The sequence below is a fragment of the Chitinophaga sp. OAE865 genome, assembly GCF_040546735.1.
Classification (GTDB): Bacteria; Bacteroidota; Bacteroidia; order Chitinophagales; family Chitinophagaceae; genus Chitinophaga; species Chitinophaga polysaccharea_A.
Window position 1 is genome coordinate 3,648,298 of record NZ_JBEPOF010000001.1, and the last position, 461,373, is coordinate 4,109,670.

The following is a 461,373-nucleotide window of genomic DNA, read 5'->3' on the forward strand; positions in this document are numbered from 1 at the left end:
TGGCGGCGGTACCGTGAAAGTGATCGATATTGGCGGAAAAATTTCCTGGAGAGGTGACACCCTGGTGGTGACAACGAAATTAAACCAGATGGTGGAGTCAGCATTTGTGGCCACTTCACAGGAAATGAGGCTGGTAAAACAAAAATAAAACGACCGGCGGCTACTTGTAACCGCCGGTGTCCCTTACTTTTTACGTGCATCCGCTGCCTGCCAGATGGCTTTGATGGTGGCTTCATCATTCATCCCGTCGGGGCATTGGGGGGAGCGGGTATTGGCCCGGTACTTTAATCTGGGTTGTTTCCTGCCCAGTGTAACCACTCTTGTTACCGGCATCTGCAAATGGCCATTGGCGTCATGGTCTGCCACCCATTGGTGGGCATATCGCAGCCAGTTGTTGCGGTATTGCTCCGGTTGCTGGTAAAACCAGCTGATCTCATCAAACCCCCAGGGATAAATGGTAGTGGTATCCGGAACACCGGGATGGTTGCTGATACCAAAATTATCCAACTCCACGAGGTAAGGCATCGACACGGCTTTCCAGCCACTGGGTGCAATACCGCCTTTGCTTCTCCCGTAAAGCGCATCTGTAAAACCAACAGCTAAAATACCTTCCTGTGGCCGTTCCGGTACCGATTTGATCCGCAATGGGAAGGAATTGAAATCCAGCAAGCTTTTACCGTTGGCCACCATGCCGCCGGAAGGCGTATGGGCATCCAGCAATACCCAATGGTGGCGGGTATGTGTTTTTGCATAGGCCCGTATTTTTTCCAGGAAGGCGGCCCATTCAGTGAGCTGCGGATCTTCCATACCTATCAGCGCAATCTGCCCCAGGTGTAGCGCTTCGCATCCCACCTCCATATAGGTGCCGGCCAGGAACATAAACCACAGACGGGTTTCCACGCGCGTAATATCAGGCACGCTGTTGCCTTTGCTCCAGTGATCCACCAGCTTGCCTTTGGTGTTCAGCATATCGGCATAACGGAAATGCCGGTTTTCCGCGGCTAGTCCCAGCGCCCTGAATGCCCATGCAGGAACAGGAATGGTATTTACCTGCTCGCTGATCTGTTCAAAAAGGGCTGCCTGGAAAATGACATCCGGGTCATTTTTGTGTACCTCCTCTACCAGTCGTTTGGCATTGTCGAGGTAGTCTTTGTTGTTCAGCACCGCTTCTCCTCCCCAGCGGTAAATGGCGCGGCCAATGAACTTTGCCCCGGTGTTGCTGATCAGGCGGATATCATCTTCCTTGTTGGGGTAAGGCGCATCGGAAGCGTAAGGATCTACCGCCAGAAACTCGGTCATGGTAACTGCATGGTCCAGGTAATGTTCCAGCACGGGCCGGGAAATGCCTTTTTCATTGAAGGAGTAGGATTGTGCGCAGGCGGTAACAGCCCATAAGCTGATACCTGCGGTCAGCCATGCTGCCGCCGGACGCTGAGTGAATAGTGACATGTCGTGGAATAAATTTTCCGGACAAGATACTTTTTTTTGCCTGCCGCAGATAACATTTTTGGTGGAGTGGTGCAATTGTTTTTATATTGAGGCCGTTAAATGAGACAGCCAACATATGAGATTACTGCCGGAAACTTTTCCTGTTTTGTTTACACCCCGTCTTCACCTGGTTGAAATTGAACATTTGCATCAGCCGGACCTGTTTTACCTGCTGACGGATAAGCGGGTTACCCGTTATTATCATGTTATTCCATTGAGCGAAGTGGCAGATGTCCGACCCGTTATCGATCTTTTTAAGAAACGTTTTAATGATAAAGAAGGGATCCGCTGGGGCATTGCCCTTGAAAATAAAACGGAGCTGATCGGGTTTATCGGTTTCAATAATTACGAAACAGAAGACACGGTGCCGCTGGTATTTGCGCTGGTGCAGGAGTATTGGGGCAAAGGCTATATGGCCGAAGCTATTGAGGCGGTAGTGCAATATATTTTTGCTGCCCTGGAGGTGAAAAAAGTGGTGGCAGATGTATTGCCGGGTAATACAGCTTCAGAAAGAGTACTGGTAAAAACCGGGTTCCTTCACGAAGGACTGGTGGCCGGCGGCATGGCATGGAACAATAAAAATTATGATGTGAACCGTTATGTACGGCAGCCCAACCTGTAAGTATCCCTGCCATTCAGGGCATAATAATGCCGGTTCCTTTAAAGGGAACAGTAAAGATACTTACAGGAATTACAGATGCAGGATTAAGCTTTTTTAGCGACGGCTTTCTTGGAAGCAGCTTTCTTTGGCGTCACTTTTTTGCTGGCGGCTTTGGGAGTGTTGGCTTTGGGAGCAGTTGCTTTTTTGGCAGCAGCTTTTTTCTTCGGCTTCGCTGGGTCTTTTTGTTTATCCGTTAATCCCGCGGTCATCGCTTTAGCGGCTTTTTTTACATTCCTGAGAAATTTCTTTTCTCCCAGTTTCTCTTTTAAATCGCTCAGCGCGTTTAACACGGCGGCTACTTTTGCACCGGCTTCTTTTTTAAGATGCTTGCCGGTTGGTTTACTCGAATCAGTCATGGAGCAATTATATTATTTAGAAAAATGTTTATATTCAAAATTAACAATTAAATAATATTGCCAATGTTAAGTTTTATAAACCTATGATTCATAAAGAATATTCTGGTCTTAATGAAACTGATTTCGGCCATAAATTTGCTATATTGGGATGGGCTCCTTCCTTGTGTCGGAGCTTGTTATTGTTTTAACCATAGGGGTATGGGTTCCAGAGATGTCATTATTATAGGAGGAGGCCTGTCGGGCCTCACCAGCGCTATTCATTTATCGAAAGCTGGATTACAGGTAACCGTAATCGAGAAAAGCAAATATCCTTCACACAAAGTATGTGGGGAATATGTTTCCAACGAAGTATTACCATATCTGCAGTCGCTGGATGCGGATCCTTCGGTATTACAGCCATCCCGGATCAACCGGTTAATTATTTCAGACCACTACGGGAAAACGCTGGAAACAGCACTGCCATTGGGAGGTTTTGGCGTAAGCCGTTATACCTTCGACCAGTTCCTGATGCAGAAGATGATCGCAAATGGTGTGGAGTTAATTGAAGACACGGTGACCAATGTGTTTTTTGAGAACGACCGTTTTTTCATTGACACCAACAGCTATGGCGTTTTTTCCGCACCTGTGGTGCTGGGGGCCTATGGCAAAAGAGCGGCGCTCGATGGGAAGCTTTCCCGTCCTTTCTTTAATGAAAAATCTCCCTGGCTGGCAGTGAAATCGCATTACCGCGGCAGCTTTCCCGCCGATATGGTGGGCCTCCATAACTTCGACGGAGGCTATTGCGGGGTATCAAAAGTAGAAGATGATATCCTGAACATCTGCTACCTGGTGAGTTACGAGAGCTTTAAGCATTTTAAGCAGATAGAATCACACCGGGAACGGGTGCTGTATCGCAACCAGCATTTAAAGGACATTTTTGAAAACAGCACACCCTTGTTCGATAAACCTTTAACCATCAGCCAGGTGTCTTTTACCGATAAGGAAAAAGTATTGAATCATATCCTGATGATCGGCGATACCGCCGGTCTTATTCATCCGTTGTGCGGTAATGGTATGGCAATGGCTATACAAAGTGCCCGGATAGCGGCAGAAAAAGTGCTGGCATATTTTTCATCGCCGGCAGGTAGCCGTTTGCAGATGGAACAGCAATATATAAAAGACTGGAATAAAATGTTCAGTGGCCGGATGCGCACCGGCCGCGTATTATCCCGGTTGTTCCGTAATGAAAAGCTTTCTGCCACTATGATGAAGGGACTGATCCTCTTCCCCGGCCTGCTGCCCGGGATTATCAGGCGCACCCATGGCAAACCGTTAAATGCAATACCGGAATGCGTGTAGATACAAGGCACCGGAGCCATGCTGCTGAAATTATGGACGATTTCAACATGGAAGGAGATCTGCTGAAGGCTACGCTCGACAAAATTGCACAGATCAATTTCCTGCTGGGCGGAAACCGTATCACCCGTGAAGGTGTGGCGGCTTTACTGAAAGATATCCCGGCGCAACAGGAAATTACCATCGCTGATATTGGTTGTGGTAACGGCGATATGCTGCGGCAGCTGTCGGATGCTTTTTCTTCCGGAAGAAAAATAAAACTGGTTGGTATCGATGCCAACCAGGCTACGGTAACGCATGCACGGAATTTATCTAAAGATTATCCGCATATTGAGTATTATTGCCAGGATATTACCCGGCCCGCCTTCCGGGAACAACGCTATGATATTATTTTATGCACGCTTACCTTGCATCATTTTAAAGAAGCGGAGATCCGGGAGCTGCTCAAAATGTTTTACCGGCAGGCTGCCAGGGGAGTAGTGATCAACGACCTTCACCGCAGCGCCATAGCCTACCGCCTGTTCCAGCTGGTATGCTTCGTGTTCAATTTAAACAGGATGGTGAGGGAAGATGGACTGGTATCTATTCTGCGGGGATTTAAAAAGAAAGAATTACAGCGTTTATCCGCAGAACTTAATATTGATCAGTATTCCCTCAAATGGAAATGGGCCTTCCGGTATCAATGGATAATCAATAAAATATGAGCGTTAAAATTCAGACTGTCACCAAAGCACTACCGACTTACTCAAGAACTACCGCCGAAATTATTCCCTTTTTATCCTTATGGCTGCAGGGCCAGGAGGAAAGATTTATCCGCAAGGTGATCAAGATATTTGAAGGCGCCGGCGTGGATAAACGTTATTCCATTATGGGACCTGAGGAAGTGTTTACAAAAACTTCTTTTGAAGAGAAAAATAATATCTACCAGCGGGAGATGATTGCCCTGGGCCGTACCTGCCTGCAAAGCGCGCTGGAGAAAGCCGGGCTGAAAGGAACAGATCTCGATTATATCATTACCGTAAGCTGTACGGGTATCATGATCCCGTCATTGGATGCATACCTGGTCAATGCTTTACAGCTGCGCCAGGATATTGTGCGCCTGCCGGTTACTGAAATGGGTTGCGCGGCCGGTGTTTCTGGGATCATCTACGCCAAAAAAATGCTGGAAGCAAACCCCGGTAAAAGAGCGGCGGTAATAGCCGTGGAATCGCCAACGGCCACTTTCCAGCTGGATGATTTTTCAATGGCCAATATTGTAAGTGCGGCTATTTTCGGCGATGGCGCCGCCTGTGCTATCCTCTCTTCCTATGAGCAGGACAATGGCCCGGAAATACTCGCCGAGGAAATGTATCATTTCTTTGACGCGGAATACCTGATGGGATTCCATCTCTCCAACAGCGGTTTAAAAATGGTACTGGATATTGAAGTGCCGGAAAAAATTGAAGCGCATTTCGGCGACATTGTGCATCCTTTCCTCGCAAAAAATAATCTCACCATCGCAGATATCGACCACCTGATCTTTCATCCCGGCGGAAAAAAGATCATCAACCTGGTGGAAGAACTGTTCCGCAGTATGGGAAAGAAACTGGACGACACCAAAGAAATTCTGCGGCAGTACGGCAACATGTCAAGCGCTACGGTGTTATATGTATTGGAAAGGTTCATGGAGCAATCCTTACCCAAAGGCGATAAAGGACTGATGCTGAGCTTTGGCCCCGGCTTCTCCGCGCAACGAATACTATTACAATGGTAAAGGAGTTTTCATCATACTGGGCATTAATATTGGGTGGCAGTTCCGGGCTGGGACTGGCGTCGGCGCGTAAACTCGCGGCGCATGGTATGAACCTCTGTATTGTACACCGCAACACCCGCGTGGAGCTGGATGATATAGAACGGCAGTTTTCAGCCATCAGGGGGATGGGGGTACAACTGATCACATTTAATACAGATGTGCTGAATGCAGAAAAGCGTGCAGAGGTACTGCAGCAGTTGCAAACCGCTATAGGCGAAAGCCGCATCCGTTGCCTGCTGCACAGTATTGCCAGGGGAAACCTTAAAGCCTTGCCCCACCTCGATGCTGATGATTTTAATACCACCATCGGGAATATGGGTGTGAGCTTATATGAATGGGCTGCCGATATCCTGCACAGGCAACTGTTTGCCTCTGATGCACGTATCCTTTCTTTTACAAGCGATGGCAGTTACAAGGCGATGGAACACTACGCTGCCGTATCGGCTGCAAAAGCAGCGCTGGAATCCATTACCCGGAGTATAGCGCTGGAATTTGCCCCGCATGGTATAAGAGCAAACTGCATCCGTGCGGGAGTAACAGATACGGCATCGTTGCGGAAAATTCCCGGCAGCAGCACATTGCTGGAATACAGCAGGGAAAAGAACCCGTTCCGGCAGCTTACCACACCGGAAGACGTGGCAAATGTAGTATACCTGCTATGCAGGGACGAAGCCGCATGGATCAATGGAGCTATAATACCGGTCGACGGAGGCACACATATTCATTAGCGTATGACAAAAGAAGAGATCCTGCAGCATTTACCCTATGCGCCGCCTTTCCTGTTTGTGGATGAACTGGAATATATTGATGAGGAAAAAGTAACAGGTATATTTACATTCCATGCAGATATGCCTTGCTATAAAGGACATTTTAAAGGGCACCCTGTTACTCCCGGCGTACTGCTTACAGAAGTAATGGCGCAAACAGGTCTGGCTTGTTTAGGTATTTATCTTTTGAGGGATGAGGTACGTAAACAGTTACCCACGGTGGCTATGACGGCTGCGCATATCGACTTTTACCTGCCTGTGGCCCCGGGTGAAACAGTGAAGGCAAAGGCAACAAAAATATATTTCCGGTTTAATAAACTGAAATGCCGCGTGGAATTATATAATACTGCCGGCGCATTGGTTTGCGACGGAACGATAGAAGGCATGATCATCAAAAAATAAAAATGAATAACAGGGTTGTCATAACAGGACTAGGAGTAGTAGCGCCAAATGGCACGGGCATAGCGGCTTTCAGTGAAGCGATCAAAAAAGGTATATCCGGTATCCGTTATGACGAACAACTGGCCGCACTGAAGTTTTCCTGCCAGATTGCAGGTATGCCGGAGGTGCCTGTTACTTTGCAGCAACAGTATTTTGAGGAACTGGAACTAAAGCAGCTGAGCAGTTCCGGTATTATTTACGGCGTAATAGCCGGCATGCAGGCATGGGCCGATGCAGGCTTACCGTTAACCAGGCGATACGCCCGACTGGGACAGCGGTACCATTTTCGGCGCCGGTTCCTCCGGCGTGGATAAATTCCGCGAAGCCATTTATAAGGTAGATGATTTGCAGGTACGGCGTTTGGGCAGTACCGCAGTTACACAAGCAATGGCCAGTGGCATCAGCGCTTTCCTGGGCGGTAAGCTGGGGCTGGGCAACCAGGTAACTACCAACTCGTCTGCCTGTACCACCGGTGCTGAAAGTGTTCTGCTGGCCTACGAACGTATTAAGTACGGGTACGCCAAACGCATGCTGGCCGGCAGTACCGCCGATAGCGGCCCTTATATATGGGGAGGCTTCGATGCGATGAAAGTATCCACCTTTAAGTATAATGAACAGCCGGAGGCCGGGTCCAGGCCCATGAGCGCCACGGCCAGCGGCATTGTTCCCGGCAGCGGGGCAGGAGCGCTGTTGCTTGAATCGCTCGATAGTGCCCTGGAGCGGGGAGCTGTTATTTATGCAGAAGTGCTCGGGGGAAACATCAACTCCGGCGGGCAACGTAACGGCGGGAGTATGACGGCCCCCAACCCTGCAGCCGTGCAGCGTTGTATTGTTGCCGCCCTTCAGCAGGCGGGCGTGCAGCCGGGTGATATTGACCTGGTGAATGGTCACCTTACGGCCACCGGTAAAGATGCCGAAGAAATAGCGAACTGGTGTACCGCGCTTCAGCGAAAAGGGAAGGACTTTCCCTATATCAATGCCCTGAAATCCATGGTAGGTCACTGTTTGAGCGCTTCGGGAAGTATTGAACTGGTAGCAGTGGCGTTACAGCTGAAAGAAGGATTTGTATCTCCCAATATCAACTGCGAAGACCTGCATCCTGATATCCAGGCATTGGTAGACCGGGAAAGAATTCCGGAACAACTATTGTATAAAGACATAAATTTAGTAGCAAAAGCAAGCTTTGGTTTTGGAGATGTAAATGCTTGTATCATTCTGCAAAAGTACCTGCAACCTTAAACAATCTAACATGGACAAAGAGACATTCATTGAGCAGTTAAGAGAAATAGTGAGGCCCTATGCAAAAAACCAGGAGGCACTGGCAACCATTGATCTTTCCACTGATTTTATCAAAGATCTCAAAATTAATTCCGCTAACCTGGTAGATGTGATACTGGATGTGGAAGAGAAATATGATATCGTTATCCAGAATGAAGAAATGGAACGTATGCTGGATGTGCAGGCGGCCTTTGATATTGTGCAAACAAAGCTAAGTGAAAAATGATCGGCAACGATATTATCGATCTCCGGGCTGCTGCCGTTGAAAGCCGTATTCACCGCAAAGGCTTCCTGGAGAAATTGTTTCATCCCTGTGAAATCAGGATGATCCGCGAAGCGGCTGCACCGGAGCTGATCACCTGGCTGCTGTGGAGCTGCAAGGAAGCTGTTTACAAAATAGAGCACCGCAACACCCGGGAAAGAAAATATGCCCCGCAACAGTTCACCTGTAGTATAGAACAGGAGCACGTTTATGGGGAAATAACCGGCACCGTTTGTCACAACAATCATACTTATTATTATCAGAGCCAGGTTACTGACAATTATATCCATACCTGTGCCGCTACCGGTGATCTACTGCTCCGGGAAACAGCTGTATTTACAGATGCACAGGTGGCCGGTAACTACACCGGTTTTATGCAGCAGGTGCTTTCAGCAAAGGAGTTATTTTATAAAGATGAAATAGGAATACCGTATATCCTTCACCGTGAGAACGGCAGGTGTTTACCGGTATCTGTAAGTCACCACGGAACCTGGTGCGGGATCGCAAAATTAAAAGAAGTATAGATGTTAGACTTCTATTTAATACCAGACATACAACCAACACCAGGCTCCCCCGGATCACTTGAGCAGGCAGGAGAGCTGGACAGCCGCACATTCGGGCTTTTAAAAGAAAAGAAGATCATACCGCCTCAGTATGATTACTACACCGACTTCCGGTGGAACAATACCCTTATACAACAACTGGAAAATACCATCCTCATGAAACCAGCGCTGCAGGCCGATACCGATGTACAGCAGCTGCTGCTATTGCTGCGTGCCGCCAGGGAAAAGCAAAGCGGGTTAATTGCCTACGCCGACTGAGCTGCAATTTTAATGATGTTTCTTTAACAGGGCGGAACTGATCATCAGTTTCAGGCGTTTCCTTTCCAATCCTCTCACTCGATTAATTCGCTAGTATGTATATACATAATGGTAATAAAATACCAACATACGGTAAAATCCTATTTAAATAATGAATGATTAAACCCGATCTTTACCAATATTAAACAACCAGATAGCTATAGTAATTACCGGTAAATGCTAACCGATACCAGACAGTGCACAATTAATTGCTGAAAGTTATGTTCCAACGTTGTGTCAGACTCACCATCTGTTCCCTTGCATTTTTATCCGCGTGCAATAATGGCGATGCACCGGGAAATCAGCAGGAAAAATTACCTGAAATTGTAGACTACAATTTTGATATAAGACCTGTTTTATCTGATAAATGCTTCGCCTGTCATGGCCCTGATGCCAATAAACGGGAAGCAGGCCTGCGGCTTGATATTGCCGACAGCGCCTATAAAGCGCTGCGGGAAACACCAGGAGCACACGCATTGGTGCCCGGCAACCCAATGGCTTCCGTATTGTACCAGCGTATCAGCACCACAGATTCCTCTATGCGCATGCCGCCTCCCTCTACCAATATGGCGCTGAGCAATTACGAGGTAAAGCTGATTGAGAAATGGATCAAACAAGGCGCAAAATATAAACCGCACTGGGCATTTGTGGCGCCGGTAACACCAGCATTGCCCAAAGTAAACAAAGAGAAATGGGCGCGCAACGAAATAGATTATTTTGTATTGGCCCGCATGGAAGAAAAAGGGCTGGAACCCAATCCTGCAGCAGATCATGAAAGACTGCTGAAACGTCTTTGTCTCGATCTTACCGGTCTGCCGCCGTCGCCGGAAAGAATGGACCGCTTTGCAAAAGATACCAGCGACGCAGGGTATGAACGTATGGTAGACGAACTGCTGGCCGACAGCGCCTACGGGGAAAAAATGGCGGTACACTGGATGGATGTGGCCCGGTATGCTGATTCACACGGCTACCAGGACGACAACTACCGTACCATGTGGCCCTGGCGCGATTGGGTGATTCATGCATTCAATGAAAACCTGTCTTACAAAGATTTTATTACCTGGCAGCTGGCAGGGGATATGATCCCCGGCGCCACCCGCGAACAACTACTGGCCTCCGGCTTTAACCGTAATCATAAGATCACGGAAGAAGGCGGCGTAATAGATGAAGAATACCGCATAGAATATGTAACAGACCGTACCAATACCTTTGGAAAAAGTATGCTGGGCATCACGATAGAATGCGCGCATTGTCATGATCATAAATATGATCCTTTCTCACAAAAAGAATATTATGAGCTGTTTGCCTTCTTCAACAATGTAAAGGAAGTAGGCCTGCAGTCTGTGGTGGGCGGCCCCGAAACCTACGCCAAAACGCCTTATATGGAGATCACCAAAGAAGATCTCAAAGGTGTGCTCAGCTTTATCAACAAACAGGACACCAATCGCCTCATTGTATCTGTAATGGGCGAGAAGGATACTACGCGGAAAACGTATATCCTTGGCCGTGGTAACTATGATAACCCCACGCTGGAAGTACAACCCGAAACCCCACATGCCGTATTGCCGTTTGATATAAAGCAGTACCCGGCTAACCGCCTTGGGTTGGCGGGCTGGTTGTTCGATAAACGGAATCCGCTCACCGCAAGGGTTTTTGTGAACCAGCAATGGCAGGAAATATTCGGCAGGGGCATCGTGAAAAGCACCGGCGATTTTGGTATGCAGGGCGATCTGCCCAGTAATCCCCAGCTGCTCGACTGGCTGGCAGTTGATTTTATGCAGCATGGCTGGAATATTAAACGGCTCATGAAACAGATCGTGATGACTACCACCTACCGGCAGTCGGCCACTATCTCCAAAGAGAAACTGAAAGCAGATCCTGAAAATATTTATCTCTCCCGTGGGCCACGGTTCCGCCTTACAGCGGAAGGTGTGCGCGACCTGGTACTGAAAAGCAGCGGTTTGCTGGTACCTGAAATCGGAGGCCCAAGTGTAAAGCCCTACCAGCCTAAAGGCCTTTGGGAAATGGCTACCTCCGGCAGGGGCATCCTGGCCACCTACCGGCAGGATCATGGCAAAAGCCTCTACCGCAGAGGGTTGTATACGTTTATTAAACGCACCGTGCCGCCGCCATCCATGATGATCTTTGATGCAAGCAACCGCGATCAGTGCGAAGTAAAGCGCGCCAGTACCAATACGCCCCTGCAGGCGCTTATCATGCTCAATGATCCCACTGTGCTGGAAGCCTCCAGGGTATTGGCTTCCCGCCTTATGCAAAAGGATAACAATACTACCAGCAACATAACACAGGCATTCCGTTTAATTGTTTGCCGCACACCGCAAAAACGTGAAGTTGATTTACTGCAAAAATATTATGATCAGCAACAACAACTGTATAAACAGCAACCTGATAATGCGGTGAAGCTGCTGAAACATGGCGAGTACCCCATGGCAGAGCACCTGGACAATGCTTCTTGGGCTGCCATGATGCAGGTGATCACCACCATTTATAACATGGAAGAAACACTTTCAAAAACATAACGATCGTAAAGTCACGCATAATAAAGGCCGATGAAAAACGAATTCATAGAACATCACCTGAATATGAACCGACGCAAGTTCCTGTCCCGCCTGAGTTTAGGCGTGGGCAGCCTGGCGCTGGGCTCATTGCTGGTTCCCGATCTTTTTGGAAAAAGCAGCGGGGAAGAAGCACCCTTTATCCCGGGCATGCCGCACTTCGCACCCAAGGCCAAAAGGGTTATCTACCTGTTTCAGAACGGGGCGCCATCCCAATTGGAAAGCTTCGACTATAAGCCCAAGCTGCGGGAAATGATGGGGCAGGAGCTGCCTGCATCTATCCGTATGGGACAGCGCTTAACAGGAATGACCTCGGGGCAGTCGTCCTTCCCGCTGGTAGGCTCGCACTTCGATTTCAAACAGTATGGCGAAGCCCGCGCCTGGATCAGCGATCTGTTTCCTCACACGGCAGGAATTGTGGACGATATCTGCATTGTGCGCTCTATGTTCACGGAAGCCATTAACCATGATCCCGCGCTCACCTTTTTCCAGACAGGGGCCCAGCAGGGCAACCGCGCCAGTTTTGGCTCCTGGATGAGCTATGGACTGGGCAGTGAAAATAAGAACCTGCCTGCCTTCTGCGTGTTGTTGTCGAGAGGTAAGGGAAACGGGCAGGGGGTATATTCCAAATTATGGTCCAATGGATTTCTGGATAGCATCCACCAGGGTGTTCAGTTCAGCAGCGGTGAAAGCCCGGTGCTGTACCTGAATAACCCGGAAGGCATTGATATGGCCAACCGCCGCCAGATGCTGGACCAGCTGGCCGCATTGAACGATCAGTCGTATAAGGAATTTGGTGATCCTGAAATCAATACCAAGATACAGCAGTATGAAATGGCTTACCGTATGCAAACCGCTGTACCTGAACTTACTGATCTCTCCAGGGAATCAGATGATATCATTAAGCTGTATGGACCGGATTGCCTGGTGCCCGGCACTTTTGCGGCAAACTGCCTGTTGTCCAGGAAACTTTCTGAAAGCGGCGTGCGCTTCATCCAGCTGTACCACCAGGGATGGGATCAGCATGGCAACCTGCCCAATGAAATGGCAGGGCAGGCAAAGGATGTGGACCGTGCTTCAGCAGCGCTGATCACTGACCTGAAGCAACGTGGCCTGCTGGATGAAACACTGGTGATATGGGGCGGTGAATTCGGAAGAACCAATTATTGCCAGGGTAAGATGACCGCCGATAATTACGGCCGTGATCATCATCCCCGCTGCTTCTCCATCTGGATGGCCGGTGGCGGTGTTAAGCCCGGTATCGTTTACGGGGAAAACCGATGAATTCGGGTATAACATCGTAAAAGACCCGGTGCATGTGCACGATTTCCATGCTACCATCTTACACCTGATGGGACTGGACCACGAAAAATTAACTTTCAAACACCAGGGTCGCCGTTATCGTCTTACAGACGTAGCCGGTAAGGTAATCCCCGGATTAATGGCCTGATAAAATATTATTATAATGGAAAGAAGAAAATTCATACAGTCGTCGGCGTTAGTAGCTGCTTCGTTTTATATTTCCCGCGATCTTTTTGCCAAACCCAAAGGACCGGTATACGGGCATAATGGTATGCGCTATGCACTGGACACCAAATGGGGCACGCTCGACAGCAGCCGTTACCCTGTGAAAGACTGCCATGAGATGGTGCAGGACAAAAAAGGCCGCATCATCCTGCTTACCAACGAAACAAAGAATAATATCCTTGTTTATAATAAGTCGGGCAAACTGCTGGATAACTGGGGCCATGAATTCCCGGGTGCACACGGGCTCACGCTGAGCAATGAAAACGGTACCGAGTATCTTTTCATCACAGATACTGAAAAACACCAGGTATACAAAACCACTATGGATGGTAAGATCCTGCTCACTATTGATTATCCCGCCGAAACAGGCGTATATAAAAAGAAGGAGGAATTTGTGCCTACGGAAACTACGGTAGCAGATAACGGTGATTTTTATATTGCAGATGGATATGGCGCACAATATGTAATGCGCTATGACCGCAATGGAAAGCTGCTGGGATATTTTGGAGGAAGGGGTCAGGGAGATGAGCACCTGGACAATGCCCACGGAATCGTGGTAGACCGTCGCAAAGGCACGCCTACGCTTATTGTTACCGACAGAACAAGGAATTGCTTTAAACGCTTCAGCCTCGACGGGCAGTTACAGGAAGTAATAGCCCTGCCCGGTGCATGCGTATGCCGTGCTGTGATAAAAGGAGATCACCTGTATGCAGCCGTGTTACGTTCTCCCAATATGGATGCAAACGCAAGCGGCTTTGTAACCATACTGGATAAGGACAATAAGGTAGTATCCAATATTGGCGGTACCGCACCGGTGTATACCAACGGGGTACTGCAGCCTATGCAACAGGCAGAAAAAATATTTGTGCACCCGCATGATGTATGCGTAGACGACGATGAAAATCTGTATGTAGCGCAATGGGCTTCCGGGAAAGTGTATCCATATAAACTCAGGAGGGTATAATGACCGTGAAACAGCCATCCAGGTGGCAAAGCGCAGGCGGCAGCCTGTTATTTGCCGGCAATATTTTTATCCTTTTCCTATTGATCTTTGGCAACCGGGTAGTATTACCTCCCTGGTTACAGGTGCTGGGCAGGATGCATCCCTTGCTGCTGCATTTTCCCATTGTACTGATCCTCATAGCGGGCGTATTAACGTTTATCCGTTTACGTGAGCCGGCAGCAGAAGCATGGAAACAGCAGCTGGCCGGTGCATTATTGCTTGCCGGTGCGCTCAGTGCAGCCGTTACCGTTATAATGGGATTGTTCTTGTCTGGTGAAGAAGGATATAACGGCAGCGGTACGTTACAATGGCATAAATGGAGCGGCGTAAGTATGTGCTGGCTGGCTTCTTTATTATACTGGCTGGGCCAGTCGCCAGTAAACCGGCCTGCATTGCAGAAAGGCGGCGTGCTCATCACAGCCGTTTTACTGGTGATCACCGGGCACTTCGGTGCCGACATCACGCATGGCGAAAATTTTGTACTGGCGCCTGTAACGCCTGCAGGTAAAGGGCTACAGGTGCCTTTTGACCAGGCGCTGGTATATGAACATCTTGTGAAGCCGGTACTGGAAGAAAAATGTATGAACTGCCATAACGCAGGTAAAGCGAAAGGAGAACTGGCAATGGAACTGCCGGCCCAATTGCTAAAAGGCGGAAAAAGCGGTAAGCTGTTTGTAGCCGGTAAGCCGGAAATGAGCCTCTTAATGGAAAGGCTTCATTTACCGCTGGATGCAAAAAAACATATGCCGCCTGCCGGCAAACCACAGCTCACCCCGGAAGAGGCTGACCTTCTCTATTACTGGATCAAAGGCGGCGCCGATTTCAAAATGAAAGTAGCTGCATTGCCGGCGCACGACAGCCTGCGGCTGCTGGCAACTGCCATATTGCAGCCTGGCCCCCCGGCCACTCCTGTGTATCATTTTGCTGCGGCAGATGAAAAGTTGGTGCAAAAGCTGAACAACAATTACCGCGTTATCTACCCGGTAGCGCTGAATGCAGCGCCACTGGTGGTGAACTGCTATAATAAAGACCAGTTCAATAGTAAGTCGATCGAAGAATTACTGCCGCTGAAAAAACAGATCATAGAAATGCACCTGCAGAAAATGCCGGTACAGGATGCTGATCTGAATATCATTGCACAGTTCCCTGAGCTGCGGGTGCTGAACCTCAGCTTTACTAACGTAAAGGGTCAAACGCTGTCGGTCCTGGCAAAGCTGCCGCACCTGGAAAGCCTTTCCCTGTCGGGTACACCCGTTACTTTTCAGCAGTTGCAGGCTTTGAAAGCAGCGCCTGCACTGAAGGAGCTGTACCTGTGGAACACATCGCTCAGCTCCGCAGAACTGGATCAGCTGTCTGCCGCATTTAAACAGGTAGCTATCATCAAAGGATTTAAAGATGATGGTAAAGAACCGCTGAAGCTGAACCAGCCTTTGCTGGCAAACACTTCACCGGTTTTCCGCAGTACTGCACAACTATTGCTGAAGCACCCTGTTAAAGGAGTGGAGATCCGCTACACCACTGATGGATCTGTGCCTGACAGTGTGAGCTCCCCACTGTTTAAAGACTGCCTCCTGCTGCAGGACAATACCACTATCCGCGCTATTGCCTGTAAAAAAGGCTGGTATGCGAGCGACCCGGTGCAGTTCAATTTTTATAAATCTGCGTATACGCCCGATAGTGTGGTATTGCTTACACAACCGGATGGAAGCTACGCCGGTTCCGGCGCCAAAACTTTATGCGACGGGCAGAAAGGCGGTACAGACCAGGGCAACCAGAAATGGCTGGGCTATGTAAAAGAGCCGATGATAGCTATGTTGCTGTTTAAACAGCCCGTGCCCCTGCAATCAGTTTCGGTAGGCATCTTAAGAAATATTAACGGGTATATTTTCCCTCCAGCCAAACTGGAAATATGGGGTGGCCCAGATGCGCAACACCTGAAACTGTTAAAAAGAATTATTCCTGCAGCAGGGAAAAAGGATGATCCTGCCGCCGCCATGGAAGTAGCAGGAACTTTCCCCGTTACGCATGTTTCCTGCGTGAAACTGGTGCTGGATCCATTGCTGAAAATACCCGGCTGGCATCCTGGAAAAGGAAACAGGGGATGGGTATTTGCAGATGAGGTGTTGTTTAATTAGCTGTTAAAATTCGCCTGCCTTTTTTAAAGGGTTAACAGCGGATAAACAGATGAAACAATATAAATACGAAGAAATAGCAGCGAACATTGAAAGTAAGATCACCGGTGGCCAGTATTTACCTGGTCACCGGCTACCTTCAGTGAGAACATTAAAACAGCATTACCGGATCAGCCTGAGCACCATACAGAGCGCCTGCGATGAACTCCTGTTAAGAGCCCTGGTGGAAAGCGCTCCCCGTTCCGGCAACTATGTAAGCGCCCGCCCCGCCACCGGCAAAGTGAATGCCACTCCAATAGTAATGGATCCTGTTAGTAATGGATCCTGTGTTCAGGAGTAACCTGGCGGAATCTTCAACGCAGCGCTATTTCAGAATTCAACATAGCAGCACCCGGCGTCCTGCTGTTGCCGCGACAGCTGTAACAGGATCTGTGGAATAACAAAAGTAAATATTATCTTAACGCCTCATTATTCCACGTTTAATTGCTATGTATGAGGTCCAGGTATCTTATCTTATTTCTTCTCTTTTTTTATCATCTGCCGTCATTTGCGCAACGGGTAAAGATTGCCTGCCTGGGAGCAAGCATCTGCGCGGGCGCACGGTTGCAGCATCCTGAAACGGAATCTTACCCGGCCCAGCTGGGAAGGTTGCTGGGGCCAGGTTACGAGGTAACCAATTATGGCGTAAGCAGCACCACGTTGCTGAAAAAGGGTGATTATCCCTACCGGAGCACCCCGCAGTTTAAGGCAGCACTGGCAAGTAATCCGGACATTGTGCTGATTGACCTGGGAGGGAACGACAGCAAGCTGGTGAACCGGGTGCATCTTGATGAGTTTGAAGCGGACTACCGCGATATGATCCATATGCTCCGGGCCCTGCCTTCACATCCGCGTATCCTGCTGTTGCAGCCGGTTGTTTCTTTTGTAAAAGACACTACGCAGATCTGGGACCCGGTGATCAGGGAACAGATCTTACCTAAAGTAAGACAGGTAGCTTATGATGAACATGTAGAGCTGGTAAATTTGAACGCGCTGTTGATTGGTAAGCCGGGGCTGATGCCGGATGGTATTCACCCTGAACTGGAAGGCACTACGCTGATGGCCAAAACACTTTTTGAAGTGCTGCAACCGGTGAGGGATACTGCTTTTGACCTTATCACTCATCTACCGGGTAATAAAAAAATATCTTCCTTTTATGGTTACCGCTGTGCGGATTTTGATTTCAGGGGCCGTGCCTGTAAAGTGGTGGCACCAAAATTTGCGGCTGCCGGTCACCCGTGGATCTGGCGTGCGCGTTTCTGGGGCCATGAGCCCCAAACAGATATCGCCTTACTGGAAAGAGGTTATCATGTGGTGTATTGCGACGTAGCGGAGTTATTTGGCAACAGGGAGGCTATACAATTATGGAATGGCTATTATTCGCTGCTGCATAAAGCCGGTTTGTCGCGGAAAGCAGTAATGGAAGGCATGAGCAGGGGAGCGGTATATGTATATAACTGGGCGGCCGAAAACCCGGACAAAGTAGCGGCGGTGTATGTAGATAATCCAGTGTTAGACCTGTGCAGCTGGCCGGGAAGCCAGCTCAGAAAGCAATTGTCCAAACGGGATGAATGGGAAACTTTCAGGAAGGATTATGGGTTTACGTCCGACAGTGCTGCGATAAACTTTAAAGGAAGCCCGTTATACAAAACCAAAGAAATTGTGAAAGGGGGGTATCCTATGCTGCATGTACTGGCGGATGCGGATACAGACGTGCCTCCGGGGGAGAACACACTGCCGTTTGAAGCGAAAATAAAGGCCCTGAAAGGGAATATAACGGTGATGCATAAACCGGGTTTCGCACATCATCCGCACAGTTTCCCGGATCCCACACCCATAGTGGATTTTATTCTTAAAGCGGCAAAGTAATAAAACAAAACGCCTTCGGCCATCAGACGAAGGCGTTTTGCTTTAATTATTTATTTTACCAGCCATTCCAGTTTATACATGCCACGGAACCTGTCGTAGGTAAGCAGTTCCGCATCCCGTTTAAACAGGGCGTCCATCTTATCTGCCAGGGTTTCATGGGCAGGAAAGGCCTGTTTTACATTCCAGGCTGTCAGTGTTTGTATTTTCCCATTGGAAGCGGAGAAGTATGTTTTGTACTGATCTTCCGGGCCTGCCTTCGGAGAAGTGGGTATTTTTCTTTTATAGAGCAATAATTGCGGGTTTTTATTCAGTATCTGGTAACTATGATTACCTTCTACCCGGTGTACATCGCCATTAGTCAGCTGATAAGCAAATATTTCATTTTTGTTGATATGAATTTCTTTGCCATTGTGCTGAAGGGTGACGTAACTTTTTGGCGCCAGTGTATACAAATGAAGCCTTGGCGCTTTACTTCCGTTGTCTTTGGTGTAACTCAGCCGGCCAGACAGGTAATCGTCCATAGTGCTGTAAATACCCGTGATTTTCTTTTGCGCGTCTGCTGCTATATTGATGCACATCAATAAGCAGATCATGTAAAAAATTCTGCTACAGTATTGCATAGTCCAGGTGTTTTGGTGTTACTTTAATTTAGCAAAAATAACTGGAAATTTTTTTCCGGAATATGATAAAAATCAGTTAAAATCCCGCGAATTTTGTCTGACTCAGGATTATGATGATTATAATGATTAGCCTGAGTTTTACCGGTGTTTTGTAGTGGTAAGCGGATTTTGTCTGACTCAGGATTATGATGATTATAATGATTAGCCTGAGTTTTACCGGTGTTTTGTAGTAGTAAGAGGATTTTGTCTGACCCAGGATTATGATGATTATAATGATGCCGATTACAGGAGTTTTTATCCTGCATTATAGTATTGTGGCCTGGCAAATTACCTGATTCAATGAAGGAACTGGAAAAATATATCCTGCAAATCATTATAATCATCATAATCCTGGGTCAGACAAAATCCGCGTCAGACAAAATCCGCGTTCGCCCATGAACACCATGGTCCGGAAACGGACAACCGGCAAATAGTTAAATCACTGGTTACCAGCTGTGATAATTACGGCATTTTTTTAGCTGTAAGCAGGCTTCGTTCTGTATTAAACATTACCTGATCATGCTCACCCGTTTCTTTGCCTTGTTTTTTACAACTGTTTTCTTTGCAGCAACCGCTTATGCGCAGTACCCTGAGAAAGTGATTTTTGATACAAAAGACAGTACCGGCAATGCTTATCTTGCTGTACCGCCGCTTTCCCGCAACATAAAAGGTGTAGTGGTGATCCTGTATAATTTTTACCAGCCGGATAACCTGGTACCGGAAACAAAGCTGCATAATGTGGCCTGTGCCAACAACCTGCTCACCGTTTTCGTTCCCATGAAGGAATACCTGTATGCAGATACTGCTGCCGTAAACCGCATCAGTACTGTGTTGCAGCATATAGCCGGTCAGTACAAAGTGGATACATCGAAATTTGTATTGGCCGGGTATGATTATGCCAGTAACATCGCCCTGCGCTATACGGAATTAACCCAACAGTTCCCGGCTGCATATCCCATACATCCTAAAGCTGTTTTTACTGTGAGCGGCCCTGTAGACCTGTTGGGGCTATGGGATTGGTGCCAGCGGGTGATCCGCAAGAAACCGAACGACGGACAGGTAGGAGATGCGGGTTATATTATAGATAAAATGACCCGTGAAATCGGGACGCCTGCTGCAAGGCCTGAACGGTATCGCGCGCTTACGCCTTTTAACAGCCGGGATACTGCAGTTGGCAACGAACAGTACCTGCAACGTATACCCGTGCGCGTGTATTATGATACAGATGTTGCCTGGTTGCTGAAGGAACGCCGCAACAGCCTGTACGATACCTATATACCGGATGCCACGGAACTGGTAAGCCGTCTGCTTTTGGCCGGTAACACCGAAGCGGAATTCATTGCTGCACGGCAACCCGGCAAACGTATCAATGGCTCCCGCTACCCGGAAGCATTTTCTATTGCAGATGAAACCGAATGTATACAATGGATCAAACATGCCCTGGATATTTTTGACCCGGTGAACTGGCAACCGCCCTATAAACTGGATAAGCCCAAAGGATGGGGCACCGAACATTTTGAGGTGCCGGTAGATTTTGCGCCGGAGATCCGCTATAAAGGAGTGGAAGATATCCGCTTTGCTCCCGGCTGGGGCGACAGTACCAGCGCGGAGCACTGGTCGTATGCCTTTCTCTGGTGGCTGAAAGACAGGCCGGTAGTAGATGCCCCCACATTAAACACCTATCTCACCGCTTACTACAATGGCCTTGTAAACCGCAATATTACCAGCCGCCGGATACCTGCGGAAAAGCAGGTACCCACCGTTGTAAGTATCAAAAAAATAAAAACAGCGGCGGGAGATGCGGACACTTACGGAGGCAGCATCCGGATGCTAAATTATATGGTACAGCGCCCTGTGACGCTGCACTGTACCATACATGTAAGAAATTGTGAAGCGCAGCAGCGTACGGCCCTCTTCTTTGAAATCTCCCCGCAGCCTGCTACACATATCATCTGGCAGCAAATGGATGCGCTGTGGAGCAGTTTCCGATGCGATTAATTATTGCCCGCCATCGGTGGGGTAAATATCAAATACACCGCCTTTCATCAAATCGGTATGTAATAAGCGGGTGGTACTGTATCTTTTACCATTCTTTTTAACGGCGCCAATAAACGCCGGCACACGTTTATTATCCACGTTGATAGTGGTAGTGGTATTGGCGCCGGTATGGATAGCAATACGTTCAAACGCGGGAATAGTAATGGCATATTCCGGCGCTACGGGATTCACCGGGTAAAAGCCCATTGCGGTAAACACATACCATGCGCTGATCTGACCGGCATCGTCGTTGCCGCATAAACCTCCAGGCCCTACGCCATATTCCATAGCCCTGATTTCACGGGTGCGCGTAATGGTTTTCGTTTGGGCGTTTACGTAGTTATAAAGGAAAGGGATCTGGTGGCCCGGCTCATTGCCGTGCCAGTACTGCTGTTGCAGGAAAAGGCTGTCGAGCGCCGCCTCAAACTTTTTGCTGCCGCCGGTTAGTTTTATAAGCCCGGGGATATCATGTGGCACATAAAATCCATACTGCCGCGGTGTGCCCTCTGTAATAAAAAACATTTTCCTGTCCCTGTCGGGATGTTCATACCATTTGCCCGATGCATAGCGGCCATTTACATCACCCAGCTGCGGGTCAAATACATTGGCGTAGTTGCCGGCCCGCTTCTTCAGGGCAGCGTAATCTTTTTGCTGGTGCAGTGCTTTCGCTATGGTGGATAATGCGTAATCGTCGAATGCATATTCCAGTGTGCGGGATACCTGTTCACGGCTGTGAAAGGCATACGGCACATTATCTTCCAATGGTACATATCCATACTTCAGATAGGAAGATAAAGCCCTGCGGCCCTTACCTTCTTTATAGTCGGCCGCAGCGGCCGTGTCAAATGCGTTCTGCCGCATCAACCGGTATGCTTCCCTGATATCATAGTTGCGGATCCCTTTGTTATAGGCGGATGCAATAAAAGGAATGGCATGATCGCCGATCATGGCGGCGGTGTAATTGTTCCAGCAGGGGAAAATGGGAAGCCATCCGCCCTGCTGTCCTTTCAGGATCAGTGAACGCACCAGGTCGTTGATCAGTGCGGTGTCCAGTATTTCGTACAGCGGGAGTTGCGCGCGGTAAATATCCCACATGGAAAAATCATCGTAGTAGTTACCGGATGTCAGTTGCTTCACCTGGTATGATTGGGCAAAGGCGGGATAGGTTCCCTTTGCATCGCTGAACAGGCGCGGGTGCTGCATAGTATGATACAATGCGGTATAAAAGATCTTTTTATCTTTTTCGGAAGAACCAGTTACTTCAATTTTGCCCAGTGCTTTATTCCATACATCGTTGCCTGCAGCGGTTTGTGCGCTAAAGTCCCAATGATTGATCTCTGCATTAAGATTGTCGCGTGCGGCTTCAATACTGGTGAAAGAGGTACCAATGCGGATCCTGATCACGCTGCCTTTATGCACGTTGAATTTCACCGCGCTGCCAATGCCCGGCTGGTCCCTGATGCTGTCGGCTGTCAGTATGTTGTTGTCCCGGAATACTTTGGCATCGCTGAAGCTTTCTTCAAACTGCACTACAAAGTAACCGCTGAAACCAGCGGGTTGTCCCTGTCCCTGGTAAATACGGAACGCGGGATTGTAACCGGAGATCTCCTTCCGCTGCCGGTCGATGTACACGGCGCCCTTACCCCGGTCGCTGTTGGGCCGGATGATCATATAGCAGTCATCGTCTTTGGTGAAAGTGAACTGCATCATGCTGCAACGCGCAGTGGCGGTTACTTCTGCCTTTATGTTATCTCTCCCCAGCAGAACGCTGTAGTAAGCCGGTGTTGCTTTTGCACTGGAGTTTGCAAAAGCGCAGGCATAGTCTGCAGGAAGGGTTTTAAGCTCCCCGCAAACCGGCATAACGGTCATGCTGCCGTAGTCCTGTGTACAGGAGCCGCTGAGCCAGTGGGTGCCGCGAAAACCGGTGAAAAGAGAATCGGTATAGTAAAAGGGCGCTACGCATTTTTGTTCGGTGAGCCGCGTTTGTGGCGTCCATTGGGTCATGCCGAACGGCGTGCCTACCGCAGGAATAGTATTGGCCAGCTGTTCGGTTCCGGCGCCGTGTACCAGTGCTGTGAGCGTGGTGCTTTTGGAAGTGCCGGTAAAAGGATCTACATAAGCCAACAGCTGGCTGGTTTGTGCGAAAGCACTACCCATACCAGCTGTTAAACATAAAAAAGTAAAAACGGTTTTACGTATCATCAATATCCCTTGTTTTGTTTGATCTTATCCCTGTTGATGTCTATCTGGCTTTGCGGCACAGGTATTACCATATTATCGGCAGTAAGATCTGCCACCAACCTGATCTGTGCCTTTTTACTGTTAAGCACCGGGATGGCCCTGCCGGTGCGCACCAGGTCGTACCAGCGGTGCCCTTCAAACGCCAGTTCCACGCGTCTCTCATTTTCTATGGCCAGTCGGAACGCTGCCTGGTTAGGCACATCGGCGGCTGTTTTTTCTCCAAGTCCTGCTCTTTTACGGATGCTGTTCAGGTAAGTGAAAGCCTCGCCGCCGGCCTGGTAGCCTACTTCATTGAGAGCTTCCGCATACATCAGCAACACATCTGCATAACGGATCACCGGGAAGTTATTGCCATTATCATTTTTTGTGGCAGGCACATCAAAGTACTTCTTCACAAAATAATAATTTACAGTGGCGCCACTGGCATTTACATAAGAAGTGGCCATAGAAAAGTTCTTTCTTATATCACCGGTTTCATAAGCGCTTTCCATATCGGGAGTGGGCTGGTTGTTGCCATCACCGCCAAACATGATCACGGCATTGCCGGAGTTTTCAGGAGCAAATGAATTGGGTAGGGGATTGCCTTCCTTCACGCCCCCGGATTTGTATTGCACATCAAAAACGGATTCTTTATTATTTTTCTTTGCCACATCAAATACATCGGCGTATTTATCCAGTATGGCATAAGCGCCGGAGCTGATCACTTCTTTGAGCTTTGCGGCGGCTTCGGGATATTTATGTTGTGTGAGTAACACTTTTCCCAGCAAGGCTTTGGCTGCGCCGCTGGTTGCCCTGCCTATGTCGGCTCCGGTATAGCTTACCGGCAACACGGCTTCAGCTGCTTTCAGATCGGCCTCTATTTGCGCATACACACTGGTGGCGGGATCGCGGGTGTATTCATATGCCTGGTCGGCGTTGGTAATTTCGGTAACTACCAGCGGTACATCGCCAAAGGAACGTACCAGGTTAAAGTACACCAGTGCGCGGAGGAACTGTGCTTCAGCGCTGAAGCGTTTCTTCAGCGAATCGTTCATGGCTATGGGTGTGATCCTTGAGAGGATGGTGTTGCTGCGGGAGATGCTTTTGTAGCTATCGTTCCAGCGTGCGGCCACAAACGGGTTGGTGGTTTTGATATAGAACCGGTCAAATTCATCCTGGTCTGTTACAGAACCGGAAGGTACCGGGAAGTTATTATCGGATGGAATATCGCCGTAAATGTATGCGTTGCCAAACACGCCGCCGGACTGCAATGAGCCGTAGTTGGCATTGAGCGCATTTTTGAAATCATCTGCCGTTTTATAAAAGTTTTCGGTAGTAGCGGTAGAAGGAGGGAGCTGCTCAAGAAAGCTCTTTTTGCAGGCAGTGAATGAAACCGCGGCTGCCAGTAGTATGTATATATAATTTGTACGCATGTTTTTAAAATTTTTAGCAAGATCAGAATCCAATATTTACCCCAACCACAAATGTTCTGGCAAGCGGATACCGGCCATAGTCTATGCCGCTGGTTAAAGCGCCTTCGTAATTGCTTACTTCAGGATTGTAGTTCAGGTAGTTGGTAAAGGTGTACAGGTTTTGTGCGGATAAATAGATCCTGGCTTGTTGTATCCGGATATGCTGTAATAATTTTTCCGGCAGCTGGTAGCCGATGCTTACATTCTGAATGCGGAGGTAACTGGCATCTTCCACCCAGCGGCTGGAGATAGCATTATTGTTGCCGGTGGTGCGCTGGTTGGCACGTGGAACAATACCATTGCCTGGTTTGTCTTCCGATTGCCAGCGGTTCAGCACTGTAGTAAGCTGGTTCTGGCTTCCTTCCACATTCTCAAAAAAGCGGCGGCTGAGATTCAGTATTTGTCCGCCTTGCTGTCCCTGTATGGCCACCATCAGGTCGAAGTTCCTATAGCGGAAAGTGTTTGTTAAGCCGTAAATAAAATCAGGCTGACTGTTACCTATTATCGTACGGTCATCTGCAGTGATCTTTCCATCTTTATTTACATCTTCAAACTTCACGTCACCCGGCCTGGAAGTAGCATCGTGCGGATATTTGTCAAGGTCGGCCTGGTTCTGGAATATGCCTATCTGTTTGTATCCATAGATATTACCGATCGGTTTGCCGATGATGGTGATATTGGTTTCATTCACGCCTGAATTGCTGCGGATAGGATCTCCTGTAGGGCCCAGCGCTGTTACGGTATTACGGTTAAAGGAAAGGGCGGCATTGGTGTTCCAGGTAAAAGCGCCGGTGAGGTTGCGGCTGGCAACTGAAAACTCCCAGCCTTTATTTTCCATGGCGCCGATATTTTTAATAGCTGTGCTGAAACCAGTGAGGGTAGGCACGTTTACTGCCAGCAACAGGCCGTCGGTATTCCTTTTATAATAGTCGATGCCAATCACGATCCTTTCATGGAATAACCCGATGTCGGCGCCGGCATCAAACTGTTTGCTTTTTTCCCATCCCAGTTGTGGGTTACCCAGCGAAGCGGCGCCAAGGCCATTCACCAGTGAGTTGTTGAAGCTGTAGTTATCTGCAGCAAGGGTAGCGAGATACGGATAGTCGCCGGAGAATTGGTTATTGCCTGCCAGTCCATAGCTTACCCGTAGCTTGGCATTGGAGATCACCGGTACGTTTTTCATAAACGGTTCTTCTGTAACCACCCATCCCACAGATCCCGCAGGGAATACGCCCCATCTGTTCCGGGTACCGAAAATAGAGGAGCCATCTGCGCGCAGGGATACATTGGCTATATACTTTTCCTTGTAGTTATAGGTGGCACGGCCAAAGTAGGAGGTGGAGGTATTGGCGGTTTTGAACGAATATACACTGCTTGGTAACCCGGCTGCATTCAGCGTAGGCACTACATCGTTGGCATAAGCGGTACCAACGGCCGTGCTCTTCTGGTATTGAAGTTTATATGCTTCCATACCCACCAATACATCAAAATTATGAGAGCCGGCAGTTTTGCTATAATTGACGGTCTGGTTAAATAACCAGCTGGTGGTCATATCAGAGGAATCTGCTCCCACAGCCTGTGTAGGCGGCAGCAGCTGGTTCAATGGCAGGCGCGAGGTTTTATAGCTGCTCCTCCTGGTAGAGCCCACGTTGAAATTACCGGTAGCGCGATAAGTGAAGTCTTTCCAGTTATAGGATGCGTACACATTGGTAAGCAAATTGGTGGTGATCAGCTCATTCGGATTTTCGGTGATATTGGCTACCGGATTGGTAACGCCGGCCCAGCCATAAGGACCGGCCAGTGCAGCCTGTGAGGAGTAGGCGCTATGATCATCGTTCCAGATAGGCGCCATAGGCACGGAAGATAAAGCCGCATTGATGATGCCGTTGTTAGCCCAGTGCCCATCGCTGTTCACATCGTTCTGTATCTTATATACCGGGTTGATGTTGGCGCCCAGTTTGAAGCGCTCAGACACGTTGATGTCTACATTGGCGCGGACAGAGTAGCGGTCCAGTGTTGACCTTTCAATGATACCATCCTGTTTCAGGTAGCCGCCGGTAACCAGGTATTGTGCATTATCGTTGCCACCGCTGGCGGTTACCTGGTAGTTGTTGATCATTCCTTTACGGAAAATCATATCCTGGTAATCGTAGGTAGGCATGGTCGCTACCTTCTGCGGATCATCGAAGTTGAACCAGCTGAACAGGTCGCCACGGGGATAACGGTATCGCAGGAACGAAGAGGGTCTTGCGCTGTTGGGGTCTGATATACTGGCGCCGGGTACATTATCAAGATAGGCATTGTTGGAGGCTTCTTTGGAGAACTCGGCGAACTGCTGTGAGTTCAGGATATCTATTTTTTTGGACAGCTCCTGGAACCCCGTATATACGTCGGCGTTAAACTTGGTTTTGCCGGATTTACCCCGTTTGGTGGTTACGATCAATACGCCGTTGGAACCTTTGGAACCATAGATAGCGGTGGAAGACGCATCTTTCAGTACATCAATGCTTTGAATATCGGTGCTGTTGAGGTTACTGAAAATACTGGCGTCTACAATGTTTCCATCCACCACAATAAGCGGGTTGGTACCTGCTGTGATGGAACCAAAGCCACGTACCTTGATGGCTGGCGTAGCGCCGGGTGCGCCTCCTGTTTGCTGTACCACTACACCGGGAATTTTTCCCTGCATACCGGTGGCCACATTGGAAATGGGCATGTCGCGCATTTCGGCCATGGGCACAGAGGAGATGGCGGCGGTTACATTCCTTTTTTTCTGGGTACCGTATCCTACTACGATCACGTTATTGAGGGAACGTGTTTTCTTCCTTCAGTATAATGTTCAGCGGCGTGCTGCTGCCGGCGGCTATTTCCACGGAAGCATACCCTATCATGCTGAAAACAATAATGGTTTTTTCGTCGGGCACACGGACGGTGAAGTGGCCGTTGACATCAGTGATAGTGCCGCCACCGCCGTTTTTGATGGTAATGGTTACATTGGGCAGCCCGTTGCCTTTTTCATCGGTCACCTTTCCGCTTACAGTGATCACCCGTGCGGATAGCAGAGGGGGATCAGTGCCCCGCTTTTCAGTGATCACGATCGTATTGCCGTTCAGCGACCAGGCAAGCTCGGTATTTTCCAGCAGGAGGTTGAGTGTTTGCAATACCGATCTGCGTTCTGCCGGCATAGTAATGTTATCATAGGGAGAGAGCTGGGAGGCCACATAAGCAAATTTAAACGCGCTTTGTTGCTGGATCTGCCGGATCCCTTCCCTGAGTGATTGCCGTTTCAGGTTCACGGTAACGTCTACTTCTTCCAATCGCTGCGCTTTGCCGGGAGCAGCAATCAGCATATTGATGCTGAAAAGAAAAGCAGAGGCGAGTAAGCAACTTAATTTCATATAATACGCAAACGTTCGCTTTGGGAAAAGGCGTAGCCTTCCCCTGATAAGAAATTTCATACCTTTGGGTAGTTTTTAAATGTTTACCTAAATGTTTAAGACAACCGGCTATACTAACTCGTCCTTAGTATAGCCTTTTTTAAAATCGTTTATCCAGCCAGATAGTACTGTCCTGTCCTTTTTGCCACTGAGCATGTGTTAGCTCGCAGATTACGTCCAGCGCCTGTTTCATGGGATCGTTGATAAAATTTCCGGTGAATTTTTTGGTCCGCAGGGATTCATCCCTGAACCGGATATCAATGCCATAATATTTGTTGATCAGTGGAATAGCTGCTTCAAAGGAAACGTCTTCAAATACCGGCTCATCTTTTTTCCAGACCAATACTTCTTTCATATTGGCTTTGGTGACCAACGGCGCAATGGCGGCTTTATCAAGTATCAGCTGATCTCCTGGCAGCAGCTCGGCCAGTATGGCTTTATCGTCCTTCTGTACCTGTACTTTCCCGGTGGTAACGGTAACGGCTATAGGAGAATTATCTCCTGCCGCCCTGATATTAAAGGAAGTGCCCAGCACACGGGTTACGATAGTGCCGGTATGCACCAGGAACGGCTTGTTCTTATCCGGCGCCACGTTAAAGAAAGCTTCCCCTCTCAGGTATACTTCCCGGCTGCGGCCTTCAAAAGCAAGGGGATAGTCCAGCTGGCTGTTTTCATTCAGCGTAACCACGCTGCCATCGGGAAGATTGATCACTTTATTGAAGATATGCTGTGCTGCAGGTAGCGCAGCGGTAACAACAGGGGTGGGCTTTGAAACCGGCAGCAGCCACCAGGCGCTGAAAGCAGCTACTATCACCGCAGCAGCTATGGCCATTCTTTTATAGAGCGGGTTACGCTTTACAGTCATCACTTTGAGCATATCAATTTCGCCTTCCCGCATTTTTCCCTGCAGGCGAGTATATAATTGCTCCCACATAGGCTCCTCCGCCTGCTCCGGCGTGCGTTCCCAAAGCGCCGCCAGTTCCTGCGATACCAGGTCGTTTTCCGACAGTTCCCCCATCAGCGCCCAGAATTCTTCCAGCTCCGGCGGAGTGCATTCGCCGGACAGGTATTTTTGCAGTAATAGTTTTAGTCTTAACGGATTAGACGACATATGCCAGTTATATAACTGCTATGACGACAAAAAGAAGGGGATAGTACTAATCAGTCCAAAAATAAATCTGACAACAGCAATAAGTACACAAAATGGGTAATATGGTTATTCAGCAGGTACTGCTTAATAATTTTCAGGCTGTCGGTGATGGTGTTTTTAACGGTATTGCGGGAAAGGTTCAGCTCAGTGGCTATTTCTTCATGGGTCATCCCTTTTTCCCGGCTGAGGGTGATCATCAGGCGGCGCTGGGGCGATAACTGCTTATACGCATTGTTCAGGATCTCCCGGCATTCGTTGTTCAGCAGGCTGTAATCGGCGCTTTGCTCCTGGTGGGCTTCCATTTGCTCCTGTACCAGCTTTTGTAAACGGGCATTCCTGGCAGCCAGTTTAAAGAAGTCCATGGCTTTATTGTAGGCCACCTTGTAAAGGAAAGCATCCATATGCTGGATATTGGTGATCAGCTCCCTGCCTGTCCATAGTTTCAGGAATACATCAATAACAATTTCCTCCGCCACCTCCCTTGATTTGGTGATGGTGATCAGGTAATGATAGAGCTTCTTCCGGTGTTGTTCAAAAAGTTGTTTAAAGGCAGCTTCATCTCCTGCCGCGATTTTGGTCAGCAATTCATTTTCATTATACATGGAATTCTCTCTTAGTTGATACCAGGAACCTAGTCAGACAAATATATTTTTTTTCCGGAGAATATTTTTTAAAATCTCCGGGAGATGCGGGAGGCTCTATGGGCACATCAATAAAATCGATGCGCGGCGGCTGGCCAACAAAGGGAATCCACTTAATTTGCAGCCAAAGAACGATCACAATATGACGGCACCAATAAAACTACTGGCTATCTGCGGAAGCACCCGGCAATCGTCTTCCAATCATCATCTTATCAGGGCCATCACGGAGCTGTCGGCAGGTATATTTGCAGTGCAGCAGCTGGAAACCCTCACTGATATACCACACTTTAACCCCGACCTGGATATGGATCCCGGCGCTGCACCGGCCCCGGTGCAGCATTTCCGTGCCCTGCTGGCGGCAGCCGGCGCGGTGCTGATATGTACGCCTGAATATGCCATTGGTGTGCCCGGGACACTTAAAAACGCTATCGACTGGACGGTATCTTCCATGCACTTCTCGCAAAAACCGGTAGCGCTGATCACCGCCGGCACCTCCGGGTACAAGGCGCACCAGTCGCTGCTGGGCACCCTGCTGATCATAGAATCAAAGATCGCTGCAGATGCGCAGCTTGTAATTCCATCCGTGAAAACAAAAGTAAGCAGCAACGGCCTCATTACCGACGAGGCAACGGAAACGCAGGTACGAAAACTTATCCGCGCCCTTGCCGGCGTAGCCACGGACGAAGAAGCCCACTTGCTGCCTGCGCCGGCGTTGTTTTGATCGCCTTCGGCGATTATCTTACGCTGTACTTCACGTCTTCAGTAACGCCTTTCCAGTTGTCGGTGCGGAAGGGCGCAGTCGGGAAACCTTCTTTGTTAAAGAGATTGTCTTCCAGGTTGTCGTCTGCCCAGCCATAGCGGACAGCCACAGGGCTGTTTACCTCATCTGCATATACTATCACTTTATTGCCGTCGGTAAAGGCTTTGGCGTAATGGAATTGTTTATCGGCGCCCGCTACTTCAAATCCACGGATGTAACCGTACTTGTCTTTCACCACCAGGCCGCTGCCGGTGCTGCTGAAGCTGAGGGTTACCTTGTTGCCGTTCACCTGCATCGACTGGTACACGGGACCGCTGAATACGTTATCCTGTCCGTAGGTTTGATGTAAGGCTACTGCTGCCAGCCGTTTCCCGACATCCTGTTTATTTTTCGGGTGAATGTCTTTAGGCTCGCCAACGTCTGTGATCACCGCCATGCCGGTATTGGGTAATTGCAGGGTAAGGGTTTGCGCTTCCCTTAGCTCTGCCCATTTGCTGCCTTTCTGGCTGTTGCCGTTATTGGAGTTGAAGCTGGCCAGTTGCACAAAGTAAAAGGGGAAATCGCCCTGCTTCCACAAGCGGCGCCAGTCGCTGATCATCAGCGGGAAGGCTTTGCGGTACTGGTAGGCGCGGTCGGCATTGCTTTCTCCCTGGTACCAGATAGCGCCTTTAATGGCAAAAGGCAGTACGGGGTTGATCATGGCATTGAACAGCAAAGAAGGATAGCTGTTAGGTCCCACGCTGGCGCCCGGGGTAATTGCCTTCTCAACACGGAAAGCCCAATCGCCTGCAAGGGATTGTTTCTGACCGGCAGTCTGTAGAAATACGCTTTCTGCATCTCCATAAAACCCGCCGCCACCGGCATTATCTTCTATTTTTACAGCAATTAAATTGTTACCGGCCTTTAAAATACCGGCAGGTATATGATAGGTGCGTGGGGCGTCGTAGCCTATGGTGCTGCCTACCTGCGTGCCGTTGATATAGGTAACGTCGTTATCATCAATTGTGCCCAGGCTCAGCTCTGCAGGTTTACCGGCATCGGCTTCGGTTACCTGGAAGTTTTTACGGAACCATACAATGCCATCAAAATCGGGCAGCTGTTGCTGCTCCCATAAGGTGGGCACTTTCATCTTTTTCCAGGACTGGTCATCAGTACCCGGGGCCGGCCAGGTAGCTACCGCAGCGGCATCGGGGAGGCCGCCCTGCAGCGATTGGATGATCTGTTGCTGCCTGTTTTTCGAGGCAACAGCCGCAGAGTCGAGGTTCAACGTGGGAAGCCCCTGCATCATATCGCGGAAGTCGTCGCTGCCGGCCAGTCCTTCCCGGCTGATCCATGTTTCCACGATGGTACCTCCCCAGGAAGTATGTATCAGGCCAATAGGCACATGCAACTGCTCGTTCAGTGCTTTGGCAAAGAAGTAGCCCACCGCGGTGAAGTCGCCCGTATTTTCCGGTGCAGCCGGCAGCCAGGCGCTTTGTTTTACATCTTCTTTAGGGGTAGCCGAGATATCTTTCGGTAAATAAAAATGCCGGATGGCAGGGTTGGCGGATCGCGCTATTTCCTTACCGGCGTTGGTAACGCCGTTCACATGGAACTCCATATTGGATTGCCCGCTGCAGATCCACACATCGCCCATAAGGATATCCTTCAAACTGATATTGTTCCTGCCTTTTACAGTAAGGGTATAAGGGCCGCCTGCTTTTTCAGGCTGCAGGAATACTTTCCAGCGGCCATCCTTACCGGCCTTTACGGTTTTCACCTGTTGGTTGAACTGTATGGTCACCTTTTCGTTCTTATCGGCCCAGCCCCATACCGGGATCGGTTTATCGCGCTGTAACACCATGTTATCGCCGAAAACATTGGGTAAACGAACATCGGCAAAGCTGAAAGAGCTTATCATCGTTGCCGCCAGGAATAAAACTGTTTTTTTCATAATAGTGGTATTGTGTATGGGGATGCCCCGGTTGAATCATGTGCGCATAAATGTAATGAACGCAGGCAGTATTTTATAATTTTTGGCATAGGAATTATATAAAACATAGCATGAATTGTATAACAGGCCCGCTTTTTTTACATCGTAATTTTACATCATCAACTGGAAAGACATTATCAGTATTTAAAAACAACAAACATGAAAAAGATATTACTGGCAGGCATCGTATGGGTAGCCGCATTTACGCAACCCGGAATGGCACAGGGCAAAACCGTTTCCCCGCAACTCTCTCCCTTGCTTTCTTTATATTACAATATTAAAGACGCACTGACTGGTGGTAATGCGGGCGCGGCTGCAGCCAAAGCTGATGAGTTTGTAAAGGCCGCCGCCGGCGTTGATATGTCGTCCATGCCGCCTGCTGTTCACGATGCCTACATGCCGCTGGCAGCAAAGCTGCAGGCCGATGCCAAAGCCATCGCTGAAGCAAAAGACATCAGCAAACAACGGGAACATTTCAAAACACTTTCTGATAACTTGTACCTGCTGGCCAAAGCAGTACCGCTTTCTGCCCGGCCGGTGTACCAGGAGTACTGCCCCATGAAAAAAGCTTACTGGCTAAGTAACAGCAATGCAATTAAAAACCCTTACTACGGCAGCCAGATGCTCACCTGTGGTAAAGTAAGCGATACCATTCAGTAGTTTTTAACCGTTAGTATGAAAACAGTATTCCTGTATATAACATTGATGAGCCTGTGCAGTATCGTTGTTGCACAGGCTTCTTTAAATACCGCTCCCAGGGTAGTGCGCTATGATCTGTATGTAAGTGATACTATGGTGCATTACTCCGGCAAAATGAGTCACGGGCTCGCTATTAACGGCACTATCCCTGGGCCCACCCTCCATTTTACAGAAGGCGATACGGCAGAGATCTATGTACACAACACCCTGAAGGAAGAAACCTCCATCCACTGGCACGGTCTTATTTTACCCAACCAGTACGATGGAGTGTCCTATCTTACCACAAGACCGGTGAAAGCCGGTGAAACGCACCTGTACCGTTTTCCCGTTGTACAGCATGGTACCTACTGGTACCATAGTCATACCATGTTCCAGGAACAAAGCGGTATGTACGGCGCCATTGTTTTTCATGAACGTAAGCCTGATAACGGTAAGGAATATACGTTGTTGCTGAGCGACTGGACAGATATACACCCGCATACGGTGAACAGGTACCTGCATAATGCAAACGACTGGTTCGCCATCAAAAAAGGATCAGTACAGAGCTATGCGGAAGCCATACAGCATAAACATTTCAAAACAAAGGTGACCAATGAATGGAAGCGCATGAATGCCATGGATGTGAGCGATGTATATTACGAGCGCTTCCTGTCAAATGGTAAAGAAACAGATAAACAACCACAGTTTAAAGCCGGTGATAAAGTAAGACTGAGGATCATCAACGGCAGCTCCTCCACTTATTTCTGGCTGAACTATGCCGGTGGAAAACTCACCGTGGTAGCCAACGATGGCGCCGATGTGGAACCCGTGGAAGTAGACCGGCTCCTGGTAGGCGTATCGGAAACCTATGATGTAATAGTGACCATCCCGGATAATATGCAGTATGAATTCCTGGCCACTGCGGAAGACCGTACCCGCTCTACTTCCCTCTGGCTGGGACAGGGTATGAAGATGCCGGCAAAGCAGTTGCCGCGATTGAAATATTTTGAGGGAATGAAGATGATGAACGATATGATGAAGATGAATGGTAACCTCGATACCAGCACCGGTATGCAGATGAGCAACCAGGTAATGGATATGAACACCGTGATGTATCCTGAAATTACCGGCAGCGATAAGCCCATGGATCACAGTGATCATGATATGCACAATATGCAGATGGACAGCACCGCCGGCGATATTGTAACGCTGAACTATGGTATGCTGCGGGCGCCGGAGAAAACAACGCTGCCGGAAGGCCCGGTTAAACTGCTGCATTTTGAACTAACCGGGAACATGAACCGTTATGTATGGAGCATTAACAATAAAGTGGTGTCCGAAACGGATAAGATCTTAATAAAGAAAGGAGAAATTGTACGGATCGTGTTGTTCAACAACACGATGATGCGTCATCCCATGCACCTGCACGGGCATTTCTTCCGGGTGCTGAACGGGCAGGGCGAATATTCACCGCTGAAAACGGTATTGGATATTATGCCGATGGAGGTAGACACGATTGAGTTTGCTGCTACAGAAAGCGGCGACTGGTTCTTCCACTGTCATATTCTTTATCATATGATGAGCGGCATGGGACGGGTATTCAGTTATGAAAATTCACCGCCCAACCCGGAAGTGCCTGACCCGGTAAAAGCTTATCACATGCTGAAGAAAGACGATCGCATGTTATATCCTATGGCGCGCGTAGGACTGGAAAGTACCGGCAGCGATGGCGAGATTATTGTAGCGAATAGCCGTTACCGTTTGTCTACCGAATGGCGTGTAGGATTGAACGACCGTCATGGTTACGAGAGTGAAAGCCACTTCGGGCGATACCTTGGTAAGAACCAGTGGTTGTTCCCCTATATCGGCTGGGATGTGCGTTACCGCAAAATGGATGAACCGGAGAAGAACATCTTTGGGCAGAAGAATACAAAAGACTTCAGGCAGGTGTTGCATATAGGCGTGGAATATACTTTACCCATGCTGATTGTGGCAGATGCCTCACTGGATACCGATGGTAAGGTACGCGTGCAGTTAACCAGGGAAGATGTGCCTGTTACAAGGAGGCTGCGTTTTGGTTTTATGCTCAATACAGATAAAGAATATATGGCAGGGTTCCGGTACATTGTTACAAGGAATTTTTCCTTCTCCACGCATTACGACAGCGATATGGGGCTTGGGGCCGGTATTACGTTAAGCTACTAAAATATAGAACTATGGAACATCAGCACCACACCATGAAACCAGTGCACGACCATGCAACGATGCAGCACGGCGGACATCATGATCATCATGCCATGATGATCGCCGATTTCAGGAAACGTTTTTATGTGGTGCTGGTGCTAACAGTGCCGGTAATGCTGCTTTCTCAAATGATCCGGCACTGGCTGGGTATTACTTTTACTTTTTCCGGAGATGCTTGGGTATTGCTGGGATTATCGTCTGTTATATTTCTTTATGGAGGATGGCCTTTCCTGAAAGGCTGGTGGGAAGAAATGAAGGGGCGGGATCCCGGCATGATGACGCTGATAGGTTTTGCCATTACCGTGGCATATATCTACAGCGTGGCCACTGTATTTGGTTTGCCTGGTATGGATTTTTTCTGGGAGCTGGCCACCCTGATCCTCATTATGCTGCTGGGCCACTGGATTGAAATGAAGTCGGTGATGGGCGCTTCGCGCGAACTGGAGCTGCTGGTACAGCTGATGCCTGATGAAGCGCACCTGGTACATGGGGATCATGTGATGGATGTAAAAACAGCATCCCTGAAAGCCGGGGATGTGATCCTTGTAAAGCCGGGTGAAAAAGTGGCGGCAGACGGCACCATTGAAGAGGGAAGTACTTCGCTGAATGAAAGTATGCTCACCGGCGAATCAAAACCTGTACAAAAACAACGCAACGATAAGGTAATTGCCGGTTCCATTAACGGCAACGGCGCTATAAAAATAAGCGTGGCGCATGGCGCCGCGGATTCCTATCTTTCGCAGGTAGTAAAACTGGTGCGCGATGCCCAGCAATCCAAATCAAAAACGCAGCTGCTGGCCAACAAAGCAGCGCGCTGGCTAACGGTGGTTGCCATTTTAGCCGGTATCGCCACTTTTTTATACTGGTGGCTAAGCGGGCGGGAGTTATCGTTTGCCATTGAGCGGATGGTAACGGTGATCGTGATCTGTTGCCCGCATGCGCTGGGCCTGGCGGTACCGCTGGTGATTGCCCGGTCTACCGCCCTGTCCGCGCGGCATGGGTTGCTGATAAAGAACCGGACCGATTTTGAGAATGCCAGGAAGATCACCACCCTTGTTTTTGATAAGACTGGCACCCTCACCGTGGGCCGTTTTGAAGTGGCGCGGTTTGAATCATTGCAGCCTGGTATTTCGGGAGAAGAAGTACTGGCTATGGCTGCCGCACTCGAAGGAAGCTCGGAGCATCCTATTGCTGCCGGTATTACCGCTAAGGCAAAAGAGCTGCAGCTTACACTGCCGGCCGCAGAAAATATCACCGCGCTTACCGGTAAAGGAATTACCGGCCGTATTGCGGAGAAGGAAGTACAGGTGGTAAGCCCGGGTTATGTGGCGGAGCAATTTAAAGACGCTGCCACTGCTACTATTGAAGCTGGAGAAACCCTGGTGTACGTGGTAAGGGATAATGCCGTGGCAGGGTTTATTGCGCTGGCAGACCAGGTAAGGCCGGAATCGGCCGGCGCTGTTGCCACCTTAAAGGAAAACGGGATTAAAACAGTGCTGCTTACCGGCGATAACAAAGTAGTGGCAGCAGGGGTGAGTAAAACGCTGGGAATGGACAGCTATATTGCCGAAGTGCTGCCTCACCAGAAGCTGGATAAGATTAAGGAACTGCAGCAGCAGGGTGAATTTGTTGCCATGACCGGCGACGGTATCAACGATGCCCCGGCGCTGGCCCAGGCAAACGTAGGTATTGCCATCGGCAGCGGGAGCGATGTGGCGGCAGAAACGGCCGGGATCGTACTGGTAAACAGTAACCCGCAGGACGTGGTAAACCTGATCCTTTTCGGCAAGGCCACTTTCCGGAAAATGATCCAGAACCTCGCCTGGGCAACAGGTTATAATATAGTGGCGCTGCCCCTGGCGGCAGGTGTGTTATATAAGGAGGGAATCCTGCTGAGCCCCGCTGCAGGCGCCGTATTAATGACAGTGAGCACCGTAGTGGTAGCAATTAATGCCAGTCTTCTGAAAGTGAAAGACCCGCGGATGTAAATAATCCGTAAATTGCAGTAGATTTATGCATGTGATATACTGATTTACAACTGTATTGATTTGTCGGCTATCCCGGGAATACCTCTCAAAATATAACCATATGAACATCCGTCAGCTTTTTCACCACGTTGTGAACACCGGAACCTTCCGCCAGGAGGAATCACTGGCAAAGGTGACCAGGATGGTCAATATTTTTTCTGTAATTACCACCTCCCTTTGTCTTTTATTTGGCATACTTTGTTATGCAGGCACCGGGAAAACAGATCTTTTGATCCCCGCCTGGACAGAAGCCGGTCTTTTCCTCGGCGTATTGCTCCTGAATGCCGCAAATAAGCCTGTTTTAGCCAGTATTTCCTTCGTGGCGATCAACAATATCGCCATTGTTTATTTCAGCGCCATATTGGGCATGCTAACAGAAGTGCACCTGTTGTTCCTGTTCCTGCTGGGCGCATCGCTCATGATCTTCAGAACCCGCGCCCTGGTAACGGCCAGCATTGTGGTGGCTGTATTGTCCGTAATTGCCTGCGAGATCAATTATTATTATACATTTATTACTCCCATGGTCATGAGCCATAACCAGCAATTCATTATCCGCTGGATTACGCTTCCGGCCATCCTCCTGCTGGATGTGGCTACTATCTTCCTGTATGTAAGAAAACTGAAAACGCTTAATATAAAGCTGACAAAAGCTACCGACGAAAAAACAATTTTTGTAAGGGAAACCAGCCATGAGATCCGTAACCCGCTGAATGCGATTTACGGGATCAGCCAGGATCTGATGATGAAGGTGCATAAGGACGACCGTTACAACGATATCCGTCCGGAAATAGAGCATCTGTATTCCGCTACGCACAATGTTTTACAGATCATCAACAATGTACTGGCCATCTCAAAAATAGAAGACGGGGCAGCACATGCCATCCATCCGGAAGCATTTAATATCCGGGAGCTTATTTCAGATAAGATCATTGTATACCAGTATATCGCTGATCTGCGGGGAGTGAAGATCAGGGCAGATATCCCCGAAGATATGCCGCTTTATATCCTGGCCGATAAAGGCAAGCTGACACAGGTGCTGAACAACCTGTTGTTTAACGCGATCAAGTTCACCCGCACCAACAGTGTGATTTCGATAGATGTTTTACATGAAGGAGCGCAGTGGCAGTTTGTGGTAAAAGACCAGGGAAACGGTATTGCTGCGGCCGACCTGCTTACATTATTCACGCCCTTTAAAGCGGGAAAGAGTGAATTCGAAGGAACCGGTCTTGGTTTGCCGATCACGAAGAAATATGTGGAGATGATGGGCGGAAAGATTTCCGTGACCAGTTTGCCGGGTGAAGGCTCCGCCTTTATTGTACGGTTGCCGCTGGCCGTGGCCCCGGCGCCGGCACAGGCACAGGGAGGCTGGATGGAGCTTACGCTGCACAAGGGACAGAAAAGCCTGGTGATCGATGATAATGAGATGAGCCAGCTGGTATTATCCAATTTTTTGCGCAGGCTTGGCTTTGCCACGGTAGTGGCAGGAAGCGGGGCTGAAGGTATTAACAAAGCAATGGATGAAAAACCGGATCTTATTTTCATAGATAGTTATATGCCGGGACTTAGCGGGAAAGACACCCTTCAGCAGCTCCGTGATATACCTGCTTTGAAAAATATTCCGGTGATCGCCGTATCCGGCGATGCCTTCCAGGAATCGATCGATGATATGCTGGGCGCTGGCGCCAGGGAATATATCTCTAAACCTATTGATTTGAAATTGTTGAACAGCACCGTGAACAAAGTATTGCTACGGTAGTTACGCATACACATACTGATACCGTGTTGTGTCTATGCCACTCCAGTCGATGTTGCCTTTCATCATTTGTCCCAGTGTTAAGATATACTGTTCCAGTACCGGTTTTACGGCGGCAGCGCATACAGCGGTGAGTACATCGGCAGTATTGTTAAATAAGGCCACCTCCGAGTTGTGGATTTTTACAGCCTGTTCTACCGCCTGCTCCAGTGTGAGTTGCTGGTGGTGTTTCAGGAGCATCACGAGGTTGAGCTCATCGCCAAGTTCTGATTCTTTTGAAAAGGAATAGAGATCGTTGGCCCAGCAAATGGTGCGGCTGCAGTAAAGGCCCAGGCTTTTTACCTGCGGATGTATGCGGAGGTCTGCCGGCAGGTGAATGGCATCCATCAGCGTAGCCAGCTCCAGGAAAAAGTTGGCGCCACCGATCTGCGGCCGAAAGCGCATGTAATCTTTCAGGGAAATATTATGCGCCTTGTTCACATGCTGCATACGCCATAAATTGGCGGTAAAGGCATCTTTCAGGCTGCGGGCGAAACGGGCCTGCCAGGCGCGGGTACTGATCCGGTGCATCCGTTGCCAGATATCGCTCATGGCCGCCAGCAGCGGTCCGCCCGTTTCCAGGCTGAAGGTTTTGCCTGCCTGCAGGATCTGCATCATCTGATAGGCCATGCGCTCAAACCCGGTGTTGAATTCATTGGGCGCCAGCGCATCCAGGTGGTCATCCCAAAGGAACAGCAGCGTGTTAAAATCACTTGCAACGCATAAGGAGAAAAGCGGCGCATCCGGGAACATCCTGGCTACCATCCAGGTGAACTTCTGATCGTGATAGGCATTCCAGGCGCTTTCGTTTGTTGCAAGATTAAAAGCATGGACCCATGAAGTGGTATGCGCATCTGCTTCATGTACCAGCGGATGCAAACGCCGGGGATAAGGACAGTAAAGTTCCAGGCCGGAATTGGTTGTAATCATGACAAATTGTATTTTAAAGTGAATAGATAAAAGCTGACGGCTGACCAGTGGTTTTCGATTGTATACAAATTTATCAAACAGTTTCACTGTTACGAACAAATAACCAGTTCAGCCGTTATAGTTAGGTGCAGATCATCAACCGTTTATTTTAAATCAACCATTCTCAGTAAGTGAACAAATCGCACGCAATTCAGTCGGTCATAGCATAAATATTATCAACCTTTAAACTCACCTGTATGTGGACATGTTTACATTCCTCCAAGCGCGGAATACTTTCTTTATACCTGGTCCTATGCTGCGCTTTAGCAAGCTTCGCACAAAACATTAAAGTCACCGGAACTATTACTTCCACAAAAAAGGAAGCCATACCGGGTGTTTCTGTACTTCTGAAAGGTACTACAACAGGCAGCGTATCAGATGCGGCGGGAAATTATTCCATCAATGCGCCGGCCAACGGAGTGCTGATCTTTAATGCCATAGGTTACCTGCGCCAGGAAATTCCCATCAACAACCAAACCACCATTAATGTAACCGTGGTGGAAGACAACAAACAACTGGGAGAAGTAGTGGTAACCGCATTAGGTATCACCAAAGCCAAAAAAAGCCTGGGATTTGCCGCCACCGAAATCAAAGGCGCCGACCTGGCCATCTCCAACGAAGTGAACCCGGTGAACGCCCTGCAGGGAAAAGTAGCAGGGGTACAGATAGACCAGGGCGCCGGTGGCCTTTTCGGCAGCACCAAAATAGTGATCCGCGGTAACTCCACCTTGAGGAATAACAATCAACCCATTTTCGTGATCGATGGCGTGATCATGGATAACGGTACGTTCAATGGTACGGGGCGCGACTTTGGTAACGACCTGAAAAATCTGAACATGGAAGACTTTGAAAGCGTGACCGTGCTCAAAGGCTCATCAGCCGCAGCACTGTACGGTTCCCGCGCTATCAACGGGGTTATTCTCATCACCACAAAAAAAGGACATGAAAGAAAAGGTTTAGGCATTAACGTTAGCCAGACGTTTAATGTATTTGACCCTTACTCCGGCCCCGATTTTCAGAACGAATACGGCGGCGGTACTGTAGGCGGCTTCTTTACCGATAACCGCGATCCCAACTATAAACCCAATGAGCAATGGAGAACAAAAGTGTTCCCAACCGACCCGGCTACCGGCAAACCATATATCGACCGGCAGATCGGGCGCGAACTGGAAAACTGGGGACCGCGTTTTGCAGGGCAGGATGTGATCAACTACGACGGTACCCCCACAAAGTATGTAGCGCAACCCAACAACTTCCTCGATGCCTTTCAAACCGGTCATGGATCTGCCACCAATATATCGCTGGATGGAGGTAACGACCGCTCCACTTTCCGCGTGTCTTACACCCGCGATCAGAGCGAAGGCATTGTTGCCAAAAACAATCTGCTCAAAAACAGCGTGGAAGCGCGTGTAACCCATGTGATCAATAAGTTCCTGAGTGCCGACGTGAGCGCTAATTATACTTATTTCTCCGGAAGGAACCCGCCACGCCTCGGTGGCCTCGATGCCTTTGCTTCCTATAACTTTGGTAAACTGTTCACCTGGCTGTTGCCCCGTAACTACGACACCAGGTACTGGATGCAAAAAGAACATTATACCAGTGCATTTGGCGGTACGCCCAATCCGGCGGATCCCAATGAAACCAATAAGGCGCCCGAATCACGGTTCTGGTTCAACCTGTTTGAAAATGATTACTTACAGAATGAACAAACCATCCGCGGCCGGCTTGCCATTACCGCAAAACTTACTCCCTGGGCCAACCTGGTACTGGAAGGCAACGTGAATAACCTGTACACCAGGAATGAAAACAAGGAACTGGGACAGGGACAAAACTTTACAGGCGGTTTGTACGGCCTCGGACATACCAGTAAAGAAAGCTACTTCTTTAAATGGATGGCTACAGTGAATAAGACCCTTACCAAAGACCTGGATCTCAGCGGTTACATAGGCGGTGAAACACAACGTTTCCAAACCACCTATAACTACAGTGAAACGGTAGGAGGGCTCAGTTATCCAGGCAATTACTTCCTGGCCAATTCCGTTGAAAAGCCCAAAGCGGAAGGCGGTCTGAAAAATAAAAAAGCATTTAATTCCATTTATGCCAGCGTGGACCTGGCCTGGAAGAACCAGCTGTTTGTACAGGGTACTTTCCGTGGCGACTGGTCCTCTGCGCTTACCTATACCAATGGCACCGGTAACTTCTTTTACCAGTATCCGGCCGTTAGTGTTTCCTGGCTGTTTTCCGAAACATTTAAACTGCCCGCATGGATCACCTTTGGTAAGTTAAGAGGTAACATAGCCGGATTGGGTAATGATACCGAGCCATTCACCATCAACCCGGGCTTTGCCTTTAACGGGTATACTTCTTCCGGCGGGCTGGATCTTCCTATTTCTACCTACAGCCGCTATCCTGATCCGCTTACCGGTAAATTTATCGGGCTGGCACCCGATCTGAAGCCTGAAAGAAAAGTAGCCAAAGAGCTGGGTATAGAAATGCGTTTCCTGAAAAGTCGTATAGGCTTCGACGTATCCGTTTACCAGGATAATACCAAAAACCAGATCCTGGATATAGGCACTCCGCCGGAATCCGGCCTGGAAGGCATTATCATCAATGCCGGTAATATCCAGAACAGGGGATTGGAAATAATGGTAGATGGAACACCGGTGAAATCCAGGGACTTTGAATGGAATACCAGTGTCAATTACTCGCTTAACAGGAACCTGATCAAATCCTTATATCCCGGCCGTACCGAGTACGATCTGAAAGCCAATGTAGGGGAGATCAGCACCTGGGCCATCGTAGGAAAATCCTACGGTACCCTTCGCACTACCATCCATTCAAAAGCTTACCAGGCCACTGATGCCAATGGTAACCCGATAGATGACCCCAACAACGGCAAGCCTGAACTGGCCTGGCGCTCCGATGCCCGCGCCGGTTTCCCCGCCCGCAGTAATACCCTGCAGGATGTAGGAGATATCAATGCGAAGTTCCGCGCAGGATGGAGCAATACTTTCCGGTTTAAGAATATTTCGCTGAATGTGTTACTGGATGGTAAATTTGGCGGCGACTTTGTATTGCTCACCTACCGTTATGGCACGCATACCGGCGTATTCCCCAATACCCTGCAGGGCAGGGATGCGGATCATGGCGGTATCACCTGGACCAGCAAGTACGATCAGCAAACTTACGATGATGGCCTAATCCCCGATGGCGTATTTGCCAAAGGACAGATGGTGACCCTGCCCAGTGGGCAACAGGTAAATGTTGGCGGCATGACCTACCAGCAGGCTTATGAAAAAGGATTGGTAGAACCTACCCATGCGCCGCAGTTTTATTACCGCTATGGTTCTTCTTCCACCGGTGTGGCCGATTACTGGATCAAAAAGAACTCATGGATTTCTTTGAGACAGGTGTCTTTAGCATACCAGTTTTCACCGGCTCTCTGTAAGAAACTGATGCTGAACAATCTCAGCGTGGCAATTGTAGGCCGCGACCTGTTATACCTGTACAATTCACTGCCTTATAATTACAATCCTGCTTCCAACAACTCCAATAATACGGCGTTCTCCGGGGAAGAAGGATTTCTGCCAATGGTTCGCTCCATTGCCGGTACCATCAGGGTTGGCTTCTAAGGAAAAATAAATTGTACAAAACAAAAAATCAAGATCATGAAAAACACATTGCATCAATATATAAGAACCGGTCTGTTACTCGCACTGCTGGGATCAGGCTCCTGCTCTAAAAATTTCGGGGATATCAATACCAATCCAAGCCTGGTGTCGAAGCCGGATGTAAAATTTCTGCTCAGCTATTCGGAAGATAAGATCATTACCTACCAGGGCACAGAATGGGTATGGGAAAGCATGGAGCAGCTGATGCGCTTTACACAGCATGTCACCTCCAGTCCGTACGAAATTACCAACAACGTAAACACACGTTACAATAATTACTATCTCCAGATCTTACCTAATTTGTTCGAGATCAGGAGACAGGTAGATGGAATGCCCAACAAAGACCAGTACCAGAAGATCGCCATGGTCACCTATGTATTACAGGTGCTTCACGGTTTGAAGGTAACGGATATGAACGGCTCCATTCCTTATTCAGAGGCCATTGAAGGGCGTTACCAGTCGAAATACGGGCCCGTATACGATGAGCAGCCAACGCTGATGAATAACTGGCTTTCCCAGCTGGATGCCGCCATTAAAGTGCTCTCTGATAATTCGCTTCCTGCACAGGTGAGCTACGGGCAATCAGATATTTTTTACCAGAGCGACTGGATTAAATGGGTAAAGCTGGCTAATACGCTTAAACTTCGTATAGCCGCCAGGTTAGAGAATGCTGATAAGGCAAAATGCCAGGCTGTTTTCCAGGAAGTGATGAAAGATGCTACCGGCCCTATTAATGACGATGCATCACAGGTAAAATATCTTAACAGTACTTATACGCCATTTGGTAATGGCGGGGATATAGACTACCGTAGCCGCCGTTATGCCACCACTTCCATTATGGCATTCATGAAAAAGAGCGCAGACCCGCGTTTGCCGGTGTACTTCGAAAAGAATGACCTGGTGGGCAGTTACAAGGATTCACTGGCAAAGTATAATGTTACATTGCCGGCTTTCATTGATCCCAATGATCCGCTGATCATGTACCAGGGAGGCCCGGCCGACTGGACCACTAATCCTGCCGTGGCTGCTTACATCGGGAATGGATTTATTGTTAGCCAGTATACCAAATACAATTTAATTTCTCCCATAAACCGACGTTTCTTTTCTCCCAAGCTGAACCAGGCTACCGGCAACTTCCTGGATGTACCCGTTACTTACGCGGAAACCTGTTTTTATATAGCAGAATTTATCCAGAAAGGATATGCAGGTGGTGTAGATACCAGGGGAACAGCGGAAGACTGGTATAAAAAAGGTATCGCATCTTCTATTCAAACCATGAATGCCATTGCCGTAGCAGCGGGTTCCACAACAGCTTATACAGGTACAGGGCTGGCAGAAATAGAAGCCTATCAGAATAATGCGCAGGTGAAATTCAACGGCGTTAATAACCTGGAAAGGATTTATATACAGGCTTTCCTGAGCATGTACCGCCAGGCTAATGAGGCATACGTGTTTTGCCGTCGCACAGGGTATCCTAAAACCGGGTCCGCCTATTACGGCAGGGAAACTTTTAATGAGCTGATTCCGCGCCGGTTCTGGCTCACAGATCCTGGGGAGGTAAACAGGGCCAACTGGAATGCGGCTATGCAGCAGCAGGGCTTTACACCCAATGCACAGGATTTGCCGACGCTCAGTTCGCAAAGGATCTGGTATGATAAAGCCGCACCGGATTTTGGAAAGGGATTGTAATTCCCGGTTATTTATCTGCGGTCAGCTACTCCGTTTTGGGGTAGCTGACCGTTTTTTTTGCACCTGTATTAGCGGGGAACAAAACAGGATCCCGTTATTCGGACCTTAAGCTTTTAACAGGATTCATTAAAGCCGTTTGTATGGATTTATATCCTACCGTTAGCATAGCTACAGCAAGAGAAATAAGGATAGCCATTGCAAAAATGCCTGCACCAAAATGAATACGGTAAGCAAAAGTATCCAGCCAGCCGGTCATCATATACCAGGCTAAAGGCGCTGCTATGATAAAGGCGATCATGAGCATGTAAATGAATTCTTTGCCAAACAACCATATGATGTTTTCCACGTTCGCGCCAAGCACTTTACGGATGCCCATTTCCTTTGTTCTTCGTGCAGCCATAAACGATACCAGGCCATATAAACCAATACAACCAATGGTAATGGAAATGATGGTAAACAGCCGGATAAGCCGGAGGATCATGGTATCTGATTTGTAAAGCTGTGCCAGGCTTTCATCTAAAAAAGTATAGTTGTAGATGTGTTGCGGAAAGGCTTCCTGCCATGCTTTTTCCAGCGAAGGAGCAACAGATGAGTAGTTGGCCATGTTTACCTTTATGGCGCAGTTATTATAATTTTCAACAGAAGTGGCGAGGTATATGGCATCTATTGGCTCATGAAACGAGCGGTTATGAAAGTCCTTTACCACGCCCACAATCAGCCCGGTACTGCCGTTGATGATTGCTTTTTTGCCAAGGGCATCGTTGTTTGAAGGCAGTTGTAATTTTTTCACAGCGGTTTCATTGATCAGGAATTCGCGGATGGTATCAGAAGGGTAGAGGTTACGGCCTGCCAGCAAAGGGATCCCAAAGGTAGAGAGATACCCGGGATCGGCGGCTTTGTAATAAATGGCGAATTTTTCATTTTCTGTGCGTGATGCCAGCTGTATACCGGTAGATGGTGTTACCGATGCCGCCGGTGCATTTCCGCAGAAGGTGACCTTCTCTATGCCGGGGATTTGTGCCAGTAGGGAACGAAGGGTGCTGATTTTGGCGGAACTATGTTCAGGCACGGGCAACATCACAATGGCATCTTTCCGGAAGCCCGGGTCCGATTCCATTGAATAGCGCATCTGGTTGGCGATCACAATAGTGCCGATAATAAGCAGTTGTGAAATGGCAAACTGTGTTACCACCAATCCTTTTCTCACAGGCATGCTGCCGGCTTTATGCTGCATCACTTTATTCTTTAACGCCTGTATGGGTTGGAAACCGGCAATGACCACACCAGGGTAAACACCGGAGAGGAAAACGATCAGGAGAAACAGCGCAGGCAGGAACAGCAACAGGTAACTGTCATAAGCGTTACTGATACTCAGCTTCACATCGAAGAGGTTATTGATATAAGGCAAGGCAAACAGGGAAATAATGATAGCCAGCAGCATTGCCATGAATACTGTCAGGCCGGTTTCCATCATAAACTGGAGGAACAGTTGCCCGCGGTGGCTTCCCAATACTTTCCGCAGCCCGATTTCTTTTGAGCGCCCCAAAGCCTGTGCTATGTTGAGGTTTACAAAGTTAATACAGCTGGTGATGATCAACAGCAGACCAATGAAGGCCAGTGCCCAGAGACTTTTCTTTTCTATGACCCCTCTCAGCGCTGCATTGAAGTGCATATCAGAAAGTGGTTGTAGTTTGAAGCGGAACATCTCAGCCATCTGTTTATTGTAGTGTTGCGTGGAGATGGCACTTAATACTTTATCATTTACATCTGCCGCCCGAACACCCGGTTTCAGCAGCACAAAGCATTGCATGTCTTTATTCACGCTCATCCACCAGTCTTTTTCCACCATCCAGGGCGAGTGGTTTTCCAGGTTATTAAAAGGAACATAGATCTCCGCGTGAAAGCCCGTATTGACCGGAATGTTTTTTAATATAGCCGTTACCGTGAATTGCAGGGAATCATCAAGGTGGATGATTTTGCCGATGGGGTCTGCCGTTCCAAAGTATTTCCCTGCCAGCTGTTGGGTGATGGCTGCTGTAAAAGGGGCTTTCAGCAACGAGGTACGGTCGCCGGCTGCCAAAGGGAAATTCATGATATCGAAAAAGGAGGGATCGGCGAAAGCCACCTCTTCTTCAAATCGCTTGTCGCCCGCTGTGGAGATCACCCGTTTCCCCAGGTTTGCTATCCTCGCTACTTTTTCGGCTACGGCGAAGTCGCGGCCGAAGGCCTCTCCCAGCGGGGAAGGTGTACCGGTGTTGAAGCGTATTTTATCTTCATGGAACTCTGTAATGACCCGGTAAATCCTGTCATTGTTCGCATGAAACCTATCGAAGCCCAGGTGATATCTGATCAGCGAAAAAATAAGGAGCAGGCAGGCAATGCCCAGTGCCAGGCCACTTATATTGATAAAGGAATGCACACTGTGCCGCTTTAAATTCCGCCAGGCGGACCGGAAGAAGTTTGTTATCATGGTAATGCGATCTGCGCCTGGTATCGTAAAAACGATGCCATATAAATAAGCCCGCGTTTTTCAATTGTTTTTGATGTGTAGATATTTTACATATGTTCGTTTCTGTACAGTTTTTGTCCGGTTTTGATTTTACAGTGTGGCGGCAATCCTGTTGACCGTTTCTTTCAATGCGGATAAAGAAGTGGTGCTGCTTACCCCATTCACTTTCATCCTGATAATTTTATCTCTCTTTCTTACCATGATCAGCTGGAAATTGTTTGCATCATTCTGAAAGAAGCCTTCATCACCGGTATTGCTGAGCAGTTGTATGTTGCCGTTGCGGCGGTTATCGTCCAGGATGCCGGTATAGGTTTTTTGTGCGGCGGCTTCAGAGTCATACTGTTCATAGTTATAAAACACGTTGCCGGTTTCGCCTGAAACAGGGTCCGATTCCACGGCCGTAAAAGCGCAACGGTACTTTACGGCATCACGTCCCTGTTTTTCTGTTTTCAGGGTAAGGAGCGCGTTTTGGCCCAGTATTTTTGCGGCATCTGCCGGGGTGAGGTAAAAGTAGGGAACGGTGTCGGGGGCAAAGCCTGATGATATCAGGGGGAGCAGCAGGAACAGGAGTAACAGTGTTTTCATAACGGTATCATTTAACAGGAATAATACACGGTTGTTACTTTGCCGGGCTTATTTACAGGGCCTTATTTCGGGTAGTTTTGGCGAGCTGTCAAAATCGATAGATCGCCAAAATCTACCTAAAAATACATAGTTTTGGTGGGCTATCAAAATCGATCCGCAGCCAAAACTTCCCTGATACAGCACTTTTTATTTAGAATATCAAGTATAAGCACCCTGTCCAGGAAAAGACCGTTTCCTACCATTCCTCCAATTCCCATTTTTTTCATCGCATTCACCTGTGACTCACTTACTCCTTCTATATAAGTAACCTTTTGCAGGGGAATTTTTTGAGACGCTATTGTTATGGTATCATCTGTTTGAACATTTACTGCCTTTAGTGTTTTTCCCCAGGATTGTACCTCGGCAATAGTTGTGACGGCATTGAGAGAAGACAGCGCTATGGCTGTTTCTTTGTTGGTCAGTAGCTCAAAAGCGCTTGAGCCCGTATCAAAATACACCAGGGTATTCTTTTCTTTTATGGATGCGGGAAGGAGAATGCTCCGCCTCACATATATAAAATCAGACCATCCCAGGTGATCGTTTGCCTCTATATTACTGCCAATTGAAAGATATTTTCCAGGATAGTTAATAATTACTGTTTTGTTATCAATAAAGTCTGTTCCCAGTGTCCCGATAATTTCCATGGTATCCTGATGCCAGTTTATTCCGGTGCTGTCAAATTGTTGCACGGTAATTTCTTTTGCAAGTATTTCCGTGCTTCCTGCGGTAAAACGAAACTGTGGTAACATGGTCGTGGTATCAGTTACCTGGACGGATTGAGGATAGCGGCTGTTTATTGATTTCAACTTGTTCCTGTAAAACAGGGAATAAGGGGAGCCGGTATCGAATTGCATGTAAAATTGTTTGGGGCAATTTTTTAATTTAACGGGAATGAGCATGGCAGCATGTTGCGTATGATCCTGTGCCCAGATAAAGGGAATGATGTGGTTAGCCTGGGGAAGTACCAATTGGTTAGCAGGTATATCCTGTGCCTTACAAAAATAACCAGCCACCAGGATATGAATTGCCAGTACAACTGCTTTCTTAAAAATGTGGAGATGCATCAGCTTTGTTTTTTGATGCAGCAAACTTAGGTAGGAAAGGTATCGGGGCAAACGACATTTACACGTCATTCGCCCGTCAATAGCTGACAATCAACCTGTTGATATTTCCTTTGAATGAATAGACCATTGTAAAAAATGATGCCTGCATTCAGCAGGTACATCACGACAACAGGCCATAGATAGCTTATAGTATTATACATGTTATTAAATACTCTTACCTGAATAAGATTCAAAGCAACTGTAAGAAGCATTAACAGGTGAAGGGCAATGGTCCAGGATACCTGCTGTCTTATCATCTTCCGGCTGAGGGCAGTTGCTTCTTCATTAAGATCTTTCTGCTTCTTTAGTATTAGATGGGGAACCAGGAAATGCACCCAGGGCACCAGGGTATAGGCAAAGCAGGATAAGTTGAGCATTTTCAGGAAGTGGGTGGTATCGCCTGATTGTTGTATTGGCAGGGGGATTTCTTTCACCAGCAATGTTTCATAAGGAAGCTCCAATGCTTTTGCAATGGCTTTTATAGTGAAGCTCCGTGGGATGCTTTCACCACTTTCTATCCGTTGGATGGTGCGGGTGGTGATGTTAGCCAGGTCGGCTAATTCGGCCTGCGTAAGTCCTTTTTCTTTCCTGGTTTTGGAGATTCGTTCGTTTAGTTTCATTTTGTGGAAATTAATGATCAATAGACCACTTCACCGTTGCAATAACATTTAAAAGCCAGTGTTGTATCCCTCTTAATAAGATGGACAAATGTTTCTCCTGCTATTTTCGAAATAGTATCTCCAACTTCAGCCGCTTCATATAGGTCTCTAAAACCGATAACTTTAAACATCTCTTCTTGTCCGGCTTTACTTTTCCCGGACATTACTTTTACCTTCACTTGTTCAATATGCTTTTCTTTCATGGCAAAATGAAATGATTGTGGCCTGAGTTCAGTATTTACAAATTTCATACAGGTATCACCGCAGGCAGCCAGGCACAACGTGGTATAGAGAGCTAAAACTATTTTAGGCATTGTTAATTACTTATTTGCTTTGAGATAGAACATTTTGGTGTATTAAGTGATCAATAAACCACTTCACCGTTGCAATAGTACTTAAAAGTCAGCACAGTATCTTTTTTAATAAGGTATACAAATGTTTCCCCTGCTTTTTTCACAATGGTATCTCCAACCTCGGCAGCATCAAATAGGTTGAGGAATCCTATACTCCTAAACATTTCATTTTTCCCGTCTTTGTTTTTCCCCGTTAGTACTTTTACTTTCACCTCTTCTATATGTTTTTCTTTCATAGCAAAGTGAAATGATTGTGGCCTGAGCTCATTGTTTGCATATTTTTTACAAGTATCGCATGTTCCTAAAAGGAGTGTGATATACAGAACAAATAAGATTTTAATCATTTTAGACTATTTATTTACTTTAAAATAAACATTTTGGTGCAATTATGTTTCATACTAATACCATAATCATGTGTAGAAACGCCAATACCATTTGGTATCCAGCCGACAGCACCAGGGATATGCAGACTACCTGTAAAACAAGAAGGTCGTCCCTGCCAAAGACGACCTTCTTGTTTTACTCCAACCCCTCAAATATCTTCCCTGCTGCCACTCCCAACGCATCCTGTGCAGTTCTATCCGCCTCATTCGTTAATATCACAATACCAGTATTCCGCTCAGGGTATACCACGCAATAGCTGGCAAACCCAAACGTGCCGCCGCTTTGCCAAATCCGGCGCAAACCGTTGCTGGTTTTGTTCATTTGCCAGTTTAAGCCGATAGCAAAATTGTTCATATCACCCCAGGCCGGCTGGTGCGTTAATTTCGCTGAAGGATCGGTTTCATCTGCATGCAGCCGGATATATTCCAGCATATCATCTATGGAAGAATAAATGCCTCCTGCAGCGGCCAGCATAGGAGGATTGTAAGGCATGATGCGGCCCCGCTGGTTATATCCTTTGGCAGCATTATCTGGCAGCAGGGCGGTAGTATGTTTCATGTGCCGGGGGCGGGTGATGAATTTTCTTACCAGTTCCCCGTACGACATACCGTATATGCGTTCCAGTATGATGCCAAGCAATTGAGCACCGGCATTTGAATATTTGAAATGATAACCGGGAACGGTATTCAGTTGTACCTGGTGAAGGTCGTTCAGAAAAGCGGCAGTAGAATAATCCTGTTGTTGCGCGTTGATAATACCCGGGATGGAATCTTCAGGTTGTTGGAACAGCTCACGGTTGTCAGGGAGCAGGAAGGGCAGCCCGGAAAGATGTGTGATAAGATGTTTCAGCTGTATAGCGCGGCCTTTATACTGGAGGTTGGGATAATCTCCGTTCAGGTAAAACCGTATATCGTCTTCCAGTTTCACTTTTTTGTTTACTACTGCTTTTGCCAGTAAGTAGCCGGTGAATGTTTTGGAGATGGAACCTATTTCATAAGGCGTATGAATATCAGGCAGGGATGTTTTACTGTAGCGGTAAATGTAGGTTTGTCCGCCTGAATACACTCCAACTTCAGCGCTAACGCGGCTGGTGTCCTGCATAAAAGTAAGGAGTGCAGATTGCACAATGCTGTCCACTTTTGTTTTGCAGGGATTGTCTGTTGCCACCTGTGCCTGCAGATGAACAGTTGATAAGAATAGAAAGAACAGCGGGATAAATTGTTTCATGGTTGTTTTTTGAAACAAGCTTATCCTAAGAAGATGCCATTTGGCACTGGTTTAACGCTTATCTTCTTATATATTTAAAAATAAGAAAACGTGTATCAAAAATGAACACCCGGTGTACGCAGGCGCACTATGGTTGCAGCGGACCTCTGCTTATCTGCTCACCGGCTTTATACACTGCGGCTATTTTCCTGGTATTTTTAATATCCTGTGCAGGATTGGCATTGAGTATAATGAGATCGGCGGTTTTACCTTTTTCTATAGTGCCATAGTCTTGATTTATTTTCAGGGCGGTAGCCGCATTTTTAGTAGCAATAGTAATGGCTTGCAGGGGAGTAAGTCCTGCCTGTACCAACAGCTCCATTTCAAGATGCTCGGAAAATCCCTGTGTACGTACCGGTTGTGCGCCGGAGTCGGTACCCAACGCAACGATAATGCCGGCGTCAGCAATCTTTTTTACATTCTTCATCGCTGTTTCAAACGCATGGATATTGCGCTGATAGGAGGGGGAGTTCTTCAGTTTTTCCTGGTAAGCAGGAGAGGTGATCATCTCATACACGCCGGGTTCCAGGGATGCTTTGAAGAAAGGATCGTTGATCCATTCAGGCTTACGGGCATAGATATACGCATATTCATCGAGCGAGAGGGTAGGGATATAGACCACGCCTTTAGCTTTCATCTGTTGCAGTAAGGCCGCGTCAATTTCCTGGTCGCGGATGCTGTGCGCCACGATGTCCAGTCCGTCGGTCACAAGGTTTTTTGCATCGGCAAGGTAAAACAGATGCGATGCTACGGGAATATGATGGGCATGTGCACGCTTAATAAGAGCTTTGTAAATAGCGGGGTCCATTTTGGGGGTGGACCCGCCAAAATCATCTACCCACATTTTTATTACCGTTGGCTTTACAAGTGCCACACTATCTAATTCAGTAGTGGCCTGTGCTACTGTGGAGGGGTGCTTTACATACTTCATCGGTGGGCCACCTTTTGCTCCTGCAAAGCCATAGCCGGCAGAATACAGGCGTGCACCGGGCAACAAACCACTCACGGAAGAGTCACGCAAGCCGGAGGTAAACAACATAGGCTGGTCGGACCCCATCACCAGGATATTGGTGACGCCGTAGTCTGCATATTTTTTCAGTTGTGATAAAATATTTTCCCGTGTATAGGGATCGCTGTTGTTTTCGTTACCTTTTATCATACCAATATGCACGTGGCTGCTGATGATAGCGGGCATCACGGTTTTACCGCTACCGTTGATCACCGTGGCATCGCCGGCTGCTAAGTTTTTACCGGTAGCGGCAATCCTGCCGTCCTTAATCAGTATATCCGTATGCGTTAGAGGCCTGCCGCCGTTGCCGTCTATCAGGGTTACGTCCCTGATCAGGATGGACTTAGCGGTGGGGGCTGGCTGAAAGGCAGCCAGCAGTATAATAGCGGTAGCGAGTAACAGGAAGTTTTTCATAGCATTATTTTCTTACGGGAAAATAAAGTTACTGGATTGTAATTAATAATAGTAATGTTGTTCCAGCCTCTGCCAGAAATTCATGTATATTGGTGTTTATGATAAAGATTTTAATAACAGGCTGCGGTATTTTGCTATTTGCATCCTGTTTTTTTTCACAGGAGTGGCGGAAGCAAAAGCAAATAGAAACCTGGAACAGGCGGATAAAAGAGTTTAGTGAAAAAGATAGCCTTGATAGGCTAATACAATTTAGAGATTCAGCTATTACATCTAACTAACCCAGGTTGCCGGTTAAGAAATTTTGTTGAGAGTTGTTGCGAAGATGAACAGCGTCATACAGAAAATTGATATAATTTTTTCCTCACTGAGCATTGTATGGCAGCTTTTGTATGGTAACTCAAAACTATCAATATTTACAATGTTCTTTTTTATTCTTTACTTAATTTTGCGTCCGAAAATACAGAGCGTATGACAACACAGGAATTCATTGCCGCGGCATTTCTCGAAGACGTGGGGAGCGGCGATTACTCTACACTGGCATCCATACCGCCCGATGCTAAAGGTAAGGCAATACTCAAAATAAAGGAAACAGGCATACTGGCAGGTATGCAGGTGGCGCAGGAAATTTTCCATTATCTGGAAGAAGATGCAAAATTCAGCATCTATAAAAAAGATGGCGATGCTGTAAATAATGGCGAAACCGCGTTTACCGTTGAAGCCAGCGTGCATACCATATTAAAAGCAGAAAGATTGGTGCTTAACTGCATGCAACGCATGAGCGGCATCGCAACGCTTACCAATAAGTACGCTGATAAAATAAAAGATTACAAAACCAAAATACTCGATACCCGCAAAACCACGCCGCTGTTCCGGGAATACGAAAAGCAGGCAGTGCGCATTGGCGGCGGTTACAACCTTCGCATGGGCTTGTACGATATGATTATGCTGAAGGACAACCATATCGATTTTTGTGGTGGCATAGAGCAGGCCATACAGAAAACCAACAAGTACCTTGAGGCCAACGGGCTCAACTTGAAAATAGAGATCGAGACCCGTAACCTCGACGATGTGCGCCGTGTGCTTGCTGTGGGCAATGTACACCGCATAATGCTCGATAACTGCTCACCGGAACTATTGGAAGAAGCAATTGAGCTGATTGGCGGTAAGTATGAGACCGAGGCATCAGGTGGTATCAATCTCGATAACATTATCTCCTATGCCCGTACCGGTGTCGATTACGTCTCAGTAGGCGCTATCACAAATCGTGCTGTGAGCCTGGACCTTAGTTTAAAAGCACACCAAATATAGCGCAGATATTATCGCGGTAGTTATTATCTCCCTGTCAGTAACCCTTATACAGATGTCTTCCTTATGACCGTATGCCTTTAGCATGTCATCAATAATACAGCAAATTGATATATGCTTACCCCACTATCCCCACAATAAAACCAACCGCATCCGGCGAATGCAATGCCGTTGTGGACTCCATTGTTATCCTCGCGGTTTCGCCCGCTCTTATACGCATTTGTTTTTCAAACGCAGCAATGGCTGCATGCGCATCCTGATAATCATCCCCGGTGAGGCATTGGCCCAGTTCCAGTGCATCCAGCATGGCCATATTCACGCCTTCGCCGGCATAGGGAGGCATGAGGTGGGCGGCATCGCCCAGCATAGTGAGATTGGGCAGCGCCTCCCATGTTTGATCAAAGGGCATGCAGTATTGAGGGCGGGGAATAAAATCAGTATTGGCATTTTCAAACAGTTCCAGCCATATATTGTCCCAGCCGGTAAAGGTGGCTTTAAACCAGGCAAGCACCTGTGTTTTATCCGAAAAGTTGATGCCGCTGGTTTTATACCAGTCTTCATCGGTATTAACACCGGTATAAAAAGCCAGGCTGCCATTTCCTTTCGTGCTTGCAATTAAGGATTTATCATCTCCCAATGCAAATACCTTCCCGCCTTTTACCAGGGCCCAAATGCGGGGGCAGGTGGTAGCAGCATCATACACGCTGCCTTCTACGATCGTTACGCCTGAGTAAAAAGGCCTGATGGGTGTGATATATGGACGGATCTTAGAATTGGCGCCGTCTGCAGCGATCACGATATCTGCGTAAGCATTGCTGCCGTTTTTAAAAGAGAGTTGCCAGCCATTTCCCTGTGGCTGCATGGATACAAACTGGCTATCCCATACAACGGTATCTGGCTGCAGGGAGTCCAGCAGTATTTCCTTTAAGGGGCCACGGTCAATTTCCGGCCTGGATCCTTTATCCACGCTGCTTTCGTGATCGTCAAGAATAATAGTGGCGTGTTTATCAACAATGCGCAGCCGGTCGGCTCCGGGGCGGTAATTGGCCTTGAAGGCGTCCATCAGTCCTGCTGCTTCCAGTGCTTTTAGTCCTGATTCTTCATGAAGGTCCAGTGTGGCGCCCTGTACGCGTGCCTGCCTGTTTACATCCCTTTCATATACCTTCACTTCTGCATGGCTCATCTGCAGTATCCTGGCCAGGGTTAATCCACCGGGGCCTCCGCCGATAATAGCTATTTTTTTGTGTTGAATGACACTCATGTTGTTTGTTTTATTTATTTCAGCATTCCCCTGATCACGGTTTCACAGCAATCGAGTATCACTTTTTCCGTGATGATCTGTCTGGGTCTTTCTGTATAATCAAAATATTCACTGACCAGTTCCAGCAGCGGTGCAAATAACAGGGCGCTGTATATATCCTGGTGGAAGTTGCGGATCATGCCCTGTTTCACCTGTTGTTTAAAGAACTGTTGGATAGGCTTAAAGTATTGCCCCTGTTCTATGTTTGCCTGCTGGTATGCTTTGTTGAGCAGGGGAGATGTTTTCCCGTTCCGGAGCAACGCAAAATGTGTCCTGTTGCGGGATAGGTAGCGGAAGCTGTTTTGCCACAGCTTTTTTATGCCCGTTGCAAAATCCATACCTGCATGAAAATTTTCCAGCACCGCCTTTTCATAAGGTTCCAGCACTTCTTCTATAAATAGTTTTATCAGGAGATCTTCCTTGTCTTTATACTTTATATAAATCGTTCTGGGCGATATATTGGCCGCTTTCGCCAGCTTCTGCATGGTGAGGTTTTCTAGCCCCTCTTCTGCGATGATCTGCAGGGCTATGGTGCGGATGGCTTCCTCTTTCTCTAAATTTTTAGGTCGCATACGGTAATTGATTATTACAAAGTAAGTAAATGTTTGTTTACTTATAAAATATTTTTCCCGGACAGGCATAAAAAAAGCTGCCCCGGAGCGTTTCTGCTCCGGGACAGCCTCATTTTTCAGGTGCCACTATTAATTTTTTATTTCGCCGGGAATCACTTCCACTACCTGTTTCCTGCCACCCCTTAGTATCTCTACGGGGATCTTTCTGCCGATCTGTTTATCGGATAACAAGAGATGCAGGTCATCAACAGAAGTTACCGGTTTGCCGTCGAATGCGATAATGATATCGCCGATATGCAGTTCGCTGTTATAGAAGTTGCCATCGGGCACGGTTTCAAACACGTATACGCCCGTGTGGATGTTCAGCTTATTGGCAGCAATCATCCTGCTGCTGAGGTTTACCGGCTGTGCGGCAATTCCCAGTTGCGCCCTGCGGATCTTACCGTGGAGGATAAGCTGACCGGCAATCTGTGCGGCCAGGTTGGAGGAGATGGCAAAGCAAAGCCCCTGTGCGGAGGCAATCACCGCCGTGTTCACACCAATTACCTGTCCTAACGAGTTCACCAGCGGACCGCCGCTGTTGCCAGGGTTAAGCGCCGCATCGGTCTGGATCACATTATCGATCAGCCGGCCGTTGCTGGCCCGGAGGGTACGCCCTAATGCGCTTACTACGCCGGCGGTAACGGTATATTGCAATCCCATCGGGTTGCCGATGGCAATGGCGATCTGCCCTACCTGCAATGTAGAAGAATCTGCCAGCGGCATGGCCTTTAACCCGCTCTCATCGATCTTTAATACAGCAATATCGGTGGAAGGGTCCGCCCCTTTGATCTCTGCATTTACCCGCCTGCCGTCCACAAACGACACCTTAATACTGTCGGCGTTTTCCACTACGTGGTTGTTGGTAATAATAAAACCATCGGAAGAAATAATGAAGCCGGAACCGGTGCCTCCCTGCGTACGCCTTTCCCGCGTTCGCTGGTCGCTTACCTTTTTCTGTACTTCTATATGTACCACCGATCCGGCTGCAGTACCCACTACGCCGGTAACGGTTTGAGAATAGGCATCTAATAAACTCCTATCGTTCGACGCCTGATGCGTAAGAAATGAAATTGAGTTATCCATAATCAACCACCGGTTCAAATTTATCTCCAGTTTATTCCGGATGCCTTTTTGGCATCTGATGGGCCGGCTTTATGCCATCTTTACTTTTCAGCACTTGAAAATCCTAATTATTTAGCTATTTTGACGGGGAATGTTTTTCGTCTAATAAGGAAGTATGCCAGCAATTGATTTACAGGTACTGTGGGATGCGGTTTGCAAGGCGGACGATCAGCAATCGTTCCGGCAATTGTTTGATCATTATTATCCCCGTTTAGTGCGTTTTGCAACAGACCTGGCCATCAGCAGGGAAGCAGCGGAAGAAATCGTGTCGGATGTATTTGTGCAGCTCTGGAAAAACCGCAGGGAAGGCGGATCAATTTTGTATCTCAAAACCTACGTATATACTGCTGTCCGTAACCGCTGCTACAACCATCACCGCGATGAGCAGAAACACCAGTGGCTGGAACTGGAAGCAGAAAACGCCCCGCTTGCCGGAGATGTACATCCCCAGCTGGAATGGAAGGAAATGCAACAATGGCTGGATAAAGCCATCGCCACCCTCTCTCCCCAGGGCCGGACTATTTTCCGCCTGATCCGGGAGGAAGGATTCAAATATAAAGAAGTAGCCCTGCTCCTGGAAATCTCCCCACGCACCGTTGAAACCCAGCTGGTACGCGCTACCAGCCGCCTGCGTGAAGCCCTGCAACAGTATAGCAGGGGAGGCGGTCCCAAAATCCCCGCTCCCTGAAAAAAATATTTTTACCTGCTGTAGGTAATCGCCTTCTCTTTCGTGTCTTTCTCCCTGGGAACATTTAAACAGCACCTATGCATCATCATCGCCTGGATGAACTAATAACGGCAAAACTCAGCGGCACACTGGATGAAAGCGGCCGGGAAGAACTGGCGGCTTTACTGCTGCAACACCCGGAATGGGCGCAGCAGGCTGCTTTGCTGGAACAATACTGGAATTCAGTACAGGAACCGGAAGCGCCTCCGGCGGCTGTTTTTAGTGAGATGATGGCAAAAGCGGGGCACACCGGTAAAACAACCGTAAAGGTCGTGGCCTGGTGGAAATGGGCAGCTGCCGCCGCCCTGGCCGGATTGCTGTGCACAGCAGGTTACCACCTGTGGCAGCATTCCCACCGGCAGAAAGAGTTGCAGCTGGTGGAAACCCGCAACGGTGAACGCCGGCACTTCCGCCTCAGCGACGGTACCACTGTGCACCTGAATGCCTCCAGCCATCTTACCTGCCGGCTGAATGCCCGCACCCGGGAAATATGGCTGGATGGAGAAGCTTTCTTTGAAGTGGCTAAAGACCCTGCCCGCCCTTTTGTGGTACACGCTGCCTCTATGAACATCCATGCCCTCGGCACGGCTTTCAACGTAAAAGCCTACCCGGAAGACGCACAATATGAAACTACCCTGCTGGAAGGCGCAGTGGAAGTATATCTCGATAAAACGCCGGAACAGAAAGTACGGCTACGCCCGTACGAAAAACTGGCCATCGGCAGCACTGCTGCACTGGCATCTCCGGAAAAAAAATTAGTAATAAAACCAGTGGTATCAAAAGTAGCAATGGCAAAAGCCGCTGCCTTACCGGCTGCAGACAGCACCCTGCTGGAAACGGCATGGGTGAGCAACCGCCTTCAGTTTGAAGCGCTCCGTTTTGATCAACTGGCCAAACTATTGGAACGCTGGTACGGCGTTAAAATTGAATTCCGTAATGAAACAGTGAAAAACTATGTATTCAGCGGCTCCTTTGCTTCTGAAAGCATCAACCAGGCACTACAGGCCCTGCAACTAACAGAAGAATTCCATTTCGATAATCAAAGCACGCGGATCATCATTTATTAGCACGTTCACCTAAAAATCAGTTATGAAGGACTAGAAAACCTGTAAACAGTTCAATGAAAAAAAGCACAGGAAATGCTACGAACATTCCCTGTGTGAAGGCTTATCAGCAAAGCGCCGGCCCCTTTGGACGGGATGGCAGGGCCTTGCTATTGTATCACCTATCATCACAAATTTATGGAAAAAGTCAACCAATCGGATGCATGCCGGCGAAGAACGCCCATGCTCAAGTATTTGATCATTATGAAGCTATCATTCTTTATTGTTTTACTTTCCTGCATGCAGGTGGCAGCCATCGGTTACTCCCAACGCATCAGCATCCATGTAAAGGATACGGAAATAAAAAAGGTACTGGACCGCATTGCCGGCCAGTCGGATGTACGTTTCCTCTACAGCAACCGTAAAGTGGACCTGCAGCAACGGGTAAGCATCCGCGCCGCGGAAGAGCCACTGGAAAAGGTGCTGGATAAAGTGCTTTCGGGCAGCGGCTTTGCCTGGAAGGAACTGGATGGCCACCTGGTGGTGATCATTCCTGAAAACACCGCATGGGAAAATATCCGCGTGAAAGGCCATGTTACCGGCGCCGATGACCAGGCATCGCTGTTGGGTGTTACGGTACAGGTAAAAGGCACCGCTATCGGTACTGTTACCGATGAAAAAGGGAACTTTTCACTTGATGCGCCCGCCGGCGGCACACTCCTGTTCCGCTATGTAGGCTATGAACCCCTGGAGCTCCCGGTGAAAGCATCAATGGAAGTGCAGCTGAAAAAATCTTCCAGCGCCCTCACGGAAGTAGTAGTGATCGGGTATGGCGCTGCACAGAAAAAAGATCTCACCGGGTCCATTGTAAGCATCACCCCTAAAGAATTTAACAAAGGCATTATCAGCAATCCCGTACAGGTATTGCAGGGAAAAGTTGCCGGCCTGGTGATCAGCAAGCCCGGTGGCAACCCTAATGGTAAAATAAGCATCAGTCTCCGGGGCGCCTCCTCCCTGTCTGCCAGCAGCCAGCCACTGTTCGTAGTGGATGGTATACCCGGCATCGACATCAATGCAGTACCACCGGATGATATCGTATCTATCGATGTTTTGAAAGATGCATCGGCAGCAGCCATTTACGGTTCCAGGGGCGCCAATGGCGTTATCATTGTTACTACACGCCGCGGCAGGGAAGGCGTTACACAGGTATCCTACAGCGGTTATATCGGTATGGAGAAGATGTCGAACACCTACGATGTGCTCAGCGCATCAGACTATCGCAAATACCTGAAGGATAATAATATCGATGCATCTGCATTTGACCTCGGATCTTCTACCAACTGGCAGAAAGCCATTACCCGCACAGGTATCAGCCATAGCCATAATTTATCGATGAGCGGAGGAAAAGACAATACCCGCTACAGCGCATCTGTGAACTATCTCAACAATGAAGGCGTAGTGCTGAACTCCGGCCTTGAACGCATCATCGGCCGCATTACGCTGGACCAGGGCGTTTTCGACAACCGCCTGCGACTGGGCCTTTCCATGAACTATGTGGGAGAGAAGAACAAATACGTAGGCACAGACCCGGATGGCAACGGCGATAACCGCATCTGGGAACAGGCCATTGCTTACAATCCTACAGCTCCTGTTTATAATGCAGATGGTTCCTGGTTTGAAAAACTGGATATCAACGATAACTACAATCCCGTTGCCCTTGCCAACCAGATCAGACACCAGCGCGCCCTGAATAAATTTATCGGTTCTGCAAAAGCTACCTACGATATTACCAGTCACCTTACCTACGACCTGCTGCTTGGGCTGGAACGCGCTTCCAGCGACCGCGGTCTGTATTATTCAAAAGAATCGCCGGTGATAGAAGGAGCAGGCAGTAACGGAACCGCTACCCGCGCTTCCCAGACCTGGGATAATAAAACACTGGAAACCTATTTTACCTACAACCAGCAATGGCAGAAAAATGTAGTGAAAGTAACAGCAGGTTATTCCTACCAGAACTTTTTCAGGAACAGTATGTCGGCAGGTAATACCCAGTTCGTATCCGATATCTTCAGTTATAATAATCTCGGCGCAGGCCAGGGCGATCAACCGGCAGTAGCTTCCGGCGCGGAGGAGAACTCACTGGTATCTTTTATCGGCCGCGTATTTTACAGCTACAACGATAAATACCTGCTTACCGGTACGGTGCGCCGCGATGGCTCTACCCGTTTTGGTAAAGACAGGAAATGGGGTACCTTCCCATCCGCCTCACTGGCATGGCGAATTACACAGGAACCCTTCCTGCAGAACAGCAGCTGGCTGCAGGACCTGAAATTTCGTGTAGGCTATGGCGTTACCGGTAACCAGGAGATCCAGAATTATAAGTCGCCGCTCACTTACAGCCCTGGTGGTAAAGTGCTGGACAACGGCCGCTGGGTTACCTCTTACCAGATCGGGCAAAATGAAAATCCTAATCTCCGCTGGGAATCTGCGGCACAGTTTAATGCAGGTTTTGACTTCACCATGTTTAAAGGACGCCTGAGCGGAACATTGGAGTACTACGACAAGCGCACTAAAGACCTGCTGTTCAATTACAATGTGCCCTCGCCGCCTTACCTGTTCCCATCCATGCTGGCCAACGTGGGCAAGATCAGCAACAAGGGAGTGGAGCTGTCGCTCAGCGGCGCTGTTATTGACCACAAAGACTTTAGCTGGAACGCTTCCTTCAATATTTCCCGCAACTACAACAAGATCCTGTCTATTGCCAACGACCAGTTTAAAAGCGATGCTATTTATGACGGCACCGTGGGCGCCCGGGGGCTTACCGCTGTGCAGATCGTGAAGGTAGTGCCGGGTTATTCCATTGGTACCTTTTACATCCCGCATTATACCGGTATTGATGCCAACGGTAACCAGCAGTTTGAAGATATTGACGGCAGCGGCAGTTTTGATTTCCGTAGCGACAGCCGCGTGGCGGGTAACGGGTTACCGAAATACCAGGCAGGTTTGGCGAACACCTTCCGCTATAAAAACTTTGACCTGAACTTTTTACTGCGCAGTCTTTTTGGCTACCAGATCTTCAATGCTACCGACCTGGTGCTGAGCGATCGCTTCAGTCGCCTGCCCGGCCGCAATGCCATGGCAAAGTATGCGAACAGCAATATCCGCGGCACCTATGTATCCGACCGCTTTATTGAAAACGGCGCGTTCCTGCGGCTGGACAACTTCTCACTCGGTTACAGCATCCCCGCTGCCGGCAGCAAGCTGTTTGCCAACCCGAGGGTGTATATCTCCGGGCAGAACCTGTTCGTGATCACCAGGTATTCCGGCCTGGACCCGGAATTGCCTATCGATGGTCTTGCGCCGGGTATTGATAACCGTAACGTATATCCGAAAACACGCTCTTTTGCAGTAGGCTTTACGGTAAACTTTAAATAAAAACGATCAACATGAAATCAGTATTCTTTAAATATACACTGCTGGCCGGCATGATCTGCTCGGTGTTCAGCTGCACCAAACTGGACGAAACATTTTACGACAGGGGCACTGATGAGAACTTCCTCAAAACAGAAGATGAGCTCAACGCATTTGCCAACGGCGCTTATGCTAAAATGCGTGGGTACCGCGACAGCTACTGGAAAATGAATGAAGTAACCACCGATGAAACCACCGTGCCATCACGGGGGGCCGACTGGAACGAGGGTGGGCTTTGGCGCGTGCTTATCAGCCATGAATTTCCCATTACCCACCAGTATATCAACGACATGTGGAACTTCATTTACCGCGATGGGGTGAACCCTGTGAATGCCATCCTGCAAAAGCTGGAAGGTTCTTCCGTGGTGCTGCCTACCAAAGACCAGATCATTGGACAGATGAAAGTACTGCGGGCTTTTCACTACTACCTTGCTATGGATGCCTTTGGAAATGTGCCGGTTGTTACTTCTTTTGAACAAACAACGCCGCCAAAGAATACGCCGCGCGCAGAAGTGTTTACGTTCATTGAAAAGGAGATTAAGGATAACCTGGCCGTACTTCCATCTGCCCTGGATACAAAGAACTATGGTAAAGTAACCAAAGGCATGGCTTTCATGCTGCTGGCAAAACTGTATGCCAATGCAGAGGTATATACCGGTACCCAGCGCTGGGCCGATTGTATTCGTATGTGCGATTCCGTTACTGCCATGGGGTACCAGCTGGAACCGGATTATTTTTCTAATTTCTCTACCAAAAATGAAAATTCAAAAGAGAATATTTTCGTGGTGCCCTATGATGCCATCAACGCCAAAGGCATGATGCTGCACTATCTTACGCTGCACTACAACAGCCGTTATACCTACGGGCTGCCCAGCTCGCCGTGGAATGGCTGGTGCACGCTGAAAGCGTTCTATGAATCGTTCGACAACGACGACAAACGTAAAACCATGTTCCTGGAAGGACAGCAATACGCGCAGGACGGTACCCCGCTGAAAACAGAGCAGGGCGCTCCGCTGATCTTTACCAGCACCATAGGCGACCTGGCCAATGCTACGCAAACAGAAGGGGTGCGTATTGTTAAATATGAGATCCAGAAAAATACCGCTTATGCAGACCAGGATAATGACCTTGTTATTTTCCGTTATGCAGATGCGCTCATGCTCAAGGCAGAAGCATTGCTGCGTACCGGTCAGGCTGGTCCTGCGCTCATCCTGGTAAACCAGGTGCGCGCCCGCAACTTCGGCACTGCTAAACCGCTGCTTACCCTTACTCCCGATAATCTCCTGGCAGAGCGTGGCCGTGAGTTTATATGGGAAGGTTGCCGCCGGCAGGACCTGATCCGCTTTGGTAAATGGAACAGCGCCTGGCAGTTCCACCCGGCTGATCAGCCTTTCCGCCAGTTGTTCCCTATTCCCCAGGCGCAACTGGATGCCAATCCTAACCTGGTACAGAACCCGGGCTATAAATTATAAAAAGAATAAGCAGGGGGGAACAGCTTCCTCCCTGCTATTCAAACCATAGTGTGATACAGTTCCCTATAGCATCTATCAGTTTCTTGTCTTTTACCAGGTCCATCTTCCAGCCGCTTTTGGCACAACGGATAATCCCGATGGCTTCATCATTGAGCGTCACTTCCGCTTCATAGCACACGCCATTGGCGCAGGTTTCCGATATAGGCACTGCTTCTCCTTTATAGCTTTTACCATCCAGTTCAAATTCAATCGGGATCACATCACTTTCCAGTTGTGCAATGAATTTTTTCAGGAAGGCGATCAGGTGCTTTCGCTGTGTTGGCCCCGAGGTGCTCCATTTATTTTTATCAGCGCGCTTGTGGGCGATTTTAAATTTAAGCCCCGTCATCGTAGTGGCGTAATCGTTAGCATCCAGTTTCACCGCACTCTGATGCGCCAGGATATACCAGTGATAAGCCGTGCCCACCGGTACGCCTGAGCCTTCCGGTGCATGCCCGGTTCTGCGTTTGGTGACTGCATAGGATATTTCCCAGAGATCAGGAGTGATCTTGGTTTCTTTCCAGTCGCCCTGATCATAATGCCAGTGATGTCCCCTGCCTATTTGTACACCGGTATATTGTTTATCGCCAAATGTTTTGAACCGGTCAAATGAAGTAACCTTTCTTTTCTTGGCAATGGTACCAGCCTTTTTAGCCGCTGCTTTCTTAGGCGCTGCTTTTTTCGGCGCAGCACTGCGGCTGCTTTTTCGCGTACCGGGTTTCCTGGTTTGAGTAGTAGCCATTGTATACAGATTTATAAGTAACAAAAGTTGGGTATACATAAGAGAGTGTCCAAAAAACAAACCATGTTGCATGCGTGGCATAACGTTTGGATTTTACTTTTCCTATCAACACCTGGCGACTATGGCAAATTTAAACGGACACATGGTTTTTGAAGCGGCAGTACACAACAGTGAAGCGCATGCTTTTTACCGGGAGGCGCTGCTGCATTTACAGGAAAGCGGGGCGGATTTTATGCTGGGTGGGGCGTTTGCCATGTTCCACTATACGGGTATTTACCGCGACACCAAAGACCTGGATATCTTTTGCAAATGGACAGAATATCCCAAAATCCTGAAATATTTCAGTAAGCTCGAAGGCTATGAAGTAGAGCTCACCGATGTTCGCTGGCTGGCAAAGGTGTTCAAAGGTGAATACTTCATTGATATCATCTTTGATACCGTTAATAATATTTGCCGGGTAGATGACACCTGGTATGAACATGCAGTAGATGCCATTTTTGAAGGAGTGCCGGTAAAGCTGATATCGCCGGAAGAACTCATCTGGTGCAAGATTTATGTACAGAACAGGGAGCGGTACGACGGGGCAGATGTAAACCATATCATCCTGCGGTATCACCCGCTGAACTGGAAACGGATCCTGTTCCGCCTTGATCAGCACTGGCATTTGTTGTTACAGCAGCTGATCAATTTCCAGTTTGTATACCCGGCAGATTTTCACCGTATCATTCCCCGGTGGCTTTTTGCGGAAATGATGCAGCGGGCGCTGGAGCAGTATGAGCTGCCGCCGCCAACAGAAAGGGTTTGCCGGGGACCGGTGATAGACCAGACACAATACGCTACCGATATAAAGGAATGGGATTATAAATCGTCCACTATAAAAACCGTTTGACATGGCAGCAGAAAAAAAAGCAACAAGGATAGCAGCAGTGGGGGATCTGCACATAGGCTCCGGCGACAAAGGCAAATGGACCGATTACTTCAGGGAAATATCCTCAAAGGCTGATGTGTTGCTTATTGCCGGCGACCTTACAGATACCGGCGATGAATCAGAAGCGCGGGTACTGGCCGGTGAGCTGGCGGCATGCACTATCCCGGTTATAGCCGTATTGGGAAATCATGATTATGAAAAAGGAAGACATAAACTGATCAGACAAATTATCCAGGAGGTCCGTGAGGTACATATCCTGGATGGGGAATGTACAATGGTTAACGGCATAGGGTTCGCTGGTGTAAAGGGTTTTGGCGGAGGGTTCGACGGGCATATGCTTTCCATGTTTGGCGAAGAGGAGATGAAAGCTTTTGTGCAAACCGGTGTGGATGAGGCACTGCGGCTTGACAGGGCGCTGGCGCGGTTGGACCAGGAACATCCTGATATTACAAAGATCGCCTTGATGCATTATTCACCTGTATTGGATACGGTAATAGGGGAGTCTGAACAGATCTATCCTTTCCTGGGTTGCTCCCGGCTGGCAGAACCGCTTACAAGGCGTAAAGTAGCGGCGGCCTTCCATGGCCACGCACATGTGGGAAAGCTGGAAGGGCAGATCAATGGCCTCAAAGTGTTTAATGTGGCCAAACCTATCCTGTCTGAGGCCGGTTATTCGCCAGCCTTTTTTTTATATGAAGTATAGGTTTGTAGAGATATTTACAGGTATTGTGCATTTTATTCTATAGTATATGAGCAGGCAATTTACAAGCTATAGTGAGCTGATCTTCGATAAACTGCATAACTGGCTGATAGCAGCCGTGAAAATGACCCCCAATCTTGTACTGGCAGTGATCATTTTTACCCTGTTCTTATTGCTGGCGCGCCTCACGAGGAAGCTCTCCTATGGCTTTTCCCGCAAACTGTCTGAATCATCCGCCATTTCAGGCCTGGTATCCAGCCTGTTCTATGGTTTGTTCCTGTTGCTGGGATTATTTATATCGCTGAATATACTGCGGTTGGATAAAGCCGTTACCTCATTGCTGGCCGGCGCCGGTATCATAGGACTGGCACTTGGTTTTGCTTTCCAGGATCTTACTGCCAACTTCATCTCCGGTATCTTTATCACTTTCAAAAAACCTTTTGATGTAGGGCATGTTATAGAAACCAACGGGTTCACCGGCACGGTAGACGCTATACAGTTAAGATCCACAACCATGATCACCGCCGATGGCCTGCATGTTATTATTCCCAACAAGGAAATTTTCCAGAAGCCTATTATTAACCATTCGCTTACACCCTTGCGGCGTATTGCGCTTACCTTCACCATTCCCCTGTCTGATAAGCTGACAGAGGCGGAGAAAATGATGACAGATATAGTGATGGGAATGAAAGATGTAGTACCCGATAAGCCTAAAACCGTTTGGTACAGCGGTATTGAAGGGGCAGCCGTTAAGGTGGCCCTTAGTTGCTGGGTGAGCAATAAGTCGGACGATGCCTATGAAAGAATTACCCATGAACTTATTACCAAAGTAACTACTTCTTTAAAAACGGCAGGCCTGATGTAAAAGAACAGGGCCAGCTACTGCAGCTGGCCCTGTTCTTTTTATGGTCGCTGTACTTCCGTTTTAACCTCGTGGTTCCGGTCGCACCAGTGCCCGTTGCCATTCCACTGGCGTATAGCCATGCGGGTGAGTATCACATTGGCCGCAATAAATAATACGATCACCAGTATAGATGCTATCTTAGTGATAGTGCGGAGGGACGGTTTTTTTGAAAAACCGCCAAAAACATAACCGATAATAAACACCATGCTGGCAGCAAACAGCACACGCAGCAGGATAATAATTCCAAATCCCATGATCATTCTTTTTAAAGGTTATTTAATCTTACTCAGTAGCAGCTGATCATCTGTCCGGCCCCAGTGTGGATATACACCTGTTCCGGGATTGGTCAGCTTTTGCAGGCTTTCCGTAGCCAGCTTCTTTGCCAGTTCCTTATCACCGCCCCACATTTTAGGCGTATAATATTTTACCCATGCGGCTACGTACAATGCCCTGGGGTTACCTGGCTCCAGTGTTTGCGCCTTTTGCAGCATCTGTCCGGATAGTACGCCATATTTACGGCCGTATGTCATAGGGTTGATGAATACCTTAGTACGGTATATCATACTCAGTACCGTGTATACTTCTGCCATTTCCTTTTTCTGCGTGGTACTATCCAGCAGCGATAATGCTTTCTGTGCCTGTTCCTCACCGCGGTTGGCAAATGCTTCTATTTTGTCGCCGTCATCCTGCAACAGGAAGCCGGTCTTTGCATTGCATAAAGACGCATAATAAGGCGGCAGCCATGCCGGCTGGGCGGTAATACCGGAGAATGTTCTTTCCAGGGCGGTGTAATCCTTTAGCGTTTGTGCCTGGTCCAGTTTGTTAACGGCTTGCTGCAGGGCATCGGATTGCGCCATAGCGCCATAGTAACCTGATATCACCAGTAATACGCAGATAAACAGCTTTTTCATGTTAATGTGTGTTTAGTGTTTTATAAATTATTATTAAGAAAATCATCGGTACGATCTATACCGAAACTCATAAATACCCCAATGAAATAACCGCGTGTAGCCGGCAGCGTTATAGGTTCCCTGAACTGCCCGTTTGCGCTGTATTGATAGCCGAACACCTGTTTGGTGCCAAAGAGATTGTTAACTCCCATGGCAAACCCCGAGAAATCTTTCCACTTGCGGTTTTTGAAAAAAGAGCAGAGGTAAGCTATATGCAGGTTGGCGATGTTGTAGGCTTTTGTGGTGCCGTGATCACTAATGCTGCCTGCATGGATATTGTAGTAGGGGCGCCCTGCTGCCAGCGCCCAGGAAACATTTACGCTGGTGCTGATATCACGGAAAAACTTTTTGACAGCCACCGTGGTGGTGTGAGGCGCGGTAAACGAAGGCCGGAGCGCGTAGGGATAATCAAGAAAATCACGTTTGGTGTCCAGGTAGGTATATGTTACCCAATAGTCAAGGTCCCTGATACTTTTTTTATCCCGCCAGAAAAGCTCCAGTCCCTGCGCATAGCCGTTCCCGTTATTACTTAGTGAAGGCGCCGTTTTTACCAGGTTCCTGTATTTTTTATAGTACAGCTCCGCCCGGAAGAAACGGTTGTTCGCCTTTTTGGTGTAGTTCAGTACATAGTGGGTAGCGCTGGAGAAGTCAAGGTTTCGTTGCCGGTATAAAAAATCATTGGCCGGTTCCTGGTAAAAGATACCATAGGCCAGGTTGAACTGGCTGGCGTCCGGCAGGCGGTAGGCAAGGCTTATCCTGGGCGCTGCCACCAGTTTGCGCAGCACGGATGAATACTCTGCCCGTATGCCGGCTTTGGCGGCAAGATCAGGCGCCAGGTAAATATCACCTTCCGCAAAGACGGCGGAGAGGTGGTCTGTTAAGGCAAGGACGCTGTCGTTCGACCGGCCTTTGTCGCCCGTATAGAAATGCTCCCCGCCAAAACGCAATGCCTGTCCTTTGGAGAAAAAGCGCGTGAATACTACCCTTGCCTGTGCAAAGTTGGTATGAATATCCCTGCTGGCTGTTTTATAGGGGAGAGATGAAAAGGCGTTGTTGCCTTTGGCATCTGTGAGGCTGTTGGCCGTAGCTTCCCTGTTATAACTGTACACGGCGCCCAGTTCCATTTTCCAGTTATCGTCCAGGTAGCTCCTGAAGCTAAGGTTATTATAACTGTTCCAGCCACGTACATCATAACCTGCATAAAGCGCAGGGCTGTCGATATCCGGCTTGCGCATACCTACATGGCTGTAGCTCCAGTTGCTGTACAGTTTGAGCATACCTGTTTTACCGGTGCGGATCCTGAAATTGAAGTTGCCATCGGAATAGGAAGGGCCTGCAAAATAATCAGGTACCTGTTTTACTATGCCGTTGTACACCGACTGGTTGCTGTAATTCAGGTTCACTCCATAGCTGCTTTTGTTATCCTTTGCCAGGTGTTGGAAACCTGCGCCCAGGTTGGAGGGAAATACGCTGAAGCTGGCGGATGTTTTTTCCGGAAGGTCTGTGCTTTCCATGATGAGTGCACTGCTCATGGCGGAGCCATATAACGCGGAGTAGCCGCCTGAACTGAAGAGGATACCTTTGAACAGGAAGGGATTGATCCGCGCATATTGCGGCACGCCGGGCACGGCGGGATAGTTGGGCGTTTTCAGCAAAGTGCCGTCAATGAACTGGCGGGTTTCATCCCCGGTACCACCCCGTACAAAAAGCCCTGATTGTTCTCCTATCTGCTGCGCTCCCGGCAGGGAACGCAGTGCCTGGGAAATATCTGCATTACTGCCTGCCACAGTTACCGCATCAATAGGCGTTAGCGAAGCTCCTTTGGCGCGGTCGCTGGCTTCAAAGCTGCCGGCGCTTACCACTACCTCCTGCAAGGGGCGTTTACTTTTTATAGTAGTGTCCTGTTTGCTTTTTGCGGCAGTATCCTGTTTGCTTTGCGCATGCACAGCAAAAGGAAGCAGTATAATAAAAATGAGCCCTGTTTTCATGACGGTTAGTATTATAACCGCAAAGCTACCGGGATGTGCTACTGTAATTTTGGAAAGTAGACGGGATGGGAAAGTGTGGCGACAAAACAGGTACTCTTTATGATTGCAGCATCCTGTTTACATTCTCTTTATAAAATTCGCTTACAGGTATTTCAATGCTGCCTATGCATACCAGGTCGCGTTTTACGGCAGTGATCTTCTTTACTGCCACGAGATAGGATTTATGGGTACGGATAAAAGCGCCGGCAGGCAGTTTCTCTTCCATGGCTTTCATGGTCATACGGGTAAGCACAGGCCTGGCATTGCCCGACAAATGTATTTTGATATAGTCTTTTAATCCTTCTATATAATTAATATCCGCGGTATGGATCTTTACCTGGGTGTATTCCACATGCACAAAAAAGGAATGGTCTTCCGCCGCTACCGGTTTCCTCAGGCGGAACAACTCACTGGCACGGTTACACGCTTTCAGGAAACGCTCAAAGGAAAAGGGCTTGAGCAGGTAATCCACCACCTGGAGGTTGAATCCCTGGAGCGCATATTCTTCATAGGCAGTAACAAGGATCACCATGGGCGGTTGCTGCAGTGATTGCAGCAGCTGCAGGCCGTTCAGCCGGGGCATTTGTATATCCAGGAAAATGAGGTCAATTTGTTCCTGCTGCAATACTTCCAGGGCTTCCATGGCATTACGGCAGGTTTTTACCAGTTGCAGGAAAGGTACCTGCCGGATATTATCTTCCAGCAGTTCTCTTACCAGTTGTTCATCATCAATGGCAATACAGCGTATCATGTGAGTGTTAGTGTTAAAGCAATATGAAACAATGGCGGCTCATCCCTGATCTGCAATTGGTGCCTGTGCGGGTAAAGCAGCTGCAGCCTTGTTTTTACATTCGTTAAACCAATGCCTGAGTTGCCGTCCTTGCTGGCGTTTGGATTATTGTCGTATTCATTCGTTACTTCAAAGATAAGCACATCATCTTTTATAGCCAGCCGTATATCAATAGCAGGATGTGGCGTATAGCCGGTACCGTGCTTAAATGCGTTTTCTACAAAAGGGATCAGCAGCATAGGCTCTATTGTATAATTTCCTGCCGCTTCACTGCCGGCCATTTGCACTGTAACCGCCACCTCGCTGCCAAAGCGCAGCTGTTGCAAAGCAATATAGCTGTTGAGATAAAGGATCTCCTGCGATAGCAATACCTTCTTCCCTGTATCGTACAGCATATAACGCATCAGGTCGGAAAGCCGGATGAGCGCGGGTTCCAGCTGGTCGGATTTTTTCCTGGCAAGGGATACAAGATTGGTAAGCACGTTAAACAGGAAATGAGGGCTTACCTGTGAGCGCAGGAACTTCAGCTCAGAACTAAGCTGCTCCGCCTGTTGTTCTTTCTGCCGGCGCTCCGCACGCAGCATATCCGCCACGCGACAGTATATAAGGCTGATAAAGTAAATACCCACCGACGGCCCGAATACAAATTTATACACCGCTACATCGTGCACTATACCAGGGAACCAGTGCGCCATAATGGTGTACTTTAATGGGAATGAACATCCTATCAGTACAACTACAGCCGGAAAATAAAGCCACCAGTAACGCCTGTTCCATAACCGCGGATATAATACAAAAGCATGGATATAAAAGATGGCCATATGGATGACGCCGGAAATAGTAAAGAACAGGCCGGGCAGGTTGCCTAAGCGGTACCCGCTGGATGCGTTGGACACTATGTAGGGCAACAGCAGGACCATACCCCATATAAGTATATGCAGCGCGATCGTGATTTTTTTTACGGTGATATTTTTTTCCATCAGCTGTATGGATAAAGCTACTGATTTTTATAAAGCTACCCGCATTAACGGCTCCCGGGTGCAAGAATAGACATCACCGGTAAATGTGCCGGCAACATCTGCATATGTTACGACAGGGAAGTATTTATTATATTCAGAGAAAATACCATTACTATAGGCGGGCACAATGATTAATTTTGAGGGATCATTACGATCTAAATTTCCTGTTATGATTAAACGCAGTATCGGGATGCTCTTATTCTTACTGAGCACCACCCTGGTTTTTGCCCAGCAGTATGAAGCCAACTGGAACTCGCTTAACAAGCGGGGCATCCCCTCGTGGTTCAGCAACGCCAAGTTCGGCATCTTTATTCACTGGGGCGTGTATGCAGTACCTTCCTATGCCGTGGTAGGGCCCGGTGGCTATTCAGAATGGTACTGGTATAACCTGCGTGGCACCAAAGAAGGTTCCCATGATAAAGTGCAGGCCTTTCATGATAAGAATTATGGAAAAGGCACACCGTACGAGAATTTCGAAAGCCAGTTCACCGCTTCATTGTATGATCCGCAGCAGTGGGCGCAGGTGTTCCGCCGCTCGGGCGCTAAATACGTAGTACTTACTTCCAAGCACCATGAAGGCTACTGCCTGTGGGATAACAAGCAGGCCAACGAGTCCTGGGGCCACTCCTGGAACGCTGTTACGGGAACGCCTAAACGCGATCTGCTGGGCGACCTTACAGAAGCAGTGCGTAAAGAAGGTTTAAAAATGGGATATTACTATTCCCTGTATGAATGGTTTAACCCGCTTTGGCTTAAAGACAGGCAACGTTATGTAAAAGAAGTGATGACGCCGCAGTTCAAAGACCTGGTAACCCGATACAAACCTTCCGTTATATTTTCAGACGGGGAATGGGAGATGAGCGATACCGCCTGGCAAAGCCCTTCCTTACTGGCCTGGCTGTTCAACGAATCGCCGGTAAAGAACGAAGTAGTGGTAGACGACCGCTGGGGCAGCAATACCCGCGGCAAAAACAACGGCGCTACCTATCTTACTTCTGAATACGGCAGCGGTATGCAGCCCGGGGTGATCTGGGAAGAAAGCCAGGGTATAGGGCAATCGTACGGCTATAACCGTATGGAAACTGCAGACGACTATAAAAAGAGCAGCGACCTGGTACTGATGCTGGTAGACATTGTGTCCAGGGGTGGCAACCTCCTGCTGGATATTGGCCCCACTGCGGATGGTCGCATTCCCGTGATCATGCAGCAGAAACTGCTGGATATCGGCAAATGGCTGGAAGTAAACGGTGAAGCCATTTACGACTCAAAGCCCTGGAAAGTAAGCCAGCAGTGGAGCGCAGGCAAGCGCCCGGAAGCAAAGGAAGCCAGCTTTATGTCCGGCTATAACATTGCCAACCTCGTAAAGAAATCAGACCAGCATGCCAACGTGGAGTTATTCTTTACCCGGAAACCGGGCGCATTGTATTGCTTTGTACCAGAGTACAGGCAGCAGGTATTGATCCGCGACTATGCACCGGCAAAGGGTACAGTAGCCACCGTACTGGGCACCAGTAAAGCCATTAAATGGCAGCAGAAGGGGAAAGACTGCCTGGTGGACCTCTCATCCCTGCGCCCCGGAGATGTGCCGGATGGCTTGCTGGTGGTGAAAATGAAAGGGTAACATCAACCTTATATTATTTGCAGAGAGAAGGCATCCCGCCTTCTCTCTGTTATTTTTACCGTTACCGTAGTTTTCTTAAAAAAGAATTTTAAAAAGTATATTTTTAAAGGAACAGAAAACCAGTTCCTTTCCGATGTTTTCGAAATACAGCTACGGGTTGATAGTTTCCACGTTATTACTATCCTGTACCGCAAAGAACACTGCCCACCGCAGCTGGCAGGTGTATGGCGGCAGTAAGGAAAATATCCACTACAGCGCCTTAACACAGCTGGACACCGGTAATGTTGCACAGCTGAAAATAGCCTGGGAGTACCATACGCGTGATTCGGCCGACCGTACACAGATCCAGGTAAACCCCATCATAGTGGGGGAGCGGCTTTACGGCGTTTCACCACAGCTGAAACTATTTGCCTTGCATGCAGCTACCGGTAAGCCCTATTGGGTGTTTGACCCCGTAAAGGACAGCAATAAGAACACTTTCCAGCTCAACCCCTGCAGGGGCGTTACCTGGTATGAAGGAGATAATAAGGAACAATATATTTTCTATACCGCCGGCGGCCGGCTGTATTGTATTGATGCCCAAAACGGCCAGCCGGTTAAAGCCTTTGGCGATAGTGGTCACGTGGATCTTCACCGGGATATGGGCCGCAACATGGACCAGCTTGACATCACTTCCACCACGCCGGGCATTATCTATAAAAACCTGCTCATCATCGGCACCCGCGTGGGAGAGGCAGCAGGCGCCGCTCCGGGCTATATCCGGGCTTATGATGTACATAACGGCCGGCTGAAATGGATCTTTCATACCATTCCTCAACCCGGGGAAGATGGCTATGATTCCTGGAATGATAAAGATGCCTGGCAACATACCGGCGGCGCCAACTCCTGGGCAGGATTCAGCCTGGATGAAGAAAAAGGTATCCTTTACGCCCCGGTAGGATCTGCCACAGATGATTTTTACGGAGGCAAACGCCCCGGCAATAATCTTTTCGCCAATTGTGTGCTGGCACTGGATGCGGCCACCGGTAAAAGGATCTGGCACTTTCAAACGGTGCATCACGACCTGTGGGACAGGGACCTGCCAACAGCCCCGATGCTGGTAACTGTAAAGAAAGATGGCCGCAAAACGGAAGCCCTGGTGCAGGTGACCAAAACAGGATTTATTTTCCTGCTTGACCGGAAAACAGGCCAACCCCTGTACCCCGTAACGGAAACACCGGTGCAGGCAGATTCCGCGCTGCCCGGCGAATGGGTATCGCCCACACAGCCCGTGCCCACTTTCTTTCAACCTTTTGTGCGGCAATCACTGCTGGAGAAAGACCTGAACACACTGGTACCGGATTCCTCCTATGCGGATATCCGCGCGCGGCTGGCCTCTTATAAAACCGGCCGCCTGTTCCTGCTGCCTTCCAAACAAGGTACGGTGATCTTTCCCGGCTTCGATGGCGGCGCAGAATGGGGAGGCCCTGCTGCCGACCCGGAAACGGGCATCCTCTATGTAAACGCCAGCGAAATGCCCTGGGTGCTCACCATGGTGGATACAAAGAACCAGCAGCCCCCGGCCACGGAAACACAGCTCCAGGCAGGGAAACGGTTGTATGCCGCCAATTGTATGTCGTGCCATGGCCCGGAGCGCAAAGGGGGCGGTAATTTCCCATCTCTCTTAAATATCCATACCAAATACACCGCTACCACTTTCACACAGCTGGTAAACACCGGCAGAAGGATGATGCCGGCTTTCAGGCAACTGGACAGCAGCGAGCAAAAAGCGCTGGCCGTTTTTGTACTGGACCTGAAAGCAAAACAACAGGAACCGTTTATTGCGCCACACAGGAACGTAGATGCATATACGAACTTACCTTATCATACTACCGGCTATAATAAATTTTTAACGAAAGAAGGATACCCGGCTGTAATGCCGCCCTGGGGCACACTGAGCGCCATTGACCTCAACACGGGAAATCTGCTTTGGAAAGATACGTTGGGCGATTATCCCGAACTGAAAGCAAAAGGCATTCACAGCGGTACGGAAAATTACGGAGGGCCGGTAGTTACCGCCGGCGGCCTGCTGTTCATAGCCGCAACGGCCGACAGCAAATTCAGGGCGTTTAACAAAAGAACAGGGAAGCTGCTATGGGAAACTGATTTGCCAGCCTGTGGTTTTGCCACACCAGCGGTATATGAAGTGGATGGAAAACAGTTTGTAGTGATTGCCTGCGGCGGTGGTAAACTGGGAAAGAAACCGGGAGATGCCTATCTCGCATTTTCACTTTAATAGTATTTATTCAACGTTTAAAATCGCTTTGCTATGAGTATTTCAAGAAGAAATTTCCTGCTGAAAGGCAGCCTCGCTATTGCCGGCGCTGCATTATTGCCTGACCAGTTGCTGGCAGCCGCCGCACGCAAACCGGTGCTGGGCATACAACTGTATTCTATTCGTGACGACATGAAAAAGGATCCATCCGGAACCCTGAAACAGCTGGCGGCAATGGGTTATAAAAATGTGGAGCACGCCGGGTACAGCCAACGGAAATTCTATGGATATTCTGCCAAAGAGTTCAAAAAACTCCTCGACGGTCTTGGGCTGCTGATGCCAAGCGGTCATACCGTAATGGGCAAACAACACTGGGATGCGGCAAAGAACGATTTTACCGATGAATGGAAATATACCGTGGAAGATGCCGCTATTGTAGGACAGCACTATGTGATCAGCCCCTGGCTGGATGAAAGTCTGCGTAAAAACTACGACGACTTCAAAGCCTACATGGATGTATTCAATAAAAGCGGCGCACTATGTAAAAGATCAGGGATGAAGTTTGGTTATCATAACCATGATTTTGAGTTCAGCCAGCAGTTGAATGGCAAAAAGATCTTCGATCTCATTTTACAGAATACGGATCCTTCCCTGGTAGCGCAACAGCTGGATATAGGCAATATGTATCATGCTGGCGGTATTGCGCTGGACATCATCAAGCAATATCCTGGCCGTTTTGAGCTGATGCATGTGAAAGACGAAATTAAAACAGACAAAGGTGAAATGGGGGGTAAGTATGAAAGCACCGTGTTAGGTAAAGGCATTATACCGGTGAAGGAAGTGATTGATCTCGGCAAAAAATCCGGGGGCACCAAACACTTTATTATTGAACAGGAGTCGTACCAGGGACAGGCGCCACTGGATGCTGTGCGCGACGACCTGGCCGTGATGAAGAAGTGGGGATACTAAATTTTACAGCACAACGATAATATTATGAAGATGAAAATGATGCCCGTTATGGTGGCGTTACTGTTATCCGTAAGCAATGGCTTTGCACAAACACCCCGTGCTTTTAAAACATGGACGCCGGCGGCTATCGACAGCGTATATGCACTGGAAGGACAGGGGTGGAAAACAGGAATAAAGAATTATTACGACCGCCTGCCGGCAAGATCGGAGAAGGAAGTACGGCCGCCTGTATGGAACCTGTCTAATAACAGTGCGGGACTTAGTCTGCGCTTCAGAACAGACGCCGATGAAATAGTAGTGAAGTACACCGTGACCGGCCCCGTAGCCATGCCTCATATGGCTGCCACCGGCGTGAGCGGGGTAGATCTGTACGCCAAAAGCATCGACGGCCAGTGGATGTGGTGCAACGGGAAATATAATTTCCATGATACTATAGAATACCGGTTCTCCCGTTTGAAAAAGTATGATCAGCATGTGAAAAATATAGACTATACGCTTTACCTGCCATTGTATAACAGCGTTAAGTGGCTCTCCATATCGGTGCCGGAGGAAAGTATGCTGAAACCGTTGCCCGTACGTAAGGTGGCGCCTATAGTAGTATACGGCACCTCCATTGCACAGGGCGCTTGCGCATCGCGCCCGGGAATGGCATGGACAAACATTCTTTCCAGGCAGCTGGAAACACCGGTCATTAACCTGGCCTTCTCTGGCAACGGCCGCCTGGAACAGGAAGTGCTGGACAGGGTGGCAGAACTGGACGCCCGGCTGTTTGTACTGGATTGCCTGCCTAACCTCACCCGCGCAGAATATGCCGGTGCAGAACTGAAAAAACGTATAACCAATGCCGTTACATTCCTGCAAAAGCAAAAACCGGGCATCCCTATTTTGCTGACGGAGCACGACGGCTATACAGACGGTGAAATGGACTCCAGCCGCAAAGCCTCCTACACAAATGTAAACGCTACCCTGCGGGAAGTAATGGACTCCCTGCTGAAAGCAGGCGTAAAAAATATCAGCCTGTTAACAAAAGATGAAATAGGGCAGGACATAGAAAGCATGGTGGATGGCACGCATCCCAACGATATCGGCATGATGCACTACGCCAACGCCTATGCGAAAAAGATCCGCAGCATTTTTCACGCGGAAGGGGGTAATACCGTTACTACCACGCCCATTACCCAACGCCGCGATGCCGCTACCTACGACTGGGAAACCCGGCATGAAGAGGTGCTGGCATGGAACAAAACACACTCACCCAAAGTGGTGTTCATGGGCAACTCCATTACGCATTTCTGGGGCGGCAACCCGGTGGCCAAAGTACGCAGGGGCACCAGCTCATGGGATAAATACTTTGAGCCTAAAGAGGCCATTAATATGGGCTTTGGATGGGATAGGGTAGAAAATGTATTATGGCGCGTACAACACGGTGAACTGGATGGTATCACGCCCCGGTACATTGTGTTAATGATAGGCACCAATAATCTCCAGGCTAATACCGATGAGGAAATTGCCTCGGGCATTAAATACCTGCTGCAACAGATCCAGGCCCGGCAAGCCTCCGCCAGGATCATCCTGATGGGTATTTTGCCACGCCGCAACATGGAAAGCAGGGTGGTAGCCATTAACAAACTGATCGCAAAGCAGGCATCCGGCAAGAACATCCAATTCGTGGATGCCGGCAAACTGTTCCTGCAACCCGACGCCAAAATTAATGAGCAGCTCTTCACCGACGGGCTGCATCCCAACGAAACAGGGTATGAGAAATTAGGCGCACTGATCAACGGCCACCTGCGAATGTAGTGCGCGGATTTTGTCTGACTCAGGATTAAACTGATTACGCTGATTACGCTGATTTGATTACTTTGGATTTAAAATGATTTGGGGAGATATAAGAGGATACTCGCTTATATCTCCCCAAATCTTTTAGAATCAGTTTATAAAATCCAATCAGTGTAATCAGCGTAATCAGTTTAATCCTGGGTCAGACAAAATCCGCGTTTTTCCCTTCGAGCCAGTTTTTGAATTCAGTAACCCTTTCACGGCTAATAATAACATCAGTATCAACATCGGGTGCTAATTGAAGAATTAATCTGCTATTGTAGTAAGTGGTGATCTTTTTAATGGCATCTATCTGGATAATGAACTGCCGGTTAATACGGAAGAACTGGTGTTTATCCAGCAGCTGTTCTATCTGGTCCAGTGAATAGTCCAGCGGTACGCGCTGGTTAGCAATGGTAGTAGCCCAGGTAGTGCCTCTTGCAAATTGCAGCCAGGCAATGTCTTTGGCTTTTACGTATATCAGCTGGTTGTTGATCCTGCCAATAAAACGGGCGCTGTCGCGGCGAAGGAACTCTTCTGCAATGCGGCCGATGTCTACCGTATAGTTATTGGCTGGCCTGAACTGTTCATACTTTTTCAGTGCATTCTTCAGATCATCGGGGTCGATGGGCTTCAACAGGTAATCGATACTGTTCACCTTGAATGCCTGTAAGGCAAAGCCGTCGTATGCGGTAGTAAAGATGATGGGCGTGCGCACTTTTGTTTTGCTGAATATTTCAAAGCAGTTGCCGTCAGACAATTGTATGTCCATCAGCATGAGATCTACCGGTTGCTGCTGCTCCAGCCAGCGGATCCCTTCTGCTACCGAAGCTATCACAGCTACCACCTGTATACCTGCATCATATTTTTGCAGTAACTGGATCAGCCGTTCGGCATTATGCATTTCATCTTCAAAAATAACTATTCTCATGCGGCGCTGATAATGGGTAATTTTACAATAAACATATTTTCTGTTTCGCTGATCTCTATGTTACTGTTGCTGATCAGCGCATATCTTTTCTGAATATTTTCCAGTCCAATACCCGATGATATTTCCGGGTGAACTTTAGGTTTTCTGTGGTTGGATACCACCAGGAAATGATCGTCGGCTTTAATGGTGATCAGTAACGGCTCCTGTAAGGAAAAGCGGTTATGCTTGATCGCGTTTTCTATCAGCATTTGCAATGTTACCGGTGGTATCATGCCTTTGGTCCTGATCTTTTCCGGTATGTCGGCGCTGAACTGTATACTTTGCTGGTGGCGGATATGAATGAGGAACAGGTAGGCGTCCAGGAAGTCCAGTTCTGTTTGTACGGATACCAGGTTTTCAAACTTCTTATCAAGAATATAGCGGTATGTTTTTGCCAGCTGGGTGATATAATCGGCGGAAAGATCCGGACTTTTATATACCAGGTTAGTAAGCACGCTGAGAGAGTTAAAGAAGAAATGCGGATCTATCTGGTTGCGCAGCGCATCATACCTGGCCTGGATATTTTCCCGCATCAGCCGTTCTGTTTGCAGCTGGTATTCTTTCCAGCCGGAATAATAAAAGATGATGCCGTTGAAGGTCAGGATGAGCAGGTAAAACATAAATGTACCGAAGTTCAGATCGTAGCTGAAATGCCTGAAACTTTCCCATGCTTCGTAGCGTTTAAACAGCAGGATATCCGTTGCCGAATAGAAGAGGCCAAAAAGATAAGCCACCAGCATACCATACACCAGGAGAGAGGCGCAGAGGAATACCAGTTTGCGGGAGGTATGTTTGTTCATGGTTCTCCTTTCCACGGTACGGGCCAGCCAGGCAGCGCCTTCCCAGGCAGCCAGGCCAAACAGTACATAGAGCAGGCTGAACATCTGGCTCCTGAGGTCCATGATCTGCAATCCGGTGGTGAACGTATGATCAAAGGATTTGAAGATCACACTGAAAGTATACAGTATCAGTATCCTTGAAAGATACAGGAATAGTTTGCTGGAGAATAATTTTTCATTTTCCTGGAAGTTCATTTGCTGTTTTGTCTGTTACTAAATGTAGTTATTTTCTTTAAACCAGGTAAGTGCCCCGGTAACGGCGGCTTCCACCGGTGTGTAGCTGAGTTGCAGCTCCCGTTCTGATTTTTTGCCGGAATAGTAGTTGTCGAGGCACAGCATGTAGGCAATGGTATAATTTAATTTCCCGGAGATGCCCGGCAGGGAGCCTATAATGCCGGCCGCTTTCAGGATAAAGGCAGGGATGGGGATCAGCAGCTGCCGTTTACCGGAAACTTTTTTCAGCAGCCGGAAAAACTCCGCATAGCTCAGGTTCTGACCTGCCAGCAGATAGCAATCGCCTGTTTTGCCTTTTTCAATGGCGTTGATAATGCCCCGGCATACATCTTTAATATGCACAAAGTTTTTGCCCCCGGGCGGATAGAACAGCAGCCGGCGCTTCAGCCCGTACAGGATCAGTTTCCCGGAGCTGGGCTTTACATCATGCGGGCCTATCATAAAGGTGGGGTTCACTACAATGGCAGGAAGATGCCTGCTGGCCACCTGTTCCAGCACATACTGCTGCGCAAGGTATTTACTGTTGATATAACCGGAGTTGGCATTGAACAGTGTAAACCCGTTCAGCTCATTCCCCGGGCTGCTTTTATCGCCTGGGCCGATGGTGTTGGCAGTGCTCACGTAAATAAATTTCTGCACCTTATGCGCCAGGCAGGCCGCTGTGATATATTTGGTAGCAGTGAAATTGGCCTCTTCATATTCGGCAAAGGAAACGCCCCACTGCTCTGTAATACAGGCGGCGTGGATCACCGTATCGCAGCCTTTTACCGCTTCATGTACATCATCGTTATTACTGATGCTCCCGTAAAAGATTTCACAGGGAATGTCTTCAATGCCTTTCACATCGGCCGAAGGCCTGATCAGAATTTTTATATCAAACCCCATGCGGTAAAGCTCCCGTGTTAAGTTGGAGCCCAGGAAACCATTGGCTCCTGTGATCAATATTTTTTTCATGGATTTTTTTTAGACAGATAAACTATAGGGAATTTCTTTTTTTACTTCCCTGGATACGATCCTCATCCGGAACGACAGTGGCAGTAGCTGCATCAGCACGTGATTGATCTTATTCATCAGCCCGGGGATGATCACCGGGCGCCCTGCCAGCGTGCCTTTCAGGGCAATGCTGGCTATATCTGGGGTGGGCAGCAATCCCATTTTTCCTTTGAGCCCCTGGCTGATAATGCGCCGGGAGGTATGGGAATTGGTCATAATAGGCCCGGGATATACCACGCTTACAGACAGGCCGGTATCTGCCAGTTCTTCCTTTAACCCAAGGAAGAACGAAGAAATAAATGCCTTTGATGCAGGGTACACCGTTTTATACGCAATAGGTGTAAATGCCGCCATGCTGGCAATGTTCATGATATAGCTCTGCGGATGTTTCAGCAGGTGGGGGATCAGCAGGTGTGTAAGCAATACAGTGCCTCTTACATTGAGCATGATAATATCGTCTATGCGTTCCAGTGAGGTGTCTGTAATTGTGGAAGTACCGCCGATACCGGCATTGTTGATCAGGAAATCAATATCATGATCGCGGGTAATGAGCGGCAGCTGTTGCTTCAGCGTGTGACTGTCCGACAGGTCAAATTCAAACACTTTCACGCTTACGCGGTACTCCAGTTCCAGGCTTTCGGCCACCGACTGCAGGCGGCTTCCCGGCAGTGCAATGAGGATGATGTTCATGCCTTTCCTGGCGCACTGGATGGCGAATTCTTTGCCCAGCCCGGAGCTGGCCCCGGTGATGAGCGTATATTTATTGTCTGGCATACGTTTTATTTTCGAGCAGGCTTCTGAACCTGGTCATGGTCCTGAACAGGTTATTGTGAATAATGGGATCGGATACCCAGCGGGGGATCTTTTTGCTGCGATCCGTGGTTACCATATAGGTGATCCGCAGCTGGCCGTCCGCCAACGGCGCTATGATCCATTTCCCCCGCGTGCCGGTGATCCGTGTTGTTTTATTGTATAACGGGAAGCGGCTATCCGTGATGCTTTCAAACACCACTTCTGCTGCGTCGCCGGGAGTTTCATGATAGCGGTACAGCAGGCAGCAGTCCTGGTCGTCTACCGGCCAGGGGATGTCGTATTTAATATACGTGATCCAGTGGTTGGGATCCGGTGCAGCCGCTATCCGGTATTCGCTGGCGTTTGTATTCCACTCGCGGCCATGGGCCTGGTCTTTGAAAAGACCGATCACTGCCGGTACGGCAGACTTTACCAGGAAAACGGCCTTGATCTCTCTTACATTTTCACCACCGGCGCCCGGGATCCATCTTTCATATAAAGAGATGGCGTTATCCTGTTTCACCAGCTTAAACTCGCTGGTGTCGCCGGATAATGACCGGAAGAACATAATGCTGCTGATCAGTAAAACAGGTAGGTGTTGCATACATTATCATTTACTGCAAATATGCCAATGGAATGCCGGCAGGCCATCGATTAACTGTTGAACTGTAGGATTAAGCCGTTGACCTGTTATTAAACCGACGCTATAAATGATAGAGAAATATTTATATATTATTTTATGAAGAAGTACCGGGAATATTTTACTATTTTGTTCGCCGGTTGCCCGGGCAGCCAATGTACCTGTTAAATTGTATGCATTGAACATGAAAAAATACCTGCTGGCCATTGCCATTGTGTTTGCCATTATACCCGTTGTAGCACAGCAAAACTGCCCGGTGATCCCTTTACCGGTAAAAGCACAAAAGGGAAACGGCGCCTTTAAGATCACCGCACAATCCACCATCCGCCTGGAAGATACTTCGCTGATGCCGCAGGCCATCTGGCTGCAGGAGGAACTGCTGCGCCGTTGCCATATCAATATACCGCTACAGCAAAAGAACGGGAGCACGGTTATTTTACTGAAGAAAATAACAGGTACTAACGTGGAGGCATACACGCTTAATATGAACAGGCAAACTGCTGTTATTTCAGCCGCCGGCACAGAAGGAGTGCTCAATGGTATTGTGAGCCTGCTGCAGCTGGCAGCGGCTGCGCCCCCATCGGGCAATATCCTGCAGGTGCCCTGCTGGAATATTACAGACGCGCCGCAATATACATGGCGGGGCGTGATGCTGGATGAGTCGCGCTACTTTTTTGGTAAAGAGAAAGTGAAGTCTGTCCTCAACTGGATGGCTTTTTATAAACTAAACCGCTTTCACTGGCATCTGACAGATATGCCCGGCTGGCGGCTGGAAATAAAGAAATACCCATTGCTGACGACGGTGGGCGGCATAGGTAATATTGCCGATCCCAAAGCGCCGGCGGCTTATTATGCACAGGATGATATCCGCGAGATAGTAGCCTATGCCAGGGTACGTTGCATTGAAATTATTCCTGAAATCGATATGCCGGGTCATGCAGGGGCGGCTAACAGGGCATACCCTGCATTCGACGGCGGCGGTACGGCCAGATATCCGCAGTTCACCTTTAACCCCGGCAGGGAAGGTACTTATGCTTACCTGGCGGATATACTAACGGAAACGGCTCAACTGTTTCCCGCTCAACTCATTCACCTTGGCGGTGATGAGGTAACTTTTGGCAATGCCGGCTGGGACCAGGATACCGGTGTTATCCGGTTAAAACAGGCCCAGGGCCTGAAAGACCGCAAGCAGGTTGAAGATTATTTCATTCAGCGCATGGCCGATACCGTTTTGAAACTGCATAACAAAGTGATGGCCTGGGATGAAATTGCTACTGCCACCTTGCCGGCCGACAGTACCATCGTTTGCTGGTGGCGTCATGATAAACCGGAGAACCTGGCCATGGCCTTTCAGAAGGGATACTCCGTAGTGATGTGCCCCCGGTTGCCGTTCTATTTCGATTTTGTACAGGACAGCTCCCATAAGATAGGCCGCAGGTGGAAAGACGGTGAATTCAATCCCCTGCAGGCAGTATATGATTTCTCTGCCGCAGCTGTTCCCGCTGCAAAAGGACATGAAGCCCATATACTGGGTGTACAGGCCTGCCTGTGGTCGGAAACCATCCACAGCAATAACCGGCTCGATTTCCTGCTTTTCCCCCGCATAGCAGCGCTGGCGGAAACAGCCTGGAGCCATCCTTCGTCGAAAGACTTTAGCGGCTTTAAAGCCCGTTTAAAAGCGCAGTTGCCGCTATATGCAAAGGACCATATCTACTATTTTGATATTTTCCAGCCGGGGAAACATGTGGAATCCGGTAAAGCGGCCGGCAACTATATCGACTGATGTCGGTTTTGTTCTATTCTGCGGGAGGAACGGGTGGTAATATTGCAACGGGATCAGATAAAATACCCGTTAACAACATGAAAACGATCATACTGGCACTCGCCACCATTACTACTGCCCTGATGGCCGGCCTTTTCTATGCATTTGCCGTATCTGTCAATATTGCTTTTGCAAAGCTGCCTGACGCCGCATACATTACCGCTACCCAGGCCATTAACGTGGCTATAGTGAACCCCGCTTTCCTGGTAAGTTTCCTGGGAGCGCCGGTATTACTGATCTGGGCTGCGTGGCTGCATGCACGCCCTGTTTTTACCCGCCGCAGCAGGTATATCCTGGCCGCCGCAGTGATATTTGTCATTGGCACTTTCGGAGTAACAGTGCTGGCTAATATTCCCCTCAATGATCAATTGGCCGCTTTTTCCACAGAGGGCGCCTCCACGGCGGAACTGCACCATATGAGGGAAGCCTTTGCCATACCCTGGAACAACTGGCACCTGGTACGCACCATGGCCGGCATTGTTGCACTGGTACTGCTGGTAGTGGCCTGCCTGCAACGGGATATTAAAAGTTGAAATGGTTTTTGTAATTTTATAGAGATGCAGTACCACACTATTCCTCCGCCACCCCATCTTGCACATGTTATCCGGTTTTTCTGGATACTGGAGGGCGACACAGGTTATACGCACTATAACATGGCAGATGCCTGTGTGGAAATGTTGTTTCATTACCGCGGTCTTTTTGATGAAGTAACAAGCAGCGGTAACATCACCCAGTCCTATACTTCCGGTATCCACGGGCCTTCCCACACCCTGCGCAGGTACACCATTGATGCGGGGTTCAGCATCTTTGGCGTGTATTTTTATCCCCAGGCGATTCCCCTGCTGTTTGCCATATCTGCTGCTGATATGGCGAATAACACCGCTGAGTTGAAAGACCTGCTGAAAGACGGGGGCCGCATACTTGAAGAGAAGATCATGCTGGCAAAGAATAACCAGGAGCGCTGCGCCATCCTTTGCCGCTTCACAGAAGAACGGCTGGCCGCCAGCCGGGTGGCTGACCTGCCGGTTTTTGCAGCAATAAGGGATATCATCCATCACAAACCTTCACTGAATATACAGTCGCTTTCACAGGCATACTATTTGTCGCAACGGCAGTTTGAGCGCCAGTTCAAACAGTATGCAGGATTATCGCCCAAACTGTTTTCACGGATCGTCCGTTTCCAGTCGGCTACCGCCTTTTACAACCGGCCGGTGGCGAGCCTGGGAAGCCTGGCGCTTGAATGCGGGTATTATGATCAGTCGCATTTTATCAGCGACTTCCGCGAGTTTTCGGGCATGCATCCCAAACAGTACTTCTCCGGCCGTTCGGGGGCTACCGATTGGCGCGACTAACAAGAATGTCGCGTTTTTCCAATTTTAGCAGGAGATACTGTTGCAATTTTGTGCAAGAGACATTTAACCTTAAAACAAGTTTTTATGAAATTACCAGCAGGACATCAACAGGTAATGCCGTATCTGATCCTGAAAAATGCAGAAGGCTTTTTCGATTTTACCGCCAGGGTATTTGGTGCAAAGGAGCATCACCGCAGTTATAAAGACGGTAACAAGGAACTGATGCATGGCGAAATCAGTATAGGCAGCAGCATCATTATGTTTGGCCAGTCCAGCGCTGATTGGGGCACCGATAACGCGGGGTTGTTTATTTATGTGGACGATGCCGATGCTACGTTTAAAAAGGCCCTGGAGGAAGGCGCTACGGAAGTGATGCCGGTTACGGACCAATCGTACGGAAGATCCGGCGGTGTAAAAGATCCGTTTGGAAATACCTGGTGGATCACAGCGGCATGAAAGGGAGAATAATTTTACATGTTAAGGACCGGCATATTGCTGGTCCTTTTTTATATTTAGTATAACAAATCAAATTATCTGCATATGCTTTCCAGGATCATCGCCTCCATAAAAAAGGTGGAACACGGTTTTAAGCACATCCTGGAAGCAGGAGATCAGTTGCTTAAAGACACGAGCCATGATCCCCTGGAAACAGCCATCAAACTTACGTCCGGTGAAAGCTACCAGGAACGTATGTTGGGTGCGTGGTTGCTGGGGCTTTTATCGCCCCGCAGCAACAAGGCATTAACACTGCTGAAAACAAAAGTGGTGACAGATGATAACTGGCGGGTACAGGAAATGCTGGCAAAAGCCTTTGATCATTACTGCAGCAGTATTGGCTATGAAAAAGCGCTTCCGGAAATCAGGTTATGGCTGAATGATCCGCAGCCTAACCTGAACAGGGCAGTAGTAGAAGGCCTTCGCATCTGGACCAGCCGTCCTTATTTTAAGGAGCATCCGGATGTGGCCATTAAAATGATCAGCAGGCTGAAATCAAAGGAAAGCGAATACCTGCGCAAATCTGTAGGCAACGCGCTGCGCGACATCAGCAAAAAGCATGGGGCGCTGGTGGAGGAGGAAATCAGGACCTGGGACCTGGAGCAACCGCGTATTGCCTTTGTATACAGGCTTGTAGCGAAGTGATCGCGGAATTTGTCTGACTCAGGACTATGATGATTATAATGATTAGTTTGGTTTTTACTTTTGGTTTTGTTGTTTTGGAATTCTTTTTAAAATAGTTAAGGGAGATAAAAGCAAATATAACCTGCTCTTATCTCCCTTAGTTATCCTTATAAAAATCCTAAAAAAATAAAATCAAACTAATCATTATAATCATCATAGTCCTGAGTCAGACAAATTCCGCTCTACTCCCAATATTTCTCCCCTTTCTTCATTTTTTCCAGGGTGGTTTCGTAGTTTTTCTTTTCGTCGCCGCTGGCTTTGTTCAGGGCTTTTTCTTCCCAGGCGAGGGCATCTTCTTTTTTACCGGATTTATACAGCAGGTTGGCATAGGTATCCATGAATGCGGGCACTTCGTTGTCTTTGAAAGAACGTTTGCTCCATTCCAGGGCCTGTTCTATGCACTGCATATCGTTACATTTTTCGAAGATGGTCCAGGCGTATTCGTTGAGCGACTGCGGATCTGCTTTGTGGCCATATTTTTTCATATAGGCAACAATGTTAGCCACTGCATTATCTGCATCTTTTACATAGCTGAAGTATTGCACTTTGGTTTTCAGGATCAGCTCTTCCGCGAAGGAAGGATATTTTTTTGTCAGGCTGCTTTCAAGGGCTGCCCAATCAGGTTTGCTGCCGTCTTTCTTCATCAGCTCAGGATATACTTCTTCCTGTGCTACAATGTCCATTACTTTTTGTTCCGCTTTACCGGGGCCAAGTATTTTATTCACTTTATCCGCATTGTGCAGGAACATATTAAAACCGGGGTCTTTACTGCTGTTGGTAAATTTGGCAATGAAGCCCAGGTTTACAGGGGAGTACAGGTCTTTCTGCTTGCTGATATATTCTTTTGAAATAAGCAAGGCATTTTCCTGGTCATATTTGTTTAATGCCAGGAGCGCCATCTGGCGAAGGAAAGCGGTATCTCTGTTCCCTTTCTTATAAAGATCCAGCTGTGTGTAGTATTGTGTAGCCGGGTTAAGGGAAGCAGCACATCTTTCAATGAACTGGTCTGCTTCGGCGCCGCCCACCTGGCGGTCTACGATATGACCATCCGGTGCAAATATCAGGAAGGTAGGATAGGCACGGATGGCATAATCCTTTTCAATCTGTTTGGCGGCTGCATACCAGCTTTTCACTTCTTCATTGTCTTTGTCTGTTTGATCCATCTGCACTTTTACGTTGATGAATTTGTCATTCATAAAGCTGCCTACTTTTTCCTGGGGGAAAATATTGGCCGACATAAATTTGCAGGGGCCGCACCAGGTAGTGAAGCAGTCTACGAAAATGTACTTGTTTTCAGCTTTGGCTTTGGCCTGCACATCGGCCCAGCTGCTACCATGCTCGAAATGCATGCCTTTGTCCTGCGCTACAGCCAGCAGGGGCAACAGGAAGGCCAGGAGGAATAGTTTTTTCATAATGTTGTTTGTTGGTTTTGATTAACAGCTAATTTAACGTAGTTCCCGAAGAAAACCGGGAGGGAGGGTAATTAATTTAACTAGATAAGTTGGTTGCCACGCCCCGTAGGATGGTTCCGGAAGAGTTTTATAAAAATCCGCCCCTGAAACGGCTGTCCTTTTTGTAAGATGTGGTTACACAGGCGGATGTTATTTGAGAGAAAGGATGGTTTCCGTTTATGCAGAACCAATATGGTAAAGATCCGGCACTTCATGGCAGAATTTCGTATCTATCTTTAGCACATTTGTACCTGATTTTCGGAGTTCGGTTAATTATACTAACTTGTTGTAGCTAAAAACATTAGCCATGCCGGTAAAACATTTTGTACAACCGATAGACCTTACCCATCCCAAACAGTTGCAACGCCTGGTTGAGAACAGGCGGGTTTACAACCTGAATAACTGTGAGCTGAATATATTTGAAAGTTATCAGCAGGATTACCGCGTACCGCTTACTTTTGGCGACTTTGTGATTTCCAGTATGATGCGGGGCAAAAAGATCATGCATCTTTTTGATAAGCCTTCTTTTGAATACCGGCCCGGGGAAACGGTGATCCTGCCGGCCAACGAAACCATCATTATTGATTTCCCGGAAGCTACCACAGATAATCCTACCCAGTGCATAGCCTTCTCTGTGGATGAAGCTTATATCCGGAGCACCCTGCAATATCTCAACGAATATTATAACAGCGAATACACCGATCAGAACAACTGGCGCCTGCAATTTAACAGGTACCACTTCAATAACGATGCAGACCTTACAGAGGTGATCAATAAACTGGTACGTATTTGCAGCAGTACAGATCTTTCCAGGGATATCTACGCAGATCTGAGTATGAAGGAACTGCTGATCCGCATTTTACAGAACCAGCACCTGCAGCTGATTGCGGACGAAAAAGATACTAACAGCAACAACAGCAGGCTGCATTTTGTGCTGCATTATATCAATGAACATCTCACGGAAAATATTTCTGTGGATACCCTTTGCCGCAAGGCTTACCTGAGCCGTAATATATTTTTCAAATGGTTTAAAGACCAGTTCGGGATCACTCCCCTCCAGTATATTAACCGCGAAAGACTAAAGCTGGCAAAACAACTGCTGGCCGACAGGCATAACAGCGTAGGCCAGGTTAGCGCCCTCTGCGGATTTAATGATACCAACTACTTTATCCGCCTGTTCCGCAGTGCTGAAGGCATTACGCCGGGCACGTATCAGCTCATCTGCTCGCAGTAGTGCGCCTTCGGCGCTTATGCGGATTTTGTCTGACTCAGGATTAAACTGATTATAATGATTACCGGGATTTGATTTTTTGGATTTTAAAGGATTCGGGAAGATAGGAGCGAATAGTTACTCTCTGATATCTTCCAAAATCATCTAAATCTCATATGATCAAATCCCGGTAATCATTATAATCAGTTTAATCCTGAGTCAGACAAAATCCGTGTCGGACAAAATCCGCTTAAAGCACCGGCGGAGGATTCAATGTAAGGTTTTGCCGCTGATGCCAGTAAGGATAAATGGTAGGTATCTCACTTGCTGTATCCAGCTTCTTAACCTGCTCCGGGCTGAGGTTCCAGCCGGTAGCGCCCAGGTTCTGGATCAGCTGCTCCTCATTACGGGCGCCGATAATAATGCTGGAAACAGTAGGCCGTTGCAACAGCCAGTTCAGGGAGATCTGGGCCACTGTTTTGCCTGTTTCCGCTGCTATTTCATCCAATGCATCAATGATATTGTAAAATACTTCGTTGTTCACCACTGCTTCGGGAACAGGGCTGCCTCCCTGCGCAATCCGGCCATTTTGTGGCGGGGGACTGTTACGGCGGTACTTACCCCCAAGCCTGCCTGCCGCCAGCGGCGACCAGACAATAGCGCCTACTCTCTGATCGAGGCCCAGCGGCATCAGCTCCCATTCGTATTCGCGGTTGGCCAGGGAGTAATATACCTGGTGGGCCACATAACGGTTCCACCCGTACCTTTCCGCAATGGCCTGCGATTTCATCAGGTGCCAGCCGGAAAAATTGGAGGCGGCGATGTAACGTACCTTACCGCTTTGTACCAGGTCGTCGAGGGTGCGCATTGTTTCTTCTACGGGCGTATTGCCGTCGAATCCATGCATGTGGTAAATATCGATATAGTCTGTTTGCAGCCGCTTTAAACTGCCCTCTATCTGCCGCAGCAAATGAAAACGGGAAGATCCCTGGTTATTGGGGCCTTTACCGAAAGGGAAAGTAGCTTTGGTGGAAATCAGCAGCTGATCCCTTTTCCCGGCAATGGCTTTTCCCAGGATCTCTTCCGAAAGCCCGTCCGAGTATATGTCGGCCGTATCAAAAAGATTTACGCCTGCGTCCAGGCAAAGGTTCACCATACGTGTCGCTTCCTCCGCCAGGGTGCTGCCCCAGGCCTTGAAGAAATCATTGCCCCCGCCAAATGTGGCGGTACCAAAGCTAAGCACCGGTACCTGTAAGCCGGATGCTCCCAGTTGTCTGTATTCCATCGGATAAATTTATAAAAGGGTTTTATGAAAGTATAAAAGTATAAAGGTCGGGGAATTGAAGGAACCCAAAACTTGTCTTTTCACATAAAATTTGCTGATTTTAAATTTCCCGCTATATTTGCGTAACTGGTTACGTAATTTATTACAATATGGAATTCTTCAATAAAACGGGCAAGGTAGCCCTTGGCAGCAGGCTGCGTATGCTTACTGAAAAGATCACGGAAGATGCCGCCCGGATCTATAGTTTGTATAACATCGACATGCAGCCGAAATGGTTCCCCGTATTTTACGTATTGTCCGTAGGGGAGGAAAAAACCATTACAGCGATCGCAAAGGAGATCGGCCATTCCCATCCCTCTGTTAGTAAAATAATAGGGGAGATGAAGAAGAAAGGACTGGTAACAGAGAAAAAGGATAAGACAGACGGGCGGAAGAATATGGTAAGTCTTACTAAAAAGGGATTAGAGATCAATACCCGTATACAGGACCAGCTGACAGATGTAAACACCGCCATAGAGGCCATTTCCGCCCAAACCACGCATGATCTGTGGAAAGCAATGGAAGAATGGGAATACCTGCTGGAACAGCAATCCCTGTTCAGCCGGGTGGTGGAGGCGCATAAAAAACGGGAAGCCGGGAACGTAGTGATTGTGGATTACAGCCCCGGATACAAAGCGGTCTTTAAAGCATTGAATGAAGAATGGATTTCCCGGTGGTTTAAAATGGAGGCGGCAGATCATAAGTCGCTCGACCACCCGGAAGAAAACATCCTGAAAAAAGGCGGGCATATCCTGGTAGCGCTTTACAACAATGAACCGGTAGGGGTTTGCGCATTAATAAAGATGGACGACCCGGACTACGATTACGAAATGGCTAAAATGGCGGTATCTCCCAAAGCCCAGGGAAAAAGCATCGGCTTTTTATTAGGGCAGGCTATCATTGCAAAGGCCACTTCACTGGGCGCCAGGAATATTTACCTGGAAAGTAACACCATCCTGAAACCGGCCATCAGCCTGTATAATAAGCTGGGCTTTAAAAAAGTGACCGGCAGAACTACGCCATATGAGCGCTGCAATATCCAGATGGAACTGGTACTCCCGGTATGATTTCCACGGCAGATGATTGGAGTTTATAAAAATGGAAATGTATATTAGAGCTTCGGATGAATGCTCAAGCCATCATTCCACGTTATAAAAAAATTTTAAAAACTCAGATCATGATATCACCTGACTCCCTGGAACAGGAAGCCTTGGAAACCGCTAAAAATTCCGGTTCATCTGCCGCGTCATTACCCGCAAAATTTACTGAGAAAAAATATGTGATCACCCTCATATTCGTTACCTCGCTGTTCATGTGCTGGGGTATCGCATTAACGATGGGCGATGTGCTCAACAAACATTTCCAGAACGTACTTGGATTATCAAAATCCCAATCAGGCCTGGTGCAGTTTTCCATCTTTGGCGCTTATGCGCTGATGGGGATCCCGGCGGGTTTGTTTATTAAAAAGATGGGATATAAGAACGGGGTACTGCTGGGGCTCACACTGTATGCCCTGGGCGCCTTCCTGTTTGTGCCCGCAGCCAATGCAGCCTCTTTTGGTATTTTCCGCATTGCCCTGTTTGTGCTGGCCTGTGGCATGGCCACCCTGGAAACGGTAGCGCACCCGTTTATGGCGGCATTAGGTGATCAGCGCACCAGCGACCAGCGTATCAACTTTGCCCAGTCATTTAACGCCGTAGGCGCTATAGTAGGCCCCACGCTGGGATCCTATTTCCTGCTGAGCGCAGGGCATGATGCCGGTCAGGAACTGTTGTCGGTAAAAACATTATATATCTGCATAGGAGCGGTGATTGCGGCTATTGCCATTGCATTTGCCATGGTAAAGGTGCCTGCGCTCACCGATCCGCACGATGGCCCTTCTGATGTATCCGGCGCCGTGGGAGTGCGCAAAAAATTGTTCCGGCAAAAGCACTTTGTATTTGCAGTGATCGCACAGTTCTTTAACGTGGCGGCGCAGGCAGGTACCTGGGCGTTTTTTATTAACTATGGCCATGAAGTGATGCATTTCTCTGATCAGAAAGCAGGTTACTTCATGACCGTATTCATGGGCATGATGCTGGCCGGCAGGTTTGTGGGCACGGCCCTGATGCGTTATATCGCCCCCAATAAACTCCTTGCCGCATTTGCAGTGGGCAACATCCTGATGTGCCTCCTCGTGGCACAGGGCTGGGGCTGGGCTTCCTTCATTGCGCTGCTCATGATCAACTTCTTCTTCAGCATCATGTATCCTACTATTTTCAGTCTTGGTTTAAAAGACCTGGGGCCGCAAACACAACAGGCGTCTTCATTTATTGTAATGGGTATGTTTGGCGGCGCCATTTTCCCTTTTATCATGGGCCGTATTGCAGATACCAATATCGCTACCGCCTATTACTTACCAATTGTATGCTACGCAGTTATTTTCCTGTTTGGTTACAGGTTGTATAAGCTCAGGTAATTGTACACTTCTGTATAAATAAAATAATAAGGGCTGCCCTGCTAACAGGGCGGCCCTTATTATATCTGTTAAGGTTTGTTGATCCATGGATACAGCCCTTATTACTTCTCCTCTTCCCGGCACATTTTACTGCGCCCGGACAGCATCCTGATACCGCCCAAAATTCCATTGATCCCAAATGGGTGGTTTTTTCGTAATATTAGTTTGTCCAATTTAGCTTTTTCGGGATTACTTCATTGTCAGCCAGTATTATTTTTTAGTATATAATGCTGAGCTAGTCTGTAAAATCATGGCCGCGGGAATAGCACGTAAATAAATGGTTGAATCCTCACTGAAAACTATTACTACTCTACATATTAGTTCTCAATCTTTTATTCACCTTAAAAATTACATGTATGTCAAATGCTTTAATTTCCTGCGTCACTATCCCGGGAAAGTCCAGGATCAATTCCTGCTACGAGGACACTCAAAATGACACATTGAAATGGGTACAGAAATTTGATATGGCCCCAAGATTTAAACCCCTTAGCTGGTATTCCAGGGCCAGGTTTGGATTCCAGGCTGCGAGGGAATACCCCGATGCATCCTACGCACAGGTAACTCTTGCCGGGGATCTGCTTTCCTGGCTGTTTACGGTGGATGACAGCTGCGACCGCGGTTCTGCAGACGAGGGCACGGCTTTGGAAATGCGCCGCCAGCTGGAAATATTTACCACTATCCTCAGTGGTAAATATATTGAAGACGATAACAGCCTCAGTATTGCCCTGAAAGATATACTACACCGCTTCCGGGAAATAAGCAGCCCGTTTTTATACCGTAAATACTGCATGCATATGACAGATTATCTCAACGAATGTTTTTTTGAGATAGATATGCAGATCGACGGGCTTATGCCATCTATCGGCAGGTATTATAAAGAGCGGCCCTACACCGGTTTTTATATTATGTTCCCGCTGGTGGCCATTTTTGAAAAACTGGACCTGCCCGATGAAGTATATGATCATAGCGTAATCGGGGAGATAGAGCTGGTCTTAAACCTGCTCGGCTGCCTTTCAAATGACCTGCACTCCATTGCCCGCGAAGCCAAACTGGAGAAACCAGGGTTCAACCTGATCTTTATTGCACAAAAGGAGTTGAACCTGAGCCACGATGCAGCAGTGCAGTATGTGATCAATGAGCACAAAAAACACCTGCGCCGGTTTAAGCAACTCCGGAGGGAACTTCCTCACTGGGGCGAGTATATCGACGAGCAGGTAGACCGCTACATCGACGGGCTTTATACCATCGTAAGGGGATACGACGACTGGGCCGTAATAGATACCGGCCGTTATGATAATATGTGATGTGGTAAGTACTTCGCCAGTTCAAGATGCAGGTCGCTGATAAAAACGGGCTTTGTGATAAAGCCGCTGGCGCCGGCCTGCAACATATCCTCTTTCAGAAAGGCATCTCCTGAAACGATCAGTACGGGGGTGCCTTTTAGTGTTATATCATTTTTTATGTACTGTAGCAGATCCCCGCCACCGAATCCGGGCATATTCAGATCAGAAATGATGAGGTTAGGTTTTTCTTCCCGGATAACGCTGGCAACAGATTTATGATCGCTGCATAACACCGGGTCAATACCCATTTCTTTCAGGAACTTCATCAGCAGCTCAGCGCTCAGCAGGTCATCTTCAATGATCACTACTTTCGCGCCGGTAAAACAACCCTTCATAAATTTAGGAGGTAACTGCTGCTTGATTTTCCCGGTACCTGCTTCATAGGGAATATTAAATGCAATGGTAGTGGTAGCAGGAGCGGAGGGGTCAAGAGGTTCCAGTGTAATATCCCCGCCAAAAAGACCAACCAGGTGTTTGGTGATGGATAAGCCAAGCCCGGTGCCCTCAAACTGTTCCCGTTTTGATACAAACCGGTCGAACATCCTGGTGGCAATCTCCGGGTCTACCACGCCCTGGTTCCTTACCTTGAAAATGATCTGGTCATCTTCTTTCACACAGCTCACATAGATCATGGAATTGCCGCTGGCAAATTTCACGGCATTCGACAGTATATTGTTCAGGATCTTGATCAGTAAAAGGCTGTCGCTGTTAATAGGAGGGATCAGCTGCCGGTCGAACCGCAGATCGATCTTAATTCCTCTCGAAGCCGCCAGGTAACTGTTAACCGCTATACAGTGAGATACGCAGTCCTTTAAGCTCACCGATTCTTTCATGATGGAATAAAAATTCCCCGACTCTATCCTCGACATTTCCAGCACGTGGTTGATGATATTGCGGGCCAGGTAACAGGAGGCAAACAGCTGGTTGATTTCTTTTCTTTCGGCTATGGAATATTGCGATTTCCGCAATTCAAACAGTTGCCCGATAGAGAAGATCGCATTCATGGGCGTCCGTATTTCATGGAATACCTCCCGCAAAAAAACACTTTTCCTTTCGGAGGCTTCCCGGTGTTTCTGGGCGGATGCCAGCAGGCTTCTGATCTGTGCAACGTAAGACATCATCACGCATAATATAAATACCAGCAAGGCCACCGTAGTAGACCATTTCATGGTTAAGGACACATCCGGGGACAGCTGTAACGGCTGGATAAAGTTATAATGTGAATTGGCCACCATCCATGCCGCAAAAATAACGGTAGCTATGATACAGGCCAGCAGGGCGCCGCTTCTCTTATACAGGAAAAAAGCGGAACTGAGATGGAATATAATGATGGTATTAAATGCCAGCAATAGTTCCAGGGAAATGCTTGATCCCAGAACGGTAGACCAGTAAGCGATAAAGATAGCATTGGTGCTCAGCATGAGCAGGTTGGCATTAAAATACTGCCGTATATGGTTTAGCCGGATCACGGCAAAGAAACTAAGCGTTTCCAGGGGAATCCCGATCAGGAAAAATACAGAGCTTTTAAGAAAGTAAAAATAGCTGCCAACACCAACAACCAGGGCGCTTAGCACAATGGCCATTGCATTGATAATAATAACAGGGCGTTTTTCTTCAGCTTTACCTATATGCCAGGTACCAGCCAGGACGGGTTTGATAAGCATGGCCCTAATGGCCGCAGTTGCAGGATAGTTACCACTTCTCATGTAATGTTATTTAGAGGGTTAGGCGAATGTGTCATCACAGGGCGTTTAGATTTCATTGGGTTCAGGTAAATCTAATGAGATATGCGTCGGAATGAGTTAATTGAATGTTAATATAAACATATTTTTTTTTCAAAAAAAGAATATTATATCCGTTAAAACATGAATATGTTAGGTGTGCTTCCTTTATCCTGGTGCCGTTGTCCGGGAGGCTTCCTGTACGCAAATACCCTGAACCATTCCCTGCTAAAACATTTTTACAGACTTTTGTTATGACGTACCGGGCCACCCATACCGGCTGACCCGCATATTACGCTGATTGTCTGAATATCAACTGTTTATCCATTTTGATGCCCTTTGCTTACCCCGGTCCTTGCCGGTTTAATTCCGTATGCCGATTCTTTTCACTTAATAAATACTAAACACATGGACACACAAACCCTTTTCATTCCTGCCCTGGAATTCCCGGTCCCTTCTGCCATTAGCCCGCTCGCAGAAGAAGTGCAGGCGCACACTTTCAAATGGGCCCACGAATTCCGCCTGGAATCGCCCGAAAAGCTCAAACGGTTCAACAAAGGGAAATTCGGCTGGTATGCGGCCAGGGAATATCCCGCCGCCAATTACGAAGAACTGTGCCTGGTAGGCGATCTGATTACCTGGCTGTTCACCATCGACGATAAATGCGACCGCTTCTCCTCCGGTACCCTGGAAGGCGCCTGGCTGCGCAGAATGCTGAACGGTTTTGTCGCCATTATGGAACACCGGGAAAGTACCGTGGAAACACCGCTCAATGAAGCCCTGATCAACATCCGCACCCGTTTCTCCGTTCTCAGTTCCCCCTTCCTTTACTCCCTCTTCTGTAAAGAAATGGTTTCCTATTTTGAAGAATGCTTGTGGGAAACAGAAATGCAGGAAGGAGATTATAGTCCTACTATCCGTGAATACCTGCAGTGGCGCCCTAAAACCGGGTTCTATATTATGTTTCCCCTGGTAAGTATTTTCGGGAAGATTGACCTGCCCGAAGAAGTGTATGAGCATTGGTTGGTGAAGAAGATAGAGCTCCTGCTGAACCTTACGGCCAACCTGGCGAACGACCTGCACTCCCTGGAACGTGAGAGGGAACTGAAAACAAAAGGGTTGAACCTGGTGCTGATTTATGAACAGGAACTGAACATTTCCCTGGAAGAAGCTATTCAGCAGATCTCAGATGAATACCACGGTAATTTGCGGACCCTGGAAGAGCACCGGGCCGGTCTTCCTTTCTGGAGCCAGGAAATCAATGCGCAGCTGGAGGTATATATCGAAGGGCTGTACATTGCTATAAAAGCCTATTTCGACTGGGCCCTTATTGATACGGAGCGGTACAAAAGTAAAGTTTAGGTTTTTATAGATCTGGCCGGGAGATGCTTCATCATCTCAGTATACAACTCCTCGAAAGAAAAGGGCTTATTGAAAAAGGCCGTGGCGCCCAGTTTTAAGAGCTCCTCGGATTCATTACTGTATTTGTTGAAAGCATCTCCCGATATTACGATAAATGGAGTCCCCGAAAAGGCCGGGATGGCGCGCAGTTCCAGCAGGAATTCCCGCCCGTTCATTACCGGCATCTGTGAGTCGGTGATAATGATATCAGGTTTTTCTGCCAGGGTGGTTTCCAGCGCCTCCTTACCGTTACTGCTCAATAACACGGTAGCCCCGCCTTTGCGCACAAACTTTTCAACCACGTACTGGTTCATCTTATTATCATCCACTATCAATACCTTCATTCCTTCAAATTCATCTTTCCCGATCTCAAATTTCCTCCCCGCACTGGTAGGCGGATGCGCCGGCCGGTAGGGGATCGTAAACTCAAAGATAGTATGCCCTTCTTCGCAGATCACATGAATGCTGCCTTCCAGCAGGGTGATCAGCTGCTTGGTCAGGTGCAGGCCGATACCTGTGCCGGAGGTAATATGATTCCGCTCCGATTCATAGGGGAGGAATAACTTTTTCCGCCGCTCAGGCGCTATCTGTCCCTCGTTCTTTACACGTACGCAAAGCGAAGTCCCTTCCCGGTAAACACTGATCATCACTTCGCCGCCGGCAGGAGAAAATTTTACAGCATTGGAAGTCAGGTTATTAATGATTTTGATCAGCACTATTTCATCACTTTCTATAAATTGTTGGGGCAACCGGTAATCCAGCACCAGGTTAACGCCCTGCAGGATCCCCGTGTACTGGTTCATTGCCATGCACTGCTCTATGCAGTGCTGCAAATGAACAGTACCCATCTTAATATCCATGAATTTACCGGCTTCTATCCGTTTCAGGTCCAGTACATTATTTACTATGTCTTTCGACAACTGGCCTGCGCCCAGTAAATTTTTAAGGTCCATGTCTATTTCCTGTATAACAGGAACATGTTTGTTGGCGTTCCTGGCAAGGTCCAGCAGCTGGGCAATACCGTAGATACTGTTCAGCGGCGTTTTCAGCTCGTGAAAGGTTTCCCGCAGAAATGCGGCGTTGGTAGACAGCTCCCTGTTCGATTTACCCAGGTCGTCCATCAGCCGGATGATCTCTTTCATAAACTCAAAGATCACAAACAGGATAAAAGTAAGCATCCCGCTGGTGGTACAAAGCCGCATGATATAAGCAGAAGTGGGGCTGAGATCGATAGGTTTGATAAAACCGAAATAACTATTGACCTGTGTTATCACCAGCAATACCCCGATGGCCAGGAGCAATGGCATTCGTATCTTATGCTGCCTGTATACAAGAAAAGAACCGCAAATAAGGAGGATCAGCAGAAAGGCGATCACCACTTCGATCGGAATGGCATTGCCCAGTAAAATTGTCCAGTAACCGGCAGCTACATAATGTAGCGCGAACATGCCAAAATTGGCGCTGTTCCGTTTTCCCATTCCGTTTAATACAATCACTCCAAACATCCCAATTCCCTCCAGAAATAAAGGCAACAGGATCAGCAGACTGTGGACCAGCAGGTAGAAAACGCCTCCCAAAATAAAAACCAGCATACCGGTCAGGAAGGCAAGGGAATTGATAATAATAAGTGAACGCTTTTCTGGTTCAGTGACGTACTGGGTACCAGCGTTCTTAATAATATTCAAAATATGCATGCGTCATTTTTGAGGGGTAGATGCCGTATTAAAACGTATACATTCTGTTGTGTCTTCTGTGAGAAATCAGAAACAATATACGAATTACCGGGAACATGCGTGGAAATGGGGAAACAGCCGGGAACCCTTAGGGATAATCCCGTGGCGAACCAGGGGCAAACCGGGGCGTAATAACCGGTTTTTTCCCGGAAAAAGCGCTGGTGCAAAAGTTGTACTGCTTGATAAACGGAACTAAACCGCTAATGCTATGAAAGCGCTTATCAACAAGAAAAGGCACTCCAATTTCTTTGAAACGATGGCCTCAAAAGTAATTGCCGCTACCGGCAGCCCCTGGGCTTTTTTTATAGCCCTTGCCGTGATCATTATATGGGCCGTGAGCGGCCCTGTTTTCGGCTACTCAGACACCTGGCAGCTTGTTATTAATACCGGTACTACCATCATCACTTTCCTGATGGTATTTATTATACAGAAATCGCAGAATAAAGATGCCAAATCAGTACAGCTTAAGCTCAACGAACTGATAGCTGCGAACCAGGCAGCCAGTAACAGATTGATAGATGTGGAGAATTTATCGGAAGAAGAACTGGATGTATTACATAAATACTATTGTGTAATGGTGGAAGAAACAAAGAAAAGAATGAGCATGAGAGAATCACATTCAGTGGAAGAAGCCATAGGAGATGCCCTGAGCAAACATGAGGAAGACCTGCTGAAACGTAAAAAAACGAAAAACGGCAATAAGCGGCAACAATAACTCCTTGAAGATACCGTTGTTTTGGTGTTATTATTGATGACCTCCATAAAAAATAACTTATGTACCATGTCTCTGAAAAACTGAGGATCTTTACCTGGCATGTACATGGCAGTTACCTGTACTATCTTTCCCAGGGAAATTATGAACTTTATATCCCGGTAAAGGAAAACCGTGAAGAAGGATATTACGGAAGGGGAGCAACATTCCCCTTCGGTGATAATGTGCATGAAATTCCTTTTGAAGAAGTAAAGCATTATGCGTTCGACTGTATCCTGTTCCAGTCGGAGAAGAATTACCTCACAGACCAGTTTGAGGTGCTTTCGGCCGCCCAGCAGCGGTTACCGCGTATTTACCTGGAGCACAACACCCCATCCAGGGACCCGGTGAATCAGCCGCATGTAGTAGACGATCCCATGGTATTACTGGTACACGTTACCCACTTCAACAAGCTGATGTGGAACAACAATCGTACGCCCGTTACCGTTATCCCGCACGGAGTCACGGATTCGCCATATCCCTATTGCGGTGATCTGCCCAGGGGCCTGGTAACAATTAATCATCTCAGGCAGCGCGGCCGTACCCTTGGCTGGGATATTTATGACCAGGTGAGCAGAAAGGTGCCGCTGGAGCTTGCAGGGATGGGGAACCAGGAGGGAGTCGGGGAAGTGCTTCATCCGGACCTTCCCGCTTTCCGCAGCAGGTTCAGGTTCTATTTTCACCCGGTAAGGCATACCAGCCTGGCACTGGCTGTTTGTGAGGCCATGATGCAGGGAATGCCGGTGGTAGCGCTGGCCACCACGGAATTGGTAACGGTTATTAAAGATGGAGAGAACGGGTATATACATACCGACGTAAATTACCTCACAGAAAAAATGCAATTGCTTTTAAACGATCATGATCATGCAAAGTTGCTGGGAGCACGGGCAAAGGAAACAGCGGATGCGTTGTTTAATATCACCCGCTTTACCACCGCATGGGAACAGGTGTTCCGCCAGGTAACCAGTACCGACTGGCAACCTGAAGGGCTGTTTTCTGCGGAGCCGGCGCTCACCGGGCATTAAGCCCGGTGCTGGCATTGTTTATCAGGCTTCCTGTATTTCACCGCCGGCAACATTAAGCCCGGTGGTAACACCTGCTCTCCGTACGCGCCAGTAATTCATCCGCCTTTATCAGCATCCGGTCAAAGTCGTTATGCCGCGTCCAGTCGGTGGTACAATGCAGGTGCGTGTTTAGCGGGGCCCAGCGATGCGGCTCTCCATCCATGCTGATGATTACGCTGGGAGTGGCTGTGGCGGCGGCAATATGCGATACGCCTGTACAGTTGGATACCAATGCCCTCGATTTTTTTATCAGCATTGCCATGCCACCAAGACTTAATTCCCCTGCCACATCCAAAGCAGGAAAGCGCATATAGCTTTTTACAGCCAGGGTCAGTTCCTTTTCTTCTATACTCCCGGTAAGCACTATTTTCCAGCCCTGGTCTGCAAGATGGTCGGCCATTGCGGCAAAGTAAGGAGGAGGCCATTGCCGCCAGGCGGCGCGGGACCCGGGATGCACACAAATGTAGGTATAATCGTCACAAGGCAGTTGCAGGTTCCTGAGAGAATCCCTGTCGGCGCTGGTCAGCGGAAATTCAAGATGCTTTCCTGCCGGGGGAATGCCCAGCTGCTCCAGCAGGTACAGGTGCCGCTCAATTTCATGCAGGTCTTCCGGATACAGAACAAATAGCTCGCTTTCAGGAACACTGCCTTTGGGTGTAAAGCCAGCGGTATACCTGGCGCCCATCGATTGTACCAGTGGGTTTACCAGGGTACCGTTGCCCTGCATCTGCAATATAAGATCATAGTGCTTGCTTTTCACTGAGCTCATAAAGGTATTGAACGCTGCCGGATCAGGCGGTTGTTCCGGCAGCCCGGGATAACCCGGAAATACCATTACTTCATCTATGTAATGCGAAAAGCGCTGCTGGAAAGTATTGGCCCATGGTAATCCTATAAGCGTAATATGCGCCTGTGGAAAAGCCGCTCTCAGCGCACGAAAGGCAGGGACTGCGCATAACAGGTCGCCCAGCTGTAAGGCCCTTAGTATTGCAATGCGTTGTATATGGCTGAACATCATGATTTAAAAATTATCTGTAACAGTTGATTAATACTGCTGTGCTCAAGGTCTGCTACCAATTCCATAATTTGTGCGCCGGTATTATCCGGTATCCTTCCGTTTGTAAGCCTTTTGAATTTTTCGGCTGCATCTTCCCAGGTAAATGGAGTTGTATAAAATCCTTTATAAGTATCTTTTTCCGCTTTAAATATTGTACCATTTTTCATATGGATGACTACACTGCTTTTAAGTTTGCCGGGGTAAGCCGCTGTATACGGGTCCAGCATACCTGCTACTTTCACAGGTTTATGCAAGGGGAACCTGGTATGTGTTTTTACCAGTTGTAACAGTTCCTGCACATCCGTGCGGGTGATCCGTTCAGGGGTAAGCTGGGCCGGTGTAACTTCTCCGTCCAGTAATGCGGCTGCAATTACATAAGCCATACTATGGTCTGCCTGCTCTTTGCTGTGCACCAGGGTACGGTTGCCATATTCGCCGCCGCCAACAATGTGGAAGGCGGTAAGAAAAGTGGTTACCTCCACCTGCCTGATATCCGTTGCTTTGATATGGTGTTGTTCCCTCAGCTCTACGGCCGCTGCAATAGCGCTCTGCGTATGTACTTCAGCGTTATAGGTTTTCAGGCAGCAATGCGGGATCAGTTCAAATTTATCCTGGGTCCAGTCGTACTCCAGTTTCATACCGTAAATGTCGTTGAACCCTTTTTCGGGTATTTCAAATAACTGCACCGGCCCGGTAATATCCTCCTGTGCCAGCATACAAATGGTCATACAGCCTTCATTCACCAGCGATGATGCAAGTCCTTTCCACTGCGTGGTATAAGAGGCGCGGGAGGTGACCAGCGGATGATAGCTGCAGCCCGCAATACTTAATGCATTCATCAGTTGATTTGCCGGCAGCTTCAGCAGTTTGCCAATCCCGGCGGTGGCGGAAAATGCCAGCAGGGTGGTATGGTCATGCCCTGTGATCATCACCGGTAACTGCTCTGTAAGCCGGCATTCTATCTCATACGATAAAGCCATGGCTGCCAGGAAATCGGCCCCGCTGATCTCTTTAGTGTGGGCCGCTGCCAGCAGGGCGCCAACGTTGTCGCTGGGATGGCAGGTAGATTCCTTGGCCAGGAAATTATCCATAAAATCAGGATACCTGATCAATGTGGTGTAATACTGTGCTGCAAAATTTGGAGCGAGCTTCAACGGGAACCCGGGGCCCTGTACGCCAGACAACCTGCCGAGCCCCTGCGCCACTTTTTGTGGAACAGATTCCCGTATTGAAAAAATCATGGATGCCAGGCTGTCCAGTAAATGGATTTTAAGTTGTTTGATAATGGCGGGCGGTAACGAATGAAATTCAATGCTGTCGGTATATTCCGCCATCATCTGGATCTGTGTGCTCATGTTTTTTTTATGAACGGAAACGACCAGAAACATGCCAGTTGTACTGGTGTAATAGTTGTGGTGGGTTGATAAAACCTTTTATTATGATACAACACTTAAATGCAACGGTGAATGGCCAGGCATACACGCTGGACATCCAGCCGGATACCTATAACGGCCATTCCGTGTATTACCTGCTGAACAATAACATAGGAGAAATGTTCCATCATGCCGTACCCGATAACCTCATGCTGATGGAAAACGGGGATGGTTTTACCTGCTCGCCCCGCCTCACTGAAATGGAAGGAGGGTATATTGTACAACAGATCTGGGAAGCGATACAGCAGCATAAAAAGGCATAACCATTAAGTTGCCTTATATCGGAAATGGATACATGAACTGTATCCATTTTTTTTGTGCATGCCGTGCCGGCGTATTGTAGAGATTAATACTTGTTGTGTGAATTTTATTCTATCCCATCCGCGCCCCAATGCCCGATCTTGCTACATGTTGCGCCGGTACTATATGTTTTATGGAAGCGCTTTACCATACAAGCGTTTAAATCAGGCTCATGAAATATTATGGCCGTGCCGCTGAAAACGCTTTGCCATATTGATTTGTGGCTTGGTGTTATTGTTGTTTTTTAAAAGGTAACGTTCATTAGTTTCCTGGATAAAAATTGATTGTATGAAAAGGATAGCATTTATCAGTGAGCATGCTTCCCCACTGGCAATATTAGGCGGCGTGGACGCCGGCGGCCAAAATGTGTATGTGGCGGAACTGGCAAGACAGCTTACCCAAAAAGGATATGCTGTAGATATTTTCACCCGCAGGGAGAACCGCGACTATCCCCGCTGTTTGCAGTGGAGGCAGGGGATCAGGATCATTCATGTAGATGCTGGACCGCCGGAGGTTATAGAAAAGGAGAAGCTGCTACCATATATGGCTGCTTTCCGGGAAGACATGCTGAAGTTTATCAAAGAAGAAAGAATGGATTACCTGCTTATTCATGCTAACTTTTTCATGTCGGCCCTTGTGGCAATGGAACTGAAATGTTTGCTGCATATTCCTTATGTCATCACCTTTCATGCGCTTGGGCATATCCGGCAGCTATACCAGGGAGAGAATGACCGTTTCCCGCCTGAAAGGCTTGTTATTGAAGAACAGGCGATGATGATGGCAGATGGCATCGTGGCCGAATGCCCGCAGGACCGGGAAGATCTGCTGAAGTATTACGATGCTCCGGCAGACAGGATTGCTGTTATTCCCTGTGGCGTAAATCTCGATGAGCTGTTTCCCATAGATAAACAACTGGCCCGCATCATGCTGCGGTTGCCGAAAGAAGAAAAAATATTGTTACAACTTGGCCGTATTGTTCCCCGTAAGGGAATCGATAATGTAATACAGGCATTATCGAAACTAAGCTGCCGCCGGCACCAGAACGTACGGTTGATTGTAGTAGGCGGGGATGCCAATCCAACCCAGCATAATCACGAAGCCCAGCGGCTGAAGATGCTGGCCAAAGAGCTGGGTGTAACTGCAGGGATACAGTTTGCCGGGCATAAGAACCGCGATGAACTGAAGTATTATTATTCTGCCGCCGATCTCTTTATTACAACGCCCTGGTATGAGCCATTCGGCATTACGCCGCTGGAATCCATGGCCTGTGGAACGCCCGTGATAGGCGCGAATGTGGGAGGTATAAAATACAGTGTAGCCGACGGCGTTACAGGCAAACTTGTTCCGCCAAGGGATCCTGATGCACTGGCAACAGCTATCAGCGAGCTATTGCATGCGCCTGGCAGGTTAAATGAAATGGGAGAGCAGGCGGTAAGAAGGGTACGCAAATTATTTACCTGGCAGCAGGTGGCTTCCAGGATGCACAAACTTTACAGTGAAGTACTGGCGCGAAGTGCAGGAAGAAGCGAAGCGGCTGCCATAAAAAGGGCCGTATGAAACGAGCAGTATTTATTGACAAAGACGGCACACTGATCAGGGATGAGCCGTATAATGTAGACCCTGAAAAAATTGTATTGGAGCCTTTTGCGGGAGCGTCACTCCGGCGTTTACGGCAGGCGGGTTATGCGCTGATACTGGTTACCAACCAGGCAGGCGTGGCCAAAGGCTACTTCCGTGAAATTATGCTGGTAGGTGTGTTTAATCATATCAACAGCCTGCTCCGTGATGAGGGCGCCTGGCTTGATGGCTTTTACTATTGCCCGCACCATCCGGAGGCCGCCCTGAAACAGTACCGTCAAATCTGCCAGTGCAGGAAGCCTTCTGCAGGTATGATATTACAGGCAGCAAGAGAGCACCAGGTGCACCTGCCATCCTCCTGGATGATCGGGGACATTCTTGATGATATAGAAGCCGGTAACCGTGCGGGATGTAAAACCTTGCTGCTGGACAACGGTCATGAAACGGTTTGGAACCTGGAAGCAAACCGGGCTCCATTGCACAAGGCAGATTCATGGCCGGCTGCAGCGGATATTATTATAGAACATTCAAAGAACCCTGTATATGGATTTACTTATTAAACAGATGTGTACCCCGGAAAAAAAATTATCTGTACTGGTAATTGGTGATTTGTTGCTCGACATATACATGAAAGGAGAGAGCCATCGCCTTTGTCCTGAGGCCACAGCGCCGGTAATAGAGGTGAGAAGCAGGGAGTATGCTGCCGGAGGCGCAGGCAATACAGCCATCAACCTGGCTGGCCTTGGAATGAAAGTGACCTGCCTCGGCATTACCGGGAATGATCCGGCAGCCAGGCAGCTGAAACAATTGTTCAACCGTCATCATATTACCGCTTGTTTCCTTTCCCCGCAAAACCGCCGCACCATCTGTAAAACCCGGCTGATGTCCGGCCCTCAGCTTATTGCACGTTATGACACCGGCACAGAAACCGCTATCAGCCCTGACACGGAAGACGAGGTGATACAACAACTGGAACGGATATACGGAAATTTTGATGCCGTAGTGCTGGCCGATTACCAGAAAGGACTACTAACGCCCCGGGTTATCAATGCCCTGGAACGCCTGCAATCCCGTTACCGGCCTTTTCTTGCCGTGGATGCAAAAGATCTCACCGCTTACCGCGAACTCCAACCGGCACTGGTAAAACCCAACAGTGAGGAGATTGCCCGTTTACTGAAACTGAAGCTCAACAGCAGTAACAGGCTGGAGACCCTGCAACAGGCAGGCGGGAAAATATTCAAAGCTACCGGCGCCCGCATCACCGCGGTAACACTTGATGAAGCGGGAGCGTTGATTTTTGAGGAAGACAGGCTGCTGTTGCACACACCCGCAAAGAAAGTATTATATCCGCAGGTATCCGGCGCCGGGGATAGTTATATCAGCGCTTTCACTGCAGCCTGCCTGCATGGCGCAGGCCCGGCGGAAGCTGCTGCTGTAGCAGGTATGGCAGCCGGTATAGCCATCAGTAAAAGCAGTACGGCCTGCTGCACTTCCAGCGACCTGCTGGCGGCAGTTGCGCTTGACAGCAAGGTACTAACGGATACGGTTACACTGGAAGCACTGGGCAACCTGTACCGTAGTAATGGCAGGAAGGTAGTGTTCACCAATGGTTGTTTCGATATTCTTCACAGCGGCCATGTGAATTACCTCTGCCGTGCACGGGAGCTGGGCGATGTGCTGATTGTGGGCATTAATACAGACGACAGTATACGCCGCCTGAAAGGAAGCGACCGGCCTGTAAACACACTTGCTGAACGTATGCAGGTGCTGTCAGGGCTTGGCGCAGTAACGCACATCATCCCGTTTGGCGACGTTGCCGATGATACGCCGGCGCCGCTGATCACTGCGCTGCGGCCACAGGTGTTTGTAAAAGGAGGGGACTATTCCCTGGAAGACCTGCCGGAGGCGCGCCTGGTGGAGGAACTGCAGGGAGAGGTGGTTTTGCTGCCATTGGTAAAAGGAAGATCCACCACTGCAATTATCCGTAAAATATCCGCCTGGCAATTATCACATCCTGCTTAATGCATATTATGAATGTACATTGGAAAGATTGTAAGAAAATATTGTGCATCCGCCTGGATAATATGGGCGATCTGCTTATGAGCACACCCGCTTTCAGGGCCTTAAAGGAGTCCTTTCACTGCCACCTTGCCCTGCTTACTTCCGCTGCCGCTGCACCGGTAACGGCAGATATCCCGGAAATTGACCAGGTCATTATTTTCAATGCACCCTGGGTAAAACACGATCATGTGGCTACGCCTGAAACCTACCGGGAACTGGTAGAAACCCTGAGAAAAGAACGCTTTGATGCGGCTATTATTTTTACCGTATACAGCCAGAACCCGTTACCCGCCGCTATGCTGGCTTTTGAAGCCGGAATACCGTTGCGGCTCGCCTATTGCCGCGAGAACCCCTACCAGCTCCTGAGCCACTGGATCCCCGATGAAGAGCCGCTCCACATTATTCATCACCAGGTTGAGCGCGATCTTAACCTTGCTGCTTATGCCGGCGCAGAAGTGATCAGCACAAAGTTATCGCTGCAAACACATGAAACCCATTGGCCGGGCATCATAAAGAAAATGAGGCTGTATGGAGCTGATCATCTTAAACCCTGGATCGTAATGCACCCTATGGTACAGGACGCGAAGCGGCAGTATAACTTTCATAAATGGGTGGAAATAGGCCGGCAGGTCATTGCCCGGCACCAATGCCAGTTACTGATCACCGGTAACACCGGAGAAGAGGCAGATGCGGAAACCCTGAAGGAAGCTATCGGTGAAGGGGCGGTTAACCTGGCTGGAACACTGTCTGTTGCTGAATTCGCCCTGTTGATCAGGAAAAGCCCGCTGGTAATTTCTGTTAACACAGGCACCATTCATATTGCGGCGGCTACCGGTACACCGGTAGTAGTGCTGTATGCGCTTACAAATTTACAGCATACGCCCTGGCGGGTGAGAAATGAAGTATTATATTTTGATGTGCCCCCTGCACTGCAGAGCAGGAATGTACTGCTGCAGTATTCCTACCACCGGATCCCCAAGCACCGGCTGAAGAAAGCCACCGTGGAAAATGTGTTGAAGGCGGTGGACAAACTGCTGCAGCCTGCCGGATCATCTACAGAAAAAAAGCCCGGTATTTAATGCTCCCGTAAAAATGCCAGTAGATAGACAATAACGGGATAAAAGCAGAGGTATACAGCATCTCCAGCATATGCGGCAGCTGCCGGCTGGTGTGCATTAAGCGCTGGGCGGTAAAATACAACCAGCCCAGTATCCAGCATCCCAGCAGCAATGCGGCTGCCGGCAAATTGCCTGCTAACAGGCAAATAATGAAAGCGGCCAGGCTGCCGGTCATCAGGTAGTATTTCAGCGGAGGTGATTGCCGGATCCGGGTTTTATACAGGTCGGGATATTTCCGGAAAAGCAACGCATTAAAAATGCCTTTGCGCTGGTCGGCTAAACTGCTTCCCCAGCTGCTTTTGCGCACAGGATGAATTACCCTGGCCACCGGCAGGTACCTGATAGGAATACCATGTTTAAGCAAATTGAATTCCAGGTCGCTGTCTTCCCGCCAGGCCATGGTAAACTGTTCATCAAACCCGCCGGTAAGTTCCAGTGCGGCTTTTGTGCATGCGCAGTTCGCCGTGATAAATTCAGCTTTGGCCAGGTGGGAGGTATTGAATGCGTGATCAGTGATTGCCGGTTGCTCAGGCAACGGCACTATTACTTTACCGGTATAGGCTACCAGGTCGTCGTCCTTCCGGTGATGCTGCCAGATGCGGTTCAGCCATTCGGGGTCTGGCCGGCAATCGTCGTCAGTAAAGGCAATGATTTTTGCAGCGGCGTTTTTCCATCCTTTGTTCCTGGCGGCTGCCGGTCCGCTTTTACGCTGCAGGCTCAGGTATTTCAGCTGCAGCAGCCCCGTTGCTTTCCATGAGTTAACTACTTTTCTGGTGGCAGCATCAGGGCCATCGCTTACCACCAGTACTTCAAATGCCTCACTGTCGAAGTGTTGCAACGCCAGTGCATGAATACATTCCATCAGCAGCTGTGGCCTGGAATACGTAGGGATCACCACGGAGATCTTTATATCTTTTGTCATCGTTATTGTTTTTTTTCAACAAGGAAAGAACCAATTACCAGTGCATCAAAAGGGGACGACCAGAAACACTCAAGTGCATCCCGAGGCGTGCATACAATGGGTTTGCCCAATGTGTTAAAAGAAGTATTGATCAGCACAGGCACACCGGTTTTCTTTTTAAAAGCCTGCAGCAGCTGGTAATAAGCCGGATGCTGGGCCTCATTCACGGTTTGGATACGTGCGGTGCCATCCACATGGGTAACGGCCGGGATAAGGGCCCGCTTGTCTTTTCGCACAGGATATACAAACAACATGTAGGGCGATTGTTTTGCATTTTCAAACCATTCGGCGGCATCTTCTTCTGTCACCACCGGCGCTACCGGCCGGAAATCCTCCCGGTCTTTCACTTCATTCAGCCTCGCCTGCATATCTTCATGCAGGGGAGAGGCAAGAATGGAACGGCTTCCCAGCGCCCTGGGGCCGAATTCCATCCGCCCCTGGAACCAGCCGATAATCTTGTCGGCAGCCAGCAGTTCTGCGGCTTCTTCTGCAATATTATTCAGCCTGCGGTAGGGCGTTTTGGTCCATTTGAGGAACTGTTCAATCTCTTCATCCCCGTACGCTGGTCCCCAATAGGCATGATCCATCACAAAATCCTTTCCCTCCGGGTTCCGCTTCCTGGCATCCAGCCACAGGGCTGCGCCCAGCGCGGTGCCTGCATCCCCGGCCGCCGGTTGCACCCACATATTTTTGAAGATACCGGCATCACGGATGGTGGCATTCAATACGCAATTCAAGGCTACGCCGCCGGCAAAGCAAAGGGTATCGCTCTTTGTTTCCTGTTTCAGCCAGGAAGCAAGTGCCAGCACACTCTCCTGCAACACCTGCTGCATGGAGTGTGCAATGTTGAAATGGTGCGCAGTGAAGGGATCATTCTTTTTCCGTTTGGGGCCCAGTATCTCTTCGAGGTCTACATCTTCCACCTGGTACTGCCCGTTACCGGAAAGGGAAATAATATCCCGCAATACGTTTACAAAAACAGGTTTGCCATAGGATGCCAGCGCCATCACCTTGTATTCATCGGAAGAGTGCAGGAATCCAAGATGCGTCGTGATCTTTTCGTATAGTAGTCCCAGTGAGTGCGGCATATTTACCTGGCTGATCCTTTCCAGGGTGTTCCCGAAGCCGTTGCTGAAAGTAGTGGTAGCTCTTTCTCCACGGCCATCGATGGTCATTACGGCCGCTTCATGATAAGGAGAAGGAAGAAACGCGCTGGCAGCATGGCAGAGATGGTGGTCGATATAGTGCCACTGTTCAGGTTTGCTGTTACCCTGGTAAAAGCTGGACTGCAGGTGATGCGGATACCCGTCGTTCAGCTGTCCCCTGGCGTTTACAATAGCCTGCAGGAACAGCGGATCCCAGGGCGATTGCCATTTCTCTGCGGTAAGTGTTCCCGCAGGAAACAGCGGCAGCCTTATTTCTTCTGTGCTGGCTACCTCCGGCTCCATGAGCTGGTAGGGATCAAAAGAGTAAGCAAAATGATCCACCTCGTTAATATGAATACCGGCGGTGCGCAAACAATAATCTATGGCATGAAAAGGCAGCTCGTAAGCTGCAAAAGGAATGGGTCTTTTCCCGTGCTTGATATGCGTGAACCGTTCGTCTTCTGCCGCAGCTATCAGCTGCCCGTCTTTTACAAGACAGGCAGCCGAGTCATGAAACGCGGCATTTATACCTAATGTATACATCTCCGGAAATTAAATTGAAAATAAAAAATGGGTTAGTAAGGGGAAACGCTGAGGATCACTGGCTGGCGGAATTTTCTTCATCCCAGTCGATGTTATCAGCTTCCTCATCTGAAAGATTATTTTCTTCCAGGTCATTTTCATCTAAAACAGGATCAGTGTCTTCCACTTCCTGGTCTGCTTCTTCATCAGCAGTTAATCCTGTATCCAGGTCTTCTTCTTCACGGGCAGCATTTTGTGTATTAGCATGGCTGCTGAATCCTCCGCTTACCTGTTTGTTGGGAGTGGCTTGTTTTGATGTTTGCTTTTCCATAGTCTGAGTTTTTTAAGAGCTGGTTCAAAGACTACGCCACGCCATCCCTCCAAAGCGATTGTTCTGTACCTGCGGAAAGTGTTACCCATTCATTGGGTAATCCGGTTACAGTGTGGGAGTTATTTTTCAGCATGTAACCGCTTCTGTTATTTTTTTACGGGAGAATAAGGAAGATGTAAGGCTTCCTTGAAAAGCACAAGCAGCTCATGGGTATAATACTGTCGTACTGCTACCGGATCATTGTTGTGGCCGGCTCTCAAAATCCCCTGTGATACAGGATGCCCTTTAAAGCTGAAAGCATAATAAGCAAAGAGATCGTCGATCCCCAGCTCAGGCACCGGGGAGGCATAACCGGTAATGGCAATGCCCCAGTCTGCCGCAAACAAAGGCCCTACAGCCACTGCCATCTCCAGGGCAACTTTTTCAGATACACAATCACACAGCTGTCCATGAATGGGATCAATATTCAGATGTTTTGTTTTTTGCCCCAGGTTGTAAGTGGTAATGCCGCCCTGGAAAAATTCCATGGCTTTTTCAGCGAGCGAGAGCGCTACCTGCAGGTGGCCGGCAGTAACGCTTTCAGCCACTGCTACTGTTTGCTGGTTGCCGGTAAGAAGCTGCCGGATATGGCTTAATAATTCAGTATCAGTTTCTGATCGATACATTTTTTTAAGTGTTTTCTTTATCACACTAAATCCTGTGCCAACAGCACGCTGAACAGTAACATCGTTAAATTACCGGCCCTGTCTTTGCTGCCGGTTTTTTAAAATCATTTCTCCACACGCTCAAACTTTTTTCTATGGCAACCGTGAATGTTAACAACAGGAATGAATATGCATTAATCACCGGCGCTACCAGCGGTATTGGCTACGAACTGGCTAAATTGCTGGCGGCCGACAGTTACAATCTTGTTCTTGTAGCCAGGAACGAGGACCGTTTGCAGGAGGTAACTGATGAACTGAAAACCGCTTACGGTATAGAAGTAACACCCATTGTAAAAGACCTGTTCATACCTTCTTCCGCTGCTGAAATTTATGCACAGACCCAGGACATGGGTATTAATGTGGATGTGCTGATCAATGATGCCGGCCAGGGAGAATGGGGACCTTTTCTTGAAACAGATCTTAACAGGGATGTAGACATTATCCAGCTGAATATTATTTCATTGCTGTCGCTCACAAAATTTTACCTGAAACACATGCAGCAGCGCAATAAGGGCCGTATCCTGCTGTTGGGCTCAGAGGCAGGAACCACGCCCATGCCGCTGCTGTCTGTGTACGCCGCTACAAAGGCCTTCGTTATTTCCTTTGGTGCAGCGCTGTCGGAAGAATTGCGCGATACCGATGTAACCGTTACCGTATTACTCCCCGGGGCAACGGATACAGATTTCTTCCACAAGGCCCACCAGGAAGACACCGTTACATACCGTGAGAAAACACTGGCTCCGCCGGAGGTAGTAGCGAAGGATGGTTACAATGCGATGATGAATGGAGAACGGAAGATCATCTCCGGTGCAAAAACAAAGATGCATGTATGGATGAGCGACCTGCTGGGTACTACCAAAGCAGCCGCCAATGCGCGCAAACTGAATGAGCCCAGTAAAGAAGCGCTTGGTGAAAAAAAACCGGAGCATGCCGCTTCCCGGAAAGAACGGGAATATATCAACGAGGAAAGCCGCCGAAGCGATGGTGATCTGAACCAGGATGTAAACTGATCCCTAACATAAAATAAAAACATGTATGAAGGCTGCTGTATTTCACCACCCGGGCAATATCAGTGTAGACACGGTAGAAGACCCCAAACTGGAAAAAGACACGGATCTTATCCTGAAAGTAACGTCAACGGCTATATGTGGATCAGACTTGCATATTTATGACGGATTTTTCCCCCAACCCAGGCCACAGGTACTGGGGCATGAATTTATGGGAATTGTGGAGGAAACAGGAAAAGGAGTTACTCATCTCAAAAAAGGCGACAGGGTAGTGGTGCCTTTCCCCGTTTCCTGCGGCAGCTGCTATTTTTGCCAGCATAGTATGCCGGTTCACTGCGAACATTCCAACCCGGAACATTATGGTCCGCAGGGCGATATGATGAAGGGAAAAGGTGGCGGCCTCTATGGCTACACAGATCTGTATGGCGGTTACAGCGGTGGCCAGGCGGAATATGTCCGCGTAATGTATGGCAATATAAATCCCCGCAGGGTACCCGACCATTTGTCTGATGAACAGGTATTATTCCTCACCGATATATTTCCTACCGGTTGGTCTGCTATCGACTGGGGCCGGCTTAAAGGAGGCGAAACGGTAGTGATATTCGGCTCCGGGCCTGTGGGGCTTATGGCGCAGAAAGCGGCATGGCTGCAGGGCGCCGGCAGGGTAATAGCGGTTGACCCGCTGGGTTATCGCCTGGAAAAAGCCCGGCAGGTGAACAAAGTGGAAACCCTTAACCCGCACGAAACAGATGTAGTGGAGGCCATTCGTGATATGACGGCCGGCAGGGGGGCAGATGTATGTGTGGACGCAGTGGGAACAGAAGCGGAACGCTCTTTTTTTGATAAAGTGAAAGCAGTGGTCAATGCAGAGAAAGGCACTGCGAAAGTAATGGAGCAATGCTTTGAAGCGGTACGCCGTGGAGGAGTGGTATCTGTAGTGGGAGTATACGGAAGCCCGTACGACAACTTCCCTGTTCACCGCATCTTTGACAAAGGGCTCATCCTGCAGTTCGGACAGGCGCCGGTTCAGAACTACATCGATAAGTTACTTGGCCTTGTAGAACAGGGACAGGTGATCCTCGATGATATTATAAGCCACCAGTTGCCTTTGTCTGAAGCATCGCATGCCTATAATATTTTCAAGCATAAGGAAGATGATTGTGTGAAAGTGATCCTTAAACCCTGATAAATAAATGGGCCTGCATGGTTGCAGGCCCATTTATTATAGTAAATGCTGCAGTTTGCCCAGCACCGTTTTCATGTTAATGCCTTTCCCCAACAGCCCTTTTAACAGGTCGCCTTCTTCAGCTATGCGCCGGGGCATGTTGTGAATATTGAAATCGGCCACTTTCAATCCCTTCTTCACTTCTTCCCAACGCAGCGGGGCAGATACGGTTGCTCCCGGTTTGGGACGCAGCGAGTAGGCCACCGCCATTGTTTGTATCTGCCGGTTCTGCATAAAATCAAGATAGATCTGACCCTTTCTTTTGGATGGAGTTCTCAGCACACTGGTGCTGTCCGGTAATTGTTTATTGGCAATATTCACGATCAGTTCAGCCAGCATACGCGATTGATCAAAGCTATACCTGGCTCCCAGCGGAATAAGTATATGCATGCCCGTAGCCCCGGATGTTTTTACAAAAGACGGTGCGCCTATTTCCTCTAAAATATCTTTGATCACCAGTGCGGTGTCAATTACTTCATTAAAGGAGTTGGTATCCGGATCAAGATCTATGAGGCAATAGTCCGGTTCATCCGGATGCTGTATCCTGCTATGCCAGGGATTTAGCTCAATACAGCCAAGGTTGGCCATGTACAACAGCGTCGCCTTATCTTTACATACCAGGAATGATTTTGTTTCCCCATCCGATTCGCTGGTATATGGGAAAGTAGGGATCCAGTCTGCCACTTTATCTTCCACGTTCTTCTGGTAAAAATTAAAGCCCTTTATGCCTTCTGGAAACCTGTTGAGCGACTGTGGCCGGTCTTTCAGGTAGGGCAGGATCGTATCGGCCACGGCAGCGTAATAATTGATCATATCGCGCTTGGTAATACCTTCATCGGGCCAGTATAGTTTATCGAGGTTCGTGAATTTCAACAACTGCCCGTCTACTTCTATTGTTGCCTGTTTATCTCCCTCCGGTAAAAATGGCGCTGTATCCTTTTTACGTGAGCTTGTTTTTTTTACGGCAGGCGGGTTAACAATTTTTACATCCTTTTCGTCTGCCGCTTTTTTATCTTCCCTTAATCCCATAAACACCGGCTGCCGCAGGATGCCTTCCCGTGTTATCTCTGCAAACTTTACTTCACATACCAGCACCGGTTTCAGCCAGGTAGCCGGCATGTTGGTCTGTGGCTTTGTTTTAAACGGATGTTTGGATGTAATAAGCGGCTGGAACTTTGCAAAAAGATCTTTTAACAGCTGATCGTTAAACCCGCCACCGGTATGACCAATATACTTCAATTCCTTTCCTTCATATTTTCCGAGTATCACGGCGCCAAAATGTTTGCGGCTGTTGCGGCCCGCCGTATACCCGCAGATGATAGCTTCCATCCGGTGGCTGTTCTTGATCTTTAACCAGCTTTCTGTTCTGCGCCCGATGATATAATGACTGCCGGATGCCTTGGCCATAATGCCCTCCAGGCCCTTGTCGATGGCCGCCTGGTAAAACGCAATACCCTGACCGCTGATATGGTTGCTGTAAAGGATCACATCCTGGTTTGCCGGGATGATGTCTGCCAGTATAGCTTTGCGTTCTTCCAGCGGCAGCTGTGTAAGGCTTTTGCCATTGTACCAGGGAAGATCAAAGAGGTAATAGACCAGGCGTGCCTTTTTACCATGTTTAAAATAGTTTTGTAATGCCTGGAAATCAGGATTGCCATTTTCATCTACAGCTACTATCTCACCATCTGTTACTGCCTTTACTTTCCATTGCTGCAGGGCGGTGGTGATCACACTGAACTTTTCATTGAAGGAAAGCTGGTTACGCGAAAGCAGTTCCACTTTGCCGTTATTAAGATAGGCTACAGCGCGGTAGCCGTCCCATTTTATTTCGTATAGCCAGTCTTCTTTATCAAACGGGGTATCTGTAACAGCTGCCAGCATAGGCTTAATGCCTTTAGGCATGGGAGCAGATCTCCCTTTTTTCAGCAGTGCTTCAGGCGTATCAGTAGCAGGTGTAGCCGCTTTTTTCCTGGCTGTTGTTTTAGCAACCGTGGTTTGTTCACGGTTGCTTTTCCATATTTTGTGATCCGGGTTTTTTGCGATCTGCTCAATCGTTTTCCCTGAGATCACTGATTTATTTTTAGTGGTAACATCTGTTTCAGAAGCGTAGCGGTCTTTTACTTTCATAAGCAGCCACGCGTTTTCTCCTCTGCCGGAGGCTTTCACGAGAGCGAAGCTGCCTTTGAGCTTTTTCCCCCTGAGCACAAACTTCAGTTTACCGCTGTGCAGCTGGTGGAGCAGGTCTTTGGTTTGTTGTTTCTTATCTGCATGATCCTGTTCAGCTGGTTCATAAGTGCCTTCATCCCATACCATCACCGTACCGGCGCCATAGTTGCCTTCAGGTATGATGCCTTCAAAATCCTTATAGTTATACGGGTGGTCTTCCACCATCATTGCCAGCCGTTTAACTGCCGGGTCCATCGATGGGCCCTTAGGCACCGCCCAGCTTTTCAATACGCCTCTCATTTCAAGACGGAAGTCGTAATGCAGGTGTGAGGCATCGTGCTTTTGTACAACAAAGTGTAGCGCCTGATCCTCACTTTTTCCGCCGGTAGGCTCAGGCGTTTTGGTAAAGGTTCTTTTTTGCCGGTACTTTTCCAGGCTCATATGTAAGGAGTTTATTGCTATAACGTTTTCAGGTGATGTCCAGTTGTTCCAGTCCCTGATCAGCCGGGGTATTAAGCACTTTGCCTTCTATATCATAACGGGCGCCGTGACAGGGGCAGTCCCATGAGCGCTCGGCAGTATTCCAGCCCACTTCGCATTTCATATGCGTGCAGATCGGTTTTACCGCATACAATTTACCTTGTTCATCTTTATAAACAGCAATTTTCTGGTTTTCATACTCCACTACCTTGCCTTCGCCGGGAGCTATACCCGCAAGCGCTTCCAGCTGTTCACCAGAGAAGAATTTGCCCATAAATTGTTTCACTACATCTGCATTATGGGAAATGAACTGGCTGAAACCAGCCACAGGTTTAAGCCTGTTAGGATCAAACAATAATTCATTTTTAGGATTTTGCCCCAGGATGAGGCGCTTTAATAACAACGCAGCCACACTGCTGTAGGTCATGCCGTTGCCTCCATAACCGGTGGCCACGTAGATGTTATCTTCCGTGCCCGGAAGCCGGCCAATGTATGGTAAGCCATCTACCGGTTCATAGTATTGAGAAGACCACCTGTATTTTATTTCCTTCACCTTGAAGTGCTGCCTGATATGAGCTTCCAGCTTCAGGAAACATTGTTGGGTATTTTCCTGTTCACCGGTTTTATGATCTTCTCCTCCTGCTATCAGGTATTTTTGCCCGTCTACTTCCTGTGTCCTGTAATAGTGATAGGGGTCATACATATCGTAAATAAGTTCTTCGGGGTACTGCCCGTTCTCCAGTGTAAAAGCCATGACATAGCTGCGGTACGGGGTACAGCGCAGATGCAGCAGGTTGATACCGGTTGGAATATGCGTAGCATAGATCACCGCTTTCGCTTTAAAGGCGCCTGCATTGGTAGTAACTGTTACGGTGTTATTATTTTCAATGCCGGTAACCCGGCATTGCTGTAAGATGGCGCCGCCTGCTGTTTCAAATGCCCGGGCCATGCCCTGAATGTATTGCAGCGGACTGAAGGTAGCCTGTTCTCCCGCCTGCATAGCTCTGGTAAAAGGAATATCCACCGGGAGGCTGTCGATGGCGTTCATTTCAAGCCCGGCTTCAGCAGATGTTTTTGCAATTTTATCCAGCTCTTTATCCTGTTCCTCATTTTGAGCAAACAGGATAGCGTTTGCGTCACGAAATCCACAGTCAATTCCCCATCTGCTGATATTATGCCTGATCAGTGCAATAGCTTCCGTGGCACTTGCATATACCTGCTGTGCGGCTTCTTTTCCGAAGTTCTTTTGGATCTGGTAATAAGGAACATCCAGCAGGGTGTTCAGGTGTGCCGTGGTGCCGCCGGAGGTACCATAGCCAATGTTCCCGGCTTCCAGCAGCAGGCAGTTCTTACCTTCATCCTGTAAAAGAAAGGCTGTGCTTATTCCGGTAATACCTCCGCCGATAATGATCACATCATATAGCGTTTCCGGTTGGGCTTTATTGCTTTCTGCAAAGGGGGTGGCGTGGTCCTGCCAGAGGCTGGTGGTATATGCATCTCTTGCTATCATAACAGTTGATTTAATATTTTAACCACATGTAAAACTATGCCATGTAACAAAAGACCTTCCTGTTACGGCTCATATCGCTGTTTATACTGGCATGATTTTGCCGATTTTTTTTATGCATGAATATTTTTTTAAGATCTAAAAAGATGAGTTATGGTACAGCATGATCAGCAACAAAATCCTTCAGACAAGCCCTTTTCAAAGAGTGACCTGTTAGGTAAACAGGAGCAGTCGGAACCGGCACAGATCCAGTCTGAAAATGATATTGAAAAAGAGGAAAATGAGGATATAGATGGAGAAAGGAAGCAGGAAGAAGATACCGGCGAAGAATAATAAAACTATTTTATGCAGATGCAACCCGTTAGAATAACTCAATGGATGGCTGCCGGGTTTATGGCAACAGTGTTGTTTGCCTGCAATAACCAGCGGCAAAGATCAACCGTTGCGGATAGTATAGCCGCCCAGCAGAATGTACCAGGTGATACCTTTCCATTGCCGGATACCACGAAGTCTGTTAAGAACTTCAGCCGGGTAATTGGCTGGCCGGGTAATAAAACACCGCAGGCGCCGGAAGGATTTACGGTTACCAGATTTGCAGACGGGTTCAAAAACCCCCGCTGGATCTATGTAGCGCCCGGCGGCGATATCTTTGTGGCGGAAAGCAATGCTACCAGGGCGTTTGTACAGAAAGTGGGAGATGTGGTATCGGGGAAAGCCGCTTCTGAAAATGAAACTAAAAGCGCCAACCGCATTACACTGCTTAGGGACACCAATAAAGATGGTAAACCCGATCAGCGTTTTATCTTCCTGGAAAAGCTCGATCAGCCTTTTGGGATGCTTATCCTCAACAATAGTTTTTATGTAGCCAATACAAATGGGGTGATGCAGTTTCCCTACAGGAACGGCGACAATAAAATTTCCGGCGCCGGTAAAGTCATATTGCCATTGCCTGCCGGAGGGTATAACAATCACTGGACCCGAAACATAGTTGCGGCGCCAGACGGGTCGAAGCTTTATATATCCGTGGGCTCTGGCAGTAACGTAGCCGAACATGGAATGGAAAATGAAAAACGCAGGGCCAATATCCTGCAGACAGACCCGGACGGCAGCAATGAAAGGATTTATGCCAGCGGCCTCCGTAACCCGGTAGGTATGGACTGGGCGCCCGGAACAAATGCGTTATGGACAGTAGTGAACGAGCGCGATGAGCTGGGAGATGAACTGGTGCCCGATTATCTTACCCGGGTGAAAGAAGGCGCGTTTTACGGCTGGCCCTATTCTTATTTCGGGCAGCATGAAGACCCGCGCCGGAAAGGGGAACAGCCTGATTCTGTAAAAAAGGCCATTGCGCCGGATTTTCCATTGGGAGCACATACGGCTTCATTAGGGCTCGTTTTTTACAAAGGCAGCACTTTCCCCGCGAAATATCAGCAAGGCGCTTTTATAGGTCAGCATGGCTCCTGGAACCGCTCACAGCTGGCAGGTTATAAAGTGGTGTTTGTGCCGTTCAGGAACGGGCAGCCATCAGGTCCGGCGGAAGACTTCCTTACCGGGTTTATTGCCGATGCCGCTACGAGCGATGTATATGGCAGACCTGTAGGAGTGGCCGTGGCCGCAGACGGAGCATTGCTGGTAGCAGATGATGCTGCCAATACCATTTGGCGGGTGGCGGCAAAGTAACCGATTTATTCACCTTTAAATAGTATGTTATGCCACTAAAAGACAGAACGATCGGCGGGCATGGTGAAACCAGTCCCGATCTGGGAAATGACTACAGCCGCGATATTACACGCGAAGTAACTTCCGATGATACATTGAAAAATGTAATTCCGGATAAAGACAAAAAAAAGAAAGATAAAACACAAAAGGAAACAGAGAAACATAACAAAGACACTGATAACGTGTCCGAATAGCAACAGGGGAACAAAAGCCCTGGTACGCCGCCGGCACACCAGGGCTTTTGCTGTTATTGATCTTTTGCCCTCAGCAATTACTTCTTTCCAGCTTGCTAAGCAGTGGAAGCCCGGTTACTCCCACATACTTCCTGGAGGCTTTACAGGATAGCATTGCAACCCATTTATTTAAAATTCCGCTTTATCTAAATTATTGTCCCGTTCATTACCGGGCCACTAATGGTGGAAGAAATATCTTTGCAGGAAATTTAAATGGCCCACGTAAGAAATGCGGAAACAAATAATAACGGTGTTTTTTATGCTGACCTGGATCTGCCAGCTGTCGGGCCGCTATGTGACTATCCTCAGTTTTTATATGAACCAGGCTTACATCGCAGAGAATTTATGTGTTAACCGCGATAAACCTGAACTACACTGTAACGGTAAATGCCATCTTGCTAAAAAGATGAGCGAAGAAGACAGGAGAGACCAGGAACGGCCGGATCGTAAAATGGATAACAGCAACGAGGTCTTTTATACAGATGCAGATGAACCGGATATTTTAAACCCTTCTTTTACCAGTATCACCCATGCCTGGTTATATCCTTATAGTATAGGTATTGCAACAGACCGCCCCTCCGACGTGTTCCGTCCTCCCATTTCATAAGCGCCGTTGTTTTAATTACCCCTTACATCTCCCGTCTGATAACGGGAACGCCCCAACGTGCCCATACATAAAATAAAAATCATGCTCAGAATTAAACATATCATATTATCTGCAATAATAACCGCCGGTTGTTTTACTGCCTGTAAAAAAGATGACGCACCCGCTCCATCCGGCGATGATACGGTAAAAGCTACTTTATCTATCCAGTTTGATAACATTGCCGGCGACAGGAATCTTCAGCTGAACACAGGCATTTATACAAATGCCGCAGGGGAAAAGTTTACCGTAGAGCGCCTGAAATATTATATCACAAACATCAGTGCAAAGAAAGCCAATGGGGAAACATTTACAGTGCCTAAAGACAGCAGCTACTTCCTCGTATCTGAAGCAGATGCCGCTTCACAGTTCGTAAAAGTAAAAGTGCCGGAAGGCGAATATACTTCCATTAGTTTTATTCTTGGAGTGGATAGTCTCAGCAGTGTAATGGATATCCGGAAAAGGACCGGCGTACTGGACCCTTCAGGCAGTATGGACGATGGCATGTACTGGGAATGGAATATGGGTTACATCTTCTTTAAAATGGAAGGTACCTCTGATGCTGCGCCCGCAGATCCCAGCGGCCGGCATAATTTCCGCTACCATATCGGCGGCTTCGGCGGCTATAGTGCGCCTACGCTCAATAATATCAAAACCATCACAGTTGACCTTACCGCCGGCGGCATTGCCAGGGTGCGGCAAGGCAGGGAGGCCAATGTACACCTGATGGTGGATATCCTGAAAATGTTTAATGGCGCTGCCAATGTTAGCATAGCTGCACACCCTACCGTTATGTTCGGCGATTTCAGTACCACTATCGCGAACAACTATACGCAGATGTTTCACCACGATCATACGGAGAACTGATGACTAAGCTACAGTGGTTAATAGCAGCATGTTTTGCGCTCTTACTGCCGGCCTGCAATAAAAGTGAGAAGATGAAAGAGCCGGTAGCGGGCTTCGCCGGTTTTCAGCAACCTTCAGGGTTTCCCCTGCCTGCATATAAATTTGCGAATAACCAGGTAACGAAAGAGGGGTTTGAATTAGGCAGGAAGCTGTTTTATGAGCCCCGTCTTTCCCGTAATAATACTATTTCCTGCGGATCCTGCCACCTGCAAACATCCGCCTTTACGCATCACGGGCATGATATCAGTCATGGCATCGACGACCGTTTAGGCAGCCGGAATTCCCCGCCCATCATGAACCTGGCATGGAGTCCCACATTTATGTGGGATGGAGGCGTTTTTGACCTGGATCTGCAACCGGTAGCACCTATTACCAATTTTGTTGAAATGGACGAAACGGTTGCCAATGTATTGGTGAAGCTGAGGAATACGCCGCCCTATCCCGCACTTTTCAAAAAAGCCTTCGGCTCAAATGATATTACCACTGCAGATATGATGAAGGCATTATCCCAGTTTATGGTGATGCTGGTAAGTGACCAGTCGAAATACGACAGCGTAATGCGTAAGCAAGGGGCGGGCTTTACATTGGAAGAACAGCAGGGATATGAAATATTCCGGCAGAAGTGCAACAGCTGTCACCGGGAGCCCTTATTCACAGATCACTCGTTCCGGAACAATGGTATCCTGCCTGGTCCGAATAATGATGAAGGCCGTTACCCGGTAACACTGAACCCGGGTGATAAATACAAGTTCAAAGTGCCCAGTCTCCGTAACCTGGCCTATACAGCGCCCTATATGCACGATGGCCGGTTTTATACCTTGCAGGGCGTGCTTGCGCATTATACTTCTGAAGTAACGGACATGCCTACACTGGATCCGCTGCTGAAAGTAAATGGCAGGCCTGGCATTCCTCTCACTACAGGTGAACAGCAAAAATTGCTGGCTTTTCTGAATACATTAAATGATAAAAATTTTATTAAAGACATAAGGTTTTCCCAGGAAACCCAATAAAACACTTCAGATGAAAAAGATACTGATACTCCTGGTCTGTTTGATAGCAGGGCTTCGTGAAACATACGCCTGTGATATCTGCGGCTGTGGAGTAGGAAGCTATTACATTGGTCTGCTACCGGATTTCAAAAAGAAATTTATCGGTGTGCGTTACCAGTATAAAACACTGCGCGCTCATTTGGGACCAGGCGGTACAACCTCCTATCTTACTACCGGTGAAACCTACCAAACGGCGGAAATATGGGGCGGCTGGAACATCGGCAAACGTTTCAGGATATTGGGATTTATACCGGTTAATTTCAACAGCCGGGAGAACCAGGGCGTTACCATGAGCAGGTCTGGTATCGGCGATATTGCCCTGGTAGGCTATTACCGGTTAATGGATCAGCAGCATACTACCGGCAACGGTAAGCTGCTGGTACAGTCATTATGGATAGGCGGTGGTGTGAAAACGCCTACCGGCAAATATGAACCGGCAGAACATAAAGAGAACGAAGATGCGCCTAATAATTTCCAGCTGGGAACGGCCAGCACCGACTTCTCCCTTAATGCCATGTATGATATACGGCTGATGGACTTCGGTGTAAATGCCAATGTAAGTTATAAGATCAACACTAATAATAAATATGATTACCGGTATGGGAATAAATTCACTGCAAACCTGCTGGCCTATTATAAAATCAGGGTGGCGGAAAAAGTAACGCTGGCGCCTGATGCAGGTATACTATATGAAACGGCAGAAAAGGATACAGAAGCAAAAAGGTATCGCGTGGATGTTTCCGGTGGTTATTCATTATTGGCTACAGTGGGCATGGAAGCCACTATGGGAGCGGTTTCCATTGGAGGCAATTTTCAGCCTGCCATTTCGCAACAGCTGGCGGATAACAGGATCAAAGCCGGTAACCGGGCAATGGTGCATGTTACTTACCTGTTCTAATGCTTATGACCATGCTATTGTAAACACATGAAACCCGTTTTCAAAACGGTAGCTTTCCTGCCACCCGTGCAGATGGCATATCTGGCGTACAATGGCCAGTCCCAGCCCGGTGCCGGTAGTGTTGGGAGAAGGGGAGCCAAAGCGCCTGAAAAGTATTTCCCCGTCCAGCGGCGCGGCGCCCGTGTTGGATATTTCCAGCTGATGTTCCCCGAGGCTGAGCATCAGCACATCCTGCGGGCGACTGTGCCGTACGGCATTCATAATAAGATTGGTAAGCATCACTTCTGCCAGTACTTTATTACCTGGTAGTATTATTGCGGGCGCAATATGTTTTTGTACCTGCAATTGTTTATCCTCCAGGAAATCTTCCAGCAGTGATAGCTGGTTTTCCAGCAGGGCAGATAGATTGACAGATTCCTTTACAGAAAACTGGCTGTTCTCAATTTTAGCCAGCAGCAAGAGGTTCTTATTGATCCGCGTAACCTTCGAAAGGGATTGATGCGCTTCATTGATCAGCCCTGATTGTTCATCTGTGACAGGCTTGCTTTGATGTAACAGGTCCAGCTTGAACTTCACAATAGACAGGGGCGTTTGTAATTCATGTGAGGCATTGTGCGTAAATTCTTTTTGCTGTTTATAGGCAGCCACATTACCCGCAATTAATTTTTCAAGGCAACGGTGAAGCATATCAAATTCCTCTGTACCGCTGTTTTCAAACCGGATGGTATTTTGCTTATGCAGGTCGAATGAAGCTATTCTCTCCAGGGTGTTATAAAAAGGCAGCCACAATTGTTTCGATATCCTCCTGTTAATAAAAATAAAACCACCTGATAAGATCAGGAAGAAAATGAAGGTGATACCGCCTATAGCAATGATCGTTTCATAAGATTCCTCTATATTGGTTTCCTGGGTAAGGCGCAATATTTTTCCGTTGACGGTAAAATAGGTAACAAGCCCCTGGAACCTGTCCCAGCCCTTTGCCGGAATATATTTATTTTTCCGGTAGATGTTATAGGTGGAGTCGGGGCGTAATGCCGCAGCCGGTTGCAGCTGTGTTTCAGGATGCAGTTTATTCCATAGCGCCACGCTTTCGGCAAGTTCTTTATCGGAAAGCGAAAGCGCCTGCAGGTTTTGCCGGGTAGTGGCGCTTACAATACGGTTATGCTCTTTTAATTCGTGTTTCCAGATGAAATCTATAATGGCATAATATGCGGGGATGCTGCAGGCCAGTACAATCCCGGCATACAGCACAAATGCCTTCATCGATTTATTAAGCAGCTTATTCATATAGGCAGTTTAATGCAGATGCATTATGGCTGCTAAGATAGGTTATACTTCCCAACGATAGCCGGTGGCGTAAATAGTTTTAAGATAATTGGCGCAGCCGGCCTCTCCCAGTTTTTTCTTGAGATTTTTAATATGGGCGTAAATAAAATTGTGATCGTCCAGCATACCGGCAATGTCGCCTGAAAGATGCTCTGCCAGTGCGTTTTTAGAGATGACTTTGTTTTTATTGCCAATGAAATACAATAACAGGTCAAATTCCTTTTTAGTAAGAAGTACCGGGGTAGTATTAACAAGAACGGTTTTGGACAGCAGGTTTATTGTAAGCTCATTTTGCCGGACAATATTCGCGTTGTTGAACTTTCTTCTCCTGATAATGGAATATACCCTGGCCGATAGCTCGGGTAAATGAAATGGTTTGGCCAGGTAGTCATCTGCCCCCGTTTGCAATCCCTGTATCTTATCTTCATAGGAATCTTTTGCAGAGATAATAATTATACCTTCTTCCCTGTCGCGCTTCTTTATTTCTTCCAGTAACCTCATGCCATCACCACCAGGTAACATGATGTCCAGCAGTATACATTCATACTCGAACATTTCTATTTTTGCAAGTGCCTGTTGATAAGTGCCGGCATATTCACAGGTATAGTTTTCACCCGACAGATAAGAGATAATGCTCTGCGCCAGCTGTATCTCGTCTTCTATGACCAGTAATTTCATGGCCCTAAATTAGACTTCAATTCTGAATTAATTCTGAACTTATAGCCAATCAGCAGGAACGAACTAAAGGTATATTTATGTTTATTTACCGTTAAAATATCATTAATTGGCTGTAAATAAGATAATTACGTATTTGTATTTATTTTTCAGGGAGATGGGGACGGGGAAGCTGCCCGGATCACAGGAGCTGATTACAGTTACAAAGGGAAAGAGGAACTTTTCCCGATCCGTCTGAACCATACGGTGCGATTGGTTTTTCTTTGCATAAAATTAATCTCGTTGAAACATTTATACTTTATTCTCGGTCTCATTTTTATCAACCTTACTGTACTGGCACAGAATGGTGTCATCAAAGGAAAGATCAGCTCTGCCGACGGTCAGCCTGCTGCATTTGTAACCATTGGATTGAAAGACACTAAAAAAGGAACGCTCACAGACGAAGCAGGTTTGTTTACACTGAAAAATGTAAAGCCAGGTAAGTATACATTGGTGATCTCTTATACCGGCGCAAAAACACTGCACCAGGATGTAACGATCGGCGCAGATGAAGTAACTGCCGTGAATATTGCACTGGAAGCCACTGCCAGCCAGTTGAACGAAGTAGTGGTAGATGGTACCAAAACAAGAACCATTAATAAAAGACCTGTAAGCATCGGCAAATTACCGGTACCGGTGATGGATCTGCCTCAAAGCGTGGCTATTATTGGTCATGAAGTACTGGAAGATCAGCAGGCACAACGCCTCAGTGATGTGGTAAAAAATATAAACGGTGTGTACATGGCTTCTACAAGGGCAGGTACACAGGAAACATTTAATGCACGCGGTTACGGATTTTCAAGTACCAATACGTTTAAGAACGGCGCCCGTGTGAACTCAGGCGCCATGCCGGAAATGAGCTCCCTGGAAAGGGTGGAAGTGCTGAAAGGCAGCGCTGCTATCCTGTATGGAAACGTAGCCCCCGGCGCTATTATGAACATGGTAACCAAGCAGCCTAAATTCAATTTCGGTGGGGAAATAAATCTCCGTGCCGGCAGCTACGGTTTGCTGAAACCTGCCTTCGATATTTACGGCCCGTTGTCGTCTAAAATAGCTTACCGCGTGAATGGCACCTTTGAAACGGCAGACAGTTACCGCGACCAGGTGCATTCCAAACGCTATTATGTAAACCCATCGCTGTTGTTTAAGCTGAGCGACCGTACCGAATTACTGGTGCAGGCGGATTACCTGAAACATGATTTCACGCCCGATTTTGGTACCGGTTCCATCGCCGATACTGCCCTGATTAAAGTGCCCCGCAATACTTTCTACGGAGCTCCCTGGCAGTATGCGCACACACAGCAAACCACTGCTTCCGCCAATATCAAACATAAGCTGAATGATAACTGGTCTGTAACCGGTAACATTGCTTACTCTAAATACTACCGCGACTATTATTCAATAGAAAGGATCCAGGCAAAAGGCGACAGCACCTGGGCCCGTCCGCTGGGAAGAAACAGTACCAATGAAGACTACTATGCTGCCCAGGTGGATCTAAATGGTAAGATAAGGACCGGTGCTATTGAACATACCGTACTTGCCGGTGTGGATGCAGACAGGTACCTGACCGGCACTTATGCCTACGGTGTTCCGTCTATCAACAAAACAACAGGTATCTATGATATCATCAATGTATATGACCCCAATAAATTCCCACGCCGTACGGATATGCCGGCAGATACCCTGAAAACTGTGAGCAATGCACCGGTTAACAGGTTAGGCGTATATGTGCAGGACCTGGTTAGCATCTCCGAAAAGATCAAGGTAATGGCTGGTGTCCGCTTCTCTTACCTGCAAACAGAAGCCCCGGTTGTTTACGATTTTAAAGGCGGTAAAATGCCCGGCGCCGCAAAGTATGATCATGCCTTTTCTCCCCGTTTGGGCGTGGTGTACAAACCAGTTTCCTCCACTGCTTTATTTGCCAGCTATTCTACTTCCTTCACACCCAATAGCGGTCAGGATGTTGACGGAAAGAACCTGAAGCCATCCAATATAGAGCAATATGAACTGGGCGTGAAGAATGATATCTTCAATGGTCGTTTGTCCGTTAACGTTACAGCCTACCGTATCAGGAACAACAACTATGCACAGATGGCCGCATTTCAGAAAGACGGTGTTACCCCTAACAGCAATACCAACATAAAAACACTGATAGGGGAAACCCTCAGCCAGGGTGTTGAACTGGATATTGCCGGTCACCCGCTGGCAGGACTCGATGTTATCGCCGGTTACAGCTATAACAACATGACCATCGAGAAAACACCAGGCCAGAAAGGAAGCTCCGTAGAAGGAGAGCGCCTGGTAGGTAACCCTAATCATACTGCCAACGCCAGTGTATTCTACACTTTACAGGAAACAAAGTTAAAAGGCCTGAAGCTCGGCGCAGGATTTTATTACATAGGTCAGCGCTTTGCCGGCTGGAACAATACTATCGGGCAAACGCAGCAATACAACAGGCTGATCTCTGTTCCTGGCTTCTCCACCCTCGACCTGAGCGCAGGATATGCTTTCAAACGTTTTGCAGTAATGGGTAAGGTGTCTAACGTTACCAATACCTACAGCTATTACGTGCATGAGAACTATAGCATCAACCCGATACCACCTACACAGTTTACAGGAACTGTGTCGTACAAGTTCTAGCTTTATATCATATTTTTATATCTTCCGGGAGGGCTATCATCTGGTAGCCCTCCTTTTTTTAGTTGAAAAAGCAGCGTATACTCCAATCCCTTATATCAATTGATATCAATTGACATAAAAATAAATGACAAAGCCCATAAGTTATCATCTAATCTGAAAGGATCACTAATTTCATTACTGTAAAACGCTTATCGGAAACAAGGGTGTAAAGTTAACCCTGCAGTATGGATACTCCCCGGTTAACCCATATATGCACCATATATAAGCCATATATGCGCCGCATATACCCCGTATCTTTTAGATACAGGTTATCTGCGTTGAAAGCATTTAATACATATGTTTATTAACTCACTAAAATATTGATTATGGCGATTCTATCGTACGCCCTTTTCCGCTTATATTGCCAGTCTCTTTTATTTGAGGCCGCTCAACAATTTTCTCCCCTGATTGTTCAGTAAGAAATCTTTTGTAGCTCAACCACACACTATCCGTAAACTTATAATGAACAAAATAATGATCAGGATAATTCTTACCGGCATATTGGTTTTATGTATCAGCCAGATATTGTTTGCCCAGGATGCCAATTATTGGTCTGCCAGTTATGGGCCCGGAGGCTTTTTTACACCGGGCGCGGTGATAGCAAATAACCAGGACAGTGGTGTGCTCTTCTACAATCCTGCATTACAGGCGCTTACTAAAAAGAAAACCGCTTCTATTTCCGGGACTATTTACCAGTTGGAATCCATTAAGGTGAAGAACGGTGCGGGAACCGGTAAAGACCTGCATTCCCGTATCACTTCCAGTGTACCGCAGATGCTGTCGGGCATCGTGTCTGTAGGGCGAAGGAAGCCCGTGTATTTTGGCTATGCGCTTACGCGTGTATCTGTGCTTAATTACAACGTTTCCCAGCAGCAGGATGCGAAACTGGATGTGATAGACACGGGTAGAAGCCCCGGCCTGGAATATTATGTGGGCCAATATAATTTTCAGAATCATACAAGAGAAACATCAGCGCTTATCAGTACAGGGTTCAGGCTTTCCAACCGTTGGGCAATTGGTTTTATGGCGGAAGGCCAGTCCCGTTCCCAGCATTACAGCGAAGCTTTTACCTCCCGCGCGCTGGTGAACGATAATACTTCCAGTACGCAACCCCTGGCCAGCAATGAAGGGGCTTACCAGGTAGATTATTACCATATCGGTTTGCGATTAAAACTTGGCCTGAGCTATGAAGCAGGGAAGCATCACCTGGGATTATTACTGTCGTCTCCCCTTATTCATCTGCGTGGGAGAGGAACGCTGCTGAGCAACAACGCGGTTGCAAATGTTCATTTTATCGACGATGAGCCGGTCAACCTGCTGGCCAATACGCGGCAAACCAATCTTAAAACGAATTACAAGGTACCAGCCAGCATAGCCCTGGGATATGCATACGACTATAATAGAGGACAGGTATATGCAGCAGCGGAATATTTTATGAAAGTGAAAGACTATAACATCCTTACCCCGAGGCCGGAATTCTTTATACGGCCGGATACAGGAAGCAGTAACTCTTCCACTGTTGCATTGCTGGAAATGCGTGAAGCCAGGAAAGCAATTTTTAATATATCCGTTGGCGTTAGTTACCGGCTGAAACCATTATTAACAGGCTATTGCTCTTTCAGAACCGATTTTAATTATGCAGATAGAAAGGACACAGACGGTTTTTTACCTAATACATCCACATGGGATAACTACTATTGCCAGCTTGGAGTGAATGTTAAAAGAAGTAAGTACAATCTCCGCACAGGTATTCTCTTAGGTTATGGGCATACCAATAGTTACCGGCAGCCCATTAACTTTGATGATCCGAAGGAATCCAATCTTCTTAGCGGCACTATTGGCACGGTACCGGCTACACGAATGACGGCTGCATTGATGATTGCCTTTATTCATAACCTGTAATGTATTTCAGGCAGGGGATTTACCGGAAAGAGAAAACCGGCCAGCCGGGGTGCTTATGTGCCCGCGCTACAGCCCAATGCTTCAGATTGGCACCTCATTTGAATCTGTATGAATATAAATAAGTTGGTTATGAAAAAGATGTTGATAATCACCTGTTTAGCAATAGCAGGTTTATTGTATGGGAATACGGGCCATGCCCAGGTAAGGGTAAATGTAAACGTGAATATAGGCAGCCAGCCGCTGTGGGGGCCCGTAGGGTATGACTACGCAGAATATTACTACCTGCCTGATGTAGATGCCTATTATTATGTACCCGAACAACGTTTTATTTATCTCCATGGCGGAAGATGGGTTTTTGCCCCTGCTTTACCGGCCAGTTATCACTATGATCTGAACAGGGGTTACAAGGTAGTTGTAAATGAGCCAAAGCCCTATCTTCACCCGGATGTTTACCGGAGCAAATATGGGAAGTATAAAGGAAATTATGGTAAACAGCAGATTATCCGTTACAGCAATGATGAAAAATATTACGTAGTAAAAGGACACCCGGGTAACGGAAAATACAAACATGATAAAGGCAATAAGGGCAACAAGGGTAATAAAGGTAACAGGGGCAGGGGGCATAAAGACTAATTTACCGGATAAAAAAGATGTAAAGCCCGTACAGGGCTTTACATCTTCCTGAAAATAAATTTAATTACCTGCTGGTAATATTTATATCAATAGCGCTATGCACTTTTGCCAACAGCTCTGCCCCGGAAAACGGCTTTGTAATAATATCATCTCCCGGACATTTTTCTCTCAACGCATCAATATCTTCCGATCCTGCAATGATCAGAATCGGTATTTTTCTGGTATGAATATTTGTTTTCAGGTGCCTGCATACTTCCTGTATGCTTACACCGGGCATTTGATTATTCAAAATAAACAAATCCGGTTTCTCAAACGATCCTTCCAGTAATTGTTCCGCATCATTCAAGAAAAACACCTGATAATGTTTCCTGAGCAATGATGATAAAAGTAATCTTATATCAACATCGCTTTCTGTGATTAGGATTTTCCTGTTCATAGCCTTACGATTTTGATGTGCCCAAATAGTAAACCAATATCGCACCAGAATTGTTTAGCCTGCTTTCAACGGGTTGATTTTTAACTATTTAATAAATGTGATATCATTTTTACATTTAGATATTTTTGGAGAAAATCTGCCACAAGCCGGGGCACAACTGGTTGGTTACAACATGGCATCTGCGGCCAGTTCACTGATATTTAGCTGGTGAACAGAAATAGCGACATTTATTTCACTGCATGCCAGGTGGCAAATATATGGAGGTAGTATAGACAGGGCATGAAGTTGCCATGTATGCTGGTCATACGGAACAATATCTGTTGTAGTATTAAGCAGATGCAGTGCGTCGTTCAGCCCTGTGCCGGCAGCCTTTAATACTGCTTCCTTCCTTGTCCAGTACCGGTAGAAAATGGCCGGTGGTGCAGGGTCCTGGCAGATGTTGCGCCATTCCTCCCCGCTGAATTGTTGCCGGAAATCATCCATTGGCAATAGCTGGGGTTTTTCAATATCAATCCCCACACGGCCTTTTTCAGCCACTGCGAAGGCCACTGCAGTAGCGGAATGCGTAATATTAAAATCGGGTGCACCATTGATAAAAGGGCGCCGGTTGGCGGTATATTCAATATCGGAGAGGGTATATGGAAGCTGCCGGCGAAGCAATGAATACCGCAATAAGTGTTTTCCCAGCAGTGCGGCGTGTGCATCTTCCCACCGGCGGTACCGGTAAACGGCGGTGCGTAGGTTCTCCGGGAGAACAGCCGCCAGTTTGCTGAAAACGGGAGCCGGCATCGGCGTATCATAGCAGGTATAATAAACGGTGATCGCCACAGGCCCCATATCTTCATTAAAATTTTCACATTTTTTTTGCAATTCCATTTAGGATTTCTTTTTAATTTGGGCGCCGTCTGGAATAATCAACTATCATTTTTCCAATGCTGTACTTAGAAGTAAATAGCTATTATTTCATCTGAATATAATTATTATTTATTAATCTCATGTTAGCAATGTCAGCAAGCAACAACCAACATCGCCGGAGGATCGCCCGGAATCTTCCATCTTTTTTTTGTTTATTCCTTTTATCTGTGTCATTCACCAAACAAAGCACGGCGCAGGCAAACAAACATTCAGAGCCACCTTTTACGGCCAGGCTTATCAACATCGAGGCGGCCACCAATACGCCCTTTATCTACAACACCAGGTTACATAATTCTGCTGCCACATCCCGTGTATACCAGCTTTCTGCCAATGTTCCCCCGGGATGGAATGCTTCTTTTAAAGTAGAGGGCGTGCAGGTAACCTCATTGAATATCGATTCAGAAAAAACACAGGATATTACCCTGGAAATTAACCCCGCTATTGAAACCAAGCCCGGGAAATATAATATACCGGTACTGGCGGTAACCGGTGCTGATACTGCAAAGCTGAACCTGGAAGCAGTAGTGAAAGGCTCATACAGCGTTTCTCTCACTACGCCATCCGGCAGGTTGAGCGATGAAATAACTGAAGGCAACCGCAAAGAGATCCACCTGGTGGTAAAGAACACAGGCACTATTGCGCTTGATAACCTCGATCTTTCCGGCCAGGCCCCCCCGCAGTGGGACGCTGCATTTGTACCATCTACCATCACCCGCCTGGAACCCGGTAAGGATGCGGAAGTTACCGCCACGCTGAGCGTACCTGATAAAACCATTGCCGGTGATTATGTAACCAACTTCTCCGTTAAAAATACCAACGCTTCCTCCAGTGCATCTTTCCGTATGACGGTTACCACATCCGTTCTTACCGGGTGGATCGGCATACTGGTGATAGTAGCCGCATTAGGCGTTGTGTATTACCTTATCCGTAAATATGGCAGGAGATAGCTTATGGAACAACCAATTATTGAGATCAACGGGCTGACCAAATACTACGGCTCCCTGAAGGCCGTGGATAACCTGCACCTGTCGATAAACAAAGGTGAAATATTCGGGTTGCTTGGTCCCAATGGCGCCGGGAAATCAACCACAATACTAATGCTGCTCGGTCTTACCGAGCCTTCTGCCGGAGAAGCGCATATCTGCGGACTGAATGCTGCGCGCAATCCTATTCCTGTGAAACGCAAAGTGGGATATATGCCGGATAACGTAGGCTTTTACAATGAGCTAACGGCACTGGAGAATCTTACCTATATCGGGCGACTGAACGGTATCCCGGAAGCGGAAGTAAAGGACCGTGCAAGGAACATGCTGGTGGAAGTAGGACTGGAAGCTGCCATACATAAAAAAGCAGGGGCCTTTTCCCGTGGTATGAAACAGCGTCTCGGCCTGGCCGATGTGCTGCTGAAACAACCGGAGGTGATCATCCTGGATGAGCCTACACTAGGTATTGACCCTACGGGTGTGAGAGACTTCCTGGAACTGATCCGGCAGCTAAGCGAGGCGCAGGGGCTTACGATATTATTGTCGTCCCATCACCTGCACCAGGTGCAGCAGGTGTGTAACCGTGTAGGCATATTCGTTGGCGGGCGCCTGTTGGCGGAAGGCAATATTGAAACCCTGGCTGCTAACCTGTTCAACGCAGCTCCCTATGCAGTGCAGGTAACGCTGAAAGCAGCCGTCAGTGAGGCGAACGGACTGGAGAAAGACATCCTCCGGATGCCGGCGGTAAGTAAAGTAACAGTAGATGGAACAGTAGTGGAAATATCAGGAGAGGAAGATATTACGCCTGATATTGTACGCTTCTTTGTGCAGCGTGGTTTTGATGTTACCGGCGTTCAACAGAAAAGCTATGGCCTTGATGAGATCTATCAACGGTATTTTGAAAATAATTTAAAGGAAAACGTGTCCAATGAAAAGTCAAGCGGCCTATTTCAACGGTCTTTTTTCAGCAGGTTCAAAAAGCAGTAATCCTAAAGCCACCAGTCCTTTCTTTGCCATGGTAAGGAAGGAGGTGGCAGACCAGGTACATAGCTGGCGCTTCATTATCCTGGCGGGATTGATACTGCTTACTTTCCTGGGATCTATGTATGTATCCATAACCAATATCAGTAAGGCAGTATCAAATATCAATGATCCGGACAGGTTATACCTGTACCTGAAGCTGCTTACTACAACAGACGGGTCGTTGCCGCCTTTTCATATCTTCATCGGCTTCCTTGGGCCGTTGCTGGGTATCAGCCTGGGTTTTGACGCCATCAATTCAGAGCAGTCAAGCGGCACCCTGATCCGGCTGATGGCGCAACCGGTTTACCGCGATTCAGTGATCAACGCTAAGTTCGTGGCCTCGCTCATTGTTATCAGCACACTTTTTCTGTCACTTAACTTATTGATGATTGGTGGCGGATTGGTTATTACCGGTGTAAGTATGGAACCGCCTGAGTTGGTGCGTATACTGTGCTTTGTGATATTGAGCGTGATCTACGTATCATTCTGGCTGAACCTTTCCATACTGCTTTCGGTGAAGTTTCGGCAACCGGCTACATCGGCATTAACGGCCATTGCTATCTGGTTGTTTTTTACGGTCTTTTACCAGATCATCGTGAATGTTATTATCAAAGCGTTCCTGCCCAGCCCTGATGTACTGAGCCAGGATCAGCTGGTAGCATATAACAGGATCATTTTAACTTTCCTGCGTTTTGTGCCGAGCCAGTTGTACACAGATGCCACCACTACTTTACTGATGCCTTCTGTGCGCAGCCTGGGGCCTCTTACAATGGAACAAATGGCCGGCGCCATACCGTCGCCGTTGTCGGTGAGGGAAAGCCTGCTGGTGGTATGGCCACAGGTAAGCGGCCTTATTGCCGCTACGGTTGTTTGCTTTGCGCTTTCCTATTATCTTTTTATGCGGAGGGAAATAAGGACTTAAAAAGATAGGTTATTTGTCTGTTCTGAAAGGGGACGCCGGTAATTGTTCCTTATTACACAGATTGGGATTTACCGGGTTATCTGACCAGGCATAACGGACATACACAGGGGCTGCAATTTCATTGCTCCATACTATCACTTTATTCCCTTCTATTTTTGCATTTGCCCGCACAAATTTTTTACCGGCGCCCGCAATTTCAAACGTAGCGGGCGCTTCTCCATCTTTTGTGATGAGGCCCTCACCTGTATGAGTAAAGCTGACAATAATTTTGTCTCCATCAATAACAGCCGATTGATAAAGGGGGCCGCTGTAGGTAATATCTTCCCTATAAGCTGTTTTCATCGCTGCAAGCGCCAATCGCTCTCCTACATCTTTTTTATTATCAGGATGAATATCGTTCCACTCACCAAGATCAATAGCCACTGCCATGGCCGTATTGGGAACCGATAATGCCTTCAGCTGCGATTCCCGCAACATAGCCCAGTCGCTCTCGACAGGCAGGTAATTGTAATCCTGGAAACCAGGCAACTGCACATAGAGAAAGGGAAGGGCGCCCTGACCCCATTTCAGTCTCCAGTCACTGATCAGTGCTGGCAATAATTTTTCATATTGTTTAGCCTGGCCGGTATTCGCTTCGCCCTGGTACCAGCAGAATCCTTTGATGGTATAATTGATCTCCGGGGCTATCATGGCGTTGTACAGAGCTGCCGGCTGGTACTGAAGAGTGATCCGCTTTACAGGCGTTGTAACAGGATTAAAAACGGCGCCTACTTTATATTGCCAGCTGCCTTTCAGGTCAATGGTATCGCTGCCTGCGAATATGCAGTATGGCTTGTCTGCTACAAAACCGCCTTTACCGGCAGTATTGGTAACACGTATTACAAACAGGTTCTTACCTGCTTTCAGTACACCCGGCGCTATATTGTATCTGCGTTGGGGATACTGGTAACTCGTAGTGCCTGTCTTTTTGCCGTTGATATATAGCTCATCTGCATCTACGATCCTTCCCAGGAAAACCCGGGCAGCTTTTCCGGTCATGGAAGCAGGTATCTCTATTTCCCGGCGGTACCACACAACACCATTCAGGTCCCGGATGCCCTGATCTTCCCAATAGCCGGGAATGTTGATATTACGCCAGCCTTTCGGCGCATAGGCTATATCATACCATGCGGGGGAAACAGCCAGTCCTGCATCTGCCGGCTGCGGCGCAATTGCTGCCTGCCTGCTGAAGCTATTGATATAGGCGGTGTCTTTATTTTTTTCGATGACTGCTGTTTGCGCAGGGAATTCTTTTAGTCCTTCGCTGCTGATCCATGCTTCTATAGGCGTGCCTCCTACGCTGGCATTAATAATGCCAACAGGGATCCTGTATTTTTCATGGATCTTTTTTGCAAAGAAATATGCTACGGCAGAAAAAGGCCTTACTTCTTCCCCCACCGCAGGTACCCAGCGCCCGGCAGGTAAGTTCTGCTGTGGGCCCTGAAGGTCAGTAAGCGTGGGTACCAGGAACTGCCTGATCTGCGGGTAATCTGCTGTGGCAATATCATTGGCATAGGTTACATCATGGACGTTCATCTGGTGAACCATGTTCGACTGCCCGCTGCAAAGCCATACATCTCCAAACAACACATCATGCAGGGTGATCTTATTGCTTGCTTTAATGTCTATGTTGTACGGGCCGCCTGCTTTGGTAGGAGGCAGCTGTACTACCCAACCGCCACCAGCGCCGGCAGTTGTTTTGTATACTTTGCCTTTGAAATGGATCTCTATCTTTTCGTTGGCTGATGCCCATCCCCAGAGCTTTACTTTTTCATCTCTCTGGAGGATCATACTGTCGCGCACAAGCGCAGGCAGCTTTACCTGGGCAGTTCCGGCATATACAGAAAAAAGGAATAACGGGAGGATAATAAGTTGCTTCATAACGGGGATATTTACAGGCGGAATTTACCGGTTAAGTATAGTTTCAGGTGGACCAAGATATGTTTTTTTTATGTTACCAGAATCCAATACCAGTTTTTGTAAAACCACGCCGCTGTCTACCATCCAATACTTCAGTGTATGTTTGCCCGGCGCCAGTAACTGGTGCTTACTGGATCTGATAATGATGTTCTCTGCTACCCATTTGTCCCGGTTGCCTTCTTTGTTAATGCTGATGATCTGCGGCGCTTCATCATCGATGGAAACTGCATACTGCAAACCATTTTCACTGTTATGGAAATTCAATGTGGGAGAGCAGTATGCGTTGATGCTAACATCGCCTTTACTATAGGTATAGAAATCGTATTCCACACGGGGCGCATTGCCTACGGGCTGCTGTGCTGCTGCTGTAACAGGAAAGGTGGTGATGGCAGACCCGGTTCTTCCATGACCGGGAAGCACTTTCCAGCTAATACCGTTTGAGTGGACGGCCCTGGTGAAATGGGCAGCGGCAATAGATACTCCTTTTTCCCCGGCTTCATAAAAAATATTACCGGTAATACCGGCAGGAATATTTGCACGCTTAGAATCCCGTGCTTCCTGTGTTCTTCTTTCGGTGACTACATGCGGCGACAGGTATTGCACTTCCGGCATTTTTTGTTGAAGTGGCTGCTGCCAGGAGGTATAGCCAATATGTACCTGATCCATCATGTGGTTCCATTTACCATTATTCAACTGGTGATAGGCCATGGTGATCAGGGAATCTTCAAGATAAAAACGTTTTACATTATCCGCATAGGCATTGGTTCCCGGCCATTTGTTTTTATACGCTTCCCTGTTCAGGGCCACGTTATAGTACATTGCATTCAGGTTGGCAGATGCCCTCACCGGATGTAATACCAGCTGGAAGTAGGCGCTGTGGTAGGCCGCTGGCAATTGGCTGTTGATGGTTTCAGCTTTTTTCAACAGGTTGTTGTAATCATTAACAACGGCAGCCCATTCGTCAGGAAGACTATAAGTATTGGCATCCAGCAGTTCAGGCTTTCTTCTTGCATTGAAGGTTGTGTAGGCAGTAATAATGGCTGCAATGTCTTTGGCATATTTATCACCAAACTGGTCAGCGGCCCATTTTTTCGTATATCGCTGAAGGTCGGCGGGGCCAGTATTTTCCGGGTTCCATGCGTAATCAAGGAAGAAGGAGATGGGGAATTCCATCGGCTTAATATCACCTGCATTCACGATCCATATTTCCCTCGCGTTATATGCCCAGGCAAGATGCATTTGCTCCCATACCCTGGCAATGGAATTGGTGTTAATCCATTTATAGTTCCTTGGCCCGCCTACATAATCAAAATGATAATAGATGCCATAACCACCTTTGCGTTTGTTTTCACCGGGGCGTGGCAGTCTCCGGATGTTGCCCCAGTTGTCGTCGCAAAGAAGCAGGGTTACATCATCAGGCACGCGCATCCCTTTGTCGTAATAGTCCTGTACTTCTTTGTACAAAGCCCATAGCTGCGGTGTTTCGCTGGCGGGTTTACCGGTTACCTCTGTAATGATCTGTCTTTGATCAGCAACAATCCTTTCCAGCAGTGTGGTGGCTGTTTTTTCCGACATAGGCTCATCGCCATCGCCACGCATGCCTATGGTTATAATTTTTTCATTGACCGCTCTCTGCACGCCGCTGTGCCAGAATGCTTTCAACCGGGTGCTGTTACTGTCGTAGTTCCACTGCCCGGTTCCATATCTTCTCCATTCGTCGTGCGCTCTCATCATCGGTTCATGATGCGAGGTGCCTATTACAATGCCGTATTTTTCTGCGGTGGTTATATTCAGCGGGTCATCGTCATAAAACGCATTGCCCCACATTGCGGGCCAGATATAATTGCCTTTCAGCCGCAGAAGTAATTCAAATACCTTTTCGTAAAAGCGGTGATTAAAGCCGCCGAATTTTTCCCTGCTCCAGTTGGCCAGCGCCGGCGCTTCATCATTGATGAAGATACCGCGGTACTTTACTTTGGGGGCATCGGTGATGGATATATTCTTTTTAATAAAGACGGATGTTTTCTTTTTCACGGGTACATCCGCCCACCAGTACCATGGCGATACGCCCAGTTGCCCTGATAATTCAAACACGCCGTGGGCCGTTCCTCTTTTGTCGCTGCCCGTAATGATAAGCTGGTTGCCGGTGCTTTGGATCAGGTAGGCTTCCCATTTGTTTTTTATTTTTCCGGGAGATGTAATGGGTAGCGATGTTCCCGGTGATCCGATAATGATAGCAGGTGTTGCAGGAATGGAAGATACGACAGGCAGTTTCATACCGGTAACCATTTCTATATCCTGTTGTAGCCAGCTGGCGGATTGCAGCACCAGCGGATCATCAGCGGGGTCAACGCAAATAACTGCACCGGCCAGGGAAAATGATGCGTCGGACAACCGGTCGGTAATGATCGATTGTGCATAGCAACAAGTTGCCAGCATGCATGCTATGAGAGAGGATATGATCCGTTTCATAAACGACCTGTTGTTAAAAACCAATACTATTCCCGCCATCTACCGGCAGTATTGCACCTGTAATAAATTTTGCCGCATCACTGGCCAGGAAATAAGCGGCTTCACCTATATCGGCGGGTTGACCCATAGTGCCCATCGGGGTTCTGCCAAATACTTTTGCTTTTCTTTCCGGGTCGCTGTCCAGTGCTTTTGCCGTCATGTCTGAATAAATAAAACCGGGTGCAATAGCATTTACCCGTATACCTTTGGGAGAAAGCTCAACGGCCATTGCCCTGGTCATACCGTCAATTGCTGTTTTACTGGCAGAATAGGCAATCACTTTTGGAATGCCATATTGAGCTGCCATAGAGCTGATGTTAATGATGGAGCCGCTTTGCTGCTGCAGCATATGTTTTACCACTTCCCGGCTCATTGAAAAAACGGCGCTGAGATTGGTAAGGATCACCTGCTGAAATTCTTCGTCTGTAACGTCGGTGAAATCTTTTTTCATATTAGTGCCGGCATTGTTCACCAGTATATTGATAGGGCCGTGGCGGTCAGTTACTGTTTGAACAAAGCCGGGAATGGCAGCGAGATCGGTGACATCGCATGGGATGGCATGGCACAGTTCTCCCAGTTGTTGTTGGGCTGTATCCAGCCGTTCCTGGTTTCTTCCGGCAATAACTACCCGGATACCCTGTTGTACAAATTTCCCGGCAATGGCCAGCCCGATTCCCGAGCCTCCGCCCGTTACAATAGCTAATTTTCTTTTTGTTGCAGTCATCTTCCTACGTCAGTTTAATATACGGTAGCTAAATTCCCGGAGCAAACGGGAACCGCAGCTGTTTATAATATTCAAGTGTTTTATCTGGCCGTTCATATTGTGGAGGGATGGGTATTTTGCTGATGGACTGAAAATACAGCACACAGGCATTCCTCCACCAGATAGCTTCTTCATGTTGTATTTTCAGCAGCATGCTTACCTGTTCAAATCGTTGCCTGTCTATATACGGCTGCAGTGTTTTCCACGTATCCTGCATTTTGCCTGCCCGTTCAGCGCCTTTGTAGTATTGATAACAGAGCTCTTCCCATAAGGTGCGCCCGTTTTTTACCTTAAAATTCCACGGTACATGATGAAACCACAACAGGTATTTTTCATCGCAGGTGCTGCTGTCTTCCCATTGTTTTCGTGCATCCGGAAAGTACTGGGCCAGGGCGTTACTGCCTGTTATTGTACGGTTAAATCCTATACCAAGGCTATCTGCTTTATGATAATAAACAGGGTTCCATTCCGGGCGGCGCTGGTCGTTTACCCAGGGTGCGGGCCCGTAATGGTGGCTGGTACCCATGATGTGATGCAAGCCAATGGGATTGGAATATTGTACAATGATGTCGCGGCTTTCCAGCATTAAAGCAGTTGCCGCTTTCAGAAAGTCCGTATTATCTGAAAATGTCATGCGCAGCCATTCATCTGCAAGTTGTTCACTGCTAAGGGTATGGTCCCATGCGAGGCGTCCCAGGGCATACCAGTTGGCTTGTGCAAACGGATGCCCGCACCAGTTAATGTCATTACCAATATTGGCTACCCCGGCCATGCCACTGAGGGAATGTTTTTCCAGGCTGCCATCTATCACTTTGGCTACGGTGCTGCCTTTCCCTTTGCTGTAGGTATCGCTGTTGAGGGTTTCTTTGAATAGGGGTGCAAGGAAAACAAGGCTTGTTCCCTGCCCCAGGTATTCCTGTGTTACCTGGAACTCCATCATCAGTGGTGTTTTGGGCATGGCGCCAAACAGCGGATGAAAAGGTTCCCGGGGCATAAAGTCGATAGCCCCGTTTTTTACCTGTACCATTACATTGGGTCTGAACTGCCCATCGAGCGGAGCAAAGTCGTCATAAGCCTGCTTATGCCGGTCTGCAGGGTTGTTGTGGCTGTACACAAATGCGCGCCATATTACGATGCCTTTAAATGGGGCAATGGCATCTGCCAGCATATTGGCGCCATCTGCATGGGTGCGTTTATAATCCTGCGGACCGGGTTGTCCTTCACTGTTGGCCTTTACAAGGAATCCGCCGAAGTCGGGGATACGGGCATATATTTCCTTTACTTTTTCCTTCCACCATCGTAGTACATTTTCATCCAGCGGGTCTGCTGTTTTTAAGCACCCGATTTCAATAGGGGCGCTGAACCTGGCGGTGAGATATATTTTGATACCGTAAGGTCTGAATACACCCGCCAGGGCTTTTACTTTTTCGAGATAGGCAGGAGTGAGGAAAAGGGCATTGGCGTTTACGTTAGTGATCACCACGCCATTGATGCCAATGGATGCATTGGCCCTGGCGTAATCGATATAACGCTGATCAATATACGTAGGAAGCGTATGCCAGTTCCAGACAGAAAACCCTGCGTAGCCTCTTTCCACCGTTCTGTCGGCATTGTCCCAGTGATTGAGCATGCGTAAACGGATCCTTGGTGCAGAGATGATATGCAGCTGCCGGATGGGTTGGGAGGTTTGCAGGAGACGCAGGAAATGAAAAGCGCCATAAAGCACGCCTTGTTCGGTATTGCCGCTGATAAGCGTACAGGCTTTACCGTTAATTGTTTTCGAAACGATAACGAATCCTTCTTCGCCGGCATCTTTCAGCAGGGTTGTTATATCTGCCTGGCCGATCAGCGGGGAGGAGCGGGGAGTGCCTGCAATGATGGCGCCGTTACAGGGGATAGCGGTATTGGTATCTATTTTAGTTTGAAGTAAGCCCGACAGACCAGCAAACAATTCTTCCTTTACAATTTTCATCGTTGCTGAGGAGTTGCCTGCAATAATGGTAGTAATATTTCCCCGGTAAGATGTGAGCAGTGTTTTATTGCTGACCGGTTTATATCTCAGCCAGAGATCATACCCGTTTTCTCCTTTGGTTATAAAGAAGCAGCATAAGTATAAAATCAATAACGTGGTCTTTTTCATGTGTTTTATACACTTTTTACGCAATCGGTTGCGTAAATATCTCAAAAAAAATCTTATCCCCGCAATTTCTTTTTCAGGGAAGAGGCCCTGATCACCATTTCCGCGCGTAGCGTAATGGCATCGGTGGTATACAGGTTGCTGATCCCTTTAAGATGGTTAATTAAATAGGTAGCGGCGGTATTGCCGATGCTGTCGCCGGAATAGTCTATGCTGGTAAGGTTAGGCTCAATCACCCGGCTGATGGGATCATTGTTGAAGCCGGCAAAGGCAATATCTTCCGGGATACGGAGCCCGGCTGCCTTGAGGGCAAGCATGCAATACACGGCAGCGGTATCATTGGCAGAGAAAACGGCGTCGGGCCGTTCGCCCGGGGGCAGGTCCAGGATATACCTGGCGGCTTCAGTTCCGGCCTGTTCGGAAAGGGTGCTTGTCAGGTATAGCTTTTTGGAAACCGGCAGGTGATGGTCGCGCAGGGCCTGGCGGTAGCCGTTCAGCCGCTCCTGGTATACATTCCGCAACAGGTTGCCGCCCAGGTGCATGATCCTTTTACATCCCTGCTCTGCCAGGTGCCTGGTAATATTATAGGCAGCCTCATAATTATTGATGCCTACGGAAGTGCTTTCCTCGTGCGGGTAAATACGGTCAAAGAAAACAACGGGGATCTTCCGCTTGAAAAACGGCTCCAGGTGGTGGATGTCTGTGGTATTATAGGAGAGTGAAATGAGGAGCCCGTCCACTCTTTTATTAAACATGGTGGCCGCATTGCGCTTTTCTTTCTCCACATCTTCGAGCGATTGCGCAATAATAAGGTTGTAACCATGCCTGTTGGCGGCATTTTCCATGCCGGCCAGTACAGACGACATGAAATGGCTGTTAAGCCGTGGCACCAGCACGCCCAGGGTATGGGTATGCCTGCTTCTTAAACTGCTGGCGAATGTATTGGATTGGTAACCAAGCGTTTTGGCGGCTTCAGTGATCTTTTTCCGGGTGTTTTTGCTGATCATGGGATTGTTTTTCAATCCCCTGCTTACAGTGGCAGCCGAAACATTCAGGTATCTGGCTATATCATATATCGTTACCTCCCGGTCTTCAGACATTTTAGTGCAGCTTGTCCATCAAAGGAAATGAACTTTTTTTGAATAAACAAATGCAATCGGTTACGTAGCTCCTGATTTTTCCTATATTCGTTTCCCGGGGCAAACTATTAACCCGCCGATTCAATCAATGAATGCTATTGCGGTATGGATGTAACATTCATCTCTCTCAAAAAAATAAATATTTTATGTTAATGCATGAAACCATGCGCTGGTTCGGGCCGCATGATATTGTTAGTTTGAAAAACATCCGGCAGTCGGGTTGCGGTGGCGTTGTTACCGCATTACATCATATCCCTGTTGGCGACGTATGGCCGGTAGCAGAAATTCAGCAACGGAAAGCCCTGATTGAAGCAGAAAGTATGAGCTGGACGGTAGTGGAAAGTTTGCCTGTTAGTGAGAACATCAAACGGCAAAGCGGGAACTATCTGGCGCATATCGATAATTATAAGCAAAGCCTGCGAAACCTTGCTGCATGCGGGCTGAAGGTGATCACTTATAATTTTATGCCTGTGCTGGACTGGGTACGTACAGACATTAGTTATACCCTGCCTGCGGGGAGCAAGGCCCTTTATTTTGAGCGCGCCGCTTTTGTGGCGTTTGATCTTTTTATGCTGAAAAGAGAGAACGCTGCAAAAGATTACACTGCCGCCGAAATTGCAGCGGCAGAACAATGGCTGCATACGCATACCGAAGAGCAAAAACATAAGGTATTCCAGAATGCTTTATTAGGTTTGCCGGGTAGCACCGGGCGATTTACACCGGAAGAAATTTTAGCCGCACTGCAAACCTACAGGGACATTGATGCATCGAAGCTAAGGGAACACTTATTTTATTTTTTGGGAGAAGTAGTACCGGTGGCGGAAGCACAGGGCCTGAAACTGGCCATACACCCGGATGATCCGCCTTACCCGGTGCTGGGATTACCACGTGTGGTGAGCACGGAAGAGGATCTGCAAAACATCGTCAACGCAGTGCCTTCGCCTGCCAACGGCTTGTGTTATTGCACGGGATCACTGGGGGTAAGGCCGGGTAACGATCTTACAGGGATCATCCGGCGATTGGGAGCGCATATCCATTTTCTTCACCTGCGTAATACCCGCCGGGATGCTGCCGGGAACTTTTTTGAAGCAGATCATTTAGATGGTGATGCAGACATGGTAGCTATTGTTCGGCAGTTGTTACTGCTGATGAAACAACGGGACGTTTCTTTACCGGTACGGCCGGATCATGGTCACCAGATGCTCGACGACCTGGATAAGACCACTTACCCGGGTTATTCATGTATAGGAAGATTGAAGGGGCTTGCGGAGCTTCGCGGGTTGCAGGTAGGGTTGGCCAGTTTGTTGCAGGCCTGAAATAATTTTTAGTATCCGCAATCTGATACACCGGTGTTCCCGTGGCTTTTACCTTCCCCGGGAGGCGTTTTACCGGATAATACTTGCGCGGTGCATGCACCGGCCTGTAATTTCGTCGTAAAAAAAACGATGGAAAACCCACATAGCAAAATCAGCCCTACCGCGAAAATTGCCGCTTACTGGAAGTCGTTATCGGATATTCCTTTCTCAAAGGAAATTGCTGTTGCCCTGCAGGCAGAGCAAACCGCGGAGCAGTCGCTCGGCAATAATATAGCCGCCATGACCACCTTCTCTCCTTTAATACTGGAAGCAAGATATAAGGCCATTGATGCCGCTATTATGAAAAGCGGGGCACAGCATATCATCGAACTGGCCTGTGGCTTATCGCCCCGTGGCTTGCAGCTCGCAGCGGCAGGGATTGAATATATAGGAACAGATCTACCGGAAATACTTGCAGAAAGCCAGCCTGTTATCAACAGCATAGGGTGGCGACAGGGATTGCCCATGCAACGTATTCATTTCCATGCAGCCAATGTATTGGATAAGGCGCAGCTTGAAAATGCTGCCGGGCATTTCCAGGGAAAAACATTTGATATCTGTAACGAAGGCCTGCTGATGTATTTAAATACTTCAGAGAAAAAGATCATGGCGGAGAATATACGGGCTTTGCTTAAAACTTCCGGTGGTTGCTGGATCACTACGGATATAATGTTTTCAGATATACGGAAGCAATTATTTGCCGCACTAACCGGCAGCCGCAAAGAACTGTATACTTCTGTGCTGGGCAACATTTCAGAACAGGTAGGAAGAAATATTACGGCAAATGATTTTGCAGATGAAGCTGCTGCTATGTCTTTTTATGAAGCTGCTGGTTTTAACATTGAAAAAATCCCGTTTTATGATAGCAGCTACCCGCTTTCCACACTGTATCTGGTGCCTGACGAAGTACAGGAATGGGCACTGGGGATTTTAACAGAGGCAAATACCTGGATACTTCAACCCATGGAACAGGTATAAGCAAGCACTCTTGTAAGGAGCGCCTGCTGTGTAAGTATGATGCAAACAGATAATAAAGAAATCACCATTACCGTGGAACCTACCAGGCCTGGAGGCATCAGCAATGAAAAACAGCCGGCTCTTGTTTTGAGCCGGCTGTTTTTTTTATAAGCTCACCCTGTTAAAGAAATTAATACTTAATGAACCAGATACTATTTTCAGGCGTACCGTGTGAAGCCCATTCGCAGGAAAGGAAAGTGTGCCTGCGTCTATGAGTGACCAGGCGCCGTTGCCGGTAACCGGCATGCTGATCACCGGCAGATCCACACCATCAACACTGAAGCGGATAGACGCCGCCTGGTTGGAAGAGTAGCGCACTTCGAACTTGCTGTTGCCGGCGCTGAAGGGAAGCTCTCTCCATTCCAGCCATTCATTGGCCTGTGTGTTGTTCACATGCCATCCGCCGTAGGTATCGCCATTCTTCACGATGTCCAGGTCGCCATCGCGGAAAGTACCGCCGCTGTTGCCGCTGCTAAGGTCATTGTAAAAATCGCATCCTTCCGCTTCCACTTTCAGTGTAGCAGGATATGGGTCGTTGCTGAAGCGCCGCAGGATATTGATACGTTGATTGGGATAATCATAATAAGTAACATCTTTGCTCCTGAAAATAGCGGCATTCTCTGCGCAGTCGGTGAAGCCTTCCAGTAAGGTAAACAGGGCGCCGGCTCCCCAGGTGTTGGTGAGCGTGTTGATCCAGGTTTGCCCGTGGTTGGCATCGATGAACATATTGGTAGTGCCTTGCACTACGCGGAAGCCCGGCACGCCGGAGCCTACTTTTACACCGTTGAAAGTATACAGCGTAGAGGGGTTGGTCATGTTAAACCAGTTATGCACGGCATCCGTTACCGTTGGGTCGTTCACGGCAGGGTCTCTGTCGATCCACGATTTTTCAATGACCAGGTAGGGATTTTGTCCGAAGGTAGCGTTGAACTGGGCGCGTATATATTGCAGGATCTTCTTCAGGTTACCGTTACCGGAATTAATAGCCCAGCTGGGATGCACGGCCCAGAAAAACACCACCGGCCTGCCGTTATACTTAAAGCGTTTGGCGTCTGGTATATTCTGGTAGGCGGTTTTGATATTGTAGGTCCAGATGTACTTATAATTGGCAGTATCGCCGCAGTCGAAAGGAGTGGAGGTCGTATAGCCCAGCCCGTTATCCACATTCCTGTTGGCGCACCAGGATGAGGGGCAGTCATCAAATACGGCGATGGTGAATTTACCGGTTACACCCCTGCGGTCCATGGCTTGCGTGAGCTTTGTCAGCTTACGCGGATCACCATGGTCAACGGTAGGCACATTGGGACTGTAGCCACGGCAATTGGCGGCGAAGAAGTCCTGCCCGCTGAAGGCAAATTCTTCCACCAGGTTATCCCACCAGTCGTCTTCGCTGGCAGATGATTTATACAGGGGCAGGTTGTAAAGGATGTTACCTGCAGGTGTGGGATTGGGGCCTCCTCCTGAACGGATGGTGTTATTGAAGCCAACTACGGAGCCAATGAATTGGGTGGCCGCCAGGGTGCTCGCGGAGGCCGACAACGTTTTGTCGCCTGGAACAGCTTCCGGTTCCAGTGCTTTCTTTGAGCAGGATGATATGCTCACTACAGTGATCAGTGCACTAACAAATAACAGGTGTTTCATAATCTGAAGTTTTATAAGATGGTAAATGAGGCATTGAAAGAAGAATGCCCATTAACGTGGAAAGAGGGGCGCAGCATTAGTGATGCTGCTGCCTCATGGCGGGTGATAATAATTCATACCGTGGGTTTTAATGAAGAAAAGGTGAAGGTAGAAGCACCTGCTTAACAAAAGGCTTAACAAGTGCATTAATAACGTGGAAGACACTACGAAAAAATGGGCGCTTGCTGTTTTCGGAGCTTTTCCGTATCATTACGTCTATAACGATAACCCGGTTAACCCAGTTTAACGGAAACAAGCTGCATCTTAAAAGAACGGACTCATGGACACTCATGCTTTTGCACTGACGGCAGATGGTAAGGATTATTTCCAGGCAGGTGATTTTATTGCTGATACCCGGTGGGGGCAGGGGAGCGATTGGTTTCTATTCGTGGCATTCCAATCAATACCTGTTCAGGGGCGTTTCAAAGCCATTGCCGGATGACGAAGAACTGATGGGGAGCCTGTATGAAGCTTTCGAGGATTTTCAGTGGGGCGATGCCGGCGACCTGTTTTTTGTGATACGCAAAAGCGATCTTGCGAAGAAGGACTTCCGCAAAGTGTATGTAACCCTGGAGAGCAGTTAAATTATTTAACGAAAGATATAATTGTCATGAGAGAAAAACTGGTTTCATTCTGGCAACGTTTTGGCCCGCCCCTGGAAGCGGTGGGGCTGATACTTTTACTCATTGCAAATACCTACATGAAAGATTCGATGGCTTTCAGGGTGGTAGCGATCCTTTATTGGCTGATTTGCCTGCTGCTTTACAGCATCACTGAGCCCAACTACCGTAGTATAAGGTTCTGGGTGTTCCTTGTACTGGGATTGCTGCTGGTAATCAACCAGCTGCCTCAATTTACGGGCGTGATGAATTAGCTGCCCGTTTCAGGCTTTTCTTTTTATCTGTATAACGACAGCGTATCCACACAGTAAGCGGTGTTATGGAACCGGACGACCCTTGTGCCAATACCGGACATTTTTTTTCCAAAAATATGTATATCCCAATGATTAACAATCATAAAATACCTGGCATTATTGTGGGGCGCGTCATCTGACCAAAGTCGCTATTTATGCTGAAAAACTATTTCAGGGTTGCCTGGAGAAACCTGGCTAAAAGTAAGATCTTTTCTTTCATCAATATCTTTGGTCTTGCCACAGGTATAGCAGTGGCTATGCTCATTGGCCTGTGGATCTATGATGAGGTTTCCGTTAATACGCATCATAAGCATTACAGCACGCTGTACCAGGTGATCATGCATCAAACTACTGACGGGGTAAGGCATACCAACCGTGGAATGCCTTTATCCATGGGAGATGAGCTGAAAGCCAGGTTTGCCGAATTTGAAGGGGTAGCCATGTGCGACTGGGGAGGAAGGCATTCTTTATCCTATGGCGATAAGAGGTTCAGTAAGGAGGGCTATTTCATAGGTGAGGAAGCCATTGATATGTTTTCATTTAAGGTGTTGAATGGTGATAGCCACCCCTTACATGATCCATACTCCATTGTGCTCACAGAAGAAACGGCGCATACGCTTTTCGGGAAGGAGAACCCTGTGGGTAAAATAGTGAAGCTGGACAATGCCTATGACCTGAAAGTGACCGCCGTTGTTGCCGGGCAGCCCAAAAATGCTACCCTTGTTTTTGACCTGTTACTTCCCTGGCAGCTACAGGAGAATATCTATCCGAATATCAAAACTTACAAAGACAATTGGGGAAATTACTCCTGGCGTACGTTTGTGCAGCTGAACGATCATGCCGATCCCGGCACCGTAAATGCCAAAATAAAGAATGTAATACTGGATCATTTCCCCGGCGACCAGCTGGTGATCAACTCAAAGCCGGAAGTGGCGATGTTTCCTATGTCAAAATGGAGATTATACGCCGATTTTGAAAATGGGGTGAACACCGGCGGTTTCATTAAATACATCAGGATGTTTGGAGCGCTGGGCCTGATCGTATTGATAATTGCCTGTATTAATTTTATGAACCTGAGCACAGCCCGGTCTGAAAAGAGGTCACGGGAAGTAGGTATCCGTAAGGCCGTAGGCAGTTTACGGAAACAACTGATGGGGCAATTCCTGATTGAATCGCTGTTTATTTCGGTGTTGGCCTTTTTTATGGCCCTGGGCATTACGGCTATTGCTTTACCTTATTTCAACAGGCTTACCGAAAAAACGATGAGCTTGCAGATCACCAATCCCTATTTCTGGGGGATTATGATAGTGTTTACCGTATTAACCGGGTTGCTGGCAGGCAGCTATCCTGCCTTTTACCTGTCGTCATTTAACCCGGTAAAAGTGCTGAAAGGAACGCACCGCGTTGGACCGGGCGGCGCCCTGCCACGGAAAATACTGGTGGTGACCCAGTTTGCCTGTTCTGTGGTCCTGATGATTGGCACCATTATCGTTTACCAGCAAATTCAGTACGGAAAGAACCGCCCGGTCGGCTTTAATAAGTATGGGTTAATTTCCATCAATTACTCTGATGATATCAAGAGGAATTTTGATCCTTTACAACAGGAGCTGTTAAATTCCGGCGCCGTGATTTCCGTTTGTAAAACCAATTCGCCTCCTACCGAAGTCTGGGCAAGACAAAGCGGTTGGGAATGGAAGGGGAGCCAGCAGAATGACAAGCTGATCTCTTTCCCAACCATTGCTACCGAGTATGACTATACGAAAACACTGGGCATTCAAATGAAAGAAGGCCGGGATTTTTCGAGGGATTTTGCTACCGACTCAAGTGGCGTGTTGTTAAACGAGGCGGCTGTAAAGCGAATAGGGCTGAAGAACCCTGTAGGGGAGGTATTGAAATGGAATGGAGAGAACCGGACCGTGACTGGCGTGGTGCCTGATATGCAGATGGAATCCCCTTTTCAACAGGTTTCCCCCTTAATGATCGTGTTCTTTAAAGGCTGGGTGAACCAGCTTTGCATCCGTATAAACCCCGGTATGCCGGTATCTGAAGCCATTAGCCGCATGAAGCCGGTGTTTGATAAGTATAATCCTTCCTTTCCTTTTGAATACAAGTTCGCAGACGAGGAGTATGCCAGGAAATTCAACTATGAAGAGCTGGTGGGAAGCTTAGCTGCCATCATTGCAGTATTAGCTATTATTATTTCCTGCCTGGGTCTTTTTGGCCTGGCTACTTTTATGGCAGAACAACGGACAAAGGAAATCGGTATCCGCAAAGTGCTTGGGGCCAGTGTAACAAACCTGTGGCAGATGCTTTCAGGAGATTTCGTGGTATTGGTGTTAACAGGATGCGCCATTGCCATACCTATTGCATTTTATGTCATGGATAACTGGCTAAAGCAGTATGAGTATAAAATTCATATTGGTGTATGGGTATTTATACTGGTGATGGCGTTATCTGTAGTGGTTACCCTGCTTACAGTGAGCTTCCAGGCAATAAAGGCCGCTATAGCCAATCCTGTAAAAAGTTTGAGAACGGAATAGCAGTTATATCCCCTGCGGTTTTCTTCATAGTGATGGGGCCGGCGTTTTTCCAACCCGTTATGTTGTACTTATTTACAACAGGTCTTTTTCTGTATCACGATAAATACGTTTTACGGTATTGGCTGGGCGTTTGCAGCTTTACTTCCTTGAATTGTTTACTGAAATGCGCCCAGCTTTTATAACCGCTTTCATAGCAGATATCCAGTATTGGCTGGGTAGTGGAGGTAAGTAGTTTACAGGCGTGGCTGATCCGTAAATCTCTCAGGAAATCAAAATATGTTTTCTTGATATTTTTTTTGAAGAAGCGGCAGAAGTTGGGCACGCTCATATTGGCGATAGCCGCTACCTCTTCCAGGGTTACTTTCTCCAGGTAATGTTTAAAAGAGAAATCAATAATTCTTTCGATGACCGGGTTCACTACATTGCCGGTGTCGTTAAAGTCTTCCGACAGGGTTTTATATTGCGTGGAATGGCCTATTTTATGCAGGCATTGCAGTAACAGGATGAGTTTATCAAATCCTTTTTCACGGTACATCAGCTGCATACTTTCGGACACTTCCTTTTTCAGCGCCTTCCCCAGTTGTATACCGTTGTTCTTTTGCAACAGGGATTGTATCGTTTTCATTTCTGTCATTTGTAACAATCCCTCCCCCCAGCAGTCGGCCGTGAAGTGTATCACCAGGGCGGCCCCTTTCATCTGCGGATGGCTTTTCCTGAACCAATGCGGAAGATTACCTGCCATGAAGAACACATCGTTCACTTTATAATCGCATACATAGTCCCCGATCATGGCAGTTCCATGTCCTTTTAATATCAGGATCAATTCATATTCGGGATGTTTGTGCCAGCTGGTTTCGAACTGCGGTGTTTCATAAATGCGGCAGGCAAAACTCTGGCTTGAATCATTGGTGATTTTTTGAAGAATCGTTTTCATACATGCCCTAAGATAAGCCATCTTATCATTTAAATGGATGAATATGTCGAAATATTGATAAGATAGCATATTTTCTTTCAAAAATAGCGGTTGAATACTTTTTAAAATCAGGCAATATTTGCTTATCAAAAACACGATATGAAAACAGTTACAGGAGAGAAAACATTCTTCGCAGGAATTCCGGCTATTCAATTTGAAGGTCCAAAGACAGATAACCCATTGGCTTACCGCTGGTATGATGAGACCCGGGTAGTAGCCGGCAAAACAATGAAAGAGTGGTTGCGTTTCGCTGTTGCTTACTGGCACTCTTTTAATGGAACAGGCGCAGATCCTTTTGGAGAAGCAACGCATCTTTTTGAATGGGATAAGAACACAGATCCTGTTGCCAGGGCGAAAGATAAGGCTGATGCCGCTTTTGAGCTCATTACCAAACTTAATCTCCCTTACTATTGCTTCCACGATGTGGATGTAGTGGATTATACAAACGATATCGAGGAGAATGAAAAGCGCCTGCAAACGCTTACACAGTACCTGAAACAGAAGCAGGAAGAGAGCGGAGTGAAGTTGTTATGGGGAACCGCAAACCTGTTCAGTCACCGCCGGTATATGAACGGTGCGGCCACCAACCCCGACTTCCATGTACTGAGCCATGCAGCAGCACAGGTAAAGGCTGCACTTGATGCTACCATTGCGTTAGGTGGAGAGAACTACGTTTTCTGGGGCGGCCGTGAAGGCTATATGAGCCTGTTAAATACAAACATGAAAAAGGAAAAGGAGCACCTGGCCAGGTTCCTGCAGGCATCAAGGGATTATGCCCGCAAGAATGGGTTTAAAGGTACTTTCTTTATTGAGCCTAAGCCTTGTGAGCCTACCAAGCACCAGTATGATTATGATGCAGAAACAGTGATCGGCTTCCTTCGCCAGTACGACCTGCTGAACGATTTTAAGCTTAATCTTGAAGTGAACCACGCTACACTGGCGGGCCATACCTTCCAGCATGAATTGCAGGTAGCAATAGATGCCGGCTTACTGGGAAGCATTGACGCCAACAGGGGCGATTACCAGAATGGATGGGATACAGACCAGTTCCCTACCAATCTCAATGAACTTACAGAAGCGATGCTGATTATCCTTGAAGGCGGCGGCTTTAAAGGAGGCGGTATCAATTTCGATGCAAAGATCAGGAGAAACTCTACCGATCCTGCTGATATATTCTATGCACACATCGGAGGGGTAGACAGCTTTGCCCGTGCCCTGATCACCGCTGATGCGATCCTTGAGAAAAGTGATTACAAAAAATTACGCCAGGAGCGTTATGCTTCTTTTGATGCAGCCACTGCAAAGGCATTTGAAGCAGGCCAGGCCAGCCTGGAAGACCTGCGCGCTTTTGCTGTTGCCAACGGAGAGCCGGCAGTGAGAAGCGGAAGACAGGAATACCTGGAGAATATCATTAATAACTATTTGTAGCATTTTAAGCATTCCCGTTATGGCCCTCGTGGCTATTACTCCCACCTGCTCTCATAAGAGCGGGTGGGATTTTTTTTTAGACCTTTAGTGTCATTCCATGCGGCAATAGCGGAAGACTGTGCAGTTTCACCCCGGTAACATCTGCTATTGCGTTGCGGATAGCGGGGGCCACGCCAACGATCGGCGCTTCGCCTGCCCCGGAGGAGGGAAGATCCTTCCTGTTGAGCAGCAGGATGTCCAGTTCGGGAATATCCCCAAACCGCGGCACCCGGTAGCTGGAAAGGGATGGATTTAAAATACGCCCGTCTTTAAAATCGACCGCTTCAAACAGGGCGCCTCCAAGTCCCTGCAATACGCAACCCATTACCTGGTTTTCCAGGTGCAGGGGATTTACAATGGCGCCGCATTCAAAAGCTACCACCAGCCGGAGCACCTGCAACTGCCCGTTGGATTTATTATAAGCTACTTCCGCACAGGTGGCCACATAGGCATTTTTCACAAATGCGCAGGCTATACCGTAACCACGACCGGTTTCCTTCTGCCGCCTCCAGCCGAATTTGGATGCTGCGGCCTCCAGTACCTGTTTTAACCGTTCATCTTTTAAATTGTTAAGCCGGAACTGAAGCGGGTCCTGTTTTACCTGGCGGGCCAGGTCGTCTATCACGCTTTCAATGGAGAACACGTTGGCCGTAGCTGCAAGTCCGCGGTAGGAGCCCTGTTTCAGCGGTGTGTCGGATGGATGGTATTGAATATGCCGTTGCGCCACTTCATATGGCACTTCGATGCCTGCACCGCCGGAGTTGTAGTTATGAAACTCCCAGGAAGTAAGCAATCCTTCTTTACCGGCGCCGGCGTTTACTTCAATGAGCCCGCCCGGTCTGAAGTAAGCCCATTTGAATTCTTCTTCACGCGTCCACAATACTTTTACCGGCTTACCCGTGGCCCTGGCCAGTCTTGCTGCTTCCACCGCCGCTTCCCCGCTGTGTTTTCCACCGTAGGCGGAGCCGGTGTCCGGCATCATCACCCGGATATTATTTTTCGGGATGGAGAATACTTCCGCCAGCTCTTCCTGTACTCCGAAAGGGCGCTGGGTGCCGGTCCATACCGTTAGCTTTTTATTTTCCCATACCGCCAGCGCTGCCCGCGGCTCCAGCGGAACATGGGCGATATACTGCACTTCAAAATGTTGTTGTACCTGTATGGGGGCTGCCTGCCAGGCCGCTCTAACGGCTTCCGGAGCGCCCTTTTCCCTGTTTTCTGAATGCGTTTTCAGGTACGTGAAAATTTCTGCCCTGGAAGGCTGAGGGGTGGTTTTCCAGCGGGCCTCTATCCTTGCCAGCGCATTGGCGGCTGTTTGAGGATCAGGGGCGGTTACACCGATGAAATTATCTTCCCTGACAACAGTTACGCCGGAAGAGATCTTTGCGTTCCCTGTATCCGCTGAAAGCAGCGATGCACCGTAGGAGGGAGGGCGGAGTATTTTCCCGTATACCATACCCGGCAGGGTCATGTCTGATACGTATTTATGTTTCCCGGAAACAAAACTTTTCGCATTCACCTTTGCTACCGCTGTGCCGGCGGTGCTCCATTTATCCGCGGGTGTGAGCTGTACCTGGTCATTTACCGGCAGCAGTATTTTCTGTCCTTTTGTGAGATCGCCGAAGCTAACTGTTTTACCCGAGGGGTTGTGGATGACCTGGCCATTTTTTACTTCTATAGTTTGTTTGCCAACGTTCCATTGCCTGGCTGCCATGTTTGCCAGCTCTTCTCTCAGGGAGGCGGCTGCCTTCCGCAGCTTCGGCCCCATTGCAGGCGTAGTAAGGCTTCCATAGGTACCGTGGTCGTAAGGCGTAAGCAGGGTATCGCCCATGATCAATTCGATGCTGCTAACGGGAAGGGAGAGTTCCTCCGCCACTGCCTGCGATAAAGAAGTGCGGATGTTCTGGCCTACTTCCACTTTCCCGGTGTAAACGGTGACCGTTCCGTTTTCCAGGATATGGATCCATGCGGCAATAGTATCATCACCGGGAGGAAAGAGGCCCGGTTGTTTTGACAATGCGTTCAGCTCCGTATAGGTAAGGGCCACCGCAATGCCGCCGCCCAGCAGTTTCAGGAAATTCCGCCTGTTGATCCCTTCAACGGGAGCTTCTTTTGTGCCTGAATTTTTCATTACCTGTGGTTTTAAGTTAAGCTTTGCTGACTGCCTTTATGATCCGTGGGTAAACGCAGCAGCGGCAAATATTTCCCTGCATGGCTTCTATGATCTCCTGCCTGGTGGGCCTGGGATTTTTTGTTTTTAAAGCAACTGCTGAGATGATCATGCCGGAGCAGCAGTAGCCGCATTGAAACGCATCTTCATCAAGAAACGCCTGTTGTACGGGATGCAGCTGCCCTTCTTTTTCCAGTCCTTCTATGGTGATCACAAATTTATCCTGTACGCTGGCCAGCGGTGTAATACAGGAAGGCGTAGCATGACCATCGATCAGCACCCTGCATGCGCCGCAGGCGCCTTCACCGCAGCCGTATTTACTACCGGTGAGCTGTAGATTTACTCTTAAAGCATCAAGAAGGGAGGTGTTAGCCGGCACATCCAGGGTATAATCCGTGCCGTTTACATTGATCTTCATAAGAGACGATTTATAATGATGAGAAAACCGTTGCTATCGGGTAAATCAAACTTAATTTAATCATAATAAGGTACTTCTGCAAGCCCGGTACCTAAAGGATAAGAAATGTTGAAAATACACTTATTTATTTTTATCTTACCGTGATTCAACATACGTATAAATTCCATGTCTACACTCTCTCAAATACTTGAGCATAAGATCATTGCCATCGTGCGTGGTGTGCAGCCGGAATATGTGTTAAGGCTGGCAGAGGCCATGTATGCAGGTGGTATCCGCCTGCTGGAGGTGACTATGAATTCAGCTGATCCGCTGACCGTTATCAGAGAAGTATCTGCCAGGATGGGCGATAAAATGATCATAGGCGCTGGCACTGTGCTGGATGCCGCTACGGCCCGTGAAGCAGCTGCTGCGGGGGCCCGTTTTATCCTTTCTCCCGTGCTGGAACCGGAGGTGATCACAACAGCCCGCGGGCTTGGCCTGGTGAGCATTCCGGGCGCTTATACCGCCACTGAAATTTATGCAGCCTATAAACAGGGAGCAGATATGATCAAGGTTTTCCCGGCTACTTCTGCCTCATATATCAAAGATATTACAGCGCCCCTGCCCAAAATGCACCTGCTGCCAACCGGTGGTATCACACCGGAGAACATCAGGGATTTCCAGCAGGCTGGCGCCGCCGGTTTTGGTATTGGCAGCGCGCTGGTGAATGCAAAGGCCGCCATTACGCCGGAATACCTGCAGCAACTGACGGAAAAATCGAGGCAGTTTATCCGCGCCATTCAATCCTGAAAAAGCAATATAACGTTATGAAGATAAGAAGCTATGAATTGTTCCAGGTGCCGCCCCGCTGGCTGTTCCTGAAAATAGAAACGGACGAAGGTATTATTGGCTGGGGCGAACCGGTGATTGAAGGCAAAGCCGCTACGGTTAAAACTGCAGTGGATGAACTGATGGAATACCTGATTGGTAAAGACCCTATGCATATTGAAGATCACTGGAACGTGATGTATCGTGCCGGCTTTTACCGCGGAGGGCCTATCCTGATGAGCGCCATTGCGGGCATCGACCAGGCGCTGTGGGACATCAAGGGAAAATACTACAACGCGCCCGTTTACCAGTTGATGGGAGGCAGGGCGCGTGACAAAATGAAGGTTTATTCCTGGATTGGCGGCGACCGCCCTGCAGAAGTGGGAGCTGCTGCCCGTAAGATGGCAGAACAGGGTTTCCTGGCTGTGAAAATGAATGCTACCGAGGAACTGCAGTATATAGACAGCTATGAAAAGATAGATGCTGCTATACAACGTATTGCCGCAGTGCGCGAAGCGGGTGGCCCCGGTATGGGTATCGGCATCGATTTTCACGGCAGGGTACACAAGCCTATGGCCAAAATACTGGCCAAAGAGCTGGAGCCTTTCCGCCCGATGTTTATTGAAGAACCGGTGCTGCCGGAAAATAATGAAGACCTGCGGGAAATAGCGCAACATGTAGCTATCCCCATTGCCACCGGTGAGCGTATGTTCTCCAAATGGCAATTTAAAACACTGCTGAAAGAAGGATACGCAGATATTATTCAGCCTGATGTTTCACATGCCGGCGGTATTACCGAGTGCAAGAAAATTATTTCCATGGCGGAAGCCTTTGATGTGGCGGCCGCCCCGCATTGTCCGCTGGGACCTATTGCACTGGCCGCCTGTTTGCAGGTAGATGCTACCTGTCATAATGCTTTTATACAGGAGCAAAGCCTGGGTATTCACTACAACCAGGGTAGCGACCTGCTGGATTACCTGGTTGACAAAACCGTGTTCCAGTACAAAGACGGCTATGTGGAAATTCCTTCCAAACCTGGTTTGGGTATAGAGATAAACGAAACGCATGTACGAAAAATGGCCGCGGAAGGGCATAACTGGCGCAATCCCGTGTGGCGCCACACGGATGGCAGTGTAGCAGAATGGTAAATACAGACCTGGAACTAAAACATGAGTGTTAAACCTACCAATATACGATACCGGATACTGTTCCTGATATTTGTGAACGTAGTGATCAACTATATGGACAGAAGCAACCTGGCCGTAGCTGCTTCTGAAATAGACAAGGAGTTTAAACTTACACCGGTGCAACTGGGGTTGGTCTTTTCCGCTTTTAGCTGGACCTACCTGGCGTTCCAGATCCCTGGCGGCATACTGGTGAACCGTTTCAGTCCACGTATTTTGTATACTTTCAGTCTTATTGCCTGGTCGCTTGCCACTATTATACAGGGGTTTGCAAAAGGCTTTACCACGCTGTTTGGTTTACGTATGGCCACCGGTGCATTTGAAGCGCCCGCATTTCCCATTAATAACCGGGTGGTGAGCAACTGGTTCCCGGATAATGAGCGGGCCTCCGCTATTGCAGTATATACTTCCGGGCAGTTCCTGGGCCTGGCCTTCCTGATGCCGGTGTTGTCGATGATCCAGGTGGAAGTGGGATGGAAGGGGTTGTTCGTGGTGACCGGTCTCATTGGCATTGTATGGGGCGTTATATGGTACCTGTTTTACCGGGACCCGTTCAGGCACAAGGGCGTGAACGCCGCGGAGCTGCAGCATATTGAAAGCGGCGGCGGCATGCTGGACAAACAGCAGGCTGAAAAGAGAACGGCTTTCCGCTGGACCGATCTGAAGGCCGTGCTTTCTTACCGCAAATTGTGGGGTATCTATATAGGCCAGTTTGCAGTGAACGCTACGCTCTGGTTTTTCCTCACCTGGTTCCCGAAATACCTGGTAGACTACCGGGGGCTGGACTTCATCAAATCGGGCTACTGGGCATCGATACCTTATCTCGCTGCATTTACCGGTATTTTGTGTTCCGGTTTTTTATCGGACTACCTGGTGAAGAAAGGCGTATCTGCTGCGAAAGCGCGCAAGCGACCTATCATCATAGGTTTGCTGTTGTCGGTCTTTATACTGGGCGCCAATTATGTAAATGCGCCCGGGCTTATTATCTTTTTTATGTCGCTCTCATTTTTTGGGATAGGCTTTGCTTCCATCACCTGGATCTTTGTATCCACGCTGGCGCCCAAACATCTCATCAATCTTACCGGCGGTGTATTTAATTTTGTTGGGCAACTGGCGGGCATCATTGTGCCCATTGTAATAGGTTTCCTGGCCAGCGGCGGTAACTTCGCGCCGGCATTGGTATTTGTGGCGATGCTGGGGTTGCTGGGCGCATGCTCCTATCTTTTCCTGGTAGGGAATGTGGAGCGGATAAAAACGGGAGAGGATGAGTAAAAAAAATAGCATAAACAGGCAGGAGATGAAATATTTTTTAAGTTGCGACTGGGGTACCAGCTCTTTCCGGCTACGGCTGGTGGAAACCGATAGCCTGCATATTATAGTAGAAGAAAGATCAGGGGCCGGTATTGCCGGTACATACCAGCAATGGCAGCAAACAACCCTGCCACGTGAAGAATTTTTTGCTGCGATCATCAACCGGCAGATTGACGAGCTTGAGGGAAAAACAGGTATCCCGCTGCAAGATGTGCCTGTAGTGCTTTCCGGTATGGCTTCTTCCAGTATCGGCATGATAGAACTGCCTTATAAAGCACTGCCTTTTCACCTGAGCGGAACCGGTCTGGGAGTGCATATCTTTCAACGGTTTATTATTGTTTCCGGCGCCAGCAGTGGGCATGATGTAATGCGTGGAGAAGAAACCAAAGTAGCCGGCTGTCTTACATTGCTACCTGATGTTGATGAGGAGCAGTGGCTGTTACTACCGGGTACGCATCCCAAGCATATAGTAGTGCATAACAAACAGGCAGTTCGTTTTCAAACTTTCATGACAGGCGAATTTTTTGACTTGTTGGCCACCCACAGTATCCTTGCTGCATCGGTAGGTGCAGAAGGTACACTGGAAGATTCCCTTGCCTGCTTTACAGAAGGGGTGCGCGCCGGATGGTCGGATAACCTGCTGCATGCGGCGTTTATGGTACGTACCAACCAGGTGCTCAAAAAGATGCCAGCGGCACATAACCGTTTTTATTTAAGCGGGTTGCTGATTGGTGCGGAACTGAAAGCGGTACCGGCTGATGTGGAGGTATACCTGGTGGCGGGGCCGCAGCATGCCCGGCTTTACACTGCGGCGTGTGAGGCGCTGGAGATAAAGGTAGCGAAGGTGATTGACGGAGATGAGGCGTTGGTGAGAGGGCAGAGGGAGGTGGTGCTGAGAACTATCATAGAGCGTAATGACATGAGGTATAATTCAGGAGTGAACGATGCCTGAAACTGGTGGTGTTTTTACTTTAGCAGAGAAGTTTCAACCAATGGTTTACAGGTTTGAATTATTGGTTGATGGAATAAGGGAAGCAAGTGGGAGGCGTTTTTTAATGATAGCGCCTTGCCCCACTGCTTCATCAGACAGTGGGGGCACCGTATGCCTGGAAGAAACTATATATATCTTTCGCCAGTAGCTCCGGGCACTCCATCGCCGGAAAATGTAATCCCTCATCATAAGCGCTCCACCTGTCGGGGTTGCCCAGCGGCCCCAGTAATTTTTTAAGGAGTGCACCATTGCCACCAAAGGCTGCCATTGCCGAAGGGATTTTTGGCGGCGCCCATGATTGTTCAGCTGCCGGTTGTGTATTGGCATCACTGTTTTGTGTGTTCCAGTTGAACGACATATTCATGCCATCGTACAATGTATAAGCAGCAGATGCCCCAAGCTTATTGAACCAGTAAATTGAAATATTGGTAAGCATAAGATCTAATCCGATGGCATCTTCAGGCAAATGTTTCGCGGCATTTGTCCATGCCTGGAATTTCTCCATGATCCAGCCTAATAAGCCTACAGGGCTATCGGTGAGCGCATACGCCAATGTTTGTGGTTTTGTTGATAAGATCTTCAGATAGGCGGTTTCATTTTTCTCATAATCCTTGAACCCGGTGATCTGTTCCTTTTCAAGGTCTGAGAAGGATTGCAGATCCTGCGGCAACATACCCATGCCTGTTACAGCTGTGTAATCGGTATTTACATGCGTTCCTATTAACCGGTGGCCTGCAATTGCGGATAGCATGCCTGTTATGCCAGCGCCCATATCTGTACCATGCACAGCAAATTTTTCATATCCCAATGTGGTCATCAGTTCTGCAAAAACAGCCGCTATTTTTATCAGGTCCCAACTTTCTTCATTAGAAGGAATGGAAAAGCCAAATCCTGGTATGGAGGGAATGATCAAATGAAAAGAAACGGCTGGTTCCGTTCCATGTTGCAGTGGGCTGGTAAGCAGGTCGGCTATCTTTATAAACTCAACAAATGAGCTGGGATAACCGTGAATGAGCATCAATGGAATAGCATTTGGATCAGCTGATCTGATATGCAGAAAATGTATAGGCTGCCCGTTTATGTTGGCTATGTATTGAGGGTATTGGTTTAACCAGGCTTCCTGCTTTTTCCAGTTAAATGTTGTTTGCCAATAGTGTACAATTTTTTGGAGATAAGGCACGGGCGCTCCGCATTTCCAGTCATTTGTTTTTCCAGCAGGAAAGCGCGATAAGGCTAGTTTTTGATTCAGATCATCAATTTCCGCCTGCGGAATGTTAATTGTGAACGGGGTGATTGTGTTATTCATGCTATATAGTTTTATTGCAGTAAAGTTGCTTCAAAAATTATCAGCATAATTATCAAAATGTCGGTAATAATGGTGATTTTTCCGGTAATGCATTATTCATGCTTCCTGTATGCAGCAGGCGTTAGGTGCTCTCTTTTTTTAAAAGCTTTAATAAAGTTGGAAGTTTCGGGGAAATTAAGCCAGTCGGCAATTTCCTGGACCGACATAGTTGTTTGTCTCAATAATGTTTTTGCTTCCAGGAAAACCGTTTCGTCGATCAATGTTTTGGCAGGTTTTCCTATTTCGGATAACAGGATCTCACTCAGGTATTTGGGGGTTATGTTCATTTCCCGGGCATAAAAATCGACGGTTCGTTTTGTTAAGAAATGTTCCACCACAAGGCTTTGAAATTGCCTTGCCAGTTTCTGTTTATGAGTGAGCCCATTCAGCTTATGGGTAAGATCGGTATCATACATTTTTTTTGCGAGCATGAGGATGGAATAAACGATACAGGTAACAATGGTTTCATCATCCCTGAACGCTTTAAGTGTGTTGAACAACAATCTCATTTGCTTTAATTGCGCGGTATTTAACTGGATTACATGGTTGCCGCCGGGCTGGAAGAACGGAAGCGAATCAGGAAACCCGGCAAAAGGGGAGCTCCTGAAGAAATCGCGTGTAAACAGTACCGTATCTGTTAGTGCAGTAGATTCATTCAGCCACTGGGAAATAGTACCGGGGCCGATGGCAATACAACTGCCCTTGCTTATGACGTATTCATTGTTTGCAATAAGAACGTTGTCTTTACCGCCGTAAGTAATGCCTATGCCATAAAAAAAGTTACGTATCGGGAAACGGATATCTGCCACTTTAAAGGTGGCGTCGTCCAGCAACATATATTGGGTATTTGCTGCTTTAAAGAAATTATACTTTATATATTTAAAGATGTCGAATGATGCAAGATCCATTCCCTTTCTCATATGGGTATGTATGGTTGCTATAAATTAAGGTATTGTTGGGCGGATTACCAAAAAAATGTGCCGTATAATGGGATGGCGCAAATGATCAGGCAAATATATGTAAGGTCTGTTCTGAATCCAGCACATACATGCGGTTATCAAATACATGAAATACATCTTCGGCTGCGGGGATCATAACACCGCTACGGCCGGTTTTGCCGGGATCGTGTATCCGGTAATGCCATAGCAGTTCGCCGGTTTGTATATCCCATTCGCTGATAATGGTATCCAGGATACCTGCCATGTACATTTTGTTATCCCTGAATATAATATTGGCATAAGGGTCAATGTCTGCAGATTTAATATGAGATGACAGGTCTACGCTGTGAAGGCATACACCATCCGCAGCATTGATATGCCATATTTCCCTGTTCACAAAGCATAATATGGTCTGACCCGTTGCCTGGAATCTCATGCCAGCGCCTTTCACCAGCCAGTGTAACCTGCCGTTCCCGGCATCCAGGCAAAGTAAATAGTCTGTTTGCCGGTTGGTAACGCCTAAGTATATACGGTTACCGGCAAACTGTCCGCGGGCGATGATCTCATAATTCCCTGCAGGCAGGCCCAGTTCATTTATATTCACTTCCCACATGGAGGTGCCTTTTGCCTCGCTGAAACAGGTGAGCAGCTCTTTTTTCTCAGTATGTGTAGCCACTAACAGATCGCCATTCCTGGTGAAAAGGTGAGTATAAGCGCCATCAGTTTCCCAGGTAATGCTGGAATTCCGGAAATTATATTTGCTCAGGTTCCAGCCGGCAGCCGTTTTATTGCGGATGATCATACTATCATCATACAGCAGTTTGATCTGCAGGCTGCCTGTATAATGGAACGGATATTCCTTTCTAACGTTGTTATCTGTGTTCCAGGTAATGATGTTGTCTTTTGTCCGAATAATCACTTCCTCATTTGCCGCTGCAACCAGCACAAAAGGCGCAGGTTCCGGTACGCCTCCGCTAACTAAAAGATTGTAGTCTATCCGGATGATAGCGTTATCGCTGTTCTTATAAACAATACCTGCTGCTGTAATAAGCGGTTCCTGTACCTGGCTTAGCCGGCGGACTAATTGCATCATATTATATCGTTTCAAAATTGACGTTTGAGAACGCGCTTACATCGTAAGTTCGTAATACCTCTCAAAGCAACGTATCCACTAAAATACAATGTTTTCTTTGCTGCGGTTAATGTATTTGCCTTCGGCAGCCGGGAAAGGGTTTATAACAGGACGGGTAGCAACAGGGGCTGCCATTTTTATTTCCCGGGAACATAAGTGGCTTGTAAAGCCAGCATCTTCCAACGGCCACCGGCCAGAATATAAGTGCCTGTAATTCTTTCCAGAAGATCGCGGGGAGCTTCATCATTTTTAGCGATCCTGATATGTGCTATTGCGGTCAGAATTGCGGTTGAACCGGAGATAGTCACACGCTCATCAGAGGTGCTCATCAATGATATTTTTATGGAAGGATGAAGTGCGAAGCCTTTGATATAGCCTTCCTTATCCAGCACATCTGCGTTTGCAGTAGTGAACAGGAAGCCATCTGCTATATTTTCCCTGATCAGTGCTTCTGTTTTTTCGGCGGTGCCTTTAAAAAGCTGGCGATTGACGTCCAGTATCTGTTGTGTTTGCATATGTTGATGTTTGGATTGGCCATAAGTAGTCATCATCGCTGCAAGCAGAGCGATAGCGCCTGTAATTCTTTTCATTACAACTGTTTTTGTGCACTGTAAAATTAGGAACTGATGGGCCGTTCCATTATAACCTGGGTTATAATCGTACTTCAGCTATCGCCTTTTTTGAAAGTCTTTTGCGGATGCGGCTCAAGGAGGGCTGTTTGATACCAATATAGGAAGCGATATGATACAGTGGGATACGTTCCAGTATTTCGGGTTGCTGTTGTTGCAGTTTGAGATATCTGTCGGCCGGTTTGTCGAGCAGCAACATTTCACTGCGTAGCTGGGCAGACACGTACAGTGTTTCGGCAGCGATGCGGCCAAACCTTTCCCAGTTCCTGCTGGTATTGAACAGTGATTGCAGTAATTCATAGGAGAGGAGGAAGACCTCCGAATCCTCCATGGCCTGGACCCACATTTTGCCTGGCGTTTGCGTAAGAAAACTGTGATAGGCTTTGGGCCATTGTCCCTCGAAAAAAAAGCTGCAATTGATCTCTTCTCCGTCAATCACATAATATGCACGGAAAAGACCGTTGATAACAAAAGCGATCTCTTTATAGATCTTCCCTTCTTCTATAAAGAACTCACCTTTTTTGAAGGATTTATAACGAAGACCGGCCTGGCAGAGATTCCAGTCCTCTTCTGTAATTCTGCTAACCTTATTGATGCCTGCGAGGATCTTTTGATAAGCCGTTGTCATGGCCGGATAGATTTGTGGTACGAAGATATTATAATTACAGTTGAAGCGGAGATGTTGTTCAACCGGCACTGAAGGCACGAATAAGCATTTGGGTGATATCGTTGGCGATATGGCCATCCGGATCCATACGAGGGTTAAAGATGGTAACGCTGATACCGGCCATATTGCCGGTGCGGAGCAACTGGTTGATGAGATAGGCCGCCTGCTCAAAGGAAAGGCCGCCGGGCAGATGGTATTCTACTGCGGGATTGATCTCATCGGCAAGGGAGTCGGTATCGAAATGCAGCCAGTAACCATCTACCTTCCAGTTATTGATATCTGCAATGATGCCAGTAGTTACGGTTTCTATACCTTTCTGTCCGATCAGCTCCATATTATAAATACGGATGGACGTGTCACGGATATCCCGGGAGCCATAATGTGCAGCCTCAGCTGCATCCCGTTGTGCAACATGGATCACATGTTCATCCTTTACATAAGGTTGTGAATTGTTGATATTGGTCAGCCTGGCCGGGCCACGGCCGGTTACAAAGCCCAGGTCCATATCTGCTACTTCCCCGGTAGGGGATTTTGAAGGCTCATAAAAATCGGCGTGGGCATCTATGAAAACCAGGCCGTAGGTACCCCTGGTTTTAAGCCCGGACATAATTCCCAGCAGGATACTGCAATCTCCTCCCAAAACAAAAGCGAAATGTTTCTTGCCGGCTGTAGCAGCTATTGCTCCACCCAATTCTATGGAGAACTGCCGGAGCGTATCAGGATTGAGGCATCCGGTTTCAGGATCTCTCTCCTTGCTGTACATGGTGTTCAATGTGGGGAGGTATTGAACGGGAATATTGGTTTGCAGCTGCTTTTCAAGCCCTGCATGGATGAGGGCTTCGGGCAGGAGCTCTACGCCATTGGGCTTTAGGCCAAGTATGGATGGTGCTGCTATTATTTCTATATGGTTTTTCAGGATTTTCATGTGCAGTTGGGCGCAAATTCTGTTCCAGGGTGAGTGATTACTCACGCTTCTCATTAAATCTGTTTTCAACAGATGCTGCCTGGTTTTTTGATCTAAATAATTATGAAAAAGGGATTTAAATTTTGAAAAATAAAATAATTAACTATTTTTGCATCCCGTAAAACACGGGAATACCGGCAAAAACGGGACGTAGCGCAGCCCGGTAGCGCGCTTGCATGGGGTGCAAGAGGTCGCTGGTTCGAATCCAGTCGTCCCGACTTTTAAGACATTTCCTTTGTAATGCTTTATTACAAAATAAGTCGCAAAAGCCCGTAGATCATGGATCTGCGGGCTTTTTTGTTTTTCTGCACATATCAAGTTGTCAACATGATGAATGGCCATCGACTGACTAAAGGGATATTTGAGGAGGGGGCGGAAGGAGTGAAGTTTATTTGAGCAAAGCAATTACACCCGTAATGGCCGCTACTCTTGCCGTCGAGGTAGAAACCCATGATACAATTTTTTTAGTTTTCGCGTCCCTGGCAGCTTTGTCTGCATTTTGCTTGTTTACATAGTATTGATCCATTATCTGGTGCTCCATATTCCGTGACTGTTTATGCTCTTGCTGTTCAATAAAGTTATTTCTGTTCATAAACTTGATTTAAAATTTTCTACTACAAACAGGCCTATTTCAGGATAGGCCGCAGCTCGCAGATCAATTATTCGCTTAACGCTTTCCCAATCGAGCCCTCCGAGTCCTGCGCCGATTTTGGGTAGGGCGATCTGTTTTACCTCGTTTTCTCTGGCCAGCTGGAGCATTTTTCCGATGGCAGCATCCACAGCGGATATTTCTGCTTTAGTAGTCCAGGACTTTTGGGTACCCAGGTTAAATACAAAACCCTTCCCATGGTTATACATAAAGACTTCTCCCAGGGCAAAGGACCCACTTTTACATAGCTTCTTATATTGCAGGTACATTTCAGGAAATCTCTCTTTGAACTGCAGGGCAATGCCTTTTCCCATAGCGCCCGCGCAGTTACAGCCATGCGCGTAATTGTTCACGCCGGGAATACTGAATATGTTTCCCTCTGTTAGATAGTTGACCATTATTTGAATATATTGCAGCAATATAAAAGGAGGGTACGCATTCAATGTGCGTAGAGAACAAAGCAAAAAAATGATGGTAATTTAAATCCTATTGTTAACTTTACGCCTGTCAAATACCTATTAAGTTATTTTATGAATATACGTTTAGCCCTGTACCTGTTGTTAACCGGTTCAACCACTTGTTTAGCTCAAACTGAGAAAAAGTATACCAATTATATTCCGCCGTCTCCAAACATCGCTTCTATTCAACAATATGGAGATTATCCGGTTTCTGGTGCCACTGGGTTGCCGACAATTGGATTTCCTTTATTCTCTGTTGATTTGAACAAGTATTCCCTGCCGGTGAACATAAGTTATCATGCCTCCGGTAGAAAGACTTCCTTAAATTTTTCCAGCCTGGGCATTGGATGGAATTTGAATGCTACCGCCGTGATATCAAGAACTGTGAAAGGTAGACCTGACATGTTACCCTTCCAGAAAGCGCCATATGCAATAGCAGAGGTTATGGATCTATCTGCAAACTATGATAAGATATGGTATATGACCACTGGATACGCATATGCCTCGCCTCAGACACCGGACAGCCAACATGACTTGTATACCTATACACTGAATGGTAAATCCGGTAAGTTTATCCTGCATGAAGGCCAGCCAATCATTCTTTCTGGTGAGCCAATTGGGATAAAGCCTATCTCTGAAAATTATTTTGAATTAACAGATGACGATGGAGTCCTATATCTGTTTGGCACACAACCTGGCGATACTTATGGAGGCGTTGAGTTTTTCCAGAGTGAGGGTGTGGCTAGCACGAATGACTCATGGTTTGTTAATACCATCACTACACCATGTGGAGAAAAGATAAAGTTCAAGTATGTGGGTGTTTACAGTAACTCGGTATCTAATTCGCGCATATGGGGTAACATGAATCTTTTCGATCAATATGAGGCCAGGGATGCTATTGCCACAGTTAGTGATATAACATTGACCGAATCAAACAGGTCATTTCAGGAATACTATATGAACTACGTTACCGGGATCGAATTTCCAACAGGAAAGATATCGTTTGGATATGATGCGGACTATAAATTGACGAATGCCACATTAACAGATTTTAAAGGAAGTACAGCTAAAAAATTTACGTTTGCTTATAAAGCAATACCAGGAGAGAATTTACCGAATAACAACTCCGTACTGCTCTCCGAATTAAACCAGGTAAATACGCAAGGGGGTGTCAAACAAAAATATATTTTTGATTATAACCTGTCTGATGCCTTTCAGGTAACCTGGGATTTTCCCAAACAGAGGGATTGGTGGGGATATTATAATGGTAATTTGGGTGCAAATGGCAGTAATATCCCTGAGTTTTCGGTAAAATTAACTTCAAGTGGAAACAGCTCCACTCAAACAGTGGGCTCATCAGGAGGACTTGCGCCATCCTTTGCTCATAAATCTTATGGAATGCTCCGTAAGATTACTTTTCCAACAGGTGGTAATTCGCAATTTATTTATGAACCAAATAAGTATTTGGATGGGGCGGGTGTATTACAGCAGGGACCTGGTATAAGGGTACAACAGGTTATCTCAACCGATGGTAATGGCAACATGACGCGGAAAATCTACAAATATGGTGAGAATGAAAATGGTGCGGGAATACTTTTATATTTACCGCGTAAGTACGATTTTGCTTCCGAACAGACAAATGTAACAGTGCCACTACCTGGATCTGGAACATTACTACCATATGGGAATGGCAATGTTAGGGGAGCCATGAGGATCAGACGGTATAAATCTTCTCCCAATCCGGAAGTGGCAGAAGCCTATAGTTATCCTGTTTATTATTCAAAGGTAACGGAGTATACTACAGATAAAGACCTCAATGCCACTAATGGGAAAATAGAATATTCCTACAGCATTCCGCAATTGATTTTAAACCAGCGATCTATTCCTAATTGGGGAGAGTTTGAAAGTGGTTTTCTGTATCAACCAGTGTATATGCCGCCATATGCAGACTCTAAACTTAGCTCAAAAAAAGTCTATAAGTCCCAAGGAACTGGTTGGATCCTCCAGTCTAGTGACAGTATTACTTATGCGAATTTCAAGGAGGTTTCAATACCTGAAATATTTTTGGCGCAATTTATTTTCATAATGACCGAAGATGATGGAAAGACTGCTGAAAGAGAGTTTGCCCAGTCACCTAATAATCTTCCGATCTATGTTTACCGCGAGGTACAGGTAAGGGGAGGAGCCAGCTTAAAAACAGAAGAGCGTCATACTGTTTATGAAAATGGCCAGGCGCTTACAACCACTTCTAAGTATACCTATAATAATCTCTTGCATCTGTATCCTTCCATTGTAAGTACTACCTATAGTGATGGAAAGATAGAGGAGATGCAGTCAAAATATCCATTGGATTATTCCGGTATTACGGCCACGGATCCTGTTTCCGCTGGGGTTAAGAACTTGCTGCAAAAGCATGTTTATACACCAGTACTAGAATCCAGTACTTTTAAAAGCAATGGCGACGGAAGCAATAAGCAACTACTTAGGAGCGTATTTACTTCTTATAAGACGGAAATCGCGCTTCCGGATAAATTATATGCAGTAGAAAATAGCCAACCAATAAGTGGCTTTGCAGCATCATCTGTAACGAGTGGGGCGGTGAAAACTGATCCTGCTTATAAGGTAATGATGCAGTTTAACCGGTATAACACTCAGGGCAGGTTGCTTGAGCAGCAGGCGCCTGGCAATGTTAAAGAATCCTATATATGGGGATACAAAAGCTCATATCCTGTGGCAAAGATCACAGGGGCAGATTATCAAAGTGCCAGCGCATTGGTAAGCCAGCCTGTTTTAGATAGCCCTGCTACAGAAAATATGATATTGACAGAAACAGCCAAACTGCGCAATGGTTTGGCAGGTGCACTTGTCAACACTTATAGCTTTGCTCCGCTTATAGGCATGACCAGTGAAACCAATGAACGGGCATCTTCAACTTATTATAATTATGATGATATAGGAAGGCTTTTGGTGATCAAAGATCATAATCAGCGGATTCTTAAGCAGTATGATTATCAATTTACCAGCACTATTCCAACGACTACAGATATCCCTGTTTACAGAAGCTCGCTATCATCAGAGCTTTATACCAGAAGTGATTGTGCTACAAGTATGGAAGGAACGGCCGTTCGATATGAGTTGCAGGAGGGCATGTTCGTGTCCACTGTTAGTCTTGCAGATGCTAACCAACAAGCAGCCGCAGCGTCGGCCCTCTATGGACCGTTGTATGCAAATCTATATGGAAAATGTCAGGTACCGGTGATAAAAGCTCATGTGCGCCTGAGTTTTAATGTAACAGGCGTAACGCCCACCTCGTCAATTTCCATAAAGTTCATGCAAGGGCCAACTGTTGTGGCAACGGCGAGTTTCCCGAGATCTCCGAGTGGCCCATTTATAGTTGATGTGCCGGTAGGCACCTATTACCTGGTGGTAACTATACCATCTATTTATCAAAATATGAACCTGATGCTTTCTGTCACAGAAAGTGGACAGACCTGGTTTAGTGACGGCGAATTAGGCATTAATTCAGATGCAGTAAACCTAAATACTGAAGGAACCTATAATATTACAATATCTAACTAAGAAATGTCATTGTTTCCAGGGCGAAGCACATTTGCAAGACGATAGAGAACTTGGCAATGAAATATAATTTTTGAGAAAAACGACATATTGTTTGTATAAATCTTTATCTATGAAACAGTTTAGAAAGTATAGTCTTATTTGTTTGTTAATTCTCTCCTGTAAAACAGCAGTGTTGGCCCAGGTAACAGGTGCCTTTTGGGTAAAGGGAGACACCAGTAAGTTTTACCCGGTCACATTTTTAGATGGAGGATGGGCTGCTAACATCGCCACCGAGCTGGAAATAGGCCGTTCAAGTGTGCATAATGACAACCCATGGAGAGGTTCTATTATAGCAAAATTCAGATACCATGTAACCGCTTGGGGAAACGGATCCAATTTTATTGATGCTGATGTAAGGCAGTACAGCCCCGTTGCTACATTAAATAAGATGATAGCTGGCTGGAGAGACGCGTCGGGAACTAATTCAACTGGGAGGATTATCATCTGGATGCGAGGAAGTACCAGTTATAACTACAGGTCTAACTACGCCGTTTCACCGGTTATCTATGATGGAGAGCAACAACCGCTTCCTTATCAGGAGGTTGGAGGGCCTGCCCATAGCTTTAAAACAGCCGTGGATAGTTCTGTGAATGTTTATGGCTCTACCTATAATAGTTCTGCTTACTTCATTGGTGGTGGAAATAATTATATGGCCGGCAAATTAGCGATAGGAACATATAATCCCGGTAGCTATAAGCTGGCTGTAGAAGGTACTATTGGGGCGAGACGGATGAAGGTCACCCAGGGAAGCTGGGCTGATTTTGTGTTCCATCCGGACTATGAGCTACCTACATTACAAGAGGTAGAGCGTTTTATCAAAGTTAACAGGCATCTGCCGGAGATCCCCTCGGCAAAGGAGGTAGAGAGCGACGGATTAGATCTGGGAGAGATGAATAAGAAACTGTTACAGAAGATCGAAGAAATGACGCTGTATATGATTGAGATGAAGAAAGAGAGCATCGCTCAGCGTACAGAATTGGAGGCATTAAAAAAGGAGCTGAAAAAAAATAATTAGTTGTTATCCCCTATTGAATTAAGTTATGCGTAGATTTTACCTGATTATAACGTCAATGAGCTTCGCAGCCATACTGCAGGCACAGAATAAGCCTGATGTCACTGCCCGGCCGGCTGCCGCTCCGGTTGCTGTACCGGGCGCCTATACCAATCCTACAATTAATTATGTACGCACCTGGGAGCCGGCACTTCCTACCGCTGATACAGCTTATGTGGCATCGCCGAGCCGGCCGGTAACAGAGGTGCGGCAGGCTACCCAGTATTTTGACGGGTTGGGACGCCCCCTGCAAACGGTTTCAAAAGGAATTAGTGTAAGCGGAAAAGATTTGGTGGCACCTGTTGTGTATGATGCTTTTGGACGGGAACAGTTTAAATACCTGCCTTATGTACAGCAAAGCGGTAATACCAATGATGGTAAGTTTAAAGCAGACCCTTTCAACGGGCAGAAAGCATTTTATCAAAACTCAGCTCTCGCACCCGGTGCGGTAGGAGAAAGTGTGTATTATAATCGTGTTGACTATGAAGCCAGCCCGCTGAACCGGGTACTTAAAACATATGCACCGGGTAACAGCTGGGCGAAGAATGACCCGACTACCGTGGAGCGCGGCGGCAACCGCGGTATAGGTAACCAGTATCTGATAAATACGGCCTCAGATTCGGTACGTATCTGGGATTTTGCGGTAGGGGGTATTATTCCCACCAGTGTGGCGGGACGTATATATGCTGCGGGGCAGTTATTTAAAAATATCACTACCGATGAAGCTGGCGGCCAGGTGGTGGAATATAAGGATAAGCAGGATAGGGTGGTACTGAAGAAAGTTCAGCTGGCAGACAATCCAGGCACTGGTCATATGGGATGGCTCTGTACCTATTATGCTTATGACGATCTGGGTAACCTACGCTTTGTAATACCTCCGAAAGCTGTGGAGGCTATCATCAGCAACTGGACTATCAGCACAGCCATAGCTGCAGAACTTTGTTTTATGTATCGTTATGATGGGCGTAACCGCATGATCATTAAAAAGGTGCCGGGTGCAGATTCTACGGAAATGGTGTATGATGTGAGAGACAGGCTGGCTTTTTCCCGGGATGGCAATATGAAGGGGGTGAACTGGCTGGTTACGTTTTATGATGGATTAAACCGTCCGACCATGACGGCCTTGTATAATGACGGCAGTACCAGGGAGGCGCTGCAGGCCACTATGAATACTGCTACCAGTAATACACAATCTATCCCTTATACTTTCCCCGGTACTGCGGATCTGGTGCTCGCATCCTATGATGGCACAACTCCTTTGTTCCAGGCAACGAATAGTATTACCTTGACTGATGGCTTTGACTCGGGTACCGGTGCGTCGATGACGGCTGAAATCAATACCGCCGTCACAGGAGGCGCCACTGCTATTACGGCTACTAACCCACTACCCAATATTCCGGCCAATAAATTAACACCATTAACCTACACTTATTATGATAGTTATGGGTTTGCAGGTAACAGGGCATATGACACCCGGGATATTGGCATGCCTAAGCCGGGCGATAATTTATATTCGGAAGCTTTGCCTGGCACTGCCAGCAGCATGATTAAAGGTTTGGTTACCGGAACAAAGGTAAGGGTGCTGGGAACTGATCAATGGCTTACTACCACCCATTATTATAATGACAAGGGCCGCCTAATGCAGGTGCTGTCAGACAATATCAGCGGAGGATATGATGTAACCAACAACTTATATGATTTTAACGGAAAACTGTTAAGTACCTATCAGCGGCATCGTAATCAGCGCAGCGGCACTACTTCTGAGATAACGGTACGTACCATTATGAATTATGATGCAGGTGGCCGCCTGGTAAGTATTAAAAAGATGCTGAATGATGTTCTGGCGCAGGAAAAGACCTTAGCCGTAAATGAATATGATGAGTTAGGACAGTTAAAGAGAAAGCGTTTAGGGGTGACTACAAACTCCCAGTTGGAAACGCTGAATTATGAATATAATATCCGTGGCTGGCTGAAGAGCATCAATAAAGATTTTATTCCAACTGCAGGAAGCACCACAAATTGGTTTGGGCAGGACCTGAGTTATGATTACGGGTTTACCAGTTCTCAGTTTAATGGTAATATTGCCGGCGCTAAATGGAAAAGCCGCGGCGATGGTGTCGGCAGGGCTTATGGATATGGTTATGACAAAGTGAACCGCTTAACAAAAGCCGATTTTACCCAGCAAAACACCGGTAGCACTGGTTGGACGAGCGATCAGAAAAATTTTTCTGTAAACGGGCTTGCTTACGATGCCAATGGTAATATCCAAACCATGAACCAGATAGGCATGAATGGAGTGACGATACTCACCCTGGATAGCCTGAAATATGGTTATAATATCAGCAGTAATAAATTATCCTTTGTAACCGACCGCAAGAACAATGCCCAGAGCCAGCTGGGTGACTTTAAAGAGATCACCAATAATGAAACAGCCGATTATACTTATGATGCGAACGGCAACCTGACAAAGGACAATAATAAAAATATCACTGCCATTACTTATAATCATCTGAACCTGCCTGAGAGTATTACTATCACCGGAAAGGGCGTGATTAAATACCAGTACGACGCCTCGGGTAGTAAGCTCAGGAAAATCGTTACCGATAATACCATTACTCCAGCCAAAGTTACTACCACAGATTATATAGGTGGTTTTGTCTATCAGAATGACACCTTACAGTTTGTTGGTCATGAAGAAGGACGTGTGCGTGCTGTATTAGCGACAGGGCAGCCTATAAAATATGTGTATGACTATTTTGTAAAGGATCACCTGGGTAATGTCCGTATGGTGTTAACCGAGCAAACGGATTTCTCTATGTATGCGGCTACCATGGAAACGGCCGCAGCACCTACAGAAACAGCACTATTCAGCAATATTGATAATTCCCGTACCCCCAAACCGGCAGGCTATCCAGCCGATGAAAGTGCCGGCAGCAACGCATCTGTAGCAAAATTGAATGCCGCCAATGGAGGCAAGAAAATAGGGCCTTCCATTGTATTGCGGGTAATGGCAGGAGATACGATCCAGCTGAGCGCCAAAGCGTTTTATAAATCGGGTGGTCCCAAAGACCAACAACCAGCTACTTCTACAGCCGAAAATATGTTGGCCGATCTGGTGCAGGCTTTTAATGGAGGCAGCAGCCCTGATGGTACGCATGGAGTAGCCGGTAGTGGTAATATGACACCTTTCAATAGCAATTTTTATAACAATGATTACCGGCGGCTGAAAGAAAGAGATGCCGATAAGTCCAATGCCGACCGGCCCAAAGCCTACCTGAATTTTGTTTTGTTCGATGATCAGTTTAAATTAGTGGATAAGAATAGTGGGGTAAAACAGGTAAAAGCCGAGCCGGATCAGTTGCAGACGCTTAGCCAGGACAAGATGGTGATGGATAAATCTGGTTTCCTATATGTGTATACCAGCAATGAAGGCACCCAGGATGTGTTCTTTGATAATGTACTGTTAGGTGTTAATTCCGGACCATTACTGGAGGAGACGCATTATTATCCGTTTGGGTTGACGATGGCAGGGATTAGTACTAATGCTCTCAAAGGCACGAACTACCCGGAGAATCGGATGAAGTATAATGGGAAAGAATTGCAGATTAAAGAGTTCGGAGATGGCTCAGGGCTTGAATGGTATGACTATGGGGCGAGGATGTATGATGCGCAGATAGGTAGATGGCATGTACCAGATTTATTAACAGAAGGCGCTTATGATTTAACGCCTTTTAGATATTGTTTTAATAATCCGATTACATTTACAGACCCATACGGCCTATGGGAAGTTGTCAATGGTGGATATTCTACCAATGATAAAGAAGATATTGAAAGGTTCCTGACTTATTTGCAATATGAAAAAAATGTTATGGATAAAGATGTTTCTGTGCATGAGATGAATGGATTTATACGAGAAGAAATGTCCGAAGGCGGATTAGGTTCAACTAGTGATGGAGGAAGGCTACTGACGGGATTGAATATGACGGGACAGAAAGGTAAAGGCAATACTACTTGGATTACTGATACCAAAACCTTTAATCGAAGTTGGAGAGAAGTCCAAGGTTATTTAACTCCTAATGACTTGGATCCTTCCACCGAGGGTAAAAATCTTTTAGGCCTAACTTATCCAGGAGGGAATAATCCTAAAAAGTACAATGGCCAATATGATTATTCTTATATACCTAAAAGTATGGCGGAATATCCTGCAATTGGGCATGATAGAAGGTATGATAATCTTGGAGTAACAGGAGCCTCTGGTTTGCTTTTTGATACACGAGCAATTGGAGCGGACTGGCAGTTTGTAAGAGAAGAGTTGTCAATCGCAGTAGCATCTCCATTTGACGCAAAAACACGAACACAGGCAGCAGTATTAGGAGTCGGTTTGGGCTTAGCTGCATTAGGAAAAACTTTAGTACATCAGGCAACGGTGGCCCCAGGGGCGCATGATTATAGTACTTTTGTGTGGTATTTAATAAGTAATCGTGGAGTTACTAATGCTCCGACTAAATAAACTAATGATTTATGAGTAAAAGTACCGCTTATATATATTCATATCTAGTCGCTTTTTTATATGTTGGTTTAGGTACATTGTCAATATTGTCGATGTATCCAGATAATTTATTATTTGGTGAATGGGTAATGTGGGGAGTATTGGTCACTCTTCCAGTTAACTTTATTGGTTGGGGTATCTTATACTCCGATCCAAACCAACATGGCATTGTAATTTTAGTCCAAATTCTTGTTTTTATTTTGGTGGGATTACTTTTTTTTAGAGTTTTATTTAAAAGGTATATTACAAGGAGGTAAGCCTCAATTACAATATTGGCAATTTGATGAATCAAGGTTAAGTATTTTTAATAATAGGAAGCCGTGGGTATTACTCATGGCTTCTTTGTGTTTGTATGTTAGTAAGATATTAGGTAGATGCTGTTCAAGACCTTGACAAGGCATCATGATACAAGAAACATCGAGATATAGCTTATATTGTCCGGTTTTCAGAATATTTTTTGTAGATGTATTTATCTGTTTTGTTAATTAAAGTCATTTGGTAGATTCGTTTTTCTATTACATTTCTTTCATTTTCCAAATGTCGGCAGCGAGCTTAGATAGTAACCATCTGGATGGGAGGCCCTTCTAATAAATCCCATTCCCTGGAAGAATAGACTTTGATATCGGATCATAATGGCCATGATAGTATATTTCAGTTTTTTTCTACGGTGAATAGGAAATTACATTGTCGTTGCATCGATGGAGAAAGACCAGATGTATTTTTTGTAAAGCTGATAAAGTCTTCTTGGGCAAATCCTTTAATTGTTGTAGGAAAATGTTTTGACCTGTAGCACTATCAAAATCAAGGCTGGTACCTGAAATTCACCATCTTAGGTATTATTTAGGGACGGCGCAAAATTCATCTTATTGCCTGATAATTTTCTTCCCTTATTCTGGGCATAAAAATACCATTCCTGCCACCGGCCGGCGAAGGAAATAATAAGTACGAATAATATGGATGATGTGAGATTTTGGAATGGAGAGCAATTTAATGCGATCAGGTCTGATACCTCTTTCATCTGCATAAAGAAATAGTGTGATGCGCTAAAGAGCCAATCACTGGGCGAGATGGGAGACTTTAAAGTTCTGCCATTTTAATTCTGCATTCATTGCCAAAATGCCAGGCACATTATGATCCCTGTAAAGGAAAAAGGGAATTTTCATTTAAGCAAATGGTACCTGGATGAACAGCAAAAAGTAGCACACACGACATTACCCCAAAAAGGATTAAGGAAAGTTACGATTGGAACGAATAGATATGCCTGGAACGTAACTGGTAACGATGCTATGGCATTTTAGAAGGACATACTGTCCGGATCCACGGGCTGGACGGAAAAGACTTTATGAGCAAGGAAACGCAGGATGGCTGGACCCTGGAATGTACCGGGCCTGTGCCAGATGATCCACCCTTTGAAAAATACAACGTACATAAGCTTTTCCTCACCCATCAGAGTCGACAGCATCATGAATTTATTTATCAAGATGGTGCATGTGAACTACAGGCATATGGATTTTCTCCGATCGGTAACTCGCTGGTTGTGGCGACCAGCTGTGATTTGGTGATATGGTCGAGAATATAGGGGCTTATGCCGGAATTATTTTCTTTAGCTTTTTAAATACTTCCTGCTTATTGGAAGCCAGTTGTTGGTTGATTAATGCCCAATTTCCTGTTTGTAATCCTTCTCTGTAGAGATTCAGCTCGTCTATATATTCATTGGATGTTCGGACGATCATAAGAATATTATCAATAATTTCTTCTGCTTTTACATTGATGCCGTTTTGAAGTTCAGAGAACAACACTAGGTTTGCATTTTCACTCATATGTAATCCATATTCAAAAGCATCTCTGTCGGCGAGTACTTTTAAGGAGGTGTCGTATCTATCAAAATAAGGTAAGACGTGTTCAATAATTTTTTCTGTCAGAAAGTTTGCCAGCAATGGATACTCTTTTGTTATCCGATAATTGTCGCGGATGCCTACGGCTAGTTCTTCTATCTTTTTAGCCCCGACTAATTCCCATTTTCGTATGAAGGGAGATTTATCACATACCGCGACCAGAGAGATTTCTGTCTTAAAGTACTCAGATAATCCCATCCAGCTGCCACGAGTATCCAGATGGATGATATGAAACAAATCGTTTGAGAGCATGACCAGTTTTCGCCCCACCAGGTGAAAGCCGAATGATTGGAGGTTAGCGGCCACTATTTGCGTAAAATCCTTGTAAGCAGGTTTTAGTTCCTCCTTGGTCAATGGCCTGTAAACTTTTAAGTCTTCCCATTTCATGGTATGTTAATTATGCAGGGAGTTGAGAAAAAGTACTCCGCTAAGTCCGGGCGGTAGTCTACGTCCCAGTACCTCTGGTGTTGTTTGTTGGGCGTTTCTTTCTTTTAGCTGTAGATAGCCATAGGGGATCTTTTTTTGTTTGTAAAGGAATTTTTTTTGAAGTAGACCGGTATAAATACAATCGTTAGTTGTTCTATTAACTCATGAAAGTAGTTATTTAACCCGATATATCAACCCATAAACCCATAATTAAAATGAAAAAGAACATCCTTTTTTTTAGCTTCCTTACCTTGTTTGCCTGTAAAAAGACTGAAAGCCCAGAGATAAGCCCTATTCCTGATATCGAAAGCGAGATAATGGGTAAAAGAACTTATCAAGAATTCGAAATGATGCCTGTAGAAAAGAAGTTCTCTATTGTAAATTTCCTGGATACAGCTTCCACAGAAAGAATAGAGCGGGTTCAGGCGAAAATTGCTGACCTGCAAGCGGGGAGTACACCAGGAAGAAAACAGGTAAATAATAAATCATTGGCACTTTTAGGGGAACCAACTCCTCAGGAGTACGTTGATGTGCTGCCAATGAATGCAACCAGGCCGGGAGTGGACTATGTGGAAAGCAATGCTTATCCTGACGATAGTTACTATTATACTGGTAATATTATTGATTTTATCTATAAGTGGCAGGCCTTCGAAAATATATTGGGGCTTTATAAAATTTACTCAAATGAAAAGTTTCAAATACAAAAGGAATCAACGGACTATTACAAGATAGTAACGCTACAGCATCAATCCTCTTATATTGTCGGCATTACCGGAGGGGTAGAATGGACAGAAACGCTTTCTAATAATTATACGAATAACTTGTACTTCGCCTATCTTTATATTGCAGGAACCATATCCGGTTATGGCATTACCGTAGAAAGGTCGAATACCAGATATGTCAATGCCCGGGTCGCTTTCTTCACTAGTGGCGGGCATTATTAATTCAAGTATTATCAATAATAGAGTTATTAGTATGATCAGATTATCGGTGCTCAGTGCCATATTTTTAATTGGTTCCATTTCGTGTTGCTCAGGTGGATCTCCGGCAACAATTCAAAAAGAAATGGGTTTATTTATCTGGCATTATATGATTAAGCAAAAGTCATCCGAAAAATTCATTGAATTAATGGCTCCGGACAGTATATTTTATCTTAACGGACATGCCATAGAAAGTATTTTGCGGAATGAAGAGTTGCAGAACGCCGGCGCGCGTACAGGAAGCCAAAATGTACAAAATGGATATCATCTCATTAATTTTACAAACAAACAATTTTATAGATATAATTCATTGTCGGCGCTGAAAAATGAGGCTCAAAAAAATTGGCAGCCTATCGAAAACAAACAGGTTGGAGTTAGGTTTGATTATCCTTTTTATAATGGAGAAAAATTTGTTTCCAAAGATACAGTCATCGGCAACCGGCAATATCGCTTAATTAGCTTTGTAAATAGTGGGGCGATGGCTAAGGGTGCACAAGTGACCTTCTACCTGGAGCCTGAGATGTCAAGTCCGATTCCGTTCTATACCATCCAAAAAAAGTTTAAAGGACGGCTGAGCATGATATCGATCATAGATCAGTTGGGAGAAACGAGAATGATATTGGAATATTTACAGGCGCCTGCAGATTCACCCATCTATAAAATCTTAAAGGAAATTGCGCAAAGGCATCCTAGACTTTATTGATGACAAGATAATAGCTGGGCATTGTCCCGGCTATTTTCTTATCACTTAGATGTAGGGGCCCCTGATGATAGATTTTTTCCTACCAGCTTGGGAAAAAAACGCTTTCTCCCTCCACGAAATTGTCAATAAAGAAGGTTTTAAAGTGTTCGGCCAAGTCCGGGCGGTAGTCTGTATCCAGGTACCTTTCAGCATTGCATACGTCTTCCTTTGTAAAGTATAGCTGACAATTGCCAAAATCGCTATAGAACTCCCTGTTCATGCCTTTGCGCTGATAGCCGGCCTCCTGGTAATAAATTACCTGACGGTTAGAAAACGCGACAGGATAGGAGAGCTGGGTACTGAAAATTGTCGGGCCTCCAGGATCTGTAGTATCCCTGAGCTGCGATTGGGATACGGATCTGGATCCGGTATCCAGATGATAGGTAGCTTCTATCCTGGATATCTCCCCTGCTAATTCCTCCAGGTTACCGACAAGATAAGCACTGTTGTTTTCATTATTACTATATCGACTGGTGAAGTAATTTTGATACTTTTTTTTCTGGAAAATATAGATAGTAAAAAAATGAGTGGCTTCTACCAGGCTAGTGGTAAGGGATGGAAGGTTGGGGGCAATCAGGGGTGATTCTTCCAGTTGGTCGAGGTAAAAGAAATCTTGTGAGTCGGCTGGCAGTGCTATTAGTTTTACATGGAATAAGTCCAGTCCCATTTTTTTTCTTGAAATTATACTTTTATTGTAAATTGACCGAATACTTCGTACAAAGCCTTTATCTATCATGAACAGCTGGAGAAAGAAAGCCATAGAATGACTGTGTAAACTGCAATTTTCCCTAGAAATGTCATATTTTGGGCTATAGACAGTTGAATTACTATGAGCGTAAGACCTATACCTATTTTCTTGTTAATGGCTGTTGCAGCCTGTACCTATAAAAGCAACCATCGCAAAGCGGCAGAGGATATAATTGAAAAAATTCCGGATACTAAAAACCTGAATACGGGTAAGCGATCATATGTTCTTGACGTGCCGGTGGGCTGGGAAACCAAACATCAAACGGCGTACGGGATTGATTATTATTTTTTATTGGCACCTAAAACTTTGGCGGATCCCAATACTAATATCAATGTAATGACAGAAAGCATGCTGCACTTGAGCCTGGAGACATATCTAAAAAAAGCGAAGGAGCAGGTAAAGCTTTCTATTTCGAGTGCTGTCATTTTGGATGAGGGAAGCATTACTGCTGGTAGCTTAAAGGGAGCTTGGTATAAGTACAGTATGGAGCCACGTGGCATTAAGGCGACGCTGGTTTGTTACATATTTCCGAAAGATAATGTGCTTATATTATAACTGCGGGAACGTAGACAAATCTCGCGGACAGATATCGGGGTACTTTTGATCGGGTGGCACGGTCATTTAAATTCAGCATAAATTAAGGGGGCGCATGCAGCGATTATATAAACTATCTTCACTGCTAACTGGATGCACTATCTTTTCCGATCTTAAGAGGGCATGTAATCCCTCAGCATGAAACCTTTTCCAACTTTCATCATTGTATTGCTATGGCCTTTTATAGTCTATTCACAAGTGAACCCTACTGCCCAGCTGGCCGGTAGCATTTTAGACTCAGCTACACATAAGCCGGTTGCGGGCGCCTCCATTTCTTTAGCGTTGGCAAGTGATTCCTCCAAAACAAAATATACAGGCATAACTAATGGGGAAGGGAGCTATCAAATCCAGGGGATTAGTCCGGGGAATTACCTGATGTATATTAGCTGTATAGGTTACCATCCGGTCTTACGGAGGACGGGGGTGAAAGTGGATACAGGGCCCATTCAGCTGCCGGAGATCTATTTAAAAAAAAATACCTTGAGCTTACTGCAGTAGAGATTACCCAATCCCGGCCGCCGCTAGTTGTAAAAAAGGATACGTTAACTTATAACGCCGCTGCTTTTAAAACTAATCCACATGATAACCTTGAACAACTGATGCAGAAAATTCCCGGGATGGAGGTGATGCCGGATGGATCGGTAAAAGTAAATGGAGTGCTGGTTAAAACTGTACTGTTAGATGGACGCGCTTACTTTGGGGATGATACTAAATTAGCAAGCAGATATTTGTTGGCTGGTTTGATAGACCGTATACAGATTATAGACCGAGAGCCAGAAATTGCTAGTGGGAATAGCTCCCGTACCACGAAGTCTGAGAAGGTAGTGAACCTGATTATAAAAAAGAACCGTTATGATAGCTGGAACGGCGCTATTTCCGGTGCTTTTGGAACAGACCAGCATTACAGTAGTAAGCTGAGCCTGGATCATTTAACAACAGATCAGCAAATTAGTATCATTGGCGCAGCCAATAATGTAAACGGTTTTGATCAGCAGCTGGAGCCCACGGGCAGCAATGGCTTATCAAGATACTGGAATGCAGGCATAAATTTCAACCAAGCTATTTCTTCAAAGCTGAGCCTGGAATCCTCCTACCTGCTTTCCAACAATGTTATCTCATTGCGCAACGAGTCTACCCGTAGGACTACATTACCGGATTCCAGTTACGCATCCAGGCAAAGTATGGTCTCCAACCAAGGCATTCATAACCAATATTTGGTATTGAATTTATCTTATCAGCTCGATAGTACTGCCAAACTGGATTTTCGAAACCAGTTGGGGTATGGCACGACCGATATGGCGCAACGAAGTGATTATGATTCCAGGAGCGATAGGGGATATCTAATGAACGCTGGCATAAGCAACAGCCATGAACAAAGTAATGATTACAGGTATGGCAGTCGGCTGTTTTTTACGAAAAGATTTAAAAAATTGGGGCAAGCATTACTTGTAAATATGGATTTCGGACTAACCCGGTCCACTGCGGAGCCATTCAACAATGCGATAACCCGGTATGTTGGTCCTGATGGGCAGGACAGGGTTGATAGCTTTGACTTGTTCAACAGGCAGCGGAACGAAAGCGAAGATCTGCAGCTAAGAACCAGATATACGCAACCTATCGGTAAGGACCAATTTTTAGATTTTACCTATCTCTATTCCAGGCACGCCACCCGGAGTATAAAGCAGGTTTATAATTTTGATCCTTTGAGACAGCACTTTGATCTGCCTAATGATAGTCTTTCTGCCACTTTAAGAGGCAACTATCACATTCAGAACGGAGGTGTGGGATATCGCAAACAAAAGGAGCGTTTTGATTATTCCTTTGGTGTAAATCTGTTTTTGAACGATCAGGATACAAAGATCATCAATTTGGGCCAGTCAGCTAAGCAGCACTTGGTTACAGGTTTGCCTTACCTGGCCTTTAATTATAATTTTGACGCAACACATAGGATGCATTTTGACTATTCGGCTAATGTTTTACCTCCTTCTTCCAACCAGTTACTGCCAGTTCCCGATTACAGTAATCCGTTACTTATCAGGACGGGTAATATTGACTTGCGACCGGCCCGGACAGAGGAGCTGAACCTGGAATTCCGCTCCATCGATCCTGCTACTTCTAGAAGCTTCCTGGTGAGCCTTTCTGCCGCTTTTCAAAAAGATAAAGTCGTGGATGATATGAGAGTGGATTCTATAGGGCGCCAGATCATACTACCGGTAAATGTGGATGGCCCATTTCAAGGAACCCTGATGATTTCAAATGCCCTGCCTATCAGTAAGCTGCATTCGTTTCTCCGTATCAATACGCTGCTTAGCATGAGTCGGGAGGTTAGTCTAAATAACCGTGTAGTTGTACATACCCAGCGGTTAATGGCCATTCAGAGTGCAGGCTTTAATTATACCCATAAACAAGCGTGGGACATCCTATTTTTAGGTAATATAATCTATAACGGTACCTCCTACAAGAGGCTAAGCCAATCTGGACTCAATACGGTGGATGTTAATTTGTCCTTAAAATCAAATATTTACCTGCCATTAGCAATCCAGTTAGGTACAAAGACGAGTTACTACTTGAATAGGGGAAGAGAGGCTGGCTTTAACACCGATCAGGTTATTGTCAATCTGTTAGTAGCAAAGCAGGTGCTTAGGAAGCATGCTGCTCTGCAGTTAATGGTATATGATTTACTAAATCGCAGTAATACCATTAGCAGGAATGTAGGGGATAACTATATTGAAGATATCAGAACAAACCCATTAACCCGAATGGGCATGCTGTCGTTTACCTATTATTTCGGAAAACCAGAGGCGCGTTGAGGGTATCTTACAAAGTAGCGTCTGCTTCTTCCAATCGCTGTTTTAATCGCTGTGCTATTATTGCTTTGGCCTCCGTGGATATATTCATACAAGTTTCCCGTATAAAGTCATCCCATTTATAACCGGATGGACAGTCTCTGCGTGACCTGATAGCAATTTCTATTCCGTCATCAAAAAGAAAGGTGGGTATGCTTTTATCATTAAGGATCTTAAACGGCCCGTTCCATTTTTTCAGTGATGCTGATAGGGAACTATCCTTCAGGTATTCGCTAACCAAGTGTCTTTTATTTTTTCTGGCGTATAACTGTTTAATTAGCAGAATTTCAATTAAAACGGGGGATATCCCAAAATTCCCAGCCTCCTGACTGCAAATCAGTTTATAAACAGGAACTATCGGATCGAGGGTCATAATATTTAGGTTTTTTCATTTAGGTTGCCGTGAATAACAGGAAAGGCGTCAGTTGAAATGTACGTTGCGTGCTGAATCAATAGAATATCTGATCGTTGTAACTGCGGTTAAGTTTTCTAGGAATATGGAAACGTTACTGGTTTTGTCAATTGCTCCGGTAAATCTCTGATTTGAAAGGCTTGGATTATCAATATAAATTTCAATGTTATACCATCTTTCCAAAATCTCTTTTATCTCTTTCAGATCTGAATTGTGGAAATAATAGACCCCTTTTTTCCAACTCAGTGCCTGGCTATCCATGTTTTGCTCCACAATAATCTTATTTTGCTTGCCGGCAATGGCTCTCGTGCCGGGTTTTAACGTCACCTGACCTTTAGAAGTGACCACCTTTACCGATCCCTGGATCAGTGTTACAGTCATCTTAGCCGGATCATAGGAGTTTAAATTGAATTCTGTTCCCAGTACCTGAACTTCTCCGGACCTGGTATGGACGGTAAAAGGTCTTGACGGATCCTTGGCTACAGTCAAATAGGCTTCCCCGTTAATACTGACCTCTCTTTTCCGCTCATCGAAGATGATAGGAAAGATAATCTCTGTGGCGGAGTTGACCATCATTTTGCTGCCATCAGACAACAGCAGCGATATACTCTTGCCTGCTGGGACCTTTAAGGTATTATTGCCGGTAGGTGCCCCTCCCGGATCAAAAGAAAGTAATTTTTCGTGGCTATTATAATGAATTCCCTGTCGGTTTTCCCCGTCGGGCTTGCTGAGATCGACTACCCGGCCATCCGCAAGCGTTAAAACAAACGTGTCCTGTTGCGTAAGTTCGTTATTGAGTGGTTGGATCTTTCTGGGGATAAATAAACTTCCCTGATCACGAAGTAAAAAGAGCGCTATTAAAATAGCGGCGGCGTATACAGGTACATATTTCTTATTGACCAACACGGATAAAAAACGACCTTTCATAGTTTTGGTACCCAGCTGTGCGGTTGTAATCGGCTTCCAGCCATGGGGATCGTCTAACCGTGAAAATTGATTGGAGATATCGCTTTCGTTAAAATCCGCACAGAAATCCTGCCAACGCTGATTAATTTCAGCGTCGTGTTCTATTAGCGTATTAATATAAATTAAATCTTTATCGCTTAAAGAACCTGCCAGCTTTTGCGAAAAGTAGTATTCAATATCTACCAGATCGTTTCTTTTCAAACCTCCCATATCATTAAAACACTTAATTTCAAAAAATCTTTAGTCTTAGCTATATTTTTTTAAACTTACTACGCAATATCTTAAGTGCTGAGTTGATGTGTACATATACCGTATTTATGCTAATGGATTTGGAGAGGGCAATGTCTTTATAAGACATTTCATCTATGAATCGCATCTCAAAAATATGCCTGGTAGCGGGAGAAGGGATACTGGAAAGTGCTTCTTTTAAAATGGTGGTGGTGTCTGAGTGGTCTTCCAATTCATAATCCGGGTGTTCAGCAAGTTCTTGGGAAGTGAGGTGTTCATTCAGTTTTTTGTTACGCTGATCCCGCAAATAGTTCAATGATCTGGATTTGACAAAGCTGTATAAGTAGGAATTAATATTTGGGTCCTTAATGGCACCAGACCTTTTCTGCCAAAGATAAATAAAGGCATCGTGAACAAGCTCATAACACACCTCTTCATCTTTGATGTATCGGAAGGCATAGATGAACAATGCCTTTCGATACTTTTTATAAAGTTCATTAAAGGCTGATAAGTCATCTCCTCTTAGTTGATCTATTAATTGCGCATTTTCATGGTTATCCTCTAGCATTCTCTATAAATGACAATCTTCAGTAAGCAATATTGCTTTCCGGTCCGGTTTCTTTTAAGGGAGTGAAATATTGATTTTCTATAACAGTTGACTATACCTTCAAATCCCCATTTGATGGCATAAAATGCAAAGTGAGATGTCCAAAATAAATACGACTAACAGCACAAACTATTCAAAATTATTTCAAAGTGAAAACAGTCTGTCAAAATTATTTACGAAGTAAAATTAACTCTAGTTTTTATTTTTTTGTTATTTTTTTAAACTTTTAGCCGAAAAATTAATTGTGGCTACTTACCAGGTCTACAAGGTTTCCAAATCTATTGTTTATTTGATTAACGAGGCGTTAACAAAGTGAGTGAATTGCTCTGCTAGTAAGGCATTTGGAACATTTGTTAAAAGGTTGTGGATAAATGAGGGGCTATCTGACTAAAGGTTTATGATTTACCTGTGTTATATCTTAAAGTGATTTGGCCATTTCAGCTTATTTTCCCCAGAACACGAACAGTAAACAGACTTGACCAGAATTTATTTCAAAATGTAAAGCGGGCAGATTTATCTAGCACCCAATGCACCTTGTATGACCAAATCTATATTTCGTATAGCCGTCATTGCTATACTTTGCTGCGTAATTGGCGGCAGTTGCCTGGCAGTTCAAGGGAAAACAGCATTTTCAGCCAAGCTCGTTTCACTCAGTTTTATCAATGTTGAGCTGGGCGAGATTCTGAAAAGCATCCAAAGTCAAACCGGGCTGGCCTTTTTTTATAGTAACAATGTACTGGATGAACATGAAAAAAGGACTATTAAAGTAAGTAATGTGCCAGTTGAACAGGCGCTTTCCCTGCTGCTCGATAGCAAAAAATTTAGTTGGCGCATCAATGAGAATGCCAGGTCTATCCGGATCTCCGGTCGGGATAATAAGGCAGCTGCAGTAGCTCCAATCCTGGCCGACAGTAGTATTAAAAATGCTCTGACCGGTCGGGTAACCGACGCTACCGGACATCCACTGATCGGCGCAACAGTCCGCATCAAAGGAAGCCAGTTGGGAGCCCAGGCGGATGCTACCGGTAGGTTTGAAATAAAAGATGTTCCTCCGGATGCTATTGTACAAATTTCCTTTACCGGTTACCAGCAGCAGGAGGTTTACCGTGGCGGCCGACGACTGTTAGATGTTGTATTGACGGCTTCCTCCAGCGAATTATCCGAAGTAGAGGTGGTATCTACCGGTTATCAGAAGTTACCAAGGGAGCGAGCCACCGGGTCGTTTGCTTTTGTGGATAATAAGACCATTAACCGCTCGGTAAGCACCTTTATATCTTCGCGTATTGAAGGTGTGACCAGTGGTGTTTACTTCAATAAGCCGGCCAATAGAATCGGAGGAAATCCCAACAATGGAGGGGATCCAGATATCAGTATAAGGGGGCGTAGCACGCTGTTTGCCAATACTTCGCCATTAATTATATTAGATAACTTTCCGTATGAGGGTGACCCGGCGAACATTAATCCCAATGATATTGAATCTGTTACGATCCTTAAAGATGCGGCTGCCGCTTCTATCTGGGGAGTACGTGCAGGAAATGGGGTGATTGTGTATACCTCAAAAAAGGGAAAGCTTAATCAGAGACCTACCGTCTCTTTTAACACGAACCTTACTTTTGGAGGGAAACCAGATGTTTTTGCAGTGCCCCAGATGAGTTCTGCTGATTATATCCAGTTTGAAAAATATCTTTTTGATAATGGAAAATATGACATTTTTCTCACCTATTTGCCCTACTTCACCCAATCTCCAGTGGTGGACATATTAGACAAAGAAAAGAACGGGCTCATTGGCCATGATCAGGCTGCCAGCCAACTTGCAGCGCTTGCCGGCTATGATGTGAGAAGAGACTATTCTAAATATTTTTTACGGAAGCAGGTTAATCAGCAATATGCGTTGAGTGTCAGCGGAGGCACTAGCAATAATCAATACTATATTTCTGGTGGATTTGACAGAAATCTTTCGAGTCTCGTTTCAGACGCCTATAACAGGTTTACTTTAAATGCGAGAAATGTTACCCGGATGTTTGATGACAAACTGGAATTGTCGGCCGATTTGCTTTTTACTAAAAGTATCAATCAGACCAATCCTCAATTCTACAGTTTTCAGTATCCTTACGAGCGGCTTCTGGACGAAAACGGAAACGCGCTACCCGTCATCAGGGATTACCGACAAGCCAGTAAGGATGCCTTGTCTGGTAAGGGGTTACCCGACTGGAATTATTATCCATTTAATGAGCGAAAGAACAATGATAATAAAACCGGGGTAAGTGATTATAGGATCAACATCGCACTTCGCTACAATATCTACAAAGACATCGTGTCTCTTACTGGAAATTACCAGTACCAGCAGGGCAATATTGATCAGACTATTTTATATGATCAGAACACCTATTATACGAGGCTTATCATCAATAAATTTGCTCAGATTGATCCCTCCGGCGCTATTACCTATCCCGTTCCTTTAGGCAGTGTATACAATATTGTCAATACTGATTATAAAAGTAACACGGGAAGAATTCAATTGAACTACCGCCAAGTGTTCAATAAAAAGCATGAAGTGAATGTTCTCGCCGGATTTGAAGTCAAAGACTATAACAGCTATACCTTAAATACTAACCTATTTGGGTACAATTCCGATAATGCTACCAATATACCAGTGGACTATTTTTCCGATTTTACAACGGCCATTGACGGAGGCATAACCAGAATACCTAACATTTATGGTCAGTCCGGCATTACAGACAGGTTTATATCTTATTATGCCAACGGAAGCTATACGCTAAATAATAAATACATTCTTTCTGCTAGTGCCCGTAGGGATGAATCAAACCTTTTCGGGGTAGATGCTAATCAGAAAGGCGTGCCTTTATATTCATTGGGAATGAGTTGGAACATTTCAGAGGAACAATTCTATAAAATTGCCTTCCTGCCTTATTTAAGATTTAGGGTGACGGATGGTTATAATGGAAACCTCAGCAAGAATTTATCAGCCTATACAACCGCAAAGGCATACAATGTCAATAACTACAATGCGCCCACCCAATCTATTGTTAATCCGCCCAATCCTTCGTTAAGCTGGGAAAAGGTAAATGTCATTAATGCCGCCCTTGATTTTGCGACCGTGAAAAACCGATTGAGCGGCAGCATCGAGTTTTATATAAAAAATGGGAAGAACTTGCTAGGAAACAGTCCCATTGCTGGTCAGACCGGCGTAATACAATTTACAGGAAACACGGCTAATCTCAAAACAAAAGGCTTTGACCTGACTTTGAATAGCATAAACACAAGTGGGGTCTTTTCATGGACCACCAACTTTTTGCTCACGCATGTTAAAGACCGGGTGACTGAATATAAATTGCAAACAGGTACTAATAGTTATTACGTGACCAGTAATTTTTCCAACCCTATGGTGGGCCGTCCTTATACGGCAATATTTGCCTATCCGTCGGCGGGCTTGGATAATACGGGTAACCCGCAAGGTTTTTTGGATGGAAAAGTGAGCACGGACTATGCCGGCATATTGAATTCAACTGATATGGCACAATTAAAGTTCATGGGTAGTGCCACCCCCACGACCTTTGGTAGCCTGCGCAATAACTTCTCATACAAGCACATGGATCTTTCTTTTAATATCATTTATAAGCTAGGGTATTATTTCAGGAGGGGATCTTTTAATTCCAGTTCTTCTTCCTTTCAGCAGGCAGACTATGAGAAAAGGTGGCAGCAACCAGGGGACGAATTGACCACCAACGTGCCCGCTTTGTCCTATCCATCTGATCCCCAGCGGGATTTGTTTTATAATGGATCAGAAGTATTAGTAAGCAAGGCAGACCATGTCCGGTTACAAGATATTCAGGCGGGATATACCTTTAAGTTTTCATCTAAATTATTTTTTAAGAGTTTGCGAATATATGGGTATGTAAATAATATAGGCATTATTTGGAAAGCTAATAAGCAGGGCTTAGACCCGGATTATGTGGGAGGAGGCTATTACAATATCCCCAATCCCAGGAGCTATTCAATCGGGGTTAATGTAAATCTCTAACATTAAAAACTGTGACCATGAGTACCAAGATAAATATTGCCATAGCATTTTCCATTTTGACGGCAGGCTGTACTAAAAGTGATTTTCTTGAGAAAAAACCCAACACCGGTATAGTTATACCTAGCACTATCACAGATATGACTCAATTGCTGGATAATCAGACTGTGATGTTATACAATGCTCCATGTACTGGTACTTTATCAGCTGATGAATATTATTACTATTCCCTGGATGACTTCAATGCGACTGGCACAAAGACGGAGAAAAATTGTTATACCTGGCAAAAAGACATTTATCAGGGCGAGAACCGGATACCGGATTGGAACAATCCATATCAGGCGATTTTTTACTCAAATGTAGTGCTAGAACAATGGGATAAACTGGCCACTGTGGAGAAAACTACCAATGAAGGTCGATTCGTAAAAGGCTGGGCCTTATATGAACGGGCGTATAATTATCTTAACCTGGTACAAACGTTTTCTCCTGCATATGATAAAGGAACAGCAGCAACTGATTTGGGGGTACCGATCAGACTTTCCGCCAATATTAATGAAATTAAACAGCGCGCTTCGGTGGAGGATACCTATAACCAAATCCTCAATGATTTGAAAGGTTCGATTACCTACTTTACGGATATTTTCCCATCTCAAAATCTAAATAGGCCTTCCAAGGTCGCTGCTTTTGGGTTATTGGCCAGGGTATATTTATATATGCGCGAGTATAATTTGGCAGGAGCCTATGCGGACAGTTCTCTGTTACTGAAATCAGATCTGATTGATTACAATACAGTAAGTACTACCGCTAGCCGTCCATTTACTATTTATAATCCTGAAGTATTGAAGCTCTCTCTTATGAGCCAGGGATATTTGGCGGCTACCCTTGCTGGTGTTTCAGCTGTTGATACAGCCCTCATTAATATGTACGAAGATACTGATTTAAGGAAATACATATTTTTTAAAGAAGACAAGGGAGTATATCTCACTAAAAGTAGCTATAATGGTAAAGGTTTTTATCCATTTACCGGTGTTGCAGTAGATGAGCTTTTTCTAATCAAAGCGGAAACATTGGTAAGAGCGGGTCAGGTTATGAGGGCAGCGGAGTATTTAGATCGATTATTGACTAACCGCTATACTACAGGAAACTATAAACCGATTTCCTATAATACCGGTGACGAGTTATTGCAACATATACTAAATGAACGTAAGAAGGAACTGGTACTTCGTGGAGTCCGATGGCCGGATATAAAGCGATTAAACAAAGGAGGTGCAAATATCACATTGAGAAGAGAATTAGGAGGGACAAATTATGAGCTTCTTCCAAATGATCCAAGATATGTAATGCCAATCCCAAGTGATGAAATAGCATTAAGTCACATTCAGCAAAATGTCCGATGATCTCAGGAGTTGTGAAATGAATGATAATTATTATGAAACATAGAATCCTTATTTTTTTTCTAATTCACTTCTTCTGTGCATATGGATATGCCCAAAAGGCGGGAAAGTCCATCGAACTATCTGGCGATTTTCACACTGGTACCTTGGATGGACATACTTTGAAGATCACCACTTTTGATATGTATACCCGAAGAGGCGCTAGACATGTGTTGGCGCAACAGGAAGTTGCCGTAATTTCTGGGAAGTTTTCAACCACTATTTCGATAGGGGGAGATTTGGGATATTTAAATATTGTTGTTCCTGAGAAATATGATGCCGATAACATTTCTTATTCCACTTTTTTAGTTGAAGCTGGCGACAGCGCGCGCCTATGTTTGGTAGATAGTACTATTAAATTCAAAGGAAGAGATAGCGCTAAATTTACCTGTCAGTTAGAACTAGCCAAAATAGCTTTTCAGTACCCATATACAGGTGTTGATTCTGATTCTGGTTTTTTTGATAGTATTGCATCCTATAATGAAGATATACTCAGCAGGCAGTTGATATTTTTGGGCCAGTATCACAACAAGTTTGATAAGCAGTATTTTAATGTCTTGGCATGTAGCTTTAGGTTTAAAAGTTATTACACAACTGTTTCAAGTTTAAATTACCCAACAGTAGACGAAGATAGCATCAGACTTAAAAGAAGACTTAACTTCCTGTCTAAATATTTCGATGAAAAAACTAGCGTAGGGCAGCACCATAAAGAATGTAGTTATTCGTATCAGTTTATTGATTTTCTATTTGCCAAAGAAGTTTTTAATTGGGATAATTCGGCTGGTAATCGGGCATTCTCGGATCTGTACCGATCCATAAAGCATAAATATAGAGGGGTAATTAGAGATCATTTGCTTGTGTTATCCCTGAATGCCAAGCTAAGCTCAAGCCCCAATCGGGAGGGGTACATTGAGAAAGCGCTTGAAGTAGTCAATGATGACGTTTGTAGAAGGATTCTTATGGAAATGAATACAACACAGAAGTCAGGTGTGGTAGCTTACAATTTCCAACTTCAGGATACATCTGGAAATATTGTTTCGTTATCAGATCTCAGGGGAAATGTTGTAGTACTTGATTTTTACTTTACAGGTTGCACTGGATGTATTGCTTTAGCAAAAGCAATGAAGCCTGTTCTGGATTCAGTGAAACCGTTTTCCAATATTAAATTTGTTTCCATTAACGTAGATAAAACACCCGCAATGTTCAGAGCAGCAGTTAAGTCAGGACTTTATACCCATTCTGAGAGTATAAATTTGTATACAAACGGAAAAGGGATGGATAACGATTTAATTAGATACTATAATATTCAAAGCATGCCTGCTTTAATTATAGTAGATAAGAATGGACGATTGTTAAGCAGAAACCCTCCCAGGCCAAGCACCTCTGATATTCAAGTTACCAATCGTTTCATTGATTTGCTTAGATCATCTTTGTAAAGCAGATGATTTTTAAAATATTTCAGAAATGAATGTAGCACTCAACTGAGTGCTACATTCATATAAGCATTAAGGAATGTAAAGTGTCTTATTTGTAGAAGGAACTGCGCCAGCTGCAATTAAGGCTGCCTCTGAGATTGGAGAAGCCAAAGGAGTTGAGGCAGTGTAAGTGTAATGGCAAGGTTTAGTTGCGGCTGTTTGGCAATCACCATCATCAAATACTACCTGGCGAGTATAGGTGCCGTTATCAGATAAATTCACATACTCAAAAGTAGCACGATAGTTACCAGCAACAGCTGTTGCTAATCCGATGAAGCCTGCGGCTACAACAAAAAGAAATTTTTTCATTTTTTTGTGTTTAAATGGTTAAAAAAACTGGATTGTTTACTTGCAAGTATTATTATATTTATCTGGCATAAAATATTCTCTAGGTCCTTGTTGATGAAATTGTACAATGAGGGTTACTTACTGTTCTTAAGTTTGTATATTTCCCGTCATTTAATTCATTTGTGTAACTTGAAGTTACAAGATCCCCATTGCTGCCATTTTTAAGAGCTTCCACCGTTCCTGTTAAAATTGCAATACTTAAGAATTCGGGTTAGAAAATAGTAGTTCCTTTGCAATTCACTTAAATATGTTTGCTATCATTTCACCCTGTCTAATATTCAAAATATCTATAATCGAAATCATGTCCAGTGAAGTATCCATTAGACTTTAATGCTTCAAATAATGCGTCGGGCATTGAATTGAACTGAAAATTCGTTGTTGTCCAATAGCTGCAGAATGTGCCTGGATGCGGAAGACAGTTGCCTTCATCGTAGGAATTTATTTTAAAGGCACTATCTCCTTGTTGAACCCAGAAATATGTGGTGTCTATTTGTTTTTGATTCATCGCGACTCCGGCCATCGAAATTGTAAATGTGGCAATCATAAATGCGATTTTCATAAATGTAATTGTTAACAGGATGAATAATACTCATTAACCAGCTGAAAATCTCAATGGTTTACCTTTCTTAATATTTAGTTCAATTCTTCTGTTAATCCATAACGCCCATATATTTATAGCGACAAAGTATAAATTAAAGAGGAGATGCCCCTTCCATTCTAGCGCACTGATAACACCTCCACAACTGCATGGTATACGCCCGTAGTAATTTAACTGTATCAACGATATATATCCGGTGAAAGTTATTAACATTGCAAGGCTGATATAGAGCCCGATTTTTCGATATTTTGGAATGGCAAGTATAATAACTGTTATGAATTCCACTGCTGGCAGTGCATAAATTAGAAAGTTTCTGAAGGATGGATACAATGGTTGTGCTTTCATAGAAGATATATATCGATCTACCTTCATTAGTTTACTTACAGGTGTATAAATAAAAAGAATGACCAATGCTGCGATTAATATTTCAAGTGCAAGCTCATTTTTCCCCTTGTAGAATAGATAACCGACCAATAGAAGAACGGTACAACCAATAAGTAGTAAGACTGTTAATAAAGAAGATAGTTGATCCATATGGCTGTTGTGATTTTAATTTTGAAAATTAATCCAGAATCCGACATCCTGTATGTTTTGAGGGAATTGCTTTTTCTTCCTTCAACTTTTTTTCGCTGACAATTACCCCTAAGTCTTTGTCTGATTCATAGCTGCATGGATGATTGCCGTTTGGATTGCATTCACCCTGATGATTTTCATTAGCTTTGATGTATGCTCCAGCCCCGCAAACATAAACATATAAGTACCACTTTCCTGGCAGTGTTACACTATCTATTCTGGAATGCTGAGTATAAGATGTAAGAAGCATGAGGATTCCGATAATACACATATTTTCGATTTTATCTACTCCACTATATAGCAACCCTTGAAGCTTCCAGGTGTTGCACCTGCTGCTACCAGGCTGGCTTCATAAGTATACGCACCAAGGTCGACCGGACTAAGATATACGCATGGTTTCAGTGCCGCTAAATGACAATGTGCTGGATTGTAGTTTGATACTCTTGTGTAGCTGTAGAACGAGTCACATATATTTATATAATAAATGGTTACCCTTTTGCTTTCGGCATATGCGTAGCTTACTCCAAATGCTAAAGCAAAAGGCACAATAAGGTTTCTAATCCATGTCATAACGGATAGTTTACAGGATTCTGTGTTTAATCCTGGGGTTCAATTAATCCTTTCGGTTATTTTGAGTCGTGCTAATGGTTTCTGATTACCACATAAAGCTAATATTGATAACTGCAATAGTTCTTCAGTAGCCGGATTTTTTACTTTATTTTTTACTGTCAGCGGAATGCAGGGGAGGATCATATTTTATAGGAGACGGCTCAATTTACCACCATTGATCCATATGCTGCTATATATTCAGTAGGCATATACACAAGATCCGGTTTATCGTACTATTCAGTATTGAGAAGAAAATCAAATAGACAAGGATATAGTAGCGTGAATAGTACTAACGAGGAAGATTGGGTGTAATGTAAGTATTGAAATACCAAATTTATTGTTAATAGAATAGGGATCAGAAGGATAATTGGTTCCTATATATGTGGATATGGGAGCACCGTATCTAAAATGAGCTTTTTTAAACGATTTTTAGACCTTAAAATTTTCCACTTATTAATTAGGATAGGGCGTTTGTTCCTGTTGTCGTGTAGACAAAATTAATTAAAACATTCTATTTTTAATGCAACGATTAAGCACTCTAGCAAGAGTGCTGATTAGCCCATGGATATTTGAGTATATTCTTGCTGCCTATACATTCAATTCCGATAGCTTACCCTGAATATTAGTGAAAATAATGATGGAGCGAAAAGGATTTTCCAAATCCCGCTCCTGGAAACCTAAGTCTGGGAATATTTAAAAATAATAAAATATGAATTATAGAGAACACGTGGAAAGTAATCCATTTATTTACCTGGTGACTACCGCAATTCTTACTGTCGGACTAACTGCGACAACAGTGATCTGGCATTATGAAATGCTGCTGAAAAATCATGACATGGTAGAAATAGGGACTTATACGTTGAATTCAAAGTTAGTAGAAAGTTGGGTGCCTAAGTAGGAGTATGATATACTATATAGAAAATTTAGTGTACAAGAAGAACGACCTGATAATCCTGTGATAGTCAACTTGGTCAGGCGGGTTAAGATCATTAATAATGACAGCGTGGATTATTACGCTATTAAGATTTATAAGACAGGTCTGGTCACAGACTACGCGAAAGCATTAAGAGATACACTAAAAAATCTTGGATATTTTAATACCGAATTATTTAGGAGCATGGATAATAATTATTATGTCATGGTATATGGCTTCGCCTGTATAGGTAAAGGAATTAGAAAGGCGGAAAAGAGCGTTAGAAAGATATTGCAAAGGAAGCAGTGCGAGATTGAATGCGTAGACCTGACTACGCATTCGACAGAAGGCTTTGTTGAGTACAGGGAGAAGACAATATTTCAGTACTATGTTCCCAGGGGAATTTGAGAATAATGAGGTATCAATTCTAATTGCTTTTTTTTTGTATATTTAATTTATTCAGAAATTTAAGATAGATAACCGCTGTCCAATTGTAATGATCTAAAGTAAACTAAATGGCAGAAATTTATGATGAAAACCCTAAGCGTATACTGGGAATTGAGCCGGTAATTACCTCAGTCGCTGAGGCTGAGCTAGTTCATAATAGCCTTATAAGATATAGGTCCTATTTATTCTTTAGTGGGATAATGGACGGCCAACCACATTATCGTGGAGAGCAAAATTTCGGATGGGACGTTCGTCCGGGGCTGTTTCGAGGAGGTGAGGCTCATCTTAGCAGCTCAGATGCCAAAGTGTTAGAAATGCGCCTTGTCGGTGAGTTTGAAAGGGAAATTACCACACTTTTTAGCTCACAGGCGTTAAGACATCTTTTTGATGGAGAGACTTACGGCAGAAAATGGGATAATCTTTTCCAAGCTCAGCATGCAGGCATCCGAACGACTATTGTAGATTTTTCGTTTCATTGGGAGCGAGCATTATTTTTTGCGGTCGAGGAAAGCTCCTTGCGGGATATCGAAGCAGCCGATGCGCAATTCTGGGCTTACCTATATGATAATGAACGCCTTCTAAAGCATAGTACAGTTCCGCTTCGCGATACCTATTATGACCAGGACCCTGAATGTTTGGCTTCAGGTAGGATGGTAAATGTCCCCTTTTACCTGAGTGAGATTGAAAACCGGATTTTCGAAGGGAGAATGTATAAACAAGTAGGACGCTTTTACATCCCCAGCCGAGACAAATGTTCGATTCCATTAAATCATCAGGAAGATATTGCGCCTTGGTTATTCCGTTTCCGCATACCGGCAGCATGTAAGGCTCCCATCCGGGAGGAATTGAAAGCAATGGGATTGGATAGAGACTATCTTTATGTTAAAGAAAATCCCGAACATCAAGCTATTGTTACTCAGATTAATCAAAGGATTTGTGGATGGTAGTTATTTTAAAGGCCAACTTAATTAAAGGTCAGTTTAGATAACTGTACTAATTACGTGGTTATCTATATTCCCAGAAGCAACTTAGATAAAGTCCTTGTTGGATATTATTTTATTAAATTGCATGCAGTACTATACCTAACCCTTTTATGAATAAATGGAAAATTTACGCTATTGTCATGAGCCTTATCGCCTTTGGTTCATTAAAAGAAACATTCCGTATACTCACTTCGGATGAACCTGATATAGCAACCAACAGAGCGTCTATACTGCCCATCGGCCTTCTTTTAACCTGTGTTTTTATATTTCTGGCAATCCGGTTATGGAGAAAAGCGGGTAATCGAAATCTTTCATAACCAACAGGTTTTATAATATGGCTATTATCGCGACAGATGGTGGATTTGACCATGATTTTTCACAAGAAGTGGACTGTATTTACAAAGGCGAGCGGTACGCCGTACGGGACAATGGTCAGGTATTCCGGTATCCTCTAGTTGGTAAACGGCCACGCCCGAACGATAACCAGTGGACTTTTGGCAAACCGAATAGCAAAAAAGGCTATATGGAGATCGCCTCGGTCCATATTCATCGGATAGTGGCCATTGCGTTTCATGGAAGACCTCCATCCCCAGGCCATGTTGTTGACCACATTGATACCAACAAACGGAATAACCGGCCAGAGAACCTTCGGTGGGTTACCCGGCTGGAAAACATATTGCTTAATCCAGCTACAGCAAAGCGTATTGCAATCGTTTGTGGTAGTGTAGAGGCGTTTCTTGCTGATCCTTCGAAATTTCGTGATAAGTTCCTGGAGCCAAATTTTGAATGGATGCGCACCGTCAGTAAGGATGAAGCGCAGTTAAGTTTAAAACGGCTGTTGGCATGGGCTGCTAGCGATAAGCACCCAACAGGTGGTTTATTAGGGGATTGGATTTTTAACCGGTATAATGCCCCAAAACAGCATATATCAACAGCTTCTAATGGGCCTGATATTATTATGTCCAAAACCGCGGGTGCTGCACAACTGAATTGGCGTCTTCCTATGGAGTTTCCCTGTTGCCCACAGGAATATGTAGCGGCGCCATTGATAGCATACACTGAGAGATTAGAAGCGAGTGCAGTGTTCTGCCGCAATGAGGTTTATTCCTCTTTGGTATCAAAGAGAGCGATGTCCGACGACTGCCAGTCGATTTATGTTATATCTGAATCCATTAAAGGCAGCGGCTCAGTCAAACCCTGGGCACTTGCGAAGATAACCTATGAGGATGACCTGTTTGTGCACACAAGCATCGGTAGCTTCTTTAGTCAAGAAGGGGCGGAAAAGCAATATTGTATGGAACTGGGACTTGAATGGTTGGGAGGCGATACCTTTGATGATTGTTGCTGACGGGGGTAATTGTCTTGGGTTTGTTGACCTTGTATGGCTCTCATTATTTAGGGATATGAAATAACTGGAGTCTGGATGTTATAGTATAGAAAAAAGCTACGCTTACCAATTTGAGAGGTTATTTCGTAGCTTTTTTCGTTGATTAGATGTTATTGGAAAAGTGGAAAGATCATCCAAAGCAGCCCGTATATGAATAATAGCATAATTAGGAGCATGATGATACTTTTTATTCCAGGGTTCTGGAATTTGAATTTCACGTATTTAATTGAGATCGTGATAACTTCCTTTCTTGCCATTTAATTAATTTTTTGGCGTTAGTTTTATGTGGCCTTATCAAAGCCGTACTTCTTGTATCGCTGTGCAGATTACAAATGTACCAGCTGTCGTTGAGCATCGTTCAACGGATTTGCAACGATTTTGCTTGTGGTATATCATCCTCATATACCCGTCCCGTAACCAAATTCCTGACGAATGCAATATTACTCCACGAATGGCCTGAATTACTTTGTGAATCTTTCCGGCTCCTCATAATTTGCTGATAGATAAAGATTTTGCTCCCTTAAGAATCTATTGGGAGTAGTTTTCCCAAATAATCTGAAATAACAATAGTACCTGAAGGATTTATCTGTGTATTATAGTAAAGCTTATATAATTCTATAGGTACTGGCGAGGTGAAATGGTTCCTATATATGAAATATAGAAGGGATGGAATTGTGCTTCTGGAATGAAGGTAAATTTTTTATGAGTAATGACCAACCAGATCACCATTAAGAAAGAACAACGATAAGGGCGCTGCCTGAGCGCTTTTTAGCCCGCGCGTATCTCAATGGCCGGTGTTGCTGGCTTTCCCTTGAATGTTAGAGAAAGGTAACTATCCGTCGAAATGGCGGTAATAGCGTCATAGCCGGAGAGGTTTGTGTGAATAGAGATTTGTGAATTATTAAAATTAAAATGATGGAGACGGAAAAAGTCTTATTTAGTTATTACAAAATCGATGATCATTTTATTGATGATCGGGAATTTGGTATCGCAGTAGATGATATCATCAGGATTGCCAATGAGAGAGGAGGGGATAAATACACTGAGCAGCAATCCATAAAGGAGGCATATGGTGGGGTGAAGCTGCGGGTGTTCTTTAGCCTTAGGAAGGCGCCAGCCAGGTGGAGACATATTTTTGGGAAGATTGTGAAGAAAGGTGAGCCTATTACGACCTGCGAGTCGGTTATCCCCTCCTATATCATGTTTGCCGAGGTAAAGAAAAGAATTTTTGCTGTCACCGGAGGTCTCGGATCATTTGCCATACAGGGATTTGTGTCCCAGAGCTTTGGTTTTGATATTTTATCGCGGTTAATCAAGGCCGATAGCCCGGTAATCAAGTCTTTTCAGAATAGAGGGGTGACCGGGGTATTGCTGGCACAGTCCAAGCATTTCAGGAAAGACCGGCGTTTGATGGATGAAAACAGTTTTGGGCAGATCTATAAGGAACTCAAGGCTGATCTGGACCAGCGGATATTGATAGATATATTTGGTTTTAAAGCCTCGGAGCTGAAGCGAAAGGTATCTGGTTGCCTGGCTAAAACTACTTTCCAGATCAGTAAGCCATTAGATGAGGAGGGGTTTGTTGCAGTCGCCAAGCGGCTTAATAAGCTACTGAACCAGCCGCCCAATTTTTCCATTAATAATATGGAGCTGATTTCCGGTAAGAAGCATCATAAGTTGATCCGTCAGCTGCAGGAGGCGTTTATCGATAATATCTACCAGGGATATGTGGATGGGGAAGTGCTGGATATTGATTTTTGTCACCCGGAGGTGGATAAGTACCGTACAGCGGCCTATTACAGCCTGCCGCAGACGGACTTGCCATCCAGAGAGGAGGCATTTGAGCTAAATGAATTGCTAAGGGAGCTGCAGGAAGCAGGCAAATTGGACGTTAAGGATATGCGGGGATTTCGGCGGTTGCTACAGCATACCGTGGTACAAACCGAGGATGAGGCTGGACTCCTGCTTACCAGCGGATCTATCTACGAGCATTTAAACGGGGAGGTAACGATGGAGGGAAAGACTTACTTTTTCATCGACGGCAGCTGGTACCGGATTAAAGCGAGTTTTGTGGCGGAGTTAAACAGGGAGCTTAAGCAACTACTGGAGCAGTATTGGGATAATACCCTGATCACTGCTCCTTTTGATACCAGCGGTGGAGAGGGGGCTTTTAATCTGAGCTTTGCCGGAAAACCTGGATTTATAGTGCTGGATAAGATCGTCCCGGAGCATATGGAAGCTTGTGACCTGTTAAAGCATGGTGAAAAGGGGCTTACCTTTTCCTGTTGAGGCAGGAATTGATCAGGTCCTGGAGGCATTAGCAGGGATTTTTGAAAGTAACGGAGTACCTTTTGACAACAGCAAAATAGATATAAGAAGTGTTGATGAAGATAGACCTGTTATTATAGTGGTGATCGCGTTCCCTGAATATAGTTGGGAATAACGGGGTAACAAAGGGGGCTGTCTAATGATGGTGGTGCAAGCAGGAAAGATAGAGCGGTGGAATATCTAACAAATGGACAGATCACTAGCTTCAATTATCCAAAGAGAGACCTTTAGGAACGAATAACTGCGGGGCATCAAATTGCCATTCGATCGTTGGTTTTTAAATCAAAAAGCAGGAGTTAAACCTAAGTTGCAGAAGTTGTGATTTAATCTGACAGTTGGGTTAATTTTAAGTAACCACACTTATTCATTAACCCTTTAAACTGCCAGAAATGAATACAGCAGTAAAGTTAATCAAAAACAAGGTAGGCCTGTTAGAATTGGCCGAAGAATTAGGTAACGTATCCCATGTGTGCAAGTTGTTTGGCTACAGCAGGGACAGCTTTTATCGATTTAAAGAATTATATGAAGATGGAGGCGAATCGGCCCTCCAGGAGATTAGCAGAAGAAAACCAATACTAAAGAATCGGGTTGAGCCACAAATAGAAGCAGCTGCGATAGAAATGGCTATAGAACAACCCGCCTTTGGCCAGCTAAGGGCAAGCAATGAACTGAAGAAGAAAGGTGTTTTTATATCGCCTGCAGGCGTACGGGGAGTCTGGCTAAGGCATGGGCTGGAAACGCTTAAAAAGCGACTTAAGGCATTGGAGGAGAAATCTATGGCTGAAGGCTTAATACTTACAGAATCACAGGTTATAGCGCTGGAAAGGGCAAAAGAAGAGAAAGTGGCTCATGGAGAGATAGAAACCCATCACCCGGGTTATCTTGGAGCACAGGATACATATTACGTAGGAACTATCAAAGGGGTTGGAAAAATCTACCAGCAGACCTTTATTGACACCTATAGCAAGGTAGCATTTGCCAAGGTGTATGATCGAAAGCACGCAATTGTTGCAGCTGATATGCTAAACGACAGGGTGATACCTTTCTACGACGAGTATGGAGTTCGCCTGCTGCGAATTTTAACTGATCGTGGTACTGAATATTGTGGAGCCAGGGATCACCACGAATTTGAGCTTTATCTGGCATTGGAGGACATAGATCATACCAGGACCAAGGCGAAAAGCCCTCAGACCAATGGGATCTGCGAAAGATTCAATCGCACCGTCCAGGAAGAGTTTTATTCGATAGCATTCCGAAAAAAGATCTATTCGTCTCTGGAGCAGATCCAGCGCGATCTGGACGACTGGATAGATCACTACAACCGCAATCGGACACATACTGGCAAGTATTGTTTCGGACGGACACCATTGCAAACTTTTGAAGAAACAGTACCTTTAGCAAAAGAAAAGCAGCTAGACGACCTTCCGCCAGCTGCTTAAAATATCACCCGACTGTCGGAGCAAATCGGAACTATTACAGATTAGTTGACACAAAAATCAATATTTGTCTTACTACCTCTTTGATAACTTGAAATTATCGTATACAATTTTTAACTTGCAGAAAATGCTCACTATAATCACAAGTGTAATCCAGTGAGTAGATTCAAGCTCTTTTTATAAACTATTGAAATTCAAAACAATGCAATATCAGGGCGTCGTACAGTCGTCCCGACAGAAACAAAAAGCCTTTATATCGCAAGATGTAAAGGCTTTTTTGTTTTATTCCAACCCAGCTCAATTCGCTACATCAGCTGCTTCTTATGCGTTAGTTTCAAGTTCATAGCCGCTGATACGTATAACAACAATTTAGCTATTCGGATCAGGTTCCGGTTTTTTCCTCAGTTTTGATATGAATATCCAGGCAGCGCGCCCACAATAATACCTTCATCTTCCCATATCTTTTTTACAGAGAGCTATGTAGGTCTGTCCTGTAAAGTAGGAGATTGCTTTGTACCTCGCAATGACGTTGAGAGATATATCAATTTATTAAACACTTAACGAGGCGTGTTCGGTTTATTATTTTAGACTTATCGCTATAAGCTCGGGTCAAATTCCACAATCCATTCAATACCATATTTGTCTCTAAACATTCCGGCGTATGTGTTCCAGGGACTGTCGCCCATGGGCCCTTCAATCTCTCCTCCCGCTGATAATCCATTAAATATTTTATCGGCTTCTTCACGACTTTCAGTGCTCACAATTATTTTAGACCTATTCTCGTTTTCGTTTACTCGTCCCATAAATTCAGGAACATCATTGGCTATTAATACATTGTGCTTGCCTATAGGTAAACCAATGTGCATTATTTTATTTGCTTCGTTTTCCGCAACCTGAAATTCGGGGCCCGACAGATCCTTGAAGCGAATGATCTTTGTGAACTCTCCGCCAAAAACTGATTTGTAAAAAGTGAATGCTTCTTCGGCATTGCCATTGAAGTTGATCCACGGATTGATTGTTCTCATAATTTTATTTTTAAGGGTTTAATTTTTTCTGCTTATGCTATTCTGTATTCCTGTTGTCAATAGGATTGACAATTTTCTTCCTATAATTTCTGTGATAAGGCAGGCAACAGATTATCCAAATTGTTCATTAGCATCTTAAATCCTTCGGTAAAGCCCATTTCAATCATCTTCTCCATACGGGCAAGGGATTCATTAAAAATGGTGATACTCACTTTAGTTCTGCCATTTTGTTGGCTGAAATTGTAATCCCATTCAGAACCAGGCAATTCAGGATTTCCGTCTTTGTCTGCAAAAGAATTATACATTTTAAAATTTGTTTTCGGAGTAATGGATGTGTATTTCTGAATAGCCCAACGCTCTTGTCCGTCGGGGCTTATCATAGCATAAAATCTTTGCCCTCCAACTCTGAAATCCATATACTTGGTTTGGGCGCGCATTGGTGCGGGTGCTCCCCACTGGTCCAGTAATTCCGGCTTAGTAAAAGCATCCCATACCAAAGAAAGCCCGGCATCAAATTCTCTGGTGATATATACCGTTTTCGCTGCTTTGTCAACATTAAAATCAAATAGCAGATCGTTATTCATTTTTTCTGTTCTTTAATTGTTGATAATAATTCGTCAAGTTGATTAAATTGAATTTCCCAGCTTTGTCTGAATTGGGCTAACCAGTTGTCAAATTCCTGCATTTTTTTTGCATTAAAATGATAATAAATCTCCCTGCCGTTACGCGCAGGCTTAATTAATTCGCATTCATGCAATACTTTAATGTGTTTCGATACCGCCTGCCTGGTCATGTCAAATTTTTCGGCCATCGTATTTGGTGTTAATGGCTGGATAGCGATTAACGTTAAAATAGCCCTGCGTGTCGGATCTGATATGGCCTGGAATATATCCTGTTTCATTCTTGATTATTAATTGCGCAACTCTTAGGTTGCAAATATATATGCAACTTTTTAGTTGCGCAAATTATTTGGGAATTTTTTTGAGAGAAGCGCGATAGAGTATATCAGGCAAATCGTAAAAGGTTTGAATTTGTTAGTTTTGTTAAATGGAAACAGGAATTCCGGGATTGAGTTGGGATGAATCAAAACTCAAAGGCTTTAAGGTACATGAACTATCCCCATCGGTCGATGTCCCGGCCAGAACGGGCCGGCGTGATTTTTATAAAATGGGCCTGGTGAACGGCGATATGACAATTGACTATGGAGGCCAAATTGTGGAGATCAAAGGCACTGTGCTCTTCTTTGTCAATCCCAGAGTTGTCCACTCCATTGTCCGGCGTGTCAGCCGAACCAGCGGCTACGCGTGCATATTTACCGGGAGTTTTATTAACACCCGGGAGTTGCAGGACTCCCCGCTGTTCCGTGTTGGAGATAATCCGGTTATCTCCCTGAAGGAAGACCAGGCATTCTTTATCGGTACTATCTTTAAAAAAATGTTAGCGGCGTACGCCAGCGAGTATACTCATAAAGCTGATCTGATTAAAAGCTGCATTGCTTTAATAATACACGAAGCATTGGAGATTCAGCCGCCCCAACGGACTAAGTTATTCATTACTGGCCCTGGTCGCATTGCACACCAGTTCATTGATCTGCTGGAAAGACAATTTCCAATCGAGCGTAGCAATGATCCGCTCAAACTTCGCAGCCCGCAAGACTTTGCGGCAAGCCTCGCTGTTCATGTTAATTATCTGAATCGCGCAGTAAAAGAAGTAACGGGCAAACCTACTTCTGCACATATCGCCGCCCGTGTCTCTGCTGAAGCCAAAGCGCTTTTAAAGTACACCGACTGGAGTGTAGCCGATATTGCCTACGCACTGGGATTCGATTATCCGGCTTATTTCAATAACTATTTTAAGCGGATAACCGGAACCACACCCAATTCTTTCAGGAAAGTTTGAAAATTATAGTTATTGGTTTGATGGTGAAGTGCCCTGATCGACAAATACGCCGAACTTTGGTTTATGAAAATTTTAGTTACAGGAGCAACAGGAAAGGTCGGGAGCAGGTTTGTTCCCCGCCTGATAGCCAAAGGATACGACGTTACCATATTAGTACGGGATGCGTCTAAGGCATTACCAGGAGCTAAAGTAGTGGTCGGCGACCTTTATGACCCAGGTACTTTGCCACAGGCGGTGGCAGGAATGAATGCGGTTATTCACTTAGCAGCCTTATTCCGGACATTTACCGACGATGAAGGCATTGTCAGAACCAATCATACCGGTACCGTAGCTTTGGCTCAGGCTGCCCTCGCAGCAGGCGTTAAACGCTTTGTATTTGTTAGTACGAGTAACGTCTACAGTTCAGGTTATGGCCATCCGGCAAAAGAGGACGATATCCTCAATATTAATGACCCCAGGGCTTATTCGTCCAGCAAGATAGCAGCTGAGCAAGCCTTGCTGAATATGGATCTTGATGTGCGCATACTTCGTTTGGGTTTTGTTTACGGCGATAACGACCCGCATATCGCGGAGATCATGCCGATATTAAAAAAGTGGGGACGCCACCCGGGTTCAAGAATGCACATGGTACATCACCTGGATGTTGCTCAAGGGCTATTTTTATTATTGCAGCAAGATGGTCTTAACGGGGAAATATTTAATATCGTGGATGACGCGCCCATTACTCTTTATGAACTGGCAGCGTCAGAAGGAAAAGAAAAAGAGATATTTGATCGTGTAGAGGGGCCGCTCGAGGATCCGTTCGAGGGGATTATAAACGCTGGGAAGATTAGAAAAATCGGTTTCAGGCCTTTGGTACCCAGCTTTTATGTAGCCAGAGATTTAGATATTTTGTGAATAAAAGGCCGCTTGCACTATCCGTTTCTGGAAAACTAAAATTGTAGCCGGCTTTATCAAAAGGTCGCTTTTAAATTTTCAACGGCCTCTAAGAGATGAATATGAATGCAACTATTGATATAGTTTGATTTATAAAATCTGATCTATTCATTGTTTGCTGATATCGAAATTCAAAGCAATATCAGGCCAACGTATAGTTGTCACGGTAAAACAGGACAAAGTGGAATTATTACCATTTTGCCCTGTTTTATTTTCTCCCCAACGCTTTGTCCGCTGTGTAATTATACTACCGCATCTTTGATGTGGTTAGTTCGAAATGAAGATTAATCTATTTCTATACTATCAATCGCCTTTTCCAACGCCTGCTCTTTTATTCCGGGAATTTTTACACCTTCGGCCCGGAAAACGGACAGATCGGTCATTCCCAGGAAACCAAGAAATGCTTTCAGATATGGCGCTACAAAGTCATTGGACTTTGAAGGTCCTTCCGAATATATGCCACCGGAAGACATTGCAACATAAACCTTTTTACCTGTTACCAGGCCGATAGGGCCGTTTTCCCCGTAACCGAAAGTTATTCCGGCCCTGGTGATATGGTCAATCCAGGCTTTTAAAGCGGTGTGTATCGTGAAATTATACAGCGGTGCGCCGATAACGATTATATCTGCTGCCAATAATTGCTGAACCGCCTCATCTGAATACCGGATGGATTCTTTCTCTTCGGCCGTCAGCTGATCCCCGGGTGTAAAGAAAGATCGCAACATACCGGGATTTACATGTGGAATTTCAAGATCAATTAAGTTTACTTCTTCGACCGTGCTATCCGGATATTTTTCCTGTATCTTTTCGACAATCGCGTTGCCTAACCTGATACTGTAAGACTGATTTCCCTGGAGACTTGAAATTAAATGAAGGATTCGTTTCATGAAAAAATTAATTAAATGTTTGCCATGGTTAATGATGGAGCTTGCTTGTAAGGAAACATCCGTCAAATGTTTTCCGGTTTATATCACCTATACTGCTTAACTGAGCCTGGCTCCTGATTTCATTGGCAAAGGTGACCCATATATCCTTTTAAAGGATAGCACTTACCCAAAGGAAAGGGCTTACTTACAGGAAAGGTGCTTATCTTTGCGGGTATGACACCTGATAAAATTCCGGGCAAAGAAGAATGCGCGGGTTCGCTCAAAAATGTTCTTGACGCATTGTATGTTCTTAATGGCAGATGGAGGCTTGCGGTAGTTTTAAGCCTTGTGCAAAAACCAAAACGATTCAACGAGATTCAAAACGCATTAAGCGGTATATCTCCCAAGGTATTGGCTAAGGAACTGAAAGATCTTGAATTGAATGAATTCATCAAACGGAATGTATATCCGACCACACCGGCGACTATTATCTACGAGGCCACTGAATATAGCCTGACTTTGAAAAATGTATTGCATGAACTTGATGCGTGGGGAAAACAACATCGCGAAAGAATCAGGCAAAGTATGCGCAGTGAAAATGCAGTAGCTGCTTTTTCGCTATAGGGTTCCTGTCGTATGTGTCAGCGGCCATTGTTAAATAAATTTGGGAAGATACAAATGAATTCGCTTATATCTTCCCAAATCAGGGCAGGAGGGGCCCTTTTGCTTTTTACCGGAATTACCCGTTGATTATTTTCCTGCCAGGTTGGTCCGGACCAGTTTTACAAAAACATCCGGCGTAACTACTTTTACATTAGCATGTAAACCATCAATAACAGTGCGGATAGCCGCCATGTTCTTTGTCCAGGTGTGGACAAATACCAGCGTATAACCGGCAGCGTTATATGGATCTGCGGGTCTTGCATTTATATTACTGATAACAGTGCCTTCTTCCTCCAGCCCTGCCCACAGGTTATCGCGTGCTTCAATTACCGGTTTGCCATTTGCTGCAAACTGAATACTCCCGCCCGGTGCTTCTCCGTAACCGGTATACATCAGTGCGTCAATATTTGTTTTAGCAAGATATTTATTCCAGATATCCATGCGGCCTAATGCGCCCTGATCCAGGATGTTGACGATATTCATATTGGTTTTTTCCATAAATGTATTCAGTCGTTCCAGATACTTATCGAGAGCCGCAGCAGGCATCCTGCTGGGAAAAGTATATCCGCTGTAACGTGAACTTCGTTCTCATAGTTTGTTTCTTGTAAATCAAACTAATTGATCGATTCTTTTTTTCTAATTTCTCCCCCTCAAATTTTTAAACAAGCCTTATGGACATTGGTACGTCTGCGTTTAGAAAAACGCTTACATAAGATTCCAGCAGGTACATGCTGCGATGCAAAGAGCACTGGAATTAATGAACATAAAAATCCATACTGTATTATACTGGCTGAAACAGGTACAGACATGAGCAAGTGGGAGAATGAAAAAAAAATTGTATCCTGCTGAACCTTTATCCCAATAATAAAATCACTGGCGGTAAAGTTAAAAGTAGCCGTTTGATTAGAAAGAAGAACCTTGCAGGGTTCGGGGATGTTGCTAATACGATGCACAAAAGTAACCATTGACTAGGAGATTATTTCCGAAGAATGAAGTCTAAAGGTGGCAATAAATATGCTATCACAGCAACAGCTAATAAACTGGCATCAATCTATTACAAGATGGTAAAATATAAAGCTGAATTTACTCCTATTGATATTGGGATTGTCAGGAGAAATACAAACAGGCTAAAATCGCTTACCTCGAACGAAAATTGAATCAATTGAAAAAGAAATGGCATTAAAAAAATACGCAAACGTTTGCGTGATAATTATTTGATTATTAAGGTTAGTTTCGAAAACAAGTTTACAGTGATTCAATCCCGATATTTTTTTAACCCAGGCAAATCTTTAATATTTCTTAACCCAGGCAAATCTTATTTTAATATTTTTTTTAACCCGAGCAAATCTTATTTTATCAATTAAACATTTGTTACTATGAAACAGTCTTTTATCAGGACATTACAGAACCGACTTCTGTTGGATAAAAAAATAGGTTGGATTTTGCTAAACATAATAATCGTTACAGTTAGCTGTAGTAAAAATAATGGCTATCCAGGAGAATCAATTAAAAATGAAAATACTGCCCAAGGGACTATTGTTACACCATTTGGTCGTATGGATGCATCCAAAGTAATGACACATCCGTCAACTGTAAATGTTGGTATATTTGGTGGCAGGTTACAAGAAAGAGATATTGTAAGTGGAAAAGTAGTAAAAGATTTGGGCGTAATAAAGAATGCAAGTACCATTTCACGGCCAGTACGAACAGAACAACTGGGCACAGGATACACATGTTACGCAGAAATTCCATTAACCGACACTATAAAATCTTTCAAGACAAAATGGGTAGTGCCGAATAGTCCAAAAACATCTAATTTCACTTTTTATTGGAATGGAATGGATGGAGGAGCTTTTGCTCAACCCGTGTTGCAATGGGAAAATGGTAGTTGGACCATTGCCAATTGGTATCTTTTAGGTGGCAGCTATCATCATGGGACATTTGTTGATGTAAACCCTGGAGATACGGTGCAAGGAATAATGGACCTTCTTTCGCACACCGATACCAGTTATACATATAAAATATATTTTAAAGGACATCCGGAAGCGGATCAAATTGTTACTTATCCTAAAAGATCAACGCTGGTATATGAGGTTTTAGAACCTACATACGGAGGTCCTGTGTTTGACACTTCCTCATATCTTCCACCAGACCCACTTATAAAAATGTACAATATAAATTTAACAACTGCAAAGAATAATATATCTACACTTAATTGGATTATTGGTGGTAACAAACTAAAAACGGCATCTGGAAAAAATTCTGTAGTAGTAAGTAATAGTGCAACAAATGGTGAAATAGATTTCTATTTCAGATAGGCCGATCTACCGGAACTTCTGCAGAAAAGTAGACATTTTTTTAAGAGGCTAAGCTTATTTGAAATAAGTAGGGATTTCCAATAGCCAATGAACGGGAGCAAATTATATGCCTACAATATCGTCGGCATATCTAATACTTAAATTCTTTAGGGGTTGTATCGTTAGATGCAGCCCCTTTTTTGTTTTGTAGCTAGCCATAGTTTTAAAAGACAAAAGTACCGAATATACGTATCCCTCCGGGCAAATACATCTTGCCAGAACGAGGTACTAGTTGTAACGTCCGAAGGAGAAGGGATAGCCTATCCCATCGCTGAAGGCTACAGGCAAGTGCTTTCCGATGGCACATTTGGGCAACACCTGTACATATTGCTATTGCATCCAGAGCCACAGATTCCATTTTTTGCGCTTGCCTCGGGCCCAACATTAATTGTTGGTTATGCAGATCATTTATTTTATTTTGATCAACTTTAGTATACGGTTTTTATCTCGGTAAATCAACTTAATAAAATAGGCCCCATCAGGTTGATTTGTTAAGTCAAATGCCTGATTAGTATTCCTGTTTGTATTATTATTGAAAGATTGGGAGATGATAAGCTTTCCTAATGAGTTATAGATGCTTACTTGCAGTAGGTTATCTGGATTCTGATTAAATGTCAGAATGACTGGACCATTTGTAGGATTGGGGCTTGCATTGACTTCCGGATCCTGCATAAATGTATTGTTTTCTTTATCAGCAACGCTAACGTTATCAATATAAATGTTGTTTTGTAAGTTTGAAATATTTCTAAAACGTAAATAGAATTTTGATCCGCGTACAACATTTGTAAGATCTACCGTATCTCTACGCCAATCGGCAGGAGTTGGAATAAAAGAAGTTGATAGTGCTGCTGCATGAGTTGTTAGTTGGCGGCCCCATTTCGTGTATACAACTTCTTCGGCAGTTGTACCTTCTCTGTTAACCAATATTTTTAAGGTATCCCACTTTTGGCTTCCAGCAGATAGAGCATTGGTCGCAGCGGCTGCTACGTCAAATGTTAGTAACACTGAGGTGGCTCCCATTGGATTTATTACTGGTGTTATCAGATCGTCAATTTGTCCGTAAGTTTGATAATCGTAGTTGTTTACCATCGCTGATGCGCTGCTACGATTTCCGATACTAGAATTACGTTCCCATGTGTAGTATTGGTCCGGGTTATATATATCCCAACCCGCAGGAGGGAAGCTGCTATTCTCGAACCCTTCGGTAAAAGGAAGACTTATTTCCGCATCGTAATGAAAATGATTACTTAGAGAATCATTTGTGGGATCACTATCAGGAACACCATTGGGTAATTGTGTATAGATTTTCAGATCATACGTGCCAATTTTAACTGTGGTAACCGGCAGATTTACAGTTATTTGCTGTGCGCTGGAAAGATTGCCGCTCCATTGTTGAGAAATTGGCGGTCCACCATTCAATGTATAGGTGATATATGCGCTGGTTAATGGGACGGTACCATTATTGCGTAATATTACGGCAGGTTGAACAAGACCACTATATATTCTTCCGGACGGTGAGGAAATGGATACCAAAGCAATATCGTTGTTAAGAGGAGTGAGGGGTGTACATCCTTTCGATGTTAAAAGTCCCTGGGTAACCATTTCAGCGACAAACCGCATCCTGTCAACCTGAAAGGTTGTAAATAGGCACATGCATGCGTCGTCGGAATAGTCCATATAGTTCATAAACATAATACCTGGTGGGTTGGGACTGCAGCTGTCAAGCTTAGGAAAGTCAGGGCAACCAAAAGTATAATTGCTTTCCAGCGGAGTATCATCAATACCGTCATCTTCAGTACAACCACCATCATCATCTGCCCAGGTATGTCTTAACCCAAAGTAGTGACCAATTTCATGTGTGGCTGTTCTGCCAAGGTTATAGGGACCTTTTGCACTGCCTGTTGTTCCAAAAGCGGTATATTGAATCACTACCCCTTCTTCTTCTGTCGGGTAACCGTTGCCGGGAGGAGTAGCCAGACCAAGAACATTATTGGACATATTGGTCACCCATATATTGAGATAGCTTTTTGAATCCCAGGCAGTAGACCCTCCATTGTCGTCGTACTTCAAGTCATTTTCGTATATGTTAAAGCTTTTGCCAGCTTCTGTTTTTATTCGAAGTATGCCATTGGTAGCCTTGTTGTCGGGAGTTCTTTGTGCCAGACAGAATTTTATCTGTGCATTTCCGATGATTGATTTCCACACGTTGGGAACTTGGGCAGTGTCAGCATTGGTTGCACAAAAGTCACGGTTAAGAACTTCCAGTTGTGATATTATCTGTTCATCAGTAACAATATTGGGGTTATCCAATACTACATGAACGACAACAGGAATAGTAACAAGGGAGCGGGCTTCAGGCGCTATTGAACTAAATTTATGCAGGCGTTGACCTATAAGTATTCTATTTTCGTTATCGATGAGTAGCTGTTTCAGATAGGGATGATCTTTTATTCTTTGTTGTAACGCACCATATGTACCACATTTACGCTGAGCTGCCGTTGGAACACAAAAAGATACAAGTATCAGGAAGACGATTAATGGGCGCATGGAAAGTAGATTTATTGTAATTAAGTTGATCTCCGACTGATTATTCTGAAATGCCCATATTATTTAGGATAAGTGAATTGAAGTAAATTGGGCTAATAATAATAGTTTTTTGGGTGTAATTATTAATTAAACTAGTTTAATTAATTGAAGAATATAAAGGGCGTACCTGAATCCTGGATACTATAACATAAACTGTATAAACATATTGACGTTTCGGCTAAAAAATCCACTCAAAGCCCTCGTATTTGCGTTTTAACGGAGGCTTTGAGTGGATTTTTTAGATATCTTTTAAAAGCAATTTAAAACAGCTTAGCTGCTGGAAAGAGGGTCCTGACATTTACATATTATTTGCTTGTGCATGAAAAGACCTATGAAGTGTATCCTTTACATTAACATTATGTGTATCAAATAATAAACTATCACGACGATTCCCATAATTCGCTTTTAACACATAATCAGTATCACTTTCCAGCATCATTTCTATCCTCCTTGAGGGAGGTTCTATTAAATAGCACCATCCAATGTTTCGGGTCTTATTAAAAAGATATACGCAGACTGTTCCTGGAGTATAGATATCTAACACTAAAGGAATACGTAAAGATGGAAGGGGAGTTGGGGGCATAGGAATATGAGGCCTGGAAAAACGATAAATGTCATCATCTCCTTTTCCTCCCTTCCGGTTAGAAGAAAGATAGCCATTTCCCTCTGCATCATGCACCATAAAAAAGTCATCTGCACTGGAATTAAATGGTGCCTTCAAATTAACCGGGGCAGACCAATGATCTTTATCCCCATAGCTAACAAAAAGATCATAACCACCTAACCCTGGATGACCTTTACTTGAAAAATGTAATTTTCCTTCATGATCTACCACTGGAAATGCTTCATCTTCAGGGGTATTTATTGCTGGTCCACAATTTCGGGGTATACCCCATGTATTGTCTGGCTGTCTCTCACAATACCATATGTCAATTCCTCCTATTCCGCCAGCTCTATCAGACGCAAAATAAAGGGTATTTTCATCCGGACTCAGATAAGCATGCCCCGTAGAACATTCCATTGAATTATATATAAATGGAATAGGAGTCTGCCATTTATTTCCCTTTTTCATAAAGATCTGCAATTCAAGCTTATGATTACCTAATCCAGACTTATCAGATTTCAAAGAGCGGGCAATACCTGGCCTTGTTACAGTAACGTAAGCCGTATTTCTATCTTTCGAAAAACAAACCGGTCCGATATGATAAGGATAGTTGTTAATTATATCGGAAAAGTCTTTCGTATAACCAAAATCCTTTGATCCTTTATCTATCACATATAATTTCAGGAAAGGTGTTTTGGTGCGTCCATAGGTTTTTCTGGAATTTTTAATATCCAACCTGTTTCCGCGTAAACTATCTGATACAAATACAATCTGATTTCCATACTGTATAGCTCCCCAGTCTGATTTACCCGAATTTATGCTTTCAATATTCACAAGTTTTACATCATTATACCCAGATAGCCAATTCTCCAAAGAATCGTACACTGCCAGACGCATCGTTACTTTGTCATTTCGATTTTTTGTCGAATACTGTTTGTATTGCTCCCTTGCCTTTTCAAAATCCCCCATACTTTTTAACATATCTCCATAAAAAAGCCAGTCATCTGCAGCCGCATCGGTGTGTTGTAAAGCTTCTCCGTACCAACGCGCAGAAAGTTCATACCTGTTAATTTCCCTATAACATGCAGCTAGTCTTTCCATCATCTTTACAGATCGTTTCTCCGGTGCATATTTTTTTAAGATTTTTTCGTAAAGCCCTGCAGCAATAGCATAATTGTACCGTAAAAAATGTGAATCAGCTTCTTTTACCAAAGAAGGTTGCTCCTGTCCATAAGACAGAGATGTGATCAACAAACAAAATATCAGTGGCTTCATTTTTATTAAACTTATTCTTAAATAATGTTCTATCATTTTTGCATATTATTTTAGAAATATCGGGGACTCGTTATTCGCGATTTATTCTTATTGCTATTAAAAAGATATCCTACAGATATTTCATGCGACCCTCGTTGCTGACCGGCCATCTTATTAAGGGAAAGATCATAGGAATATCCGATACGTAATTTGGAGTTAGTATAAAATTCCACGATAACACTAGCTGCATCCAATTGACTTAAATCAGGACTAAGCGCGGGCTTACCCCAAAAAGACACACCTGTACGATAAGAGCCTCCTATCCAGAGTTTTTCAGAAATGAGCAAAAAGGCATTTAAATCCATATTAGTTGGTCCTTTAAAGTCCTCTTTAATCATAATAGATGGCCTTAGTTTTAACTCTTCAGAAAGATTGATCAAATATCCGGTAGACAAATAAAAATGCTGCGTTTTTCGAATTGTTTGATAATTATACCCACCCAGGCTATAACGAGTATCATCTGTATACAAAGACAGCAAATCCATTATTGAAACACCCACATAAAATGAAGGGGTATAATAATAGACGCCAAAGCGTACATCTGGTATTATTTTAGATACCTTTTCAACTGGAATAGCCAAATCCTGATCATCCACATATTTGAGGCTTCCTCCGTCTATCGAATATTGAGTGATTCCTCCTCCTATTCCCAGGCATAAGCGTTTAGTATCATTTTCATCCAATGGAATCCTATAAGCATAAGAGCCATAGGCAGACAGTGATTCCTGAGGGCCTAACCTGTCAAACATTACCTGTGCTCCTAATCCTACCCTATTTTCGTTAGCATTTGTAAGTCCATCTATAGAAATTCCACCTGTTCTCGGTGCTCCGGGGAATCCTGCCCATTGATGTCTGTAAATTCCATTTAGGTACCAGTCACCTTTGTACCCTGCATAAGCCGGATTTACACTTAAACCATTAAATGCATACTGGCTAAATTGTATATTCTGCTGTGCAAGGATATTTCCAGAAAAGAAACTGGTTATAAGCAATACCATAAATAACAATTGCATTATTCTATTCCTCATAATTTTCATTTTTAATAAAACAAAACAGTATTATCTCAATAATTCAATCCATCCTTTATAGGGCTTAATTCCATCCGGCGTTTTAAGTTGCAGGAGGTAATAATAAGTGCCTTCGTTCAATCCTCTTCCATCCCACTCATTATTATAAGATTTAGAATTATAGACCTCATTTCCCCATCTGTTATAAATTATCAATCCTGAACCGGGATAACGGTCGATGCCAACAATTGTGAACTTATCATTTTTACCATCTCCGTTAGGGGTAAATACGTTTGGAATAAAGAACTTATACTCAACAAAAGGCACTGTTGATACTGCTACCGTTTGTTCAGGAACACGGAATCTCAGTTGATCTGGTGGTACCATGCCTGGTGGTAATTTCACTGATACCTTATTGACTACATTCTTTCCTGTAAAGTCTGCATCCATCCTACCGATAATAGTTAAAGTAATAGTAGTTCCCGGTGTAAAATAAACGTTCGTCCAGCTACCGGTATTTATGTCATACTGACCTTGATCCACCTTATAACTCTCCAAAATATAACCTGCGGGCAGTGATTCGATAACCTCAAAGATCTCGGTAGGCTCGATATTCGCCGGACCATTGTTCGTGACCTTTATAGTATAGTTTAAAGGTTTTCCTGCAATAGCTGTTTCTTCTGAGGCAGTTTTTGTTACACTTAACGCAGCAGTGCGTACAACCGGCACCGTTACCTCTGAAATTGTTGGCGGCAGCGGTGGCTGTCCGGGGCCTGGTGGAGGTGGCGATGCTATATTGAGTGGCAGTGTAACAGTTGCTTTATTAGTTAGGTTTGTTTCTTTGTATTCTGCGGCCACCTTACCAGTGATCATCAGTGTTACTGTTGCACCAGCTGGAAGAAATGCATTTGTCCAGCTACCATTTGATATGTTGTAGTTACCCTGGTCAACCTTATACCTTTCCACTACAAAACCCATCGGAATAGATTCTGTTACCTTAAAGACATCTTTGGATGTAATATTAGCAGGGCCATAGTTAGTTACCCGGATCGTATAGTTCAGCGGATTGCCTGCTATAGCGGTATCCTGGGAAGCTGTTTTAACAATGCCCAATGCAGCTACGCGGGTTACCGGTACTTTCACCTCTGAGCCGGTAGGAGGAGATACCTTACCAGGATCTGCCGGGGGAGGCAGTATACCGGGCGGCGGTATTACACTTACCTTGTTGATCATCTCCATGCCACTATAGGCGGCATCTACCTTACCGTTGAGTGTTAACGTTACGGTTGCTCCGGCAGGAAGATCGGCACCGGTCCAGTCGCCAGTTTTAAGATCATAGCTGCCTTGGTCGGCTTTATAACTTTCAACGATGTAGCCAGCCGGCAGGGTCTCTACTACTTTGAATGTTTCTTTGGCTGAAATGTTCCCCGGGCCATGGTTGGTTACCTTTATTATGTAGTTCAGCGCACTGCCTGCTGTAGCCTTTTTCTGGGAAGCTGTTTTAACAATGCCCAGTGCAGCTACGCGGGTTACCGGTACTTTTACCTCTGAGCTGGTAGGAGGAGATACCTTACCAGGATCTGCCGGGGGAGGCAGTATACCGGGCGGTGGTATCACATTTACCTTGTTGATCAGCTCCATGCCACTATAGGCGGCATCTACCTTACCGTTGAGCGTTAACGTCACGGTTGCTCCGGCAGGAAGATCGGCACCGGTCCAGTCGCCTGTTTTAAGATCATAGCTGCCGCGGTCGGCTTTGTAACTTTCAACGATGTAGCCAGCCGGCAGGGTCTCTACTACTTTGAATGTTTCTTTGGCTGAAATGTTCCCCGGGCCATGGTTGGTTACCTTTATTATGTAGTTCAGCGGACTACCTGCTGTAGCTTTTTCCATGGAAGCTGTTTTAACAATGCCCAGTGCGGCTACGCGGGTTACCGGTACTTTCACCTCTGAGCCGGTAGGAGGAGATACCTTACCAGGATCTGCCGGGGGAGGCAGTATACCGGGCGGTGGTATCACATTTACCTTGTTGATCAGCTCCATACCACTATAGGCGGCATCTACCTTACCGTTGAGCGTTAATGTCACCGTTGCTCCGGCAGGAAGATCGGCACCGGTCCAGTCGCCAGTTTTAAGATCATAGCTGCCACGGTCGGCTTTGTAACTTTCAACGATATAACCAGCCGGCAGGGTCTCTACTACTTTGAATGTTTCTTTGGCTGATATGTTCCCCGGGCCATAGTTGGTTACCTTTATTACGTAGTTCAGCGGACTACCTGCTGTAGCTTTTTCCTGGGAAGCTGTTTTAACAATACCCAATGCGGCTACGCGGGTTACCGGTACTTTCACCTCTGAGCTGGTAGGAGGAGATACCTTACCAGGATCTGCCGGGGGAGGCAGTATACCGGGCGGTGGTATCACACTTACCTTGTTGATCAGCTCCATGCCACTATAGGCGGCATCTACCTTACCGTTGAGCGTTAACGTCACGGTTGCTCCGGCAGGAAGATCGGCACCGGTCCAGTCGCCTGTTTTAAGATCATAGCTGCCACGGTCGGCTTTGTAACTTTCAACGATATAACCAGCCGGCAGGGTCTCTACTACTTTGAATGTTTCTTTGGCTGAAATGTTCCCCGGGCCATGGTTGGTTACCTTTATTATGTAGTTCAGCGGACTACCTGCTGTAGCTTTTTCCATGGAAGCTGTTTTAACAATGCCCAGTGCGGCTACGCGGGTTACCGGTACTTTCACCTCTGAGCCGGTAGGAGGAGATACCTTACCAGGATCTGCCGGGGGAGGCAGTATACCGGGCGGTGGTATCACATTTACCTTGTTGATCAGCTCCATACCACTATAGGCGGCATCTACCTTACCGTTGAGCGTTAATGTCACCGTTGCTCCGGCAGGAAGATCGGCACCGGTCCAGTCGCCAGTTTTAAGATCATAGCTGCCACGGTCGGCTTTGTAACTTTCAACGATATAACCAGCCGGCAGGGTCTCTACTACTTTGAATGTTTCTTTGGCTGAAATGTTCCCCGGTCCATGGTTGGTTACCTTTATTATGTAGTTCAGCGGACTACCTGCTGTAGCTTTTTCCGTGGAAGCTGTTTTAACAATGCCCAATGCAGCTACGCGGGTTACCGGTACTTTCACCTCTGAGCTGGTAGGAGGAGATACCTTATCAGGATCTGCCGGGGGAGGCATGATACCGGGCGGCGGTATCACACTTACCTTGTTGATCAGCTCCATGCCACTATAGGCAGCATCTACCTTACCGTTGAGTGTTAATGTCACCGTTGTTCCGGCAGGAAGATCGGCACCGGTCCAGTCGCCAGTTTTAAGATTATAGCTGCCGCGGTCGGCTTTATAACTTTCAACGATGTAGCCAGCCGGCAGGGTCTCTACTACTTTGAATGTTTCTTTGGCTGAAATGTTCCCCGGTCCATGGTTGGTTACCCGGATCGTATAGTTCAGCGGACTACCTGCTGTAGCTTTTTCCATGGAAGCTGTTTTAACAATGCCCAATGCAGCTACGCGGGTTACCGGTACTTTCACCTCTGAGCTGGTAGGAGGAGATACCTTATCAGGATCTGCCGGGGGAGGCAGTATACCGGGCGGCGGTATCACACTTACCTTGTTGATCAGCTCCATGCCACTATAGGCGGCATCTACCTTACCGTTGAGTGTTAACGTCACGGTTGCTCCGGCAGGAAGATCGGCACCGGTCCATTCGCCTGTTTTAAGATCATAGCTGCCTTGGTCTGCTTTATAACTTTCAACGATGTAACCAGCCGGCAAGGTCTCTACTACTTTGAATGTTTCTTTGGCTGAAATGTTCCCCGGTCCATGGTTGGTTACGCGGATCGTATAGTTCAGCGCACTACCTGCTGTAGCTTTTTCCTGGGAAGCTGTTTTAACAATACCCAATGCAGCTACGCGGGTTACCGGTACTTTCACCTCTGAGCTGGTAGGAGGAGATACCTTACCAGGATCTGCCGGGGGAGGCAGTATACCGGGCGGTGGTATCACACTTACCTTGTTGATCAGCTCCATGCCACTATAGGCAGCATCTACCTTACCGTTGAGTGTTAACGTCACGGTTGCTCCGGCAGGAAGATCGGCACCGGTCCAGTCGCCTGTTTTAAGATCATAGCTGCCGCGGTCGGCTTTATAACTTTCAACGATGTAGCCAGCCGGCAGGGTTTCTACTACTTTGAATGTTTCTTTGGCTGATATGTTCCCCGGTCCATGGTTGGTTACGCGGATCGTATAGTTCAGCGCACTACCTGCTGTAGCTTTTTCCTGGGAAGCTGTTTTAACAATACCCAATGCAGCTACGCGGGTTACCGGTACTTTCACCTCTGAGCTGGTAGGAGGAGATACCTTACCAGGATCTGCCGGGGGAGGCAGTATACCGGGCGGCGGTATCACACTTACCTTGTTGATCAGCTCCATGCCACTATAGGCGGCATCTACCTTACCGTTGAGTGTTAACGTCACGGTTGCTCCGGCAGGAAGATCGGCACCGGTCCAGTCGCCAGTTTTAAGATCATAGCTGCCGCGGTCGGCTTTATAACTTTCAACGATGTAACCAGCCGGCAAGGTCTCTACTACTTTGAATGTTTCTTTGGCTGATATGTTCCCCGGTCCATGGTTGGTTACCCGGATCGTATAGTTCAGCGGACTACCTGCTGTAGCCTTTTCCTGGGAAGCTGTTTTAACAATGCCCAATGCGGCTACGCGGGTTACGGGTACTTTCACCTCTGAGCTGGTAGGAGGAGATACCTTATCAGGATCTGCCGGAGGAGGCAGTATACCGGGCGGCGGTATCACATTTACCTTGTTGATCAGCTCCATGCCACTATAGGCGGCATCTACCTTACCGTTGAGTGTTAACGTCACCGTTGCTCCGGCAGGAAGATCGGCACCAGTCCAGTCGCCAGTTTTAAGATCATAGCTGCCGCGGTCGGCTTTGTAACTTTCAACGATGTAGCCAGCCGGCAGGGTCTCTACTACTTTGAATGTTTCTTTGGCTGAAATGTTCCCCGGGCCATGGTTGGTTACCTTTATGATGTAGTTCAGCGGACTACCTGCTGTAGCCTTTTCCAGGGAAGCTGTTTTAACAATGCCCAATGCAGCTACGCGGGTTACCGGTACTTTCACCTCTGAGCCGGTAGGAGGAGATACCTTACCAGGATCTGCCGGGGGAGGCAGTATACCGGGCGGCGGTATCACATTTACCTTGTTGATCAGCTCCATGCCACTATAGGCAGCATCTACCTTACCGTTGAGTGTTAACGTCACGGTTGCTCCGGCAGGAAGATCGGCACCGGTCCAGTCGCCAGTTTTAAGATCATAGCTGCCTTGGTCGACTTTATAGCTTTCAACGATGTAGCCAGCCGGCAGGGTCTCTACTACTTTGAATGTTTCTTTGGCTGATATGTTCCCCGGGCCATGGTTGGTTACCCGGATCGTATAGTTCAGCGCACTACCTGCTGTAGCCTTTTCCAGGGAAGCTGTTTTAACCACTCCAAGGCGAGCCATAACTACGTCATATTTGAGCGTAATGCTGTCTTTTGCCATACAGCTTCCATTTGTAACAGACCAAACGACCACCACATTTGTATTTGGCTGGAGATTAATGCTTGTGTTGGGAGATAATAAATCCTTAATAACTGCATTACTGCCATCAGGCAATATCCATTTCCCTATTCCTGGTCCCGGATCATTTGCCTTTAACATGAACACACCCAAATTGCCGTTTGATTGTATCGGAGTTTCTATAGAAGCTGTAACCCGCTTACTATCTACCGATACAGTTGTCTCTTTTATATTGTTACATTTAAGCCCTTTACACTCTGCTTCCGGATCCGTTGGTGCTACAGGGTCGCTATTTGTAGCATCGGGGTCGTTGACATCTGCCGGCCGTAAAATGCTTGCCTTAAGAGGAAGGCTTCCATTGGAAGGGCCTTCTTTCACTTTTCCAGAAATAGTAAAGCTAAATACGTCTTGATTCGCCATATTCAGCGAAGCCGTAAACTCCGTAGAGTTTAGATTTATATCAAATATTGCGGAATTATCACCTGGCTTTGGCAGGGTGGATGGGTCGACTTCAAACTCAGTTGGAATACTAATTTTAAGTTTTGCCCCTCTTGTATTGCTGGGCCCATTGTTCCTAACTACAACTTTAAATGTAATAGGAGTTCCCACACAAACTTTTTTAGCAGAAGGTTCAATACTTACAATTTCCAAATCTGCCTGTTGTAGGATCATTGGCACTTTACTAATCAGTGGATCACCGAAGACATACGTCCAGGAGTCCAATCCCTTCTCATTACCAAATCCTCTATCCTCGAAAGTTGGGCGGCCCCACTTATGGCCATCTTCCAAACTGTTTACCCCTTCAGTATTAATCTGTGGGGAACTTGGAATCGAACTTCCTTCACTGTTAATCGGCGAATCATCCCAATAAATTGTACTCTCCGGACTTTTATCGCCATTGATACGGGTAATTTTAATTCCATTAGGATTATTCTCAACATCAATTAATGGAAAATGCACTTCTCCTCCGAATAAAGTAATTTTCACCACTCCTGGTGAAGCAACAACTGTTGGAGCTACAGGTTTACCCAAACCATCCAGGCCATCCCAGCTAATTGAATTTTCCCCTTCAATCGCGCTCCCCTTTAATTTTCTATCAATCTTATCGGTATAAATTCCATTCTTATCAATATCTATTGCTATTTCATAAGAGCCGCTTATATTAGCCACAAACTTGATAAAACTTGTCAATGGCCACGTACCGGCACTTCCCTTTGTTCCTTCAACGCCTTCAAATTTAAAATCAGCTGCCTTAGGAGCCATTGGTTTAACTAACATCCATGTTTGAAAACCATCTGGTGTTTTTGCCAAAGCGGGGAGATCTGCCGCTGGCGCATTAAGGAAAAGTTTATGCGTTGTATTAGTAGCATCATCTGGTTTTGTCGGATCATGTACATTCAACGCCCTGATATCTGTTACGCTTAAATAAGATGGGGCGCCTGTTTTAGAATTAATAAATCCTTTATTGTTTACAAAAAAAACGAATCCCTTCCCCATAAACCCATTAGCGTCTACAGTATATTGATATCCATCTTTTGTTAACACATAAAACAGCGCATTAAATCCACCATTACCTGTATATCCGCAAAAAAGGTTTAAATATACCCTTCCTGTCAAAAACCTGCTATCACTAACGTCCCGTACTGTTACATCAAAAGCGGCTATGTATGGAGATCTGGTATCTTGATCCGTGTTCCATTTCCATTCTTTATCAGCCGAAATAGTACCCAAATTACTAGCCCCTGGAGATGAGCCAATCATAGGTGATATAAAATCAATTTCCCAGATACCTTCCTGTTCTGAATTCACAGTAACTATGTACGGATTATACTTAGTTTTGTCCGGACCATTGGTTTGATTATTTGGGCCATTCATTTCCTGCGTTCGGTTTTCAATACGCCCGATTATGGATTTGCTACCTGTTCCACTATTTCCGGTAGAACCATCAGGGGCCCGCCAAACAATAGTCCCATTACCCAGTCCTTGTGCGCTCGATCCCATATAAATTTTCTCGCCGGCTTTAGCATACACTTTGACTGTTCCAGAATATCTGAATGGATATGATTTGGTGTCAAGAGTCGGGCCACTTGCCAGAAATGCTCTGGTTCCACCACGGGACACCAGATCTTTACTACCTTCGGCATTAACACCTAACGATAAAAATACCAATACTACAGAGAGAATAAGGAGTTGAATACTTTTAAGCATATAAGTTTTCATTTGGATATTAAGTCTTGTCGATTTTACAGAACACAAGGGTATATACATCGATACAAACGATGCAAAATTGACGATTCAGTTTTTGGAAGACCAGAAGGATTTTGATCAATACATTGAACTTAATGCCACTACTTCTAAATATTGAAGATTAGACAATTCACTCAGGTCACTGAAAACCATTAAAGACAGAAGAAGATTAAGAATGCAAAATATTTAATGCTCGATTTTGGAAATGCTGTATTTAAATTATTAAATGGTGTCAAATGAGGAATTCCAATTTAACGGCTAATAACCATCAGATTGAGCAATTAATATGCTCAAAAAGCTGTTTCCAGTCTATATGCATTAGGGTTCTATACGGGCTACCAACTTTAAAATACATTAATAGGTTATCACAACAATCAACGGGATTATAACATCAACTAAGCATTAATTAACGATAATATGGAGTGAAATTATTTTGTTTTATTTTAAAATTCATTAAACTTGTTTAATAAATAATAGTTCGGTAGTTTTTTAAACGGTCATAGAACCGACATTAAGACATCTGGATTATAATTGTTTTATTGAGCTGCTGGAGGCGCTGTTGAAGCAGGGGCAGGAGAAAAATTCGCTGAAGCGTAATTAGTACCTTTAGTAATATTACGAAAGCGTAGTAAATACCCTTCAACAACCATACCCCAGCTTTTTTACAACCTTAATAACCCTTATATTTAAATCTCCTTAAGACAAAATAAAAGTTAACCAATTACAAATCAAATGAAGTACTGTTTATCTCTATGCCTGCTGCTCACAGCTGCCGGCCTTCGCGCACAAAACATATTTCCGTCCACAGGTCCTGTTGGCATTGGAACCAATACACCGTCTGCCAAAGCATTACTGCATATTCATGGTGGGAATCTGAAATTAACTAATCCAGGTCCTTATCCCTTTGGAGTGAATATCGACGTTACAACTACTTCAGGAGCCTGGGCCCGCGAATTCAGCCTCTCTGCCAAAGAAACTGGTAAGTTAGCCTCATTCGGAGCTTACGGCGGTGCAGATAGCCTGATCTATGCATATATCGGCGGTAACACCACGGCGGATATTGCTTATGCCGCTCCCTGGATGGTTTTCAGACCTGATGGGAATGTAGGCATCGGTACCATGAATACTTATACCCGGCTCTCTGTGAATGGGGGCGTTACCATTCTGTCACCGGTTAATTCCGGTAACCCGCGCCCACCGGTATCTGCAGGCACCATCACCGGCGAAATAAGGGGAACCAGCCCGGGCTGGTATGCAGGCGACGACGGCTTTCTCCGGCTAAGCGCCGGAGGCGGAACTTACACAGGGACTAAATCGTATATAGACTTATCTGGTTACACCGTTAACCAACCCGACCGTTATGAAAATATAGTAATGGGTACCGCCGGGGCGGAAAGGTTGCGTATTGCAGCGAATGGGAATGTTGGCATCGGTACAGATAACCCCACCGTAAAACTGGCCGTAAACGGCGATATCAAGGCAAAGCGGGTAAAGGTGACTACTACCGACTGGCCCGATTATGTTTTTCACCCATCTTATCCATTGCCGGGTTTAATGGAAGTGGCAGAATTTATTGATGCGCATCAGCATTTGCCCGGTGTGCCTTCCCAGGCGGAAGTACAACGGGAAGGCAGCGTGGATGTAGGCGCTATGAATGAGATCCTTCTTAAAAAGATAGAAGAGCTTACACTTTATATGATCGAACTGAAAAGGGAGAACATGTCTTTAACAAACCGGCTGCAACAACTGGAATCAACACGCCGTTAATATTAAAACAGCCTTGTAATATTTATTACAAGGCTGTTTTAATAAATATCAGCTCCGCTTCCCGCCACGGGTTATTAAAAAAATGATCAGGCCCACCACCACTGCTACGGCTAATATACCGGTCCAAACGCCCGCTTTAAAAATTCCGCCTATCACTTCACAACTACTGAGTAAAAGTACAAGGCACGACAGTAACAAATAAGTGAGGTTCTTCATATCGTTCAGTTTTAATGTTATATATCAACAGACATATCCTGTACCAAAATATATTTGCAAGTGTCAGAATAATTAACAAGCTTTAGCAGATCAACCAGAACAGTATGAATTCAGGGAAAGCCTTCAAACAGGGGCTACGCGTGGTGGCTTCCGGTTCCTCACTTTGGGGACTCTTTCTACAAGGTGACCGCCACGCTTTCGCCGAAATATACGATGCCCACATCGATGACCTCTTTCACTATGGCATGCATTTCTGCCAGGACAAGGAAAGGGTGAAGGACTGTTTGCAGGACCTGTTCCAGGATCTGTGGATCAGCAGAGAACACCTTACCCCCAATATCGGGAATGTACGCTATTACCTTATCAGCAGCCTGAGAAGACGGCTGCTCCGCGCTTTGCGGAAAGACCGCCGCTATCTGCACCGTGAATCATGGGAAGCATTTGAATTTGAATGCACGCTTCCCCTCGAACATCAACTAATCCAGCACGAAACTGCCGAAGAACAGAAGCGCCTTCTCCAGCAAGCCCTCAGCAACCTGTCGAGGCGCCAGCGTGAAGCCATCTATCTCCGCTTTTTCCAGAACCTGAACTATAATGAAGTGGCCGATATCATGTCTATGCAGGTCGATTCTGTATATAACACCATCTCCAAAGCTATTGGCATCCTTAAAAAAAATCTCCCCCTGCCGCTCCTGTTGCTGTTTTTAGGGAAATAGAAAAAATATTTTTAAAAAAGTGATGAGATTTTCATCATTACCTGCTCTTTAAGTAAAAGCACGTTCTCTTGGCCTCCAGTAATTATTTATCATACACCGCCCGGGAGTTCGCGATGGATGAGGACTTCCAGCAATGGGTACTGCACCCGGAGCAAAGGAATGTGTTCTGGGAATCATGGCTCAGGCAACACCCGGAAAAAGAACCCGTCATCAGCAACGCCAGGCAACTCGTGCAAAGCATCCGCTTCCGCGATTACCCGCTGCCCGCAACGGATAAGGAACAGTTGTGGGATGCAGTGCTGAACGGGCTGGGAGAGGAGAACGAAGAAGAAGTGGTACCTGTACGCCAGCCATACCGAAGGAGCGCCTGGAAATACGCTGCCGCGGTAATTACCGGCATACTGCTGGCCGGCGCCTGGTGGTGGTGGAAGCCCGCACCGGAGCAACCCACTATCCTCAGCACTTTCACCCGGCTGGGAGAAACCAGGACCCTGCTGCTGCCCGATAGCTCGGAAGTAACGCTGAATGCCGACTCCCGGCTGCTGTATGCCGTTACCGGAACAGGCCGGCGTGAAGTATGGCTCGACGGGGAAGCCTTTTTTCATGTAAAACATACCGCTTCCCACCAGCATTTTATTGTACATACCTACGATCACCTGGATGTGGAAGTATTGGGAACACAGTTCAATGTAAACAGCAGTGGTAAAGAAATAGTAGTGGTATTGCAAAAGGGAAGTATCCTGCTGAATATCGGTGAAAACAATACGGGTAAAGCTGCAGCGCTGTACCTGCAACCCGGGGAAATGCTGCGGTATAACAAACAGGATGGAGATTATACCAAGAAAAGCGTAGATGCCGTAAACTATACCTCCTGGCACACCGGCCGCTTAATAATGAATGATTTTACATTGCTGGATGCCGCCGTTTTTATGGAGCAGGTGTTTGGTAAAAAACTGATCATACGAGACACACAATTATTGAATTATAAAGTATCAGGCTCAATGCCTATCATTTATGACGCCGATACCATGATGACACAGCTGGGCAAGGTTTTCCGTATGCAATTCAACCAAAGAGGCGATGAAGTCTGGATCCATAAGCCGTAAAGCTCGCCGCTCAATTTTATAGATGTCTTATTCCTAATCGTTAAAACCTGTTCAACATGAAAAAAGGTTTACGTGTTTTGCTGATGCAAGCATTGGCCCTGTATTTTCTGTCCCAAACGGTATCAGCCCAGGAAGCGGCTGTTGCCATCAACGAGCCGGCTCTCCCCGAAACCGGCAACAGTGCGGAAGCACAACCCGATGAATCTTCCCTGAAAACTGTTCTTCATCTTATCGAAGAACACTTCAGTGTATCTATCGCCTATAAAAGCAACCTGGTTAAAAATAAAAAGATACAGCTGTCAGTCGCCTCGTGCCAGTCGCCCGAAGAAGCGCTGGGTAAAGCATTGACGCCTTTTAACCTGCACTTCGAAAAAGTAAGGGAGCACTTCTATATGGTCACTGAAAAAACACCTGTTCCCACCCCTGCAGAACCTGGCACTGTACAACAGCAGCACCCTGTAAAAGGTGTGGTACGGGATGAAAAAGGTAACCCCGTAGCTGGTGTAACCGTTCGTATTGCCGGTACCAGTATCGGCACGGTTACCAATGCAGATGGTTCATATACTATTGCTGCGCCGGGAAGAAGCACTGATGAACTGGACATCACCTATATTGGTTATGAAGCACAACGTATACCCGTTGGCGGTAGAGCGCTCATTAATGTTACCATGAAGGAAGGCTCCAGCGCGTTGAACGAGATAGTAGTCACAGGTTATACTACCCAAAAGAAGAAAGACCTTACAGGCTCCGTAGCCGTAGTGAATATAGATAACCTGAAAAAACAGCCCTCCGGCCAGGTAACGGAACAGCTGCAGGGACAGGCATCCGGTGTTACTGTAATAGGTTCCGGTCAGCCCGGAGAATCCCCGCAGATCCGTATCCGCGGTGTAAATACCTTTGGCGCCAACTCTCCCCTGTATGTTGTGGACGGTGTGCCAACCACCGATATTGCAGATCTCAATCCCAACGATGTAGCCAGCCTGCAGGTGTTAAAAGATGCCGGCGCTGCTTCCATCTATGGTTCCCGTGCGTCCAACGGGGTGATCATCATCACCACCCGCCGCGGTTCCGGCAAAGTAAAAGTAGCCTACGATGGTTACTACGGCCGCCAGTATCCGAAGAACGGTAATGTGTGGAATACCCTCAACCCGCAGGAGCAGGCCGACCTGAGATGGCTGGCATATAAGAACTCCGGACTGGATCCGGGAACCGCCCTCTATGGCAATGGTACAAAACCCGTAATACCGGATTATATCCTGCCATCGGGCGCTATGGAAGGCGATCCCTCCGTTGATCCATCTCTCTATTATGTAAATCCAAATTATACGGACCTGGATGACTATAACAGTTTCTACCAGATCTCAAGGGCCAACAAAGCAGGGACCAACTGGTATCGCGAAGTATTCCGCCCGGCGCCCATTACCAGCCACAATGTAGCGGTGAGCGGGGGCGGCGATAAAGGTAACTATCTCTTCTCCCTGAATTATTTTAATCAGCAAGGTACTTTGATGAACACTTACCTGAGAAGGTATACCGTTCGCTCTAACACACAGTATAACATTACACCGGGTATCAGGGTAGGAGAGAATCTTGCTTTTTCCATGTCAGAAAATCCTTCGGTAGATATCAATACATCGGATGCCGCTATTGGTCATGCTATGCGCGAGCAAAGCATTATACCGGTATATGATATCAAAGGCAACTTTGCAGGTTCCGCCGGCGACGCCCTGGGAGACGCTTTTAACCCGGTGGCCATGCAATACCGCACCCGCAATAATAAAGGACTGAATACCCGTTTGTTTGGTAATGTATATGGAGAAGTAGACTTCCTCCGGCATTTTACCCTCCGCACCAGCTTTGGTGGAGAAGTTGCTTCCGGCTGGTCGCACTCCTTCCTGTTCCCGCAATATGAGAACAAGGAAAACTCTACCAGCAATTCTTATACAGAAGGTTCCACCAATTCACATAGCTGGACATGGACCAACACGCTTACCTATCACCAGACGTTCAATAATAAACATGATCTGAAAGTAATTGCCGGTACGGAATCGTTCGATAGCCGCCGCCGCGCAGTGGGAGGTACTACCAAAGACTACTTTACTTTTGATGATTACTTCCCCGATCTCAGCACAGGAACCGGTACACAAACCAATTACAGCAACCGCGAATCTGAAGGCCTGTTCTCTATCCTTGGCCGCATTGATTATGCGTTTATGGACAAGTATCTTTTGAGCGCTACCTTACGCCGCGATGGCTCTTCCAAATTTGTGAACGACCATTACGGTACTTTCCCTGCAATTACAGCAGGGTGGCGTATTTCACAGGAAGAATTTATGAAGAAGATCAGCTGGATCACCGACCTAAAGATCCGTGGCGGATGGGGCATCATGGGCAACCAGCTTAACCTCAGCGTTAACAACGGCTACTTCCTGTATGGAGGCAACCGCAACTCTTCCTATTATGATCTGGCAGGGGTTAATAATGGCCTCAACGCAGGTTTTGCAGGTACGCAGATCGGTAACCCCGATGCCAAGTGGGAAAGCGATGTGAATGCCAATATCGGTATTGATGCCAGCCTGTTTAACGGGCAGCTCGATTTCTCTGCCGACTACTACCGCAAAGATATTAAAGACCTCCTGTACAATCCTGAACTGCCCGGCCTTGCCGGTACCGGCGCCCAGCCTTTTGTGAACATCGCCCGCATGAAAAATGAAGGATTCGATTTCTCTATAGGCTGGCATAAAAATATCAATAAGGATCTGCAACTGAACATCAGCGGTACACTCACCACTTACAAAAACAAGATCGTGAAAATTGCCGATGGGGTGGATTATTTTGACAGCGACAGTCGCCGCTTTGATGGTAGTAACATTATCCGCAATGCAGTTGGTCAACCCGTTTCCTCTTTCTTTGGTTATAAAGTAATAGGCTTCTGGAATGATGAAGCTGAAATTGAAACAGCAGACAAACAGGCACAGAAAGTAACCAATACACCGGATGCCATTTACCAGGAAGGTGAAGGGCTGGGCCGCTTCCGCTACCAGGATGTAAACGGCGATGGTATCATTACTCCCGACGACCGTACTTTCCTCGGTAATCCTAACCCTGATTTCTCCTATGGTATCAATCTCGGTGTTACCTACAAAGGATTTGATTTCAGCATCTTCCTGTTTGGAACGCATGGTAACCAGATCTGGAATAACGTGCGCTGGTGGCGTGATTTCTACCCGTCTTTTGAAAGTGCAAAAAGTAAAACAGCCCTGTATGATTCGTGGAGGCCGGATCATCATAACGCCACAGCGCCTATCCAGGAAGTGGACGGATCTACCAGCACACAGGGAGTGCCCAACTCATACATGGTGGAGAACGGCGCTTATCTGCGTGCAAAAAATATGCAGCTTGGGTATACCTTTCCCACTAAACTACTGTCAGGCATACACGTAGAAAAGCTGCGCGTTTATATCCAGGCGGCGAATGTATTCACTATTACAAAATACTCGGGGCTGGATCCTGAAATTGGTGGTTCTGACATCACCGATTTTGGCGTAGACGAAGGCGCCTATCCCAATCAGCGCCAGTTCCTCATTGGCATTAACCTGGGTTTCTAATAATTGCTCAATTTAAAAAACAGGATCATGAAATCATTATATCATATACTGTTAACTGCGGCCATTGCAACGCCATTTCTTTCAGGTTGCAGCAAGAGCTTCCTCGATCGCACGCCGCAATCTTCCCTTGAAGAATCTTCCCTTACCAATAAGAAGGGGGTAAATACACTGCTTATAGGCGCCTATGGTGCGCTCGACGGGCAGGATTTTAAAGACGGGGATATGGTGAATCTCTCCGGTGGCAGCGGGTTTGCCGTATCGCCTGATAACTGGATCTATGGCAGCGTATGCGGCGGAGATGCCCATAAAGGAAGCGACCCCGCTGATGCCGCGGCCATATTGCAGATAGGCACTTTTGTAGGCAATGCCGCCAACGGCTTCTTTAATGATAAATGGCGTGTGAACTATGAAGGCGTGCGTCGATGCAATTTTGTGCTGCACATTCTTCCGAATGTTACCGACATGACCGATCAGGAAAAGAAAGAACTGGCAGGAGAAGCCCGTTTCCTTCGCGGGCATTATTATTCTGACCTGAAGAAGATGTTTGATAACGTGCCCTGGGTAGATGAGAATTCCAACAGCTTTAATAAGCTGGATGTAGATGAATACAAAATACCGAATGATAAAGACATTTGGCCGATGATTGAAGCAGACTTTAAGTATGCAGCCGAAAACCTGAATGAGATACAGGATGTAATAGGCCGCGCCAACAGCTGGGCAGCCAAAGCCTACCTGGCTAAAACACTGCTCTACGAAAAAAAGTATGCGGAGGCCATGCCCATTTTTGAAGATGTGATTGCACACGGGGTTACAGCTAAAGGAACGCCTTACGCGCTTACCACAAAATTCCATGATAATTTTGATGCCTTTACGGAGAATAACAGTGAAGCGGTTTTCTCTATTCAGTATAGTGCTAACGACGGCTCCGGCGGTACAGGTAATGCCAACCAGGGAGAGATGCTGAATTATCCGTATAATGGCCCTTTCAGCTGCTGCGGTTTCTACCAGCCTTCGCAGGACCTCGTGAACTCTTACCGCACCGATGCGAATGGTCTTCCTTATATTGACGACTTTAACGACCATCCGGTGAAAAGCGATATGGGATTAACCAGCAGTACGCCCTTTATACCGGATGCCGGTAACCTGGATCCACGCCTCGACTGGACCGTTGGCCGCCGCGGTATACCTTTCCTCGACTGGGGCAACCATCCGGGTATGGATTGGGTTCGCGACCAGCAATCTGCCGGTCCGTATGCAGCTATTAAAAATGTATACATGCAGGCCACGCAGGATAAGTATTACGATGGCAACGGCTGGGCGCCCGGTAACGCCATCAACTATGTGCTGATCCGCTTTGCAGATGTATTGCTGATGGCTGCTGAATGCCAGGCGCAGGCAGGAAGCCTCGCTACGGCACAGGATCATGTGAACGCAGTACGCAGCCGCGCCGCCAATCCGGTTGGCTGGGTGAAAACCTACCTGGATCCATCCAAACCAATGGGTGGCTATACCAATATACCTGCAGCAAAGTATAACATTAAAACATATCCTGCCGGCGCCTTTACTGCCAATGGCAAAGCCTGGGCAATAAAAGCCATCCAGTTTGAGCGCAAGCTGGAACTGGCCATGGAAGGCCATCGCTTCTTCGACCTGGTACGCTGGGGCATCGCGCAAACAGAGCTGAACCGCTATTTCAGTTACGAGAAAAACATTACCACTGATGTAGAGAACGGCAACTTCACCGGGAAAAACGTCCGCTTCCCGATCCCGCAGCGCCAGATTGACCTTAGCGTGAAAAATGGTACGGCTACGTTGAAGCAGAACGCGGGATATTAGCGGAGGGGATCGCCTTCGGCGATTGTCCTGGAGCATGATTACGCTGATTACACTGATTTGATTTTTTTGGATTTTATAAATAATTAAGGGATGATAAAAACAGGCTTGCTTTTATCATCCCTTAATTATTTTTTCATTTATAATCCAAAAAAATCAAATCAGTGTAATCAGCGTAATCCTGAGTCAGACAACCTCCGCGTTTCTGCCCATTGCAGGCCCCCGGCCAGTTGCCGGTCGCTGAATTCGATATGGATCACCCGCCGGTTATGCCCGTTGCTACTGCGACCGGAGGCGTGCATGAGCAGGGGTCGCATGATCATGATGCCGCCTCTTTTTACCCGGCAGCTAACATCCGGGGTTTTGTTCAGATCAATATCATTTGCCCGTTGAATACCTCTTGCATGTGAGCCGGGCAGCACTTTTAAAGCGCCGTTCTGCTCATTAGTATCATCCAGGTGAATGCGGAGCGTGTAGATGCTTTCCAGTATACTGATTGGCGGTTGCACGGCATATTGGCCAGGTTTCACTGTCCAGGGGCCATAACCGGATACCGGTAGTTTTTCAGCTACTGAAATAGTCAGATCCTGGTGCCAGGCCACAAACCAGTTTGATTGGCCGGGCTTATCAAAATAAATGGATTTAACCGGCACATGATGTTCACCAAAAAGCTCCCGGATTATGAGGTTTATGATGGGGGTAAATATCAACGGAATAATGGAAGGCACCTCCTGCAAAAAACGGCGGATGGCAAAGAGATCATTGGTTTTCCGGAAGAAAGGACTATGCTGGTCCACACTATCAATAACAGTGATCATCTCCCTTACAGATGTTTCAGAAAATACATCCGGTATCATGGTATATCCCTGTTGTTCCAGCTTCTGCCTGTATTGTAGCAAATTCCCGTTATTCATCTGTAATTATTGACTATCACAAAACAATTCCAAAATCTTCAAAATAAAAACAACCCACTTCTATCTCCCGAATTATTTAAAACCCAAAGTAAATCAAATCAGTGTAATCAGCATAATCAGTTTAATCATGAGTCAGACAACCTCCGCGTCAGACAACCTCCGCGGCCCACTATTTGATCAACGTTATACTCCCCTTAAATTCGAACTTCTCCCCACCTTCACACACCGTTTGCATAGAGTAAATATAAGTGCCCATTGGCGCTTCTTTACTGCCGCTACGGCCATCCCAGCCGGAAGCAGGTGCATTGATAGGGAAATGGGTGTTTTCAAAAACAAGTGTTCCCCAACGGTCGTAGATACGCAGCCACTCAATTTCCTTTACGCCTTTTCCTTTAGGATAGATCCGTTCGTTCCGGCCATCCCGGTTAGGTGTAAAGGCGTTGGGCATAAAGATAGCACTCTGGTTGCAGAGTATATGTAGCACGATATCGTCGGAGGCTTTACAGCCATATACGTTCTCCACCTCCAGCAGGTATTTTGTAGTGAGATCAGGCAAAGCCTGTACCCTTGCACAGCTGCCGCAGTCCAGTGATGTGGCGGGGCTCCAGCGCCAGCTTACTACGTCGCTGCTGGTATTGGCAGAGAGATATACCGGTATACCGGCCATGATCTCTCGGTCAGTTCCTGCATTCACCGTAGGGGCCGGGTTTACACGCACTGTGAGGGATGCTTTATCGGAGAAACAATTATCCTTATCAAACCCTGTTACTTCATAAACATACTGCCCGGTGCGGGAGAGTGTAGCCACAGGAGCGGGAGAGGAGGGCTTGTCGATGCCGGTGCCGGTCCAGGTATAGTAATCGGTGCCCGATACATGGAGTGGTAGTTTATCGCCCAGGCATAACACGGTATCAGGGGTAGCGTTTATCTCAAACGGTTGTACTACTCTGAGCTTTACTTCGTCATTATTGATACATCCGTTGTTGTCAGTTACTTTTACCTGGTAGGTGGTATTCACTATGGGGGCGGCTGTGGGCTCGGCAAGTGACGGATCATTTAATCCTGTTGCCGGGGTCCATTCATAAGTACTGCCACCGCCGGCATGCAGTAAGGTAGTGTTACCAAGACATACAAATTCTGCCGGGGCGCTGGCTTTAATATCAGGCAGTGGTAAGATGTTCAGGGGGTGAATGACATCATCAGTACAACCATCTTTACTGGTAACAGCGAGTTTCACCTGCACCAGGCCGGGCTGTGCGTACGACAGGGCAGCCGGCTGCTGCAAGTCGCTGGTTTGATTGTTGCCAAAGTCCCAGTTCCATGTAACATCACTGGTTTTGGTAACACTGCCGCTGAAGGTAACAGGCACATCTTTGCAGGCCTGGTCTGGAGCGCTGATGGCGGCTAACGGTTTTGGATATACGTTTACCGGCACCTCCACTGTTTGTTTACAACCATATTTTGTAGTGGCTGTCATGCCAAATTTATACTCGCCCAACTTGTCCAGCTGGAATACCGGTGTGGTAGTATTGATGCCTGTGGGCGTTAGCGAGGCGTCGTATGTCCAGGTATAGGTTGGCGCCATGCCCAGTTCTTCCACAGAGTAGCTGTTGAACACCGGTGCGAAGGTAAGCTCGCCGGCATCGCATATTTTAGCAGGCGAAGGATTCAGTTTAATATCCAGTTGGTCTATCACTACCGGGTGATCCAGGAAGGCGCTGCCTTTGCAGCCGGCGTCATCTTTCAGCAGCAGTCGTGGTTTGTAAATTCCCGGTTCGGTGAAATGATGTTTTATTTCGAGATCGGTAGTTTGTTCAACGTTACCATCGGTAAAGTCCCAGCTGAAAGTAGTGGCATTTTCAGGTTTGATGGTAAAGGTGATTTCTTTTTCAAGACAGCCGCCATCGGCGCTGGTGGCAATGGTCGCGTAAGGTCCTGTAACAATCACAATCTCGCTGTATTCATCTTCCGTATCTGCATCGCCTTTTACTTTAAGCTTTACGGTATAATGCCCTGACTCTGTATAGGTATGTACGGGGTTGAACTGGTCTGAAGTGCCGCCATCGCCGAAGTCCCAGGAGCAGGTGGTATAGTTGATGGAAGTATTGGTGAAACGGAAGATCATTGGTGCGCATTTGCTACCGTTCACAAATTCCGAGGTATAGGTAAAACCTGCTCCTACGGCGGATACTTTGATGTTTTGAGTTGCCTTATCGGTACAACCATTATTATCTTTCAACTCTAATGTTACCGGGAAAAGCCCTTTATCGGGATAGAAATGTGATACATAATAAGGTTCATTAGCAGTGCTGCCATCGCCAAAATCCCATTTAAGATCGGTAATATAGCCGCCTGTTACGTAGGAAGTATTGCCGAAGTTCACCGTGCTGCCCGGTTTCACCAGGTAGTAGTCTGCATAGAAGGATGCCACCGGTCCGTTCACCTGCAGGGATTTTCCATTGGTGGTGTTGCTGCAGCCATCCTGATCGGTAACAGTTAGGGTGGGATAAAAATAGTTGCCCGCCTGTTGATAGGTATGTTTAAATGGTTTGCTGGTAAAGGTTTCCAAAGGGGTGCCATCACCAAAGTTCCATTGCCATTTTACTATTTTATTGCTGTAGGTAAGATCTGTGTTATCGGTAAATGTGAGCTCTGTACCCTTGCACTGTGCTTCCGTTGGCAGATTAAAATCCGCGATGGGCCCGCGTGTTTTCACCTCAATGACATTGCTGGTGTCATAGCAATAGAGCTGGTTGAGCATAAGTAAGCGTACTGTGTGCCTGCCGGGACTTGGATTGGCATAAGCATAGGTGCCATAGCTGTAGCCCCATGTGGTATTTGTTTCATCTATCTGCCAGTAGTAAGGATCATAATGATAAATGTCGGTGGCAGCGGAGGTTACTTTAAAAGTAACGGTTTCATTACTGCAAAGCGCTGTTTTATCGGAGCTGATAATAACAGGAGATGGCGCGATGATAGTCACCGTTTTACTTAGATAGGTTTCGCAATGACCATCGGAGGTGGTAAGCTGTATAGTATAGGTACCTGATTTGGAATAAATATGTGTAACCACACTGCTTTGCCGGGTGTATGAAGTATCTGTGCCGTCGCCCCAGTTCCATTTCCAGCTGTTGGCGCCCAATGAAAATTCGCTAACGGTAACGGTAGTACGTTTACTACAGTCCACCGGTTCAATATTGAATCTCGGAAAAGGATTTACCGCTTTGATATACGCTGTTTTGGTGATGGTATTCGGGCAGGAGCCATTGGAAACCGTTAAGGTAACATTATAAAGGCCAGGCTCTGAATAGCTGTGCTGGGAGGTGCTGCTGTAGCCATAGCCTCCGTCCCCGAAATCCCACGACCAGCTGGTGCCTACGTCCGATTTGTCGATAAAGCTGGTAAGGGTATTGCCGCATACTTCGGGTGCACTGGGGGAATAGAAGTCGGGAGTAGGTTTTTTATATACTTCCACCCGGCCGGCAGCAGTTCTTGTTCCCGTACAGCCGTTACCGGTAGTGTACTGCAGCGTAACGGTATAGAAGCCTGCCTTGTTGTAGGTATGCTCCGGCTGGGCTTCTGTGGAGGTAGTGCCATCGCCGAAGTTCCACAGGTAGGTTTTAATGACGTCATTATTGGTAATACTGGCATAGAAAGAAGCTTTAAGCCCTTCGCAACCGCTGCTGTTCGACATATAGGGGTATACATCGGTTTGACTGATATACAGGTAATTGGTGCTATAATTGGAACATCCGTCTTTGCTGGTGGCGGTGAGGTTTACATAATAGCTGCCTTCCCGGTTGTATACATGGGTAGGATTCTGCAATATAGAAGTTTGCCCGTCATCAAAATTCCATTGCCAGCTAACGGCGCCGGTCATATTGTCTTTGAAATTAACGGTGGCAGGTACAGAGCAGATGGGTTTATTATCCGTGCTGATCTGCCCGGTGGGCGTTGGTTTTACGGTAACAGTTTTTTCCACTACATCAGCGCAGTTGCCATACATGGCAGTGAGTTTGATATGAAGCGGCCCCTCAGCTTGGGGGCGATAGTTAACGCTGTTCTGGTACGACCAGGCATATTCTCCATTGATTTCCCAGGTGGTGCTTTGCGGCTGAACGGGTGAAAAGGTAGCCTGGAACTGGGCTTCCTGGTTGGTACATATCAGTGAAGGAGTGGTGAAGGTAGTAGCGTAATTAGCCACGTTGATGTCCGTCACCGATTCAGTAGCGGTACAACCCCGTTCATTCGTCACCGTTAGTTTGATGCTATGTGTGCCTTTGGTGGTGAAAGTATGTTTCAGCGGATCCTTGAGCGCACTGGTGCCACCATCATCAAATTCCCATTTATAGGAGAGGGTGCCTGTACCGGTGGAGGTGTTGGTGAACAGTACATCTACCGGCGCCTTGCATAATGTTTTCTCTGCTACACTAAAGCTGGCGCTGAGAGCCGGCGCCACGTCCACTACTTTTTCCAGCACTTTAAAATTCGTACAGCCATAACTGTCAGTTACTGTCAGGATCACACTGTACACGCCAGGTTTGGTGTAGATATGGCTGGGAGAACTTCCGCCGTTCTGTAAGATTTCGCCGTCGCCAAAGTCCCAGCTGAAGTTCTGCAGGCTTCCTTCCGCAGTAGATTTATCCGTGAATGTAGTCGTAAACGGTACGCACCCTTTACCGGAGGAAACGCTGAAGTTTACTACTGGCTTAGCCCTTACCGCAATGTAATCTGTTTTAACGGCCGTTTTGGTGCTGCCGTCGCTGAAGGTTACTTTTAATGATACCGTATACTTTCCTGTTTTTACATAGGTGGCGCCGGGATTTTTTTTGGTAGACGTGGTACCATTCCCAAAGTCCCATAACCAGGCAACAGGGTTGCCGGTAGACAGATCCGTGAAACTGGTAATGAGCGACTCACAGTCGCTGGTAGCGGATGCACTAAAATCAGCATTTTGTTGAGCAACAGCACTTAAACAGGTAAAAAAACAGAGCACAAGGGATACAACAAATTTGCCTCGGACAGGGAAACGGTACATTGTATTTATAGGTATATGGGGTAAAATTAGACTTTTCCCGGGATATTTGCTCTGCCTGGTATCACTGGAATATTATGTTTTCGCTGTACGATTAATGTTTAATTTTAAAGATCTTAAAAACAGCATTTTATGTCACATTTGTTCAGTCCCCTGCAATTGAGGGAAGTAACATTCCGGAACAGGATAACGGTATCGCCTATGTGTGAATATTCCGCTACAGACGGGTTTGCCAATAACTGGCACCTGGTGCACCTGGGCAGCCGGGCAGTGGGCGGAGCCGGTCTGGTATTGACGGAGGCAGCAGCTGTATCCCCTGAAGGCCGTATCTCGATTCACGACCTGGGTATCTGGAAAGATGAGCATTTACCTATGCTGCAGGCCATCACCGCTTTCATTATTGAGCAGGGCGCCGTGCCCGGTATCCAGCTGGCGCATGCCGGCAGGAAGGCCAGCACCTTAAGGCCCTGGGAAGGAAGCAGGGCATTGCCCCCGGAAGATGGGGGATGGCAGGTGGTTGCGCCCAGCGCCATTCCTTTCAACGACGTATATCCTGTACCGGTAGCTCTCACGGAAACAGGTATACGTAAAGTAAAAGACGATTTTGAAGCCGCAGCCATTCGCGCGCTGAAAGCCGGTTTCCGGGTAATTGAAATACATGGTGCGCACGGTTATCTTTTGCATAATTTCTTATCTCCCCTCAGTAATCATCGTACAGATGAATATGGGGGGAGCTTTGAAAACAGGATCCGGCTCCTGGTGGAAACGGTGGAAAGGGTACGTGCCGTGTGGCCGGAACAATATCCTTTGCTGTTGCGTATTTCTGCCACCGACTGGGCAGAAGGAGGCTGGAACCCTGAAGAATCAGTAAAGCTGGCAGCTATTGTAAAAGAAAAAGGAGTGGACCTGGTTGATTGCTCTTCAGGAGGACTGGCAGCACATCAGCAAATTAAAGTGGGACCTCTGTACCAGGTACCATTTGCCGAAAAGATCCGTAAGGAAGCAGATATTGCTACCGGTGCCGTAGGGCTGATCACCACTCCTGAAGAAGCGGAATCGATCATTGCCAACGGCCGTGCAGATATGGTGTTAATGGCCCGTGAAATGTTGAGGGACCCTTATTTCCCGCTGAGGGCAGCGCATGTATTGGGCGCAGAGGTAAAATGGCCGGTACAATATGAAAGGGCGAAACCGAGAAAGTAATCATTAGCCGTTAGCGGTTAAGCTAACGGCTAATGATTAAAAATTATTTCAATATTGCTTCAATAGCATCCAGTTCTTCTTTGGAAAAAGCGGTATTCTTCAGCGTATCCAGGTTGTTGTCCAGTTGGGCAACAGAGCTGGCGCCAATTAATACGGTAGTGATCCTTTTATCTTTCAGGATCCAGGCCAGCGCCATTTGTGCAAGCGATTGCCCGCGTTGTTGAGCCAGTACATTCAGCTTTTTAACCTTCTCTATTCTTTCAGGGGTTACATCGCCTTCCTGCAGGAAACCGCTAGGTTTGCTGGCGCGCGATCCGGCAGGGATGCCGTTCAGGTAACGGTCTGTAAGTAATCCCTGGGCGAGGGGGGAGAAGGGGATACAACCCACGCCGTTGGCTTCCAGTACATCCAGCAGACCTCCCTCTATCCAGCGTTCAAACATGCTGTATTTAGGCTGATGTATAAGACAGGGAGTACCAAGTGATCTCAATACTTCCAACGCTACTTTGGTTTGTTCTGCATTGTAGTTGGAAAGCCCTACGTATAAAGCTTTTCCCTGTTGCACAATGCTATGCAGCGCGCCCATCGTTTCTTCGATGGGGGTAGCCGGGTCGGGACGATGTGAATAGAAAATATCCACATATTCCAGCTGCATACGGCGCAGGCTTTGATCCAGGCTGGAAATAAGGTATTTGCGGGAGCCCCAGTCGCCATAAGGGCCGGGCCACATGGTGTAACCTGCTTTGCTGGAAATGATCAGTTCATCCCGGAGATGCCCGGTAAAATCCTGTTTCAATATCCTGCCGAAATTTTCCTCTGCACTACCAGGTAGCGGGCCATAGTTGTTGGCCAGGTCAAAATGGGTGATGCCTTTATCAAAAGCATTGTGAATGATACTGCGTCCGTTTTCAAAATTGTCAACAGAACCGAAGTTGTGCCATAAACCCAGTGATACGGCAGGCAGTTGTAAACCGCTCTTACCGCACCTGTTATAGGTCATATTATTATACCTGTCTGCTGCGGGTGTGTAATGCATGGAATTCTAATTTTGGGAAACAAGATAGAAAAAATTTGCGAAGGTTGTCTGGCTCAGGATTAATCTGCGTGGTTACTGATCTTAAGCCTAGTTATTGATTTCGCCGGGACAAATGCTGCTCACTATGTTTTGATCATTAGCTGAATTTTATGCTACCTGGCTGTTCTAATATACTCTATGGCCCTGTCTAACGGCGCATCTTTTATACCAAGACGTGATTCTTCATCATAGGGTACCACAATAGACGGAGAAATGCCTTTGCCTTCATAGCTTTGCATCTTCAGGTCTACAGAAGCGCCGGATGGCGTGTAAACTTCTCCAAAAGGCTTATCTTCGTCAGACCAAGAAGATAAGCCAAAAGTGAATTTACCACCATTATATCTTGGCGAATCATATTGTGCTAAACCACCTAAGCCTCCCCATGTCCGCTCGCCTATGACAACCGTTCTCCCTGCAGGCATTGCTTGTAATGCCAAGGTGGTCATCTCCCCCATGCTGACAGTCCGGACATCTACTAATACCACTATCGGTCTGTTAAATGATCTTCCGCCGGTTTGAGGGGTAACAATGTTTTTAACCCATGGGGTGTAATCCAACCTGCCATTCCCATTTTTATACTTGGAATACCCCCAATGCAGGGGTTTGTCAATTAAGTTGCCCACTAAGAAATGCATGTCAATTAGCTCGCCGCCAACGTTACTGCGTAAATCCACAATCAAAGCTGTTACATCGGCATCGTGCACATGGATTAAAAACGAGTCAATTGCATTGCGTATATTATTATATTTAGACCGGAGCTTAAACCGGTTAAATTTGATATATAAGATTTTGTCGGCTGATGGTGTTTTCGTGGCGCTTTTTATTTCTCCATACATGAATATGGTAGTGTCGTTGTCTGCCCAGGTATATCTATAGATTCGTGATTGAGGAGTTAGATAGTTGTTAGAAATATTGGTATACAATGGGAATAGTGGGGGTCTGTTGTGGTACCTGCCTTCACTTTTCCTTTGTTCGGCGGATGGGGAATAGAACATCTTGGTCGAACCCAAAGCGCCAAGCAAATTCAGAGTATAATGCCCGTCAATTAATCCCTGTGTCATATTCATAAAATACTTGTGCACTTTTGATTTATCCCGGCTGGTATCAAGCTGGGCAAAAAGAGGCTTGTAAATTCTGTACATGTTGTCCCAGTTAGTTGTATCGATATCCCAAAACACGTAATTGGTGTTCATTCCTTTCCAGAATGATTCAAATACATCGTTGTAGCTTTCAATCATGTATTGACTGGGAGGATTTAATACAGGTAGGTCTTTTCTGCAGCCATAGAAACTAAAAAGCGATATGCATAATAAAAAAGTACAGGTATAACTGAATCGTTGCATTCTTTGGAATTTTAAGATGATTGTTTATTTGGTGGGCCGATGTTTTTTTCTGGATAATCCGGTGAGTCCAGCTAAACTATATTGATATCCTAATGAAATACCAGCAGTTTGATTATAACGTGGCACTTTATTCAACATATAATTTTTTTGCTGATCCGTTTGAGCTGTATAACGTCTATATTCAATGTACACACGGCTCCTGGCGTTGGGTATCCATCGTATGCCTGCACCTGCAACCCATCCAAATTCCCACCGGTTATCTTTCCGGTCGTTAAATACATATTTTTCGTCGTATGTTTGGCCGCCATCGTAGTTGAAAATTGTATAACGGGATTCAGGCGTATTTTCTCCGCTATTCCACATCACTGGCTGTTTCCCTTTTGTAGTAGCAGATAACCAGTAAGCGCTATATACACCTACGCTTAAAAAGCCCTGGACGATGCTGGAGCCAAAGCTGAACTGGGCTATAGCTGGCAGTTGCCAGTAGGAATTGTGAAATTCCTGGAATTGCCCATTGAAATAGCCACTGCGGGTAAGCTTATAATTTTTCTGAATAAAAGTAGGCGATAGCTGGAGGGCTAGCCAGTTGTTGATATTAAGTGTCGCCGTACCTGCCACATTTACACCGGTAAGGCTTTTGTAGTCCGTAAAAAAACGGCTGGATGCATTGGTGTACAAATGATTGCTATTGATTCCGCTTTCAACGCCCACATAAAGTGTTTGAGCCTTGGAATGGGTAGCGTGTGCCAATAGCAACATTATTTGAATGTAGAATTGTACTTTAAATGTTCGTAGTGTCATAGATTGCGGGTTTATAAATTATAGGGGATTTTGTACCACTTTCGGATTGGCATTGATTTCATTGCGCGGGATGAGGAATTGCCAGGTCTTACTGCCAGCCGGCACTTGCATGACCCGGCATAATGCCTCAGAATGATTGGAATTGGTCCTATCCAGGTCAATATTGCCACGTTTCAGATCGAAGAAACGGAAGCCTTCTCCCCATAATTCTATCCGGCGTTGGATCAATACTTCGTCCACAAGTGCCTGTCCGGTGAGCATGGATTTCTGATAGCTCCTGTCGCGGGCATGCGCCAGCTCGTATAACACGTCTGCCGCTGCAGCAGACTGTCCCAGCCGGGCCTTCGCTTCGGCTTCGATCAGGTACATTTCAGCGGCGCGCATATTTACTACATCACCTATGCTGCTGCTGGAGTTGCTGGTAAGAAATTTCCTGTTGATGTATGGATACCTGGCGCCATTTGGCGGTACAGGAATACCTGCGCCGGTGGGGCTCCATAAATTCTTACGAACATCGCTTGCGGCGATCTTGTTATAGAGATTTTTGTTGATGGCCTTGGGATTGCTCCGGATATTCCCGGAACTGAAGTTGGCGGACATAAAAGCAAAGAATGAGTAGAAATAAGTGGTTTGATCTTGTTGCTGTCTGCTGCCCCACATCCATTCAGGATTGTTGATATCATTGAAACCGGCCATGTATTGCGACGAGTCCATGAGGGTATATCCGGCGCGGGCTTCCCGGGCCAGTTGGCTGGCTGCCGCCCAGTTCTGTTGTGTGAGCGCAACGCGGGCCTTGATACCTTTTACCACCTGGGCATCGAAGTGGGATTTAGTCTCTCCTGTAGCGCCGGGGCTTTTTCTGAAAGAGGACTGTTCCAGGTTGATAATGGCAGAATCCAGATCTTTGTTAACCTGATCATAAACCTCCGCTACAGTGGCACGAGGTAGCCCCTCAAGGGTGTTATCCAGCATCAATGGTACGGCAGGTCCGCTATTGGTGGCGCCGGCAGCAAAACGCTCGCCATAGGCCTGAACCAGCATAAAATGCGCCCAGCCCCGGTAGGCATAAGCTTCTCCACGTATGAACTGTTTTTCCTCTTCCGGCCCTTCCGCCTTATTCACGTTGTGAATGATCTTATTGGCATTTCCGATCAGCTTATAATAGAACCTGTAGATGTACAGGATAGTACTGCCGTTCTCATTACGATGTGCATCCCACCGGTAGGCAGCATTATACCATCCGTTGCCGGCACTGGTCATTACCAGGTCCTCGCCTAATACGTCCATATTGATATTCACGGAGCCCTGTCCTCCCTGACTCAGATCCTGACTATCGTACGAGACATATAAGGCGCGGTGGATACCGTTCAACGCAGCCAGAGCATTCTTTGTTGTGGTAAAAACAAGCTCTTCAGGTATCGCGTTTGTCGGCATGGTTTCCAGGTAATCTTTTCTACAGGAGCCCATAGAGAACATACTGGTTATGATCAAGCTATAGAGGATCTTTTTCATTTTTTCATTTTTAGAGTGTAACATTCAGGCCAACAGATATCACACGGGATGGTACATAAGCGTTGGTGGTAACGCCGGTAAAATCCTGGTTTGGATTCATTCCCTTTCGGGCGGTCAACATGAACAGGTTTTCCCCACTTATATAAACGCGGGCATTTTCCATATGCATTTTCCGCAAGTAGGAAACCGGTAAATTATAGGTGAGGGTAAGTGTGCGGAAGTTCAGATAAGAGGCATCTGTAAGCCAACGGTCAGAGTTGTCAGCATTAAAGTTAGTGCGCTGACCGTTATCCATTCTGGGAACATCCGTTATATCCCCCGGGTGCTGCCAGCGTTTCAATATGTCTTTATGCAGGGCGGCGCCATAGTTGCCGGCATTCATAAGTGCTGCATAAGTACCATCATATATCTTACCGCCAAGCTGAAAGCTGAATGTAAAGGAAAGAGAAAAATCCCTGTAAGTAAGAATGTTGCTGACTGATCCGAATAGACGGGGAATGACGCTTCCGGCATAATTGTAACGCGCATTATTAATATCATTGGTTACAGTATCGCCATTTTTGTTCACAAAAGTGCTACTGGCTTTTGTATTCAGGGCCCAGTACAGCCCCTGTCCATTGTTTGGGTCTACGCCGTACCAGTCACGTAGCCAGTAATCATATCTGGAGTGCCCGGCCTGCAGCTTTTTGGTGCCACTGATTATTTCTTCCTGGGGTAACCTGGTCACCTTATTGGTAAAGGTGGTGAGATTCAGGTTCCCACGCCAGGAGAAGTTTTTGTTTTTCACTGGCATGCCGTCGATCTGGATTTCAAAGCCGCGGTTATACATGCTGCCGATGTTCATGTATTTTGATTCTGTCCCACTGGAAACAGGCAGGGGAACGCTGAACAACAAGTTGTCAGATACCCGGTGGAAGAATTCCAGGCTACCACTTAACCGGTTGTCAAAACATCCGAAGTCAAGGGCTATATCAAAGCTTTTGTTTGTTTCCCAAACCAGGTTATGATTTGGCAGAGGGCCTTGTAAGACGCCGGGAAAGCTGGCATTGTTATAATTTAGGTTATAAAGCGACTGCCAGGCATAGTAATCTTCCAGCATATCATTACCTACTTCACCGTAGGCTGTTCTCAGCTTCAACAGGTTGATCCAGCCCATATCCTTTATGAAGGGCTCATTATCCAGGCGCCAGCCAGCCCCCAATGACCAGAAGCTGCCCCAGCGTGCATCCTTATAGAACCGGGAAGAACCATCCCGGCGGTAAGAGCCTGAGAGGAAATACTTTTCATTATAGTCATAGTTCACACGGCCAAAGAACCCCTCCGTCCTGTATTTATCGGTGCGGGAATCAAGGTTGTTGATGGTAGTGAAATTGGGCATCTCGGTGTTTCCCTCCACCACCTGGCCCTGACGCGCGCCGGAATTGTATACGTAGGTGAAGTTATAGTTTTCATGACCTAGCATTACTTCCAGGTTATGTCTTTTATTGAACGTTTTGTTGTAGTTCAGCAGTTCGAAAAGATTATAACTGGTTGTGGTGGAGTTTGTTTTTTGGAGCCGGCCGGCAGGAGCGCCATCGCCTACCAGTGTATTCTCATAAATGGAGCTGGTCTTGTTGCTCACATCAATACTTACATTGGTGGTGAATTTAAAGTTCTTCAGGAAGCTGATCTCTCCATAGGTCCTTGCGCTTAGCACATTACTTTTATCCAACCGGTCGTTAAGCCGGGTTTCTGCCACTACATGACGGCCAGGATTAGCGCCAGGTCCGCGCATGTCGCCCAGGTCATATATCTTATTGCCGTTGTTATCCAGGAGGTATGCCCCTGTTTGCACATCATGCTTATACACCGGGTATATGGGCCCTATATTACGGCTAAAGAAGAACGGGTTAATGAAGCCGGTGCCACCAACCCCGCCAAGCTGGTTAGATGTGTTCAGGGTACCGGAAATATTCAGCCCGGTCCTGAACCAGTCTTGGGGCCGGGTATTAATATTCACACGGCCGGTATAGCGCTCAAAATCTGATTTTTCAACAAAGCCTTTTTCATTTGTATATCCCAGGGATATATAATAATCTGTTCGCTCGTTGCCACCGTTAAAGCCCAGACCATAATCGCCCCGGGTACCGGTGCGTTGAAGGGCTTTTACCCAGTCCAGGTCATCACCGTAAAGCAGCTTTGCATCGGGGTTCAGTGTCCCGTCGGGACGTACAATAGCACTATCTGCTACATTGAAGGGATTATAACCCAACAGATCTTTAATGCCTTTTATTCCGTTTACCAGACCGGATGCGATCTGACTGGCCTGTTCCTGTGATCTGGGATTGCCTGAGGCATATTGCAGGCTGTTCCTGTATGCCTCCCACATCAGCGGATAATAGGCAAAGGCATCCAATCTGTCATATTCAGGAATAGCGCGGGATACCCAGCCCTGGTTTATTTTTACCTGGATATTGTTCCTCCCGCTTTTTCCTCTTTTAGTGGTTACCATCACAACACCGTTGGCGGCCCGGGCACCATATAGGGCGGCAGAAGAAGCGTCTTTCAACAGGGAGATGCTCTCAATATCATCTATATTTAGATTAGAGATACTCCCGGAATAAGGTACACCGTCCACCACATATAAAGGCTCACTGGAGGCATTGATAGAACCAAAGCCGCGTATCCGGATGCTGGGTCCGGAGCCGGGCTGCCCGCTGGTTGAATTTACCTGTATACCTGGTGCTGCTCCCTCCAGAGCGCTCGCGATGTTGGAAATAGGCCGTTGCTCAATGGCCTTGGCTTTGAGCTGGGAAAATGCTCCCGTGTAAGACTCTCTTTTGGCGGTACCGTAGGCTACCACTACATGTTCGTTCAACGCAGCATCTTCTTTGATGAGCTGTACATTGATCACGTTCCTGCCATTTACCGGCACCTTTTTCTGCTGGTAGCCGATGAAAGTAAATTCAAGCGCCAATGCATTTTCCGGCACATTTATTCCGAAAGTACCGTCGGGCTCCGTAATAGCCCCTGTTGAAGTATTCTTCACTTTTATCGTGACGCCGGGAAGGCCCTCGCCACTTTCGATATCTGTAACTTTTCCCGTAATGTTCATCCTTTGGGCAAAGGACGGAACACCTATTATAGCTGTAAATAGTAATGCAAGTAAATGCCTTTTCATAAGTATTCAAATAATTGGTTGGTTTTGTTGAACGTATGTTTGCTACAGATAACTTTCCATGATTTCTATACTGTATTGGGCGTATATTTTTTCAAATATTTATTATTTCAATACGCTTGCCAGGTGCTATAGGTGTGTCAATTAACTAACGTTACTTGTCAGATACATACAGTCTCAAAATTTACCCTTCGGGAATAGAAAAAAGAATTCTCATAATTGCGCCTGAATAATGCTTATACCTTCGTGAGCTATACTGGGAAGGCGCCGGAGCTATTGTGGAATGGGATAACTGTAGAGATGGGGCCACGGGAAAACAGTGGAGCTGCTACATTTGCGCAGACAATAAGGTAAGCTCCTTTTCTCAACTTTAAATTTATGGGTAAACAACAAAGACGGAGCTACGACAAGGCCTTCGAAAAGATGGCAGCGGAACTTTATCTTAATGGCAAATCAGCCGGAGAAGTGGCCAAGCGGTAAATTTAATATCGGGAAGGGTGCTGTATTTGAGGTGAGCCGTAGTGGCTATTTCGCCTGGCTAAATTTTTTCAGAAGGCTGGATAAGATTATGAAGCTACCTGGTTTTGCCGTAGCATTATCCAGATAGCTTTCATTAAAAGGAGAACTATATTTATATATATGCTCTTATATCTCCCAAAATCCAATCAGGGTAATCAGCGTAATCAGTTTAATCCTGAGTCAGACAACCTCCGCGCGGCATTAGCTCAGCTCTTCGACGGGAACCCGCGGAGCAGCCTGCTGGCTCAGTTTATTGCTCTCCTTCAGTTTCGCGGGAACAGGGCGTATTTCCCATACTATCCCCAGAAAACCTAAGGTTTTGATTATATAATAGGTAATGTCAAACTCCCACCAGTAAAAACCCTGACGGGCAGCACTCTGGTAATAATGATGATTGTTATGCCAGCCTTCGCCCAGGGTGATCAGCGCCAGGATAGCACTGTTGCGGGATTCATCGCCGGTATAATATCTCTTATTACCAATTTTGTGCATAAGTGAGTTGATGGTAAAAGTGCCATGGTATAAGATAACAGTGCTCAGGAAAAAACCGATCAGTAAGGTAGAGAGCCCTGCGGACCAGTCGAACCAGCCGGTACCATTTACCTTATTGCCTACAAAGTACACGGCAATCGCCAGGATCACGGCCGGCACCATATGCCATTTATTCAGCCACAACAATTCCTTCGCCTTATGGTCCTTGATCAGGTCGAAACGGGTAGGTTTATATTCAGGCCCCATGATCCAGCCGATATGGGCATACCAGAAGCCGTATACATTGGCTGAATGGGGATCTTCGGGGGTATCACTGTGTTTATGGTGAATACGGTGGTTGGCCGACCACCATAAGGCGCCTTTCTGTAAGCTGCTTTGTGCGCCGCCCGCCAGGATAAACTGGAAGAACCGCGACGTTTTAAATGCACGGTGAGAGAAATAACGGTGGTAACCTGCCGTTACAAAAAACATACGTACTACATACAGTACACCGCATAAAATCCAGTCAAACGCTGTTGTACCGGTAAAAAATGCCAGTAAGGGCACCGCGTGAATGCCCATGAAATCTGCCTGATGCCACCAGTTTGGTGGTTTTCTGTCTTGCTTGATCGCCTTATTCATTCCACAAAGATAATTTCCGTCTTTTATTAAATAAATGATTTAAGTCATTTAGACAAAGTTAAGTGCTTTTCCCCGGTTTTGCGCCCCTGTGTCCCCTGCGAACTTTTTACAGCAGGATGTGTTAGAGAGAAACGTAGTGCTATCCTTTCATCACGTTAAAGTAATTATTATGTCACAATTAATTTCGGCTATCAGGAATAATGTGAAGTATTGGTGGTTATACCTGCTCAATGGAATTATCTTCCTGATTGCAGGTTTTATCGTTTTCTCCAATCCCTTCAGCAGTTATGTATTGCTCAGCATTTTCTTCAGTGTTACCCTGTTCGTGACAGGGATCTTTGAAATTGCCTTCGCAGTGAGTAACCGCAATGCGCATCACGGTTGGGGATGGTCGCTTGCCTCGGGCATTATAGATGTGGTGATAGGTTTTATCCTTATGTTATATCCGTCTGTTAGTATGGCGGTAATACCGCTTTTCCTGGCATTCTGGTTCATGTTTAAAGGTATTAGCCTGATCGGCTTTTCCATACAGTTGCAAACAGACAAAGTGCCCAACTGGGGCTGGCTGCTGGTAGGGGGGATCGGTCTTATTATCATTTCCATCTTCATTCTCGATAATCCTGCCCTTGGGGTGGCTACCGTACTTGGACTGATGGCTGCCGCTTTCTGGGGAACCGGTATCCTCAGTATCCTCTTTGCTTTCCGTCTTAAACATGTAAAAAAGGAATTAAGGGAACACGGTTTGTAAACATCTGCCTGTCAACCCGGTTACAGCGAATATCGAAGTGATCTGTCACTTCGATATTCGCTGTAGTGGCTTTATGCTTCCGGCATTTTCCTGTATATTCGGTGCTTCTAAATCTAATCTCTTCCGATGAAAATCAACAGAATCTATGCTATTGCGTGCCTGCTGTTATGCGCAGGAATGCAGCAGGGAATGGGGCAGACTACATCCGGGTATGACGCCCATGAGGCTTTTTCTCCTTTGTTCTACCCGGCGCCAGGCAATGAGTTCCGTAGCGCAGGCGGGCAACCCGGTCCGAAATACTGGCAGAACGCGGCAGATTATAAACTGGCGGTAACGCTTGATACTGCGCAACATCGTATAAGCGGTTCCGTTGTCATTACCTATAAGAATAACAGCCCTGATCAACTGCCTTTTTTGTGGTTGCAGCTGGATCAGAATATTTACCGGGAAGACTCCAGGGGAAGCGCTACCGTGGCTTCTTCTGGTGAGCGTTTTGCCAACCGTAGCTTTACACAGGGATTTGAATTGAAAAGTGTAACTGTGATCAGTGCCGGGAAATCGGCTGCCGCCAATTACCTCGTGAATGATACCCGTATGCAGGTGAAGCTGGCAGATGCGCTTAAAACAGGCGCCTCCCTGCAGCTGAAAATCGATTACGCATACACCATCCCGGAATATGGCACCGATCGTACCGGTCGCCTGCGCACTGCCAATGGATGGATCTACGAGATAGCACAATGGTATCCACGTATGGCTGTGTACGACGATATACTCGGATGGAATAATATTCCTTACCTGGGCGCTTCCGAATTTTATCTTGAATACGGCAACTTTGATTATACCATCACAGCGCCCGCCAGTTTGCTCATAGGCGGCTCCGGGGAACTGGTGAACGAAGCGCAGGTACTATCGCCTAAAGAAATAGGCCGTCTTGCCAAAGCGCGCAACAGCGATGAAACGGTATATATCCGCGACAGTGCAGACGTAAAGAATAACAGGCCATCAGGTAACCGCACCTGGCACTTCGTATGTAAAAATGCCCGCGACGTAGCCTGGGGCGCCTCTGCTGCCTTTATCTGGGATGCCGCACGTATTAACCTGCCTGGAGGTAAAAAAGCGCTGGCACAATCGCTTTATCCGCTGGAAGTAGCCGGTAAAAATGCCTGGGGCAGATCCACCGAATATGTAAAAGGTTGTATTGAACATTACTCGGACAAGTGGTACGTATATACATACCCGGTAGCTACCAACGTAGCGGGAATTGTAGGAGGCATGGAATATCCCGGTATTGTTTTCTGTAACTGGAAATCCACAAGGGGCGGCCTCTGGGGCGTTACAGATCACGAATTCGGGCACAACTGGTTTCCTATGATCGTTGGCTCCAATGAACGTAAATATGCCTGGATGGATGAAGGGTTTAATACTTTCATTAACGGCATCGCTACCCAACATTTTAATAACGGCGAATACGCTGCCCGCCAGAGTATGCAGCGGGCCGCCCCCATGTTGTTTTCTGCCAATGCAGAAGCCATCATGAACACACCGGATGTGATAGGGCTTAATTATAACGGCATTGCCGCTTATTACAAACCAGCAGCAGGATTGAACCTGCTCCGTAATGAAATCCTGGGGCCTGAGCGTTTCGACTATGCTTTCCGGGAATACATTAAGCGCTGGGCATTTAAACATCCTACTCCCTGGGATTTTTTCAGGAGTATGGAGAATGCCGCTGGTGAAGATCTCAGCTGGTTCTGGCGAGGATGGTTCTTTAATACCTGGAAACTGGACCAGGCGGTAAAAGACGTGAAATATGTAAAGAATGATCCGACACAAGGCGCCCTCATTACCATCCAGAACCTGGAACAATTGCCTATGCCGGTGGTGCTGGCAATAACAGATGCCAACGGAAAAACGGATACGGTGCGCCTGCCGGTGGAGATCTGGCAACGTGGCGGTAACTGGACATTCCGCTATCCGTCCACTACTAAATTAGCCGGCGTAATTATTGACCCCGCAGGCAATTTCCCTGATATCAATCCATCCAATAATACCTGGAAAGGGGAGACAGGAAAACCGGTGCCTCCCGGAACTACGGCAACGGCTATATTAAAAAGATATATTGATGCAGTTGGTGGCGACAGTCGGCTGAAAGGCTTAAAAGACCTGCTGCTGGAAGAAGAGGGTAACGTTAAAGGCACTGTTATTGAACGTCGTGTGCAGGTAAAGCAACCGGATAAAATATTGCAGGTGGTGACCGTACCAATAAATAACATGGTGCCCTTCAGGTTGCTCATTAACGGCAATAACGTAAGTATGGCCCGCATGGGAAAGAACATCCCGCTATCGCCGTCGGACAAGGCTATCCTGAAGGATAAAAACAGCCTGTTCCCCGAGTTGCAATATCTTAACAACGGCAGCGATGTTAAGATGGAGCTGTTGCCGGTGACAGAAGAAGTAAATAACGCCGAGGCATATGTGATGAGCATTGCCACTTCCAACGGAGCGCTGATGCGTAACTACTATGATGTGAAAACAGGGCTGAAAGTACGCACCGTTTCCCTGCCGGGGCAGGAAGGCAAAGAGCCGGAAACAACCACTGATTATGCGGATTACCGCGAGGTGAATGGTATACAGTTACCGTTTGCGATTACCACCACCGACCCAAGTGGTTTTGAAGCGGGGATGACAGTGAAGAAGGCAGTGGTGAATGGGGGGATTGAAGAGGAGGTGTTTAAATGATCCGTAAATGACAAGGTAGCATCTTCTGATTTTTTCGGAAGGCTATCTTGTTGTACAACAATTTATTATTTTACTTCAACAAACCCCTATACAAAATATTAAATGATGATGAAATACATTAATGTTAACCGTTTATTGTTGGCCCTTTTATCTTTCTTAATTTTTAATGGTCAATCGCTTTTTGCACAGATTAACTATACCGGATCTCTTAATCATGCAACACTTGGTGGATCTGCCTGGGTAAAAGCCGGCACGCTGGCCATCCCTCAGCAGGGAGTGTCTGCTTCCATCAGGATATATGGCGGCGTAGGTTTTAATGCTGGAATTGATCAAATGGGATCTACGGAGCTTTTTATCAGGACCGGTAATGGGAGCTCCGTGGTAGATGGCTTTGCTTTTTCTGCCTATGCTACCCGTACTGGCCGGCATATTGGAGCTGTAAATGCCATCAAGGTATTACCCAATGCGGCGGGAGCGGCCGCCACTGCGTATGATATTTATTTTTATAACGGATCTTATATTGGTCTGGGATCTTACCAGGTGACCTGCGCCTATGGAACCTGGACCCACAGCATGACACCTGCCTCCGATCCAGGCGCCTCTGCATATACAGTTCCTTTTGAATTCAGAACTTTGAATGAAACTTACCTTGCCGGCTCCCTGTTTATTTCTGGAACAAATGGTAATGTTGGTATCGGCACCGTTACTCCGAAAGCTAAGCTGGCGGTATATGGTGATATCTTTGCCACCAAAGTAAAAGTTACGCAAACGGGATGGCCGGACTATGTATTTGGGAAAGACTACCATCTTCCTGAAATATCAGCGCTTGAACAATATATATCAACACATCAGCATCTTCCGGAAATACCTTCTGCAACGGAAGTAGCGAAAGAAGGACTGGATCTCGGAGATATGAATAAAAGACTGCTGCAAAAAGTAGAAGAGCTCAGTTTATATATCATTCAATTGGATAAAAAGAACAAGGAACTGGAAAGCAGGCTTAAACTGGTGGAGAATGCCAATAGAAAGACGATTGAATAATATTCATTAAGTTTCAATTACCCCGGACTGTAAACAGATGCCATCCAAAAGAGAATACTTTTGTGAAAGTTAATATCTTCGCGGCAGCACCAATGTCATGAAAGAATGAAACAACTCCGGCCGGTAATGTTTGTGGGCACCGCCTCCGATGTAGGTAAAAGTGTGATCACAGCCGGGTTTTGCCGCATTTTCAAACAGGATGGATTTACTCCGGCGCCTTTTAAGGCCCAGAATATGTCGCTCAACAGCTATGCAACACCCGATGGCCTGGAAATAGGCCGTGCTCAGGCGGTTCAGGCTGCAGCAGCAGGCGTGCCTTGCCATACTGATATGAACCCGGTGCTGCTGAAACCTGTCAGCGACTGTAATGCCCAACTGGTGCTGCATGGCAGGCCTGCCGGTAACCAATCGGCCTGGGAGTATTTTATGGAAGATGATAAGCGTGCGCTTTTTGAGGAAGTAAAAGGTGCGTTTAACCGCCTGTCGCAACGCTATAATCCCGTTGTAATGGAAGGGGCGGGCAGCATTTCAGAGCTGAACCTGCGCGCAAAAGATATCACCAATATGCGGATCGCCCTGCATGCAGGTGCGGCCGTTTACCTTATTGCGGATATCGACCGGGGAGGCATTTTCGGTAGCGTGTATGGCACTATCGCATTGCTGCCACCGGAAGAAAAAGCATTGATAAAAGGAATCATTATTAATAAATTCAGGGGGGATATCCGCTTGTTTGAAGATGGAAAATCCCTGCTGGAAAAGATCACCGGCGTACCGGTAACCGGTGTGCTACCTTACTATCACGATATTCATATTGAAGAAGAAGATGCAGTTTCGCTTCCGCTTAAACAGAAGCGATATGTTACAGGAGAGATAAATATCGCGATCGTGTTGCTGCGGCATATGTCGAACTTCACCGATTTCAATGCGCTGGAAAAAGATGAGCGGGTAAATATCTTTTATACTGACAACCCCGCGGAACTGGCGGCTGCAGATATTATTATCCTTCCCGGAAGTAAAAATACGATAGCCGACCTGGTAGCTATCAGGAACAACGGTACCGCTGCGGCAATAACGGATGCGCATAAACGAAATAAGGCAGTGATCGGCATTTGCGGTGGTTACCAGATGATGGGGCAACAGGTGGCAGATCCTTATGGCGTGGAAGGCGCTGCCGGCAGCATCCCGGGCCTGGGTATTTTACCGGTTAGCACCGTGCTTACCAGAGAGAAGGTAACCCGGCAAAGAACTTTTTATTATCGTGGTCAGCAGAAAATATGTGAAGGATATGAAATTCATATGGGAGATACCACTGCAGCAGTTCCTTCTCCGCTGAATACTTTTACCGGTGGCGGTACAGATGGTTATTTCCTTAGGGACAACTGCTGGGGTACCTATCTTCATGGCATCCTGGACAATGATGCCGTGATCAACGACCTGCTGGCGCATTGCGGCAAACCTGTAGTAGCAAAGGAATTTGATTACCGGCGGTTCAGGGAAGAACAATATAACAAACTGGCAACACATATCCGTGAACATCTGGATATTCCGGCTGTTTATAAGGCGCTGGAATTATAATAATATTGCATTATGATACAAGGACACGGAGACGATGGCTACCTGTTTGATCAGCAGGTAAAGGCTGATTTCAGCTCCAATGTTTGGTATGGTGGTTTACAGACAGGGCTAAAGGAGCATCTCAGTAACAAAATAAACGGTATTGATCATTACCCGGATGCAGGCGCCGTAAAACTACAGGCCCTGCTGGAAAACCAGGCCTCCCTGCCCGGCGGCAGTATCCTGGTGACCAATGGCGGCACGGAAGCCATTTACCTGGTGGCACAGGCCTTTGCCGGCGCTACTACCACTGTGGTAGTGCCTACTTTTTCCGAGTATGAAGATGCGTGTAAGCTGTACCGGCACCAGGTACAATACCTGCAATGGGATAAACTAACACCGGATACCACATTTGCCACCGACCTGGTATTTATCTGCAATCCTAACAATCCTACCGGGCAGGCGCTGGATGAAAAAGCCCTGCAGCAACTCATTATACACAATAAGCATACGGTGTTCATCATCGATGAAGCCTATATACAGTTTACGCTGGATGCAGTTACCATGCTGCCTCACCTGCATCGGTTGCCCAATGTGCTGGTGCTGAGGTCCATGACAAAAACATGCTGCATCCCCGGGCTGAGATTGGGCTATGTGGCTGCACGGAAGCAGCTGCTGGACAGGGTCCGTGTTTTCAGGATGCCCTGGTCGGTGAACAGCCTGGCGCTCGAAGCGGGTTATTATATCCTGGAGCACCCTGAACAGTTTACGATTTCAACCGACAGCCTGTTACAGGAAACGTTCCGGTTATGGGAGGCTGTCCGTAAGATGCCGGAGTATAAAGTACATGCGTCCCATACGCATTTCTTTCTTTTTGAAACATTAACCGGTACAGCTGCAGGCTTGAAGGCATGGCTGATGGAACGGCATGGTTTGCTGATCAGGGATGCCTCCAATTTCTACGGACTTGGGCCTGGTCATTGCCGTGTCGCCTGCCGCAGCGCCGCCGATAATAAATTACTGATCACTGCTTTGCGCCAATGGACCCTGTATTAAAATTCGTATTGCCATTACTGTTAGGGTACATTGCCGACCTGGTGCTGGGAGATCCGCGCAGCTGGCCGCATCCCGTGAAAATGTATGGCTGGTTGATCCGGCAGGGCACCTGTTGGCTTAACCGGGGTGGTGCCCGGTTCTGGAAGGGCGCCTTACTTACTGTTACGCTTTGCGGGACGGTGTACGTAGGTTTTTATTTTATACTTATAGTACTATCGGGGTGGCCGGTAGTGTACTATGCATTCAGTACGGTGTTTGTTTTTTTTGCACTCGCCAATAAAAGCCTGTTGCAGGAAGGCCGGGAGGTTTTTGACGCATTGCACCACGAGGGACTGGAAGCAGGGCGCCGGCGACTGTCATGGATAGTGGGAAGGGATACCGGCCATTTGTCGCCGGACCAGATCCGTATCGCGGTACTGGAGTCGATGTCTGAAAACCTGAGCGATGGGGTAGTAGCCCCGCTGTGCTTCTATGCTGTGCTGGGCCTGCCTGGCATGATGCTCTATAAAATGATCAACACGCTTGATTCAATGATAGGCTATAGGAATGCGCAATACCTGTATTTTGGGCGTTTTGCTGCGCGCCTGGATGATGTGGCCAATTTTATCCCGGCCCGGATCACGGCCCTGCTGATGATCCTTCTGTACGGCAGCAGCCGGGCCTGGCATTTTATGATCAAATACGGACCGGCGCATAGCAGCCCCAATTCCGGTTACCCTGAAGCCGCGCTGGCGGGCATCCTGGATTGCCGCTTCGGTGGACCTAACCTTTACCAGGGAATTGAAGTACACAAACCTTATATTGGCGAAAATGAACGTAATATTGAACACGATGAATTCCGTAAGGTAATGTACCTTAATCATGCGGTTACTTTTGTAATGGTGATCAGTATCGTGGCGATAAAATATTATTTGATATGGATAGTACAGCAGTAACACCACAGCGGGAAAAAGAAAGGATCAGTATTTTAAGTTGCGGCTGGCTGGGTAAACCCCTGGCATTGCACCTGAAAGCCGCCGGTTACCCCGTGAAAGGCGCGCGCACCAGCATGGAGGGTGTGCGGGAACTACAGGCCCTCGGCCTGGAAGCCTATGTTGTGGTATTGTCGGAAAATGTGTTAACCGGCCCGGACGATTTCTGGGACGCCGATATTTTGGTGGTAAATATTCCTCCCCGGAAAGAAAGGGGAAAAGAGGCGCATGTATCTGAGATAATGCTGTTGCGCAGCTTTATTGAAACTACCCCTATCCGTAAGGTAATATTCGTCAGCTCCACTTCTGTATATAAAGATATCAACGGACTGGTAACCGAGGAAAATGATGAAATGCCCGATACGCCCAATGGAATGGCATTGCGGGAGGTGGAAGAGCTCCTGCTCTCGTCTACTGTATTTGATACTACTGTGCTTCGTTTCGGCGGACTGATAGGCTATGACCGCCTTCCTGATCAGCGTCGTATTATGGAAGGGCGTAAATCCAACGGTCAGCCTATGAATGTTATCCATCGCGATGATTGTATCGGCGTTATCCGCCAGGTGATCGAGAAAGATGCCTGGGGGGAAGTGTTTAATGCCTGTGCCAGCGGGCATCCGCAACGCAGCCGTTACTATAAGGCAGCAGCGCAGCATCTCGGTATTCCTATGCCCCGGAAGTTGCCTGCCAAAGAAGAGCCATATAAGATTGTAGGTTCCAGCAAACTGAGGAACATGTTGGGATATTCTTTCCTGTACGATGATCCGTTGCAGGTGTTTACGGCTAATGTTTAAAGCCCGCGGTTACATCATACAAAAAAAATTGTTTACATGTATTAAATTTACTATATTGTAGTGATACCTCCTCTATGCCAGCGGGAGGTATGGTTCAACAATAACATATTTATTCAATCCTAAACCTGAAAAAGCCGTGAATCTGCTGCTCCCTGGCCTGTTTGCTATAGCATTATGGCTGATGTTCTCCCTGTACCGGAGTCACAATCGGAAAAAGGCCGAATTGCTCTTACCCGTAAGATCTGCCAGTATTGTGAAAATTCACAGTTATAAATCCTTCGGCATCATTGCTACCATCCGCTTCAAGGATGAACAAACCCCTCAGATCGGCGACCGGTTGCATGAGGAAGGTAATATTTACCAGATCACCGGGGTGGTAACGCCCGATCCTGTAGAGGAACAACCCAGGGATACCTGGGATTGCCGCCTGGTAAAAATATAACCGGTGTATTACCTTTAAGTATCCCTGGCTTCAATATTTGACGATGAGCCTGTGTATCGGTATCATGAGATAGGTTCGCAGCGCTTTAAGAAATTTTTTATCCTGATATAGCTGGTCCGTGGTTTGCGTAAGATCTTAGAAAAAGGAGATCTTATGAATGCTTTTATGATTAAAACTTCCGGAGGCCGCTTTTATGTAAGGCCTGCATCACCAGAACGCTTCCTGGTAGATATAGATGGAGAGGAGATAATGATGGAGAAAGATGAAGACGGATATGTACGCGCACCGGGCGCTACAGATAATGGTCGTCGTTTAAATATGGGCCTGCTCAACAATATTGCAGATGAAATCGCGGTCAAAACAGCGTAGAAATTCCACAGGTTGGGGTTACTGATGCTCCTCAAATGCCGTCAGGTATTTGTCGATGTACTGTGATTTTGTTTTGGATTTATACTGCATTACAAAGCGGGGATGCTCCAGCGGGACCACCTCTTTAAAAAATTTTTCCTTTTCATTTAATGCCTGCAGGAAAGCGGCATTTTTACCCGTCCCCATACAATAGCATACTTCGCGGCTGATATTCCATTGCAGCTGTTCTTTTAAGCTGCTCACAATAAACGGATAGGCGGCCTTTGTCAAAGCGGCGCTGTCGTAATAATTGTAATTTATTTCTTTGCCGCTAGGCTGGAGGGCAGTAAATCCAAGCGGGCAAATGGAACTGATATAGAATTTCCCGTAAAATTTCTTTACTCCGCCGTAGGCGTCTATCACATCATATACGAATACCGAAGAGGGCTCATGTGTTTTGAGGCCGGTGATTTCGATCCCGCATTTATCCCACATACGTTTGGTATCTGTAAAGGGGACGCCGGTTGACCCAGATCCCAGCCGGCCGGGATTGATACCCAGGATCAGTTGCCGGGGTTGTTTATCATCATAAAACTTTTTATAGAACTGTTTCATGATGTCCATAATACCGGGGCCTTCCCGGAAAGGGTTCATCACGCGGATGCCTGCAGGCAGTTTGCCCGGAAATTGCAGCTGGCTGTTGAATGAAATGATCTGGTCTGCGATAGTCATTCCGCAAGTTAAGCCATTTGCTGGTGCCTGGTAATCTTTTCCAGTATGTCTTCTTCCCGGTAAGGCTTCATGATATAGTCGTTTAAGCCGGAGCGGAGGTACAGCTCAATATCGTCATCCATCACATTACCGGTGATGGCAATAATGGTTACTGCCGCTTTTTTCGGGTCGGGCAGTTCCCTTATCATGTTGGTTAGCATGAGCCCATCGATGCCCGGAAGATCAATGTCCGTCAGTATGAAATCGAAGGCCTCTTTTTCATATGCTTCCAGGGCCTCTTCTGCCGAAGAGACGATCAGATAGGAAGCCTGCATTCTGTCCAGCATCAGGGCCAGCAACTTTTGATTGAGAATGCTGTCTTCCACCACCAGTAAACGGATACCGGGAGGAATAATGGCGTTTGTAGATGTACTGTTCACGGGGACAATAATTTTTTTGGTAGCAGGAGATGAGGCCACCGCCCTGTACCTGATTTCAAAATAAAAAGTGGTACCTTTTCCTGGAAGGCTTTCCACATGAATCTTTCCGTTGTGCAGATCGATGATTTTCTTAGAAATATGCAATCCCAACCCGCTTCCCTTATGATAATGGTTATTTCCCTGGGAGAAAGCATCGAATACCAAAGGTAGTTCTTTATGTGAAATACCCACACCCGTATCTTTTACGCTTACCTGTAATAAGTTGTTGTCACGCACATGCGCCGTAACGGTAATACTGCCTTTTTCTGTAAACTTGATCGCATTAGCTACCAGGTTGATCAATACCTGTTTCAACCGGAAGGCATCGCCCACCAGGATTAATGTACTGGGGAAATAAATATTTACTTCCAGCGCCAGTGATTTCATTTCTGCCTGTACAGCTAATGTTTTGCATACTTCCTCAATGGCAGTGCGGGGAGAAAACTTTTCTTCCCTTAATATCGGTTCTGCAGATTCCATCCGCGTGTAGTCGAGCACGTTATTTACCACCTGCAGCAGCATTTCTGCAGAATAACGTATAGCCGGCACCGTTTCGGGCCGCTGGTCGCGTTCCATCAGGTGCACATATCCCAGCAGCGACTGCACCGGCGTACGTATTTCGTGGCTGATGGTGGCGGCAAAATCGCTTTTCTGCTGTGCGTATTTTTCCGCCTGTTGCTTGGCCCTCAGCAGTGCCAGGTCGTAGCGGTATAAACGGATGATACCATATATAATGATACCTGCCAGTAACAGGATAAGGGGGATTTCCCAGTAATTATGCTTATCCAGCCGGTACAGGGAATGATCGATGTCCTGCCCGAGCCGGAGCCGTCTTTTATCGGTTTCCTCTACAATATGCTGCTTCAGGTCTGCTATGAGGTGAAGCAGTTCAGTGAACAGGCGCTCGTTGGCGATCACCAGGGCGTATTCTTTCTGTTTCAGGTTATTGTGGCTCTCGGTGGCATCCCTGATAAATTTATTGTAGGCAGCCTGTATTTTCGAGAGCTGATCTTTGGAGAAAGCCTTACCATCTTTATTGGTATCGTATTGTACGATCTTTACGTGCTGGCTGGTTTGCTGCACCTGCGATTTATTGCTGATCGCATCTTTGATACGGCCAAGCAATTTCTTGCGTCCTTTGGTAGTGGCGGTTTCCGTGGTAATGATCGTATCGGCCTTCGGAGCGGGTACCGGTATTTTAATATTGCTCAGTTGTTGCAGCGGGGGTGGGGGAGCAGTAGTATCCCATACCTGCGATAGCTGCAGCAATGAATCTACGTATAGCCGTGTTTGTAAGTACAGCTGCGATTTCCGGGCTTTGTCGGCCAACAGGGCCTGCACCTGTTTTTCATTTCCAGTGGAGCTTACGGCGCTGTCGAGATGCGCTGTAATGCTGCTCAGCTGTCCAACATAAGTATTCAGGTATTTACGGTCGTATGTAAGCGTATATACGCGGAAGTTATTATCTGCTGCATACAGTAATTGTACTGCCTGGTCAATATGACCTGCATCTGTTTTCGTGGCAACCAGGTCTTTAACAACGATGCCTAACTGCGCTGATTCTTTCTTCCTTAGTGAGATGATCATAAAAAAGGTCATCAGAACAATCACCATTATCGTTAGTATGGCATAACGTATAAAGGTTTTTTTTTCGTGGGTTGTATACATTGTTATTATATGATTGGGACGTTGGCGTGGTGGCTAAACCGGTGCGAAAATAGTCATTTTATATTCCGTAACTAATAGATAATCAATGAAAAACAAAAAGAATAGATATGTATTTTCTGCTGAATTTCCTATATATGATTATATTTAATACATTATATATTTTTTCTTATTAAAAGTTTCATATAGTGCCGCAATTCAAGGTATAAATATTGGTATATAAGATATCTGTTATGTTTTACTTGAAAAGATGAAGTTCACTTTTCCTTTTGTATTATTGTTATACTTCTGTTGATTTGATATATCAGGTCAATAGATTTGTATTATTGTTGCCGTAATATCTGCTTTGATACATTATATGAAAAACTGTTTTTTAACCTGGCTGCTGCTCCTGGCGTGGTGGCCATGTACTTTTGCCCAGCCTGCTTCGCCAGACCAGCACTACAAATTTTATAAGGGATCCAGTGCCCTGCAGGACAGGATCTTTTACCTGTTTACCCTGATGGAGGAGTTACCGGGCCTGTCGCGGCTCATGAACAGTGACAGTGCCCTCTGTACACTTGGACAGGAATACCGGCAGCGTGTAACCGGTTCCGTGAGTAAGGGCGACCTTACCGCTCCGCTGCAATTTTCGGCACGTACTACCGGAGAGGTGAGCAAGGCGTTGATTGATTTATTGCTGCGCCACCCAAAGGAAATGGGCCGCCTGCTAAACGAAATGCGCGGCAGTGGGGTATTTCAGCTGTACGCGGATAAAGCGGATACCACACTGTTGAGTCTTGCCTGGAAAGATGCGGCCGACGGTGTGAATTATATCCTGAACGCCTATACGAATGGAAAAGGGCTCCGTTACCCCGTGATCGATTCTGCTGCCTATTATGTAGCATCACCTGCCTACAGGTCCATGATACAACGTGTGATGGAGCAGGCAGGAAAAAGGAAGCCGGGGCTGTTTTTCCGGCCCTCGCTGGACGTGGCGCTGGGGCTGCTGGAACTGAATCACCGCGATGAGGCCATACGTTATGAGCCTTTATCTGCCATTAATGAAGCCGCTTATAAAATGGTGAAGCAAACGGACTGGAGCAAATATCCTTATACCGCCATGCTTATCCTGGGCGCCAGCCCCGTGGCAACTGAGCCTTTGAGCGAAACCGGTAAAAGCCGTTGCCGTACCGGTGCAGAGTTGTACCGCAAAGGGATGGCTCCTTTTATTATTGTATCCGGAGGGCATGTACGGCCTGTAGGAACCCGGTATTCTGAAGCCGTGGAAATGAAGAAATACCTGGTTAATGAACTAAAGATCCCTGCGGCCGCAGTAATGGCCGACCCTTATGCCCGGCACACCACTACCAATGTGCGCAACGCCGTAAGGATCCTGTGGCGGAGCGGTATCCCGGTTGATAAAAAGATGATGTGCGTTTCTGACATCATGCATGTGGCATATGTAAACAGCCCTATGTTTACCAAACGTTGTAAAACCGAACTGGGATATATGCCTGCGGCAGATATGGAACAATCGGACCTTTACTTTTTGTCGTTCCTGCCAGACCTCCGCTCCCTGCAGGTAAATGTTTTTGATCCGCTGGATCCCTGAGGTAAAATATTCCGTTCACTCATTCGTCTACATATAAACACATCCTTTATTTTATGTCTGATTCTTCTATCCAGCCCTTATATACCATCCTCGGCGCAGGAGGCATAATTGCCAATGAACTGGCCGCCGAACTGGTAAAAAATCAGAAACGGGTACGCCTCGTGAGCCGTTCGCCCAAATCCATTGCAGGAATTACCGACCTGGTACCCGCAGATATTACGGACGCCGCCCAAACGAAGAAAGCAGTCAGGGGCAGTTCCGTGGTGTTCCTCACCGCCGGGCTTAAATATGATATCAAAGTATGGGCAGATGCCTGGCCAAAGATCATGACCAATGTGATCGGTGCATGTAAAGAAGCCGGTGCAAAACTCATCTTCTTCGACAACGTATACTCGTACGGGTTAGTGAACGGCCCAATGAAGGAAGACACACCATATCATCCTGCCAGTAAAAAAGGAGCTATTCGCGCAGCGATTGCCACCCAGTTGCTGAATGAAACAAAAGCCGGTAATCTCACCGCTACCATCGCCAGGGCGGCCGATTTTTATGGACCGGGCGCCGATAAAACCGGTTTCCTCAACCTGCTGATCATCGATAAGTTCAAAAAGAACAGCAGCGCCATGTGGCTTGGAAAAGACGACCAAACGCATAGTTACACCTTCACTCCCGATGCGGCCAAGGGTTTGTACCTGCTATCGCAGGACGACACTTCCTGGAACCAGGTATGGCATCTGCCTACAACCAATCCCGCACCAGACGGGAAGGGATATATACAGCTCATTGCGGAGCAAATGAATGCAAAGCCGAAGTATATGAAACTGGGCAGCTTTATGCTTACCCTATCGGGGTTGTTTGATACCACTATCCGCGAAATAAAGGAAATGCTGTACCAGAATAATCACCCCTATATTTTCGACTCTTCAAAATTTGAAAATCACTTTAATGTGAAACCTACTTCCTATGAAGAAGGGATCCGCCTTACACTGGCGCAATCTAAATAGTCTACTGATTTTGTAGGAAAATAAATTTGGAAGTTATTTTTTCTGTCTTATCTTTGCACCAGTTCTTTAAATAGCTTATCAAGAAAGGAGGAGGGACATGGCCCGACGATACCTTAGCAACCACCACTGTGCAAACAGTGAAAGGTGCTGCATCCATCCTGGTTTAAGAACCGGGAAAGATAAGTCAGATCAATAGTTTACTGTAAATTATTACTTCAAATAATTAGAAAACTCATCTGGCTCCCAGGTGAGTTTTTTTATGCCCCCACCTTCCTGATAAGCTCATTCAACGAACCTGTTTAATCAATTTTCATCAAACTAAAAACCAAACAAACGATGAGCACTATCACAGAACTGATCCATTCTATTCCCGTAGACCCGCAAACAGGCGCTATTGCCGTGCCTATTTACCAGACCTCTACTTTTATCCAGGAAGCGCCTGGTGTAAATAAAGGATATGACTATGCCCGGTCAAACAATCCTACCCGTGAAACAGCGGAGAAGATCATCGCCAAACTGGAAGGAGGTGCCACTGCCTCTGCTTTTGCCAGCGGATTAGCCGCTATTGATGCCGTGATCAAACTCCTGAAATCAGGCGATGAAATTGTAGCGGTGGATGATATTTACGGCGGTGCTTTCCGCTTATTCAACAAAGTATATGAGAAGTTTGGCATTAAGGTAAACTATGTAGATACTTCAGATACACAGGCGGTGTTTAATGCCATCACACCGGCTACACGCCTGATATGGCTGGAAACGCCTACCAATCCAACATTGAAGATTTCAGATATTGCAGCTATTGGCCGCATTGCAAAAGCGCATAACTGTTTGTTTTGTGTAGATAATACCTTTGCTTCGCCTGTGTTGCAAAAACCATTGCAGCTGGGCGCCGACCTGGTGATCCACAGCGCTACAAAATACCTGGGCGGGCACAGCGACCTCATTGCAGGTGTAGTGGTATCCAAAACCCTGCAACTGGGAGAGGAGATCAAATTTTACCAGAATGCCTGCGGGGCCATACTTTCACCGTTCGATAGCTTCCTGCTGATACGCGGTATTGAAACATTACACCTGCGTATTAAGCAACATTGTATTAATGCGCAGACGATTGCGGAATACCTGGAGAAACATCCTGCAGTGGACAAAATATTTTACCCCGGCCTGCCATCGCATCCCGGTCATGAGCTGGCGAAGCAGCAGAGTAAAGGGTTTGGCGGCATTATTTCTTTTACGCTGAAAGACGATACAGCGGAAGCAGCAACTGCTTTTGTAACATCCACTCATTATTTTAAACTGGCGGAGAGTCTTGGCGGCATTAAAAGCTTGCTATGTCATCCTGCTGCCATGACGCATAAATCCATTCCTGCTGAAAAGAGAAGGGCTGCAGGCGTAAGCGATAGCCTGATCCGCCTGTCAGTAGGGCTGGAAGAAACCGCCGATCTGCTGGCCGATTTGGAGCAGGCATTTACGAAACTGCCATTGCCCGCCTTCGCAGAAAACGGGTTGTGAGCATAGCAGCTACATTGTCGCCTGTTGCATTGAGGATCGTTGCCAGCGGATCTACCAGGGTGCCTATGATCATCAGCGGGGGGAGCGCTTCTACCGGGAAGCCATAAACGCTTATTACCAGCAGCTCGCCGATGTAGCCGCCATTGGGAATACCGCCTTCCACGATACTGACAATAACGGTAACACCCAGCGCCATGAGGATGACGGCAACGCTGTCGAATCCCCTGCCGAACATGGCAAACACCACGGCCATCTTTATGATAGAAGAAATGCTGGAACCGTCTTTATGCAGAGTGGCGCCCAGCGGCACCACTACATTGCCAATTTCCTGCGGAACGCCCATTTTTTCTACCGCCCGGAGGTTGGCGGGGATAGTAGCAATGCTGCTGCCGGTGCCAACAGCGGTAAGGGTAGGAACGATGTTATGTTTCCAGAAGATCTTTATACCAGGTATACCGCCGGCAATAAATGCATACATACTGAAGCCAACAACAAAATATACAATACCAAAACCATAGTAGATACCGAGGGAGTGCGCGTAGGTACCAAACAGCTGCGGGCCTACGGTGCCCACCTGGTAAGCAAAGTAAGCGCCCAGGCCAACAGGGCCTGCTTTCATAATGAGCGTTAGTATGTCTTTCATCACCTCGTTGCCCGAGCGGAGGAACTGCCGGAAGGCAGCTCCTTTTTCACCGGTACGCATGGCGGCAAAACCAACCAGCCCGGAGAAAATAAGAAAAGGCAGCATATTTTTGCGCGACAGTAATTCATAAAATTCATTTACTGTAAGAAGCCGCACTAACTGCTCGCCCCAGTTGCCCGGTTGTTCAAGGTTTACGTCTTTTACGAGTGTGACCTGCTGATGAATGGGAAATATCCACACGGCCACAATAGTAAGAAATGCAGCAACCAGGATGGTGCCCAGGAACACCAGCGACATTACACCGAGAATACGGCCCAGCTTATGCCCGGCCTCAATATTGGCAATAGCATCTGAAATAGCAAAGAAAACCAGCGGTATGATAGCAGTAAAAAGCAGGTTCAGGAAAATATCCCCCAGTGGTTTGATAACGGCGATATGCCCGCCAAATATAAGCCCGGCTATACTGCCGGCTATAATACCGGCCAGTAGCCAGAACATGCTGCTGTAGGTTTTGAGGAATCCCATGCCTGAAGTTTATAATTTACAAGATAACCAAATGTATCTGTCCGGTGAACAATCCGACACGAATATTGTTTATGGTGATAGCAAACCAATATATTTATCATGAAAAGCTGGCTGCTATGTTTGTGGCTTCCCCTGTTCGCTTTGCAGGAACGGACTTACACCATCGGAGAGGTGATGCGCAATGCCCGGCAACTGCACAACGACAGCACCATTGTTAAAGTGACCGGTTATGTGACAAAGAAGCTCCGCGGTAACAATTATCTTTTTGAAGACCGGACCGCTGAAATCCAGGTGGATATTGACCCGAAGTTCCTCCCCGAAAAACCCTTCAGCGACAGGGATGAGATCACCATCAGGGCCCTGGTGGAATACGAGATCAATAAGCCCATTACCTTAAAGGTAAGCAGGCAGGTGAACAACGACTAACGCCAGTGGCTATATGATTTTATGCACAAACATAAATATGCTCCTTACACTTGCCAGGATCACAATTACCGCCACTGCCACCATAATAGTTTTAGCAGAAATTTTATTGGAAACTTTTGCAGCGATAGGCGAAGCGATGGCGCTGCCTATTACGAGGCCCAGTACCGCATCCCAGTGCACATGATACAGTACGGTTACAAAGGTGAGTGAGCTGAGCATGGCAATAAAAAAACGGGTAGCCTTTACCGTGCCCAGGGAAAAACGGGGATGCCTGCCGCCGGCAATGAGGGACGACAGTACAATAGACCCCCAGCCGCCACCGCCGATGGCGTCTATAAAACCGCCACCAAAACCCAGCAGGCCAATTCTTTTAATTTTTTTATCTACCTGTTTCTTACGCTGTACATTAATAGCGCGCATCAGGATCACAGTGCCGAGGATCAGGGTATACAGCGATACTACCGGTTTGGTGTATTGCGAGTAATGTTCCAGCGACGATAAGAGATAAGCCCCTATCATTGCCCCGGCAATGCCGGGTAATATCAGCATCTTGAATAATTTTTTATTGACATTGCCCATCCGCATATGCATCCAGCCGGCAATGCCACAGCTGAGAATTTCGGAAATATGTACCGCCGTACTGGCAGAGGCAGGGGGAATGCCCATCGACAGGGAAAAAGTAGTGGAGGTAATGCCATAAGACATGCCAATGGCGCCGTCGATCATGGCAAAAATAAAACCGGCCACCAGGAAGTAATAGAAAGTAGTAGGTACGTCCTCCACATAGGTGCGGAAATCGGGCGACTGCCACCATGCCACGCCCAGGATAATTCCCAGTATGAGAATGCCCGCTATACCGTAAATCCAACGCTGTTTTCTAAAGTTGGCGGTTTCCGGTGCAGTGCCGTTTACCGGCGGTATTGCAGCATCGGTTTCGCCTGTAGTTGCAGCTGCAGATGCAGCAAGAGTAGTAAGTTCTTTCTCCATTTTATTATAATGTGCCAGCCTTAATTCTCCACAAAATACATAAACTCTATGAAATTAGTAGACTGATTGAAAAAAATTGCTGGGAAGAGAAGGGAAAACCCGCTTTATATCTCCCTAAATACTAATTCATAATTTGTAATTCCTCAAAATACCCGGACGTATAAAAATTGATTTACCTATATTTGGGGTTGCGAACCAATTTACCAACTACATGCTTTGGCAACTTTTCTGGACAATCATATTAGTGTTATTAAACGGATTTTTTGTTGCGGCAGAATTTGCCATTGTTAAAGTACGTTCTTCCCAGATAAACAGTAAAGGTGGCGCAGCCGGTAAAAGAGCCACCGGCGCGGCCAAAAGCATCCTGAGCAACCTGGATGGCTACCTCGCAGCCACACAGCTGGGCATTACGCTGGCTTCGCTGGGCCTCGGCTGGGTCGGTGAATCTGTAATGACCTCCATAGTGCTACAGGTGATGGAGCGCCTGGGTGTTTCCATTTCACTGGCCGCTACCCATGTTATAGCCGTAGCTATTGCTTTTACCATTATTACCATCCTGCACATCGTTTTCGGAGAACTGGCGCCAAAATCGATGGCTATCCGTAAACCGCTGCCCACCACGCTGGTAGTGGCTATTCCACTGCGGATCCTTTTCGTCATTTTCCGTCCTTTTATATGGCTGCTCAACGGCCTGGCCAATAGCATCCTCCGGCTCATGGGAATTAAACCCGCCGGCGAATCGGAAATCCATTCCGAAGAAGAACTGAAGCTGATCATTTCTGAAAGCCAGGAAGGCGGAGCTATCGAGGAAACCGAACGGGAGCTGATCCAGAACGTGTTTATGTTCGACGACAGCCGGGTAAGGGAGATCCTTACCCATCGCAAGGATATTTCATCGCTCGATATCAATCTCCCCCTGGAACAGCTGATAGACCAGGTGATCAAGGATGGCTACTCCCGCTACCCGGTATCCAGCGGCTCGCTCGACGAGCTGAAAGGAGTGGTATATACCAAAGACGTGGTAAAAGGCATGCATGAAAAAACACTGCATAGCATTACAGACATCATGAAACCGGTATTTTATGTGCCGGACAGCATGAAAATAAAAGACCTCCTGCGTACTTTCCAGGGCCAGCGCCTGCAAATGGCGGTGGTGACCAACGAGTTTGGAGATACAGAAGGTATTGTTACCATGGAAGATATCCTGGAAGAACTGGTGGGAGATATACAGGATGAACACGACCATGAAGCCCCGATCGTGGAACAGAAAGACGATAACTTCATTGTGAATGCACACGAATACATTGCAGATATCAATGAATTATTACCCCACCCGTTGCCGGAGAGTGAACATTATGAAACTCTTTCAGGTCTGATTAACTATATCCACGGCAACATCCCCCGGGAAGGAGAGGTGATCATGATCGAAGATTATGAAGTGCTGATCCTGAAAATGTTCCGCAGTTCCGTGGAAAAAGCCAGATTAAGACTGATCCGATAAATAGTTTTTATGGAGAAGAAGATCCTGCACGTGCTCGAAGGACGTGAAAAACATATCACTGAAACAGAAGTGGTGCGGCAATCATTGCCCACTATGCAGTTCCGTTTTGCCAACCCGTTTATAATGGTGCATCATATGCCCCCGAAATATTTTGCCCCCGGATCGCCGGAAGACAGGCTGCATCCGCACCCGCACCGGGGATTTGCACCCGTTACGTTTATGTTGCAGGGCCAGGGCTATCACCGCGACAACGCAGGTAACGCCATGACCGTTACCGCCGGCGATGTGCAATGGATGTTTGCAGGGAAAGGGATCCTGCATAGTGAAGGCCCTTCCCGGGAATTTCTGGAGAAAGGCGGCAACTATGAATTATTGCAGCTCTGGTTTAATGTACCTGCTGCACATAAAGGGGAAGCGCCCTGGTACCAGTATGTTGAAGGCTCAGAAATGCCCCCGGTGGCAGGGAAACCCGGCGTACACCTCTCCCTCATTGGTGGCGACTATGAGAACAAGACAGGGCCGCTGAAAAATTTTACGCCTATCACTGCCATCTGGGGACAGGTGGAAGCAAACTGCGATGTAACGCTTAAGGCTACACGTGGATACTGGACATTATTGTATGTTGTGGATGGAAAAATAAAAGTGAACGGAACGGAAGTAACCGGTTATCACCTGGTGGTATTTGATAAAGACGATGAACAGCCGGATGTTCACATCACCGCCCTTGAAAACACCCGCCTCTTATATCTTTGCGCGGAACCTATCAATGAACCGGTTGCCGCAAAGGATAATTTTGTAATGAATACTGCCGAAGAAACGGAGCAGGCTATTCAGGATTATAAGAACGGTTTATTTGGTACGCTGGAACAATAAAAAGGAGGGGCTATGACCCCTCCGCTGAATTTACCTGAATAAGGTGTCTCTCTTCTGTGGCCAGGATGTATCCCCTTTCCTGTCTTTTTTCTTCTTATGTTTCATTACTGTATCCATTGGCTTTGGAGGAAAGGTGTCCTGTGCAAATAATTCAATCTGATCAATCTGGGCGGTCTTTAAAGGCGCCGCCTGTACCTTGTCCGGATTACCCCTGAAGAAGAAAAGAAGGGTAAAAAGGCCCATGAGCCCGATGGTAGCTGGTAGGTTTTTCATAAAAATCAGTTTTATGTTCAAGAGATAACCAGCAGATATCATGCACCGTTTCCGCGGCCGGGTATTCCCTGGTATAAGCTATTGACATTATTTCAGTTATCGCCCCGCCAGTCTTCATTTTCCTCCCTTGTTATTGTGGATAATGCACGCCAAAAAGTGGAACGGCAGACACGTTATTTTTCTCCGGCCGCCCGCAGGCCGGCAAAAAGAGTGAGGCACTGCTTTTGTGGCCCCTGAAATATTGTTCACCAAAAATTTATCTTATGAAAGGCACCAGAAATGAAAATACCAGGCAAAGTAAACAGCAATCATTCTCCAATATGCCACGCCCCGAAATAAGGGATAACCTCGATAGCAGGAAGAATGAAGAACAGGACTATAAAGGAAGCGACACCACGCATAACAGCAAGGATACCAAAGCCGGCAAGCATAAAAAACATTGATCAACCACAGCTCCGGCTGCTTAACGCCGGAGCTGCCTAAATAAACGGAACCATGGATCGTACATTTATCAGCGCCGCACTGATAGCGGTGGTTGCTCTCTGCGGCTGCAACAGTCCCATGCAAAGCAAGGAAGAACGCGCGGCGAAAGACTCTGCCAACGCGCCCGTGCAGGGAGTGCCGGAGGAAAAAACAGAAAGCGCCAAATTCGATACTACCTACGGCGACTACCGCATTTCAGCAATTACCACCGGGAACAGCAGCATGAGGGACCTGATGCTGGCAATAGGCAGTAAAAAGGATTCCACGCGGGCAGACAGTACCATTGAGAAAGACATAAAAGGAACGCTGAAAAACCTCATGGTGGGCGATCTTGATGGTAACGGCAAACCCGAATTGTATTTGCAAACGGTATCCGAAGGTACTGGTCAGTTTGGTAAGATCTATGCATATGATCTCAGCTCAAAACCGGTTGTGATCAATACTTTCTCATTGGATACCATGCAGCAGGCTGCTTACCGCGGACAAGACTCTTTTTATATTAAAGGGAAAACACTGGTAAGATCTTTCCCCGCCTACAGGGAAGGCCAGCCGGATGCACTCACGGCAAATACCAGAGGAATTATTACTTACCATTTGCAGAAAGCCGGTGATACGCTGAAGCTGATGCCGGCAAAATAAAAAGCTATTGCTGCAACATAATTGCGGCAATAGCTTTGGGTAGAAGGTTCGCTGGGCTTAATATTTATACGCCGGTAATGTTCCAGCGGGTATAGAAGTATTGAAGTGCATTGCTGAACTGCGTAAAGTTTTTGTTGGCAGGGAGGGTCCATCCATCCTCCGCATAGGCGGCGAGGCGGGGAAACACCTGGTGGTTCATCGTTTTTACGTCGGGGATCCATTCGCCCCACATCTGGCAGCCGCTGCCCAGTATTTTGGCGTGGTACTCCGGGGCAAGACCTTCCGGAATAGGATCAAAGCTGTAGGCCTTTTCCAGGGATATGTCCTGGTAGCTGTAATCGAGGTAAGTCATGGCATGATAAGAGTTGATCACGTCATATCCCTTGGATACCGCTTCAGTGATCAGTTTCAGCTCCCCTTTCCAGAACTGTACAATAGTGCCTGTGGCGAGCTTTTCAGTGGCGGAAACGTCTTTGCTGTCGGTGAACTCATGCAGCTTGCTGCCCATGATCTCATTCCAGCCGGCCATGCGGCGGTTTTTACCGGCCAGGAAGTTGGAAATATTGTTGGTGAAGGCAATCTGCAGATCGGCAGGGGAGCCCAGTTTATGTGCCTTCATGTAGGCCTTCACACCGGCATCGGCTTTCCACTGATCATATTTTACCTCGTCGCCCCCGATATGGATCACTTTGGAAGGGAACAGTGCAATTACTTCCTGCAGCACATCTTCCAGGAAAGCGACCACTTTGGGATCAGATACATTGAACACGTCGTAATGCACGCCGAATTTGCCCGGCACTTTGATGGGCTTATGCGTGGTGCCCAGCCAGGGATAGGCAGCAATGGCGGCGCTGGAGTGGCCCGGCATTTCTATTTCAGGAACAATGGTAATGTGCCTGTCGGCTGCATATTTAATGATCTCCCTGATCTGTTCCTGTGTATAAAAGCCTTCGTGCGGTTTACCATCGTACACCTTACTGTTCCATGTACCGGATTGGGTGGAGTCGCGTTTACTGCCCACGGTGGTAAGCAGGGGATATTTTTTGATTTCAATGCGCCAGCCCTGGTCGTCGGTCAGGTGCCAGTGGAATACATTCATTTTCAGCAGCGCCATTTCATCCAGCAGGTGTTTTACCGTTTCCCCACCTTTGAAATAACGGCCTTCATCCAGCATAAATGCTCTCCAGCCAAAGCGGGGCTTATCTTTAATGGATACCGCGTCAATCGTATATTCGTTCCCGTTGGCAATAATGAGCTGTCGTAAAGACTGTATGCCATAAAATACACCGGCAGTAGTGGCTGCAGTGATCGTAATATTTTCCGGAGATACCTGCAGGAGGTAACCTTCTTTGCCCAGTTCCTTTCCCAGTTTTTCATTGAGGGAGAAGCGGATATAATTGTTTTTCGCAGTGGGTTTGAGTGCGAGGGAGAGGCCATATGTTTCCTGTAGCGCCTGTTGCAGCTGGCTGGCTTCGCCGGTGCACCGGCCCGGAATTATGGCAGTGGCGCCGGACAGAGAAAATGTGCCGGGTAATGTTTTTACTTCAGACGGCTGCGGAATAATATTGATAGCCTGCAGGGGCATGGCGCTTACCAACAATAACAGCAGGCAGGCAAATGCCGGTGTGGAGCGTAGTTTTAACATACGTAGATTTTTATTGTTCACTTGGTTAAGGTGAAAAAATACAATAAAATCCCGTGATTTAAAAGAAACCGGGTTGAGTCCCGGCGAAGTGCCAGGTGAACTGCCGCAGCTATTTTGCAGGGCCGGGCGCGCCCCCCGTCAGGCGCGCCTTGCCCCGGCTAACTTTCCTGTTCCATAAACCCGCTTGGCAAACCATTTTCCATGGAAGCATCGCCATAATCGTATTCTACATCTGCATAATTCTGCGACAGGGTAATGGGTCTTTCCAGTTGCGGGAAAACCGGTACTATGCGCAGCTCAGCAAATTTATTTTTCCATTGCTGCAGGGTGGTCGCATCGAGGTGGGCCGGATGCAGGAGGGTGATGTAGGCGTTTTCCGGGAAAACAACTGCATCGTTTGCCAGTGTTTTAGGCATGGCCTGGCCCTCGCAGTAAAATGTGCTGATCAGCTGATCTGCTTCATTGAACAATGCCCAGGCCAGCCGGTTGGCAAAAACAGACATTACAGGGTTTTGCCGGAATACTGTCTGCCATTTTGCAACGCTCCATCTCCGTTGTTCTTCCAGGAACTGCTCCAGTCGCTGTGTTTGCAGCCGGATGGTATCTGCCATTTCTTTGGAAAGCGCTTTAAAAGCGTTCCGGGTTTCCCGGGGCGTGGCCACGGGAATAGCTTTCAGGCGACGGCCTTTATCGTTGAGATAGGCCGGTTTAAAGTTATTATCCAGGAATGCGCGGTAAGTTTCGCCCTTTACTTCAAAGAACCTGTACAACCCTTTGAAACCGAATTCCGGCACCAGCGAGTCTACCAGTTCGTGCAGGGTAATGCCTCTTTCCGCAGCGGTTTGTTCCAATGCCCTCATTGCTGCCGCGCCTACCACGCCTTTGCGGAAGCGGTATCTACGCGAGAAGAACTCCACTGCACGCAGCGCTTTGTTGCTGCCATGCAGGGCCAGTGCGCCAACGCCGTGTTCCGCCATTTTCAGGCGTTTGGTGGTGATCCACAACTGTATGTCTTCGCGTAATGTTTCAGCCAGTTCATCATCTCCCAGAAGGGCAGTGAGGGTCATGAGGTATTTCAGCTTCAGATCGCCGCCCTGGTCGGCATAGGCTTTATAGAGCGCCCGTGCAAAGTCGCCGCTGCGTGTGCGGTCGATCAAACGCAGCAGGGGAATGGCTTCCACATCGGGGCGCACTTCCGTTACGCGCGACATGCGGTAGATGAGAAAGCGCATCATATCAGTAGTGAGCACGGTACCGTCCAGCAGGTAAAGCGGCGGCAGGGCTTTGTCGTCCAGCCATTTTTCTGCGGGTTTGGAAAGCTTATGTCTTTTCTTGGCAAAGGTCACCAGCTTGGTTACCAGTACCAGGTCGTCGGTATCGGTGAGGGTATGGCCTCCCAGCGTTTCCAGCATCAGGTCGCGGGCGTCGTCATTTACTTCTATGTGGAGTGCGTGCTGCAGCAGTTCCCGTGCATGGGCGTCGTCCAGTTTACAGAGGATCTGTACGGCAGTCAGGCGCTGGTCTGCCTTTTTATGGCCCAGCAGTTCCGCAGCCTTTTCCAGTGCCTGCGGATGTTCTGCCAGGATAACGGCAACGAGCGTACGAACGGATTTCAGTTTATGTAACGTGTAAGGCCAGAGCTGATCGATGTATAATGCTTTATCCAGCTGGGAAAGCACGGGGAGCACCATTCTCGCATCGTAATCGTTTTCCAGCGCCTGCAGCAGCATGGGAGCGGCCTGCCCGTTCAGCTCATCAGCCAGTACCTGGAAGGCTTCCGGGTGGAAGTAACGTTTTTGCGCAAGAAGGTCACCGAGATAAGGAACCGCTGCCGGGCGATCGAGGTGCAGTACGCTGCGTACCGCCAGAACACCGGGCGGCAGGTTGCCAGGGGGTATGTTGCCCGTTACCTGTGAGCAGGCGGATTCCGGCGCCCTGGTACCGGCTTCCGGCCAGGCAAGGAAATCGTAGGCTGCCTTCAGCAGCCGTTGGTTATATTTTTCCGGGAGATGACCGGCGAGGAGAGAATAGCCGCTGACCGCTGCCGCATAATCGGGCAATGCCGCCAGCTGTGTGGTGGTTTTCTCTACCAGCGGTTCATATTTATCGGTGTTATTCTGTAATAATACACGGGAAACCGCCTGTTGATCGGGGATATAATCCGGCAGCAACAGTATATTTTCCAGGTACTCCATTTCCCGTTCCGGGTGCCCTTTTACGAGCAGGCGGAAGAAGAGGGAGTTCCATCCTTTTTTACGCCAGGTGTTTACGTAAGCGTTTACCACGTTGGGCTCGGCGCTTTTGATCAGGTCTTGCAGGAATTTACGTACAGGCGTGAACTTTAGTGGCGAGAGGTCGAAGTTGTTGCCGTCCCTGGAATGGCTGATCATGAGGGAGCCTATCTCTTCCGGTGTGCAACCCCGTTGCTGCAGGTAGCTGGTAAAGTAGCTGAACCGCAGTACAATGGAAGAAGAGGTGCCGGGTTTATCCATCATGGGAAGGATGGCCGACAGGAAGGTTTCCCTGCACTCGTTCCATGCAAGCGGGGATGCAATCAGCTTTAATACCAGCCGGTCGTTATCGTCCCAGAGCTCGGGAATTTGCAGCAGGGGAATGAAGTGCCCCATTTGCCGGGCGGTTTCAGCGGTGTTAAATACCGGTGTTTCATAGGTATGCCCTGTAAGGAAATCTACTCCGGACTGTATAGCGCCTGCAATGTTTTCATAGTCATTCAGTTGTTTCAGTTTTTCAACAAGCGATAGTATAGTTTCCTTTTTGTATGGCATAAGGTATAGATAGATTCAGTTTATTTTTTCAACACAATATCTTCTTTTGCGGCCCATTGTGCAACATCCTGTTTGCTCAATGCGCAGGCCATCATTTCCGGGAACTTATCCGGGGAGCAGGCAAATACCGGTATTCCCAGGTTTGCCAGGAACTGCGCATTTTCGTGATCGTAGCTGGGAGCGCCTTCATCATTCAAAGCCAGCAGTACGATTACCTGCACGCCCGATGCTGCGAGCTCAGTAAAGCGTTTCCTCATATTTTTCTCATCTCCCCCTTCAAAAAGATCAGTGATCAGAACAAGCACTGTATCTGCCGGCCGGGTGATGATTTGTGCGCAGTACTTCAATGCAGCATGGATATCAGTGCCACCGCCCAGTTGCACGCCGAAAAGAAGTTCCACCGGGTCCTGCAGTTCTTCCGTAAGATCTGCTACGGCGGTATCAAACACCACCATCTGTGTTTTCAGGGCCGGGATGGAAGCCATTACGGCACCAAAGATACCAGAATAAACGACAGACGTACCCATTGAGCCACTTTGATCCAGGCATAATACTACCTCTTTGAGTGCCGACCGTTTACGGCCGTACCCGATCAGCGTTTCCGGGATGATGGTTTTATAATCCGGTTGATAATGTTGCAGGTTTTTTTGAATAGTGAGAGGCCAGTTCACCTCGTTATGCCTGGGCCGGCGGTTGCGTGCGCTGCGGTTCAGGCTGCCGGTGATGGCTTGTTGGGTAGGCTGCGCTAGTTTTTTCATCAGCTCGTCCACTACTTTTTTTACTACTTGGCGGGCAGTGTCCTTGGTTTTCTCCGGGATCACCCGGCTTAGAGTCATGAGGGTGGCTACCATATGCACATCGGGCTCCACGTTTTCCAGCATCTCTTTTTCAAAAAGCATCTGGGTGAGGTTCAGGCGTTTGAGGGCGTCCTGTTGCATCACCTGCACCACAGAGGCAGGAAAATAACTTCTGATATCGCCCAGCCAGCGGCTTACATTCGGGGAGGACGGTCCTAATCCTCCCTGCCTGGTGCTGTCGTACAGGGCTTCCAGTGTTTTATCCAGTTGCAGGTCCGTTTTATTCAACGGAAAGGAGGTACCATCGTTCTGGGCTCCTCCCAGTACGAGCCGCCATCTGCGAACCTGTTCATCATGCTCCATCCGGTAATAGTTTAGCGTCTTTAAATCCCAGCAGCTGCATCACTACCGGGATGCCACGGGCGCCCCGCTCATGATCAATATCCGCTGTGGTAGCTGCTTTTATGCTGGTGCCATTCCCGCCGTGCTTCACTTTGTCGCCCAGTTTTTTCCGTTCCGGGGCAGTAAAGTTAGAAAAGGTGCGGCGTAATAACGGCAATACCTGTATGAAAATATCATTTTCCAGTTGGGAAACCCAATTATGCACCATACTCCAAAGCTCTTCATCGAGCAACAGGAGGGTACCGCTGCCTTTGAGGAACCCTTCCAGCCAGGCGGCCGCCAGCGAAGGCGGGTTAGCTACGGACATGGCTACACTGAAAGCTTTTACCAGCGTTTCACCGGTCATAATTTTGCTGTCGAACAGAAGGCGGGTAGCATAGCCTGCTATCATCGGGGCCGATTGCGGGTTGCCGGAGATCACCGTCAGTGTTTCGTGCCAGGAGGTGGTAAGTGCATTGTGCTGTACCAGGTTGATGGCATCATTCATGACAAAGAAGAGGTCCAGCAGCGGGAGGGCAGCATCATCGGCTACAGCGGTGCAGGCAGCCGGTAAGCTGATGCAGATGCGGCTTATCATGCTTTCAGTAATGCTGCTAACCAGGGCTGCATCTGTTTTGCGCACGTTGCCATACCTGCTGATGTTCACCAGGGACGGAATCACTTCCATCAGCTGCAGCACATCGCCGGAAGCTGCAGCGAGGTTACTGATGCGATGGATCAGCACTTCTACAACGGCGGGCAGTTCCGCCGGGATGGCCGATTCCAGCATTTTGCACACCTGTTGCAGGGTGCCGGTATTATTGGCGGCGCTGGTTACGAAGCTGGTGGCAGCTTCCGCTACCGTGTTTCCCCAGCTGCCTTTTTCAATGATGTCAATAGAAAAGGCGGGATCCCATTGGAGTCGCCACTGTTCTTTAAAGGTGCCTTTGCCGGATACTTCGTACCGTTTCCCCCAGTATATTTCCAGCAGTTGCAGCCGGTGGAGAAAAATGCTCCTCTCCAGGTCTGTATCTTTCCGGAGGTCGAGGATATAGTCCTTATAGTCTGCCGTTTGGGGTAGTCTCAGTTTTTTCTGTTGCCGGGTAATGTCCGACTGCAGCGGTGGTGTGGGTACTTCCACAGGTACTTTCCCGATGCGGTTACGTACAATCAGCTCGTCGCGGATCAGCTGCATGAGAATACTTTCCCCGTTGCAAAGCACGCTAAGTGTGGCCTCGTTCAGCTCTTCCAGTCCCGGCCGGGGATAATGACGGAGGGCGGCGAGCGCATTGGCCAGTCGTACGGCTTCCATTACATGTGCCACAGACGTGTCCTGTTGCTGTTCCCGGAAAAGTTTTGCTACCAGCGCCATCCAGCGGGTGCCATCATCAGCGGGGTGCTCCCAGATGTGCTCGTACCATCCCGGCGAGGGGATGCCGGCGCCGTAGCCGCTTTCATAACTGAGGCGGCTATACGTCCAGGGGATCCAGGTACATTCTACTTTTGTTTTAGGTAGCCCTTTCAGCAATTCGTTATCGTCTTTTTGTTTAGGCATGGTTTGCAATGCGGGTGCATGCCAGGCACCGCATATCACGGCAATACGCTGGAACATTTCCTTTTCCGCCTGGCGGATACATTTGCGCATCCAGGCTTCGCGGAGGGCTTCTTTATGATCGTAGCGCCTGGGCAGTTCTTCCCGTAGCGCCTGCATGGCATCGTGCATGGCTTCAAACACCTGTTCCTGCCCAAGGCGGTATTCAAACATATGTTCCCACCACCGTTCGCCGTCGTCGTAGCCGGCGGCATGGGCCAGGTGGGCTACCGGGTCCTGTGGTGAGGGAGGGAGGAATTCCATTTCCAGTTCTGCAGCGGTGAATTCTTCTGTGGAGGAATTGCGTAATGAGCGGGCGTTTTCAGGCAACGGTATCCCGGTTGAGGAAGAATTCAGTTCGGAAGGAGGAATTCCCTCACTTGGCCCGGGATGTTCCGGCGCATTTTCTTTCTGGCCCTGTGCCGCTCTTTTCGCCGCTGCTTCATTTTCCATACCGAAAACATGCGCCAGCGGAAGATCCATGAATCGCGCGTGGATGCGCTGGTTTTTAGCATATAACATCGCCTGCCATTCCGGTGAGAAGACAGCAAAGGGATAGAAGCAGGCTTTCTGCGGGCTGTCGGGCTGGTAGGCCAGGATGGCTACCGGTGGCTGCAGCTCCTCATGACCAGCCCATTGCAGCAAGGCATCCGCTTCCGGTGGTCCTTCAATCAGCACAATATCCGGTTGCAGCTCTTCCAGGAAAGCTTTTACATTCCTGGCGGAGCCAGGGCCGTGGTGCCGGATACCTAATATATGTACAGACATGCGTCGATCATTATTTATATAAGAATGAGATGCCGGTGGTTTGACATCTTCCTAAAATATATTGAAAGTAATTTTTGAACAACTTTAATGTAATATGTACAGTATGATGATTTTATGAAAATATTATTAAAGTAAAGCATTAAGCGTTTACCCGGCTTTTTCGCAGTTGGGATCAGCTGGTTTTGTTATGTTTACATAGTAACGGAGGTGAAATGAAACCTGCCTGGCTGCTAATTAGCACCTGCGCAAAAAGTAAATTTGATTCGCTTAGCGCATGCCTAGCACCTGCACAAAAGGTGGACTTGATCCGCTGATATCATGCCTGACACCCTCTACGCCAGATCACGACAGGCACGGTATACATCTTTCCATTCCTCTCTTGTTTTCACCACTGTTTCCAGATACTCCTGCCAAACCAGTTTATCCTGTACCGGGTCTTTCACTACTGCGCCGATGATACCGGCGGCAAGGTCGGCTGCATTGAGGGTACCATCGCCAAAATAGGCTGCGAGGGTCAGCCCATTATTTACGACAGAAATGGCCTCCGCGGTGCTGAGGGTACCACCGGGCGATTTTAGCTTTGTTTTACCATCGAGCGTAACGCCGTTACGAAGCTCACGGAAGATAGTAACAATACGGCGGATTTCCTCTACCGCAGGTTTTTCTGCCGGGAGATCCATGGTCTTTTCAAAACTCTCCACCCGTCTTCTTACAATATCAATTTCTTCCTCCATAGAATCCGGAACCGGCAGGATAACAGTATTGAAACGGCGTTTCAGTGCGCTTGACAGCTCATTCACTCCTTTATCGCGGTTGTTGGCCGTAGCAATGAGGTTGAATCCTTTACTGGCCTGTACTTCCGTATTCAGTTCGGGGATAGGCAGCATTTTTTCAGACAGGATGGTGATAAGGGTATCCTGCACATCGGCGCCTATACGGGTGAGCTCTTCGATGCGGGCAATTTTGCCATCCTTCATGGCGCGCATCACCGGGGTTTCCACCAGCGCATTGGGAGAAGGCCCTTCCGCCAGCAGTCGGGCATAGTTCCATCCATAACGCACGCTCTCTTCACTGGTGCCGGCGGTACCCTGTATGATGAGGGTGGAATCGCCGCTGATGGCAGCTGCGAGGTGCTCGCTCACCCAGCTCTTCGCGGTACCGGGTAAGCCATAAAGCAGCAGGGCCCTGTCGGTAGCCAGAGTGGCCACAGCTATTTCCATGAGACGTTTGCTGCCAATATATTTAGGGGTCACTTCAAAGCCGTTCTTCAGCTTACCGCCGATGAGGTAAGTAACCACCGATTGTGGCGACAATAGCCAGTTGTACGGGCGCTTGCCTGTATCGTCCTTTTTCAGTTCTTCCAGTTCCTGTGCATACAGCTGCTCGGCGTGGTAACGTAAAATGTCTGACATGGTATGTTGATTAATATGTTTGGATTAAAGTGATTGTACCTGGCTTTTGGCCTGCAGCAGCCGGCCCAGATGAACTTTTATATTATTCCAGTATCCTGTATGATAGGCTTCCACCGGCGTAATATTATCCAGGACGGCGGCAATACTAACAGGGATGAGCCGGATATGATTGTTCATGAACTGTTGATTATAAGTGTACGGCTGTGTAGCCGCATATTTAAATATCCGGGTGCACAGCTGGAGGCTCCATTCCTCCTGGTGTTTGCAGGCGTATTCAATAATAGCGTCTGGGTGCTCATCAAAGAACTTCTCGCCGAACTCCTGTTGCTGTGCTGCCGGCAGCAGGGGAATGATATCTATATAAAATGTTTCACTGTGCTGCATAAACGAAAGTGCGCGCTCTTTATCTTCAAACCAGGCGATGGCCAGCACCAGCGCCGGGATAAAGGGCTTTAATGATTCCTGCTGCTGAAAGAGTGCAATGACCCTTTCCGTATCCCTGTGGAAATGCTCTTCCCAGCGGGAAGGGTGCACACTGCTGATCAGCTGGTACAGAACATGCGTATCGTCTGTAACGGTTTTATCGCTGCTGAACTTTTCGATGCCGCTCTGGAAGATACTCTCATCGGTTATTTCCGGAAGGGCCACAGTTACCTGTCCGTATTTATCCGGTTGAATGGCTCCGGCTATGATCTGCCAGTATTTTTCATGGAGGGAGGAGCCGGGCAGTTTTTTCAGGATGCGGGTAGCGGTTTCTTTTACCTGTTTACTTTTTTCCGTGAGAAGGGATTCCAGCCAGGGGATATCTGCCGGATCTGCGGGATGTTCCAATACGGAGAGCAGTTCTGTTTTTACTGTGACGCTTTCTCGGGGCCACGATTGTTCCAGCCAGGTGCGGGCCATCACGGGATCGGTAGCGCGCAGTTCTTTCAGGGCTTCCACCCGTTGCGCGGTGGCGCCATTCTGCCACCTGTCTTCAATGGTGTCTGCCACGCGGGAGAAATTCCAGTCGGGGTTAAAGTGACCAAGCCATGCTGCGCGTTGTCCACCGGTGGCGGCAACCAGTGCGCGCAGCGATTTATTTCTCCATCCCTTGTCGAGTATCAGGGGTAGCTGGGCCGGGGGCACCAGTACATTGGCTTTTACGCAGTATTCCAGCCAGAGCTGAAGCAGTTGTATGCTTTCCGTTTCCAGCACCTGGTGCAGTACGCGGATGGCGGCGGGTTTGCAGTAGGCTTTTGTTTCAGGCGGGCAAACCTTCATTGGCGCAACATTGGCAGTGATGGGCTGTGTACCGCTTTGCCGGTAATTATACAGCACTGCTGCCAGTTGCAGGAACTTATCTTCTTTATCAGTATCGGTTTGTGCCAGTATGGTATCTGCCGTCTGTAACAGCGGGCCGCTCATACCGGCGCTGCCGGCCTGCTTTTTAGCGGTGCCGAGAAGGGCGGTATTTATAAGTTGATTCCAGTGCTCCATTATAATATCTTGTATTCCTGTTCATGCCAAACGCCAATAGGTTCGTATTGGGTTTCTTTTCCTGTAACTGCCATGTGCAGGGGGCTTCCGCCGCTCAGTGCCAGCAGTTTCCAGATATGCTGGAATGTTTTTTTTAAGGGCATCAGTTGCTGCCGGCTGTCCTGCAGCCACCATTGTTCCGCATGCCAAACGGGGGTGAGGTCTGCAATCGTATATACCTGGTCGTTATAAACTGGGAGTACTTCGCTGATGTTGGTTTGAGCCGATACCACTTCCTGCCACCCGGCATATCCGCTGAAAGAATGATTGGGCGGCACGGTCACCTGTTGTTTGATGAGTGCGCGGAGCGGTGCTGCGGACGGATAAAATACCAGTTCCGCATTAATGGCGCTGCCGGGAGTGAGGGCATTGCTGATGGTGCTTTGTCCGCGTACATAAAACTGCAGGATGAGCGCAGGCCGTTTGGTATGCACGCCATGCAGCCAGTAGCGTTCTACCACGAGGCGGTCTTCCTCCGTAGTTTGTTTTCCCAGCACCTGCCAGGTATCGGTGATACCGGTTTGTTCTTTCAGTTCTTCCTGCGAGGTGGAAAAGCCGGTGAGGGTACGTATATCCTGTTGCAATGCGGGGGGCAGTGCTGAAAGGTGCTGGTAGCCTTGTATTACGAGGTAAATACGTACCAGCTGATTCATGAATGCCGATTGCCAGCCTTCATGAAAGTAGCTGATGTCTGCCAGTTCCCGCATCATACCGGCAAGCCCGGGGGCCTGTGCGTCTACCATGCGGCGGATCATATTTTCAAAGAAGGAGGGGTCTTTTTCAGGCAGGTCCATAATACCATTGCGTACCAGGTCTTTCATCCAGCGGAGCAGTTCTGCTGTGCCATCGCTTACCTTTTGCATGCGCGCCTGCTGCCGTTTAGCCTGTGCGCCCGTATCCGGCTGCTTCTCCGCAGCAGTGGCGGTGGTAATTTTCTTTTCCTCCCTTTCAGCGCGTTTGGAGAGCCATTCGCTCACCCAGGAGGGAGGTGTTGTTTCCGTGAAGGAAGCCGGTTGCCTTGAATAGAGCAGCAATAAGCCCAGCCCGTGTTTGCAGGGAAACTTACGGCTGGGGCAACTGCATTTGAATGCCATATTGCCGGTATCTATCTGTGTCTGGTATGGTTTGCTGCCGCTGCCCTGACACTCGCCCCATAAAGCTGATTCGCTGACGCCTTTGCTCACCCATTTAGCCGGGTTGGCCAGATCCTTCCCGGATTTACGGGAAGATTCATCAGGCGCCATCGCAAGCACTTGTTCGTCGGATAGGTTCAATGGATTAACGATTTAAAGCGCAAAGTAAATAATTCCATAAAATAAAAAACCAAATATCAGACAACACTACGCAGTGTATCTGATATCTGGTTTTATTATTTAAATATTGTTATGTTACAGGAAGCCGAGTTCCAGTTTAGCTTCTTCGCTCATCATATCTTTTGTCCATGGCGGATCAAAGGTAAGGTGAACATCTACATCGGAAACGCCTTCTATATTCCTGACCTTTTCATCTACTTCCCGGATAATATCACCGGCTACAGGGCAACCAGGGGCGGTAAGGGTCATGTCGATACCGATCCTGTTATTTTCCTTGATCTTTACTTCGTATACCAGTCCAAGTTCCCATATGTTCACCGGGATTTCCGGGTCGAATACGGTTTTGAGCTGTGCTTCTATCTGTTCTCTTAATGTTGCTTCACTCATTGCTGGTTAATTTTAGCCTGGTAGGCGATAGCATACAGTTTCATTTGCTTGAGCATACTCAGCAACCCGTTGGAGCGGGTGGGAGAGAGATGGCTGCTCAGGCCGATGGCATCTATAAAATAAATTTCAGCTGTAGCAATTTCCTGTGGCGTATGACCGGAAAGTACATATATCATCAGGCTTACGAGGCCTTTGGTGATCACAGCGTCGCTGTCTGCAGTAAAAAACAGTTTCCCGTCTTTCAGTTCTGTGTGCAGCCATACGCGCGACTGGCAGCCTTTGATGAGATTGTCCGGTGTTTTATATTCTTCTGAGATGAGTGGTAATTCTTTACCCAGCTGGATGATATATTCGTATTTATCTTCCCAGCTGCCCATCACCGAAAAATCGGATATTATTTCTTCCTGTATTTCCTGGATCGTCATATTCACCTGTTTACAAAAGCATGGCGACGGCTCTTTTGATGCCGGCTACCAGTTTGTCTATTTCTTCTTTGGTATTATAGAAAGAAAGGGAAGCGCGCACGGTGCCGGGGATCTTAAAGATATCCATCAGTGGTTCGGTGCAATGGTGCCCTGTTCTTACTGCGATGCCTTGCTGGTCCAGCAGTTCACCCATATCAAACGGGTGGATGTTGTGTACCAGGAAGGAGATGGCGCCGCTTCTTTCTGCCGCGTCGCCGATAAAGCGGATCCCATCGATCTTACGCAATTCCTGCATGGCATATTCCATCAGCTCTTCTTCCCATTGCTGGATTTTAGAGATACCGGTTTGCTGCAGGTATTCGATAGCGGTGCCCAGTGCGATGCCACCGGCAATGTTGGGCGTACCTGCTTCAAATTTATACGGCAGTTCGTTGTAGATCGTTTTTTCGAAAGTAACGGTTTTGATCATATCTCCGCCGCCCTGGTAGGGGGGCAGTTTATCGAGCCAGGCCTTTTTACCATAGAGCACGCCGGTACCGGTAGGACCATAAATTTTATGGCCGGAGAAGGCCAGGAAATCTACATCCAGTGCCTGTACATCGATGCTGATATGCTGGATAGCCTGTGCAGCATCGAGCAGTACCGGGATATTACGTGCATGCGCCAGCGTTATGATATCCTGTACCGGGTTAATGGTTCCCATGGTATTGGAAACATAGGTAACGGCTACTATTTTCACGGAGTCGTCCAGCAGGGCTTTGTAAGCATCCATGAGGAGCTCTCCGCGATCGTTGATAGGAATTACTTTCAGTTTGGCGCCGGTTTCTTCGCAGGCAATTTGCCAGGGCACTATATTACTATGGTGCTCCATGGCAGAAATGATCACGCTGTCGCCTTCCTTGAGGAAACGGCGGCTGAAGGTATTGGCCACCAGGTTGATGCCGGCGGTGGTGCCTGCAGTGAAGATCACTTCATGGGGATCGGCGGCATTGATATAGCCTGCAATGGTGATGCGGGCTTTTTCGTATGCGTTGGTAGCTACCTGGCTCAGGTGATGTACACCCCGGTGCACATTGCTGTTATATTCTTCGTAATAGCGGGCTTCCGCGTTTATTACGACCTGTGGTTTCTGCGTGGTAGCTCCGTTATCGAAGTATACCAGCGGTTTACCATGTACCTGTTGCTGCAGGATAGGAAAATCCTTTCTGATCTGCTTTACATCCAGGCCTTCGGTGACTATGTTAGCAATATGTTCCATCGTTAATTTAGTTATTCATGATCTCCGCAATCTGCGTCTGCAGGAAATGTTGCAGGGCAGGCACCTTCACAGCATCTGTGATATCGTGGGAGAAGGCGTTTACCATCAGTGCTTTTGCCGCATCTTCACCAATACCGCGTGAGCGGAGGTAGAACATGGACTCCTCGCTGAACTGACCGGCAGTAAAACCGTGGCTGCACTTTACATCATCGGCATAAATTTCCAGCTGTGGCTGGGAGTTTATGTCCGCTTTGGTACCGAGCAGGAGGTTATTGTTCTGCTGGAAAGCATTTGTTTTCTGTGCTTCCTGGTGTACAAGGATCTTGCCGGTAAATACGCCGTTGGCGTTATCGAGCAGTACGCCTTTGTACAGTTCGTTGCTGTTGCAATCGGGCATGATGTGATCCATAAAGGTATGGTTATCTACATGCTGGTGCTTGCTGGCAATATAGAGGCCGTTCAGGTTAGTTTCGGTATGACTGCCATTAAGCGCCACGCTCAGGTTGTTACGGGTGAACGGGGTACCGGGCAGGGTGAAATTAAAATGATGGTAACGGCTGTCTTTATGTTGCTGTGCAGCGGTGGTATGTACTTCACGGAAGCTTTCTGCGCCCTGTTGTACATTATAGTGCCACAGTTCCGCGTTTTCCATTACCACGGTTTCCAGTACGCTGTTCGCAAATGCGATGGTATTGGTTTCCGGGTGTATGGAAGTTTCGATAATGGTAGCGGCAGCGTTCCTGTTCAGTACCCACAGGTGGCGGGGCTGAATGAAAGCATGCGCTGTACAGGAGTAAACGTGTACTACATGTATGGGTTTATCGATCACGGTGTTGGCTGCCAGTTCAATATACAGGCCATCTGCAAAGAGGGCTGTATTCAGTTGCGCCATTGATTCGGCTGCCAGGTGCTGCTGTTCGTTGAAATAAGCAGCGAAACCGGGGGCGGTAGTGTGGGCGCTCATTGCGCCAACGGTGATGCCTTTACCTTGCGGCAGTGTAGATTGTTCTGCCTGGAGATGGCCGTTTACCAGCACAATGCGGTAGCAGTCCAGTTCAGGAATGGCAGTACTGTTCACCACATCTTCCGGTACACAGGAAGCGGTAGAGAGCAGTTCATATGAAAACTCTTTCAGGTAGCGCTGAATATTCGTGTAGCGCCATGCTTCCGTTTTCAACGTAGGAAGGCCTATCGTTGAAAAACGCTCCAGCGCTTTGCGGCGGACATCCTGCAATATATCTGTAGCGAGGGAGGGAACCTGCGCCGACAGTGCATTTACATCTTCAGTTAACGCCTGGTAAAATGGCAATATCATATCGCTTGTCATAGTTCTTTTTATACAGATTCTTTCAAATGTAATTCCTCTTTCAGCCAGTCGTATCCTCTTTCTTCAAGTTCCAGTGCCAGCTCTTTGGTACCGGTTTTAATGATACGGCCATTGTATAATACATGTACAAAGTCAGGTATGATATACTCCAGCAGGCGTTGATAGTGGGTAATTACTACGAAGGATTTTTCTGCATCACGTAATTTGTTCACTCCATTGGAAACAATACGCAGTGCATCGATATCCAGTCCGGAATCTGTTTCATCCAGTATAGCCAGCTGAGGGTCCAGCATCGCCAGTTGGAAAATTTCGTTACGTTTCTTTTCTCCGCCGCTGAATCCTTCGTTGAGGGAACGGTTCATCAGGTTGGAGTGGAAGTCAACCAGCTGTTGTTTTTCTTTGGTCAGCTTCAGGAATTCCCTTGCTTCGAGGGCGGGAAGGCCTTTGTACGCCCTGATTTCATTCAGTGCGGTTTTAAGGAAGTTGAGATTAGAAACACCTGGTATTTCAACAGGGTATTGAAAAGCGAGGAAAACACCTTCACGGGCGCGGTCTTCCGGAGCCATATCCAGCAGATTTTTGCCATTGAACCAAACTTCCCCTTCGGTAACCGTGTAGTTATCACGTCCGGCGAGAACAGAAGCCAGTGAGCTTTTACCGGAACCGTTGGGCCCCATGATAGCATGCATTTCTCCTTTGTTTATTTCGAGATTAATGCCTTTCAGAATTTTTTTCCCTTCTACTTCTGCGTGCAGATTTTTGATCGTCAGCATGATTGTTTTATTTCGTTCTGTATGTATTAAGTTGGATAATGAATTATCCAACACTTCCTTCAAGTGTAATAGATAATAATTTTTGTGCTTCCACTGCAAATTCCATTGGCAGCTGGTTCAGTACTTCCTTCACATAACCGTTTACGATGAGGGCAACTGCTTTTTCGCTGTCGATGCCCCGCTGGTTCAGATAGAAGATCTGGTCTTCCCCGATCTTCGAAGTGGTGGCTTCGTGTTCGATCATGGCAGTTTTGTTCCTTGATTCGATGTATGGGAAGGTGTGTGAACCGCATTGGTTACCGATGAGCAGGGAGTCGCACTGGGTAAAGTTACGTGCATTATCTGCCCGGGGCCCTACGGCTACCAGTCCGCGGTAGCTGTTATCACCCCGGCCGGCGGAAATACCTTTGGAGATGATACGGCTTTTGGTGCCTTTACCGATGTGGTGGATCTTGGTACCGGTATCAGCGATCTGTTTGTTGCGGACTACTGCTACGGAATAGAATTCACCTTCTGAGTGATCGCCCTGCAGGATTACGCTGGGGTATTTCCAGGTAATAGCGGAACCGGTTTCCACCTGTGTCCAGGAGATCTTGCTGGCAGCGCCTTTGCAGATACCTCTTTTGGTAACGAAGTTATAGATACCGCCTTTACCGTCTTTATCGCCGGGATACCAGTTTTGTACGGTAGAGTATTTTATTTCAGCCTGTTCCAGGGCTATCAGTTCCACTACTGCCGCATGCAGCTGATTTTCATCGCGCATAGGGGCGGTGCAGCCTTCGAGATAGCTTACGTAACTGTTATCGTCGGCAATGATCAGGGTGCGTTCAAACTGGCCGGTGTTCTGGGCATTGATACGGAAGTAAGTGCTCAGTTCCATCGGGCAGCGTACTCCTTTGGGAATGTAAACGAAAGAGCCATCGGAAAATACGGCGGCGTTGAGCGCAGCGAAGATATTATCTGTGTGAGGTACCACGCTGCCCAGGTATTTCTTTACCAGATCAGGATGTTCCTGCACGGCTTCACCGAATGAGCAGAAGATCACGCCCATTTCTTTCAGTTTGCCTTTGAAAGTGGTGGCTACAGACACGCTGTCGAAAACGGCATCCACGGCTACGCCGGTAAGCGCTTTCTGTTCATTGAGGGGAATACCCAGTTTTTCGAAAGTAGCCAGCAGTTCCGGATCTACTTCGTCCAGGCTGTTGAGCTGTTTTTTCTTACGTGGCGCTGCATAATAGGAAAGTGCCTGGAGATCCAGCTCCGGCATTTCAAAATGCTGCCATTTGGGAAATTCCATTTTTTTAAATGCGGCAAATCCTTTCAGGCGCCATTCCAGTAGCCATTCGGGTTCATTCTTCTTCGCCGAAATAAAACGGATGATATCTTCATTCAGCCCCGGGGGAGCTATATCCATTTCAATATCGGTGCTAAAGCCAAACTCGTATTCCTTATTGGCTATATCATCAATTATTTCGTTACTGTTGATCATACAAGTTTAATATTTAAACCGCAAAGCTCTCGCCGCAGCTACAGGTTCTGGTTGCATTTGGATTGTTAAAGTAGAGGCCTTTTCCGTTAAGTCCGTCTGAATAGTCCAACTCCGTACCATACAGGTAAAGGAGACTTTTCATCTGTACCACTACTTTTACGCCTTTATCTTCAAAAACCTGGTCGCCTTCTTCTTCGGTTGCTTCAAATTTCAACACATATTCAAGACCTGAGCATCCACCACCTTTTACGCCTACACGTACAAAGGTGCCTGGCGCATGATGTTCTTTTTCCATCAGCGCTTTGATATATTCTCCTGCTTTTTCTGAAACGGTTATCATACTCAGAATTTGTTTTTATTAGCTATTTACCGGTTTCCCGGCCTTCCTTATCTTTTATCCTTCAATACCAGCTACTACATGCGATTTGGCCGCACACAGCAACTGTACCATCATATCCAGTTTATTTTTATAGAACTCGGTGATCCCGCGGGTTGCCGGGTCATACAGGTTGTCTTTCAAAATCGGCAGGGAGTATGGCAACACCCACGCTCTCAGCGCCTTAGCCACTGCATCCATTGCGTTTATACCCTGCATCGCCTGGGTGCCGTCTGCCCAGGACAGCAAAGCTACAACCTTTCCTGTTAAATAAGGACGCTGGTTCTTGCTTGTCATTTCCAGCCAGTCCAGGCAATTTTTCATGGCGCCCGTCATGCTGCCATGATATAATGGAGTCATCCAGATATGCAGGTCAGCCTTGCAAAAGGCTTTACACATGGCATCTACCGCGGGTGGCTTCAATCCTGCTTCTGCCTGGGAGAAAAATGGGATCTGGGTGTTACCAAGACTAAAGATCTCTGGGGAAAATCCATTCTCTTTCAACCTTTCCGTCAGGTATGCCGCCAACTGGTTGGAAGTGGCATAAGGACGGTCATCTATTGCACCATTAAATATCAGGACGTTCATTAATATTTAACATTTAGAGATTAAAATGATTATGAGATTAAATTTTGATGAAGGATCTCATAAACTCACCAAAATCCCAAAATCTTTTTTTTAGCTTTCACAAAAATACCGATATTTGAGAATAAAACAAGTAAGAACTTGGAAAATTATCCAATACGAACCAAGAATGCTGCCGACCGGTTTTTGACCTTGCTCAAGACCAGGGGGCCCCTGCCTGCAGCAGAACTGGCCAATGAATTGGGTATTACCGGAGAGGGCGCCCGTCTTCAACTGCTGAAGCTGGCAGAAGAGGGACTGGTGCAGTCGGAAAGTGCTTCCAAAGGCGTAGGACGCCCTGTTTTAATATGGAGCCTTACCCCGCTGGGTAATGCCCGCTTCCCGGATACCCATACCGAACTCACCCTTCAGATCATTCAAACCATTAAGAATGTATTAGGTAAGGAAGCGCTCGATAACGTGGTAAACGCCAGGGAAAAAAGCCAGCTCGAGAAATACAGCAGCGCCCTCGAAGGCGTTAACGGTCTGGAAAACCGGCTCACCTCGTTTGCAGCCATCCGTTCCGGCGAAGGCTACCTGGCCGAATGGAAAAAAGAAGGCGATACCTATTACTTTATAGAAAATCACTGTCCCATTTGCTGTGCCGCCACAGAATGCGACAATATCTGTACTTCAGAGATGCGGACCTTTGTCAGCATACTCGGCGAAAAAATGAATGTATCCCGTATGGAGCATATCATCAATGGCGCCCGCCGTTGCGTGTATAAAATTGAAGCCGCGGATGTTGTCTGACTCAGGATTAAACTTATTACGCTGATTTGATCTTGTAATGATTATAAAGGATTTGGGGAGATAAAAGCGAATACCTGTACTGCACCCCAAAGTTTAGACTTTTTTTGATTAGGCGGCTTGAGTTCGATATTGTATTGGACTCAAGCCGTTTAGTTTTAATTTGATTCTATCATTATTATAATATTCTATATATTCTCGAATATCCTTTTCCAGTGTAATTATGGAATCATATTTTTTCAGATAAAACAACTCTGACTTCAATATTGAAAAGAAGCCTTCCATAGCTGCATTATCGAGGCAATTCCCTTTTCTAGACATACTTTGCCTGATTTTATTGCCCTTAAATAATCGTTGCCAGGCCTTCATTTGGTATTGCCATCCCTGATCAGAGTGAATGATTAATTTTGTTTTTTTTGGCAGCTTAGTCAAGGCATTCTTTAGCATTTCTACAGTCTGATTACCTCTGGAATGTCTATCCAATGTATAGCTGATTATTTCACCGTTATATAAGTCCATGATTGGTGATAAATACAATTTTTCCCCTCCTACACTAAACTCCGTTACATCTGTTACCCATTTCTGATTGGGCTTGGCAGCATAAAAATTACGTTGTAGCAGATTGGGGGCTATTTTACCAAGTTCCCCTTTATAGGATTTGTACTTCTTTACTTTTACCAATGACTTAATCCCCAATTCTCTCATGATTCGCAGTACAGTTTTATGGTTAACAATGATGCCTTGTTTTCTTACAGCCAGCATAATTCGTCTATAGCCATATCTGCCTTGATGATGATGATAAATCTGCAGGATTTGAGTTTTTAGATTTGTTCTTTTGTCTTGTCGCGTTTTCTGATAATAGTAAAATGTACTTCTTGCCATCCCTGCTGCTTTTAAAAGCAGATCCTGGTTGTAATCGCGCCTTAATTCCCTGATGGCTTTTGCTCTTTTTTCTTTTTGTTTTGAGCTTGTTCTTCCTTCATTAAGGCATCCAACTTTTTTAGGTACGCATTTTCGGTGCGCAGCCATTCATTTTCCGCTTTCAGGGCTGCTAATTCTTGTTGTTCAGTTGTTAAGTTCTGATCTACTTTCGATGTTTTACGTTTCATGGGTTGTTTCTTTTGACCACTTCCCACCATTAGTAATCCCTGGCGGCCCTCACGCTTGTATATACATAACCAGTTATAGATGGTAGGAGCACTTGAGATACCGAAAATAGCGCTGGCCTCCATCAAAGATAAGGGCTTATTTAAAATTTCCTCAACTACTTTGACCCTGAATCTACTCGTGTACACCTTTAAACCAACCTGCAACTTTAGGCTTGCTTTACCTGCGATTCGATAATGCTCAAGCCATTGTTGGATACAAAAACGACTACATCCATAACGTCTGGCCACTGAACTAACGGACTGATGATCATTCCAAACTGCCCTCACAATTGCTAATTTTTGCTCAAAACTGTATTTCCTGCGTTTATCCATAAAAAATGCCCCCTAAAAGTGTCTAACTTTTAGGGGGCAGTACATACCTTCGCTTTTATCTCCCCAAATCTTTTAAATCCACAGTAATCAAATCAGTGTAATCAGCGTAATAAGTTTAATCCTGAGTCAGACAACATCCGCGTTATTTTAAGATGAGCACCAGTGTGCCCGCAATAATAAGCCCAGCTCCAATGGCTGTTTTCAGCGTGATGGCTTCGTGCAGGAAAATGGCTGATAATACAATAGTGAGCGCTACACTGAGTTTATCCACCGGGGCTACCTGCGACACCTGCCCGGCCTGGAGCGCCTTAAAATAAAAAAGCCAGGAGCAGCCGGTGGCAATACCAGATAATATAAGGAATAGCAACCCGTGCTTTGAAACGGTGCCCACACTTTTATATTCCCCTCCCGCAAACACAATGGCCCAGGCCAGCACCAGTATCACGAGCGTTCTGATGGCTGTGGCCAGGTTGGAAGGAATATCCGCTACCCCGATCTTGGCAAGGATAGCAGTTAAGGCCGCAAAGAAAGCAGACAGCAAAGCATAAATCCACCACATATTTTCCTGGTTTAGGTCCGAAGTTATTTCTCAAAACTGTAGAAATATTGTAGCGCCTCAGATCTTTCTTCCTAAAATTTTCAAACTTCTTTCCACGCCATCCAGCACCGCTATTTCCGGCAGGTGCGCCCATTCTTCAAAGCCCATCTTCATAAACAGTTTCAGGCTGGGCTCATTATGTGCAAAGATGAAACCCAGCAATGTTTGCACACCAAATTCCGGTCCTATGCTAATAGCATATTGCAGTATTTCCTTTCCAAACCCTTTGCCCCTGGCGCTTTCATCGAGATAGATACTTATTTCTACGGTGCCGTTGTAGGCGGGTCGGCCGTAAAAGGACTGGAAGCTCATCCATCCCGCATTGCTGCCGTTGCTGTCAATCATCCACAGGGGGCGACGGATACTGTCGTGCGCATGAAACCAGGCCAGGCGGCTTTCAACGGTTACCGGTGAAGTATCGGCAGTCACCATCCTACTGGCAATGGTAGTGTTATAAATTTCAACGATCCTTGGCAGGTCGGCTTCCGTAGCATGCCGGAATTGTAAGCTCATAGTGTATAATAATTAAAAGATGGATTCACGTGTGTGCTCGCTCCTTAAAAGACTGTAAAGCTCCGCGTTTACAAATTTTCCTTTCTCAAAAAAAGCATCCCTCAGGAAACCTTCGTAACGGAATCCCAGCCTGGTCAGCAGCTTGGACGACGCGATGTTTTCGGGATCCACAAAAGCTTCTATGCGGTTAAACTGCAACTCTTCATAGCCGTAGGCGAGCATAACGCTTACCGCATCTTTCATAATGCCCTTACCCCAGTAGAAGGGCCGCAGGTCGTAACCAATCTCGGCTTTGAAATGTGTTTTGCTGATCTTATGATACCCGCAGGTACCTATCAGTTCATCCCTCCCGGCCAGTGTAATGGCCCATCGCATGCCTTCTTCCTTTTCCAGGCTCTGGTGAAAGAACTGGATGATCTGGGTGGCTTCACTGATATTGGTGAAGGAATCAATATCCATATATTTTGTGACCGCATCATCCGAGAAGTGGCTGAACAGTGCGGCAGCGTCTTTGTCTTCTATAGGTCGCAGCACCAGGTCGCCGGTACTTAAAACAGGTAAATGCATGATCTGGTTGCCGGTTTAGATGAACGCAAAGCTAACAGATATTGATATATTGTCCATAGGAACATTGATTTTAATCCCGCTTTAATGCCCGCCCGGGTAAACAATCCTACTTTTGCAGGGGTTATTGCTTATAATTTTTTGATATGAAAATACTGGTTATAGAAGATGAAGTTAAAGTGGGGGCTTTTATTAAAAGGGGACTGGAAGAGCATCACCACCAGGTGGATGTGTATACAGATGGCATTGGCGGTCAGCAGGCAGCCCTGGAGCAGGACTATGATCTGATTTTACTGGACCTGATGTTGCCGGGCATCAACGGTACTACCGTTTGCAGGAACCTGCGCGCACTGGATATTGCTGTGCCTGTATTAATGCTTACTGCGCTGAATGCTACACAGGATATTGTAGAAGGGCTGAATGCCGGCGCAGATGATTACCTGGCCAAGCCTTTTCACTTCTCTGAACTGATAGCCCGTATCAATGCATTGTCAAGGAGGAAAAGCCATTTCCACCAGGAACAGGCGGTGCTTACCTTTGCAGATCTGCAGCTGAATACCCACACTAAAACTGCCAGCCGCGAAGGACAGGAAATTGTGCTCACCGCAAAAGAATACGCACTGCTGGAATTGTTGCTCCGCAATACCGGTAAAGTGCTTTCCCGGGCGCTTATTTCTGAAGCCGTATGGGGACTGGAGTTCGACACAGGTACCAACACTATTGATGTATACGTTAACTATCTCCGGAATAAAATAGAGAAGGGCTTTACCGGCGAGAAGCTGATCCATACGGTAGTAGGGATGGGTTATGTGATGAAACAGAAATAGCTTATGAAGATCCGTCACCGGTTATCACTGCAGTTTACGCTGATCTCAGGCATTATCCTCACCGTTGTTTTCGTACTGATATACCTGTTATCCGCCCAATATATCCAGAACAGTTTTTATAAACTGTTGCAGATGCGTGCGCTGGTAACTGCGCAGGTATACCTTGAAAAAGATGAGCTCACAAAAAAGAAATTCCTGGAGATTGAAAAGAGCTACCGGGAACGCATACCCGATGAATCCAGTAATATTTATGATCAGCATAACCAGGGTGTATTTATTGAAAAAACGAGGTATAACTGGCCGGTATCCCTGTTGGAAACCATCCGTCATAAAGAAGTGTACCGGTTCCGTTTCCGGGAAGAATCGGGGTTGGGCATTTATTATCCCGATAACCAGGGCGATTTTGTAGTGATTGTTACCGCGCGTAATACGGCAGGCATCCAGCAACTGCAATATCTTTTATGGATACTCATCGTCATGTTCTTTGCGGCGCTGCTCATCATTTTCCTGATGGGGCAATGGTATGCCAGCAGGGCGCTGGAGCCTATTAAGAACATTAACCGGCAGGTACAGAAGATCCGCTCCAATAACCTGCATATGCGTGTACAGCAAGGGTTGAATAAAGATGAAATAGATGAACTGGCCACTAATTTTAATGGCCTGCTGCAACACCTGGAACAGGCCTTTGATATGCAGCGCTCATTTGTATCCAATGCATCCCATGAGTTGCGTACACCTTTAACTACCATTATCGGGGAGATAGAAGTAACGCTTCAGAACAGCCGCAGCCGGGAAGAGTATGTGCAAACGCTGGGTACTTTACTGGGTGAATCTGAAAAGCTGAAGATCATTACCGATGGCTTGCTGCAGCTTACCAGGGTGGATGCTAACCTTACGGAAGCCAATAGTGAATTGATCCGGCTGGACGAACTACTGTGGGAGCTGTCGGAATACTGGCGCCACAAAACACCCGCATCGCAGTTGCATGTACAGCTCAGCGGCCTGCCGGAGGATGCTTCCCTGCTGTGTATCCGGGGCAACCGTTCCCTGCTGACGCTGGCGTTACAGAATATTCTCCGGAATGCGTTTAAATTTTCGTATAACCATGACGTTAGTTGCCTGCTTTCCTACAGCAACAGCGGCCTTAGCCTCTCTGTAAGCGACAAAGGTATTGGCATTGAGGCGGCAGACACAGAAAAGATATTTATGCCGTTGTACCGGGCGGATAATGCGCATACTTTCGACGGGTATGGCATCGGTTTATCGATGACTCAAAAGATCCTGCATCTGCATAAAGCCACTGTCACCGTAAGCAGTGTAATAGGCCAGGGCACTACGTTTAATATATTCTTTACGCCTGCCGGTAAATTCTAATCCGGTTTTAACTTTATTCTAATAAGCTGCTAATAGCCTTACGCCATCTTTGTGCAACGAAAAAAAGTTGTATGATCAATAGATTAGCAGGGCTTACCTGGCTTGTACTGTTTGCCACTGTGTTCCGTACCGCTGCATCAGCACAGGAGAAAGACACATTAACGATAACATTGCCGCAGGCGGAGCAGCAATTCCTGCAAAAAAATATCCCTTTACTTACCCAGCGTTACAGTATTGATTCGGCCAAAGCCGGCGTGATCACAGCCAGGCTGTATGATAACCCGCAGGTGACTTTTGAAAACGGGTTGTATAACCATACTACCAGGAAGTGGTTCGACTTCTCCTATGAAGGACAGAACACCCTGCAGGCAGAACAATTGTTTAAAATGGCCGGTAAGCGGAATAAGGCGGTAAAGCTGGCACAGAGCGGGGTAAAGATGAGCGAATACCAGTTCTACGACCTGTTGCGCACCCTGCGTTTTTCTCTTCACGATAACTTTTATGATCTCTATTATAAACAACGGTCGCTGGAAACCTTTGCCAGCCAGATTGCTTTTTTGCAAACGGTGGTGAGCGTGTTTACCGCGCAGCAGGCCCGGGGCAATATTGCACCCAAAGAGCTGGTGCGTATCAAATCGATGTTGTACGACTTACAGCATGATCATTTATCACTGCAACAGGATATTCTGCAAAGGCAGTCGGAGCTGGCGTTGCTCATAAGGGTGCCACCGGGTACTGTGATCCGGCCGGTATTGCCGGAAGGCGCGGGAGAGAAGCCGCAGGCGCTGACTTACAGTTATCAGTCGCTGCTGGATACAGCACGGGAAAACCGTTATGACCTGAAGATAGCGCAGGAAACAGTGAACTATAATCACCTGAACCTGCGGCTGCAGAAATCGATGGCTGTACCAGATCTGCAGGTAGGATTTTCATACGATAAGCAGGGCAACTTTGAACGCAATTATAATGGACTGAACATATCCATGCCGCTGCCATTTTTTAACCGCAACCAGGGGAACATAAAAACCGCCAGGGTAGCGTTGGAGAGCAGCAAGCTGCAGCTGGAAGGGCAGGAAGATGAGCTGGCGCATGAAGTGATGAACAGTTACCAGCTGGCGCTGCAAACAGAGAAGCTGATAAGTGAGTTTGATCCGGGGTTTGAAAATGAATATACCATCATGATGAATGAGGTGGAAAAAAATTTCAGGCTTCACAACATCGGGCTACTCGAATTCATCGACCTGTATGATGCCTACCGGAACAATGTCCTTAAAATGAATGCGCTGAAATACGATCGCCTGCATGCGCTGGAGTCGCTTAATTTCAGTACCGGCACGCCTGTTTTTCATCCCTGATAAATTTTCTCACATGCAATATTCAGTAAAACGTCATATACCTGCAATTGTTATCATTATATCCCTTAGTAGTATCATCACCGGCTGCGGCAGCAAAGCAGCGCCTGAAGCACCCCGTTCATGGACGCTTTCTGATTCTTTGCTCCGCACGCTGGTAGTTGATACTGCAACCGTCCGGCCTGTTGAAAGTGAAATACTGCTTACCGGGAAGATCACCGAGAACGAAGATAAGACGGCACGTATTTTCCCGATGGTGAGCGGTATTGTTACCGCTGTAAAGGTCCACTCCGGCGATTTTGTACAAAAAGGCCAGGTGCTGGCTATCATTAAAAGCCCTGAGATGGCTGGGTTCACGGCAGATCAGCGTATATCCGTTAACGATATGGAAACCGCCAGGAGAAATATGGAAGTAGCGGAATCATTTTATAAGAGCGGGTTAAACTCCCTCCGGGAATATGAAGAAGCCAAAAGTACTTATGACAAGGCCGTTGCCGCTTACAATAAATCGCAGGCCATCCTGGAGATCAACGGGGGCGGGCATCGTACCGACTATGCCGTGAAAGCACCGGTGCCGGGATTTGTGATCAGTAAGCGGGCTGCTGAAAGTATGCAGTGGCGGCCGGATAACACTGATCCCATTTTCGTGGTGGCTGATCTTAATAATGTATGGGCGATGATCAACATCTTTGAATCGGATATCGCCGGCATTCACGAGGGTGATAAAGTACAGATGAGTACTTTGTCTTACCCGGATAAAATTTTCTATGGTACTATCGATAAAATTTACAACGTACTGGATCCTGAGAATAAAGTAATGAAAGCCAGGGTGGTAGTGGATAACCCCGGTTTCCTGCTGAAGCCTGAGATGTTTGTAAGGGTCAAAGCCAACCGTCATTCCGATAGTAATACGGTAAGCATCCCTTCGAGGGGGATCATTTTTGATCACGACAAATATTATGTATTAGTGCGCTCCAACGCGAAGAGCGGTGTAACGGTAAAGGAAGTGAAGGTGGAGAAAACCAGTGAGGGACGCGCCTATATCAGTGCCGGTTTACAGGAGGGAGAGCAGGTAATAGCTTCCAGGCAGGTATTCATTTATGAAACGCTGAAGGATCAGCAGTAAAGGCCACTATTATGAACAGATTTATTAAGCGCATACTTGCTTTTTCTTTAAGCAACAGATACTTCATTTTTTTTGCTACAGGGGTATTGGCTGTTGCCGGCTACATCAGCTTTAAGCAGATCGGTGTGGATGCCTTCCCGGATGTTACCAATACATCCGTAACCATTATCACGCAATGGCAGGGCAGGAGCGCAGAAGAGGTGGAGAAGTTTGTAACAAGACCGATAGAGATTGCCATGAACCGGGCGCAAAAGAAAACGCATATCCGTTCTTCCTCACTGTTTGGATTATCTGTAGTGAAAGTGATTTTTGATGATGATGTGGACGATACTTTTGCACGGCAACAGATCAATAACAACATTACATCCGCTTCGCTGCCGGATGGAGTAGATCCCGAGATAGAGCCGCCCTATGGCCCCACCGGGGAAATTTACCGCTATACACTGCAGAGCAGCAAATTATCGGTAGCAGAGCTGAAAACCCTGCAGGACTGGGTGATTGAGCGGAATCTGTTGTCAGTGCCCGGAGTAGCGGATATTGTAAGCTTCGGAGGAGAGGTGAAAATTTACCAGGTAACTATTGACCCTGATAAGGCTGTACAGTATGATATTACAGCACAGGAGATGTACCAGGCATTATCTAAAAGTAATATCAATGTTGGCGGGGATGTGATCGTAAAAAATGCACAGGCATATGTGGTGAGAGGGATAGGTATCCTCAATAATACAGAAGAGATCAAAAATATTATTGTAGATCATATCAATGGTACGCCCATACTGGTAAAGGATGTAGCCGATGTAAGCATATCGGCGCTGCCCAGGCTGGGACAGGTGGGGCGCGACCAGGACTATGATGTTGTGGAAGGTATTGTGGTAATGCGGAAAGGGGAGAACCCTGCAGCCGTGATTGAAGCGCTGAAACAAAAGATAACGGAGCTGAATACACGTATTTTGCCGGATGATGTAAAGATAAAACCATTTTATAACCGGGAAGACCTGATCGATTTTTCCACGCATACTGTTTTGCATAATATGCTGGAAGGGATCATTTTTGTAACGGTGATCGTCTTCCTGTTCATGGCCGACTGGCGCACTACGGTGATCGTATCGGTGGTGATCCCGCTGGCGCTGTTGTTCGCGTTCATTTGTTTACGGATCAAAGGGATGAGCGCTAATTTGTTGTCTATGGGAGCTATCGACTTCGGGATCATTATAGACGGGGCCGTGGTAATGATGGAAGGGATTTTCGTGGTGCTCGACAGGAAAGCGCATAGTGTGGGGATGCACCGGTTCAATAAGCTGAGTAAAGCGGGAATGATCCGCAGGGCCTGCCTTGAAAATGGCAAGGGGATCTTTTTTGCAAAGCTGATCATCATCACCGGGTTGCTGCCTATTTTTACTTTTGAGAAAGTGGAGGGAAAGATGTTTTCGCCGCTTGCCTGGACGCTGGGGTTTGCCCTGCTGGGCGCACTGATCCTTACATTTACCCTGGTGCCGGCGCTGGCCAGCGTATTGCTCCGGAAGAATGTAAAGGAGAAGCATAATGTTTTCCTGGAATTTATTAACCGTATCACGCTGCGGATCTTTAACTATTGCTTCCGTCACCGGCGTATAGCCTTTACCGTATCGCTTATCGTACTGGCGTTTGGGTTATACTGTTTCAGGTTCCTGGGCACCGAATTCCTGCCCCAGTTGAATGAAGGGGCTATTTATATCCGGGCTACGGGGCCGCTGAGCACATCGCTGGATGAGTCGGTAAAGGTGGCCAATGATATCAGGCGTAAGCTGCTGACGTTCCCGGAAGTAAAGCAGGTAATGTCTCAAACAGGCCGCCCGAATGATGGAACCGATGCAACAGGATTTTATAATATTGAGTTTCACGTAGATATTTATCCGCAAAGCGAGTGGAAGAGCGGTCTCACGAAAGCAAGGCTGATAGAGCAGATGAACAATAAACTGGATGGTATCCCCGGTATTACGCTGAATTTCTCCCAACCGATCATGGACAATGTGGAGGAAGCGGTTTCCGGTGTAAAGGGCTCTATTGTAGTGAAGTTGTTTGGAGATGATTTTAAATTGATAGAGGAGAAGGAAGAATCGATTGAGAAGATCCTGAAAGGGGTGCATGGTATTGAGGATTTGGGTATCCTGCGGAATATTGGCCAGCCGGAGCTGCGCATTAACCTTGACCAGCAGAAGATGGCCCTGTATGGGGTGACCACGGAAGATGCGAATTCCGTTATAGAAATGGCCATAGGGGGAAAGGCGGCTACCCGCATTTATGAAGGGGAGAAGAGCTTCGATCTTCGTATACGCTATCCCGAAAGTTTCAGGGAAAGCGAGGTATCCATTGGCAATCTAACGATACCGACTATACGGGGCAATAAGATCCCGTTGAAAGAGATCGCGGAAATTGAGCATATAGTAGGACCTAGTATGATTTACAGGGATAAGCATATGCGGTATGGGGCTATTAAGTTTTCGGTAAGAGGCAGGGATCTGGGCAGTACCATTGCAGAGGCGCAACATAAAGTGAATGAGCAAATCTCTTTGCCGAAGGGATATGCCCTGGAGTGGGCCGGCGATTTTGAGAACCAGCAACGGGCCACAAAACGGCTGATGCAGGTAGTGCCCATTAGTTTATTGTTGATTTTCCTGATCCTGTTTATTCTTTTCGGTAAGGTGAAGGATGCGCTGCTGGTACTGAATAATGTGCCGTTTGCGATCATTGGCGGTATCTTTTCCCTGTGGCTTACCGGGATGAACTTTAGTATATCAGCTGGTATTGGCTTTATAGCTTTGTTTGGGATCTGTGTACAAAATGGTGTGATCCTGTTATCGAAGTTCAAAATGAATGTGCGTACCATGCACGCGGGCGCGCATTTCAATTTGCAGGGTGCCATCCTGGAAGGGGTGGAGTCGAGGATACGCCCCGTGATCATGACCGCGATGATGGCGGCTATCGGGTTACTTCCCGCTGCCACCAGTATGGGTATTGGATCTGAAACGGCACGGCCGCTGGCCCGTGTGGTAATAGGTGGGTTGATCACGGATACTTTTTTCAATCTTTTTATATTCCCGGTTGTGTTTTACTGGGTATATAAGAACCGGTTGAAGAAAGAGCCGTTATTATCGTAGCGATTGGTTGTGATTTATAGTGAGAAGTTGTCCCCGGTGATGATGCCGGGGACAACTTTTTTGTTAGTCTTTTTTCAGCATTTTCACCTTCTTCACTTTCGGTTTGGATTCATCACCCAGCAGGATAGCCCAGGGGGCCATTTCTTCGATATTCTGACAAATAATTTTAATGATGGCGATAGTAGGGATGGCGAGAAACATTCCGGGAATGCCCCATAACATATTGCCGAGTACAACGCCCACAATAGTGACCAATGCGTTGATCTTCACCTTAGACCCCACAATACTGGGGAACAGGATGTTGCTGTCGAACACGTGAATGAGGAACAGGGCGATCCCTGCCTGTAATGCTTGTATAGGCGTGCCCGTAGCCAGGGTGACCAGGATAATGAGAATAGCAGCTGTTAAAATGCCCACATACGGAATAATATTGAAGATGGCTGCCATTACCCCAAGCAGGATAGCGTATTTGATGCCAAGGATAAAAAACAGCGTTGTATTGAGAACTGCTATTATCACCATTTCTATCATCAGTCCGCCTACATAGCTTTTAATAATGGTGCGGGTGCTGGCAATAACAATGAGCAGTTTTTCCCGGTGCTGTTCCTGGAAGATCTTTATCAGGAAAGATACCAGCAACCTGCGGTAAAAGAGAATAAAGAAAGCATACAGGAATACAAACACTACAAATATTAACAGGGAAGAAACAGAAAGGAATGTTTGACTGATGAAGCTGGTAGCAGTGCCCAGTGTGCCCATCATGGCTTTTTCCACGTAATTCATCTGGGTGCTGGAGTTGATATGGAATTTGGTGTTCACCCAATCCTGGGTGGAGTCGATCACCAGCATCAGTTTCTGTTCCAGCTGGGGGAAGTCGGAAATAAAGGCTTCCATTTGTTTGCCCAGCAGTAGTATTAACAGTACCAGGGCTATGATAAACAACAATACGGCTATAATAGCTGCCAGTCCGCGGGGAATGCGCCATTTTTCCAGTTGGTGAACCACAGGCAGCAGCATGATGGCAATAAGCATGGCAAACATGAGCGGAACAATGATACCGCTGCCTACGTGGGCAATGTAAATAATAAGGATGATGGAAAAAAGGGTAAAAGTGAGACGGGCAGTAAACGGAAGTTTGATCTCGTTCATGGAGGTAGTGCTTTTATCAAAGATATTAAAAATCAAGGTGTATAACACGGGAAGGTGATTATACATTTGTTACATCGAAAAGGTTGCAGTTACGCCTTGCTTTCTTTATTTTAGGGCATGCCTGAAAAAATTTATCACTTATGAAAAAATTGTTTGCCCTTTTACTGCTTGTTGGTGGCAGTGTGTCCCTTTCCTTTGCAAAACCCTTGCCGGCGGACACGCTTCCTGTGCGCGGTTTTTGTATAGCAGCGCCCAGAGCGGAAGGCCTGGTTTCTTTCCTTAAATTTATTGATACCGAGCTGGCGCCGCGGCATATCAACACATTGGTGTTGCGTGTTGATTTTAATTACCAGTTTAAATCACATCCTGAGCTGCGTGATGCAGGCGCTTTAACGGAACAGCAGGTAAAGCAGCTGGTTCAAACCTGCCGAAAACACAACATCCGCCTGATACCACAGATCAATTTGCTTGGGCATCAGTCGTGGGCAGGTACCATTGGCAACCTGCTGAAGATATACCCGGACTTTGATGAGACGCCCTGGGTGAAGCTGCCGGCAAACTATGTATGGCCTAATGCCGACGGACTGTATTGTAAAAGTTATTGCCCGTTACACCCGGGCGTACATAAAATTGTTTTTGAGCTGGTAGATGAGATCTGTGATGTGTTTGAAAGTACCGCCTTTCATGCGGGCATGGATGAAGTTTTTTATATCGGGGAAGATAAATGCCCCCGTTGCGGTGGTCGTGATAAGGCAGAATTATTTGCCGGGGAAGTATGGGCGATCCGCAATCACCTGGCGGAAAAGGGCCGTGAGCTATGGATGTGGGGCGACCGGTTGCTGGATGGCAAGCTTACCGGTTTAGGCGCCTGGGAGGCGAGTATGAACAATACGCACCGTGCGGTGGACCTGGTTCCAAAAGATGTGATCATCTGCGACTGGCATTATGAGCGCCCTGATAAAACGCCGGTATACCTGGCCATGAAGGGATTGGCGGTAATTACCTGTCCGTGGAGAATGCCTGCCAATGCAAAGCAGCAACTGAAAGATATGTACGATTACCGAGCCAGCGCCACCAAAGAAATGAAGCCGCGTTTCCGGGGGATGATGCAAACGGTGTGGACGGATGCCGCCGGTTTCCTGAATGAGTTTTACGGAACAGGCAAACCGCAGAAAGATACAGTGAATACAAGCGCCAATTGTTTCCGGGCGATATTTACCAGATAGTAGAGCAGGGAAGGGAATAAGGGTCTGGTTATTCCCTTCTTTTTAATAATGTTTTTTGAGCAGCGGGATAAATATTTCAGAATATTTCGGGCCGTCGAGCGAAATAAAAAAGTGATTCCCGCTCATTTTGAATACTCCTTCTTTACAATTGGTGCTGATAAAGTTGTACATGGGCATGCCAGCGGTGGCAAAGTCCATAGGCACCGGCAGTTTGAGATAATTGCCGCCCGCTATCCGTTTGGTGGCGAGATAGGCATGGTTCTTTTGCAGTTGTATATGTGCGCCAATAGCCGATGCAGGAATCAGCAGTCCGGCAAACATGGATAATTTTTCATAGTTGGTTACCGGTACTGCATCGAGGGTTCCCGTAATGATCCTGCTTTGTGGCAGATCGTATAATGTCTGCATCTTTTTAAACAGGTTGTGATAAAAGTTCATCCTGGCGATCATTTCTGCGATGGGGTCCTGGCCCCGGGAGATGAAGGAGTAGTAGAGGACGCTGTCCGGCATCCTGATCTTTTCACAGCGATCGTAGTTGAACAGTTCCTGGAATGCTTCATTGCCCAATGCGTTGGTAATGGTTTTAGTGATCTGGAGTGTTCTGCTTTCATTGGGCAGGATAATGATACGGCGGAAATCCTTGGGGCTTTCTTTAAAGTGCAGCTTGAAGGCTTTGCTGAAAGCGGCGATGGTGGCATATCCGCAATATTCGCTTATTTCGCTGATGTTATAACCGCTATGCCGTAACAGGCCAGCACCCAGTTCCAGGCGGTGCCGCTTTACATAGTGCCAGAATGGTTCTCCCATATAGCTGGCAAAAGTGTGATAAAAATAGGAATAGGAAATACCGAGGCGTTCCGCCACATCTTTAATATTGAAGGGATCACTTACATGATCATCTGCATAAGATAATCCCTGTAAAGCAAAATTTTCGAGTTGTTCTTTGGTAAGTAGGGCGGCCATACAATATGAGGGATTTAGTTGACTTTCATCGGATCCGGTATGCTGAGCTAAGTCCTGTGTCAGAAGATAATTACGTGAAATATGATGCCTAATTTAATTTTTTTTATGGTTCTCCCGGAGTAAATTTTTAGATCATTTTATATGATTGATTTTCAGAATGATATACAATTGTCTTAGTGTAAATATTTTTAATATATAGAAAAAAGCTATCGGGAACCAGGGTTCGCGGCAGGAAAAAAATCAAAAAAGCTAAAATGGACAAACCGGTAACTGCAGGAATGAATAAATTTGATAGTCGTGTCATGTATATACCATCAGTCAGGCCAGTCAAAAGGATCATTAACCATTAAAGTCATTTTGTCCTATAAATCCTGTTATGGAGTTGCGGGCCATTCGCAACGCCATTGTCCGGCAGTTCAGCATAGTTGGCACAGGAAAGTTTAACCTTTTTATTTTATGGTAGCCGTCATCATTGTTTTAGTTTTATTATTGTTATTGGGCTGGACGATATTGTTCCACCATTTCAGGGCCCTGCGGGCAGCAAATGTTAATCTGGTGAAACAGGAACAGAAAGAAGCCTCGTTATTATTCCAGCTGCACGAGGCAAAGGAAAGATATTGCAGACTCGAAGAAAAGCTGCGGAAGCTGCAGTACGAGCTGCAAAAACAAAAAGAGAATCATCACTGAAAATAACATCCACCTGGTTTTTGATGCCATTACTTCCGGGTTTGGCGATATTTAGTTAGGTTTGCCGGCATGCAGGTAGTTTTTCAGATCACATCCGGAGAGCAGCATGCCCAGTTATCTATGCTGGGGCAACTCAATAATCTGCTTAATTATACCGGCGAACGTGAAGCACGTATAGCCGTGGAGGTGGTAGTGCATGGTCACGCCTGGAATCTGCTGCTGGCAGAAGGGCATCCTTTCCCTGAAAAAGTAACCGCTTTGCATGAGCGGTCCGTCCGTTTCCTTATTTGCAGCAATACCCTGAAAAGCCAGCAGCTGACAGTACAGCAGCTGTTTCCCTTTGTGGAAGTAGTACCTGCGGCCATAGCGCACCTGGTGGAAAGGCAGCACCAGGGATGGGCTTATATAAGATGTTAGTTTAATTGTTTATTAGTTAATTGGTTTATTAGTTTATTTTTACATTTTTAAAGTAGTTGTGCCAGGAATGCAGCAGAAAGTTTGAGGGGGAGGCACCAAATAAAAATTGTGGTAATAACGTTAAATGGATGCACGATTAAATAGGACTAACCTCTTAAACTTAAATACATTGAAATTCTCCAAATCTACCGGAATACTGTTGTTATTCATGGCAGTTCCCTTTTTTACCTTTGCGCAGGACTGGCATGTCGGCGCTTTTGCAGGTATTTCCAACTACAGCGGGGATCTTACCCAGCAACGGGTGGATATGAAATATACCCGGCCTGCACTGGGACTGCTGGTGAGAAAAGACATTAACCGTTACTTTACTATCCGTGCCGCCTTTACCTGGGGAATTGCCACAGGAGCCGACAGCACAAATACAAACAAAGACCTGCTGGCCCGCAACCTGAGTTTCCGCTCAAACGTATTTGAAGGTAGCCTGATTGGCGAGATCAACTTTTTTGACCTGGATGAAAAAGGATTTACGCCTTATGTATTTGTAGGTGTGGGAGGTTTCGGCTTTGATCCTACAGCGAAAGACCAGTCGGGTAACCGGGTAAGGCTTCGGCCCCTGGGTACCGAAGGGCAGGGATTACCTCAATACCCCACCAGGCAGCCTTACGACCTGTTTTCCTTCTCTTTCCCTTTTGGAGCCGGTATAAAGGCCAATATCAATGAAAAATGGACACTTGGATTTGAAATAGGGCTTCGTCCTACTACCACGGATTACCTGGATGACCTGAGCACTAATTATGTAGACCAGAACACGTTGCTCACTTACCGTGGCCAGAAATCGGTGGACATGGCTTACCGTGGTGATGAAGTGACCGGCAAAGCGACGCCTGGAACCTATCCTGCGGATGGGACTATACGTGGTTCCGATAAACATAAAGACTGGTATGCCTTTTCCGGCTTTACCATTACCTACCGTTTGGGTGGTGGCAGCGGCTGGGGAAAACCGAAGGCTACCCGCTGCCCTATACTGAGGCCATAATCAATTAATACTCATGCTTTAACGATAGCATAAATCCCGGCATACGCCGGGATTTTTTTATTGGCATAGTTGTTGAATTTATGAGTTCAAACAGGTATAATGCAGCCACCAGCTTATGGCGGATCGCAGTATCACAAATCGCGGAGAGAGTAATGAAACAACAGCCCGCAAAAATAAGTTGGTGCGCCACTGCCTGTTTTGCTAACGAAAACGAAGTGCCATGAAGAAGTTTTTAAATATAGCTTCCGTGATGTTGATAACAGGTGCCATGAGCGTTTCCGCCCAGCATCGGCCGCCCGCACCGCCACTGCCGCCAAGGCCTCCGGCACCGGCACATTTACCACATCCACCGGCGCCGCCTTTGCCACCAGGGCTGCCCAGGCCGCCAAGGCCTCCGCATCACCGGCCACCGGCTCCGCCGCATCCACCGCATCATTATAAAAAGCATTATAAAAAAAGGCATAAGCCTCGCAGATATACTTTTATCGAGTATCCCGGATCCGTTTATGCTGTTGCCGATGCGCCCTTTACCCGGTATACGGGCTGAAAATGAATAACACACCACAACTTTTATTTGCCAACCGATCTTGAACTAAAAACCAAAAAAAATGAAAAAAGTACTGCTGTTGATGCTGCTTATTGGCGGCACTGTGCTCACCACGTATGCACAAAGGGGACGCGGCCATGGATATGGACACGGACGTGGACATGACCGTTGGGATAATGACCGCTGGGAAAGATGCGAGCGCCCAAGGAGAGTGTATGTACGCGACAGATACGATCGATACGATGATTGCTACCGCCGGCCACGGGTGGTATATGCAAGGCCTGCGTATTATCCGGCTGTAGTACCTGTTCCGGTACCGGTACCGCCTCCGGTACGCTACTATCCGTCCAGGCCAAGAGCCGTATTCCACGCAGGTGTTACCATAGTGAACTGATAACTGAAAATGGAATAAATGAGATGCCTCCCGTTTTTAAATGGGGGGCATTTTTTATTGCGGTGCGGGATGGTTACTTTTGTTGATTGGTAATAAGATTCAACATGGCATATAAACATCTCAGACATTTTATAGATACGCTGGAACAGGCAGGAGAACTGGTACGCATAAAAACTTATGTGGACCCTAAACTGGAAATCGCTGAAATCACCGACAGGGTGAGCAAATCGCCAGACGGAGGCAAAGCCCTGCTGTTTGAAAATACCGGTACCGGTTTCCCCGTATTGATCAACTCTATGGGCAGCTACCGCCGTATGTGCCTGGCGCTGGGCGTGAATGAACTGGATGATGTAGCCGGTGAAATTGAAAATCTCTTTAAATTATTATCCAAACCCAAGGAAAGTATACTCGATAAACTGGCCCTGTTGCCAAAACTCGGACAATTTGCCTCCTGGATGCCCAAAGTGGTAAGCGGTAAAGGCAGTTGCCAGGAAGTGATAATGGCCGATCCCGATCTCAGCAAACTACCGGTGCTTACCTGCTGGCCTAAAGACGGAGGCCCATTCATCACGCTTCCCGTGATCCATACCAAAGATCCTCTTACCGGCACCCGTAACGTAGGAATGTACCGGATGCAGGTATTTGAAAAAGATATGACCGGTATGCACTGGCATAAACACAAAGTATCTGCCAAGCACTTCATGGAATACAAGAAGCTGAATAAGCGTATGCCCGTTGCCGTAGTACTGGGCGGGGATCCTGTTTATACCTACTCCGCTACTGCGCCGCTCCCTGAAAATGTGGATGAATATATGCTGGCAGGCTTTCTCCGTAAAAAGAAAGTAGAACTGGTAAAATGTATCACCCAACCGGAAATAGAAGTACCGGCAGATGCCGATTTTGTGATTGAAGGTTATGTGGAACCTGCTGAAGACCTCATATGGGAAGGACCTTTTGGGGATCATACAGGCTATTATTCACTGGCCGACTGGTACCCACGGTTTCATGTAACGGCTATCACACATCGCAAAGACGCCGTATACCCGTCAACGATAGTAGGCATTCCGCCACAGGAAGACGCCTGGATAGGTAAAGCTACCGAACGTATTTTCCTGGCGCCTATTAAAATGACGCTGGTACCTGAAATCATTGACATGGAAATGCCGGTGGAAGGCGTGTTCCATAACCTGGTGATTGCACAGATCAAAAAAGACTATGCAGGCCAGGCACAGAAGGTAATGAATGCCATGTGGGGCGCAGGCCAGATGATGTTTAACAAGATCCTGGTAGTAACAGACGATGGCACAAAGATCAATGATTACAAACAGCTGGCGCAATATGTCTTCCAACACCTGAATCCTGCTACCGACATATACCTGAGCCAGGGCCCAATGGATGTACTGGATCATTCCTGCTCCAAAATGGGCTTTGGCGGTAAAATGTGTATAGACGGTACCCGTAAATATGAAGAGGAGCAGGATACAGCTTTTGTAACAGTTCCTGCACCCCGTCAGATAGACACGGCGGCGATCATGCAGCAGTTCCCCGAAATAAAAGGCATTAATGCTTCCCTGCTCCAGCTGGATATTTCCTGTATACTGGTAGCGGTAGAAAAAGCCCGCCCTTCGCATGTACGGGAACTGAATGAACAGCTGTATACGCTGCCCGCACTCGCCGGTATTAAAATGATCCTCTTCGTGGAGCATACGGTAGATGTGAGCGACCTTGCCTCCGCATTATGGCGTTTCTGCAATAACCTGGACCCTAAGCGCGACAGCTTTATAGTTCGCGTACCAAGCGCTGAACCCGGCAGGTATGTAGGTGGCATTGGTATGGACGGTACCCTCAAAACCAGGCTGCTGGACAATTTTGAGCGCGACTGGCCCAATATCATTGTTGCGGACGATGCCACTATCCGGAAAGTGGATACCAAATGGCCTGAACTGGGCATGGGGCCTTTACTTACTTCTCCTTCTCTTAAATATAAACAGCAGATCTATGGCGAAGAAGCGGTGGTACAACAGTAGTTACCTGCTGCTGATCCTTTTACTGGCTGGCAGCCTGCGAACTGCCGGCCAGGTGAGCCCTGCCGATTTCCGCTTCCTGGATAAACTGGAAGGCACCTGGAAGATGAATACCCGTAAAAGCACCATCGTGGAAACATGGAGCCGGAGCAACGACTCTACCTGGACAGGGAAAACCTGGCGGGTAGTGGGAACGGACAGCGCGTTGCAGCAATCCATGCAGCTGGTACGAAGAGGCGCCGACATCTTTTATATCCCGGCTTATGAAGGACAGGATAAACCCGCTACCATACATCTCCGGTTACGGGTATTAAAACCAATTGGTTTTGTAGCAGAAGACCTGAACAACGATTTCCCCAAAAAGATCACTTATCGCTTTAAAGATGCCAGGCACCTGGATGCACGCGTAGAAGGCGTACGGGATGGCACTATAGAGGAATACATCTTCCAGTATTCTATTTCCCGGGATTAAAGATTCCCGATTGCGTAAATCATTTTCCCGCTTCGAGAGAGCGGAGCGGATAGCTGTGCCTATTTTTGTATGACACACGATACACAGCACCAAGATATTCTCAATAAAGCAATAATTTGAGTTGGTCGTACAAGTAATGCCGCGCCTGTTCACAGGAAGCGGCTTTTTTGTGCGCGCCTTCGGCGCGGAAATTGTCTTGGCTCAGGATTAGGCTGATTAGGCTGATTACACTGATTTTCCTGTGTTTTGTTTTGGTTTTTTGGGGGAGAAGATTTTGGATGCGCCTTCGGCGCGGAAATTGTCTTGGTTCAGGATTAGGCTGATTAGGCTGATTACACTGATTTTCCTGCGTTTTGTTTTGAATTTTTTGGGAGATAAAAAAATAAGGGAGACAGCAGCAAATAAATTCGCTTCTATCTCCCTAGAAAATATTTGGTGCAAAACGCAGGAAAATCAGTGTAATCAGCCTAATCAGCCTAATCCTGAACCAAGACAATTTAAAAGCGCCGAAGGCGCTCGCTATTTGTGGATCTCCGAAGTAAAGTTGAACTGGATCTCCGGGTTATTGGTGCGCTCTGTATTCAAGTACCATTCCGATTGGGCCAGGTATACGAGGTGGCCGTCTTTATCTTCCACGATATTGGAGGATTTAAAGCGAATGAATTCTTCAATCTTGTTTTTAGGACCGGTGAGCCAGCAGGCCTTGTAGAAAGGCAGGGTATTGAACTGGCAGGCGGCGCCATATTCCTGGAGCAGGCGGTACTGGATCACTTCAAACTGGAGGTCGCCCACGCAGCCAATGATTTTGCGGTTGCCGCCGTGCTGGGTAAAGAGCTGCGCCACGCCTTCATCTGTAAGCTGGCGGATACCTTTTTCCAGTTGTTTGGTTTTCAGCGGGTCTTTATTCACCAGTTCCTTGAACAGTTCAGGCGAAAAGCTTGGAATGCCGGTGATGTAAAAGTTTTCACCTTCCGTAAGGGTATCACCGATCTTGAAGTTACCGGTGTCGAACAGGCCCACTACATCGCCAGGGAAAGCATCATCTACCACGTTCTTTTCACGGGCAAGGAAGCTGTAAGGGTTACTGAACCTAACGTCCTTGTCTAAACGAACATGATGATAGAATTTGTTCCTTTCAAATTTGCCGGAGCAAACACGAAGGAAAGCGATACGGTCGCGGTGGCGGGGATCGAGGTTGGCATGGATCTTAAATATAAACCCGCTGAATTTATCTTCGTTCACGTCTATTTCACGCGTGGTGGCAGTGCGGTTACGCGGAATGGGAGCGATGTCCACAAAGGTATCGAGCAGGTCTTTCACCCCAAAATTATTTACAGCGCTGCCGAAGAATACGGGGGCCAGTTTACCGGCCAGGTAATCTTCCCGGTTAAAAGCGTCGTACACGCCTTCGATCAGCTCTACATCGCCACGCAGCTGGGCGGCATCTTTTTCATTGAAGTGCTCGTCGATGTAGCTGCTGCTGAGATCTGTGAGCGGCACTACATCTTCATCGGTAGCTTTCTTATTGGGTAAGAAAGATACCAGGCTTTTATCGTACAGGTTGTAAACGCCTTTAAAGTCGCTGCCCATGTTAATAGGCCAGCTGAGGGGCCTTACGCGGATGTTGAGTTTTTCTTCCAGTTCATCCAGGAGATCGAAGGGATATTTACCGTCGCGGTCCATTTTGTTCACGAAGATGATCACAGGCGTATCGCGCATGCGGCATACTTCCATGAGTCTTTCTGTTTGTTCTTCCACCCCTTTCACACAGTCGATCACCAGCACCACACTGTCTACCGCCGTAAGCGTACGGTAGGTATCTTCTGCAAAGTCTTTGTGACCGGGGGTATCCAGGAGGTTCACCAGGATATCGCGGTATTCGAAGGTCATTACGGAAGTGGCTACGGAGATACCTCTTTGTCTTTCAATTTCCATGAAATCCGAAGTAGTATGTTTCTTTATTTTATTGGACTTCACCGCACCGGCTGTCTGGATAGCTCCGCCGAACAGGAGGAATTTCTCTGTCAGCGTAGTTTTACCGGCATCCGGGTGAGCGATGATAGCAAAGGATTTTCTTTTACTGATTTCGTTAGCGTACTTCATATATATCCGAAAAATGGCAGCAAAGGTAACTAAATTTTTTGTCCGGCTATATTTCGTGTTTATTGGCACTGCCCGTGCCGATAAATCCGCTAAATTTGGAATATGATAGCGACCCTTAAAATATTATGGAATAGTTTCAAAATGGCGATGCAGGAGCTGCGGGTAAATAAATTGCGCACTTTTTTATCGTTGTTTGGGATTACCATCGGCATCTTTTGCATCATCGCGGTATTTACGCTTACCGGCAGCCTGGAACACAATATCAGGAAGGATCTGGCGGACCTGGGCGATGATGTGGTATATATGCAGAAGTGGCCCTGGGGAGGCAATGGTGAGTATCCCTGGTGGAAATATATGAACCGCCCGGAGCCGGAATATAAAGATCTCAAACCTATCCAGGATAAGGTGCAGAGCGCCAGTTTTGCTTCCTTCAACTTTGAATCGGGTAATAAGAAAGTGGAGTTTGGAGATGATTATATGAATGGGGTGACAATGATGGCGGTGACTAATGACTTTGACCAGATACAGACCTTACAGATCCTGGACGGCCGTTTTTTTGCCAACAGTGAGAGTAACAGCGGCGCCAATGTGGCTATACTGGGCTTTACGATATGGGATGGGCTTTTTCCTTCGCCGGAAGCGGCCATGGGCAAAGTGGTAAAGGTAGCCGGCAGGGATGTGAAGGTCATCGGGCTGCTGAAGAAAAAAGGGGAGAGCATGATCGGCGGGATCGGGTATGATAATGCCATCATCCTGCCATACCGGTTTGCCCGCACCGTGGTAGATGAACGCCGTTTTGCGGACCCATACATCCTTATTAAAGCAAAACCCAATGTGAGCATGGAACAGCTGAAAGATGAGCTGAGGGGAGTAGTGCGTGCCAGTCACCGGTTAAGGCCTAAAGAGGAGGATGATTTTTCGCTGAATGAGATCAGTACGGCCAACGACAGCCTGAACTCTATGTTTGCCGCCATTAATATGGGCGGGGGACTGATTGCTGTGTTTGCGCTCATTGTAGGGGCTTTTGGTATTGCCAATATTATGTTTGTAACCGTAAAGGAACGGACCAATATCATCGGGTTGAAAAAGGCCATAGGAGCACGGCGGGGCATTATCCTGATGGAATTCCTGCTGGAAGCGGTGAGCCTCTGTCTATTGGGGGGAACATTTGGGTTACTGCTGGTATACCTGCTTACAGTGATTATTAACCTGTCTGGTACTTTCGAGATGGTACTTTCCGCGGGATCTGTTATATTCGGGCTGAGCATATCTGCCCTGGTAGGCTTGCTGGCGGGCTTTATCCCGGCCTATACCGCCAGTAAGCTGGATCCGGTGGTGGCCATCCGGAGCAACTAAGCAGGGCTTAAAAATACGGCAACAGCGGGGCTGTTGTACAGGCGGGGTTTTCCCGCCTTTTTTATTAATTTTGTTCCTTATGTCGGTTAAAATATTAGCTATAGAGTCGTCCTGCGATGATACAGGAGCAGCAGTGATCGTAGATGGAAAGGTATTATCCAATCATATTGCAGGCCAGAAAGTACATGAACAATACGGAGGCGTGGTACCGGAACTGGCTTCCCGGGCCCACCAGGAAAATATAGTGCCGGTGGTGGATATTGCCCTGAAAACCGCGGGCGTGAAGCGGGAGGAACTGAGCGCTATTGCTTTTACGCAATCGCCCGGTCTTATCGGCTCCCTGCTGGTGGGCAGCTGCTTCGCCAAGTCCATGGCCATGGCGCTGGATATCCCGCTGATAGGCGTGCATCATATGCAGGCGCATGTGCTGGCTAACCTGATTGACGATCCCAAACCGGATTTCCCTTTTTTATGCTTAACCGTATCCGGAGGCCATACCCAGATCGTTTTATGTGAAAGCCCGCTGCGTATGCGGGTGATTGGCGAAACACTGGATGATGCTGCCGGCGAAGCTTTCGACAAAAGCGCCAAGATATTGGGATTGCCTTATCCCGGCGGCCCGTTGATTGATAAGTATGCTCAAACAGGTAATCCTGCCCGGTTTAAATTCCCCGAGCCACGTATCCCGGACCTGAACTTCAGCTTCAGCGGGCTTAAAACGGCTATTCTCTATTTCTTGCAGGAGAATCAGCAGAAAGATCCGGCTTTTATCTCTCAAAATCTCCCCGATATCTGCGCTTCTATACAGCAACGCATCATCAGTATATTACTGAACAAGGTGCTGAAGGCATCGGAAGAAACAGGTATCCGCGATATTGCCATTGCCGGCGGCGTAAGCGCCAACAGTGGTTTGCGCGCTGCATTGACGGAGTGGGGGCAAAAACATCAGTGGCGTACTTTTATTCCGAAGTTTGAATATTGTACAGACAATGCGGGCATGATTGCGATTACCGCCCACTATAAATACCTGGCAGGTGATTTTGCATCACTGGATGCGGTACCTACTGCAAGAGCCGCTTTTTAACCGCTTTTAAATTCCGTTAACAAGGGACGGTAAAAAGGAACTGCTAATTGTTAAAATTCTATTCTCATCCATCCATATATCGGTTTAGCTTTATGCTCGCCTTTGGCGATGCGGATTTTGTCTGACTCAGGATTATGATGATTAGGCTGATTACGGGATTTTTATAACTGTTTCATATCTATGAAGAAAAGCTTTGTTTTTTTATTGGGCCTTGTTGTGATGGGCAAATTATTATTGGCGCAGACGCCTGTGGCCCAGACGGAGTGGAAGAACCAGAAGTATTCCATGTTCATCCATTGGGGAGCGATTTATTCTACGCTGGGCGGTGTTTGGGAAGGCAAACCTGTTACCCGGGGATACAGTGAGCAGATACAGTCGCACGCCGGAATTTATAGTGATGTGTATGGCGATGTTGCCAAACAATTTCACCCTGAACATTGGAATGCCGATTCAATAGTACTGCTGGCAAAGGCTGCGGGCATGAAATCGGTGGTGATGACTTCCAAACATCATGATGGCTTTTGTATGTTCCATACAGCCTATACAGATTATAACGTAGTGGATGCAACACCTTTCAAGCGGGATGTGCTGAAGGAATTATCGGATGCATGCCGCCGGCATGGACTGAAATTCGGGATGTATTTTTCATTGATCGACTGGCATTTTCCGCAGGCATATCCTATCTCAAGCAGCAACAGCGATCCTGTTACCCCCGAACATCATGAGTTTAACAAGAAGCAGGTAACGGAACTGATGACCAACTATGGCCCTGTATCTGAGATCTGGTTTGATATGGGATCGCTTACCGCGCAGCAGAGCCGCGACCTGGCAGATATTGTGCATCGGCTGCAGCCTGGCTGTATGGTTAGCGGACGTTTGGGTAATGATGCCGGTGATTTTTGTGTAATGGGAGATAATCAATATCCCGATTATAAGATTGCTTCCGCCTGGCAAACACCTGCTTCCGTATATGATGAAACATGGGGATACCGCAGCTGGCAGCAACACGGCAAAGCCACAGATAAGGCACATGAGAAATTGGAAGGGTTGATTAAAGTGGTAAGCCGGGGTGGCAACTACCTGTTGAATATTGGTCCCCGCGGGGACGGCTCGGTTGTAGACTTTGAAAAAGAAGTGCTGCTGCTCAATGGTGCCTGGCTGAAACTCAATGGAGAAGCTGTTTATGGCGCTTCAGCCAATCCGTTTGATACTACATTTGCCTGGGGGGAAGTAACCGCGAAGCCCGGGAAATTATACCTGCATTTACTGCAGCAACCAGAACAGGGCACTATTATATTGCCCGGACTGAACAGTAAGATCAGCCAGGTTACATTACTGGGCAGCGGGAAGAAGGTGCCGGTAAAAATCTCGCTGAAAGATAATAACACCTATCTCCGGTTACCGGCAGATTTTAAACTGGCCGATAAAGAAATCCCGGTACTGGCTGTTGCTTTTAAAGGAGCGGTGGATATTACACCTATGCACCTGCTGCGCCATGCCACCCGTTTAAACAGGCATAATGCCACGCCTTTATTCAGCTTCTCCGGTGTTGATTATGAAAGCTACTACCGTAGTGAAGTGGGTGAATCATGGGCATTTACTGCACAGAAGCCGGCAGCCCTGCAACTGGTGTACAGTGATGCGGAGAAAGGCCGGCGTATTGCCCTCACGCTGAATGGCGTTAGCAGCGAAGTACTGCTGGATGGAGGCGTAACCACTACACTGAAAAATGATGCCGCTTCCCTGCAATGGGGCCCGATGTACAGCGCAGGACCGTTTTGGTCCGGCATTGATGGAACACATGGCAGCGTAAAAAATATTGATCCTGCACAGCCATGGCCAGATAAAGACAACGCTGCATGGACATTGCACAGCGACTGGAAAAATGATGCGCCCATTACTTTAACCGCCGGCAGGAGCGTAGCCAGTTATATCTTGCAGGAAATTACTGCGCCGAAAGCGGGTGATTACCTGGTAGGTTTTGACAGCGGAGATGGTATTGCAGTATACCTGAACGGAGAAGAACAGGTGTTACATAATAATCCCGAACGTGGAGGAACACAATCGGAAGCAGTGCTCTTATCGCTTAAAGAAGGAAGGAACCAGTTAGTGGTTAAATACTATAACCGCTTTGCAAAACAGGCAGTAGCGGGCATCAACCGCAATGTACCGCAGGTAGTATATGTACAGCAGCTGCCAGTATATATAAAGGGCAATGGTAAAGTAGAAAGCTGTGTGATCAGGGAGGCAAACCCGGTATCTGTTCACCGTAATTTACGGATGCCCAACCTGGCGCTGGTGTTAGATTCAAAATAAAGATGGCAAACACATTTTTTAAATTCAAGCAGTTTACTGTTCACCAGGAGCACTGCGCCATGAAAGTATGTACAGATGCCTGTATACAAGGCGCTTTCACGGCGCGGTACCTGGCAGATAATGAAATAACGGCGCCGGCTATACTGGATTTAGGCGCCGGCACCGGGCTGCTGAGCCTTATGCTGGCGCAGCAGGTAGACGGGGTAATAACCGCGGTGGAACTGGACGCTTCCGCGGCGCTCCAGGCCATGCAGAATTTTGATGATTCTCCCTGGGCGCACAGATTGACCCTAACCAAGCAGGATATACGAAAGATGGATGGGGCTGTGAAGTATGATTTTATTATCAGCAACCCGCCGTTTTATGAGCATGCGCTTAAAAGCGGGCATGCAGGAAAAGACCTGGCGATGCATGCCACCAACCTGAGTTACCAGGAGCTGATCACAGCAGCAGATCAGCAACTGGCCGTTTCCGGCGAGCTGTCTGTATTGCTGCCATATACGGTCTTTGAAGGTTTCAGAGAATTGGCGCTGGCAGCAGGGCTTCACCTGAAGCAGGTGTTATATATCCGGCAGAGTGTGAGTCATGGCTTTTTCCGGACTGTGGGTATTTTTTCCAGGAAGCCGGGGAATACAGTGGTTACCGAGCTTTCCGTGCATGATGCGGGAGGGGTGTATACGCCGGGGTTTGTAGAGTTGCTGCAGCCGTATTATTTATATCTGTAATTTTTTGTACTTTGGCACTCTATTTATCCTGATATGTTTCGAGTAGCCAGAATTTGTTTGTTACTTTTATTATTACCTGTCTTTTTATACGCCCAGAAAGAGATAAATATCTGGTATTTCGGATATAATGCAGGATTGAACTTCAACACTAAGCCAGTCACAGTTCTTACTGATGGACAAACCTTTACCCGTGAAGGGGTAGCCACTATCTGTGATGGTGCTACCGGTCAGTTGCTCTTTTATACAGAAGGCTCTACAGTATGGAATGCCCAGCATGGTATTATGCCTAACGGTACGGGACTTATGGGAGATCCATCCAGCGTACAGTCGGGAATTGCAGTTCCTTTTCCAGGACATCCCGGACAATATTATCTTTTTACCACTATGACCGGCAAGGGATTTCGGTATAATATTCTGGATATGGCCCTGGATAACGGTAAAGGTGATATTATCCCCTCCACCAAGAACACTATATTACTCAGCAATAATGAAAGTACCGAGAAAATGGCTGCCACGCGGCATTGTAACGGCAGGGATTACTGGATAGTAACACATGCTGCCAACGGGGCCACTTTCCATGTATACCTGCTTTCACCCTCTGGGTTATCGGCGGCTACTACGTTTACAGTGGGGGCTACTATTCACCCGGGAGGCTGGGAGGAAACCGGTTATATTAAGTTTTCGCCCGATGGAGGAACGATGGTTCATTCCCTGGGTTCCATCGCGCAGGGTGCTATGAGCGTGGTAGACTTGTTGAAGTTCGATAACAGCACCGGGGTAATCAGTGCTCCATTTTGCTTCCCTGGATGTCATTTTCCCGCTTGGTATTGAGTTTACACTCAGTGGCAGGCTTTTATATGTTGTGAGTATGAACTATCTGCATTGGGGTAAACTATTCCAGTATGACCTGACTGCACCTGATATTAACGCTTCCCGGCAAACCATTGTCACCAGCACCGATGATATCCAGATGGGCGGGCTTCAGATGGGGCCTGACGGAAATATTTATATGGGATTTGAGCAGGTGTACAATGCTGGCTACCGGTATGTGGGAATGATCCATGCGCCGGAGGTGAGAGGTGCTGGTTGTAATTTTGAGCGGGATGCGATAGATATGGATCCTACCGGCGTAGGGCATAGGACATCGCTGTCTTTTCCTACGTTTGTAAATAGCTTTCTTTACATTGCCGCCGACTTTACTGTGTCTGATATTTGCGGAGGCGCTCCTCTTTTCAAGCTGATTAATGAGACCGGAGTCACCAGCGTTTTATGGGATTTTGGAGATGGAACTACTTCTACTGATCTCTCTCCCCGGCACACATATGCCACGGGAAAAAAGTATAATGTAAAGGTAAAGGTAACAAGTCTATGCAGTACGGATGAAAAAACAAAAGAGATCAATATTGGCAGCAACATTGAGGAAAGGGTTACAAAAGCCATTTGCAGCGGAGACACATATACATTACCGGATGGGCGTAAGGTTGCGGTGGCGGGCGATTATACCAGTACATTGAAAAGACTGGCAAACGATTGTGACAGCGTTATTGTTACTACCCTAAAGATATTGCCGGTTTACCAATTGACAGAAAAGATCACTATCTGCAGCGGAGACGAGTATCAGTTACCGGATGGGAGAAAGGTAAACAGTTCCGGCACCTATACTTCTTCCCTCAAAACCTACCAACATTGCGACAGCATTATTACCACAGAGCTTTATGTACCGGTAAAAGATTACAAGGTGAATGCCAGTATTTGCGAGGGAGATACCTACCAGTTGCCAGATGGAAAAACAGTGACGGCTGCAGGTACTTACAGTACTGTGCTTATATCGTCATACGGGTGCGATAGCGTCATTACCACTACCCTGGTGGTGAATCCTGTTTATAAAATAAAGGAAGTTATCAATATTTGTGAAGGGGCCAGCTACCAGTTACCGGATGGTCGTATTGTAAGCAATGCAGGGCAATATACATCCCGCTTCACCACTTATCAGGGATGTGATAGTCTTATTATAACTGATCTGCAGTTACGGCCTCCATATCATGTTATCAAGGCTGTCTCTATATGTGAGAAAGAATCTTATCTGTTGCCAGATGGACGGCCGGTAAGTACATCAGGAACATATTTATCTTCATTAATTTCCCATTATGGCTGTGATAGTATTATTACAACACAGCTTACAGTGATGCCTGTATATAACATTGAGAAGTATGATACCATCTGTAACGGGGAAAACTATACACTGCCGGATGGAAGAAGTGTGCACAGCGCAGACCATTATGTGAACACTTTATTTACCACAGGAGGATGCGATAGTATAATTACTGTATACCTGGCAGTAAAAGAGAAACCGCAGGTAAGACTTGATCCTGAAATGTGTTTATTTTCCGGCCAGCCTGTTACGGTCACATTACCTTCTGGGTACGACAGCTATGAGTGGGAGAGTGGTGATAAAGGAAATGTTTACCTCATCCGTTATCCGGGTGTATACAGGGTAGCTGTTTCCAATGAGTGTGGCACGGTGGTCCGCCAAACGGTGGCAAAGGAATGCGCCGTAGATCTGTATGTTCCAACTGCATTCACTCCAAATGGAGATGGACAGAATGATGTATTCAGGCTTCGTCAGCCAAACGGCCAGGTGTTGCTGGAGTTCAGGATATTTAACCGCTGGGGGTATGGAGATATTTTCTACTACTGATATAACGGTGGGCTGGGATGGTACGCATAAAGGCCAGCTGCAGCCGGTTGGAGCATATGTTTATTTTATCCGCTATAAGAACATCAATGGCACAGAAAAACAATTGAAAGGCACTGTTAATCTTTTACGATAGCCTCCCTTCGAATGATCTTCAAGATAACAATTGCGATATTTTTATTTTGCAACTTCGCAAAGTTTCTTAGATTCATTTTATGAAGAAGATACTTTTTTACTCGCTGTTCTTTCCCATGGTTATTGCATGTAAAAAACAGAATGCACAGGCTATATCAAATCTGCCGGAACCAGATCCTGCTGTGAACGGGAGTACCTATACAGTTATAACTGCGGTGACCAATATATCGTTGGACAGCGGAACCATATGCCGGCTGGGTTTGGCGCCATACGCATCGTTTTTTAAATTTGACCGTAGCATAAAAAACGGAGACTTATATTATAAGGCAATTGGGGAGAGCGCAAAGTATTTCAGGCCATTAAAGTTCTTCATAGCAAATAATGGAACCGGGGTAATAGTTGCAGTAGCTGCACCCAGTAAACCAGAGGTAGATAAGTTCAATAAAGAGTGGCATAAAGGTGATTGAATAACATGTTCTGTATTAAAAATAAAATGGTTTTATGAAAGAAAAACGGTTGCCCCGCTTTTTTGCAAAGAAAATTTATCAGCTATCGCTAATATTACTGCTGGCTACGGTTTTAGGTGCCGGGTGTAAAAAATCATCACAAAAGAATCCCTGTGAAGATGTGCTCAGTGAAGGAATGCCGGCCCAGGCAGCATTAATTTTGCTGGATAAACAAACAGGGGAGAATATACTGTTATCAAAAAATATTGATACTTCTGCCATAACAATTAGCCCTGCGCCATTGGGTTTGAGAGGAGGAGTGATCGTAAAGCAAACAGGATCACCAATGTATGGAGCGCTGGTAATTCCTGTGACTGATACGAAGGAAGGAGTGTTTAAGTACCGGATAGATATTGCCAATGTAGGTAGTATTACGCTATCTCACACTAACAGGAAAGAGAAATCCGATAATATCTGTAACCCTTATTATATAAGCATTACGGAGCCTGCAATAGAGGATCATCCGTTTACGGTTTCGCGAACTGGTTCACGGCTTATGTTTGAAATAAAGCTTTAGTGTAAAGCAAAATGCTATTGAATTATTTATGATGTTGTTCCTTTTGCATAGTCGTCGAGATAACTATACCTGGCAGTTAGTTTACCCTTGTCTGTAATGGTGGCATTCATGATTGTTTCGCTATCTGTTTTCAGCAGCTCATCAAAAACATATTTCATCAGCTGATCTCCAAAGTATTGGGAAGCATCTCTTGGCAGCTCATTGGGGAGGTTGCTAACGCACATCATATCTATTGTTTCGGGAAGATAGGGGGCCGTTTGCTCCATCTTGTCTTTTGTAACGCCATATACGGGATCTTCAATGGTGCTGTCGCCCAGGTTACAGGGAATGGAACCGTTGGTATCATCTGTAATATCGGCGATCACCTTAATACGGAAGTTATCTTTTTTCAGGTCATCTGCCTGGAAGAGCGGGGGGATTTTCTTATCCCAATAGATCCCATTCATAAGGATATCGCTTGCAGTAACATAAGGAAGAAAACGGCATTCGTACGCCTCCGGGTGCTGGTGGAAGTCGGCGCGGCTGTATGTTTTATCATCTTTCCGCAGGTATAGCTCTCCAGCTTTCAGCTGGGTATATACCGGGTAGGAATAGGTATTGATCAGGTATTCTTCCGGTGGAAGATATTTGATACCGAGCAGCCCCATTATTTCCAGGGCGCCGGCGGCCACGCGGCCGGAGCCGGTGATCACTATCTTCAGTGGAGGCAGTTTGATCCCGAAATAATGGTTGATCAGTTCCTGGAAATCGTGGCAGGTGTGTACCCTTTTGAAGTGAAAGGCCTGCGTTTTTTCCCCGTAAGCCATCAGGCCATTATGAGCGCCCACAATACCGGCAAAAAAGCCAAATCCAAGGATACGTTGTCCGTCGGGATGCACAAGGCATTCATAATCTATTAGCGTAATCCCTTTTTCCAATATAGTTTGGAGCATATGTTGGTTATGCGGCTGCTTCTTTTTGGTATGGCTGAAGAACAGGTATGTTTTTCCAGACATCAGTTTATCAGCAGGTACTTCTTTAATACCCAGCAGTATAGTGCAATGAGAAAGATCTTCCCGGAGGGTGATGCCTGCTTTTTCATATTCTTCATCTTTGTAGCATCGTAACGGGGAAGGCTGTACGAATATCTGCACCTGTGGGTAATGATGCATGATCCATTGGCATTGCTTGGGAGTAAAGGCAACCCTGTTATCGTGGGGGTGCTTTTCTTCCCGGATAAGTCCGATATGTATCTTGTTTTCCATCTTTGAATGTAGGGTATTTTCGCGAACTGTATGTCTTTGTAAACCCGCCGGGACGCCTGTTAACAGGGCGTTAGAAAAAAAAATATACAAAAATGTAAAATTTATTTGTGAATTAAGTAAGAGTTTCTATATTTGCATCCCGCAAGCGAAGCGGTAAGTTCATTAGTAAGATTGCCCAGATGGCGGAATTGGTAGACGCGCTAGACTCAAAATCTTGTTTCGGCAACGGAGTGCAGGTTCGATTCCTGTTCTGGGCACCAGAAGCCTTGTAAGTCATTTGATTTACAAGGCTTTTTTTATTGAGCGCCCTGCCAGATTTTTGTCGCTTTCTCCCACTAGATCTGATTAGCAAATTAATCAGGGATAAATTATGTAAGCCATTATCTCTTTGTGCCTAAGGGAAGGGAAGAGAAAGCCAGCACGTGGTACAACTATCATTGATCATAGGGTATTCAAAAAACTTCCAGGCCTATATATTTACGAATTGAGGCCGCAGAATGCTTTTATCGCTCGAAGTAAGTTCAGGCCCTGCCGCCAAACGATCTAAAAGCTGTTCCTGCAGAAAGCTATTAGTGATTTTGAAGAAATTTACCGGAAACTGGCTGAGTGAGGATTCCTTTGATTTAAACGAAATAACATAGCCCCAATCGGTTATTGGATTGAGTTACATCGGCACAGCGCCATGCGCCTGATTTTAGGGGAACAATTCATAACTGTATTACAACATCCGGCTTACAGATAAAACAGGAAGCAATTCCTGTTTTATCACTATTTTACTACACCCAATTGCTTCATCATCGTAAGCTCATCGGTAACCCGCCAATGCTCCGCTATTTTGCCATCCACGATCTCCTCAATATTAATCTGGTTAACGTTTACCCGTTTACCGGAAGGTGGTATACCAAATAAACTATCCGTTTGTGTGCCTGTCATTACCACTCTGGCCACTATCCTGTTGTTTGTGGCAATCACATCTTTGATGGTATAATGCAGATCCGGAAAGGCTTTCCTGATCGCTTTTACAATTGGCTTTAAACCATCCGGACCTTTTGGTGGATTAGGAACGGAAGGGGTATGATTGATATAATCCGGGCGCAGCAATTCATCGAGTACATCCACCTGTCCGTTATTCCAGACTTCATTAAAATAGCGCTCCACCAGCTGTTTATTTTTTTCTGGCGCGGCGGGAGCAGGATGATTACAGGCCGTGAATAATAACAGGATAGTTCCGGGCAGTATCAGGGCCGGCAACGGGAGCTTCGCGGGTTTAACAAGTATATTGTCCACTGCATATTTACCGCTGCCATTTACGAGCACGGCCAGCGACAGGCCTATTACCAGCAGATGATATTCATAACCCTCGCCTTTTTGTGTACCAAACCAGTTCATAAAAAAACCGTTCTCTGTGTGAGCGGTAAAAATAATGCCGATAAATAAACAGATCATGGCGATCGACCAGATCCTGGAAGCAAAACCAACGATCAGTGAAATGGCGCCGAGAAATTCAATTGCAATCACGAGGAACGCGATCAGCCAGGGAAGATGCAGCGTACCAGTAAAAAAAGTCATTTCATTGGTAAAGCCCGGACCGCCAAACCAACCAAATACTTTCTGCGCGCCATGGGGAAATAATATCAGGCCTACCGTAAGGCGTAATATCAGGCCTGTCCAGTCATTGCGTGTTCCAAAAATTTGCTGTTTCATCTATTTGTGTGTTTAGAACAGCAAATGAACGATGCATGAAAATCAAAAAAATTAAAGTAGTTGAAGAAATTATTGCTGGCTTAGCTTTTTCCGGAGCATGCTCAGGAACACAGGGGTGAAACCTAAATAAGCTGCTACCTGTTTTTGCGAAATACGCTGTTCCAGTTGCGGATACTGCCTCACAAAATCCAGGTACCGCTGCTCCGCGGTAAAGGAAAGATTCTGATTAATACGCCTTTGCTGCGCTACAAAAGCATTCTGAAGCAGGATCCTGAAAAATCGTTCAAACTTGGGTACCCGCTCATACAACTGCTCGAGATCAGGCTTTGAAATCTGCAACAACTCTGTATCCTCCAGCGCATCTATATAATAATCAGAAGTAGTACCGGTGAAGAAACTAAAAAGATCACTAACCCACCAGCCTTCCACCCCAAACATTACAATATGCTCCAGACCACTTTCATCGATGGTATACATCCTCAGGCAGCCTTTGGTGATAAAGTTTTCGGTTTTACAAACCTCTCCCTGCCGGAGCAGGAATGCCTTCTTTTTGAGTGTACGGGATGTTAACAGGGAAAAGAGCAGGTTAATTTCTTCTTCTTCAAGATGAATATGGCGTTCAATATTTTTCAGGATAAGCTCATCTTTCATTTTTGGATGCAGACTGTTATGATGTTGTGTAGGCTGTAAAGATAGGCATTTTCCGGGAAATGCGCTAAGGGAGCACCTTTTAAGACGGCACCGGGAGGAGCGGGGTGGAGGCAGTTATTTATGATATAACACATTGATGAACAACAACGGATGAGTATCTCTGTATGCAGATCGCAGTCGGGAGCTTTAATTTTAAAAAAGTTACCCGTCCAAACAAAGAACAAGCTTAAGTGATTTATAAAACCCGGTTTATGATTATTAAATTACTATCCCAGTTTCATTACCCGTTCCCCATGCTGAAAAACCCTCTCGCAGAAGAACTACAGGAAATCACCGATCATCAATGGATAGATGGTGAATATCTGGCATTATACGAAGATAACCCTCAGGTCAGGCAGAAGTACAAAAAGACAAAAACAGCACATATTGCATCTCAGTGGTTCCCTACAGCCAGGCTTGAAAAATTACGGCCGGTCTGCCGGCTGATGTTGTGGACACTTTATAACGACGATATGTATGAAGAATCCAACCTGCAGGAAGTTTTTTTCGTTCATCAGCAAACCCTTTCAATCCTGCGGGGAGAAACAATAGCAGAGGAAGCCAGAATCCCGCTGTCCGGCCTTCTTGTAAGCCTTAGAAATGAGCTGCTGCAATTTCTTCCTACTGACTCAATAACCCGCTTCACCGATGGCCTTCAAAAATATTTTACTGGTCTGGAGAAGGAACTTGATTACAAATCCCGTAAAGAGTTTCCCACCATTGACGAATGCCTGAACATTCGGGAAGATTCCTTGTGCTTGTATCCGTTCCTGGAGCTTATGGATCTTGAAACGGGAATATTTCTTCCCGCCGGAATTCATCAACATATGGTTATAAAACGCCTGAAAGCCCTGGCAGTGCGAATGATGGCCTGTTTTAACGATGTCCAGTCTGTGCTTAAAGATGAAGCAACAGACGCTATCTACTATAATGTTGTCAAGGTTATTCAACATTCAGGGAATCTTTCATTGGAGGAGGCCTGCCAGGAAACGCTCCGTATTCACAATGAGTATTTAAAAGAATTTCAGTACCTGCAAAATTTCCTGCCGGATTTCGGAGAGTGGCAGGACGCGGTAGTTAACAGGGTACATTATATCAGTATGACATTGAACGGATGGAAATCTGTTTCATACAGGTTGGACCGTTATAATTCCCTGGAAGGATTCCCCGACGTTAAAACCATTCAGCAAACCATTAGCTAAAGATAATCCCGTATGACCCCAGCAGAATATAACTCAGGAAACTATCTGCCTTTAAATTGCTATCCATGGCCAAATCTTATAAATCCGAATGTTGAACAAATGGGCAGGGATATGGAGGCATGGATTGACAACGATTATACATTCCTGACAGAGGTACAAAAAATAAAATATAAGAAGATCAGTTTATATACTATTCCGGGATAGGAATCCAGAGGGTGAATACTTTTTACCTGCAGGAAACAGAGCGGTACCAGCACGGTGGAGTCGGATTTGCCTGGCCGGGGCGCCTCATAACGGTGATTTAGCAGGGATAGCTATAAAGTTAAGCCGCTTAAATCCTGCGATCTAAGCGGCTTAACTTTTCAGCGAAGGAACCAGCATGTGCAGGGCTACCTGAGATATTGTTTAAAAAATGAATCCAGCTTGTCAAACGGAATCATATGCACATCATTGTACAGATCAATATGTCTTGCACCCTGCACAACATACAGTTCTTTTGGCTCACCTGCCAGTTTATAGGCATCTTCACTCATGTAACGGGAATGGGCACGGGTTCCGGTAATAAACAGAATAGGTCTGGGAGATATGGACCCAATGTAGGACAATAAAGAAAAGTTCATAAATGATGCTTCACTTACTTCTGTAAATTGCGTAATGGAATTGGGATGCCAGCCACGTGGCTGGGAGTAATATTCGTAAAACTCATGGCTGATAGAATCGGTGCCGGCATCCACTGTTAAAGGTGCACCCCGGGGAGTGAGTTTTACAGGGGCGCCTTCATATTCACGCCAGCGCTGTTCACCGATTTCATCCAGGTATTTATTTCTTGCTTCCTCCGTTAATGAGCCTGCAAAGCCTTCCCGTTTTACACGCGCAATATCATACATCGCTGATGTTGCAATCGCCTTTATACGACGGTCTACTTGTGCGGCGCTAAGCGCAAACCCGCCACTGCCGCAGATGCCGATGATACCAATTTTATTACGGTCCACAAATGAGCGTGTGCCGATATAATCTACCGCTGCACTGAAATCTTCCACAAACACATCAGGGGAGGATATGTGCCGGGGCTCACCACCACTATAGCCATTGTACGACGGGTCAAATGTGAGGGCTACGTAGCCGCGAGCTGCCATGTTCTGAGCATAGATGCCGGAGCCCTGCTCTTTTACGCCACCATAGGGTGCGCCCACGATTAACGCTGCATGCCTTTTAGTGGTATCAATTGTTTTTGGAAGATATAGATCCGCGGAAATCATAATGCCATACCTGGTATGGAAAGAAACCCGCTGTCTTGTTACCTTATCACTTAATCTAAAGGTATAATGATCTGTTGCAACTGCCTCTTTGGTATCCAATGTCTGTTTGGAATCCAGGTCATGTGTCAGCGCGTTTTTCTGCGCCCGGGCCTTACCTGTTACCAGTAGCAGGGAGGCAATTGCGATGAATGGTATCTTGTTCATATTTTTTTGCTTGTTTGTTGTAAGTGATCCCGCTTTAGCCGGCGCCGTTTCTATATTCAGTTTTCTCTGAACACGATGCAAAGTTAGAACGGCGTACCTGTTCGCTGCTAAAGGAAATCAAACGGATACCTAAGAAAATCAAACATGCTACTCAACAGCGGGTAAATCGATCATGGCCCGGGGGAACAAATAGAATAAAAAGCTACATTTAATAATTATCGTTTCACGATAATTATTTATAAATTCGCATGGTCATTGTGTTTAATTATTTAGTTGATGAACCATACGAAAATTATATCCAGAACTTTATTTATTGTGTGTTGTATCCTGGCAGCAGGGTATTTTGCAACAACTTTATATTCGGGATTTTGCCTGCTTACAAACAGCGGCATCACCTCTTATGAGGATAATAACTATCTGCATATTAACTATCCTTTTACAGAAGCCCCGTTTATTAATATTGAGAACAACACAGCATACAAAATTTTCTCCTTTTTGCTTCCGCTGCTGCTTTATGGATTTTTCTTCTGGTTGTCGGCAAAAGTGTTCAGGATATTCTTTCAGCCCAGGTATTTCACCTCGGAAAATATAGCCAGGCTCAGATATTTTTATATCGCCAATTTGTTTATACCATTGCCTGTGACTATAGTTTCCGCTTTTTTTGTGGAAGTGATCGCTGCAATGTGGTTACTGGTTTTTGTCCATTTTATGCTGGGAATGTTCAGTTTATTGCTTGCGAATATTTTTAGACAAGGGTTGAATTTACAGAGAGACCAAGACCTTTTTATTTAGTATGCCGATTATAATCAATTTAGATGTAATGCTTGCCCGTCGAAAGATGCAGAGCAAAGAGCTGGCGGAAAAGTTGGGAATAACAACTGTCAATCTTTCTATTTTAAAAACGGGAAAGGCCAAAGGCGTTCGCTTTGATACACTGGAAGCGATATGCAGGATACTCGACTGTCAGCCAGGTGATATTTTAGAGTACAGGAAAGAATAACCCAGGTATATTATATTACAGCGTTGCCTTTGCAGCCCCTGTCTTGCCGGTACCGTAAATCTTACAGAGTTGAGCTGGTATCAGGAAGAATAGAAGCCCCGCCAATGTGCAATATGTTTTAAAGTTATTATCTTCATAAATATATGCACAGCAACTACCGTATATCTCCATTGGGCGACCGGGCCATTATCATTGAATGGGAACAGCAGATCGGCGGGGAGATTCATCGCCAGGTAATGCAGGCGTTCCACGGGTTGCACAGCCTGCAGAAGCCCTATATCCTGGATCTTATCCCCGCATATGCCTCCTTAACAGTTATATACGATGCAGTACTTTTGTACCGGGAACAGCATGGTTATACCGGCAAAACTATCAGTGACCTGATCATCGCAACACTGGAAAATACAGCTGCCACTACCGCCGGGCTATCACGCCTGTTGCAGGTACCGGTATGTTATCATCCTTCTCTTGCTCCTGACCTGACTGTTATGGCTGAACGAAAAAGCATCTCTCCCGAACAGATCATCGAATTGCATACCGCCCAAACCTATACGGTGTATATGCTGGGCTTTCTGCCGGGCTTTCCCTACATGGGCAAGGTGCACGGGCAGCTGGTAACGCCCCGGTTAAAACATCCCCGTGTAAGAGTGCCGGCAGGAAGCGTAGGTATTGCCGGTGCACAAACAGGGATCTACCCGCAGGAATCTCCTGGAGGCTGGAATATTATTGGTCGTACCCCCCTGCAGTTATTTAATGCTGCTTCGGAGAGCCCGTGTTATTGCGGGCCTGGCGACCAGGTGAAGTTTATACCGGTATCGCTGGCCGATTTCCGGGAGATGACGCATGTTATTTGACACTTTTAACAGCAGGAAACATTGATACAGGTAATACAACAAGGATTGATGGATACCATCCAGGATGCAGGACGGTACGGTTACCAGCACCTGGGTATTAATCCCGGGGGAGCCATGGACCGTATAGCGCTTGCAGTGGCCAACAGTCTGGTAGGGAACGATATTTATGAAGCGGCTATTGAGTTACATTTTCCCGCATCAGCTTTCCTCTTTGAAACAGACGCCATGATTGCCTTATCCGGCGCTGATTTCGGAGCTGTCATCAATGGCAGGCCACTGGATATCAACAGACCGGTACTGGTGGGCAGGCAAACCGTATTGCGTTTTGGCAAACCTGTTTCCGGCGCCCGCTGCTACCTGGCTGTAAGGGGAGGGCTTGCGCTGCAGCCCTGGCTGGGAAGTTACAGTACCCACCTGAAGGCCGTCGCCGGTGGTTTGGAGGGCCGCTCGCTGAAAAAAAATGACCGGTTGCACTTTAAGGCGGAAAATATTCCTCTTTCATGGCTCCGGGGCAAAGAAGCAGTAGCATTGCCGTGGACCGCCGATGTAAACCACCTGTACCCCACAAAAAACCTCATACATACGCTACCCGGCAGTCAATGGGACCTGTTACAGGAGGAAGCCCGCCGGCAATTTACCACTGCAGCATTTACATTAACAGAGCAAAGCGACCGCATGGGATTCCGTCTGAACGGCCCGCCGCTGGACATACAGCCACGGGAGGAACAACTATCTGCGGGTATCACAAGGGGAACTATACAGCTGTTGCCCGACGGACAACTGATTATACTTATGGCAGACCATCAAACAACCGGCGGATACGCCAGGCTGGCACATGTAATTACCGCAGATATGCCTGCTCTTGCACAACATATGCCGCACCAGGAGCTGCACTTCAGTATGACCGACGGGAAAATTGCACAGGCAATGCTATGGAAACAGGAGCAGGACTTGCTCCTTCTTCAAAATGCCTGTAAATTACGATTGGAAGAATGGCAGCAACAGCAGCCTGCTTAACAACTATCATTATGCATTGTATAGATCTTAACTGCGATATGGGAGAGGGGCTGGACAACGATGCCGCTATTATGCCTTTTATCAGCAGCGCAAATATTGCCTGTGGTTACCATGCGGGCAGTCATGATACCATGCTGCATACGGCTACACTGGCGCTCGAAAACAACGTGGCTATTGGCGCTCATCCGGGGTTTGCTGATAAGGAGAATTTTGGCAGAACAGAGCAGCAGCTTTCTGATCAGGCATTATACGAGCTTATTACCACACAACTTTATGCCATGCAGCTGGTCTGTAAATCGCTGGGCGCCACTATGAGGCATGTAAAGCCCCACGGCGCGCTGTATAACATGGCCGCCAGATCGCTGGTCATGGCGCGGGTGATCGTGAAAGCGGTAAAGGATACAGACCCGCAGCTTTGTTTTTTCGGGCTTAGCAGCAGCTGGCTGATTACAGCCGCAAAGGAAGCCGGACTAAAAACCGCCAGTGAAGTATTTGCCGACAGAACCTACCAGGACGACGGATCCCTTACCCCCCGTTCACATCCCGGTGCGCTTATTGAAAAAGAGGAGCTGGCTATAGCACAGGTGCTGCAGATGGTCACCGGGCAAAAGGTGACTACCGTTAACGGGCATACGATCCCGATAACAGCTGAAACAATCTGTATACATGGCGACGGGGCGCATGCCGCAGCATTTGCACGCACCATCAATGCAGCATTACGTGATCACCAATTAATCATACAAAGGCCTTGAGCAAACAAAAATCTTCCGTACTGCTGGGCGCCGCCTTTCTCATGGCCACTTCTGCCATAGGTCCCGGTTTCCTCACACAAACAACGGTATTTACGCAGCAGCTGGCGGCGTCTTTTGGGTTTGTAATATTGATATCTGTATTGCTTGACATCGGCGCCCAGCTGAATATCTGGCGCGTGCTCACCGTTTCCGGGTACCGTGCGCAGGATCTGGCAAATGCACTGCTGCCCGGTCTGGGTTATGTGCTGGCCGCTTTGGTGCTGATGGGCGGGCTGGCCTTTAATATTGCCAATATAGGCGGCTGTGGGCTGGGCCTGCAGGTACTCACCGGTATGGACACCATTTACGGGGCATTGCTGAGCTGTGGTATTTCGTTATTTATTTTCTGGATGAAGGAAGCCGGCAATGTGCTGGATCAGTTTACACGCTGGCTGGGTATCCTCATGGTGTTGCTCACGTTGTATGTTGCGGTGAGCTCCCACCCGCCGGTAATGCAGGCGGTACGGCAAAGCCTATGGCCTGCGGTAATTGATACAAAGGCCATTGTTACCCTGGTAGGCGGAACAGTAGGAGGGTACATCAGTTTTGCCGGCGCACACCGGTTGCTGGATGCAGGTATCAGTGGCACCAGGCAGATACCCTTTGTTAACCGCAGCGCAGTAAGCGGTATTGTTATCACCGCTGTTATGCGCGTTCTGCTATTCCTGGCGGCCCTGGGAATTATTATGCAGGGTGCGGTGCTGGACAGTGGCAATCCGCCTGCCTCCGTATTCCGGATAGCAGCAGGAGAAATAGGCTACCGTTTCTTTGGTATTGTGATGTGGAGCGCTGCCATTACTTCGGTGGTAGGCGCGGCTTATACATCGGTTTCTTTCCTGAAAACCTTTCATCCTTTTATTGCAGCCAATGAGCGTTGGCTGATCAGCTTTTTTATACTTTTCTCCACCATCGTTTTTATACTGGCAGGTAACCCTGTACAACTGTTGCTGATGGCAGGCGCACTGAATGGCCTCATATTGCCTGTTGCCCTGGCAGTTGTACTGGTGGCGGCCAATAGCGCCCGGCTGTTGAAGCATTACAGGCACCCGGTATGGATGCAGCTGGCAGGATGGCTGGTGGTGCTCATCATGGGATACCTCGGCGGAATTACCATTGTGAATTGGTTAAAGTGATCAATTGTCTGATCTGCGCCTCTCTTTGTCCGTTTCACCCCAAATGGCCTGGCCGCTTCCCTTTTTCCGCAGCAATTTTGTGTCATCATTAACACTAAATCTATCAGTCATGACACAGAAAACAGTAACAATAATTTATTGGATAGGCGCGGTACTCACTTCTATCTGGTTTGGAGCAAGCGGGTTCTTTGAGATCACCGGGAACCCGGTGGTATGGGGCATTACACAGCAACTGGGATACCCTGCGCACTTCATCTATTTACTTGGCGTTTTCAAATTATCGGGTGTTGCTGTGCTTTTAACGCCCGGTAAGTTGCTCCGTTTAAAAGAATGGGTGTTTGCAGGTATATTTTTCGATATCATTTTTGCCTTTGGCTCAAAGCTCGCCGTACTGGGTTTGCCGGCAACGCTGGATGCAGTAATTGCATTTGTGATGGTAAGCGTAACATACCTGATGTTCCGGAAAATGTATCCCGGTCTGAATATGGAATTTTCACAGCGGTAGGGCTATGCCGGGGGAGCGGTTCCCCCGGCCACTCATACCCCTTCTTTCGATGGCCCCCTCCAAATGTTGTACCCGGTAAAAATTTCTCGTTAAAGTATTAACTTTACGTATGCAAAACAGAGAATTGGGGGATGATAAATCACTATTATTAAAAATAGCAGGTGGTGATCAGCAAGCATTTCGCCTAATTTTTGATGCGTATAGCAACCGCGTATTTACCTATGCCTTCAGGTACCTGAAATCAAAAGAACTTTCTGAAGAAATAGTACAGGAGGTGTTTCTGAAGATCTGGATAAAAAAGGAAGGCTTATCCGAAATAAACAATTTCGGGGGATTTATCAGGACGGTGACCAATAACCTTACCTTTGATGCGCTGAGAAAACGGGCGCTGGATTATAAGACCGCCAACAATACACACCATAAATGGTCGGACCTCGACAATGCCACCGAGGAAGACATAATGCTCAAAGACTCCCGTGCTTATATGGCCATGGCAATAGATCAATTGCCAAAACAACAGAAACTCGTTTACCAGATGTGCTACATCGAAGGATTAAAGCAAAAAGATGTGGCCAAACAACTCAACATTTCCCCATTAACCGTAAAGGTACATTTAAGAGAAGCCATAAAAACCTTAAAAGCACATCTTAAAAACGGCAACTCACTTTCATTGATATCCCTGGTATTCCTCGGCATCTATAAATAATTTTTTCTCCCGCTACTCCTTTTTCAATTTCCGTTCGTCAGATATTATAAAGCGCCCTGAACAATCGTTCATATAAGAATTTTATGAAAAACGAACGAATCGGATATTTAATTAAGAAATATACAGGTAACGATATAACAGCTGCTGAAGAGGCGGAGCTTATGCAATTCCTGCTGGATGAGAAAAGCGATCTGAATGAGATAAAGGCGCTGATGAACGAAACCTGGGACGACGATTCAGCGTTAATGGCGCTGGATGATAAGACCGCTGACCGGATCTTTGAACAGGTGGTAAGTCCGCAAAAAAGACCCCGCCTGCTAACGCTCCGGCCATGGATGGGATGGGCGGCGGCATCTGTGCTGCTCTGTGTTGGTACCCTGCTGTTTTATTCAAAATTCCCCGGCCGTCGCCACAACCCGGATCAATTGCCGGTGGTTAGCGCCATTGCCAGGTCTGAACATAAAAAAATCATCCTGCCCGACGGAAGCACCGTTATATTGAACAACAACAGCACGCTGGAATACCCGGAAAAATTTACCGGCGCTACCAGAACGGTGAAACTGAATGGAGAAGGCTATTTTGAGATCCTGCATAACCCAACCACCCCGTTTATCGTACAATCCGGGAAGCTAAAAACAACCGTATTGGGAACCGCATTTAATATAAAATCACTGAACGGGGGCAAGGAGATTATTGTAACAGTTACCACGGGGAAAGTGAGCATAGCGGACGAATATAAGGTATTGGGAATCCTTGCTTCCAATGAACAAATGGTATTTCATACCGACGATAAAAAGCCAGACCTGGTAAAAGTGCAGGCAGAAGAAATTGTTCAATGGCAGAAAAATGACCTGTTCTTTGAGAACATTACGATGGAACAGGCAGCTGCTATACTTTCCCGGAAGTTCAATGTTAAGATTACCTTTTTAAACGACCAGGGAAAAAACTGCCGCTTCACGGCTACCTTCCTGAAAGGTGAAAGTCTTGAGGAGATTTTGAAGGTCATTACTTCTTTTAACGATGCAGAATATAAGATCTTGCCAGGGGAAATTATGATCTCCGGGAAAAATTGTAATAATTAAGAATCAATAACCAGCCAACCAGTAATCAACCAATCAACCAGCCGGTAAACCGGCAATTAATCATTATTAACCAAAAGGATGAAGAGAGAATTATATCACATGCGTATCTGACAGAAACTCCCTGTCGCTAAACAGGGAGCTGTAATTGGTTTTGCTTCAACGCTAATTGAAGCAAATCGTTAAACAATTTGGAGAATCATTTAAACATTTAAAATTATGAAATTTTCTGCAAAACCAGCAGAGGGAGGAAAAGTCTGTCCAGGCCTTCCCACTTTTAGTAACTCACGAAATGTAATTCGTCAGATTATGCGTTTAAGCTTGATTACAGCTATTATCACTTTTGCAACTGTTCAACTGATATCGGCTACACCTGGCAACGGGCAAAGCACTGCGAGGGTAGAAGTGATGGTAGAACTTCAAAACGAATCCGTTTTTTCAGCCATTAAAAAGATAGAAGAACAAACTGATTTCCGTTTTGTGTACCGCTATAAAGATCTCTCCGGCCTTAAAGATTTCAGTCTCCCTCCCGGAAAACGCTCCGTTAAAGAAATCTTAGACCTGCTTTTTGGCCCGAAGGATTTTAAGATAACAGAACTAAACAATAAAATTTTAATTTCTCCCGCAGAGAAAAAAACTTCCCTTGCTGCACAGGATATCCGGATATCCGGAATAGTGGTGGATGAAAGCGGGGATCCTATCCCCGGGGTTACTGTAAGAGTAAAAAATAACAACAGCGCCAGCACTGCTACCGATCAGAATGGCCATTTTTCCATCCTGGTGCCCGGGACTGGCGGCACGGTGCTGCTCTTCAGCTATATCGGCTATAAAACCCGGGAGATTGACATGGAAAATCAAACGTCTGTCAAACTGGTGCTTTCGCCACTTGCGGGAAGCCTGAACGAAGTAGTGGTGATCGGTTACGGCACTTCTACCCGTAAAGACCTTACAGGCTCCATCGCCAGGGTAGATTCAAAAACCATACAGGAGCAGCCTGTTGGCAATGTGATCAATGCCTTGCAGGGAAGAATGGCCGGTGTGGAAGTATCCCAATCCAACGGCTTGCCAGGCTCTGGAACTTCAATCAAAATACGCGGGCAATATTCCATCAATAGTGGTGTGGAACCACTGTATGTGATAGATGGTGTTCCGTTCAATTTCAGTCTGAGTGTTTATCAAACGGGCTCCAACGGCACAGTGAACCCGCTGAATAGCTTAAACCCCGCAGATATTGAAAGCATCGATGTACTGAAAGATGGGGATGCCACTGCCATCTATGGCGCCAGGGGAGGAAACGGTGTGATCTTAATCACCACTAAAAAAGGGAAAGCCGGTAAAACCAGGCTGGATCTCAATGTGAACTCCGGCTTCGGCAAAGTAGGCAATAAGATTAAAATGCTGAATGGTGAGCAGTATTTAGCATTGCGTAAAGAAGCCTTTGCCAATGATAACGTAACTCCTACTACCGCTAATGCGCCTGATCTGACCACCTGGAGCCACACGAAGTTCAGAAACTGGCAGGATGACCTGTTGGGCGGTACCTCCCGTTACAGTGATGCACAGGGAACCCTGAGCGGAGGCAATGAGGATACACACTTTGCTTTCAGTACCGGCTACCACCGGGAAGGAACTGTTTTTCCCGGAAGCTTTACTGAAGACAGGATCTCAGCAAGACTTAACCTGGATCACACATCAAAAGACAAGAGGTTTTATGCGTTAATATCGGCCGCTTATTCTTATGATAAGAACAATTTGCCAACAAGGGATCTGAGCAGCTATTATAATCTTCCTCCTAATTATGATCCATATACTGCTACCGGTGCATTCAACTTTTCACCCCTTATACAATATAATCCGTATGCCCTGCTGGCTCAGAAATACAATGCGGCAACAGCTAACCTGATCGGCAATATGAGCCTGAGATACCGGATATTGCCCGGATTAAACTTAAAGGCAAGCCTGGGCTATACCTCTTTGAATTTTGATCAGAACAGCCAGCTTCCCGCTTCAACAATTAACCCGGCGTATAATGCGGCGATCAGCAGCGCGGTGTTTGGAGCCACCTCCGCAAGATCCTATATCGCAGAACCCCAGCTGGAATACATAAAAGATCTTGGGAAAGGTAAACTGACTGCTTTACTGGGAACCACTTTCCAGTCCAATACCAGCATCACCAATACCACAACCGGCACCAATTACAGCAACGACGCCTTGTTAGGCAGTATGGCTGCGGCAGGAACACTCTCTGCCAGAACCTCCTACGATAATTATAAATTCAGCTCCGTTTTTGGAAGGGTTACCTACAACTGGCTGGGCAAATATATCCTGAACGCAACCATGAGAAGAGACGGATCCTCCCGTTTCGGATCGAACAACCAGTTTGGCAATTTCGGCGCCATCGGTGCAGCATGGGTATTTTCAGAAGAACAGTTTGTAAAGGAACATCTATCCTTTCTAAGCTTTGGTAAATTACGCGGAAGTTATGGTATCACGGGAAATGACCAGATAGCCAATTACCAGAACCTCTCCACATACGCTGCCAGCGGATCTACCAACGGCTACCAGGGAATCACGGTGCAAAACCCGTCCAGACTGGCTAACCCTGACATTAAATGGGAAAGTAATAAAAAGCTGGAACTGGCGCTGGAACTGGGCTTCCTGAAAGACAGGATACAGTTTTCTGCCGCTGCTTACCGGAATACGGTCGGCAACCAGCTGCTGTATATTTCAACACCCGGACAGGTAGGCTTTTCCAGCTATCTCGGTAACTTCCCGGCCACTATACAGGCACAGGGACTGGAATTTGAACTGAATACGAAGAATATCGAAAGAAATGATTTCAGGTGGTCAACTTCATTCAATTTTACTGTCAACCGATCCAGGATTTCCAAATTTGATAACCTTGCCAGTTTGAGCTTCTATGCCAACCAGTTTATGGTAGGCTACCCTGTGCCATTCAGCAGGCAATATATCTTTAACGGGATAGACCCCGCCACCGGAATGATCACCTACCAAACGGCTAATCCCAATGGCATTCCATCTTACCTGGTAGATCAGCAGCCAACACCTGTAGGCACTCCCTACTATGGAGGACTGAACAATACTTTTACCTACAAACGGTTTGAGCTTGGTTTCTTCTTCCAGTTCAAACATCAGAATGGTTATATCAACAGCGTAACCGGATCACTCGGTTCCTTAAACAACCAGAACACCACTACGCTGGACCATTGGAAGCAAAAGGGCGACAACACGCAATTTGGAGCCCCTACGGCTAATTCCAGCAACCCGGCTTACAATGCTTATAGTTTTTATTATAACAGCTCCACCGCTTTCTTTGGCGATGCTTCCTGGCTGAAGCTGAAAAATGTGAACCTGGCTTATAATTTCCCGAAGCGCTGGATCACTGCTGCCAGGCTCTCCAATCTGAGAGTATACGGGCAGGCACAAAATCTCTTTTCAGTATCGAAATTCAAAAATGCCTTCGATCCGGAAATGGGAGCGGGGCAGGGAGGCGGACCGGGAATGCCGGCGCTACGCACCATCGTTTTTGGTCTGAATGCTTCTTTTTAATACTAAAATCAACATCAACATGAAATTATTCTCCATACATACCATCTGCCGGGTTTTAATACCAGGTATGCTGCTCACCGCTGTTTCCTGTAAAAAATTTATCCAGGTAGATGTTCCGATTGACCAGGTCAGTTCCGATAAAGCTTTCCTCAATGATGCCACTGCGCTTAGTTCTGTGCTGGGCCTGTATGCCAACAATAACCTGCTTACCACCAACGGAAGCACAGAATACTCCTTACTGGGCGCTGTTACCTCCTTCGGAGGGGCTGCCGCAGATGATATTTACCTGAGCTCCGCCACTTACCTGGATGAGTTCAAAACCAATACCATCACTGTTAGCAGCGGGTATGTAAATAATACCTGGAACTACGCATACGCGGTTATTTTCGCTGCCAATTCAGCTATTGAAGGATTGAATGCTTCTACAGGCGTATCTGCCGGCCTGAAACAGCAACTGCTGGGAGAATGCTACTTTATGCGCGCCTTCATTTATTTTTATCTCACTAATTTATATGGAGATGTGCCCATGGTAACCAGCACTGTTAACAGTGTGAATTTAACATTGCCCCGGGTGCCACAGGCAGACATCTACCAAATGATCGTCAGTGACCTGAAAATTGCCCAGGGCAACCTCGCTGATGCCTATCCGTCTGCACAACGTGCAAGGGTCAACAAAGCTGCAGCAGCGGCTCTCCTTTCCCGCGTATACCTGTACACTAAGGAATACGCAAATGCCGAAGCGCAGGCGACTGCTGTGATCAGCAATGGCAGCTATAAACTGGAAAGCCTTGACAGTACTTTCCTCAATACCAGCAACGAAGTGATCTGGCAGCGTTTTACCTTTTACGGGTACAGCGTTTTCGGGCTTAACTTCGTTCCTTCCGGTACCAGCCCCAACTACGTGCTTTACCCTTCGCTGGCAGCAAGCTTCGAGCCGGGCGATGCACGTATGGATAAATGGGCTAAACCTCTCCCGGTAGGTGGTGTTACCTACTACTATCCCTACAAGTATAAACTGCGTAATGCCACTGCCGGCAACGAGTATAATGTACTGCTTCGCCTGGCGGAGCAATACCTGATCCGTGCAGAAGCCAGGGCACAGCTGGGTAAAATAACCGGAGCCGGCAGCGCTGCTGAAGACCTTGATATGGTAAGAAAGCGCGCAGGATTGCAGGGCACCACTGCCAACGGTCAAAGCGCCATGCTGCTCGCCATAGAAACTGAACGGGCGCATGAACTGTTTGCTGAGCTGGGACATCGCTGGCTCGACTTAAAAAGAACAAACAGGGCTACAGCTGTTCTCGGTCCGCAAAAACCAACCTGGAAGCCTACTGCTGTTCTGTTCCCCGTACCGGCGAATCAGATTTTATATAATAAAAACCTCACTCAGAATGAAGGTTACAAATAGCCTGATAAAATAAATTATACCATGCTGATAAAATTAACCAGGCAAATACGTTTGCTGACAGCCATCATTTGCTGTGCTGCCGGAGCACAGGCACAACAACCCGGAGTGAAAGTTAAAATGCTTGGAGAGCCAGCCCCTTCCCTTTATATCTCTGACTGGATAAAAGGGAACCGGGTAACAGCATTCGAAAAGGGCAGAGTATATGTTGTTGAATTCTGGGCTACCTGGTGCAAGCCCTGTATTGCCGGGATGCCTCACCTGTCTGAACTGGCAGAGAAGTATAAAAAGGACGTGACGGTATTGGGCATAAGCATATACGAACGCAAAGAAACCACACTCCCTGTTATAGAAAAATTTGTTGCAGGAATGGGAGACAAGATGAGCTACAATGTAGCTACAGAAAAAAATAACCTGATGGCGGAGAACTGGATGAAAGCCTATGGTGAGCGGGGAATCCCTTATTCATTTGTGATAGATCAGCAGGGCAGGGTTGCCTGGGCAGGCCCGCCTAAAAACCTGGACAATGTGCTGCCACAGATAGTTTCAGGAACCTGGGATATTAAGGATGCTGCTGAAAAAAGAAAAGAATGGCAACGGCTTTCTAAAATTGACAGCGATATCATACCCATGATGAATACCTATATGGGTAACCCGGGAAATCCTACCGGCGCTTTAAAGAAGATCGATTCAATCCTCAGCAGGGATCCGGGGCTTAAATATTATCCCAAAGTAGGGCACTTTACTTTTTACGCCCTGACTAAAACAGATCCTGAGAAAGCGGTTGAATTTGGGAAGGAATGGCTTAAGCACAACGACTATCCCCCGTTTTCCACTATTACAGACGCAGTAACAGGGAAAAATAATCTGCCCGCATCGCTTTATCTATTGGCAGCCGACAGCTACCAGGCGCAACTCAACCTGTATCCCTGGAGCATGGATTTTCCGGATACCTACAAAAAAATGGCGGACTTATATGTAAAAGCAGGCGACAAAGACAAGGCAGCTGAGATGCTCAGAAAAGCCGATTCCGCAACTGTTAAAAAAACAGATCATTAATTTAATTCCTGGAAAATGAAGTATCTGAAAATATGTGGCGTGCTGCTCCTGCTGGTTACAACGGCGGCTTTTTCACAAAACCGTGGTCCCGTTGATCCTAAGCTCACGGAATTGCTGAACCAGAAAGATCCCATCCGGTTGCAGGAAAGGTTGAAGGCACTTTCCAAAAGCGATGTGGAAGATGATCTGAAATTATTGGTTTCCTATTACAATATGAAACAGGATCAGGATAACAGGGATGCCATTACACGGCTCTCTATCCGGAAGTTTCCTAATGGGTTCGCTGCTTTTGATAAGGCATTGGGGGAGATCTATAATGAAACCAATCCTGTTGAGAATGAGAAAAAATACCAGCTGTTTGTATCCGGGTTTGGATCAAATCCAACTCTTAAGGGACATTTCTTTTTCGATGCAGCTAAATATTATGTGGCGGTTTCTTTTAGAGATAACCCCGGAAAACTCATGCAATACCTGAACATGATCCAGGATACCGTTTATAAAACCAGGGCGTTTTCCTATGCTGCCAGGGAAACCTATGGCAGAAAAGAGTACGTGCTGGCAGAAAGCCTGATAAGAAAATCCATTGGCGATGAAACGCGGAGATCTGCTGAAAGATCAGCCGACTATTATACCTATGCCAGGCAATATGCGGCCATCCTGTATGCCAATAAAAAATATGCAGAGGGACTGAAATATGCCCGGCAGGTGTACGCCCGGAACGATAAAAAAGACGCTGCATTTGGCGATACGTATTTAAACTTACTGGTAGCCAACAAACAGTTTGCCGAAGCATATCCTTTAATGGTACAAAGCATCAAAGACGGAAGGGCTTCGCAGGAAGTAAAGACACAGTTTAAGAATGCCTACGTCACTGTAAAGGGTACCGGTCAGGGGTTTGACGAATATGAGCAGTCGCTTTATAATGAACTGAAAGAAAAGATCAGAACAGACCTGGCCCAAAAAATGATTAAGGAACCTTCCTTTGACTTTTCTGTAAAGGATGTAAATGGGAAAACGGTGTCGCTCTCCGATTATAGGGGAAAAACAGTGATCCTTGATTTCTGGGCTACCTGGTGCGGCCCCTGTAAAGGTTCTTTTCCTCATATGCAGGCTGCGGTGAATAAGTTTAAGGATGATACCAGCGTGGTATTTCTTTTTATTCATACCTGGGAAACTGATGCCGATCCTGTGAAAAGTGCCGGAGACTATCTCCGCAGCAATAAATACACTTTTAACCTGTTAATGGATCTAAAAGACCCGGTGACCAAAACCAATAAAGCAGCTGAGGGATATAAACTGAAAGGCATTCCGGCAAAGTTTATCATTGATAAGAACGGGATGATCCGTTTTCGTTCTCTCGGAGGATCGTCGGCCGGCAATGACGCCTTTGTGGAAGAGATGAGCCTGATGATTGACCTGGCAAAGCATGGATAACAAAGCGGGAATGTATAAAAAATAAATGGAGGCCGGCCGCTGTAAGATACCCGGATAACAGGAGGGTGTATCAAGTACGATACACCCTCTTGCTTTTTATGCAAATAACCGGCAGCTGTTACAGGGAAGCCTTTGCAGCGGCGCTGATAACACCCGTTTCAGGATCTTGTATCATACCAATCAGTTCCCATTCCTGCGTGTTAAACCCATCAGGAAGATGGATGCTTGCAGCGCCTTGTTTGCCATCCCGCAGCTTAAATGCCTGCAGATCCCGTACCACCTGTACATGAGAAAGAGTACGCCCTTCGTTTTCACCTCTCTCCACTTTGCTTACTGCATGTTTTTGCACAACGGCAATAAGTAACTGGCTGTTGCCGGTATTACCGGTCAACTCATAGGTGAAATTTGCTTTGCCCGGTTGCAACTGCGCTTTTATGCCCAGGCTTGCAGTTGTGCCATTGCCAAGCGCATCGCCAATGGCATTGGTTACAGCAGATTCATCGGATCCTATGCATGATGTATGGCCGTTAACAACCAGCTGTGGGGTGTATACCTGGCTGGGCAACTGCTGGCTGTACTGGTATTGGCGCTTTGAATATTGGGGTTGGCTGAACACATCTTTCCAGCCGAGGCGGTTCCAGTAGTCCACATGATAAGCCAATACATAAATGGGTTTATTCCCGGCCTCTGTTTGTATGCGGGCTAACAGCGCATCGGCAGGAGGACAGCTGGAACATCCTTCTGAGGTGAACAGTTCCAGCACTGCAAACCCATTGCCGTTATTAGTACGGGTTTGTTTTTTTGAAGCGCTGACCCGGTTGGCAAATACTGCGGAGAAAAGTGTGAGTACAATTGCGGCGCCTATTGCGGGCATCATTATCTGTTTCATATCTTTTGAATTTTATTTTATTCAAAAGTACCGGCTGTTATTGATGGGGGTAAGCGGAAAAGCCTTCAGCCAGGCATTTTCGGTGCTCAACCGGGACAAAACAGCCGGGAGAAAATTATATCACCGGTCTTCCATCCAGCTGAGAAAGCTATGTGATTTCTCCTTATTGACCAGGAGCTTATCCGGTGTTTCAATCACCAGCTTCACGAGAAGCTTACGCAGGAAATAAGGCTCCACTTCCTTGATGGCCTTGAAGTTAACCAGGTATTGGCGGTTCAGCCGGAAGAATTGAAGGGAAGATACGGATTGCGTTACCTGGTCGAGCGACTGGGTCAGGTTATATTGTTGTTTATCGAAACACATGATCCAGGTAGCATCGTGTCGAACATAGAAGAAAGCAATATCTTCAACACTAACTGTTTTGTACTTCTGGTTTTTGAAAACGAGGAAGCTGGTCTTACCACTTGGCGGGCTTAGTTTAGAAAGAATATCACCCAGGTCGGGGATAGCTTTCTGCTGGAAGAAATTCTTCAGCTCATCCACTTTCCGGAGCGCGTCCTGTATATCCTGTTTGGAAAATGGCTTTAGCACATAGTCCACGCCGTTGCTTTTAAATGCTTCCAGGGAATATTCATCATAAGCTGTACAGAAAACAACGGGACAGGTGATTTTTACCTGTTTGAATATTTCAAAGCAAAGGCCATCCGCCAGCTGGATATCCATAAAGATAAGATCGGCCATAGGCCCTTCTGAAAGCGCGGCAACTGTGCTTTCCACACTTTGATACTGGCCGGTGATCTTATCTCCGGGCTTCAGGCCCAGTATAATATTTTCGAGCGACCGGGCTGTTTTGAGCTCGTCTTCAACGATGATGATGTTCATGGATCAGCGGCAATTTGATTTTAAAGGTTTTTTCGTTAGCAACAATATCGATATGCTGCTGCATCAGGTGCTGGTATCTCAGGTCAATATTTTTAAGCCCTACACCCAGGGAGTTTTGTTCCCCTGTTTTCTGCTGCACCTGGTTTTCTACAATGATTTTATCATCTTCCTCATAGATCCTGATATGCAGCGGTTTGTCAAGGGAAACGATATTGTGTTTGATACAGTTCTCCACCAGCAGTTGCAGGGTAAACGGAGGGATCAGCGTTTCCAGCAGCTGGTCGCTGAGCGTGCTTGTAAAAGTAAAGCCATCTCCAAAGCGCGCTTTCTGAAGGAAAAGATAAGCGTTGAGGATGTCCATTTCCTCGCGCACATGGATCAGGTCCAGCTTCCGGCTTTCAAGTGTAAAGCGGTAGAAGTTGGATAGCTTGATGATAAAATCAACCGCTTCCTGTTCCCCACTTTCTACCATTGCCTTTAATGTATTCAGGCTGTTGAACAGGAAATGCGGGTTTACCTGTTGCTTCAGCAGTTCGTACTGGGCGCTGAGGTTATCGCTCTTTATGCGTTCCAGTTCCATTGTTACATGCTGGTTCTCGTAATTTTGTTGCAGCAGGTGCAGGAACATATAAAACACGAGGTTGATAAGGATACCCCTTACTTCCACCATCAGCATCGCAGGGCCAAAATTGATATGCGACAGGATCAGTTGCTGGATGTAAGCAAGTCCGAGCATCACTACCAGGCCAAACAACAGGCTGCTCAGCAGTTTTGAATACGAGATGCTCTGTTTGCGCGGCTGATCAGACTGACCTGACAGTATATAAATATTGAAATACCACATCAGCAACGCAAAAGTGGCTGTTATACCCGCATTCACAGCTGCTTCCGCCAGGTGGAAATGATGTTCGGCGATTTGAGGTACGGAAGAAAGTAACCCTAAGCCTATAGAGCTAACCCATATGGTTGCCTGTGATATTTTAAAACCTGGTTTTTTCATCTGTAATAAATCAATCTACTGGCGATAAAAATATTCATTTTTACCTTACCATCAGAAAAAGTTGATGATATACTATTATTCATGCCGTACATATTACGGGAAAACAGAAGGGCTGTGAGAAAATATATAACTGATCCGTGCAGCGGGGCCTGTCTCTCCACCTTTACCGTGGCGGCGTTCCAGCCGGTATTCCAGGTGCTCCGGCGCATCTGCCGCAGTGGTTATTGTTTCAATACTTTGAACAGCACCGTTGATGTAACTGCCGTACCAATATTTATTATCGGCCTGTTTAAAGGTAACGAGTTTGAATATTTCGCCGGGAACATGTGTTTTGTAGCCGCCAAGCGCGCATGTTTCAGCAGCCGTATTACCAAACAACACGCTCATGGTTTGCTGCTGCCTGTTGGCAAATGAGGTGATCACCTGCAAACCGCCTGCATTGAATATCTCCCGTGTATGCTGCCTGTCCGGAACCGGCCGGCTGCAGGCGCCTGTAACAGTAAGGAGGAAAAGCAGAAGAAAATTTTTCATACCATTTATTTTAATGAGTGAGAAGATCGGCCGCTATTTCAGTTCATTGTTGGGTAATGGAAGATTGAATACATAGTCGTTTGCACTGGCAATTTTATGGCAATTGAAACAGGTGGTATTGAACATAGGCGTAGCCCCGTATGGTTTAAGCGCAGTACCGTTGAATTTTGCAAATCCCCAGCCTTTACTGTCGGCGAACCGCTTGTTATCTTTCGTCATGATCTGCACACTGTTCAGTGACCCGGGAAGGATATCGCCGTTCTTTTCCTCAATGCTGTTCCATACTACCTTTACAATGGTACTGCCTTCAGGAAAAGGATTGATCCGGTTTTCCTTAATGGCTTTCGCGGCAATGTCGTTGCCATACACCACGCGAATGCTGTGATTATCGAACCGGTTGGTGGTGCTGATCACCTGCCATTTCCTGAAATCAGGCGTATACGCTACACCATTGGCGGCTACAGGGTTACCGGCTGCAGCCGTAGATTTTTCCCTGAATTGCCTCAGCTCTTTATCTGCCTGCTGTATCAGGGCCGTATCATGGTATACCGCAGGACTGAGATCATTCACATACTTTTTCAGCGTGGTAATATCATTTGCTGTAAGCCTGGATTGAGGATGTGTAGCGGCATAAGCGCCCAGGGGCATTTTGCCTGTCAGTACCATGTTCACCATTTCCCAGAGGAAGCCCTGCTGGCTTGCAGGAGAAAGCGTGTCCCAGGTAGAGAAATTGAATCTTGATCTTGCTTCATTCACATCTGCGGATACCAGCCAGGAAACGGGTACAATTTTATCGTACCAGCTAAGCCTCGATTCGTTGGAGTGGCAATCGTAGCACGCGCGCCGCAGAATGCCCAGCACTTCATCGGGAGCCTGGATGGGAGCCGTTGCGGGGTGGTTCTGCACCGGCTGCCCGATAAATTGCATGGCCGTGATCAGCAATACAATGAGCGCTGTTATCCATCCTGTTTTCCTTGTAAGTATTTTCATACATCAGTTTTTTAATTGGGAAATAAATGCTAGCCGGCATAACTGTTAGCCTCGGTAATAGCGCGGGAAAACGCTTCAGGGGCTTCCTGCGGGAGATTATGACCGGCTCCTTTGATAATATGATGTACGTGTTTGCCGGTGAACCTGTGTGCGAAAGCAGAACCATCGCCGGCAGGAACCACACCATCGGCATCACCATCGAGCGTAACGGATGGCACGGTAACAGAAGGCGACGCGGCCAGCCTGTTTTCAATGGCGTTGTATTGCGCCTCGCCCGGTTCTATGCTGAGCCGCCAGCGATAATTGTGAAGCACAATGGCAACATAGTCCGGGTTTTTGAAAGAAGCGGCGGACACGTTGTAAGTGGCGTCATCAAAATTCCATTGCGGTGAAACATTTTTCCAGATCAGTTTATTGAAATCATACCAGTTGGCGGTATAACCCAGTTTACCACGCTCGGTAGCAAAGTAGTACTGGTACCACCAGCCCAGTTCTGCTTTGGGAGGTAATGGTTGTTTGTTTCTTTCGAGATTGTTGATAAGATACCCATTTACAGATACCATTGCTTTGCAGCGTTCCGGCCATAATGCCGCAATAATGTTGGCCGTACGCGCTCCCCAGTCGAAACCGCCAAGGATGGCTTTTTTAATATTCAATGCATCCATGAGGGCAATGATATCGGCGGCCACCGCAGCCTGCTGGCCGTTCCTGTATGTTTGACCGGACAGGAACCTGGTGGTGCCATGTCCGCGCAAGTGAGGCACTATTACCCGGTAGCCTTCGGCAGCCAATATATCGGATACCTTTGCATAGCTGTGGATATCATAAGGCCAGCCATGCAGCAGGATAACGGGCTGCCCGTTTGCAGGTCCTGCTTCTGCATAGCCTACATCCAGGAGCCCGGCCTTTACCTGTTTGATGTTATCGAAAGAGGGCAGCAGCCGTGGCGTATGCTGCTGATCCCCACCTTTTGAAGCCAATGCCTGTAGGGGGGATAGTTTTGTTGCCGCTAAGGTTAAAGCGGCCATGCTGAGAAAATGTCTGCGGTTAAAATTTCCGGTGTTTGCCATGATTCTTTGCTGTGATGCTTTTGTGCACCAGGGCAGAACGAAAGTACCCCGGTGAGGTTGCAATGAAAACCGGTTTTGGGGTGAACCAGACAAAAACGGGGTTGATTTAGACAGATGTGCCGCCCGGAATTACTTTTCCCAATTAGATAAACTACTGCCCCCAGGGCTGAAGATCATCGCCGGGTATGGCTATAACAAATTTATCTATACCAAAGTGAATAAAGGAGTGGAAGGCACCAGCAACGGGCTGCCTGCTCATATGGCTAACCTGTGGGTCAGCCATAAATTCCCGCAACAAATATTGAATGGGTTTGGCATTGGCATAGGGGGTAACTATGTAAGTGATACTTATCCGGAAAATGAAAGTAACCTGCTTACTATCCCTGCCTATGCCCGGCTGGATGCTACGTTTTTTTATGATTACCCGAAGTTCCGCATTGGGGTAAAGATCAATAACATTACAAACGCGCAGTATTGGAGGATCAATAATGATCCGCAGAGCCCCGGAAATATTGCAGGCAGTATTTCCTATAAATTCCAGGACCCGGTATGGTTACTATTATTCCGGCGTATTGGGGCTTCCCTCTATTCCCAGCCGCTTTAAAACGTTCCTGGTAACCCGGTCGCAGCGACTTAAATGGAAATGATAAACATGATCTTTCATATAGGCGTTTAAATCTGCCCGGAGCATCGCCTTAGCGCGGTTGAGGCGTACTTTCACATTGTTTTCCTCAATGGTGAGCGCTCCGGCAGTTTCTTTTACAGACATTTCCTCGATTTCGCGCAGCACGAAAACCAGCCTGTATTTTTCCGGGAGCCGGGTAATGGCATCTTCCAGTATCTGGCTCAATTCCTTGTTTGCTAAATCCCTGGCCGGGGTTGTCATATCTGTAAATTTATCTGGTGATAGTGAACTGGTAAATCTGTTCCTGTTTTTCCGTTTCAATTCATAGCATTCGTTGAGCATAATGCGCGTGAGCCAGGTACCGAGAGAGGCACGGAACCCGAACTGCGACAAATGACTATAGGCATTGATATACGTGTTCTGCATGGCATCTTCAGCAGCTGCATCATCTTCCAGTACCGACATGCCGGTCCGGTAAAGGCGTTGGTTATACCGGCTGATAATCACTCGGAACAGGTTGCGCTCACCCGCCAGTATCCTTGCGATTGCTTCCTGATCGGAAACCTGGTTTACTATGTCTTCCTTTTGCGGTGTCATGTTAATTAGATGAAATAACCGGTAAAAGGTTACAAAAAAATAAGGCGTGTTTTTTGTAACCTTTTTTTGCGCTGTATCTCTAACCATCATACTAAAACATATGTATTATGGCAACTATCCAACAGCTTCAAAAAACCTTACGTTTTACCTTTGGCATTGTGCCCATTGTAGCGGGGCTGGACAAATTCACCAACCTCCTTACCCACTGGGAAAATTACCTGGGCAGCAATGCCGCTTTGATCCCCTTCGCCGCCGCCACTTTCATGAAAATTGTAGGGATCATTGAAATTGCCGCCGGGGTACTGGTATTGGTACGTCCCCTTGTGGGCGCCTACGTGGTAATGGCCTGGCTGATCTGCATTGCACTGCAATTGCTTGTTGCCGGGCAGTATTTCGACGTAGCGGTCCGTGACCTTGTTATGGCCGTAGGAGCCTATACACTGGCACAGCTGACAAAGATCAATACACAACGTTCCTGATGAACAAGGCAACCGGCGCTGCTGCCGGTTGCCTTGTTATGGCTTCCTGAAATCGGTAGGCCTGGCATGCACGAATTCATGGAATGTATCACTAAAAGAATTGATAGAGCTGTAACCTACCGCGAACGCTATTTCGCTGATAGGCTTGCCTGTTTTCAGGATCATTTCAATGGCCCTTATCATTCTTATGGTTTTAAGATATTGCAGGAACGAGATCTTCAGGTTCGATTGAAATAACCGGGAGAGAGAGCGTTCCCCGATATTGAACTGTTTGCTTACACTGCCCAGTGTAAGCCTTTTCCCGATATTTCTTTCGAGGTAGTCGGTAATATCCTGCATCTGCTCATTGTTGGTAGCCGGCAACACAATAGGCAGCGCCTTCCTGCTTTTTTCCGGCAGCATCTTTTTGAGCGCCACCAGGAATTCAAAATTATAGTCTTTGTCGCCTACATGCCTGCCATCCCAGCACTCGGTGTAATTGATCATCTGGATCAGCAACTCACTGGCGGGGTAAATTCCCAGCTGGCTATAAAAAGGATCCGTTGCATCGTCGTGCGCATAAAAATAAAGAGAGCGCAGCACCGTGGCCTTGTGCCCGAGCCGCAATGTATGCCACATGCCGCGCGGAATCCAGAAGTAATGCCGGGCTGGTACCACATAAGTAAGGTTCTCAATAGTGATATAGGCGATTCCTCCTTCCACATAGCTTAACTGCCCCTTGTTATGGCGGTGAAGGGGGATCAGCTTTTCCGATTTTTCATGCATCACAAAAACGGAGTTCCTCTTTTTCTCTATTTCCGGTAATGAAGCAATTAAGCCCATAACATTGTTTGTTAATGTAAAATAATAAGGTAGCTGTATAAAAATAACATTTGTCCGGAATGATGAAAAAATTGGCTATTACGGTGAAATTAACAATGGATTATCGTGATAATTTTGCCCCCGAATATTATGAACAGCAGAAGTCTTTTTTTAGCAGGAGTATTTTTCGCAGGCAGGAGTTTTATTGCCACTGGCCAGGATACTTTAAAATTAACGCTTTCCGAAGCATGGCGGAAAGCAGAAGAGCATAGCCGCATCATTGAAATAAACAGGAAAGCCACTGAAATTGCCGCAGAAGAGATCAGGGACACAAGGGCGGAGCGGTTACCGGAAATTGGCATTAGCGGCAGCGCAGAAAAAGCCTCCAACATCCCCATCTATGAAAATGGTTTATTCTCCAAACCTTCCCAGCACGAAGTGATCCACACGCTTTATAAAGCAGGAGCCGATTTTTATCTCAATCTTTATAACGGCAATAAGCTCAACCTGAAAATGGAGGAAAATAAAACCCTCCACCAGCTCAGTACTATCCGGGAAAATGAATCCGTTTCCGCTATCCGTTATAAAACGGCGTCTTTATACCTCGATCTTCAAAAAGCATTTATCTTCAGAAATCTTATTACAGCAGATATTGCCGACCAGGAAAAACAACTGAAGGAGATCAAAGCTTTTCACAGGAATGGCACCGTGCTGAAAAGCGATGTGCTCCGCGTTGAGCTGGACCTGTCGAAAAGAAAGATGACCCTTGTTAGCATAGAAAATGATATACTGATCGCTACGCAGAAACTGAATATCATTCTCGGAGAGCCGGACGAGAGGATCCTCTTTCCCGCCGGTCCTGAAACAGGCCCGGGCAGCAGCGGGGCTTATGAAGAATACCTGGCCGCAGCGCTGGAGCATTCTTTCCCTTATCATATTTCTGAACAGCAAACCCGGTTGAGCGAAATACATCTGAAACAGGTAAAAGCGAATGTCCGTCCCAAGGCAGGCATGTACGGCGACTTTTACTATGCCAACCCACAGATATTCCTTTATCCCTATAACCCTTACTGGTACTCGCTGGGCGTAACCGGGCTGAAAGCGTCTTTCCCTATATCGTCGCTCTATCATAATATACATAAGGTAAGAGCGGCAAAGCTTGAGCTGGAGAAAGAAGAGGAAGCACATAAAGACACGGAAGACAAGGTACGCCAACAGGTGAAGGAAGCCTTTCTCCGTTATAAGGAAGCAATTATACAGATCGGGGTGTCGGAAGTGAATGTAGCGCAGGCGCAGGAAAACGCGCGTATTATCAGGCATACATATTTTAACCAGGCATCGTTAATCACCGACTTACTGGATGCCGATATCCAGGTGCTTCAAACACAGTTTGAACTGGCATCAGCAAAAATTGCAGCACAAAATAAATTTTATCTTCTACAGCATATCACAGGCGTTCTTTAACCAATGAAAAAGAAATATACCGTTACAGACAGGCTGATCACCCGTATCACGGGCTGGATGGCAGGGATCATTATTCTCTTGCTCCTTTGCTGGGGCGTTTATACCATATGGGAATATTATATTTATGAGCAAACCAACGACGCACAGGTACAGGAGTATGTGAACCCGGTAATATCAAGGGCAGGCGGTTTTATTGTGGCAGTGAAATTTGAAGAGAACCAACAGGTGAAGAAAGGAGATACGCTCTTACTGATCGACGACCGGGAATATACCCTGCAACAGGCGCAAACAGCTGCTTCCCTGCAGAAAGCGGAGGCCCGCATGGAAGTGCTGGAAAGCAATATCCGTACATTGGAGAAAATGGCTAACGCATCGGAAGCACAGATCGCTGCAGCCAAAGCAAAAATGTGGAAGCAACAGCTGGACTACCAACGTTACAGCCAGCTTTACAACGAGGAATCGGCTACCAAACAGCAGCTGGAAAACATGCAGGCGGCACTGGATGTGAACACGAGCGATTATCAGTCGTCGCAGGACAACTACGGGGCCGCCCTTTCCCGCATTGCTGATATCCATGCAGAGAAGCGGGTAGTGGCAGCAGAGATCGCCCGGCTGAAAGCATTGCTTGACCGGCATAAGCTGGATGTGAGCTATACTGTGATCACGGCCTCGTACGATGGCCGCATGGGTCGCCGTACCGTGGAAACAGGGCAGATGATCAATGCCGGTGAGATCCTGGCCTATATCGTAAACAATGAAACCGATAAATGGGTAGTGGCCAATTACAAGGAAACCCAGATCGCCAATATGCGTATAGGCGACTCCGTTAAGATAGTAGCCGATGCATACCCCGGCCGTACATTTAAAGGAACTATCATTTCCCTGTCGCCTGCCACGGGCTCCAGCTTTTCATTGCTGCCGCCGGATAACTCCACGGGCAACTATGTAAAAATTGTGCAGCGCATTCCTGTGCGTATCCGTGTAGATGGCGCCAGGAAAGATATAGATGTGCTGAAAGTAGGAATGAATGTAAATGTATATGTACCCAAAGCCCGTCACCGTGGATAATGCTATTCCTGTATTTAAATCATGGGCGCCGGACTGGCTGGTGAAAGTGATCCTTTTTTCACTGCTGCTCCCAAGCATCGTACTGTTTTTCCTGCCCTTGTCCAACATCAACGCTGCGGCAGGTTATTATGGCAGTGAGCCGGCGGATATCCAGTTTTCGGTAGCGCTGTTTTATGCAGGCTATGTTGGGTTTTACAGCCTGGAACGCCGCTTCTTTCTTTATCTCGCGTCAAGGGAATATTTCATCCTGTTTACTTTCCTGCAGATATTAACCAGCCTGGTTTGCTATCATACACGTGAACTGTATATTTTTTTTCCGGTGAGATTTTTCCAGGGAATGCTGTTCTCCTGTACAGTGAACCTCTCGCTTTCCCTCATGTTTACCCGGTTGCGCTCGGAGCGGGCAAGAGAAGTAAGCTTTTCTGTATTCTTCGGCTTACTGCTATGCGCCATTCCTTTCAACAATTTTGTAACGGCAGATCTGATCGACTCCTGGAACTTTAATATTGTTTATAAAGGAGCGCTGTTTTCCTACCTGCCCTGTCTTTGCATGTTAATGCTCAGTATGAACAATGTCAGGCCCGATGTGCGCTTCCCCTTGTATAAGCTGGACTGGCAGAGCTTTACCCTTTACAGTATTGCTCTTTGCCTGGTGGGCTATATCATGATTTACGGGCAGGAATACTACTGGCTGGAAGATCCGCGGATAAGATACAGCGTTACAGGTATCGTTGTGCTTTTAGCCATTTATCTTTTCCGGCAAAGGAGTATGAAGCATCCGTATATGGACCTGCGCATTTTCCGGTTCCGTAATTTCAAAGTGGGATTACTGGTGCTTTTTATGATGTATATCTGCCGGTTTGCTTCAGGCATTACCAATAACTTTTTTGCCACGGTGTTGCGCCTCGATCCCATGCATGTTTCCTATATCAATCTTTTCAACCTGGCTGGTATAGTGGCCGGTGTTATTATTGCCTGTTGTATGATCCTTCAGCAGCGGCGCATCCGTTATATATGGATGCCGGGATTTATTTTACTGCTGGCATTTCATGTAAGCATGTATTTTCTTTTTGATGTACAGGCCAATGAGTTCAGTTACTATATCCCTTTGTTTATACAGGGCCTCGGCGTGGGGTTGATTATGGTGCCTACTATTGTTTATTCCATTTCTTCCGTGCCGGTATCCATGGGAGCGTCGGCATCAGCTGCTTGCCTGGCGGTGCGTTACCTGGGCTTTTGTGTGAGCATTGGTATCATCAATTTTTTTGAACTGTATGAAAAGAGCCGCCACTACAACGCATTCCAGGATCATCTTACCCGGTTGGACCCCGGGGTGAAACAGGTAGTGAGCACGCAGGTCCGTCAGCTGCAGGCCCGTGGAATGGCTCCCGGCCCCTCTGGCAAGGCAGCCGGCAGGTTACTGGTGAACGCTGTGAACGGGCAGGGGCAGCTTCGCTTTGCAATGGACTACTACGAAATGATGTCGTTGCTGCTGGTAGCTATATTGCTGCTGATCGCTTTATTTCCGTACCTGAACAGAACGGTGGTATACCTGCGGTCAGGACGGCTTTCTCCTGCCTAGATCTGTTTGTTTTTTAAATTACTGAGATGAGATATTTATTACTGATCGCCTTGCTGCTGTTGTCCTGTAATAAGGACAATAAAGAATTTACACTGAACGCAATTAAGCTCAATGCCTATAAGATGCCGGCCAATGCCGCTGAGCATCTGTTCCTGAAAATACTTGATATCAGCCACCCGGGAGATCCGCTTGCCGTTACCCGTTCCTATCCTGCGCAACTCACGCTACCGGCTACTTTCTCCGTTAGCCCCGCAGTGAGATGGAAGCTGTACCGCAAGGGGTATCATATAGAACTATGGGGCGACTCCACAGGACGCATAGGCGCCTGCGATGTAAACATGGAGGAGTATAAAATTATTTTCCCTATAGATATGGAAGTAAGGAGCGATGACCTGAATGTATCTATCATGGGGAGCTGGGAGTAGTGGGATTGCTGCAAATAAGGAAATAACCTTAATTTAGCGCTGGTACAAGTTATATGAGCGCATCCATCACTACTTTGCAGCGGTTGTTATTTGACCTGGCCGGCGTACTGCCGGCAGATACGGCCCCCTTATTTGCCATGACAAGGCAGGTGCAACTGGCAGCCAACGAAACGTATATCCGTGAGGGTGATACAGAGCGCCGCCTCGCCTTTATAGAGCAGGGCGTTATGCGGGCCTACATCATTAAGCATAACGGCGACGAAGCCACGCTTTTTTTACGATGGGAAAAACAGTTCATTGCTTCCCACGATACAATAATACACAGGAAGCCTTCGCGTTTTATTTACCGCGCCCTGGAACCTGTTACACTGCTGGAAATAGACTATGATGTGCTGGAAGAAGTACTGAAAACGCATCCTGAATATGAGCCGCTGCGCAACTTTTTCCTGATGCGCATGTTATCTGAATCCCTCAATATGCTGGAATCCTTTGTAACGCTGTCGCCGGAAGAACGGTACCGCAACCTGCTCTCCGAACGTTTCGACCTCGTGAACCGGGTACCTGATAAGTATATTGCTTCCATGCTGGGTATCACACCTGTATCGCTGAGCCGTATCCGTAAGCGGATGCTGGATAAGGGAAAGGGATAAATTATCTTTTGTTAATGCACGAAATTATCTTTTGTTAACCATACCTGCCATACCGGTTTTCTAATTTTGGGAGATAAATTTCCCAAGGATATGGAACCAATCATTGAAGCAACAGTAAAGATATTTAGCATGAGTGCCATCCGGTATTTTATACTGGCGGGTATTCCCTTCCTGGTATTTTACGGCCTGCTGCCTGCCAGGGTTAAACATTTTAAGATCCAGCAGCGGCTGGCCTCGAAGAAGGATTTTCTCCGGGAGATCTGGCATTCTATGCAAAGCACACTGGTATTCACCGGGATCACTATCATGCTGCTGTTCACACCTGTGCGGCAGTATACCATGATCTACTCCAATATCCACGATTTCCCACTGTGGTACATCGGCTTGAGCCTGGTACTGAGCCTGGTGATACACGATACCTATTTCTATTGGATGCATCGTTTGCTGCATCATAAGCTGTTATTTAAACGCACGCACCTGGTACATCACAAGAGCATCAATCCATCCCCATGGGCCTCCTACAGTTTTCATTTCCTGGAAGCCGTGGCGGAAGGGGGTGTGCTGGTGGTGATCACCAGCATAATGCCTATGCATCCGCTCACCATATTATTGTTTACCGTATCAGGTTTTATCATTAATGTATACGGCCACCTCGGGTATGAGCTGATGCCGCGGAAGTTCAGGCATAGCTGGTGGTTTGAAGTAGTGAACACCTCTGTTCATCACAACCTGCATCATAAAAAGTTCCGCGGGAATTATGGGTTGTATTTCCGTGTATGGGACAGGGTTATGGGCACCGAGCACCCGGATTATGTAAAGGAATATGACCAGTTGCAGGAGAGGAGGTTCGGGCATAAACAGGTGTACGCCCGGTAGTGAAAAGTATGCCCATCGCCGGCAACGGTAGGTTATTGGCGACGGGCCTTGTTATATTACTTCTTATTTAAGCATCCATAGCCCTGTGCTGCCAGGTTTTCTTTCATCTGTTGCTTTTTTCAGCAGGGTATCACCGGCGGCCAGGTTGCCGAATATTTCAACACCAGCATCCAGGGTCATACCCTGGCGTACGTCTACCCATTCAGCCTTTCCTTCGTGCACCCTGATCACAAATCTTTTTTCCTGCGTAGTGGTTACCGCGGCAAATGGTACAATGAAAGATGTGCCTCCCCGTTCCAGGGTAAGTTTTACATAAGCAAAAGAGCCGGCTTTGAGCAGGTGGTCGCTGTTGTCTACCTGGAACTCCCATAACTCGGTGCGGGTGCCGGGATCAATAGTTTCGGATTTACGGGTTAGCGTGGCTTTGAAGTATCGGGTAGGATAGGCGTCTACCCGGAAGTCGATATTCTTCGAAAGGCTGGCAGTGGCCGTGTATATCTCGGGAACGGCTGCACGAAGGCGCAGCGTGCGGTTATTCTGAACGGTGAGCAGCATGGCTGTGGTGCCTACCAGTGCGCCCGGATCGGCTGTACGCGCGGTGATGACGCCATCAAAAGGGGCGGTGATATACAGGTATCCGGATACCGCTTTATTGGTTTGTGATTGTTTGCCTGCTGCGATGTAGGAGGCGCTGTCGGCCAGCATCAGGTTGCGGCTGCGCTCAAGATCTGCCGGGGCTACAATGCCGGGCGTTTTTGCCTGTGAAGCCCTGTAGAGTCTTTCATACTGATCCTTGCTGGATGCCCACTTCGCTTTGGCCGATTGTAAAGCGGCTTCGGATTCTGCCAGCCTGCTGTTAATTTCCGGCGCTTCAATCACCGCCAGTGTTTGTCCTTTCTTTACATGGTCGCCAAGGTCCACATTCATGCTGCGCACAAAGCCCTGTACTTTGGCAAACAATGCAGCGGTTTCATAAGGCACCAGCTCTGCAGGCAGCTCTATCGTTTTCCTGGCGGTGTCCTGTTTCAGGATGAACACCGGCACCGTATCGGATGCGGCGCTGTTGTTTGTATGTTCCGGTTGCCTGGAGGTATTGCCACAGGCTGCCAGTAAAAGAACCAAACTTATAATCGCGATGGATCGCATATGATTGATTTTATTTTTTAGGATTGTTTATCGTAATGAATACTGCTGGCATCGTCCGGATCAAGGGAAACAGCCACAAATTTTCTTCTTCCGGTGATCAGCTGGTATACCTGTGGCAGGAAAAATAATACGCTGATGGCTGAAAACAGGAGACCGCCGATTACAGCGATGGCCAGGGGCGCGGTTTGATCGCCTCCTTCGGAAAGCCCTGCTGCCATCGGGATCATACCGGCTATCATAGCGGCGCTTGTTATCAGGATGGGGCGAAGACGTATTTCCGCTGCGCGGAGATGACCGGCTTCCATGCCCTGCCGCCTGTTATGCTCTGCACTTGTAATAAAAAGCACGGAATTGGCAATGGCCACGCCAACAGCCATGATGGCGCCCATATACGACTGGATATTCAGCGTGTTGCCGGTAAGGAAAAGAAACAGGAGAGAACCTGCTATTACAGCCGGAATAACGGACAAGGTGGCCAGGGCTACGCGGAAAGACTGAAAATAAACGGTCATCAGCAGGAAAATTACGACGATCGCAATCAACAGGCCAAACCGTAAACTGTCAAGCGTTTGCGCCAACAACGGCGGTTGTCCCCGAAGCAGGATTTTTGCCCCATTGGGCAGCTTACCCATCCCTGCAATGATACTGTTTACTTTATTGAAAACGGTTCCTGCATCCTGCCGGTGAATATTGGCGGTGATGGTAATATAGCGTTGCTGGTTGAGCCGGTCGTATTCGCCGGTAACAACGGTCCGTTTCCAGCTGGCTACCTCACTGAGGTAATGTGTGTTGCCGGCGCCGCCGGAAATGGGAATAGCTTCCAGCTGTGCAGTACTGTTCATCCGGTACTCAGGGTATTGCACCTGTACCTGGTAGGCGGTTCCGGTTGTTTTATCAAGCCAGTAATTAGGCGAAGTAAAACGGCTGGAAGAAGTAGCTGTTACCACGGAGCGGGCTATCTGTTCGCCGGAAATACCCAGTTGCCCGGCTTTTACGCGGTCTGTTTCCAGTCTGATGGCGGGGTAATCCAGCGGTGTGGCAACCTGGAGATCACGCAGGGATGGAATAGCTGCCAGTTGCTGCAGCAACTGCCGGGCTGTTTCCCTGCCCTCCGCCAGGTTACGGTTTACAACGGCTATTTCAACCGGGTTGGTGCTTCCGAGGTTCAGCACCTGTTCCACAATATCTCCCGGCTCAAAAGAAATCCTGGCTGTTGGAATTTCCTTTGCAACGGCGCTGCGTAATTTCTCTCTGAAAACAGCTACCGGGATTACATCTTTCTTCAACTTTATTTTTGTTACAGATTCATGTGGTCCGCCCGTCCACAGGTGAATATAGTTAACGGGGAAACTGGATGGCTGGGTGCCAATGAAAGCGGAAGTTATTTCCGTGTTGCCATTACCGGCGATACTGTCCGACAGCTGCAGTAACCTCCTGGTGGCATCTTCCGTACGCTCAAAGCGGGTGCCCGTGGGAAGGCGTAAACGGACCTGTGTTTGCCCGCTATCAGTTTGCGGGAATAATTCAGTGCCGGTAACAGAAAACAATATTATCATCAGCAGCAGGGAAATGCCAAGGAACAGGGCTGTCAGCCATCCGAAGCCGGTTTGAAAACGTTGCCCCATATCAGCGTACCGCTGCTCAAGGCGATGATAAAACCCGGCGCCGGATCGTTGCTGTTGATCTTTCAGCCACCAGTTGCCTGCCACCGGTACAAAAGTTTGCGATAACAGAAAAGAGGCTATCATAGCAAATCCCACGGCGAGTGACAGCGGGAGGAACATGGCTTTGGGTACGCCGCTCATGAACAGTGATGGCACAAATACTGCGAGGATGCTCAACAGGATCAGTAGTTTGGGTGCAGCTATTTCCCGGCATGCATCTGCAATGGCCCTTGCTTTATTTTTACCCTTTTCCTGGTGACGGTGAATGTTTTCTATCGTTACCGTGGCTTCGTCTACCAATATGCCTACTGATAGTGCCAGTCCGCCGAGGGTCATGATATTGACGGTTTGCCCGCTGAGAAATAATAAAATAGCCGCAGAAAGAAGGGCCAGCGGAATGGTGGTGATCACGATGAGCGCACTGCGCCTGTCGCCAAGGAACAGCCATACCATCAATCCCGTGAGGAGGGCGCCCAGCCCGCCTTCAAACAGCACACTTTTCAGGGAATTGATCACGTAGCCCGACTGGTCAAATTCGTAGGTTACTTTTATATCTGAAGGAATGGCCGCCTGCATATCCGGCAGCGCCGCTTTCACTTTTTGCACCACGTCCCAGGTGGAGGCATCGGTGCGTTTGGTTACCGGAATATAAACGGAGCGCTTGCCGTTTACCAGCGCATAGCTCGTGGTTACATCCGATCCCATGGTAACGTTGGCAATATCTTTTACATATACCGCAGGGCCGGCGCCGGATTGCAGCGGTGTATTCTGCAGGTCCTGTAATGTTTCTATCACGCTGTTCTGCGGCGTGATGTAAGTGGTATCGCCAATACGCACATTTCCGGCGGGGGAGATGCTGTTGAATTTTGCAATGGTTTGGACCACCTGGTCCGGTGAAAGATTATGTCCGCGCAGTTTCTCCGGATCCACAGTGATCAGCACCGTTTTCTGGTTACCACCAAAGGGCGGAGGTGCGGATACACCGGGCAGCGTTGAAAACATAGGCCTTACACGGAACAGCGCCAGGTCCGATATTTCTCCCAGCGACCTGCTGTCGGAACTGAATACCAGTTGCCCTACCGGAACGCTGCCGGCATCAAAACGGGTAACAAAGGGGGGCACCGTTCCGGGAGGCATAAACGCCCTGGACCTGTTCACATATCCCACTACTTCGGCCATGGCCTGGCTCATGTCGGTGCCTTCGTTAAATTCTATTTTGATGAGCGCAGCTCCCTGTATGCTTTTAGACTCTACATATTTAACGCCGGTGATATACAGGAAATGGTATTCGTAATAGGAGGTAACAAAACCTTCCACCTGTTCGGGCGACAGGCCGCCGTAAGGCTGCGCAACGTATACCACGGGCAGCCCTAGCCGCGGGAATATATCCACTTTTGCATTACGGATCGAGAGGAATGAAAAGAAAAGAATACCAATAACAGCTACCAGTATGGTGACGGGATGCCGTAATGCCTGAATGATGAGTTTCATAAAGTGTATATCGTTATTTCAGTTTATCTGTAAAAACATCCAGCTGTCCATTTGCGGCGGCCAGTTCAAGTAAAGCATGCCATGCCTGCAGGAATGCGCCCGCTTCGCCCGTTTCTGCTTTCAGGAGCTCGTACTGCCCCTGTACCAGACGGGTAAAATCCGCCAGGCCGCTTTCATAACTGAGCTTCAATCCGTCGAATGCATATCGCGCTGCCTGCGACTGTATTAAAGCCTGTTTGGCAATCAGCAGGTTTTGCTGGTAGCTGAACTGCGCGGTTTCCAGTTGTTTTTGCAGGTTTAGTTTTACCTGGTCCAGTTGTGTTTCATCAGATTTTAATAATAAGCGGTATTGTTTTTTCTGGAGATTTACCTGTGAGAACTGCAGGATCGGGAAACTCAGTTGTATGCCGGCCCCATAGTTTTTCCGGGAAAGCGACCAGCCATCTGCTTTGCTGACGTTACCTGCGGCATCCACGCCGGAGCCGCGGGCATAAGCATTTGCCCACAGGTCCAGTTTAGGGCGCCATGCGCGTCCGGCTTCTTTCAAAGTCGCTTCACTTACCTCTTTTTTAGTCTGGTAATATTGAAAAGATGGATGTGCCGTAAAATGAGCAGTGGTATCAGCGCCGGTGGGTAACTGGTTGATGAGGGAGGTATCTGCCAGTATAATCTCATCCGGTTTACCGGGCAGATCTGCCAGCCGGCTCAATTCAGTGATCAGGGTATAATATTGCCGTTGCGCGGCCAGCAGGTCTGTTTGTGCCTGCGCCAGTACCGACTGGAACTGCGTAGTGTCAATACCCGGGCGCAATCCCTGCTGCGCAAGTACCAATGATTGCTGCAGGCCTGCCCTGGTACGTTCTATGTTCATCTCAAAACTTAACAATAATTTTTTGAGGTACACAGCATCCAGGTAAGTGGATATGGCCAGGTATTGCTGGCGGAATAGCGTTTCATTATATATGCTGCCGGCCAGTTTGTACTGGGCTGCTGCCTTTTCTACGGCGGCCTGCCGCTGCCCGAAAGTAAGCGGGTTCCATTTTACCAGTGCGGTTAAAGCCGTGCCCGGAACCAGGTCGTAAATATTGTCTGCAGACGGAGGCCCGCTGATGGGTAAAAACGAACCGGGATAACTCATCCCCGTAATATTATTGTAGGTGGCATAGCCTGCCTGGTAAGCCGCTGTAACCTCCGGTACCAGCGTGTTCCGGGCCATTCGTATATTGTATTGCGCAGCCTGTGTCTGTTGTTCAGTGGCTTTTACCTGCGGCTGCGATTGCACCAATAACAGAAGGTCCCTGATATGGATAGTTTTTTGCTGCGCTATGCCGGGTAATGACAACATCACAAAGCAACTGCTGATCAGCATCTTTTTATGATAAACATTCATTTATGAAACCTGTTTAAAGTATGGTATTGGTCTTTCTGCAAGGAGAGAATTCTCCGTTAAGATATTACAATCCCCTGGTATTTTTTAATAACAGCGCTTCGGATAAAGTAGCTGTGCTTAATGCTTGTAAAATCCGTCAACCTGTCACCAAAAAATAGAATGAAAACAAAGGTTTTGTATAGTTTTTACTTTTTTCCTAAACTTTTCCGGTAGGCAGACGGACTTTTACCGGTATGTACCTTAAAGATGCGGGTAAAATGGCTCTGGTCTGAAAAACCCGTCAGGTAAGCAATTTCAGTGAGCGAGTGACTGGAGGAAAGGAGTTGTATGGCTTTGTCGATCCGTAGTTTACGGATATAATCCCCGAAAGAAAGATCGTCAAAATATTTGGAGAACTCTCTCGATAAATAAGCAGGATGTACCTGCAGGGTTTCAGAAAGTCCCTTCAGGCTTAGATTGAGATTGATATCAATCTGATCCTGCATTATTTCTTTTAGTTCCTTTGCCCAGGCGGGAATTTTTTTAGTGTCTTTTTCGCGTTGGAGAAAATTATTGAAGATGTCGAGCAGCTGGTTTTCAAAAGGCTGCTGGGTATGTTTAACCTGTTGCAGGTATTTCGCCCAGCTGTACAGGGAGTCGTAGAGCAGCATTGCCTTTTCCAGGAGCTTATTATCATCCGGTTCATCATATGCCATGCCTGCGGAGATGGCCCAGAGGCCAGCAGCCTGTGGGGCCAGGTTGTGGCGGTCGGTATCCGCTCCGCGAACAATGGGCTCCAACGTCAGCACAGCAGCGTCTTCAATGCCGTGTTTTTTGATGATATAATCGAAGGTACACTGATCGTCGTAATGCGTGTATTCCACACCGGCAATATCAAAAGGAATGGCCTCCATTTGTGCTGCCATTGGCAGTACATCGCTGAACGGCACATAAATAAATGTGGCTTCCGGATCTACAAACCTTTTAATAAGCCATGGGCAGGCGAGCCTGTCGATTTTAGGACGTTCACGGGTAATCCATTTCATGCCCGGAAAGTTAGGAATAAAAATTCCTAAGGTATAGAAAAAGCCGTCCTTTTACCAATAGCTTATAAAGATAAGCGCCGTGCGCTATTCTGTTGCTTTTTGGATAGCGCTGATGCGGATGGCTTTTTCTCCTTTACAGAACGGGATACTGCATATGGTTACCTGGTTACAGGAGCCGTTCCATATAAAATCGACCTCCCCCGAAACCAGGACGCCAATAATTTCATGGGTATTCATACTGAAAACCGGGGAGCCGGAATTACCCTGGAACGCATCCAGCGAGGTGAAAAAGTACTGGGGATGGTTGTTCTCCTTCACACCGGCATTGAGCGCAACTTTTACCGGGAGGCCGCAAGGGTGGCCGATCATATATACTTCTTCACCGGTAACCGGTTCCCTTGCCGCGAGAGGCAGCAGTCGCCTGTCGGTAGGTTTGTTTAACGTAAAAACGGCAATGTCCAGCGCATCATCTTTAAAGGTGATCTGCTCCGGGTAGTAGAGGTTCTGGATGGGGATGAGGGTTTCATAAGCGCCTACTTCATTCTCCATCTCAAAGCCAAAAATAATGGCGTAATGGTCGATAGGCTCGCTGAATACATGACCGGCGGTCATCATCCTTGGCTGATCGCCCTGGATGAGGAAAGCGGTGCCTTCTCCGGCAACGGGTTGTTTAACGAAGGCCTGGCCGGGGCATAACTTGTATTTATTCCCCAGGGTAAGACTGGTATTTATACGAAAGAAACTATCTGTTACTGCTTCGAGGTTTTCTTTGCGGATAACCAGTCCCACGGAGGCGGCGTTGAACAGTATACGCCGGTCCTGTTCATAGAGCACATCCAGCTGGAAAAGCTCTATGCGGCTGTCGAACTGCGTGGGGCCTTTTAACCGGGGGCGCCGGGTTTCAGCGGCGGAGGGATATAGACGCTTAATGTCTGTTGCTTCCCTGGGTGTGGGAAGCGGTATCGCCGGCTGTCCGGGTTTCTCAAACACGTCGTCGGGATGCAGACTTTTTATCTGATCCAACTGCTCCAACTGTAGCTGCTGTAACTGCTGTTCCTGTTGTGCCGCTGCTTCCACCTGTTTGCTTTCCTGCACGGATAGTTTGGCTGCCGCCTCCTGCCATTGCTTTATGGCATCCAATTGCTGCTGCTGGTAAGGTTGCTCCTTTATATGCCTGAGCTTCTCGAGTTCCCTTTGAATGGTTGATTGCGTGTTTGTTTTGAAGTTGTTGCTTTTGGCTTTAAAGTCATACATCATCTTCTCCACTTTGGCAGCCGCGGAATCTGTTTGTGCAGTGCAAACGGTTACCGTCAGCATGCACCACAGTAAAATTAAAGTGCGCTTCATGCTAGTGAGGTCGGGTGTGAAGATTGAGTAAGGGAAGATCCATTACTATACCCAGACTCAGGCGATAAGAGTCATAATTTCTGTAATTATCCTTATCCTCGATTGCTCTTAGCTGGGGCCCATATTGGGCGCCACCATAAAGAGATAAAGGAGTATTGGGAAATCCGTAAACAAAGTACAGGCCGGGAGCCAGTATATTTTTGAAGCTGAATTCCGGGAGCATGTCGGTAGCCTTACTGCTGTCTAACCTTAACCTTGTTACCGCGCCTATGTCTATAATAGAAAGGAATAATCCTAATGAGCCTTCATTGCGGCTTCCCCAGGAAAGACTAAGCCCAACAGGAGCTGTAAAGCCTGTACTGAATGAATTGCCTTTTTCCGGTGTTATTTCATAGGAGCCTAAAAGCCCGGGATAGCTGTTCAGTGAAAAATTATACCTGGCTTTCCGTTTGATAGCGTAGCTGCCCGCGGGCAATACAAATGCTTCTATGGCTGTTTCCACATCTCCGGCATCTTTTGCTTCGGCCATGTCATTTACAAAATGAATGAGCGATACTACGTGTGAGTTCAGCTGGGGATTTGTTTGTTGCGGTATGGAGGCCAGTCCCCGGCGGATAGCGGCTTCCATGTTTTGCTGTGCAGCATCCAGGTTTTTCCTGGCACTGTTATCTGTAAAGTAACCAAACAATGCAGTTACATAATTATTGATACTGGCAATAATAACGTCCTTTTCGGAAGGGAGTATCAGCGGGATTTCCGGCTTCCCGGCTGTTCCTTCAATTTTCAGGTTGGCCATCTGCGTATTGAGGTGGTCGATCGAAGATTTGATGTTTGTATTGGCATAATAGGAAACAACGAGTTCCTGGGAAGTCTTTATTCGAGCTGATCAGCGCAATTACCCTTTTCAGACTGTCGTTTCGCACAATAGTCTTCACTGCAGATCCCTGCTCACATACCGCGATAAACTCGTTCAGCGGATCATTCAGCGCCGTTCCGCTATAGTTTACACGGTAGTAAAGTTTTATTTTATTCAGTTCTGATGCAACAATGATGAGCGATTCCCTGAGCTTCTCCCTGGCAGGAATACTTTTTACATGCTTGCCGGTTGATACGCCGGTGGTATCTTTAAAACAGCGGACTACTTCCGACCAGTGGGCAGCAGCGGGGCTGTAAGCGCTATTGGATAAGCTTTGCGCCAGTGTATTGACCCCCGATACCTTATTCCTGCTCACCAATGGGGCGGTAACTTCCAATGCCTTCAGCAAGGCAGTGGTATACTTTTTCTGTTGAATGTCGTACACCACTTCATTGGTGGTATTCGCAACGGAAAAATAAGGATACATTAAATGGTATAACTGTAACTCCGAACGGTCTGATTTTACAAAGTCCAGCAGTGTATCAGCAGCATGCGTAGCATCTTCGGAAAAATCAATGATACTCTTTACAAAATTATATATTGTATCAGCTCCCGGTTTTTGACCTGCTTTACTTGCTTTACGCAATTCTGTAGCGTTATTGAAAACTTTTTCAGCATTCTGTACAGTGCGTGTAACTATCTCCCTGATAAATTCGATGTTGGTGGCGTTGATACCTGCATTAACTATCTTCTTGTTATAGGATTCGCTGAAAGTAATGGTCTGTTTATCGCTGTTAAGGAATTTTATGTTGTAATATTTCAGATCCTGCTGGTAAATAAACCCGGCATATAATGAATAGAATATACTTTCCTGGGCATAGGTGGTCAGGAACTCTGTGCCGGCAAATCTTTTTTCGCCATTGTCTACCACCACCAGGCTTCGTGCCAATAACCCGGTAAGACTAACGCCATTGGCTATATTAAATTGAACAGGTTGGTTAACATTTCCTTTCCACCGGTTAATATTCCGGCTGCTTTCAAGAATAGTAAAGTAATCTACCGGTGTTTTTACTTTAGAAATTTGCGGGATCAGCTGCAGCGCTTCAAAAGCAAAATCAAGATCGGGATATTGCAGCAGCAAACGTTCTACCCGCGGCGTATTGCGCAGGTTGCCTGCATTGTCAAGTATATGACTGAGGTCATCTTCAATATATTGTTTTATTTCATTGGGGAAATTTGTCACCTGGTCGGCCTTAAAGCCTAACAGGTAATTGCTTGTTTTCGGAAGCAGTATTTTAAGGTCTGTCAGAGGATCATTGGGATCGGGATTCCGGAGCCATTGCTTTACACGGTCAATGGCATACGTGGTTAATTCTTCTTTCAGCCGCTTTGCTATAAATCGTCCCAGGCCATCAATGATGGTTTCAAAACCAAGATTGCCACCCAGGAAAGGAATGCTTTTCTGAATATCGGCAGCTGCATTGGCGGAGGCATTTATATCAATCTTCCCTTTTTGAAGGGAGTTATATTTCACAATAAACTTCCCGATAACGGTATCAACCAGTTTATTTTTACTGTAAGCAGTTTTAACAGCTGCCAGCTCCATTAAATCGATATTGGTTCTCTGCTCATTTACAGAGCTCACTATTTTCTCAAGTTTATCTGAGAGCTCTGAGATCTGGTGTGTATCCTTATCGTTGGAAGATATATAACTGTCGAAGTTCCTTTTCGCCACTGTCAGCGAATCATGCGACTTTTTCAACCTGTTTTTGGCCGCATCGAATCCCGTAGCGGAGATATCTGGCAATTCACTGTCCTGCAGATACGATTTAAAAATAGCCAGCACCTGTGTCCTGTCCCGGCTGATCTCATCTTCCCGTTGTGCGGGTTCAATGGCGTTGTAATTTTTCTTCAGCAGATCCGTAAGCACTGCCGCGTGCCCGGCCACCGGCGCATCTTTTTGTGCGTAGGTAAAAAGAGGGAACAGCACCATCAGCAGTGCCGGCAGAAAGAAATAATATTTCATACGTAAGGGTTGATATAAAAGCTATAGTTCAGGGTAAAACGAATCAGTTAAATTGAGTAATCTCCCCGGTCAGGCCTTTGCCCGCGGAGATAATGAAAACAGGGAAAATATGTTTCTTAAAATATTCATTACAAAATACGTAAAAGGACTGCATTACAGTATAGGTTGATACATCAATCATGGGGGCAGACGGTGCTCTCTCCGACAGTTATCTGTTTTTAACCGCTGCATTCAGCGCGCTGTCTAAAAATATAAAAAAATCAATCATAATGCAATTAAATCTTTTCGCTGCAGACATCACAACAAATCAGTTTTTTACTACTTTTAGCCGCTAATCAACCAATTACTGCCCGGGAGGCAGGTCTCGGAACATGCAAGAAAATTTGAATACGGAGCGGCAATGGCTGGAGCGGTTAGCCGGGGGAGAGGAGTCGGCGTTCAGGCTTTTGTTTGACCGTTATCACCCTTTTATTTATTCTTTCGCACTCAGGATGACAGCCTCCGACACGATCGCCAAAGATGTGGTACAGGACGTGCTGATCAGGATCTGGATAAACCGCCGGTCGCTGCATAGCATCGATAACCTGTCTGCCTATATCAACAGGATGACCCGCAACCAGGTGCTTAACGGGATGAAGCGGCGGGCGCATGAGGAGAGCCTTATCAGGGAGCTGTATCCCTCCCGGGAAAGCCATAACCCTACCGAAGAAGCGGCGCTGGGCAAAGAGCTGGAACAACTGTTGTACAAGGCCGTAGCTCAGTTACCGGCACAGCAACAGAAAGTATATCGCATGAGCCGTATAGAAGGGCTTAAACACGACGATATCGCTCAACGGTTAAACATCTCCAGGGAAACTGTCAAAAAGCATATGATGGCCGCACTCAGGTCAGTAAAACAATACCTGCTGGAAAACGGTAATGCCATTGGCCTGCTGGCGATCTGCCTGCTGGAAGCCCGCCGCTGAATATTTTTTTTTACTCAACTACCCCTCTTTTCTCTCCCGGTTGTCAGTAGTGTAAATAGGACCACTTTATCTTACAAACCACCAATATGCAAAGAGCAAGATGGAAATATTTGCTGCACCGGTCTTATGAGCAGACCGCCTCCCCGGAAGAACAGGCGGAGTTAATGGCTGCTTTAAGGGAAGGCGGACCGGATGAAGCAATACTGGATGAACTAATAGCCAGACACCGCACTGATGTTGCATTGCCCGGTACAGAGGCAGATGCGCTTTATCATCAGATCCTGGCGCAGCTGCCAGCCGCGGAACCGGTAAGGCAATTGCCTTACCGCAAATGGTGGTGGGTGGCGGCAGTGGCGGCTGGCCTGTTATTCCCCGGTGGCGCCGCTTATTTTATGAACCATCAAAAACGGCCGTCATCACAGTATGCCATAAAAGCGGATGTACCTCCGGGTACCAATAGGGCGGTGCTTACGCTGGCAGATGGTACACAGGTAGCGCTTGACAGCAGCGGCAGGCAGGTGATACAACAGGGAAATACCGCCGTAAGGCAGCAGAACGGAGAGCTGCGGTATGAGGTAAAAAACGGCAGCAGTGAAGTGAGTTATAATGTACTTACTACTCCACGTGGGGGACAGTTCAGGTTAGTGCTTCCGGATAATTCTGCAGTATGGCTGAATGCTGCTTCCTCTATCCGTTATCCTACCGCCTTTGCCGGTAAAGAGCGTTTGGTAACCGTTACCGGAGAAGCCTACTTTGAAGTGGCGCCGGTGCCAGGGCAACCATTCCGTGTAAGCCTGCCGGCAGGCGTTTCTGTAGAAGTACTGGGAACGCACTTTAACGTGAATGCTTATACGGAGGAAAACAGTATCAGGGCTACGCTTATCAGCGGGAAGGTGCAGGTGCTGAGAGGCAATGATAAAATATTGCTGCAGCCGGGGCAGCAGGTGCAGGCAGATCCCCGTGCAGCAGGTATAGTGGTAACTCCGCTGTTACCTGCGGGAGTGTCGCAGGTAACAGCGTGGAAGAATGGCATTTTTGATTTTGAGAAGATGGACCTGGAGCAGGTACTGCAACAGGTAGCACGCTGGTATGATGTGGAGGTGATCTACAAAGGGCCCGTGCCACACCGCCTCTTTGGAGGACAGCTATCGAGAAGTCTACGTCTCTCCGATATTGTAGAGGTAATGCGCATGATGAAAGTAAATGTACACATAGAAGAAGGAAAACGGCTGGTGGTACAGTCGCTATAACAACAACCAATACAGACGAAAGCCGCCCCGGGGGCAACCGGAGCGGCAGGTAGCCTGGTTATTTAAATAGCAAAGTCTGGGTAAGACTCATTATTAATCAACCATTAACTATTGCAAAAGTATGCAAATTTATGCGCTTTGTAAGGGCCATCCCATGCCTGGCCCTTCGGGAAGTTCCAAAAAATCAACCAGTGGAACCACAACCAGTTTCCTGGCTAAAATCATCCGGGTTATGCGATTCACCGCTTATCTCCTGTTAGTTTGCTGTTTGCACGTATCCGCCAAAGTGGTATCGCAAACAATGACGCTGAATGCTAATAACATTCCTTTGAACCAGGTTTTTTCAGAGATCCGGAAACAAACCGGCTACCTCGTTTTCTACGACCTGGAGCTGATCAAAGCTACCCCGCCGGTATCTGTGGCGGTGAAAGATATCCCGTTGGAAGCCTTTCTCACGGGGGTGTTGAAAGACCGCCCACTGGTATACACCATCCGGGATAAGAATATTATTGTCCGGGAGAAGGAAACAATACCGGCAGCCGCTCCGGAGCAGGGCCCCACTGTTGGGACCATCATTGCTTCCGATGGCACGCCATTGCCCGGCGCCAACATCCGGGTGAAAGGAACCTCAGATTATGTAAGCACCGATGCCTCGGGTAAGTTCTCCATAAAAGCCGGACCCGGCGAAACATTGCTGATCACCTTTATCGGGTTCCAGTCGAGGGAGGTGATAGTGCCGCCTGCAGGAGCCTTGATGCGCATTGTGCTGGAAGCTTCCGTAAGCGCGCTCGATGAAAAAGTAGTACAGGCCTATGGCTTCACCTCCAAACGTATGGCTACCGGCAACATCGACAGGGTAACGGGTAAAGAACTGAACCAGGCGCCGGTATCCAATGTACTGGCGGCATTACAGGGCAGAACGCCAGGCGTGGTCATTACACAAACCACGGGCGTGCCCGGCGCAGGCTTTAAAGTGGAGATCCGGGGCCGTACTCAGGTAGACAGATACAACAGCGCCAGCAATGAGCCCCTTTTTATACTGGACGGAATTCCGCTGGCGGCAAATAACGCCAACATCAACCTGCTGCAATCTGCTATCTCCGCATACAGCAGTACCGGCCTTAGTCCCATCAACAGTATCAATATGTCGGATATTGAAAGTATAGAGATATTGAAAGATGCAGACGCCACTGCTATTTACGGCAGCCGCGGGGCAAATGGCGTGGTGCTCATTACTACCCGCCGGGGCAGGGCAGGCGCCACCCGTTTTAATATCAATGTTACTTCCGGTGGCAGCCGGGCAAAGCTGCCAAACCTTCTCAGCACAAAAGACTATGTGGCCATGCGCAACGAAGCATTCGCCAACGATAACAAGGTTAAAACCGTTTCAAATGCATACGATCTGCTGGTATGGGATACCACGCGTGATAACAACCTGCCCAGGCAACTGATTGGAGGTACTGCCACCACTACCAACGCCCAGGCTTCTGTTTCCGGTGGTTCTGAACTGGTGCAATACCTTGCAGGCGGAGGCTATTACAGGGAAACAGATGTTTATCCCGGCAAGTTCCCTAATACCAGGGCTTCAGGGCAGTTAAGCGTGAACACCCGTTCCGCTGACCGTAAATTCAATGGCGCCTTCCGCGCAAATTATTCTTCCAGTAAAAACACCACCAGCAGCAGGGACCTGGCAGGTTCTGTTACCCTGCCGCCCAATTATGCGCTTTATGATTCGGCCGGGGGACTGATGTGGAATGAAAAAGGCATCACTATGGATAACCCGCTCGCCTATATGCTGCAGAAATATACTGCTACCACAGAAAGCCTGATGGCCGATGCGCTGGTGTCTTACCTCGTGGCACCGGGACTTACCATCCGCAGTAGTATCGGCTATAACAACATGACGGTGAATGAACTGAGCCTGGTACCTAAAACCGCGCAGAATCCCCAAACACAGGACCTCACAGGGAGGGCCAGCTTTGGCAATAACAGTTTTAAAAGCTGGATAGTGGAACCGCAGGCGGAATACGCCACAACTTTTGGGAAAAGCCGGCTGGATATCCTTGCAGGGGCCACTTACCAGAGCCAGCAGAACAATGGCTACAGCTTTACCGTGAAAGGATATACCAGCGATGAATTCCTGGGATCAATGGTGGGTATACCTGCCAATGCTTTTATAAGTCCCTCCAGCATTTCAAGTGAATATAAATACCAGGCATTCTTTGGCCGTGTTAATTATAATTATGATGATAAATATATCCTGAATTTTTCCGGCAGGAGAGATGGCTCCAGCCGTTTTGGGCCTAATTACCGCTTTTCCAGTTTTGGTGCTGTGGGCGGTGCATGGCTCATTTCCAGTGAACCATTCATGCAGGCACTCCCGGTAGTCAGCTTTGCTAAATTGCGCGCCAGTTATGGTATCACCGGTAACGATAAGATCGGTGATTATAAATACCTGGATGCTTATACTTCCTATGTCTTTTATCCCACGTATGGCAATCAAACTGCTTTTACTCCTTCCGCCTTATTTAAGCCTGACCTGCACTGGGAAAAGAACCTCAAACTGGAAGTAGCACTGGAAACCGGTTTTCTGAAAGACAGGTTCCTGTTCTCTGCCGCCTGGTACCGTAACCGCTCCAGCGATCCGCTGGTACAATATCCATTGCCGGGTATCACCGGGTTCAGTACTATTACTGCCAATCTTGCCGGCGTGCTGGTACAGAACAAGGGATTTGAATTCACGTTTACCAGCAATAATATCCGCACCAAAAACTTTGAATGGGTTACTCATTTCAATCTTACTGTTCCTGATAATAAATTGCTGCGTTTCGATGGACTGGACCAAACCTCCTATGCTTCATCTTACCAGATAGGCAGATCACTGAACCTGGTGTACATTGCCAAATACACCGGCATTGACCCAAACACCGGTTTGTATACTGTTGAAGATCTTAACAAGAACGGTACCTTCCAGGTTACTGCCAACACCTCCGGTGGTGATCTGCAACCGGTGTTTGACACGGATCCGCAATACTATGGCGGTATGACCAACACCATCCGTTTTAAACGCATCACGCTCGACTTCCTTTTACAGTTTACCAAACAGATGGGTGTAAACTGGATGTCGTATATGACTTCCGGGTTTACGAATGTACCTGCCGGTGGTATGCAGAACCTTCCCTATGCAGCGATGGATACCTGGAAACACCCGGGCGATGATGCTGCTTTCCAGAAACTGATAACGGCCAACAGTGGGGCGTCTAACTCCCTTTCCGGTTGGAACGCCGCCTACTATTCTGATCTCCGTTATGGCAATGCGTCTTTCCTGCGACTAAAAAATATTTCTCTTTCCTATGAGCTGCCCTCAGCATGGCTGAAGAAGGCAAAGATCAGCAGTTTAAGGGTATACGGTCTTGCCCAGAACCTGCTTACCTGGACGCCCATGAAGGTAGTAGATCCTGAAACGGCATGGCTGAACAGGCTGCCGCCCTTACGTACCATCACTGCGGGTGTGCAGGTAGGTTTCTAATTATTTTAACAGCGAATAACATGAACATGAATTCTTCCTATAAATTTTTACTGGCCGCACTGATGTTGGGAGCTTCCTGCAATAAATTTGTAGACGTAGCGCTTCCGAACAGCCAGATAAGTACAGCTGCCGCTTTTGCAGATGATGAAAAAGCGAACTCCTCGATGCGTGGTATTTACGCCAGCACCCAGAATGTATGGGGCAACGGCCCTTTCAGTGGCGTGCTCTCTTCGTGCCTGGGGCTTGCCTCCGATGAACTGAGATCCGTTTCCTATAACGACGATAACCAGGCATTCGCAGATAATAATCTCACCGCTGCTTCCAGTGGCGTAAGCACCATCTGGTCAGGTTTGTATAACACGCTGTACCAGGTAAATGTATTGCTGGAAAATGTAAAAGCAGCACCCGGTGTAAGCGCCCCGGTGAAACAGCAGTTGCTTGGAGAGGCACATTTCCTCCGTGCTTATTGTTATTTCTACCTGGTGAATTCATTTGGTGATGTGCCTATGCCGGTAACTTCCGACTACCGCGTGAATGCGTTGCTGCCACGCACTTCGGCCGACAAGGTATACGAGCTTATACTGAGCGACCTGGCCTATGCACAGGAGAATGCAGGCGCGGCATATATAGATGCAGGTAAACGGATCCGCGCCAACAAGTGGACCGCCACCGCTTTGATGGCCAGGGTACAGCTATACCGTAAAAACTGGGCGGAAGCTGAAAAGCAGGCTACGGCTGTAATAGGAGCGGGCCCTTATGCTATGGATTCACTGAATAATGTGTTCCTGCTTACATCAAAAGAAGCGATCTTCCAGTTTGCCAATGCAGGCACTAATAACTACACCATGGAAGGCAGCCGGATGACCGGCAATATCACTAATCCCAATTACCGTTTCACCACCTGGCTGAGGGCAGCATTTGAAACCGGGGATCAGCGGCTTACTGCATGGACGGTAAAAGCCTCCAACGGAGATACAGCTTATTATAAGTATAAAGCGGTGAACAACGGCACCACAGAAGCAGTAGTGATGTTCCGCCTGGCAGAGCAGTACCTGATACGCGCAGAAGCCAGGGCACAGCAGAACAACCTGGCTGGCGCTATTGCCGATATGGATGTAATACGTAAACGCGCAGGTATTTCCCTGGTGGCGGATATAAACCCGGGCATCGCGAAAGATGCGTTGTTACAAATGATCTATAAGGAAAGGATGACAGAGCTGTTTGGTGAACAGGGACACCGCTGGTTTGATGTGAAACGCACCGGCCAGGCGGATGTTTTGTATAGCGCCCGGAAAACGCGGTGGCGTAAAGAGGCTATTCTGCTGCCCATTCCTTTGAGCGACAGGCAAAAGAATCCGAATCTTACACAGAACGAAGGTTATGAGTAATCAAATAAAAAAACATCTCATGAAAAATATTCTAAGCGCTTTAGTATTATTCCCCGGTTTTGCAATGGCCCAGCAACACGCCTTTCACCTGAAAGGAGAAGTGAAGGAATGGAAAGGAAGAGATACTGTACTTATCCATTATTTAATAGATAATAAACAAATGGTGGATTCTACGGTGGCAATAAATGGACGGTTTGAATTTAAAGGACATATCATCCAGCCGGCATTAACATATATTTCCCTGCAAAAGCCCATTAAACCAACAGAGATCCGCGATAACTACCGCTTCTACCTGGAAGAGGGTAATATAGTACTTCGTGCAAGAGATTCGCTTCGCAACAGCGTCATCACTTCCGGGAAAGTGAATGCCGACTACCGGGAGCTGGAAACGGTGATCGCACCTTTGCTCAAACGCCTGATAGCCATCAGGTCAGAAGCAATGGCCACCCCGCCGGAGCAACGTAAAACGCCTGCATTTGCAGCGCTCGAAAAGGAGTACCGTGCCTGCATGGATTCCATGGAAGCCGTACGTATCCGGTTTGTTAAGGCGCATCCGTCTTCATTTATTTCCCTTGAAGCACTGAATATGATAGCCGGTAGCACTATGCAGTTCCAGAAAACGGCGCCGCTGTTTGAGAAGCTGTCGCCCTCAGTGAAACAAACGCCATTGGGAAAAGATTTTGCCAGCCGGCTGGAAACGGCAAAAAAAACACTTACCGGCGTAGTAATGCCTTCTTTTACATCGCTGGATACCGCGCGTAAAGAAGTGCATCTGAAAGAAGTGGTGCAGCAGGCGAAAGTAACGCTGGTCGATTTCTGGGCCAGCTGGTGCTCGCCCTGCCGCGCCGAAAACCCTAATGTGGTGAAAGCATTTAACGCCTTCCATGAAAAAGGCTTTGATATTATCAGCGTATCACTGGATGATAATGCCGATCGCTGGAAAGCCGCTATCATCAAAGATGGCATGCCCTGGCATCATGTTTCCGGTTTACAAAAATGGGATGAACCGGTAGCAAAGTTTTTTGGTATACAGGGGATTCCGGATAATTTCCTGCTCGATGAACAGGGAAGGATCATTGCACGTGGATTGAAAGGAGCGGAGCTGTATAATAAAATTGAAGAACTGCTGGCAAAGAAGTAGGATTTTTTAAGAGAAGAGGGTGTACCGGAAATGGTACACCCTTTTTTAACTACGTATATACAATACGTTACCCCTCCCTACATTTATAATATGAACGATGTAGTTAACTCTTTTCAAGTAGCTTTTTTACACAAACGTGTTATTGAAGCTGAGTGTCTTGTGGCAAATTAGAGTCGTTTAAGTGGAAACCCACTATTTTTTGTTTGTCCTTATTACATCTATTCGAGATTTTTCAAATGCTGTACCATGAAATATTTGCTGTTAATGCTTTTTTCATCAAATACCATCACCCACGCCTATGCCCTCCAGGCCTGCCTTCGGCATGCCCGCCCCGCGGCATACCCTCCCGTCCGCCAAAACCACCATTCCCACGCGGTCTGTTCTGAAAAGCCGGATGCTCCCCGTGAACATTCTGCTGCATGGCTATTGGCCGGTGTGCCTGTTGAACAGAAGGTGTTGCATGGGATACCTGGTTGTTCTGTATTGTCCTGTTGGCACCATTGTTATTAAAATGTTGCGCCGCAGGATTATACGCCGCAGGCCTGCCATGATTCACTGCCGCCAGCTGATTCCTGTCCCTGCTCATCATCTGTTGATGGCTGGTTTGCATGGCTGTTGCCTGCTGATGATGTTCGTGCATGGCTAATAATTCCTGCTGGTTAGGTCGTGCATTAACGCCACCGGCGCCGTTAAAACTGCTGCGGTTAGTTACCCTGGTGTTATTAACAACGGTGTTGTTAACGTAGGTGTTATGGACAATGGTGGTGTTCACATTATTAACAGCGGAGTTATATTGGAATCTGCCGCCACTCCATCTGCCGCCCACGTATCCGGAGCCGCTATAACCATAGCCATAGTTGATGCCTCCGTAAAACCCGATATGAGGGCCCCAGTAACCGGGATGAAAGCCGTATACACCTCCTTCAAAGCCCCAATAGGCGGGCGTCCATAAAAAGCCCACCTGTGGTGGCCGTACCCATACGCCCGGTACCCAGTAATAGCCGTTGGGGCCATAGGCCCAGTAGCCTGGTGTCCAGATATATCCATCTGCCGGGCAAGGCGGTTGGGTATAAACGGGTAATGGAGGAGGTGCGCTATGTACGGAGATGCCCACGCTTAAACTAACCTGGGCATATGTGGTGGTCGAGGTTAAGAATGTGATGATAAGGCCGGCCAAACAAAATTTTCCTATCGCTTTCATATATTTATGGTTTTTCCTTTTTGTTTGACCTTAAAACAGATAGAAAGGTTTAAAACAGGGAAGAAGCTGTTTTGTTAAACCGTGACCGGTTATATTGGAAAGGAACAGGAGATATAAAATTGTACTCCCCATATCATCCGCAACATTGCCGCACTCCCCATCATTGATCACCACCTGCAAAAGTCACCACATTTTTATCTAGCCTGAAAATAGCCGCCGGTAAAATCTTCCTCCCCAATGGCGGTATCCTCATTTTCAGGTGTCATTGTAACAGAGATAGCACCTTGTCCCCTGTAGCATACAACCCGGCTGATTTGTAAAAGGACGCTTTTACATAAGCGGAGCTGTGTGCCCCGTAAGGACAATACCTATCCCGGTTATGAAGCTGAAATGCAGGCTGCCTGCCCTGATCCACGTTGGAACAGGCGGCGTGCTGATTACCTAACTCAAATATGGCACACGTATGTGTTTTACCAATCTTGACTACACCTTCCGCGCACGGAAACCACACCGCAGAAGTAAAAGTGGTATCATCCTTTTCGTACTTGTATTTTTTGCTATGCTGTCTGCAAAAGCAGCAGTGGTGGATACGCTGATCACAGGGCATGTACTGGACCCGGAAAATAAACCGCTGCCTGGTGCTTCGGTTTCTATAAAAAGTACACCCACTAAAGGAGTGAAAACGGCGGTAGATGGTAGTTACAGCATCTCCGCCGCTGCTACGGATATACTGGTAGTTTCTTTTATCGGCTACGGCCGCCAGGAAGTGCCGGTGAATGGCCGCCGGGAAATAGAGATCGTTTTGCAGAGCCAGTCTACCAGCCTGGAAAGCGTTGTGGTGGTAGGTTACGGCACACAGAAAAAAGGAGAAGTTACAGGCGCCATTTCATCGGTGAATGAAAACGACCTGAAAGACCAGGCAGCAGCAAGCTTGCAGCAATCACTGCAGGGAAAATCTGCCGGGATCCAGATAACGCAGAATTCCGGCTCTCCCGGGAAAAATGCAACGGTAAGGGTACGCGGACTTACCTCTATCAATAATTCAGATGTGCTTTATGTGGTGGACGGCGTTCCGCTTACGGCCAACGGCATCAATGCTATTGATCCATCCAGCATCGCATCTGTACAAATATTAAAAGATGCTTCCTCCCAGGCAATTTATGGATCAAGAGGCGCAAACGGCGTGGTGTTGATTGAAACGAAAAAAGGCAATAGGAACGCATCGCATATTTATGTAGACGCTTATGCCGGCGTACAGCAGGCGAGAAAAAAACTGGACATGCTGAACGGGCAGGACTTTATCATGCTGAATTCCGAAGCATTTAAAAATGCAGGCCAAACTTCACCATGGACAAATCCATCACAATATACCATAAACACCGACTGGCAGGATGCCATGTTCCGGTCGGCCCCCGTGCAAAGCTACAACCTGGCTTTTGCAGGCGGCAGCGATAAGCTCACCTATCGCCTCAGTGGAAATTATTTCGACCAGGACGGCATCATCATCGGGTCTTCGTATAAAAGAAGCAGCTTCTCGCTGAACACTACTTTTAAGCCCAATAAATATATTGAAGCAGGAGAGAACCTGTCCATCGCCAAAAGTAAGCAATACCTGGTGGGTGAAGGCGCTACCAGCCGGGTAGACCTGCTCTCGGCCATCAGCATGGACCCTACGGTGCCGCTGAAAAATGAACAGGGGAACTATGTGCCTTCAAGGTTCTCTGATATCATGAACCCATTGGCAAGTATTGAGTACATCTCTATGAACCATCCGTTGAATACCTGGTCGGTGGTGGGAAGCACTTACCTGCTGCTGAAACCTGTTAAAGGGCTTTCACTTAAATCCAACCTGGGTATCGATCTCAGCTTTTCAGACGATAAGGCTTTTACGCCTACCTACTATGTATCGGCAGCGCAGAATAATCCCATCACCAGTCTTTCCCAAACAAAGGCAACAGGCCTGAGCTGGACATGGGACAATACCGCTACCTATGAAACGACGATCGCAGAAGATCATGAACTGAAAGTACTGGCAGGGATCTCTGCACAGCAGTACAGTTACGAATTTATCAGGGGCAGCAACCAGGGCCAGCCTGGGAACGATTCCTACCTGCAATACCTCGATGCCGGTACATCCAATCCAACAGTAGGTGGTACGCTTGTTCGCTGGAGTTTGTTATCTTATTTAGGAAGATTGAATTATAACTACAAACAGAAGTACTTCCTCACTGCTACTATCCGGCGCGATGGATCTTCTAAATTCGGCGCAAATAATAAGTATGGTAATTTTCCCTCCGCCTCGGTGGGATGGGCGCTGGGTAAGGAGAATTTCCTGAGCAACAGGGGCCAGCTCAGCGCGCTGATGCTCCGGGCCAGCTGGGGTATCGTAGGTAATCAATCCAGTGCAGGATACTACGATTTTTCATCTACCATTAATAACTATAACTACGCATTCGGTAACGGCGCTTTCCTCACCGCGGAACCGGCCGGATTAGGTAATCCCAACCTGAAATGGGAACAGGTGCGCCAATGGGACCTGGGCCTCGACTTTAAAGTATTTGAAGGCCTCACCGGAACTATCGACTACTACAACAAGAAAACCAATAACATGCTGCTGCGTATCCCTATCCTGTTTGAAAGCGGTTTCTCTACCGGCCCACTTACGAATGTAGCGGCGATGGCTAACTCGGGCTTCGAATTCCAGCTGGATTACAGCCACCACTTTAACAAAGACCTACGCATTAATATAGGCGCCAATTTATCTACCCTGCATAACGAAGTGCTGAGCCTGGAAAATGAAGGCGCACAAATATTCAACAGCCCGAATATGACCAGGGCCGGTCACCGCGTGGCGGAGTTCTACGGGTATGTGTTCGACGGTATTTTTCAGAACCAGGCAGAGATCAGCAATCATGCTGCTCAGCCCAATGCAGTGCCTGGAGACATCCGCTTTAAAGACCTGAATAATGATAAGGTAATTAATGATCTTGATCAAACCTTCCTGGGCTCGCCCATTCCCAATATCCAGTATGGATTTAATGTAGGCGCCAACTACAAAGGCTTTGATCTGAACCTGGCATTCTTTGGTGTGAGCGGCAACAAAATTTATCAGTCTTACAAATACAACACCAACGGTTTCTTTATTTCCAACTATAATATGGAACAGGAAACCCTGGGCAGATGGCATGGGGAAGGCACCAGCACTACTATCCCCAGGCTTACCGCCAACGACCGCAACTTTAATTCCAGGGCATCCAGCTATTACCTTACAAACGGCGCTTATTTGAGACTGCGCAATATCACCCTCGGGTATAATTTACCGGATAAATTAATGGAACGCTGGCATCTCAGTGGTATGCGCGTGTTTTTAACCGGGCAAAACCTGATAACGTTCACCCACTACGATGGCTACGATCCTGAAATAGGCATCACCTTCGGTGGAAATGCCGGCACCCTCAACCTGGGCCAGGACCAGGTAAATTACCCACAACCCAAAACTATCATGGCGGGTATCAATCTCACTTTATAATGACTACTGGTATGAAATATTTATTGTTACTGATCATTACAACAGCAGGTCTTGCAGGATGTTCCAAATTTTTGGAAGAAGATCCTACCGCACATCTTTCCACAGCTACTTATTACAAAACAGCAGCAGATGCCGAAGCAGCGGTAAATGCCGTGTATGCAGCTGCCAGGCCGCAAAACTTTTTCGCATTGGAAACCCGTATCGTAGTAGGCGATGTAATGTCTGATGATGCAGAGAAAGGGGGAGGAGGCGCTTCCGATGTAGCGGAAATACAGCAGCTGAAATTGTTTACCGCCAAGCCGGACAACAGCTATGTACAGGATGCATGGCAATATAATTATCATGGCGTATACCTTGCCAATGTAGTGCTGGATAAAGTACCGGCTATCGCGATGAACGCAGCGGATAAAGAAAATATCCTGGCGCAGGCGCGCTTCTGGCGTGCATATTTTTACCTGCAACTGGTGCAGCTGTTTGGCAATGTGCCGCTTGTTACAATGCCGCTGGCTACAGGTGAATATAACCAGCCACAGGTGCCGGAAGCACAGGTATGGGCACAGATTGAAAAGGATGCCGATAGCGCCATGCAGGTGCTGCCAAAGCAATCAGAGCTGACTGCTGATAAAAACGGTAAAGCCACCTCGGGTGCTGCAAAAGCTTTGCTGATGTACGCATATATGTGGCAGAAAAAGTGGACCGATGCCCAACGGCTCGGGGAAGAAATTATAAATTCAGGAGAGTATTCCCTGGCCCCTGATTATGCAAAAATATTTACTACGGCAGGTGAATTCGGAACAGGTTCCATTTTTGAAATCAATATGGCAAATATCCCCGGCAAGGGAGTGGGCTCCAACATCAATCTCTGGATTAATGCAAGAAACACATGGGGCTATGGTTTTGTAGTGCCATCGTCAGGCCTGGTGAAAACCTATGAGCGGGGCGATCCCAGGCTGAAAGCCACGGTGATTGCCAACAACGATGTACTGCCGGATGGTACTATTGCCAATACTACTTCCAGTCAGACAGGATACTATAATAAACGTTACTGGCTGCCGCCAAATGAGATTCCTTTCAATGCGGGTGGCAGCGTTGCCGATGGCCCTACCAATGAGCGGATCTTCCGTTTGGCTGTTGTAATGCTGTGGACGGCGGAAGCAGCCTTTCATAACGGGAATAAGGCGAGGGCCCTGGAGCTGGTGAACCTGGTACGGCAGCGGGCCCGTAAAAGTGGAGGAAATACCGATATGACGGTATTGCCAGACCTCACTACCATTACTCTTGATAATATTTATCATGAGATGCGCGTGGAATCTGCCCTGGGCGAGCACCTGCGCTTCAATGAACTGGTAAGAACAGGCAAGGCCGCAGCTACTTTGCCCGGCTATGTGGAAGGCACAAATAATCATCTGCCCATTCCCCTGCGTGAAATACAACTCAGTAACGGGCTGCTCAAACAGAATCAGGGATATTGATCCTTTTTGTTTTTAAGAAGAGAAATCATGCGTATAAAAAGATATAGTATTTTATGTTACCTCCTGCTGGTACTGTGCCGCGTTGCGGTGGCACAGTACCAGCCACTTCAGCTGGCCAGCGTGTTGCAGGATGATATGGTGATCCAGCAGAACAAACCTTTTAAAGTATGGGGCCGGGCCAATGCCGGCAGCATCGTGTCGGTTACCGGTAGCTGGAATAACCGCACCATACAGGTAAAAGCAGACAGCAGCCAGCATTTCATGGCAATACTGGATGTTCCTGCCGTGAAACCCGGTGATTTCAGCAGTTACCGGCTTACTGTCAGCAGCGGCGGAACCAGCCTCGTACTGGATCATCTTCTGATCGGTGAAGTTTGGTTATGCAGCGGGCAGAGTAACATGCAGTTTGCTATGAAGGAGGAATTGAACCATGAGCAGGAGATCCCGCTGGCAGCATTGCCCAACATCCGTTTATTTAACACCGGGTTAAATTTCAGTAATGAACCTGTTGATACTGTTAGTGGGAGATGGAAAATCTGTAGTCCCGCAGCAGTAAAGGAATTCAGCGCGGTGGCCTATTATTTTGGCAAAGAACTTTTTGAAAAATTACAGGTGCCGGTTGGCATCATATTCACCGGTATAGGAGCTTCCGGCGCGCAGGCATATGTGCCCCGCGATGTACTCGCTTCAGATCCGCTGCTGGATTCGGTATACCTGCAACCTTATCTACGGAGCCCAAAATCGGCCGAAAAGATCAATGCAGGATTTACCTTTGAAAAAGTGATGCGCCCATACCTGTTATACAACGCCATGATCCATCCGTTCAGGCATTTGTCTGTACGCGGTTTTTGCTGGTACCAGGGGGAAGCCAACCACATGGAGCGGAACAGCTATATCCATCTTACCCAAACGCTGATAAAAAGCTGGAGAAAGCAATTTGCGCAGGGGGAACTGCCTTTTTATTACGTGCAGATAGCCCCATTCTTCCATGATAAGGAAAATCCCGAACTGGCATTCGACGCCTTCTTCCGGGAGGCACAGGAAAAAGTTGCCACACTGAATAATACGGCCATGGTGCTAACCATGGATGTAGGCGAAGCGAAAGACCTGCATCCGAAGAATAAAAAGCCCATAGGGCACAGGTTGGCCTGTACAGCCCTGAACCGCGCTTATGGCCGGCTGCAGATCGACTACCAGGGCCCGGCCTTTCATCATGTAACCTTTGAAAAAGCCAAAGCAGTGGTGCACTTCGATCCCCGGAGCCTGGCCGGTGGCTTAAAAACAAATAACGGGCAGCCCCCGGCCTTTTTTATGCTGGCGGGCAGCGACCAGCGATTTTATCCCGCTGCTGCCGCTATTTCAGGAGAAACAGTGGTGCTTCACGCCGCCAGGGTAAAACACCCGGTGGCAGTGAGGTATGCTTTCTTCAACTACCCGGTCACCAACCTGGAAAACGGAAAAGGATTTCCGGCACTGCCTTTCAGAACGGATAACTGGGAGGAGAAGTAAAAGCAATTGTGTTTTATCAAAGAGAATACAGGTTTCCGGAGCAGGCGTTGTTGTGTAGGCCAATTACAGGACTAAAAAGTTCTTATGTAAAGTAAAATCAGGATTATCTGGGGTCCTGAGTGCATGCACTAAGCATTGGAAGAGTATCATGAGTGCGCACGACTGTATAGAGAGTGTATGGTGAGTGTATGGTGAGTACTACACATAGACAAGTCCTAAGTATCTGTGAAGTATGCGATAAATAACTGATCCCATAACGCAAGAGAGACCGTCCGGAATGGTGGTCTCTCTTGTACTATATAACAACCAGGGAAGTAATTGGTTGATTATTAATTAATAGCGATTGTGGGCTGATGATCTGTTTTGAAGTAACTTTATCCCCAAACCACCCAAATGATCTTTCACTTTAAATCAAAATTCCCGCAGCTGAGCGTCTTCTGGGACAAATACCTGGAATTCCAGACCCGCCTGGAGCTTCCGGCAAAATCAGTATTGCTGGAAGAAGGAAAGGTATCCCAAAACTATATCTTCATAGAAAAAGGCTGTGTCCGGCTGTTCTTTAATAATAACGGTATAGATAAAACCATACAATTCTTTTTTGAGAACGAGGGACTCAGCTCACTTGAAAGCTTTATCAATAACACCCCCAGCTTTTTTACCATTGAAACCATCGAGCCTTCGGTGGTGTACCTGCTTCCAAAGATGTATGTGAACCAGCTGATCGAGGAGCTGTCAAAGCAGCCCGACTTTCCCAAAATGATGATGCAGATGTTCATAATGCGGCAAACACATTATGTTGGTGAGCTGGTTTCATTTATACGCGATTCCCCTGAACAACGTTATAAAAACCTCCTCGCGCAGCGGCCGCATATTATCCGCCGGGTCCCCCAGCACTATATCGCCTCTTACCTGGGTGTTACAAAAGTGCACCTGAGCCGGATCAAAAGTAAGATCGCCAAAGGAAAGCCGCACTTCTGAAACTTGATAACATATGTTATCGCCGGTGAAATTTACGGCTGCTAATTTTGCCTTGTTAAAAATACAGGCAAATGAAATTACAAAGAACAATTTACCGGATTACCCTTGGTTTGTTTCATTGCACACCTGGCCCCGGGCGGATCCCTGCGCCGGTCGCTGGCCTTATTACTCATTTCTTACTTCATTTATCACAAATTACAACACTTAAAAGCTAACGCATGAAAGCAGCAGTAATGTACCCGCATAACGAAATACCACAGTACGTGGATATGCCGGAGCCAACAATACAGAACGATAACGAAATATTGGTCGCGGTAAAAGCCGTAGCGATCAAACATTTCGACAAAGGGCGGGCCACAGGAAAGCATTACTCCGCCAGTGCACCACAGGAGAACGGCCGTATTATTGGCGGCGATGGAGTATGCCTGCTGGATAACGGCGTCAGGGTATACGCGGTGGGTGCAGACGGTATGCTGGCGGAGAAAGCAGTGGTGGAAAAAGACCGTATCGTAAAAGTGCCGGATGGATTGAGCGATGCTGTAGCCGCTGCATTGCCCAATGCTGTTTTCGGCGCTGCAATGGCACTGAAGTTCAAAGCAGGGATTCAGCCGGGAGATGTAGTGCTGATCAATGGCGCAACAGGCTTTACAGGCCGTGTGGCCGTACAGATAGCCAAATATTATGGCGCAAAAAAAATAATCGTAACAGGAAGGAACCAGTCGTCGTTAGAAGAGTTGTTGTTACTCGGCGCTGATGAAATAATTTCCCTTAAACAGCACGACGAAGCATTTACCACTGCATTGAAACAAAGTCATAAGGCCACACCGGTGGATATTGTAATTGATTATTTATGGGGACATTCAGCGGAGATGATCCTCTCCTGCCTGAAAGGAGATGGCGCATGGACCAATTTCATCCGATTCGTTTCCGTAGGAAGTATGTCCGGCGATCTCATACAATTATCTTCCGCCATCCTGAGGAGCTTGAATATACAGCTCAGCGGCTCAGGGTTGGGCGCATGGACGAAAGGCCAGGTAAAAGAACTGCTTACAGTTATTTTACCGGAGATGTTTATGCTGGCTGCCGAAGGAAAGCTGACCGTTAAAACAGTGGAGATGGATATCCATCACATCGCGGAATTGTGGGAGGCAGATGTGGCAAACGGAGAGCGTATAGTGGTAACCATTTAGTATGTAAATTATGGGGGCATCAAAACAAAAGAAGAGGTGCATAGCCCCCGGGGTATAGAAACACTGATGTCCACTGGCCCGGAGGGAATGAGAAATGCTTTAAGAACCAACAACAGGTTCAGAAATATGCCAGGAAATATCTCCGAAGGAGATAAAAAATATTTCAGCGTCCCCATGAAAAATAAAATATCGAAGGAAGACCTCTCGATTAAAGTTCCTTCATTGAAAGTAGGCGATTTTGAAGGCAGTGATATGTCGTGGCTGCAGCAATAAGCAGTTACCTCACACTATCTTCCCATCTTTTCCAAACTCCTTGCGGATACCCGCCAGCACATCTTTCTGGCGGATGGTTTTATCGCCCCGTTTTAGTGCCATCAGGCAGCTGTAACGCACTACGTTGATAATGGTGCCGCCGGCCATTTCATATTTGAAGGCTACATCTTCCAGGTTCAGTTTATCTTCCAGTGCTACATGAGCTGGAAAGGACTGCTGCCAGATGCGCAATCGCTGCTCCGGTCCGGGCATGGAAAAATAGATCATAGATTGAAATCGTCGTGCAAACGCCTCGTCTATATTGGCTTTCAGATTGGTGGCCAGTATTACTACGCCGGGGAAATCCTCTACCCGTTGCAGCAGGTAAGCCACTTCCTGGTTGGCGTAACGGTCGTTGGAAGAGGACGTTTGCGTGCGCTTCCCAAACAACGCATCAGCTTCATCAAAAAATAAGATCCACTGCTGGTTAATTGCCCTGTCAAATACCTTCGACAGGTTCTTTTCCGTTTCACCAATAAATTTTGATACCACCAGCGATAAGTCGATGCGGTACACCTCCATGTTGAATGTTTTCCCCAGCAGGCAAGCGGTGAGCGACTTTCCCGTTCCCGGCGGACCATAGAACAGGCTGCGGAAGCCCGGTTTTATTTTATGGCTCATGCCCCAGTCGTGCAGGAGTGTAGTACCATGTTCTATCCATGTACGGATGTCTTCCACTTCCTCCATGGCATGTGGCTCCAGTACCAGGTCCTGCCAGCTGAGCCCTGTTTCAATACGTTTGGCAGGGAACTGCGTATTGTAATCCGGCCGGTAAGCCAGCCCCTGTGTAAACAGGCTGAGATACTCCTGCGAAAGGTTCAGGGCGCCGCTCAGCAGTGGTTCATCACTGGCTGGTGTAAGGTGCAGGATATGGTGTTTGCTGAAGAAATGATCGGGGCCGAAATACCGGGTCAGGTTAAACCGCTGCTGCAAACCATCTGTTGCCAACAGAAATGCAGCCGTTTCGCCGGTGGGCAGGAAGCCGCCATGCTGCTGCCCTTTAATGCCGCCAAATTCCGTGAAGCCCCTGTCGTACGTAGCATTCTTTACAAAAAAGATATCCAGCAGCTCCGGTCGTATATGTGGGATCAGCGCCAGCAGCACAATAACCCGTTCGGCAGGCGACATACTGTAGTGTTTAATGATCTGTGCATACACGGAAATATCCTCTGTAAGATCCGGTGCTGCCGGATATTCCACGGCTGTTTGCTGGAAGTATTGCTGCATGCGCGCTGCTGCCAGTAACCGGAACCACTCCAGTTCTTTTTCCAATGCAGCCGCATTGGCTGTTGTTAACTGTACGTCCATTCTGTATAAATTGTTTTTTCCATCCAGGGGGCTTTGATCATGCCAATGCCCCAGGGTAAGGTTTGAAGTATCAGGTCATACCCGCGCTCTTCTATCCGCAGCCACCAGTCGCCCTCTTTTTCCCAGAGCGCACCATCACGCTGCAGGAAGGCAGCGCGGAAGCCTTCCACGGAGGAATTGTTCATCTTCTCCCAACGCTGTATCACTACTTTCAGTAATTCCTCGCAGAGTTGCTTTTCTTCTGCCGTTAGCAGCATTTCCGCCGGTACAGGCTCCTCCAGCGGCAAGGCGCATAATATTTTGTTGAGCGCCAGTTCATGTTCTGTATGTTCCTCTTTCCCGGTAGCCATATATTGCAACAGGTGTACTGCACGATGTTGCGCCTCCCTGCTTACAAAGCCCTCATCGTTTACCAGGCCCACACGTTTAAAGCCATAGGGGATAAAGGGATGTAGTATGATGAGGCCGGCATTGCCGGTGTAAATAGTATCCAGGGGAGGTTTTTTAACTTTGGACCAGCTTTCCGGTTTCCGGGCAGGGGCTTCCGGTTCATTTACCACCGCTGCTGCCGTTTGCAGCCGGTCTTTTTCGTATAAGCTTTCCCGTAACAATGCCCGGTGCCGTTCTGTGTTAACGGATAGTTGTGCTTCCTGCTGCAATGCAGGCACCAGGTTACGTATATGCGTATAGGTGGGTACTGCCGTTTGCTGTGCGCTTTTAACCAGCCGGGTGATCAGTATTGTTGCAATGCCCGGCGCCGCTGTTTTTATAAAGTCAAGGAAACGGAGCGCATAACTGCGCGCATCATATACATGAATATGCGCTCCCAACAGCAGCAGGTGAAAACGCCGGAACACCTGTTGCAGCTGCATTTTCTCCTGGCTGCCGGGAAGCATTCCTTCCAGCAGCAGCTGCAGCTCCTGCAGTGCATCAGTCGCGTTGACGGTCCACCCGAGCGAAGTATCCTGCATAATGTCAGGAAAAGATGCCTCATCCAGGTGTTGCGCCATTTGTTCTATAAGCGCAGTATGTTGAAGTACTTTGCTGTAGAATACTTTTCTTTCCTGCCGGCTGCGCTGCTTGTAAAAGCGAACGGCCTTCCGCAGGTCTGTAATACCATCCTGGCTGCTGCCGCCGGCCGATTCCTGTAACAGCTGCAAGCTATCCTGTACGGCATATACATCCAGGCTTTGCCGGATATGGCTGTCGGGCGCCCCGGCGTAAAATGAGAATAACCCATATACCTGCAGTCTTGCTGCCAGCTGTTGACGGTAGTTGCTGAAGAGCTGCTGAAGTATACCCGGCGCCGCATTAAACAACAGTATCACTGCCGTCCTGATAATTTCATTGGTGGCTGATAAAGATAAAGACCCCAGTTTCTCCGGCAGCCGGTAACGGGTAAGGAACACTGTCAGCAATTGCCTGGCTTCTTCCAATATCTCCTGTTGCTGGTGTTCCGCGGTAATAGCGGTATAGCGTTGCATGCGTTGTAACAATGAGCGAAAAGCCACCGCCGGTTGATGGCGCCTGCCGCCGGCGTCGCCTGCAAATGTACTGCCGGCGCCAAAGAAGTTGCCGGGGGCCGGTACGCCGCCTGTTGTAAAAGTACCGCCGGTAGCAAATGAACTGCCGGTGGCAAACAGGTGATCTGCTGCAATGATTTTCTCCAGCCAGGGTTGCAGCAGTGCCTGTACCGGCTCAATATGCGGTTCCAGCTGAAGGAACAGCTCCTCCAGTTGCACAAATAATGATGGCGACAGGGTAATGCTGTCCTGTAGTGTTTTTATGTGCACTTCATGATATTCGTATAGCCATTGCAGTAATCGCGCGGCATAGGCGGCAGTGGTATTACCCGCAGCTGCCGGCAACTGGCCGCTGCTAAAGAATTGCTGTAGCCACTGGGTAACGGTTTGAGGCGATACCATTAGCTGTGCAGGCAAACGCTCCGTTCCCTGCACAGATGCGGCTGGAAAGGTCCATGCCTGCAGATCGCTGGCCAGCACGGTGTTCCCGGAAAGATGATTGATAACAGGCAGCAGCTGTTGCAACAGGAAACGGATCATCCGTGGCGCTGCCACAGGGGTTTCCGACCAGGCCGGCAGGAACAGGTGTTGCAGCAGTATTTCTTTATTGATCCTGCGGTAGCGGCCCGCAGCAAGCGATTGCCAGATGGCTTGCAGTATAAAATGTTCGGGGGGGATGGTGGTAATGGTAATAAACTGTTGTACGGCTATCAGCAATGTATATACGTTATCGTATACTTCTTCAGCGGCAGTGCTCATACCGCTTGTTTTCAGCAGCTGGAAAAATACTGCCGGCTTTACGCCGGTTACCAACCGCTGCATGGCCGCAGGCAGGGTGGCAGCATACTCCAGTATAGTAAGCGTTTGATCGGGATGCTGCACGGCCAGCTGTTCCAGTAAACTGTTCAGCGAGAAATGGGCATACGCTTTGCCCCACCACGATATACTGCCATAAGTGAGCAGGTGCAGGATCACGTCGCGGAGCAGCAGCCGTTTTATACCGGTGTCCGGGGCGAACGGCGTTGCTGCAATGGTGTCGTCTGCCCAGTTCTTTATCTCCATTAAATACCCGGTTTTTTCTACTTCAGCCGCATTTGTTTGCATCAGGCTGTTCCATCGGCCCGCAGCGGTCGGGTGCTGCAATACTGCCTGTAACATCTGTTTTAATGAAGCGGCAGAACGGTAGCCGGTATTCACAAACATCTGTTGTAATGATGCGGGCGTAATACCCGGCGCCCACCAGGGAATAGCGCCGTATAGCAGGTAGTAACGGAGCACGCTGATTTGTTCCCCGGTATCTGCCATTATTTTCTGGTAAGATGGATCACCGCCGGCAAGGAGTTTTCGTTCGTGGGTAACCGTTAGCTCGTCGTAAAGTGATTTGATATAACTGCCCAGACCTGTTTCAGGTATCGATGATTTATAGCGCCACCACGCTTCGTAAAACAGCGCCAGTATGGTTTCATAGGAAAGATTGAAATGCCGTGCCAGCTGAAAGAGGTTGCTGCGCACAAATTCCTTGCGATTAAAGTTGCTGCCCCGCTCCATAATGAGATAGGTGAGCATGAACAGCCATACCGCTTTTTCCAGTTCGCTGGTTTCCGTATGCAGTAATTGCTGTTGCTGTTGCAGCAGCAGTATTTCACGGCTGCCTGCAATAATAAACAACGCTTCTGCAGGCTCCAGTACTTCTACAACAGCTTGCAGTACGGTAACGGAAAACTGCCATACCATCCGCTCTCTTACACTGCGGCTTTGCCCGATACTGCGGATGAAATCCGCCAGCTTGCCGGGAGAGGACCTGGAGAGTTGCAGGATGATCTCTCCCGGTTGCGCGCGTTCGGCGGCAGTAGCCCACCAGGGCATTACGCCCTGCAACAGGAAAAAGGTCATCAGCTCCAGCTGCCGGTCGTCACCTTTGCGGATGGTAATATCCCCGTTAATGGTATGCTGCATGCCTGCATGCTGATGATGCAGCAGATCGGTGAGCATTTGTTGCATGGCGGCAAGGATCTTTGCAGGCAGCTCGGTTTCCATGTCTTTCACAGGGATGGTCCCGATGTTCAGTACCAGCCCGTCGATAGAAGCCATCATATCGGCCGGGATCAGTTGTTGCAGCAGCTCGTCCACGCCGTTGCTGATGCTTTGACGGAAAAGCATACTTACTTTGTCCTGCAATGCAAAAGCCTTTGGCCTGGAATCGTAGGTGATATCAAAACTGTATCGCCGGATGATGTGTGCTTCCATTATACGGTAACTACATAATGAGAGAATAACGGGTCCCTGATGATAAGCTCCATCAGGGCGTTGGCCGCAGAAGGCTTATCGGCTTCGCCGCGCATGGCTTTGAGCCAGTTAAAATAACGCAGCTCGAATTCCTGCATTGCGGCAATGCCTATCCAGCGGAAATACATACGGAACTGCACGGGCGTATGCTCACGGAACACTGCCTCGGTAAAGCTCCTGAATTCCTGGTGCTGGAAACGGGCCGGCCAGGAGGGAAGCACGATGCTCATGCCAAATCTGAAGAACTCTTCCTGCAGCATTTGAGAGGCCCCGTGTTTTACATATTTTACTACATGCACCTGGCGCGGTTGCCCTTCTTTCATTTGCCGGATCAGCAGCAGCAGGTCCAGCATTGTTTTTTCGACGGCAGCTTTTGAGGAAGGAGCCGTGAAATGGGCTGCTGTCAGCAACTCTGGTGTATCGCCGGGATAGAAGTAAATATTATACTGCTGTTGCAGCTGTTGCCAGCTGCCATATGCATCTTTTTCATTCAACGCGGCAACCAGCGACGCTATATTGTTCAATCGCGCTTCCCGCTCATCAAGCGTGAGCCATTGTGCATGCTGTAACAGTAGTTTATTCCCCCTGTCGCAGATGCGGAAACCAAAAGCCTTATCTGCATAAGCAGGCTTCAGCAACAGGTGCTCCAGCAGGTAACATCCTTCGGATGCCGTGCTGATCTGCTTCAGCTGGCGGATCATTTCTTTCTGCGCCTGCGTGGCTTCCCCATAGGTCTTTTCCCGGCTTACCACCTGCCACAAGGCATGTGCGGTGTGCCGGTATACTACCAGGTAAACGTCGTCTTCTCCATCGTAAACAATGCGGTAGTTAGCCGGATCCAGCCCGTACCGGAGCAGGGATACCGACTGCCGCCCGTAGTCATATTGTTTGCCGGTGATAATTCCCCCCGATGCGCTTTCTGCAATATTTACTTTGATCAGCTCATCTTTCACTTTATATTCCTTCACAAGGTGCACATGTATATGCGCTTCGGGAGCATGCGCCGGGGTTACTTTCCACTTAGCCGAGTCAAAGGCGGCAGTGAGCCGTTTCCGCTTTTCCTGCCGTATGTGCAGCAGTTTATGTAGCAGCGTTTCATAGCCGGAGAGCTCGCCTCCATCGAAAATATCTTCCCTGTAATTAAAAGAGCGGTTACGGTTAGCGCTCAGCGCAGGCAGGTCCCGGAGGATCTCCGCTTTCCACTCCAGTTCGGGGCTGATCCTTGCCGGAGCAGCATCGCGCCCGTAGGTCTGTTCATAAAAGCTCACGGGATATTTCAGCAACACCAGGTTAAAGCGGGCCAGCAAATGATCCAGTATGGTATTCTTTCGCTCCTGGTACACTTTATCCGGCTCCGCGGCCTCCTGCATATTTTTCATATATGGGTTACCGTTATCCTGGGTGAAGTCGTCCCAGGAAAGCGGGGCTTGCTGAGTGGTAAAAGCCTTCAGCAGTGTGGCGGCATGTGGTACGTTGTATAAAGGCTGGGTAGCATAGGTTATCGCGGGCACCTGCTGAAGGAAGGGCGAAAATAAGTTGCCGATATTACTTAGCTGTGCCAGGTAATTGGCCAGCAGCTGTTCAAAGAAGAGCAGGTAGGCTTTCAGTTGTTTGGCCTGTGCATGCCGGAGCGCGGGCGCATCTTTTTCCAGCCCTTCATGCCCTATGCCATAAATGGCAGGGAATTGGTGCTGCAGCGAATAGTACTGGCCAAGGTTGCGGTAGGTGGCCTTCAGTGGTTTGGAGGCCTCTGAATTTTTGTGGCCGGCAAACTTCCTGCGCGCTACTGTTTTTATCTGTTCATACATGTTGAGAAAACCGGCATCACGGAGATTGTATTCGAACTTATCGCTGGAGATCTTTATTTCATGTTTCTCGCTTATCATTTCCAGGAAAGGGTAATGGCCTTCCCTGATCTGCACGGGCTTAGCCTGGAAGGTACAGTTTTCGTCCGCCAGGTAAATGGCTTTTACCTTTGCTACGCCCGGTATCTGTGACAGGCTTTTCATCAGGTCTGCGGGGTCAACGGACTGCTTGCGGGGATGCAGGTCGCTGCCGGCAACAAATCCTTTTTTCAACAGCGGCCCTGTGTATATATCTTCTGCAGTATAACCGTTGATATACATTTCCGCGGCAGACACAAATCTTACCGGCGGATGCAGCGTCATTTCAAAGGCATTGCACATCAGGGCAAGGATCTGGTGAGGCTCATGCCTGCTGTCTACAATAATTTCCGCTTTGATAAAGATCTCCTGCGGTTGCAGGATGATTGCCGGCTCAAAGTCTTCCCCTATATTGCGGTACGACTGCAAAAAATGATCTGTTTGTACAGCCAGTTTCTGAATAAGGTCTGCATTGCCGGTCATGTTCTCTGCAATGGCATCTTCCACCTGTATAAATACCCGGTACACGCCTTTGGTACACCCGGATGGATGGGTGGTTTGCACAGGTTCTATCCAGATGTTCTCAATATTCTCTATTTCATCCAGCACAAGTTTCCGGTAGTCGTCTACTGTAACGGGAGCAGAGGTAAGCATATCTGCCCGCCGGAAAAAAGAATGTGGCAGCGGATCAATGTTGCCTTTTTTATCTGCCAGTATCTCCTCTATCGGGAAAGAGGTACGGTAGGCCGGATCCGTAATGGCATAGCACAGCTGCTGTAGGATAGTTACACCGGGATCATGCAGGTTGTAGTCGGTCCACTCGGTACCGGACAGTTCCTGCACACGGGCAATTGCTTCCTTCATTAGAAGATCATAATCCATTGCGGTGGCAATGGGTTTGTCTCTGTTGATCTGAACGGGAGTATCAGCCATATCGGTACATTAATAGTAATATTCTTCCGGCATAAACAACTCATCGCTCCATAGCCGGGTAATGTTGTAAAAAATTTCCACGCCTTCCCCGTAATTACTGTTGGAGCGCAGTTGCAGGGCATAGTTATGTGTACCGCCTTTCCAGCGTAATTTGATCTTGTTCCAGAAGAAGCCGTAGTGTGCGCAACGCTGGCTGATCCTGTTATGCGCACCACCATAGGCGGCCAGCGCGGTGGCGTGAAGTAGTGCCATCCTGCCTGCGCCTTTTTTACCGGTTCTGGCCATCACTTCAAAAGCCTGGCAGTTATCCAGCGATTCAAGGATGGGATGCCATTTGCCGTTGGCAGGAACGGTGCCTGTTTTAAAAGTGCCAACGCGGCCCTGCATACCTGCAAAGCCGTTGATGTCTGCCTTGAACCGGGGATCGCTTTTCTTTCCAATACCAAGATTGCCATTCGTATGAAAGAAGAAGCTTTTTCCCGGGCCGGTCTGGTCATCTTCACCGGTACCGGGTTTCATCCGCAGCGCGGGATAGTCCTGCTCATCTTTTTCCATACAGAAAAAAGGCTCAAGATCATCCGTGGCGCGGTAAAAGGAGAGCAGCCGTTTAGACTCGCCCAGCGTAGCCACCAGCAAACCGTTGTCTTCGTCTTTGGAAAAGCCGTCTTCCTGTTTATTGATGGTGGAATCTATCAGGTAGCCGAAATGATTTTCCGAAGGCATTACGCCGTTCCTGAAATATTGTTTGAGCTCATCACGCCCGTATACTTTTTTACTTTGTTGCATGTCCATATGTCCGGAATTTATATAAGGAGATGATTAGTTGATATCATGAGCATCATGGTGGCAGCAGGGAGATGGTAAGCATCTCTTCATCAGGTGCGTAATCCGGTCGTTGATCCGTTGCCGTTATAGCGGGGTGATCGTTGCCAATGATCAGCTCACAACTGATCTTCAACGCATCAATGCCCAATGGCTGCGGCGTTTTATATTCCGCTGAGCGCAGCACGGTGATCAGGTGCTCTTTCGATGGGATGAGTACCGATTGTGGTAAAGAAGGCCGGATCTCCTGCAGGTCGCCTGTGGCGGTGTCTGTGGCAAAAGCGGTGAGCACGCCCGTATCTTCATCTTTCGTATAATAAAAGTGCACAAGGGAAAAACCGGTAATATACTCCACGTAAGGCTGCCGGTTAATATAGTTGAGCAGCTCCGATTTATACAGGACGCTGCCTATCTTCAAATGGGAAGAAGGATCAAACAACCAGGGGCAAAGAAATTTCTGGATATCCAGTTGTAACTGTTGCAGGTGACTGTTCAGGTTGTTTTCCGACGGATCCCTGAACAGGATGCTGCACACTACTTTTACGCTTTCATACACCGGGTTACGGATAGACAAACGGACAAAGGGAGAGATATGCTGTTGCATAAAGGCCTTGATGCGGCACAGCGTATCCAGGTCTACCTTTGGTTCTGCGCTGATAAACAAACCGCTGTCCGATTGCCGGGGCACAACCACAATACTGGCGTCTTCGTCCCTGGCGCCGGGGGGCGCCGTTATACATTTTACGATCAGTATTTCCGGGAATGCTTCCAGCAATACCTGTGCAATATCCAGCGCGGTAACGGGGCGTTGCTTATGCCGCAGTCTTTCGCTTACGCGTGTATAAAATTTACTTTCCGATTCTCTCTTCCTTCCGCCGAAGGACGGGAACAATTGCCAGATGGCCTGGATGGTGCGGATATCCCGCTTCGTGTTCTTTATAGTCAGTGGAGGAATGGATAGCACTGATTCGAGGGAATTGCCAATGCCCTGTAATACCCGCTCTGCTGTTACAACATTGGGAAAAATGCCGATCACCCGGGGGGTGATACATTCATGGGAAGGAGTGGAGATCCTGATCCACCAGGTGCCTGGCTGCAGTATACTGTTGTTGGTATTGATGCCCGCAGGTACCCGGATCTTTACGATACCGCTCCGTGAAAGGTTATTGGTATTATCCGATAAAAGGCACATGCCGTCAAAAGGGTGCCATTTGTTATCTGCCAGGTAATGCCAGTGCAGTGGCGGGAGATCGGTAGTGGTATCGGTGAAATATTTATCTTCCAGCTGGAACAGCAGTGATAGTTCTTCCCTTGGTTTCAGCTGGTCAAAACCAATGTATAAATGTCCTGCTTCATTGAATACAGGCAGGAGTGAAAAATCGCTGACCCCATTGCCCGGGTAAATGGCTTCATTCCCGAATACGCCAACGTGATGAACTTCCATAGTTTCTCCTGCCGCAAATGTTTTTAAGGGCTTCAATGATTCGGAATGTTCCAGTGTATAACCAACGGAAATGGATTTTATCATCGGCGCATAAGGCAGGTTGGGTTGTGGTTTTTTACGGGAAGGATGTTTGGCATTGTATAAAATAATTTCCGGGAAGATAAGCGTATACAGCTGGTGCCCGAATGCTTCTGAAGGAGCGGCAAGCTCCAGTCTTACGGCGCCCTGCCTGTAACTGGTGGTACTGTGCTTTACTTCCTTGTTCATTTTCATCCCGTTGGTAAAACTGATCTTATTGAAGTCGGCGTTACTGATCAGGGAAGTATCGGACAGGTAGATATCGCCTTCTTTGTCGCGGTACGTTTGAAACAGCTGGAACAGTTCCTGGTTGCCACGTTCTGGTAAAAATACACCGTTGTTGATACTGCTTATGCCTACTTTGTAGGCGTTGTTGGTGATGCCGCCGGGATAGGCGGCATAGTAGCTGTCGAACCCGTTTATATTTTTGGGAAGATCCAGCCATTCCAGTTTAATATTGAAGTCTTTCGTATACTTATTAAACACATTGGTATTACAGATATCGAGAAACGAGCCTATTGCAGGCATGGGGCCAAACATCCGGAAGGAGTGGAGCGCATTTACCTCACCGATATTATTGTCCAGCTTTACCGCACGGAAGCCGCTTACCTTAGCCGTTACTGTTACCCTTTCCAGCACCAGGTGGCGCAGGAAGGAATAGGGGTGATGGAAGCTGTTATTGTTGAGCAATACTTTCAGCAATGGCAGGGCCGATGAAATATTGTTCCCATGTATTTCCGGGTCAAACACACAGAAAGCGGCTTCGCTGCTGCGCAGCAGGAAGTTGATCACAATGGCATTATCGGCCTGTTCTGTGGCAGTGCAGCGAACGTTGTAATGACTGATCCGTTCCCATCCTGCCGGCGAGGTATAGTAGAGAATGAATGCGCCCGACATCAGCTCACTGTTGGTGATAGCGGCGTTCCTGCCGGTAACGGCGGAGAAGTTCTGCAGGTATTTTATTAAGCCGGCATAACTGGCCGCGCTGAAATGCAGTCGCACCTGTACGGAGCGGGCGCCTTCTGTAAGATACAGCGTGGGCGATCCGATCATGAATCCCAGGGAAGCATCTTCCATGGTACGCACCGATTGGGAAAGATCATGCTGGTCTTCCCCCAGCAATGGCCAGGTAACAGGAGGGGTGGTAAGTTTGGCAAAAGCCGGTGGCGGAATTACCGGGTGAACGGCATGATAGATAGCTGCTTCGCAGATATTACTGGTTTGGAGTGATCGTGCGGCAATCTGTAAATAGTTACTTACATACAGGGTATGTATGGCGGTAATGGTAGTGGCATGTACTTTCAGATGCTCTGTCAGCTGGTATTTCAGCGGTTCCTTTTTAGCGGGACTGGGAGCAAGCAGTATCTCTCCCTTTTCCAGTGTAAGGTGACTGATCTGGGGAGCCGGCGTTACCAGGATATGTACTTTATCCGGTACTGCGTGGAGCGGTTCCATACCCAGTATGGTACGGTAGTAATAATCCAGGTGTCTTTTGGGTATTTCATTGATCTGGTCCTGCAGGTGCCTGTAAAGCTCCGTAAAGGTCATTAGCAGCCCCATATGCGGCGTATGTTTCCGTTCGCGGAGCTGGTTCTTCAGGTAAAAGGAAGAAGCGCTGGAAGTCTGGTAAAACTTTGTGCGCAGGGTGTCATAGATCTCATTCAGCGAAAAGAATCCGCTGAAGGTATCATCGCCGTCCGTGGAATGCGGGGAGATGCCGGGGAATAATTGCTGTAACCGGGCAGTAGTGGCAGTACCGCGCAGGGTATGGTGCCGGGTTGTTTCATAAGGGAACAGCTGCCTTACCTGTATTTCGTACCGGTATAGTTTGGTGGTTTCTTCTTCCACCGACCGGACCACCTGTTCCACATAATGCTGGATCACCCGCTGTTTATCTGCCAGGGCAAGCTTCTGCAATACATCCATCAGCTCAATGGCAATATCATAGAGGAGCACAAAGAAGCCGGCGGTATGTTTAAATAGACTGGCTTCATTATCAGCTTTTCCCATTGCTTCCCGCAGGTGAAGATATTTTTCCTCGTAAGCGGTGAACTGCAGGTTGGAGCAGATGATGAGCATGATCACAAGATCGGCATGAAAAAATTCCTGCCAGTCGCCATCCGGCTGATGCTGGAAATTATAGTAATTGAACTGGCTGGAAAGCGCTGTCAGCTGAGCCAGCAGGTCGAAAGTGCTCCGGTTGTCTACTTTTACATACCCAGGCTGCAATGCATTCAGTTGCCGTTCCAACTGGCTCACGCCATCCTGTATATTTTCAAAGTAGTTGTTCATCGTGTGCTGATATTGGTACCTTCCAGGAAATAGAACGGATATACCATGTTATGCCGGGTGTTGGTGGCGATCACGGTATAGTTGATCTGCACATACACCACGCCGCTTTCCATGGTCTGGTCTGCGATCTGGCAGTCGACAAGTTTGATCCGCGGTTCATACTCCAGCAGCGCATGATAAATGATATGATTCAGTTCTGCAGCGAAGCGGGAGTCTACCACTTCAAATATCATCTTCCTGATATTACAGCCAAAATCCGGCAGCATAATACGTTCCCCGGGAATGGTGCTGAGAATGATGCGGATACTTTCTTCAATATCTGCTATATCGGATACCATCAGCACAGATGCGTTGGGTTTATCAAAGGAAGGGGGAAAGCTCCAGCCTGTCCCTAAAAATGATTTGATCTCTTTTGCCATTGTTAACCTCCTATTAATACGGTAGGACATCCCAATACCACCACACCGCCGTGCGCGGTGCTGTCGCCCATGCGTACTGCAGGCCTGCCGCCTATCAGCACGGTGAACGAGCCCATGATAGCGGAATCCGGTGGCCCTACGCAGGTGCACAGGTCGCCCACTACGGAAGCGGGTAATCCTCCAATCAGCACCGTGGGCATGCCTGGTCCTACAATAGGTCCGCCTACATGCGGGATGGGTGGAAGAGCCGGCGTAATAAGCGGGCATACATGCATATCTGTGATCCTTGCGGCGGGTTGTCCCATGTTTTGTTTTTTATGTTAGTTAATCATTACCACGCCTCCCTGTATCACCGTGGACGCAGAAGAGGAGAGGGTGGCAGATGCATTGCCGGTGGCGCTGAGCGTAGTATCGGCCGATAACGAAAGCGTAGCCCCGCTCATTTCCAGCGCAGCGGTAGCTGCCGCATTGATGGATGCGCCGCTTAGTTTGAGCTGCCCCGTGGCTTCCAGTGTAAGATCGCTCGCGCTCTTGATGGTAATACCTGCCGGCGCCATGGTAATGGTGTTGCTGCTCTGGTCTTTCACCACTATTTCCTGCGAGGTATCGTTCAGCGTAATGCTGTTGCCCCCGGGTGTAACAACGGTGATGATCTTGTTCTGATCATCAAAGCTGATCTGCAGCTGGCTTTTGGTATACAGCGCCTTGATGTAATTGTTATTATCTGCCGGCGTTACCGGCGGTGTTTTCATCTTGCCATATAAAGAACCGATGATCACCGGGAAGCGCGGATCATTTTCTACGAACGCTACTACTACCTCATCGCCCACTTCAGGAAAAAATATAGCGCCTGCAGTGGCGGTGGCATAAAAGGTAGAGAGCCTGGCCCAGGTGCCCTGCTGCCCTGTGGCGGTACTGGCCAGCATCACCTGCACGCGGTACTCTGCGCCGGGATCTTCTGAAATAGCTACTACGGTGCCCAGCTGAAGCCCCTGGATGGCCGGCAGCTGCCCGTTTGCCGGTGAGTAGGAAAAATTCTCCCTTTCATAAATAGGCTTGCTGTTCAAACCAAACTTTGCATTGGTATTCCAGACGCCTTCTTTAAGCGTATGCGTTACTGCCCACACATAGGCGTTCCCGTTAAAGCGGGTGCCTACGCCTGATAAGGCGATCAGCGTATTGGGCCATACGGTGGCATTGCCCATGAAAGACACCTGCCCGCTGATAGATTCCAGCCGCATGCGTAATAAAGTGCTGTTGGCCCAGGCCTGCAGGCTCTCCTGCGCAAGAGGAGAATTGGATACCAGTTGCAGCGGGGTTTGGCTCAGTGCGGAAGCCAGTGTGCTGGCAGTGATATTGCCTTGTGCATTCAGCCCCGGTTCCTCTGCGTTGGCAGTGATCATAGCCAGTGTTTGCGGATCCCAGGCGGCAGCGGAAAGCGAAGGCACCTGCTTCTCCGCGTTCACGGAAGCATTGAAGCTGATCAGCGATTCACCGAAAGCTACAGATACTACGGGCTCCCCGCTCACTACCGGCGGCGCCGCCACTACCTTATCTTCTACCAGCGATACTACGTAACCGTTAAACTCTGCACGCGATAACAGGAAATCCCAGTCGGTGCAGAACTTTTGAAACACCAGTTCATTGATGGCGCTGGTGCTGGTTACCTCTCCGCTCAAACCATTATTGCTGATGGCGGTAGACATGATGGCACTGTCGACCTGGTTCATAAACACCGCATCTTTTTTAGTGATGGTCATTTTCACCGCGCTGTGCTTACAGGTAACGATCAGGTGAAATCCCTGGTCGGTAGCCTGTATGGTTTGCTTTACCACTATACCGGTAAAAATAGTTTCCTCACCGCTGTTGCCATACCCTGCAGTGATGGTAACGGTGTTGCCCGGTAAAAAGCTGTCGCTGTCGCTTGCCGGGAAATCGCCTATCACTCCTGTGGATGCTTTGGCGGTAGTACCGTCCGACAGCATAATTTCCGCATAAGAGATCCGGTTCAGTTCATGATGTATGGTCACAGATATAACAGGGTACGTATACTGCACGGCGGTGCCGTTTGCCGTGATGGTATAGTGCAGGGTAGGATCTGCTATATTGATAGGTACAACTGTTGCCATGAGCGCTTATTTCTTTAGCGGGGGGAAATAAAGCCCATCGCCCGGCCTGATATCATGAATACTGTTCAAACCATTTACCCTGGCCACTTCCATATAGTATCCCGGTTCCCCGTAGATACGGTAGGTCATTAATGGCAGGGTATCACCTGCCAGTACGGTGCGTATATGTGTAAGGTCCGGCGATGCTACGCCTGATTCTTTTATTTTCGTTGCAAAGGCTACGGACTCAATCACGTTAAGCTTTATCACTGCGCGTAATGCCGCACCGGTAGTGCTGAACAGGCTGTATTTAATGTTGATGGTTTTGCATACGCCTGTGAAAGTAGTATTGCCCCAGGTGATCCGCAGATAGTTGGGCCGGTGGTCTTCTCCCTGGTAATTGTAAGCGATGTTCATCACTTTTTCAATATAGGCATCTACGGTAAGCCCGCCGGGAATGGGTATCACGCCGGTGCCGTCTACCAGCAGCTCCAGGTTAAAATTACCGGACTCCATGCTGCTGAAGATCTGTGTAGGCGCAACGGCGCCCTGCTCATCCGTGTTCTTGTAATTGATGGTATAGTTGAGCGTATAACTATCCGGGTTGATCACTGCTGATACGCTGTCGATCAGCTGTGTGGTTTCAGGGTCGGCATAGCCGGCCAGTAATAATTTCGTAGGTCCTCCTGTAGTGTTATTCATCTTGCGGGTGAGTTCTCTATGCGGGTAATTAATTTATCCATGCATTCCCTTACTATTTTATCTTTCAGGGCCTGCAGGTCTTTGATGCCGGTATTTGCGGCCTGTTGCGGAGGATGTTCTTCTATGGTGACCTTGATCACCAGTTCTCTTATTTCCAGAGGCATAACTAACTGATTTGTTGAAAATAATCATAGCATAGTTCCAGCGTTTCCAGGGCAATGGAATTTTCCTGCGCTTTGAATTCAGATACTTTATATGCTACGGGATACGCATTTAAAAACTGCCAGGAAGCTACCAGTCCCCGGTTGGCGTTCATCAGGCTTACCGTTACCGGTATGGGAGAAAAGGTAAAGAGGTTAATGGCATTCTGTGCCCAGGTGATCAGTTGTGAACCGGTGAGCATCCCTCTTTTAAGCACCAGGTTCCCGTATTTTGGCGGCTGCGGAAGCCGGTGAATAAACCTGTTTTCTCCTCCTTCCTTTGCTTCCAGCGGTGTAATGGTAGCGGTAAGACCACTCACTTCCTGGAAGCTGCCCTCATTGCTGCCGGTGATTCCCGGTACATTTACCCTGAAGTAAAATCCTACGGGCGGATAAAAGGGCGTTTGTGCAGATGATGGCGGTGGTGGCGGAATTGGCATGACAATTTATTTGAGGCCATGAATAAGCGGAGTAACGGATAACGAAGCCAGTTCCTGCGGCTCCGCTACCCGTTGTCCGTTTTATTTAGTCAGATGCAACCCTTCATGCGCTACTTCCATGGTTTCCACCGCTACTTCATTGGCGTCGGATTTCATATCGGTAACGGTCATTTTGCAGGGAAAGGCATTGGTAAGCGTCCAGTTCATGGCAGTTTGCCCTGTTTCGTCGAGCAAACTGATAACAATAGTGGAACGCTTGATAGTGTTCATTTTAATGAGATCGTAATTATCCCAAAGGGTGGTATCTCCTTTGAAGATGCCTTTCTTCAGGGTGATGTTATTGAACTTTGCGATACCGGGCATTTTTACCACGGAGTATACAGGATTACTGCCGCCACGGTATTCTATTACCTGTGTTTCAGAAGTGAGGCCTGTTACTTCCTGGAATATAATCTCTTTGCCGTCCCACATCACCTTGAAGGAAAACTTTACCATAGGCCAGGTGGCCTGTGATTGGGTGGAGCCGTCATCTGCCATAATTGTAAGTTTTAGAAGTTATTGAATAAATTTTTGTGCGGGTTATGATTGTTGCATTTGCTGCTGGAAGGTGATTACGATAAATTCTGCAGGGCGTGTGAGCGCTACTTTCACCGTGATCAGCATTTTACCATCCAGGATATCCTGTGGGGTCATAGTAGTGCCAATACCTACCTGTACATCAAAAGCCTGCTCCGGTGCGGCGCCGGCCAGCGCTCCCTGTTTCCACAGGTTTTGCAGGAAATTGTTGATCATGCTTTTTACAGTGATCCATGTAGTGGCATCGTTGGCTTCAAACACATAAGCGCGTGTGGCCAGTTTTACGGATTGCTCGATCATGATCAGCGTGCGCCTTACGTTGATGTAACGCCAGTCGAGGCTGTTGCCATCCAGTGTTCTTGCGCCCCATACCAGTGTGCCTATGCCTGCAAATGGCCTGATCACGTTGATGGATTTTCCCGCCATGATATCTACGTTGAGATTTTTTTGTTCTTCTCCGGAGATGTTAACGGTGGGAGCTGATACCATGCTTACAGACACATTGGCCGGTGCTTTCCATACGCCGCGTGAATTATCAACCAGCGTGTAAATGCCTGCCATAGCGCCGCTTGGCGGAAGCTCGTTCATCTGGGAACGTATTTCCTCCAGTATATGCACGTAGGTGGGGCTGGCGGCTTTGAGCGACTGGTGATAGTTCTTTTTGGTGTTACTATCTGGTGTGGCATTGGTTTTGAACTTGGTGATGATCTGTGCAGCTGCAGGTTCAGGTAACAGTTTCTCCAGGTCAACGCTGGCGTCAAGGTTTTCGAAATCTACTTCGTCGGGTTGCACAATGGTGGTTTTCAGCCATGGATGATAGGCCGCGCCGTAGTTGAGCGAATTTACACCAATCTGTTCCCGGAAGGTGCCTATCACATCTTCCAGTACATCAGCGGGTTTTTGTTTTACAAGATCAAAGATGCCGAAGCGGCTTTGCATGTCCGCACAGTGCTGCAGCACCTGTGTATACACCGAGGTATAGGCATCAGCCCCCAATGCAATGATGTCGGGGATTACAATGAGCGTGGGCTCCGCTTCCTTTTCCAGCAGGGTGAAAACATTAGGCTTGCTGTCAGACCCGATGAAGTCGTCGGCCGCAATGGTAAAGCCATCCGCCTGGCCGCCGTAGGTGCCCACCGAGAGGATGTAGCAAAGACTTCCGCTGTTACCAAAAAACAGCCTGATGCTGTTGTAGAAGTAAGCAGTGTTGTTGTCTTTGATCTGCACCACGGTAGGCTTACCGTTGATGTTAAAGGTTTCCTGCTTCACCTTGGGATCTGCATCCGCCAGTGTGAACTTAGGTTTGAACTCACTGCCAAAGTATTCCAGGTACTCCGCGAAAGAGGTGATCCTGGTAGGCTTGTGAACAAGGGATTTACCATTCCTTTCTGCTTTCTGCGTATAGCCTATAAATACAGGCACTGCAGTTTCCACAGCGGTAATGGAACTGGGGAACGCATTTTTCTCCTCAATATAAACCCCTGGGGTCATGAAGGTTGATGCCATATTAGGTGTTTTTTTGTTTAGTATAAAAATATTTCCGAGTACGTTTTACCATTGGTATACCATGATCTTCCTGCAGCAGATATCCTGTTGATCTCCGGTGAAGGGAGTGGAGAGATGATGACCTTGTGTTTGTTGTTGCTATCCGGTATCCTGTCTGCCAGTTTGAATATATCAGCACTTCTGTCTGAAAGCAGGATAGGGTCGTTGGATACCAGTACGGGAACCTGGTTCCTTTCCGGGAGCGCTGCCAGCAGCGGTTCGCTGAAACAGGATACACCGTTGTTGTTCAGTATCACCGGGTGAGCCAGTGCAGCCAGCTGTTCACTCATCAGGTAATAACACCAGTATGTGCTCCTTGTCTTAAAGTGTATCCCGTAATTGTCGAGCAGCGATTCATCCAGTGTCAGCACCAGTAGCCCGAATGGTTTTGTAAAGTATGTTTCCTGCAACTCATCTGCCCCGCGCAGGTCTGCTGCATCAGCATAGGCATGCCGGTGTAAAACGCCCGCGGCATTCGCGGCATCATTACCAAACATAAAACACTGTGTGGTAATATCACCTGTATCAATAGCTGTGTAGTTATAAAACAACGGATCTTTCAGCACTACTTCAAATACCAGTGTTATGTTACTGTTCAGCAGGTCGCTCCTGCTGCGCTTCCCGGCGCTCAGGGTATTATACAGCAACGTGAAGCCGGATGCCTGTTGTTTAAGCACCAGATCAGCATTCAGTAATTGTTTTCCGGTAGCAGCAGGTATGCGGATGCCAATGCCTTCATAGAATAGCGCCGGGAAAAAATCGTGACGGTAACGGATAGTAGTCAGTATTTCATATTGTTGTTTCATTCATATTTTTCAACTAGCTAAGGATAAGGTTATCTTGCCGGTAACATATCGCCGGCGGTGCCTGCAATAGCCGGCCTGTATTCTTTAATGATCGAATCGTCGAATGTAAGCATGCGCACTTTATACAATACGGATGGCATGTATTTCGCGCCCAGCGTGGCCCACATGTTGTTAAGCCTGTCTTGCCCCGGGCTTTCCAGTTCAAATGCGAGTTTGCTGATACCCGCATCCAGCGATGGAGTATTTTGCGCAGTAAAGGTGTTTTTTGATTGAAAGAATGCAACGGTGTATGAGAGGAATCTTAGCGCCTGCGCGTAGTTGCTGCTGCTGAAGTAGGCAGAGAATAACACATAGAGATTGATGGATACGGCTGCTGCTGAAGTGTTGTACATACCGGCGCCGTTGTTTGATACGGATGTTCTCGCTGTTTCTTTTTCAACATTGACAAGCGTTACAAGCATTTTGTTTTCTCCCTGTATGGCAATGGAACCGTCCTGGTTGACTATACCGGAGAGGATCATTTTATCTTCGTTGATCTGTAATTTTCGCTTCAGGCTATTGTTAATATCTTCTGTAACACAGCTAAGGGCTTCATAGATCATTGGAATTGTATTTAATTCTTACCGTGTGATGCGTACTGTCCTGTAAATTTTCCGGGCTGAAAGAGGTCCGTTATTTTGAGAATGATTTCGAGTTTTCAAGTTGATGTCACAATATAAATTCAAAAAAGCGATTTAAATATTTTTATTTGAAAAAATATTTTTCTATCTTTTATTTCTCTTAACCATCCTGATGAATCCCGCTCAAAAAATAACCGCCCTATTAATTGCATGCTTCATTTTTTTTCACTGCAACAAGACCGTATACGGCAGCAGCGCGGGTATGCATCGTTATTTCCAGGAATCGCCGGTTAAATTGCCAAAGCCTCCAAAGCCGCCACCAGTGCCTAAATTGCCGAAGCCTCCAAAGCTGCCGTCGGATACTTCTGTCAATACGAAACTTATACAACGAATTTTAAAAGCCTTCCGTTTCCGATATAATGCTCACGCGCGCGAGCGCGCACGCGTTTTATATATTATCAACCAAACTTTAACAGATTCACTGGTAGTTAGTAAGGACGACATACGAAAATTAAATGAAGCATTAACAAAAAAAGAGAACCAGCAGTTTGACTCGCTGATGGCATTGCTGAATCAGATTGCCGCAAGTCATGCTGATGAACCTGCCGGTTCACCAACGGATACCGCCGGTAAAAAAGCGGTACAGGAACCGGATAACCCGGTGCCCGGAACAGACCTCGACGCGCTGGTAGATAAGATGATGCCTATCCTGCAACAGAAAAGTGAAGAGCAGGATGCGGAGAATACAAAAGCCGCACACCTGAATACCGTGCGCTCACTATACGGGCGCCCGCCGGATCAGGTGGATACATTGAGGATGAGCGACAGCCTCGGGGCGCGTTACCTGGTGCGGCTTTCACAGAAAGTGAATGTAATGGGCATCCAGCCATACTGGATGGAACAGGATTATACTACCTACAATTTTAATGCGCTTAGTACCTATAGTTTTCTTGGTTACCTGGTAGACGGGCAAACCGGTCATATACAGCCAGCCTTTCAGCAGGACCAGGTGAAATCCATTCCTGATGCAGTATCGGCAGGATGCAACCTGCAGTTTCTTTTTCTGGATAAGAAAAGCAGTAACATACTTGCATTGCTGAAAAGTAAAAATGCACAGGCAGTATTTTCGGATAGCCTTGCCCGTTTGCTGGCACAACAGAAAGCAGATGGCGTTACTATTTATTTCCAGGCCTTACCGGATCATCAGCGTACTGCTTTCAGCAATTTTATCATTACGCTCTCCGGCGCATTGAAGAAAGCGAATGAAAATTTTAAGATCAATGTAGTGGTGCCGCCTTATGATCCTTCTTACAACTATGACCTGCGCGCACTGCATAGCTATGTGGATTTATTTGTCATTGATTTTACACAGGCCGGCGGAGAAACAGCCGGCCCGCTGGCGCCGTTGGATGGCAACCCTTCAAAGTCTTTGTCCGGCGCTATTTCCCGGTATCTGCAGGGCGACATTCCACCCTCGCAGGTTTCTCTCTTACTGCCTTACTATGGCGCTGTATGGAAAAAAGGAAGGGATGGCAACCCCGATGTTTTCAGCCGTTATGTTACTTACAGCGACATCCGTAAACAGTATCCTTCCGATACCGTTCCTATCTTCGATGAAACTACGGCCACGTTTTTTATAGAAGTAAAAGATCAGTATGGTACAGTGAAAGAAGAGATCTGGTTTGATGATGGCATCAGTATGTCTATGAAGTATGATTTTGTGCTGAAGAATAAACTGGGCGGTGTAGCCCTGTGGACCCTGGGCGCAGATAACGGTACCACCGACCTTTCTGATGCATTGGTCGACAAATTCGTGGTAACCGATACGCTTTTCCTGGACACGGTTTCCCTGTATCCACCCATCCCGAAAAATTTAACTTTCTGGCAGCGCGTAAAAAGAGAGCTGCGCATTTATGCTATCCTGTTCAGGGATCCATGCAGCGTAGATATATCACAATACGAAGGAGATACCTATTTCGTTTATTTCACCATTGGTTTCTTTGTTCTGTTTCTCATTGCCGGCGCTGCCTATTTTTATTTTGTAAAAACACAGGGAGACGACTGGAAATGGCGGAAGAAGCTGCTGATATTGTTGATCGCATTGATCCTGCTTACAGTGGTGAGCGGGTTCATGGCGCTTTTCCTCAACAAGGAGATGCCGTTTGTAGGTATCAGCAGTGTGCCCGGGGAATGCCACAGCGTACCGCTAACCAGTGTACTGGCTATACTGGGTATCGGGTTTGTGCTTGGATTGCTGATCATGCATTTTTTCCTTCAGCCATTTTTAAAGGATGATGATGTGCCTTAACTAAACAGTATGCTATGTCTAAAGATCATGGAAGTGCAACGCCTGTTCCGGGTAGTAAAGCTGTTGCCGGTAATGCCACCGGAAAGGGAGCTGCTCTTCCTGCGCCACAAACAACTGGTGTGGTACAGAAGAAAAGCAATCAAACCGGGTTGCCCGACAATCTGAAAACCGGCGTGGAGTCTTTATCCGGTTTTTCGCTGGATGATGTAAAAGTACATTATAACTCAGATAAGCCTTTCCAGATGCAGGCGCATGCTTATGCACAGGGAAGTGATATTCATATTGCCCCGGGCCAGGAACGTCATCTTCCCCATGAAGCATGGCATGTAGTACAGCAGAAACAGGGCCGGGTGCCTGTTACGCGGCAAATGAAATCCATTGCTGTCAATGATGACCATTCGCTGGAGCAGGAAGCTGATGTAATGGGAATGAAGGCGCTGCAAACAAGCCAGGGCGCCGCCCCGCTGCAGCGTGTGCCCGTTACCGGTAGTGTGGCGCAGCTGGCCAGGAGAACCGGTTTATTTGGCATGGAGGCAGAAGTAACAGATGGTTATTTTATTATCGGCGCAAAAAAAGGAAGCGAAGGACAAAACCTGATTGAAAGTGAAGATATCACATTGGAGGAATTTAAATTGGGAGAAATAGACGGTAAAATTGATGTAACACTCGACAATGAAGTAAAAGCTGATAATAGTGAAATTGCTTACCGGTTATATGTAATCGAGTTTGTACAAAAAGCGGTGGATTTCAAGATCGATAGTCCCCAGGAGTTAAAGAAGGTGGCGGAGGCATGGGTAAAGGCCGGGGAATTCTGGAGAGCATCAAACAAAAGTACGGATCTCTTAAAAGGAAAAGTACAACCGGATTGGTACGCGTTAAACCCGTTATGGAAAGGCGGACAATTCGATAGCGGCGATCAGCAGCCATATCCCGGCGTTAGCTCAAAAGTAGAGGGGATGGAAACAAAATTCGAGTTCGACTGGCGGCATCACGCATTTGAGAGTTACATCAATGTAAAGAAAGATGATCCTGAAGTATCTGTTCAGGCAACGGCAGGCAGTTCTCTCGGCGCCCTGGTAGAAAATTACATGATCACACACAATGTGCTCACGGAAGGAAAATTACCGGAAGGGTCAATCTGGTCGGGGCTTGATATAGAGAAACAACAGAGAGATGAAATTGAAAAGCCGGATTCCGCCGCGCTTGCAGGAATATTTTTTATCCTGAGAACTTATGTAAACGCCAGTATGGGAAGCGAACAAAAGCGATACGCAAAAGAGTATCTCGGGTTTATGAGCAGAACATCGCTGGATATGGCGTTTGCCCAGCTGAGCCCGAGAATGAAGGAGATGTTTATTAAAGAAGTGGCAGCATACATCTGGGGAAAACCGGATGGTTTGCTTGGCAGAACTATCCGCAAAGCGCCCACCGACAGGGTATTTACACCGGATACCAGGAAAGAGGAGCAGGCGCATAGTATCACCATTGAACAAATGCTGCTGAGTATGATCAATAAAAAGAAAGGGGATATAGAGCATTCCCTGGCGGAAGGAGAAGCAGGAGCTACCGGCGATGTGTTCTCTGAGAACAACCTGGCGGGCATCAGTGAAATTAATCCCGCAGCCCATGAAGCTATTGAAAAGTTTAAACTGCATGCTGCCAGCGAAATGATGAGCGGGGAAACGGGGCTGATATTTGAGAGCCGGTCGGCTATGAAAATGTCATTGTCCCAGATGCCGGAGATATTTGAAACTTTACTGACCTCCTTTCAGAAAATGGATGCTGCATACCATGAAATGGAGGCAAAAGTGCAGGAAGAAAGAAAACCGAAACCACAGCCACAACCCCGTCAGCCAACAGGGCCGCAGAAGAAAGACGAAAACTGCATAATGATGTGATGGCCCGGAGATCTTATAAGAAAAAAGGAGATGACCACCCGTCATCTCCTTTTTCTTATAACAAACATTATTACTTCTTATTCCACCATACCGGCTGACTGATATAAGTAGGGCTGCCTGCTGTAGGATCAGCGCTCAGCACCTGCTCACTGTTATAATTGATCTCATAACTGGGCACGGCAAAACGGCGTGGCCAGTCCGTTTGAGCAGGATAGTACAGGCTGTTCACATGCGCAGGACGTTTAAACCCTTTATAAACGCCTGTTGCCTCGTTATAATTTCCGGCTGCATCAGTACAGTAATTCAACCGGCGCAGGTCGGCCCAGTTTTCCGGGGAGTACGACAAGGCAATGTACTTCTGGATCATAATATGGCTGATGGTGAGCAGTGCCGGCGATTGCACCACGGAGCTGCTGTTCAGGAATGCGTCTATAGTGCCCGCAGGAATATCCATCAGCTCCATATGCGCCCGGATGCCCGCTTTGTAGGCAGTTAGCGCCTCTGTGTTCTTCGACTGTTTAATGAAGATCTCCGCTTCAATGAAACGTAATTCCGCATTGGTGAACAACAGGCCTTTAGCGCCCCTGCGGGTATACCAGGTGCCGGTAGACTGTATTCGGTCGGTAGCTGTTGGTGCATACGGCGTTTTCCGCAGGATCACGTAAACGGAGTCCTGGTTGGAAAATGTATTGTTATTAGCATTGTAAGTGTATGATAAAGGCCGGGTGTTGGTAAGCCCGGAAGTCATATCCACTGCCTGCGTGCGATGCATTACACCGTTCCTGTCCTGGGTGCTGGGAATGAGCAGGTCTATTCTCGGATCTTCCATATCAGTGGCTCCTTTAGGCGCGCCTGTATAATTGTTGGTGAGATAGTCCATATACAGCTTGGTGATCCTGGCAGTAGTGGATGTATTGGTATATTGCAGGGCTTCTTTGGCAGAGGAGGTTACTGTCGGTCCTTCATCTACATATTGCATCACGCTGCTTTGGTCTTTCGACTGTGCACCTTTTGATGCGGCATCCAGCACTGCCTGTGCGTTGAAGTTAGGTAATCCCGAAGTATGGTTCAGCAGGCGGGCCTTTAAGCCATAGGCCAGGCGTATCCATTTATCCGTGCTGCCGTTGTTGAGGATATCCCCCTTGGACAGTGGCGGCGCAGCAGGCCCCTGTGTTTTCTGAAGGTCGGCGATGGCTTCATCCAGCAGTGCCAGCACCTTTTCCTGGATGTAGGCGCCCTGGTCAAATTTAGGCGTGATGGTGGAGGGATCATCAAACTGATCATACGGCATCATGCCAAATACGTCTGATAGTGTGCCAAAGCCCCATGCTTTAATGATCTTGGCGGCGCCGATGTAGTGATAAGCCTGTACTTTTTCAGCGGCAGTGATCAGCGGTGTTACGTTCACGGCGGTATTTACATACCAGCATTGCCAGGGCCATTGTATATTGGTAGTGTTGGATACCCATGCCGTAAGATTGTAGTTACTGCCGCCGCTGGCGTATACAGTTGCCAGTTGTTGTGAAAGATAAGCGCAACGGGTGCCGGTGCTTTCGTATGCATCGCAGAACTGCGCAATGAGTGGAGGCAGCCGTTGCTCTGCAGTAGGTACGGTGGAATTGGCGCTATTGGGATTGTCGTTCACATCCACCCATTTCTTACAGGAGGCAAGGATAAACGACAGGCTGAGGAGCAAGAATATTTTTTTCATTTTCCGCACGTTTAGAATTTAAGATTTAAACCAATGGCAAACCCTGCTGTAGCAGGCACACCGCAATAATCGATACCGGAGGAACCGGAACCTATTACTCCTGCGCCGGCGGTGCTGGTTTCAGGATCCATACCGGAGTAGTTGGTAAACAGTACCAGGTTGGTACCTGTAGCGGTTACTGTGGCATCTCTTAGCCAGCGTGCCCCGCTAAGCCATGTTTTTGGAAGCGACCAGGAAAGGGAAACAGAGCGGAGCCTCATCCAGTTCACTTTCTCCAGGAAGAAAGGTGCATTCTTTATATATATGTCGCGATAGTATTTTTCGGAGGCTGTCACCGTTCTGGTTACCGGTTCAAATTTCCCGGTAGCGGGGTTTTTAGCTACGCCGGTAAAGGAAATTTCACTGTCCCTGTTCAAGGTCCGTTCACTCAAACCATAAGAGGTAAGAAGATAATCCGTGCCGTTATACACATCTCCGCCTACCCGGAAATCCCAGAGGAAAGAGAAGTTAAACTGCTTATAATTAAAACTGTTGTTTAATCCTCCCAGGAAATCAGGCTCACGGTCACCGATATACGTAGTAAGGGAAGTGGTGGTAATAGGATAGCCGGTATTCCAGTCGAGCATCAGGTTGCCGTTTTCATCCTTTTGCCAAACAGAACCGCTCACCCCCATAAACACGCCGTGGTCAAAGGATGCAGCCTGGCCCACCGCCAGGTGTACATCGGTTACATACAGGATAGGCAGGGAGCCTGGCAGGGATTTTACCACACCGTTGTTATGAGAAGCATTGAGCATGATGTCCCAGCTGAAATTTTTCCGCTTCACAGGTGTAGCGTTGATGGATATTTCAATACCCTTGTTTTCAATGGTACCGGTATTCACAGAACTGAGAATATAACCGGTAGCATTACTTACACGGGGTGTCAGGATCTGATCACGGCTGTTGGTAACATACCAGGTGAAGTCAAATCCCAGTCGCCCGTTCAGGAAACGCATTTCGGTACCAAACTCAGTGGAAGTGGTGGTTTCCGGTTTCAGGTTATCATTTCCTCTCGACCAGTAATTGCGGAAGCCACCGCCAATGGTGAGCTCAGGCCCGAACAGGTAGGTGTTGGTCTGGTACGTGGGCGCATCTTTTCCCACCTGCGCCCAGGAGGCGCGCAGCTTGCCAAAGCTCAGGATATTGTTCTTCGGTATCAGTTCTGTGAACACCAGGCTTCCGCTGAGGGAAGGATAAAAGAACGATTGGTTCTGAGAGGGAAGGGTGGAGGCGATGTCGTTACGCCCGGTGGCGCTCAGGAATACGATGTTCTTGTAAGACAACCGCAGGTCGCCATAGAAACCCGCCAGCCTTCTGCGGGAAATTCCCTGGATGATGTACTGGTTTTCCTTGGCAGCGTTGTTAATGCTGATAAAACTGGGTATGGTGAAATTTTCTGCACGGGCTGAGTTAGATTTCGTATAGGCATCTTCGGTAGTGGCTCCCAGCAAAAGGCTCGCGTCCCAGTCTTTATGAAACGTTTTATGGAAATTGAGCATCAGGTTCGAATTCACATAATTGTAGTTGCGGTCGGTTTCAGACAGCATGCCTTTTTGCCATCCTTCTTTTACACTGGAGCCGGGGGAAATTAAATTCCGCAGCTGTGTATAATAGTTATCAACTCCCAGCCGGTAAGTGGCGTCAAACCAACTCGTCACTTTTACATTTACATATGCAGAGCCTATAAAGCGGGTGGTCTTGTCTGTTTGCGGGTTGCGGTTAATGATCCAGTAAGGATTGTCGATATCGGTATCCAACGGGATATCGGGCAGCAGCCGGTGCTTGGAGCCATCGGCATTCAGCCATACTTTCATATCATCATTCCGTGGCCATGCTACTATACTTTCCATATAGCCTGATCCGCCGGAAGCCCATAAGCCGCTTCCTGTAAGCGTTTTCTGGGTTTCACTGCGGGCATAGGTAGCATTTATGCCAAAGGTGAAAATACCTATTTTCTGCTCACCGTTGAACCGCACGGTAGAACGGTTAAAGTCGGTAGAAGGTACTACGCCCGACTGGTTCAGGTTGGAACCGGACAGGTAGAAATTGCCATTGGCAGTACCTCCTGAAACGGTGAAGCTGTTATCGAACGCATTGGCCGTTTTGAAGAAATCCTTCATATTGTTGTAGATCTTATCACCCGGCTCAAATTTGTTTCCCCACGACAGCGGCGTCTGGTCCGTAAAGGTGCCGTTGTATTTGGAACCCTGCTTATAAACGCTTTGCTGTTTAGGCAGCCTGTTTACCCAGTTGGTAATATAACGGCTGGTAACAGAAGCGGCTATATTGCCGGCTGTACCTTTTTTGGTGGTGATAACAATAGCGCCGGCGGCAGCACGAAGGCCATAAAGCGCCGCTGCAGCAGGTCCTTTCAGTACGGAGATAGATTCTATATCCTCAGGGTTGATATCCATTGCACGGTTGCTATAGGTGGTGCTCTGGTTAATGGAGCCGTCGAATGCACTGTTATCGCCCTGCCCGGTGGAGTTGTCCATTGGCATACCATCAATGATGAAAAGCGGCTGGTTATTGCCTTCCAGCGAAGTGCCCCCGCGGATGATAATAGAGGCAGAAGCGCCCGGCGCACCCCCGGAGTTGGTGATGTTCAGCCCTGCAATTTTCCCGTTGAGGGAATTGACAAGGTTAGGGTCTTTGTTTTTCAGAAGCTCGGCCGACTTAATATCCTGTACCGAATAACCAAGCGCTTTCTTTTCTTTTTTGATCCCCATACCCGTTACAATCACCTGTTCAAGTGAGCTGGAGGAAGTGAGCATCTTCACATCAATAGTACTGTTGTTCCCTACAGGGATGTGCTGGCTTTCATAGCCAATGAAAGAGAACTCCAGGACATCGCCGGGATTCACCCCGATGCGGTAATGACCTTTTACATCCGTTTGAGTGTTACGATTGCTGCCTTTAATCCTGACGGTAACGCCTGGCAGCGGGTTACCATCGTCGGCCAACACAATGCCGGTAACGGGTTTGGGTTCCTGCGCATAAGCAGCGTTGGGCAACATTAGCAGTATCAGTGACAAGGTCACTAATAGCCGGAGAGGTTTTCTCATGTTCTGTTGTTTTAAATGAAACTGATATTTGGTTGAGTATTACACACGCGTGTTTAGATTTTCAGGTTGTTTACATGATCTTGAACGTTTGGTCGTGTTACAGGAACAGGTTCTATTTTGGTTGAGCTACTGTCGGGCAACTAAAAATGACGGTTTTCTCTAAGCATAAATACCATACTAAGATAAGCGCAAAAATGACTTGTAGGTAATATAATAGAGCTTTTTTTGAGATGGCTTTGGGGATAATTGTAAAAGAAACAGAGAGGGAAGAAAGGGAGTTGTAACGCAGAATTACCAGGGGAAAGGCTTACTGCCTGCGTTTAATCAATCATGTAAATTGTTTCTTCAGTTTGGCAAAGTATTCTTTAATAGCGGCAGCTTTATCTTTCTTTATTTTCTTTCCAAGTTCCCTGCGCGGGCAGTTCACATTGTATTTTGCGCCCCAGTCCATTATCTCGATGATGATGGGTAAGAGATCGATCCCCTTTTTGGTAAGACTGTAAATAAACTTGGACTTATTGGCAGGCGACACCTTCCTGGAAAGTATACCTTCCGCTTCCAGCACGCTCAGCCTGTTGGCCAGGATATTGGTCGCTATCTTTTCCTCCGATTCCAGGAACTCGCTGTAAGACAGTTTCCCCCTGAGCATGATGTCCCTTATTATGAGCAGCGACCATTTGTCACCAAAAACATCCAGGGAACAACTGATGGGGCAATCCGATCTTGTTTTATTCATAGGAAAAATTTAAAGTACTTGCAATTTACAATAACTTTCAGTATTTTCACTTGCAAAGTGCAATATCTTTTAATCCACTTTGCTGATCACAAAAATAAAAAAAATGGAAAACTCAACCTCAACCTCAACAAAGCAGCTCCTTGAAACCTATTACCACGGCTTTGCAAGAAAGGAAGGCTGGGAGTCTGTTATTGCTGATGATTTTACATTCATTGGCGGTAACATGACCAACCCGGAGCCCGCTGTAGGAAAAGCCGCTTATATTGAAGTGATAAAACGCTTCTCCCGCACCTTTCAATCCATGCGGGTAAAAGAAATGATCATCGATGGCAGCAACGCCTGCGTTACCGGCAATTATGATTTCATATTCCCCAACGGAGCAGCTATTAATGGTGATGTGGCGGAGATCTGGAAAGCAAAGGATGGCAAACTGATCTCCCTGAGGATCTTTTTTGATACGCTTACTTTTGATAAGAACATCCCCAAATAATTTCTGCCATGGCCTACAATGAAAAATTAGCAGAAAGGATACGGCAGGCCCTTGCTCATTTGCCGGGAGTGGAAGAGAAGAAAATGTTTGGCAGCCTGGCCTTTATGGTGAACGGTAAAATGTGCCTGGCAGCCGGTCCTGGCCGTATGATGTGCCGTATTGATCCGGGTATTCATGAAGAGGCGCTTAAAAAGAAAGGCAGCCAGACAGTAATAATGAAAGGACGTGCGTACAAAGGATTTATTTATGTAGATGATGAGTACCTTAAAACAAGGGCTGCTTTTGATTACTGGGTGAAACTGGCGCTTGGATTTAACGGGCAGGCCAGGGCTTCCGTTAAGAAATGATCCATTATTATTTATCATTGTTGTGACCCGCTTTCTTTTTCTAATATATACATCCCGTTAGGGGAACGGTATTGTAATGCCGGCGTTTTTGAATCTTTTTTCATCAAAACAACCTATCTTCCCACCCGATAAACAACCAGAATACGCATACATTAATTCAGATACCTGCCTGTTATGATATAATATTATAACTTGCAGCCTGTTTTCAGAACGATGCGCCCTTTAGTGTTCCACCATGAATATGTGCTCCTTTAAAGCCCTGCTGTTTGCGGGGGTACTTTTACTTTTTTGTTTGCCTGCACAGTCGCAGGGCTTAGTCTTCTCTTCCTTCGAGCAGGTACAGGAGAAGAGAACTTCACTCGTATTGAACGGCAGCGACCCGCTTTGCCTGGATGGGAGTTTCGGGTTGTCGTTCGACTTTAACTTCTTCCCCGACAGGAGCGTGTATTACGGCTACGTGGTAAGGCTCATCAATAACCATCATCAGAATATTGATCTAATTTATAATCACCGTAACCAGCAATTCAGTGTTGTTTTCGGAGATGTATATACACAGCTGGATTTCAGGATAGACAGTGCCCTGCTGTTCCACCAATGGAATACCTGCAGCCTGCAATATAACGGGCAGATGCTGTCGCTTACAGTGAACGGGAAAAATTCCGGGAATAAAAAAATAGTATTGAAAGACCAGTGCTTCCGCATATTTTTCGGGGCCTGCCAGCTGCATAGCTTTAAAACCAGCGATCTGCCGCCCATGCAGGTAAAAAGCATTGCGTTGTACCGCAATAATAAAATGGACGCCTTCTGGCCCCTGAATGAAATGGCCGGCGTTCGCGCGGAAGACAGTATCCGCGGCCGTGTGGCCAATGTGATCAATCCCGTTTGGGGCACGCCGCTGCACCAGCAATGGCAGCTGCTGAAGGTACTAACGGTGAAGGGTAATGGTAGTTATACCTTTGATCCTTCGGAAGAAGAATTATATATCGTGGCAGCCGATAGTATCCATCATTTCCTCCTGCGCGATCATTCCTCCAGGGCGGAAGCGCTGAGCCGGCAGGAATACCTGGCACCCGGTTATCAATCCATATACAACCCCGGTAACCGCACATTGTACAGCGTGCATATCGACCAGCAACAGCTGGCAGCATGGCAGCCCGCCACCCGCAGCTGGGACATCCCTTTTGATTCCACAGATATTACCCAGTACTGGCAAACCAATAAATTTATCCGCAAAAGCGACAACGCCCTGTATATACTCGGCGGCTACGGCCAGCTGAAATATAAAAATCTGGTACAACGCTTCTCTTTCAACACCCGCAAATGGGAAGAGGTAACCGTGCAGCAATCGGATTATAAACCAAGATATCTTTCCGCACTGGGCGCCACCGCAAGCGGGGATACCGCTTACCTGCTGGGCGGCTATGGCAGCGATAACGGGGAACAGATGCTGAGCCCCCGTTATTACTACGACCTGCTGCAATACGATGTAGCCAATAACCGTATCCGGAAAGTATATACCTTGCCGGAGCCTGCGGAGCCCTTCGTGTTTGCATCATCTATGGTGATTGATACCACTGATCAGAGTTATTATGCGCTGATGTTTCCGAACGACCGGTTCCGGTCGCGCTTACAGCTGATCAAAGGTTCCCTGTTGCGGCCGGAATACCAGCTGGCAGGCGACACCATTCCATACGCCTTCCTCGATAACCGCTCCGGCGCCGATCTGTATTATTGTCCCCGCAGCCAGCAGCTGCTGGCAGTTACGCAGATAGTGGACAGGGATAAATCGACCGAAGTACGCATTTACTCACTGGCCTTTCCGCCGGGACAGCTGGCATTGTCGGCAGCAGCGGGCGCCGGGTTTAGTTTAAAGTGGTGGTGGCTGCTGGCAGGGATAGTGCCGGCGGCTGTTGTTATATATTATTTATATAGACACCGGTTTAATAAGCCGTCCTTAACTGCAATTCCCGTAACGCCGGTACAAACAGAAGAAGTTCCTTCATTGCCGGTAGTGGCGCCGGCCGCCGTGCCGGAAGATGTAACGGCCGGTAAGGCCGCCCTGCTGCTGTTTGGCGAGTTCCAGGTACTGGATAAAGATAAGAATGCCTTAACGCAGCTGCTCTCACCGCTGCTGAAGGAAATGCTGCTGCTGATCGTGATCCATACTGCGTGGTCGGGCAAAGGCATCTCCTCTGAAAAATTATACGAGATCCTCTGGCATGATAAGTCCGAGAGAGATGCGCGGAATAACCGCTCCGTGAATATGGTAAAGCTGAAAGCCATTCTTGAAAAGTTGGGCAGCGGCGTTATTCTCCGGGAGGAAGGGCGCTGGAAGATCACGTATGACCCTGACCTCCTTTGGGTGGACCTCGCAGAATTCAGCCAGCTGGTAAAATCCGCTACCCCTGGTATGGAGCGGGTCCGGTTGCTGCTGAAAATAGTGAAGGAAGGTACCTTCCTGTTCCGCACCGATTACTCCTGGCTGGAAGACATCAAGTCAGACATTTCTTCAAAAGCCCTCGATGTATTGCTCGCAGAAATGAACGGGCTGCCTGCCAATGCTTCTCCCGAAATATTTATCGATATCGCTAACGCTATTTTTGTATTTGACCCTATCCATGAAGATGCGCTCCGCGCAAAATGTAAAAACCTGATCCGGCAGGGCAGACCCTCTATCGCCAAATCAGTGTATGAAAAATTTTATAAAGACTACCGCCATATGTATGGCGAAAACTTCCGCCTGAATTTCCAGGATATCATCTCCTGATCCCCGCTTACTGTCTTTTTAAAAAAAAACAGGGCGATTAATTGCGCATTAATACGTTCGTTAATGGATTTATTAGCGTGTAGCGCATTGATTTGCAATATGATTTTTTGAAGAAGCAATTTTCACAGCAAAGCGTTATGTTACCGGATTCCACGATCTGAAAGTCTCCCTGTCCTAACACATACTATCAGCGTAGCTCCCGCTTTACTGGAAATTAATTCCACGGTTCTGTATTTTAAACCATTAATTATCAATCAATTATGAGATTCTGCTTGCCAGTCTTGCTCCTGCTCTGTTGTACACAGGCAATGGCCCAGCGAACCCTTATCAAGGGTAAAGCCACGGACGACAAAAACAATCCGCTACCTGGGGTCAGTATCATGGTGAAAGACACCCGTAACGGCGTAGCCACCAATGAGGATGGCGTATTTTCCATTTATGTGGCCGACCCGAAAACCACCATTCTACGGGCTACTATGACGGGTTATGAAACAAAAGAAATGGCGCTGAACGGGAAAACCACCGTACAGTTTTTATTAATGCCTTCTCCCATCAACTTAAAAAATGTGGTGATTGCAGGCGCTATGGGCCTTAACCGGCAGGCAAAGTCAGTAGGCTATGCCACCCAGTCGGTAAACCCCAACAACCTCACGGAAGCACGTGACCTGAACATCGTAAATGGCCTTGCCGGTAAAGTGGCCGGCTTGCAGGTTACTACAACCGGGCAGCCGGGATCGTCCAGCCGCCTTATCCTGAGAGGGGAAAACTCCATGACACAAAACAACCAGCCCCTCTGGGTGGTAGATGGGGTGCCTATCAATAACGATATGGGCGATGGAAGGGATAACCTCGATTTTGGTAACGGCGCTGCCGATATCAACCCCGACGATGTGGAATCTATCCAGATCCTCCAGGGGCCCAACGCTGCCGCCCTTTATGGCTCCCGCGCCGCTAACGGCGCCGTGCTCATTGTTACCAAAAAAGGTAAGATCGGCGATGGCCTCGGCATCGCTGTCAACCAGAACACCCTGGTGAATTCTATCGCTGAATTCCCCGCTTACCAGAACGTATACGGGGAAGGCGGCAACGGGTATACTGTAGGCAATGGCAACAACATTGTTGCCGGCACCGATGCCGTTCGTATGGGGCTCAACGGATCTACCTGGGGAATGCCTATGCTGGGTCAGCCATATGACGACTTTAGCGGCAAAAGGGTAGAAGGCGGTTTCCTGCCGCAACCAGGCAATATCACTTCTCTCTATAAACCCAGCATCACAAACAGCTCCGGCATTTCCATCAACAAAGCAGATGAACAGTCGTCGTTCCGCTTGTCGTACATGTTCACCAACAGCGATGATGTGCTGAAAAACCAGAACATCATCAGGAAACACAACGTTTCCCTTAACGCCGGCCGTAAACTTGGGAAGTTCCTGAACGTGGAAGCAAGGGTAATGTATACCAACCAGGGCACAAAGAACCGCACCTACCGCAACCTGGATCCGTCCAGCCCTATGGCAGCCTATGTGTACATGCCCCGCAGCGTAAACATCAACTCCCTCTCTCCATGGGCAGATCCCTTTGGCAACTCCGTTACTTTCGGCGCAGTAGGCAGCGTGGAAAACCCGCTGTGGATGCTTTATGAAAATGAAAACGAGGATAAATCCAACCGCTTACTGGCGGGTATAACGGCCACGGCTAAACTGACCAGCCATCTCAGCTTCCGCCTAATGGCATCTTCAGATATAAAGATCGCCAGCTATTACCAGTATAAAGAGCTTGGAGGCCTCAGAACACCGAACGGGTTTTATTCAAACTCCAACCAGAACAACCAGATGTGGGACTATCAGGCTATGTTCATGTATAACAATAAGCTGAGCAAATCTTTTAGTCTTACTGCCAACCTGGGCGCGGAATACGTAAACAACAACAACCAGTTCAGGGGCGCCAGCATCGCTTCCCTGCTGGTGCATGATATGCCCAGCATCCAGAACAGCACTGCATTCCCTGCCGCTACGGAATCGCTTGTACGCTCTAATGTGCAATCGATTTACGGTAATGCTACCCTGGCTTTCCGCGATTTCCTTTTTATCGATATCACGGGACGTAACGACTGGTCGTCTACACTGCCTGTAAACAACAGCTCTTTCTTTTATCCTTCTGTGAGCGGTAGCTTTGTGTTCTCCAACTTCCTCCCGGAAAACAGTTTTATCAATTACGGAAAACTGAGGGCGTCGGTGGCACAGGTAGGCAACGCGGCTCCACCATTATCGCTGTACACTACCTATCCGTATGGGGGCCTGTTCCTGGGCAATCCTTACCTGAACTATGGAAATGGCAACCAGCTGAACAACCCTGAGCTGAAACCGGAAAAAACATTGTCGAGGGAAGCAGGCATAGAGCTGGCGTTGTTTAAAAGCCGCATCCAGCTCACTGCCAACGTATACCAATCCAACACCACCAACCAGATCATCCGTCCGCAGATCCCAACGGAAACGGGTTTCTCCACCCGGATCCTCAATGCAGGCGAAATGCAGAACAAGGGCGTGGAGCTGTCGCTGAACGCAGTGGCCCTGCAAACAAAAAAACTGAGATGGAATGTAATGGCCAACTGGTCTATGAACAGAAACAAGGTATTGTCGCTGGTACCGAACATCGACCGGCTTAGTTTAGGCACCAACCTTGGCGCCACCGTAAATGCCATTGTTGGCCAACAGTACGGCGTGCTTACCGGCAACGCGCCTTACAAGGTACGTGATACGCTTATCGTGAATCCTTCCAATGGAAGAACTATTCCTGATCCTAACGTAGTGTTGGGCAATTTCCACCCGGACTGGATAGGGTCACTGGGCTCCGCCTTTAAATACGGCGCCTTCGATTTATCTGTGCTCTTTACTGTGAAGTGGGGCGGTGTTATCTATTCCGCTTCCTATGGCCGCGCCAATTTTGCCGGTAACACGATTGCCAGCCTGTATGGCCGCGACGAGTTCCTGCTGAGCAATGTTATCCTCGGTGAAAATGACCAGGAAAGAATGGGGGTTGGTCAGGCTAACAGTAAAGGCAATACCGTGTACGGCGATGCCGACAGGCCCAAGGGCGCCCGTTACCAGGAAGCTTACTTTCCCCTGGTAGATGCTTCCGGTAAAAACATCCTTGATAAAGACGGCCGCATGATCCCCGGCAAAAAAAGCGGTATCTGGATGAATCCAACTACCTACAATTCCGACATGGTATTGAATAACACACCTGCCATCACTTTCAACGCATCCAATATCCGCCTGAGCGAGCTGATTTTCGGATATTCCTTACCGGCGAAGATCCTGAAAACAACACCGGTAAGATCTGCGCGCCTGGCGTTTGTAGGCCGCAACCTGTGGACCCTTTTCAAACACACGCCGCAGGGTATTGATCCGGAAGCAGCCAACACCACCGGTAATGCCCAGGGCATTGAGTCCGGCGGATCTTTCCCCTTTTCTATTTATGGATTTGACCTGAAAGTAACTTTTTAAATGTGTATCATGAAAGCAGTATATATCCTTTCTTTAATAACGATCATGTGCTGGGGATGCACCCGGGATTTTGAGAGCCTGAACACGGATCCCACACAGTTCAGCGAAGCCGCGCCGGAAGCAAGTATCCTGGCGGCTGTGAAAAATATGAACGCCCGTATGGCGGACTATAACACCAGTAAATACTGGGACCTGGGCCACCTGCTTTGCCAGCAGGCCAACAGGTACGATGTAACTGACGCCGGCCTGTGGCAAACATTTTACCAGGGCGTACTGGGTAATCTGAACCAGGTGGTGATCAATTACGGTAATGACTCGCTTTATAACAACCGTGTACAGGTGGCCCGTATCCTGCAGGCTTACGCCTATTCCATCATGGCGGGCAACTTCGGGCGCCGTGCCGCTGTACCAGGCGAACAACCCCGAGTACCTGTCGACCATCCTGTTTGAAAATGAAGATACCGTTTACAGCTATGTGCTTTCCACATTGAAGGATGCAGCATCCAGGATCCAGCTGAACGGCGACAAGCTCAAATATGATGCAGTATATAACGGCAACCTGCAAAACTGGATCAAGTTTGCCAATACCATGCGCCTGAAAATTGCGATCCGCACGCAAAGGAATATGGGGGCTGTGGCAAGACAGCATATCACGGAAGTAATGGCCAACGAATCGGCCACCATCAGCACCGAAGCGGAAACCGCGAAGATGAGCTTTGAAAATGTGAATAATAACGAGAACCCTTATTTCATTAAATACATTAAATCCAACCAGTACTTTCCATATGCGCCGGGCGCAACAGGGCAGGCGCCAAAAATGAGCGAGTTCCTGTTCACCGTGTTCCGGTCTTATAAAGATCCGCGTCTGAGCGTATATTACGACACCGTGCCTACGGCCAACCGTCTTATCTTAACAGATACGCTCAGCAGCACCGCAGATGATTCGCTGAGGGTAGTAACTTATCCTATCCCTTATCTTGGCCAGCCAAAAGCAGGTACCAAGCTGGCAGGATGGACCGCCCTTGCCGGTCAGCCGGACATAATAGGCGGTTCCAACATCAACAGCTATTCCAACGCCAATCCTGTCATCTACCAGGTGGGCCGGCCTATCATCATGCTTTCTTATGCAGAAGCATTGTTCCTGAAGGCGGAAGCCGCACAAATGGGGCTGGGCGGTAGTTTGAGCGCAGAGCAATACTACTACGCCGGTATAGACGCCAATTTCGCTTACTGGAATATCAGCACCGCTCTCCGCGATGAGTACAAAGGCCGGGATGGTATTAAATGGAATACCACCGGTATAGGGTTTAATAATTACCTGAGTCTTACCAACGCCAATATTGCCGCAGACCCGCTCACAAAAATATGGGTGCAGCGCTGGCTGAACTATTTCCCTGACGGCGGTTTCGACTGCTGGTGCCTGGAGCGGAGAACCCGCGTGTTCCGCCTGCCGCCGCATACCAATCCCGGTGGTAACTCTTCTTATTCTGCCAATCCAACTTATTCTGATGTACCGGGAAGAATGTCGTACCCGCTTTCCGTGGTGAACCTGAACCCGGTGGGCTACCAGAGCGCGCTGAAAGAACTGGGCGTAAGCCGTACAGACGATTATGATATTTACCAGCCATTGCATTTTGCAAAACCTTATACGGTGCCCGACTGGAACAGTGAGCCGGCTGCCTATGATTACCGCTTTATCCAGAAATGGTATGGCGCTACCATTCAGGAACTGGCTGCAGCTGCACAAAGGGATGGATTCAGATATGTGATCACCCAGACTTATCATCCTTAAAAACTGACATCATGAAACGTGTTAATATACTTCTGGCAACAGCCGCTTTCCTGTTGCTCAACGCCTGCAAAAAAGACCTCAGCGGTCCTTCTGTGGATGATAATATCCTCAACTACGAAATACCGGAGGTGCCGGTAACGGAGAACTACGTGGTGGGCGCATTCTATACATCTTTCGGTGGCTGGAACGCCAACATCAAAGAAGTGCCGGTAGTGGGAAAATACGGTATGCCCAATGGCGTGCTTACTGCCGGTGTGATGCCCAAACATATTGCCTATGGCGTAAAAGCAGGACTGGATTATTTCGTGTTCTCCTTCCGTTCTCCCAACAGGGACGCCAATAACTACAGGTCGGATTCCACGCTGATCCGCGGGTTTATTGACGCCGACGGGGAAGGCCAGATGAAATTTGCCATGTCGTATAATTTCAGCACCGGCACCTACGGCGGCCTCAGTGCCACTAATCCTATAGAAAAGGATAAGCTGAAACTGGCGCAGTTCTTCGACGACTTCCGCCGCATTGTGCCTTATATGAAAGATGCGCATTACATGAAGGTGGGCGATAAGCCCCTGCTGTATATCCAGAACGCACAAACGTTGTTTTCCGACAGCAACAAAGCCATTTATGATACGCTGAGAAGCCAGCTGAAAACATTGGGCGTGGAGCCTTACATAGTAGGCATGCAGGACCGCTGGACACCGCCCGCCCGTTATGAGATCCGCTTCAAAGGCTGTGTAGACGCCATCTATCACCAGTCGTTCAGCTCGCAGATCAACAACTGGGACAGGTGGTACCTGCTGCCGCAGATGATAGACCAGAACTGGAAATACTCAAAGGATTATTTTGAAAAGAATTTCGGAGCCGACTATGTGCCGAACATCACGCCGGCTTACAGCTGGAAGATCAACACACCTACCAGCACCAACCCCGAATACCCGCGTACGGATAGCGGCGCGTTGTTCATAAAACTGTGCAATGTGGCTAAGATGAATGCCAGTAATAAAACCCGGCTGATCATGATAGACGGCTGGAATAACTGGACGGAAGACATGCAGCTTGAACCGGCGGAAAGCTATGGGGAACGTTATCTCAATATTGTAAGAACACAATTTAAGAAGTAACCCACTGTAACACCTGAGAATCGTGGAAGATTCAATTTGGATCACGTAATAACAGAAGGGGCCGTTTCCCGGCCCTTTATTTTTTCAGTATAAGAAAAGTATTAGTAAGATGATAAAAAGCGTAAGGATTTTAGCAGCGCTGCTGCTCACGGCAGGCAGCGCAGTATGCCAGCAACGGATTTCGTTCGGCAAACAAACAGCACTGGAAACAGCAGACAAAGGATCGGTGACACAACATGACGGTATCCTGCAAACACAAAATGCCTACGCCGCTTTTGGTGATTCCCTGCTGAAGAATTACCGCTTCAGCTTCCGCGCCAGTACGCCGGATACTGCCCGGGAAGTGCAGATCTGGGCCGGTTTCCGGGCGTATAACCGGAACGACCGTTACATCCTGGCGCTCAGGGGCGGACGGCAGAATAACCTCTACCTCAGCCGCCTTGGCTATATGGGCACCGATGAATTCCTGGCGCTGCGCACGCTGGATTTCCATCCCACGCCCGGCAAATGGTATACCCTGCGGGTAGAAGTATGCGGGCCCCGCATCCGTATATTCCTTAATGATGAATCACTCCCACGTATAGACGTTACCGATAGTAACAGTAATCTTGCGCCATCGGGAAAAATTACCCTGGGCGGAGGCTGGATCAATACCCTTTATGATGACCTGGTGATAAAGCCTTTGCCTGATAATGCCCTGGAAGGCGTGGACCGCAAGGAATATACCGCCGGCGCCACTGCCAAGGAAAAAGAAACACTGCGTAAACAACAGCGCAATGCGTATCATCCTGTTGCGGTAACGGATATCAGCCGACCGCGCACAGAAATATCACTTAACGGCAACTGGCTGTTTATGCCGGTATACCAGCTGGCAGATGAAAGCAAGGCTATCTCCCCGCAGGAAAGCGATGCGCAATGGCATACCATGCACGTGCCCGATTTCTGGAACCCCATACGGATATGGCTACACGGAGAAACGTTTGGCCGGCACCCCAAAGGCGCCTCTGATGCCTACTTCCAGCAGGAAACCGCCAGGTGTGAGGGATATACTTTTGATTATAAAAAGACAAACGCAGCCTGGTACCGGCAATGGATCAACCTGCCGGCGGGCATTGAACAAAAGGAAACCCTTCTTCGCTTTGATGCCGTATCTAAAGTATCTGAAGTATATATCAACGGGAAAGCTGCGGGCAGGCATACCGGTATGTTCGGTGAATTCGTGATCAATGGCAAAGGATTGTTCAAGGCAGGAAAGAACCTGGTTACCGTGAAAGTGATCCGCGATTATGTAACCGGTATCAAAGACGCAGGCAAAGTGGTAGACGTTGCAGTGAGCGTGGAGGTAACCAACAAGATGCTGAAAGACCTTGCCCATGGCTTCTACAACGATGATCCCGCGGGTATCTGGCAACCGGTGTCACTGCTTATTACGGAGCCGCTGGCCATCACAGATGTATTCATTCAGCCCAATCTTACCGGCGCAGGATTTGATGTTACCGTGAAAAACAATACCGTCAAAGAACAGCCTTTCACCATCAATATGAATATCCCGGGTTTATATAAGGGAAAGCGTTTAGCCGGCGCCGTTATTAAACCGGGAGAGGAGCAAACCCTGCATTATGAAATTGACCACCTGCAACCATTGTTATGGTCGCCACAAACACCCAACCTCTACAACTTTACCTTTTCCCTCGAAAGCAACGGCCGCATTACAGACAGTACTACCATCACTTCCGGCTTCCGCACCTTTGAGGCAAAAGAGGGATACCTTTACCTGAACGGCCGCCGTTACTGGCTCCGCGGCGGTAACCAGACACCCTTTGCCCTGGCGCCCAACGATACGCAGCTGGCAGAGCGCTTCTACGACCTGATGAAAGCAGGCAATATGGAAGTGACCCGGACGCATACCTCGCCCTACAATGAAAACTGGCTCGCTGCGGCCGACAGGAAAGGAGTGGGTATCAGCTTTGAAGGCACCTGGCCCTGGCTCATGATCAACAGCTCCATGCCGGATGAACAGCTCATCAGCAAATGGGCCGATGAGTTCATCAGCGTCCTGAAAAAATACCGGAACCATCCTTCTATTTTATTCTGGACGGTAAACAACGAGATGAAGTTCTACGACAACGATCCCGACCCGGTAAGAACACGGCTTAAAATGAAGATCATTTCCGAAGTGGTGAAACGCATGCGGAAAACAGACGGTACCCGCCCCATCTGCTTTGACTCAAATTATAAAAGGAATGAGAAGAAATTCGGGAAAGACTTTTTTAAAGATATTGATGATGGAGACATTGATGATATTCATGCCTATATTAACTGGTACGGCTACTCGATCTTCAAACAGTTCAACGGTGAGTTCCAGCAACGCAATCATAATGAAGGCCGTCCCCTGATCAGCCAGGAAATGTCGTCCGGCTATTCCAATAGCGAAACCGGTCACCCGGTGCGCTTTTACACACAGGTACATCAAACGCCGCAGGAACTGGTAGGCGATCTGGCATATGAATTCAGTGACCCGGCCTGGTTCATGGAATCGCAGGCTTTCATTACCGGTGAACAGGCGGAAGCCTACCGCAGAACCAACGATAAGGCCGCCGGCATCCTGCACTTTGCTTTAATAAGCTGGTTCCGGAATGTATATGATGCCAAAGCAATTGAGCCGTATCCTGCTTACTACGCATTGCAGCGCGCCTTGCAACCGGTACTGGTAAGCGCTGAGTTATGGGGCCGCCACTTTTATGCAGGCACGCAGCTCCCTGCCCGCATCTGTATAGTGAACGACCGCCACGAAGGAACCCCGCTCAGTGCAACGGAATTAACCTGGCAGCTGCAAACCAATGAAGGCGCAGTTATTGCCACGGGAAAGCAATCCATACCGGAGATGCCTTACTATGGGCGCCAATGGGTAACACCCCACATCCTTATCCCCGAAAAACTACCCACAGCAGAGGTGAATGGTAAACTGGTGCTTACCCTGAAGGAACATAACCGTTTACTGTCTTCCAACGAATACAAAATAATACTGGCGGATCAACGTTTTTTTTCACCTGCGCTCACCGCCCCCGTGGTATTATTGGATGGAGCCGGGCAAATGAAGCCTGCCTTCGAAACACTGAAAATTAAATACACTGCTGCCGCTACCGTAAGTGAAGCATTGGCTAAGAAAGCCGTCATATATGTATTTGCCGGCCTGGAGCCAGGGAAGAATATGAGCGCCGCTGAACAGCAACAGCTGCGATCCTTTGTGCAGGCAGGAGGAAAAGTATTGCTGCTGGACGCAGCAAAATCCGCCGCTCAACTGTTCCCGGATTATGTTTCCGGCGTACTGAATTTCCCGGAGGGAGATATCGTGAATATGGATATCCCTGAAGCGCCGGTATTCAAAGGCATCGGCCTCCTGGATCTCCGTTACTTCAATAACAATAAACGGGAACTACCGGCAGTATGCAACGGCGCACTAACGGTAAAGCGCCAACGCGGATTGGACATACTGGCAAAGCATATTAACGTGCACGGCTATATTAAAGGAGAAATGGCTGAGCGCGCCACCTATATGTCCGGCATCCAGGGCGCTACGCTGCTGAAGGCTGGTACAGCCTATCTTTCTACCATGTCGCTGGAAAAGGCCGCTACAGACCCGGTAGCGGGAAGGCTGCTGTATAATATAATAGCTGAACTGGGCAGGTAATGCTGGGGATGTTGTCTGGCTCAGAGTCAGACAACATCCGCATCTTCGCTATTCGGGGGAAATGTATAAGGAGTCTTTGGGATTATATAACATCAAATGTTTTACACCTGCCGGAAATTTTGCCGATGCTTTTTCCATCAGCTTGTTTGCCGCCATTTGGATCTTATTATGATCTGCACCGGCAAGCGACATAACCAGGATACCGATGCCGGGCTGGTTGTTTATACCGGTAAAGTTCCCGTTTGTATAAGGACCAAACTCAATTTTCGCTGCCACGTCTTTTAGCTTCAAAACGGTATCGGCGTTGGTGCGAATAAGCCTGTTTTCAAATGCAGCAAGTTGGTTATGCTCACTTTTGCACTTAATGATGTAACTGGAAGCCGGCTCATTTTTTTTGTACAATATTCCTGTAACAGCTTCCAGTAGTTTAGCCGGAACAGCTGCTGTCAGTTCTTTCAGGGTTAAATTAAAAGTGCTCATGCGATCTGTATTTAACCAGATGCGCATGAGTGAATCTTTAAACCCATTAAGCGTGATCAAATGACTGACACCGGGAATTCCCCGTATTTCAGGAACAATGTGTGTAGCTGCATAACCGGAAAGGAACGCCTGGTCATACTGCCCGCTTTTCTCCGAAAAGATATCAATCGCCATAACTACCGGCTCATTTTGTCGAAGTACGGTGATGCCGGACTGTATTACCTGTGAAGGCAGTTTTCCCGTTACCACAGCAACCACATTTGAAATATTCAATTCGGCCTGGTCCATGTCGGTACCTGGTGTAAAGTAAACGGTAATCACCAATGAGCCATCTCTGCTTGCGGTATAGGCCATGTGATCCATGTTCCCTGCATAGTGAAAGATGGAATCTTTTAAAGGGGAAGCCACCGAGTCCAGTACTGTGATGGTGCTTGCCCCGGGATAAAGCGCCTTTACCTGGATCGATGGCAGGGGCACTGGAGGAAATTGTTGCACCGGTTGTTTAGTAGATGCTGTTCCGCCGCAGCTAAGCAGCATAATGAATATAGCAGGAACAACCGTGACTGCATTTAAAAGGGTTTTAAACATTTTTTGCGATTATATAATGAGGAAAAACAACTTTAAATATTGGGGTACCAGCAAGATAACTTATACTTAAAACGGTTGTTCATGGGCTCTGTTTATATGGAAACGATATAGAAAGCTACGAAAAAACAGGAAAAGATCACCGCGAATTTTGTCTGACGCGGAGGTTGTCTGACTCAGGATTATGATGATTATAATGATTGCCCTGAATTTATTTTTTTAGATTTTATAGATAATGATTCAAAAAAAATAGGGGAGATATAAGCGGACCCGCTTATATCTCCCCAAATCCTTTAAAATCATAATGATCAAATCATGATAATCATTGTAATCATCATAATCCTGAGTCAGACAACCTCCGCGTCAGACAACCTCCGCGCGTAACTACGGTTTAAACTCCAGCCAGTCCAGTGTGAACAGGTGCTGGTTGGGTTGCTGATCTTTGCTGAATACAAAGTAAAGATCGTTTCTGCCGCCGGGATCCTGTACGGGTGCAGTTACTTCTATGAATTTATTCCAGTTGCCGGTTGCCTTGTATGCCAGTTTGCTGATCACCGGTCCGGTAGCGCTGCCGGTATGGATTTCCAGGATCGCGTCTTTATCGAGCGATGAATAACGGTACGTTACTTTATGAATACCTTTCAGGTCGATGTTCCTGAACACAAAGAATGATTTGTTATGGATGGATCCCAGTTGTTCTGCTGAGCGCCCGATGTTTTGAACAGAGTCGGCATCTTCTGCCTGCATACGGAGGGAGCGAAGCAGCAACAGGGCACTGCCGCTAAGCGGGGATGCGTTACCGCCGCCATCTGTATAAGTGGCTGCCAGTACATAATTGCCGTACTTCTCTTTACCCAGGTGATCTTTTAACGCTACTGTGCCGGAAGCAGGCAAACTGCCAGCTGCCTGTTGTGTAGCCAGCGAGAGGATATATTTTACAATTTGCCCTGCATCATCTACAGACAATTGCGGATGTGCCGCCATGGAATGTTCGCCCCAAACGCCGCCACCGCCTTTAATGATCTTGTTGGCAAGATAGGCAGGAGCTTTGGGATCTTTCTCATAGCGTTTGGCCACCTGTGTAAAGGCCGGGCCTACAGAGGCTTTATCCAGCTGGTGACAGGCCTTGCAATCGCTGCCTTCCATCAGCACCTTACCGGGATGCGCCGGTACTGTTGTAATAAGCTGGTGCCCTTGTTCCGTTTTAGATTTGCTGCGCGGAATGTAATGCAGTCCGATGATCAGCTGTTCGTTATTGATGGAAGGATCTTCGTTATCAGTAACTGTTACTGCATAATGCAGTGGGCTGTTATCAAAATAGAAAGTGTTGTTATCGGTAGTAGTGATCTTTACCACCGGCACAGTGTTGCCCACCCGGATGGTAACGGTGTCTGTACTGCTGGCGCCTTCGGGATCCGTTATTTTCAGGATGGCGTGGTACACTCCATTTTTTTCGTAGGTATGTACGGGAGAGGAATCGGTAACAGCAGCAGTGGCATCACCAAAGTTCCATTCGTATTTCAGCGTTTGTCCTTCATCAAAGTCGTAGCTTTTTTTGCTGCTGAAATTTACTTTCATGGGTGCGGTGCCTGCGGTGTCAATAGTTGTGATAGTTGCTACAGGAGCGCGGTTGCCGCCATTGTAGGATATACGTACCAGTCGCGCGTCATCATTGTCAATACCATATACAGAGCCATACTCCAGGATGTAGAGGTCGCCGCCTTTACCGATGGCCATGTCTACCGGGCGTCTGAAATCGCCGTTTGTTTTCATGAAGGGCTCCATCGATTTAAAGTTGTATTGGCTGTCGAGCCGCACGGCATATACCCAGTTACGCATCCAGTCGTAAATGAACAGGGCGTTGTCGTACCATTCGGGTAAGCCGGTAGGGCTAACGGTAGCCTTGTTGTAATGATATACCGGTCCGGCCATGGCGCAACGGCCGCCATTACCCAGTTGCGGGAATACGGAGGAGGAATCGTACGGGTACCAGATCATGGCCTTTTGCGCCGGCGGTAATACTTTCAGACCGGTGTTATGCGGGGAGTTATTTACCGGGGCTTCTGCCTTGAAAGGAGCGCCAATGGTTTTGGTAGCAAAATCATATTGGGGATACACCTTGTTATCGCCTACTACGAATGGCCAGCCGAAGTTGCCCGGCTTTTTGGCCTGGTTGATCTCATCATAGCCGCGTGGTCCCTGCTCGCTGTCCTGTCCTGCATCGGGGCCTACTTCGCCCCAGTACACAATACCGGTGGCCGTGTCTACCGACATGCGGTAGGGGTTGCGGCAGCCCATGGCGTATATTTCAGGGCGTGTGTTGGCAGTGCCTTTGGGGAACAGGTTGCCGGCAGGAACAGTGTAGCTGCCATCCGGCTCGGGATGGATGCGCAGCACTTTTCCGCGCAGGTCGTTGGTATTGCCGGCAGAGCGCTCTGCATCAAAGGTGATACGGCCGGGAATAGTATCTATCGGCGCATAGCCGTTGGATGCAAATGGCACCGTGTTATCGCCGGTGGAAATAAAGAGGTTGCCGTCGCGGTCCCAGTCGAGCGAGCCCCCGGTATGCGCGCTCACTTCCAGTTCCAGGGGAATGGTCAGCAATACTTTCTCGGAAGACAGGATCAGGGAGTCTTTCCCTTCCATGGTAAAGCGTGACACCTGTTGTGCGGCGGGTAACTTATTGGGTGTATAATAAAAGTAGATGTAATGATTTTTTTCAAAACCCGGGTCCAGGGTTATGCCCAGCAGCCCGTTGCCAAATCCTTCCTTGGTATCCGGGAGTACCGGGAATGTATATACGACTTTGGTGGTTTGGGCAGCAGGATCGTAATGATACAATTTACCGCTGCGCTCAATAAAATATACGCTTCCGTTACCGGCAACGGCCAGTTCCATTGGTTCGTTCAGGTCGTTTGAAAGAATGGTTTTGGTAAAACGGTTGTCTTCCGGCGCTTTGGTCGATTTGCTCCCGGCTGGCTGATCACCGCATCCCTGCATTATTAGTGTCGATCCGACAATAATAAGGGCTGGCAATATCTGTGTGCATAACTTAAACTGTCCACTCATGTAATATGATTATAGATTTGATTAGCGGGGCACAAAATAAAAGAATATTGTATTTTTTTTTCTGAAAATGGATGAAAGGAAACAATATCGGATAGGCAGTTCATATTTATATCATCTCCCCAATAGCGAATTTAATATCAGGAAGAAAGGAAGGTTTGGCATTTTTTGCGCTGCTTCCGTATATTTGAGGCCCACATTATTCAGGCTGATAAATTTTAAAGATGGATCTGAACGAATTTAAACAATCCTTACAGGAGGCGTATCCACCCAAAAATATATCGATATATCTTGATTCCCTCTGGTATGAAGGGAAAGGGAACTGGAACAAGGCGCACGACCTGGTAGATGATCTGCCCGGACCGGATGCCGCCAGGGTACATGCTTACCTGCACAGGGTAGAGGGCGACCGTGCAAACGCGGATTACTGGTATCGGCGGGCGGGCACAACCAGGCCCTCCATTACCCAGGAAGAAGAGTGGGAAGTGCTGGTGAGCCAGTTCTTAAAATAGCCGGCAACGGATGTCTGCTGATTGCCAACTTAGGGTGTATAATTTACATTTGTCATTGATTATTAGGCCATAAAAAAGCACTAATTTGTTTATTATTTGTATATTCCACGTGGCGTTAGATCGATAAGTATTAAACAAACAGTTATTTTAGTTTTTTAGCGGAGTATGTGGAAATTTATCCTTTTACTATTTTTATCTGTTCATCTGGTTACAAATGCTGGTTATGCTCAATCCTATGGATTACGCTTTTCTAGTCATGAAGTGGTGCAGGAAAGGAGAACAACGCTGAATTTAACTTCATCAGGCCCCCTGTGTTTCAAAAAGAGCGGCGAAATATCATTCGATTTTAATTTACTCCCCTATAAAGAAACTTATTTCGGTTACGTATTAAGGATCATTGCTGCCAACAACCAGAATATAGACCTGGTATATAACCAGCGGGAACGCAGCTTTAACTTCCTCATCGGGGAAAGCTTTTCCAGGGCATTTGCTATCGACTCTATCGCCCTTTTCGGCGGATGGACGCATATTGCTATTCAATTTGACCCTGAGCATAACGAAGCCTCCATCTCAGTTAACAATAAATTTGTTGCCAAAGGCCCGGCAAAGCTGGGCAACCCTGCATGTACCCGGGTATTCTTTGGTACCAATACCTACGAAGGGTTTCAAACGGTAGACATTCCGCCTATGAACCTCCGTAATATAGTAGTGAAAGAAGGAGGCCATACCAGGTATAACTGGCCTCTTTCTGAAAATGAAGGCAATACGGCTACGGATCTGCAGGAAGGTAAAGCCGCCGTGATCCGTAATGCCAACTGGATAGGGCCCAGGCACCGCAACTGGGGCCTGCTCCGGAGCTGGGAAATCAGCGGTACGCCCAGTGTGGCATTCGACCGGGAAAAGGAAGTGCTCTATATTGTGTCTTCCGATTCTTTATACCAGATCTCTTTTAAAAATGAACAGGAGCAGAGCGTCCGCCTTTCCGAACGGCTGGATAGCCTGATGCCGGGGAACCAGTCGGTGTTCAACCCTTTCTTAAATAAACTTTTCAATTTTTATATCGATCAGAAAAAAGCAGGATCCTATGATTCCGCTGCACGGAAATGGGATATCCGCTATACGCCTGACCTGCTCACCGTTTACTGGCAGGCCAATAAATTTATTTCCCGGTCCGACTCCTCACTTTATATCCTCTGCGGATACGGGCAAATGCAATATAAGAATACCGTGCAGCGCTATCATTTCGGCACGGGGCAATGGGATTCTGTGCCCGCCACCGGGGAAAGACTTACCCCCCGGTACCTGGCTGCCACCGGCGCCACTGAAAACGGCGATACCGCTTATATTCTCGGCGGCTATGGCAGCAACAGCGGCAACCAGGTGGTAAACCCCCGTCACTATTACGACCTGATGGCCTTTTATGTAAAGGATCACTCTTTTCATAAAGTGCTGCAACTGGAAGAACCTCCCGCACAGTTCTGCTTCGCCAACAGCCTGGTCATAGACCCGGTTACCCGGAATTATTACGCCCTCATCTTCCCGGATGATAAATTCAATACTACCCTGCAACTGGTGGAAGGCTCCCTGAAAGCGCCAGGACTAAAGCCCCTGGCCGATGCCATTCCTTATTCTTTTCATGATATCAAGTCGTTCGCCGACCTTTATTACTGCCGCAACAGTAAAAAACTGGTGGCAGTAACCCTCTATACTTCCAAAGACAATAGCACCGCGGTAAAAGTATATACGCTGGAATTCCCGCCTGATGCCGTTTTAGCGGAAAGCGCAGGACTGAAAGGGATCTCCGCATGGTATTTATTGCTGCTGGCTCCTGTGGCCGGTATCATTGTGTTCCTGCTCCGCCGCCGTAAAAAGGCCGCGCCACAACAGGCTGCTGCAACGGCTGCCACCACTCCGGCCACTGCGCCGGTTACCCCTGCCGCGTCATTGCCGCCGCTGCCGGTGGTGATACCCGAAACCACTACCGACGAAACCGCACCGGAAGAGATCATCGCCGAAAAGAAAGGCCATGTCTATTTCTTTGGCCCATTCGAGGTGCTGGACAAGGAAGGGCAGGACATCACCAAATTCTTTACCCCACTCCTAAAGGAATTATTCCTGCTTATTGCGATCAACACCATCCGTTCAGGGAAAGGTATTTCATCGGACCGGCTTTATGCCACCCTCTGGCGCGATAAATCCAGCAAGGAAGCGCAGAACAACCGCTCGGTGAATATGGTGAAGCTGAAAGCCATACTCGATAAACTGGGCGCCTGCGCCTTTGTAAAGGAAGCGGACCGCTGGAGCCTCCAGTATGCCGCAGACGATATTGATATGGACCTGGCCGGGTTCCAGCAACTGCTGCACTCGCCCCGGCCCCTGCAAAAGCAACCCGTCCGCGACCTGCTGAAGATCCTTCACCGTGGCTCTTTCCTCCCTGATGCCAACTATACCTGGCTGGAAGATATCCAGTCCGAAATTTCAGGAGTAGCCCTCGATATTCTCACAGAAGCCGCCAACCAGTTCAATACAGATCCTGAACTGCTGATCGAGATCGCCGACAGCATCTTCCTCTTCGACCCCGTAAACGAAGAAGCGCTCCGCATGAAATGCAGCAGCCTCGTAGCGCTTGGCCGCCACTCACTGGCCAGGGCCGCCTTCAACAAATTCGCAAAGGAATATCTCCACATGTACGGGGAAGAGTTCCCGCAGCCGTTCACGGCCTATTCCGGGGATAAGTGAACGAAGGTTCGCCGTTGGCGAACACGCGGAGTTTGTCTGACTCAGGATTACGCTGATTTTGATGATTTGTTTGATTTTATTTTTTGGAATTTTTGGGAGATGTTGGACATACCAGGGCCTGGGGCTGTGAATAAGCTACAACTAACACAGGTGTAAGGCATACTGTAGGAGTCTTCCTGTTATATCTATATCTCACCGGAAAGTAGGACAAAATTAACCTGTGATTATGCCATATCTATATAGGTATAGGGTATATACGGCGGAACTATGGCGTATATATGGGGGAAATACGGCGGAAACCGGGAGTATCCATACTGTAGCCCGGTAGCATACATACAGAACCCATCCGGAAACCCCAACCACCATCACCAAAGTAATAAAATCAATGAAATCAGCGTAATCAGTGTTCCAAGACAAAATCCGCTGAAAGCAAAAAAAATAAAATCAAACTAATCATCAAAATCAGCGTAATCCTGAGTCAGACAAAATCCCCGGCGATTAATTAAAACTTAATTCATTATTTCTTTTCACCGTTAGTGCATTATTAGTGCTGCCATTAAGGCTGCCCGGATAAATTGCATTGTAATGAATAAGACAAGATTCCACGACTATGGCACTCAGGCCACTTTATTACGAAAAAAAAGAATGCTGGTGATCAGGATCATCAGCATTCTTTTTCCCTTTTTAATAATAGGTGGAGTGGAGGCAGGACTGCGGGTATTCAATTACGGCCACAGCCTTCAACTTTTTATCACGGCTCCGCAACACCCCGGTTATTACCAGCTCAACCCGGCCGCTTCCCTGAAATATTTTTCCAATGCCGATATCGCCACAAAGGGAAATAGCGAGTTGTTTAAGAAAGTAAAGGATTCCGGCACGCTCCGCATCTTTGTACTGGGAGAATCCACCACCATCGGGTATCCCTATTTTCACAACGGCTCCTTTCACCGCTGGCTGCAATTCCGGCTTATGCATACCAACCCGGATAAGCACCTGGAGATCATTAATCTTTCATTAACCGGTGTTAATTCCTATACTGTAGAAGGCTTTGCAAAAGAACTGCTGCCGTATCAACCCGATGCAGTACTTATTTATACCGGCCATAACGAGTATTATGGCTGCCTGGGCACCGGCAGTACAGACAAAATCGCCGGCAGCCCTTTCCTGGTGCACCTGGTGCTGAAGCTGAGGCAGCTGCGTATTACACAGCTCATGGCCGCTGCGCTACACAAACTTTCCCCGCTGAAACCTGCCGGTACGGAAGGCGGGGGCAAAACCCGCATGGAGATGATGGTGGCGGAACAGCAGATCCCTTTTGGATCTGTCATGTATGAAAGAGGTATCACCCAGTTCACTGCCAACATGGACAATACCCTGCGTATGCTGGATGAGGCCAATGTGCCGGTATTTATCAGCAACCTCGTGTCTACCGAAAAAGACCTGTTCCCTTTTGTCAGTATAGCACCCGACAGCGCAAAATACCCTGGCTTTGGTACCGCATACCGGAACGGGGAACAGGCGATAGCCAAAGGCGATTCCACTGCGGCGATGCAATATTTTCTTGCTGCGGAAAACAGCTACAGCGCACATGCCGGCTGTAATTATTACCTGGGGGTATTGTCGTTCCAAAAAGGCGACAGTACTGCTGCCAAAACATACTATGATAAAGCCCGGGATCTCGACGCGCTCCGTTTCCGCGCGCCTTCCAAACTGAATAAGGTGCTGCTCGACCTGTGCAGCAAATATAAAAATGCCCACCTGGTAGATGCCAACGCCGCTTTTGAAGCCGCCAGTCCGGGGCATATCATTGGCAACAACCTGGTCCTGGAACATGTGCATCCTAACCTGGACGGCTATGCGCTGTTATCAGATGTATTTTATACTACCATGAAAAGGCAGGGTCTTTTCAAAGCGCCCAACGACAGTGCCATGAGCTTCGCGCAGTTGCTGAAAGCCATGCCCATCACGGCTGTTGATAGTCTTTCCGGCGCTTATAAAATTGCGAACCTCAAAAGAAGCTGGCCTTTTAAGACTGCTCACGTATACGATACAACGCTGATCTCCACTGAGGAAGAACAGCTGGCCTACAACGTGGCTTTCAGGAAAACCTCCTGGGAAGCAGCATTGCAGCAGCTGTATAACGGCTACAATCAAACCGGTGATTTTGCGCATGCAGCTACCATAGTGGCCGCATTGGTTCAGGAGAATCCTACAGAAGCGGCGTATTATGAAGAAGCCGGCAACTACAATGGTAAACTGAATAACACGGCAGAAGCCATTTTCTATTTTAAAAAGGCATTTGCCCTGTCGCCCGCATTTGATGTGGCCAGAACGCTTTTTGTGCTTTACCTGAAACAGGATAATGCCGGCAAAGCCCTGCCTTACCTGGATTATGCCATAGAGCATAACGACCGTCGATTAAACCTGTTGCCGGTGAAAGACTGCCTGTTGCAGATCCTGGAGCTGCAAACAGTGGCGGCCAGGGAACCGGCAAATGTGACTGTGCTCAACCAGATTGCAGGATTGTATTTCCGCATGGGCAATAAAGACGGCGCTGAGTTATATGTGGAAAAAGTATTGCAGGCATCGCCAGGTAATAAGGATGCACTCAATATACAAAGCCAGTTGAAAAAAGTATAGTTATGGGGAAAGGATCTACACCTATCAGCCGGCAGCAATGCATGGAGTTCGGACAGGTTGCTGCAGCTGCTATGCTGGCGGCATCGCTTTATTACCGCGACTTCCGGCTGGTGATCGCAGCATTGCTGCTATTGCTCATCATATTGCTGGCGCCCCGGCTTTTATATCCGCTGGCGCTGTTGTGGTTTGGACTGGCAAAGGTATTGGGAGAAATAAACGTGCGCATACTGCTTACCCTGGTTTTTATACTGGTGGTAATACCAATGGGCCTGTGGCGGAAATGGAGGGGCAAAGATACTTTGCAGCTGCGGAGGTTTAAAAAAGATGAGGGATCGGTAATGGATATACGAAATCACGTGTATACGAAAGAAGATCTGCAGCATACATTTTAAAACGATCATTATTCACATGCCATGGAATTTTTGCATGAACTGCTCTACTTTTTAAAGACACGGAAAAAGCTCTGGTTGCTGCCGCTGATCATCATGTTGCTGTTGCTGGCATCACTGGTAGCATTAACAAGCGCTTCTGCGCTGGCGCCTTTTATTTATGCCATATTTTAAGCATTGAGAAAAATTATCCTGGGCATATCGGCATTTTATCACGACAGTGCAGCCGCACTGATCATCGACGGGCATATTGTTGCGGCCGCCCAGGAGGAGCGTTTTACCCGTATAAAGCAGGATGCTGCTTTCCCTGCGCAGGCTATTAAATATGTATTGTCGGAGGCCGGCATTTCCTTCGATGAGCTTACAGCAGTGGCATTTTATGATAAGCCTTTGCTGAAGTTTGAGCGGCTGCTGGAAACCTATCATGCTTTTGTGCCGCGGGGCTGGCGTAGTTTTATTACTGCCATGCCGGTGTGGATGAAGGAAAAAGTGTTTATGAAGAAAATGCTGCGGCGGCAGTTCCGCGCATTGGGCGCCACGGTAAAGGTACCGCTGTATTTCCCGGAGCATCATTTGTCGCATGCCGCCAGTGCATTTTATCCTTCTCCTTTTCAGTCGGCCGCCATCCTTACGGTAGACGGCGTAGGGGAGTGGGCCACCACTACTATTTGCCATGGCGCCGGCAGTGATATTAAAATACTGAGGGAGCTGCGTTTCCCGCATTCCCCGGGGCTGTTGTATGCCGCCTTTACTTATTTCCTGGGTTTTAAAATAAACAGCGGCGAATATAAACTCATGGGGCTTTCGCCTTACGGCCTGCCGGATGATCCGCAAACTATTGTGTTCAGGGAAAAGATCATGGCAACGTTGGTGGATATACGAAAGGATGGATCCATCCTGCTGAACATGGATTATTTTGAATTTGCCACGGGGCTGAAAATGACAGCCACGCCTTTGTGGGAGGCGTTGTTCGGGATGTCAAAACGGGAGCCGGAATCGGCCATCACGCAGGATCATATGAACCTGGCGCTGGCCATTCAACAGGTGATGGAGCAGATTGTAGTAGCGCTGGCACGCACAGCAAGGGAAATTACCGGCAGCAGGCAGCTGGTGATGGCAGGCGGCGTAGCGCTGAACTGTGTAGCCAACAATAAGATAAGGGCAGCCGGGATCTTTGAAAATATCTGGATACAGCCTGCTGCCGGTGATGCCGGTGGCGCATTGGGCGCTGCATATGCTGCTTACCACATAGGAATGGAACAGGCGCGTATTTTTTTTACGGGAGATGATGCCATGCAGGGCGCTTTCCTTGGCCCCGCCTATGGCGACGCGGATGTCCGGAAGCTGCTGGCCCGCTATGGAGCGGTGGCCGTGCACGAGCCGGATTTTGAAACGCTCACACACATGGTAAGCGCTCAACTGGCAAATGGAAAAGTAGTGGGCTGGTTCCAGGACCGGATGGAGTTTGGCCCCCGCGCGCTGGGCAACCGCAGCATCCTTGCTGATCCGCGGCAACCGGGTATGCAGCGGCAGCTCAACCTGAAAATAAAATTCCGGGAAAGCTTCCGTCCTTTTGCACCGGCGGTACTGGCAGAAGACGCAGCTCTTTATTTTAATGATGCAGGCGCTTCTCCTTATATGTTATTCACTACTACATTGAAAGAAACACAACAGGGCACTGCTGCTGCAGGGAACAACATGCCGCATACCGGCACCGCCATTGCCGGGCGCCTGCAGCTGCAACGATCCGCCATCCCTGCAGTTACGCATCTCGATTACTCTGCGCGGATACAAACCGTACATGATACGCTTCATCCAAAGCTGCATCAACTTATTAATAGTTTTAAAAAATTAACGGGTTGCAGTGTGCTGATCAATACCTCTTTTAATGTAAGGGGAGAGCCGGTGGTGAACACACCTGAAGATGCATGGCTTGCCTTTATGCGAACGGAAATGGATTACCTGGTAATTGGCCATTATGTTTTTGATCGTCGCCGGCAACCGTCGCTGCCAAAGGAGTTGTTCAGATCATTTGAAATGGATTAATACATCTTTCTAAAAGAAATTTTTTGAAAAATATAACATTAATACCGCTGTTAGTTCATTATTAGCGCTGCTGTTAGGCCGCTGATGCTTACTTGCATTCATTATTTTCTTATCAATCGAAATATCGTTCGCGTTATGAAAAGATTACTATTGCTGATGCTCCTCGCATCGGGCCTGTTACAGGCCTATGCACAAAAGCAGTTGACAAAGGGTAAAGTGCTGGATGAAACCGGCCAACCACTACCCGGCGCCACTGTAAGGGTAAAAGGTACCAACATTTCAAGTCCCACCAATGCACAGGGCGAATTCCAGATTGCCACCGGCGAAACCACTTCCCCGGTACTGGTTATTTCCTATATCGGTTACATCGCACAGGAGGTGGCGGTTACCGGCGACAATCTGACCATTACATTGAAAACAGATGCCAGGTCGCTGAACGACGTGGTGGTAGTGGGTTATGGTACACAGAAAAAAAGCGACGTAACCGGGGCCACCAGCTCGGTGAAGGCGGTTGAAATTGCCAAGCGCCCCCTGGTAAGGGTGGAACAGGCATTGCAGGGTACCACTTCAGGCGTTACCGTTCAAAGCAACAGCGGCCAGCCGGGTAAAGGGATCAGTGTAAGGATCCGCGGCGCCAGCTCCATTACAGGCGGTAATGATCCGCTCTATGTAATTGATGGTTACATTGGAGGCAACCTGGAGTCTATTGCTCCCGGCGACATTGAAAGCATGGAAATCCTGAAAGACGCATCTGCCACCGCTATTTACGGTTCCAGGGGCTCTAACGGCGTAGTAATGGTGACCACTAAAAGTGGTAAATCAGGAAAACCAAGAGTGGATTTCAGTGGCTGGGTGAGCAGAAATTCTTTGCCAAAGAAACTGAGCCTGCTGAATGCCTACCAGTTTGCACAGCAGGTAAACCTGAAAGGAGATGTTACCGGAACAGGTCATCCGTTTTCAGATGCGCAACTGGCGGATCTGAAAAACAACCCGGCTGGCACCGACTGGCAGGATGAATTAACACAAAAGCCATTGGCCCAGAATTACCAGGTAGCCGTATCCGGCGGTTCCGACAATGTGAAATACTACTTCTCCTATAACTATCTTGATCAACCAGGTTTGCTGGTAAATTCCGGCTATAAAAGACATACGCTGAGAGCAAACGTGGATGTGAAACTGAATAGCAAAATGGATCTGAAAGTGAACATCACGGGTCTGTTGCCACAATCGCACAACACCGATTTCTCCGGCGATATCACCGATCCGTTTGCGGAGGCCAGCATGTGGGACCCTACCAGCCCGGTAAAAGATGCGCAGGGTAACTACATTCCAAGATCCAATTTTGCATCCCTGGCTACCAACCCGCTGCAAAATATGATGAGCCGTTCTGTAGATGGAAAAACGTCTAACCTAACTGCTACCGGTGTGTTCACGTATCGTATCATCGATCACCTGACATTTACCTCCAATAACAGTTATGAATTACAGAGCCAGCAAACGCAATCGCTCTTTCCCCCGGGATCAAACGAAGCGTATAACGGTAACGACTATGCCAAAGTGGAAAACTCCCGTTACAGAAGCTGGCAGAACTCCAACTTCCTTACTTATAACAACCGTTTTGGCAAACATGCCCTCACTGTAACAGCCCTCGTGGAACAGGCGTCTAAACTCAATAACAATACTATTGCCCAGGCCAACCAGCTGTCTACCTACAGCCTGGGTTACTGGAATCTTGGATTGGGTAAAACACAATCCACCAGCAGCGGTTACTGGTCGGATGCACTGATCTCCTACATGGGAAGGGTAAACTATGCCTTTAATGATAAATACCTGTTAACCGTATCTGTACGTACAGACGGATCTTCCCACCTGGTTGACAAATACTCCACTTTCCCTGCGGTAGCATTGGGCTGGGCAGTAGATAAGGAAGGTTTTATGGCCAGTTCCAAAGTGATAACAGGACTGAAGCTCCGTGCCAGCTATGGTCAGACAGGTAACCAGGCAGTGCCTGCCTATTCCTCCATTGCGCAGATAGGAACAGCATTGCCTTACTACTTTGACGGCAGCACGCCAAGCGTAAACACGCCACTGGGCACACCGGTGTCTACCTCCCTGCGTTGGGAAAAGAACACTACCTATGATGTGGGAGTGGATATGGAATTATGGCGCGGCCGCTTAACTTTCACGGCAGATGCCTACAATAAAAAAGTTACAGACCTGCTGTATGCTACAGACAATCCTTTCTATTACGGCGGCGGAAGCTTCCAGCGCAATATCGGCAGCGTGAGAAATACCGGTCTTGAGTTCAGCATCGGTGGTATGCCGGTGGTGGGTAAGGACTTTAAATGGACCAGCAATTTCAACATCTCCTTTAACAGGAACGAAGTACTGGACCTCGGCGGCCAGGATAACATCATTGTAAATGGTATCGGCTCCGCACAACAGGGCGTATCTATCATTAAAGTAGGAGAGCCGTTAGGCACTTTCTATGGTTACAGGTACCTGGGCACCTGGAAAAGCGAAGAGAAAGACGAAGCCGCTTTATACGGCAAGAAACCAGGCGATACAAAGTATGCTGACCTGGATGGAGACAAGAAACTTTCCGGCGGCGACCTTACCACTATTGGTAATGGTATGCCTAAATACTACTTCGGCTTTATCAACGATTTCTCTTACAGGAACTGGAGCCTCAACCTGATGTTCCAGGGTACGCATGGCAACCAGATGTTCTCTTTCAGCCAGCCTTATATCATGGGTGGGCTTGGTGATGCGCGTGACGCAACCAGCACTGTTATCCTGGATATGTGGACACCCGAAAAACAAACGGATGTACCTGTATATGGCAACCAGAATGAAATCAAGAGCAGCCGTTATGTATATGATGCCAGCTATATCAAACTGAAAAATATCTCCCTGACTTATGCTGTCCCGGCCAGCCTGCTGAGCAGAATTCATGCACGCAGCCTGGATGTTTATATCAGCGCACAGAATATCTGGACCATCACCAATTTCCCTGGCTATGATCCGGAAGTAACCAATGCCACCAACGCTATTACACAGGGTTTGGAAACAGGTACCGTACCTAACCCCAAAACCTATACGATTGGTGTAAGACTTGGCTTATAACTAAAAAGAAAAGGATCCTGGTTTTCTAAAAATTATTATTATGAACAAAAAATATTTCCTTCCTTTCGCTATTGCAGCCATGATCGGTGTATCATCCTGCGTGAAGCTCACGGAAGATCCAAAAGCAACACTTACGCCGGGTAATTATTTTAATACCCAGAGTGAACTGGATGGCGCAGTTACTTCTGCCTTCAGGGCGCTGGCAGTAGACGGGGCCTGGGGTTTTACCAGCAAACTAACCGCTTACTTCGGTTCTGATGATCTTACCACTCACCCCGCATCCAATAAAGCAGACTCCCGTGAATTTGACCGTCTCCAGGGCACTTCCACCAATTCCAGTCTCCGTGCAGGATGGGAAGGGCCATGGAATACCATTTACCAGGCGAATAACGTGATCGCCAATTTTGAAAAAGTAACCGCTACTACGCCAGACGCCATCCAGGCGCGCGCTTATGCGGGCGGGCAGGCTTATTTCCTGAGAGGTATCTGTTATTTCTACCTGGTAAGAACATTCGGTGCATTGCCCATCATTACCGGTCCGGCAGAAATTACCACCATTCCTGCAAGACAGGAGCCCGCTAAGGTATATGAGCAGATCATCAGCGACCTGAAAGCAGCAGCTTCCATGCTGCCGGACAAATGGCCTGCCGGTGTAAACGTAGGCAGACCCGGTGCCCTCGCCGCCAGGGCTGTACTGGCCAACGTATACCTGACCATGGCCGGCTGGCCGGTTAACCAGGCCTCTAATTACAGCCTGGCTGCAACAGAGGCAAAAGCGGTGATGGATGCCAATAAATTTGACCTGGTGCCCGATTACCTGGATGTATTTAAAACCAATAATAACATTGAATCTGTATTCGGCCTGGAATACAATGTAGGCGGCCAGTTGCCCAACCGTTCCTTTGGCGCTACCTGTATACCGGATGACGAAGGCGGATGGGATGACTTCTTCCCTGAGATCAATTACTTCAAGGATGCACCAGTGTGCAAACGTACCGATGAAACTTTCCATACACAGATCAAGAGTAACAAGTATGGCGTGGTAAGCTGGGATGATCCCAGAACGGCCACCAAACATCCTTACTACAACAAATTCCGTTATGGCGTAGGCGATGGTATCGTTGAAACACCAACCAAGGTAATCAGCTTTAATGCCAGTACCAATAAAACAACCGATGTGGTGCGGTTCGCAGAAACACTGCTCATTTATGCAGAAGCTTCCGCCATGGCTACCAATACCGTTTCTGATGATGCCTATGAAGCATTGAACAGGGTAAGGCGCCGCGCTGGTTTGGGCAATATCGTGAAAGGATTGTCGGCCGCCGCTTTCCGCGATTCGGTAGTAAATGAGCGTAAATATGAGTTTGCCGGTGAATTCGGACAACGCTGGTTCGATATTGTACGCCTGCAGTTATTACCAAAAGTGATTGCCCGCCGCGATCCGAATGAGTTCAAGGATCTTCCCCTGAATCCTGCCGCGGTAGCCAATCCCGGACCCAAGTACATTGCGCCGATACCATTCCGCGATCTGAACCTGAGCCCGGGTTGGACACAAAACCCAAGCTACTGATAAGTACTTTTTGATTTGACCTGTAAATAGTTTAATCATGCCTTGTGCATGATTAAACTATTTCGTTAATTCGTTCCGTAGCAATGAAGAATTCTCCCAGCGCATAAATTTTAGTGAATGAAAAAAACAAACTGGAAGCTGCGCAGCCTCCTGATGCTGACGCCTTTTGTATGCTTAACCGGCCGCACCTGTGCTGCGGTGTATGATACTATCCCCGGAACGAAGCAACCCATAGACCTGGTTGACCCAACCATCGGAAACGTAGGTCAGCTGCTGGAGCCAACCCGGCCTACCGTGCAGTTGCCCAACCAGATGATCCGGTTTACTCCCCAGCGGAAAGACTTTATGGACGACCAGATCTCCGACTTTCCATTGAACATTGTATCGCATCGGCTGGGACAGGTGTTTTCTGTGAAACCCGCTGTTGGCGCCATCTCGCAAAGCGATTGGCAAACCCGGATGCCATACGATCATAACCTGGAAACCAACCGTCCCTGGTATTATTCCACCTGGCTGCTGGATGAAGAAGTAAACGTGGAATTTACCGCCGGTAAAAAAGCAGGTTACTACCGTTTCCGGTTTCCCGCAGGTAAGGAAAAATCTTTGCTGTTCGGCACCTACAACGATGGAGAGGCAGCCTACAGTTTCCTGCCGGGCAATGTGATCACCGGGATGGAAACTTATAATGGTTATGTAAAAGTATATCTCTACGGTGTTTTCAGCGAAGCCGGAAAACCCGGAGTAGTAGAACAGGGGCAATTAAGCAACAATAAGAATATTGCTGGTAAAGCACTAAAAGCATTTATCAGTTTTCCTGCCGCTGCAAAGGAAGTTACTTTTAAATATGCCATCAGCTATATCAGCCCTGAACAGGCAAAGAAAAGTTATGAAGAAGAGATCAGTAAAAAAGATTTTGACGCCGTAGCTGCCAATGGTAAAAAAGCCTGGGCCGATGTGATGAACCAGGTGAAAGTAAAAGGAGGCACCACTGCACAGCAACGTTCTTTCTATACCGCGTTGTACCGTTGCTATGAGAGGGCAGTGGATATCACGGAAGACGGGCAGTATTACAGCGGTTATGATAAGCAGGTGCATAAAGACAAGCGTCCGTTTTATGTGGACGACTGGACATGGGATACCTACCTGGCTTTGCACCCGCTGAGAATGATCCTCAACCCCGCAAAGGAAGAAGACATGTTACAGTCGTTTGTGCATATGTATGAGCAGAGCGGCTGGATGCCTACTTTCCCCGTGCTGTTTGGCGATCATGCCTGTATGAACGGGTTCCACTCTTCCGTGGTAATGCTGGATGCACACCGTAAAGGCCTGAAGAACTTTGATATTGAAAAGGCCTATGAAGGCATGCGCAAAAATGCCACCGAAGCTACTATGCTTCCCTGGCGCAATGGCCCTAAAACAGCGCTCGATGATGTGTATCATAACAAAGGCTATTTCCCCGCACTGCGTCCGGGCGAAAAAGAAACCGAACCGGTGGTGCATTCTTTTGAAAAAAGACAGGCCGTAGCGGTTACTTTAGGTGGCGCTTACGACGATTGGGCAGTAGCAGAACTGGCCGGTGATCTGAATAAGAAAGATGACCAGCGTTTGTTTGCACCAAGGGCAAAGAATTATAAAAATCTCTGGAATGCCGATAAGCAATTCTTCCTGCCCAAAGACGGTAACGGGGAATGGATCGATATCAATGTAAAATATGACGGTGGCCTCGGCGGCCGTGAATATTATGATGAGAACAACGGCTGGACCTATCTCTGGCAGGTGCAGCAGGATATCCCCGGCCTTATTAGCCTGATGGGAGGAAAAGATGCCTTTGAAAAAAGACTGGACCAGCTGTTCCGCGAACCGCTGGATATGTCGCGCTACGCCTTCTGGAGCAAGTTCCCTGATGCCACCGGCCTGGTAGGACAATATTCCATGGGTAATGAGCCCAGCTTCCATATTCCTTATTTATACAACTATACCGGCGCTCCCTGGAAAACGCAGCAGCGCATCCGCTTCCTGCTGGATGCCTGGTTCAAGGATAATATTTTTGGTATTCCCGGTGATGAAGACGGTGGCGGCATGTCGGCCTTCGTAGTGTTTTCCTCCATGGGTTTTTACCCGGTAACGCCAGGTATTCCCGAATACACCATAGGCAGCCCGGTGTTTGAGAATGTAAGCATCGCCTTACCCAATAAAAAACAATTTACCGTAATAGCGCATAACAGCTCCGTGGTAAATAAATATATTCAACAGGCAAAGTTCAATGGCAAACCGCTGAACAAACCCACGTTCACGCATCAGCAGTTAACTGAAGGGGGAACGCTGGAACTGTTCATGGGACCCAAGCCTAATAAAAGCTGGGGAGTGCAGTAATTGCCGGGAAGAAGTTTACTGGTCTGGTGAGCCGGTAACAATGATGAAGACAGAAAAGATCGTCTCTTATATAAGAGGCGATCTTTTTTTATACCCGGAAGAACTGCTGTTGATATCGCTAAGATAAATGAGTGATATTTTACGGCAGCTGGTAAAAAATTCCGGATCTGTAAAATACTTTCCCGATTACGAAAATTTTTTTCCCATATTGATAAATGAGTAATGTTATTTTCAGGTACTTTTGTGTTGTACTCTGAATTAAGATATGGCTAACATTCGTCAATAGCCCGTATTTTAACCCATTTAGCCCTATTGAGCTTTATTTATTTGATTGAAAACGCATTTGAAGCTTCCCTGCCAGTTGTTTTAAAATGATCAGCATTTTCTTCGCGCGTTCATTGTGCGGGAAAAAAGAATATGCATAGCAGGTTACCTGACTATGGGGCTTTGTTATGCCTTTAAGCACCTTTAAATCCTTTTTGAATGAATACGCAAACATTAACCGCTTTGGTTAACACGGATTCAGAGCATATTGCGGGTAGCCTTTCAACAATTAACCCGGCTCCTTTGGCGCCCGCTATCATCACTGTGTCAGCAGAAGAAAGAGCAAAACTGACTAAAACCGGAAAAGCATTGAAAGAGATTTACGGCAACTACGAAAATCCCGCTTTTATCAGCATGCTTCACCTGAATGCATTCAAGATATTACCGGAGCGTATTGCGCGGTTACTGAGCCGGATGGGCGCCGATTTTTCTGCACAACAGTATGGCGCCATTGTGCTCAAAGGTTTGGTAGATGTAGACCAGGAAGAACTGGGGCCTACACCCGCCAGCTGGAGGGAGATGGACCCGGAAAAGCTGGTAGAATACGGGTTTATAAGCGCCCTGCTGCATGGCGTAGTTCCGTCAAAACCCGTTGAATATTTTGCCCAGCGCAGGGGTGGCGGGTTACTGCATGCTATTATCCCGGATAACAACATGGCCTGGTCGCAAACAGGCTCCGGATCAAGAACGGATCTGTTTGTACATACGGAAGACGCGTTCCTTTTTAATGCCGCCGATTTCCTCAGCTTTTTATACCTGAGAAATGAAGAACAGGTGCCTTCCATGCTGTATTCCATACGTTCCCACGGTAAGCCGGGACCTGCCCTGGAATGCCTGTTTGAGCCTATTTATAAATGTCCGAAAGATGCCAATTATGATACCGATGAAGCGCTTGGCGAAGGTGTGCACACATCAGTATTATATGGCAACAGGAACACGCCGTTTATCCGTTTTGATGCGGCGGAGCAAATCTATAATAAAGAGGCCGGGCAACTGCCGGAGGCAATGGAGAACCTGGTAAATTTCTGGAGAGAAGCAAAAACGCTTATCTATAATGATTTTATTCCCGAAGCCGGGGATATGATCTTTGTAAATAACCACCTGTGTGCTCATGGCCGTAACGCTTTCATGGCGGGATACAGGAATGAGAACGGCCGGATGGTGAAATGTGAACGCCGGCTGATGTTACGTATGATGAGCAAAACAAGCCTGATCGGTATCCAGTCAGTAGCCCACCCGGAAAATCCCTACCTGGTAATGGAGGAGCATTACGGGGAAGTGTATGACCCGGCCCAGGTATAATCATTAAAACATTTATGAACAACAGTGACCAGGTAACGCTGTCCCGCATCACGGATGAGGAACAGCAGGGGGAAATTATTTCCCGGATAATACGGAACAGGAGGAGCATATACGCAGACGAATTTGTACCAAAGGAGTTGCCGGTGCACATCCTGCAGGAGATCCTGACCAATGCCATGTGGGCGCCCACGCATAAAATGACGGAACCGTGGCGCTTCATTGTATTGCAGGGATCACAGCTGGAGAAGTTTGGTAATTATATGGCGGCGTACTACCGCAGTTATTACCAGTCTAAAATGCCGGAAGCTGCTTTCGAAACAAAGTATACCTTCCTCCGTAACTATCCGTTGAAAGCCGCCTGTATGATCGCTATCATTCTGGTGCGAAGCAAAACCATATCGCTTCCCGAATGGGAAGAGGTAGCCGCCATATCTTCAGCAGTACATAATATGGCGCTCACCTGCACCGCATTCGGGCTGGGATCTTACTGGAATACATCCGGCGCATCTGTTGATTACGTGACCGGGCTTGGCCTGGCAGACAATGAACGGTCGCTAGGACTGATGATGGTGGGGTATCCTGACGAAAATACCCCGCCATCAAAAAAGAGACGGACACCGGTGGAACAGAAGGTTACCTGGTTCACCTGATAATGACCAAGTATAAGTTTATTCTAAAATTATTTTATGAACACTACTGTTACAGACATACCTACCACGCGGGGTGTGCTCACCCCCGATGCCTGCAAAGACCTGTTCTATGCAGGATCGGCGGAGGAATATAATGCTGCTATGCGCATGGCTGTGAAAATGGTGAATACTTTTCTGACCAACACCCGGAAACCTTTCAGTGGTATTAAACCAGACACGCTGGCGGCCGCATTCAGTACCATTGATTTTGATACGCCGCTACCTGATTATAACAGCTTGCTGGAAGAAGTGGATATGCTCTATGTAAAACATGCCACGGCGTTTCACCTGCCACATTACATTGCGCATCTCAACTGCCCCGTGGTGATCCCCGCACTGGCGGCAGAGGTGCTGGTGAGCGCTATCAACTCCTCCCAGGATACTTACGACCAGAGTGCGGGGGGCACCTTTATGGAGAGGAAGATCGTGGACTGGACCGCCGCCGAAATTGGCTACGGTAGTGGCAGCGATGGCATCTTTACGGCAGGGGGGTCCCAGAGCAATATGATGGGACTGCTGCTGGCAAGGGATCATTATGCCTTGAAACACCTGCAGCACAACATCAAACTATCCGGGCTGCCACCGGAAGCCAGCCGTTTCCGCATCTTTGTTTCTGAGAAATCGCATTTCAGTAACCAGAAAAATGCGGCACTGCTTGGCCTGGGAGAAAAAGCGCTTGTTAATATTCCTACCGACCACCGTTTCCGCATGGATGCCAGCCTGCTGGAAGCCGCTATTATCCGGGAACAGGAGCTGGGTAATATTCCTGTTGCCATTGTAGCTACCGCTGGTACCACCGATTTTGGCAACCTCGACCCGCTGCTGAAAATAGGCCGCCTGGCCAATAAGCATGGTATCTGGCTGCATGTGGATGCTGCTTATGGCTGCGGCCTGCTGCTCACCGAAAAATACCGGCACCTGCTCAACGGGCTGGAACTGGCCGATTCGGTGACCGTGGATTATCATAAATCATTTTTCCAGCCTATCAGCAGCAGCGCGTTCATCGTAAAACATAAACAATCACTCGATATTATCCGACATCATGCAGACTATCTCAACCCCGAGGAACAGGACTATGAAGAACTGCCTGCACAGATCAATAAATCCGTTACACAGAGTACCCGCCGGTTTGATGCATTGAAACTCTGGTTCACCTTACGCCTCATGGGCAAAAAAAAGTTGGGGGAATATACAGACGCTATCATTGATACCGCTGCCGCTGCAGCCCGCCTGCTGGCAGAAGAGCCGGACTTTGAGCTCCTGAGCCATTCTGACCTTGGCGTACTTGTATTCAGGTATCTGCCAAAGGACCGTCTCATCCCTGATCCGGATGCTTTCAACCTGGCTATAAAGAGATCCATGTTCTTCAGCGGGGAAGTGCTTGTAGCCAGTACAAAAGTGAACGGGCACTTTTATCTCAAATTCACGATACTGAATCCACTCACAACGCTGAACGATATCTGCAATATCCTGACAATCATTAAACGACATGGAAAAGACACACTCAATTAAAGCACCTCTCCACCACGTGGCAGAACAACTGAACTTCACGGTGCTGCTCAATAACTGCTGCGCGGAGCTTAACAACAGCACCTTGTATGAAGGTGTTCCCAAATATGACGAAGCACTGGCAAACTGGTTTAACAGTACCGGCTATACGTTGCATCTCAGGTTCAGCTTCCCCGATCATAATGCAGAAGTATATGCACCACTGCGGTATGCCTCCGTGTCAAAAAAGCACAGTTATCATTTTCCCGTGGCGGAAAGGAATATGGTCACAGATGAGATCACCGTAATAGGACCGGAACGCTTCCTGGAACTGGCTGCCATACACGCCCGCCGTTCACATCCCACTGCCGCTGCAGTCAATATCATTCACCGGCTGCGTAGCAGCATCCATAATATGGGCATCTTCCTGGAACATTTCCGGGAAACCGGGAAAGACCCGGGAAAACCGGTAATGACCTTCCTGGAAGCGGAACAGCTGCTGCCTGCAGGACATAGTACCCATGTGCTTAGTAAAGGAAGGGAAGGATTTTCCGGAGATGACCTGCTGCATTATTCTCCCGAAACCGGAGGACGTTTCCAGCTGCATTATTTTCTCCTGCACCCCGCACTCGTTACGGAAAAAAATGCCGGCGGCCCGCTGCCATCGCATATACTGAGGGATCAGCTGCAGGAATATACGAAAGAAGAGATTCCTGTAAGCATATTGCTGAACAGCCATCCCGATTATAAAGTCACTGCCGTGCACCCCTGGGAAGCAAAATACCTGCTGAACGATCCGCGGGTAAAACAATTGCACGCTTCCGGGCAACTGTACAACCTGGGTAAGCACGGCCCCCTGTTCAGTGCTACTGCATCTGTAAGAACGGTGTACAATGAAGAAAGCGACTGGATGTTTAAATTTTCCCTGCATGTGAAAATTACCAGCGCCGCAAGGATCAACCATCTACACGAATTGCACAGGGGATACGACGTTGCCCGCCTGCTGGCTACGCCGGAGGGACAACAACTGCAGCAAAGCATTCCCACTGCCGGTATCATCTGTGATCCCGCTTTTATTGCCGTTGTAGTGGGTGGAAGTGTCATCGACGGTTTCAGCACTTCCATGCGGGAAAACCCGTTTAAAAAAGCAGCAGCTCAAAAGAACGTGGGACTACTGGCATCTTTCTGCCAGGAAGCGCTGCCAGGTGAAAAGGCCAGGATAACCCGTGTTATTGAAGGCGCTGCGGCGGCTACCGGTAAATCTGCAACAGAAACAGCGGCTGTATGGTATACGCAATACCTGGAGCTGTTGCTGGAGCCTGTTATCCGCCTGTTCAACAACGGAGGCATCGCCTGTGAGCTGCATCAGCAGAATACCCTGCTGGAACTGGATGCAAAGGGATTCCCTGCCAGGGTATGGTTCCGGGATAATCAGAGCTTTCTTTTCAGGAAAAGTTTTCATGAACAGCTATCGGCTATTGTGCCGGGAATAGGGGAAACGGGAAAAGGATTTATCCCCGACGAGCGATTGTTTGAATTGTTATCGCATTACCTCATTATCAGCAACCTGGTGGGGCTGGCCAACAGCATTGCCGCCAATGGCCTCGCCGATGAAAGTGAACTGGTGGATATCCTGTACAACCGGCTGAAGGAACTGCAGCCTGCGGATCCCAGCGGTTTTATTGAATATGTGCTGCAACGGAGGTATCTCACAGAAAAGGCAAACCTGCTCACTTCTCTATGTAATATCGATGGCGGTGAAAGTCCTGCTGCGGTGTTACAGGTGAATTATCCCAATGTATTGCATACCCATTTCTTTTCAAGGCAGCTTATACAACCGGCGGGAAAGCAAATATGCTATAGCCGTTATTTTCCAAAGGAAGATGTGGTGATCACCCTTCGTCCTGTGGATCTCGACAGAGACCTGGAAATGTTGCATGAATGGTTCAACAGAGAGCATGCCATTAAGATCTGGCAAATGAACTGGCCTCTCCGGCAACTGGAAACCTATTACCGTACGCTGTTACCCGGCGACATGATGTACAGCTATATCGGGGAGGCCAATGGAGAACCCACCTTCAATATTGAAGTGTATTGGGCCATCCGGGACCTTGTAGGCGATTATTACGATGTATTGCCTACCGACTATGGCACGCACCAGTTTATTGCGCCTACAGACCCTAAAAAGAAGTTTGCCTCGCCTTCCACACAATGCATGGTAGATTATGTATTTGCACAGCCGGAAGTAGGCAAGATGGTAGGAGAGGGCGCTGTAGATTCGCTGGCCTCCATGATGAACAAAGCCCACGTTGGCTTCAAAATACAGAAGGTGATCGAAATGCCGCATAAAAAGGCCAATCTCAACTTCTGCTACCGGGAATGGTACTGGGCCAAATTCCCGCAGAATAAAGATATCACGATCACCCCGGAGGCGGAAGCCGCCATAAAATTTTTTTAAGATGAATACAAAAAAGGTTTACGCTGTAATAGGTATTGGTATAGGCCCCTTTAACCTTGGCATGGCGGCGCTTATTGCACCGGTAAAGGAACTGCCCGCCCTGTTCTTTGACCAGGCAGATGAATTTAACTGGCATCCCGGGCTCATGTTTGATCATGTTACGCTTCAAACGCCTTTCCTGTGCGATTGTGTATCAATGGCAGATCCTACCAGCCCTTACAGCTTCCTTAATTTTCTGAAGGAAACCGGCAGGTTATACCAGTTCTTTATCAGGGAAAACTTTTTCGTTCTGCGGAAAGAATATAACCGCTATTGTAAATGGGTGGCCTCCAAACTTCCTTCCTGCCGCTTTTCACAGCGGGTAACAGGTATTGCTTACCGGGATGGGTTATACGAAGTAACCGTGCAGCATACCAGGACCGGGCAGGCCGCTACCTTTTTTGCGGAAAGGATAGTGTTGGGTACCGGCACCCAACCTGCATTGCCTGCCTTTGCGGCCGGCGGGAAATTTAAAAAGGTGATCCATACTGCTTCGTACATTCCCCGTCGAGATGAAATACTGGCAGGGGGATCAGTAACGGTTATCGGCTCGGGACAAAGCGCTGCGGAGGTATTCTTCGACCTGCTGCAACGCAGGAGCCCCGGCTTTACGATCAGCTGGTTCACCCGGCCCGACCGGTTTTTCCCAATGGAATATTCCAAACTTACCCTGGAGCTTACTTCGCCTGATTTCGTGGATTACTTCTACCATATGCCCGCTGCCCGGAGAAAAGACCTGTTGGAT

The 461,373-nt window shown here is 47.2% G+C and carries 363 protein-coding genes, 2 tRNA genes, 1 pseudogene and 1 riboswitch (2 of these 367 cut by a window edge); of the genes and pseudogenes, 205 read left to right on the plus strand and 161 right to left on the minus strand.

Going from position 1 to position 461,373, the window contains the following annotated elements; all coding sequences use genetic code 11:
- Positions 1–148: the end of a hypothetical protein gene (locus ABIE50_RS14850; protein ID WP_209860249.1), read on the plus strand. Its footprint begins 476 nt before the window's first position; the window shows 148 of its 624 coding nt (coding positions 477–624); its start codon lies beyond the left edge, outside the window; it ends in the stop codon at positions 146–148.
- Between the two features lie 35 nt (positions 149–183).
- Here the strand turns inward: ABIE50_RS14850 and ABIE50_RS14855 are convergent, their stop codons facing one another.
- Positions 184–1,449, minus strand: coding sequence for a hypothetical protein (locus ABIE50_RS14855; RefSeq protein ID WP_354028023.1), 1,266 nt, complete (start codon positions 1,447–1,449; stop codon positions 184–186).
- 115 nt (positions 1,450–1,564) lie between these two features.
- On the opposite strand from ABIE50_RS14855, the gene ABIE50_RS14860 reads away from it, so the two are divergent.
- Positions 1,565–2,110 carry a GNAT family N-acetyltransferase gene (locus tag ABIE50_RS14860; RefSeq protein WP_209860247.1) on the plus strand — a complete coding sequence of 182 codons (546 nt, stop codon included), beginning with the start codon at positions 1,565–1,567 and terminating at the stop codon, positions 2,108–2,110.
- Positions 2,111–2,193: 83 nt separating this feature from the next.
- On the opposite strand, the gene ABIE50_RS14865 is transcribed toward ABIE50_RS14860, so the two are convergent.
- Positions 2,194–2,505, minus strand: a complete 312-nt coding sequence (locus tag ABIE50_RS14865) for a histone-like protein 2 (protein WP_185937185.1) — start codon at positions 2,503–2,505, stop codon at positions 2,194–2,196.
- 198 nt (positions 2,506–2,703) lie between these two features.
- Between ABIE50_RS14865 and ABIE50_RS14870 the strand changes: the two genes are divergently transcribed.
- The 17 genes from ABIE50_RS14870 to ABIE50_RS14950 all read left to right on the plus strand — a co-directional run bounded on the left by ABIE50_RS14870 (position 2,704) and on the right by ABIE50_RS14950 (position 18,386).
- Positions 2,704–3,843, plus strand: a complete 1,140-nt coding sequence (locus ABIE50_RS14870) for an NAD(P)/FAD-dependent oxidoreductase (RefSeq protein WP_209860245.1) — start codon at positions 2,704–2,706, stop codon at positions 3,841–3,843.
- The gene (locus ABIE50_RS14875; RefSeq protein ID WP_142685186.1) at positions 3,834–4,544 is read left to right on the plus strand and encodes a methyltransferase domain-containing protein; all 711 of its coding nucleotides are present in this window, start codon (positions 3,834–3,836) and stop codon (positions 4,542–4,544) included. The genes ABIE50_RS14870 and ABIE50_RS14875 overlap by 10 nt, the downstream gene beginning before the upstream one ends.
- Positions 4,541–5,593 (plus strand): type III polyketide synthase, encoded by a 1,053-nt coding sequence (locus tag ABIE50_RS14880; protein ID WP_209860243.1) that lies wholly within the window; start codon positions 4,541–4,543, stop codon positions 5,591–5,593. Before ABIE50_RS14875 ends, ABIE50_RS14880 begins: the two co-directional genes overlap by 4 nt.
- Complete coding sequence (locus tag ABIE50_RS14885; RefSeq protein WP_209860242.1) at positions 5,587–6,360, plus strand: SDR family oxidoreductase; 774 nt, start codon at positions 5,587–5,589, stop codon at positions 6,358–6,360. The genes ABIE50_RS14880 and ABIE50_RS14885 overlap by 7 nt, the downstream gene beginning before the upstream one ends.
- A 3-nt stretch (positions 6,361–6,363) precedes the next feature.
- The gene (locus ABIE50_RS14890; protein ID WP_209860241.1) at positions 6,364–6,801 is read left to right on the plus strand and encodes a 3-hydroxyacyl-ACP dehydratase FabZ family protein; all 438 of its coding nucleotides are present in this window, start codon (positions 6,364–6,366) and stop codon (positions 6,799–6,801) included.
- A gap of 2 nt (positions 6,802–6,803) precedes the next feature.
- Positions 6,804–7,154 carry a beta-ketoacyl synthase N-terminal-like domain-containing protein gene (locus ABIE50_RS14895; protein WP_354028024.1) on the plus strand — a complete coding sequence of 117 codons (351 nt, stop codon included), beginning with the start codon at positions 6,804–6,806 and terminating at the stop codon, positions 7,152–7,154.
- Entirely contained in the window at positions 7,147–8,079 is a 933-nt protein-coding gene (locus ABIE50_RS14900) for a beta-ketoacyl-[acyl-carrier-protein] synthase family protein (RefSeq protein ID WP_354028025.1), read from the plus strand. Before ABIE50_RS14895 ends, ABIE50_RS14900 begins: the two co-directional genes overlap by 8 nt.
- Before the next feature lie 10 nt (positions 8,080–8,089).
- The gene (locus tag ABIE50_RS14905; RefSeq protein WP_142685191.1) at positions 8,090–8,344 is read left to right on the plus strand and encodes an acyl carrier protein; all 255 of its coding nucleotides are present in this window, start codon (positions 8,090–8,092) and stop codon (positions 8,342–8,344) included.
- Positions 8,341–8,904: a 4'-phosphopantetheinyl transferase family protein gene (locus tag ABIE50_RS14910; RefSeq protein WP_209860239.1), complete on the plus strand. Its 564-nt coding sequence runs from the start codon at positions 8,341–8,343 to the stop codon at positions 8,902–8,904. The genes ABIE50_RS14905 and ABIE50_RS14910 overlap by 4 nt, the downstream gene beginning before the upstream one ends.
- Complete coding sequence (locus tag ABIE50_RS14915; protein ID WP_209860238.1) at positions 8,905–9,201, plus strand: hypothetical protein; 297 nt, start codon at positions 8,905–8,907, stop codon at positions 9,199–9,201.
- 260 nt (positions 9,202–9,461) lie between these two features.
- The gene (locus tag ABIE50_RS14920) at positions 9,462–11,780 is read left to right on the plus strand and encodes a PSD1 and planctomycete cytochrome C domain-containing protein (RefSeq protein ID WP_209860237.1); all 2,319 of its coding nucleotides are present in this window, start codon (positions 9,462–9,464) and stop codon (positions 11,778–11,780) included.
- Between the two features lie 30 nt (positions 11,781–11,810).
- Complete coding sequence (locus ABIE50_RS14925) at positions 11,811–13,100, plus strand: DUF1501 domain-containing protein (RefSeq protein ID WP_354028026.1); 1,290 nt, start codon at positions 11,811–11,813, stop codon at positions 13,098–13,100.
- Entirely contained in the window at positions 13,057–13,266 is a 210-nt protein-coding gene (locus ABIE50_RS14930) for a DUF1501 domain-containing protein (RefSeq protein WP_354028027.1), read from the plus strand. The genes ABIE50_RS14925 and ABIE50_RS14930 overlap by 44 nt, the downstream gene beginning before the upstream one ends.
- 15 nt (positions 13,267–13,281) lie before the next feature.
- On the plus strand, positions 13,282–14,307 hold the full coding sequence (locus tag ABIE50_RS14935) for an NHL repeat-containing protein (protein ID WP_209860236.1): 1,026 nt from the start codon (positions 13,282–13,284) through the stop codon (positions 14,305–14,307).
- On the plus strand, positions 14,307–16,481 hold the full coding sequence (locus ABIE50_RS14940; protein WP_209860234.1) for a c-type cytochrome domain-containing protein: 2,175 nt from the start codon (positions 14,307–14,309) through the stop codon (positions 16,479–16,481). The genes ABIE50_RS14935 and ABIE50_RS14940 overlap by 1 nt, the downstream gene beginning before the upstream one ends.
- 49 nt (positions 16,482–16,530) lie before the next feature.
- On the plus strand, positions 16,531–16,818 hold the full coding sequence (locus tag ABIE50_RS14945) for a GntR family transcriptional regulator (protein ID WP_209860232.1): 288 nt from the start codon (positions 16,531–16,533) through the stop codon (positions 16,816–16,818).
- A 152-nt stretch (positions 16,819–16,970) separates the two neighbouring features.
- Complete coding sequence (locus ABIE50_RS14950) at positions 16,971–18,386, plus strand: GDSL-type esterase/lipase family protein (protein ID WP_209860230.1); 1,416 nt, start codon at positions 16,971–16,973, stop codon at positions 18,384–18,386.
- Between the two features lie 50 nt (positions 18,387–18,436).
- Here the strand turns inward: ABIE50_RS14950 and ABIE50_RS14955 are convergent, their stop codons facing one another.
- Positions 18,437–18,979 carry a hypothetical protein gene (locus ABIE50_RS14955; RefSeq protein WP_209860227.1) on the minus strand — a complete coding sequence of 181 codons (543 nt, stop codon included), beginning with the start codon at positions 18,977–18,979 and terminating at the stop codon, positions 18,437–18,439.
- A gap of 585 nt (positions 18,980–19,564) precedes the next feature.
- Here ABIE50_RS14955 and ABIE50_RS14960 point away from each other — a divergent pair.
- The gene (locus ABIE50_RS14960; protein WP_209860225.1) at positions 19,565–21,043 is read left to right on the plus strand and encodes a hypothetical protein; all 1,479 of its coding nucleotides are present in this window, start codon (positions 19,565–19,567) and stop codon (positions 21,041–21,043) included.
- On the opposite strand, the gene ABIE50_RS14965 is transcribed toward ABIE50_RS14960, so the two are convergent.
- The 6 genes from ABIE50_RS14965 to ABIE50_RS14990 form a co-directional block, all read right to left on the minus strand.
- Positions 21,044–23,239 carry a GH92 family glycosyl hydrolase gene (locus ABIE50_RS14965; protein ID WP_209860224.1) on the minus strand — a complete coding sequence of 732 codons (2,196 nt, stop codon included), beginning with the start codon at positions 23,237–23,239 and terminating at the stop codon, positions 21,044–21,046.
- 44 nt (positions 23,240–23,283) lie between these two features.
- Positions 23,284–24,735, minus strand: coding sequence for a RagB/SusD family nutrient uptake outer membrane protein (locus ABIE50_RS14970; RefSeq protein WP_209860222.1), 1,452 nt, complete (start codon positions 24,733–24,735; stop codon positions 23,284–23,286).
- A 22-nt stretch (positions 24,736–24,757) separates the two neighbouring features.
- A complete protein-coding gene (locus ABIE50_RS14975) occupies positions 24,758–27,574 on the minus strand; it encodes a SusC/RagA family TonB-linked outer membrane protein (protein ID WP_354028028.1) in 2,817 nt (938 codons plus the stop codon).
- A gap of 1 nt (position 27,575) precedes the next feature.
- Positions 27,576–28,172 carry a carboxypeptidase-like regulatory domain-containing protein gene (locus ABIE50_RS14980; RefSeq protein WP_354028029.1) on the minus strand — a complete coding sequence of 199 codons (597 nt, stop codon included), beginning with the start codon at positions 28,170–28,172 and terminating at the stop codon, positions 27,576–27,578.
- Positions 28,173–28,311: 139 nt separating this feature from the next.
- Positions 28,312–29,322 carry a FecR family protein gene (locus tag ABIE50_RS14985; protein ID WP_209860218.1) on the minus strand — a complete coding sequence of 337 codons (1,011 nt, stop codon included), beginning with the start codon at positions 29,320–29,322 and terminating at the stop codon, positions 28,312–28,314.
- Positions 29,323–29,372: 50 nt separating this feature from the next.
- On the minus strand, positions 29,373–29,963 hold the full coding sequence (locus ABIE50_RS14990; RefSeq protein ID WP_209860216.1) for an RNA polymerase sigma factor: 591 nt from the start codon (positions 29,961–29,963) through the stop codon (positions 29,373–29,375).
- Between the two features lie 181 nt (positions 29,964–30,144).
- Here ABIE50_RS14990 and ABIE50_RS14995 point away from each other — a divergent pair, with 181 nt between their 5' ends.
- The gene (locus ABIE50_RS14995) at positions 30,145–30,723 is read left to right on the plus strand and encodes an NADPH-dependent FMN reductase (RefSeq protein ID WP_209860214.1); all 579 of its coding nucleotides are present in this window, start codon (positions 30,145–30,147) and stop codon (positions 30,721–30,723) included.
- Positions 30,724–30,736: 13 nt separating this feature from the next.
- On the opposite strand, the gene ABIE50_RS15000 is transcribed toward ABIE50_RS14995, so the two are convergent.
- Positions 30,737–32,695, minus strand: coding sequence for a sialate O-acetylesterase (locus ABIE50_RS15000; protein WP_209860212.1), 1,959 nt, complete (start codon positions 32,693–32,695; stop codon positions 30,737–30,739).
- Between the two features lie 198 nt (positions 32,696–32,893).
- On the opposite strand from ABIE50_RS15000, the gene ABIE50_RS15005 reads away from it, so the two are divergent.
- The 4 genes from ABIE50_RS15005 (at position 32,894) to ABIE50_RS15020 (ending at position 39,439) form a co-directional block, all read left to right on the plus strand.
- Positions 32,894–33,394 (plus strand): DUF3347 domain-containing protein, encoded by a 501-nt coding sequence (locus ABIE50_RS15005; protein ID WP_209860210.1) that lies wholly within the window; start codon positions 32,894–32,896, stop codon positions 33,392–33,394.
- Between the two features lie 15 nt (positions 33,395–33,409).
- A complete protein-coding gene (locus ABIE50_RS15010) occupies positions 33,410–35,617 on the plus strand; it encodes a multicopper oxidase domain-containing protein (RefSeq protein ID WP_354028030.1) in 2,208 nt (735 codons plus the stop codon).
- An 11-nt stretch (positions 35,618–35,628) separates the two neighbouring features.
- Positions 35,629–37,644 carry a copper-translocating P-type ATPase gene (locus ABIE50_RS15015; protein ID WP_209860208.1) on the plus strand — a complete coding sequence of 672 codons (2,016 nt, stop codon included), beginning with the start codon at positions 35,629–35,631 and terminating at the stop codon, positions 37,642–37,644.
- A 100-nt stretch (positions 37,645–37,744) separates the two neighbouring features.
- Complete coding sequence (locus ABIE50_RS15020) at positions 37,745–39,439, plus strand: ATP-binding response regulator (RefSeq protein ID WP_209860206.1); 1,695 nt, start codon at positions 37,745–37,747, stop codon at positions 39,437–39,439.
- On the opposite strand, the gene ABIE50_RS15025 is transcribed toward ABIE50_RS15020, so the two are convergent.
- The gene (locus ABIE50_RS15025) at positions 39,440–40,405 is read right to left on the minus strand and encodes a terpene synthase family protein (RefSeq protein ID WP_209860204.1); all 966 of its coding nucleotides are present in this window, start codon (positions 40,403–40,405) and stop codon (positions 39,440–39,442) included. It abuts the gene before it with no gap.
- A gap of 236 nt (positions 40,406–40,641) precedes the next feature.
- On the opposite strand from ABIE50_RS15025, the gene ABIE50_RS15030 reads away from it, so the two are divergent.
- Together ABIE50_RS15030 and ABIE50_RS15035 are read left to right on the plus strand one after the other, a co-directional pair.
- Positions 40,642–44,076: a SusC/RagA family TonB-linked outer membrane protein gene (locus ABIE50_RS15030; protein WP_209860202.1), complete on the plus strand. Its 3,435-nt coding sequence runs from the start codon at positions 40,642–40,644 to the stop codon at positions 44,074–44,076.
- A 36-nt stretch (positions 44,077–44,112) separates the two neighbouring features.
- The gene (locus ABIE50_RS15035) at positions 44,113–45,804 is read left to right on the plus strand and encodes a SusD/RagB family nutrient-binding outer membrane lipoprotein (protein ID WP_209860200.1); all 1,692 of its coding nucleotides are present in this window, start codon (positions 44,113–44,115) and stop codon (positions 45,802–45,804) included.
- A 94-nt stretch (positions 45,805–45,898) separates the two neighbouring features.
- On the opposite strand, the gene ABIE50_RS15040 is transcribed toward ABIE50_RS15035, so the two are convergent.
- The 8 genes from ABIE50_RS15040 to ABIE50_RS15075 all read right to left on the minus strand — a co-directional run bounded on the left by ABIE50_RS15040 (position 45,899) and on the right by ABIE50_RS15075 (position 54,125).
- Positions 45,899–48,223 carry an ABC transporter permease gene (locus ABIE50_RS15040; RefSeq protein WP_209860198.1) on the minus strand — a complete coding sequence of 775 codons (2,325 nt, stop codon included), beginning with the start codon at positions 48,221–48,223 and terminating at the stop codon, positions 45,899–45,901.
- A gap of 180 nt (positions 48,224–48,403) precedes the next feature.
- Positions 48,404–48,898, minus strand: a complete 495-nt coding sequence (locus ABIE50_RS15045; RefSeq protein WP_209860195.1) for a hypothetical protein — start codon at positions 48,896–48,898, stop codon at positions 48,404–48,406.
- 143 nt (positions 48,899–49,041) lie between these two features.
- Positions 49,042–50,001 carry a hypothetical protein gene (locus tag ABIE50_RS15050; RefSeq protein WP_209860193.1) on the minus strand — a complete coding sequence of 320 codons (960 nt, stop codon included), beginning with the start codon at positions 49,999–50,001 and terminating at the stop codon, positions 49,042–49,044.
- A gap of 65 nt (positions 50,002–50,066) precedes the next feature.
- The gene (locus ABIE50_RS15055) at positions 50,067–50,660 is read right to left on the minus strand and encodes a helix-turn-helix domain-containing protein (protein WP_209860191.1); all 594 of its coding nucleotides are present in this window, start codon (positions 50,658–50,660) and stop codon (positions 50,067–50,069) included.
- Between the two features lie 17 nt (positions 50,661–50,677).
- Positions 50,678–51,013, minus strand: a complete 336-nt coding sequence (locus tag ABIE50_RS15060; protein WP_209860190.1) for a hypothetical protein — start codon at positions 51,011–51,013, stop codon at positions 50,678–50,680.
- 50 nt (positions 51,014–51,063) lie between these two features.
- Complete coding sequence (locus ABIE50_RS15065; protein ID WP_209860189.1) at positions 51,064–51,396, minus strand: hypothetical protein; 333 nt, start codon at positions 51,394–51,396, stop codon at positions 51,064–51,066.
- Positions 51,397–51,571: 175 nt separating this feature from the next.
- A complete protein-coding gene (locus tag ABIE50_RS15070; protein WP_209860188.1) occupies positions 51,572–52,663 on the minus strand; it encodes a serine hydrolase domain-containing protein in 1,092 nt (363 codons plus the stop codon).
- A 127-nt stretch (positions 52,664–52,790) separates the two neighbouring features.
- On the minus strand, positions 52,791–54,125 hold the full coding sequence (locus tag ABIE50_RS15075; RefSeq protein WP_209860187.1) for an amidohydrolase family protein: 1,335 nt from the start codon (positions 54,123–54,125) through the stop codon (positions 52,791–52,793).
- 468 nt (positions 54,126–54,593) lie between these two features.
- On the opposite strand from ABIE50_RS15075, the gene nadC reads away from it, so the two are divergent.
- The gene (gene nadC / locus ABIE50_RS15080) at positions 54,594–55,433 is read left to right on the plus strand and encodes a carboxylating nicotinate-nucleotide diphosphorylase (RefSeq protein ID WP_209860186.1); all 840 of its coding nucleotides are present in this window, start codon (positions 54,594–54,596) and stop codon (positions 55,431–55,433) included.
- A gap of 115 nt (positions 55,434–55,548) precedes the next feature.
- Here the strand turns inward: nadC and ABIE50_RS15085 are convergent, their stop codons facing one another.
- The 3 genes from ABIE50_RS15085 to ABIE50_RS15095 form a co-directional block, all read right to left on the minus strand.
- Positions 55,549–56,691 carry an FAD-dependent oxidoreductase gene (locus tag ABIE50_RS15085; protein WP_209860185.1) on the minus strand — a complete coding sequence of 381 codons (1,143 nt, stop codon included), beginning with the start codon at positions 56,689–56,691 and terminating at the stop codon, positions 55,549–55,551.
- 14 nt (positions 56,692–56,705) lie between these two features.
- Positions 56,706–57,302: a TetR/AcrR family transcriptional regulator gene (locus ABIE50_RS15090; RefSeq protein ID WP_209860184.1), complete on the minus strand. Its 597-nt coding sequence runs from the start codon at positions 57,300–57,302 to the stop codon at positions 56,706–56,708.
- 129 nt (positions 57,303–57,431) lie between these two features.
- Entirely contained in the window at positions 57,432–58,427 is a 996-nt protein-coding gene (locus ABIE50_RS15095; protein WP_209860183.1) for a S1C family serine protease, read from the minus strand.
- 154 nt (positions 58,428–58,581) lie between these two features.
- On the opposite strand from ABIE50_RS15095, the gene ABIE50_RS15100 reads away from it, so the two are divergent.
- The 4 genes from ABIE50_RS15100 (at position 58,582) to ABIE50_RS15115 (ending at position 65,179) form a co-directional block, all read left to right on the plus strand.
- On the plus strand, positions 58,582–59,154 hold the full coding sequence (locus tag ABIE50_RS15100) for an RNA polymerase sigma-70 factor (RefSeq protein WP_209860182.1): 573 nt from the start codon (positions 58,582–58,584) through the stop codon (positions 59,152–59,154).
- A gap of 77 nt (positions 59,155–59,231) precedes the next feature.
- Positions 59,232–60,260 (plus strand): FecR domain-containing protein, encoded by a 1,029-nt coding sequence (locus tag ABIE50_RS15105; RefSeq protein ID WP_209860181.1) that lies wholly within the window; start codon positions 59,232–59,234, stop codon positions 60,258–60,260.
- A 240-nt stretch (positions 60,261–60,500) separates the two neighbouring features.
- Positions 60,501–63,671: a TonB-dependent receptor gene (locus ABIE50_RS15110; RefSeq protein WP_209860180.1), complete on the plus strand. Its 3,171-nt coding sequence runs from the start codon at positions 60,501–60,503 to the stop codon at positions 63,669–63,671.
- A gap of 11 nt (positions 63,672–63,682) precedes the next feature.
- Positions 63,683–65,179, plus strand: a complete 1,497-nt coding sequence (locus ABIE50_RS15115; protein WP_209860179.1) for a RagB/SusD family nutrient uptake outer membrane protein — start codon at positions 63,683–63,685, stop codon at positions 65,177–65,179.
- Positions 65,180–65,213: 34 nt separating this feature from the next.
- On the opposite strand, the gene ABIE50_RS15120 is transcribed toward ABIE50_RS15115, so the two are convergent.
- A complete protein-coding gene (locus tag ABIE50_RS15120; RefSeq protein WP_209860178.1) occupies positions 65,214–65,960 on the minus strand; it encodes a hypothetical protein in 747 nt (248 codons plus the stop codon).
- 121 nt (positions 65,961–66,081) lie between these two features.
- On the opposite strand from ABIE50_RS15120, the gene ABIE50_RS15125 reads away from it, so the two are divergent.
- The 3 genes from ABIE50_RS15125 to ABIE50_RS15135 are packed head-to-tail and all read left to right on the plus strand — an operon-like array spanning position 66,082 to position 68,453.
- A complete protein-coding gene (locus ABIE50_RS15125) occupies positions 66,082–66,849 on the plus strand; it encodes a nucleotidyltransferase (RefSeq protein WP_354028031.1) in 768 nt (255 codons plus the stop codon).
- Between the two features lies 1 nt (position 66,850).
- Positions 66,851–67,591 carry a metallophosphoesterase family protein gene (locus tag ABIE50_RS15130; protein ID WP_209860177.1) on the plus strand — a complete coding sequence of 247 codons (741 nt, stop codon included), beginning with the start codon at positions 66,851–66,853 and terminating at the stop codon, positions 67,589–67,591.
- 46 nt (positions 67,592–67,637) lie between these two features.
- Positions 67,638–68,453, plus strand: coding sequence for a mechanosensitive ion channel family protein (locus ABIE50_RS15135; protein WP_209860175.1), 816 nt, complete (start codon positions 67,638–67,640; stop codon positions 68,451–68,453).
- 38 nt (positions 68,454–68,491) lie between these two features.
- On the opposite strand, the gene ABIE50_RS15140 is transcribed toward ABIE50_RS15135, so the two are convergent.
- From ABIE50_RS15140 to ABIE50_RS15160, 5 genes are all read right to left on the minus strand, one after another.
- On the minus strand, positions 68,492–68,746 hold the full coding sequence (locus ABIE50_RS15140; protein ID WP_142685228.1) for a hypothetical protein: 255 nt from the start codon (positions 68,744–68,746) through the stop codon (positions 68,492–68,494).
- A gap of 18 nt (positions 68,747–68,764) precedes the next feature.
- Entirely contained in the window at positions 68,765–69,403 is a 639-nt protein-coding gene (locus ABIE50_RS15145) for a hypothetical protein (RefSeq protein ID WP_209860173.1), read from the minus strand.
- Between the two features lie 20 nt (positions 69,404–69,423).
- Positions 69,424–71,430: a TonB-dependent receptor plug domain-containing protein gene (locus ABIE50_RS15150; protein WP_209860170.1), complete on the minus strand. Its 2,007-nt coding sequence runs from the start codon at positions 71,428–71,430 to the stop codon at positions 69,424–69,426.
- Positions 71,431–71,527: 97 nt separating this feature from the next.
- The gene (locus tag ABIE50_RS15155; protein ID WP_209860168.1) at positions 71,528–72,220 is read right to left on the minus strand and encodes a LytR/AlgR family response regulator transcription factor; all 693 of its coding nucleotides are present in this window, start codon (positions 72,218–72,220) and stop codon (positions 71,528–71,530) included.
- Positions 72,217–73,239 (minus strand): sensor histidine kinase, encoded by a 1,023-nt coding sequence (locus ABIE50_RS15160; RefSeq protein ID WP_209860165.1) that lies wholly within the window; start codon positions 73,237–73,239, stop codon positions 72,217–72,219. Before ABIE50_RS15160 ends, ABIE50_RS15155 begins: the two co-directional genes overlap by 4 nt.
- Before the next feature lie 208 nt (positions 73,240–73,447).
- Here ABIE50_RS15160 and ABIE50_RS15165 point away from each other — a divergent pair, with 208 nt between their 5' ends.
- The 4 genes from ABIE50_RS15165 to ABIE50_RS15180 all read left to right on the plus strand — a co-directional run bounded on the left by ABIE50_RS15165 (position 73,448) and on the right by ABIE50_RS15180 (position 79,922).
- On the plus strand, positions 73,448–74,899 hold the full coding sequence (locus tag ABIE50_RS15165; protein ID WP_209860163.1) for an alpha-L-fucosidase: 1,452 nt from the start codon (positions 73,448–73,450) through the stop codon (positions 74,897–74,899).
- 133 nt (positions 74,900–75,032) lie between these two features.
- Positions 75,033–77,174 carry an outer membrane protein assembly factor BamB family protein gene (locus tag ABIE50_RS15170; RefSeq protein ID WP_209860161.1) on the plus strand — a complete coding sequence of 714 codons (2,142 nt, stop codon included), beginning with the start codon at positions 75,033–75,035 and terminating at the stop codon, positions 77,172–77,174.
- 33 nt (positions 77,175–77,207) lie between these two features.
- Positions 77,208–78,122 carry a TIM barrel protein gene (locus tag ABIE50_RS15175; protein ID WP_209860159.1) on the plus strand — a complete coding sequence of 305 codons (915 nt, stop codon included), beginning with the start codon at positions 77,208–77,210 and terminating at the stop codon, positions 78,120–78,122.
- A gap of 24 nt (positions 78,123–78,146) precedes the next feature.
- Entirely contained in the window at positions 78,147–79,922 is a 1,776-nt protein-coding gene (locus tag ABIE50_RS15180; RefSeq protein WP_209860157.1) for an SGNH/GDSL hydrolase family protein, read from the plus strand.
- 181 nt (positions 79,923–80,103) lie between these two features.
- On the opposite strand, the gene ABIE50_RS15185 is transcribed toward ABIE50_RS15180, so the two are convergent.
- From ABIE50_RS15185 to ABIE50_RS15205, 5 genes are read right to left on the minus strand one after another with little or no spacing between them, the layout of a single operon-like run.
- Entirely contained in the window at positions 80,104–80,871 is a 768-nt protein-coding gene (locus ABIE50_RS15185; RefSeq protein WP_209860155.1) for a LytR/AlgR family response regulator transcription factor, read from the minus strand.
- Positions 80,868–81,944 (minus strand): sensor histidine kinase, encoded by a 1,077-nt coding sequence (locus ABIE50_RS15190; protein ID WP_209860153.1) that lies wholly within the window; start codon positions 81,942–81,944, stop codon positions 80,868–80,870. The genes ABIE50_RS15185 and ABIE50_RS15190 overlap by 4 nt, the downstream gene beginning before the upstream one ends.
- An 18-nt stretch (positions 81,945–81,962) precedes the next feature.
- Complete coding sequence (locus tag ABIE50_RS15195; protein ID WP_209860151.1) at positions 81,963–82,937, minus strand: NAD-dependent epimerase/dehydratase family protein; 975 nt, start codon at positions 82,935–82,937, stop codon at positions 81,963–81,965.
- 9 nt (positions 82,938–82,946) lie between these two features.
- A complete protein-coding gene (locus ABIE50_RS15200) occupies positions 82,947–83,750 on the minus strand; it encodes an SDR family NAD(P)-dependent oxidoreductase (RefSeq protein ID WP_209860149.1) in 804 nt (267 codons plus the stop codon).
- Positions 83,737–84,372, minus strand: coding sequence for an START domain-containing protein (locus tag ABIE50_RS15205; protein WP_209860147.1), 636 nt, complete (start codon positions 84,370–84,372; stop codon positions 83,737–83,739). Before ABIE50_RS15205 ends, ABIE50_RS15200 begins: the two co-directional genes overlap by 14 nt.
- A 220-nt stretch (positions 84,373–84,592) precedes the next feature.
- Between ABIE50_RS15205 and ABIE50_RS15210 the strand changes: the two genes are divergently transcribed.
- The 5 genes from ABIE50_RS15210 (at position 84,593) to ABIE50_RS15230 (ending at position 88,722) form a co-directional block, all read left to right on the plus strand.
- The gene (locus tag ABIE50_RS15210) at positions 84,593–86,191 is read left to right on the plus strand and encodes a beta-N-acetylhexosaminidase (RefSeq protein WP_209860146.1); all 1,599 of its coding nucleotides are present in this window, start codon (positions 84,593–84,595) and stop codon (positions 86,189–86,191) included.
- Between the two features lie 77 nt (positions 86,192–86,268).
- Complete coding sequence (locus ABIE50_RS15215; RefSeq protein ID WP_209860145.1) at positions 86,269–86,763, plus strand: anthrone oxygenase family protein; 495 nt, start codon at positions 86,269–86,271, stop codon at positions 86,761–86,763.
- A 24-nt stretch (positions 86,764–86,787) separates the two neighbouring features.
- The gene (locus ABIE50_RS15220; RefSeq protein ID WP_209860144.1) at positions 86,788–87,582 is read left to right on the plus strand and encodes a DUF6597 domain-containing transcriptional factor; all 795 of its coding nucleotides are present in this window, start codon (positions 86,788–86,790) and stop codon (positions 87,580–87,582) included.
- 84 nt (positions 87,583–87,666) lie between these two features.
- Positions 87,667–88,038 carry a VOC family protein gene (locus tag ABIE50_RS15225; RefSeq protein WP_142685245.1) on the plus strand — a complete coding sequence of 124 codons (372 nt, stop codon included), beginning with the start codon at positions 87,667–87,669 and terminating at the stop codon, positions 88,036–88,038.
- Between the two features lie 84 nt (positions 88,039–88,122).
- Positions 88,123–88,722, plus strand: a complete 600-nt coding sequence (locus ABIE50_RS15230) for a DNA alkylation repair protein (protein ID WP_209860143.1) — start codon at positions 88,123–88,125, stop codon at positions 88,720–88,722.
- A 221-nt stretch (positions 88,723–88,943) separates the two neighbouring features.
- Here the strand turns inward: ABIE50_RS15230 and ABIE50_RS15235 are convergent, their stop codons facing one another.
- Positions 88,944–90,173 (minus strand): thioredoxin family protein, encoded by a 1,230-nt coding sequence (locus ABIE50_RS15235; protein WP_209860142.1) that lies wholly within the window; start codon positions 90,171–90,173, stop codon positions 88,944–88,946.
- 346 nt (positions 90,174–90,519) lie between these two features.
- Here ABIE50_RS15235 and ABIE50_RS15240 point away from each other — a divergent pair, with 346 nt between their 5' ends.
- A complete protein-coding gene (locus ABIE50_RS15240) occupies positions 90,520–91,446 on the plus strand; it encodes an AraC family transcriptional regulator (protein WP_209860141.1) in 927 nt (308 codons plus the stop codon).
- A gap of 226 nt (positions 91,447–91,672) precedes the next feature.
- On the opposite strand, the gene ABIE50_RS15245 is transcribed toward ABIE50_RS15240, so the two are convergent.
- Positions 91,673–92,707 (minus strand): aldo/keto reductase, encoded by a 1,035-nt coding sequence (locus tag ABIE50_RS15245; protein WP_209860140.1) that lies wholly within the window; start codon positions 92,705–92,707, stop codon positions 91,673–91,675.
- 149 nt (positions 92,708–92,856) lie between these two features.
- Between ABIE50_RS15245 and ABIE50_RS15250 the strand changes: the two genes are divergently transcribed.
- The 3 genes from ABIE50_RS15250 to ABIE50_RS15260 all read left to right on the plus strand — a co-directional run bounded on the left by ABIE50_RS15250 (position 92,857) and on the right by ABIE50_RS15260 (position 96,547).
- Positions 92,857–93,813, plus strand: coding sequence for a bifunctional helix-turn-helix transcriptional regulator/GNAT family N-acetyltransferase (locus ABIE50_RS15250; protein WP_209860138.1), 957 nt, complete (start codon positions 92,857–92,859; stop codon positions 93,811–93,813).
- 110 nt (positions 93,814–93,923) lie between these two features.
- Positions 93,924–95,204 (plus strand): L-fucose:H+ symporter permease, encoded by a 1,281-nt coding sequence (gene fucP, locus ABIE50_RS15255; protein WP_209860136.1) that lies wholly within the window; start codon positions 93,924–93,926, stop codon positions 95,202–95,204.
- A gap of 395 nt (positions 95,205–95,599) precedes the next feature.
- Positions 95,600–96,547 carry a terpene synthase family protein gene (locus tag ABIE50_RS15260; RefSeq protein WP_209860134.1) on the plus strand — a complete coding sequence of 316 codons (948 nt, stop codon included), beginning with the start codon at positions 95,600–95,602 and terminating at the stop codon, positions 96,545–96,547.
- Here ABIE50_RS15260 and ABIE50_RS15265 read toward each other — a convergent pair.
- Positions 96,532–98,292, minus strand: a complete 1,761-nt coding sequence (locus ABIE50_RS15265; protein WP_209860131.1) for a hybrid sensor histidine kinase/response regulator — start codon at positions 98,290–98,292, stop codon at positions 96,532–96,534. The genes ABIE50_RS15260 and ABIE50_RS15265 overlap by 16 nt on opposite strands.
- Before the next feature lie 423 nt (positions 98,293–98,715).
- Here ABIE50_RS15265 and ABIE50_RS15270 point away from each other — a divergent pair, with 423 nt between their 5' ends.
- Positions 98,716–99,669, plus strand: a complete 954-nt coding sequence (locus ABIE50_RS15270; protein WP_209860129.1) for a terpene synthase family protein — start codon at positions 98,716–98,718, stop codon at positions 99,667–99,669.
- On the opposite strand, the gene ABIE50_RS15275 is transcribed toward ABIE50_RS15270, so the two are convergent.
- Complete coding sequence (locus ABIE50_RS15275) at positions 99,666–101,402, minus strand: ATP-binding response regulator (protein ID WP_209860127.1); 1,737 nt, start codon at positions 101,400–101,402, stop codon at positions 99,666–99,668. The two genes, ABIE50_RS15270 and ABIE50_RS15275, sit on opposite strands and share 4 nt — an antisense overlap.
- Positions 101,403–101,649: 247 nt before the next feature.
- Here ABIE50_RS15275 and ABIE50_RS15280 point away from each other — a divergent pair, with 247 nt between their 5' ends.
- Positions 101,650–102,156 (plus strand): low affinity iron permease family protein, encoded by a 507-nt coding sequence (locus ABIE50_RS15280; RefSeq protein ID WP_209860125.1) that lies wholly within the window; start codon positions 101,650–101,652, stop codon positions 102,154–102,156.
- A 59-nt stretch (positions 102,157–102,215) separates the two neighbouring features.
- Entirely contained in the window at positions 102,216–103,217 is a 1,002-nt protein-coding gene (locus ABIE50_RS15285; protein ID WP_209860123.1) for a glycosyltransferase family 4 protein, read from the plus strand.
- 52 nt (positions 103,218–103,269) lie between these two features.
- Here ABIE50_RS15285 and ABIE50_RS15290 read toward each other — a convergent pair whose 3' ends face one another.
- Together ABIE50_RS15290 and ABIE50_RS15295 are read right to left on the minus strand one after the other, a co-directional pair.
- Positions 103,270–104,274 (minus strand): glycosyltransferase family 9 protein, encoded by a 1,005-nt coding sequence (locus tag ABIE50_RS15290; protein ID WP_354028032.1) that lies wholly within the window; start codon positions 104,272–104,274, stop codon positions 103,270–103,272.
- Positions 104,271–105,668 carry an MmgE/PrpD family protein gene (locus tag ABIE50_RS15295; protein ID WP_209860121.1) on the minus strand — a complete coding sequence of 466 codons (1,398 nt, stop codon included), beginning with the start codon at positions 105,666–105,668 and terminating at the stop codon, positions 104,271–104,273. Before ABIE50_RS15295 ends, ABIE50_RS15290 begins: the two co-directional genes overlap by 4 nt.
- Before the next feature lie 83 nt (positions 105,669–105,751).
- Here ABIE50_RS15295 and ABIE50_RS15300 point away from each other — a divergent pair, with 83 nt between their 5' ends.
- From ABIE50_RS15300 to ABIE50_RS15320, 5 genes are all read left to right on the plus strand, one after another.
- On the plus strand, positions 105,752–106,009 hold the full coding sequence (locus tag ABIE50_RS15300) for a hypothetical protein (RefSeq protein ID WP_142685259.1): 258 nt from the start codon (positions 105,752–105,754) through the stop codon (positions 106,007–106,009).
- Positions 106,010–106,334: 325 nt separating this feature from the next.
- A complete protein-coding gene (locus ABIE50_RS15305) occupies positions 106,335–107,603 on the plus strand; it encodes a glycosyltransferase family 4 protein (protein WP_209860119.1) in 1,269 nt (422 codons plus the stop codon).
- Entirely contained in the window at positions 107,600–108,184 is a 585-nt protein-coding gene (locus tag ABIE50_RS15310; RefSeq protein ID WP_209860117.1) for a D-glycero-alpha-D-manno-heptose-1,7-bisphosphate 7-phosphatase, read from the plus strand. The genes ABIE50_RS15305 and ABIE50_RS15310 overlap by 4 nt, the downstream gene beginning before the upstream one ends.
- Positions 108,168–109,646 (plus strand): D-glycero-beta-D-manno-heptose 1-phosphate adenylyltransferase, encoded by a 1,479-nt coding sequence (gene rfaE2, locus ABIE50_RS15315; protein WP_209860115.1) that lies wholly within the window; start codon positions 108,168–108,170, stop codon positions 109,644–109,646. The genes ABIE50_RS15310 and rfaE2 overlap by 17 nt, the downstream gene beginning before the upstream one ends.
- An 8-nt stretch (positions 109,647–109,654) precedes the next feature.
- Positions 109,655–110,764 (plus strand): glycosyltransferase family 9 protein, encoded by a 1,110-nt coding sequence (locus tag ABIE50_RS15320; protein ID WP_209860113.1) that lies wholly within the window; start codon positions 109,655–109,657, stop codon positions 110,762–110,764.
- Here ABIE50_RS15320 and ABIE50_RS15325 read toward each other — a convergent pair.
- From ABIE50_RS15325 to ABIE50_RS15340, 4 genes are all read right to left on the minus strand, one after another.
- Positions 110,739–111,725 carry a glycosyltransferase family 2 protein gene (locus ABIE50_RS15325; protein WP_209860111.1) on the minus strand — a complete coding sequence of 329 codons (987 nt, stop codon included), beginning with the start codon at positions 111,723–111,725 and terminating at the stop codon, positions 110,739–110,741. The two genes, ABIE50_RS15320 and ABIE50_RS15325, sit on opposite strands and share 26 nt — an antisense overlap.
- Before the next feature lie 2 nt (positions 111,726–111,727).
- Positions 111,728–113,452 carry a carbamoyltransferase family protein gene (locus ABIE50_RS15330; RefSeq protein WP_209860109.1) on the minus strand — a complete coding sequence of 575 codons (1,725 nt, stop codon included), beginning with the start codon at positions 113,450–113,452 and terminating at the stop codon, positions 111,728–111,730.
- A gap of 55 nt (positions 113,453–113,507) precedes the next feature.
- Positions 113,508–113,762: a hypothetical protein gene (locus tag ABIE50_RS15335; protein WP_209860107.1), complete on the minus strand. Its 255-nt coding sequence runs from the start codon at positions 113,760–113,762 to the stop codon at positions 113,508–113,510.
- Positions 113,763–113,908: 146 nt separating this feature from the next.
- Positions 113,909–114,427 (minus strand): CinA family protein, encoded by a 519-nt coding sequence (locus ABIE50_RS15340; protein WP_209860105.1) that lies wholly within the window; start codon positions 114,425–114,427, stop codon positions 113,909–113,911.
- Between the two features lie 134 nt (positions 114,428–114,561).
- Between ABIE50_RS15340 and ABIE50_RS15345 the strand changes: the two genes are divergently transcribed.
- Together ABIE50_RS15345 and ABIE50_RS15350 are read left to right on the plus strand one after the other, a co-directional pair.
- Positions 114,562–115,476, plus strand: coding sequence for an SDR family NAD(P)-dependent oxidoreductase (locus tag ABIE50_RS15345; RefSeq protein WP_209860098.1), 915 nt, complete (start codon positions 114,562–114,564; stop codon positions 115,474–115,476).
- A 25-nt stretch (positions 115,477–115,501) separates the two neighbouring features.
- Positions 115,502–116,659: an alcohol dehydrogenase catalytic domain-containing protein gene (locus tag ABIE50_RS15350; RefSeq protein ID WP_209860096.1), complete on the plus strand. Its 1,158-nt coding sequence runs from the start codon at positions 115,502–115,504 to the stop codon at positions 116,657–116,659.
- A 36-nt stretch (positions 116,660–116,695) separates the two neighbouring features.
- On the opposite strand, the gene ligD is transcribed toward ABIE50_RS15350, so the two are convergent.
- Positions 116,696–119,305 (minus strand): DNA ligase D, encoded by a 2,610-nt coding sequence (gene ligD, locus ABIE50_RS15355; protein WP_209860094.1) that lies wholly within the window; start codon positions 119,303–119,305, stop codon positions 116,696–116,698.
- Between the two features lie 28 nt (positions 119,306–119,333).
- A complete protein-coding gene (locus ABIE50_RS15360) occupies positions 119,334–120,854 on the minus strand; it encodes an FAD-dependent oxidoreductase (protein ID WP_209860092.1) in 1,521 nt (506 codons plus the stop codon).
- A gap of 150 nt (positions 120,855–121,004) precedes the next feature.
- Here ABIE50_RS15360 and ABIE50_RS15365 point away from each other — a divergent pair, with 150 nt between their 5' ends.
- From ABIE50_RS15365 to ABIE50_RS15395, 7 genes are all read left to right on the plus strand, one after another.
- Positions 121,005–121,184 (plus strand): hypothetical protein, encoded by a 180-nt coding sequence (locus tag ABIE50_RS15365; protein WP_209860090.1) that lies wholly within the window; start codon positions 121,005–121,007, stop codon positions 121,182–121,184.
- 12 nt (positions 121,185–121,196) lie between these two features.
- Entirely contained in the window at positions 121,197–122,531 is a 1,335-nt protein-coding gene (locus ABIE50_RS15370; protein ID WP_354028033.1) for a PQQ-dependent sugar dehydrogenase, read from the plus strand.
- A 29-nt stretch (positions 122,532–122,560) separates the two neighbouring features.
- Entirely contained in the window at positions 122,561–122,764 is a 204-nt protein-coding gene (locus ABIE50_RS15375) for a hypothetical protein (RefSeq protein WP_209860088.1), read from the plus strand.
- A gap of 298 nt (positions 122,765–123,062) precedes the next feature.
- Entirely contained in the window at positions 123,063–123,410 is a 348-nt protein-coding gene (locus ABIE50_RS15380) for a hypothetical protein (protein WP_209860086.1), read from the plus strand.
- Positions 123,411–123,491: 81 nt separating this feature from the next.
- Positions 123,492–124,313, plus strand: a complete 822-nt coding sequence (locus ABIE50_RS15385) for an MbnP family protein (protein WP_209860084.1) — start codon at positions 123,492–123,494, stop codon at positions 124,311–124,313.
- The gene (locus tag ABIE50_RS15390; protein ID WP_209860082.1) at positions 124,313–125,362 is read left to right on the plus strand and encodes a cytochrome-c peroxidase; all 1,050 of its coding nucleotides are present in this window, start codon (positions 124,313–124,315) and stop codon (positions 125,360–125,362) included. The genes ABIE50_RS15385 and ABIE50_RS15390 overlap by 1 nt, the downstream gene beginning before the upstream one ends.
- Before the next feature lie 10 nt (positions 125,363–125,372).
- Positions 125,373–126,299 carry a transporter family protein gene (locus ABIE50_RS15395; protein ID WP_209860080.1) on the plus strand — a complete coding sequence of 309 codons (927 nt, stop codon included), beginning with the start codon at positions 125,373–125,375 and terminating at the stop codon, positions 126,297–126,299.
- 3 nt (positions 126,300–126,302) lie between these two features.
- Here the strand turns inward: ABIE50_RS15395 and ABIE50_RS15400 are convergent, their stop codons facing one another.
- Positions 126,303–127,586, minus strand: a complete 1,284-nt coding sequence (locus ABIE50_RS15400) for a sensor histidine kinase (protein WP_209860078.1) — start codon at positions 127,584–127,586, stop codon at positions 126,303–126,305.
- A 42-nt stretch (positions 127,587–127,628) separates the two neighbouring features.
- Positions 127,629–128,303 carry a response regulator transcription factor gene (locus tag ABIE50_RS15405; protein WP_209860077.1) on the minus strand — a complete coding sequence of 225 codons (675 nt, stop codon included), beginning with the start codon at positions 128,301–128,303 and terminating at the stop codon, positions 127,629–127,631.
- Positions 128,304–128,582: 279 nt separating this feature from the next.
- On the opposite strand from ABIE50_RS15405, the gene ABIE50_RS15410 reads away from it, so the two are divergent.
- The 3 genes from ABIE50_RS15410 to ABIE50_RS15420 all read left to right on the plus strand — a co-directional run bounded on the left by ABIE50_RS15410 (position 128,583) and on the right by ABIE50_RS15420 (position 133,553).
- Positions 128,583–130,979, plus strand: a complete 2,397-nt coding sequence (locus ABIE50_RS15410) for a TonB-dependent siderophore receptor (protein ID WP_354028034.1) — start codon at positions 128,583–128,585, stop codon at positions 130,977–130,979.
- 513 nt (positions 130,980–131,492) lie between these two features.
- On the plus strand, positions 131,493–132,920 hold the full coding sequence (locus ABIE50_RS15415) for a hypothetical protein (protein WP_209860076.1): 1,428 nt from the start codon (positions 131,493–131,495) through the stop codon (positions 132,918–132,920).
- Positions 132,921–133,049: 129 nt separating this feature from the next.
- Complete coding sequence (locus ABIE50_RS15420; RefSeq protein WP_209860075.1) at positions 133,050–133,553, plus strand: hypothetical protein; 504 nt, start codon at positions 133,050–133,052, stop codon at positions 133,551–133,553.
- A 64-nt stretch (positions 133,554–133,617) separates the two neighbouring features.
- Here ABIE50_RS15420 and ABIE50_RS15425 read toward each other — a convergent pair whose 3' ends face one another.
- Both ABIE50_RS15425 and ABIE50_RS15430 read right to left on the minus strand, forming a co-directional pair.
- Positions 133,618–134,034 carry a response regulator gene (locus ABIE50_RS15425; protein WP_209860071.1) on the minus strand — a complete coding sequence of 139 codons (417 nt, stop codon included), beginning with the start codon at positions 134,032–134,034 and terminating at the stop codon, positions 133,618–133,620.
- Positions 134,035–134,154: 120 nt separating this feature from the next.
- A complete protein-coding gene (locus ABIE50_RS15430; RefSeq protein WP_209860069.1) occupies positions 134,155–134,865 on the minus strand; it encodes a 4'-phosphopantetheinyl transferase family protein in 711 nt (236 codons plus the stop codon).
- Positions 134,866–135,071: 206 nt separating this feature from the next.
- Here ABIE50_RS15430 and ABIE50_RS15435 point away from each other — a divergent pair, with 206 nt between their 5' ends.
- Genes ABIE50_RS15435 through ABIE50_RS15445 form a run of 3 tightly spaced genes read left to right on the plus strand, consistent with a single transcriptional unit; the run spans position 135,072 to position 137,832 of the window.
- Positions 135,072–135,851: a COG1470 family protein gene (locus tag ABIE50_RS15435; RefSeq protein ID WP_354028035.1), complete on the plus strand. Its 780-nt coding sequence runs from the start codon at positions 135,072–135,074 to the stop codon at positions 135,849–135,851.
- A gap of 3 nt (positions 135,852–135,854) precedes the next feature.
- The gene (locus ABIE50_RS15440; RefSeq protein ID WP_209860064.1) at positions 135,855–136,874 is read left to right on the plus strand and encodes an ABC transporter ATP-binding protein; all 1,020 of its coding nucleotides are present in this window, start codon (positions 135,855–135,857) and stop codon (positions 136,872–136,874) included.
- Entirely contained in the window at positions 136,816–137,832 is a 1,017-nt protein-coding gene (locus tag ABIE50_RS15445; protein ID WP_209860063.1) for an ABC transporter permease, read from the plus strand. Before ABIE50_RS15440 ends, ABIE50_RS15445 begins: the two co-directional genes overlap by 59 nt.
- A gap of 9 nt (positions 137,833–137,841) precedes the next feature.
- Here the strand turns inward: ABIE50_RS15445 and ABIE50_RS15450 are convergent, their stop codons facing one another.
- The 5 genes from ABIE50_RS15450 to ABIE50_RS15470 are packed head-to-tail and all read right to left on the minus strand — an operon-like array spanning position 137,842 to position 146,302.
- Positions 137,842–139,752 (minus strand): sialate O-acetylesterase, encoded by a 1,911-nt coding sequence (locus tag ABIE50_RS15450; RefSeq protein WP_209860061.1) that lies wholly within the window; start codon positions 139,750–139,752, stop codon positions 137,842–137,844.
- 24 nt (positions 139,753–139,776) lie between these two features.
- On the minus strand, positions 139,777–142,263 hold the full coding sequence (locus ABIE50_RS15455; RefSeq protein ID WP_209860058.1) for a glycosyl hydrolase 115 family protein: 2,487 nt from the start codon (positions 142,261–142,263) through the stop codon (positions 139,777–139,779).
- Positions 142,264–142,276: 13 nt separating this feature from the next.
- Positions 142,277–143,026 carry an SDR family NAD(P)-dependent oxidoreductase gene (locus ABIE50_RS15460; protein WP_209860056.1) on the minus strand — a complete coding sequence of 250 codons (750 nt, stop codon included), beginning with the start codon at positions 143,024–143,026 and terminating at the stop codon, positions 142,277–142,279.
- Between the two features lie 28 nt (positions 143,027–143,054).
- On the minus strand, positions 143,055–145,205 hold the full coding sequence (locus tag ABIE50_RS15465) for an alpha-glucuronidase family glycosyl hydrolase (RefSeq protein WP_209860054.1): 2,151 nt from the start codon (positions 145,203–145,205) through the stop codon (positions 143,055–143,057).
- 53 nt (positions 145,206–145,258) lie between these two features.
- A complete protein-coding gene (locus ABIE50_RS15470) occupies positions 145,259–146,302 on the minus strand; it encodes a LacI family DNA-binding transcriptional regulator (RefSeq protein ID WP_209860052.1) in 1,044 nt (347 codons plus the stop codon).
- Between the two features lie 185 nt (positions 146,303–146,487).
- Between ABIE50_RS15470 and uxuA the strand changes: the two genes are divergently transcribed.
- Together uxuA and ABIE50_RS15480 are read left to right on the plus strand one after the other, a co-directional pair.
- Positions 146,488–147,657: a mannonate dehydratase gene (gene uxuA / locus ABIE50_RS15475; RefSeq protein ID WP_354028036.1), complete on the plus strand. Its 1,170-nt coding sequence runs from the start codon at positions 146,488–146,490 to the stop codon at positions 147,655–147,657.
- A gap of 129 nt (positions 147,658–147,786) precedes the next feature.
- Positions 147,787–148,674, plus strand: coding sequence for a hypothetical protein (locus ABIE50_RS15480; RefSeq protein WP_209860050.1), 888 nt, complete (start codon positions 147,787–147,789; stop codon positions 148,672–148,674).
- A gap of 144 nt (positions 148,675–148,818) precedes the next feature.
- Here ABIE50_RS15480 and ABIE50_RS15485 read toward each other — a convergent pair whose 3' ends face one another.
- Positions 148,819–150,354 carry a DUF5010 domain-containing protein gene (locus ABIE50_RS15485; protein ID WP_209860048.1) on the minus strand — a complete coding sequence of 512 codons (1,536 nt, stop codon included), beginning with the start codon at positions 150,352–150,354 and terminating at the stop codon, positions 148,819–148,821.
- A gap of 350 nt (positions 150,355–150,704) precedes the next feature.
- Between ABIE50_RS15485 and ABIE50_RS15490 the strand changes: the two genes are divergently transcribed.
- The 3 genes from ABIE50_RS15490 (at position 150,705) to ABIE50_RS15500 (ending at position 153,846) form a co-directional block, all read left to right on the plus strand.
- On the plus strand, positions 150,705–150,977 hold the full coding sequence (locus tag ABIE50_RS15490; RefSeq protein ID WP_209860046.1) for a DUF1963 domain-containing protein: 273 nt from the start codon (positions 150,705–150,707) through the stop codon (positions 150,975–150,977).
- A gap of 26 nt (positions 150,978–151,003) precedes the next feature.
- Positions 151,004–151,267, plus strand: coding sequence for a hypothetical protein (locus ABIE50_RS15495; protein WP_209860044.1), 264 nt, complete (start codon positions 151,004–151,006; stop codon positions 151,265–151,267).
- 194 nt (positions 151,268–151,461) lie between these two features.
- Entirely contained in the window at positions 151,462–153,846 is a 2,385-nt protein-coding gene (locus tag ABIE50_RS15500) for an ABC transporter permease (protein WP_209860042.1), read from the plus strand.
- A 94-nt stretch (positions 153,847–153,940) separates the two neighbouring features.
- Here ABIE50_RS15500 and ABIE50_RS15505 read toward each other — a convergent pair whose 3' ends face one another.
- Positions 153,941–154,780: an AraC family transcriptional regulator gene (locus ABIE50_RS15505; RefSeq protein ID WP_185937190.1), complete on the minus strand. Its 840-nt coding sequence runs from the start codon at positions 154,778–154,780 to the stop codon at positions 153,941–153,943.
- A gap of 138 nt (positions 154,781–154,918) precedes the next feature.
- On the opposite strand from ABIE50_RS15505, the gene xylA reads away from it, so the two are divergent.
- Entirely contained in the window at positions 154,919–156,247 is a 1,329-nt protein-coding gene (gene xylA / locus ABIE50_RS15510) for a xylose isomerase (protein WP_209860040.1), read from the plus strand.
- A 76-nt stretch (positions 156,248–156,323) separates the two neighbouring features.
- Here xylA and ABIE50_RS15515 read toward each other — a convergent pair whose 3' ends face one another.
- Both ABIE50_RS15515 and ABIE50_RS15520 read right to left on the minus strand, forming a co-directional pair.
- Positions 156,324–158,417, minus strand: coding sequence for a xanthine dehydrogenase family protein molybdopterin-binding subunit (locus ABIE50_RS15515; protein ID WP_209860039.1), 2,094 nt, complete (start codon positions 158,415–158,417; stop codon positions 156,324–156,326).
- 16 nt (positions 158,418–158,433) lie between these two features.
- Positions 158,434–158,874, minus strand: coding sequence for a (2Fe-2S)-binding protein (locus ABIE50_RS15520; protein WP_209860038.1), 441 nt, complete (start codon positions 158,872–158,874; stop codon positions 158,434–158,436).
- 165 nt (positions 158,875–159,039) lie between these two features.
- Between ABIE50_RS15520 and ABIE50_RS15525 the strand changes: the two genes are divergently transcribed.
- Genes ABIE50_RS15525 through ABIE50_RS15540 form a run of 4 tightly spaced genes read left to right on the plus strand, consistent with a single transcriptional unit; the run spans position 159,040 to position 163,128 of the window.
- Positions 159,040–159,663, plus strand: a complete 624-nt coding sequence (locus ABIE50_RS15525; RefSeq protein ID WP_209860037.1) for a bifunctional 4-hydroxy-2-oxoglutarate aldolase/2-dehydro-3-deoxy-phosphogluconate aldolase — start codon at positions 159,040–159,042, stop codon at positions 159,661–159,663.
- 17 nt (positions 159,664–159,680) lie between these two features.
- The gene (dgoD, locus tag ABIE50_RS15530; RefSeq protein ID WP_209860036.1) at positions 159,681–160,829 is read left to right on the plus strand and encodes a galactonate dehydratase; all 1,149 of its coding nucleotides are present in this window, start codon (positions 159,681–159,683) and stop codon (positions 160,827–160,829) included.
- A gap of 21 nt (positions 160,830–160,850) precedes the next feature.
- Positions 160,851–162,137 carry an MFS transporter gene (locus ABIE50_RS15535; RefSeq protein WP_209860031.1) on the plus strand — a complete coding sequence of 429 codons (1,287 nt, stop codon included), beginning with the start codon at positions 160,851–160,853 and terminating at the stop codon, positions 162,135–162,137.
- 25 nt (positions 162,138–162,162) lie between these two features.
- Positions 162,163–163,128 carry a 2-dehydro-3-deoxygalactonokinase gene (locus tag ABIE50_RS15540; RefSeq protein ID WP_209860029.1) on the plus strand — a complete coding sequence of 322 codons (966 nt, stop codon included), beginning with the start codon at positions 162,163–162,165 and terminating at the stop codon, positions 163,126–163,128.
- Between the two features lie 130 nt (positions 163,129–163,258).
- Here ABIE50_RS15540 and ABIE50_RS15545 read toward each other — a convergent pair whose 3' ends face one another.
- From ABIE50_RS15545 to ABIE50_RS15570, 6 genes are all read right to left on the minus strand, one after another.
- A complete protein-coding gene (locus ABIE50_RS15545) occupies positions 163,259–164,473 on the minus strand; it encodes an epoxide hydrolase family protein (RefSeq protein WP_209860027.1) in 1,215 nt (404 codons plus the stop codon).
- Positions 164,474–164,565: 92 nt separating this feature from the next.
- Positions 164,566–165,432 carry a helix-turn-helix domain-containing protein gene (locus ABIE50_RS15550; protein WP_209860025.1) on the minus strand — a complete coding sequence of 289 codons (867 nt, stop codon included), beginning with the start codon at positions 165,430–165,432 and terminating at the stop codon, positions 164,566–164,568.
- An 85-nt stretch (positions 165,433–165,517) separates the two neighbouring features.
- The gene (locus ABIE50_RS15555; RefSeq protein ID WP_209860023.1) at positions 165,518–166,543 is read right to left on the minus strand and encodes an outer membrane protein assembly factor BamB family protein; all 1,026 of its coding nucleotides are present in this window, start codon (positions 166,541–166,543) and stop codon (positions 165,518–165,520) included.
- Positions 166,544–166,719: 176 nt separating this feature from the next.
- Positions 166,720–167,172 (minus strand): nuclear transport factor 2 family protein, encoded by a 453-nt coding sequence (locus ABIE50_RS15560; RefSeq protein ID WP_209860021.1) that lies wholly within the window; start codon positions 167,170–167,172, stop codon positions 166,720–166,722.
- Positions 167,173–167,233: 61 nt separating this feature from the next.
- On the minus strand, positions 167,234–167,839 hold the full coding sequence (locus ABIE50_RS15565) for a Crp/Fnr family transcriptional regulator (RefSeq protein WP_209860019.1): 606 nt from the start codon (positions 167,837–167,839) through the stop codon (positions 167,234–167,236).
- Positions 167,840–167,897: 58 nt separating this feature from the next.
- The gene (locus ABIE50_RS15570) at positions 167,898–168,803 is read right to left on the minus strand and encodes an arginase family protein (protein ID WP_209860017.1); all 906 of its coding nucleotides are present in this window, start codon (positions 168,801–168,803) and stop codon (positions 167,898–167,900) included.
- Positions 168,804–168,986: 183 nt separating this feature from the next.
- On the opposite strand from ABIE50_RS15570, the gene ABIE50_RS15575 reads away from it, so the two are divergent.
- Positions 168,987–169,060 (plus strand) — tRNA-Pro (locus ABIE50_RS15575).
- Positions 169,061–169,230: 170 nt separating this feature from the next.
- On the opposite strand, the gene ABIE50_RS15580 is transcribed toward ABIE50_RS15575, so the two are convergent.
- Together ABIE50_RS15580 and ABIE50_RS15585 are read right to left on the minus strand one after the other, a co-directional pair.
- Positions 169,231–169,434, minus strand: a complete 204-nt coding sequence (locus ABIE50_RS15580; RefSeq protein WP_209860014.1) for a hypothetical protein — start codon at positions 169,432–169,434, stop codon at positions 169,231–169,233.
- Positions 169,431–169,889 carry a macro domain-containing protein gene (locus ABIE50_RS15585; protein WP_209860012.1) on the minus strand — a complete coding sequence of 153 codons (459 nt, stop codon included), beginning with the start codon at positions 169,887–169,889 and terminating at the stop codon, positions 169,431–169,433. Before ABIE50_RS15585 ends, ABIE50_RS15580 begins: the two co-directional genes overlap by 4 nt.
- A 132-nt stretch (positions 169,890–170,021) precedes the next feature.
- Between ABIE50_RS15585 and ABIE50_RS15590 the strand changes: the two genes are divergently transcribed.
- From ABIE50_RS15590 to ABIE50_RS15605, 4 genes are all read left to right on the plus strand, one after another.
- Positions 170,022–173,528 (plus strand): DUF5977 domain-containing protein, encoded by a 3,507-nt coding sequence (locus tag ABIE50_RS15590; RefSeq protein WP_209860009.1) that lies wholly within the window; start codon positions 170,022–170,024, stop codon positions 173,526–173,528.
- Between the two features lie 109 nt (positions 173,529–173,637).
- On the plus strand, positions 173,638–174,582 hold the full coding sequence (locus ABIE50_RS15595; protein ID WP_209860007.1) for a hypothetical protein: 945 nt from the start codon (positions 173,638–173,640) through the stop codon (positions 174,580–174,582).
- 25 nt (positions 174,583–174,607) lie between these two features.
- Complete coding sequence (locus ABIE50_RS15600) at positions 174,608–179,128, plus strand: DUF6443 domain-containing protein (protein WP_354028037.1); 4,521 nt, start codon at positions 174,608–174,610, stop codon at positions 179,126–179,128.
- 11 nt (positions 179,129–179,139) lie between these two features.
- Positions 179,140–179,424 carry a hypothetical protein gene (locus ABIE50_RS15605; protein ID WP_209867371.1) on the plus strand — a complete coding sequence of 95 codons (285 nt, stop codon included), beginning with the start codon at positions 179,140–179,142 and terminating at the stop codon, positions 179,422–179,424.
- A 1,326-nt stretch (positions 179,425–180,750) separates the two neighbouring features.
- Here the strand turns inward: ABIE50_RS15605 and ABIE50_RS15610 are convergent.
- On the minus strand, positions 180,751–181,449 hold the full coding sequence (locus ABIE50_RS15610) for a hypothetical protein (protein WP_209867372.1): 699 nt from the start codon (positions 181,447–181,449) through the stop codon (positions 180,751–180,753).
- Between the two features lie 254 nt (positions 181,450–181,703).
- Between ABIE50_RS15610 and ABIE50_RS15615 the strand changes: the two genes are divergently transcribed.
- Both ABIE50_RS15615 and ABIE50_RS15620 read left to right on the plus strand, forming a co-directional pair.
- A complete protein-coding gene (locus tag ABIE50_RS15615) occupies positions 181,704–182,432 on the plus strand; it encodes a hypothetical protein (RefSeq protein WP_209867374.1) in 729 nt (242 codons plus the stop codon).
- Positions 182,433–182,463: 31 nt separating this feature from the next.
- Positions 182,464–183,171 carry a hypothetical protein gene (locus tag ABIE50_RS15620; RefSeq protein ID WP_209867376.1) on the plus strand — a complete coding sequence of 236 codons (708 nt, stop codon included), beginning with the start codon at positions 182,464–182,466 and terminating at the stop codon, positions 183,169–183,171.
- Positions 183,172–183,250: 79 nt separating this feature from the next.
- Here ABIE50_RS15620 and ABIE50_RS15625 read toward each other — a convergent pair whose 3' ends face one another.
- Positions 183,251–183,877, minus strand: coding sequence for a hypothetical protein (locus ABIE50_RS15625; RefSeq protein WP_209867378.1), 627 nt, complete (start codon positions 183,875–183,877; stop codon positions 183,251–183,253).
- A 162-nt stretch (positions 183,878–184,039) separates the two neighbouring features.
- On the opposite strand from ABIE50_RS15625, the gene ABIE50_RS15630 reads away from it, so the two are divergent.
- The 3 genes from ABIE50_RS15630 to ABIE50_RS15640 all read left to right on the plus strand — a co-directional run bounded on the left by ABIE50_RS15630 (position 184,040) and on the right by ABIE50_RS15640 (position 187,362).
- The gene (locus ABIE50_RS15630; RefSeq protein ID WP_209867379.1) at positions 184,040–184,513 is read left to right on the plus strand and encodes a hypothetical protein; all 474 of its coding nucleotides are present in this window, start codon (positions 184,040–184,042) and stop codon (positions 184,511–184,513) included.
- Between the two features lie 177 nt (positions 184,514–184,690).
- A complete protein-coding gene (locus ABIE50_RS15635) occupies positions 184,691–185,050 on the plus strand; it encodes a carboxypeptidase-like regulatory domain-containing protein (protein ID WP_209867381.1) in 360 nt (119 codons plus the stop codon).
- 101 nt (positions 185,051–185,151) lie between these two features.
- Positions 185,152–187,362: an outer membrane beta-barrel protein gene (locus ABIE50_RS15640; protein WP_209867383.1), complete on the plus strand. Its 2,211-nt coding sequence runs from the start codon at positions 185,152–185,154 to the stop codon at positions 187,360–187,362.
- Positions 187,363–187,369: 7 nt separating this feature from the next.
- On the opposite strand, the gene ABIE50_RS15645 is transcribed toward ABIE50_RS15640, so the two are convergent.
- Genes ABIE50_RS15645 through ABIE50_RS15655 form a run of 3 tightly spaced genes read right to left on the minus strand, consistent with a single transcriptional unit; the run spans position 187,370 to position 189,572 of the window.
- On the minus strand, positions 187,370–187,771 hold the full coding sequence (locus tag ABIE50_RS15645) for a hypothetical protein (RefSeq protein ID WP_209867384.1): 402 nt from the start codon (positions 187,769–187,771) through the stop codon (positions 187,370–187,372).
- Between the two features lie 48 nt (positions 187,772–187,819).
- Positions 187,820–188,977: a FecR family protein gene (locus tag ABIE50_RS15650; RefSeq protein ID WP_209867386.1), complete on the minus strand. Its 1,158-nt coding sequence runs from the start codon at positions 188,975–188,977 to the stop codon at positions 187,820–187,822.
- 49 nt (positions 188,978–189,026) lie between these two features.
- A complete protein-coding gene (locus ABIE50_RS15655) occupies positions 189,027–189,572 on the minus strand; it encodes an RNA polymerase sigma-70 factor (RefSeq protein WP_209867389.1) in 546 nt (181 codons plus the stop codon).
- Between the two features lie 577 nt (positions 189,573–190,149).
- On the opposite strand from ABIE50_RS15655, the gene ABIE50_RS15660 reads away from it, so the two are divergent.
- Genes ABIE50_RS15660 through ABIE50_RS15670 form a run of 3 tightly spaced genes read left to right on the plus strand, consistent with a single transcriptional unit; the run spans position 190,150 to position 196,519 of the window.
- Positions 190,150–193,653, plus strand: coding sequence for a SusC/RagA family TonB-linked outer membrane protein (locus tag ABIE50_RS15660; RefSeq protein ID WP_209867391.1), 3,504 nt, complete (start codon positions 190,150–190,152; stop codon positions 193,651–193,653).
- A gap of 17 nt (positions 193,654–193,670) precedes the next feature.
- A complete protein-coding gene (locus tag ABIE50_RS15665; protein WP_209867393.1) occupies positions 193,671–195,047 on the plus strand; it encodes a RagB/SusD family nutrient uptake outer membrane protein in 1,377 nt (458 codons plus the stop codon).
- A 32-nt stretch (positions 195,048–195,079) separates the two neighbouring features.
- Positions 195,080–196,519, plus strand: coding sequence for a TlpA family protein disulfide reductase (locus ABIE50_RS15670; RefSeq protein WP_209867394.1), 1,440 nt, complete (start codon positions 195,080–195,082; stop codon positions 196,517–196,519).
- A gap of 69 nt (positions 196,520–196,588) precedes the next feature.
- On the opposite strand, the gene ABIE50_RS15675 is transcribed toward ABIE50_RS15670, so the two are convergent.
- The 4 genes from ABIE50_RS15675 to ABIE50_RS15690 all read right to left on the minus strand — a co-directional run bounded on the left by ABIE50_RS15675 (position 196,589) and on the right by ABIE50_RS15690 (position 198,348).
- Positions 196,589–196,867: a hypothetical protein gene (locus ABIE50_RS15675; protein ID WP_209867397.1), complete on the minus strand. Its 279-nt coding sequence runs from the start codon at positions 196,865–196,867 to the stop codon at positions 196,589–196,591.
- A 310-nt stretch (positions 196,868–197,177) separates the two neighbouring features.
- Positions 197,178–197,465 (minus strand): hypothetical protein, encoded by a 288-nt coding sequence (locus ABIE50_RS15680; RefSeq protein WP_209867398.1) that lies wholly within the window; start codon positions 197,463–197,465, stop codon positions 197,178–197,180.
- A gap of 33 nt (positions 197,466–197,498) precedes the next feature.
- Positions 197,499–198,038, minus strand: coding sequence for a MauE/DoxX family redox-associated membrane protein (locus ABIE50_RS15685; RefSeq protein WP_209867401.1), 540 nt, complete (start codon positions 198,036–198,038; stop codon positions 197,499–197,501).
- Between the two features lie 28 nt (positions 198,039–198,066).
- Positions 198,067–198,348: a hypothetical protein gene (locus ABIE50_RS15690; RefSeq protein WP_209867403.1), complete on the minus strand. Its 282-nt coding sequence runs from the start codon at positions 198,346–198,348 to the stop codon at positions 198,067–198,069.
- A 1,341-nt stretch (positions 198,349–199,689) separates the two neighbouring features.
- On the opposite strand from ABIE50_RS15690, the gene ABIE50_RS15695 reads away from it, so the two are divergent.
- The 5 genes from ABIE50_RS15695 (at position 199,690) to ABIE50_RS15715 (ending at position 206,183) form a co-directional block, all read left to right on the plus strand.
- On the plus strand, positions 199,690–200,007 hold the full coding sequence (locus tag ABIE50_RS15695; protein WP_209867404.1) for a hypothetical protein: 318 nt from the start codon (positions 199,690–199,692) through the stop codon (positions 200,005–200,007).
- A 107-nt stretch (positions 200,008–200,114) separates the two neighbouring features.
- Positions 200,115–200,993: an FRG domain-containing protein gene (locus tag ABIE50_RS15700; protein ID WP_209867406.1), complete on the plus strand. Its 879-nt coding sequence runs from the start codon at positions 200,115–200,117 to the stop codon at positions 200,991–200,993.
- Between the two features lie 370 nt (positions 200,994–201,363).
- Positions 201,364–202,377, plus strand: a complete 1,014-nt coding sequence (locus tag ABIE50_RS15705) for an HNH endonuclease signature motif containing protein (protein ID WP_209867408.1) — start codon at positions 201,364–201,366, stop codon at positions 202,375–202,377.
- A gap of 954 nt (positions 202,378–203,331) precedes the next feature.
- A complete protein-coding gene (locus ABIE50_RS15710) occupies positions 203,332–204,705 on the plus strand; it encodes a DUF6119 family protein (protein WP_209867410.1) in 1,374 nt (457 codons plus the stop codon).
- A 428-nt stretch (positions 204,706–205,133) separates the two neighbouring features.
- A complete protein-coding gene (locus ABIE50_RS15715; RefSeq protein ID WP_209867412.1) occupies positions 205,134–206,183 on the plus strand; it encodes an IS481 family transposase in 1,050 nt (349 codons plus the stop codon).
- Between the two features lie 593 nt (positions 206,184–206,776).
- Here ABIE50_RS15715 and ABIE50_RS15720 read toward each other — a convergent pair.
- The 3 genes from ABIE50_RS15720 to ABIE50_RS15730 all read right to left on the minus strand — a co-directional run bounded on the left by ABIE50_RS15720 (position 206,777) and on the right by ABIE50_RS15730 (position 208,106).
- Positions 206,777–207,205: a VOC family protein gene (locus ABIE50_RS15720; protein WP_209867414.1), complete on the minus strand. Its 429-nt coding sequence runs from the start codon at positions 207,203–207,205 to the stop codon at positions 206,777–206,779.
- Positions 207,206–207,285: 80 nt separating this feature from the next.
- On the minus strand, positions 207,286–207,789 hold the full coding sequence (locus ABIE50_RS15725) for an SRPBCC family protein (RefSeq protein WP_209867425.1): 504 nt from the start codon (positions 207,787–207,789) through the stop codon (positions 207,286–207,288).
- Complete coding sequence (locus tag ABIE50_RS15730; protein ID WP_209867427.1) at positions 207,786–208,106, minus strand: ArsR/SmtB family transcription factor; 321 nt, start codon at positions 208,104–208,106, stop codon at positions 207,786–207,788. Before ABIE50_RS15730 ends, ABIE50_RS15725 begins: the two co-directional genes overlap by 4 nt.
- 146 nt (positions 208,107–208,252) lie before the next feature.
- Here ABIE50_RS15730 and ABIE50_RS15735 point away from each other — a divergent pair, with 146 nt between their 5' ends.
- Together ABIE50_RS15735 and ABIE50_RS15740 are read left to right on the plus strand one after the other, a co-directional pair.
- Entirely contained in the window at positions 208,253–209,104 is an 852-nt protein-coding gene (locus ABIE50_RS15735; protein WP_209867429.1) for a helix-turn-helix domain-containing protein, read from the plus strand.
- A 63-nt stretch (positions 209,105–209,167) separates the two neighbouring features.
- Positions 209,168–210,001 (plus strand): NAD-dependent epimerase/dehydratase family protein, encoded by an 834-nt coding sequence (locus ABIE50_RS15740; protein ID WP_209867431.1) that lies wholly within the window; start codon positions 209,168–209,170, stop codon positions 209,999–210,001.
- A 323-nt stretch (positions 210,002–210,324) separates the two neighbouring features.
- Here the strand turns inward: ABIE50_RS15740 and ABIE50_RS15745 are convergent, their stop codons facing one another.
- The gene (locus ABIE50_RS15745) at positions 210,325–210,927 is read right to left on the minus strand and encodes an FMN-dependent NADH-azoreductase (protein WP_209867432.1); all 603 of its coding nucleotides are present in this window, start codon (positions 210,925–210,927) and stop codon (positions 210,325–210,327) included.
- A 213-nt stretch (positions 210,928–211,140) separates the two neighbouring features.
- On the opposite strand from ABIE50_RS15745, the gene ABIE50_RS15750 reads away from it, so the two are divergent.
- On the plus strand, positions 211,141–211,530 hold the full coding sequence (locus ABIE50_RS15750) for a winged helix-turn-helix transcriptional regulator (RefSeq protein ID WP_209867434.1): 390 nt from the start codon (positions 211,141–211,143) through the stop codon (positions 211,528–211,530).
- Positions 211,531–211,656: 126 nt separating this feature from the next.
- On the opposite strand, the pseudogene ABIE50_RS15755 reads toward ABIE50_RS15750, so the two are convergent.
- Positions 211,657–212,124, minus strand: a pseudogene (locus ABIE50_RS15755) (hypothetical protein); the annotation flags it as partial.
- A gap of 821 nt (positions 212,125–212,945) precedes the next feature.
- Between ABIE50_RS15755 and ABIE50_RS15760 the strand changes: the two are divergent.
- Complete coding sequence (locus tag ABIE50_RS15760) at positions 212,946–213,887, plus strand: hypothetical protein (RefSeq protein WP_209867438.1); 942 nt, start codon at positions 212,946–212,948, stop codon at positions 213,885–213,887.
- A gap of 447 nt (positions 213,888–214,334) precedes the next feature.
- Here ABIE50_RS15760 and ABIE50_RS15765 read toward each other — a convergent pair whose 3' ends face one another.
- The 4 genes from ABIE50_RS15765 to ABIE50_RS15780 all read right to left on the minus strand — a co-directional run bounded on the left by ABIE50_RS15765 (position 214,335) and on the right by ABIE50_RS15780 (position 226,583).
- Positions 214,335–216,473 (minus strand): M43 family zinc metalloprotease, encoded by a 2,139-nt coding sequence (locus ABIE50_RS15765; protein WP_209867440.1) that lies wholly within the window; start codon positions 216,471–216,473, stop codon positions 214,335–214,337.
- 337 nt (positions 216,474–216,810) lie between these two features.
- Positions 216,811–218,427, minus strand: coding sequence for a tetratricopeptide repeat protein (locus ABIE50_RS15770; protein ID WP_209867441.1), 1,617 nt, complete (start codon positions 218,425–218,427; stop codon positions 216,811–216,813).
- A gap of 14 nt (positions 218,428–218,441) precedes the next feature.
- The gene (locus ABIE50_RS15775; protein WP_209867443.1) at positions 218,442–219,458 is read right to left on the minus strand and encodes a PorP/SprF family type IX secretion system membrane protein; all 1,017 of its coding nucleotides are present in this window, start codon (positions 219,456–219,458) and stop codon (positions 218,442–218,444) included.
- A 30-nt stretch (positions 219,459–219,488) separates the two neighbouring features.
- Positions 219,489–226,583, minus strand: coding sequence for a T9SS type B sorting domain-containing protein (locus ABIE50_RS15780; RefSeq protein ID WP_354028038.1), 7,095 nt, complete (start codon positions 226,581–226,583; stop codon positions 219,489–219,491).
- Positions 226,584–228,017: 1,434 nt separating this feature from the next.
- On the opposite strand from ABIE50_RS15780, the gene ABIE50_RS15785 reads away from it, so the two are divergent.
- Complete coding sequence (locus tag ABIE50_RS15785; RefSeq protein WP_209867219.1) at positions 228,018–229,052, plus strand: hypothetical protein; 1,035 nt, start codon at positions 228,018–228,020, stop codon at positions 229,050–229,052.
- A 48-nt stretch (positions 229,053–229,100) separates the two neighbouring features.
- Here ABIE50_RS15785 and ABIE50_RS15790 read toward each other — a convergent pair whose 3' ends face one another.
- The gene (locus ABIE50_RS15790; protein WP_209867221.1) at positions 229,101–229,268 is read right to left on the minus strand and encodes a phosphatidate cytidylyltransferase; all 168 of its coding nucleotides are present in this window, start codon (positions 229,266–229,268) and stop codon (positions 229,101–229,103) included.
- 104 nt (positions 229,269–229,372) lie between these two features.
- Here ABIE50_RS15790 and ABIE50_RS15795 point away from each other — a divergent pair, with 104 nt between their 5' ends.
- From ABIE50_RS15795 to ABIE50_RS15810, 4 genes are all read left to right on the plus strand, one after another.
- The gene (locus ABIE50_RS15795) at positions 229,373–229,984 is read left to right on the plus strand and encodes an RNA polymerase sigma factor (RefSeq protein WP_209867223.1); all 612 of its coding nucleotides are present in this window, start codon (positions 229,373–229,375) and stop codon (positions 229,982–229,984) included.
- A gap of 68 nt (positions 229,985–230,052) precedes the next feature.
- Complete coding sequence (locus tag ABIE50_RS15800; protein ID WP_209867224.1) at positions 230,053–231,090, plus strand: FecR family protein; 1,038 nt, start codon at positions 230,053–230,055, stop codon at positions 231,088–231,090.
- A 56-nt stretch (positions 231,091–231,146) separates the two neighbouring features.
- Positions 231,147–234,698 (plus strand): SusC/RagA family TonB-linked outer membrane protein, encoded by a 3,552-nt coding sequence (locus tag ABIE50_RS15805; RefSeq protein WP_209867226.1) that lies wholly within the window; start codon positions 231,147–231,149, stop codon positions 234,696–234,698.
- A 27-nt stretch (positions 234,699–234,725) separates the two neighbouring features.
- Positions 234,726–236,534 (plus strand): RagB/SusD family nutrient uptake outer membrane protein, encoded by a 1,809-nt coding sequence (locus ABIE50_RS15810; RefSeq protein WP_209867228.1) that lies wholly within the window; start codon positions 234,726–234,728, stop codon positions 236,532–236,534.
- Positions 236,535–236,701: 167 nt separating this feature from the next.
- On the opposite strand, the gene ABIE50_RS15815 is transcribed toward ABIE50_RS15810, so the two are convergent.
- Together ABIE50_RS15815 and ABIE50_RS15820 are read right to left on the minus strand one after the other, a co-directional pair.
- The gene (locus tag ABIE50_RS15815) at positions 236,702–237,445 is read right to left on the minus strand and encodes a phytanoyl-CoA dioxygenase family protein (RefSeq protein ID WP_209867230.1); all 744 of its coding nucleotides are present in this window, start codon (positions 237,443–237,445) and stop codon (positions 236,702–236,704) included.
- Positions 237,446–237,614: 169 nt separating this feature from the next.
- Positions 237,615–242,441, minus strand: coding sequence for a PKD domain-containing protein (locus tag ABIE50_RS15820; RefSeq protein ID WP_354028039.1), 4,827 nt, complete (start codon positions 242,439–242,441; stop codon positions 237,615–237,617).
- A 171-nt stretch (positions 242,442–242,612) separates the two neighbouring features.
- On the opposite strand from ABIE50_RS15820, the gene ABIE50_RS15825 reads away from it, so the two are divergent.
- A complete protein-coding gene (locus ABIE50_RS15825; protein WP_209867234.1) occupies positions 242,613–243,683 on the plus strand; it encodes an NADH:flavin oxidoreductase/NADH oxidase in 1,071 nt (356 codons plus the stop codon).
- Between the two features lie 43 nt (positions 243,684–243,726).
- Here the strand turns inward: ABIE50_RS15825 and mgrA are convergent, their stop codons facing one another.
- The 6 genes from mgrA to ABIE50_RS15855 form a co-directional block, all read right to left on the minus strand.
- Positions 243,727–244,719, minus strand: coding sequence for an L-glyceraldehyde 3-phosphate reductase (gene mgrA / locus ABIE50_RS15830; protein ID WP_209867236.1), 993 nt, complete (start codon positions 244,717–244,719; stop codon positions 243,727–243,729).
- A 152-nt stretch (positions 244,720–244,871) separates the two neighbouring features.
- Positions 244,872–246,101 carry a S41 family peptidase gene (locus tag ABIE50_RS15835; protein ID WP_209867238.1) on the minus strand — a complete coding sequence of 410 codons (1,230 nt, stop codon included), beginning with the start codon at positions 246,099–246,101 and terminating at the stop codon, positions 244,872–244,874.
- 24 nt (positions 246,102–246,125) lie between these two features.
- A complete protein-coding gene (locus ABIE50_RS15840) occupies positions 246,126–246,902 on the minus strand; it encodes a porin family protein (RefSeq protein ID WP_209867240.1) in 777 nt (258 codons plus the stop codon).
- Positions 246,903–246,920: 18 nt separating this feature from the next.
- Positions 246,921–248,414, minus strand: a complete 1,494-nt coding sequence (locus ABIE50_RS15845; RefSeq protein WP_209867242.1) for a RagB/SusD family nutrient uptake outer membrane protein — start codon at positions 248,412–248,414, stop codon at positions 246,921–246,923.
- Between the two features lie 10 nt (positions 248,415–248,424).
- Positions 248,425–251,574 carry a SusC/RagA family TonB-linked outer membrane protein gene (locus tag ABIE50_RS15850; RefSeq protein ID WP_209867244.1) on the minus strand — a complete coding sequence of 1,050 codons (3,150 nt, stop codon included), beginning with the start codon at positions 251,572–251,574 and terminating at the stop codon, positions 248,425–248,427.
- A gap of 717 nt (positions 251,575–252,291) precedes the next feature.
- Positions 252,292–253,203 carry an acyl-CoA desaturase gene (locus ABIE50_RS15855; protein ID WP_142685341.1) on the minus strand — a complete coding sequence of 304 codons (912 nt, stop codon included), beginning with the start codon at positions 253,201–253,203 and terminating at the stop codon, positions 252,292–252,294.
- 169 nt (positions 253,204–253,372) lie between these two features.
- Between ABIE50_RS15855 and ABIE50_RS15860 the strand changes: the two genes are divergently transcribed.
- From ABIE50_RS15860 to ABIE50_RS15900, 9 genes are all read left to right on the plus strand, one after another.
- Positions 253,373–253,951, plus strand: a complete 579-nt coding sequence (locus ABIE50_RS15860) for an HdeD family acid-resistance protein (RefSeq protein ID WP_209867246.1) — start codon at positions 253,373–253,375, stop codon at positions 253,949–253,951.
- A 126-nt stretch (positions 253,952–254,077) separates the two neighbouring features.
- Complete coding sequence (locus ABIE50_RS15865; RefSeq protein ID WP_209867248.1) at positions 254,078–256,690, plus strand: M1 family metallopeptidase; 2,613 nt, start codon at positions 254,078–254,080, stop codon at positions 256,688–256,690.
- Between the two features lie 105 nt (positions 256,691–256,795).
- Complete coding sequence (locus tag ABIE50_RS15870) at positions 256,796–257,731, plus strand: hypothetical protein (protein ID WP_209867250.1); 936 nt, start codon at positions 256,796–256,798, stop codon at positions 257,729–257,731.
- 105 nt (positions 257,732–257,836) lie between these two features.
- Entirely contained in the window at positions 257,837–259,306 is a 1,470-nt protein-coding gene (locus tag ABIE50_RS15875) for a cobyric acid synthase (RefSeq protein ID WP_354028040.1), read from the plus strand.
- Between the two features lie 12 nt (positions 259,307–259,318).
- Positions 259,319–260,341 carry a pyridoxal phosphate-dependent aminotransferase gene (locus ABIE50_RS15880; protein ID WP_209867252.1) on the plus strand — a complete coding sequence of 341 codons (1,023 nt, stop codon included), beginning with the start codon at positions 259,319–259,321 and terminating at the stop codon, positions 260,339–260,341.
- On the plus strand, positions 260,326–261,276 hold the full coding sequence (gene cbiB / locus ABIE50_RS15885) for an adenosylcobinamide-phosphate synthase CbiB (RefSeq protein WP_209867254.1): 951 nt from the start codon (positions 260,326–260,328) through the stop codon (positions 261,274–261,276). Before ABIE50_RS15880 ends, cbiB begins: the two co-directional genes overlap by 16 nt.
- Entirely contained in the window at positions 261,258–262,106 is an 849-nt protein-coding gene (locus tag ABIE50_RS15890; RefSeq protein ID WP_209867256.1) for an SDR family oxidoreductase, read from the plus strand. The genes cbiB and ABIE50_RS15890 overlap by 19 nt, the downstream gene beginning before the upstream one ends.
- A gap of 136 nt (positions 262,107–262,242) precedes the next feature.
- Positions 262,243–262,548: a hypothetical protein gene (locus ABIE50_RS15895; protein ID WP_209867258.1), complete on the plus strand. Its 306-nt coding sequence runs from the start codon at positions 262,243–262,245 to the stop codon at positions 262,546–262,548.
- A gap of 153 nt (positions 262,549–262,701) precedes the next feature.
- Entirely contained in the window at positions 262,702–262,917 is a 216-nt protein-coding gene (locus tag ABIE50_RS15900) for a hypothetical protein (protein ID WP_209867260.1), read from the plus strand.
- 18 nt (positions 262,918–262,935) lie between these two features.
- Here ABIE50_RS15900 and ABIE50_RS15905 read toward each other — a convergent pair whose 3' ends face one another.
- Positions 262,936–263,628 (minus strand): uracil-DNA glycosylase family protein, encoded by a 693-nt coding sequence (locus ABIE50_RS15905; protein ID WP_209867261.1) that lies wholly within the window; start codon positions 263,626–263,628, stop codon positions 262,936–262,938.
- Positions 263,629–263,636: 8 nt separating this feature from the next.
- Complete coding sequence (locus ABIE50_RS15910) at positions 263,637–265,754, minus strand: ATP-binding protein (RefSeq protein ID WP_209867263.1); 2,118 nt, start codon at positions 265,752–265,754, stop codon at positions 263,637–263,639.
- Positions 265,755–266,109: 355 nt separating this feature from the next.
- Here ABIE50_RS15910 and ABIE50_RS15915 point away from each other — a divergent pair, with 355 nt between their 5' ends.
- From ABIE50_RS15915 to ABIE50_RS15925, 3 genes are all read left to right on the plus strand, one after another.
- Positions 266,110–267,345, plus strand: a complete 1,236-nt coding sequence (locus ABIE50_RS15915) for a YdcF family protein (protein WP_209867265.1) — start codon at positions 266,110–266,112, stop codon at positions 267,343–267,345.
- A gap of 53 nt (positions 267,346–267,398) precedes the next feature.
- Positions 267,399–268,346 (plus strand): NAD-dependent epimerase/dehydratase family protein, encoded by a 948-nt coding sequence (locus tag ABIE50_RS15920; RefSeq protein ID WP_209867267.1) that lies wholly within the window; start codon positions 267,399–267,401, stop codon positions 268,344–268,346.
- Between the two features lie 72 nt (positions 268,347–268,418).
- Positions 268,419–268,532, plus strand: a riboswitch (SAM riboswitch).
- A 150-nt stretch (positions 268,533–268,682) separates the two neighbouring features.
- Positions 268,683–269,855: a trans-sulfuration enzyme family protein gene (locus ABIE50_RS15925; RefSeq protein WP_209867268.1), complete on the plus strand. Its 1,173-nt coding sequence runs from the start codon at positions 268,683–268,685 to the stop codon at positions 269,853–269,855.
- Here ABIE50_RS15925 and ABIE50_RS15930 read toward each other — a convergent pair.
- Positions 269,812–271,023 (minus strand): dicarboxylate/amino acid:cation symporter, encoded by a 1,212-nt coding sequence (locus ABIE50_RS15930; RefSeq protein ID WP_209867270.1) that lies wholly within the window; start codon positions 271,021–271,023, stop codon positions 269,812–269,814. The two genes, ABIE50_RS15925 and ABIE50_RS15930, sit on opposite strands and share 44 nt — an antisense overlap.
- 99 nt (positions 271,024–271,122) lie before the next feature.
- Here ABIE50_RS15930 and ABIE50_RS15935 point away from each other — a divergent pair, with 99 nt between their 5' ends.
- Complete coding sequence (locus tag ABIE50_RS15935) at positions 271,123–271,449, plus strand: NirD/YgiW/YdeI family stress tolerance protein (protein ID WP_209867272.1); 327 nt, start codon at positions 271,123–271,125, stop codon at positions 271,447–271,449.
- Between the two features lie 9 nt (positions 271,450–271,458).
- Here ABIE50_RS15935 and ABIE50_RS15940 read toward each other — a convergent pair whose 3' ends face one another.
- Positions 271,459–272,436: a sulfite exporter TauE/SafE family protein gene (locus ABIE50_RS15940; RefSeq protein ID WP_209867274.1), complete on the minus strand. Its 978-nt coding sequence runs from the start codon at positions 272,434–272,436 to the stop codon at positions 271,459–271,461.
- A 211-nt stretch (positions 272,437–272,647) separates the two neighbouring features.
- Here ABIE50_RS15940 and ABIE50_RS15945 point away from each other — a divergent pair, with 211 nt between their 5' ends.
- Complete coding sequence (locus ABIE50_RS15945; RefSeq protein ID WP_142685357.1) at positions 272,648–273,937, plus strand: hemolysin family protein; 1,290 nt, start codon at positions 272,648–272,650, stop codon at positions 273,935–273,937.
- 9 nt (positions 273,938–273,946) lie between these two features.
- Positions 273,947–274,810: a pirin family protein gene (locus tag ABIE50_RS15950; protein ID WP_209867276.1), complete on the plus strand. Its 864-nt coding sequence runs from the start codon at positions 273,947–273,949 to the stop codon at positions 274,808–274,810.
- A 30-nt stretch (positions 274,811–274,840) separates the two neighbouring features.
- Here the strand turns inward: ABIE50_RS15950 and ABIE50_RS15955 are convergent, their stop codons facing one another.
- Positions 274,841–275,083 carry a hypothetical protein gene (locus tag ABIE50_RS15955; protein ID WP_209867278.1) on the minus strand — a complete coding sequence of 81 codons (243 nt, stop codon included), beginning with the start codon at positions 275,081–275,083 and terminating at the stop codon, positions 274,841–274,843.
- 263 nt (positions 275,084–275,346) lie between these two features.
- Here ABIE50_RS15955 and ABIE50_RS15960 point away from each other — a divergent pair, with 263 nt between their 5' ends.
- Both ABIE50_RS15960 and ABIE50_RS15965 read left to right on the plus strand, forming a co-directional pair.
- Positions 275,347–275,526 (plus strand): hypothetical protein, encoded by a 180-nt coding sequence (locus ABIE50_RS15960; RefSeq protein ID WP_142685360.1) that lies wholly within the window; start codon positions 275,347–275,349, stop codon positions 275,524–275,526.
- A 52-nt stretch (positions 275,527–275,578) separates the two neighbouring features.
- Positions 275,579–276,205 (plus strand): hypothetical protein, encoded by a 627-nt coding sequence (locus ABIE50_RS15965; RefSeq protein ID WP_209867279.1) that lies wholly within the window; start codon positions 275,579–275,581, stop codon positions 276,203–276,205.
- Positions 276,206–276,269: 64 nt separating this feature from the next.
- On the opposite strand, the gene ABIE50_RS15970 is transcribed toward ABIE50_RS15965, so the two are convergent.
- The 15 genes from ABIE50_RS15970 to ABIE50_RS16040 form a co-directional block, all read right to left on the minus strand.
- On the minus strand, positions 276,270–277,850 hold the full coding sequence (locus ABIE50_RS15970; RefSeq protein ID WP_209867281.1) for a beta-N-acetylhexosaminidase: 1,581 nt from the start codon (positions 277,848–277,850) through the stop codon (positions 276,270–276,272).
- A gap of 158 nt (positions 277,851–278,008) precedes the next feature.
- Complete coding sequence (locus ABIE50_RS15975) at positions 278,009–280,636, minus strand: DUF4132 domain-containing protein (RefSeq protein WP_209867283.1); 2,628 nt, start codon at positions 280,634–280,636, stop codon at positions 278,009–278,011.
- A gap of 20 nt (positions 280,637–280,656) precedes the next feature.
- On the minus strand, positions 280,657–281,796 hold the full coding sequence (locus ABIE50_RS15980) for a VWA domain-containing protein (protein WP_209867285.1): 1,140 nt from the start codon (positions 281,794–281,796) through the stop codon (positions 280,657–280,659).
- Positions 281,786–284,173, minus strand: coding sequence for a DUF5682 family protein (locus ABIE50_RS15985; RefSeq protein ID WP_209867287.1), 2,388 nt, complete (start codon positions 284,171–284,173; stop codon positions 281,786–281,788). The genes ABIE50_RS15980 and ABIE50_RS15985 overlap by 11 nt, the downstream gene beginning before the upstream one ends.
- Before the next feature lie 332 nt (positions 284,174–284,505).
- A complete protein-coding gene (locus tag ABIE50_RS15990) occupies positions 284,506–285,585 on the minus strand; it encodes an ATP-binding protein (RefSeq protein WP_209867288.1) in 1,080 nt (359 codons plus the stop codon).
- Between the two features lie 24 nt (positions 285,586–285,609).
- Positions 285,610–287,064: a DUF5691 domain-containing protein gene (locus ABIE50_RS15995; protein ID WP_209867290.1), complete on the minus strand. Its 1,455-nt coding sequence runs from the start codon at positions 287,062–287,064 to the stop codon at positions 285,610–285,612.
- A complete protein-coding gene (locus ABIE50_RS16000; RefSeq protein WP_209867292.1) occupies positions 287,064–288,377 on the minus strand; it encodes an SWIM zinc finger family protein in 1,314 nt (437 codons plus the stop codon). Before ABIE50_RS16000 ends, ABIE50_RS15995 begins: the two co-directional genes overlap by 1 nt.
- Before the next feature lie 114 nt (positions 288,378–288,491).
- Entirely contained in the window at positions 288,492–288,803 is a 312-nt protein-coding gene (locus ABIE50_RS16005; protein WP_209867293.1) for a DUF59 domain-containing protein, read from the minus strand.
- Entirely contained in the window at positions 288,800–289,228 is a 429-nt protein-coding gene (locus ABIE50_RS16010) for a SufE family protein (protein WP_142685368.1), read from the minus strand. Before ABIE50_RS16010 ends, ABIE50_RS16005 begins: the two co-directional genes overlap by 4 nt.
- Positions 289,229–289,238: 10 nt before the next feature.
- Positions 289,239–290,486 carry an aminotransferase class V-fold PLP-dependent enzyme gene (locus ABIE50_RS16015; protein WP_209867295.1) on the minus strand — a complete coding sequence of 416 codons (1,248 nt, stop codon included), beginning with the start codon at positions 290,484–290,486 and terminating at the stop codon, positions 289,239–289,241.
- A gap of 7 nt (positions 290,487–290,493) precedes the next feature.
- Entirely contained in the window at positions 290,494–291,813 is a 1,320-nt protein-coding gene (gene sufD, locus ABIE50_RS16020; protein WP_209867297.1) for a Fe-S cluster assembly protein SufD, read from the minus strand.
- 8 nt (positions 291,814–291,821) lie between these two features.
- Positions 291,822–292,586: a Fe-S cluster assembly ATPase SufC gene (gene sufC, locus ABIE50_RS16025; RefSeq protein ID WP_142685371.1), complete on the minus strand. Its 765-nt coding sequence runs from the start codon at positions 292,584–292,586 to the stop codon at positions 291,822–291,824.
- Between the two features lie 43 nt (positions 292,587–292,629).
- On the minus strand, positions 292,630–294,075 hold the full coding sequence (gene sufB / locus ABIE50_RS16030) for a Fe-S cluster assembly protein SufB (protein WP_209867299.1): 1,446 nt from the start codon (positions 294,073–294,075) through the stop codon (positions 292,630–292,632).
- 13 nt (positions 294,076–294,088) lie between these two features.
- A complete protein-coding gene (locus ABIE50_RS16035) occupies positions 294,089–294,415 on the minus strand; it encodes a HesB/IscA family protein (protein ID WP_142685373.1) in 327 nt (108 codons plus the stop codon).
- 54 nt (positions 294,416–294,469) lie between these two features.
- Complete coding sequence (locus ABIE50_RS16040; RefSeq protein WP_142685374.1) at positions 294,470–295,039, minus strand: NADPH-dependent FMN reductase; 570 nt, start codon at positions 295,037–295,039, stop codon at positions 294,470–294,472.
- 138 nt (positions 295,040–295,177) lie between these two features.
- Between ABIE50_RS16040 and ABIE50_RS16045 the strand changes: the two genes are divergently transcribed.
- Positions 295,178–295,828, plus strand: coding sequence for a helix-turn-helix transcriptional regulator (locus tag ABIE50_RS16045; RefSeq protein WP_142685375.1), 651 nt, complete (start codon positions 295,178–295,180; stop codon positions 295,826–295,828).
- A 108-nt stretch (positions 295,829–295,936) separates the two neighbouring features.
- On the opposite strand, the gene ABIE50_RS16050 is transcribed toward ABIE50_RS16045, so the two are convergent.
- The 5 genes from ABIE50_RS16050 to ABIE50_RS16070 all read right to left on the minus strand — a co-directional run bounded on the left by ABIE50_RS16050 (position 295,937) and on the right by ABIE50_RS16070 (position 298,984).
- The gene (locus tag ABIE50_RS16050; RefSeq protein ID WP_209867494.1) at positions 295,937–296,854 is read right to left on the minus strand and encodes an IS3 family transposase; all 918 of its coding nucleotides are present in this window, start codon (positions 296,852–296,854) and stop codon (positions 295,937–295,939) included.
- The gene (locus tag ABIE50_RS16055) at positions 296,749–297,306 is read right to left on the minus strand and encodes a helix-turn-helix domain-containing protein (protein WP_209867496.1); all 558 of its coding nucleotides are present in this window, start codon (positions 297,304–297,306) and stop codon (positions 296,749–296,751) included. The genes ABIE50_RS16050 and ABIE50_RS16055 overlap by 106 nt, the downstream gene beginning before the upstream one ends.
- Positions 297,307–297,448: 142 nt before the next feature.
- Entirely contained in the window at positions 297,449–297,865 is a 417-nt protein-coding gene (locus ABIE50_RS16060) for an EamA family transporter (RefSeq protein WP_142685376.1), read from the minus strand.
- Positions 297,866–297,922: 57 nt separating this feature from the next.
- A complete protein-coding gene (locus tag ABIE50_RS16065; RefSeq protein WP_209857166.1) occupies positions 297,923–298,417 on the minus strand; it encodes a GNAT family N-acetyltransferase in 495 nt (164 codons plus the stop codon).
- A gap of 12 nt (positions 298,418–298,429) precedes the next feature.
- Positions 298,430–298,984 carry a GNAT family N-acetyltransferase gene (locus ABIE50_RS16070; RefSeq protein WP_209857168.1) on the minus strand — a complete coding sequence of 185 codons (555 nt, stop codon included), beginning with the start codon at positions 298,982–298,984 and terminating at the stop codon, positions 298,430–298,432.
- Between the two features lie 143 nt (positions 298,985–299,127).
- Here ABIE50_RS16070 and ABIE50_RS16075 point away from each other — a divergent pair, with 143 nt between their 5' ends.
- From ABIE50_RS16075 to ABIE50_RS16095, 5 genes are all read left to right on the plus strand, one after another.
- Positions 299,128–299,808, plus strand: a complete 681-nt coding sequence (locus ABIE50_RS16075) for a response regulator transcription factor (protein ID WP_209857178.1) — start codon at positions 299,128–299,130, stop codon at positions 299,806–299,808.
- Positions 299,809–299,811: 3 nt separating this feature from the next.
- The gene (locus ABIE50_RS16080) at positions 299,812–301,182 is read left to right on the plus strand and encodes a sensor histidine kinase (protein ID WP_209857181.1); all 1,371 of its coding nucleotides are present in this window, start codon (positions 299,812–299,814) and stop codon (positions 301,180–301,182) included.
- A 71-nt stretch (positions 301,183–301,253) separates the two neighbouring features.
- On the plus strand, positions 301,254–302,537 hold the full coding sequence (locus tag ABIE50_RS16085) for a TolC family protein (protein ID WP_209857183.1): 1,284 nt from the start codon (positions 301,254–301,256) through the stop codon (positions 302,535–302,537).
- 13 nt (positions 302,538–302,550) lie between these two features.
- Positions 302,551–303,660 carry an efflux RND transporter periplasmic adaptor subunit gene (locus tag ABIE50_RS16090; protein ID WP_209857185.1) on the plus strand — a complete coding sequence of 370 codons (1,110 nt, stop codon included), beginning with the start codon at positions 302,551–302,553 and terminating at the stop codon, positions 303,658–303,660.
- Positions 303,661–303,671: 11 nt separating this feature from the next.
- Positions 303,672–306,797 (plus strand): efflux RND transporter permease subunit, encoded by a 3,126-nt coding sequence (locus ABIE50_RS16095; RefSeq protein ID WP_209857187.1) that lies wholly within the window; start codon positions 303,672–303,674, stop codon positions 306,795–306,797.
- A 63-nt stretch (positions 306,798–306,860) separates the two neighbouring features.
- Here ABIE50_RS16095 and ABIE50_RS16100 read toward each other — a convergent pair whose 3' ends face one another.
- The gene (locus tag ABIE50_RS16100) at positions 306,861–307,946 is read right to left on the minus strand and encodes an AI-2E family transporter (RefSeq protein ID WP_209857189.1); all 1,086 of its coding nucleotides are present in this window, start codon (positions 307,944–307,946) and stop codon (positions 306,861–306,863) included.
- 140 nt (positions 307,947–308,086) lie between these two features.
- On the opposite strand from ABIE50_RS16100, the gene ABIE50_RS16105 reads away from it, so the two are divergent.
- A complete protein-coding gene (locus ABIE50_RS16105; RefSeq protein ID WP_209857191.1) occupies positions 308,087–309,172 on the plus strand; it encodes a family 20 glycosylhydrolase in 1,086 nt (361 codons plus the stop codon).
- Positions 309,173–309,214: 42 nt separating this feature from the next.
- On the opposite strand, the gene ABIE50_RS16110 is transcribed toward ABIE50_RS16105, so the two are convergent.
- The gene (locus ABIE50_RS16110) at positions 309,215–310,135 is read right to left on the minus strand and encodes a helix-turn-helix transcriptional regulator (RefSeq protein WP_142685386.1); all 921 of its coding nucleotides are present in this window, start codon (positions 310,133–310,135) and stop codon (positions 309,215–309,217) included.
- A 456-nt stretch (positions 310,136–310,591) separates the two neighbouring features.
- Between ABIE50_RS16110 and ABIE50_RS16115 the strand changes: the two genes are divergently transcribed.
- The 7 genes from ABIE50_RS16115 (at position 310,592) to ABIE50_RS16145 (ending at position 315,712) form a co-directional block, all read left to right on the plus strand.
- Complete coding sequence (locus ABIE50_RS16115; RefSeq protein WP_209857193.1) at positions 310,592–310,822, plus strand: hypothetical protein; 231 nt, start codon at positions 310,592–310,594, stop codon at positions 310,820–310,822.
- A 69-nt stretch (positions 310,823–310,891) separates the two neighbouring features.
- The gene (locus ABIE50_RS16120; RefSeq protein ID WP_209857201.1) at positions 310,892–311,239 is read left to right on the plus strand and encodes a DsrE family protein; all 348 of its coding nucleotides are present in this window, start codon (positions 310,892–310,894) and stop codon (positions 311,237–311,239) included.
- Between the two features lie 169 nt (positions 311,240–311,408).
- Complete coding sequence (porG, locus tag ABIE50_RS16125) at positions 311,409–312,275, plus strand: type IX secretion system protein PorG (RefSeq protein WP_209857203.1); 867 nt, start codon at positions 311,409–311,411, stop codon at positions 312,273–312,275.
- 198 nt (positions 312,276–312,473) lie between these two features.
- On the plus strand, positions 312,474–312,716 hold the full coding sequence (locus ABIE50_RS16130) for a hypothetical protein (RefSeq protein ID WP_209857205.1): 243 nt from the start codon (positions 312,474–312,476) through the stop codon (positions 312,714–312,716).
- A 167-nt stretch (positions 312,717–312,883) separates the two neighbouring features.
- On the plus strand, positions 312,884–313,216 hold the full coding sequence (locus ABIE50_RS16135) for a hypothetical protein (RefSeq protein WP_209857207.1): 333 nt from the start codon (positions 312,884–312,886) through the stop codon (positions 313,214–313,216).
- A 104-nt stretch (positions 313,217–313,320) separates the two neighbouring features.
- A complete protein-coding gene (locus ABIE50_RS16140; RefSeq protein ID WP_209857209.1) occupies positions 313,321–315,243 on the plus strand; it encodes a menaquinone biosynthesis decarboxylase in 1,923 nt (640 codons plus the stop codon).
- The gene (locus ABIE50_RS16145; protein WP_209857211.1) at positions 315,215–315,712 is read left to right on the plus strand and encodes a DUF6265 family protein; all 498 of its coding nucleotides are present in this window, start codon (positions 315,215–315,217) and stop codon (positions 315,710–315,712) included. The genes ABIE50_RS16140 and ABIE50_RS16145 overlap by 29 nt, the downstream gene beginning before the upstream one ends.
- Positions 315,713–316,231: 519 nt before the next feature.
- Here ABIE50_RS16145 and ABIE50_RS16150 read toward each other — a convergent pair.
- A complete protein-coding gene (locus ABIE50_RS16150) occupies positions 316,232–317,815 on the minus strand; it encodes a peptide chain release factor 3 (protein ID WP_209857213.1) in 1,584 nt (527 codons plus the stop codon).
- A 102-nt stretch (positions 317,816–317,917) separates the two neighbouring features.
- Between ABIE50_RS16150 and ABIE50_RS16155 the strand changes: the two genes are divergently transcribed.
- From ABIE50_RS16155 to ABIE50_RS16195, 9 genes are all read left to right on the plus strand, one after another.
- Positions 317,918–319,171 carry an ABC transporter permease gene (locus ABIE50_RS16155; protein ID WP_209857215.1) on the plus strand — a complete coding sequence of 418 codons (1,254 nt, stop codon included), beginning with the start codon at positions 317,918–317,920 and terminating at the stop codon, positions 319,169–319,171.
- Positions 319,172–319,250: 79 nt separating this feature from the next.
- Complete coding sequence (tsaD, locus tag ABIE50_RS16160) at positions 319,251–320,255, plus strand: tRNA (adenosine(37)-N6)-threonylcarbamoyltransferase complex transferase subunit TsaD (protein WP_209857217.1); 1,005 nt, start codon at positions 319,251–319,253, stop codon at positions 320,253–320,255.
- Between the two features lie 180 nt (positions 320,256–320,435).
- On the plus strand, positions 320,436–322,571 hold the full coding sequence (locus ABIE50_RS16165; protein WP_209857219.1) for an alpha-L-fucosidase: 2,136 nt from the start codon (positions 320,436–320,438) through the stop codon (positions 322,569–322,571).
- 2 nt (positions 322,572–322,573) lie between these two features.
- The gene (locus tag ABIE50_RS16170) at positions 322,574–323,296 is read left to right on the plus strand and encodes a tRNA1(Val) (adenine(37)-N6)-methyltransferase (RefSeq protein WP_209857221.1); all 723 of its coding nucleotides are present in this window, start codon (positions 322,574–322,576) and stop codon (positions 323,294–323,296) included.
- A 33-nt stretch (positions 323,297–323,329) separates the two neighbouring features.
- A complete protein-coding gene (locus tag ABIE50_RS16175) occupies positions 323,330–324,127 on the plus strand; it encodes a hypothetical protein (RefSeq protein ID WP_209857223.1) in 798 nt (265 codons plus the stop codon).
- A 37-nt stretch (positions 324,128–324,164) separates the two neighbouring features.
- Entirely contained in the window at positions 324,165–325,994 is a 1,830-nt protein-coding gene (locus ABIE50_RS16180; protein WP_209857225.1) for a PKD domain-containing protein, read from the plus strand.
- Positions 325,972–326,127 (plus strand): T9SS type B sorting domain-containing protein, encoded by a 156-nt coding sequence (locus ABIE50_RS16185; RefSeq protein ID WP_209857227.1) that lies wholly within the window; start codon positions 325,972–325,974, stop codon positions 326,125–326,127. Before ABIE50_RS16180 ends, ABIE50_RS16185 begins: the two co-directional genes overlap by 23 nt.
- A 79-nt stretch (positions 326,128–326,206) precedes the next feature.
- Positions 326,207–326,593: a hypothetical protein gene (locus ABIE50_RS16190; protein WP_209857229.1), complete on the plus strand. Its 387-nt coding sequence runs from the start codon at positions 326,207–326,209 to the stop codon at positions 326,591–326,593.
- A gap of 34 nt (positions 326,594–326,627) precedes the next feature.
- Positions 326,628–327,149 carry a hypothetical protein gene (locus ABIE50_RS16195; RefSeq protein ID WP_209857231.1) on the plus strand — a complete coding sequence of 174 codons (522 nt, stop codon included), beginning with the start codon at positions 326,628–326,630 and terminating at the stop codon, positions 327,147–327,149.
- Between the two features lie 26 nt (positions 327,150–327,175).
- On the opposite strand, the gene ABIE50_RS16200 is transcribed toward ABIE50_RS16195, so the two are convergent.
- Positions 327,176–328,393 carry an NAD(P)-dependent oxidoreductase gene (locus ABIE50_RS16200; protein WP_209857233.1) on the minus strand — a complete coding sequence of 406 codons (1,218 nt, stop codon included), beginning with the start codon at positions 328,391–328,393 and terminating at the stop codon, positions 327,176–327,178.
- A gap of 173 nt (positions 328,394–328,566) precedes the next feature.
- Here ABIE50_RS16200 and ABIE50_RS16205 point away from each other — a divergent pair.
- A tRNA-Leu gene (locus tag ABIE50_RS16205) sits at positions 328,567–328,653 on the plus strand.
- 508 nt (positions 328,654–329,161) lie between these two features.
- On the opposite strand, the gene ABIE50_RS16210 is transcribed toward ABIE50_RS16205, so the two are convergent.
- The gene (locus ABIE50_RS16210) at positions 329,162–330,097 is read right to left on the minus strand and encodes an ester cyclase (RefSeq protein WP_209857235.1); all 936 of its coding nucleotides are present in this window, start codon (positions 330,095–330,097) and stop codon (positions 329,162–329,164) included.
- Between the two features lie 69 nt (positions 330,098–330,166).
- Positions 330,167–330,748: a Crp/Fnr family transcriptional regulator gene (locus ABIE50_RS16215; RefSeq protein WP_209857236.1), complete on the minus strand. Its 582-nt coding sequence runs from the start codon at positions 330,746–330,748 to the stop codon at positions 330,167–330,169.
- A gap of 251 nt (positions 330,749–330,999) precedes the next feature.
- Here ABIE50_RS16215 and ABIE50_RS16220 point away from each other — a divergent pair, with 251 nt between their 5' ends.
- Positions 331,000–331,989 (plus strand): terpene synthase family protein, encoded by a 990-nt coding sequence (locus tag ABIE50_RS16220; RefSeq protein ID WP_209857238.1) that lies wholly within the window; start codon positions 331,000–331,002, stop codon positions 331,987–331,989.
- A 389-nt stretch (positions 331,990–332,378) separates the two neighbouring features.
- Here the strand turns inward: ABIE50_RS16220 and ABIE50_RS16225 are convergent, their stop codons facing one another.
- Complete coding sequence (locus ABIE50_RS16225; protein WP_354028041.1) at positions 332,379–333,452, minus strand: alpha/beta hydrolase; 1,074 nt, start codon at positions 333,450–333,452, stop codon at positions 332,379–332,381.
- A gap of 793 nt (positions 333,453–334,245) precedes the next feature.
- On the opposite strand from ABIE50_RS16225, the gene ABIE50_RS16235 reads away from it, so the two are divergent.
- The 12 genes from ABIE50_RS16235 (at position 334,246) to ABIE50_RS16290 (ending at position 348,005) form a co-directional block, all read left to right on the plus strand.
- Positions 334,246–334,452, plus strand: a complete 207-nt coding sequence (locus tag ABIE50_RS16235; RefSeq protein ID WP_209857243.1) for a helix-turn-helix domain-containing protein — start codon at positions 334,246–334,248, stop codon at positions 334,450–334,452.
- Between the two features lie 143 nt (positions 334,453–334,595).
- Positions 334,596–335,306 carry a 5-oxoprolinase subunit PxpB gene (gene pxpB, locus ABIE50_RS16240; RefSeq protein WP_209857245.1) on the plus strand — a complete coding sequence of 237 codons (711 nt, stop codon included), beginning with the start codon at positions 334,596–334,598 and terminating at the stop codon, positions 335,304–335,306.
- A gap of 21 nt (positions 335,307–335,327) precedes the next feature.
- Complete coding sequence (locus ABIE50_RS16245) at positions 335,328–336,323, plus strand: 5-oxoprolinase subunit C family protein (protein WP_354028042.1); 996 nt, start codon at positions 335,328–335,330, stop codon at positions 336,321–336,323.
- Entirely contained in the window at positions 336,299–337,075 is a 777-nt protein-coding gene (locus ABIE50_RS16250) for a 5-oxoprolinase subunit PxpA (RefSeq protein WP_354028043.1), read from the plus strand. The genes ABIE50_RS16245 and ABIE50_RS16250 overlap by 25 nt, the downstream gene beginning before the upstream one ends.
- Positions 337,072–338,247 (plus strand): NRAMP family divalent metal transporter, encoded by a 1,176-nt coding sequence (locus ABIE50_RS16255; RefSeq protein WP_354028044.1) that lies wholly within the window; start codon positions 337,072–337,074, stop codon positions 338,245–338,247. The genes ABIE50_RS16250 and ABIE50_RS16255 overlap by 4 nt, the downstream gene beginning before the upstream one ends.
- A gap of 109 nt (positions 338,248–338,356) precedes the next feature.
- Positions 338,357–338,752 (plus strand): DoxX family protein, encoded by a 396-nt coding sequence (locus tag ABIE50_RS16260; protein WP_209857249.1) that lies wholly within the window; start codon positions 338,357–338,359, stop codon positions 338,750–338,752.
- A 109-nt stretch (positions 338,753–338,861) separates the two neighbouring features.
- Positions 338,862–339,458: an RNA polymerase sigma factor gene (locus ABIE50_RS16265; protein ID WP_209857251.1), complete on the plus strand. Its 597-nt coding sequence runs from the start codon at positions 338,862–338,864 to the stop codon at positions 339,456–339,458.
- Positions 339,459–339,541: 83 nt separating this feature from the next.
- Positions 339,542–340,540: a FecR family protein gene (locus ABIE50_RS16270; protein ID WP_209857253.1), complete on the plus strand. Its 999-nt coding sequence runs from the start codon at positions 339,542–339,544 to the stop codon at positions 340,538–340,540.
- 306 nt (positions 340,541–340,846) lie between these two features.
- Entirely contained in the window at positions 340,847–344,107 is a 3,261-nt protein-coding gene (locus ABIE50_RS16275; protein WP_209857255.1) for a SusC/RagA family TonB-linked outer membrane protein, read from the plus strand.
- A 19-nt stretch (positions 344,108–344,126) separates the two neighbouring features.
- Complete coding sequence (locus ABIE50_RS16280; RefSeq protein ID WP_209857257.1) at positions 344,127–345,515, plus strand: RagB/SusD family nutrient uptake outer membrane protein; 1,389 nt, start codon at positions 344,127–344,129, stop codon at positions 345,513–345,515.
- A gap of 21 nt (positions 345,516–345,536) precedes the next feature.
- Positions 345,537–346,571 (plus strand): redoxin domain-containing protein, encoded by a 1,035-nt coding sequence (locus ABIE50_RS16285; RefSeq protein WP_209857259.1) that lies wholly within the window; start codon positions 345,537–345,539, stop codon positions 346,569–346,571.
- A gap of 15 nt (positions 346,572–346,586) precedes the next feature.
- A complete protein-coding gene (locus ABIE50_RS16290) occupies positions 346,587–348,005 on the plus strand; it encodes a TlpA family protein disulfide reductase (RefSeq protein WP_209857261.1) in 1,419 nt (472 codons plus the stop codon).
- A 118-nt stretch (positions 348,006–348,123) separates the two neighbouring features.
- Here the strand turns inward: ABIE50_RS16290 and ABIE50_RS16295 are convergent, their stop codons facing one another.
- The 6 genes from ABIE50_RS16295 to ABIE50_RS16320 all read right to left on the minus strand — a co-directional run bounded on the left by ABIE50_RS16295 (position 348,124) and on the right by ABIE50_RS16320 (position 353,367).
- A complete protein-coding gene (locus ABIE50_RS16295) occupies positions 348,124–348,894 on the minus strand; it encodes a DUF1223 domain-containing protein (protein WP_209857263.1) in 771 nt (256 codons plus the stop codon).
- A 120-nt stretch (positions 348,895–349,014) separates the two neighbouring features.
- Entirely contained in the window at positions 349,015–349,776 is a 762-nt protein-coding gene (locus ABIE50_RS16300) for a LytR/AlgR family response regulator transcription factor (protein ID WP_209857264.1), read from the minus strand.
- Entirely contained in the window at positions 349,757–350,776 is a 1,020-nt protein-coding gene (locus ABIE50_RS16305; protein ID WP_209857266.1) for a sensor histidine kinase, read from the minus strand. Before ABIE50_RS16305 ends, ABIE50_RS16300 begins: the two co-directional genes overlap by 20 nt.
- Positions 350,777–350,869: 93 nt before the next feature.
- Positions 350,870–351,307, minus strand: a complete 438-nt coding sequence (locus tag ABIE50_RS16310) for a hypothetical protein (protein ID WP_209857268.1) — start codon at positions 351,305–351,307, stop codon at positions 350,870–350,872.
- A gap of 33 nt (positions 351,308–351,340) precedes the next feature.
- Positions 351,341–352,297, minus strand: a complete 957-nt coding sequence (locus ABIE50_RS16315) for a heme-binding domain-containing protein (RefSeq protein ID WP_209857270.1) — start codon at positions 352,295–352,297, stop codon at positions 351,341–351,343.
- A 29-nt stretch (positions 352,298–352,326) separates the two neighbouring features.
- Entirely contained in the window at positions 352,327–353,367 is a 1,041-nt protein-coding gene (locus ABIE50_RS16320; RefSeq protein ID WP_209857272.1) for an alpha/beta fold hydrolase, read from the minus strand.
- A 154-nt stretch (positions 353,368–353,521) separates the two neighbouring features.
- On the opposite strand from ABIE50_RS16320, the gene ABIE50_RS16325 reads away from it, so the two are divergent.
- Positions 353,522–353,971 carry a TonB-dependent receptor domain-containing protein gene (locus tag ABIE50_RS16325; RefSeq protein ID WP_354028288.1) on the plus strand — a complete coding sequence of 150 codons (450 nt, stop codon included), beginning with the start codon at positions 353,522–353,524 and terminating at the stop codon, positions 353,969–353,971.
- Here ABIE50_RS16325 and ABIE50_RS16330 read toward each other — a convergent pair.
- Positions 353,927–354,589 (minus strand): RNA polymerase sigma factor, encoded by a 663-nt coding sequence (locus ABIE50_RS16330; RefSeq protein ID WP_209857274.1) that lies wholly within the window; start codon positions 354,587–354,589, stop codon positions 353,927–353,929. The genes ABIE50_RS16325 and ABIE50_RS16330 overlap by 45 nt on opposite strands.
- Positions 354,590–354,696: 107 nt before the next feature.
- Here ABIE50_RS16330 and ABIE50_RS16335 point away from each other — a divergent pair, with 107 nt between their 5' ends.
- Positions 354,697–355,068, plus strand: coding sequence for a hypothetical protein (locus tag ABIE50_RS16335; RefSeq protein WP_209857276.1), 372 nt, complete (start codon positions 354,697–354,699; stop codon positions 355,066–355,068).
- Positions 355,069–355,104: 36 nt separating this feature from the next.
- Here the strand turns inward: ABIE50_RS16335 and ABIE50_RS16340 are convergent, their stop codons facing one another.
- On the minus strand, positions 355,105–355,890 hold the full coding sequence (locus ABIE50_RS16340) for an AraC family transcriptional regulator (RefSeq protein ID WP_209857278.1): 786 nt from the start codon (positions 355,888–355,890) through the stop codon (positions 355,105–355,107).
- Positions 355,891–356,019: 129 nt separating this feature from the next.
- Between ABIE50_RS16340 and ABIE50_RS16345 the strand changes: the two genes are divergently transcribed.
- The 6 genes from ABIE50_RS16345 (at position 356,020) to ABIE50_RS16370 (ending at position 361,934) form a co-directional block, all read left to right on the plus strand.
- Positions 356,020–357,333 (plus strand): TolC family protein, encoded by a 1,314-nt coding sequence (locus ABIE50_RS16345; RefSeq protein ID WP_209857280.1) that lies wholly within the window; start codon positions 356,020–356,022, stop codon positions 357,331–357,333.
- A gap of 3 nt (positions 357,334–357,336) precedes the next feature.
- Positions 357,337–358,401, plus strand: coding sequence for an HlyD family secretion protein (locus tag ABIE50_RS16350; protein WP_209857282.1), 1,065 nt, complete (start codon positions 357,337–357,339; stop codon positions 358,399–358,401).
- On the plus strand, positions 358,373–359,983 hold the full coding sequence (locus tag ABIE50_RS16355) for an MFS transporter (protein WP_354028045.1): 1,611 nt from the start codon (positions 358,373–358,375) through the stop codon (positions 359,981–359,983). The genes ABIE50_RS16350 and ABIE50_RS16355 overlap by 29 nt, the downstream gene beginning before the upstream one ends.
- Before the next feature lie 26 nt (positions 359,984–360,009).
- Positions 360,010–360,408: a hypothetical protein gene (locus tag ABIE50_RS16360; RefSeq protein WP_209857284.1), complete on the plus strand. Its 399-nt coding sequence runs from the start codon at positions 360,010–360,012 to the stop codon at positions 360,406–360,408.
- Between the two features lie 53 nt (positions 360,409–360,461).
- Positions 360,462–361,058, plus strand: coding sequence for a Crp/Fnr family transcriptional regulator (locus ABIE50_RS16365; protein ID WP_209857286.1), 597 nt, complete (start codon positions 360,462–360,464; stop codon positions 361,056–361,058).
- Between the two features lie 90 nt (positions 361,059–361,148).
- Entirely contained in the window at positions 361,149–361,934 is a 786-nt protein-coding gene (locus ABIE50_RS16370) for a sterol desaturase family protein (protein ID WP_209857288.1), read from the plus strand.
- Between the two features lie 63 nt (positions 361,935–361,997).
- Here the strand turns inward: ABIE50_RS16370 and ABIE50_RS16375 are convergent, their stop codons facing one another.
- From ABIE50_RS16375 to ABIE50_RS16405, 7 genes are all read right to left on the minus strand, one after another.
- Positions 361,998–363,080 carry an efflux RND transporter periplasmic adaptor subunit gene (locus tag ABIE50_RS16375; protein WP_209857290.1) on the minus strand — a complete coding sequence of 361 codons (1,083 nt, stop codon included), beginning with the start codon at positions 363,078–363,080 and terminating at the stop codon, positions 361,998–362,000.
- 17 nt (positions 363,081–363,097) lie between these two features.
- Complete coding sequence (locus ABIE50_RS16380) at positions 363,098–366,235, minus strand: efflux RND transporter permease subunit (protein ID WP_209857292.1); 3,138 nt, start codon at positions 366,233–366,235, stop codon at positions 363,098–363,100.
- A 13-nt stretch (positions 366,236–366,248) separates the two neighbouring features.
- Complete coding sequence (locus ABIE50_RS16385) at positions 366,249–367,625, minus strand: TolC family protein (protein ID WP_209857294.1); 1,377 nt, start codon at positions 367,623–367,625, stop codon at positions 366,249–366,251.
- 185 nt (positions 367,626–367,810) lie between these two features.
- Positions 367,811–368,650 (minus strand): chromate resistance protein ChrB domain-containing protein, encoded by an 840-nt coding sequence (locus ABIE50_RS16390; RefSeq protein ID WP_209857303.1) that lies wholly within the window; start codon positions 368,648–368,650, stop codon positions 367,811–367,813.
- Positions 368,651–368,734: 84 nt separating this feature from the next.
- Positions 368,735–369,997 carry a trypsin-like serine peptidase gene (locus tag ABIE50_RS16395; protein WP_209857305.1) on the minus strand — a complete coding sequence of 421 codons (1,263 nt, stop codon included), beginning with the start codon at positions 369,995–369,997 and terminating at the stop codon, positions 368,735–368,737.
- Position 369,998: 1 nt separating this feature from the next.
- Positions 369,999–370,793 carry a hypothetical protein gene (locus ABIE50_RS16400; RefSeq protein ID WP_209857307.1) on the minus strand — a complete coding sequence of 265 codons (795 nt, stop codon included), beginning with the start codon at positions 370,791–370,793 and terminating at the stop codon, positions 369,999–370,001.
- Complete coding sequence (locus ABIE50_RS16405; RefSeq protein WP_209857316.1) at positions 370,774–372,879, minus strand: hypothetical protein; 2,106 nt, start codon at positions 372,877–372,879, stop codon at positions 370,774–370,776. The genes ABIE50_RS16400 and ABIE50_RS16405 overlap by 20 nt, the downstream gene beginning before the upstream one ends.
- 371 nt (positions 372,880–373,250) lie before the next feature.
- Here ABIE50_RS16405 and ABIE50_RS16410 point away from each other — a divergent pair, with 371 nt between their 5' ends.
- The 5 genes from ABIE50_RS16410 to ABIE50_RS16430 all read left to right on the plus strand — a co-directional run bounded on the left by ABIE50_RS16410 (position 373,251) and on the right by ABIE50_RS16430 (position 381,152).
- Positions 373,251–373,844: an RNA polymerase sigma factor gene (locus ABIE50_RS16410; RefSeq protein WP_209857323.1), complete on the plus strand. Its 594-nt coding sequence runs from the start codon at positions 373,251–373,253 to the stop codon at positions 373,842–373,844.
- An 86-nt stretch (positions 373,845–373,930) separates the two neighbouring features.
- The gene (locus ABIE50_RS16415) at positions 373,931–375,094 is read left to right on the plus strand and encodes a FecR family protein (RefSeq protein WP_209857325.1); all 1,164 of its coding nucleotides are present in this window, start codon (positions 373,931–373,933) and stop codon (positions 375,092–375,094) included.
- A gap of 232 nt (positions 375,095–375,326) precedes the next feature.
- The gene (locus ABIE50_RS16420; RefSeq protein ID WP_209857333.1) at positions 375,327–378,623 is read left to right on the plus strand and encodes a SusC/RagA family TonB-linked outer membrane protein; all 3,297 of its coding nucleotides are present in this window, start codon (positions 375,327–375,329) and stop codon (positions 378,621–378,623) included.
- 20 nt (positions 378,624–378,643) lie between these two features.
- Positions 378,644–380,011 (plus strand): RagB/SusD family nutrient uptake outer membrane protein, encoded by a 1,368-nt coding sequence (locus ABIE50_RS16425; RefSeq protein ID WP_209857335.1) that lies wholly within the window; start codon positions 378,644–378,646, stop codon positions 380,009–380,011.
- 19 nt (positions 380,012–380,030) lie between these two features.
- The gene (locus ABIE50_RS16430) at positions 380,031–381,152 is read left to right on the plus strand and encodes a redoxin family protein (protein ID WP_209857337.1); all 1,122 of its coding nucleotides are present in this window, start codon (positions 380,031–380,033) and stop codon (positions 381,150–381,152) included.
- Between the two features lie 286 nt (positions 381,153–381,438).
- Here the strand turns inward: ABIE50_RS16430 and ABIE50_RS16435 are convergent, their stop codons facing one another.
- Positions 381,439–382,353, minus strand: a complete 915-nt coding sequence (locus tag ABIE50_RS16435) for a YXWGXW repeat-containing protein (protein ID WP_209857339.1) — start codon at positions 382,351–382,353, stop codon at positions 381,439–381,441.
- A 463-nt stretch (positions 382,354–382,816) separates the two neighbouring features.
- On the opposite strand from ABIE50_RS16435, the gene ABIE50_RS16440 reads away from it, so the two are divergent.
- From ABIE50_RS16440 to ABIE50_RS16460, 5 genes are all read left to right on the plus strand, one after another.
- Positions 382,817–385,882: a SusC/RagA family TonB-linked outer membrane protein gene (locus ABIE50_RS16440; protein ID WP_209857341.1), complete on the plus strand. Its 3,066-nt coding sequence runs from the start codon at positions 382,817–382,819 to the stop codon at positions 385,880–385,882.
- A gap of 11 nt (positions 385,883–385,893) precedes the next feature.
- Positions 385,894–387,354 carry a RagB/SusD family nutrient uptake outer membrane protein gene (locus tag ABIE50_RS16445; RefSeq protein WP_209857351.1) on the plus strand — a complete coding sequence of 487 codons (1,461 nt, stop codon included), beginning with the start codon at positions 385,894–385,896 and terminating at the stop codon, positions 387,352–387,354.
- Positions 387,355–387,381: 27 nt separating this feature from the next.
- The gene (locus ABIE50_RS16450) at positions 387,382–388,863 is read left to right on the plus strand and encodes a sialate O-acetylesterase (protein WP_209857353.1); all 1,482 of its coding nucleotides are present in this window, start codon (positions 387,382–387,384) and stop codon (positions 388,861–388,863) included.
- A 393-nt stretch (positions 388,864–389,256) separates the two neighbouring features.
- Complete coding sequence (locus ABIE50_RS16455; protein WP_142686672.1) at positions 389,257–389,841, plus strand: Crp/Fnr family transcriptional regulator; 585 nt, start codon at positions 389,257–389,259, stop codon at positions 389,839–389,841.
- Positions 389,842–390,059: 218 nt separating this feature from the next.
- Complete coding sequence (locus ABIE50_RS16460; protein WP_209857355.1) at positions 390,060–391,031, plus strand: quinone oxidoreductase family protein; 972 nt, start codon at positions 390,060–390,062, stop codon at positions 391,029–391,031.
- Between the two features lie 282 nt (positions 391,032–391,313).
- Here the strand turns inward: ABIE50_RS16460 and ABIE50_RS16465 are convergent, their stop codons facing one another.
- From ABIE50_RS16465 to ABIE50_RS16535, 15 genes are all read right to left on the minus strand, one after another.
- Entirely contained in the window at positions 391,314–392,651 is a 1,338-nt protein-coding gene (locus tag ABIE50_RS16465; protein ID WP_209857357.1) for an ATP-binding protein, read from the minus strand.
- Positions 392,636–396,421: a contractile injection system tape measure protein gene (locus ABIE50_RS16470; RefSeq protein WP_209857359.1), complete on the minus strand. Its 3,786-nt coding sequence runs from the start codon at positions 396,419–396,421 to the stop codon at positions 392,636–392,638. The genes ABIE50_RS16465 and ABIE50_RS16470 overlap by 16 nt, the downstream gene beginning before the upstream one ends.
- A complete protein-coding gene (locus ABIE50_RS16475) occupies positions 396,421–399,276 on the minus strand; it encodes a baseplate wedge protein (protein WP_209857361.1) in 2,856 nt (951 codons plus the stop codon). Before ABIE50_RS16475 ends, ABIE50_RS16470 begins: the two co-directional genes overlap by 1 nt.
- 9 nt (positions 399,277–399,285) lie before the next feature.
- Positions 399,286–400,068 carry an adhesin gene (locus tag ABIE50_RS16480; RefSeq protein ID WP_142686677.1) on the minus strand — a complete coding sequence of 261 codons (783 nt, stop codon included), beginning with the start codon at positions 400,066–400,068 and terminating at the stop codon, positions 399,286–399,288.
- Between the two features lie 46 nt (positions 400,069–400,114).
- A complete protein-coding gene (locus ABIE50_RS16485) occupies positions 400,115–403,912 on the minus strand; it encodes a baseplate J/gp47 family protein (protein WP_209857363.1) in 3,798 nt (1,265 codons plus the stop codon).
- Positions 403,909–404,331, minus strand: coding sequence for a GPW/gp25 family protein (locus ABIE50_RS16490; protein WP_209857365.1), 423 nt, complete (start codon positions 404,329–404,331; stop codon positions 403,909–403,911). Before ABIE50_RS16490 ends, ABIE50_RS16485 begins: the two co-directional genes overlap by 4 nt.
- 2 nt (positions 404,332–404,333) lie before the next feature.
- Positions 404,334–404,636 (minus strand): PAAR domain-containing protein, encoded by a 303-nt coding sequence (locus ABIE50_RS16495; RefSeq protein WP_142686680.1) that lies wholly within the window; start codon positions 404,634–404,636, stop codon positions 404,334–404,336.
- Positions 404,637–404,651: 15 nt separating this feature from the next.
- Positions 404,652–406,460, minus strand: coding sequence for a type VI secretion system tip protein VgrG (gene vgrG / locus ABIE50_RS16500; protein ID WP_209857367.1), 1,809 nt, complete (start codon positions 406,458–406,460; stop codon positions 404,652–404,654).
- Positions 406,461–406,466: 6 nt separating this feature from the next.
- Positions 406,467–407,141 carry a CIS tube protein gene (locus tag ABIE50_RS16505; RefSeq protein WP_142686682.1) on the minus strand — a complete coding sequence of 225 codons (675 nt, stop codon included), beginning with the start codon at positions 407,139–407,141 and terminating at the stop codon, positions 406,467–406,469.
- On the minus strand, positions 407,138–407,305 hold the full coding sequence (locus tag ABIE50_RS16510; protein WP_185937292.1) for a DUF5908 family protein: 168 nt from the start codon (positions 407,303–407,305) through the stop codon (positions 407,138–407,140). Before ABIE50_RS16510 ends, ABIE50_RS16505 begins: the two co-directional genes overlap by 4 nt.
- Positions 407,306–407,307: 2 nt before the next feature.
- Entirely contained in the window at positions 407,308–407,781 is a 474-nt protein-coding gene (locus ABIE50_RS16515) for a phage tail protein (RefSeq protein WP_142686683.1), read from the minus strand.
- An 81-nt stretch (positions 407,782–407,862) separates the two neighbouring features.
- A complete protein-coding gene (locus ABIE50_RS16520; RefSeq protein ID WP_079467630.1) occupies positions 407,863–408,318 on the minus strand; it encodes a phage tail protein in 456 nt (151 codons plus the stop codon).
- A 42-nt stretch (positions 408,319–408,360) separates the two neighbouring features.
- On the minus strand, positions 408,361–409,863 hold the full coding sequence (locus ABIE50_RS16525; RefSeq protein ID WP_209857369.1) for a phage tail sheath family protein: 1,503 nt from the start codon (positions 409,861–409,863) through the stop codon (positions 408,361–408,363).
- Positions 409,864–409,880: 17 nt separating this feature from the next.
- Positions 409,881–410,708 carry a hypothetical protein gene (locus ABIE50_RS16530; protein ID WP_209857371.1) on the minus strand — a complete coding sequence of 276 codons (828 nt, stop codon included), beginning with the start codon at positions 410,706–410,708 and terminating at the stop codon, positions 409,881–409,883.
- A 29-nt stretch (positions 410,709–410,737) separates the two neighbouring features.
- Positions 410,738–411,310 (minus strand): Pvc16 family protein, encoded by a 573-nt coding sequence (locus ABIE50_RS16535; RefSeq protein WP_142686686.1) that lies wholly within the window; start codon positions 411,308–411,310, stop codon positions 410,738–410,740.
- A gap of 280 nt (positions 411,311–411,590) precedes the next feature.
- Here ABIE50_RS16535 and ABIE50_RS16540 point away from each other — a divergent pair, with 280 nt between their 5' ends.
- Both ABIE50_RS16540 and ABIE50_RS16545 read left to right on the plus strand, forming a co-directional pair.
- Positions 411,591–413,636 (plus strand): glycosyl hydrolase family 18 protein, encoded by a 2,046-nt coding sequence (locus ABIE50_RS16540; protein ID WP_209857373.1) that lies wholly within the window; start codon positions 411,591–411,593, stop codon positions 413,634–413,636.
- 14 nt (positions 413,637–413,650) lie between these two features.
- Positions 413,651–415,534 (plus strand): eCIS core domain-containing protein, encoded by a 1,884-nt coding sequence (locus tag ABIE50_RS16545; protein WP_209857380.1) that lies wholly within the window; start codon positions 413,651–413,653, stop codon positions 415,532–415,534.
- Positions 415,535–415,604: 70 nt separating this feature from the next.
- On the opposite strand, the gene ABIE50_RS16550 is transcribed toward ABIE50_RS16545, so the two are convergent.
- The 3 genes from ABIE50_RS16550 to ABIE50_RS16560 all read right to left on the minus strand — a co-directional run bounded on the left by ABIE50_RS16550 (position 415,605) and on the right by ABIE50_RS16560 (position 421,088).
- Positions 415,605–417,245 carry a SusD/RagB family nutrient-binding outer membrane lipoprotein gene (locus ABIE50_RS16550; protein ID WP_209857382.1) on the minus strand — a complete coding sequence of 547 codons (1,641 nt, stop codon included), beginning with the start codon at positions 417,243–417,245 and terminating at the stop codon, positions 415,605–415,607.
- A gap of 11 nt (positions 417,246–417,256) precedes the next feature.
- Entirely contained in the window at positions 417,257–420,352 is a 3,096-nt protein-coding gene (locus ABIE50_RS16555) for a SusC/RagA family TonB-linked outer membrane protein (protein ID WP_209857391.1), read from the minus strand.
- A gap of 328 nt (positions 420,353–420,680) precedes the next feature.
- Entirely contained in the window at positions 420,681–421,088 is a 408-nt protein-coding gene (locus ABIE50_RS16560) for a winged helix-turn-helix transcriptional regulator (RefSeq protein WP_209857393.1), read from the minus strand.
- Positions 421,089–421,191: 103 nt separating this feature from the next.
- Here ABIE50_RS16560 and ABIE50_RS16565 point away from each other — a divergent pair, with 103 nt between their 5' ends.
- The 8 genes from ABIE50_RS16565 to ABIE50_RS16600 all read left to right on the plus strand — a co-directional run bounded on the left by ABIE50_RS16565 (position 421,192) and on the right by ABIE50_RS16600 (position 434,802).
- Positions 421,192–421,578, plus strand: a complete 387-nt coding sequence (locus ABIE50_RS16565) for a nuclear transport factor 2 family protein (protein WP_209857395.1) — start codon at positions 421,192–421,194, stop codon at positions 421,576–421,578.
- Positions 421,579–421,586: 8 nt separating this feature from the next.
- Complete coding sequence (locus tag ABIE50_RS16570) at positions 421,587–421,925, plus strand: TfoX/Sxy family protein (protein WP_209857397.1); 339 nt, start codon at positions 421,587–421,589, stop codon at positions 421,923–421,925.
- A 235-nt stretch (positions 421,926–422,160) separates the two neighbouring features.
- Entirely contained in the window at positions 422,161–424,692 is a 2,532-nt protein-coding gene (locus ABIE50_RS16575) for a tRNA wybutosine-synthesizing protein 4 beta-propeller domain-containing protein (protein ID WP_209857398.1), read from the plus strand.
- A gap of 260 nt (positions 424,693–424,952) precedes the next feature.
- Positions 424,953–428,198 (plus strand): SusC/RagA family TonB-linked outer membrane protein, encoded by a 3,246-nt coding sequence (locus ABIE50_RS16580; RefSeq protein WP_209857406.1) that lies wholly within the window; start codon positions 424,953–424,955, stop codon positions 428,196–428,198.
- 9 nt (positions 428,199–428,207) lie between these two features.
- Positions 428,208–428,648 carry a SusD/RagB family nutrient-binding outer membrane lipoprotein gene (locus tag ABIE50_RS16585; RefSeq protein WP_354028046.1) on the plus strand — a complete coding sequence of 147 codons (441 nt, stop codon included), beginning with the start codon at positions 428,208–428,210 and terminating at the stop codon, positions 428,646–428,648.
- Complete coding sequence (locus tag ABIE50_RS16590) at positions 428,596–429,990, plus strand: SusD/RagB family nutrient-binding outer membrane lipoprotein (RefSeq protein WP_354028289.1); 1,395 nt, start codon at positions 428,596–428,598, stop codon at positions 429,988–429,990. Before ABIE50_RS16585 ends, ABIE50_RS16590 begins: the two co-directional genes overlap by 53 nt.
- An 11-nt stretch (positions 429,991–430,001) precedes the next feature.
- Entirely contained in the window at positions 430,002–431,111 is a 1,110-nt protein-coding gene (locus ABIE50_RS16595) for a glycoside hydrolase family 99-like domain-containing protein (protein WP_209857415.1), read from the plus strand.
- A gap of 109 nt (positions 431,112–431,220) precedes the next feature.
- Positions 431,221–434,802, plus strand: coding sequence for a glycoside hydrolase family 2 protein (locus ABIE50_RS16600; protein ID WP_209857417.1), 3,582 nt, complete (start codon positions 431,221–431,223; stop codon positions 434,800–434,802).
- A gap of 48 nt (positions 434,803–434,850) precedes the next feature.
- Here the strand turns inward: ABIE50_RS16600 and ABIE50_RS16605 are convergent, their stop codons facing one another.
- Both ABIE50_RS16605 and ABIE50_RS16610 read right to left on the minus strand, forming a co-directional pair.
- The gene (locus tag ABIE50_RS16605) at positions 434,851–435,870 is read right to left on the minus strand and encodes an efflux RND transporter permease subunit (protein ID WP_209857418.1); all 1,020 of its coding nucleotides are present in this window, start codon (positions 435,868–435,870) and stop codon (positions 434,851–434,853) included.
- Positions 435,871–436,251: 381 nt separating this feature from the next.
- Entirely contained in the window at positions 436,252–438,936 is a 2,685-nt protein-coding gene (locus ABIE50_RS16610) for a PQQ-dependent sugar dehydrogenase (RefSeq protein ID WP_209857420.1), read from the minus strand.
- Between the two features lie 221 nt (positions 438,937–439,157).
- On the opposite strand from ABIE50_RS16610, the gene ABIE50_RS16615 reads away from it, so the two are divergent.
- From ABIE50_RS16615 to ABIE50_RS16680, 14 genes are all read left to right on the plus strand, one after another.
- Positions 439,158–439,445, plus strand: coding sequence for a hypothetical protein (locus ABIE50_RS16615; protein ID WP_209857423.1), 288 nt, complete (start codon positions 439,158–439,160; stop codon positions 439,443–439,445).
- A gap of 165 nt (positions 439,446–439,610) precedes the next feature.
- On the plus strand, positions 439,611–442,184 hold the full coding sequence (locus ABIE50_RS16620) for a hypothetical protein (RefSeq protein ID WP_209857425.1): 2,574 nt from the start codon (positions 439,611–439,613) through the stop codon (positions 442,182–442,184).
- 585 nt (positions 442,185–442,769) lie between these two features.
- Positions 442,770–444,824 (plus strand): SGNH/GDSL hydrolase family protein, encoded by a 2,055-nt coding sequence (locus ABIE50_RS16625; protein ID WP_209857427.1) that lies wholly within the window; start codon positions 442,770–442,772, stop codon positions 444,822–444,824.
- Positions 444,825–444,826: 2 nt separating this feature from the next.
- Entirely contained in the window at positions 444,827–445,216 is a 390-nt protein-coding gene (locus ABIE50_RS16630; RefSeq protein ID WP_209857429.1) for an SxtJ family membrane protein, read from the plus strand.
- A gap of 21 nt (positions 445,217–445,237) precedes the next feature.
- Positions 445,238–445,387: a DUF5989 family protein gene (locus ABIE50_RS16635; protein ID WP_209857431.1), complete on the plus strand. Its 150-nt coding sequence runs from the start codon at positions 445,238–445,240 to the stop codon at positions 445,385–445,387.
- A 3-nt stretch (positions 445,388–445,390) separates the two neighbouring features.
- Positions 445,391–447,259 (plus strand): carbamoyltransferase family protein, encoded by a 1,869-nt coding sequence (locus ABIE50_RS16640; protein WP_209857433.1) that lies wholly within the window; start codon positions 445,391–445,393, stop codon positions 447,257–447,259.
- A gap of 135 nt (positions 447,260–447,394) precedes the next feature.
- Positions 447,395–450,385 carry a SusC/RagA family TonB-linked outer membrane protein gene (locus tag ABIE50_RS16645; protein ID WP_209857435.1) on the plus strand — a complete coding sequence of 997 codons (2,991 nt, stop codon included), beginning with the start codon at positions 447,395–447,397 and terminating at the stop codon, positions 450,383–450,385.
- Positions 450,386–450,425: 40 nt separating this feature from the next.
- The gene (locus tag ABIE50_RS16650) at positions 450,426–451,955 is read left to right on the plus strand and encodes a RagB/SusD family nutrient uptake outer membrane protein (protein WP_142686706.1); all 1,530 of its coding nucleotides are present in this window, start codon (positions 450,426–450,428) and stop codon (positions 451,953–451,955) included.
- A 117-nt stretch (positions 451,956–452,072) separates the two neighbouring features.
- Positions 452,073–454,328, plus strand: coding sequence for a GH92 family glycosyl hydrolase (locus ABIE50_RS16655; RefSeq protein WP_354028047.1), 2,256 nt, complete (start codon positions 452,073–452,075; stop codon positions 454,326–454,328).
- A 483-nt stretch (positions 454,329–454,811) separates the two neighbouring features.
- Positions 454,812–455,954 (plus strand): Fe(II)-2OG oxygenase family protein, encoded by a 1,143-nt coding sequence (locus tag ABIE50_RS16660; RefSeq protein WP_354028048.1) that lies wholly within the window; start codon positions 454,812–454,814, stop codon positions 455,952–455,954.
- Between the two features lie 14 nt (positions 455,955–455,968).
- The gene (locus ABIE50_RS16665; RefSeq protein ID WP_209857437.1) at positions 455,969–456,604 is read left to right on the plus strand and encodes a nitroreductase family protein; all 636 of its coding nucleotides are present in this window, start codon (positions 455,969–455,971) and stop codon (positions 456,602–456,604) included.
- A 36-nt stretch (positions 456,605–456,640) separates the two neighbouring features.
- Positions 456,641–458,155, plus strand: coding sequence for a pyridoxal phosphate-dependent decarboxylase family protein (locus ABIE50_RS16670; protein WP_209857439.1), 1,515 nt, complete (start codon positions 456,641–456,643; stop codon positions 458,153–458,155).
- The gene (locus ABIE50_RS16675; RefSeq protein ID WP_209857441.1) at positions 458,133–460,589 is read left to right on the plus strand and encodes a GNAT family N-acetyltransferase; all 2,457 of its coding nucleotides are present in this window, start codon (positions 458,133–458,135) and stop codon (positions 460,587–460,589) included. Before ABIE50_RS16670 ends, ABIE50_RS16675 begins: the two co-directional genes overlap by 23 nt.
- 1 nt (position 460,590) lies before the next feature.
- Positions 460,591–461,373 carry the 5' portion of a lysine N(6)-hydroxylase/L-ornithine N(5)-oxygenase family protein gene (locus ABIE50_RS16680; RefSeq protein ID WP_209857443.1) on the plus strand. Its footprint extends 552 nt past the window's final position, so only the first 783 of its 1,335 coding nucleotides appear in the window; it begins with the start codon at positions 460,591–460,593; its stop codon lies beyond the right edge, outside the window.

Excerpts from the sequence above, each read along its gene's own strand:
- ABIE50_RS14855 (WP_354028023.1), bottom strand. The coding sequence starts at position 1,449 with ATGTCACTATTCACTCAGCGTCCGGCGGCAGCATGGCTGACCGCAGGT.
- ABIE50_RS14860 (WP_209860247.1), top strand. The coding sequence starts at position 1,565 with ATGAGATTACTGCCGGAAACTTTTCCTGTTTTGTTTACACCCCGTCTT.
- ABIE50_RS14865 (WP_185937185.1), bottom strand. The coding sequence starts at position 2,505 with ATGACTGATTCGAGTAAACCAACCGGCAAGCATCTTAAAAAAGAAGCC.
- ABIE50_RS14870 (WP_209860245.1), top strand. The coding sequence starts at position 2,704 with ATGGGTTCCAGAGATGTCATTATTATAGGAGGAGGCCTGTCGGGCCTC.
- ABIE50_RS14875 (WP_142685186.1), top strand. The coding sequence starts at position 3,834 with ATGCGTGTAGATACAAGGCACCGGAGCCATGCTGCTGAAATTATGGAC.
- ABIE50_RS14880 (WP_209860243.1), top strand. The coding sequence starts at position 4,541 with ATGAGCGTTAAAATTCAGACTGTCACCAAAGCACTACCGACTTACTCA.
- ABIE50_RS14885 (WP_209860242.1), top strand. The coding sequence starts at position 5,587 with ATGGTAAAGGAGTTTTCATCATACTGGGCATTAATATTGGGTGGCAGT.
- ABIE50_RS14890 (WP_209860241.1), top strand. The coding sequence starts at position 6,364 with ATGACAAAAGAAGAGATCCTGCAGCATTTACCCTATGCGCCGCCTTTC.
- ABIE50_RS14895 (WP_354028024.1), top strand. The coding sequence starts at position 6,804 with ATGAATAACAGGGTTGTCATAACAGGACTAGGAGTAGTAGCGCCAAAT.
- ABIE50_RS14905 (WP_142685191.1), top strand. The coding sequence starts at position 8,090 with ATGGACAAAGAGACATTCATTGAGCAGTTAAGAGAAATAGTGAGGCCC.
- ABIE50_RS14910 (WP_209860239.1), top strand. The coding sequence starts at position 8,341 with ATGATCGGCAACGATATTATCGATCTCCGGGCTGCTGCCGTTGAAAGC.
- ABIE50_RS14915 (WP_209860238.1), top strand. The coding sequence starts at position 8,905 with ATGTTAGACTTCTATTTAATACCAGACATACAACCAACACCAGGCTCC.
- ABIE50_RS14920 (WP_209860237.1), top strand. The coding sequence starts at position 9,462 with ATGTTCCAACGTTGTGTCAGACTCACCATCTGTTCCCTTGCATTTTTA.
- ABIE50_RS14925 (WP_354028026.1), top strand. The coding sequence starts at position 11,811 with ATGAAAAACGAATTCATAGAACATCACCTGAATATGAACCGACGCAAG.
- ABIE50_RS14935 (WP_209860236.1), top strand. The coding sequence starts at position 13,282 with ATGGAAAGAAGAAAATTCATACAGTCGTCGGCGTTAGTAGCTGCTTCG.
- ABIE50_RS14940 (WP_209860234.1), top strand. The coding sequence starts at position 14,307 with ATGACCGTGAAACAGCCATCCAGGTGGCAAAGCGCAGGCGGCAGCCTG.
- ABIE50_RS14945 (WP_209860232.1), top strand. The coding sequence starts at position 16,531 with ATGAAACAATATAAATACGAAGAAATAGCAGCGAACATTGAAAGTAAG.
- ABIE50_RS14950 (WP_209860230.1), top strand. The coding sequence starts at position 16,971 with ATGAGGTCCAGGTATCTTATCTTATTTCTTCTCTTTTTTTATCATCTG.
- ABIE50_RS14955 (WP_209860227.1), bottom strand. The coding sequence starts at position 18,979 with ATGATCTGCTTATTGATGTGCATCAATATAGCAGCAGACGCGCAAAAG.
- ABIE50_RS14960 (WP_209860225.1), top strand. The coding sequence starts at position 19,565 with ATGCTCACCCGTTTCTTTGCCTTGTTTTTTACAACTGTTTTCTTTGCA.
- ABIE50_RS14965 (WP_209860224.1), bottom strand. The coding sequence starts at position 23,239 with ATGGGTAGTGCTTTCGCACAAACCAGCCAGCTGTTGGCTTATGTAGAT.
- ABIE50_RS14970 (WP_209860222.1), bottom strand. The coding sequence starts at position 24,735 with ATGCGTACAAATTATATATACATACTACTGGCAGCCGCGGTTTCATTC.
- ABIE50_RS14980 (WP_354028029.1), bottom strand. The coding sequence starts at position 28,172 with ATGAAATTAAGTTGCTTACTCGCCTCTGCTTTTCTTTTCAGCATCAAT.
- ABIE50_RS14985 (WP_209860218.1), bottom strand. The coding sequence starts at position 29,322 with ATGTCGTCTAATCCGTTAAGACTAAAACTATTACTGCAAAAATACCTG.
- ABIE50_RS14990 (WP_209860216.1), bottom strand. The coding sequence starts at position 29,963 with ATGTATAATGAAAATGAATTGCTGACCAAAATCGCGGCAGGAGATGAA.
- ABIE50_RS14995 (WP_209860214.1), top strand. The coding sequence starts at position 30,145 with ATGACGGCACCAATAAAACTACTGGCTATCTGCGGAAGCACCCGGCAA.
- ABIE50_RS15000 (WP_209860212.1), bottom strand. The coding sequence starts at position 32,695 with ATGAAAAAAACAGTTTTATTCCTGGCGGCAACGATGATAAGCTCTTTC.
- ABIE50_RS15005 (WP_209860210.1), top strand. The coding sequence starts at position 32,894 with ATGAAAAAGATATTACTGGCAGGCATCGTATGGGTAGCCGCATTTACG.
- ABIE50_RS15010 (WP_354028030.1), top strand. The coding sequence starts at position 33,410 with ATGAAAACAGTATTCCTGTATATAACATTGATGAGCCTGTGCAGTATC.
- ABIE50_RS15015 (WP_209860208.1), top strand. The coding sequence starts at position 35,629 with ATGGAACATCAGCACCACACCATGAAACCAGTGCACGACCATGCAACG.
- ABIE50_RS15020 (WP_209860206.1), top strand. The coding sequence starts at position 37,745 with ATGAACATCCGTCAGCTTTTTCACCACGTTGTGAACACCGGAACCTTC.
- ABIE50_RS15025 (WP_209860204.1), bottom strand. The coding sequence starts at position 40,405 with ATGATTACAACCAATTCCGGCCTGGAACTTTACTGTCCTTATCCCCGG.
- ABIE50_RS15030 (WP_209860202.1), top strand. The coding sequence starts at position 40,642 with ATGTGGACATGTTTACATTCCTCCAAGCGCGGAATACTTTCTTTATAC.
- ABIE50_RS15035 (WP_209860200.1), top strand. The coding sequence starts at position 44,113 with ATGAAAAACACATTGCATCAATATATAAGAACCGGTCTGTTACTCGCA.
- ABIE50_RS15045 (WP_209860195.1), bottom strand. The coding sequence starts at position 48,898 with ATGAAAACACTGTTACTCCTGTTCCTGCTGCTCCCCCTGATATCATCA.
- ABIE50_RS15050 (WP_209860193.1), bottom strand. The coding sequence starts at position 50,001 with ATGCATCTCCACATTTTTAAGAAAGCAGTTGTACTGGCAATTCATATC.
- ABIE50_RS15055 (WP_209860191.1), bottom strand. The coding sequence starts at position 50,660 with ATGAAACTAAACGAACGAATCTCCAAAACCAGGAAAGAAAAAGGACTT.
- ABIE50_RS15060 (WP_209860190.1), bottom strand. The coding sequence starts at position 51,013 with ATGCCTAAAATAGTTTTAGCTCTCTATACCACGTTGTGCCTGGCTGCC.
- ABIE50_RS15065 (WP_209860189.1), bottom strand. The coding sequence starts at position 51,396 with ATGATTAAAATCTTATTTGTTCTGTATATCACACTCCTTTTAGGAACA.
- ABIE50_RS15070 (WP_209860188.1), bottom strand. The coding sequence starts at position 52,663 with ATGAAACAATTTATCCCGCTGTTCTTTCTATTCTTATCAACTGTTCAT.
- ABIE50_RS15075 (WP_209860187.1), bottom strand. The coding sequence starts at position 54,125 with ATGAAAAACTTCCTGTTACTCGCTACCGCTATTATACTGCTGGCTGCC.
- nadC (WP_209860186.1), top strand. The coding sequence starts at position 54,594 with ATGACAACACAGGAATTCATTGCCGCGGCATTTCTCGAAGACGTGGGG.
- ABIE50_RS15085 (WP_209860185.1), bottom strand. The coding sequence starts at position 56,691 with ATGAGTGTCATTCAACACAAAAAAATAGCTATTATCGGCGGAGGCCCC.
- ABIE50_RS15090 (WP_209860184.1), bottom strand. The coding sequence starts at position 57,302 with ATGCGACCTAAAAATTTAGAGAAAGAGGAAGCCATCCGCACCATAGCC.
- ABIE50_RS15095 (WP_209860183.1), bottom strand. The coding sequence starts at position 58,427 with ATGGATAACTCAATTTCATTTCTTACGCATCAGGCGTCGAACGATAGG.
- ABIE50_RS15100 (WP_209860182.1), top strand. The coding sequence starts at position 58,582 with ATGCCAGCAATTGATTTACAGGTACTGTGGGATGCGGTTTGCAAGGCG.
- ABIE50_RS15105 (WP_209860181.1), top strand. The coding sequence starts at position 59,232 with ATGCATCATCATCGCCTGGATGAACTAATAACGGCAAAACTCAGCGGC.
- ABIE50_RS15110 (WP_209860180.1), top strand. The coding sequence starts at position 60,501 with ATGAAGCTATCATTCTTTATTGTTTTACTTTCCTGCATGCAGGTGGCA.
- ABIE50_RS15115 (WP_209860179.1), top strand. The coding sequence starts at position 63,683 with ATGAAATCAGTATTCTTTAAATATACACTGCTGGCCGGCATGATCTGC.
- ABIE50_RS15120 (WP_209860178.1), bottom strand. The coding sequence starts at position 65,960 with ATGGCTACTACTCAAACCAGGAAACCCGGTACGCGAAAAAGCAGCCGC.
- ABIE50_RS15125 (WP_354028031.1), top strand. The coding sequence starts at position 66,082 with ATGGCAAATTTAAACGGACACATGGTTTTTGAAGCGGCAGTACACAAC.
- ABIE50_RS15130 (WP_209860177.1), top strand. The coding sequence starts at position 66,851 with ATGGCAGCAGAAAAAAAAGCAACAAGGATAGCAGCAGTGGGGGATCTG.
- ABIE50_RS15135 (WP_209860175.1), top strand. The coding sequence starts at position 67,638 with ATGAGCAGGCAATTTACAAGCTATAGTGAGCTGATCTTCGATAAACTG.
- ABIE50_RS15140 (WP_142685228.1), bottom strand. The coding sequence starts at position 68,746 with ATGGGATTTGGAATTATTATCCTGCTGCGTGTGCTGTTTGCTGCCAGC.
- ABIE50_RS15145 (WP_209860173.1), bottom strand. The coding sequence starts at position 69,403 with ATGAAAAAGCTGTTTATCTGCGTATTACTGGTGATATCAGGTTACTAT.
- ABIE50_RS15150 (WP_209860170.1), bottom strand. The coding sequence starts at position 71,430 with ATGAAAACAGGGCTCATTTTTATTATACTGCTTCCTTTTGCTGTGCAT.
- ABIE50_RS15155 (WP_209860168.1), bottom strand. The coding sequence starts at position 72,220 with ATGATACGCTGTATTGCCATTGATGATGAACAACTGGTAAGAGAACTG.
- ABIE50_RS15160 (WP_209860165.1), bottom strand. The coding sequence starts at position 73,239 with ATGGAAAAAAATATCACCGTAAAAAAAATCACGATCGCGCTGCATATA.
- ABIE50_RS15165 (WP_209860163.1), top strand. The coding sequence starts at position 73,448 with ATGATTAAACGCAGTATCGGGATGCTCTTATTCTTACTGAGCACCACC.
- ABIE50_RS15170 (WP_209860161.1), top strand. The coding sequence starts at position 75,033 with ATGTTTTCGAAATACAGCTACGGGTTGATAGTTTCCACGTTATTACTA.
- ABIE50_RS15175 (WP_209860159.1), top strand. The coding sequence starts at position 77,208 with ATGAGTATTTCAAGAAGAAATTTCCTGCTGAAAGGCAGCCTCGCTATT.
- ABIE50_RS15180 (WP_209860157.1), top strand. The coding sequence starts at position 78,147 with ATGAAGATGAAAATGATGCCCGTTATGGTGGCGTTACTGTTATCCGTA.
- ABIE50_RS15185 (WP_209860155.1), bottom strand. The coding sequence starts at position 80,871 with ATGAGAATAGTTATTTTTGAAGATGAAATGCATAATGCCGAACGGCTG.
- ABIE50_RS15190 (WP_209860153.1), bottom strand. The coding sequence starts at position 81,944 with ATGAACTTCCAGGAAAATGAAAAATTATTCTCCAGCAAACTATTCCTG.
- ABIE50_RS15195 (WP_209860151.1), bottom strand. The coding sequence starts at position 82,937 with ATGAAAAAAATATTGATCACAGGAGCCAATGGTTTCCTGGGCTCCAAC.
- ABIE50_RS15200 (WP_209860149.1), bottom strand. The coding sequence starts at position 83,750 with ATGCCAGACAATAAATATACGCTCATCACCGGGGCCAGCTCCGGGCTG.
- ABIE50_RS15205 (WP_209860147.1), bottom strand. The coding sequence starts at position 84,372 with ATGCAACACCTACCTGTTTTACTGATCAGCAGCATTATGTTCTTCCGG.
- ABIE50_RS15210 (WP_209860146.1), top strand. The coding sequence starts at position 84,593 with ATGAAAAAATACCTGCTGGCCATTGCCATTGTGTTTGCCATTATACCC.
- ABIE50_RS15215 (WP_209860145.1), top strand. The coding sequence starts at position 86,269 with ATGAAAACGATCATACTGGCACTCGCCACCATTACTACTGCCCTGATG.
- ABIE50_RS15220 (WP_209860144.1), top strand. The coding sequence starts at position 86,788 with ATGCAGTACCACACTATTCCTCCGCCACCCCATCTTGCACATGTTATC.
- ABIE50_RS15225 (WP_142685245.1), top strand. The coding sequence starts at position 87,667 with ATGAAATTACCAGCAGGACATCAACAGGTAATGCCGTATCTGATCCTG.
- ABIE50_RS15230 (WP_209860143.1), top strand. The coding sequence starts at position 88,123 with ATGCTTTCCAGGATCATCGCCTCCATAAAAAAGGTGGAACACGGTTTT.
- ABIE50_RS15235 (WP_209860142.1), bottom strand. The coding sequence starts at position 90,173 with ATGAAAAAACTATTCCTCCTGGCCTTCCTGTTGCCCCTGCTGGCTGTA.
- ABIE50_RS15240 (WP_209860141.1), top strand. The coding sequence starts at position 90,520 with ATGCCGGTAAAACATTTTGTACAACCGATAGACCTTACCCATCCCAAA.
- ABIE50_RS15245 (WP_209860140.1), bottom strand. The coding sequence starts at position 92,707 with ATGGAATACAGACAACTGGGAGCATCCGGCTTACAGGTACCGGTGCTT.
- ABIE50_RS15250 (WP_209860138.1), top strand. The coding sequence starts at position 92,857 with ATGGAATTCTTCAATAAAACGGGCAAGGTAGCCCTTGGCAGCAGGCTG.
- fucP (WP_209860136.1), top strand. The coding sequence starts at position 93,924 with ATGATATCACCTGACTCCCTGGAACAGGAAGCCTTGGAAACCGCTAAA.
- ABIE50_RS15260 (WP_209860134.1), top strand. The coding sequence starts at position 95,600 with ATGTCAAATGCTTTAATTTCCTGCGTCACTATCCCGGGAAAGTCCAGG.
- ABIE50_RS15265 (WP_209860131.1), bottom strand. The coding sequence starts at position 98,292 with ATGAGAAGTGGTAACTATCCTGCAACTGCGGCCATTAGGGCCATGCTT.
- ABIE50_RS15270 (WP_209860129.1), top strand. The coding sequence starts at position 98,716 with ATGGACACACAAACCCTTTTCATTCCTGCCCTGGAATTCCCGGTCCCT.
- ABIE50_RS15275 (WP_209860127.1), bottom strand. The coding sequence starts at position 101,402 with ATGCATATTTTGAATATTATTAAGAACGCTGGTACCCAGTACGTCACT.
- ABIE50_RS15280 (WP_209860125.1), top strand. The coding sequence starts at position 101,650 with ATGAAAGCGCTTATCAACAAGAAAAGGCACTCCAATTTCTTTGAAACG.
- ABIE50_RS15285 (WP_209860123.1), top strand. The coding sequence starts at position 102,216 with ATGTACCATGTCTCTGAAAAACTGAGGATCTTTACCTGGCATGTACAT.
- ABIE50_RS15290 (WP_354028032.1), bottom strand. The coding sequence starts at position 104,274 with ATGATGTTCAGCCATATACAACGCATTGCAATACTAAGGGCCTTACAG.
- ABIE50_RS15295 (WP_209860121.1), bottom strand. The coding sequence starts at position 105,668 with ATGAGCACACAGATCCAGATGATGGCGGAATATACCGACAGCATTGAA.
- ABIE50_RS15300 (WP_142685259.1), top strand. The coding sequence starts at position 105,752 with ATGATACAACACTTAAATGCAACGGTGAATGGCCAGGCATACACGCTG.
- ABIE50_RS15305 (WP_209860119.1), top strand. The coding sequence starts at position 106,335 with ATGAAAAGGATAGCATTTATCAGTGAGCATGCTTCCCCACTGGCAATA.
- ABIE50_RS15310 (WP_209860117.1), top strand. The coding sequence starts at position 107,600 with ATGAAACGAGCAGTATTTATTGACAAAGACGGCACACTGATCAGGGAT.
- rfaE2 (WP_209860115.1), top strand. The coding sequence starts at position 108,168 with ATGGATTTACTTATTAAACAGATGTGTACCCCGGAAAAAAAATTATCT.
- ABIE50_RS15320 (WP_209860113.1), top strand. The coding sequence starts at position 109,655 with ATGAATGTACATTGGAAAGATTGTAAGAAAATATTGTGCATCCGCCTG.
- ABIE50_RS15325 (WP_209860111.1), bottom strand. The coding sequence starts at position 111,725 with ATGACAAAAGATATAAAGATCTCCGTGGTGATCCCTACGTATTCCAGG.
- ABIE50_RS15330 (WP_209860109.1), bottom strand. The coding sequence starts at position 113,452 with ATGTATACATTAGGTATAAATGCCGCGTTTCATGACTCGGCTGCCTGT.
- ABIE50_RS15335 (WP_209860107.1), bottom strand. The coding sequence starts at position 113,762 with ATGGAAAAGCAAACATCAAAACAAGCCACTCCCAACAAACAGGTAAGC.
- ABIE50_RS15340 (WP_209860105.1), bottom strand. The coding sequence starts at position 114,427 with ATGTATCGATCAGAAACTGATACTGAATTATTAAGCCATATCCGGCAG.
- ABIE50_RS15345 (WP_209860098.1), top strand. The coding sequence starts at position 114,562 with ATGGCAACCGTGAATGTTAACAACAGGAATGAATATGCATTAATCACC.
- ABIE50_RS15350 (WP_209860096.1), top strand. The coding sequence starts at position 115,502 with ATGAAGGCTGCTGTATTTCACCACCCGGGCAATATCAGTGTAGACACG.
- ligD (WP_209860094.1), bottom strand. The coding sequence starts at position 119,305 with ATGAGCCTGGAAAAGTACCGGCAAAAAAGAACCTTTACCAAAACGCCT.
- ABIE50_RS15360 (WP_209860092.1), bottom strand. The coding sequence starts at position 120,854 with ATGATAGCAAGAGATGCATATACCACCAGCCTCTGGCAGGACCACGCC.
- ABIE50_RS15365 (WP_209860090.1), top strand. The coding sequence starts at position 121,005 with ATGGTACAGCATGATCAGCAACAAAATCCTTCAGACAAGCCCTTTTCA.
- ABIE50_RS15370 (WP_354028033.1), top strand. The coding sequence starts at position 121,197 with ATGCAGATGCAACCCGTTAGAATAACTCAATGGATGGCTGCCGGGTTT.
- ABIE50_RS15375 (WP_209860088.1), top strand. The coding sequence starts at position 122,561 with ATGCCACTAAAAGACAGAACGATCGGCGGGCATGGTGAAACCAGTCCC.
- ABIE50_RS15380 (WP_209860086.1), top strand. The coding sequence starts at position 123,063 with ATGCTGACCTGGATCTGCCAGCTGTCGGGCCGCTATGTGACTATCCTC.
- ABIE50_RS15385 (WP_209860084.1), top strand. The coding sequence starts at position 123,492 with ATGCTCAGAATTAAACATATCATATTATCTGCAATAATAACCGCCGGT.
- ABIE50_RS15390 (WP_209860082.1), top strand. The coding sequence starts at position 124,313 with ATGACTAAGCTACAGTGGTTAATAGCAGCATGTTTTGCGCTCTTACTG.
- ABIE50_RS15395 (WP_209860080.1), top strand. The coding sequence starts at position 125,373 with ATGAAAAAGATACTGATACTCCTGGTCTGTTTGATAGCAGGGCTTCGT.
- ABIE50_RS15400 (WP_209860078.1), bottom strand. The coding sequence starts at position 127,586 with ATGAATAAGCTGCTTAATAAATCGATGAAGGCATTTGTGCTGTATGCC.
- ABIE50_RS15405 (WP_209860077.1), bottom strand. The coding sequence starts at position 128,303 with ATGAAATTACTGGTCATAGAAGACGAGATACAGCTGGCGCAGAGCATT.
- ABIE50_RS15415 (WP_209860076.1), top strand. The coding sequence starts at position 131,493 with ATGATCAGGATAATTCTTACCGGCATATTGGTTTTATGTATCAGCCAG.
- ABIE50_RS15420 (WP_209860075.1), top strand. The coding sequence starts at position 133,050 with ATGAAAAAGATGTTGATAATCACCTGTTTAGCAATAGCAGGTTTATTG.
- ABIE50_RS15430 (WP_209860069.1), bottom strand. The coding sequence starts at position 134,865 with ATGGAATTGCAAAAAAAATGTGAAAATTTTAATGAAGATATGGGGCCT.
- ABIE50_RS15440 (WP_209860064.1), top strand. The coding sequence starts at position 135,855 with ATGGAACAACCAATTATTGAGATCAACGGGCTGACCAAATACTACGGC.
- ABIE50_RS15445 (WP_209860063.1), top strand. The coding sequence starts at position 136,816 with ATGAAAAGTCAAGCGGCCTATTTCAACGGTCTTTTTTCAGCAGGTTCA.
- ABIE50_RS15450 (WP_209860061.1), bottom strand. The coding sequence starts at position 139,752 with ATGAAGCAACTTATTATCCTCCCGTTATTCCTTTTTTCTGTATATGCC.
- ABIE50_RS15455 (WP_209860058.1), bottom strand. The coding sequence starts at position 142,263 with ATGAAACGGATCATATCCTCTCTCATAGCATGCATGCTGGCAACTTGT.
- ABIE50_RS15460 (WP_209860056.1), bottom strand. The coding sequence starts at position 143,026 with ATGACTGCAACAAAAAGAAAATTAGCTATTGTAACGGGCGGAGGCTCG.
- ABIE50_RS15465 (WP_209860054.1), bottom strand. The coding sequence starts at position 145,205 with ATGAAAAAGACCACGTTATTGATTTTATACTTATGCTGCTTCTTTATA.
- ABIE50_RS15470 (WP_209860052.1), bottom strand. The coding sequence starts at position 146,302 with ATGTCTGAAGACCGGGAGGTAACGATATATGATATAGCCAGATACCTG.
- uxuA (WP_354028036.1), top strand. The coding sequence starts at position 146,488 with ATGTTAATGCATGAAACCATGCGCTGGTTCGGGCCGCATGATATTGTT.
- ABIE50_RS15480 (WP_209860050.1), top strand. The coding sequence starts at position 147,787 with ATGGAAAACCCACATAGCAAAATCAGCCCTACCGCGAAAATTGCCGCT.
- ABIE50_RS15485 (WP_209860048.1), bottom strand. The coding sequence starts at position 150,354 with ATGAAACACCTGTTATTTGTTAGTGCACTGATCACTGTAGTGAGCATA.
- ABIE50_RS15490 (WP_209860046.1), top strand. The coding sequence starts at position 150,705 with ATGGTAAGGATTATTTCCAGGCAGGTGATTTTATTGCTGATACCCGGT.
- ABIE50_RS15495 (WP_209860044.1), top strand. The coding sequence starts at position 151,004 with ATGAGAGAAAAACTGGTTTCATTCTGGCAACGTTTTGGCCCGCCCCTG.
- ABIE50_RS15500 (WP_209860042.1), top strand. The coding sequence starts at position 151,462 with ATGCTGAAAAACTATTTCAGGGTTGCCTGGAGAAACCTGGCTAAAAGT.
- ABIE50_RS15505 (WP_185937190.1), bottom strand. The coding sequence starts at position 154,780 with ATGAAAACGATTCTTCAAAAAATCACCAATGATTCAAGCCAGAGTTTT.
- xylA (WP_209860040.1), top strand. The coding sequence starts at position 154,919 with ATGAAAACAGTTACAGGAGAGAAAACATTCTTCGCAGGAATTCCGGCT.
- ABIE50_RS15515 (WP_209860039.1), bottom strand. The coding sequence starts at position 158,417 with ATGAAAAATTCAGGCACAAAAGAAGCTCCCGTTGAAGGGATCAACAGG.
- ABIE50_RS15520 (WP_209860038.1), bottom strand. The coding sequence starts at position 158,874 with ATGAAGATCAATGTAAACGGCACGGATTATACCCTGGATGTGCCGGCT.
- ABIE50_RS15525 (WP_209860037.1), top strand. The coding sequence starts at position 159,040 with ATGTCTACACTCTCTCAAATACTTGAGCATAAGATCATTGCCATCGTG.
- dgoD (WP_209860036.1), top strand. The coding sequence starts at position 159,681 with ATGAAGATAAGAAGCTATGAATTGTTCCAGGTGCCGCCCCGCTGGCTG.
- ABIE50_RS15535 (WP_209860031.1), top strand. The coding sequence starts at position 160,851 with ATGAGTGTTAAACCTACCAATATACGATACCGGATACTGTTCCTGATA.
- ABIE50_RS15540 (WP_209860029.1), top strand. The coding sequence starts at position 162,163 with ATGAAATATTTTTTAAGTTGCGACTGGGGTACCAGCTCTTTCCGGCTA.
- ABIE50_RS15545 (WP_209860027.1), bottom strand. The coding sequence starts at position 164,473 with ATGAATAACACAATCACCCCGTTCACAATTAACATTCCGCAGGCGGAA.
- ABIE50_RS15550 (WP_209860025.1), bottom strand. The coding sequence starts at position 165,432 with ATGAGAAAGGGAATGGATCTTGCATCATTCGACATCTTTAAATATATA.
- ABIE50_RS15555 (WP_209860023.1), bottom strand. The coding sequence starts at position 166,543 with ATGATGCAATTAGTCCGCCGGCTAAGCCAGGTACAGGAACCGCTTATT.
- ABIE50_RS15560 (WP_209860021.1), bottom strand. The coding sequence starts at position 167,172 with ATGAAAAGAATTACAGGCGCTATCGCTCTGCTTGCAGCGATGATGACT.
- ABIE50_RS15565 (WP_209860019.1), bottom strand. The coding sequence starts at position 167,839 with ATGACAACGGCTTATCAAAAGATCCTCGCAGGCATCAATAAGGTTAGC.
- ABIE50_RS15570 (WP_209860017.1), bottom strand. The coding sequence starts at position 168,803 with ATGAAAATCCTGAAAAACCATATAGAAATAATAGCAGCACCATCCATA.
- ABIE50_RS15580 (WP_209860014.1), bottom strand. The coding sequence starts at position 169,434 with ATGAACAGAAATAACTTTATTGAACAGCAAGAGCATAAACAGTCACGG.
- ABIE50_RS15585 (WP_209860012.1), bottom strand. The coding sequence starts at position 169,889 with ATGGTCAACTATCTAACAGAGGGAAACATATTCAGTATTCCCGGCGTG.
- ABIE50_RS15590 (WP_209860009.1), top strand. The coding sequence starts at position 170,022 with ATGAATATACGTTTAGCCCTGTACCTGTTGTTAACCGGTTCAACCACT.
- ABIE50_RS15595 (WP_209860007.1), top strand. The coding sequence starts at position 173,638 with ATGAAACAGTTTAGAAAGTATAGTCTTATTTGTTTGTTAATTCTCTCC.
- ABIE50_RS15600 (WP_354028037.1), top strand. The coding sequence starts at position 174,608 with ATGCGTAGATTTTACCTGATTATAACGTCAATGAGCTTCGCAGCCATA.
- ABIE50_RS15605 (WP_209867371.1), top strand. The coding sequence starts at position 179,140 with ATGAGTAAAAGTACCGCTTATATATATTCATATCTAGTCGCTTTTTTA.
- ABIE50_RS15610 (WP_209867372.1), bottom strand. The coding sequence starts at position 181,449 with ATGAAATGGGAAGACTTAAAAGTTTACAGGCCATTGACCAAGGAGGAA.
- ABIE50_RS15615 (WP_209867374.1), top strand. The coding sequence starts at position 181,704 with ATGAAAAAGAACATCCTTTTTTTTAGCTTCCTTACCTTGTTTGCCTGT.
- ABIE50_RS15620 (WP_209867376.1), top strand. The coding sequence starts at position 182,464 with ATGATCAGATTATCGGTGCTCAGTGCCATATTTTTAATTGGTTCCATT.
- ABIE50_RS15625 (WP_209867378.1), bottom strand. The coding sequence starts at position 183,877 with ATGGGACTGGACTTATTCCATGTAAAACTAATAGCACTGCCAGCCGAC.
- ABIE50_RS15630 (WP_209867379.1), top strand. The coding sequence starts at position 184,040 with ATGAGCGTAAGACCTATACCTATTTTCTTGTTAATGGCTGTTGCAGCC.
- ABIE50_RS15635 (WP_209867381.1), top strand. The coding sequence starts at position 184,691 with ATGAAACCTTTTCCAACTTTCATCATTGTATTGCTATGGCCTTTTATA.
- ABIE50_RS15640 (WP_209867383.1), top strand. The coding sequence starts at position 185,152 with ATGCAGAAAATTCCCGGGATGGAGGTGATGCCGGATGGATCGGTAAAA.
- ABIE50_RS15645 (WP_209867384.1), bottom strand. The coding sequence starts at position 187,771 with ATGACCCTCGATCCGATAGTTCCTGTTTATAAACTGATTTGCAGTCAG.
- ABIE50_RS15655 (WP_209867389.1), bottom strand. The coding sequence starts at position 189,572 with ATGCTAGAGGATAACCATGAAAATGCGCAATTAATAGATCAACTAAGA.
- ABIE50_RS15660 (WP_209867391.1), top strand. The coding sequence starts at position 190,150 with ATGACCAAATCTATATTTCGTATAGCCGTCATTGCTATACTTTGCTGC.
- ABIE50_RS15665 (WP_209867393.1), top strand. The coding sequence starts at position 193,671 with ATGAGTACCAAGATAAATATTGCCATAGCATTTTCCATTTTGACGGCA.
- ABIE50_RS15670 (WP_209867394.1), top strand. The coding sequence starts at position 195,080 with ATGAAACATAGAATCCTTATTTTTTTTCTAATTCACTTCTTCTGTGCA.
- ABIE50_RS15675 (WP_209867397.1), bottom strand. The coding sequence starts at position 196,867 with ATGAAAAAATTTCTTTTTGTTGTAGCCGCAGGCTTCATCGGATTAGCA.
- ABIE50_RS15680 (WP_209867398.1), bottom strand. The coding sequence starts at position 197,465 with ATGAAAATCGCATTTATGATTGCCACATTTACAATTTCGATGGCCGGA.
- ABIE50_RS15685 (WP_209867401.1), bottom strand. The coding sequence starts at position 198,038 with ATGGATCAACTATCTTCTTTATTAACAGTCTTACTACTTATTGGTTGT.
- ABIE50_RS15690 (WP_209867403.1), bottom strand. The coding sequence starts at position 198,348 with ATGTGTATTATCGGAATCCTCATGCTTCTTACATCTTATACTCAGCAT.
- ABIE50_RS15700 (WP_209867406.1), top strand. The coding sequence starts at position 200,115 with ATGGCAGAAATTTATGATGAAAACCCTAAGCGTATACTGGGAATTGAG.
- ABIE50_RS15705 (WP_209867408.1), top strand. The coding sequence starts at position 201,364 with ATGGCTATTATCGCGACAGATGGTGGATTTGACCATGATTTTTCACAA.
- ABIE50_RS15710 (WP_209867410.1), top strand. The coding sequence starts at position 203,332 with ATGGAGACGGAAAAAGTCTTATTTAGTTATTACAAAATCGATGATCAT.
- ABIE50_RS15715 (WP_209867412.1), top strand. The coding sequence starts at position 205,134 with ATGAATACAGCAGTAAAGTTAATCAAAAACAAGGTAGGCCTGTTAGAA.
- ABIE50_RS15720 (WP_209867414.1), bottom strand. The coding sequence starts at position 207,205 with ATGAGAACAATCAATCCGTGGATCAACTTCAATGGCAATGCCGAAGAA.
- ABIE50_RS15725 (WP_209867425.1), bottom strand. The coding sequence starts at position 207,789 with ATGAATAACGATCTGCTATTTGATTTTAATGTTGACAAAGCAGCGAAA.
- ABIE50_RS15730 (WP_209867427.1), bottom strand. The coding sequence starts at position 208,106 with ATGAAACAGGATATATTCCAGGCCATATCAGATCCGACACGCAGGGCT.
- ABIE50_RS15735 (WP_209867429.1), top strand. The coding sequence starts at position 208,253 with ATGGAAACAGGAATTCCGGGATTGAGTTGGGATGAATCAAAACTCAAA.
- ABIE50_RS15740 (WP_209867431.1), top strand. The coding sequence starts at position 209,168 with ATGAAAATTTTAGTTACAGGAGCAACAGGAAAGGTCGGGAGCAGGTTT.
- ABIE50_RS15745 (WP_209867432.1), bottom strand. The coding sequence starts at position 210,927 with ATGAAACGAATCCTTCATTTAATTTCAAGTCTCCAGGGAAATCAGTCT.
- ABIE50_RS15750 (WP_209867434.1), top strand. The coding sequence starts at position 211,141 with ATGACACCTGATAAAATTCCGGGCAAAGAAGAATGCGCGGGTTCGCTC.
- ABIE50_RS15760 (WP_209867438.1), top strand. The coding sequence starts at position 212,946 with ATGAAACAGTCTTTTATCAGGACATTACAGAACCGACTTCTGTTGGAT.
- ABIE50_RS15765 (WP_209867440.1), bottom strand. The coding sequence starts at position 216,473 with ATGCGCCCATTAATCGTCTTCCTGATACTTGTATCTTTTTGTGTTCCA.
- ABIE50_RS15770 (WP_209867441.1), bottom strand. The coding sequence starts at position 218,427 with ATGATAGAACATTATTTAAGAATAAGTTTAATAAAAATGAAGCCACTG.
- ABIE50_RS15775 (WP_209867443.1), bottom strand. The coding sequence starts at position 219,458 with ATGAGGAATAGAATAATGCAATTGTTATTTATGGTATTGCTTATAACC.
- ABIE50_RS15785 (WP_209867219.1), top strand. The coding sequence starts at position 228,018 with ATGAAGTACTGTTTATCTCTATGCCTGCTGCTCACAGCTGCCGGCCTT.
- ABIE50_RS15790 (WP_209867221.1), bottom strand. The coding sequence starts at position 229,268 with ATGAAGAACCTCACTTATTTGTTACTGTCGTGCCTTGTACTTTTACTC.
- ABIE50_RS15795 (WP_209867223.1), top strand. The coding sequence starts at position 229,373 with ATGAATTCAGGGAAAGCCTTCAAACAGGGGCTACGCGTGGTGGCTTCC.
- ABIE50_RS15805 (WP_209867226.1), top strand. The coding sequence starts at position 231,147 with ATGAAAAAAGGTTTACGTGTTTTGCTGATGCAAGCATTGGCCCTGTAT.
- ABIE50_RS15810 (WP_209867228.1), top strand. The coding sequence starts at position 234,726 with ATGAAATCATTATATCATATACTGTTAACTGCGGCCATTGCAACGCCA.
- ABIE50_RS15815 (WP_209867230.1), bottom strand. The coding sequence starts at position 237,445 with ATGAATAACGGGAATTTGCTACAATACAGGCAGAAGCTGGAACAACAG.
- ABIE50_RS15825 (WP_209867234.1), top strand. The coding sequence starts at position 242,613 with ATGTCACATTTGTTCAGTCCCCTGCAATTGAGGGAAGTAACATTCCGG.
- mgrA (WP_209867236.1), bottom strand. The coding sequence starts at position 244,719 with ATGCATTACACACCCGCAGCAGACAGGTATAATAATATGACCTATAAC.
- ABIE50_RS15835 (WP_209867238.1), bottom strand. The coding sequence starts at position 246,101 with ATGCAACGATTCAGTTATACCTGTACTTTTTTATTATGCATATCGCTT.
- ABIE50_RS15840 (WP_209867240.1), bottom strand. The coding sequence starts at position 246,902 with ATGACACTACGAACATTTAAAGTACAATTCTACATTCAAATAATGTTG.
- ABIE50_RS15845 (WP_209867242.1), bottom strand. The coding sequence starts at position 248,414 with ATGAAAAAGATCCTCTATAGCTTGATCATAACCAGTATGTTCTCTATG.
- ABIE50_RS15850 (WP_209867244.1), bottom strand. The coding sequence starts at position 251,574 with ATGAAAAGGCATTTACTTGCATTACTATTTACAGCTATAATAGGTGTT.
- ABIE50_RS15855 (WP_142685341.1), bottom strand. The coding sequence starts at position 253,203 with ATGAATAAGGCGATCAAGCAAGACAGAAAACCACCAAACTGGTGGCAT.
- ABIE50_RS15860 (WP_209867246.1), top strand. The coding sequence starts at position 253,373 with ATGTCACAATTAATTTCGGCTATCAGGAATAATGTGAAGTATTGGTGG.
- ABIE50_RS15865 (WP_209867248.1), top strand. The coding sequence starts at position 254,078 with ATGAAAATCAACAGAATCTATGCTATTGCGTGCCTGCTGTTATGCGCA.
- ABIE50_RS15870 (WP_209867250.1), top strand. The coding sequence starts at position 256,796 with ATGATGAAATACATTAATGTTAACCGTTTATTGTTGGCCCTTTTATCT.
- ABIE50_RS15875 (WP_354028040.1), top strand. The coding sequence starts at position 257,837 with ATGAAACAACTCCGGCCGGTAATGTTTGTGGGCACCGCCTCCGATGTA.
- ABIE50_RS15880 (WP_209867252.1), top strand. The coding sequence starts at position 259,319 with ATGATACAAGGACACGGAGACGATGGCTACCTGTTTGATCAGCAGGTA.
- cbiB (WP_209867254.1), top strand. The coding sequence starts at position 260,326 with ATGGACCCTGTATTAAAATTCGTATTGCCATTACTGTTAGGGTACATT.
- ABIE50_RS15890 (WP_209867256.1), top strand. The coding sequence starts at position 261,258 with ATGGATAGTACAGCAGTAACACCACAGCGGGAAAAAGAAAGGATCAGT.
- ABIE50_RS15900 (WP_209867260.1), top strand. The coding sequence starts at position 262,702 with ATGAATGCTTTTATGATTAAAACTTCCGGAGGCCGCTTTTATGTAAGG.
- ABIE50_RS15905 (WP_209867261.1), bottom strand. The coding sequence starts at position 263,628 with ATGACTATCGCAGACCAGATCATTTCATTCAACAGCCAGCTGCAATTT.
- ABIE50_RS15910 (WP_209867263.1), bottom strand. The coding sequence starts at position 265,754 with ATGTATACAACCCACGAAAAAAAAACCTTTATACGTTATGCCATACTA.
- ABIE50_RS15915 (WP_209867265.1), top strand. The coding sequence starts at position 266,110 with ATGAAAAACTGTTTTTTAACCTGGCTGCTGCTCCTGGCGTGGTGGCCA.
- ABIE50_RS15920 (WP_209867267.1), top strand. The coding sequence starts at position 267,399 with ATGTCTGATTCTTCTATCCAGCCCTTATATACCATCCTCGGCGCAGGA.
- ABIE50_RS15925 (WP_209867268.1), top strand. The coding sequence starts at position 268,683 with ATGAGCACTATCACAGAACTGATCCATTCTATTCCCGTAGACCCGCAA.
- ABIE50_RS15930 (WP_209867270.1), bottom strand. The coding sequence starts at position 271,023 with ATGGGATTCCTCAAAACCTACAGCAGCATGTTCTGGCTACTGGCCGGT.
- ABIE50_RS15935 (WP_209867272.1), top strand. The coding sequence starts at position 271,123 with ATGAAAAGCTGGCTGCTATGTTTGTGGCTTCCCCTGTTCGCTTTGCAG.
- ABIE50_RS15940 (WP_209867274.1), bottom strand. The coding sequence starts at position 272,436 with ATGGAGAAAGAACTTACTACTCTTGCTGCATCTGCAGCTGCAACTACA.
- ABIE50_RS15945 (WP_142685357.1), top strand. The coding sequence starts at position 272,648 with ATGCTTTGGCAACTTTTCTGGACAATCATATTAGTGTTATTAAACGGA.
- ABIE50_RS15950 (WP_209867276.1), top strand. The coding sequence starts at position 273,947 with ATGGAGAAGAAGATCCTGCACGTGCTCGAAGGACGTGAAAAACATATC.
- ABIE50_RS15955 (WP_209867278.1), bottom strand. The coding sequence starts at position 275,083 with ATGAAAAACCTACCAGCTACCATCGGGCTCATGGGCCTTTTTACCCTT.
- ABIE50_RS15960 (WP_142685360.1), top strand. The coding sequence starts at position 275,347 with ATGAAAGGCACCAGAAATGAAAATACCAGGCAAAGTAAACAGCAATCA.
- ABIE50_RS15965 (WP_209867279.1), top strand. The coding sequence starts at position 275,579 with ATGGATCGTACATTTATCAGCGCCGCACTGATAGCGGTGGTTGCTCTC.
- ABIE50_RS15970 (WP_209867281.1), bottom strand. The coding sequence starts at position 277,850 with ATGTTAAAACTACGCTCCACACCGGCATTTGCCTGCCTGCTGTTATTG.
- ABIE50_RS15975 (WP_209867283.1), bottom strand. The coding sequence starts at position 280,636 with ATGCCATACAAAAAGGAAACTATACTATCGCTTGTTGAAAAACTGAAA.
- ABIE50_RS15980 (WP_209867285.1), bottom strand. The coding sequence starts at position 281,796 with ATGGAGCATGATGAACAGGTTCGCAGATGGCGGCTCGTACTGGGAGGA.
- ABIE50_RS15985 (WP_209867287.1), bottom strand. The coding sequence starts at position 284,173 with ATGTCTGTACATATATTAGGTATCCGGCACCACGGCCCTGGCTCCGCC.
- ABIE50_RS15990 (WP_209867288.1), bottom strand. The coding sequence starts at position 285,585 with ATGTCAGACATTTTACGTTACCACGCCGAGCAGCTGTATGCACAGGAA.
- ABIE50_RS15995 (WP_209867290.1), bottom strand. The coding sequence starts at position 287,064 with ATGGAGCACTGGAATCAACTTATAAATACCGCCCTTCTCGGCACCGCT.
- ABIE50_RS16005 (WP_209867293.1), bottom strand. The coding sequence starts at position 288,803 with ATGAGTGAAGCAACATTAAGAGAACAGATAGAAGCACAGCTCAAAACC.
- ABIE50_RS16010 (WP_142685368.1), bottom strand. The coding sequence starts at position 289,228 with ATGACGATCCAGGAAATACAGGAAGAAATAATATCCGATTTTTCGGTG.
- ABIE50_RS16015 (WP_209867295.1), bottom strand. The coding sequence starts at position 290,486 with ATGGAACATATTGCTAACATAGTCACCGAAGGCCTGGATGTAAAGCAG.
- sufD (WP_209867297.1), bottom strand. The coding sequence starts at position 291,813 with ATGACAAGCGATATGATATTGCCATTTTACCAGGCGTTAACTGAAGAT.
- sufC (WP_142685371.1), bottom strand. The coding sequence starts at position 292,586 with ATGCTGACGATCAAAAATCTGCACGCAGAAGTAGAAGGGAAAAAAATT.
- sufB (WP_209867299.1), bottom strand. The coding sequence starts at position 294,075 with ATGATCAACAGTAACGAAATAATTGATGATATAGCCAATAAGGAATAC.
- ABIE50_RS16035 (WP_142685373.1), bottom strand. The coding sequence starts at position 294,415 with ATGATAACCGTTTCAGAAAAAGCAGGAGAATATATCAAAGCGCTGATG.
- ABIE50_RS16040 (WP_142685374.1), bottom strand. The coding sequence starts at position 295,039 with ATGAACGTCCTGATATTTAATGGTGCAATAGATGACCGTCCTTATGCC.
- ABIE50_RS16050 (WP_209867494.1), bottom strand. The coding sequence starts at position 296,854 with ATGGCTGCGCACCGAAAATGCGTACCTAAAAAAGTTGGATGCCTTAAT.
- ABIE50_RS16055 (WP_209867496.1), bottom strand. The coding sequence starts at position 297,306 with ATGGATAAACGCAGGAAATACAGTTTTGAGCAAAAATTAGCAATTGTG.
- ABIE50_RS16060 (WP_142685376.1), bottom strand. The coding sequence starts at position 297,865 with ATGTGGTGGATTTATGCTTTGCTGTCTGCTTTCTTTGCGGCCTTAACT.
- ABIE50_RS16065 (WP_209857166.1), bottom strand. The coding sequence starts at position 298,417 with ATGAGCTTACAATTCCGGCATGCTACGGAAGCCGACCTGCCAAGGATC.
- ABIE50_RS16070 (WP_209857168.1), bottom strand. The coding sequence starts at position 298,984 with ATGCATTTACCTGTTTTAAGTACCGGCGACCTGGTGCTGCGACCTATA.
- ABIE50_RS16075 (WP_209857178.1), top strand. The coding sequence starts at position 299,128 with ATGAAAATACTGGTTATAGAAGATGAAGTTAAAGTGGGGGCTTTTATT.
- ABIE50_RS16080 (WP_209857181.1), top strand. The coding sequence starts at position 299,812 with ATGAAGATCCGTCACCGGTTATCACTGCAGTTTACGCTGATCTCAGGC.
- ABIE50_RS16085 (WP_209857183.1), top strand. The coding sequence starts at position 301,254 with ATGATCAATAGATTAGCAGGGCTTACCTGGCTTGTACTGTTTGCCACT.
- ABIE50_RS16090 (WP_209857185.1), top strand. The coding sequence starts at position 302,551 with ATGCAATATTCAGTAAAACGTCATATACCTGCAATTGTTATCATTATA.
- ABIE50_RS16095 (WP_209857187.1), top strand. The coding sequence starts at position 303,672 with ATGAACAGATTTATTAAGCGCATACTTGCTTTTTCTTTAAGCAACAGA.
- ABIE50_RS16100 (WP_209857189.1), bottom strand. The coding sequence starts at position 307,946 with ATGAACGAGATCAAACTTCCGTTTACTGCCCGTCTCACTTTTACCCTT.
- ABIE50_RS16105 (WP_209857191.1), top strand. The coding sequence starts at position 308,087 with ATGAAAAAATTGTTTGCCCTTTTACTGCTTGTTGGTGGCAGTGTGTCC.
- ABIE50_RS16110 (WP_142685386.1), bottom strand. The coding sequence starts at position 310,135 with ATGGCCGCCCTACTTACCAAAGAACAACTCGAAAATTTTGCTTTACAG.
- ABIE50_RS16115 (WP_209857193.1), top strand. The coding sequence starts at position 310,592 with ATGGTAGCCGTCATCATTGTTTTAGTTTTATTATTGTTATTGGGCTGG.
- ABIE50_RS16120 (WP_209857201.1), top strand. The coding sequence starts at position 310,892 with ATGCAGGTAGTTTTTCAGATCACATCCGGAGAGCAGCATGCCCAGTTA.
- ABIE50_RS16135 (WP_209857207.1), top strand. The coding sequence starts at position 312,884 with ATGAAAAAAGTACTGCTGTTGATGCTGCTTATTGGCGGCACTGTGCTC.
- ABIE50_RS16140 (WP_209857209.1), top strand. The coding sequence starts at position 313,321 with ATGGCATATAAACATCTCAGACATTTTATAGATACGCTGGAACAGGCA.
- ABIE50_RS16145 (WP_209857211.1), top strand. The coding sequence starts at position 315,215 with ATGGCGAAGAAGCGGTGGTACAACAGTAGTTACCTGCTGCTGATCCTT.
- ABIE50_RS16150 (WP_209857213.1), bottom strand. The coding sequence starts at position 317,815 with ATGAAGTACGCTAACGAAATCAGTAAAAGAAAATCCTTTGCTATCATC.
- ABIE50_RS16155 (WP_209857215.1), top strand. The coding sequence starts at position 317,918 with ATGATAGCGACCCTTAAAATATTATGGAATAGTTTCAAAATGGCGATG.
- tsaD (WP_209857217.1), top strand. The coding sequence starts at position 319,251 with ATGTCGGTTAAAATATTAGCTATAGAGTCGTCCTGCGATGATACAGGA.
- ABIE50_RS16165 (WP_209857219.1), top strand. The coding sequence starts at position 320,436 with ATGAAGAAAAGCTTTGTTTTTTTATTGGGCCTTGTTGTGATGGGCAAA.
- ABIE50_RS16170 (WP_209857221.1), top strand. The coding sequence starts at position 322,574 with ATGGCAAACACATTTTTTAAATTCAAGCAGTTTACTGTTCACCAGGAG.
- ABIE50_RS16175 (WP_209857223.1), top strand. The coding sequence starts at position 323,330 with ATGTTTCGAGTAGCCAGAATTTGTTTGTTACTTTTATTATTACCTGTC.
- ABIE50_RS16180 (WP_209857225.1), top strand. The coding sequence starts at position 324,165 with ATGAACTATCTGCATTGGGGTAAACTATTCCAGTATGACCTGACTGCA.
- ABIE50_RS16185 (WP_209857227.1), top strand. The coding sequence starts at position 325,972 with ATGGAGATATTTTCTACTACTGATATAACGGTGGGCTGGGATGGTACG.
- ABIE50_RS16190 (WP_209857229.1), top strand. The coding sequence starts at position 326,207 with ATGAAGAAGATACTTTTTTACTCGCTGTTCTTTCCCATGGTTATTGCA.
- ABIE50_RS16195 (WP_209857231.1), top strand. The coding sequence starts at position 326,628 with ATGAAAGAAAAACGGTTGCCCCGCTTTTTTGCAAAGAAAATTTATCAG.
- ABIE50_RS16200 (WP_209857233.1), bottom strand. The coding sequence starts at position 328,393 with ATGGAAAACAAGATACATATCGGACTTATCCGGGAAGAAAAGCACCCC.
- ABIE50_RS16210 (WP_209857235.1), bottom strand. The coding sequence starts at position 330,097 with ATGAAACAGCAAATTTTTGGAACACGCAATGACTGGACAGGCCTGATA.
- ABIE50_RS16215 (WP_209857236.1), bottom strand. The coding sequence starts at position 330,748 with ATGAAAGATGAGCTTATCCTGAAAAATATTGAACGCCATATTCATCTT.
- ABIE50_RS16220 (WP_209857238.1), top strand. The coding sequence starts at position 331,000 with ATGATTATTAAATTACTATCCCAGTTTCATTACCCGTTCCCCATGCTG.
- ABIE50_RS16225 (WP_354028041.1), bottom strand. The coding sequence starts at position 333,452 with ATGAACAAGATACCATTCATCGCAATTGCCTCCCTGCTACTGGTAACA.
- ABIE50_RS16235 (WP_209857243.1), top strand. The coding sequence starts at position 334,246 with ATGCCGATTATAATCAATTTAGATGTAATGCTTGCCCGTCGAAAGATG.
- pxpB (WP_209857245.1), top strand. The coding sequence starts at position 334,596 with ATGCACAGCAACTACCGTATATCTCCATTGGGCGACCGGGCCATTATC.
- ABIE50_RS16250 (WP_354028043.1), top strand. The coding sequence starts at position 336,299 with ATGGCAGCAACAGCAGCCTGCTTAACAACTATCATTATGCATTGTATA.
- ABIE50_RS16260 (WP_209857249.1), top strand. The coding sequence starts at position 338,357 with ATGACACAGAAAACAGTAACAATAATTTATTGGATAGGCGCGGTACTC.
- ABIE50_RS16265 (WP_209857251.1), top strand. The coding sequence starts at position 338,862 with ATGCAAAACAGAGAATTGGGGGATGATAAATCACTATTATTAAAAATA.
- ABIE50_RS16270 (WP_209857253.1), top strand. The coding sequence starts at position 339,542 with ATGAAAAACGAACGAATCGGATATTTAATTAAGAAATATACAGGTAAC.
- ABIE50_RS16275 (WP_209857255.1), top strand. The coding sequence starts at position 340,847 with ATGCGTTTAAGCTTGATTACAGCTATTATCACTTTTGCAACTGTTCAA.
- ABIE50_RS16280 (WP_209857257.1), top strand. The coding sequence starts at position 344,127 with ATGAAATTATTCTCCATACATACCATCTGCCGGGTTTTAATACCAGGT.
- ABIE50_RS16285 (WP_209857259.1), top strand. The coding sequence starts at position 345,537 with ATGCTGATAAAATTAACCAGGCAAATACGTTTGCTGACAGCCATCATT.
- ABIE50_RS16290 (WP_209857261.1), top strand. The coding sequence starts at position 346,587 with ATGAAGTATCTGAAAATATGTGGCGTGCTGCTCCTGCTGGTTACAACG.
- ABIE50_RS16295 (WP_209857263.1), bottom strand. The coding sequence starts at position 348,894 with ATGAAACAGATAATGATGCCCGCAATAGGCGCCGCAATTGTACTCACA.
- ABIE50_RS16300 (WP_209857264.1), bottom strand. The coding sequence starts at position 349,776 with ATGAACATCATCATCGTTGAAGACGAGCTCAAAACAGCCCGGTCGCTC.
- ABIE50_RS16305 (WP_209857266.1), bottom strand. The coding sequence starts at position 350,776 with ATGAAAAAACCAGGTTTTAAAATATCACAGGCAACCATATGGGTTAGC.
- ABIE50_RS16310 (WP_209857268.1), bottom strand. The coding sequence starts at position 351,307 with ATGAAAAATTTTCTTCTGCTTTTCCTCCTTACTGTTACAGGCGCCTGC.
- ABIE50_RS16315 (WP_209857270.1), bottom strand. The coding sequence starts at position 352,297 with ATGAAAATACTTACAAGGAAAACAGGATGGATAACAGCGCTCATTGTA.
- ABIE50_RS16320 (WP_209857272.1), bottom strand. The coding sequence starts at position 353,367 with ATGGCAAACACCGGAAATTTTAACCGCAGACATTTTCTCAGCATGGCC.
- ABIE50_RS16330 (WP_209857274.1), bottom strand. The coding sequence starts at position 354,589 with ATGACACCGCAAAAGGAAGACATAGTAAACCAGGTTTCCGATCAGGAA.
- ABIE50_RS16335 (WP_209857276.1), top strand. The coding sequence starts at position 354,697 with ATGGCAACTATCCAACAGCTTCAAAAAACCTTACGTTTTACCTTTGGC.
- ABIE50_RS16340 (WP_209857278.1), bottom strand. The coding sequence starts at position 355,890 with ATGGGCTTAATTGCTTCATTACCGGAAATAGAGAAAAAGAGGAACTCC.
- ABIE50_RS16345 (WP_209857280.1), top strand. The coding sequence starts at position 356,020 with ATGAACAGCAGAAGTCTTTTTTTAGCAGGAGTATTTTTCGCAGGCAGG.
- ABIE50_RS16350 (WP_209857282.1), top strand. The coding sequence starts at position 357,337 with ATGAAAAAGAAATATACCGTTACAGACAGGCTGATCACCCGTATCACG.
- ABIE50_RS16355 (WP_354028045.1), top strand. The coding sequence starts at position 358,373 with ATGTACCCAAAGCCCGTCACCGTGGATAATGCTATTCCTGTATTTAAA.
- ABIE50_RS16360 (WP_209857284.1), top strand. The coding sequence starts at position 360,010 with ATGAGATATTTATTACTGATCGCCTTGCTGCTGTTGTCCTGTAATAAG.
- ABIE50_RS16365 (WP_209857286.1), top strand. The coding sequence starts at position 360,462 with ATGAGCGCATCCATCACTACTTTGCAGCGGTTGTTATTTGACCTGGCC.
- ABIE50_RS16370 (WP_209857288.1), top strand. The coding sequence starts at position 361,149 with ATGGAACCAATCATTGAAGCAACAGTAAAGATATTTAGCATGAGTGCC.
- ABIE50_RS16375 (WP_209857290.1), bottom strand. The coding sequence starts at position 363,080 with ATGCGATCCATCGCGATTATAAGTTTGGTTCTTTTACTGGCAGCCTGT.
- ABIE50_RS16380 (WP_209857292.1), bottom strand. The coding sequence starts at position 366,235 with ATGAAACTCATCATTCAGGCATTACGGCATCCCGTCACCATACTGGTA.
- ABIE50_RS16385 (WP_209857294.1), bottom strand. The coding sequence starts at position 367,625 with ATGAATGTTTATCATAAAAAGATGCTGATCAGCAGTTGCTTTGTGATG.
- ABIE50_RS16390 (WP_209857303.1), bottom strand. The coding sequence starts at position 368,650 with ATGAAATGGATTACCCGTGAACGTCCTAAAATCGACAGGCTCGCCTGC.
- ABIE50_RS16395 (WP_209857305.1), bottom strand. The coding sequence starts at position 369,997 with ATGAAGCGCACTTTAATTTTACTGTGGTGCATGCTGACGGTAACCGTT.
- ABIE50_RS16400 (WP_209857307.1), bottom strand. The coding sequence starts at position 370,793 with ATGGCCAACCTGAAAATTGAAGGAACAGCCGGGAAGCCGGAAATCCCG.
- ABIE50_RS16405 (WP_209857316.1), bottom strand. The coding sequence starts at position 372,879 with ATGAAATATTATTTCTTTCTGCCGGCACTGCTGATGGTGCTGTTCCCT.
- ABIE50_RS16410 (WP_209857323.1), top strand. The coding sequence starts at position 373,251 with ATGCAAGAAAATTTGAATACGGAGCGGCAATGGCTGGAGCGGTTAGCC.
- ABIE50_RS16415 (WP_209857325.1), top strand. The coding sequence starts at position 373,931 with ATGCAAAGAGCAAGATGGAAATATTTGCTGCACCGGTCTTATGAGCAG.
- ABIE50_RS16420 (WP_209857333.1), top strand. The coding sequence starts at position 375,327 with ATGCGATTCACCGCTTATCTCCTGTTAGTTTGCTGTTTGCACGTATCC.
- ABIE50_RS16425 (WP_209857335.1), top strand. The coding sequence starts at position 378,644 with ATGAACATGAATTCTTCCTATAAATTTTTACTGGCCGCACTGATGTTG.
- ABIE50_RS16430 (WP_209857337.1), top strand. The coding sequence starts at position 380,031 with ATGAAAAATATTCTAAGCGCTTTAGTATTATTCCCCGGTTTTGCAATG.
- ABIE50_RS16435 (WP_209857339.1), bottom strand. The coding sequence starts at position 382,353 with ATGAAAGCGATAGGAAAATTTTGTTTGGCCGGCCTTATCATCACATTC.
- ABIE50_RS16440 (WP_209857341.1), top strand. The coding sequence starts at position 382,817 with ATGTGTTTTACCAATCTTGACTACACCTTCCGCGCACGGAAACCACAC.
- ABIE50_RS16445 (WP_209857351.1), top strand. The coding sequence starts at position 385,894 with ATGAAATATTTATTGTTACTGATCATTACAACAGCAGGTCTTGCAGGA.
- ABIE50_RS16450 (WP_209857353.1), top strand. The coding sequence starts at position 387,382 with ATGCGTATAAAAAGATATAGTATTTTATGTTACCTCCTGCTGGTACTG.
- ABIE50_RS16455 (WP_142686672.1), top strand. The coding sequence starts at position 389,257 with ATGATCTTTCACTTTAAATCAAAATTCCCGCAGCTGAGCGTCTTCTGG.
- ABIE50_RS16460 (WP_209857355.1), top strand. The coding sequence starts at position 390,060 with ATGAAAGCAGCAGTAATGTACCCGCATAACGAAATACCACAGTACGTG.
- ABIE50_RS16465 (WP_209857357.1), bottom strand. The coding sequence starts at position 392,651 with ATGGACGTACAGTTAACAACAGCCAATGCGGCTGCATTGGAAAAAGAA.
- ABIE50_RS16470 (WP_209857359.1), bottom strand. The coding sequence starts at position 396,421 with ATGGAAGCACACATCATCCGGCGATACAGTTTTGATATCACCTACGAT.
- ABIE50_RS16475 (WP_209857361.1), bottom strand. The coding sequence starts at position 399,276 with ATGGCTGATACTCCCGTTCAGATCAACAGAGACAAACCCATTGCCACC.
- ABIE50_RS16480 (WP_142686677.1), bottom strand. The coding sequence starts at position 400,068 with ATGGACATGCAACAAAGTAAAAAAGTATACGGGCGTGATGAGCTCAAA.
- ABIE50_RS16485 (WP_209857363.1), bottom strand. The coding sequence starts at position 403,912 with ATGAACAACTACTTTGAAAATATACAGGATGGCGTGAGCCAGTTGGAA.
- ABIE50_RS16490 (WP_209857365.1), bottom strand. The coding sequence starts at position 404,331 with ATGGCAAAAGAGATCAAATCATTTTTAGGGACAGGCTGGAGCTTTCCC.
- ABIE50_RS16495 (WP_142686680.1), bottom strand. The coding sequence starts at position 404,636 with ATGGGACAACCCGCCGCAAGGATCACAGATATGCATGTATGCCCGCTT.
- vgrG (WP_209857367.1), bottom strand. The coding sequence starts at position 406,460 with ATGGCAACAGTTGTACCTATCAATATAGCAGATCCTACCCTGCACTAT.
- ABIE50_RS16505 (WP_142686682.1), bottom strand. The coding sequence starts at position 407,141 with ATGAATAACACTACAGGAGGACCTACGAAATTATTACTGGCCGGCTAT.
- ABIE50_RS16510 (WP_185937292.1), bottom strand. The coding sequence starts at position 407,305 with ATGCCTCTGGAAATAAGAGAACTGGTGATCAAGGTCACCATAGAAGAA.
- ABIE50_RS16515 (WP_142686683.1), bottom strand. The coding sequence starts at position 407,781 with ATGCCAATTCCGCCACCACCGCCATCATCTGCACAAACGCCCTTTTAT.
- ABIE50_RS16520 (WP_079467630.1), bottom strand. The coding sequence starts at position 408,318 with ATGGCAGATGACGGCTCCACCCAATCACAGGCCACCTGGCCTATGGTA.
- ABIE50_RS16525 (WP_209857369.1), bottom strand. The coding sequence starts at position 409,863 with ATGGCATCAACCTTCATGACCCCAGGGGTTTATATTGAGGAGAAAAAT.
- ABIE50_RS16530 (WP_209857371.1), bottom strand. The coding sequence starts at position 410,708 with ATGAAACAACAATATGAAATACTGACTACTATCCGTTACCGTCACGAT.
- ABIE50_RS16535 (WP_142686686.1), bottom strand. The coding sequence starts at position 411,310 with ATGATCTATGAAGCCCTTAGCTGTGTTACAGAAGATATTAACAATAGC.
- ABIE50_RS16540 (WP_209857373.1), top strand. The coding sequence starts at position 411,591 with ATGCATCGTTATTTCCAGGAATCGCCGGTTAAATTGCCAAAGCCTCCA.
- ABIE50_RS16545 (WP_209857380.1), top strand. The coding sequence starts at position 413,651 with ATGTCTAAAGATCATGGAAGTGCAACGCCTGTTCCGGGTAGTAAAGCT.
- ABIE50_RS16550 (WP_209857382.1), bottom strand. The coding sequence starts at position 417,245 with ATGAAAAAAATATTCTTGCTCCTCAGCCTGTCGTTTATCCTTGCCTCC.
- ABIE50_RS16555 (WP_209857391.1), bottom strand. The coding sequence starts at position 420,352 with ATGAGAAAACCTCTCCGGCTATTAGTGACCTTGTCACTGATACTGCTA.
- ABIE50_RS16560 (WP_209857393.1), bottom strand. The coding sequence starts at position 421,088 with ATGAATAAAACAAGATCGGATTGCCCCATCAGTTGTTCCCTGGATGTT.
- ABIE50_RS16565 (WP_209857395.1), top strand. The coding sequence starts at position 421,192 with ATGGAAAACTCAACCTCAACCTCAACAAAGCAGCTCCTTGAAACCTAT.
- ABIE50_RS16570 (WP_209857397.1), top strand. The coding sequence starts at position 421,587 with ATGGCCTACAATGAAAAATTAGCAGAAAGGATACGGCAGGCCCTTGCT.
- ABIE50_RS16575 (WP_209857398.1), top strand. The coding sequence starts at position 422,161 with ATGAATATGTGCTCCTTTAAAGCCCTGCTGTTTGCGGGGGTACTTTTA.
- ABIE50_RS16580 (WP_209857406.1), top strand. The coding sequence starts at position 424,953 with ATGAGATTCTGCTTGCCAGTCTTGCTCCTGCTCTGTTGTACACAGGCA.
- ABIE50_RS16585 (WP_354028046.1), top strand. The coding sequence starts at position 428,208 with ATGAAAGCAGTATATATCCTTTCTTTAATAACGATCATGTGCTGGGGA.
- ABIE50_RS16595 (WP_209857415.1), top strand. The coding sequence starts at position 430,002 with ATGAAACGTGTTAATATACTTCTGGCAACAGCCGCTTTCCTGTTGCTC.
- ABIE50_RS16600 (WP_209857417.1), top strand. The coding sequence starts at position 431,221 with ATGATAAAAAGCGTAAGGATTTTAGCAGCGCTGCTGCTCACGGCAGGC.
- ABIE50_RS16605 (WP_209857418.1), bottom strand. The coding sequence starts at position 435,870 with ATGTTTAAAACCCTTTTAAATGCAGTCACGGTTGTTCCTGCTATATTC.
- ABIE50_RS16610 (WP_209857420.1), bottom strand. The coding sequence starts at position 438,936 with ATGAGTGGACAGTTTAAGTTATGCACACAGATATTGCCAGCCCTTATT.
- ABIE50_RS16615 (WP_209857423.1), top strand. The coding sequence starts at position 439,158 with ATGGATCTGAACGAATTTAAACAATCCTTACAGGAGGCGTATCCACCC.
- ABIE50_RS16620 (WP_209857425.1), top strand. The coding sequence starts at position 439,611 with ATGTGGAAATTTATCCTTTTACTATTTTTATCTGTTCATCTGGTTACA.
- ABIE50_RS16625 (WP_209857427.1), top strand. The coding sequence starts at position 442,770 with ATGAATAAGACAAGATTCCACGACTATGGCACTCAGGCCACTTTATTA.
- ABIE50_RS16630 (WP_209857429.1), top strand. The coding sequence starts at position 444,827 with ATGGGGAAAGGATCTACACCTATCAGCCGGCAGCAATGCATGGAGTTC.
- ABIE50_RS16635 (WP_209857431.1), top strand. The coding sequence starts at position 445,238 with ATGGAATTTTTGCATGAACTGCTCTACTTTTTAAAGACACGGAAAAAG.
- ABIE50_RS16645 (WP_209857435.1), top strand. The coding sequence starts at position 447,395 with ATGAAAAGATTACTATTGCTGATGCTCCTCGCATCGGGCCTGTTACAG.
- ABIE50_RS16650 (WP_142686706.1), top strand. The coding sequence starts at position 450,426 with ATGAACAAAAAATATTTCCTTCCTTTCGCTATTGCAGCCATGATCGGT.
- ABIE50_RS16655 (WP_354028047.1), top strand. The coding sequence starts at position 452,073 with ATGAAAAAAACAAACTGGAAGCTGCGCAGCCTCCTGATGCTGACGCCT.
- ABIE50_RS16660 (WP_354028048.1), top strand. The coding sequence starts at position 454,812 with ATGAATACGCAAACATTAACCGCTTTGGTTAACACGGATTCAGAGCAT.
- ABIE50_RS16665 (WP_209857437.1), top strand. The coding sequence starts at position 455,969 with ATGAACAACAGTGACCAGGTAACGCTGTCCCGCATCACGGATGAGGAA.
- ABIE50_RS16670 (WP_209857439.1), top strand. The coding sequence starts at position 456,641 with ATGAACACTACTGTTACAGACATACCTACCACGCGGGGTGTGCTCACC.
- ABIE50_RS16675 (WP_209857441.1), top strand. The coding sequence starts at position 458,133 with ATGGAAAAGACACACTCAATTAAAGCACCTCTCCACCACGTGGCAGAA.